We start from the raw sequence: 461,373 nt of genomic DNA, 5'->3' as shown, positions 1-461,373 counted from the left end.
CCGGTCGCCGACAGGAATGCCGAGCCTGTTCGCAAGGCGCCGAACACGATTGCGACCGGAATCGCGACCATCGGCCGGTTTCGGGCGATCAGTGCGATGAGCATGCCATCCCAGCCGATGTTGTTGGCCACCGCGGGCTGGAGCCGGAAAACCGAACTCTCGACCACTACCGCGCCTGCGAGTCCGGCGCAGGCGCCGGAGATCATCAGAGCCACCGCACCGGCGAGCGCCACCCGTACACCCGCATGCTGTGCGGTCAACGGGTTCAGGCCGACGATGCCCATGGTGAAACCCCATCGGCTGCGGGCCAGTACCACCGCGATGATCACGGTGAGCACGAGGCCGATGATCAGTCCGACGTTGACGCTCAGATCGGGATACTGCCCGACCGAAGGCAACCGGTAATCCTTGGGCAACAGCGCCGATTGGTTGGCACCCGTGCTCGAGGCGTCGGTCTTCGGTTCCTGCAACAGCCACGGAACACTGACCATGTAGCTGACGACCTGGACCGCGATGAACGACATCAACAACGTGCTGACAACGATGTTCACACCACGGATACGGTGCAGTAGAGAACTGACCCCGGCCCACAGCCCACCGAAGATCGCGCCGACCACGATGCTCACGGTGATCACCAGTATCGGCGGACCGGACATACGGAGCCCGATGAACATCGCCATCAGGGCGCCGATCAGTACCTGCCCCTCCTGACCGATGTTGAAGGCGCCCGCCCGGTTACAGACACAGGCACCCACTGCCACGATCAGCAGTGGCGCCGCGGCGAGAAGTGTTTGCGACCACGATGCGGCATCGGACATGCTGCCCTCGAACAGGGCAACCGCCACTGCGCTCGGCGAGCCGCCGGTTGCCGCGACCAGGATGGTCGAGAGCAGTAGCGCCACCGCGAGCGCGAGGATCGTCAGCCACGCTTGCGCAAGCGCACCGGGCCCCGGCGCGATCCGTGTCACCGCGCGTCGGAGAAACTCCGAAGGCGGCCGAGTACTCGACGGCGGTGGCGGCGCGGGCTCCTTGTCCAGGATCGATGTGGTACTCATGCTGCTTCCTCACCGCCCAAGAGCATTCCGAGCCGCTCGGCAGTGGCGTCGGGTGTGCGGACCACGCCGGCGATCCGACCGTCGGAGATCACGGCGATCCGGGAACACAGAGCGGTCACCTCTTCGAGTTCTGTACTGATCAGCAACACCGCGACTCCCTGTTCTGCGGCCTTACGCAAATGCATGTACATGTCCTCGATCGCGCCGATGTCGAGTCCGTGTGTCGGCTGCGCCGCAACGAGCACCGTGGGGTTGGCGGCCAGTTCACGCGCCAGCACCACCCGTTGCTGGTTGCCTCCGGAGAGGTTGCGAACCGGGGTGTCGATCGACGGGGTCGAGATCCGGTGACGGGCAACCAGTTCCTCGGCGTGCTTCCGAATCTCTCTGCGTCGCAACCATCCTCGTTTCGATAAAGTGTCAAGGTCCTTGAACACGAGATTGTCGGCAACGCTGAGATCGAGCACAACGCCGCAACGGTGCCGGTCCTCGGGTATGACACCGACGCCGGCTTTGCGCAGCGCGCCCGGCTTCGACATCGGGACGGTGCGTCCGGCCACCTTGAGTTCGCCTCCCACCGAGGGCACCAGTCCGCACAGCACGTCACCGAGCTCTGCCTGACCGTTGCCCTCCACGCCGTAGAGCCCGACGATCTCTCCCCTGCGAAGTTGCAGTGACACACCGTCGAGCACGGCCCGGCCATCGGCATTCTTCATCGTCAGGCCATCGAGTTCCAAAGCCGCAGGCTCCGAATCGGTTTCCTGGACCTCGGGGGCGTCGACGCCGAGCGAGCGGGTGGCAACACCATCGAGCGCGACCCCGAGTGCGGGGGCCGAGTGGTCGAGCGAGACGTCCCGGCCCACCATCTGCCTCGCCAGGATCTGCGGGGTCGTGTCGGCCGTGTCGGCACGGAAGACCACCCGCCCCTTGCGCAGCACGGTCACCCGGTCGGTGGCGGCCGAGATCTCCGCCAACTTGTGACTGATCAGGACCACGGCACGGTTTTCGGTGGAGACCACCGTGCGAAGCACCTCGAACAATTCGGCCGACTCGGCCGCCGTCAGCACCGATGTCGGTTCGTCCAGAATCAGGATCTGCGGGTCCCGCCGCAGACACTTGACGATCTCGACCCGCTGGCGTTGCCCGGCGGACATCTCCCCGACCACCGCCATCGGATCGATCGGGAGGCCATATCGGCTCGAGACCGCTTCGACCTCACTGCATGCCCGATCACGGTCAATCGCACCACGCTCGCCCAAAACGACGTTCTCCCAGACGGTCAGGGCATCGATGAGGCTGAAGTGCTGATGCACCATGCCGATTCCCAGTTGCAGGGCGTCGTACGGCGACCGTATCTCGACCCGCTTGCCGCTGCGCATGATCGTTCCGTCGTCCGGTTGCACGAGCCCGAGCAGCACCTTCATCAAGGTCGACTTGCCGGCACCGTTCTCACCGAGCAGTCCGTGGATCTCACCCGTTCGTGCCGAGAGGTCGATGGCGTCACAAGCCACAACCGACCCGTATGCCTTGGTGATCCCGCGGGCCGCCAGAGCAGGCGGGGGAACTCCCACTTCGAAAACCTCAGAGAGCGGTCCGGTTTCGACCACCCGCGTCAGCGGCGTCCGATCCCCCGGCGCCCACACCTGCTCACCGGTCATGGTCTACACGCCCGACTTGGCGACGACGTCGTCCGGCACGATCTCACCGGTGCCGATCTTCTCGATGAAGGCGGCCAGTTCAGCGTTCTGGGCTTCGGTGCCGTTACACAGCTTGACGGTCGGAACAGAGTCCTTGCCCATGTGCCATTCGCGCACCTCGCCCATCTTGAGCTCACCGTCCTTGAACTTCTCCAGCGCGGCGGCGAAATATGCACCCGGATCGAAGATCACCGAGACACCCCATTTGATGGCCGTCTCGCCGCAGCGGTCGGTACCCGGGGTCGACAGGATGACGCCTGCTTCGGTTCCGAGCTCACCAACGCTGTCCGTCGCACCACCCAGATACGGGTAGAGAGCCTCGACGCCCTGACTGATCTGCGCCTGAGCCGCTTCCCGCGCCTTCGCAGAGTCGTTGAAGTCACCGGTGTACGTGGTCGCGAGAGTCGCATTCGGGACCAGCTGTTTGATCCCCGCCTCGAACGCCTTGGCAGCCATCACCGAGAAGTCGAGCTCGGGACCGGAAATGTAACCCGCCTTGGTGGCGTTCCGCTCCCGCATCAGGATGCCGTTTGCGTAACCGGCGGCGAGCATGGCCTCGTTGACGAAGTCCTTCGACACGGTGACGTTGGGTGTCGGCGTGATCCCCGTGCCGGCCGGGGAATACCAGTTGGTGTTGGCGCAGACCGGTTCCTCCGCCGCAGGCAGCGCATCCTTGAGTTCCTGGGCGGCGATCGCGATGAGGTCGACGTTCTGCCTGCACAGGTTACGAGCCTGTTCGAGCACAGCCGCCGGGTTGACCGAGCCGACTTTGATCAGGGTCCAGTCATTCGCGTCGACGACCTTCTGCGCGTTCGTCACGAACGTTTCGTAGTACCCGTTGTCGTTCAGGTCACCGGGACTGAGCACGCCGACAACAACTTTGCCGTCACCGTTCACGTCGGGCTGAGATCCGGACGTCGACTGTGCGGACCCGCCACCGCCGGTGTCACTGTTACCGCGGTCCGAGCACGCGGTGAGTGCGGCCAGCGCGACGCAAGCGACCGCCGCAGTTTGAATGATGCGCGATTTTGACATTGTTCAATCCCTCCAAGGGAGTGAGATGGATCAGGGATGGGGGCAGATCACAGGTCCGCGTAGGCAATCCGTTCTTGCTGGAACAGTGCGCCGCCTTCGGCCCGGACGAAATGGGGGAAGCCCATCCGGCCGACCGGCGCGACACGTGTGGGGTCGATCCGATCCGGTTCCAGGAGTATCGATTCGTCGACGGTGATCGAGACGACCTCGGCGAGCACGATGTGTACCCCGGAGAATCGAACGTCCGGCTCACCCCGGTCGATCACGTCGAGCACACGGCATTCCAGGTTGGCCGGGCTGTCGATGAGGGACGGCACGGCGACAACCTGGGATTCGGTTGTCCCCCACCCCGTGATATCCAACTCTGACACGTCATTTGGGTATTCGCGTGCGACCGCTTCGATGTGATCGGCCATGGCGCCGCCGGTGACGTTGACGACGAACTCACCCGTACGTTCGATGTTGGCCCAGGTGTCCTTCGGTCCGTCGGTTGCCTCGCGGAGGGTTCCGATCGTGATGGCGATCGTCGGCGGTTGACCGCAGACCGGCATGTAGTAGCTGTACGGCGCGACATTGACCGTGCCGTCGGCGGAGACGGTGGTGATCATGGCGATCGGCCGAGGAATGATCAGATGCGAGAGCAGGCCCTGCTTCTGCGCCGGGGTTCGACCAGCCAGATCGACGACCTGCCGGGTGGACGAGCGACTGCTCGTGGGTGACTGGGAGGCGTTCACAGAGTTTGTCCTTTGACTCAATACGGGATGGCGTACCGCTTTATGAGATGGTTTCCGGTTTCCGTGGCCGTGTCAATCGGCAGAGGACGCCATCCCGAAGACGAAACACAGTATTAAGGGATGTAATGCATCAGTAACGAAAGATGCTGCTGACAGCGGGAATCTGCCACATTTCGACCAGAACCAAAGAAGAGGCCACCCGTCGCCTCGGCAATGGGTGGCCTCTTCCAAGTCGGCGAAAGTGTCGCTTATACCGAGACGCTGTTCTCAGATCACCCCGATGGTTTGGCACCGAGCAGGTTGGCACGCAACGTCGTTCCCGGGTAATCGGGTGGACGAAGGCCGCGCGACCGCAATTCAGGAACGAGATGGTCGACCACGTCACCCACCGCCCCCGGCGTCCGAAGCGGGTTCGAGATCATGAAACCACCGAGCGAACCCGTCGCCTCGAATTGGCCCTCCATCTCGTCGGCGACGTCAGCGGCCGTTCCGGCGATGGTCTGGTCGTACCCGGTGGAGTATCGCCAGCCCTCATCGAAGAATTCCTTTCTGCTGAAACGGGTTTGGGCACCATGGTCGGAGATCAGCCGGTCCACGAAGCCCGACTGTGTGCCCTGCGCGTCGACAATCGATTGCCGCAGTTCACCGAGCACGAAAGAGGCAGGCAACACCGAGAAGTCGTAGCCGGTGTTGTAGGAGAGATAGGCTCCGACGCCTTCCATGGGAAGCATCCCGAGCAGCTCCTCACGCCGGGCGATCGCCTCACTCCTACTCGCACCGAGTACCACCTGAATGGCCCACAGGATGCCCACCGACGTCGGCTCCCGCCCGGCCTTGTCCAGAGCCTTGTCCAACTCGGATCTGTGTCGCCGCTGGGAATCGAGGTGTCCACCGGAGCCGAAGACCACGTCGGCGAACGCCGCGGATGCCGCGATCCCCCGAGGCGATGAACCGGCCTGTACCAGAACAGGTCTGCGCTGGGGACTGGGCACACTCGGAAGTGGACCCCGCACCTTGAAGTGTTTGCCGTCGTGGTCGAGGCGGTGAACCTTGGTCGGGTCGGCGAACACCCGGGTCTGGTGATCGCGCACGATCGCCCCGGGTTCGACCGAATCCCACAACCGCTGACAGACGTCGACGAACTCTTCCATCCGTTCATACCGGGAACCGTGATCCATCAACGTGTCGAAACCGTAGTTCGCCGCATCCGACGTGCGCGCGGAGGCCACCACGTTGAACGCCATCCGCCCACCGGTCACGTGATCAAGCGAATTGAGCAGCCGCGCAACGTAGAACGGATGCATGTACGTCGAGGAATACGTCAGTCCGAAACCGATCCGCGATGTCGCCTGACCGAGTGCGGCGATGATCGGCGACATGTCATGGCGCGGCCACGAGATCCCCCACCGGATCGCGGCGTCGGCCGAGCCTTCCCACGTATCCGGGATCCCGACGCCATCGCCGAAGAACAGCATGTCGATGCCGCCGCGTTCGGCGGTCCTGGCCAATTCCGTGAACATACCGACGTCGGGATAGTCCGCGCCGACCCAGGAACCCGGGACTGCCCAGCGACCCTCCGTGTGGGTGAACGACAGATCGAAGGCCAGTGCCATCTGCGCCGGTTCGTTCACACTCACCGCGATCCCGCAGCGATGTGTGACGCCAGCGCATCCACACCGTCGGCAGTGGATATCTTCTTTGCCGCGTGCAGAGTCAGTGCGGTGAGCGCACCCTCGTGTGTCAACTTGTCGTAACTGGCTGTTGCATCCTCGGCCAGAACGACGTGGTATCCGAGCTGCGCAGCATCGAAAACCGTCGCCAGCACGCAGCATTCGGTTGTCAGTCCGGCAACCAACAGCCACTGCACCCCGGCTTCACTCAACCGGGCGTGCAGGTCCGTCTCGAAGAATGAGCTGTATCGTTGCTTGGCGATATGCCAGTCCCCGGGCGCCGGGTGCAGCGAGTAGATGTCGGTGCCTGATGTGCCTGCGACACAGGGTTCGGCCGGACCGGGCCAATCCTCCGGTTCGATGTCGCGTAGCCACAATGATGCCGCCCAGGGCTTCTCGCGATCCTGCACGAGAGAAACCCAGATCACCTGTAAACCAGCGGCTCTGGCCGCCTCGACGAGCACGTCCGTTTGCTCGACGGCTGACGCGACTGCCGCGAGACCCTCCTCACTGACCCAGTCGAGCACGGCCGGATCAGCGAAGGAGTTCTGCACGTCGATCACGAGCAATGCGCCGGCGGCAATCGGGCCGGGTAGTGCGCTCACGAGGTCACCACCTTGGACAGCGCGGGGAGAACGGCCTCGGCGAACGCGTTCATGTCGGGCACGTAGTCGGGGAAGATCAACATCAAACCGTCGAGCTCGGCGTAGTCGACCATCTCGTGGATCTTCTCGGTGACCGTCGACGCCGAACCCTTGATGACCTCAGTCTGAAAGCCGCTCTGCTCCAGCGCCTTCGCCCCCGGCGCGTCATTCTTGTCGACCGGCATGCCGTAAGCGATCGCCATGTTGCGCAGGGCTTCTTGATCCGCACCCGCACCGTACACATCGAATCTGCGCTCGGCGTCCGCGTCCGTATCGCCCATCACGATCGTCGCCATCGCGTAGGTACGAAGGCTCCGTCCATGGTCAACCGCGGCCGCCTTCGCTTCCCTGCTCACCTTTCGCAGGCCGTCGAGCTCATGCGCCGACAGAAACGATGCGTCGCAGTACTTCGCCTGGAATTGCAGACCGGCCGGTGATCGTCCTGCCGAGATGAGCGTCGGTGTCGCCGCCGGGTGTGGCCGCGACGAGCAAGCATTCATATCAAAGAATTCGCCATGGTGGGTCACTTCATCCTGGCTCCACAACGCCAGCAAAACCTGAACCCATTCTTCCGAATAACGGTAGCGCGCCGCATGATCGAGCTCTTCTGGCCACATACCCATCTGTGCGAACTCTTCAGAGAACGAGCCGACCACGATGTTCATGCCGCAACGCCCACCGCTGATCTGGTCGAGTGTGGTGAACATCTTTGCAACGATCGCCGGGTTGAACAGGATGGTGTGCACTGTCGACCAGATCTTGACGCGCTCGGTTGCCTCGGCCAGGCCCGACATCATCGTCATCGACTCGAGGGTTCTGCCCCAATGATCAGTCCGGCCACCGTATCCGCGCCATTTGCCCTGCGACATGATGAAGTCGAACCCGAGTTGATCTGCCGCCACGGCGACCTCGCGGTTGTAGTCGTAGGTGGCCTCGATGCGCGGTGCGGTGTCGGAGACGATCCAGCCGCCGTTGCTGATGGGTAGGAATATGCCGTATTCGTGTTTATTCACGTTCTTTTAGACTTTCTTCACTGAAGTATGTAGGGGACCTTCGTCTCTGCGGCACCGAACGATGCATGCCTGCCGGATATCTCTTACCTGCTGATTCCGAACTCACACGTCCAGAATCAAACCATCACCGCACGCGCGGCCGACGCAAACCATCATCGATCGGTTCGCGGTCCGTTCTTCCTCCGTCAACACCGAATCCCGGTGCAATGGCTTCCCGGCGAGTACCCGCGTCTCGCAAGCGCCGCAGTACCCTTCCTCGCAGTCGCGCGAGATGCCAGGAACCGCCACGGATATGGCATCGAGCAGCGTTCGGCCGACGGGTACGGTCAGGGTTGTCCCACTGCGCGCCAAAGTCACCGAGAACTCCCGGTCCGGCACGCTCGGCGCCGTCCCGAGCGAGGTGTCCGGAACCGTGCCGAAGTGTTCTCTCCGGAACCTCTTCGACGAACCCGCAGCGCGACAGGCATTCTCGACTGCTGTGGTCATCGAATACGGACCGCAGCAATAGATCAGCGCATCATCACCGATTGTGCTCACCCATGACGCGATGTCCGGGCGGGTACTTTCGGCCGTGTCCACGATCGTCATGGACTCGCCGAGCAGGTCGCGCAATTCGTCGACGTAGGCCATCGATTCGCGGCCGCGGCCGCAGTAGAGCATCGTGACCCTGGCCTGCTGCGCCAGCGCATGTTTCACCATCGACAGCATCGGAGTCACACCGATGCCACCGGCGATGAAGAGATACTCCGGCGCGTCCTGCAGCCGGAACTTGTTGCGCGGAGGTTCGATGTTCAGGGTTGATCCGGCGCCGAGCCGCTGATGGATCTCGGCGGAACCGCCCCGCCCGGATTCCTCAAGCAACACCGCGATTCGGTAGCTGCGCAGGTCCTGCGGGTCACCACACAGCGAGTAATGTCTGCGCGTACCCGATGGCAGGGTCACCGGGAGGTGGGCACCGGGTGTCCACTCCGCCAGTCGCTGTTCCGCAGGATGCTGCAGTGTCAGCTCGACGACCCCGTCGGCGACCTGTCGGACGGATTCCACCAGGACGGTTCCGAGTGCGAACGTGGTGGCCGGATCGACCGGGCCGGGTGTGAAGGTGGCAGGCACCCGATCCCAGCCCGCCTGGTTCCCGAGCGTCGGGTAGGGCACCACCGCGTCCTCGTCGATCACGTAATCGGGCAACCGGGTCAGGACCTGAGTGATCATCTCGGTGAACATCGCGCGGGCCAAATGCGCACCGGGACAACGGTGGCTGCCGATTCCGAAGGACAGGTGCCTGCGCGCGTCGCGGTCGAGCCGCACCGACTCTGGCTCGTCGAAGACCTCTGGATCGTGATTGGCCGCCACCCAGGGAAGCAACACCCTCTGGCCTGCCTGCACCGGACAACCGCCGACGGTGGTGTCGGTGACCGCGGTCCTGGCCATCGCCTGCGAGGGCGCGAAGACCCGGAGAAACTCCTCTGTCGCGTTCTCCAGGATCTCCGGTTGCGAGATCAGGCGATCACGCTGCGCGGGGTTCCTGGCCAACCAGACCAACGTCGATCCGGTCAGCGACGTGGTGGTGTCCACACCTCCGGCGACCAGCAGGTAGGTCACCGAGACGAGTTCGTCGTCGGTGAACGGCCGTCCTTCGGGGTGGACGGCCTGCACCAGAGTGGTCAGGACATCCGCGGCCGGTTGTGCTCGCCGCGCGGCGAGCAATTCACGCACCCGTTGCTCGAGGTAACCCAGTCCGGCGACCCCGCGCATGCTGCGCTCGCTGCCTGCCGGAGCCGCGAAGATGTCGTGGACGGGACCGGCGAGCAGCGGGAAGTCCTCCTCGGGAAATCCCACCCAGGTCAAAGTGACTGCCGTCGGCAGCGGATTCGTGAGATCGGTGACGAGATCGCAAGAACCCGACTCGATGAACCGGTCGATGACGCGAGTCGTCAGCTCGGCGATCATCGGCTTGAGTGCATGCACCGCGTCCGGTGTGAGAAGCGGATTGATCAGGTCTCGGTACGGCTGCGACGCCGGTGGATCGAGTTCGATGGGGTACTGCACCAGGCCGCCGCCCCGGGGGATGACAAACGAGACCCCGTCACCGGGATTCTGGCGCTCCGAGGAGTACTCCTCATCGTCCCTGGCGATCGCCGCGATGTCGGACCACCGCGTGGTGTACCAGTAGCCCTCGTGGGCGTCCGTCCACCCGACCGGGCAGCCGGCTCGCCGGTCACGGTAGTACGCAACGGGATCGGAGTTGCACTCGTCGGAGTGATGGTCGAATGACGTGTTGCCAAGCTGTGCGGTCATGATGTGGTCTTTCAGCATCGAATCTCATGCGCGGTGTTTCCCGGCCGCGCCACCGGGGTTCGGACGGGTCAGGCCGGCAGCAGCCGGATCGCCACACCCTTTTCCTGGGTGTACTCGCGCATTGCGCGATAGCCCCCGCCGCTGCTGAAGCCGCTGTCTTTGCTCATGTTGAACGGGAATCCGATGACCCCGGAATCGGCGAACTGGTTCACCGACACCTGACCGGCCTGCACGGACGCCGCCATCCGCAGTGCACGTGAGACGTCGCTGGTCCAGATCGACGCCAGCAGACCGAAATCCGTGTCATTGGCGATCGCGAGCGCCTCGGCATCGGTGGAGAAGGTCTGCAGCGCGAGTACCGGCCCGAAGACCTCCTCGCGGATGATCCGTGAGGACGACTCGGCGTTGTCGATCACCGTCGGTTCGATGAACCAGCCGGTGTCCCCGACTCCCGTCGGCCTGCCACCACCGGTGAGGATCTTTCCGCCCTCTTCCGGCGCAGCGTCGAGGAATCCCTGAACCCGTTCGTACTGAACCCGATTGACCAACGGACCCATGTCGAGGTTTGCCTCCCAGGCACCGACCCGCACGCCCCGCATCAGCTCAACGACCCGCTCGCGAACCTCACCGATGATCTCGGTGCTGACCACCAATCGGGAACCGGCATAACAGTTCTGGCCTGCGTTCTCGGTGATCGAGCCGACGATCGCAGGCAGCGCGACATCCAGATCGGCGTCGGCGAACACGACGTTGGGTGATTTGCCACCCAATTCGAGCTTCACCGGTGTCAACGACTCCGCAGCGGCGTGCATGACCGCACGACCTGTCGCCGTCGACCCGACAAACGAGATGTGGTCGATACCGCGATGCGCGGTGAGTGCGGCACCGGCGTCGGACAGTCCGGTGACCACGTTGAACACACCGGAGGGGATGCCGGCCCGCGCAGCCAGCGCAGCCATGGCCAGGATGACCCGCGGGGCCTCTTCAGAGGGCTTGAGTACCACGGTGTTACCCGCGGCGAGCGCAGGCGCAACGTTGGCGGCGGCCAACACTGCAGGCACGTTCCACGGTGTGATGACCGCGCACACCCCCAGCGGCTGAAGCAAGGTGTACCCGTGAAAGTCGGGCGTGCGAGTCGGCAGCGTGGCCCCGGTGAGCTTGTCTGCCGCACCCGCGAAATAGTCGACGATCGAGGTCGCGATGGCGATGTTCATCGCACCACCCCACAGCGGCTTGCCGACGTCGCGGGATTCGAGTGCGGCCAGCATGTCCGCGTTCTCTTCCAGTGCGCGTGCCCATCTCGCCAGAGCGGCACCGCGATCGGAGGCCGAGGTCGCCGCCCATGCGGGTGCGGCCTCACGCGCCGCGGCAACCGCCACATCGACCGTCGAGGCGTCCCCGCGCGCCACGGCGAAGAAGGCTGCTTCTGTCGAGGCGTCGATCAGCTCGATTGGGTTGCCGCCGCCCGGGACCCAGCCACCGGCGATGAAATGAGAAGCTTCGGGTACGTCGATTACCATAAGCAAATACTCGCAGCTTGATCGCGCAAGTCAAGACGGCATCTCTTATTCTAAGACAATGAAACCTGATGTTTACGCCGTCACCGCCGCTGTGGTCCGCCACGAGGGCGGCCCCTTCGAACTAGAAGAACTCGTCCTGGAAGGCCCCGCCGAAGGAGAAGTACTCGTCCGGGTGTCGAGTTCGGGCATCTGCGGCACCGACCTCGAGTTTGCCACGATGATGACCACTCCGGTGGTCCTCGGGCACGAGGGTGCCGGAATCGTCGAGGCCCTCGGCGCCGGTGTCACCGATCTCGCCGTTGGCGACAAGGTCACGATGACCTTCGCGCGATGCGACACGTGCAAACCGTGCCGATCCGGCGCTCCGGCTTACTGCGAGCACTTCTGGACCCACAACTTCATCGGTTCCCGACCGGACGGCACAACGGCGTTGTCCTACAGCGGCAGCGCCTACCCGCACTCGCCTGTCGGTGGGCACTTCCTGGGACAGTCCTCCTTCGCCACCCGCGTGGTCGCCCGCCGGAGCAGCGTCGTCCGGGTCCCCGATCACACCGATCTCCACACCTCCGGACCCTTCGGATGCGGATTCCAGACCGGTGCCGGGGCCGTGATGAACGTACTTCGCCCCCAGCCGGATTCGACCATCGCGGTGTTCGGGGTCGGCGGCGTCGGGGCGGCAGCGGTGATGGCCGCAGCCATCGAGAAGTGCGGAGCGATCGTGGCTGTCGACGTCAGCGACGTGAAGCTCGCACAGGCCCGTCGCATCGGCGCCACGCACACGGTGCGCAGCGACGACCCGGACCTGCTGACGATCCTGGACGAGATCGCGCCGGGCGGTTTCGACTACACGGTCGAGGCCACCGGTCGCGCCGACGTCGTCCGCAACGCGGTGTCGGCATTGGCGCCGCTCGGTCGATGCGGCGTTGTCGGCGTCGGCGCCAGTGCCGAGATGTCGTTCGAGTGGCGCTCAATCCTCGCAGGCCGCAGCGTGACCGGCATCACGGCGGGCAACAGCGTGCCGGAGACATTCCTGCCACGACTCCTCGAGCTGCACCACGACGGACTCTTTCCGGTCGACCAACTGATGACCAAGTTCGCATTCGCCGACATCGACAAGGCCATCGACGCGGTCCGACAGGGTTCTGTCGGCAAGGCCGTGCTCATCATGGAGTGACCCTGCGAAACCACAGGGCGCCCACCCGGTAAGAATCCGGGTGGGCGCCCTGCGTGTTCAGATCGCAGATCTCAGCGCGGTCATGCACCCCAATCAAGATCAGGGACAACCGCTTCGGCGATGTGCTTCACCCGGCTCGCCACCGTGGACTCATCGCCACCGCGCGCTTCATCTCTTCCTTGCACGACGTTCTTACCGAAACCCTCGACCATCGGACGACCGACATCACGCTTGAGCCACAGGCGCAGCAGGTGACGTCGGCGTTCCGGTTCGGGATGGTCTTCGAACGAGGTACGCGAGTGCAGCGCAGCGTAATTGAGCAGCCACTGCACGTCGCCGGGCTGAAAGTCCATGTCGATGGCCAGACCCGGTTCCTGCGCGATCTCGTCATACAGTTCGAGGAGTTCGATCTGGGCAGGCGTCAACCGCGGCACCTCCGGGTAGTCCTGCGCCGTGAAGATGATCGAACTGCCCGCGTACGTGGAGAAGATACCGTCGACGTAGCTCGCAATCGGGCTCACGTAGAACTTCGCCGGAGCGTCGTGGTCCTGCCGGTACCAGTCGAAGTACCAGTCCTCGAACAGCAATGGGGCCAGATCCGGTCTGCGATCGAGGATCTCGTTGTAGATCGTGGTGCCGCTGACCAGGCTGCTCGCGCCGCCCGACTTCGAACCGCGCAGACACATCAACGCAACAACGTCCGAGCTGTCGGAATGGAAGGGCAGCCGGTCACGCACGCGCGACGGTAGCGCGGACGGATCCGACCACGTCTTGTTCGAGGTCGCGATCACATGGTCGATCAGGTCTCCGACCTCGTTCTGCTTCATCGGCAACCCGAGATGCAGACCCATTACGAAAAAGATCGCCCCGGCGACCGCGTCGCCATACTCCTCGGTATTCAGACCCCGCACGAGGACGAACCCACGACCCGAGTCCATTGCGGCGGCGAAGGCCTCGATCGCCTTGGCGCAGACCGGCAATGGATACTTCTCGGCGCTCACGCTGCGAAGGTCCGGATCATCGGCGACGAACGCACGGCCGACTTCTTCGAGCTCGATCCGCTCGGCATCGGAGAGCCGGTAGATCCATTCATCTGTCTTCATGAGCTCGTCGCCGCGCCAGGCACTCGGGCCGGTGATCGGCTCCAGTATTCGAGTTGTCATCTGTAATCCTTCAGATTGATGTCAGCTAGAGCGGCGATCACACGACATTGCGGAACGCCATCTCGCACTATGCGATAGTGCCAAGCTGCTGAAGGGCTGTCAATCGGGCATTGCAGCGTTAACCGTGGCGTTCCTCGGTGGTAACACACCGAGTTCGCAATGACGCTTGGATCAGTGCGTCGAGCGCGCCAGCTCCAGGGTGCCCAGATCTCGAATCGCCGCACACGATCGCGCGACCATCGCCGCGAACATGGCGTCGCCACGATCGGTGCGGGTGCCGTAGGCGCATCCGAACACCGAGATCAGCGGACCCTGGATCATGGCGAATCGATAGTCATCCCAGCAATCGTCGGCGCTGTAGTCCGCCACGCCGTGATCACTCAGCGCTCGGCGGTAGTCGTCGACAAGCCCGGCTTCGTGCTCACGCCGGAGATCCGGCGACAGGCTGGTTCCGATGAAGTAGGCGAGATCGCGCGCGGGCAGCGCCAGACTCAAGGTCTGCCAGTCGATGGCCGTGACTCCCTGACCGCCGCCAGGCGGGAAGAGCAGGTTGTCGAGCCGGTAGTCGCCGTGGACCAGCGCAAACCGCTCGGCCCGGCCCAGGGCCCAACCTTGCGCCACCTCAACACAACTCCGGAGCGTCTCCTGGTCATCATCGGAGATCAGGCCTCCGAGTGCGTCGATGAAGATCTCGGTCGCCGGACCGTACATTTCTGCTAGCAACTTCGCATCGTCGGGGCTGTTGACCGAGAGTCCGTCGACGTCGAGGAGTGTGGGATCACACCACCGCGGACCATGGAGCCCCGCGAGATTGATCACCGCATCCCGAGCCTGCGCAACCGAGCATCCGGTGAGCTGATCACCCTGCTGCGACGGACTCATGTCCTCGAGCAACAGGGTGAAATCGGCGCCACTGTCAGAGATCGCCGCATAGTGACAGTGCGGACTCTTGACGGCGACGGTCGACGCGATGTCGGCGTAGAAGCGGGCTTCGGACCGGTACACCCCGGACAACATCTCCCGCGTTGCCGGGTCGGCGGCGGGCAACTTGGCAAGAAGTCGCTGTGGCACAGCCGTTCCGGTCAGTTCCAACCGGTAGCAGGTCCCGATCTGTCCGGTACCGACCGGTGCCGCCGTGACGGTATCGACGGTCGCTCCGAGTGCGGTCGAGAGCCATCGGGCGGTCAGCCCATCAGGTGAGGTCACGATGGGAGCGGTCACATGTGTCATGGTGCAACCCGTCCGGGGTTTGCGGGCAAGTGGTCAAAACGGCCGGCAGGCCGCACGCAGCGCCAGGCATCGATGACCGGGATGAGTTCTGTGGGTGTCGCGCCGTGCATGATGACTCCGTCGGCACCGCAATCGAATTGGTCCGCGATCCGGGCCGCACACGCCTTCGCACTACCTGTGGCCGATGCGGCAAGCCAGTGGTCCGGGAGCAATTCGGCCACCCGGTTCAGATCGTCGACCGTACCGATCGCATCAAAGGCGCCTGCGAAGTTCTGCACGAACTCGTCATTGCGGAACCGGTCGAGGTCGCTCTGATCCCAGCCGTTCATCTGGACCAGGACCTGGCCATAACCCTGCAGGTAGGTTGCCATCCGTCCGACGAGTTTCCGCAGGCGAAGCTCCTCCGGAATCGAATCCTCGATCGTTGCAAGTACCGACCAGATCCGCACCGAGGCCGGGTCTCGTCCCGCTTCGGTAGCAGCCTTCCGGATCGTCTGCACCGCATTGTGCAGCGTTTCATCACTGAAAAAGGTATGCAGCACAACACCATCGGCGATCCGCCCGGCGAGCTTGAGCGTCTTCTCACCGATGGCGACCATCATGATCGGGATGTCTTCATCGAACGACGCATCCTGCATGAGGAATGGATATTTACCCGCAGGCCCGTCGTGACCCGCCACCGCACCACCGGACCAGAGCGTCCGGTAGATACCGACCACATCCTCCAACTGCGCCGAGGTCACCCGCGGCAGACCCATGACGTCGAAGAGCATGTCGAAGCCGCGCCCGAGACCCAGCGCATAGCGCCCACCGGTCAGCCGATGCAGCGTCGTGGCCATGGTTGCCGTGACCAGCGGATGGCGGGTGTTGTGATTGGTTGCCGCCGAGGCGATCCCGATCCGTTCGCTGACCGCACCGGCCGCACCCGCCATCACCGCGGCATCCTTGGTGTTGAACCGCTCGGACAGAAAGATCGACCCGATGCCCAGACGTTCGGCGAGCGCAACCTCGCCGAGCAGATCGCGCGGGCTGTTCGCGTGCCCGGCGAGTCCATAGCAACCGAGCTCCGGAAGATCGACGTGAGCATCCATCTGCAGCGTCCTTGGTGTTGAGTGAATTCTCCTGGGCTACGGCTACTTTGGCACGCTCGGCGGCAATATGGGCTTGTTCGGCGGTATTGAACGCGGTCGAGGGGTTTTATCCCCTCGGTGGACGACTAGACGCTGACGGGACGCAGGCCGAGCTTGCCTGCGAGCTTTGCCAGATAGGCACCGGCCTTCTCGACATTGTCGTCGGGCACGCCGTACAGAACCGTGGTGACGCCGAGTTCGCGCCACTGGTCGAGCTTTTCGGCGACCGGCTTGAAGTCGAGCACCACGATCTGCGGCGCGCCCTCGCGCCCGGCGTCAGCCCAGATCTGTTGCAGCAGCCTCACCGAACCCTCGATGTCCTGCTCCCCCGGCGTGGTGATCCATCCGTCCGCACTGCGGGCTATCCACTTGAAGTTCTTCTCGTTGCCCGACGCCCCGACGAGTACCGGCGGGCCCGGCTGCTGGACGGTCTTGGGCCAGGCCCACGAGGGCCCGAAGTTCACGAACTCCCCGCTGTACTCGGCTTCCTCCTGCGACCAGAGCGCCCGCATGGCCTCGATGTACTCGCGCAACATGGTCCGACGACGCTTCGGCGGAACGTGATGATCGCCGAGTTCGTCCAGGTTCCAACCGAATCCGACGCCGAGGGTCACCCGACCGCCGGACAGATGGTCCAGCGTTGCGATGCTCTTGGCCAGTGTCAGCGGATCGGACTGCACCGGAAGCGCAACCGCGGTGCCGAGCCGGACCCGCGAGGTCACCGCAGCCGCACCACTGAGGGAAACCCAGGGATCGAGCGTGCGCATGTAGCGGTCGTCGGGCAGCGACGAGTCACCGGTCTGCGGATGGGCCGCATCGCGCCGGGTGGGGATGTGACTGTGTTCGGGGACGAAGTACGCATCGAACCCCGCCTCCTCGATGAGCGGCGCGAGCACCGACGGCGCAAGGCCCCGATCGCTCGTGAACTGGACGATCCCGAAGTCCATGGTTACAGCCTTTCCGCAAAGAATCCGACGTACCGAAGGGATGTGGACTGGTGACTGGACACCAGTCCGGCGAACTCCCGAAATATAACACGTTCCACATTGACCGGTCCGCCATTCACCCACCCGAGAAAACGGTTAGCGCCGCTTATGACATGCGTGTGCTTGCGACCACACATCCTTCTGATAGCGTCCCGACTCACATAAGTTACTGGCGGGTAATACCGTCGACGGAGCGCCGACGGGGGCGATGAATGCGGATATCTCGATTGGTATCGACGATTGCGATTGCGGGATTGGTGCAGGTCGCAGGGGTGACAGCGATTGCACAGGCCGAACCTGACACCTTTGGGGGCTTCTATGTCCCGCCTACAGACATCAGCGCCGACGCCGGGACCGTGTTGAAGACCCAGTCGATGCCGTTGTACGCCTCGGTACCCGGCCGCAGCGGTTCGTGGCCGGGCGAAGGACAGCGGATCATGTACACCTCCGCACTCCAGGACGGCACCCCGACCGCCGTGACCGGCAGCTTCGTCGAACCCGCGGTCCCGTGGCGGGGTGAAGGTGACCGGCCGACGATCGTCATCGGCCCGGGAACCGTCGGCCAGGGTGACCAATGTGCGCCCTCCCGCAACTTCTCCACCGCACTGCGCGTGAGCGACGATCCGCTCTCCGCATCGATCAACTACGAAGTGATCGCCGCGGACCGCTGGCTGGCCGAGGGAGCCCGGGTCTTCATCACCGACTACATCGGGCTCGGCACCCCCGGCACTCACACCTACGTCAACCGCGCCGAGGAAGCACACGCGATGCTCGACGGCGCCCGGGCGGCTCTAACGCTCGGCGACGACCCTGAGGCACCCATCGCTTTCTGGGGCTATTCCCAGGGCGGTGGCGCGGCAGCATCGGCGGCAGAGCTTCAGCCGACCTACGCTCCGGAACTGAACGTCAAGGGAACGTTTGCCGGCGCACCGCCCGCAGACCTTCTCGACGTGCTGCCCGCGATCGACGACAACCTCATCGCCGGAGCGATCGGCTACGCGTTGAACGGATTTGTCGAACGCAACCCGGAACTGGCCACGATCGTCGACGGTCAGGTCACCGCGTTCGGCCGCAGCGTCCTGAAACAGATCAGCACCGAGTGCATCGGTGACAGCATCCTCTCCCACCCGTTCCTGTCGACCTCGGACCTGACCAAGGACGGCCGGTCGATGCTCGACAATCTCAAGGGGATCCCGGCCGCGCTCGCGATTCTCGAGGACCAGCAGATCGGCAAGCTCACACCGACCTCGCCTGTCCTGGTGACCAACGGCCTCAATGATGACGTCATCCCGTACGCGCAGGCCCGGCGGATGGCACAGAACTGGTGTGATCAGGGCGCAACGGTGGAGTTCCGCAGCAACGGCATCCCGCCGATCCTGCCGGGCACTGCTGCCAATCACGCACTGCCGATGATCACCGACGGCGTACTGCCCGGCGGTGGCGTCGACTACCTCCTCGATCGCTTCGCCGGAAAGCCCCTGTCTGGCTGCCAGTTCAACTGAGTCGGGCTGCCAGTTCAACTGATCGAGTACGCGGCGATCGGGCCGTCAGGCCGCGCGGGCGTCGTGTGCCGCGCGGTTCTGGTCCACCTCGTCCATGTGCGTCTCGGCCCAGTTCTTCAGGCCGCTCATCAGGTGACGCAGTGACAGACCGAGATCGGTGAGTTCGTAGGAGACCGTGACGGGGACGGTGGCGGTGACGGTTCGCGTGATGAAGCCGTCTCGCTCCAGCGAACGCAGTGTCTGCGTGAGCATCTTCTGACTGACGCCCGCGAGCGCCCGGGACAGTTCCGAGAAGCGCATCGGACGGGGTTCGTCGGCACCGTACCCGCCGCCGAGCGCGCACAGGATCAGGGTGACCCATTTGTCGGAGAGCCGATCGAGCAGTTTGCGGCTCGGACAGACATCCAGGAATGCGTCGTATTGGGTCTTGGCCCGCTCTCGTTTTTGTGCCGCCGTCGTTGTGCTCATCGTCTGCTCCGCCTCACCTACAGGTAACCAAGGCACTTGAAAGTGCCCACTTCCCAATAGGAAGTTACCGGACGATCGTGAAGTGCGGCGCCACGAGGCGCCAACGCGCGATCGACATGAAAGTTGCAGACACATGAGCACACTGTCCCCAACCCTGCCCGGTGGCACCTGGGCGCTGGGCGATCTGACCGTCACCCGCTTCGGCTACGGCGCTATGCAACTCGCGGGCCCCTGGGCCATGGGCCCGCCCGCCGATCCGGACGGCGCGATCGCCGTCCTGCGCGAGGCCGTCGGCCTGGGGATCACCCACATCGACACCAGTGACGCCTACGGACCGCGGATCACCAACCAGCTGATCCGCGAAGCACTGCACCCCTACCCGGACTCGCTGCACGTCATGACGAAAGTCGGTGCGCAGCGCGACGATCAGGGTGGCTGGCCGACGGCACGAGAGCCGGATCAGCTGCGTCGTCAGGTCGAGGAGAACCTCGAATCGCTCGGGCTGCAGACCCTTGATCTGGTGAACCTCCGACTCGGCACCGCCGAGGGGACGGCGGCGGACCCGGTCGATGAAGCGTTCACGACGCTCGTCGACCTCCAACGGCAGGGCCTCATCCGTCACCTCGGCCTGAGCAACGCCACCCCCGAACAGGTTGCCGAAGCACAGGGCATCGGACCGATCGTGTGCGTACAGAACATGTACAACCTTGCCCACCGCCTGGACGACGAGCTGATCGACCGGCTCGCCGCGCAGGGCATCGCCTACGTGCCGTTCTTCCCGCTCGGCGGGTTCAGCCCACTCCAGTCCTCGGCGCTCTCCGCCGTGGCCACCCGGCTCGGCGCGAGTCCGATGTCGGTTGCCCTGGCCTGGCTGCTGGACAGATCACCGAACATCCTGCTGATCCCCGGCACGTCGTCGATCGCGCACCTCCGCGAGAACATCGCAGGCGCCGGGCTCACACTGTCCGAGGACGACCTCGCCGAGCTGGACACCATCGGACGCGAATGACCGCAACGCGCCGCGGATGGCCGGAACCCGGTCACGCAGTGGCGCAACCACACCCGCCCGAACCGGTCACCCGGATCCGGGTCGCCACCTGATCGGCGTCCCGGAAGATGCCGTTGCCTGCGGTGGTGCGACTGAGCGCATCGGCGGCAAGCACCACCGCAGCCGAGGTCCAGCAACTCTTCTCGACCGGCCAGCGCTTGCCGTCGGCGAACACCAGTCCGGTCCAGTACGAGCCGTCGGGGTCACGCAGATGCTGCATGTCACTGAGCAGCAGCGTGGCATCGGCGGTGTCGCCCAAGGCATCCAGGGCCAGCACCAGTTCACAGGTCTCGGCGCCGGTCACCCACGGCCGGTGATCCACACAGCGGATGCCCAGATCGGTGACCACGAAGTCGTGCCACCGCGCAGCGATCAGTTCTTGTCCGGCGCGACCACGGATCGCGCCGCCGAGCACCGGGTAGTACCAGTCCATCGAGTATTCGGGCTTGGGCTCGAACAGTTCCGGATGACTACGCAGCGCATGACCAAGCGCCAGCAGTGCGTTTTCCCAGTCACCGACCGGCCGGCCCAACTCGTTGCCGATCAGGATCGCGCAACCCAGCCCCTGATGAATGCTGGCGTTGCCGGTGATCAGCGCGCTGTGGTACATCCCCTCGTGGGCACCGGTCTGCGGGGGTAAGGGATGGGTTGCGCCCCAATAGAACTCCCCGCCCGATGCCTGGAACTCGGCAACCAGGTCCATCGCCGACGACACCGTCGGCCACATCTTCTCCAGGAATCGGAGGTCTCCGGTGATCAGGTAGTGATGCCAGACGCCGACGGCGATGTACGCGCAGAAGTTGCTGTCGGTGTTGGCGTCGGTCACCTCCCCGACCACGAGCCGGATCGGCCAGGACCCGTCTTCTCGCTGCATCCGCCGGGACCACTCGTAGGCTGCCTCCGCCTCGGCGATCAATCCGGTGGCGGACAACGCCATTGCCGACTCGATGTGGTCCCACGGGTCTGTCTGTCCACCCGGGAACCACGGCAACGCACCGGTCGGCTCTTGCATCGCCGCGATGGCCCGTCCGGTGGCCAGCCACTCGCCGACCGTGAGGATCCCGGCGAGGTTCGGCAGGTCAAGGTTGTCGGGCAGTTCAACAGTGTTCGGCGCGTCCGTCAGGTTCGGCAGGTCGGCCATGGATCAGGCCGACCCGGGGCCGGAGCCGGAGGCGGAGCTCGACCCGATTGCGGGCTTCTGCAGATACAGGATCACGCTCTTGCCGATCACCGGGTTGAGGATCTGCTCGCCAACCCGCGTCAGTTTCGGCGCGCTCATCATGTCCCACACCAGCAGCTTGTGATAGGCCTTCACCAGTGGGTGGTCGTTCTTCTCCACGCCCACCGCACATTTGAGCCACCAATATGGCGCATGCAGTGCGTGCGCGTGTCCCGTTCCGGTCACCTCGAGTCCGGCGCTGCGCAGTTTTTCGGCCAGTTCGGACGCCTTGTAGATCCGGATGTGCCCGCCCTCATTGGCGTGATACTCATCCGAGAAAGCCCAGCAGACCTTTTCCGGCCAGTACCGCGGGACCGTCACCGCGGCCAGCCCGCCGGGCTTCAGGATGCGCGCCATCTCCGCGATGGCGTCGGTGTCATCCGGGATGTGTTCGAGGATCTCCGACATCAGCACCACATCGAACTCACCATCGGCGTACGGAAGGCGCAGTGCATCACCGACTTCGGCGCGGGCCTTGGACGAGGCCGGAACCTGCCCTTCCGCGATCATCGCGTCGAACATCTCCGCGACCGAAGCCATGTCGCTTTCCGACTGATCGAATGCGATTACGTCGGCGCCACGCCGGAACATCTCGAACGAGTGCCGTCCCTGCCCGGCCCCGATGTCGATCGCCTTGCACCCCGCACCAACACCGAGTCGATCAAAATCAACGGTTAACAACGCTGCCCCCTAGTGCCCGAACGTTTCTGACTGATTGAACTCATCGATCGCCTGCTGGTAGTTCTGTGCGGTCTTGGCCGCGACGGCCGACCAGCTGTACCGGTCCTCGACCCGGGCGCGACCACCGGCACCGAGTCGATCCCGCAACTCCTTGTCACCGAGCAGCGACCCCAAAGCCGTTGCCAATGCGCCCGAATCCATCGGCGGCACAAGCAGCGCCGCTTCTTGCGCCTCCCCGACGACCTCGGGGATGGCACCGGCGCGCGTGGCAACCAACGGTGTCCCGCAGCTCATCGCCTCGACCGCGGGCAACGAGAAGCCCTCGTAGAGCGACGGCACACAGGCGACCTCGGCCGAGGCCAGCAACGCCGCGAGTTCGTCGTCGTCCAGGCCCGAGACGACCTCGACCGAATCGCGGATCGAGAGCTCGTCGATCCGGGTGTCCGACGGTCCGCCCGGCACCAGCTTCGACACCAGCTTGAGCTCGACATTCCGTTCGGCACGCAGCTTCGCCACCGCTTCGAGCAGATACGACACACCCTTGAGCGGCGCGTCCGCACTGGCAACACACACGATGCGGCCGGGCACCCGCTGTGTCGAGGGTCGGAATTGCTCGGTGTCGACACCGAGCGGGATCGTTGTCAGGCGACCTTCGGGGATGCTGAAGGCCTTGCGGATGTCGACCTCGCTACTGCGCGACACCGTGAGCAGCCGTGGTATCCGCCGGGCCACCCGGCCCTGCATGGCCAGGAATCCGTGCCAGCGTCGCGCGGTGATCTTGCGCCAGCCCTTCGCCGCCTTCACCGCGAGCTCCCGGTCCCGTGTGATCGGGTGGTGGATGGTCGCCAGGACCGGCAACCCGTCGCGCTCGATCTGCAGCAGTCCGTAGCCCAGGCACTGGTTGTCGTGGACGACGTCGAAATCTTCGGTCCGCTTCCGCAGGAGCCGAGCGGCGCGCAGGCTGAATGTCAGGGGCTCCGGGAATCCCGCGGTCCACATCGTCAGAACCTCGAGGGCGTCGATCCAGCTCTTGATCTCCCACGGCCACGGCGTCCGGAACGGATTCTCGTCGTTGTAGAGATCCAGGCTGGGCACCTTCGTGAGCGTGACGCCCGCGGCGATCGCCTTGTCGTCCAGATCGGGATACGGCTGGCCGGAGAAGACCTCGACCTGATGCCCCAGCAGGGCCAACTCCCGCGACAGATGACGCACGTACACGCCCTGTCCACCACAATGAGGCTTACTTCGGTAAGACAGCAGTGCTACGCGCATTGTGACCTTTCGTGCCGGGCCTGGTGGCCGTAACCGTATCCGTCCAGAACGTGCCTTGCTGGTTCGGCAGAACACTGCCGGGGCCGGCCGGATTCATCCGGCCGGCCCCACTTCGGGTGCCTAGGCCTTGGCGGCAGCCTCCATGGCCTCGATGCTGACGAGCTTGATCCGCCGTCGTCCGGCCTCTTTGCCTGCGGTGCGTTCGGCGAGATCGATCTTCTTCCAGCCGGCGCCATCGATCCGGTCGGCGCCCCGCTCCGCGATCAGTGCCGGGATCTCCTCGCGCGACTTCACCGGCTCGGCGAGCTTGCCCTCGGTGAAGTCCGCGATGACCGCGAGTGCCGTCTCCTGACCGCACAACCGGTTCATACCGATACCGCCGGTGGCCCCGCGCTTGATCCAGCCGGTGACGTACACGCCCTCGAGTCGTTCACCGCCTGGTGTCTCGAGCACGCGCCCTCCGGTGTTGGGCACCACGCCCTGACCCCCGTCGAACGGCACACCCTGCAAAGGCAGACCGGTGTAACCGATTGCCCGCATGACCACACCGGCAGGCAGATCGAACTCTTCACCCGTCGGCCGGATCGCAACCCGGCTCGATGCCGGCCGCGGTGAATCGCCGGAGTTGTCCGCCGACTCATCCGGAGCGTTCACGAACTCGTTTCGAGCACAACGGACCGTTTCGACACCCTCACTCGAACCCTTGATCGCCAGCGGCGACACCAGGAACCGGAACACCACCCGCTTGTTGCCCTCGGTGGGCACGCGCGCGGCGAACTCCTCGGCGATCCGCACCTTCGTGGCGATCGTCGAGTCGAGGGTGCCGGCGTCTCGTGCGGCCTGGTTCGCCGCGTCGAGCACCAGTTCTTCGGGGTCGATGATGACGTCGACTCCGGGTATGTCGCCCATCGCGAGGAACTCCGAGTTGGTGTACGCGCCCTGTGCCACACCGCGACGGCCGAGCAGGACGACCTCCGAGACGTTGCTGCTCCGCAGCTTCTCGAGGGCGTGATCGGCGATGTCGGTCTTGGCGAGCTTGTCGGGACTGTCCAGCAGGATCCTGGCCACGTCGAGGGCGACGTTGCCGTTGCCAACCACGACGACCCGCTGCGCCGACAGGTCGAAGTCTTTGTCGGTGTAATCGGGGTGCCCGTTGTACCAGGCCACAAAATCGGTCGCGGCGATGCTGCCGGGAAGATCCTCACCGTCGATACCCAGGTGCTTGTCGGTCGATGCACCATGGGCGTAGATGACGGCGCCGTAGTGGTCGGTCAGGTCACCGTGGTCGAGATGCTTGCCGACCTCGACATTCAGGAAGTACTCGAAGGTGCGCTTGGCGGCGGTGGACGCAAACGTCTTCTCCACGCCCTTGGTCGACGGATGGTCGGGCGCGACCCCGGCCCGGACCAGGCCGTACGGGGTGGGGAGGCGGTCGAACATGTCGACGCGGATCGAGCTGTGCCGGACCAGTTCCTCGGCCGCATAGAAGGCGGCGGGCCCGGCCCCGACGATCGCGACGTGGAGTTCTTTGTCTGCCGGTAGCGGGGGCTTCTTGCGCGGGGCGACCAGACCGCCCGACACGTCGTGGTCGGTGTAGTAGTCCGCGTTGATCTGGAGGTAGCGTTCCTGGCCTTCGTCGAGCGAGTCGTCCGGGAAGATCGCCTCAACCGGGCACTCATCGATGCATGCACCACAGTCGATGCATGTATCCGGATCGATGTACAACATCTCCGCGGTGGCGAACTCCGGCTCATCCGGCGTTGGGTGAATGCAGTTCACCGGACATACGCTGATGCAACTGGCATCGTTGCAACAAGGCTGCGTGATCACGTGTGCCATACGGCCCCTACCTCGACTACTCTCTTCGTTCCAAAAGTGGAACCTGTTCCAATTTTTACCCTGAATTCGCCCGGCGTCCAACTACCAGGCCGCGACGAGGAGTTTTGGCTGAGTCCCCCGCGGCCGAGTAGACGTGTCGGAAGTCATCTTTCGACATTTTTTGTTACGCCGGTCCCACAAAGGTAATGCCACCCACCCGATTACGAGAAGCCCATATGCTGCGATCCTGGTGTGGACCTTCGCGACACCGGTTTGCCACCGCGGAAAACGAGAGGACCCGAAATGCCGGATTCGCCGATCGACGCTGCATTGCACCCCATCGAGCTGCCCGATCTCAAGGAAGGCGCCCGCCACTTCGAGTCGAATTACCGGGTTCGTACAGGCGATGTCGACCAGTACATGCGCTTGCGGTTCGACGGACTGACCCGCTACCTGCAGGACATCGCCAACGACAACCTCGAGGCGACCGACTTCCACACCACCGATCCGTTCTGGATCGTCCGTCGCACGGTGATCGACGTGATCCGCCCGATCTCCTGGCCGGCGGAGGTGAAGCTGGAGCGCTGGTGCGGCGCGCTGTCGACCCGCTGGACCAATATGCGGGTCCGGGTCACCGCGACCCACGAGACCAATCGGTTCAATCCGGAGCCTCGCGAGGACGGACTCATCGAGACAGAGGCGTTCTGGATCAACGTCAACGATCAGGGTCTGCCTTCACGGCTGACCGACGATGCGTTCGATCTGCTGAGCCAGTCGACCGACGAGCATCGACTGCGGTGGAAGTCGATGAACACCGCAACCGCGCCCGAGCCGTCGGAGGCCGACCGCCCGCATGTTCTCCGGGCCACCGATTTCGATCCGTTCAAGCATCTGAACAACGCCGCATACTTCGCCGTTGTCGAAGATGAGGTCCTCGACCACGAGGACCTCGTCAAGGGCCCGCATCGCGTCGTCATCGAATACCTGCGGGCGATCGAGCCCGGAGCAACGGTGACGATCCGGCGCCGACGAGAAGCCGATCAGCTGCAGATGTGGATGATCGACGGCGACAAGGTGGCAGCGACCGTCACCATCACCAAACGCCCCGACTGATCCCCCGGCCCGTCACTGTCCCCCGCCGAGCAATATCTCCATCAGCTTGGTGGGCGCCGCGCAGGGATCGCCGATCGGTGTCGCGCTGCGCGGTTCGACGAACCAGGTGTAGATCCCACCGCCGGGCGCCCTGGCGGTGATCCCGCATGCCGCCGGACGCGCCGGGTTCACCTGCGTGAAGGCTGTGACGCTGGCGACCTTGACGTTCTCGGTGGTGTAGCCGAGTTGTTTGGCCGTCGACTTCTCCACCTCGATGTCGCCCCACTCGAACCAGTTGAACGTGACCTCGGTGACCACCGGGCCGTTGACCGTCCACCGGCAGATCGCACCGTAGAAGCCCGGTTCTGCGACCGTGCCGCCGACCGCGTTCGCGATGGACTCCGGTGCGATGATCTCGCACTCGTACAGGAGGCGTTTGTAGTCGTCGGTGTCGACGTTCCCGTCGGCGGTGCCGCTACCGCCGCCGATCGCGGTGGCATCCCCGTCGACCGCCCGGGTACAACCCGCCAGCAGGGCGACGGTGGCCAGCACAGCCAGCAGGACCGGCCCGACGACTCGGCGGCGAACCCCGCCTCGCCCGATCATTTGGCGTTCTCGATCGATTGGGTGGCAAGCGTTTTGGCCACTTCGCAGATCTCGGCCCGGCTCGGGTATGCCTGATCCGGTGAGGCCAGGCCGTAGGTGACCGACCACTCGAAGAAGTCAGCGCCGAAGTCGATACCGATCTCGCAGATGCCCTCACTCGAGCCGATGAACCCGGTGTGGCCGTCGATCGTGATGTCCTCGACCACGTCTCGGGAGAGCTGGATGGTGGCGCGTTCGCGGCCGATCGGGCTGCCGCGATACCAGTTGAACGACAGCTGCGGACCGAGTTGGTCCTGCGCGGTGACCCATTCGCAGACAGACGTGTTGTTGATCGTGTTCGTCAGCCCGCCGATCTTGGAGACCGCGGTGACGTCCTCGGTGGTGACACCACCACATTCACCGAAGAACGGCCCCTCCCCGGCCTTACCGGTGGGTGCGTCCGCCTTTGTTGTCCGGTCGGTGTCGGCGGAGCTGTCATCGGAGCAACCCACCACCATGAGCATCGCCGCGAACGCCGCCGCCATCACCGCCCCGATCCGATTCCTGCGCGCCGAGGTCATCACAGATTGCAGTGTAGAGAAGTGCCCGCCTGCGACCGACTGATCAGCCGACATCGGGTCGGCCGAGCAGCCGGTCCGTCTCGCGCCGTTCACGTTTGGTGGGACGACCGCTGCCGCGATCACGCAGCGGGAGCGCGGCGAGCAGTTCTTTGGGAGGAGGAGGTGGACTGCGGTCGATGAAGCACTCCGCCGCAACGGGTGGGCCGACCCGCTTGGAGACGACTCGGGTGACCTCCACGATGCGGTCGCGGCCGGCAGCCCGGATCCGGACCTCGTCGCCGATCGCCACATGCTGCGCAGGCTTGGCCGGGGTTCCGTTGACCTTGACGTGTCCACCGCGGCAGGCGGTGGCAGCGGCGGACCGGGTCTTGGTCAGCCGGACCGACCAGATCCAGCTGTCGACCCTGGTGCTGGGTTGCGCGCCTGACATCTACTTGCTGAGCAGCTTCCACAGGGCGGCGCCACCGGCGACCACCCCGACGATCAGGGCAATCCAGAAGTTGGTGATGAGCCACAGGACACCGAAGATGATCACCGCCGGGGCCAGAGCAAACAACACCATGCCGGGATGGGCGGCGACGGTCTGCTTGACCGCCTGGGTACGAGCTCTGTCGATTTCTTTGGCCATGGTTCCTCCTCGACCTGGCGCGACCTCGTGCGGTCGCGCGCTGCCCAGTCTACGGAGAATTGCCCGGTGCAGGAATCAACTGCGAACCAGGCCCGAAGCCGCGGACCAAAAGCTCGGCGTCGTCGAGCGGATAGGGCGGTGCTCCGATCCCGGTGATCCGCACGGTCCCCCACGGGGTGACCTCCGAGAGGCGGGCCGGTGCCGGTTCGCCATCGCCGACCACGACCTCCACCGCGGTGACCTTGGCGTCCTTGAGAGCGCGGACCTCGTCACCGAAGGCGATTCCGGCCCAGTGGAACTGGCCGTCGAGGGGGTCGACATAGCCCTGGACCCGGATCCGGGAGGTCACCTGATCCTCCTCGTGACCGATGGACGCCGGTCCGTCGTAGACGCCATCGTCCCGGATCTCGGCAGAGCTGAAGTCGTAGTCGGAGGCGTCGAACCGCTTGAGCTCACGGGAGCGTTTGTGCTCACCGCCATTGGCGCGGACGTAACCGAGCCATGACCGTTCGATCGGTATCCGCACCTGCACCCGGGTCGAACCGGACAAGACGAGTTCGTCGACGGCCGCACCGATGTAGTCGACCGCCGAAGCATCGACGTGAAAGAGGTTGGGCTGCCGACTACTGATGATCCCGAGGTAGTTGTCGTCGGGTGCGGCGTCCGAGGTGATCAGGATCCGGCTGCGGTCGTCGTTGTCCCAGAGATCGGTGGTGGCGTCGAACTCCCCGACCGCCGCCACAGTCGAGAACTCGATGTCGTTGGGCGATCTGCGCAACCGTGCCACCATCGCCGACATCGCCGGTCCCGACCCGACCAGGCCCACGCGTAACCGGCTCATTCGAGGAAGCCCGCCTTGCGCCACGCCCCGCGCGAGAACCGGGTCATCAGACCGTTGTCCTCGAGGAACTGCGCGAGGTCGGCGAACCCGAGCAGCTGCATCTGATGAAAGTTCGGATTGCTGCGGGCGGCTTGCGTGGCCTCGTTTTTGTCCAGGCCTGCCCGGGCGTACATGGCCGGATTGGTGAAGAGGTACTTGAACCGCAGCGCGGCCAGGCCGTGCAGGTTCGCGGCCAGAAAGGTCTCCCAGCGCCCGCGGGTGCCGCGACGACGGACGATCCCGTCCCTGGCGAACCCGATGTGCCGGGACTCTTCGGTGACGTGGATCCGCATCAGCCGGGAGACCAACGGCTGTAACTCGGGATCATCGAGCATCTCACGCTGCAGGGCATCGAAGATCTCCTCGCCGACCAGCGCGGCAACCCACATCATCGAACCCCGCAATCCGAACGGGAGCACCAGCATGAGCCTTCGCTCCCACCCCGCCAAGCCATAGGCCCGCGCGCCGCTACGTTCTATGGCCCGCCCGAACATCACCATGTGGCGGCATTCATCGCCCATCTCGGTCAGGGCGTAGTGACTGACCGACGACGCCGGATCCTGCTTGAGAAGTCGTTGCAGCAGAGACCGATTGAGCAGGTTCTCGAACCAGATGCCGATCGAGAGGATGTTGGCGAGTTCTTGTCGGGACACCTCGATCCGCTGCTCCTCGGACAGGCCGTTCCACAACTCGGTGCCGTACAGACTGCACACCCGCGGTGGCAGGAAGTACTTGTCCGGATCGAGTGGGGCGTCCCAGTCGAGGTCGACGATCGGTGAATACGACCGCTTGACCGAACCGCTGAGCAATCTCGCGGCGATCGCTTCACGACCGCCGGACACCTCGGCCTTCTGGGATGTGGATCGGGATCGGGATGGGGCTGACATCGGGCCTCCTGGTGGCGTTGTGTTCGCTGAACCCGACGCTATGCGCCACTCGACAATGTGTCAACGCTCACTGTCACATAAACCGGTGGCGACATTGAGGTCGGGACCTCCCCGGCCGCGCGTGGCCGCTGCTGTTGAATGGGAGGATGCCGAGCGACTTCCCAGACGACGACCCCATCGCCGAGGCTCGCCGAAATTGGGAGGCGGCCGGGTGGGGCGACGTAGCGGTCGGCATGCAGGCCGTGACGTCGGTGATGCGTGTCCATCAGATCCTGCTCGCCCGGGTCGAATCGGTTCTCAAGCCCTGGGGGCTGAGCTTCTCCAGATTCGAACTCCTGCGACTACTGGCATTCAGCAGGCGAGGCGCATTGCCGATCACCAAGGCCAGCGACCGGCTCCAGGTGCACGTGACGTCGGTGACCCACGCGATCCGCCGCCTCGAAGAGGCCGGCATGGTCCGCCGCGTACCGCACCCGACGGACCGTCGCACCACACTCGTCGAGATCACCGATTCCGGGCGCGAGACGGTGGAAGAAGCAACCCTCGCGCTCAACCGCGAGGTCTTCGGTGACGTCGGAATGACCGAGTCCCAGGCCAATTCACTGGTCAAATCCATCAACGCGGTACGCAAGCACTCCGGCGACATCTGAGAAACCGATGCCGCCGGGGTGAGGTTCGGACTCAGTCGTTGTCGCCGAAGATCGCCTTCGCCTCGAGGAACTCCTCGATCCCGAACTTGCCGAACTCGCGGCCGTTGCCCGACTGCTTGTAGCCACCGAACGGGGCGCTGCGGTCCAGCGGGGCCCCGTTGACGTGCACCGTGCCGGTCCGCATGCGGCGGGCGATGCGGCGGGCCCGCTGCGGATCGGCCGATGAAACCAGCCCGCCCAGACCGTAATTCGAGTCGTTGGCGATGCGGACGGCGTCGTCCTCGTCCTGGTAACCGATGAGCGTCATCACCGGACCGAAGATTTCTTCGCGGGCGATGGTCATGTCGTTGGTGACGTCGGCGAACACCGTTGGCCTGACGAAGTAACCCACCTCGACACCCTCTGGTCGGCCCGGACCACCGGTCACCACCGTGGCACCCTCATCGATGCCGGCCTGGATCAGCCGTTGGATCTTGTCGAACTGCGCTTTCGAAACCACCGGTCCGATAACGGTATCGGCGCCATCGGGTGCGCCGACCACGATCTTCGCCGCCGTCGTCCCGGCGATCTCGGCGGCCTCGTCCATCCGCGATGCCGGCACCAGGATGCGTGAACCGGCGTTGCAGGATTGCCCCGAATTCACCACCATCGCCGCGACGTCGCGTGCCACGGCCCCGGCGAACGCGTCGTCGTCGACGATGATGTTGGCCGACTTGCCACCGAGTTCCTGCGCCACCCGCTTGACCGTCGGTGCGGCATTCTTGGCGACCTCGATACCGGCGCGGGTCGAACCGGTGAACGAGACCATGTCGACCTCGGGATGCGACGACAGGGCCGCACCAACCGTCGGACCATCTCCGTTGACCAGGTTGAACACACCCGCGGGTACGCCTGCGTCATGCATGATCTCGGCAAACACCAGAGCATTGAGCGGAGCGATCTCCGACGGCTTGAGCACCATCGTGCAGCCGGTCGCCAGCGCCGGTGCCACCTTTGCCACGATCTGGTTCAGCGGCCAGTTCCACGGGGTGATGAACGCGCAGACCCCCACCGGCTCGTAGACAACAGTGGTCGAACCGAGCTTCTCTTCGAACTCGTAGTCCCGCAGTGCCCGGAGCGTGGCCTTGAGATGTCCTAGCCCGGACGGCGCCTGGGCGGCAGCGGCCAGCTTCGCCGGCGCACCCATTTCCGCACTCACCGCCGCGGCCAGATCATCGAGCCGCGACTTGTACACCTCGATCACCCGTTCCAGCAACGCAATTCGGTCGTCGCGGCTGGTGGCGGCGAAGCCGTCGAAAGCCGCCCGAGCCGCGGTGACGGCCCGTTCGACGTCCTTTTCATCGCCGAGCGCGATGGTGGCGATACTGCGCTCCGTTGCCGGATTGACGACGTCGAGCGTCGCTGCGCCGACGGGATCGACCCACTGACCGTCGATGTAGAACTTCTGGGCATTGGCGGGCGTCATCGGTTTTCTCCTCGCACCTGGATCGGTTACCTACCTCTCTACCAGTGGCGGGCCGCTCGACCAAGATCGGCGCCGATACAAACAACTTCGCTCACTGTCCTCACCTCCGCGCGGTCTGCGGTGCAGACTGCGCGGGCATGAGTTCAGTGAGCGAAGTGGTGGTGCGAGCGGCGTTCAGCGCAGGGTTTCGATGATGGCGCTGAAGTCCTTGGCGCCATTCTCCTGTGCGTAATCGGCGTAGAGCGTCGCGGCGTGCTCGCCAAGCGGGGCGATCGCACCGGTCGACTCGACCGCGGCCATGGCCAGGCCGAGATCCTTGTTCATCAATGCGGTGGCGAACCCCGGCTTGAAGTCGTTGTTCGCAGGCGATGTCGAAACCGGTCCCGGCACTGGACAATTCGTATGGACCGCCCAGCAGTTGCCGGTCGCGCCGGTGATCACGTCGAAGAGTGCCTGAGCTTCCAGGCCCAGCTTCTCGGCGAGCACGAATGCCTCACCGATCGCGATCTGCTGCACGGCGAGCACCATGTTGTTGCAGACCTTCGCGGCCTGACCCGCACCCGATCCACCACAGTGGATCACCTTGCCTGCCATCGGATCCAGAATGCTCTGCGCGGTGACGAAGGCTTCGTCGCTGCCACCGACCATGAAGGCCAGGGTGCCCGCGTCGGCACCCTTGACCCCACCGGAGACGGGGGCATCGAGCTGGGCGAAACCGTGGTCGGCCGCCTGCTGATGCACCTTGCGTGCCTCCTCGACGGAAATCGTCGAGGAATCGATGAGCAGCGCACCGGTTTTGGTTCCCGGAAGGATCTGTGAGTAGCAGTCGACGACGGCCTTGCCGTGCGGCAGCATCGTGATCACGACGTCGGCGTCTGCCACCGCCTCGATCCCACCGGCGAACACCTCGATGCCGTTGGCCGTTGCGGCCGCGGAAGCCTCGGGCGACGGATCGAATCCGTGCACGGTGTGTCCGGCCTTGACCAGGTTCTTGGCCATGGGACCGCCCATGTGGCCCAGACCCAGAAACGCGATGGTGCTCATAGGTATTGCCCCTTTGTCGACTTGTCGGCCTCTGCCCGGCCGATCACAACCCGCATGATCTCGTTGGTGCCTTCCAGTATTCGGTTCACCCGGAGATCGCGGACGATTTTCTCCAGACCGTATTCCTTCAGATACCCATAACCACCGTGCAACTGCAGCGCCTGGTCGGCGACGTCGAAGCAGGTGTCGGTGACGTAGCGCTTGGCCATCGCGCATAGTTCGACCTTGTCCGGATGGCCCGCGTCGAGTGCGCTGGCAGCCTTCCAGAGGATCAGCCGCGACGTCTCGAGCGAGGTGGCCATGTCGGCGAGCGTGAACCGGATGGTCGGCTCGTTGATCAGCTTGCCGCCGAAGGCTTCTCGATCCGAAACGTACGTGATCGCCTTGTTGTACGCCGCCTGTGCGCCCCCGAGCGAGCAGGCCGCGATGTTGATGCGCCCACCGTTCAGGCCGTTCATGGCGATCCCGAAGCCCTTGCCCTCTTCTCCGCCGAGAAGATTGGCGGCAGGCACCCGGGCACCCTCCATGATGACCTGCGCGGTGGGCTGCGCGTTCCACCCCATCTTCTGCTCGTTGGCACCGAAGGACAGCCCGGGGGTGTCCGACGGCACGATGAACGTCGAGATGCCACGCGGCCCTTCGGCACCGGTGCGCGCCATGATGATGTACACGTCGGAGACACCACCGCCGGAGATGAACTGCTTCACCCCGTCGAGGATGTAGTGGTCACCGTCCCGAACCGCCTTGGTACGCAACGCCGCAGCGTCACTTCCCGCGGCTGGTTCGGTCAGGCAATAGCTCGCGATGGCTTCCATCGACGCCATCTTCGATGCCCACGTGTGGCGTTGCTCGTCGGTGCCGTAGGAATCGACCATCCACGTGCACATGTTGTGGATCGACAGAAACGCGGCGGTGGTCGGATCGGCCTTGGCCAGCTCCTCGAAGATCCGGACACCGTCGAGACGACGCAGCGCGCTTCCTCCCACATCCTCACTGGTGTAGATCCCGGCCATGCCGAGCTCGGCGGCTTCGCGCAGTTCCGCGGCCGGGAAGTGCTTGCGCTCATCCCAGTCGAGGGCGCTGGGCGCCAAGCGCTTACGCGCGAAGGCCGCCGCGGTGTCGACGATGACCTTGTCATCCGCGCTCAGATCAAACGGCGAGAAGGTCTCAACTGACATCGGAAAGCCTCAGTCCATGGTCGGGATGACGAACTCGGCGCCATCCTTGATGCCCGACGGCCACCGGGTCGTGATGGTCTTGACCTTGGTGTAGAAGTTGATCGACGCGGTCCCGTGCTGGTTGAGGTCGCCGAATCCGGAACGCTTCCAGCCACCGAACGTGTGGTAGGCCACCGGCACCGGGATCGGCACGTTGACGCCGACCATGCCCACCTGAACCCGCGAGGTGAAGTCGCGTGCGGCGTCGCCGTCCTGGGTGAAGATCGCGACACCGTTGCCGTACTCGTGGTCGGTCGGAAGTGCCAGTGCCTCTTCGTAATCGGCGGCACGGACGATGCAGACAACGGGTCCGAAAATCTCGTCGGTGTAGATCGTCTGATCCTTCTTCACGTGATCGAAGAGGGTGGGTCCGATGAAGTAGCCCTCTTCGAGGCTCTCACCGTTGTAGGTCAGGTCGGAGGCAGCACGCTCGCGGCCGTCGATGACCAGCTCGGCGCCTGCGTCGACACCCTGCTGGATGTAGTCCTTGACGCGCTCGAGGGCTGCCTTGGTGATCAGTGGGCCATAGTCGGCCTTGATGTCGTGGCTGTGGCCGACGCGCAGTGCGTTGACCTTGTCGATCAGCTTCTCGCGCAGGCGATTTGCAGTGGCCTCTCCAACCGGAACGGCAACCGAGATGGCCATGCAACGCTCGCCTGCACTGCCGTAACCGGCGCCGATCAGCGCATCGACGACCTGATCGAGATCGGCGTCGGGAAGGATGATCATGTGGTTCTTGGCGCCACCGAAGCACTGTGCGCGCTTACCGTTGGCAGCTGCGGTGGAGTAGATGTACTGCGCGATGTCAGAGCTGCCGACAAAGCCGAATGCCTGGACGTCCTCGTGGTGCAGCAGACCGTCGACGGCTTCTTTGTCGCCGTGGATGACCTGGAAGACGCCGGCGGGCAGACCGGCTTCAAGGAACAATTCGGCCAGACGGACCGGCACCGACGGGTCGCGCTCAGAGGGCTTGAGGATGAACGCGTTGCCACAGGCAAGCGCGGGCCCGGCCTTCCACAGCGGGATCATGGCCGGGAAGTTGAACGGCGTGATGCCGGCGACCACGCCGAGGGGCTGGCGGATCGAGTGCACATCGATGCCGGTGCCTGCACCTTCGGTGAACTCACCCTTGATCAGGTGCGGGATGCCGATGGCGAACTCGATGACCTCGACGCCGCGCTGAATGTCGCCCTTGGCGTCGGGGATGGTCTTGCCGTGCTCGATGGAGAGCAGCTCGGCGAGCTCTTCGATGTTCTGGTTGACGAGGTCGACGAACCGCATCATCACCCGGGCGCGACGCTGCGGGTTCCACGCGGCCCACACCTTCTGCGCCTGCACCGCGCCTGCGACGGCGGCATCGATGTCGGCCTGATTGGCCATCGGTACGGTGGCCTGCACCTTGCCGGTGCTCGGGTTCAGCACATCAGCGGTGCGGCCGCTGGTTCCAGCGGTGCGGACGCCGTCCACAAAGTGGTCGATTTGCCTGGTCATGGGGTCCTCACAAGTCATCTACGAACGTGTTGTCTCGATCACTATATACTAGGACTTCCTAGTAATGCGAGGGTTCGTAGATGACCTGCGCGGAGGACTACCCGGTCTTACGGCGGAACTGGTGCGGGCCACCCTCCGCACCGTGCTGACCACCGGCTTTCGAGCCGGCATCCTTGTGATCTTCCGCCAGTTTCCCCTTCTGATTCTTGCGATCGAGAGCCTCGCGGAACTTGCGTTTGGTTTCTGAATCGGCAGCCATGCCATATCCCTTCATTGGGGTCCTCTTGCGAGCCTATCCACCACAGAATGCGATGTCAGGCGATTTTCTTGCGGTCCGGCTCAGGCCGAATGGGGACGATGAACTGTGGTGCGTTCCACTGATCCGTCCGCGGCGAAGTACTGCCACTCCCCTGTCTTCTTGCCGTCCTCCCGATGCCCACGATCGATGAGGTTTCCCTCCGGGCTCCAACGCTCCCAGAGGCCGGTCTTCTCACCATCGACAAAGGTCCCCTTTTGCAGCAGACCCCCGTTTTCCCGGTACCAAACGCTCTCGCCGTGGAGGATGCCGAATCGATAGTTCGCCTCCGAACGCACTGTGCCGTCACGAAAGTAGTGCCGCCACAATCCTTCTCGACGGCCGTTGTGGTAGCTGCCGATGAAATCACCCTTTCGCGCATCGGCTTCGCGCCACAGTCCGGTTTTGTGACCCTTCGGGTCACGGGCATTCTCGGGCTGGTCACCAGCGTCGGGTTTCATCCACCCAGGCTACCGAGCATTACGGGCGGCCTGTGACCACCGGATCGGATTCGCTAGCATCACGGACTGGGTACGACTTGCCCGAAGGCCGAACGATCGTCATTCGGGTAACCTCAGTCGGCACTGATCCACGTAGAAAGAGATGTAAATGTCTGTTGTGATCCTGTACGGCAGCGAGACCGGCACGGCGGAGCTCGTGTCCGATGCGATCTCCGACGTCCTGGCCGGGCAACACGATGTCTCGATGTACGACATGTCCGACTTCGCGGTCGAAGACCTCACATCCGACGACTTCCTCGTGGTGGTCTGCTCCACGTACGGCGAAGGCGAGCTCCCCACCGGCGCCGAGCCGTTCGCCGAAGCGCTGGACGACGAGAAGCCCGATCTCTCCGGACTGCGTTTCGCTGTCTTCGGGCTCGGCGACAGCGTCTACGACGAAACCTTCAACCGCGGCGGCGAGATCATGGCCGAGAAGCTGACCGAACTCGGCGCGAGCCAGGTCGGCGAGCACGGACGACACGACATGTCGTCGAAGGTTGCCGCGAAGGTGCAGGCCAAGGAGTGGGCCGAGGGCATCAGCAAGGTCATCGGTTCCTAAAGGTCGAGCTCCGCTGCGCTTCGTCTCCTTCTGACCTCCGTCTCTCCACCTGCGTCCGGCGTCGCGGATTACGCTGCGAGCATGTCGACAACAACAGTGGTGGCAGACCTGGTGGCCGCTTTGCCGGACGGCGTGGTCGTCACCGACCCCGACATCGTCGCGGCCTACCGGCAGGATCGGGCGGCTGACCCCGATGCGGGTACCGCCATGGCCGTTGTTCGCGCAACCAGTACCGCCGATGTCCAGGCGACTGTCCGATGGTGCGCCGAGCATCAGATCCCGGTGATCCCCCGTGGCGCCGGAACGGGACTGTCCGGCGGCGCCACCGCGATCTCCGGCGGCATCGTGTTGACCACGGAGAAGATGCGCGACATCACGGTCGACCCGGTGACCCGCACCGCCATCTGCCAGCCCGGCCTGCTCAACGCCGAGGTGAAAGCCGCGGTCAAAGAACACGGGCTCTGGTATCCGCCGGACCCGTCCTCGTTCGAGATCTGCTCCATCGGCGGCAACGCCGCCACCAACGCCGGTGGCCTGTGCTGCGTGAAGTACGGCGTCACCAGTGACTACGTCCTCGGACTCGAAGTGGTTCTGGCCGACGGGCGCGCGGTCCGCCTCGGTGGACCGCGGCTGAAGGACACCGCCGGGCTGTCGCTGACCAAGCTGTTCGTCGGCAGTGAGGGCACGCTGGGCATCATCACCGAGGTCACGTTGCGGCTGTTGCCGCCGCAACCGCCCGCATCCACGGTGGTGGCATCGTTCGAATCGGTTCATGCCGCATCGAAGGCGGTGCTGGCCATCACCTCGACCATCCGCCCGGCGATGCTCGAGTTCATGGACAAGGTGGCGATCAACGCCGTCGAGGACCACCTCAAGATGGGGCTCGACCGCAGCGCCGGAGCCCTGTTGGTCGCCCAGTCCGACGCACCCGGTGCCGCTGCGGCCGCCGAGGTCGCAGTCATGGAGCAGGCCTTCACCGACTGCGGGGCCACCGAGGTGTTCTCCACCACCGACCCCGACGAGGGTGAGGCGTTCACCGCCGCCCGCCGATTCGCGATCCCCGCCATCGAGAAGATCGGACCACTGCTCCTCGAGGACGTGGGCGTACCGCTGCACAAGCTGCCTGATCTGATCGACGGCATCGAGGCGATCGCCGCCAACCGCCGGGTGCTCATCTCCGTGATCGCACACGCCGGCGACGGCAACACCCATCCGCTGATCGTGTACAACCCCAGCGACGCCGACGAGACCGCTCGGGCCAATGCCGCATTCGGCGAGGTCATGGATCTGGCGATTGCGTTGGGCGGCACCATCACCGGTGAACACGGTGTGGGTCGACTCAAAAAAGGTTGGCTCCCCGATCAATTGGGCGATGACGTCATCGAACTGACGAGACGCATCAAGGACACCCTCGATCCGCTCGGCATCCTCAATCCGGGGGCCATGCTGTAGGCCGCTGACAGTCAAACGAATTCATCTGCTGGCCACAGTCGCCCTGCGGGCGTTACGTTCTTGATCGATCCACACATCGTTCAAGGAGAACCCTCGTGTCCGCCAACCGATCTGCGCGCCGTCTGACCACTGCACTCGGCTTGGGCGCCCTTGGCCTTGGCCTGCTCACCGCCTGTTCGGACAGCTCCGAAGACGGCGCCCCCGTCGCCCAGTCGACAACGACCGAAGCGACGACCAGCACCGCAACCGGGTGCGGTGTTGCCGCACCCGCCGGTCGCCTCGCGGTACCGACATCATCAGTCGAATACACCACCGGCACAGCGGCATATTCGGTGACACTGTCCGACGGGACCACCCAGTGCATCACCGCCGAAACCGATTCGAGCGCAGGCGAATACGACGCCACCGACAAGGAGATCGAGATCCGGTTCGGTGACCCGTCGGCAGGCATCCTGATCACCATCGACGGCGAGGCCGACGGCAATCTGCCCATCGAGGTGCCACACAAGGTCGAGGATGCCTTCATGGGCCTGCAGGTCGACGGCGGGTATTTCGCCGACAGCATGCATTCCGGCTGCGACGTCACCCTGACCGGTTTCGACGACGAGACGATCACCGGCACATTCACCTGCACCGGTGTGGCATTACTCGGCGACGGACCGTTCACTCGCGACGGCGACGAGACCGTGACGCCACAGCCCCTGGACACCTCCATCGAGAAGGCGCAGGGCTGGTTCGCGGTCCGCGTGTAGGTCCAGCCGAATTCGCGCCGCTTGCCCGCGTTCGCGCCGGTTGCAACGGGCGCGAACGCAGGCAGGTGGCGCGAATTCGGTAGGGGTCAGTCGAGCGACTCCAGTAGCCGCAGCCAGACCTCACTCACCGAGGGATACGACGGCACCGCGTGCCACAGAGTTGCAATCGGCACTCGCCCGACGATCGCGATGGTCGCGGCGTGGACGAGTTCGTCGACCTCGGGTCCTACAAACGTGGCCCCGACGATGACGCCCGCGCCGCGATCGATCACCAGACGCGCCTTGCCTTCGGCGTCGTCGCGGAGCAACCCGAAACCGGCAACCGAGCCCATGTTCACGTCGGCGAGCTTCACGTCGATTCCCTTGGCAAGCGCCTCGCGTTCGGTCAGCCCGACGCTCGACACCTGCGGATCGGTGAACACCACCTGTGGGACCGGTACATCGGCGGGCACCGCAGGCGGGACCCGGTTCTCGGCGTGGGCGGCGATGGTGTGACCGACATTGCGGGCCTGGTATTTACCCCAATGTGTCAGCGCCGGACCGCCAGTGGCATCGCCCACCCAATACAGCCACGACGCATCTTCATTGACCGAATCAAGCCCGATTCCGCCGCGCGCGGGGCGTCTGCCGGTGGCCACCAGGATCTCGTCGGCCGTGATCGACTCGCCACCGGCTGTCACCGTCACCGCATCACCGTGAATCCGGCCAACCCCGGTGTCGGCCGCGACCGGGCGAACCACCTCGGTCACCTCCACGCCCAACCGGACGTCGATGCCGCTGTTGGTCAGACCCTGCGCGACCAGTTCGCCGGCAAACGGCTCGGATTTGCCGAGCAACGTGCCTCGGGCCAGCAGCGTGACCTTGGTGCCGAGCGCGGCCATCCATGTCGCGGCTTCACAGGCGACCACACCGCCGCCGACCACGATGAGTGACGCCGGGATGTCCCGGACACCGGTGGCATCGCGGGACGTCCAGGGATGCGCGGTGGCGTAGATACTCGGGATGACGGGGGTGCTCCCGGTCGCCACGACCACCGCCTGTCGGGCCTTGATGGTCTTGCTGCGTCCACCGTTGTCGACTTCGACCGTGCGTTTCCCGGACAGGATTCCATGACCCCGGACGACCTCGATGTCGAGCCCATGAGCCCACTTCACCTGGCCCTCGTCCTCGTAGTCGTTCACCCAGTCGTCGCGGCGGCGCAACAGTTCTTCAGGGAGCATCTTCTTGCCGACCTTGATGCCGTCGAGGTGGCGGGCGGCGGCGTGGACGGCGATCGGTCGCAGCATCGCCTTGCTGGGCATACAGGCCCAGTAGGAGCATTCGCCGCCGAGGAGTTCGTGCTCGATGATCACCGCGGTTCGTGAGGATCCGGCGATGGCGTATTGCGCAGCCACCTCTCCGGCTGGGCCACCGCCGATCACCACGACGTCGTACTCGGTCTCTGCCATCACCCCACCTTGCCACTGGAGGTGAACGTGTTCCAGACTTACGGGCGGTTCAGTGGTCCGGTGGACCCGTGGCGTTGCCCCCGGACGCGGGCGCAACCTTCTTGATCAGGTCGACTTCGAACTCGGTTTCGCGTTCAGCGGCGTGACGCGCCAGCACAAAGACCGCCCGCAACATCGTCACCAGCGCGACACCGGCGACAACGCCTTCGATCCAGTTGACGTCGATCCGCTCGCCGAGGATCAGCACACCCATCGCCATGGCGACCGCAGGCTCCCACACCGTCATCGCGGGGAACGACGTCTGCAGGTCATGGGCTGCGAAAGCGAGCTGCTGGGTGACCACCGACCCGGAGGCGACCAACAGGATCAGATAGACCTCGGGGTGGACCAGGATTTCGACAACACCATCTTCGAGCTGGGTCATCACACCTTTGAGCAGAAACGCCTGCACGCCGGTGAGCAGACCGGATGCCGAGCCGAGCAGGAGCGCTCGATGATGGGCGGACACGAACCGCGACGTCACGACCAACGCGGCCAGGACGGCGATCACCACCACAATCGTGCCGGCGAGCGTACCCACCGACACGTGGCCCAAGCCTGCCTCGGGCTGTGCGATCACCACGAACGCCGCAACGCAGACCGTCAGGATGATGCCCCATTTCCACTCGTGGAAATTGAGACGCCGATGGTCCAGATAGGCCTCCATCGGTAAGGCGAACAGCACCGACAGCACGATGAGCGGCTGCACCAAAAGCAGCGATCCCATGCCCAGCGCCGCGGCCTGCAATGCGAAACCGCCCGCCGCGATCACCACCCCCAGCCACCACCGTTTGGTGATGCCACCAGAGGGGGTCGACGAGCGCTGGCGCACGAGAGTTCCGCTGGCGACGAGCAAAGCTGACAGCGTCGCCAACAGCGCCGGGAGGAACAGGTGCACGGCCTCGACATTACTTGCCGAGGGTGGCAGAAAGCTGAGAGCGGCAGCCTGTTGTGAGGCAATCGGCAACGACGTTCGGATGAACTCTCGACATTTGGGTACTTGTCCTCCTGCGATCGTCGCGGCAGCGGCTGATAATCGAGAAGCACTGTCCGTATCAGAGAGGTGCCACCATGTCCTTGGCCGATTACGCCGAATCAGAACTCGACCTCGACCTGCGCTGGTGGGACGCTGCCAACTACCTGACCGTCGCCCAGATCTACTTGCAGGACAACGTCTTATTGCGCGACCCGCTGAAGAACGAACACATCAAGCCGCGCCTCCTGGGACATTGGGGCACCAGCCCCGGACTCTCTCTGATCTACACACTGATCAATCGCCGGATCCGCGACACCGGGTCGAAGTGGCTGTACATCACCGGCCCCGGACACGGCGGCCCGGCGCTGGTGGCCTCGACGTACCTCGAGGGCACCTACAGCGAGATCTACCCGCACGTCTCCCGCGACGCAGCCGGTGTGCGCGCCCTGTGCCGGCAGTTCTCCACACCGGGCGGCGTCCCCAGTCATGTCAGCGTCCAGACCCCGGGTTCGATCCATGAAGGCGGCGAACTCGGATACGCCTTGATCCACGCCGCAGGCGCGGCCTTCGACAATCCCGAACTGGTGGTCGCCTGTGTGGTCGGCGACGGTGAGGCCGAGACCGGCCCGTTGTCCGGATCGTGGAAGATCCCGGCCTTCCTGAACCCGGCACGCGACGGAGCGGTGCTCCCCATCCTTCATCTCAACGGGGCCAAGATCGCCGCCCCGACAGTGCTCGGCCGGACCAGCGACCGCGACATCGAGGCGTATCTGTCCGGCCAGGGCTGGGCTCCGGTGTTTGTCGAGGGCCACGACCCCCGCCAGGTGTTCACCGACCTCGCCAGGGCATTGGTCGACGCCCACGAGGAGATCGCGAGCATCCAGGCCGACGCCCGCGGCGGGGCGCCCAGCGGCAACAAGTGGCCGGCGATCGTCTTGCGGACCCCCAAGGGATGGACCGGCCCACACACGGTCGACGGCAAACTGATCGAGGGCACCCATTGGAGTCATCAGGTTCCGCTGTCGGGGGTGCGTGACAACCCCGAACATCTTGCACTCCTGGAGGATTGGCTTCGCAAATACCGCCCCGACGAACTGTTCGACGACAACGGCACGCTCGTGCGCGAACTCGCGGAACTCGCACCCGCGGGCGACCTGCGGATGGGTGCGACCCCGTACGCCAACGGGGGCCGCAACCTCGTCCCGCTGAGGATTCCTCCGCTCGAGTCGTATGCACTGCAGATCGATGCCCCCGGCGCCACGTCGTACGAGACGACCAAGGTCCTCGGTGAACTGATGCGTGACATCTATCGCGACAACTCCGATGCCGACCACGGTGGCAACTTCCGGCTGTTCAGTCCGGACGAGACGGCATCGAATCGCTTGCAGGCCGTCTTCGAGGAGACCGACCGGTGCTGGCAACTACCGCGTACCGAGTTCGACGACGGGCTCTCCCCCGAAGGTCGGGTCATGGAGGTTCTCAGCGAACATCTCTGCCAGGGCTGGCTGGAGGGTTACCTGCTGACCGGACGCCACGGTCTGTTCGCCACCTATGAGGCGTTCGCGATGGTGAGTGTGTCGATGCTGGTGCAGCACGCCAAGTGGCTGCAGCATGCGGTGGCCCTGCCCTGGCGCGAGCCCGTCGCCTCGCTGAACATCCTGTTGACCAGTACCTGCTGGCGCAACGACCACAACGGATTCAGCCACCAGGGCCCGGGAATGATCGATGCCGTCATCCCGCTCTCACCCGAGGTGGTCCGGGTCTGGTTGCCGCCGGACTCCAACACGTTGCTGTCGGTTGCCGACCACTGCTTCCGCAGCAAGGACCACGTGAACGTGCTTGTCGTCGACAAGCAGTCACATCCGCAGTACCTGACACTCGAGCAGGCCAACGAGCACTGCGCCGCCGGGGCGTCGATCTGGGAATGGGCAGGTACCGAGAAGACTTCGGTGGTTGGCACCGAAGACGAGCCCGACATCGTGCTGGCCGCCGCCGGTGACGTACCCACCGAAGAGATCCTGGCCGCGGCCCACCTGCTGCGCGAATGGGTGCCGTGGCTGCGTGTCCGAATGGTGAATGTCATTGACCTGATGGTGCTTCTACCGCAGAACGATCACCCGCACGGTCTGCCCGAGCAGGCCTTCATCGACCTGTTCACCGCCGACACCCACGTCGTCTTCGCGTTCCACGGCTATCCGCGCGCAGTCCACCAACAACTCCACGGACGCACCAACGCCGACCGGTTCCACGTCCGCGGGTTCAGCGAACAGGGCACCACCACAACACCTTTCGACATGGTCGTGCTCAACAAGATGAGTCGCTACCACCTGGTGCTCGAAGCTTTGCGACGCACCAGGCGAGTGCCCGAGAAGACGGCCGAACTCGCCGAGTACTGCCAGAACCAGCTCCAGCGACACCACGAGTACGTCCGCGAGCATTTTGAAGACCTGCCCGAAATCCGCGAATGGCAATGGTCCTGAGTTCGGTCGACGGGGCGGTTCGCATCGCCGGGGCCTTACTGGCCCGGCCCCTGCGAAAACAGCGGACGACCTGGGGCGCGACCCCGACCGAGATCACGGCCACTTATCCCGGCGATGAGCTTGTACCGCAACCGAAATGGGGCTACACCCACGCGATCGACGTCGCTGCACCTCCCGAGCGGGTCTGGCCGTGGTTGGTCCAGCTCGGGCAGGGCCGCGGCGGGTTCTACAGCTATCAGGGCCTGGAGAACCTCGTCGGCTGCAAGATCCGGAACACCACGGCGATCCTGCCGCAATTCCAGTCACTGATGATCGGTGACGAGGTGAAGCTTCACATCAAGGCCCCTGGCCTTCGGGTGGAGATGGCCGAACCGAACAAGTCGCTGGTCCTGTTCGGCGGCACGGATCGTTCACCAGACAAGTCGCTGTGGGCTTTTCACATCGTCGATACCGGAAACGGGCGCAGTCGGCTGATCGAACGCGGCCGCTATTCGTACGGCGACAAACTCTCCGGCCGAATCGGGTTCTCGCCGACGTTCCTGGAACCGATCTCCTTTGTGATGAGCCGAAAGATGTTGCTGACCATCGCCGATCTGGCCGGAGGCACCGAAGGCGCCCTGCCGACCCACCACGTGGGCGGGTGATGGTCGGCCGTGACCGGCTCACGAACCCGGCGGACGCCAGCGATTGATGGCCGTGAGCGGCGCGAGGACCAACCTGTCCGGCAGTACCCGCACCACGGCGTCGCGCAGAGCGGTCGTGGTCGACCCCGGGGGCATCAACAGTGGTGAGGCAGCTCTGGCCGCCGCCGCAACCGCCCGGACCCGCCGCCTGCGGACCCGCGAGTAGGAATCCAGGTCCAGTGCGCGGGACGCCAGGACAACGGCATCCTCGATCGCCAGCCCGGCGCCCTGCCCGAGATGGGGTCGCAGGGTGTGTGCCGCATCCCCGACCAACGCGATACGGCCGCGTACCAGGTTCTTCGGGACCGCCAGGTCGAGAAGCCGATGTTCGATGACGCCGGTGGCCGCCGCGACCAGAGCGGCGACGGGCTCCGGCCAGAGCGCGAAATCGCCGAGGTCGCCGCTCTGGTCGCGGCCGACTGCAGCAGCGAACACATACGTGCGTTCACCGGGCAGCGGAACGACACCGAACTCGGCGCGCTGCGCCCAAACGGTGCCGACGAAGTCACCTGGCGGTCGGTCGACGATCCAACGCCACACGCGTATTCCGGTATCCCGCGGACGGCCGTCGTCGGGCCACCACGTTCGGCGGATCGTGCTGTGGACGCCATCTGCTGCCACCACCAGATCGAATGTGCCACGCCACGCCCGGTTTGGACCCGACCGTCAGGGTGCACGTCGTCGACCGGCTCGCCCACACACAGCGTCCCGGGTACAGCCGAGGCAAGCACCTCGATGAGATCGGCGCGGTGCATCGCAAACACTTCCGAATCCGGTCCGGTCACCTGCGTCAGCTGTGCGTTGATGAGCGTCCTGCCGTCGCGGGCTCGCACCTGACCAGCACGCGCCGCGATCGCCCGATTCCGGATCTGCGCTCCGACACCAAGATCATCAAGCGCTGCAAGCGCGTTCGGCCACAGCGTAATGCCGGCACCGACGTCACCGAATGCGTCCGCACGCTCGAACAACACCACGTCCCAGCCGGCCCGACCCAAACCGATCGCTGCCGACAATCCCGCAACACCACCCCCGACCACCGCAGCCCGGCCCATCGCCCGAACCTACCGCGTGGCGGGGCCAACACCACAGCATCGCCGGGACGGCCGCCGGCAACGGGCCTGGTCGGCGCGGCGACTGGCAGTTACTCGCAAAGTAGGGCACCCTGGTTCAGGTGAGTGGCCTTTCCGCACCGACGCGAGCGATGCTTCGTGATGACCTCGAACGGCTGATGACGTTGAGCCGGGACCAGATCGAATGGGCCTGCTCCGACACCACCGCGCTGGCCGAACTGATCGAGTTCGGATTCGATGAGGTCGTCGAACTGCGCGAGAACGCCGAACGCGAATGGGTCCGCGGCCACTCCGAGTGTGCACGACACCTCGAACAAGAAGCGTCCGCCTGGAACGCCACCGTCCGCCTGCTCCGCACCGCGCTGGCCGAGGCCCGCAGCGCATCCACCGGTCGGCATCGCCGCACCGCCTGAGCGCGTTCACTCGGTGTACGGCCCGGTCGAAACCGGGTGATATCCCTTCCTTCCGATTGCCACCGCGAGATCGCTGCGGTACTCCCCGCCATCCTCGATCGCAGCCAACGCGCTACGGAAATCGATCCGGGGCTGCCAGCCGAGTTCGTCGCGGGCCCGCTGATTGTCGTAGACCCGATCGACGGAATTCAGCATCGTCCACCCGCGCCGCGCGAACACGTCGGCATACTCCGGAACCCGGGCGGCAAGCACAGACGGTGCATCCGTCCGCAACCTGACCACGTCGGATCGCTCAAAAGGTGTTGTGGCGGTGACGATGTATCTCGCGAACCCGAGGTCAGGCGCCCGCGTCGCAGCGCACGAGATCGCCTCGACCACGTCGGCGATGTCCACCCTTCGGTAGAGCAACTCGTTCACCTTCAGGTTCGTGTCGTCGAACGTACGGCGAACCTCGGCCCGATCGTCGACCTCTGGAAAGAAACGGGCCGTTCGTAACACCACGACAGGCAGACCGGACGCATCGTGCACCAACCTGCAGATGTCCTCGGCAGCGACTTTGGTGACGCCGTAGATGTTTCGCGGCACCCCGATGGTGTCCTCGGTGGTCCACGTTGCCGGCTCCCCTGGCCCGGGATACAGCGCTTGCCCGAAAGTGCTTGTGGTGCTGATGAACACGAAGGCGGACACTCCGGCGAACGCCGCTGCCTCCACCAGCGTGGTGGTACCCGAGACGTTCACGTCGATGAAGTCGGCACGGCTGTGGGTATTGATGTGAGGTTTGTGCAGTGTGGCCGCATGCACCACCACATCCACTCCGGCCATCACAGAATGCACCAACTCGCGATCACATATCGACCCGACCGTCGTGGTTGTCGGGGCAGGCAAGACGTCAAGTCCCACGACGTGATTGCCCTCGCTGCGCAGGCTGTGGACCAGCGCTTCACCGAGGTGTCCGGAGCTGCCGGTCACCAAGAACCTTTGTGCGTTCACCGCGGTGAGGCTACCGTCGAAAACGTGACAGGCACATTGATTTTGATGCGGCACGGCAAATCGGGCTATCCAGACGGTGTTGTGGACCATGAACGTCCCCTGGCCGAGCGCGGCCGGCGAGAGGCCGCACTTGCCGGACGGTGGATGGTCGACTCCGGACTGTCCGTTGACTTCGTGCTCTGCTCCACCGCCACCAGAACCCGCCAGACGCTGGAACGTACCGGCATCACCGCACCGACCACTTACGTCGACGACATCTACGGTGGTGATCCCGACGACGTCTGCGAGGCCATCCGGATATACGTCCCGGCCGACGCTGCGACGGTCTTGGTGGTCGGCCACGAACCAGGTATGCCGGCAACCGTCTTCGCGCTGGACCCCGACGCGGATATCCCGCGGTTCCCGACCTCGGCGTACGCCGTCCTGCACATCGAGACCCCTTGGGCCGAGATCGGATTGACGCCGAATCCCGGCGACCGAATGGTCGAGATGCAGGTACCGCGGGATTGACTCGTCCCCTCGGCGCTACTTGACGAGGGCGCGTTCCAGGATCGGTGCGAGGTCCAGTCCCCCCGGCAGGGTTCCGTACGCGCCTGCCCAGTCGCCACCGAGGCGGGTGGCGGCAAATGCCTCCGCAACGGCCGGGTGACCGTGTCGCAGCAGCAATGAACCCTGCAGCGCAATACAAATCGACTCGGCGATTCGACGGGCTGCGGGTTCGGATGCGGTGGCCAACTGCTTCTTCAATCCGGTCAGGTACCTGTCATACCGTTCATCGAGTCCGGCGGCCCGATCCAGCTCATCGAACAGCGCGTCCACCGACTTCGGGGCGGTGGCCATGGCGCGCAACGTGTCCAGCGCGCTGACGTTGCCGCTGCCCTCCCAGATCCCGTACAGCGGCGCCTCCCGATAGAGCCTGGGCATACCGGAGTCCTCGACATACCCGTTGCCGCCCAGGCATTCCATCGACTCGGCCACGTGCCCGGTGGCCCGCTTGCACAACCAGTATTTCGTGGCGGGCAACCCGATCCGTCGGAGCATCGCCTCGGTGTCGTCACCGCGTTCGGCGGCATCGGTGGCGCCGGCCATCCGCATCGACACCATCGTCGCGGCCTCGGACTCGATGGCAAGATCGGCGAGGACATTGCGCATGAGTGGCTGGTCGATCAGATACTCACCGAACACTTTTCGGTGTTGGGCGTGATGCATCGCCTGCGTGAGGCCGTGTCGCATGTTGCCTGCACTGGCCAGCGCACAGTCGAGCCTGGTCAGGTTCACCATCTCGATGATGGTCCGCACACCGCGACCCTCATCTCCGACCAGCCATGCAGTGGCCCCGTCGTATTCGACCTCAGAGGACGCATTGGCATGATTTCCGAGCTTGGTCTTCAGCCGTTGCAGACGCATTCGGTTGCGGGTGCCGTCCGGCAACACGCGCGGCAAGAAGAAACACGACAATCCACCCGGCGCCTGGGCGAGCACCAGGAACAGGTCCGACATCGGCGCCGACGTGAACCATTTGTGCCCGGTCAAGGTGTAGCTGCCGTCCGGATTCGGCTGCGCGGTGCTCCGATTGGCCCGTACATCGGAGCCGCCCTGCTTTTCCGTCATCGACATCCCGGCGATCAGGCCGGTCTTGCCCGACGGCACCGACAGCGTCGGGTCATAGCTGCGCGAGCTCAGCAACGGCTCGTAGATCGCGGCGAGCTCAGGATTGTGGCGCAGCGCCGGAACCACGGCGTAGGTCATCGAAATCGGGCAGACATGTCCGGCTTCGACGTTCCAGACCCCCAGTTTGGCGGCACGCACCACGTGGGAACCGGCCCGGGCGTCGGCCCACGGCGCACCGTGCAGTCCGTGCTCGACCGCCACCTCCATCAACTGGTGGTAAGCGGGGTCGTATTCGACCTCGTCGATGCGATGTCCGTATCGGTCGTGGGTCCGCAGCACCGGTTCGTTGCGGTCGGCCAGCTCACCCCAGCGCTGCGCCTGCGCCGATGCGGCGATGGCACCGAGAGCCGTGACCTCGTCGGAACCCCATGCGCCACCTTCTCGAACCAGCGCCTCCGACAGCGCCGGACTGGTGGCCGGGTTGTACCCGACCAGCGGTGGAACCTGATTGATCACCTCATGTGTATCGGCCATCACACCATCGTCCCACCAAACGAATGGCGCGTTTCGAGGCCCCATCCGACGTCGCTATTGTGCGATTTGCACGGTTTTCGTTCCGCGAGGTGTCAGCGGTTCGGGCCATACTGAACGTGACGCAACCAGCGATCAGGAGTACGCAAGGTGAAGTTCTCAGCATCGGGGGCCAGTGCCCACGCAGACACCGCTCCGACTCGAGCGCTGTTTCTTGTCCACGACAACGACACCGATCGCGGGATCGCTGACACCGGCACCCTCCGCGAACATGTCGCCGAGCGCGGACACGAGATCGACATCGTCCATCCGGCGGATGAGTTCCCCGATGTGACCGCGTACGGGTTCGTGATCGTCATGGGTTCGGCAGAATCGGCGTACGACGATTCCGTTCCGTGGCTCGCCGCCGAAATCGCATACCTCCGTTCAGCCCTGGCTGCCAACGTGCCGATCTTCGGTGTCTGCTTCGGCGGACAGCTACTGGCCCGGGTTCTCGGCGGCAAGGTCAAACGTTCCGAGATGCCGGAACACGGATACACCATGGTCGACACCGTCGCACCGGATCTCGTGTCCCGTGGTCCGTGGATGCAGATGCATTTCGACCGATTCACGCTCCCACCCGGCGCACGAGAGATTGCCCGCAACGGTGCTGCGCTGCAAGCTTTCACATTCGGAAAAAGCCTGGGTGTCCAGTTTCATCCGGAGATCTCACCGGCGGTCTGGGCGACCTGGCAGGCGAGCTGGGCGGCCACCCGCGAGGGACAGTTGGTGGTCGAACGCGGCATCGACCTGCAGCAGATCACCGCCGAGATCTCCGCCCGCGCCGAAGAATCCCGCCGGAACTGCGGCATCCTCCTCGACGCGTTCCTTACCCTCGCGCACGTACCGGCATAGCGGCATAGCGGCAAATCGGACAGTCGCTTGTCAGACGTCACCACTACCTTGAGCCCAAAGAAGACTGACTCAGGGGAAGTAATGATTCGAATGGCAGGGACAGCTTATGCCGTTACCGAACTACCAGTTCTATTTCTTCGTTTCGCGTACTGGATCATCGCGATCTCGTGGCTGACGGGGGTTGTCGGCGTCGGCTGCAGCGCCATCCAAAACGTCGAGGCGTCATCAGCCACCTACTACATCGGCGGCTACGCCGTTCTTACCCAGGTAATCTCAGGATTTGGAGGACTGGCTGCGGGCTTCATTGCCTTCGTGGTCATCATCCTCGCCCAATCGCAGCCCGCGTCCGGACCCAAACTCAGGAACTTCCTTACGTCGCCCGCTCCATACGCCATCTATTTTGTAGGAACACTTGCTCCCATCGCAGCCCTAACCATGACTTTGTACGGAACAATAATCACAGGAACACTTCTCGCACTCTCAGCGTGGCCGATGTTCGACCTCGGTCGCCGCATTAACAACCTCGTCACACAAGGTCTGGCCACCAGTCGCTATGGAGACGGCTGGGACTTTGGGCCGAAGCTGACCACCGAAGAACAATTCGCAAACCTTCACCACGGTAGATGGCCATGGCCACGTTCCATCAACATCTCGGGAGAGGCCGACGCGTTTGCCCGGCGACTTCGAGCGCTAGCAGAGTGCATGGGGTACATACAGGCAGTCGGTTCAATTGCGGCTGGCGCAATCGTCGTCGCAGTTGCGCGGTGGTCGCTCGCCGACGGTGCCGCACATCCCCTTCGTAGCGGAGCACTCAGTGCAGTACTGCTTCCAGCGATTGCCGTTCTCACCGCTTCATTGCGCCGCGACAAATATAAAGACCTTGCCACTCTGTATGAAGAACGAGCTCTCGAGATTCGAACGCCGAGGCATCCCACCCGCTACCCATCGCACAGCTGTGCCAACGTGACGCAGGTTCGATAGTCGCTCGTAACCTCACATCGGAATGGGGCGTTCACACTCCGGAATCGCGCAGGGTTTCATCTCGATACCGTCAACACGCGACTCTACTGAAGGGTTCAAGAACCTACGCAGGCGGATCAAGCCCCGGTGTAGGGCGGCACCGCCAGGCAGGGCACCGCGCGGGGGTGCGCCGGATCGAGCGCATTGAGGACGATGGCGGCCGAACGTTGGTTGGAGACGATCGACAGATGGTCGGACCGATCAGCCGAACAGGTGTCCTGGACAACGATATTCGTGACGTCGGTACCAGCCGGTCCGTCCAGGATCCCGCTGGTATAGGGCACTACCAACTGGTCGTAGCGGGTGACGATGTTGGTGTAGGTGATGCCCTCGACATACGGTCCACCGCCGGCATTGATGGCAGCTTCAAAGGACTCGTCACCGGGTGCGGCAACACAGTCAGGGCAGTCGGTGTCTGGGACCGCGATCGGCGGCAGGCCCAGGCCGTCGATGAACACCGCGGTCAGGTCCGAATAACTCGCACCGTCGTCGGAACCCTGCCAGTACGGCGCCAACGACACATACCTGTCGATCTTGGAGGCGCCGCCGTAATACTTGGCCCAGTACGTCGGGATCTGGGTGCCCTGCGAATGACCCACGATGTCAACCTTTTCCGCACCGGTTTGCGTGAGCACGTTGTCGACGAAAACCTTGAGCTGCCAGGCACTGACGTCCTTCGGGCCGAGTCCACCGATCCGCGACGCCGGCCACACCGACGACAACTCCCCGTACGTCGGCGCGAAAACGCAATAGCCCTCGTTTTTCAGCACCGGGACCATCGAAATCCAGTTGGTCTGCTGACTGCCCGCGGTTCCGTGCACCAGTACCACCGGATTCGGATGCTCGGCAGACGGCTTACAGCTGTAGTCGTTGGATCCGGGCAGCGATCCACCGGGATTGGCGAGTTCGGCCGGGATACCGGCCAGGAAGTTGTAGGTCACCGGTAGCGGTGCGGCATGCGCGGCCGGCGCAACACCGACCCCGACCACCAGCAGGATTGCCGAAATCAGCACCGATCGAAATGTCCACCGCATGACATCCATCCTTCCGGGTACGCCCTTTGTGAAGCTAGCACTCCAACGTTCAATCCTCGGCCGGCATCAGCAGATCGAAGCGCACCCCGAGTAGCCGGATCGGGCGATCGAGTTCGAACTTGTGCAGGACATCGAGCATCGCGGGTTCCAGGACGGCAAGGTCGGTGGTCGGCGCCGGCAATTTGTGCGACTTCGTGCGGGTGTAGAAGGTCTTCGTTCGCACCGTCACCGCCACCCGAAAAGGTATGCGTTGCTCGGAGATCACCTGATCGAGCAGTTCACGGGTGAGCCGGCGCACCGCGTCGTCGATCTCCACAGGATCGGTGAGATCGGTCGGAAAGGTCTCGACCTTGCTGTGCGAGCGGGCGATGAACGGCTCGGTACTGACATTGATGTCGCCCCCGCCGCGCGAGAGCAGATTCAGCCAGTTGCCCAGATGCGGGCCGAACTCCGCGATCAGGTGGCCGCGGTCCTCCGCCGCCAGCTGCGCCACCGTCATGATGCCGAGCTTCTCCAGCTTTGCTGTTGTCTTCGGCCCGACACTCCACAGGTCGCCGACCCCACGCGCACCCATGATCGGCATCCAGTTCTGGTTGTCCAGCGAAAAGACATGGTCTGGTTCGCGTTTGGCAAAACCGGTGGCCATCTTGGCCCGTTGCTTGTTGTCGCTGATTCCCACCGCCGACGACAGCTGGTTATCGGCGAGGATGCGCAGACGGATCGTCTCGGCAAGCCCGCGCAGGTCGACGTCGATGTCGTCGGCAGGCACACCGAGAAATGCTTCGTCCCAGCCGATCACCTCGACCGGATATCCGAAGCTCCGCAGCGTTGCCATCACCTCATCCGAGGCCACGTCGTACGAAGGGTGATCGAGCGGGAGGTAGATGGCATCCGGCATCTTGCGAAACGCCGACCGCAGCGGCATACCTGCCCGAACCCCTAGGTCACGGGCTTCGTAGGACGCGCACGTGACAACTTTGCGCGGCTCCATGGGGTCCCCGGTGCCCCCGACTATCACCGGTACACCGATCAGATCCGGGTTTCGGCGGCGCTCCACCGAGACCTGGAACTGATCCAGATCGATGTGCATGATCGCGCGAAAACGGCGGGTCGGGGGCGATGTCATCGATGCCGACGATATTCGACAACGAGGTCAGGCGCCTGGAGAATCCCCCAGACGCCTGACCACCCCGCGATGTGTGTGTCTACACACCGTCCTCATTCGAGTCCGGCGGATACGTTCCGTTCGCGTACGGATTGAAATCGTTGGTGTAGAGCTCCTCCACCTTGATTCCGGCCGGAAGCTCACCGAGTCGAACCGCTTCGTCCACCCAGACGGTGAACTCTTCGGGTTTGATCACGCCGCCCGGCACCGGAATTCCCGGACTCTTCCACTTCTTCACGAACTCGGTGTTCTCATTGCGACCGCGGGCGTCGATGATCTCGACGAATCGGTTGACGACTTCTTCCCGTGGACGCAGTTGCGCCCACCGGATCGCGCGCGAGACGCCCTGCACGTAGTCCCCGACCACTTCCGGATTCTCGGCGATGTAGTCGTCCCGGAAGACCTGTGTGGCGATGGAGAGGCTGCCGATCAGGTCCGTGTCCCGGAAGATTTCGTGCAGGCCACCCTTCTCCAGGGCAACGTCTTTGAAGATCGTCCCGAGGTTACCGGCCTCGATCTGACCCTGACGGAGCGCCAGTTCGGTGTTGATCGGCGGCACCACGGTGAGCGCCACCTTCTTGATGTCGTCGTCCGAGACACCTTCACGATGCAGCCACTGTTTGATGGCGTACTCGTGATAGGCGCCGAGGGTGTTGATGCCGACCGCCTTTCCCACCAGGTCCTGCGCCGTCTCGATACCACTGCCCTCCAGGGAGTAGTAGCCGTGGAACGTTTGATCGTCGGACCCGTTGGTCGAGAGAACCCCGGTCACCTTCGACCCGGCCTGCTGGAGCTTGGCGACCGAGCCGTTGAACGCGCCGCCGGTATCGACCTCACCGGTTGCGACCGCCTGAATGTCCTGTGGCCCACTGGTTGTGTCGCCGACCCACTCGAGTTTGACCTTCTGGAAGTACCCGAGTGATTCGGCGAGTTCTGACCATCCGACCTGCGACGCCCACCCCTGGTAGCGCACCGAGACCTTGCCGTCCTCACCCACCTCGGCGGTGGCTCCCGACGAACACGACGCGAGCAACATCGTGATGGCGGCAAGCACCGCGACAACGGTGCTGGTGGCGACCTGTGGTCGATTGGTCATGGGACTTCTCTCTGTCAGTGTGGGCGCGGCCTATGAGCCGATGAACTGTTCGCCGGAGATGGACACCGATGGCCGGCCGTCGACGCCGACCGGGACATCGCCTTCGATGGTGGTGCGGTACAGCGTCCGCGTCACGTCCAGATGATTGATGTCGCCCGGCGCCAGATGTGCCGTCGCACGGTTGTCCCAGACCGCGATGCTGCCCGGCAGCCACCGGAAACGCACCGTATACGCCGACCTGGACACCTCCTCGAACAGCAGATCGAGGAGCGCATCACTCTGCCGCCTGCTGAATCCGATGATCCGGTTCGTGAATCCGGGCTGGACGAACAGAATCCGCTCCCCTGTCACCGGGTGGACCCGCACCACCGAGTGCTCACTGATCAGCGGGGCCTTGCTCACCTTCTCTCCATAGCTGCTGTCGGACTTGAAGATCGGGTGCCTGCCACCGAAACGGTGCTCGGCCCGCAGTCCGTCGACGAGTTCCTTCAGCGAGTCCGGAAGTCCTTCGTAGGCAGCAGCCAGGTTGGTCCAACTGGTGTCGCCCCCGCGCACCGGTGTGACGTCGGCACGCAAGATCGTCACGGCCGGCGGATTCACCAAAGCCGTTACATCCGTGTGCCATTCATTGGTGTAGCTGGCTGCCTTGATCCCGAACTTGCGTTCGTAGTCCCGGTTGTCGACCTTCAGGATCTCGGGGAACTCGGTGGGCGCATCATCGTCGTAGGGGTGTGATGCCGTGACCCGGCCGAAGGTGCGCGAAAACGCGATCTGCTGAGCGTGATCGATGTCCTGATCGCGAAAGAACAGCACCTTGTAGTGGTGCAGGCCCTTGGTCAGGGCCCGGGACTGCTCCGGCGTCAGGGGGTCTCGCAAGTCGATTCCGTCGACCTCGACTCCGATGTGTCCGGCGACGGGAAAGAACCGGAGATCGGCCCGGGTGGTGTTCTCGCTGATGTTCTCGGTGATCGTCATGGCTGTTGGTGCCTTTCTGGTTGTTTCTCAGGCGCTCTTGCGCGCGAAGAATGGTTCACCCGAAACGGATCGGGACTGCTTGCCGCCAACCCCTTCGGGCACATCACCTTCCACGGTGGTGCGGTGCAGAACGCGAACGACGTCGAGATGATCCAGGTCGGTCGGGGCCTGGTGGATGGTCGCCCGGTTGTCCCAGACACCGATGCTGTCGGGCGTCCAGCGAACTCGGACGGTGATGGCCGGGTTGGTGATCTCCTCGAACAGCAGGTCCAGGATCCGGTCGCTCTGCGACGGGCTGACACCGAGGATCCGGCTGGTGAATCCCGGGTTGACGTAGATCAGCCGCCGGCCGGTGACCGGATGCACACGGATAACAGGATGTTCGCTGATGATCGGGGTCTGCGTGGTCAGCGCCTCGGACTCAGAGCCACTCTCCCAGCGCTTTTCGCGCCCTCCGAACCGGTTCTCGGCGTACAGACCTTCAAGGAACCCCTGCAGTGAGGACGGCAGGTTGTCGTACGCCGCACCGAGATCCGCCCACGTCGTATCACCGCCGACCTCGGGAACCAGTTCGGCCCGCAGGACGGTCACCGCCGGAGGATTGATCAGCGCTGTGACGTCCTGGTGCCAGAAGTTGGCGTAGCTGTATCGCCGCGAACCACTCCGGCTGGCGTAGGTGCGTGAATCTACCTCCAGCACTTCAGGATAACCAGCAGGTGACTTGTCGGTGTACCCGAGCGGATGTGCATCGGTGACCGGTCCGAAATACTTCGTGAACCGGATCTGCTGCGCATGATCGATCTTCTGATCCCGAAAGAACAAGACCTTGTACTCATACAGCGCGTCCCGAAGTTCTTGTTGCGCCCGCACATCGAGGTCCTCGGTCAGACTCACTCCCGAAACCTCGGCACCGATATAACCGGCAATCGGCTCCACCGACAACCTGGTCGCCACCGATTCCCCGATGTTGATAACTGCAGTCATTTGCTCTTCCATTCTCTATTCGATAGGCGGGCCATCCGCTTTCTGTGATGGAACTCAATTGATCATCGAGGGTGCAGTTGATGGCAAGGATGCCTTCCACAATGTGAAATCCCTGGCTAGATAGGTTCACTGCGCGCACAAATGTATGCGGCGGGCGACGGGGGCACCACCATGTCAACCAAGGACTGCACGCACACTCCAGGGGGGAGGACCAGGTGACCGAACTGACCGGGACGGAGCAATCGGGGCGAACCGGATCGCAGTCGGTCGAGCGCGCGATCTCGGTGCTGTACGCGATGGAAGGTGCGGAACGCTCGCTCACGATCAGCGAACTGGCGGGTCGTGTTGACCTGCCGGTGAGCACGACGCACCGCATCGCACAGGCGCTTGTCCGTGGCCGGCTGCTGGCACGGGAAGGGCCGAGTTCGTACCGGATCGGCGACGGGATCACCGCGCTCGCACACACAGCGGCCCGCCAGATCGACGTCGATGCCGCGGCCCCTCACCTGCACGGTTTGTCGTCAGGAATCCGGATCACCGCCAGCCTCGGGGTTGTTGAGCACAGCGAGGCCGTAACGGTCTATTCAGCACGGCCGCCATCGATGTTCTGCGGTCATCAGTTGCCGAGCCGCCGGTCCAAGCTCGAAGACAGCGCGATGGGGCAAGCGATTGTGGCCTTCGGTCAACGTCGGGACCGGCGTATCGCGGCCATTCCCGACGTACAGGCATCACGACGGCGCGGTTACTCGGTGTCCTCCGCGGACGGCGTCACCGCGATCGCGGTACCGGTCTTCGACGCCGACGGTCAGGTCCGGGCATCCATCGGCGTACAAGCACGAAGTGTTCGGCTCAACCATGAACTGATCAACCAGATCCATCCCGCGATGCGGCAGACCGCCGAGTTGCTGCGCGGTGTGGTGGCCGAGGGTCCGATACGGACCAACATCGATCAACTTATACGCGCCACGATTTAATCGTGGCAAATCTTCCACAATGTGAAATAAGTTGTTGAGGCCAGGGGGGTCCGAGCCTGAGAATCGGTCCATACACCAATTCTGTGTCCGTATTCAGACGTTGTTCTCGAACGCATCAATAAATCGGACAAATCGAAAGGAAAGCAGTGAGTCACATTCACAAGTGGCGCGTAATTGTCGCAGCCGCACTTGCATTGACCGTCGGAGTGAGCGCTGCCGCCTGCGGTTCGTCCGACGAGGCAACCGTCACCGCAGACGGCAAGACGGAGCTGCGCTACCTCGGTTCGCCTGCCACCGTACAGTTCCCGGAGCTGGCGGCCGATCTGGGCTACTTCACCAAGGTATCGATCAAATCAGTCGGTGAGACAACCAGTGGGCCCCAATCGATTCAGGCCACAGCGACTGGGGATTCCGACTTCGGTGGGGCCTTCAACGGCGCCATCGTCAAGCTGAAGTCAGCCGGCTCGCCCATCACGGCGGTTGTCGACTACTACGGCGCCGATGACAAGACATACAACGGATTCTATGTCACCGAAGGATCCCCGATCCGCGGTGCGCGCGACCTGATCGGCAAGAAGGTCGGCATCAACACACTAGGGGCGCACTCCGAGTTCGTCATCCGTGAATGGCTTGCCCGCGAGGGGCTTTCGAAAGAGGAGATCACATCGGTGCAACTGCTCGTCGTACCGCCCATCAACACCGAATCGGCACTTCGTCAAGGACAGATCGACGTCGGGGCCTTCAACAACATCTTCCGCGACAAGGCTCTCGAAACAGGCGGTCTACGGGAGCTGTTCACCGATGCGGTATTCGGAGACTTCAGCTACGGCAGCCTCGTCCTGCGCGATGACTTCATCGAGAAGAACCCGGAGGCCGTCAAGGACTTCGTCCAGGGCACGGCCCGCGCCATTCGCTGGACGCAGGTGACACCGCGCGACGAGGTGGTCGCCCGATACAAGGACATCATCACCAAACGCGGAAAAGGTGAAGACCCCGCACTGGCCGACTACTGGCAGAGCTCGTCCATACCGACCCCCGGCGGAGTCATCAAGCCAGAAGAGTTCCAGCTCTGGATCGATTGGCTCGTCCGCAACAACGAGTTGGATGAAGGTCAGCTGACACCGGACGATCTGTACACCAACGCCGACAACCCCTATTCCGACGGCACATACCAGCCCGACTCGGGCCCCGACGGCCAAGCGGTGGTGGCAGCGCGATGACCACTCCGAAACTGGAACTGCGAGGCGTGCGAAAGTCGTTCTCCTCCCCCGGAAAGCCCGACTTCGTAGCCATCGACGACATCAGCATCGCATCCCCCGAAGGTGAGTTCCTGGTGCTCGTCGGGCCAAGTGGCAGTGGCAAGTCCACGCTTCTCGACCTGGTGGGCGGGCTCACCACGCCGACCGCTGGCGAGATCCTGCTCGACGGCAAACCCATCACGGGTCCGGGCCTGGACCGCGGCGTGGTCTTTCAGCAGTACGCTCTCCTGCCGTGGCGCACAGCCCGCGCCAACATCGAGTTCGGGCTGGAGGCCAACGGGATCTCCCGCAGGCAGCGCCGCGCGATCGCCGACGAGTACCTCGGGTTGGTCGGCCTGGGCGGATTCGCCGACCACTATCCACATGAACTCTCGGGTGGCATGAAGCAGCGCGTGGCGATCGCCAGAAGCCTCGCGTACGACCCCGAGGTGCTGCTGATGGATGAGCCGTTCGCCGCGCTCGATGCGCAGACCCGAGAATCGTTGCAGGACGAGCTTCTTCGCATCTGGCGGGCGACCGGCAAAACGATCCTGTTCATCACACACGGCATCGACGAAGCCATCTACCTCGGCCAACGGGTCGCCGTGCTCACCGAACGTCCGGGCCGGATCAAGGAAGTCCTCTCGATCAGTATCGACCGCGAGGCAGTCGACGACATCCGGTCGTCCGAACAATTCCGTGACTACCGGCACCGCATCTGGCTGTCGTTGCGGCCTGAAGTCCAGAACACTTCCCGCGGAGACGAAGCGCAGCGGAGCTCGACCATTCCACTGATCGGAGCAGGAACCCATGTCTAGTGTCACGCTCGAGAAGGCAGTAGCCGCAGCACCGGTCGAGGCACCATCCGACTCGGCGCAGGCCTCGACCCAATCGCCAGGCCGCCGAATATTCAGTGGGGCAACCAAATCAAGCAAGTGGATCTTTCGTTCGACGATCGCGCTGGCATTGCTGATCGCCTTCTGGGAGATAGCACCACGCGCAGGACTCGTCGACCGGACGTTCCTGCCGGAGTTCTCGGTGGTGGTGAAAGCACTGGTGGATCTGGCCGAGAGCGGCCAATTGTGGGAGCACATCTCCGCCAGCCTGAGCCGAGCGCTCAAAGGTTTTGTGGTTGCCGTGATCGTCGCGGTGCCGCTCGGCATCGTGATCGGTTGGTACCGACCGGTGGCGCAATATCTCAACCCGGTACTCGAGTTGTTCCGCAACACCGCCGCTCTCGCCCTGCTGCCGGTCTTTGTCCTCATCCTGGGCATCGGCGAGACCTCGAAGGTGGCGCTGGTGATCTACGCCTGCGTCTTCCCCATCCTGCTCAATACGATCTCCGGGGTCCGGACCGTCGACCCGCTGTTGATCAAATCCGCTCGCTCTCTGGGACTTCCCTCCTATCGGCTGTTCCAGAAGGTGATCCTGCCGGCCGCGCTGCCCACCATCTTCACCGGCATCCGGCTGTCGGCGGCCGCGTCGATCCTGGTGTTGATCGCCGCCGAGATGGTCGGTGCGCGGTCAGGGCTGGGTTACCTGATCATGGCCAGCCAGTTGAACTTCCAGATCCCGCAGATGTACGCCGGCATCCTCACCATCGCACTGGTCGGGTTGGCCTTCAACTTCGTCCTGGTTCTGTTCGAACGTCGGTTCTCCCGTTGGCGCACACCCGCCAACGTCTGAATAACTCTCACCAACAAAGGAACTCATCATGTCTCGTCAACTACATCTGAACGCCTTCTTGATGGGAGTCGGGCACCACGAGGCCGCGTGGCGCCATCCGAGGACGGACGAACAGGGCATCCTCGACGTCGGCCACTTCGTCAGGCTCGGCCAGATCGCCGAACGCGGTCGCCTCGACTCCGTGTTCTTCGCGGACGGGCTGGCTGTCGGTCCCAACATCCGCCGGAACACTCAGGCGATCTTCGAACCGATCACGTTGCTCTCCGCCATCGCCGGTGGCACCAGCAAGGTCGGGCTGATCGCCACTGCCTCAACGGGTTACAACCATCCGTACACACTGGCCAGGGCCTTCGCCTCACTTGAGCACATCAGCGGGGGGCGGGCAGGCTGGAACATTGTGACGTCGGGACAGGAACTGGAAGCACTGAACTTCGGCTACGACGCGATCCCCGATCACGCCGGCCGATACCGGCGGGCCCAGGAGTTCGTCGACGTCGTCAATCGACTCTGGGACAGCTGGGACGACGATGCCGTGGTGCTCGACGTCGAGCGGGCCGAGTTCGCGAATCCAGATCTGGTCAGCCCGATCCACCATGTGGGCGAGCACTTTTCGGTACGCGGTCCGCTGAACTCTCCGCGATCTCCGCAGGGAAGGCCGGTGCTGGTCCAGGCCGGATCGTCGGAAGACGGCAAAGAACTCGCCGCCCGGTACGCCGAGGTGGTGTTCACCGCCCAGCGCACCATCACCGAGGGCCAGGACTTCTACCGCGACCTGAAGGGCCGACTGGCGCGCTACGGCCGAAGTCTCGATGATCTACAGATCCTCCCCGGCATCGTGCCGTTCATCGGGAGCACCGAGAAAGAGGCCCTTGACCTCGAGCGGGAGTTCACCGACCTGATCTCCCCGGACTATGCGCTCGGCCAGCTCTCGAACTTCTTCAACGTCGACCTCACCGGGCTCTCACTCGACGCCCAGCTCCCCGATCTACCACCGGAGTCCGAGATCGAGGGCCACAAGAGCAGGTCGACACTGGTGCGCCAGCTCGCCGCCAACGGCAATCTGACGATTCGCGAACTCATCGGGCGCCTCGGCGGAGGTCGCGGTCACCGCAGCATCGCCGGTACGCCCGAACAGATCGCCGACAACCTGATCGACTGGGTCGACGCAGGCGCCGCCGACGGTTTCAACGTGATGCCGCCGTACCTGCCCGGCGGACTCGAGGACTTCGTCGACCACGTGGTGCCGATCCTGCAGGCGCGCGGGCGATTCCGTGAGGACTACACCGCATCGACATTGCGTGGGCACTACGGCATCGAGCTGCCGTCGACCACCAACCCGGTTCGGGAGACTGTGTCCACGTCGGCATGACGTCACTCGACGACCCCGAGCCGGAGACGAAGCCTGCGGAGCTCGACCTGAGGAGACGGGAGACGAAGCCTGCGGAGCTCGACCCGATTGGACGGGAGACGAAGCCTGCGGAGCTCGACCCGATTGGACAGGGTTCGGTCGAGCGCCCACTGCGGTCACTGGCCGGTACGGTCTATCTGCCTGCCGCCGCCTACGGGATCGGGCAGGGGGCGGCAGCACCGGTGATGGTGCTGTCCGCCCTCGAGCTCGGCGCCTCAGTTGCTGTCGCCGGGCTGATGGTGGCCATCGTCGGGCTCGGACAGGTCATCGGCGATACCTGTTCGGGGCAGATCGTGGCGAGGATCGGTGAACGACGGTCGATCATCGCCGCCAGTTCGGTTGCGGCGACGGGCGCACTCACCTGCCTGTTGGCGAACACCCTGTGGCTGTTGGCCTTTGGAATCCTCCTCGTGGGTCTGGCCAACGCGGTCTGGGGTTTGGCGCGACAGAACTATTTGTCGCTGGCAGTGCCGTTCGCCTGGCGCGCGAGGGCGATGTCGTTGTTCGGCGGGGCGATGCGGTTCGGGTTCTTCGTCGGGCCGCTGGTGGGGGCAGGCGCAATCGTGCTGATGGGGTCCAGAGGCGGATTTGTCGTTCAACTGGCGGCGATCGTCGTCGCCGGACTGATGATGGCGCGGTTGCCGGATCCGCCGGGCGCCGGTGCCGTGGCCTCACCGCAGAGCTTGCGAGGGGTGTTCTCCGAACACGGCCGTCTGCTGGCCACCCTCGGTGCCGGATCGCTACTGCTCGGAGTGGCCCGCAGCTCGCGAGACGCGATACTGCCGTTGTGGGCCAACCACATCGGATTGTCCCCCGCTGTGGCGAGCCTGTTGTTCGGCGTCGGCGCCGCGGCGGACGTATTGTGCGCCTACCCCGCCGGACATCTGATGGATCGCTTCGGGCGCACGTTTGTGGCCATCCCGTCGATCGTGGTGCTCGCGGTGGCGTATCTGACGCTTCCCCTCACCTCGACCGCCGCTGGTTTCGCCGCTGTTGCCGTCGTGATGGGCATCGGAAACGGATTCGGGAACGGGGTGATCATGACCATCGGCGCCGATGTCGCACCGGGGTCGGGACGGGCCGAATTCCTTGCCGCGTGGCGGTTGACCCACGATGCGGGATTTTTGGCCGGCCCGCTGTCGGTCGCGGTGTCGGCAGCGGTCTTCCCCTTGTCGGCCGCAGCATTTGCCGCAGCAGGACTTTCCGCAGCGGGCGCCGGACTCCTTGGCAAGTATGTTCCGGAATACACCCGTACCAACAAACACAAGGAGCGAATCGATGGACCTGGGATTGACCGGAAAACGAGCGATAGTCACCGGCGGCAGTAAGGGCATCGGATTGGCGATCGCCGGGGCGCTGGTCGCCGAAGGCACCGACGTGGTGATCGCCGCCCGCGGTATCGAGGCGCTCGAGAAGTCCGCCGCCGACATCGCCGAACGTTCCGGTCGGCGGATCCTGGCCATCCCTGTCGACACCGGCGACGACGCCTCCGTCCAGAATCTGGTGGCTCGCACGGTTGCAGCGCTGGGTGGCGTCGACATCCTGGGTGAACTCGGCGGCGACCCCGTGGAGCGCAGGTGCGCCGACCGACTTCGCCGCGACCACCGACGACGTCGTTCGTCGCGAGGTCGAGATCAAGGTCCTCGGTTACCTGCGCACCGCGCGGGCCGTTGCACCACATCTCATCGACCAGGGGTGGGGCCGCATCATCAACATCAGCGGTCTCGGTGCGCGACAGGCGAACTCGATCGCCCAGACCATTCGTAACGTCAGTGTGTCGGCGTTGACCAAGAACCTGGCCGACGAACTGGGGCCGCACGGCATCAACGTCACCGTCGTCCATCCCGGTCGCACCCGGACCGTCCGGCTCGACGAACAGCTGGCCGCCCAGTCGGCGGAGACGGGCACCCCAGTCGCAGAACTGGAAGATGCGTTGGCCACCAACTCCATCCGGCGGATCGTCGATGCGAGCGAGGTCGCCGACGTGGTGACCTTCCTGGCGTCGCCACGCAGCATCGGCATCACCGGGGACGCGATCGCCGTCGGTGGCGGCGTGCCGGGGTCGGTGTACTACTGAGGCTCGCTCGCCATCAAATCTGTCCGGTGGCGTCGTACATCCAGGACATGTCGGAGGCGGCCAGCTTTTCCGTCCAGTCCGACGGAGCGGTGGATGCCAACCCGCCGAAGTCCCAGTAGTCCTTCCACAGAGTGATCTTGCCGCCCGACACCTTGTGAATCGTCACGAAGGCCAGTGTGGCGGTCTCGCCGGTGGGCCAGGTCCAGGTCTCGCTGTGCTCGTACATCACGTCGGGGCCGCTGGAGATCAGGAGGCCGTCGTGGTTGCTGTAGTCGGCCAGCGGTTCCAGGCCCACCTTGAGCCGCTTGACTATGTCGTCGGGCCCACGCGCCGCGGCGGCGGGTCCGAGTGGCATGTCGACGTAGATGCAGTCGTCGGACACGAATCCCTTGACCCCCTCCCAGTCCCGTTTGCTCAATGCTGCCCAGAGACCCAGGACTGTGGACTTGTTGTCATCTGACACGCTCAGACCTCTTTTCAGTTGTTCTCGCGGGTAGGAAACGGCCGAACCTCTTGTGTCCGAGCACCTCTGCCGGACGGCCTCCGGTGAACACCGTCTCGCCGCCCACCATGACGGCGCGGACGGTGCTGTCGTTGCGGTTGACCATCCGCGACAGCCCACCGAACTGCTCGACCTCGGCCTCCTGGTAGTCCTCGAGCGAGGCGTCCAGATGCTCGGGGTCGAGGAGAAACAGGTCGGCCCGGTCACCGACGCGCAGGTGTCCGGCATCGATCCCATACCAGTCGGCGAGCTCGCCGGTCAGCCGATGCACCGCATGTTCGACCGTCATGAACGGTTCACCGGCTTCGGCGGCCGAATGCACGTGCCGTAGCAGTCGCAGTCCGAAGTTGTAGAACGCCATACTCCGCAGGTGTGCGCCCGCGTCGGAGAATCCGATCTGGATCCCCGGCTCCTTCGCCAGCTTCTTGAGGAGCTCGGGACGGTGATTGGAAATGGTTGTGCGCCAACGCACCTTCGTCCCGTGCTCGAGAAGGAGGTCGAGGTACGCGTCGACCGGGTGGACCCCGCCGCGGTCGACACCCACCTGCCCGAAGGTCTTCCCGACCACAGCGGGATCCGGGCACTCGACGATCTCGGCGTCGAAGAAGTCCCGATGCCAGACCCGGGGTCCGTACTTTTTGTCGTAATCCTTGCGGAAGGCGCGGCGGTAACTCTCATCGCGCATCAGCTCATTGCGATCGATCTCGTCCTGCAGGTGCAGCGCTGCCGCGCCGGATCCGAACTCCTCGAACACGGCGAGTTCCATACCGTCGGCGTACACCTCGAACGGAACGGGCAGGTGCTGCCACCGGAAGTCGCCGCCGAGTCGGTTCACTCCCCTGGCGATGGGACCCATGGCGTGGATGACCTCCGGGCGGGCCTTGATGTCGGCCGCCGAGAGCAAGCTCGTCTTCAGTTGTGGCCGAACCCATCCCAGTGACGTGAGCACCTGCGACAGCACGTTGAGTGGGCGTGAGATGTCGGGCCCGGTCTGCAGGACGCGTTTGCGGCTTCGCAGGATCGCGTTGAGCTTCCGCAACTCGCGCCGCTTCGCATACGTGGACGGGAGCGTCCGGGACCGGCAGACCTCGCCGTCGAGTTTGTCGAAGAGGAGCTGCTGCGAGGACAACCCCAGGAAGCCCGCATCCAGCGCCTCGGTGAGCATGCGTTCCATTCGGAGTTGCTCCGCAGGCGTGGGCGTGACGTCACCTCGGGTGGCGCGGTCGAGGCCCATCGTCGCGGCGCGGATGTCGGAGTGCCCGATGAAGGCCGCGACATTGGGGCCAAGGGCGAGGGACTCGAGCGCCTCGACGTACTCGCCCGCGGTCCGCCATGTTCTGTGTTGTTCGATGTTCGAGATGACATGTTGCCGCGGGATCGCCTCGACCCGCCCGAACAGGTCACCGGCAACATCGGCGTCCACGTGGATCGTCGACAGCGAGCAGGAACCCAGCAGCACCGTGGTGACGCCGTGGCGCAGCGATTCGCTCAGCTCCGGCCCTCCGAGCACCTCCACGTCGTAGTGGGTGTGGATGTCGACCATCCCGGGCAGGACCCACAAACCGGATGCGTTGATGACGTCGGAGCAACCGTCCGCGTCGAGAGATTCGGCGGAGATCTCGATAATGCGGCCATCACGGATCCCGATGTCGCGGATCTCTGACGCGGAGCCGGTGCCGTCGAACCACCGCCCGCGACGAATCACGGTGTCGTAGGTCATGGACGGATTACAACCCAGGCCGGCAAGTCACGTCAGCCGAATCACCAAGCTGGTGGCAAGTTGCCGAACCTCGTTGGCATAGTGCAAATGATCCTCGATGGGGGCCGTCAGGCCGGTGCCGGTTTGTGTTCGGCGACGAGCTTTTCGGCCAACTCGTAATCCTCGTCGCTGTTGTAGGTCAGACCTCCGACGGTGACTCCGTCACTCTGGTACCAGACCACGAATCCGCCGTCGCGTTCGATCAGATGGGCGTTGTCGAAGCCATCACCCCAGGCGGCGTACTTGAGGGTGTGTTCGCCGATGGTGGTCCAGAAACCGGGAACCGCATCCCACGATCGTTCGACACCGGCGACCGTCGCACCGGCGACTTGCCCCTGATCGGCGGCGTCCTGCCAGTGCTCGGTCGCGATCCGGCGTCCGGCCGTCGGATTGTGGGCGAAAGCTACATCACCGACCGCAATGATGCCGTCTGCACTGGTGCGCATGTGTTCGTCGACGACGATCCGGCCCTGTTCTGTGGTCAGCCCCGCGTCCTGCGCAATGTCGACGCAGGGCGTGATGCCGGTGGCCGCGAGGATCAGGTCGGTGTCGATCCGTACGCCATCGTCGAGGGTCACAACCCCGTCATCGAGTCGGGTGACCGTCGCCCCGCCAACGTATCGAACACCGGAATCTTCGAGCATCCCGAGTATCTTCCTGCCGGCGTCGGGACCGAGTCGACGTGCCTGGGGCACCTGTGACGGCGCGACGAGAGTGGTCGTGATCCCCCGCGCCGACAACGATGCAGCCGCCTCGCATCCGATGAACCCGGCACCGATGACCACCGCCGAACCGGCCTGCTGCGCGGTGGTGCGCAGGGCCCTGGCCTCGGCGAAGGACCGCAGTATCAGCGCATTCGCGGCGCCGGGCACAGGCATCGTCGCCGGCCTGGCACCCGTCGCCACGACCACGGTGCCGAAGTCGACGGTCTCGCTTGTCGACAGTTTTGCGGTCCGGGCGTCGACGTCCAGTCCGACAACCGATGTGGCCGTGCGTATTTCGATGTCCCGGTCGGCGTACCACGGTTGCGGATGCTGGGTGATGTCATCGAACTCGCTCGCCCCCTGCAGAAAGTCCTTGCTGAGAGGCGGACGAAAGTAGGGCGCATCGGCGTCGGTCGTCACCATCAGAACATGCGCGCTGCCACCGTTGTCCCGGTAACCCTCTGCCGCGCGGATCGCGCCGGGTCCACTACCGATGATCAGTACGTCGCTGCTGTCCATATGTGGTCGCGTACCCGAATTCGAGTCCGTGAACCTCAACGGACCAAAACTGTCCGCAATTGCTGGGAAGCTGATTTCAGTCCCCGAACAGCCCGCAACCAGGAGGAAAATCATGGACTGGACACTCGAAGTCATCACGTTGCCGGTCACCGACGTCGACCGGACGAAGGACTTCTACGAAAAGATCGGCTTCAACCCCGACCACGACCACACCGTGTCTGACGACATCCGTTTTGTGCAGATGACCCCACCCGGATCGGCCTGCTCCATCGCTTTCGGCAAAGGAATCGTCGACGGCGAACCCGGGTCGGTGAAAGGCCTGATGGTCTGTGTCTCCGACATCAACAAGGCCCGCGACCATCTCCTCTCGGTCGGCGTCGACCCGGGAGAAGTACAAATCCAGCCCTGGGGCCACTTCGTCTACTTCGACGACCCCGACGGCAACCGCTGGTCCGTCCAGTACCTGCCCTACCGCGACAACGCCTGACCCCCGTCCCCCACCCTTCCCAAATTCGCGCCACTTGCCTGCGTTCGCGCCTGTTGCAACCGGCGCGAACGCAGGTAAGTGGCGCGAATTTGGGGTCAGGCAGCAGCCATCAGGCCGTGTACGGTCAGCGCCTCCACCAAGATCCGGTGCAGACGTTCCGGCTTCTCCAGATCGCGCCAGTTCCAGCGCACGACAAAGACCCCTATACGACGCAGCCTCTGCTCACGCCACTTCTCCCGCTCATACGCCTGCTCAGTCGTTTCACCGGGACGGAGGTAGCGGATGTATTTCGCGTAGCCGTCGAACTCGCCGGCCACCAGACCATCCCAGTCGAAATCGGTGCGGGCCACAAAAGTTCCATCGGGGGTCAGGAACTCGTGCTGCAGACGTGGAACCGGTATGTCACCGAAGCTCAACATCAATGCGCGAGAGAGGGATTCACCAATGCTCTCGGACTTCCCGTCGGCCACCGCGAGTGCTGCGCGAGCAATCGAGACGCCGGTCCTCCCTGCGCTACGTCGTAAAACGGTCTCGAGCTCGGATCGCGACACCCCCGCGTACATCGCACCATCGAGCACACACACCGCCTGAAAGAACGTCCCGCAGCGCGCGACATCGATTGCCGTCCTCGCCGGCGAGGTCACCAGGAACTCACCAACCGTGACCACCTCGTCGGGCTCCCATTTTGCCCCGTGCACGACACATGCCCGGCCCTTCCGGTGGCCTCCCCCGATTCGGTTTGCAGTGAAGTGGACCCGGGTTTGGTCACCATCAAGCGCCGGTAGCCCGTGCAGGACTGCGGCAGACCAGTGACTGATCGCCTTGCCCGGCTCGCCATTGTCGGCCGCCGCGAGGACCTGCCGCCGATAGATCTCCCTTTCGCGCACAAAACGATCGAGCGCAGCCAGATCTGCGCTGAAGGTGTAGAAGCCGCGGTACAAGCGGCGTATCTCACCTGTCTTGACGCGGGTGGCCAGCTGCCGGTCGAGTTCGCCGATCTGGACTGCATCACGGCGACGGACGAGGTTGGGGTCTTCGATGTTGGGTTCGCTCATGCACCGACCTTCAGCGGCGGCACCGACCGAAACCGCGCTCACACGAGGCCCAGTCGCCCAGCCTGTGGATAGGAACCGCCCCTGTGCACAACCGAATTCGCGCCACTTGCCAACACATGCGCCGGTTGCAACCGGCGCGAACGCAGGTAAGTGGCGCGAATTTGGGGGTGGGGGTATCAACACAAAAAAGCGGGCGCCCCCTCGAAAGGGAGCGCCCGCTTTTGGTTGCGTTTACCTAGCGGTAGTCGCTGCTGAAACCGTAATCGTCCAGCGGGACAGCCGCACCCGACGGGGCACCGAAGGTGCCGTCCGGGCTGTAGTAGGTGTCGTCGTAAGACGGCACCGCGTACGCAGCTGCACGTGCTTCTTCGGTCGGCTGCACCTGGATGTTCCGGTACCGGTTGATACCGGTTCCGGCCGGGATGAGCTTACCGATGATCACGTTCTCCTTGAGGCCGACGAGCTTGTCGCTACGGCTGTTGATGGCCGCATCGGTGAGCACGCGAGTGGTCTCCTGGAACGACGCCGCCGACAACCAGGACTCGGTTGCGAGCGATGCCTTGGTGATACCCATGAGCACCGGACGTCCGGCAGCGGGCTCGCCACCTTCGGCCACGACGCGACGGTTGGCCGCTTCGAAGTCGGCGCGCTCGGTGAGCGAACCGGGCAGGAACTCGGTGGCACCGGAATCGATGATCGTCACACGACGCAGCATCTGACGAACAATCGTCTCGATGTGCTTGTCGTGGATCGACACACCCTGGCTCCGGTAGACCTCCTGGACCTCGTTGACCAGGTGGACCTGCACCTGACGGGGACCCATCACGCGCAGCACCTCGTGCGGATCGGCAGCACCTTCCATGAGCTGCTGGCCGACCTCGACATGATCGCCGTCGGCGAGCAGACGCTCACTGCCGTCTTCATGCTTGAACACGCGCAGACGCTGACGCTTCGAGATCTTGTCGTAGATGACCTCTTCCGAGCCGTCGTCCGGGATGATCGTCATCTTGTAGAAGCGATCATCGTCTTCCAGGCGAATGCGTCCGGAAACCTCGGCGATCGGGGCCTTGCCCTTGGGGACACGGGCCTCGAACAGCTCCTGGACACGCGGCAGACCACCGGTGATGTCGTCACCGACACCACCCTGGTGGAACGTACGCATGGTCAGCTGGGTACCGGGCTCACCGATCGACTGGGCCGCGACGATACCGACGGCCTCACCGATGTCGACGAGCTTGCCGGTGGCCATCGACCGTCCGTAACACGTGGCGCAGACACCGGTGCCGGTGCCACAGGTCAGGACCGAACGGACCTTCACCTGCGAGATGCCGGCCTCGAGCAGAGCCTCGATCGCGGGATCACCGAGATCGAATCCACGGTTGATGATGACCTTGCCGTTTTCGTCGATCGCGTCGGTGGCCAATGTCCTTGCGAACGTTGACGTCTCGACGTGAGCGTCACGGATCAGCGAGCCATCGGCCTGCTTCTCGGCGATGATCGTGTTGATGCCACGCTCGGTGCCACAGTCGGTCTCACGCACGATGACGTCCTGCGAGACGTCCACCAGACGACGGGTCAGGTAACCCGAGTCGGCGGTACGAAGCGCGGTGTCGGCCAGACCCTTACGGGCGCCGTGCGTGTTGATGAAGTACTCGGCGACGGTCAGACCCTCGCGGAACGAGGACTTGATCGGACGCGGAATGAACTCACCCTTCGGGTTCGTCACCAGACCCTTCATACCCGCAAGCGAGCGAATCTGGGTCATGTTGCCCGCGGCACCGGACTGCACGATCATCGGGATCGGGTTGTCGTCGGGGTAGTGACGCTCCATGTCGGTGCCGACCTCTTCGGTGGCCTGTTTCCAGATCTCCACCAGAGCGTCACGACGCTCGGCAGCGGTCAGGGCACCACGCTGGAACTTGCGCTCCAGACCATCGGCCCGGTCCTCGTACCTTTCGAGGATCTCACCCTTGTTCGGCGACACGAGCACGTCGGACATCGCGATGGTGACACCCGAGCGGGTGGCCCAGTGGAAACCGGCGTCCTTGAGCTTGTCGACGGTCTGCGCGACAACGATCATCGGGTAGCGCTCGGCCATGTCGTTGATGATCGTGGCCTGACGCTTCTTCGGCATCTGCTCGTTGACGAACGGGTAGTCGTTCGGCAGGAGCTCGTTGAACAGCACGCGACCCAAAGTGGTCTCGATGATCCACGGGGTGCCGAACTTCCAGCCCTCCGGGAACTGCTCCCGCTCGATCGCCCGAGTCGGACGCTGGTGCGTCAGCCGGACCTTGATCGGAGCCTGAACACTGAGCACGCCACGGTCGACGGCCATCTGAGCCTCGGACGGCGTCGAGTAGACGCCGCGCTCGACGTCGTCGCCGGTCGATGCGCTGTACGCGCCGACCGCCTCGGGCTTGAGCGTGGTCAGGTGGAACAGACCGGTCACCATGTCCAGACGCGGCATGGCGAGCGGACGGCCCGATGCCGGCGACAGGATGTTGTTCGACGACAGCATCAGGATGCGGGCCTCGGCCTGCGCCTCGGCGGACAGCGGCAGGTGAACTGCCATCTGGTCACCGTCGAAGTCGGCGTTGAAGGCCTCACACACGAGCGGGTGCAGCTGGATGGCCTTGCCTTCCACCAGCTGGGGCTCGAATGCCTGGATGCCCAAGCGGTGCAGGGTCGGCGCACGGTTCAGCAGAACCGGGTGCTCGGCGATGACCTCTTCGAGGACGTCCCACACGGCCGGGCGCTGACGCTCGACCATCCGCTTGGCGGACTTGATGTTCTGCGCCTGGTTCAGATCGACGAGACGCTTCATCACGAACGGCTTGAACAGCTCGAGTGCCATCAGCTTGGGCAGACCACACTGATGCAGCTTGAGCTGCGGGCCGACGACGATGACCGAACGGCCCGAGTAGTCGACGCGCTTGCCGAGCAGGTTCTGACGGAAACGACCCTGCTTGCCCTTGAGCAGATCGCTCAACGACTTCAGCGGGCGGTTACCCGGTCCGGTGACCGGACGGCCACGACGGCCGTTGTCGAACAGTGCGTCGACGGACTCCTGCAGCATCCGCTTCTCGTTGTTGACGATGATCTCGGGGGCACCGAGATCGATCAGTCGCTTGAGGCGGTTGTTGCGGTTGATCACGCGGCGGTACAGGTCGTTCAGGTCGGAGGTCGCGAAACGGCCACCATCGAGCTGGACCATCGGACGCAGCTCCGGCGGGATCACCGGCACGGCGTCGAGAACCATACCCAGCGGCGAGTTGCCCGACCGGTGGAACGCTGCCACGACCTTGAGCCGCTTGAGGGCGCGGAGCTTCTTCTGCCCCTTGCCGTTGCGGATCGTGTCGCGCAGGATCTCGACCTCGGCGGCGATGTCGAAGTCCTCGAGCAGACGCTTGATGGCCTCGGCACCCATGGCTCCGGTGAAGTACTCGCCGTAGCGGTCCTGGATCTCGCGGTACAGCTTCTCGTCGATGATCATCTGCTTGGGAGCAAGCTTGACGAACTTGTCCCAGATCTCATCGAGATCGTCGAGGGCGCGCTGCGCGGTGTCACGGATACGGCGCATCTCGCGCTCGCCGGCATCCTTCACCTTGCGACGGGCATCGGCCTTGGCGCCTTCGCGCTCCAGCTCTGCCAGGTCCTCTTCGAGCTTCTTGGCGCGCTCTTCGAGGTCGGAATCCCGAGTGTCTGCGACACCCTTCTTCTCGACCTCCATCTCGGCCTCGAGCGTGGACTTCTCGTTGTGGCGCAGTTCGTCGTCCACAGCGGTGATCACGTAGGCGGCGAAGTAGATGATCTTCTCGAGATCCTTCGGCGCCAGGTCGAGCAGGTAACCCAACCGGCTCGGCACACCCTTGAAGTACCAGATGTGGGTGACCGGTGCGGCCAGCTCGATGTGACCCATCCGCTCACGACGCACCTTGGCGCGAGTGACCTCGACGCCGCAACGCTCACAGATGATGCCCTTGAAGCGGACACGCTTGTACTTGCCGCAGTAGCACTCCCAGTCCCGGGTGGGACCGAAGATCTTCTCGCAGAACAAGCCATCCTTCTCGGGCTTGAGCGTGCGGTAGTTGATCGTCTCCGGCTTCTTCACCTCTCCGAACGACCAGTTGTGGATGTCGTCGGCGGTGGCCAGGCCAATCTTCAGTTCATCGAAAAAGTTGACGTCGAGCACTATTTACCTTTCAGTAGCTCAGTCAGAAAAAGCTGGGTGATCAGTTGGCCAGGTCATCGACGGTGGCGGCTTCGTTGCGCGAGAGGTTGATACCCAGGTTGGCCGCAGCCCGCTCCAGGTCCTCGTCGTCGCCGTCACGCATCTCGATGGCGGCACCGTCGGAGCTGAGTACCTCGACGTTCAGGCACAGCGACTGAAGTTCCTTCAGCAGCACCTTGAACGACTCGGGGATACCCGGTTCCGGGATGTTCTCGCCCTTGACGATTGCCTCGTAGACCTTCACGCGGCCGACAACGTCGTCCGACTTGATGGTCAGAAGCTCCTGCAGCGTGTACGCCGCACCGTAGGCCTGCATGGCCCAGCACTCCATCTCACCGAAACGCTGACCACCGAACTGAGCTTTACCACCGAGTGGCTGCTGGGTGATCATCGAGTACGGCCCGGTCGAACGCGCGTGGATCTTGTCGTCGACCAAGTGATGCAGCTTGATGATGTACATGTAACCGACCGAGACCGGGTACGGGAACGGCTCGCCACTACGACCGTCGAACAATGTGGCCTTGCCGTCAGCGTTGACCATCACCTCGCCGTCGCGGTTCGGAAGCGTCGAGGCCAGCAGGCCCGTCAGTTCCTCTTCGCGAGCGCCGTCGAACACCGGGGTGGCGGTGTTGGTGCCGGCCTCGACCGAGAGCATGTCCTCGGGCAGACGCGACGCCCACTCCGGCACGCCCTCGGCGACGTTGATGTTCCAGCCGGTCTTGGCGATCCACCCGAGGTGGGTCTCCAGGATCTGACCGATGTTCATACGCCGCGGCACACCGTGGGTGTTCAGGATGATGTCGACCGGGGTGCCGTCAGGCAGGAAGGGCATGTCCTCGGCGGGCAGGATCTTGCCGATGACGCCCTTGTTGCCGTGGCGGCCTGCGAGCTTGTCGCCGTCCTGGATCTTGCGCTTCTGGGCCACGTACACCCGGACCAGCTCGTTGACACCGGGAGGCAGATCGTCGTCGTCATCACGCGAGAAGACGCGGATTCCGATGACCTTGCCGGTCTCACCGTGCGGAACCTTGAGCGAGGTGTCGCGAACTTCGCGGGCCTTCTCACCGAAGATGGCACGCAGCAGACGCTCTTCCGGGGTCAGCTCGGTCTCGCCCTTCGGCGTGACCTTTCCGACCAGGATGTCGCCGTCGCGGACCTCGGCACCGATGCGGATGATGCCGCGCTCGTCGAGATCGGCGAGCACCTCGTCAGAGACGTTCGGGATGTCCCTGGTGATCTCCTCGGCACCGAGCTTGGTGTCGCGCGCGTCGATTTCATGCTCTTCGATGTGAATCGAGGTGAGCACGTCCTCTTCGACGAGACGCTGGCTCAGGATGATCGCGTCCTCGTAGTTGTGGCCTTCCCACGGCATGATCGCCACGAGGAGGTTCTTTCCGAGGGCCATCTCACCGTTCTCGGTGCAAGGTCCGTCGGCGAGGACCTGTCCGATCTCGACCCGCTGACCCTCGTCCACGATCGGACGCTGGTTGGCACAGGTGCCCTGGTTCGAGCGTGCGAACTTGCGCATCTGGAAGGTGTCACGGGTGCCGTCGTCTGCCATCACGGTGATGTAGTCGGCGGAAACCTCTTCGACAACACCGTTCTTCGGCGTCAGGATCACGTCACCGGCGTCGACAGCAGCACGGAGCTCCATGCCGGTACCGACCAACGGCGACTCGCTGCGAACCAGCGGCACCGCCTGACGCTGCATGTTGGCACCCATCAGGGCACGGTTGGCATCGTCGTGCTCGAGGAACGGGATCATGGCCGTGGCCACGGACACCATCTGACGCGGGCTGACGTCGAGGTACTCGACCTGGCTCGACGTCACGAACTCGACCTCGGCGCCCTTCTTACGGACGAGCACACGCTCATCCGTGATGACACCGCTGGCATCGAAATTGGTGTTGGCCTGACCGATGAGGAAGCGATCTTCTTCGTCGGCGGTCATGTACTGGATCTCGTCGGTGACGACACCCTCGGTGACCTTGCGGTACGGGGTCTCGATGAAGCCGAACGGGTTGACCCGTGCGTACACCGACAGCGAACCGATCAGGCCGATGTTCGGGCCTTCCGGGGTCTCGATCGGGCACATACGGCCGTAGTGCGACGGGTGGACGTCACGGACTTCGAGGCCGGCACGCTCACGGGACAGACCACCGGGGCCCAGCGCCGACAGGCGGCGCTTGTGGGTCAGACCCGACAGCGGGTTGTTCTGGTCCATGAACTGCGACAGCTGCGAGGTTCCGAAGAACTCCTTGATCGCGGCGACCACGGGACGGATGTTGATCAGGGTCTGCGGCGTGATGGCCTCGACGTCCTGAGTCGTCATACGTTCGCGGACAACACGCTCCATGCGGGACAGGCCCACGCGGATCTGGTTCTGGATGAGCTCGCCGACGGTACGCAGGCGACGGTTGCCGAAGTGGTCGATGTCGTCGACCTCGACCGGAACCTCGACGCCACCGGGCACGGTCATGGTGCTGGTGACGTTGGGGTCGGCCTCGTGCAGACGCACCAGGTACTCGACGGTGGCGACGATGTCTTCTTCGGTCAGCACCGGAGCACCGGCCATCGGGTTCTCGACCAGACCGAGCTTCTTGTTGACCTTGTAACGGCCGACCTTGGCCAGGTCGTAACGCTTCTCCTTGAAGAACAGGTTCTCCAGCAGGGTCTGCGCGGACTCCTTGGTCGGGGGCTCGCCCGGACGCAGCTTGCGGTAGACCTCGAGCAGGGCCTCGTCGGTGCCTGCGGTGTTGTCCTTCTCCAGCGTCGACATCATGATCTCGGAGAAGCCGAAGCGCTCCTCGATCTGCTCCTTGGTCCAACCGAGCGCCTTGAGCAGCACGGTGACCGACTGGCGACGCTTGCGGTCGATACGAACACCGACGGTGTCACGCTTGTCGATGTCGAACTCGAGCCAGGCGCCGCGACCCGGGATGACCTTGACGCTGTGCAGGGTCTTCTCGGTGGCCTTGTCGATGTTCGCATCGAAGTAGACGCCGGGGCTACGGACCAGCTGGCTCACGACGACACGCTCGGTGCCGTTGATGATGAAGCTGCCCTTGTCGGTCATGATCGGGAAATCGCCCATGAACACTGTCTGGGACTTGATTTCGCCGGTGTTGTTGTTGATGAACTCGGCGGTGACAAACAGCGGAGCCGCGTAGGTCATGTCTTTGTCTTTGCACTCCGCGACAGAGGCCTTGACCTCATCGAAACGCGGGTCGGAGAAAGACAGCGACATGGAACCGGAGAAGTCCTCAATCGGGGACAGTTCGGCGAGGATGTCCTCCAGGCCGCCGGTAGGGTTTCCATCGCCGCGAGATGCAGCGCGCTCACGCCATTCCGCGGAACCGACCAACCACTCAAAGGACTCGAGCTGCACATCAAGCAGTCCGGGTACTTCCAGTGGCTCGCTGATCTTTGCGAAAGAGGCGCGCCGAGGCGCACCTGGAATGGTTGAGGTGGACTGGCGGGTGACTGCCAAGATATGTCCTTCCAACACGAATAACTCGTTAGTGCCCTAATGGTGTTTCGCTGCTGTACAACCTGGTCAACGGCGATCACCCGGGACGCCACAAGCTCTGTGGTCGGAAGGTGAAATCGTGAGGTGGACAGGACGCAGCCAGCGCAACGTCCAACTGTACCAGAAAATGGGCGCACGTAAACAACCCCACGGAGTTACTGCGAACAGACTGCAACCAAGAAGGCCCCGCGTCAAGAGGAACGCGCGGTTTTTGAGGTTAAAAGTCAGAGATGCGGCTGATCAACCACTGGCCATCGATCTTCTGTAGGCCGAGTTCGGTACGCGCCTGACCGGGTCCACCCATGACCGCCACACCCTGCTGGGTGCTGCTGATGATCATGGTGGTGATGACGGTCGCATTCGAGTCGTCCAGATGGCTCACCGCAACCATGTCGACCTGGCATTCGGCGCCCTGCCCGCTCTGCGCGGCCAGGTCCTTCGTGGTCGTCTGATACTCGTTGAACTGCGTCAAGGCCTCACCGGTGAGACCGGTCTTGGCGTTGTTGGCCCAGTCGTCGAACTTCGTGGGATCCACCGACAGCACCGCACAGATCCGGTCGCCGGCCTGCGCCTTGAGCGCACTGGTATCCGATGCACTGGTGAACGCGAGGTTCGATCCGGATTCCGAGACACCGGGCTTGAACGCCGCGATGATCGCAAACACCGCGACCACCAGCGCGATACCGGCAACAACCACGACCTTGCGCCAGGTCAGGAATCCCGACTCGGCAGTCGGGGCCGACGGGGCACGTGGACCGGCCTTCGGCGAGGCCTTCGCCGATGAGGACGACTTCGTGAGAGAGACGGACTTGTCGTCGACGGTGTCCGCGGCCTGACCGGCCGCATTGCCGGTCGACGGCCCGCTACCGGCGACCCGCACCTTGCCGCGCGGCGCATTCGGACGAGCCGGCTTACGTGGAGTGGACATCAGTTACCCCCTGTGGTCGGGGCGGTGGTGGTGCCGGCCGGATCCTGCAGTCCGATCGCGTCGATCGATTGGATGTCCGAGGCCTTCCACCCGCCATCGACGTCGACCACATCAACCGAGAAACCCATGTTCGACGTCGCCGGCTCCGCGCCTGGGACGGCACTGGTGACATCCACGTACACGAGCACCTTGGCGGTCTTGTCCTCTTTGTTGAACTCGACCACGCCGCTGCGCTTGATCACGGACGTCAGCGTTGCGGTGTTGTCGCCGTTCTCGTCCACCTGAGTGGTGAGCGTCTCGAAGTCTTCCGCGGTGATCTGCGTGCGGGCCTTGCCCGTCAACGACGAGTCCACCTGCTCACGGAATGCCGTCAGATTCTTCGGGTCGATGTTGGTGACATTGAGAATCACCTGCTCGGCGCCGTCCTGTGCATCGTCCCGGATCTCCTGAGTGTTCTGCACACCGAAAAAGGCGGAGTCGATCCACCGGTAGCCGAAGACACCGGCACACACCACTGCCGCCACGAGAGCGACCGCCGCGAGGGCAGCACACACTCGCAGCCACAGTTGCTGCGAACCGAGATGTTGCTTGCCGCCGGGCTCAGAAGTCGAAGTCGTAGTCATCGCCCGCCAAAGGTACACACTTTTGAAACACTCACTTCTCCCGCACGCCCAACAGCGCAGCCATCTGTTTCGCAATCGGATTCAGATTGAGGGTGTCGGGCATCTTCTTCGGGTTGTTGTCCCACGGCTGAGGCGTGTTCGGGTCAGCGAACTGAGCCCGGTCCGCACTTCGCACACCAGTCGGATTTCCCTGTGCCACATCACAATTGGCCTCGGTGTTGAATGGGAAGTCGTCGTAGTTGGGATCGAAGTCGGGGTTCTTGGCCTTCTCCGCCTCGATGATCGCCTCGGTGCTCTCGTACCCGACCGTGCAGGCGGGTGGATTGTTGACCTCGAGCACGATTCCGAAGTGGATGGTGCCATCACCGGGGGTCGGTCCGTAGCTACCGCTCGACAGCGCCGAGAGCAACGACAGCGCCGGGCTGATGCCATAGAACGTCGGCGCGATCGTGTTGACCGTCTCGGCGAGATTGCGGACCACCGTGGTGAGGTCGCCGCCGCTGTCCTGCAACAGTTGTGAGATCTGTGTGGCGCTTGCGGTACCGGTCGTCAACAGTCGCCGGATGGCCGGATCAGAGGCCTGCAGTGTCTGTGTCACCAGTTCCAGATTGCGTGACCACGCCAGGATCTCGTCCGACTGGTCGGCTTGGGTTCCGAGCACGGTGTCACTGTTCTGGATCAACGAAATCGTCTGCGGCAGATTGTCCAGACCCGCCTCGGACAGGTTCGCCAGCGAATCGACCAACGACTCCAGATTATCGGCATTGCCGTTGAATGCCTTGCCCAATTCCGTCACCACGGTCCGCAGATCGTCCACCGGAATCGAGCCGGTGAAATCGACCGCGGACTTCAGCACATCCTGCAACGGTGGCGGGATCTGCGTGTCGGTGATGACCGACCCCTCCTTGAGATATGGCCCGGAGTTGTTCTTGGGCCGCAGATCCACGTACTGCTCACCGATCGCAGAACGGTTGGCGACGACTGCTATCGCCGAATCCGGGATCTTCGGGCCACCGGAGTCGAGGACCAGTTCAACCTGGACACCGTCGGGTTGCAGCGTCAACGGTCCGACGCGGCCGACGGGCACACCGCGATACGTCACCTCGCCGTTGGTGAAGATGCCACCGGAATCGGGGAACTCGGCCTTGACCGTGTACGAACCGACGCCCACGAGCCGGTCCAGCCGGGCATATGTGGCACCGACGTAGACCAGCGCGATCAAACCGACGACCACAAAGACGATGAGCTGCCACTTCGCGACCTTGGAGATCATGACCCACCACCTTCCAATGGTCCGGCATTGGCATTGGTCAACAGGTTCATCGGACCCTCGATGAAGCTCTGTTGGCCCCGTTCATCCGGCATCAGCGCGTACTGCCCACCCGAGGGCGGGGTGTTCGGGCCCGGCTGCGCGTTGGGCAGCGGCAGCAACGTGATGGTCGGCCACCCCAGACGCGGACCGTTGCCGTTGTAGTACGGATTCTTCGGATCGATCTTGGGTGTCGGCCCGGTCCGCGGCGGGCTGTACACCGGATCACCCTGCCCGACGCCGAGTGCCTCGAGCTGGTTGAGCAGCCGTAGGTCGAGGTTCGCGAACAGGTTGGTCGAATCACCGATGACAGCGGGCAACAGGTTGTCCGGGAACGGGTACGTGAACAACAGCGGCGCCGCGGTGACGATGTCCGGAGCAGCCCCCGCGAGGGACTGCAGCACCGGTCGCAATGCCTTGAGATCGGTGATGATCTCGTCGCGGGCAGTCCCGAGGACCGCAACCCCGGCGTCGCCGAGGCTGTCGAGTTGCTGGAGCATCGTCACGAACTGCGGCCGCTGCTCCTCGAGAACCTTGACGCCCTTCGGCAATTCATCGAGCACCCGATTGATCTGGTCGGTCTGGGCGCGGGCTCGGGTCGACAGGGCGTCGAGTCCGTCGAGCGCGGTGACGATGTTGTTCTTCTGCTCGTCGAGCCCGTTGATCAGGCGCGCGGTCTCGTCGAGAAGACCCTTGACCTCGGTCTGACGACCCTCGAGCGCCGTGTTCAGCTCGTCGACGATCGGCTTGATCTGTGCGACGCCACCGCCGTTGAGCAGCAACGACAACGCACCCAGGACCTGTTCGATGTCCGTTGCCGTGCGGGTGCGACAGTCGGCGTCCCCGACACCGGGACATCCGATGACCTCGGCCGGATTCTGCCGGGGCAGATCTGCGTTCTCTTGCGGATCTTCCAGCGCCACGTACTTCTCACCGAGGAGGTTCGTCTGCTGGATCTCGGCACGCGCCTGGTCGGAGAGGTCGACGCGATTCTGCACCTCGATGGTGATCTCGGCCGTCCACTTGTCGGGCGCCACCTTGATCTCCTGGACCCGTCCCACCTCGACGCCGTTGAACTTGACCGTCGACTGCGGCACCAGATCGAGCACATCGAGGAACTGGAGCTTGTACGTCCGCGGGTTGTCCCCCAACGGCGCACCGCCGGGAAGCGGGACCGACTGGAGTCCCTGACTTCCGCAACCACCCACCGCGATCACCGCAGCGCCGATCAGCGCTGCAGCGCCCGCCTTGAACCACCGGTTCATCAGTTGCCACCCAATCCCGGTGCCGGAGTACCGGGCACCGTTCCTGGGACGGGGCCGCGATTCTGGTTGTTCTCGTTACTCATGATGCCGAACGGCAGGTTCAGCGTCGGCGTCGTGATGCCGTCGTTGATCTGCTCGGCAACGTCCTTGCACTGGTCGATGATCGGCCGCAGGGTCGAGCTGAACTGTTCGAACGCCGGGTCGCCGGGCTTGAGCTTGCCCAGATCGAGCAGGCCACACTGCGCACCGAGCAAGTTCTGCAACTCGGGCAGGGTCAGATGCAGGTCGAGTGTCCCCGACTCCGCGTTGTAGGCATTGACCAGGTTCGACAATGTCACCGGGAGCACTTCCAGGATTTCCTTCTGGTATTCCTTTGTGTCCACCAACATCTGGGTCGTCGGGATCAGGCCTTCGACCGCGTCGCCGAGCGCCTCACGGTTGTCCTGCACGAATCCCGCGACATCACCGAGCGCCACCGACAGCTTGTCCAGGGCGGTACCGAGCTGTTCGCGTTCGCCGGCCAGGAAGGTGTTGAACGAGGACATCTGGGTGTTGAATCGCCGCACCTGCTGGTCGTTTTCGGCCAGCATCCCGACAAAGCTGTCGAGGTTCTTGATCGTGTCGACGATGTTGCCGCGCGAGTCGCTGAGGGTGTCCGCGGCTTTCGACAGTCCGCGGATGGTCTCCCCCAGCGCCTCACCGTTGTCGCCAAGGTTCTCGGCGCCGGTGGCCACCAGTTCCGAGACCGCACCGTCCTTGTTGGCACCTTCGGGCCCGAGTGCAGTCGACAGCTTCTCGACGCTGGCATAGAGCTCGTCGACCTCCACCGGGACCATCGTCTTCTCGATGGGAAGGGTGAAGCTCTTCGGAGCCTTGGGGCCTTCCGTGTAGACCGGGGTGAGCTGAACGTATCGGTCGGCGACCACGGACGGCGTGATCTGCGCGGCACCGACGTCGGCGGGCAGGTTCACATCGCCGTCGACACGCATCTTCACGCGGACCTGATCACCCTGCGGGGTCACCTCGGTCACCCGGCCAACGGCAACACCGAGTACCCGGACATCGCTGCCCTCGTAGATGCCGACGCTGCTCCGGAAATCCGCTGTCACCGTGGTGCTGGTGACGCGCTTGAAAACCCACCACAACGAGCCGGCGATCAGCAGCGCCAGGATCAGCGCGATGACGATGAACACGATGTGTTTGGGAGTGAACCAGCGCCCGGGTCCCCGGGTGCCCTGGAGGTCGCGTGCCGTGGTCATCATCCGCCGGCCTCCGTTCCGCCGCTGTTGAGTGTTGTCGTGTTCATGACCGGGGGCCGCGTGGTGTTCTGTTGCGGCAATGCCGGCGGCAGGATGTTGGTGACCACGGACTCGAACCAGCGACCGTTACCAAGAACGTTGGTGTACAGCCGATAGAACGGTGCCATGTAGGTCAACGACTGCCGCAGGTTCTCGTTCTGATCCTGAAGGATCACAATCACCTGCTTGAGGGTTTCCAGCGTCGGACCGATCTGCTCCTGGTTGTCTTTGACGATGCCCGACAACGCATCCGACAACGTGATCGTGCTCGACAACAGGGTCGAGATCGACTGCTGACGATTGTTGAGTTCGGTCAGCAACTCCCCCGCTCCGGAGATCAGCCGTTCGAACTCGTTGTTCCGGTCGGCCAGGAGCTTGGAGGTGTCCTTGGTGGCGGCCAGCAACTCCTGCACCTTCTGGTCGCGGCTGGCGATGGTCTCCGAGAGCCGGGTCAGACCGTCGAGCGACGACCGCAGGTCTGCAGGTGTTCCCGAAAAGGCATCCGAGAGCGTGCGCATGCTCTTCGCCAACTGGTCGGTGTCGAGGTCGTCGACCTGTTCGGCTGCATCAGAGAACGCCTCGATCACGTCGTAGGGCGAGGTGGTCCGACTCAGCGGGATGACCTCGTCGGGGTCGGCGATCTTGTTGCCCTGCGGATCGAGCGCGATGTACTTCTGTCCCAGAACGGTTTTGATCTGGATGGACGCCTTGGTCTGGTTGCCGATCCAGGCGTTGGTCACGCGCATCTCGACCCGGACCTTGTCGCCGTCGAGGTCGACCGCGCGCACATCGCCCACCTTGACGCCGGCGACGCGCACCTCGGCACCGGGTTTGAGCCCGGCCGCCTCGGAGAAGTTCGCGGCATAGGTGACACCCGCCCCGATCAGCGGCAACGAATTGAGGAAGAAGGCGGACAACGACACCATCACCAGGATCAGGATGCCGAGGAACCCCACGGTCACCGGGCTCCTGCCCTCACCTGGCCGTCGATCACTCATAGCGTCACCCCCCTACCGTGCGTCAGTCTGCGCGTTGTCATGTTCCTGTTTGTCGACCTCACGGCGGGTCCTGGTTCGCCCAGCACCGCGTCGCAGCGCTGGTGTAGAGGACATGGTTGATGTCCGGCAACGGGATCAGTGGCTGTGTCAGCAGCACACTCGTACCGTTTCCGGCGGTCACATCCAAGCCACAGAGATAGAACTGGAACCACGAGCCGAAGGTGGCCGCCCGACCGATCTTCTGGAGCTTGACAGGCAGGGTGGTCAGCGTCTGTTTGATCGAGTCCTGCTGCTCCACGACCGTGGTTCCGAGGTCGTTGAGGGCTGCGATCGAACCCTGGATGGACGACCGGGTGGGCTGCAGGATCGAGGCCGTCACCGCGGTCAGGTTGGACAACGATGTGATCGCCGACCCGACCGATTCCTTCTGCGAGGCAAGACCGGTCACGAACTTCTCGGTGTTGGTCAGCAACGAGGTGAACTGGTCGTCATGCGCGTTCAGGTTGCCGAGCACCACATTGAGGTTGTCGATCAGGCTGCCGATCACCGCGTCTCTGTCGGCGATCGTGTTGGTCAGGCTGGCGGTGTCGCGGACCAGCTCCGAGATCGTGCCGCTCTCCCCTTGGAAGACCTGGATGATCGATGCCGACAGCTTGTTCACATCGTCGGCCGTCAATTGCTGGAACAACGGCTTGAATCCGTTGAACAGCTCGGTGAGGTTGATCGCCTCGACCGTGTTGGGCAGTCCGATGGTGGATCCGCCACCGATGGTCTGGGTCTGATCGCCCGGCCCCTTCTCGAGGGCCAGGTAGCGCTGGCCGGTGAGGTTTCGGAGCTTGATCACGACCCTGACCCCGGCCGGGAGCCGGTCTCGGTCGACCGAGAAGCTGACCTTGGCCTGGGTGCGATCGTGGATCTCGACGCCGCTGACCTGGCCGACGCGGACGCCCGCGATCCGGACGTCGTCGCCGGGTGCCACCTGGGTCGCGTCTTCGAAGATCGCCTTGAAATCGGTGCCGCCTCCGGCCCCACCGTTGGCAACGGCAAATGCGAGCACCGACGTCGCGAACACGGTGACCACCGCGAACACGATCAGTTTGATCAGCGGCGCAATCAAACCCTTCATTTGATGGTCACCTGCGCTCCCTGCACGGTGGGCGCGGCGAGCAGCGTGATCCAGCCCGGAACCTCGGATGGATCCTTACCGGCCGAGGCCGCCACGATGGCCTGCATCTGGAGCTTGTTCCGCGGATCGTTGTAGTTCGTGACCCGCTTTTCTTCGGACGCAGTCTGTTCCGATGCCGAGCCCTCGGGCATCGTCGAGTACTGCGCGGCCGGCATCTGGGGAATGTTGCGCGGACCGGCGTTGCGGGACGGCGGCTGATAGGAGCCGTCGTTCACCGAACCACCCGGGTACTGCGGGAACGGCCTGCCGTTGGTCGCAGGCGCGTAGCAGATCGGTCCACGTTCATCGAAAAAGCGCGGTTCGTCCTGGTTGGGCAGATACCGGCCTCTCGGGTTCACGAACTGCAGGTTCACCCGGACGCCGGGGTTCTCGGTGCCCAGCCCGGTGATGACATTGGCCTCCGGCACGAGTCCGGCGAAGTTCTCGAACGTGCAACCGAACGCCGGGGACTGCGCGGCCAGGGCCGTGAGCAGTGGCTCGGATTCGATGGCCAGATCGACCAGGTCCTGCCGGTTGGTCACCAGGAAGTTGGTGCCGTCGATGGCAACCTGGGTGACCGCGGCGATGGTGGTCCGCAGATCACCTTGCTTCTCGTACAGCGTGTTGGTTGTCGTGCGCAGGTTGTCCAACGAATCCACCAGGTCGGGCAGAGCCTCGGAGTAGGTCTGGGAGAAACTCGCCAGTCCTCGCAGAGTGCCCTGCAGTTCGGGCATGTTCTCGTTGATCTCGGAGAAGATCGTGTTGAGCTCGGACAGGCTCGTCCCCAACTTCTCACCGTTTCCGGCCAACGCCTTCGACAACGCCGACAACGTCACGTTCAGATCGGCAGGCGGGATGGCGTCAAGGACCGGCAGCAGCTCGTCGAACAGTTCTTGGAGTTCGACGGCGTTACCCGACTGGTCCTGTTCGATGGTCGCCCCGTTGGACAGATGATCGGCCGAAGAGCCCTCCTGGCCTTCGGGGATCTGCAAAGCCACGTAGCGCTCGCCGAAAAGGGTCTTGGGCAGGATGCGCGCGGTGGTGTCGGTCGGCAGCAACTCGACCTTGTCGGGCTGCAGCGCGAGGGTGACGATGACCGAGCCGTCTTCGATGTCCGGTGCGACGTTGCTGACCTCACCGATGATGAGTCCGCGGACCTTCACATCGGCGCTGGTCGGAAGTGCGTTGCCCGCCGACGTGGTCAGAAGTTTCACATCCACCGTGCTGGTGAACGACTTGTTGTACTGCATGATCGTCAACGTCAAGAACAATGCGACAACGAGGAAGAACACCAGGCCCAGGGCCCGGCGGCGTAGTGCCTGCATCGGGTTAGCCCCCCACTCGTACGGAGGTCGTGGTGCCCCAGATTGCCAGTCCCAGGAAGAAGTCGAGAAGCGCGATGATCACCAGGGCCGCGCGCACGGCGTGCCCGACCGCCACACCGACACCGGCGGGACCACCGGTGGCGTAGTAGCCGTAGTAGCAGTGCACGAGGATGATCACGAAGGCAAAGATCAGCACCTTGCCAAACGACCAGAGCACATCTTCCGGGGGTAGGAACAGGTTGAAGTAGTGGTCGTAGGAACCGGACGACTGGCCGGTGAACTGCGTGGCTATCAGTCTCGATGCAAAGTAGGCCGACAACAGTCCGAGCACGTACAGCGGGATGACGGCAACAAAGCCGGCCAGCACGCGGGTGGTCACGAGGAACGGGATCGACGGCACGGCCATCGTCTCGAGTGCGTCGATTTCTTCCGAGATCCGCATGGCGCCGAGCTGCGCGGTGAAACCACAACCCACGGTCGCCGACAACGCGAGGCCGGCGACGAGCGGCGCGACCTCACGGGTGTTGGCATATGCGGCAAGGAATCCGGTCAGGGCCTGCGAACCGAGCTGGTCGAGCGCGTTGGCGCCCTGCAGCCCGACGACGACACCGGTGAAGCCGGACATCAGCACCATCACGCCGATGGTGCCGCCGATGACGGCGAGTCCACCCGATCCGAATGCGACCTCGGCGAGCAGCCGCAGCAGCTCTTTGGGGTAGCGGCGGATGGTGCGCGGCGACCACCCGATGGCGCGTCCGTAGAACGACATCTGGTCGCCCGCACCATCGAGGACCCGCAACGGAATGCGCGCGATCTTGCCTGCGCGGTAGCCGAGCTCTCCTCTGCCTTTGGCGATCGTCACCTGTTCTCCTATGAACCCTTGGCCGGAACGATCTGCAGGTAGACCGCAGTGATGATCAAGTTCGCGAAGAACAACAGCAGGAAGGTGATGACGACACCCTGATTGACCGCGTCACCGACACCCTTGGGACCACCCTTGGGATTGAGTCCCTTGTACGCCGCGACCACTCCGGCGATCACACCGAACACCGCGGCCTTGATCTCGGCCACATAAATGTCCGGCAATTGCGCAAGCGCGCTGAACGACGCCAGGTAGGCACCCGGTGTTCCGTCTTGCACGATGACGTTGAAGAAATACCCTCCGCCGATGCCGACAACAGAGACCAGGCCACACAGCAGCACGGCCACCAGGATCATGGCCAACACACGCGGGACGACAAGACGCTGAACCGGGTTGATACCCAACACCTTCATCGCGTCGATCTCTTCACGAATCGTCCGCGAACCGAGGTCGGCGGTGACCGCCGATCCGGCGGCACCTGCCACCAGCAGCGACGTCACCAGGGGTGCGCCCTGCTGGATCACCACCAGCACGCTGGCGGCACCGGTGAACGATTCGGCACCGAGCTGCCGGATCAGCGATCCGGTCTGCAGTGACACGATCGCGCCGAACGGGATGGCGACAAGCGCGGTCGGCAGGATGGTCACACTTGCGATGAACCAGGCCTGCTGGATGAACTCGCGCCATTGAAAAGGGCGCACGAATGTCTGGCGTGCAACATCGACGAACAGTTGGACAATGTTGCCGGTTTGAGCGAGCGCGCCCGTACCGGCTTTTGCAACCCGATCGACACCACGCGTGGTGGCACTGGTCATCTACAGAGCCTTGTCCCCGGGGCGGTACGGGGGGAACTGCTCGGTCTGAGCATCAGAATCGGCGAATTGGGGTTGAGTCTGGTCATATCCCTGCGTCTGCTCGTAACCCTGGGTCTGTTCATAAGCGGGAGCACCTGCCGGGGCCATCCGATGGGCGGCCTGGCGCTGATTCTCCTGCGCAGCGTCTTCCTGCACAAAGCTCTCCTCGATCGCCTTCTGCGCGGCAGGCGGCAGGGTATGCAAGATCTCACGGACCCGGGCCTGACGACGTCCGACAGCCTTACGCTCGGGCAGTCCCGGGGTGGCCTGTAGCTGCGGAACGATACCGCGGACATCCTCTGCAGTACCGCCGTCGGAGTGGCCTGCGTCGACCATCTCCTGCTCGCGCTTCTGCTGCGCGTCGTCCTTCTCCTCGGACATACCGATGGGTCCGATCCGACGGCCGTTGAGGAACTGATCGACCACCGGCTCGTCCGAGGTCAGCAGCACCTCGCGCGGACCGAACATCACCAGTTCTTTGCGGAAGAGCATGCCGATGTTGTCAGGCACGGTCCGAGCGACCTGGATGTTGTGGGTCACGATCAGAATCGTGGCGTCGATCTGGGCATTGATGTCGATGAGGAGCTGCGACAGGTAGGCGGTGCGGACCGGGTCCAGACCCGAGTCGGGCTCGTCGCACAAGATGATCTGAGGATCGAGGACCAGGGCACGGGCCAGGCCGGCGCGCTTGCGCATACCGCCGGAGATCTCACCGGGCAGCTTGTGCTCGGCACCGGTCAGACCGACCAGCTCGATCTTGTCCATCACGATCTGACGGATCTCGTCTTCCTTCTTCTTCGTGTGCTCACGAAGCGGGAACGCGATGTTGTCGAACAGGCTCATCGACCCGAACAACGCGCCGTCCTGGAAGAGGACGCCGAACAGTTTGCGGATCTCATAGAGCTCACGCGAGGAACATTTCGTGATGTCGGTTCCGTCGACGATCACCGACCCCTGTTCGGGGTGCAGCAATCCGATCAGCGACTTGAGGAACACCGACTTACCCGTACCGGACGGGCCCAACAGAACACTCACCTCACCCTGCGGCAGGGTCAGCGAGACATCACGCCAAATATTCTGCGACCCGAACGACTTCGTGAGTCCCTCGACACTGACCTCAACACCCACTTAAATGTCCCTCCAAATGAAGTCCGCCCCCGTCGCGGAACCTGTGGTTCGGCTCACTCTAACCCACAGAACGTAATGAATAAACGCGCTGTCGCGGTTTCACAGACTCGGTCATACCGGAGCCTCGACAACGGCGACACCGTCCGGCCTCGGTTGCCGCAGGTAGAGGAAAAATTCAGTTACCCGCGAGTAACTTCCGTCGCCACCCGCCGTCGTCCAAAAATTTCTGCCGACGTCCGAAAATTTGCTGAGGCGAAAAAACAAAACGACCCGCAGCCGAAGCTGCGGGTCGTTGTGCGCTCTGAGTGGATCCGGCGAACCGGACCGTCGTCAGATCAGAATTACTTGACGGAAACCTTGGCGCCGGCCTCTTCGAGCTTGGCCTTGGCTGCCTCGGCGGAATCCTTGTCGACCTTCTCGAGCAGTGCCTTGGGGGCAGACTCGACGAGATCCTTGGCTTCCTTCAGACCCAGTCCGGAGACGACCTCGCGGACGACCTTGATGACCTGGATCTTCTTGTCGCCGGCCGACTCGAGCACGACGTCGAACTCGTCCTGCTCAGCAGCGGCTTCAGCGGCAGCCGGAGCGGCAGCAGCAGCGGCGACCGGAGCAGCCGCGGTGACCTCGAAGACGTCTTCGAACTTCTTCACGAACTCGCTGAGTTCCAGCAGGGTCAGTTCTTTGAACTGCTCGATGAGCTCGTCAGATGAGAGTTTCGCCATGGTGGCAATCCTTTCTGTCTTTCCCATGGGCGCACGGTGACGCGCGCCGGGAATGTTGGTGGGGTTTTATTCGGCCGCTTCTGCGGGTGCGACCGCGGCTTCTTCGCTGCCCGAGGCAGCTTTCTTTTCCTGCAGTGCGGCCGCAAGACGTGCGACCTGGGATGCGGGCTGTGTGAACAGACCCGCGGCCTTTGCCAAGTTGCCCTTCATGGCACCGGCGAGCTGCGCAAGGAGTACCTCACGGGTTTCGAGGTCGGCGATCCGATTGACCTCATCCACGGACAGCGCGCGGCCATCCATGAATCCACCCTTGATGACGAGAGCCTTGTTGTCCTTGGCGAAGTTCTTGATCGCCTTGGCCGCCACAACCGGCTCACCCTCGATGAAGGCGATAGCGGTGGGGCCAGTGAACAGCTCGTCCAGACCGGTCACGCCCGCATCAGCTGCGGCACGCTTGACCAGGGTGTTCTTGGCGACGGAGTAGACGGCGCCTTCGCCGAGTGAACGACGCAGCTCAGAGATCTGCTTGACCGACAGGCCACGGTATTCCGTGACAACTGCTGCGGTGGCTCCCTTGAACTGCTCGGTGATCTCCGCAACCGCGGAAACCTTTTCGGTGTTTGCCATACTTCGCCTCCTCTCATGACGTGTCGGTTGGCACGTTGGAGCGCGACGTATCGGATGGGCCAAGTGCCCCACCAACGACAAACGCCCCGGCACAGGGCACGGGGCGCACACGAGCGAAGTGGCATGATGCCACCTGACTGCGATACCTCGTTCTCCCTGCGTGGGCCGCCGACGAAAGTCGGGCCTTCGGCCGATCCGCGATGATCGCGTACCGGTAACCAACGGTCTCTGGTTGAACTGGCGTCCGCAGGCATATGACCCGCGAACACCAAGGGGTAACACTACCGGTAAGTGCCTCCCGGTCACAAATCGGCCACATCCGGATCAATTTGTGAAGCCGGATTAACCCGATTGTCGCGACCGAACGCCCGCTCGGCTACATTGATGCAACCAGTCCAGTGTGAGCCGGGTCACGAATACCGGGTAGCACTGTCCAGCAGCACGATGGAGTGTTGTCGCGACCTGGATTCCCCGGTCAGCACCGGGGTTTTCAGATTTCGCCGCATCCCTCCCGGCAGTGGAGAGGGAGCGCCATGGTCTACCAGTTGAGCCCGTACGAGTCCGCGGTGAGCCGTGGGGTCAGCCGGACCGCTCCTACACTCCCCCTCGGCGATCCGACCGGTGGCGCGAACGCCCGTTGGTGGCGCGAACTGGTCGACGGCGAGCCGGAGTTCGCTTCGGTGTCGATCGATCGGTCCGTCGACCTGGAGATGAGCGACGGTGTCCGGTTGCGTGCGACGTTGATCCGGCCGGTCGACAAGTCCGGCGAGGCTGTCACCACCGCGCTGCCCACCGTCGTCAGCATCAATCCCTATAACCGCGCGTTCCTCGACGTCATCGACCAGGCCACCCACCACCTGCCACTGCCGCCGCTGTCCGGCGGCATCCTCGATGTCTTCGGCATCAACCGCAAGCTGGTCCAGAGCGGATATGTACAGCTGGTGGTCGATGTCCGCGGTACCGGTTCGTCTCATGGCCGCTGGCAAATCCTCGGCGACCGCGAGCAGCAGGACTCGATCGAGATCATCGATTGGGCCGCCTGCCAACAGTGGTGCGATGGCAACGTCGGTATGGCCGGTTGGTCATATTCGGCGATCAACTCGCTGCAGGCCGCGGGCAACGGATCACCACACCTCAAGGCCGTCTTCGCGGTGGAGGGTTGCGAAGACATCGTTCGCGACATCTACATCACCGGCGGCGCCCCGTCTGTGTTCATTCCGATCTGGCTGGCCGGGGTGAACCTGCTCAAGTGGCTTCCCAATCCGTCCACCGTGCTCGGTGACGTGCTCGGCACGAACGGGCTCACCTGGCTCAAGGATCGCCTCGCCTCCCCTGCGACCGAGATCGGCTCTTTGACAAGAGGATTCCTCACCGGCACCGATCCCCGGATCTACGACGATCCGTACTTCGACGAACGCGATCCGAACATCGATCAGATCACCGCACCGACGTTCGTCTTCGGCGGTTGGCACGACCTGTTCGGCCGCAGCGCAACCCGGATCTACAACCAGCTCAACCTGCCTCCCGGCCAGAAGCAGCTCGTCATGGCCGACGGCTATCACATCGATGCCGGTCTCGGCTTCGGCGGACGGGTCTCGCCGCCGCGGGTCGATGTTCTCGAGCGGGCCTGGTTCGACCGCTGGCTCAAGGGCATCGACAACGGTGTCGACGAATACGGTCCGGTGACGCTGCAGCAGCAGGGTGGTTCGTGGACGTCGGGACAGTCGTTCCCGCGCAACGACTCCCGAGTGCAGCGCCTCTATCTGTCGGCGGCTCATTCGGATACGTCGAAGCACAGCGTCCACGACGGAAGTCTCGGCACCACCGTCAACACCGAGCCGGCCGCGCTGGGCATTCGCCCCGACGCCCGCGGGCTGGTGTCGCGGGACATGACGCAGGTGACCGCAGGCGCGACGCGGGTGCTGGGCAAACGGTTCACCACCGACGCCCGGTTCCAGGAACGGGGCGCACTGTCGTTCACCACGGCGCCGGTATCCGATTCCGTTCAGATCTCCGGCTCGGTCAACCTGCACCTGCGCACCACTTGCGCCGGAACCGATGCCTTGTGGGCGGTCACGCTCAATGATGTTGCACCGGACGGCACCTCGACCGTGCTGTCGAACGGATCACTGACCTCATCGAATCGCTCGCTGGATCCGGAGTTGTGTGAGTACGCCGAAGACGGGTCGCTACTCCTGGCCCACCATCCGCTGACTTTCAAGCGCAAGCTCAAGGTCGAACCGCACCTGCCGGTCGACCTCGACATCGACCTGGTCGCAACCGATGCCATCCTCGAGCCCGGACACCGACTGCGTGTCGATGTGTACGCCGCCAGCCTGCCGCGGTTCCTTGCGGTCCTCCCCGACCTGATCAAGGCCGGATTCCGGACCCAGAAAATCGTCCTCGACCCATTTCATCAGAGCTACCTGACCTTCCAGGCGGTCGGCACACCCGCCTGGTAATACCTCGACCGAACTCGAAACCCACCGCGTCGCAGTTACCATCGACCGTGCCGACCCCACAGCAGAGTGCGCCCATGGCCCCGACCACACGAGGGGCAGTTGGTCGTGGTTGACGCGATCGCCCAGACCATCCCGATCGGGATCGGCCTCACCCTGATCTCGCTGCCGGTCGCCGTCATGGTCCTGGTCTTGATGTCGGCGGGTGAGCACCGCGCGGTCGCCGCGTTCCTGGCCGGCTGGGTCGCCGGGATCGTGGTGTTGTCGGTGGTTGCGATCGCCATTGTCGATGCACCGGTGGACGACTCCGCGGACAGCTCGACCCGATGGGCAGACATCGTGCGGATCGTGGTCGGCGCGGCCGCACTGGCGTTGGCGGCGAAGAACTGGTCCGGGCGACCGAAGGGTGACTCGGCGCCACCGATGCCCAAGTGGATGGCCTCATTCGAGGCCATCACCCCGTCAAAGGCGGGCGGACTGGGCTTTCTCCTGGTCACCACCAACCCGAAAAATGCGGTGGTGGTCGTCTCGGGAGCGACAACCATTGCGGCAACCACCGAAATTGTTGCCCACCAGTCCATCTCGGTGGCACTTCTCGCTGCGCTCGGCACCCTGGGTGTCGCGGCACCGGTCATCGCGAAGGCGATTCTCGGGGACCGGGCATCGTCGGTGCTCGACGCCACCAAGGACCAGATGATCCGGCACAACAGTCTCATCATGGCGGCGGTGCTGACCATCATCGGCGCCGTGCTGATCGTCAACGGCATCACCGGACTCCTCTGAGTGCTCAGCCGACGCGGATCCCGCTGTCGCCGAAGGTGACCCGATAGACCAATGCCGCCTCCGGCCCCAACACCAGACCCACCAGGTCGATGAGGGTGCCTGCGAACCGCGGTCCGTGTTTGTCGATTGCCGATCCCGGACTCAGGTGGTGGGCAAGCTCGTGCAGAACCACCAACTCCCGCATCGCCCAACGTCCCTGCGTCGCAACCGGAACCGCGATCATTCCCGCTCCGCCGCCCGGGTCGTATTCGTAGTGCGCCTGATGTTGTCCGCGGCGGGTTCGTACGCTGACCGGGATGGCTGCCCGCGCGAATCGGGCGATGACGCTCTCCATCGTCAGCACCCGCTCGACGTAGTCGCGGACCGAGTCGACCGATCCGAACTTCGCCTCGGGCGGCAAGGTGACCGTGGTCCCGGCGATGGCCAGGACGTTCCCGCCACCTGCGGCCCGCTCGAACACATTGTGAACCAGCCGTTCTGCCGCATACAACGCCGACCGCTGACTGTCGCGCTCGCTCACCGCCAAACGCTCCGCTTGTTCGAAGACGCTCCACATATTTCTGGAGCATCTTGACAAAAGCGGAGCGTTTGCGTGGTCACGCCTCGAGCGCCCCGCGAGGGCCACCCAGTGCGATGTCTTCGCCCAGTCGTGCACGACGCCCGGCCCGGTCGCCTGCCCGGCGCGCACCTTCGGAGTAACCGGCCGATGCACTGTGGGAGCGCCAGGTTCCCCTGGCCGTCGAGACGTCCCGATGGAAATCCCGGACCTCGATCTCCTTGTTGCGCAGGACCAATGCCGTCCCCGACTCGGTGTTGCCAACGTCGGCGGCGACCGCCTGCTCCCGTGCCTCGTCGCGAGCGGCGGCGAGCCGCTTGCCGATCCGTTCGGCGAATGCGGACTGAAAGTTCAGCCGGGCCGTGATCGGTGAGAGCTGCTTCTCCTCGACGACCCGTCGCGCGTACCGGCCGCGACGCTCGGTGACCACCCGGGCGAACGTCTCACCTTTGTAGTCCCCCGACTTCAGGTAGGCGTCACTGGCGGCGACCATCTGCACCACGAGCGAGCTGTACAACGCCTCACACGAGTCGATGTCGCCGGGAAATCCGTAGGCGTAGACAAAGGTCGAGTTGCTCGCGACGTCGCACGTGATGTCGTTGGCCCTGGCGATCGCGACAAACAGCTGCACGTACGTGCGCAGACCGCGTTTGCCCGCCTCACCGATCGCGATGTTCCGTTGCTCCGGTGCCACTCGCCGGTTGCCGTTGCCGTGCGCCCTGGCCACGGCGAGGTCGATGGACGCCGCGGTGGCCAGCCGCTGTGCCGCCTGCATGAATGCCTGCGCCTCGTGTTCGTTGTCTGTGCCCTCGGCTTGGCGGAGCAGACCCGCGATCTTGGTCAGAAGTTTGTTGTCCTGCACCCGTCCAACCTTAGGTGTTGGCGCCGACCTCACCATTCGGGCGGCGTCGCATTGTGGACCGGGTCTTCTGGTGGGGACAAATGCCGGCAGCACACCTGGCCCGAATTAGGAAATAGTGATTTACTAACTCCTGTGGCCAGACCGCGCGTGAATACCGATACTGCACTCATCGACGCTGCTGCCGCGGTGCTCGCCCGGACCGGCAGCGCCCGATTCACCCTCGAACTCGCAGGTCAGGAGGCGGGGGTATCGGCCGCGACGCTGGTCAAACGGTTCGGATCCAAGCGTGGACTCCTCATCGCGTCCTCACAGCGCTGGATCGATTCCATCGACGCCGACCCGGCACCGCTAGCCGGCGAAACGCCGTTGGCGACGCTGCATCGGCTGTCGGTGCGGTCCTATATCGACCACTCCCACCCCGACGAGGCCGCAAACCATGTCTCGTCACTGGCCGCCGACCTCGGCGATCCCGAGCTGACCCGGCTGTTGGCGCTGGGGTGGCAGCGAAAGCGCTCACAGCTCGAACTTCTCATCGCCCGCGCGATCGAGGCTGGGGAACTTCCCCACGCCCCCGACCCAGCGGCGGCTGCACGCACCCTGTTCGCCCTGCTCGAGGGCAGTTTCCTCGGATGGACCATCGATCCGACCAACCCCCTGGTGTCAATCCTCGACACCGAGTTCAACAACCTCACCTCCGCTTGGAGATGAAAGGAAGCTCCCATGACCTCGACCACCGACATCACCGGCGCTGTGTTCATCGCGACCAGCGTCGACGGCTACATCGCCCGTGAGGACGGCGGCATCGACTGGCTCACCAGCCGTGATGACGACATGAGTGAAACCGGCTACGGCGAGTTCGCCGCATCGATCGATGCAATTGCGATGGGCCGCAACACCTACGAGGTCGGCCTGTCGTTCGAGCAGTGGCCGTACGAGGGCAAGCGCGTCCTCGTCGTCAGCTCGCAACTCGACGCAGGCGTCGACGATCGCATCACCGTGCACCGCAGCATCGACGACGTGCTCGCGACCGCGAAATACGAGGGCCTACGACGCCTGTATGTCGACGGCGGGCGGCTGATCACCGGATTCCTGGACCGCAAGATCATCACCGAACTGACCATCACGACGGTGCCCGTCATCCTCGGTTCGGGACTACCGCTGTTCGGATTCATCGACGAAGACATCCTCCTCGAACACACCCGGACCGTGACACTGAGCAAGGGCCTGGTGCAGTCTGTGTACCGGGTGATACCGGATGCCATGCTGAAACGGTGAAACAAAATCTCGAGCCGAACGCCGAACGCAAACTCTTCGACCACAGCAACACCTCGTCGAGAGAGTTCTATCGGCTGCTCACCTCGTCGGTCGTGCCGCGCCCGATCGCCTGGGTATCGTCCCGTAGCGCCGCCGGTGTCGACAACCTGGCGCCCTTCAGCTTCTTCTCCGTTAGTTCGACGGATCCCCCGATCGTGCAGTTCACGACGGTGGGCGGCTTCAAACACAGTTCCGACAACGCCAGGGCCACCGGCCAGTTCGTGATCAACGTCGCGACCGAGTCGATGATGCACGCGGTGAACGCGACTTCGGCCGGATTCGATGAAGACGTCAATGAATTCGAGGCCGTCGGGGTCGCTTCCGCACCCGCGTCGGTTGTCGACTGCCTGCGCGTGCGCGACAGCCCGGTCGCAATCGAATGTGTCCTGCATCAGATCGTCGAAGTCGGCAACTCACAGGTCGTGATGGGTCGGGTGGTCGCGGTGTCCGTCGATCCGGCCGTTGCCGCCGACGACGGTCACCCTGACTTCACCAAGCTCGCGCCGATGGCCCGTCTGGGCCGCACGGAGTGGGGACTGCCGGGCAAGGTAGTCAACCTCGAGCGGCCTAAGTAGCACCATCCCACTTGCGTTGGTTCGAAACTTGCAGGTGAGAGGGCCTGTCCACAAATAAATAATAATTTAGTATTGACATCGATCGGTGTCTTGGGTCACTCTTTCCACAGCACAGTTACCAAGGCGAAACATCGAGGTCACATTGCAGTTCAACAAGAAGTGGCGAGCCGTTCTCGGCACCGCACTGGTCGCGGTCACGCTGGCCGGTTGCTCTGGCACTGTCGGCGAACACGGACGGATCGGCGTTGTCTACCTCAACGCCGAGGGTTACTACGCCGGAGTTGCGCGAGGGGTCACCGACACTTTCGCGGGCACGGGCGACGCGCCCCAACTCCTCGAAGCCAACATCCAGTCGGACGCGTCGAAGGAGAGCACCTTCGTCGACACCATCGCGTCGGTCAAAGCCGACGCGCTCATCATCTCTCCCGCGTCGAGCACGGCGTCGATTCCTGCACTGGAACTCGCGCACGAGAACGGTGTCCCCATCGTCTGCTACAACACCTGCGTCGAGGACGAGGCGGCCGAAAAGCTGGTCTCGGCGTACATCCTCGGCGATCCGAAGGAGTTCGGCGCCGCATCCGGCAGGCAGATGGCAGCGTACTTCCAGGAAAAGGGCGTCGCCGCACCCAATGTCGGCGTGATCAACTGCGAGCAGTTCGAGGTCTGCATCGAGCGGCGTATCGGTTTCGAGGAGGCCCTCCTGGCCGGCGTACCCGGCGCCAAGATCGTTGCGAACCAGCAGGGCCTGACGCTCGATGACGCCGTCGAGAAGGCCGAGCAGATGCTCACCGCCAATCCGGAGATCGAGGCGTTCTACGGCGAGGCCGGGTCCCAGATCATCGGGGCGGTCCGGGCGGTTCAAGCACGCGGAAAGACCGGACGGATTGCCGTCTTCGGTGGCGACATGTCCACCCAGGCGGCAGAAATGTTGCAGGACAACAGCATCCTGAAAGGTGTCACGGATATATCGGGCATCAAGGTCGGAGAGCTAGCCGGCCGCGCAGCGTTCGACATCCTCGACGGTAGGGAGCCTGAGAGATTCCTCATCAACGTGCCGATCGACGAGTACGTCGGACCAGAGGCGGGCGCGCAGTGGGTCGAGGCACATCCCGACGGCATTCCGTGATGACCGACTCCCACTCCGTCGACCCGATCCAGCAACGGAAGGCCACCATGACCGAACACACCGATCAGACCTCGACCGCAGTGGTCGCCCAGATCGATGGCCTGACAAAGCATTACACCGGTGTTCAAGCGCTCACCGATGCCTCGATCACCATCCACCGCGGCGAGGTCCGGGCGCTCCTCGGACGCAACGGCGCGGGTAAGTCGACGATGATCCGGATCTTGTCCGGGGTCGAAACGGCCGATCGCGGGACGATTCGGATCAACGGTGAACCGCTGGACAACGGTGGAGTGCGTCGGTCGACGACGCTCGGCGTCGAGACAGTTCATCAGGAACTCAGTCTGGTACCCCAACTGACGGTGGCGGAGAACATGTTTCTCGGCGCTTGGCCGCGGTCGCACGGCCGGATCGACTACGAGACGATGCGGCGCGAGACCGCAGCAGTTCTCGAGGAGCTCGAGTTGACCATCGACCCATCGAGTCGTATCGAGGACCTTCCGCTTGCCGAGCAGCAGCTCGTCGAGATCTGTCGGGCGGTCCGCCGCCGTCCGCATCTGCTCATCCTCGACGAGCCGACGAGCGCGCTCGCGGCGGCCGAGGTACAGATCGTACTGAGCACCGTCACTCGGATTGCATCACGTGGTGTCGCAGTCATTTACGTCAGTCATCGCCTCGACGAGATCCGCCAGGTCGCGTCCACCGCGACCGTCTTGCGCGATGGCCGTGTCATCGAAACGGTGTCGCTACAGGACGCGAGCACGGCGCATGTGGTCGCCCTGATGGTGGGTTCGGTCACCGAGGTGCAAGAACGCACCGAGCGCGTCGTCGACCGGTCCGGGGTGCCGCTGCTGTCCGTACGAGACCTCAGACTTCCTCCCAAGGTCGACGGCGTGTCATTCGACGTTCACGCCGGTGAGGTCCTCGGACTCGCCGGCCTGATGGGGTCCGGACGGAGCGAGGTCTTACGCGCGATCGCCGGATTCGATCCGGTCGCGTCCGGATCGATCTCCGTGCAGGGCAAAGCGATCGACGGACTGACCGCGGCCAGGATGAAGCGCCTCGGAGTGGGCATGACCCCCGAGGACCGCAAGGGTTCGGGAATCGTTCCGATGCTCGGCGTGGACGAGAACATGATGATGTCGGACTTCGGTGCCGTCAGCACCGGCCCGACCATCGATTACCGGCGTGTGCGGGCCGCGGCCTCGGCGTTGATCTCCAAACTCACCATCGCAACCGCAACAGGCCAAACGCCAATCGTCAACCTCAGCGGTGGCAACCAGCAGAAGGCGGTCATCGGCCGCCTGCTGCATGCCGGTAGCCGAATCCTGTTGCTGGACGAACCCACTCGCGGCGTCGACGTCACCGCGAAAGGTGAAATCTACCGGCTGGTCCGCGAACTCGCCGACGGTGGCGCCGCCGTCATCTTCGTGTCAGGAGAGCTCGAGGAGCTACCCCTCGTCTGCGACCGGGTCATCGCACTTCGCAACGGCACCATCGCCGACGAGATGACGGGCTCAGCCATCACCATCGATTCCGTTCTCGCCGCGGCGATGGCGGCGTAGCACCACCCAACACTTACGAAAAGAGGACCTGTGGTCATCACCGAGAAGAGCCGTCCGACGGGCGGCAACGAGACCAAGGGCAGCTGGCTGAGCAAGCGCACCCATCAACTGAACGAGATCGGCCTCGTGATTGCCATCGCGGTGCTCTACGTCGTGCTCGGTCTCAGTGCCGCGGGATTCACAGACGGTGCGAATCAGCTGGGCATCCTGCGTGACGCTGCGACGATCGGCATCGCCGCATGGGGCGTGACGCTGGTGATCATCGCAGGTGACATCGACATCAGCATCGGACCCGCGGTCGCGTTCGCCTCTGTGCTGGTGGCGATGGGCAGCACGCAGTGGGGATTCGGCGTCGTCGGCGCGGTGTTGATGACTCTCGTTCTCGGCGCTTCGTGGGGCGCTCTCGCCGGCTGGCTACGAGCGTCATTCGGCGTACCGTCTTTCATTGCGACACTGGGCTTGTGGAGCGTTCTGGGTGGCCTCGGTCTCTACCTGACCGACGCACTGCCTGTGGTGTTGCCGGACAGCGCCCTGTTCGACCTGCTCGGCGGCTCGATACTGGGCATCCCGACGTCCGCGGTCGTCATGTTCGCACTGTTCGCCATCTTCGTGTACATCTCCAAGTTCACCGCATACGGCCGCTCGGTCTACGCCATCGGTGGCAACGCGGCCGCGGCGCGCCTGTCCGGTATCAACCTCACCAAGGTGCGAATCCTGTTGTTCGCCACCACCGGCCTGCTCTCCGCCATCACCGGCATCTTGCTCGCTGCCCGCCTCGGTGCCGGATCGGGCAGCGCAGGAAGTGGCCTCGAATTCGACATCATCGCTGCCGTGGTGATCGGCGGCGCCGCACTCGCCGGCGGCCGTGGGACGATGCTCGGCACCTTCCTCGGGGTCGTGTTCATCACCGTCATCGGCAACGGTTTGGTGCTACTGGGCGTGAACTCGTTTCTCCAGGACGTCATTCGCGGTGTCATCATCGTCGGAGCCGTGCTGATCAATGCACTGATCGGCCGGCGCAGCGCCGCGGCCACACGCACCACGTAGGGCTCACCATGATCTACCGTCAACACCAAACACACAGGCCTGCAGGAGGAATCGTGACCACAGTCGACTCAGAATCTCCGGCCATCGCGAAGTCGATGATCGGCGTCTACCTCCCCGGCAACTCGACAACTGAGCGTCGAGAGGTCGTGGTCCCCACACCGGGACCCGGACAGCTACTCGTCGAGGTGGGTGCGGCAGGCATCTGCGGCACCGACATCAGCTACATCTACCGCGAATACAAGACACATCGCGGAGTCGACGGGCCTGCCTATCGCGGCGTCGTCTCCGGCCACGAGCCGTCCGGACGAGTGGTCGCCGCGGGTCCGGGCTGCGCGCGCTTCGGCGAAGGTGACCGCGTCATCGTCTATCACATCGCTGGTTGCGGACTGTGTGACAACTGCAGGCGCGGCTACTACATCAGCTGCACCTCCCCCGCCCGGGAGTCCTACGGTTGGCAGCGCGACGGTGGCAACGCACGATACGTGCTCGTCGAGGAGCGCACCTGTGTGCCCTTGCCGCAGCAGCTGTCCTATGTCGACGGAGCGTTGATCGCCTGCGGATTCGGCACCGCGTATGAGGGGCTTCGCCGCATCGGTGTCAGCGGCGAAGGTGACCTCCTGGTCGTGGGGCTCGGACCCGTCGGTCTCGCGGCCGGGATGATCGGTCGCGGCATGGGTGCCCGCCGGGTCATCGGTGTCGAGCTGTCCGAGGTTCGTCGCGACTGGGCCGACTCACTGGATATCTTTGATGCCACCGTCGCGCCCGAAGACGCTGAATCCGCGCTGACCGAACTGACCGATGGCGCCGGGTTCGCCTTCACCATCGACGCGTCGGGTTCGGAGCCCGGACGCGCCACCGCCGTGCGACATGCCGCCGAATGGGGCCATGTGTCGTTCATCGGTGAGGGTGGCCGGTTCGACACCGAGGTCTCGGATGCCCTGTTGCACAAGCAGTTGACATTGCACGCGTCCTGGGTGACTTCCCTGCAGGCCATGTCCGACCTTGCCCACAACCTCGTCACGTGGGGCCTACGACCCGAGGCGATCGTGAGTGATCGTTTCACGCTAGAGGAGTCGGAGGGCGCGTTTGCGTTGGCCGCAGGCGGAAGTCGCGGCAAGGTCGTGTTCGTCTCGGATTCGGTGCAGTGACGCCGCATCTGCCGCACCCCGACATCCTCGTCGACATCGACAGGGGCAGTTCAGCGCGCCCCGACGTCATCTGGCTGGACAATTCCGTGCTCCGGCTCGGCTTTGTGCCGGCACTGGGTGGGCGACTCCTGTCCATCCGGCTCAAAGGCCGAGAAACACTGTGGCGCAACAACGCCCTCCTCGACGACAACCTGCATCCGCAAGAAGGCCACGTGCCCGTCCCGGTGTCCGGGCCGATGAGCACCTGGAACAACTACGGGGGCGACAAGACCTGGCCCGCACCGCAGGGCTGGTCGGGACCAACCGAGTGGGCAGGTCCGCCGGATCCGGTCCTCGACTCGGGTGGTTATGACTGGAACCTGACGCACACAACTGATTCGGTGACGCTGACCATGACCAGCGGGCACGATCCACGCACCGGGTTGACACTGAGCCGGGCGATGACCTTGCATGAGGGACGCAGCTGTTTCGACACCCGACTCGGCGCGCTCAACACCTCTTTCGACCCCGTCCGGTGGTCGCTGTGGAATGTCACCCAACGCGCCGGGGGTGGGCCTGGCAGCGGTGGCGTCGATGTCGGTGTCGAACGCGGCGACCACCGCGGTATCCCACTCGCGGTGGGTACCGGTGTCCCCCGCTTCGAGATCCGCGATGATGCGCGCGTGCACGTGCCCCACCAGGATGTCGTCGGCAAGGTCGGGTTTCCCGGTGCCGCAGGGTGGTTGACGCATACAGCCTTCGGGGTGACTGCGACACAGGGGTTCGCGGTCGACCCACACGGCGACTACCCCGACGACGGGTCACGTGTCGAGGTGTGGATGGAGCACCCGTTGACCGAACCGATCACGCATCTCGGTGATCTCCAACCGCGTCACCGGATCGTCGAGACCGAGGTACTCGGCCCCGCCACAACGTTGGGTCCGGGAGAACACACCCGTCTGGACTTTCGCAGTGGCGTCACCGACGGCAACTCGGAGGTCACGGCACTCACCCCCGTCGGTCACTGGACCGACCAGGGCCAATTCGGCGCCTACACGTCCGGCGACATCTTCGTCGACGGGGTGTTCACCACAGCGGTTTTCGCAGGTACCACGTCAACGGACGCCGGCGCGACCGGCGGGCGGTCAGTCACGATTCGCGAACATCGCTCCGGCACCGAGCACGACCTCGGCAGAATGGAAGAATCATGACCCCACGGCTCAACCCAGGAACCGTCCTCATCACAGGCGCTGCGCGCGGAATCGGTGCCGCGACCGCACGGGCGATGGCGACTTCGGGCTGGGCGGTGTCGCTGCTGGACCGCGACGACGCCGTGCGCGCTGTTGCATCCGACATCGAGGAGACCGGCGGACGCGCGGTGGCCTACCGCGGCGACGTCACGTCCGAATCCGATTGGGCCGCAACCCTCGAGCGCACCCATGAATTGCTCGGCCCGGTCGACGCACTGGTGAGCAACGCGCTCGCCACCGACCACACGCCGATCCACGAGATGACGCTGGAGTCCTGGCAACGCCAACTCGACGTGAACTTGACCGGTACATTCCACGGGGTGCGCGCCTGCCTGGAGGATCTGCGCCGGGACAATCGCGGGTCTGTGGTCCTGGTCTCGTCGGTCCACGCAAACTTCGGACTCCCGAACGTACCCGGCTATGCCGCGACCAAAGCCGGCCTCACCGGTCTGACCCGACAACTGGCGGTGCAGTACGGCGGACAGGTCCGCGTGAATTGCGTCTTGCCGGGACCGATCCTGACGGCACAGTGGGACGGGGTCGGCGCCGACGACCGTGTTTCCAGTGCGGAAGAGACCGTCATGGGCAGGCTGGGAGACCCCCGAGAGGTCGCGGGTCCCATCGAGTTCCTGCTCGGCCCGTCCGCGTCCTTCATCACCGGGGCGGCCATCGCCGTCGATGGTGGGTGGAGCATCACGAAGAACTCGTCCTGAGTGAAAGGCCTACCAATGAACCGATACGGTGTCGAAGGATGACCGGCTACACAGGGCGTGGATTGCACGGCACCACGGTCGAGGTGCTGGGTTCGCGCATCGTCGCGGGCAGCATCCCCCCGGGCGAGATCCTCGACCTCCGGGCACTCGGGTCCGAACTGGATCTGTCCATGACCGCGCTGCGCGAGGCCATCAAAGTGTTGGCTGCCAAAGGTTTACTCGACTCCCGGCAGCGGCGTGGGACATATGTGCGAGAGCGTGCGGCATGGAATGTGCTGGACACCGACGTAATACGTTGGCGGCATTCCGCCGGCGACGCCGCCGCCATGCTCACCGAACTCGCCGAGGTGCGGGCCATTCTCGAACCCTCCGCCGCCGGACTGGCCGCGCTCCGCCGCACGGACACCGATCTCGCAGACTTCGACGTCGCCCTCGCCGCCATGGCAACCGCGAAGTCCGTGGAGGAAGCCGCGGCAGCCGACCTCAGTTGGCACGGACTTCTGCTGCGCGCCGCGCACAACGAAATGCTCGCCAGTATGAGTGTGCTCATCGAGCCGGCATTGCTGGTCCGAGACTCCTTGGTACACAACCACAGCACCGAAGACCCCGTCCCCGTTCACCAGGCGGTCGTCGATGCCATCCGCAACAGGGATGCCGCGGGTGCGGTATCGCTGACAAGGGCCCTGCTCGACAAATCGGTCGACGACCTGTCGAGCGTGCTCGGTCTGCTCGACAGTGAGGAAACACAGTGAAGGTCACCGCAATCGAAACGTTCGCGGTCGCGCCACGGTGGCTGTTCTGCCGCATCGAGACCGACGACGGCATCGTGGGGTGGGGTGAGCCCGTCATCGAAGGTCGGGCCGACACCGTCCGCGCTGCCGTTCACGAGCTCGGCGAACTACTGATCGGGCGTGATCCTCGCACGATCGAAGCGCATTGGCAGGTGCTCACCAAGGGGGGATTCTACCGAGGTGGACCGATCCTCTCCAGTGCCGTCGCCGGAATCGATCAGGCTCTGTGGGACATTCTCGGCAAGTCTCTCGGAGTCCCGGTTCACCAGCTGCTCGGCGGTGCGGTGCGCGAACGGGTTCGCGTATACGGGTGGATTGGTGGCGACGAACCGAACGAAATCGCGGATGCGGCACGGGCACAGGTCGAATCGGGCCTGACGGCGCTGAAGATGAACGCCTGCGGCAAGTTCGGCCGACTGGCCACCGCGGCAGAATTGGACGGTGTCGTCGACCGTCTGTCACAGGTGCGAGACGCCATCGGGAACGACAACGATGTCGCGGTCGACTTTCACGGGCGTGTCGGTGTCGCGGATGCGCGCCGACTGCTTCCGATGCTCGAGCCGTTGCGACCCCTGTTCGTCGAAGAGCCGGTCCTCCCGGAGTTCGGCCACCGCCTGCGTGATGTCGTTCAGTCGAGCACCGTCCCGATCGCCACGGGTGAACGTCTCTTCAGTCGAGGTGAATTCCTTCCTGTACTCGAGGCCGGCGTGTCCGTGGTCCAGCCCGATATCTCGCACGCAGGCGGTATTTCTGAAGTCCGCCGGATCGCTTCGCTTGCGGAGCCGTTCGGTGCGCTGCTGGCACCACACTGTCCACTCGGCCCCCTCGCGCTGGCCGCGAGTCTCCAGGTCGCTTTTGCAACACCCAATTTCCTCATCCAGGAACAGTCCATCGGTATCCACTACAACGACGGCGCCCCGCAACTACTCGACTACGTCCTCGACCGGGCACCGCTGCAATTCACCAACGGTCACGTCGAACGATGGGATGCCCCGGGCCTCGGTATCGAGATCGACGAGGCCGCTGTCCGAGCGGCTGACGAGACAGCGGTCAGCTGGCACGGCCCGATCTGGCATCACCCCGATGGGTCATTTGCCGAATGGTGACTTCCCACAACGCGATCGAAAGAAAGGCAACTCAATGACACTGCTCGACGACTTTCGTGAACACCGCCTTCTCGGCATCATTCGCGGAAATGATGCCGCGGCCTCCATAGACACCGCCTCGGCACTAGCCGATGAAGGTGTGCGGATGTTCGAGGTGTCGCTGACCTCCGCAGACGCGTTGCACGTCATCGAGGCCATCGCCGCTCGCCTCGACGGTCGGGTCCAACTCGGCGCCGGCACGGTTCTCACCGCCGACGATGTCCGACGCGTCCGGGATGCGGGTGCGACCTACGTCGTCACACCGGCGCTCGCCCCGTCCGTCACGACGGCCGTCGACGCCGGGATTCCCGTCTTGTGTGGGGCACTGACCCCGACCGAGATCGTGGCTGCAGTCGCCCTCGGCGTCGACGCGGTGAAAATTTTTCCCGCCTCAGTGATGGGTCCGAAGTACATCAAAGACCTTCGCGCGCCGTTCCCGGACGTACCGTTCATCCCTGTTGGTGGGGTCGATGCGGACTCGATCGCCGCGTATCTTTCCTATGGTGCAACGGGTGTTGGGGTGGCCAGCCCGTTGTGCGGGGACGCACCCGATGGCGGCGACCTCGACGCCCTGCGCGGTCGTGCGCGCGCCTTCCTGGCGGCCGTGCAGGCCTCACGATGAGCTCAGATATCTCTGCCGCAGCGCAACTCGACGTGGTCACGGTCGGTGAGACCATGATCGCGGTTCGGTGCTCGGGGCGGATCAGCCTCGGAGCCGACGCAACTCTCGCTGTGGCGGGAGCGGAGTCGAATGTGGCAATCGGGCTCGCCCGGCTCGGGCACCGTGTCAGGTGGGGTGGTCGACTCGGTGACGACGAATCGGGCGAGTTCGTCCTTCGCACTCTTCGGGCCGAGAACGTTCTGGTCGACAGCGTTTCCCGCGACACCGAACGTGCTACCGGCCTGGTGATGTTCGAACAGCGGCTACCGGACGTCACACGCGTCGAGTACCACCGGCATGATTCTGCGGGCGCGCGCCTGAGCTCGACGGATTCTCTGGCAGCACTGGCTCAGCGACCCCGGATTTTGCACGTCACCGGGGTGACGCCCGCTCTTTCCCCGAGTGCTGCCGAGTCTGTCCGCGAGGCCATGCGGCGGGCGCGTGAGATCGGTACCTTGATCTCGTTCGACGTGAACTACCGTTCGCGCCTGTGGGATTCGGCAACCGCCGCCATGGTGCTCAGACCGCTGGCCCGGTCCGCCGACATCGTCATCGCATCTGCGGACGAGTTGCCGCTCGTCGCAGACACTCCCACGGAACTGCTCGACTCCGGCGTGGTCGAGGTCGTGGTCAAACTCGGCGCCCGCGGAGCGGTCGCACACACCGCCGGGGCGGTCGTCGAGGCACCAGGTCACCGCGTCACGGTCGTCGATTCGATCGGTGCGGGCGACGCCTTTTGTGCCGGATACCTCTCCGCACACCTCGACGGCGCCGACCTGCCCTCCCGGCTCGCTCGCGCAAACACGCTGGGCGCCTTCGCCGTATCCAGTTCCGGTGACTGGGAAGGACTGCCTCGGCGCGACGAGCTCGACCTCATCGCCGCGGAGTCCGGGTCGGCGCTGCGATGAGCGTGGTCGGAGACTGGTCGGCAGTCGGAAACAGCCGATACGAGCTCGGCGAGGGCGCACGGTGGATCGGATCCGAGTTCCTGTTCGTCGACCTGCTTGCCGGAAAGCTGTTGAGTATCAACGCAGACGGGTCTGGCAGCCCACGTCAACGACTCAGCCTCGACGTGCCTTTGGGCGCAGTGGCCCCACGGGCCGCTGGCGGACTGATCGCCGCGGCCGGGACCGGAATCGTCGTCCTCGACGACCAAGGTGGCGTCGATTGGTTGGCGCAACCGTTCGCCGATTCGTCGGTCGAGACCCGGATGAACGACGGCGCCGCGGATCCGCTCGGTCGTTTCTGGGCGGGCGCGATGCCCTACGACGGCACACCGGGCGCGGGGCGGCTGGTCCGCGTGGACCCGAGCGGCGAGGTGCACGTCGTGTTGGACGGGCTCACCACCCCGAACGGTCCGGTCTTCTCGTCGGACGCGCGGACCATGTATCTGGCGGACAGTGCGCGCGGATTGATCCTTCGTTTCGAGCTCTCCCCGAGCGGCGTACTCGATCCCGAACCCCAGATCTTCGCCACGGTTGACGATGCCAGTCCGGACGGGATGACCGTCGACTCTGACGGTCACCTGTGGTCAGCGCTCTGGGGTGGTCACCGTCTTCACCGGTATTCACCCAGCGGCGAGCTCGTGGACGTCATCGAGATTCCGGCGGCGCAGCCGACGAGTATCGCCTTGAGCACCGACAAGCCCGGCCGAATCCTCGTGACCACTGCCACTCACGGGCTCCGGTCGCCAGGCCCACTCGACGGGGCACTCTTGACGGCATCGACAACCGCAGTGGGTGTTCCGACCGCCGTTTTCGGGTGACGAGCCTCTCGGCTATCTGGAGTGATACTCGCCGTTCGGGAAGGGACTGGCCCGCCGGGGCGTTGTCTCTCTTGTACGTCTTGTTCACACATATACGCGGATTAAGAAGGCCCCAAGGCATGTCTCCTACCCTGTCCATTCTCGACCTCGCCCCTATTGCCCCCGGGCAGAGTGCTCGCGAAAGTTTCGCAGGCAGTGTGCAACTCGCCCGCGCCGCCGAACGGCACGGCTACAAGCGCGTTTGGTATGCCGAGCACCACAACATGGCAACGATTGCGTCCTCGGCCACAAGCGTCCTGATCGCACACATCGCCGCACATACCGAGACCATTCGACTCGGCGCCGGCGGCATCATGCTCCCGAACCATGCACCCCTGACCATCGCCGAACAGTTCGGGACGTTGGAAACACTGCATCCGGGCCGGATCGACCTCGGTCTGGGCCGGGCACCCGGCAGCGATCAGGCCACCATGCGCGCCCTGCGCCGCGACAACAGCTCAGCCGATCGGTTTCCCCAGGATGTGCTCGAGCTGCAGGGTTTTCTGGGTGACGAGTCTCGAATTCCCGGGATCACCGCAGTCCCCGGGGCCGGAACCCATGTGCCGCTGTACATCCTCGGCTCGTCGTTGTTCGGTGCCCAGCTCGCGGCGCACCTCGGTCTGCCGTACGCGTTTGCCTCGCACTTCTCCCCCGATGCCCTGCAACAGGCAGTGACCCTGTACCGCCGCGACTTCAAGCCGTCGGAACAACTGTCCGAGCCCTACGTCATCGCCGGCGTGAACATTGTCGCCGCCGACGATCCCGACGCTGCCGCCGCGGACTTCGAGGCGTTGCGACGCATCCGCGTTCGTGGCCTGATCTCCAGAGGACCGTCGACGCCGCAGTACAGCGACGAAGAGATCGACGCCTTTTTGACCACGCGCGAGGGGCACCAGATCGCCACGATGATGAAGTACACCGGAGTCGGAACCGGCGACGATGCCCGCCGCTATCTCGAGGACTTCGCCGAGATCGCACAGGCCGACGAACTGATGGTCTGCCATCAGTCCGTCTCGATCGAAGGCCGTTTGCGTTCACTCGAACTCACCGCCGACGCGATGAAGGCCGCTCAGGTCTGATCCACCCTGAAGTCTGCCGAATATGGGGGGTCAGAGGGAAATACTCCCTCTGACCCCCCATATTTGACAGTTTTCAGGGCCAACAACAACAAAGGCCGGGACCCCCCGTGGGGAGTCCCGGCCTCATGTCAGTTCAGACGTGGGTGCTCAGACGTCTTCGTTGTTGTAATTGCGGTTCACCGACGGATCCACCGGGATGCCCGGTCCGGTGGTGGTCGAGACGGTGACCTTCTTCAGGTACCGGCCCTTGGCCGCCGACGGCTTCGCACGCAGGATCTCGTCCAGCGCAGCGCCGTAGTTCTCGGCCAGCTGCTTCTCGTCGAACGAAGCCTTGCCGATGACGAAGTGCAGGTTCGAGGCCTTGTCGACACGGAAGTTGATCTTTCCGCCCTTGATCTCGTTGACGGCCTTGGTCACGTCAGTGGTGACGGTGCCCGTCTTCGGGTTCGGCATCAGGCCACGCGGTCCGAGGATGCGGGCGATGCGGCCGACCTTGGCCATCTGATCCGGGGTGGCGATCGCGGCGTCGAAGTCGAGCCAGCCTCCCTGAATCTTCTCGATCAGGTCCTCGGCGCCGACCTCGTCAGCTCCGGCAGCGAGGGCCTCATTGGCCTTGTCGCCGGCGGCGAAAACGATCACACGGGCGGTCTTACCGGTGCCGTGCGGAAGGTTGACGGTGCCGCGCACCATCTGGTCGGCCTTACGGGGGTCGACACCGAGACGAACTGCAACCTCAACGGTCGCGTCGGTCTTGGTCGAAGAGGTCTCCTTGGCCAGCTTTGCAGCCTCCAGCGGACTGTAGAGCTTGGACTTGTCGACCTTTTCAGCTGCGGCCTTGTATGCCTTGCTGTTCCTGCTCATATTTGCTCTGTCTTTCTCCGCAACACATGCGGTTTGGTGGTGCGGACCGAGCCGGCCCTGCCACGATTACTTGGGTTTGGAAGCTCAGGCCTCGACGGTGATGCCCATGGAGCGGGCGGTTCCGGCGATGATCTTCGCGGCCTGCTCAACGTCGTTGGCGTTGAGGTCTTCCTGCTTGGTCTTTGCGATCTCACGGACCTGATCCATGGTGACCTTGCCGACCTTGGTCTTGTGCGGCTCTCCCGAGCCCTTCTGCAGACCGGCAGCCTTGAGCAGCAGCTTCGCGGCCGGCGGGGTCTTCAACTTGAAGTCAAAGGACCGATCTTCGTAGACGAAGATCTCCACAGGCACGACATTGCCGCGCTGGCTTTCTGTCGCGGCGTTGTACGCCTTGCAGAACTCCATGATGTTCACACCGTGCTGACCAAGTGCCGGACCCACGGGCGGTGCCGGGTTGGCGGCGCCTGCGTTGATCTGGAGCTTGATGATCCCGGTGATCTTCTTCTTCTTCTTGGGGGGCATCCTTTTCCCTGTTTCTGATTGATGTCGCTTGGGCTGATGACTTGCTTCAGCCCGGTTTCACGCCCGCTGGAGACGTGAAAGTCTGTTGGGCCGGAAAAGACCTGCTAGATCTTTTCGACCTGGTTGAAGGCGAGCTCGACCGGGGTCTCACGACCGAAGATCGAAACCAGCACCTTCACCTTGCGCTGCTCTGCGTTGACCTCGCTGATCGACGCAGGCAGCGTTGCAAACGGTCCGTCCATGACGGTGACCGACTCGCCGACCGTGAAGTCGACCTCGACGACCGGCGCGCTTGCGGCGGCCAGGTCTCCTCCACCCTCGGCGCCCGATTTGGCCGAGGCCTTCTTGGGCTCGGTGCGCGGCATCAGGAACTTGAGGACGTCGTCCATCGACAACGGGGACGGACGCGAGGTCAGTCCCACGAAGCCGGTGACGCCGGGCGTGTTGCGCACTGCGCCCCACGACTCGTCGTTGAGTTCCATGCGAACGAGGATGTAGCCGGGCAGCACCTTGCGGTTGACCTTCTTGGGCTGACCGTTCTTGATCTCGGTGACCTCTTCGGTCGGAACCTCGACCTGGAAGATGTAGTCGCCGACATCGAGGTTCTGCACGCGGGTCTCGAGGTTGGCTTTCACCTTGTTCTCGTAACCGGCGTAGGAGTGGATCACGTACCAGTCGCCGGCAGCCTTCTTGAGAGACTTCCGCAGTGCCTCGACCGGGTCTTCTTCTTCCTCGGGCTCGGCAACTTCTGGGGCATCGACAACTTCTGCGGCGTCGGCAGCCTCGTCGAGGGTCTCTTCGGCGGCGTCGTCGTCGCTGTCGGAGGTCTCGGTGTCGGGGGCCTCGTCGGTCGGTTCGGAGTCGGAGACGCCACTGTCAACAGCGCCCGAATCACCGGCCGCCTGATCGATGGTGTCGGTTTCGGTCTCGCTGATTTCAGCGTCGTTCTCGGGGGTGCTCACTGCAGCCCACGCTCCCTTTCTTCGAAGCAGTCGCTCGGGTTGGTTACCCGAACAACCACAAAACTCCCTTGGCAAAGCCCAGGTCCAGCGCAGAGATGAACGTAACCATCACGATCACGAAGATCAGCACGATGATCGTGTACTGGATCAGCTGCTTCTGGGTCGGCCAAATGACTTTCTTGAGCTCACTGACAACCTGCGTCAGGAACACGTAGAGCCGCATGAACGGATTGCGGCTGTCTTCCGGCTTGACCCGCTTGCGCGCGCCGTCCTTTTTCTTGTCCTTGCCGGCGTCTTTGGTGGTGACGGCCGACGAAGTGGAATCGTCGTCATCGCCACTGTCGCTTTTCGCGAGGTTTGGTCGCTTGCCACGCGGCGAACGCTTGCCCGAAGGACGCGCCTGCGTTGCGGTATCACCGCTGGCGGCGTCGTCTTCCACCGAATCCGTTGCGGAGTCCACAGAGGCGTCGAGCTCGACCTCGTCGGTCGGCTCGGCCGCGTTCTTGGCGCGTTCGGCGCGGTCGCGCTTGCTCAACTTGATCCTCTCGTGGCTGAAGTCCGTTGCTGGCGTGCCGGGCCTGGGCCCTGCCACACAACAACTGACATCGGTTGCCCTTCCGGTGTGTGAAACACACCGCCAAGGGCAGGGGCGACAGGACTTGAACCTGCAACCTGCGGTTTTGGAGACCGCTGCTCTGCCAGTTGAGCTACGCCCCTTTGGGTCGTCTCGGCTTCGCTGACCACGTGATGGCCCTCGAGTCCTCGTCGACCCGGCGTCTGGACTACACAAAACCAACGCGCCACCCTTAGGGCAGCGCGCAAGTTTGAGTAAATCTCAGACTTTAGAAGTGTACGTCACCAGGTGGGTCGAACTCCAACCAGCTCTGTGAGCTGGGCTTTGTCCGTCGATTACCCGGGTCGGTACGAGAGATTCAGTTGAACTGCACTGTCGCGAGCGCGCGCCCGAAGATCTTGCGCTCACCTTGTTTTGCGACCATCGAGATCTGCCCGCGCCGGGTTTCCGGATCGAGCGACTTCACCTTGCCGGTGAAATCGACAGATGCGTAGTCGTCTGCAGGTACGTACACGGGGCTGGTGAAGCGCACGTTGTACTCGCAGATTGCCGCCGGGTCGCCGATGAACTCGCCGAGGAAACTTGCTCCAAGGCCCATCGATTGCATGCCATGGGCGACGACGTCGTCCAGGCCGGCGACCTTGATGACCTCATCACTGTAGTGGATGGGGTTCGGGTCTCCGGCAACCCCTGCATAGTTGATCAGGTTGCCACGGGTGAGCTTGAAGGTCCGCGGCGGGAGTTCCTGGCCGACGGTGAGCTCATCGAAGTTGACGGCACCGTAGGCCTGGGGCGACATGACGGGGTCCGGGTCGTCATACCGGGCGAACGGCCCTTCGACCGTCTTGCCCGGGTTGATACCGGCGGGTTCCTTCATCATCACGTGCTCGAGTTTGTCGACCAGCGCCGGATCTGCCTCCACCGCGGCGCGTGCGGCCAGGCTGGTGAAGGTGGTCATCACCGGTTCATTGCGCTGATTCCAGATGACGTTCTTGGTGACCATCAGGTCGGTTCCCGACATCTGACGGAAGGATTCGAGGGAGACGTCGCACACCAGCTGGTCGCCGACCCTGATCGGCTGATGGAAGACCAGCCGCTGATCGCTCTGCATGATCTGCCAGAGGTCGTAGCCGGTGACAACGTCTTCGAACAGGCGCCGCTGCGCGATGATGCCGAGTACCGAGACGAACGTGGGAGCGGCCACGAGGGTGTCGTGACCCATCTCGCGGGCCTTCTCCTCGTTCCAGTGCACGGGGTTGGTGTCCTGCACGGCGCGGGCGTGTTCGCGTACCTTCTCGCGTCCGACCTCGTAGTAGTCGTCGACGGTGTACTTGAAGCCGACCATCTTCTGCGTGTGCTCGGCGATCTGTTCGGGGGTCTGCTTTTCGCCGTCCCCGAGCGGTTCGAGGCGCTGCTCGACCTTGGCTTCGCTCGCATTCGTCACTCGACCGACCTCATCTTTCAACTATCCATTGGACGCGGGCGGGGCGATCATCGATCAGAGCTGGGGTGCCGCGGCGCCATTTTCTTCTTCAACACCAAAGACCGGGAACACTGGCGCGTCCCCGGTCGAATAGGCAGTCAGCGACTGACCACCAGATGGTGGCTAGCGCGATTCCTTGTGGTTCTGGTGAGTTCCGCAGTTAGGGCAGAACTTCTTGATCTCAAGGCGATCGGGGTCGTTACGCCGATTCTTCTTGGTGATGTAGTTGCGGTGTTTGCAAACCTCGCAGGCCAAGGTGATCTTGGGGCGCACGTCTGTTGAGGAGGCCACGGGATTGCCTTTCAGGTGGATCGTGTGGTGTGTCTCCTTGAGGGGAGACACTCGGTGGTCATCGCCGGAGCGATACTGCTAGCGCGTTGCCGCAGGCGGCAGTGGTGGTGCATTGCCGCAAGCGGCACTGCTAGCGCGTTGCCGGAGGCGACCTGCTAGCGCGTTGCCGGAGGCGACCTGGTAGCGATGGCCGGACTCGAACCGGCGACCTAACGATTATGAGTCGTTCGCTCTAACCAACTGAGCTACACCGCCATGGCCCGGAATCGACTACGGCGGGGCGGCGTCTAGCAGTCCCACCGCTCGATCCTGAGTCCAGCGAGCCCCCTGACGGAATCGAACCGTCGACCTTTTCCTTACCATGGAAACGCTCTACCGACTGAGCTAAGGGGGCGTGGCTCTTTGCTCCGGCGCCTTGCGGCACCCTTGCTTCAGGGCCTCATCGAGATTACACAGCGCGCCCGGCTGGTGCCAAATCCGCTGTTCGTCCCTCTTTCGCACCAAACGGCCTCTCACTGAAAAAACTCAGCTCGAGGCCGCTTTTCTGGCGCTGTGGCAGGTATAGGATTCGAACCTATGTAGCTTGCGCGGCGGATTTACAATCCGCTCCCTTTGGCCGCTCGGGCAACCTGCCGTGCCACTTTCCGTTGTCTTTTGGACCATCGGAAAGCAACGCGGGAAACATTACATTGGGTACCCCCCAGATTCACAAATGCGCTGCTCAGCGGCACCGGATCTGAAGCTTTTGGACCGGGATGCAACGTTTCGGTCGCGGACCCGGCTACCCTTCTCGGTTATGGCAGATTCAAGTTTCGACGTGGTCAGCAAGCTCGACCGCCAGGAAGTCGACAACGCGCTCAACCAGGCCGCCAAAGAGCTGTCTCAGCGTTACGATTTCCGCGGTACCAACACCACGATCGAGTGGTCCGGCGAAGAGAACATCGTGATCACCTCCGATGCCGAGGAGCGGGCCCAGGCCGGGCTCGAGGTGTTCAAAGAGAAGCTCATCCGCCGGGACATCTCGCTCAAGGCGTTCGACGCCGGCGACGTGGTGGGCTCGGGCAAGACGTACAAGATCACCGGTTCGCTGGTCCAGGGCATCGACTCGGAGAAGGCCAAGAAGATCACCAAGGCCATCCGCGACGAGGGCCCCAAGGGCGTCAAGGCTCAGATCCAGGGCGAAGAACTCCGGGTGTCGAGCAAGAAGCGCGACGACCTCCAAGAAGTGATCAACCTCCTCAAGGGCAAAGATTTCGAGATCGCCCTGCAGTTCGTGAACTACCGGTAGCCCAGGCTCTCCCCCGTATTCGTCCCCCTGAAGTGCCCGCCGAGGGCAAATTGCCCTCGGAGACCGGTCCGGGGGACGAATTCGGTGACGCCCGGTTGGTCGATGCCGCAGAATCAGGCCCGTGCAGGTCGGAATGACGATGCCGGTGATGGAACCGGACCTTGATGCGGCAATGCTCAGATCCTGGGCGAGGGCAATCGACGAAGGCCCGTTTTCGTCGCTCTGCTGGGGTGAACGGATCGCCTTCAACAATCCCGACAGCCTGACGCTGCTGGGCGCGGTGGCGGCGTGGACCGAGCGGGTTCGTCTGGTGACCACCGTGATCGTGCCGCAATTGCACGATCCGGTGATGCTGGCGAAAGCACTCGCCACCGGAGATGTCATCAGCGGCGGCAGGCTCACCGTCGGTATCGGCGTGGGTGGTCGACACGAGGATTACCGGGCGGTGGGTGCTGATCCGAAAACCCAGACGATGCGGCAGATGGCCGACCGCGTCGACGTCATGAAACGCGTGTGGGCCGGGCAGCGCCAGACCGATTCGGTGCTCCCGGTCGGGCCCATGCCGATTCAAGAGGGCGGACCCCCGCTGCTCGTCGGGACGATCGGACCCAAGACACTGCGCAGCGCAGCCGCATGGGCCGACGGATTGGCCGGCATCACACTGGACCTCGACGTCGGCAAGCAGCGGGAGCTGTTCGAGATCGCCTCCACCGCATGGTCAGAGGCCGGCGCGAAGCCACCCCACCTCGCCACGTCATTCTGGTTCGCGCTCGGCGACCCCGAACCCGCTCGCGCCCAGATACATCAGCACCTGCGCCACTACATGAACTGGATTCCGGCCGAGTTCGTGGACGCGATTGCACCCACAACGGGTTGGTCCGGCTCCGACGCCGAACTCGCCATCGTGCTCGAGAAGTTCGCGGCGATCGGCACCGACGAAATCCACCTCATACCAACCAGTTCCGACATCGGGCAGCTCGATCGGGTCGCGGAGATCGTCAAAGATCTTCGGCTACAGCACCGTCCGGCCTGAACGGACCGAAATCGTTTGCGGAGACGCGGCCTGCGGCAATCGTGCGTTCCTTTGGATCAACGAACCGCCACCTGCTGCACCCGGCCTGCGCTGACGAAGGCCCTTGCCTGTTTGATCTGGCGGACGACAGGGGTCACCTCGATGTCATCGATACCCGCGACGCCTCCGAACCCGGCCGTCATCACCTCGTAGAGATGGCTGGTGTCGCGACACAGCGCCGACGCCATCAGATTCGTGGTTCCGGTGGTGGCGCAGACGAAGGGAACCTCGGGTAGCGTCCCGACAGCACTGCCTGCGGCATCGAGTTGGCTGACCGGAACCTTCCCCCAGATGATTGCCGCCAAGCTGACCCCGAGTTGCGGCAGCGATACATCGAGATCGAGGTACACCACGCCACTGTCGACGAGTTCACGTAGTCGATGCGCGGCCCGCGCGGGCGTCCACCCGAGGTTGTCCGCGATCTTCGCGTAGGGCATTCGCGCGTCGCGCTCCAGCATGCTCACCATCTTGTGATCATCAGCGTCGAGCTGAAGCGTTGCGCGACGCGATCTTTCGTCCCTCTCGTGCTCCGTGATGACCGAAAACCGGTTCTCGGCAGCATCTTTCAATGCTTCGAGTTGTTCAGGTTCGAACAGGCCAGGGAAACTCGGCATGCGGGCCACGAGCGGATATCGTCGAACCACGGTGTGCGACGATATCGACTGCACCAGAGACGTTTTCGGAAGCAGATCGGTGACCATCTGATCGCGCTCCCCTGTCGACTTGGGGCGATGGACCGCCATCACCTGAGAACTGGTGAGGTTCACCCAGCTCATATCCGGATGCCGCCCGAGCGCCGTTGCGAGCGTGCCGCCGCTGCCCGGAACCGGCGTGATTCGCAGGACGCTCTGACTGACACCGAGCGCAAGGGAGTCGATCAGTGCGGTGCATTGCAGGACCCCACCGCGCACCATCGCCTGATAGCGCCGCGCGACTGTTTGCTCCGCCATGCCCAGCACCGCACCGACCTTGGCGAACGACATCCGGATGTCGTAACCGAGAGCATGGATGATTCTGCGGTCGTTGTCATCGATCATCGCTGATTCCTCCAGATCGTCCCATGGGAATGGAGGTTATCTCGATTATCGACGTCAGGCTTGCTGGATTGTCGGCGGGAGTCCGCACACTCAGGGACAACAACTACGGCTCGATCGAAAGGACCTGACCATGCGCAAGTGGACACCACTCGTCGCCGCCTGTCTCGGCACATTCATGTTGCTGATCGACATCACCATCGTCAACATCGCCCTCCCCGACATCCAGTCAGACCTCGACACCAGCTTCTCTGCACTCCAATGGGTGCTTGATTCCTACGCACTCGTGCTTGCCGCGCTGGTTCTCGCCGCCGGCAGCCTGTCCGACGGTGTCGGACACAAAAAGATCTACCTCATCGGTATCGCGGTGTTCGCGCTCGCTTCGCTGGCGTGCGGACTGGCGCCCAATGTCGCCGTGTTGATCGCAGCCCGTTGCGTCCAGGGCATCGGCGGCGCCGCCATGTTCGCGACCACCCTCGCCCTACTGCACGCCACCTACACCGGGCGCGACCGCGGAACGGCCTTCGCAGCGTGGGGCGCTGTCAGCGGCGCCGCGGCCGGAGTAGGGGTCGTCCTCGGTGGCCTACTCACCGATCTGCTCGACTGGCGGTGGATCTTCTTTGTCAACCTGCCGCTCTCGGCGATCACCCTGTGGCTGGCGGCGACCGCGTTCAAGACCGACAACCGCCGCGCCCTGAGACTCGACATCCCCGGCGTGCTCACATTCAGCGTCGGCGCGGCATCACTGACCTACGCGATCATCCATGGCGGCGAGGACAGCTGGACCGCACCGGTCACCCTGGCCGCATTCGCGGTGGGCGCGGTGATGCTGGCCGCCTTTGTGCTCGTCGAGCGCAAGCAGGAAGCCCCGATGTTGCCGCTCGGCCTGTTCACCCACCGCGGCCTGACCGGCAGCGTGGTCGGAGCCCTCGGTATCAGCATCGCCGCGTTCTCGAGCTTGCCGCTGATCGCGATCTGGATGCAGGGCACAGTCGGATTGTCGCCGCTGAACAACGGACTGGCCGTTCTCCCCATGCCGGTGATGGCGTTCCTCGTCGCCGGTGTCGGCGGGAAGTTCCTGCATGATGTGTCCCCGCGTATCACCATCGGCGGCGGGCTTGTCATCGTCGGTGTCGGATCTCTGGCACTGATGCTCATCGGACCCGGGTCGGATTGGTATGCAGCAACTCCCGGCCTGCTGATCATCGGTATCGGCGTGGGTGTGATGTCACCGGCACTCAATGCCACCGCACTGGCTGCGGTACCGCCGCGGCAATCGGGTGTCGCCTCGGGCGCGGTGAACACAGCCCGCCAACTCGGCTTTGCGCTGGGTATCGCGGTCCTCGGGTCGGTCTTCCAGACGGTGACCGGCTCCGACACCGATCACAGTTCGACGAACTTCACGTCCGGACTGGACAGCGCCTTCGCCGTCGCGGGCATTGTCGGGATCATCGGTGGCGCCGTGGTGTTCGCACTGTTGAGCGGACGCACCAGCGCGCCGACCGCCGAGCCCGCCCGCGTGTAGGCAACGGTCAGCGGTGTCCGCGCGACATCTCTTCGAGCCGGCGGATTCGATCCTCCATCGGCGGATGCGTGGCGAAAATCTTGCTCATCCGCTCCCCGGCCCGGAAGGGATTGGCGATCATCAGGTGTGACTGCGCAGCGATCTCCGGGTTCGGCGGCAGCGGTGCCTTCTGCACGCCTCCGGAGATCTTGCGCAGTGCCGAGGCCAATGCCAAAGGGTCACCGGTCAATTCGGCTCCGGAGGCGTCGGCCTGATATTCGCGAGACCGCGACACCGCGAGCTTGACCACCGTCGCCGCGATCGGACCGAGAATGGCGATCAGCAGCAGCACAACGGGATTCGCCCCGCCGTTGCGGTTGCCTCCCAGGATGAACGCGAAGTTGGCGATACCACTGATCACCGCGGCCATCGCACCGGCGATGGACGAGATCAGGATGTCGCGGTTGTAGACATGCGAGAGTTCGTGTCCGAGAACAGCTCTGAGCTCACGTTCGTTGAGGATCTGAAGGATGCCAGACGTGCAGCACACTGCCGCATTCTTGGGGTTACGGCCGGTCGCAAAAGCGTTGGGCGCCTCGGTGGGACTGATGTACAGCGCCGGCATCGGCTGGCGGGCAACGGTCGCGAGTTCCCGCACGATGCGATACAGCACCGGCGCCTGGACCTCGGTGACCGGCTGCGCATGCATGGACTTCAGCGCCATCTTGGCGCTGTTGAAGTACACGTACCCGTTGACGCCGACGGCCAAGATGATCGCCACCACCAGGATGGCCGGACTCTGGAATGCCGCGCCGATCCCCACGATGATGGCCGACATGAGGCCCAGCAGCAGGGCCGTCTTCAGTCCGTTGGCATGGCTGCCCATTGGTCACTCCTGTTCTGTTGCACTGGAGGTTCAACGAACGAACCACACGGTGTGGTTCCCCGATGATGTGGCCTTTTGGCGAACAAAAGCCCAGGTGGGCTCCGCCAAAAGGGCACAGGATCGGGGTGGAGTGGAAGGTCAGCCGATACGGTCGATGGTGTAGCGAACCAGTGAGCTCATCGCGTCGTGTGCGGCGCCTTCGGGAAGCTCGGCCAGTTCCGCATAGGCGGCGTCGGCGTATCCCTTCAGCGTTGCCCTGGCCTTCACGAGACCTTCGGACTTGTTGAGCAACTTGAGGGCTTCTGCGACCTCGTCGTCCGTGGTGAGTGCGCGATTACTGCCGTCGGCGGCCACCACGAGCTCCCGCAGGCGGGTCTCGGCCGGGTCGGCCAGCGCGTAGAGCACCGGAAGGGTGTGCACGCCCTCGCGCAGATCGGTGCCCGGGTTCTTGCCCGAGTCATCGGCGGCCGAGCTGATGTCGATGATGTCGTCGGAGACCTGGAAGGCAACACCGACCGCGTCGCCGAGCCGCGAGAGCCGCTCGATCTGTTCGGTGTCAGCGCCCGATGCCATGGCACCGAACCGGCCACTGGCCGCGATCAACGACCCGGTCTTTTCCCACACGACCCGCAGGTAGTGCTCCACCGGATCAACCTTGCCGCGGGCGCCGACGGTTTCGCGCATCTGACCGGTGACCAGCTCTGCGAAGGTGTCGGCGATGATCAGCACCGCGTGCGGGCCAAGGGTCGAGACCAGTCGCGATGCCCTGGCGAAGAGGAAGTCGCCTGCCAGGATGGCCACGCTGTTGCTCCACCGGCTGTTGGCACTGAGCGCACCGCGGCGCAGCTCGGCTTCATCCATCACGTCGTCGTGGTAGAGCGTCGCGAGGTGGATCATCTCGACAACGGTCGCCGAGGTGATCACCTCATCGGAGTGCGGCTGGGGGCCGAAATGCGCCGACAAGATGGCGAAGATCGGTCGGAACCGCTTGCCACCGGCCTTCGCGAGATGTGTGGCGGCCTCGGTCAGGAAGTCCTCGCCGGACGACAGCTCCTTGAGCAACAGCTCCTCGACACGCTCGAGTGACTGCCCCACATCCGTGGCAAAGGCCTCGGATCCCATTTCAAGACCTGCGAACGTTGTCTTCACGCCTGACCTGCTCCTGTCATAGGGAGAGCCTAGTGGTGCGGGATACTCAACGGGTGAGTGCACCCATCCGCGTTCCCGCGCGCACCGAGATTCTAGTCGTCGGCGCAGGTCCTGGTGGGTCGGCGGCCGCCGCAGCCGCCGCAGCCACCGGTCGAGAGGTCACCCTGCTCGATTCGGCGGTGTTTCCGCGCGACAAGACCTGCGGCGACGGGTTGACGCCGCGCGCCATCGCCGAACTCGATCTGCTGGGTCTCGCGGACGCGTTCAGCGGTCCCCGGATCGAGGGTCTGGACCTCCAGGGGTGGGGTGGACGGCAGCAGGTGCGGTGGCCGCAGAAGTCCGCCCACTTCCCCGCCTACGGCAGCGCCGTGGCCCGCACCGAACTCGATGACCGCATCCGGCATCACGCCCTGGCCGCGGGTGCGACGATGGTATCCGGCGTCAAGGCTGTAGGCGCGACCATCATCGGCGGCAAAATCACTGCAGTGCAATGCAACACGCCCGACGGACCGGCCCAGATCGAGGTCGACAAGGTGATCGTCGCCGACGGTGTCCGCTCGGCGCTCGGCACGTCGCTGGGTCGCGCCTGGCATCGAAACACCGCTTACGGCGTGGCGGCGCGGGCATACGTGGAGTCGGGACGCTGCGAGGACACCTGGATGGGATCACACCTCGAATTACGGGACGGGGCAGGCGAATTGCTGCCCGGCTACGGGTGGGTCTTCCCACTGGGCGCAGAGTCCGGGCTGGTGAACATCGGGGTCGGCGCGCTGGCCACCGAGAAACGTCCGGCCCACATGGCGCTACGGCCGATCATCGAGCACTACACCAACTCTCAGCGCGACGACTGGCAGCTGCGAGGCAAACCCCTGCGCATCGCCTCGGCGTTGTTGCCCATGGGTGGGGCCGTCTCCGGCGTGGCCGGCGCGAACTGGATGTTGATCGGTGATGCCGCGGCCTGCGTCAACCCACTCAACGGTGAAGGTATCGACTACGCCCTCGAGACCGCCCGTCTGGCCGTCGAAGTGCTTGGTGAGAACGACTATTCGACCCTGTGGCCGGATCTGTTGCGGGCACGCTACGCCCTCGCCTTCTCAGCGGCCCGCCGTCTGGCCGCAGTGTTGACGGTGCCTCGGGTGGTGCCGATCCTGGGGCGTCCCGGTATCCGATCGGCCGCTTTGATGTCGATGGTGGTGCGGGTGATGGGCAACCTGATCACCGAGGACGATTCCGATCTCATCGCCCGCGCCTGGCACCTCGCCGGCCTGACGAGCAACAAGCTCGACACCCGCCCACCCTTCACCTGACCCCAGACCCCCATCTTGGTGGGTTCTGGCGAGTATTTCCGCAGGTCAGCCTCACCAGAAGCCACCAACTCCGGGGTTACTCGAGCATCTTGCGGATGTCGTCGGCGTCGACGGCGGTGGAGAACATTTCGCCGTCGTCGACCACCGCGTTGAACAACTCACGTTTGCGGTCCTGCAGTGCGACGACTTTCGCCTCGATGGTTCCGGCGGACACCAGTCGGTAGACGGTGACCGGCCGGGTTTGGCCGATCCGATGTGTCCGGTCGATGGCCTGGGCCTCCGCGGCCGGATTCCACCACGGGTCGCAAACGAAGCAGTAGTCGGCTTCGGTCAGGTTCAGTCCGAAACCACCTGCTTTGAGACTGATCAGGAAGACCTGCGTTTTGCCGGAGGTGAAGTTGTCGATGGCGACGGTCCGCTCCTTCGCCGACAGCGACCCGTCGAGGTAGCTGTACCGGATACCGTCCGCTTCCAGCGCCTTTCGCAATATGCCGAGGAATCCGGTGAACTGACTGAAGACGAGCGCGCTGTGGCCTTCGGCGATCAATTCGGGGAGCTGCTCGCGGATGAAGTCGACTTTCGCCGACGCCACGTCGCTGTCGGCACTGTCCACCAGTCCGGCGTGCAAACTCAGTTGCCGCAGCATCGTCAACGACCGGAAGATCTGGAAGCGGTTCTTTTCCCAGTCCCCGAGTAGCCCGAGTACCACTTCGCGTTCCCGGACCAGCCGGGTGTCGTAGATCTTGCGGTGTTTCGGCGACAACTCGACCTGCAGGACCTGCTCCTGCTTGGCGGGCAGATCCCGCGCGACCTGGTCTTTGGTGCGGCGCAACATAACCGGTTTGATGCGTTTGCGCAGGACCGGCAACCGTTCGGGATCCTCGCCCTTCTCGATGGGTTTGCGGAAGAACTCGCCGAACGACTTCGGACTCGGGAACAGCCCGGGCACGGTGATCGACAGCAGCGACCACAACTCCATCAGGTTGTTCTCCATCGGGGTACCGGTGACTGCGAGTTTGAACGGCACGGACAACCGGCGAGCACATTGATGGGCTTTCGAATTGTGGTTCTTGACGAACTGGGCTTCGTCGAGAAGCATGCCCGCCCACTCCTGTTCGTCGTACGAGTCGAAGTCGATACGCAGCAGGGCGTACGTGGTGATCACCAGATCGGCATCGGCGATGAACTCCGCCAACGGTTTACGACTACGCGCCGACGTGGCAGTGACGGCCACCGCTTTCAGGTCGGTGAACCGATGGCACTCCGACACCCAGTTGCCGACCACACTCGTTGGCGCGACAACGAGAAACTTTCCGGTTTCCCCGTTCTCGCGGGCGCGGGCGAACAGCGCCAGGGTCTGCAGGGTCTTGCCGAGTCCCATGTCGTCGGCCAGGACGCCGCCGAGTCCGTTGTCCCAGAGGAACGACAGCCAATCCAGCCCCTCGCGCTGGTAGTCACGCAGAGTGGCATCGAGCATCAGGGGCGGTTCGACCCGCTGCGGAGGTCGCGCGGCGCTGAGCTTTTCGACCCGTTCGCGCCACTGCCCGAGTTGCTCGTCGACGACACCGAGCTGCAGCAACTCTTCCCAGAGCGTTGCATTCGCCGGGATCGCAGGAACTCGGCCGGAGCCCAACTCCCCCAGAGTCTCGGCTTCGGCCATCAGCTTTTTGAGCTTGGTCAGCTCCGGTGTGTCCAGCGCGAAGTAGACCCCCGACGGAAGCAACATATGTGTTGCGCCCGAGGCCAGTTCTGCGAGAACATCGGCCACCGCAACCTGCTCACCATCGACATCCATGGTGATCGTCAGGTCGAGCCAGTCGGACTCCGCCGAGTCCGAACCGGAAAACCTCACGCGCGCACGTTCGGTGACCTTCCGATACTGCGTGGCGACCTCGGCTACATCGAGGATCAGGTCGTCGCGGTCGCTGAGCGTCGGCAGGATCTCGGCGAACAGGCGCGCCGTCTCGACGGGGGCCAGTTGCAGGTCGCCACGCAGCGTTCTTGTCGTCGCAGCCGCTATCGCATGGTCATGATCGGCCGGTTGGAGTTCGTGGATCGGCGGGAAACCGTCGGTTCCCGGCACTCCCCCGATGTACGCGACGAGGATGCGATAGGCGGCGGTGCGCGACAGCAGAGCGACCGCACCCAACACGTCACGAAGCCTTTCCCACAGATCCTGCTCGGCGGCCACGTCGCGCCATTGCGGCTCCGTCATCGGGTTGTCGTTGAAGTCGCGGGGTTTGCCATTGACCAGATAGCGCATGGCCCACTGGATGTGGGCCGTGTCGTGAACGATGCGGACCGTGAGAACAGCGACCGGTCCGGTGATGACGGGTGGCCGCAGCACCGTTTCGTCCACGCGCACCGACACCGATTCGCGCAGCCGCGGCAACATATCTGCGACGAACGCGGCGCCGTCGGAGGCCGGGATGACAATCGGTGGACCATCCAGCAGCTGCGCGACCGCGCCGTTGTCCGGTTCGAATGGTGCCAGCGTGAGCACACCTTCGTCGTCGATATATGAAACACCGTGCGGTGCCTTGTTTCCCAAGATTTCGACGCCATCGGACGGCAGCGTGACGCCGTCCACGTCGATCTCGATCACGACGCGGGCATCACCGCCGATCTCCCCGCCGATGTCGAGGGTGAGCCCGGCTCGCTTGCCGATGTGCACGTCGTCGATCCCGGTAGCCGGGTCACCGAGTATCGGGATCCCCGCGGCAAGCGCGGCGTCGAGCTGCTGCCAGATGGTGGCCGGGGCCGTGGTGAGGATCAATCCGTACGGGAGACCGTATCTGGTCGTCCGCATGGAGTCGGAGGCCATCGCCTGGAGCACGGAGACCTGCGCCATGTCGAAATGTCCAGGTCCGAGCCCGATGATCATCGGCCAGTCGATACCCGATCTGATCCATTTCGACCGGGTTCCCGGACGCAACAGTCGCAACGCCAACTGGGCCGGTTTGGCCCGACGCCCCGCGGTGACACCATCGCTGTAAAAGACCTGCAAGGCCAGCGGTTCGGCGGGTTTGGGCCGGTTCTGCTCGAGCAGCGGACGCAGTCGGCGCTCCCATTGCGGGACCTGCTGAACGGGCAAGCGGGACAAGTCGGTGTCGACGCCTTCGGCAAAGGCAAGCAGTAGTGCCACGGCGTGTTTGCAGAAGTAGCCGACCGGACAGGTGCACGACGCATCCGCGATCTTCCAGTCCGCACCCAGTCCGCTGAATACAATGCGCATGCCATAGGTGGAGACGCCCGAACCCGTGCATCGTCCGGTCAATCGGTGCTTCGGCTCGTCCCACTTCATCGCGCTGACGCGGCGCTGCTTCGCATACGCCGCTCCACGACTGATCGTCCCCGGATCGAAGTCGCCGGCAAGCGACGCCGGGGTGATCAGGTGCGCCCAGTCGGTAGTCATTGATTGCAGGTTAGCGAGGGATCGAGACAGCACCGGGAACGAATGACACTCACCACACCGTCATCCACAGTCCCAACCTCCGTCCCCACCCGAAAGTGTGCTGTTTTGGCGAACAAAAGCCCAGGTGAGCACCGCCAAAAGGCCACATCATCGGGTTAGGCAGGTTTGACACCCCGATGCAGCGCGGTGATACCGAAGGTGAGGTTGCGCCAGCGGACGTCCTCGAACCCGGCGTCACGCATCTGCTGCGCCAGCTCCGGCTGATTCGGCCATTCGCGGATCGACTCCGCGAGATAGACGTACGCCTCCGGGTTACTCGACACCTTGGTCGCCACCGCGGGAAGCGCCTTCATCAGGTACTCCATGTAGACCACCCGCATCGGCTCGAAGACCGGGGTGGAGAACTCGCAGATCACAACGCGGCCACCAGGTTTCAGAACCCGGAACAGCTCGGCGAAGGCGACATCGACGTCGTTGACGTTGCGGAGACCGAACGAGATGGTCGCGGCGTCGAAGGTGTTGTCGCCGAACGGCAGATGCAACGCGTCGGCGGCCACCTTCGGCACCGGACGCTTGGCCCCTGCCTTGAGCATGCCCAGAGAAAAGTCGGCCGCGACGCAGAACGCACCGGACCGCGCGAGCTCGACGGTGGACACCGCGGTTCCGGCCGCGAGATCGAGGACAACGTCGCCGGACCCGAGCGCCAGCGCCTTGCGGGTGGCAACGCGCCAGCCACGATCCTGACCGAACGACAGGACGGTGTTGGTGAGGTCGTAGCGTCCCGCGACACCGTCGAACATGGCCGCGACGTCTTTTGGATTCTTGGCCAGCGATGCACGTGACATGACCGCAACCGTACCGGCTGCGTCATCACACATATTGTCGAGCTCCGCCTCCGGCTTCGTCTCAGACGTATTGTCGAGCTCCGCCTCCGGCTACCTCTCAGGCATATTGTCGAGCTCCGCCTCCGGCTACCTCTCAGGCCGCTCTTCGTCGCATGGTCCGGTTCCGTCCGAGGACCGCGTCGTAGTGCCCGAGGAGCTGGTCGGTGATCGCCGACCAGGTCCGGCCCTGCACACTCCGGTGCGCTGCGGCGCCGAACTCGGTGCGCACCCGATCGTCCCCGAGTGTGGTGATCGCGTCGCTGAGACGCCCGGAGAAGTCGTCGAGGCCGAGCAGATATCCGGTTCGGCAGTGATTGATGAGGTCCCGCGGCCCGCCGGCGTCGGGTGCGATCGCCGGGACACCGCTGGCCAGGGCTTCCTGAACCGCCTGGCAGAACGTCTCGTGCTCCCCGGCGTGGACGAACACGTCCAGGCTCGCATAGGCCCGTGCGAGTTCGAGGCCACCGAGCTCACCGGTGAAGACCGCATCGGGCATCAACCGTTCGAGCATCGAGCGTTGCGGCCCGTCCCCGACGATCACCAGCTGCACGTCCTCGCGGCCCGACAGGACTGCCAGCCGCTCCACATGCTTTTCCGGTGCCAGGCGACCGACGAACCCGACGATGAGCTTGCCGCCCGGGCTCCAGCGGGCGCGCATCGCGTCGTCGCGGCGCGAGGGATGAAAGCGGGTCTCGTCCACCCCGCGACCCCAGTGGTGGACGCGCGGAACGCCCCGGTCGCGAAGGGCTTTGACCGAGACCGTGGACGGGGCCAGGGTGCGGTCGCAGGCGCTGTGCAGTTTTCGGGTCCACGCCCAGGCGGCCCAGGTGCCGGGTTTCATTCCGTAGCTGGCGGCGAATCCGGCGACGTCGGTCTGGAACACCGCGACGGTCGGGACATCGAGCCGCCGCGCGCAGGCGACACCCGCCGCACCCACGACAAACGGCGACGCGAGGTGGACGATGTCCGGGCGAAAGTCGGCCAGCGCTCGATACATCGACAGCGCGGGTACGCCGACCGGCATCGAGCTGACCTTGGGAACCATCATCGACGGGATGTACTTCACCGGCGCACCGGACACCACGGCCGGGCCCGGCTTCGATCGGCCCGACCGCTTCGCCGACCGAGGGACGCCGGGGGCGATGATCAGGACCTCATGTCCGCGACGTTCAAGGTTCTCGGTCACCCGAAGGACCGAGTTGACGACGCCGTTCATGTTCGGCAGGAAGCTCTCCGCGACAATTGCCACTCGCACACGTCCAGTGTCGGACGTGAAGTTGTCAGGCGGTGTTCGACGCCGTGACGGGGACCGGAACCGTAGATGAACGTCCGCCGGTGCGACGCCGGTTGATCTCGGCGAGGAGCACCATGACGCCGCCGATGACCAGCCACGAGTACACCAGCACCGACAATGCCGGCAGGATCGCCAAGCTCGCGTCACGCCCGGTGACCCGGACGAGTTCGGGATCCGACTTCGAGTAGTCGACGCTGATGCGCTGACCCTTCGCCAGTCCACCGGGATAGAAGACGCCCAGGCGTGGGCTGTGGAACATGCCGTCGGGTGTGGAGAACGAGACCGAGGCCTTGGTCGGACCGGCACTGACCACCTCGGCAACCGTGGTGGCCTTGTCGGAATCGATCAACGTGTCGTTCCGGTAGGCCCCGGCGACCATGGTCGCCATCATGATCGTGATGATGATCCCGACACTGAGCAGCCCGATCTGAACACGGCGCAGCACGGTCGGAGACATGCCGCCACCATAGTCAATCGGTCCCGACGACCCAATTCCGTCGCCGCTCCCCATCGACCGTTCAGAGGCGGGTTTTGATGGACGCATGCACGGACCTCAGCGTCGACCGGTCCGTCCGGACCTCGATCACCTCGATGCCTGAGCCGGATTCATTGAGCGCCCCTGGCAGCTCGTCGAGTGTCACGAGCCGGTGCGGGGTTCCGAATCCGGCGCAGACCGATGCCAGGTCGGTCTGGTGCGGTGTGCCGAACACCCGCTCGTAGGCGCCGAGGTAGTCGGGCCCCGAGAACCGGGGGTCGCCCTGTTCGAGCAGGCCGAAGATGCCGCCGCCGTCGTCATTGGCCACGACGATCGTCAGCCGGTTCGGTCGGGGTTCGGCCGGACCGATCAGCAGTCCGGTGGCGTCGTGCACAAATGTCAGATCTCCCATCAGCGCGACCGTTCGCGCGCCGGTCGCCAGTGCCGCACCGATGGCGGTGGAGACGTTTCCGTCGATCCCCGCGACACCTCGGTTCGACAAAACCCGCACATCAGGTCCGACCCGCCCGGCCAATGCGACGTCGCGGATGGGGTTGGACGCCCCTACCACCAGTTGTTCACCGGGAGCCATCGCCGCGCTGACGACCTTCGCGACGTGCAGTCCGGTGACGGCCTCGGTGGCATCGAGTTCCAGGTCGACAGCATTGACCGCGCGTTGGTGTGCTGCCGCGCAGGTCTTGAGCCAGTCTTCGTCGGCTTCCCCGACAACCTCGGCGCGCGAACCGGTGGCCAGCACGTTGCCGGAGACGTCGGGCCAGCGCGGCCCGGTGGTCAGCGCGTAGACGCGGACATTCGGATCGGCGAGCAGCGTGGAGACCTCACGGTGCAAGGTCGGACGACCACAGATGATGGCCTGGGTGGGACGCAGCGCCGACAATGCCAGCGGATGCAGCGGGTTCTCGGGAGCCGGGGCGGTCGGCTCGGCCACGGTCGGCAGCGCGGCCAGCTCGGGTCGATGTCCGGCGCCGTGCCCGGAGACCACGACGGTCGGTTCGCTGATGTCGATGTCGACGGGGACGTCCAGCTTCCCGACGGAGGTCACCGTCCAGGGGGCACCGTCGGGTCGGCCTGCGAAGACACCGAGGTCGTCGCTGGGCGCGGCGCCCGGATCCGGTACCAGCGGCTCGCGCAATGGAATGTCGAACTGCACCGGTCCGGCATTGCCGGTGCGGGCGCCGCGGGCCGCTGCGAGCACGCGCCCGACTGCCGAACGCCACTGACTGTTGGTATCGAGGTCCTGCTCGGCCAGCCCGAGGCTGATCGCCGCGCGCACCTGGGTGCCGAAGATCCCGAACTGTTCGATGGTCTGATTCGCGCCCGACCCCAGGAGTTCGTAGGGGCGGTTCGCGCTGATCACGACCAGCGGCAGCCGTGCGTAGTTGGCCTCGAAGACCGCCGGACTCATGTTCGCCACCGCGGTACCGCTGGTCATCACGATGGGCACCGGCTGCCCGGATGCCGCAGCCAGGCCCAGCGCCAGATAGCCGGCCGTGCGCTCGTCGACCCGCACGTGCAGTCGCAGGAGTCCGGCCGCATCGGCGGCATGCAACGCGAACGCGAAGGGCGCATTGCGTGAGCCGGGGCACAACACGGCTTCGGCCACGCCTCCGCGGATCATCTCGTCGACGATCACGCGCGCCTGCAGGGTCGAAGGATTCATTACTTCAGGCTAGCGGCGCCGCCTGCATGCCCTTCGCGTCGACCGGTGTGACGACGCGGACAATCGGCCGCACCGCTCGATCACAAAGCGCGGGGTCCGACTTCGGACGCGAATCGAGTCCCACCGGGTACGGTCGCAAGGGTGATCGGCTTACCGGCATCGGTGACGGCACTGCTCTTTGATCTCGACGGAGTTCTGACCGATACGGCAACGGTTCACCGTCGGGCCTGGAAGCAGGCATTCGACACCTTCCTCGCGTCATACTCCGCAGCTGATCCCGAGCAGCGTCGACCGTTCACCGACGACGACTATCTCCAGTACGTCGATGGCCGGTCCCGCAACGACGGGATCGTGACGTTCCTGGCGTCGCGCAGCATCACGCTTGCGCCGGGTGACACCGGCGATACCGCTGTCGACGCCACGGTCAGCGGTATCGGCGACACCAAGAACGGATTGTTTCTCGACGAACTGAAAACAACCGGCGCGCAACCATATCCCGATGCGGTGGCGTATCTGAAGGCCGCGCAGCACGCGCAGTTGGCGATCGCCGTGGTGACCAGCTCCAAGAACGGCGCACCCATCCTGGAGGCAACAGGTCTGGCGGAGTATGCCTCGGCCCGGGTCGACGGACTCACGATCGCGCAACGTGGCCTCGCCGGAAAACCCGCTCCGGATGCATTTCTCGCCGGTGCGCAGGCCCTTGGCGTACCGCCCGAGCAGGCCGCGGTGTTCGAGGACGCCGTGGCGGGTGTGGCGTCCGGGCACGCCGGTCGTTTCGGCTACGTCGTGGGCGTCGACCGCTCCGGTGGCGGAACACACGGTGACGACCTACGCCGAGCCGGTGCTGACCGCGTGGTCACCGCCCTGACCGAACTGCTGGAGGACTGATGGCCCAGGACCCCGGGATGGAGGTGGCGCCCTGGGACCTGACCTGGCGTGGCACCGATCAGGATTCACTCGGTCGGATCGAATCGATCTTCGCGCTGTCCAACGGCCACATCGGGTTGCGTGCCAACGTCGAGGAAGCCGAGCCGGTCTTCAACCCCGGGACCTATCTCAACGGCTTCTACGAACGTCGTGAGTTGCCGTACGCGGAAGGCGGTTACGGATATCCCGAGGACGGGCAGACGGTTGTCAACGTCACGAACGGCAAGATCATCCGCCTGCTCGTCGAGGACGAACCGATGGACCTGCGCTACGGGACCACCCAGCTTCACGAGTGGAAACTCGACTTTCGTTCGGGAACCCTGCTGCGCACCACCGAGTGGACCTCACCGGTCGGCCGGCGGGTCCGGATCACATCGGAACGGCTGGTGTCGTTCACCGAACGGGCCATCGCCCTCATCCGCTACGAGGTCGAACCGCTCGACGAAGACACCGAGATCGTCCTGCAGTCCGACCTGCTGGCCAACGAAGAGGTGGCCACGCCTCCGGGCAAGGACCCCCGGCTCGCAGCTGCGCTCCACCGCCCGCTGGTGGGCGATTTCGCCGAGGCACACGGCCACCGGGCCGTACTCGGCCATCACACCAGAGAATCCGGTCTGCGCATCGCCGCCGGGATGGACCACGAGCTCGAGGCACCCAACTCGGTGTCTTGCGAGATCCTCAGCGAGGACCTCGCACGCTTGACCGTGACCGCCAAAGTCCCTGCCGGACAACGGGTGTCGATTACCAAGTATCTGTCGTACGGATGGTCGAGTCAGCGCTCACCTTCGGCTCTGCAGGCCCAGGTCGACGCCGCACTGGCGTCGGCCCGCGACAACGGCTGGGATGAATTGAAGGCCCGCCAGCGCCGATATCTCGACGACTTCTGGGATACCGCCGACGTCATCCTCGACGGCGACCCGGAGCTGCAGCAGGCCGTCCGTTTCGCACTGTTCCACGTCTTGCAGGCCGGTGCCCGCGGTGAGAATCGCGCGTTGCCTGCCAAGGGCCTCACCGGACCGGGGTATGACGGCCACGCCTTCTGGGATACCGAGACCTTTGTGCTGCCGGTGCTGACGTACACCGTGCCGGATGCGACCGCGAACGCGCTGGGCTGGCGTCACGCCACGCTCGACATGGCCAAGAACCGGGCCAAGGAGTTGAGTCAGACCGGTGCGATGTTCCCGTGGCGCTCGATCAACGGCCAGGAGTGTTCGAGCTACTGGCCTGCGGGCAGTGCAGCAGTCCACATCAACGCCGACATCGCCGCAGCGGTCTCGCAGTACGTCGCCGCAACCGGTGACGAGCAGTTCGAGGTCGACCGCGGGCTCGAGCTCTTGATCGAGACGGCGCGATCGTGGGCCTCGCTGGGTCACCACGACCTGCGCGGAGATTTTCGCATCGACGGCGTGACCGGACCGGACGAGTACTCGTCGATCGCCAACAACAACATTTATACGAATCTCATGGCGCAGCGGAACTTTCGTGATGCCGTCGCGGCGTGCAAGCGACATCCCCCGGTGGCGGCCCGATTCGGAGTCGACGACGAGGAGACGGCGTACTGGCAGGACTGCGCAGCCCGGATGACACTGCCCTACGACCCCGAATTGGGTGTCCATCAACAGGCCGAATCGTTCACCCGCCAGGCCCGATGGGATTTTGCAGGCACACCGCCCGAGAATTATCCGCTGCTCCTGCACTACCCGTATCAGGATCTCTACCGCAAACAGGTGGTCAAACAGGCCGATCTGGTGCTCGCGATGTATCTGCGCGGCGATGCGTTCACCGCGGAACAGAAGCGGCGCAACTTCGACTACTACGAGCCACTGACCGTGCGGGACTCGTCGTTGTCGGCCTGTGGGCAGTCGATCGTCGCGGCGGAGGTCGGACACCTCGACCTCTCGTACGACTACTTCGTCGAGACCGCACTGACCGATCTGCACGACCTGCACCACAATTCGTCGGGTGGTCTGCACATCGCCGCGCTCGCAGGCACCTGGTTGTGCTGTGTCGCAGGCTTCGGCGGGATGCGGGATCACGCCGGGGTCGTCACCTTTGCGCCGCGACTTCCCCTCCGGCTGGACCGCATGGTCTTCCGGATGACACTGCGGCGCAGTTACATCGAGGTCGAAGTGCATCACAGCGAGGCGATCTACCGGCTGATCGGCGGCGACCACCAGCAGTTGTCGCACCACGGCGAGCTATTCGTGCTCGGTGATCGACCGGTGACGCTGCAGATCGACGAACTGCGCCCGGATTCGACGCCGGAGCAACCGCCGGGGCGCGAGCCGTATCGACGTGTCACATCGTATTGACGCCGGACCACACGTTCGATTTCGTCCTGCTCACCAGGGCGGCGGGAGCAAACCAAAAGCCGACAACGTGTGTGTTCAGTAGGGTCGGGGCATGACTGATCGCGAGTTCGACATTGTTGTCTTCGGAGCCACCAGTTTTGTCGGCGCACTGACAGCCGAGTACCTGGCCGAACATGCGCCCGCCGGAACCAAGATCGCCCTGGCCGGCCGCAGCGAGCACAAACTCTCGCAGATGCGGTTCGACCTGCCCGAGCCCGCCAACGCCTGGCCGCTGATCATCGCGGACGTCGACTCACCGGCCTCGCTCGACGCGATGACCGCCCGCACCCGGGTGTTGTGCACCACCGTCGGTCCCTACCTGAAGTACGGGGAGGCGGTCCTGGCGTCGACCGTCAACAGCGGCACCGACTACGTCGACCTCACCGGCGAAGTACCTTTTGTCCGGATGTCGATCGACAAGTTCGGCGATCAGGCGAAATCCAACGGGGCACGGATCCTACATTCCTGCGGATTCGACTGTGTACCTTCCGATCTCGGCACCTATCTCCTACACAAAAAGGTCAGCGCCGACGGCGAGGGCAGACTCGGTGACACCACGATGATCGTGCGCAGCTTTCGCGGCGGCATCAGCGGCGGGACGATCGATTCGATGCGCGTGATCGCCAAAGAAGCCGCAAACGCCGAGACGCGGCGCACCCTGCTCGATCCCCACGCCCTGTCCACCGGCCGCGGCGAATACGCGGGAATCAAACGCAGCGCCGAACCGAGCGATTTCGCCCTGGTCGACGCCTCAAAGGTCGATCCCGGACTCAAGGGCACGCTGGCCCCGTTTTTCATGGCCAGCGTCAACACCCGCGTCGTACGCCGAACCAATGCACTGCTCGACAATGCCTATGGCGACAAGTTCCATTACGGCGAGGCCCTGTACGTCGGCAGCACCCCGATCGTCTCGACCGCAGTTTCCGCAGCGGTTGCCGCGGGGACAACGGCATTCCTCGGCGCGATGTCGATCGGCCCGATCCGCAAGGTACTGGATCGCGTGCTCCCCAAGCCCGGCGAGGGGCCGAGCAAAAAGGTTAGGGAGGCTGGGCATTTCACCACCGAGACCTACACGACCACCACCACCGGCAAGCGCTATCGGTCCCGCATCGTGGCCAAGGGCGACCCCGGGTACAAGGCCACGGCGGTGATGTTGTCGGAGTGTGCGTTGTCGCTCGCGTTGAACCGCGACGAATTGCCGCCACTGTCAGGCATCCTGACCCCGGCCGCCGCCATCGGCGATGTCCTCATCGAACGTCTTCGCGCCGCCGGATTCAAACTCGAAGCCGAGCAGCTCACCTAGCCTCCACCCCACTCCCCGCAGACGATCCGGAAATACGAAGACGAGCCACATATTTGTGGCTCGTCTTCGTACTACCGGATCGTCTGGGGAAGGCGGTCAGCTCACCGGTCGCCGCCTGCTCACCGACGGAACGAAGGGCGTCCGCGACAACCGGAGTACCGCGGCGACCACCTGATCGTTCCCCACATCGAACAGCTCGTTGAACTGCGTTGCCAGGGTGGACAACTCGTCGCTCTTCTTGGGCGAGATCGCATCGAACTCCTGCGACCCATCGGCATAGAGGAAGGCCGGGGTGATCGGATGGACGGCCAGGCCCAGCGCCTGCGCGCGGATCCACAGTTCCTGCATCGCCACCCCGCCGCGCACATAGGCGTCGACACTTCGCCCATCGACCGTCACCACGGCAAGTGCCGATGTGGTCATGATCCGCCCCTGCGCGTCCGCGCCCAGCGCGGAACCCGCACCCCAGGCGTCGAGGTGCGCCATCACATCGGGACGCCGCAGCAAGGCCAGCAACGGAGCCTGCTGCGGCATGAGTGCCATGTCACCGACCTCGATCCCGGTGTCGGAGGCGGCCTCTGACGCGGCGACGATCTCCGCCATCATCTCGGACTGCAGGTCCGGATCGAGATACCGCAGGCGTTCGGCCGCTCCGGCGATCACCCCGAACGCGGCGAGGGTTTCCTGATCGGTGACCAGCCGTGTCTGCGCCCCTTCGGGCAGTTGCTTCGATAGCGCTTCGACGACGTCGTCGCCGAGTTCGCTGCGATCACCGAATCCCCGGTTGGTCCGGCGATCGAGCATCGCCCGTAGCGGCGCGGTGCCATCGGCATCCACGGCGCCATCGAAATCGAATCGAACCTGCAGTTGCGCACCCGCCCCGGTGATGGCGGTCTTTCCGGCCACCCCCACTGCCGAAGCCGCGACCGTCATGTTGTGCAGCACCGCACCGAGTGCGACCGCCGACGCCCGTCCGCCGACATCCAGCCTGGACGACGAGGGATTCGATCGAACCGTCACCCCCGTGCTGTCCGAATCGAATTTCCAGGGTTGTGCGTTGCCGAGTGAGGGCGCCCGAGAACCGGCGTACACCACCGCATCTCGAGCCTCGAGCGCCGCGAACTCGGCATGCACATCAACGTCGATCCGTGGCGCGGGCGGCGCCGCCAAGGCCGGTTCCGTCAGACCATCGAGGATCGAGTCGAGGTCGACCCGGATGCGACCGGACGGCAGCGGTTCTCCCCGGACGATGCGCCGTACAGCTGCGGCGACGGTCGCACCACCGAGTGCGACATCCCCACCGAGTTGCGGCCACGCAGACAGGGTTCGGCCCATTTCGAATACCGAGGCCGCCATTCGGGATGTCAGTCGGTCACCGTCGAGAATCTGAAGCGCAAACGGTACTTTCTCGGCCGCCGATAACCCCGACAATGATGCCGCGCTGAAATCGCCGAGCAAACCGTGGAACAACGGCCGATCGGGCTCGAGATCAAATCGTTCGACGTCGAGAACACCGCCGTCACTTGTTTCCATGATCACCGGAATCCCCAGTGCCCGCGCCCTGTCCCGGACCAATACTTTGGCGTCGAACGAATCGCATTCTTCGATGACGATATCGAGGCCTGCCAAGAACTCATCGATGGTTGATTCCTGAACACCTTGCTGATGTACCCGGACATCGAGATAGGGATCGATCTCGGCAATGCGCCGGGCCGCGACCACGGCCTTGTTGAGGCCGATGTCAAAAACCGAACCAGGCACACGATTCAGATTCGACAATTCGATATCGTCGAAATCCGTGAGCCGCAACTGGCCGCAGAGGCCTTCGAGTGCCAACGTATGTGCGACTGCATGTCCGACACTCAGACCGACGACACCGACCCTCAACACACCGGCCCGGTCCTGCTCATCGACCGTCAACTTGTTCCGATTCCGGTCCAGCCGTAGTCGTCGATATCCGGCGGGACCGAGCAGTCGAATGGCTTTCTTTCGCCAGGGATAGTAGATCCAGCGCGCCGGCTCATCGAGAATCTGATTCTCCAGCGGTGGGATCAATTCACCTGCCGCCGACAACTGCTGGGCCACCGAATCAAGGAAGTCAATTCCTGATGTGGCACGCAGTTCCTCGAGTCGGCTGCGTCCCTCCGGATTGCCGTCGTCCATAACCTCAACGGTGGCCATGGATTCATTAGCCTGATCGTTCACTACACCATCCTGTTTATATTCTCAACGCGACGCCGCGATTGAAACCTGTTCCCTCGACGGTATACGGGAGGCTCACATCCCACATCCCATGGGACCAAGCGACATTCGGACATCTGAATTGGACATTCGATCAGAAGACTGTCCAAGCCCGAGCGCAAGACAAACCGGATGGGCCGATTTCGGCGAGGGAGATTGACACACAGTGACATAACGACCACAAACAAGCAACAATGAGCGAGGGGCAACAAAATCCCGAGAAATATTTGCTACCTGCAAGACCATCATGAATCCCACACCAACTATCCACAATGGTGAGATAGCAATAGTGCGCACACGTGTGCAGGCCAGGAGACACAATGACCACCGCATTCGCCTACGATCGCCGGACCGCACAGATCAGCTCCGGAGCCCGTGATTTCACCGCGCAGGTGATCGACGAGCAGACCGGGACGACACTGATCGTCGGCACGCCACAGTCGGTTCCGGACGTGTGGATCGACTATCTCGACGGCGCTCGCGAAAGCTACGCCAAGTACGGCGCCGAAATGGCCCTCGAGTACGACGACGTCGTCCGCGGCAACTGCACAACCCTGTTCTACGCAGCCCTGGATCGCTCGGGAACGGTCATCGGGGGCGTGCGCGCCAAGGGGCCGTACAGCAACGCCCACCAATCCCACGCACTGCTCGAATGGGCTGGCCAGCCGGGCCTGGAGATGGTCATCGACGCGATCGATTCACGACTCGAACATGGCGTTGTGGAGATGAAGACCGCCTGGGCCGCCGAAGGACCCGCCGCGGCGACCGTTGCCGGGATGCTTGCCCGCGTCGCGCTTCCCACGATGACCCTCACCGGTGCCCGCTACATCATGGCCACCGCTGCGGACCACGTGCTGCGTCGCTGGGAATCCTCGGGCGGCCGGGTCGCCGAAGACATCCAGGCCTCGCCGTACCCCGATGCCCGCTACCAGACCAGCCTGATGTGGTGGGACCGCGACCGGATCGCGCTCGATGCCAAGCCGAAGGTGCTCGCACACATGGTCCAGGACACCTCGATCCTCGCGGCCGGTTCCCCTCACAACGTCTGGTCGTCGACAAATGGCGTCGCGGCCTGAGAACGGGCGTCAGCGGCCCGCCGCCTGCGGACCAGGTCGAGATTCCCCACGCGGCGCTCGTCCGCGACAAACTCGATCTGAGGCTCGCTCGGAGGGCCGGGTACCCACACGATCGGCGCACATGTGCGCGAGATCACTTTGTTACGCCCGGCGTCTTTTGCTGCATACATGCATCGATCCGCCTGCCTGGTGAGGAAGTCGATCACGTCGTCGATATTGGGGCGACCGGTCGTCGATCGGATCAACGGCGCGTAGATTGCTCCGATACTGATCGTGACGCCGCACTCGGTGTCGATTCGGTGACGGACCTCCTCGGCGAGTTCGACGAGTTCCGCGGGGCTTGCGGACTCGGTCATCACCACGAACTCCTCGCCGCCGAATCGGCTGACCATCGACCGGCTGGGCACGGTCTTCTCGATGACAGCTGCCGCCGCCACGAGCACGGAATCCCCGGCGGCATGGCCATGGCTGTCGTTGACGATCTTGAAGTTGTCGAAGTCCATCATCATGAACCCGATCGACTGACGGGTTCTGACGATGCGCTCGAGGAGATCGCTGTTTCGGCTCAGCAGTCCGCGACGGTTGAGTACCCCGGTCAGCGGGTCGGTATCACCCAGCTTGGCGACCTTGAGGAGCACCGAACCCAGTGACTTCCGGAGTGCGGCGACCATGAACACCGGCACAAAAACCGTGGTGACCGCGGCGCCGGTGGCGACGATGAGTGCCACTCCGGAGGTGGCGTTGATGGATGACAGTGCCACCGCCAGCACCATTGCGAGCACTGTGAACGAGATCGTCACCCGCCGCGAAGAGCCCATGGCCGCGATCGCCGGGATGGCGGCCAACAGTGCCACAATCGCTCGGGCCGCCGCCGGGTCCGTCACCAGATAGGCCGACCAGGCCACACCCAACATTCCGCCGAATCCGAGTATTGCGAATTGCGTGTCGGACAACCGGCCGATATATAGCGTGACGGCGAAAGAGAATGTGCTGAAAAGCCAGACCAGGACGAGGTATTTCATACCGCCGTCGATAATGAATTCCGGCTGTATGAACGCGAACAAAGGCAACGCGAAAGCGCCCGCCGTACTTATCAGTACCGCAGTCGATCGTGCGTCGAAACGCTCCGACAACTTGTTACTCACGCGATCAGCTATCCGAATCCCCAGCACAGTGGCGACGCCTCCGGGCAGGTACGCGAGACCCTGACCGGACCGACGACGATGGTGAAACCTTCGAGGCGTGAAATTTCACTCAACGCCGGTTCCCGATTGGGAACAACCATCGTCAGTCTAGACACGGGTTCGACATCCGGCCATCTTAGGATGAAATCTGCGCGGCGCGGTAGTCTCAACGATTGAACGAGCGCGAGGTGTGCATTTGTTGGGATGTCGCTGCGCTGGACTGATCATCGGGAGTTGTGCATGTCAGCGTCAACCCCGCCACTGGAGCCAACGGTGGCAACCCGCGATGCCATTCGCACCCTCATCTCTGATATCGAATACCCCTCCCTCGGGGTCGTCCTCGTGTCCATGGACCCGACCTGCCTGCTCGCGGCCGCGTTGGGCTGGCGTTTGGCCAGCAAACTCCGACCGGCGGTGGCCACTGAACTGAGCGCGTTGTTCGGTGGTCATCCGGCTGTCTGGGAGGGTCCGTACGACCATCTGATCCTGGTGTTCTTCAATGCCGACGATGTCGATACCGAGACTGTCGAACGTCGACTCGCCGAGCGCATGTCACGTCAGGTGATGGTCGAGGGACAAGCGGTCTTCGTCCCGACCTGCCTGGGAATAGCGATTGCCTCCGAGGTGCCCACCGCGCGCGACGCCCCGGATCTGGTCCAAGCCGCAAGTGCTGCTGTCCACCACGCCATCCGCACCTCGTCGACGTCGATCCGCGCCACGTCGCAGACGGTGGAATTGCTCAAGCACGAAGTGGCGGCGACCACCGAGTTGGCCAAGGCGATCGGCAGCGACTTCACCCTGCACTACCAACCGATCGTCGACCTGGCATCGAGGAATCGTGTCGGGTTCGAGTCCCTGTTGAGATGGCAGGTGGGTGATGAACTCCGACTCCCCGCCGACTTTCTCGACGCGGCTGAGGCCACGTCGTTGATCGTCCCGATCGGCAGGTGGGGCGTAACGGTCGCACTTGGCCAACTGGCGCAGTGGCAGCGGGAGTCAGACGACACGACCCTGTTCATGTCGGTCAACTTCTCGGCTCGCCAGCTCATCGACCGCGGGTTGGTGCAGCATGTCGCCGACACGATTGCGGCCACGGGCGTGCCTGCCGAGTCGGTGTGGGTGGAGGTGACCGAACGTAACCTCATCGAGGTCGGATCCCCGGCTGCGCAAACGCTTCTGGAACTCGACGCGCTCGGATGCACTGTCTGCGTCGATGACCTCGGGACCGGTTTCGCGGCACTGCGATACATGGTGGAACAGCCGGTGAAGGTGGTGAAGATCGACCGATCCCTCGTGTCCAAGGTCGGCATCGTCGAGCCGCTGCGCAGCTTGGTGGGAGCGGTGTGCACATTGTCGGCCTCCCTCGGCATCCTCACCGTTGCCGAAGGTGTTGAGAGCGAAGACGAAGTACGCAAACTCCGCGACCTCGGTTTCACCCATGCGCAGGGGTTCCTGTTCGGCAAACCCGAAGCCGCAGGCGACATCCGCTTGTAATCGCCCGAGCCGTTACGATCGGCGTAGACATGAGCGCCAACGAAACCGGCCCGGTGCCGATCCCCCGCCCGACCGCCCTGACCCGGCGTCGTTTCCTGATCGCAGGTCCCGCCGCGGCCGCGCTGCTGATCTCCGCATGTTCATCGACCGACGCCGGAACACCGACCAGCAACGACGACGACGACCTCAGCGTTCCATCGACGTATGTGGTCTCGGACGCTGATGCGGACCTGACCGGTTCGGACGATGCGACCGCAACCCTGCAGTCGATACTCGACACCACTCCGGCCGGTTGCGAGATCGTGATCCCCGACGGGGCGGTGCTCCGATGTACTGCCGGCCTCGAACTCCCTGGCGGAAAACACCTTTCCGGCCCGGGCGAGCTGAAGTTCACCGATGGGATCGCGCAGGCATCAGGACTCACCGTGACCGGGTCGGGATCCCGGATCCATCGACTGCGCATGACAAATCCCGACCTGCTCGGGGCTCGATCGCAGACCGGCGAAAACCCGTTTGCCATCACGATCAAGGCCGACAACGTCGAGGTCTCCGAGTGCTTCATCGAGTCGTTCCAGAGCGGGATCGGCGTCGACCCGTACGGCGAGTGGTACTACACCCGAATCCTGAACAACCGCATCAAAGATGTCCTCGGTGCCGGCGACGGCCCGGACGATCTGGAGTCGACGCTGGGCGAGGACCGGGGTGACGGGATCGTCACCTGGGGTGCCGCCGCGACCATCATCGGCAACGAGGTCGACTGCCGGGCCGGATCCGACGCACGGATCGGAATCCACTGCGAGGCATTGAAAGACCGGGAGCAAGAGTCTGGACCGATGCCGAACTCGATCTACACGGTCGCGAACAATACCGTTCGGGGTCAGTTCCGCCGGGGCATCGTCGTCGAGGACATCACACAGGCCACGATCATCAACAACACGGTCTCCGACAGCACCTGGTGGGGTGTGGCGGTGATCCGCAGCAGCGAGGTCACCGTCGCCGACAACACAATTGAGTTCACCCGCGCCGACTCCGACCGGCAAGGCGAGTCCTACGCGCCTCACCGGGCGGCGGTGATGTTGTACGGCTCGACCACGATGACTGCAGTGGAACGCAACTCGATCACCGTGTCCGGTCACGCCGATTCGTATATCGCCATGTTCGGCGTCGACAACATCGACGACCAGCCACGCAATTGTCATGCCACCGACAACACGGGCATCTCGACAACAGAGGGTGTCACCACCGTCGGAGGCAGCGTCACCCACGGGGTGTCATGCCGATTCGAACGCAACACATTGACCGATTTTCAGACCGACGGGATCAGGTTCTGGCATACCACCGGACCGGCGGCACGCCAGAACACGCTCTCCCGCAACGGAGATCGTTCCCATGCCGGCATCCAGTTCGAGAACAGCAACAACGAGCCTGCCGACACCATCACCGATCAGAACAGCATCTCGGGGTTTGCCGACGGCATCCTCGACACGAACGGCACTGCCGGACACATCGTGCACCGTGGCAACCGGATCTCCGAATGCACTCACGGGATCAATCTGTTCGACCGTTCCGGATCGACGGGCTCATTGGACGCCAACGAGTTCGTCGACGTCACGACCGAAACCCTCAATGTTCCGGAAGGCGTCTCGATCTCCTAGCCATCAGCGGCTCTGGCCGCCTCAGTCGGCACAGTCGGCTCGACCACCTCGACCACCTCGACCGGCTCGACCACTTCGGTCGGCTCGGCGGATGCCGCTGGTGGCGCGAGAGCAGTATGGTCCGGTAACCCACTGTCGCTCTTACGTTTTCGGTGTCCGCGCGCGACCGCCGGGATCAGGACCGCACCGATCACCTTGGCCCGGACCTTGGCGAGCTGGTCCAGTGCGTCGGTGAGCTCCCCCACCCGGGTCCGACCGCCCGCACAGACGATGAGGGTTCCTTCGGCACCGACCGCAAGGACCGACGCGATATCACCTTCCAGGACCGGCGGGCCCTCGATGACCACGTGTTCGAACGACTTCTTGAGGTCATCGAACATCTCGGTGGCACGTGGCGACTTCAACAACTCCGGTCCGGCACCACTGCGCGGGCCGGTGCCGAGCACCAGGGGCCCAGGCACCAACTTACCGAAGATCTTGTCATCGAGCGGATGGGAACCACCCAGCACCGAACTGACCCCCGGCTCGGACACCTCCTCGCCGACATCAGACAGATCGGCTCTGACGAGTACCACCGACCTACCCGTCTTCGACAGTGCTGCAGCAAGATTCGATGCGACCATCGATCGCTCCGGCGACTTCGTCGGGCTACTGACCAGAATGCTGGAGATCGGGTTGTCCCCTGTCGCATAGGCGACGTTGGTCGACAAGACGTCGAAGGACTGAGCGGCTGCGGTGCCCCGCGCCGGCAGGTACGGGAAATCGTCGACCGACTCCAAGCCCTTCGACGAGATCTCGGCGAGCACCGGCGGCGCACCCGGCACCATCGCCACGTCCACAGCGCTGCGCAGGCGATTGTCGAGTACGGCCCGGGCGATCGCGATCGCCGTTGCCACCACGAGCCCAAAGATCAACGACCAGAGCACATTCGCGATCAGATTGGGCGACACCTGCTCGCCGGACTCGGCCGGGGTGACGATCCGCATCTGCGCCGGTTCGGACTTGCCCTGCTTATCTGCGGTGGACATGAACCCGGCGAGCGACACCGCGACGCCATTGGCGAGCCGTTGAGCCCGGCCGGCGTCGGTGTCGCGCACCGCAACCTCGAGCAGCGTCGTTTCCGGTACGGCCAGCGCGGTGATCTCCTTGATCGCGGTGGCGACCGGCATGACGATCTGGGCATCACGCAAGGCCGCGGTCACGATCTCGGTGGACGTGGCCAGTTCGGAATAGGTGGCAACGAGCCCCTGCAAGCCTTCGGGCGTTTCGCGTTCACCGCTCTGGTTCACCACCGAACTGACGTACAGGGTCGCGGTGGACTCGTACTCGGATTCTTGCGTGAGCGTGTATCCCACCCCTGCCAGTACCACCACAACGGTGATCGCCACGATCAGAATCCAACCGTTGCGCAGAGCGTTCGCACATAGCCTCAGCCAGTTGGCATCTCGTCGATCCGGTGTTCGGGATGTCATGTCTTATGCTCCATGGTGGATTCTTGGTGTTCGATCGTCGAGTTGTCATGGACCCCGGGCGAGCCTCGTGCGACCAGGCACACCAGCAACACCAACGGCAATATCGGAACCTGATGCCGCAGCGCCGAACCGAAGTCGGGTTCGAATATTGCCTGCACCGTGACGAAGGCGAGCACAAATGCCATCGCCCTTCTCACCAACACGTTGATATCCGTTGAAGCTCCCTGCAATACCCTTCCGGCTCGGCTCAGCGACACGAAGAAGTACGTCCAGATGCCGGCGATCAGCACCGCGAGTCCCGCATAGTAGGCACCGCCGAGCAGCACCATCGGGACGGGCACGAACAGGAACGCGAAACTCGCGATCGCGTTGATGATGCCACCGAGTGGATCGGCGATATCGGTGAATGAGCCGATGGCCGTCATCGAATCGGGCCCCACGCCACGAGTGCTGTTGACCATCTCGCGATAGTGATCGACGGGCAGCCCGAGAAGTACGGCAAACGCCACCGCCAGCGCGACCAGCGACGCGACTCCCACTGCAACACTGGAGATCACGCGTATCCGACGCCAATTCACGATCCGCAACGCCACGTACACCACCGCGATGATGGCCCAGTACTGCCTGAAGACCTGCGCATAGACCAGCATCGCGGCAACGAGAACCCCGTCGAAGACGACGCTGGTCGGCACCAGGAGCACCAGGGCCGTGAACGGTAGAACGGTCAACTCTTTGGAGTAGTACCCGATGTACACCGCTGCCAAGACAATGATCAGGCCGGCCAAAACGGCTTCCGGAAGTCCGCCGGGATATCCCCTGGAGCGCACCAGACACACCAGCAGCACGGCCGTTGCCGCAGCGAGCCCCAACAGGGAGGCCGCGGTCGCATGCGAACCCAGTCCCAGGAAGTCGTACACCCGAGCGGTATTCGTGTACGAGGCATCTTCTCTGATGACGATCCGGCCCGTGGCCAACTGCGCGATCACGTCGCCGTCATAGGAGAACTTGGGCGGGAGGATGACCGTCCGGTGCAGGACAACGAACACGCCGAACACAAAGGCGTAAGCGGTTGCCAATGCCATCAACACATGGCGGTACCGCTGGTATCTGAAGCCGATACCGGCCAGACCGGTTGTCATAACCATGATTTCGTGGACGGATCCTACTCTTGGCATCTGCGCACCAGGGGGTTGATCTCGCGCTCCCCCCGGGCACGATCGAAACGGGCGCGCGCCGAGTTGCGGCGCTTCTTTTAAGACAATAGCTCAGTTGTGCCCTTCCTGCGCATTGTGATTGTCCTCATTCTTCAATAGATCAATTACGTAGTATGGTCACTCCGGAATCTTCCGGCGGCGATTGAAGTGATAATGAAACTACTGATGACCGGCCATTTGGGATACCTCGGAACCGAGATGTCATCAATGCTCATCCAGCGCGGCCACGAGGTCTTCGGGCTGGACAACAACTACTTCGGAACTGGGAATTTCCTTGGGGCGCCGGACATTCTGCCCATGGTGGCAAAGGACCTGCGGGACGTTACTCCGGCTGATCTCGAGGGATTCGACGCGGTAATTCATTTAGCGGCGCTATCTAATGACCCATTGTCAGACCTCAATCCAATTCTGACCTACACGATCAATTTAGATTCTTCCGTGCATTTAGCTAAGGCCGCGAAAGCCGCCGGAGTGTCAAGATTTCTTTTCTCTTCTTCCTGCAGCCTCTATGGCAAGGGCGGTGACAGCGAGGTCGATGAGAACGCTGAGTTCAACCCCGTCACGCCCTACGGCGAATCCAAGATCCGGGTTGAGCAGGCGTTGACGGAACTCGCCGACGACAACTTCTCCCCGGTCTATCTGCGCAACGCAACGGCATACGGTCTCTCCCGACGCCTGCGGTGCGACATCGTCGTCAACAACCTGGTCGCTCACGCGGTGACCAGTGGCAGGGTCGTGATGGAAAGTGACGGCACACCACACCGCCCGCTGGTCCATGTACTCGATATCGCCCTTGCGTTCGCCTGTGTCCTCGACGCACCACGCGAGGCAATCCACAACGAGGCCTTCAACGTCGGCCGCGTCGGCGAAAACTACCAGGTCAGGGACATCGCAAATCTGGTTGCCCGGGTGGTCCCCGATTGCGTCGTGAGTCTCGGCGAAGGTGCCGCACCGGATATTCGTGACTACAAGGTCGACTTCTCGAAAATCGAACGTAACCTGCCCGGCTACGCCCCACAATGGACGGTGCCGCGCGGCATCGAAGAGTTGTACAACGCCTATTCGGGTGCGATGACAGAAGAACTCTTCAACGGTCCCAAGTACTTCCGGCTTCGGACCATCAAACAATTGCTCGATGCCGGCGCCTTGGACATCGACCTGCGCAGCGTGGTGACGATATGAGTACCACCGACCATGGAGTGGGTAAGGCATTGCACGACTTCTCCGAACGTATCCCGGTCGCCGGTCCGTGGGTCACCGAGTTGGAGGCCAAGTTCGTCGCGGACGCGGCACTGCACGACTGGTACGAAAACGCCGGCCAGTCCGTCGGTTTGTTCGAAACGGAGTTCGCGGCCCACCTCGGTGCCCGCCACGCGCTGGCCGTCCCACATGCGACCTCGGCACTGCACCTGGCGATGGCTGCACTCGACCTCGGCCCCGGCGACGAGGTGATCGTTCCCGAGACCACTTTTGTGGCAACCGCAGCCCCGATCACCTACACGGGCGCAACCCCGGTATTTGCCGACATCGACCCCGACACCTGGTGCATGTCAGCCGATTCGTTGCGTCAGCGCCTGAGCCCGCGGACCAAAGCCATCGTCACCGTCGACCTGTACGGGGACGTCCCGGACATGTCGGCGATCCGCGAACTCGCGGGCGACATACCCGTCATCGAAGACGCCGCACAGGCCATCGGCGCGAAGCATCACGGCACTGCGGCCGGGATGCTCGGTGACCTGGGTGTGTTCAGTTTCCACGGAACCAAGACACTGACCTCGGGCGAGGGCGGCATCGTGGTCACCGATCGCACCAACCTGTTCGAGAAGATGGCCCAGCTCCGCAATCTGGGACGACGGCCGGGTGCGCACGCACAACTGGTTTCCGACATCCCGGGGTTCAAGTACCAGATGAGCAGCCTGCAAGCGGCTTTCGGCAGAGCCCAGCTGCAGCGCGTCGAAGAACTGGTTGCGAAGAAGCGCCAGATGTTCGGTTGGTATCGCGAAAGACTGGCCGACCTCGACGGCGTGCAACTCAACGCGCAGAGCGCAGGCAACGTCAACACCTACTGGATGACAAACATTGTTGTGGACAAGGCGTTTGGCACCTCGACCCGGCAGATGATGGCGTACTTCGACGACAACGGCGTCGATACGCGCCCCTTCTTCCCGCCGCTCAGCTCGTTGCAGGCGTTTTCGAACTACCCGGACCAGGTCGCCGCAGCACGCGCCACCAACCCGGTGGCCTACGACATCGCACAACGCTCGATCAACCTGCCCTCGGCTCTGATGCTGGAAGAACAGCACGTCGACCGGGTCGTGGAGTTACTGCGGGGTTTTCTACACACAGAAAAGGACAACCGATGAAGGCTGTCATCTTTGCGGGTGGTCGCGGGACCCGCATCAGCGAGGAATCGCAGACCCGCCCCAAGCCCATGGTCGAGATCGCCGGCCAACCGATCTTGTGGCACATCATGAAAATCTATGGCGCAGCCGATATCACCGAGTTCGTCGTGTTACTCGGCTACAAGGGCTACATGATCAAGGAGTACTTCGCGAACTACTTCTTGCACACCTCTGATGTGACCATCGACCTGGCGACCGACACGATCACCACACTGCAGTCGAAGGCGGAGCCGTGGAAGGTCACCCTCCTCGACACCGGCCTGGACACCCAGACCGGCGGCAGGTTGCTGCGGGCCAGAGAACACATCGGCGACGAGACCTTCTCTTTCACATACGGCGACGGGGTTGCCGATCTCGATGTCCGCAAGGTCGTCGATTTCCACAAGAACAACAACACGATCGCCACGGTCACCGCCGTGCAGCCTCCCGGCCGCTACGGAACCCTGGAGATCGGAGATTATGGCGCAACCACATTCAGCGAGAAGCCCCTTGGCAGCAGCGGCTGGGTCAACGGTGGGTTCTTCGTGGCCGAACCGGAGATCCTCGACTACATCGAGGATGGAGACCCGACGATCTTCGAACGCAAACCGATGGAACGCCTGTCCGCCGACGGCCAGTTGTCGTCGTACCGGCACGATGGCTTCTGGCTCGGCATGGACACCATGTGGGACAAGATCAACCTCAATCAGATGTGGGATTCAGGCAACGCTCCCTGGAAGATCTGGCCGTGATGAACACCGGGGCACTGTGATGGGTTCGATTCGGGTGCTGCACGTGATCAGCGAGATGGGTGTTGGCGGAGCCGAATCCGTGGTCGCCGAGTTGGTCGGCGGCGGTGATCAGGTGGGATGGGAATCCGCGGTGGCCTCCGGTGGTGGCCAACGTGCCGATCTGCTGGCCGAAACAGGCGTGCCGCAGTTCTTCGTCGAGCCTCCCCGGCGCTCGCTCGGCGGCCTGGCGAAGGCGAGAATTCATGCCGCCAAGGCGATTTCGGACTATCAACCAGACGCGATCATCGCCCACAACGTGTCGGCCAGCGCACTGACCCGGCTGGCGCAGCGCCGGGTTCCGGTGCTCTCGATCTTTCATGGGGTCGCCGACGACGACTACCACCGTTCGGCCCGGATCCTGGCGGCGACCGCAGACCACATCGTCACCGTGTCCGAAGCGATCGCCACCAGGCTTCAGTCGGTTGCCGGCCGACGAAGGTTGCCGCTCAGCGTGATCCGCAACGCCATCACCGACATGCCCCGCCCGGACCGGGACGCCTGCCGCACAGAACTCGGCATCCCGGCGGACAGACCGGTCGCGCTGTGCCTGGCGAGGATGGAACCGCAGAAGCGGCACGACGTTCTCCTCGACGCCTGGGCCGAACTGTCCGGCGAAGAGTTGCTGATACTCGCCTCGGATGGGTCACTGCGGCCGGAGCTCGAATCCCAGGCCCAGCGTCTGGGACTGGGCGATCGAGTGCGCTTCTTCGGCAGTGGCGTGCGGTCGGATGTCCCCAAGCTCCTTGCAGCATGCGATATCTCGGTGCTGACCAGCGACTGGGAGGGATTGCCGATCTCCATCCTGGAGTCGCTGTCGGCGGGGCGTCCGGTGGTGGCCACCGACGTCGACGGACTCCGCGAGATCCTGGGTACCGGTGGCGGGCGGCTCGTCTCCGCCCAGGATGTCGACGCGATCGCCGCTGCCTTTCGAGAACTGTTGCACAACGAATCGGCCCGCGCGCTCGAAGCCGATCTCGGAATGAAGACCATCCGGAGCAGATACAACCCCGGCCTGATGATGGAGAGCTACGATGCGCTGCTACGCCGTCTTGTCCGCGAGTAGTCCTCCTCCGGCCCACCCGAATCCATCGGCAGGACAACGCCAATGAAGATCATGCATGTGTCACAGCCGGTGGATGCCGGCGTTGCTGCGGTCGTCTCGGCACTGCTGGCCGACCAGATGTCCCGCGGCTGGTCGCCGATGTTGGCCTGCCCACCTGTCGGCCCGCTCCCCGAGCGCGCCGCCGAGCTGGGGGTGCCCGTTCATCCCTGGCCTGCGACCCGTTCCCCCGGGCCGTCGATTGTCGCCGAGACCCGGCGCCTGCACGCGGTTTTCCGCGCCGTTGAACCCGATGTGGTCCACCTGCACAGTTCCAAGGCAGGACTGGCAGGCAGACTCGCTCTACGAGGTGAGTTACCCACGATCTTCCAGCCACACCTGTGGTCGTTCCAGGCCGTGGACTCTCCCGTCACCCGGCTGGCGCGCAGCTGGGAGCGCTTCGGTGCACGGTGGGCACATCGCCTGCTCTGTGTCAGCGACGACGAATACCGCATCGGCATATCGGCGGGAATCGACGGCAACTATGCGGTCATCGCCAATGGTGTGGACACCGAGGTGGTTCGGCCGGCTTCGGATGTCGAGTCCCTTCGCGCGACTCTGGAACTGTCCGGCGGCCCGCTGGCGGTCTGCGTAGGTCGTCTGGCCCGGCAGAAGGGTCAGGACATGCTGTTGGAGGCCTGGCAGGATGTGGTCCCGACCCACCCGACCGCCACACTGGTGATGGTCGGCGACGGCCCCCTGGCACAACAACTACGAGAGAGCACCCATGGCAAGCATCCGTCGGTGCGATGGATGGGCAACCGCGACAACCCGACTGCGTACATGTCGGTCGCCGACGTTGTGGTGGTCCCGTCCCGGGTAGAGGGCATGGCGCTGGTTCCCATGGAGGCGATGGCGACCGGCACCGCCGTTGTCGCTTTTGACTGCGGCGGAATGAAACAGTCCGTGGGTGGGGCCGGTACCGTCCTCCCGATCGGTGACATCAACGGTCTCGGGGCCGAGATCCGCAAGCGTTTCGACAATCCCGACCTGTCCAGATCCGAAGGCCTGGCCGGACGGGCACGGATCGAGCGGTCCTTCGACCATCGGCAATCATCACGGGCGGTGGCAGAGCTGGCACAATCACTCGTCTCCGGGCAGAAAGTCGAGGGACGATGAGCACCACCGACATCTCGGCGAGCACCTCCATGGTGCGACTCGGTTCGAGAACCCTTCGGCGTACCGACACCACGCTGGTCATGTTGGACCTTGTTGCGATCACCGCCCTCATGACGCTGTGGTCGAGTTCGTTCGAGATCGCATTCGTCGCCGCACTCATCGTCACTCTCTTCCTCGAGTTCACCGGCGGATACACCCGTGCGATCACGCTCTCTGCGCTCGACAATTTCCCGAGACTGACCGTCACGGTGTCCATCGCAGTCCTGACCGGCCTGGTCATCTTCGATCACGAGTCCACAACGCTATGGGCCTTGCTCACCGCCGGATCGCTGACGATCGTCTTGTTTTCCATCCGGCTCGTCTACTACTGGATGCGTCGCAGGCATCGGCGCAGTCGAACTAGTGCACGAAGCCGCACCGCCATCGTCGGCGGAGGGATGGTCGCCGCGACACTCGTGGAAAGTACGATCAGTCGGCCACAACTCGGCCTCGAACCGGTGGTGGTCGTCGACGACGACCCCATGTACGACACCGACCGGTTCCAGATCCCGGTCATCTCGGATGTCCCGCTCACGGAGCTGGTCAAACGCGAGCAGATCGGCACGATCATCGTGTCGTTCCGAAATCGGCCCGATTCCTCACTCGTCGCAGACCTTCGGGCATGCGGTGAGATGGACTGCGAGATCTACATCGTTCCAAGGCTTTTCGAGTTCCTGCATCTGACCTCGGGTATGGACCGGATCCACACGATCCCGGTCATCAGGGTACGGCGCAACGCCCAGCGGGCGTTCTACTGGTACTGCAAGCGTGTGCTCGACCTGTGCCTGACGGTGCCCGCACTCATCTTCCTGTCACCGATCCTCGCCGCCACCGCCTGCGGCGTATACCTCTCCGACAGGTCGGCCCCTGTCATCTTCCGCCAGGAACGTGTCGGCAGGCACGGAAAGACGTTCACCCTCTTGAAGTTCCGGTCGATGCGACCGGTCTCGACCCATACCTCGGATACCGACTGGACGCCCTGCCAGCACGAACGCATGGGTAGATTGGGCCGCTTTCTGCGACAGACGTCTCTCGATGAGTTGCCCCAGTTGTGGAATGTGGTCCAGGGGAACATGTCGCTGGTCGGCCCCCGCCCCGAGCGCCCACACTTCGTCGCACAGTTCAGCGATTCGGTGTACTCGTACACCGACAGGCACCGGGTCACCGTCGGACTCACCGGGTGGGCTGCGATCAACGGGCTCCGCGGCGACACCAACATCAACGACCGGGCTCTCTACGACAACTTCTACATCGAGAACTGGTCGGTCTGGCTCGACATCAAGATCATCATCCTGACCGTTCGTTCTGTCTTGAATCGGACGGGTTCGTAGCAGTCAGAATGCAGATCTTCTCGCGCATCAAGAATCTCCGCTCCGTAGGGGTGGGTTTTCTGGCGCAAGGAATGACGCTGGTGTCCGGCGTTCTTCCGGCATTCTTCGGCCTCGACGACGTCTTGGTGTTCATCCTTGTCGTGGTCGCGTTCTCGACGATCACGGCCGGAGTTTCCACACTCGCCATCGGTTACCGCTTGCCCACTGCGCATCTCGGTGAACGGCGATCCCAGAGTCTCGTACGTTCGGCACTGCTCTGCACCGGAGCGCTCGCCCTCGCAACGCTGCTGACCGGAGTGATCGTCTATTCGGTCAACAATTCCACCGGCACCGTCATTACCTGTGTGGCCATCGTTTTGGTGGCCCAGGCGTCGTATCTCATCGCGCAGGCAGTCCTGGTGGCAGCGGACTGTTACCCCGAGTTCATGGTCATGCGCTTCACCTATGCCTGCATTCTGCTGACCGGGAACGTACTGCTGTGTCTGGCCTCCGGCAACGAGTTCAGTTTCATCGTCTGCATCGCGGTAGCGTACGGGCTGGCGGCCGCAATTGCTCTGCTGCGCCCAAAGATCCGGCGCATGGCGTTCACCCGGATACCCTACGGCCCGGGCTCGATCGGCCATGACATCCGCAGCGGCGGCGCCCTGATCACCGGACAGTTCTTCAACGGACTGTCGATGCAGTCCGGTGCTCTCGCCGCCGGGACACTGGGCAACTTTGCACCCGCCTGGGCGTTGGCCACCCGCGTCACCAACGGCTTTCAGACGATTGCCGGGCAGATCCTGACGCCGGCCATCGACACCACGGTCGCCAGAGGGATTCGTGAGCAGTCACGGACGACGGTCCGATCCGGGACCCGCAACGGCTTGTTGTTCGGATCCGCACTCGGCCTCGGATGCCTCGTGGCAAGTGTTGTCGCAGTGCTGATCACCGGCATACTTCCCGATTCGGGCGCGTCGGGCGATTTGTGGGCCTTCTTCGCCGCGACCGCCGTGTACAACTGCCTCAACATCGTGATCATCCCGATCGACCGCATCCTCCCGTTCCTCGGGCGCACGCGCTTCCGGATGATGTGGGACATCTTCCGCGCGGCGACGATGGTGCCGTCGATCATCTTCCTGCACGGAGACGCGATGCTGATCGCACTGACGGTCATCTCCGGTATCGCATTCACGATCTACGTCGGTGAGACGTGGAGCATGGTGTGGCGCTATCGATCACACAAGATGCCCCGTAGCCCCATGCGGATTCCCGGGACCGGCAAGCAACGCCGCGATGGCAGGCGCGTGGCGAGAGGCAAGACCGTCGACGAGATGGCCGCGGAGGCGATCACGATCGAACTCGACATGTCGGTGGCATCTTTGTTCCACACCCGGCGCCAGTACGGCGATATCGAGATGAGCAGCGGCACAACAACGGAACTCAGGGCACTGCGCGAGCAGAACGCCGACCTCCGACGACGACTGGCCGAAGCAGAACTGCGTGCCGGCGGGCTCCGCTACGAATCGGGGTCGTCGATCAGACGCGTTCGGTGATCACGCGCTGTCCCTGATCCGCAGGGGCACTGGTCACTGATCAGCGGGGGTCAGGGCGTCGAAGTCGACTGTGTGACCGCCGCCCTTGGTCCGGGCGTGATACATCGCGGTGTCAGCCGCGCTGATGATGTCCTCGGCGCAGCGCCGATCACCCGGGCGGATACGTGCCATTCCCACACTCGCGCGGAGCCGAACCTGCGTGCCGTCGATCTCTGACGGCTCGGTCAGCAGGACGTGGACGAAGTCCGAGACATCTTCGACGTCTTCTTCGTCGACATCACGCAGGACCGCGATGAACTCGGCCCCGACCACCCGCCCGATCAGATGCGGTTCGGGCAACTCGTCGCGCAAGCGCCCAGCCGTCATCGCAAGAGCTCTGTCGCCGCCGAGATGCCCCAGGGAATCGTTCAGTTGCCGGAGCTTGTCGAAGTTGATCACCATGACCACATCGACCTTCGGACGATCCAGTGAGCGGACGGTCCCCAGCAGTTCGTTGATGTACCGGATCACGTACTTCAGGTTGGGCAGCCCGGTCAGCGCGTCGCGTTCCCCGTCGATCGCCAGACGCTCGCGCATGGTCCGCAATTCCGTGACGTCGTTGAACGAGACGATCACCAGTGACTCCGGATCCTCGGGGTGCAGCAGGGTGGCACTGCAGTCGAGCCAGACGCGCTTGCCGTCGATGCGGTCGAGGCCCAGGGTGATCCCCGAGACGGGCCCCCCGGTGGCGATTGCACGTTGGTTCGGGAACTCACCGGCGACCAGTCGCGCGCCGCAGTCGCCGCGGAATGTCACGGAACCGGACTCGTTGAACTCGAGTTTCGAGCGCCTGTCGGAAAGCTCCAAGATGCGGTCTGCAGCCTCGTTGGCGGCCTCGACCTTGCCCTCGGGGGTCACCACAACCAGGCCACCGACAAGGGAGTCCATCACCGTCGCCAATGACCGGGCATCCCAACCCGACCAGTCCTGCCGCACTCCGGCCCCCGTTTCGATCAACCGCATCCTGCTTCCCCTGACTGTCCCATCCCCGCAAGTATGATCCTTACGATCACACAATTCTCCGATGTTCGCGCAGCAATTGCGGTATGCATGGGGGATTGGCACGAAATTTCCCGTGTTCTGTGGACAATCAGGAGGCTCTTGGCTGCGATTCGCCGTCACCATAGCGGCCACCGGAATCTTCGGCGAGGTCGCGCAGGCGCACTGCGCGACCAACAGCGATTGCTACCACAATCGACACGACAAGCCAGGCGATCACCGCTAGAGTGACCCAGAACACGATCATGGCAACCATTCTGCCAAGCGAAGCTGAGAAAACCCTCTATACGGGTAATTCAGGCATGCCCGGGCCACGTTCGGCGAGTCTGCGACGCCAGTGCGCCGATCAGAGCCGCTTCAACGCCATCGACGCGAGTGGTACCGCGATCAGGAGAAGCACGCAGACGGAGATCAGCGAGTAGGCCTGCGGGTTGTCCGACGCCCACGTCACGGGGTTGGGTAACAGAGGGTTCACAGTCACCGGATTACCGAAGCATTCACGCAGGCTCTGCGCCACCGAGGTGACCGGGTTCCAGTTGGCGATCTCACGTAGCGGTGCCGGCAGCGTGGACGCGGGAACGAAGGCCGACGAGACGAACGTCAACGGGAACAGAACCGTCAGCAGCAAACTCTGCGCGGCCTCCATCGATCCGGCAACCAAGCCCACGACCGCGCCGACCCACGAGAGCGCAAAGCCGAAGAACAGTGCGATGGCATACCCGGCGAGGGCCTCCCACAGACTGGTGTCGATCCGCCAGCCGATCACCAGACCCGCGACCGACATCACCACCAGCCCCACGATGTTGACCGACACATCAGAGATGGTCCGTCCGACGACAACGGCCAGGCGTGACATCGGCAGCGCCCGGTAACGATCGATCATGCCGGTCTTCAGGTCGGTCGCCAGTCCCAGCGCCGTGAACCCCGCGTTGAAGGCGACGGTCTGCGTCATGATCCCGCCGATCAGGAACTCCCGATAGCGGTCACCGCCGAGCGCCTCACCGAGCACGTAGGAGAACAGCAGCACGAACATCAACGGCTGCAGCACGACGCCGAGGATCATCTGCCAGTTCCGCAGGATGGTCCGGATGTTCCGGACCGCGACGACCTCACAGTCGATCAGGAAGGTCCCCACGTTCCGTGGTCGTGGACCCACCAGGGATTGGGAGACAGGCTGGGATTGAAAGAAAGGCTGGGACTCGGGCAAGGGCTGGATTCTGGTCACGGGCTTCGTTTCATTCGCGGGCTGCAGTTCGGTCACGAGCGGCCTGCCAGAGATACGAACACATCGTCCAATGTCGGTTCGGAGGTCACGGCGTCGTCGACGTCGATGCCCGCGGTGGCCAACATCGAGATCGCGCGGGCCATCTGCGGTCCGGAGTCGGCCGCCGAGAACGTCAGAGTGGCTCCCTCGACATCGACGCCGGATGCGCCGTCCAGCCGCGAAACGATCTCACGGGCGGACACTGCGTTGTCCGCGGTCGACAGGTGCAGGCGAACCTGCGCGGTACGCAGCGTCGCCTTCAATTCGGTGGGGGTGCCGCGGGCCACCACTTCTCCCCCGACGATGACGGTCACCGCATCGGCCAGCTGATCGGCCTCTTCCAGATACTGCGTGGTCAGCAGGACACTGGTGCCTGAGCCGACCAAATCGCGTACCTCCGACCACAATTCGGTCCGGCTGATGGGATCCAGACTCGCCGTGGGTTCATCGAGCAACAGCACCGGCGGCCGGATGATGATGGCACCGGCGAGATCGATCCGTCGACGCATACCGCCGGAATAGGTTCCAACCCGGCGGGCACCGGCTTTGACGATGTTGAACTGCTCCAACAGTTCTCGCGCCCTCACCACGGCCCTGCGCCGACCGAGGCCGGACAGCCTGCCGATCATCACGAGGTTCTCCAGGCCGGTCAGGTTGTCGTCGACCGCCGCGTTCTGCCCGGACAGGCCGATGAGGCTGCGCGCCCGATGAGCGTGCGCCAGGCCGTCGACACCGTTGATGCGTACCGATCCACTGGTAGGCCGCAGCAGGGTTCCGATGATCCGGACCGTGGTGGTCTTGCCTGCACCGTTCGGGCCCAGCAAACCCATCACGGTGCCCGACGGAACCACCAGGTCGATCCCCTTGAGGGCGTCCACACCTCGATAGTGCATTCGCAGATCAGAGACCTCGATTGCGTTCTCACTCACAGGTAGGGACGTCAACGCGCACCTCCGCATCGTTGACGAGCGGCTGCACGGGTACAACGGCCGGACCGGCAGACGTCGGTTCGGTCAGCTGGTAGGAGACGGTCACCGTCTTACCGGCGGGAATCTTGACCTGTGCGGTCGCTATCGGATGACCGAGCTCGGTGCCGGTGGAGAACATCATCGCTTGTCCGTCAACAGTGACTCCGTCGATGGTGGCTCCGGTGGTGCCATAGAGCGTGACGGCTGAGTAGTTCGTACCGTTCGGCAGTTTCAGCTGCGGATTGCCGAGGCTACCGATCACGTACGGCGGCAGGCTCATGTCGGTCACTGCGTTGGTCAGCTTCACCTCGACTGTGGAGGTGCGCTGGTCGCTGTCGCAACTCCCGGCCCGATAGCTGATCTCCCGCTCGAGGTAGTAGTCGATCTTGTTGCCGGACAGGTTGCCCACCAGGACATTCGCGTAGGGCGCCGCGGTTTCGGCGACCTCGTGGGCCAGCCCGGCCTCGGTCAGCAGTTGCTGCTCACCTTCATCGGCGCTGTAGACCATGATTCGTTGCTCGTGCACTGAACGGCCAAGGGCCTCGAGCACTTTCGATGAGTTACCCCGCAGCGTTGCCACCTTGGAGACCGCCTGCCCCGCGATCTCCTGCAGGTACGCCTTGCGGGCGACGTTGTCATCCGCGAACCTCGCATACGACGTCGACAGCGTGAGCTCGACGACGTTGTCACCGGTGACTTTCTCTCCGTCGGCCAGTGTGATCGGACCGGACGCATCGAGCAGGTAGCTCAGCGCCACCGGATCGATCGCAACCGCACCGTCGAGCTGCGTCCCGGATTTCTGCTCCCACATAGACATCCAGATCTGCGCCGCATACGGGAAGTGGGCACTGATGTTGCTGTTCCGGACATCGAAGTACGGCCGGTTGATGCCGTAGTTGTAGTCGTACTCCTCGCCGAGGTCGGTCGCCTTGTCAGGTGTGCCGATCTCCGAGTTTGCACCGAGATCGTTGACATCGACACGCCCGTTTCGCGCACTGACCACGCCGTAACCACCGAGCAGACCGCCCGTCGCCCGCGATTCGGCCGGGGTCTGGAATCCGAAGAAGTAGTTGCGCTGCCCGTTTCTACCCAGCATCGTCGGCAGTAACCTGGCAGCGGTGTCGGTCCCGCGGATGAACCTGGCCGACTCCGTGAGCTGATCGAGCAACTGCGTGCGCGCATCGGACACCGTGCCCAGCCAGGTGCCGTCGGTGGCTTCCACATCCGCCAGAACCGCTTCGGCGCGATCGGCAATGAGGGCCAACTCGGGCTGTGCCTGCGCCAGTGCGGCGGTGTTGATCGCGCTGTCCTCGGTCCGGAGGTTGTCCGGGCTGATGACATCGGCGAGTTGCATGGTCGGAGCGAGAACGTCGGTGGCAAGCGCATCGACGGACTCGGTCATCTCCTGTACCGATTTCAGCGGGTCACCCAGCCAGGGAATCGCCGCTGCCGCCGACCAGACCACGTTGTGCGCATCGTCTTTGGCCGCTCCGGCGGCATTCACAGCTGCTTCTGCCGATGTCGCGGCCTTGTCCGTCTCACCGGCGAGAAAGGCGCGCTGCGCTGTCGTGACGTGTCCACGCGCTGAGTCGATGGAGTCCTTGGCCTTCAACGCCAGGTAACCGAGGTACAGCCCGGCCAGCACCAGGATCACCAGGACCGCAAGCCCGCCACCGATCCACCATCGAAGTCGACTCGACTTCGGCTTGGCGGTGGGCTCTTCCGGTACTACGTCCGTCAACTGGTTCTCCTGCTCACTTCGTCGTTCGGCGATGTCTCGCCGGAGTCTGATTCTCTATCCGTCGGCAGATGGCGGTTCACCAGTTCCGCAATCATTGCCATCGCATCGGGGGCACCCATTGCGTGGTGTACCACCGGCACCTCTTCGAGGGTCATCGGTCCGGTGACCAGCGACTGCCATTCCACCGGGTTCGGATTGTCCTGTGCGGCAACAAACACGGTCGTCTCCGCCGTGACCGGCCTCGGCTGGTACGCGATCGCCGCGGCGACCGACTCGGCACAGCGTATCCGGTACTGCTCGAACCGCTCGGGGTCGATGGCACGCAGCGACCGTTCGAGCGACTCATCGATGTCGGCACCCCGCTCGGTGCCGGGATCCAGCCGGGGGTCGAGGAGCACCAGCAACTCGACGGTCTCACCGTCGGCCGTCAGTTGCCGGGTCACCTCGTGGACCAGGACCGCCCCGAGCGACCACCCGAGCAGCCGGTACGGGCCCGCGGCCTGTGAGCGGCGGATGGTTTCGGCGTGGTGCGCGGCCATTGCCTCGATCGAGAGCAGGTGTGGTGCCGTGGGATCGTCCAGGCCCGGCATCTGCAGACCCCGGACCGGGATCGACAGTGTCTGCCCCAGTGGCCGGTAGTCGCCAACCAGTCCGCTGACCGGATGGATGCACCACAGTGGTGTACCCACGCCACCCGGCGAGAGTTCCACGACCGCATCGAGTCCGGCCGTCATGTTCACATACTCGTCGAGGGCAGCGGCCAGCGCCGCCGGCGTCGATTGCGCGAACAGCACCGCAGCCGGTACCGGTCGGGCGAGCCGGGTGGTGAGTGCCGCGGCCGCTGCGGCCAAGAGCAGCGAGTTACCGCCAACGGCGAAGAAATCATCGTAGATCCCCAACTCCGGGTTGCCGAGGACCTCCCGGAACACCTCGACCACAGCTGCCTCGGTGTCGGTGCGCGGTGCGCCCCCGGCCACGGACCAGACCGGTTCCGGTAATGCAGCGGTGTCGAGTTTGCCCACGGGCGTGCGCGGGAGTTCGACCATCGGCACGATCGCCGCCGGGACGAGGTGATGCGGCAACGTCGCCACGAGCGAATCCAGGAAGTGCTCGGGTGTTGCCTCGACACCGTCGTGCACGGTCACGTAGGAAACCAGAACCGGGCCGGCGGGTCCGGGGCGCAGCACGGTCAGCGCGGTCCGGGCGCCGGCCGCCACCAGAGCCGCGTCGACCTCGGCCAGCTCGATCCGCTGGCCGCGGATCTTGACCTGACGATCGGCCCTGCCGTGGTATTCGAGGTCACCACTTTGCAACCGGCGCACCAGATCTCCGGTGCGGTACATCCGTTGGCCGTCCGCGGCAGCGACGAAACGCGAAGCCGTCAGCGGTGTGTCCCCGTGGTAGCCGACGGCCAGCCCCGGACCGGTGAAGTACAGCTCTCCGAGCGCGCCATCCGGTGTCGGACGCAGGTGCGCGTCGAGCACATGGGTCCTCATGTCAGGTAGGCCCCGACCGATGATGGTGGAGGTATCCGCCTGCATGGGTCCATGGGAGGTTCCGATAACCGTTGTCTCCGTGGGACCGTACCCGTTGATCATGGTGTGGCCATCGCTCCACCGGGAGACCAGTTCCGGCGGGCAGGCCTCACCACCGACGTAGATCGTGTGGAGCCGCGGCAACGCGGTCTCGTCGAGGGTGGCCAGGACCGAGGGGGTGATGATGGCCTGGTCGACGGTGAGCCACCGGAGTTGCTCGGTGAGACTGCGGCCGCCGGCGTCGTCGGCCCGGACCACCGCGAGTGTCACGCCGGACCCGAACGCCCACACCATTTCCATGATCGATACGTCGAAGCTGGGGCTGCCCATGTGCGCGATCCGGTCCTGCGGATCCGCTGTGAACACCGTGGGCTCCAGCAGACTCCGCAGTCCGCGGTGAGCTACCACCACACCGTTCGGTACGCCGGTCGTCCCCGAGGTGAACAACAGGTAGGCGGGATGGCCCGGGGTCACCGTCACCCAGTCCACCACCGAATGACCGAGGGTCTGCGGGTCGGGTACCACGATCATGGCGCGGGCGTATTGCGGTGCGTTGCGGAATGCGATGGCCACCTGGGCGCCGCTCGCCGTCAGCATCCGCGCGATACGTTCGGCCGGATACTGCGGATCGATGGGGACGTAGACGGCGCCGAGACGCGCGATCGCCCAGAAGACCGCCACCGATTCGAGGCTGCGCGGCAACATCATTGCCACCGGATCACCGGTTTGCACCCCGGCCGCAGCCAATTCGGCCGCCAGTGCCGCTGACCACCGGTCGAGTTCGGCGTAAGTCTGAGTTCTGGTCCCGTCGTCCACGGCCACCTTGTTCGGGTCACGCAGCACCGACGCCTGCAGCATCTGCCCGAGGGTCAGTGCGGGCCCACTGGTGCTGCGGTGCAGGCGGTCGGCGCGTTCTTCCTCGGTCCGCAAATCGGCGGTCTCAAGTGACGGGTTGCCGTCGGAGACCACAAGTTGCAGAGCGACTTTCCAGCGCAGTGCCAGGGTTTCGATGGCCCGTTTGTCGTACAGGGCGCTGGCGTGGGTGAACATCGCGGCATCGCGGCCGACCGTCACCTGGAGGTCGAACTCGGACGTGGGGCTCAGTTCGTCGGGGACCTGCCCGCCTGGTTCGTCGTTCACCGCCAGTGTCACCTGGACGATCGGGTGCCGACCCATCTCCCGGATCGGATCCTGTTGCGCGACCACCTCGTCGAACGGCAGCAGGGCGCGATCCAGTGCGGCCAGGTCGGTGTCACGGACGAGGTTGATCAGGTCCGCAGTGGTCATCCCGGTGTGCAGCGTTGTCCGCAGTGCCACCGTCGAGACGAACATACCGATCATGTCTGCGGTCTCCGGATGCCGTCGCAGCGACACCGGGGTGCCGACCGCGACATCGTCGGTGCCGCAGGCGATCGAGAGCGTGAGAGCCAGTGCCGCGTGATAGACGTGGAACTCGCTGACCCCGAGTCGGCGGGCGGTCCGGGAGACCTCGTCGGCGATGTCTTCTTCGACCGGGACAGAGACCGTAGCGGTGGCCAGGGAACGCTGTGGATCACGGGGTGCGCAGTCGGGCATTTCCAGGGTTCCCGGGTAACCGGTCAACGTCTGCTCCCAGAACTTCAGCATCGCCTCACGGCGCGCGCTGGCGACCAAGTTCTGCCATCGTGCGACCTGCCCATAGTCGACCGGCAACGGCGACAACGTTTCTCCCGCCATCACCGCATCGAGGTCACGACTCAGGACCGCGGCCGATTGGCCGTCCATCGCGATGTGATGGGCCACGATCACCAGGAACCGATATCCTGATTGCTCGACCAGAGCCACCCGTACCGGTACCGACGATGTCAGCTCGAACGGCGTCGCGAGCAGGGTGCCGACAACCTCGGTCACCTCACGGTCACCGAGTTCGACAACCTCCGGGGTCTCCTCCAGGGTCACCTGCACCGGCACGCCGTCCACCTCGGGGTAGAACGTGCGCAGAGGTGTGTGCCTCTGCGCCACCGCTCGCCAGGCACCATGGGCATCCGCACCCGGCGGTACGCCGACCATCACCGGCACCGCATAGAGCGGGCGCTCGGGCAGTATCTGTTGCACCAGCCACAGTCGGTTCTGCGCCGGCGAGAGCGGGACCGCACCCACGTTCGGCGGTGCACCCGGACCCGTCAGTGGTGGAAGTTGCTCGGCATCGGCATCTTCCGCGCCGGCCAGGAGTGCGGCCAGGGCTGCCGGAGACGGCGCAGCGAACACATGCCGCACCGGCACAGCGGTGGCCGTCGCCTCCCCGATGATGGCAACAACTTGTGTCGCCGACAGCGAGCTACCACCGAGGTCGAAGAAGCTCTCGTCCCGCCCGATGGACTCGACGGGGACGTCGAGCACCGTCGCCATTGCCGTGGTGACAATCCGTTCGAGCTCCGGGTTCGCATCGACGGGCACAACCGTACTCGGCGCAGCCGCGATGACCTCCCCTTCGACGACTCCACCACCACCGCCCCCGGTGCGGTTCACGACAGTGTGCAGTATCGGGAACGGTTGATCCGGCGCGATGCTGATCGCGCACAACAGCTCCCGATACTCGGAGATGAGTCCGGTGGCCAGTTCCTCGGGTATCGCCGGGCCGTGTACCAGGGTGATGTCGAGTCCCCCATCGGAATCGGACGCCAGTACCACCTCGATGTCGTACTTCGGTGCGACCAGACCTGCTGTGTCCGACACGATTTCAACATTCACACCGGGCAACGACAGCCCACGGGTCGGCAGGCCGCCGAGGGCTTCCTGATGCACCAGGAGAACGGAGATCAGCGGATCCGTGCCCGCTGCATCAGTTCCGGTGGAGACAGCGCGGGCCACCGCGTCATAGGGCACATCGGCGTGGACATGCGCCGTCAGGTCGGTGTTCCGCACTCGGCGCAACGCCTCCCGGACGGGCACGTCGAGGTCGATGGTCGTGCGCAGCGGCAGGGTGTTGACGAACATTCCCACCACCGACTCCCAGGCCGGGTCGTCGCGCCCGAGCACGGGGACTCCGATAACCAGGTCACGATCGCCGGTGCGCTGTGCGAGCAGCGCGGTTAGAGCAGTGTGCGCAACGTGGAACAGCGTGGCCGATTCCGACTGCCCAACGCCGGTGAGGTTCCCGAGCGTCGCCGCATCGATCGAAGCGTGGACCGCTCCCCCGGTTCCTTGCGCCGCGTTGTCAGATATCCGGCCGGGCAGACGAACCGGTCCGGTGACGCCCGAGAGTTCCCGCTGCCAGAACGCGATCTGCGTCGCATACCGACTGGTGGGATCGGACGGCTCACCCAGCCGAGCACTCTGCCACTGGGCGAAGTCGGCATACGTCAATTCCACAGTGGCACCGGCATTTCCCACGTACGAATCGACGAGGTCGGTGACCAGCAGCGGCATCGACCACCCATCGGCGGCGACGTGGTGCAGGGTGATGACCAGCCAGGCCTCTTGCTGCCCGCTGACCAGTATCTCGGCTCGGAAACCTGGTTCGGCGGTGAGATCGAACGGTGCGGTGACCAGATCGATGATCCGCTGCGGAACATCCGCTGCGAGCACCTGGCGCACCGATGGGGCCACCATGCGCGCCGGATCCCCGATGAGCTGCCTTGGCCCCAGCGGAGTTTGCGGATACGTGGTGCGCAGGCTGCCATGTTTGCGCTGGATCGCGGTGACCGCGTCGGCCAAACGCGCGGTGTCGATATCACCTTCGAGTCGCAGCACCAGCGGGATCAGGTAGGCAGTCGAAGTCGGGTCGATCCGGTTGAGCACCCAAAGCCGTTGCTGCGGAAAGGCCAAGCCGAGGTCGGCGGGTACCGGCAGGTGCCGTGGCGCCTCGTCGTCCGGCAGCACAACCGGTAAGAGGTCGATGGCGCCGGCGAGGTCGGCGAGCGTTCGCGAATCGAGCACCTGCCGCACGGTCACATCGCGGCGGGTCTGTTGCCGCAATCTTCCTGCCACCCGACTGGCCGACAGCGAGGTGCCCCCGGCCGCGAAGAATTCGCTCTGCCGTCCGATCGTGGTCGCCGACAGCTCCAGGACCTCGGCCCACACCGCCGCGACGAGCACCTCGGTCGGTGTCTGCGGTGGCGTGAGCGCGTGATCTGCCGGAGCCGGTGTCGGGAGGGCCCGCCGATCGAGCTTGCCACTCGGTGTCATCGGGAAGTGATCGACAACCGTGATGTAGGTGGGTATATGGGTGGCAGGCAGGATCTTCCGCAATCCATCGCGCACATCCTGGACGTCACAGGGGTGGTCGGGATCGGCGATCAGCCACGACGCCAGTACCGGCTGCGCGCCAACCGACGAGATCCCGGTTGTGGCGCGTTCGACCCCGGGCAGCGACATCAGGGCCGCATCGATCTCGGTCGGTTCCAGACGAATACCGCGGATCTTGATCTGCTCGTCGCTGCGCCCATGTACGACGATCTCACCGGACGCATTGCGGTGCACCAGGTCGCCGGTTCGGTACATCCGTGAACCGAGGACTCCGAACGGGTTCGCGACGAACCGACCGGCGGTCATCGCGCCCGCCCCCGCGTAACCGCGGGCCAGGGCTGCGCCCGCCAGATACAGTTCGCCGACAACACCGCGCGGAACCGGCCGCAATCTACTGTCGAGAACGTAGGCGGTGGCCGCGGCCATCGATCGGCCGATCGGGATCACCGCGTCCGCAACGACGGATGGGTTGACGGTCACCGCGATCGTCGCCTCGGTGGGGCCGTAGAAGTTGACGATCCGGCGCCCGGGCGCCCAGCGCTGTGCAACAACCGCAGACAGCGATTCTCCGCCGGTGGCAACAACTCTCACGGCAGTGATGTGCTCCGGGTCGATGGTTGCCATCACCGCCGGTGTCGAGAAGAAGGTGCTGATCGACTTATGTTCGAGCAGGTCACCGAGTTCGCTGCCACCGATGATCTCAGGCGGACAGACAACAACGGTCGCCCCGATGGCGAAGGCGGGGATGAGTTCGATCAGATGCGCGTCGAAGCCGGTGGCGTAGTTGTGCAACACCCGACTCGACGGCGTCAGACCGGTGTGTTCGACCACGGCGTCGACCAAGGCCGGAAGCCCGGCGTGAGTGACGCTGACGCCCTTCGGTTCTCCGGTCGATCCCGAGGTGAAGATGATGTAGGCCACGTCCGTGGACATGATCGGACGCACCCGCTCGCCGGCATCGAATGGCAGCGGCCCGGCCGAACCAGCCGTTGTCGCAACGATCTCCGCCAGATCGAGCCAGTCGATGTCGAGCGATGGTCGCTCCTGCGGTCCGTGCACGCCGAGTGTTGCCCCGGACGCGGCAGCCATGGCAGTTTGGCGGCTCGCCGGGTCGCCGACACCGAGGGTGACGAAGGCTGCGCCGGTCTTGGCGATCGCCCACGTGGCGATCACCGACCACATCGACCGCGCCGCACAGATCGCCACCACATCACCTGGCCCCATGCCACGTGCGATCAGCGCCCTGGCCGCCGCAGTACTGGCCGAGTCCAGATCCCGGTAGCTCAGCAGCCAGTCACCGTCCTCACATGCGATGGCGGTCGGGTCGCAGGACACGTTGCGCTGCAACAGTTCCGGCAGGGTGGCGCCGCTCACGTTCGCGGGTACTCGCTCGAACTCATCCACGGTTCCGACCAGGTGGCGGGCCGGCGACAAATCCGGGTCATCGAGTACCGCAAACAGAAGGTCCGCGAGGCGGTCCATGAACAGTTCGGCGTCAGCGGCATCCATGCGCGCGGTCGCGTACGCAAGCCGGATCTGCAGGGTTCCGTCAACCTCTACGATCATCAGATCCAAGCCGAAACGCGACTGTGGCTCCTCGGTTCCGCTGCGCAGCACCTCATCGGGTGCCTCACCCAGATCGGCCAGGAACACGTCGACGACCGGACCGGAGCCTCGGACGTGATCGGGATCGGCCAGCGCGGCAACTGCGTCGGCGGGATACGCGGCGTGCGCAAAACTGTCGAGATCGGTGCGGGTGACCTGACGCAGGATCGCCGAGAAGGGCTTCTCGATGTCGATGGCCGTGCGCAACAGAACCGTTCGCGCAAGCATGCCGACCGTGTGGACGAAGTCGGGGACGTCCCGGCCGGCGGCGACGGTACCGATGACCACATCCGGTTCGTCGCCGAGCCTGGAGAGCAGGACCGCCAACGCAGCGTGGATCACCATGAACGGTGAACTGTGGTGTGCCTGCGCCTGCTCGCGCAGTTGCCAGTACCTCGCCTGATCAACGGTGATCTCCGCGGTCGAGCTGGGTCCGGGGTCGCCCGACTCCGGCCGCAGACCCGGCAACTTCGGCCTGGCCACCGGTTCGGCGAACACGCCTTCCCAGTAGCGGCGCAAAATCTCACCGTTGTGCGCGAGTACATCATTGGACCAGATCGCGTAGTCGCTGTACCCGAGTGTCTGTGACACCAGTGGAACTCCGGCACCGATGCGGGCTGCCTCGTGCTGCAGTATCCGGATCGATTCACCGTCGACCGCGATGTGATGAACAACCGCGGCGAGTTGCATTCCGTGCATCGGCGACTCGAACAACGCGACCCGCCAAGGCAGTTCCACAGCGAGATCGAATGGCCGGTCCAGCTCGGACAACGCTGCGACCGGATCGGCGACCACCTGCGTGGCAAGGTCCAGCTCGATCGAACCGGACTCCCAGAGCTGTTGCCAGGGACCGTCTTGATCCGCCGGGAAGCTGGTACGCAGCGCCTCGTGCCGGGAGATCATCGTGCGCACCAGGGCCTCGACCCGGTCGGCGGGAATATCATCGGCCGAGATCAATCCGCCGAGGTTGTAGTCGGTGCGATCAGGGGCGACCTGCCAGTGCAACCAGAGGGCCTGCTGCTGAGGTGTCAGCGGCAGCCGTTCTGGTCTTGGCCGGGCCACGGGGTGCACCATCGGGAGCTCGGAAGCGTGAGCACCGGCATCGTCGACAGCTGTTGCCAGAAGGGCGATCGTCGGACGTTCGAAGATCGCGCGAACGGGGAGGTCAGAACCGGTCACGGCGCTGATCGCTGCCGAGAGCCTCGCCGCCGACAGCGAATTGCCGCCCAGTTCAAAGAAGTTGGAATCCGGGCCGATGACGGTCACCGGGATGTCGAGCACCTGCGCGACAGCAGCCGCGACACCGACCTCGGCGCCCCGCAGAGGCAACCTGACCTCGGTCGTGGTGAGCGCGGGCAGGCGGGCGACGTCCAGCTTGCCGGTCGACGTTGTCGGCCAATCGTCGACGATCTGCACCTGCGCCGGAACGAGGTGGGCCGGCAGGACCGCGGCGCAGGCCGCCCGGAGCCGGGCCCCGGAGACGTCGTCGGAGTCGACCACGACGTAGCCGATCAACACCTCGTCGCCGGCGCGATCGCGGTTGTGTAGGACCACCTTTGCGTCGGAGACACCCGGCTGGGCCCGCAGGACCGCGGTGATCTCGCCGGGCTCGAAGCGGTGACCACGAATCTTGAGCTGCGCATCGCTACGGCCGAGGTATTCGAGGTTGGTCTCATCAACCCAGCGCGCAAGGTCGCCGGTCCGGTACATCCGGGTCCCAGGCGGCCCCCATGGCGCCGCGACGAAACGGGTTGCGCTCAGCCCCGGCATGTTTGCGTACCCGGCGGTGACCTGCGGACCGGTGACGTACAGCTCTCCGGTGGCACCCACCGGTTGTGGCCGGAAATACCGGTCGAGAACCAGCAGTCCCAGGCCGGGCAGCGCGGACCCGATCAGGCTGCGCGCATCCGTCACATCGACGTCTGTCACCGACGCGTGCACCGTCGTCTCGGTGATTCCGTACATGTTCACCAAACGCACATCCGGATGTCCGGAGTGCCAGTCTGCCAGGGCCTTCGGATCGAGCGCTTCGCCGCCGAAGAGCACCAGTCGGACGGACTCGGGCAGTGGCGCATCCGGCAGTTGCAGCAGGCGCGAGAACGCGGTCGGGGTCTGGTTCAGGATCGTCACGCCATGGCGTCGCAGCAGGTCGACCAGTACCGCGGGTTCCCGCGCGGTGTCGTGATCGACCACGACAACCTGTCCGCCTGATGTCAGTGGCCCGAAGATTTCCCATACCGAGAAGTCGAATGCAGCCGAATGGAACCAGGTCCACACATCGCCCCGGGCAGCATCGATCGTCGACAGCGCCGACTGCAGCAGGTTCGTCATGTTGGATCGGGTCACCATGACGCCCTTGGGTTTACCCGTGGACCCAGAGGTGTAGATGACGTACGCCGGATCGTGTGGCAGCGGTGCCGAATCCCGATCCTGGAGTTCGCGCATCGCGTCCTCGGACGGCGCGACTGCCTTGATATCGATGATGCCGCTGAGCTCGGAAGTGATCGATGCGTGCCGGGCCTGCCCGATGACGGCCACCGGATCCGAGTCGCCCAGGATTGTCGAGATCCGCTCCGCCGGATAGTTGGGATCGACCGGCACATAACCGGCACCGACCAGTAAGACACCGACCATCGCCACGATGGTGTCGCGGTTGCGGTCCGCCATCACCGCGACGAGGTCTCCGCGACCTACACCCCGGGAGCCGAGTTCGCCGGCAACAGCGCAGGCCTGCTCGATCAGCTCGGCATAGGTTGTGCTGCCATGAGCGTCGACGATCGCGACCGCATCGGGCGTCACATCCGTCTGCAACACAATGCTTTCAGCGACATCGACGAAGTCGCCGGCCACCGGCATCTCGGGCGATACCTGGGCATCGGCCAATTCGGTGGTTCGCGGTGCGGTCAGTTGGTGCATTGTCACCGCGGCCGGATCGGCTGCGCCTGCCATCGCCTCGACCGTCCGGATGAAGGCGCCTGCCAACCGCTGCGCCATCGCCGGAGCCACGTGCCACAGACCGTAGCTGAGCGTGACCTCCATGGGCGCACCGTCACCGTGGTCGGTGATCGTGAACTCGAGCGGAACGCGGGCCTGGCCGATTCTGATCGGCGTGACCGCCAAGTCGCGCCCGGCCGGAATTTCGGGCGCGAGCTGATACGCGACCAGGACGTCCAGGTAGGCGTCCGAACCGAGCGACTGCGGCGGTGCCAGTTGTTCTTTGACCTCTTCGAAGGCGACGTCGGCGTGGTCCACCGCGTCGGCGACCACCTGATGGCTGGCATTGATGGCAGCACGCAGAGAAGCCGCAGGCCTCGCATCGGTGCGCAGCAGCACGGTCTGGACGAACATTCCGACCGCCGACAGCATTTCGGTGGTGCGGCCGGCGGTGGGTGTCCCGATGATGATGTCGTCGGTACCGGTGAACTGGCCGATCGTGGCCGCCAGCGCAGCGTGCAGTACATGGAAGACGCTTGCACCTTCACCGACAGCCAAGTGCTGCAGCGCCATTCGCGTCTGGATCGACACGACAACGTCGAGATAGTCTGCAGGCTCGGGTCCCAGCGGGACCTGACCCTGATGCACCTGGAACGGCAAAGGCAGATGGATAGGGGCACCGTCGAGCACCTTTGACCAGTGCTCCAGCACCTGGTCACGGCGCGCGGTCGACCGCTCCTGCGTCCCCATCAATCGCATCGTTCGCCATGCGTGGTCGCGGTACTGTGCGGCCGGCGCCGACCAGAGTGGTGCGGTGCCCGCGATCCGGGCTTCCAAGGCCCGGCCGAAATCCTGCGCCAGGACCGTCATCGACCAGCCGTCGACCGCGACGTGATGGGCGACGAGCAGTAGCCGAAGCCCGGATTCGGGACTGGTCGGCTCGAACAGATCGCCACGCCAAGGGAGGTCTGCGGTCAGATCGAACGGCCTACGTGCCTCCGACGTCAGGTTCGCCTCGGCGTGCGATTCGGGCAGCGGACGCGGTGTCAGCATGCCGGCCAGACGATTTCGGATCTCGTCGAGCGGCAACAGCTGCGGCTGCGGGAGTCCGCCGTGGTCGTTCAAAACCGTGCGCAACACTTCGTGGCGCGCGACCACATCCATCAATGCGTCGACTGCCGCGCGCGGTGTTGCCTCTGCCGGGAGTTCGATCACCGCGGGCAGATGGTAGACGGCACTGCTCGCGTCGATCCGACTGAGCACCCACAGTGCCCGTTGCTGAGGTGTCGGTGGCGGCGGCGCTGTGTTGCCGCCGGGTACTGAGCCGCCCGTGTTCAGCGGGGCCGCGTCCACGGCGGCCTGCAGATCGGAGATGTTCGCCGCACCGGCCACCATACGAACGCTGACATCGCGTCCGGTGCGCTCGGTGAGCAGCAAGGCGATGTGCATGGCGGACAAGGAGTTTGCGCCGAGGTCGAACAAGCCGACGTTCGGGTTGATCGTGTCGGCGTCGACGGCCAGCACTTCGGCCACAACGGCGCGGACCGGTGAGTCGATATCGCCGGCGCCGGCAACCACTGCGGCACCGCGGATCGTCGGCTCCGGAAGCGCCGAGATATCGCGTTTGCCAGAGGCGTTCAACGGCCATTGCGGAACCACAACGATGCGCGCGGGCACCAGGTATGCCGGCAGCAGCCGCTGGGCTATCGTCCGCAGATGCTCTTCGCCCGGACGTTGGTCGGCCGGCAGCTCGTCGTGGAGACGGACGTAGCCGACGATGTCTCCACCGCCCGCCGACTCGGTGTTGCGGATGACCACCTCGGACTCGGCCACCTCCGCAATCGTCTGCAGCGCGGCAGCGATGTCGCCGGGTTCCACCCGGTGTCCCCGGACCTGAACCTGCCGGTCAGAGCGCCCACGGTATTCGAGATGCCCTTCGACGGTCCGCCGGACCACGTCACCGCTCCGGTACATCCGCCCACCACCGACGCCGGACGGGCAGGCGACAAATCGTTGCGCGGTCAGTCCTGGCCTGCCGACGTATCCACGGGTGACCTGCGGCCCGCACGCGTAAAGCTCACCCCACACACCAGCCGGCGCGGGTTGCAGATGACGATCCAGGACCAGCAGCGAGGAGCCCGCCAGTGGTACACCGATCAGCGAGCGCGGATCCGTCGGGGTGACCGCACCCACGGTCAGATGCACGGTGGTCTCGGTGATCCCGTACATGTTCGACAACAGCACGCGGTCACCGAAGATGTTGCGCCAGTCGATCAATCGGTCCGGACGCAGCGCCTCGCCTGCGAAGATCACGGCCCGTAACCGCCCGGGATCTCTGTCACGGACGGCCACCGCCGCCAATGGATAGAACGCCGACGGTGTCTGCGACAAGATCGTGACACCGTGCCGACGGAGTAGTGGCCAGAGCGCCTGCGGATCGCGGACTTCCAGATGGTCGATCAAGACCACCTGTGCGCCCGATGTCCAGGCCGCGAAGATCTCGAAGACGGAGACGTCGAATGCGGTGGAGTGGGTGCAGCTGAACACGTCACCGGCCGTGAACCGGTAACTCTGCTCGCACGCATCCAGCAGCGCGAGTGCGTTGCCATGCGTGACGGCAACGCCTTTGGGCCGGCCGGTGGAACCGGAGGTGAAGATGACGTAGGCCCCGTCGGCGGCGGTGAGACCGTCGAGATCAGGTGACTTGGCCCCGGCATGGTCCCGAGCGTCGACATCGATGATCCGCAGTTCTTCCGGAATACGGTGACGTGTAGTCGAATCCGCCAACACAGCGCTCGGTTGCGCATCCTCGAGGATGGCCAGGATGCGCTGCTCTGGGTAGTCGGGATCGACCGGCACGTATGCCGCGCCCGCCCACATCACCGCGAATTGGGCGACAAGCGCCCTGGCATTGCGCGGCAAGGCGACGGCCACGAGGTCACCACGGCGGACACCGCCATGCACCAGGTCGGCCGCCAGCGTCCGCGCGTCGTCGACGAGCCTGCGATACGTGTATATCTCGTCCCCGAAGACCAGTGCCGGCGCATCAGGGGTCGCCTCGGACACACCCAGGATCCGGTGCACCAGTGTTCCGGCCGGCGTGGCCACGGCAGGAAGGGGCGCCTGCTGCCCTGGAACAAGTTGCGCAGGAGCGGCACTCGGCTCCACAACCGACTGGGCGATGGCGGTCACATACGCGTGGCAGAGAGCTGCGGCCATGGGTGCACTGAACCGGTCGCTGCGGTACGTCAACTCGATACGCAGTCCATCGGCGGTCTCGTCGACGATCCATTGCAACGCGACCCGGGCGTGCGTGGCCTCGCGAGGATGGACCTCGATCTGGAGACCATCGATATTCCATTGCCCGAGTGGATGATTCTGGTAGGTCAGAAGGATGTCGGACAACGGCGTTGTGGTGATGTCGCGCCGCGGTTCCACCGCCGACGCAACCGCACCGAGCGGGACGTCCGCAGAATTCAGTGCAAAACCGATCGCATCGGCAGACTGGGCGAGGACGTCCTCGAACGTTCCCGCAAAGGCGTTGCGCGACCGGACTGCCACCGGATTGACGTACATCCCGACGGCGTTGTCGAGATGTGATCCCGAGCGCCCGGCCTGTGGGACCACGATCACGAAGTCGTCGGCACCGGTGTAGCGCGCAATGGTCACGGCGAGGCAGGCGTGCAGCCATGCGAAAGTGCTGACACCTCGTTCGGCGGCAGCTGCGGCCAGGAGAGAGGACATCGATGCGCCAAGGGTGCGCCGCACCACGGCGGCCGGAGCGATATCCCTGATGTCCGCGGTGGCCAAGTCGGCGGGCAGTTCCGGGCGGGGTGCCAGATTCGCCAGGTGCTGCTTCCACAGCTCGAGCTGCGCGGCAACGACTTCCGGGCCGACGCCACTGTCGAGGGTCGCGTCGATGTACTGGGTCGTCGTCGCCCACGTCGGCGCCGTTCCCTCGAGGCGGGCACGGTACGCGGTTGCGAGATCAGCCGTCAGGACACCAAGCGACCAACCGTCCACCGCGGCATGGTGGGTACGAACCGACAACCGGTGCATCTCCGGTGCCAGTGTCGTCAACTGCACGATCAGCGGTGGGCGGACAGTCGGGTCGATCAGATCGTCCGAGTGGTCTGCGGTGCCATCGTTCGAGTCGAAGCCGATCGGCGCCAGAGCATTTCGGGGATCGACCACGTCTTGCCAGGCGGTTCCGTCGATCTCCATCCGAATGATGGTGCGCAACGCTTCGTGCCGATCGACCACATCGGTGACCGCGGCGGTGAAGGCGCTGCGGTCCAGTGGTCCTCGCAGATCTACGTCGGCGCCAAGGTGGTTGGCGGCGGATCCGGGCTGCAATCGATCCGCGAGGATGAGCGACACCTGACCTGCGGTGGCCGGCGGGCGGGCGGGCCTCGCCGTCGAACTGCGGATCTGAGCTGTCTCCATGGCGGTGCGGTCGATGATCTCGGCCAGTTCGGCAAGGTCTGCGGCTTGGAGAACGTCCCGGAGACCGAGGGACCGACCGGTGAGTTCTCTGATCCGTGCTGCGATGCGGGTGGCGTCGAGTGATGAGCCACCCAGCGCCAGCACATCGTCGTACATGGACGGGTCCGAAATGTTCAGCACATCGGAGATCGCTTGTGCAAGTGCCTTTTCGGTCTGCGTCTCGGCCGGGCGATGCGGACTGACCTGCGCGATGTCGGGGTGCGGAAGGGCATTCCGATCCAACTTCCCGGTGGTGGTGACCGGAAGAGCATCGAGGACCACAATGTGTGCCGGCCACATCGACGTCGGAAGCCGGGAGGCGATGTGGTTGCGGACACGCTTGGGCAACCGCCGATCATCGGTGGTGGTGGTGGTGGTGACGATGTAGAGGGCCAGTTGAGCCCCGCGGCCGGTGTCGACGACCACCGCGGCTGCTTGCTTGACATCGGGATGAGTCAGGGCGGCCATGGAGATCTCGCCCGGTTCCACGCGCACTCCACGAACCTGGACCTGATCGTCACTACGCCCGAGATAGTGGAGCTGCGAGAACGTCTCGTCCCAGCGAACACGGTCGCCGGTCCGATACATCCGCGCAGTTGGTGTCCACGGGTTTGCCACGAATGCCGTTGCTGTGAGCGATGACTGGTGTGCGTAGCCGCGGGCCAGTGCGGGCCCTGCCAAGTAGAGGTCGCCCACCACGCCGGCCGGCACCGGACGCAGCTGGTGATCGAGGACAAAGCACGTCATCCCAGCGATCGGCGTACCGATCGCGGGCCGATGGTCGCCGGCTGCCAGAGGGGCCGTTGCCGTGGCCATAATCGTGGATTCGGCTGGGCCGTAGAGGTTGAACACATCGCGGCCACTCCCCCAACGACGGACGACGTCGGGCGGACAGGCCTCACCGGCCAGCATCAGGGTGCTGCACACGGCCGCGGGCAGTTGTTCGGGGTCCATCGTGCCCAACACACTGGGGGTGATCACTGTGTGCGTGACCGAGACGGACACAAGGAAGTTGGCGAGTTCGGTGCCTGCGACCACATCTGTCGGTGCCGGGCACAGTGCCCCACCGCCGGACGCCGCCAGCAGGATCTCGAAGACCGAGGCGTCAAAGGCCGGGGATGCCAGTCCTGAAACCCGCGACCACTCATCGACCCCCAGTAGGCGTTGCTGCTCCATCAGGGCGGCCAGGCCACGGTGGGTGACCTGCACGCCTTTAGGGGTTCCGGTCGAGCCGGAGGTGTAGACGACGTAGGCGACGTCGTCGACGGACAACGGCCGCTCCAGATCGACCGGTGCGTCCGGCGTACCGGCGAGTCCGATACCGGACAGATCCAACCAGTGCTCGCCGGGTTCCGGCTCAACGCCCCCGATGGTCGTGAGTACCACGACCGGATCAGACTGCGTAAGGATGGTTTTGATTCGTTCACGCGGGTGCGCAGGGTCGATCTGCATGATCGTCGCACCGGTCTGTGCCACGGCCCAGAATGCGAGCAGTTGATCGAGTCCGCGCCCCGTGGCGATGGCCACGGTGGTGCCCGGTACTGCGCCGCGCGCCTTGAGGTGGTTGGCCAACTGCCGTGATCGCGACGTCAGTTCCGCGTAGTTCCAGTGTGCCGATCCGGCGTGGACTGCGGACTGGTCTGCGTAGCGGCCGGCGGCGGTGTCGAGAAGTTCGCGAAGTGTTGTGGGGGCCGGGACCGGCTGCGCCATGATCGGCACGCGTCCGAGTTCGTCCGGCGCCATCAGCGCAAGATCGTCGAAAGTTTGAGTCGACTCGCGCAGCGCAGCGTCGGCGACTGTCGCCACGAAGTTCAAGAGTCGCGTGTGGTGACCGCGAATCTCTTCATCGCTGTACCGGTTCGGGTTCGCTTCGAGGTCAAACCTGAATTCGTCAGGCTCGCTCGGGTTTCCGGTGCGGTACAGGTTGATCGCGAGGTCGTCGACCGCGCTCGTCGACAGGAGGTGCAGCGACCCGGTGGCGTCACCGAACTGCAGCGCGTCCACGGTGAGCATCAAGTTCAGCAGTGGTCCGGCGAACTCTCGACCGGCCAGTGGCGGGTTGTCGCCAGGCATCAGATCGAGCATGTCTTCGAACCGGAAGCGCTGGTGCCGAAGGGCACCCATCATCGCGCCTTGCGTCGAACCGACCGCAGCCGCGACGGTGGTACCGGCGCCGATCCCGGTCGGCAGTGGCACAACATTGGAGACCGTGCTGAAACTCTTGCGAAGCAACGCGGTGGTGCGTGCGGCCACCGGCAAGCTCAGCGCGACCTCGTCCCGCCCGGTTATGCGCGCAAGATATCCAGCGGCTGCTGCGGCAACAATCACCGGCAACGTTGTCCGGAGCGACGTCTCGGCGCGCTTCAACGCGGTCACCGTTTCACGGGGAACAATCCCGGAGACACGCAGCGGCCCGGCTTCCGGCGGGCCGGCGCGGTGCGACAACGTGACCGGAGGCGCGAGCTGGGCCACCTGTTGACGCCAGTACTCGCGGTCCTTCTGGTACCGCGGTGAAGATTCGTAGTCGAGGTCTGTCTGAGCCAGTCCAGCCAGATCCCTCGACGGAACAGGTTCACCCATGCCCTCGGCAAAGCGCCGACCGTAGGTGCCGGCGACTATCTCCAACATCGAAAACGCGCTGGACCCATCGAAGACCAGGTGGTGTCCACGTTGGTAGAACAACCACGTGTCATCGGCGACTTGAAGAATCGCCGATGCCATCAGGCGATCAACGAACAAATCGACCGGCCGGGTGTAGTCAGCCCGCATCCACTGCTGCGCGACCGCCATCGGGTTCGGCTCACCACGAAGGTCTTTCACGGTGATGTGATCACTCAGGTCGCGGTCGATGACCTGCTCGACACCGTTGTCGGTGTGCTCAAAACGGGTAAAAGCGACCCCGGTCTGCCGGCCGACCTCCTGGGCGACCGTACGGAGAAGTTCAACATCGACGAACCCGGTCAGTTCGATGTATTCGGCAATGTTGATCGGGCACAGTGGCATCGCCTGCTGAACCGCCCACAGCGCTTGCTGTGCACGGGTCAACGGCTGACGAACCACCATGCCCACGACCCACTCCTCACCTGAGTTGAGGCGAGTTGTCACCTAGCTCTTTCCGGGCGACACCGGCTCGAGAGCAACTTCGATGTCCTGGTGCTTGTGCGCCTTTCTACCGAACAGGCGCCTAAAGATGCCAGGCTTCTTCATGACATCAGACGAAGTGTAGTAGTAACCGTACTTGTAGGCACCGCCGCGAGTAGGGACGTCCGTGAGAACGACGCCTATAACTGTCGCCTGAACCGCCTCAAGCTGATCGATTGCAGCCGCTACATCCGGCACTCTCGACTGGTTCGCGCGCGCAACCAGAAGCACGCCATCGGCCCATTGAGCGAGTACTGCTGCGTCGGTGACGGGAAGCAACGGAGGCGAATCAATGATCACATAATCGAACATCGCGGACAGATTCTCCAAGCCCTGTCCCGCCTTCTTGGAACCCAAGAGCTCAGCCGGATTGGGCGGCTGCGGTCCGCTGGCAAGGATTTGAAGTCCCTTGACCTCGCTGGGTTGGAGCAGATCAGCCATCGACCCGTCCCCCTTGAGATAATTGGTCAACCCAATATCTCCCGTGCCGCCGGTGCGGCGGTAGACCTGAGGTCGGCGAAGATCGGCGTCGACCAGCACAACTCGCTTGCCAGTCTCCGCCAGAGCCGCCGCAAGATTCATAGCAGTCGTTGTTTTACCTTCTGCAGCTAGCGCACTTGTGATAACAATGCGTCGAAACGGCTTGTCTACGCTAGTGAAGGAGAGATTTGTCCGCAGCTTCCGATATGACTCCGCTGCCAGCGTGGCTCCCGAACTGAAGTCTATGAGCCCGGTTTGCTTAAGGAGGTCATCAGTTGGCACGGTCGCTAGCACAGGAGCGTCTGTGAACTCTGCAATCTGATCCTCTCCCTGGACCCTGTTGTTCCATCGATCTCGAACAAATACGGCTGCGACACCGACGATCAGGCCGACGATTAGCGCCAACGCAGTATTGCGGTTCGTTCGCGGAGAGATCGGAGTATCACTGATAGCGGCGGGAGTAATCACCGTCAGTTTGGCCAACGGCACCCGCCCGCCTGCAGGAGTTTCAAGTTGCTCGACGAAATCGGTCATCGACTCCGCGACTGCATTTGCCAAGTTTGCGGCTGTTTCCTTGTTGGTACTTTCGGCCGAAATGTTCAGCAGTACCGTCTCTGGCGTCGTCGAAGCGCTAAGGGCTGCCTTCGCGTCTATCAAAGACAGAGGCACTCCATCTGGACCAATAGCGGTCGCCACGACACCATCAGAGTCGACCAACTTGACGTAGGACATGACGCGCTGCTGCGATGCCAGGGAGCCCTGGTAGGCAGTCTGGGCGTTCGCCTCGTTCCCGGATGTGACATACAGGGTCGCCGTCGACTGGTATACCGGTTTTTGCAACAGACTGTAAATGAGCCCTGCCGCTCCACAAACCAACATCAGCACCAGAATCACGGCCCACCCGCGTTTGACAACACCAACAGCAGAACGCAGCGAATCTTTCCCCGGTTCCTGCAGGCCTTGCGGTGTTACGTTCATCTACCAGATCTCCTAGTTCCCACGCACACTGCTGTCTGGCGCCGTTCGATTCGACTACTCGCGAAAATTGTCAGTTCGTTTCTGTGGCGATTGCTCCACCACTCAGATACCTGACGTCTACAGACGTTCGAAGTCGTACGATTGACCACCGACTGAGATGCTTCGATTGCCTGATTATGCACTAGCGGGTCGAATACCGCCGTTTGGGCCGTAGACAAGGTCACCCCTATCTGCGCAGCGAATCATGATTATCGCGGTACCACGCCACAGTGTCGGCCAGACCATCCCGCAATGAAATCTGAGGCTTCCAACCACTACCGAGTAGGGTGGTGATATCGATGAGCTTGCGTGGGGTGCCGTCAGGCTTGCTGGTATCCCAACGTGTCTCACCGACGAATCCGACGACATCGGCGACAGTCAACGCAATTTCCTCGATCGTCTGGTCCTCACCTGTACCCACGTTCACCTGCTGCGGACCGTCGAAGTGCTCGAGCAGGTGCAGGCAAGCAGACGCCATGTCGTCAACGTGAAGGAACTCTCGCTTCGGCGTACCGGAACCCCAATTGGTAACGAAGGGGGCGCTCTCTCGCGTTGCGTCATCGTAACGACGGATCATCGCTGGCAACACATGCGAATTCGTCTCCGAAAAATTGTCGCCAGGCCCGTAGAGATTCGTGGGCATAGCTGATATCCACGGCAGTCCGTACTGACGGCGCACTGCCTGCACCTGTAGGATCCCAGCGATCTTCGCTATCGCATAAGCGTCATTCGTCGGCTCGAGGGCACCGGTGAGTAGTGAGTCCTCTGTAATCGGTTGCGGCGCAAACTTGGGGTAAATACACGTCGAACCCAGGAATAGAAGACGCTCGACACGGTTCCTTAGCGCAGCGTCCAACACGTTGACCTGGATTTGCAGATTCTCCGACAGAAAGTCGACCGGGTAGGTGTTGTTGGCATGAATACCGCCCACCTTCGCCGCTGCAAGGATCACAACGTCAGGCTGTTCCTGCGCGAAGAAGTCAAAGACCGCGCCACGGTCTTTCAGATCCAGTTCGCCACTAGTTCTTCCGACCAAATTCCGAAAGCCGCTCACCGTAAATCGCCGCCACAGCGCAGAGCCCACGAGTCCCCGGTGACCAGCGATATAGACCTTCGCCGTCCGGTCGATAACGGACGGCTCGAAGTCACCGCTCATTGTCAATACCCTGCCACGCGGGAACAGACGGCGTATCGATCCACGGCTTGCCCTCGCACTCGAGTGCACGGATATCGGCATCAACCATGATGCGGGCAAGTTCCGGGGTATGAACCGTCGCCTTCCAGCCGAGTTGGGACTCAGCCTTTCCTGCATCACCAATCAACGCGTCCACTTCGGTAGGCCTCAGATACCGGTCATCGAAGCGGACGTGCTCTTGCCAATCCAGTCCTACGTGCTCGAAGGCTGTCTGCAAGAAATCACGGACTGTGTAGTTTCCACCCGTAGCCAACACATAATCGTCCGGCTCGTCGACCTGAAGCATCCGCCACATGCCTTCGACATATTCAGGCGCGTAACCCCAATCGCGAACCGCGTCGAGATTCCCCATATAAACGTGCTGTTCCATGCCGGCTTTGATACGCGCCACCGCGCGTGTGATCTTTCGAGTGACAAACGTTTCCCCTCGCCTAGGAGACTCATGGTTGAACAAAATTCCGTTGACAGCGAACAGTCCATAAGCCTCACGATAGTTCCGCGTCACCCAGTATGCGTATACTTTCGCCGCGCCATAAGGCGACCGCGGGTAGAAGAGCGTGTCCTCGTTCTGCGGCGGGGGGGAAGCGCCAAACATCTCGGAACTCGATGCCTGATAAAAACGGCAATTGACTCCAGCTACCCTCACCGCTTCAAGCAGTCGGATCGAACCAATGCCCGTCGTGTCACCCGTATGCTCGGGTTCGTCAAAGCTCACGCGTACGTGGGACTGCGCTGCTAGGTTGTAAACCTCGTCGGGCGCAATTTTCGATAGGAGAGTGACCAGTCGCGCACCGTCACTCAGGTCGCCGAAATGCAGGAACAGTCGCGCATTGGGATCGTGAGGGTCTACATATAGATGATCAATCCTGGCGGTATTGAAAGAAGACGAGCGCCGAATCAGTCCGTGCACCTCGTACCCCTTCTTCAGCAGCAACTCCGCCAGGTATGAGCCATCCTGGCCCGTAATCCCGGTGATTAGTGCTCGTTTCATAACTTTCTCCAAAGAGCTTTGTAGTTGCGCCAGCTCACATCGTTGTGACCCCGGCGCTTCAGTTTGCAACGACGATTTTTCCGGCTTCTACATTTCGATATACGACCGCACCCGCGCCGACAGTCGCTCCGGCGCCAATTTCAACACCGCGCAAGACAATCGCCCGCGCAGCTATCCACGCTCCATCGCCTACAGTGATCGGCGCATTATCAAACTCAAAGGTCGGGGACTTTCGATCATGGCTACCCGTGCACAACAGTGCCTGTTGAGAAACGCAGACATTTCTTCCGATCGTCACAGGCTCGAGATTGAGTATGTAGGAACCCTCCCCCAGCCAACTATTGGCACCCACTGCCAATTTCCAGGGCCAATGGATCCGGCAATTGTAGCGAATAATCACACCCTCCCCTATCACCGCTCCAAACACCCGCAGGATATAAACCCTGAGTAGATTGGGACACCACCAGCGACAGAACACAAGGCCGGAAACCGCCATCCAAAGAACCTGAACCACAGCCGGGCGACCCTTGTCATAACCGGCACCCGTGAACCCTGCTAGGTCACGAGTCCCATTGCAAGCGCCCCTGTCGACACTCATGCCGCCCCAGGCACTCTCTCGCCAACCGGCGCCATTCCTTCCAAGAGTTCAATGAACGCTGAAAGACTCTTGCCCTGCGAATAGAACTCGGCACAGTATTTCTGTCCGTGCCGTCCGAGTTGGCGCATCCGTTCGGGAGTACCACTCAATTCACCGATCATCGCAACGAGTTCGGCTGGAGAACCGGGATTCACCACCACGCCGCCTCCTGAGTTCGTCACAACCTCAGCAGTCGTACTACGCGGATCAGTGCAGGCGATTACCGGACGGTTCGCCGCGAAGTACGTCGTCAACTTACTCGGCACAGCCATTTCAACGACGCCCGACTTCTCGTTGACAAGCAGAAAATCCGCGGCTTGCAACGCGAGAGCAAAATGCGTATCCGGCAACGGATCCACAAAGGTCACAGAATTGACGCCCTCAGCATACTGTTCCAATTCATCTCTCCTATTACCGTCACCCACCAGATAAAAGTGTATTGACCCTCCCGCTGAGTCGGATAGTCGAGCTGCATCTATCACGTTCTCCAACCCTTGCTTGGCACCCATATTGCCAGCGTGGACTACTATCGTCCTGTCCAGAGCCCAACCAAGTTGCTTTCTCGGATCCGACTTTGAATAATCGCCAATGACACCTTCTTCAGCTCTGACGGTGTGATTCCAGTTTCGGACGATCTTGATGCGACCGCCGGAGACGCCCATAGAAGTAATCGTCTTTTCAAATCTTTCGTGTATTGCGCAGACGAAGTCAGCGCGACGCAGAACCGACGATTCCAACCGTGCAAGTACACTCGCAACAAACTTCCCAGCACCACCAGTCTCGGAAATCCCTAAACCGTAGATGTCCTGCACCCACACTACCGACTTTCGATCCCGAGCTGATAGCGAGACTCGCAACAGAACAAGTGCCGTCGCCATTAGTGAGGGCGAGACACAGATGATGACGCTCGAGTCCCCCCACCTCGAAAACACCGCGCGGACACCAAATGCAATTTCCATCACTGCGCGGTTCAGAACCCGCGGGCGCCTTGGGATGTAGTGCCGCATACGCCTGACTCGCACTCCATCGACTACTGCCGAGCGCGGGTATTGACGACCTTCTGCAGACACGCTCCACGTCGGATAATGCGGGTAGCTAGTGACAACATCAACCGGATACCCTTCATTCGCCAATGCCTCCGCAAGACCTGCAGTATAGGGCGCGATTCCTGTCGGCTCCGGCCAATAATTGAGGCCTACAATCAAAACTCCCGGCTTATTCACGGAGAGACCCTTCTTTGGGAGGCGGCTTTCATATACGACTTCCCATGCACACCTGCCGTACACAAGAACAAGACGAACAGAAGGACGAATAGTCGCGACATAGCCTGCAATAAGGAACCGCGCAAGATCAAGACCAGATAGACCGAAACCGGTATAAGCATGAATACGATCGCGTTAAGTTCGGAGGCCCGGCCAGCGCCAGCGTCTTCCCGAAGCTGATATATGGAAATCTGTCGATATAGCCTTCCGACTAGATAGAAGCCGACGCCGACGCCGATGAATCCAAACGACATGTATAGTTCGCTCCACAGTGGAGCCGATAGGTTCGAGTTTCGGTACTTAATGAACTCTGCAACCACAGATCCGGTGTCCATCGGCTTACTCGGCCAAACCGATCTCGGGATCATAAAGAATACGGAACCCAGCAGATTGTCCCCGAAAGAGTAGCCTCGTTCTCCTACATACGTGACGAGGTTCCCAATCTGGGACATCGAATCATAATCCGTTTTTGTAAGTAAAGTTCCCGCCACTCCGCTATCGGCCTGCTTCAAGCGGCTCCCCGTGTACCTAAAAGCGTCCAAATACGGGAATAGAAAAATGCTCGCTGAGACGAATCCAGCTATTAACCATCTGACTCCATTCCGGGTTCGGCTCCACGGTAGAAGAAAGAGAAGACTCAACGCGATAACCAGAAACCAGAACCTCGAGGAGGAGATCGGATTATTGAGCAACACATTCGATCCAACCAACATTGCGAGCAGAGTCATCCAGTACAGACTCCGACGCAACTCCCGGCGGTTTAACAGCAGATAGACCACCGCATATAGTGCGACAAACGGGATAACTGAAGTGACGCTCGTCAGGATGGCGCCCGAAGCCTTTGAGCTGCTGCTGTAGTAGCCACCATTGAATAGGAACTCACTTCTCGCCTGCCGGCTGGTGAACAGAACATCAATTCCGCCGAGATAGTAGACGAACAACGGCGTCAGCAATACCGCGGCAATGCCCAACATCGCCACGCGGCGTGGGTCCACGAGCCGCGTGGATGGCAACTTCGATCCGAGCGCATGGTTTTTGCCCCGAGTGTGCATGTTTCGGCCGAGCCCGAAATCGTATGCAAGGAATCCGATGAGGACGATCACGGACTGTGTGACGGCGACGTCGTCGTCGAGAATCGTCTTCAGCGGATTCCGCCCGGCCACATACTGCAACAGTGGAGCAACGCCGAGCCATGTGTAGGAGTATCCGAAGACCATCAACGAAACCCAGTCCGGCCTACCCCAGGAAGCAATCACACTGAGCCGGTAACCGGAATACAGTACGATCAAGTACTGGAGTGTCAGAGCAACTAGATCGAGGTTCTGGCTTCGGGGGACTAACGACGTAAGCCAGACCGGAAGCAGTAGCGCGAGCACAACGAAGAACAAGACTCCCAAGACGGGCGACGGTCTTGTCAACTGTCCGTTGGGCTTCATGAAGGTGCTCGCACGAGCACTAACGGCAGTCATGTGCCCGCTCGGCCCCGTGCTAGCAACCAGGCATACTGCCGCTCGAGCCCCTCGCGGAGATCTACCGTAGGTCGCCACCCCAACTCGCTGCGTACCAGCGAACTATCGCCATCCGTTCGGCGCACATCACCGTCCTGAACCGCGATGCGCTTTATCTCGATCGGATCACCGTGGATCTCCTGCAGGATCGCCAACACGTCATTTACCGTGGCGTGGCTCGCCCCGGACAGGTTGTAAACCTGACCCGTACAAGTCGATCCCGCAGCCAATATGTTCGCGCTGACAATATCATCGACGTACGTGAAATCTCGAACCTGCGTGCCGTCTCCGTAAAGCGTTAGAGGCTCACCACTTAGGGCCGCCTCAATGAATTTGGTAAACGCCATGTCCGGACGCTGTCGAGGTCCGTAGACGGTGAAATATCGTAGCGACACGGTTGCCATATTAAAGTTCTCGGCGTAGAGACTCACCAAGTGTTCGGCCGAGAGTTTAGTCACGCCGTATGGCGAATACGGTCGTGGAACAGTTTGCTCGGTGCATGGCCAGACCTTCGCATTTCCGTACACGCTTGAGCTTGAAGCGTATACAAACTTCGCGCCATCGCGCTCGCGGACCGCCTCGAGCAACCTCTGGGTTGCGAGCACGTTGCACTCCACGTATTCCTTAAATCCACTGCTCCAGGAACTGCGCACACCAGGCTGGCCAGCCTGGTGAAAGATCGTGTCGCATCCGTCTAAGGCAGAGCCAAGCGTGTCTATATCCGTACGCAAGTCGGCTTCTATGAAATGGAACCGCTCGTAGGCTCGGAGTATCTCGAGGTTTGCGCGCTTCCGCAGGGGGTCATAGTAGTCAGTTAGACAATCCACGCCAACAACTTCTTCGCCCTCGTCCAGAAGCCTTTGCGCAAGAGTAGAGCCTACGAAGCCAGCACAACCCGTTACAATTTTCGAGCTCACTGAGCTGCACCTTGGTAAACGTTCTCCAGCGCGCGAGCGACGCTCGCCATCGTAAACTTCTCGTTCACTAGATCGATTCCATTCTGCTCATACTTCGGAAGTAGATGGGGGTTCTGGCAAAAGTCCCGCAGTTTATCGAGAAGGCTGTTCAAGTTTGGCTGGACAACGCCTCCAGCATCTGCCTCGGACACGTACGGCGCCAGACCACAACTCGTCGTGATGACCACGGGGGTGCCCCCCGCGAGACTCTCAAGAACGATGTTGGGAAAAGGTTCGTCAATTGACGGGAGTACCATTACGTCATACTGGGTCAGTATATTTCGTACCTCTGAGTAGTGCAGCGCCCCGACGTATCTCACACACTCTGTCAAATGAAGGTTCTTGATCATCTCCTGTGCCTCCGGCAACGCACCTTCATCCGGGCCGAAAATGTCCAGCGTAACTTCGTAGCCCTCCTGACGCATCCTTGATACAGCTTCAACCAGATGGGTCAGCCGCTTACGTGGATGGAGCCTGGAAATGAAAACCAATCGCAGACCACTTTGATCGACCGGATATGACTTGTGGCCTCCAACAGCAACTGAGTCGACGCCATTAACTACATGGTGCGTGCGTACTGGTGGACCTACCGCGACGAGATCTCGCTCTTCGTAGGGGGTCAGGTACAACATCGACTGTGTGCTCGATATAGCTGGCCTTGTCAACACCGTGTCATAAATTCGGTAAACCAGGCCTTGACGTGGCGCTAACATCCCGTGCGTCTGCCATACAACCGGCACACCCTGTTTGGCAGCTATACGCGCCGCGATGAGCATCCAAAGATCGCGACCCGCGTGCATATGCACACAGTCATATTCACCAGCGTGCGCGCGAAGCCACTGTAGCGCTTCCCTACTATAGGCGGTCGCGAATCGGTGGCCGGGAAGCCTCTTGAAAGGAAACAAAGTTGCACCAACACCGAGTACGTGAGTCGGAGTCTCGCCGTCACCACGCCACAAACCCAGAATATGGCAGTTGTTACCGTTTTCCTCTAAGGCAACACATTGGCGCGCAGTCCCACGAACTGGGCCTCCATACTCAGCCTTGTCGCTTACCAAGGGAACCAGATGCAAAATCCTCAAGCCACTACTCCATTCGTTACAGGACTGTTTTCCGGCGTTCGCCGGCGGGATCTAGTTACCAGGAGCGAACTTGCCCCCGCAATAGTTCCACTCAACGACAATTCCACTAGAAATCCGACCGCCGGTGAAACGCCGGCAAAAGCCAAACCGATTAAGGACAGTGCTCCGACAATCCCCGCGGTGTAGACACACACACTTGCCGCGAAGACGTGTATCAAAGCCGCCTGAGCCGCAACCACGATACCCAATGCCAACAGGACCACCAGGGTCGATATCAGTAGCAGCCCACTTGAGCCAACACTGGTGAGTACCGCCCCAACGAATGACAAGGTCAAACAGCTAGCGAGTAGAATACACCTCTGTTTAATCGAAACTCGATTCCTTATTTCGCGTCTCCGAGTAAAGATTTCGTTGATTATCAAGAAGCCCAACAAAGCCTGGACCAATACATAGACTATGAGATAGAAGTGCCAGAGCTGAAAGTCCGCAACAGGCGTCATACCCCGAACGATGTTCACATCGTTGCGATACAACATCGCAGAGCCGGTACCAAGCCCAAGTGCGAGCCACGACGATCCGGATCTGCTTCTGCCATACGGAACCAACAGAAATACTGTCCAAGCGACTGGGAGGGAGAAAACGGCCATATTTGCCTCGTACGCCCCCATGATGACCAGAATCAAGAGCCAAAGAAGGTTTCGAACCAGAATAAACTGTTGATACGCGACTCGGCGGCCAGCCGATATGAGCGCAGAAGCGTGCCCGCCAGTCACGACACCCGTCAAGGCGCCCGCTAAACCGAGGAATATCACTGCAACTACTTGAATGGCCTGCGAGTCCCCCGCACGCACCGCTCCTATGGCACCAGCAATGGCTAAGACAGCTACAACGAACGCTCCAAGGTATCGGGACACGTTGTTGCGGTGCTCAGTCTGTACAGCCGCAGCTTGACCCGCTTGTAACGAAGCGAGTCCGACCGCGACGGCGATCGTCGTTGAGCGGTCGGACCCGAACAGCTCAGGCGCAGCTAATAGCCCTGCGCTTAGCAGCAGGTTCAACGCTGCGTAAGCCGAGGAGCCGATACGCGACGTTCCTTCGAATTTCTTCAGCATTATGCTCTTGCCGTTTCCACTTTCTGCGGGGTGATCAGGGAATTGGCAGAGACGCTCGTCTCGGGGCCGATCAGTACCTCGCCGGCCACTACCGCACCAGCGTAAATTTTCGCACCATCACCGATTGTGGGATAACCATTTTTTCCATCACGGCCGAACGTGACATTTTGGTAAACAACGACATCCCGGCCGACTTCGACACCTGTTCCGATTACTATGCCGACTGGGTGGGGCAGGCACAGCGCGCCTCGAAAAACGACTCCCGAAGAGACATCACAGCCGTACCTGGATAAGAGTCGGCCACGCCAAAATATGTGCATAATGCCGCGCGAGTTCGCTGCGAGGCGAAATAACGTCGCCGCCCTCAGTGAAGGGGACAGCGCCCAACGCGCAATCCAGTAGGGCTTTTCTTTACGTCCACTCAATGCTGCGAGGAGCAAATAGTCGCCCCGCGCGTGTCTGAGCACGTCGCTTGTAGTCATTGAGGCCTCTCGCAGCATGGTCCGTCACGCTTTCGCTCGTTGTCTTCTTCCAGTCGCGAAGTAGTTCCAACCCGCCTCTCGCCATGTCTCCGGGTCGAGACAGTTCCGTCCATCGATGATGTTCTGTGATCTAACTGCTTTGGCGACCAAGGAGGGATCCATCCGGCGAAACTCCGCCCACTCAGTGAGAACCAACACCATGTCGGCGCCAGAACAGGCCTCGATCATCGAAGTTGCGTAATTGAGCGTCGGATACTGCTTGCGGGAGTTATCCATTGCCTTGGGGTCATACACGCTTACCGAGGCTCCCTGGAGTTGTATCTGACCGGCGATATTCAGCGCCGGGGAGTCCCTGACGTCGTCTGAATCAGGCTTGAACGCGGCACCGAGAACGGCCACTCGGGTACCGAGCACGGTCCCGCCCAGCATTCGCTTTGTGACGTCTACGAGATCTAGGCGGCGACGCATGTTTATCGTGTCGACCTCTCGGAGGAATGTCAGGGCCTGATCAGCCCCGAGCTCCCCCGCGCGCGCCATGAATGCTCTGATGTCCTTTGGTAGGCATCCGCCTCCGAAGCCGATACCCGCGTTGAGGAACTTCCGGCCAATTCGGTCGTCGTGGCCGATAGCATCAGCCAACTCGGTGACGTCCGCACCAGCCGCTTCGCACACCTCTGCAATAGCGTTGATGAAGGAGATCTTGGTAGCAAGAAAAGCGTTGGCAGAGACCTTCACTAGCTCAGCGGTCGCCAAGTTGGTTACAACAAAGGGCGTGCCAGAAGACAAAGGAACCTCGTAGATCTCTCGTGCGATTTCCTCAGCCCGTGTTTGGCTTCGCAGATCATCGACTCCCAACACCAAACGGTCCGGTTTGAGGGTGTCCTCCACCGCATGTCCCTCCCGAAGAAACTCGGGATTCCAGGCGACTTCAACGCTCACGTCTTCCGGAACGATTGCACGAATGCGGTTCGAGATGTGCTCAGCTGTACCAACGGGCACCGTGGATTTCCCGAATATGACTGCGTCGCGAACTAGCAGCGGGCCCAGCCTCTCCACTACAGACTCGACGTAGCTCAGATCCGCGGCGTACTCCCCCTTCTTCTGTGGGGTCCCTACCGCGAGAAAATGCACATCCGCGAACTTTGCGGCATCCTCATACGACGCTGAAAACTGCAACCTTCCCGCGTCTATGTTCCTTTTCAGCACCTCTTGCAAACCGGGCTCGTAGAACGGCACCTCGCCGACCTGTAGCTTCGCTATTTTAGATGGGTCAATGTCTACGCCCAAGACCTCGTGGCCCAGTTCCGCCATACAAGCAGCGTGTGTTGCGCCGAGATAACCGGTACCTAGGACAGTCATCTTCATTTTGGTTTCCCTCATTTTCCGAAGTCTTACATCTGTTTATGCTGCACTGTGCGCACTCGAAGCAACGCGCCAAGGACGCGCAGGGATGAAGAGCCAGCATTAAAGCATCCGCCACGCACATAGATTCGCACTGTGGTCGAATGTGCGCCTTACGAGTTCCTCGAAGGCACGCATTCAAGCCTCGGGAGCCCAGGCCCGGCAATATCCTGGTCACCTCTGGGTTCGTGCATCAATATGCACCCTCGCTCCGAGTGACTGCCCGAAGCGTTCGCCACAAGATCATCGCGTCCTGCATCACCGACCAGTTTTCAACGTACGAAAGGTCGAGCCGAACAGATTCCTCCCACGACAGGTCTGAGCGGCCAGAGACTTGCCAAAGCCCAGTCATCCCAGGCCTGACCAGCATGCGCCGTGTCACGATGCCAGAGTATTTCTCGACCTCATCCCGCAGCGGTGGCCGGGGACCGACCAAACTCATCGAGCCACCGACGACATTGAATAATTGCGGAAGCTCATCCAGGCTATAGCGCCGCAGGAACTTGCCGATCGGGGTCACACGGGGATCGTCACGGAGTTTGAAAAGCACACCTGATCCCTCATTCCTTTGGATCAACGCGGCCTTCTGCTTGTCAGCACCGTCTACCATGGTACGAAATTTCCACATATCGAATGGTTTATTGCCCAAGCCAATGCGTTCAGCCCGATAGAATATCGGCCCCTTTGAACCGAGCTTTACCGCGATCGCACAACCGAGCAGGACGGGGCCCAGGGCAATTACGAGCGTGAGCGCTCCGACCCGGTCAAAGGCGGCTTTCAGGAATCGGTTTGCACCATCGTATCGCGGCTTGTCGATATGGAGCAGGGGCAGTCCGGCGACCGGCCGAACCATCACGCGCGGCCCGGCGACATCCATGACCCCGGGGGAAACCAACATGTCGACGTTCATGCCCTCAAGCTCCCAAGAAAGCTCCCGCATCGCCGAATGTCCCAACGCCTCTGCGGATGTCACCGCCACGGTGGTTGCCCCGCATAGCGCAACCGCATCGCGCGCATCCCTGAAGTTTCCAAACACTGGAATGCTCAGCCCCTCTACGGTGAGTGACCGGTGTTCGGCTCCGGGCGGAACACACAGGCCAACCACCTCGTAACCTAGCCCCGGGTTGCGATTCAAGTGGGTGATAAGAGAGTCCGCCGAGGAATGACTTCCAACTACGAGCACCTGGCTCAGATTTCGGCGTCGCAACCTGCTTCGATGCAGGCCCTTTCGCCAAGCCCATCGGGACACGAGCAAACTAATGGTGCCCAGTGGCAACGCAATAGCGACGAATCCTCGCGCGAGATTCAATTTGAACGTTAGATCGACGATGGCCAACAAGCCGAACACAATGAAACAAGCGTTGAGAACTCGGCTGTACTCTGTCGGGCCGTCTCCCACTATGCGACGATCGCCGCTTTGGGTCGCACGTAGCGCGAAAATCCATGCTAAAAAAAGACAAAGCGTCAGAATCGTTGATTTCAGCGTGGTACTCGCCGCGAGAGTTTCCGTGCTGCCGAATCTGATTTGATGGGCAACCAGGACGGCGGCTGCCACGATGATCGCGTCCGTCCATCGGATCCGTCCGACATACTTACTGGCCCAACGATCTTCGCGCGCTTTGACAACGGGCCGCAGACGCGCCCCGCCTGTATCGCTCTCAGACCATACGGTTGTCACCGAGCTTTCACGTCTCGACATCCTAGCCTTCCCCGGCGCTGCTTATGCCCCCGACAACCGTCGGTGCCGAATATCCTGCAATAAATTGTCGGTTCTTGATTGGTTGCCACTGGGTTCATCCAAACGCTCGCAACCTCTGCGCACCATTGCGTGATACGAACGTTACTGTACGAACTTCGTTCGTGCGTACCGTCGGCCGACGCTTACGGGGTTCGTTAAACGACGCCACGGATACATATGTCGGATTCAAATCGACAATTTGTGCGTGGCATAGCAAATTTCGTCGCTAGCGGTCGCTAATTGCGGACCTGTGGTGCACGTCACCCATAGTGGCCGCGTCCGAGCATCAGGCCCCCGTCGCCTGGCGTTTCACCCATGCAGACGCGACGCTAACGGACCAGTTTGACGTGGACCACAAACGCCGGGGCCGTCATCCCCCAGTGTCCCAAATCACTCACAACCGAGCATTGAGGTAATAATAGACAGCATGTTAATTGAGCGTCAAGCTCACAGAATTAACCTGTGCGTAACATTAGGGGGTGCTCGATGTCGGGATTTGGACACCCGCGGGGACAGAGTTTGTACGCTCAAGACGTGAGCAACTGACAGTCAATTCGTCAGCGTTGATTCGCGTCGTCAGCGTTGATTCGCGCAGTTCCCATGGCCGAAACTCGCATGTACGAATAATCCGCCCAACGCATCACTCCGGTGCGCTCACACGGCCGCATCGCCAAGATCTGCCCGTCGACGTTGCCCGCGTATTTCCCTGTGTGCTGGCGATTCGACGTCACGGTGCGGCGTCACCACGCCTTCGACTTCGACTTCCATCGATCCAAGCCGCCAATCTATTTACCGCCTCTTCAACCTCAACGGCCACGGCGTCGAACACCGCCGGCGACTGACGGATCGGGTCAACAATGTCCAACTCAGGGTCATCCGGCTTGGCAACAATCGGATGGAAGACGCCAGTGTCCCCCGCAGACCGAGGGATCTCATGCAACGTCAGAATCCGCTTCCAACGAACCGGGGCCATCTGCCGCGCCGCCGCCCTATGTTCCCTGGCCATCCCTAGTACCAGATCCTGTTGGGCCACAACAGATTCGGTTAACAGTCGAGATTGGAAACCGTCGAAGTCGAGGTGCCGGTCCCGGAGCACACGCTGACTGTCGGGGTGCATACGCTCACCGTTTCGCGCACGAGTCCCTGCACTGGAAACCGTCAGACCGAGTCCAAGTGAAGTGCTCCGATCTCTCAACATCCGTTCCGCGATGGGCGATCTACATATGTTGCCCGTACACACGAACAAGACCTTCATCGCGCTCGCCCCCTTTTCGATGAACTAGCAGCAATCATCTGGTTTCATCCTTAGTCAATCCCTCTGCCTTTCAATGGATCCCGGCCGACAGTCCACATCTTTTTCGAGGCGAAGGCGGTCGGTCCGAGACATCCATTTGCCACATCCGCGGCCGTTAGGCAGATTACGCATACAGCCCAAGGGCCCCGTCGCCCACCAACCAGGTTTAACAACGTTATCGAACCGCCGGTCGTCGAGGTCAGCTTGGTTCAGAACGGCTGTGACCTCCACTGCGCACTGGCCCGCGGTGGGATATTTGTCCGAGCGTGGTATCAAGTCACGGCGACGCCACAAACGGCAAGAGAGGGTGCCAGCATTGTATGCGACCACGTCCCTCGCCGCGCGCGCAGTTGGACGTGCGTCGACGATGCCGACTTCCAGAAGTTTGCGCCTATTCGAGGCGCCTTAGTGCGCGTGTAATTGTGACGTGAACGCGACAGTCACGCTCGATAGGACGGATGGTCGGCCGAGGTGAGATGATCCAGGTATGGGTGACACACGGAGGCGTTGGCCCCGACGGATATCAGGTAAGACAATTGCGTCGATTGCAGCCATCATTGTTGGAATAGTGGTAATCGCCGGGGGGTTACTAGTAAACGACCATCGAACAGGTGGCTCCGACACAGGCGCATCGACGGTGCACCTGCCAAGTCAACCAGCCGAAGATTCAGGTGCTATGCCCCCATTGCTGGCCGTCGTTGGGGACAGCTACACAGGTGGATCAGACATGGGTGGCCGGGGCCAGTACAATTGGCTTTCTGTTCTGGCGAATAGACTCGACTATCTTCCCTGCGGTTTCCCCGTAGGCGGAAGCGGTTGGACTGCGGGACGGAGCGGTTTCACTTTTGGGGCCCGTGTGGAATGGGCGGTAGAGCTGGACCCGGATGTCATTGTCTTCTTCAACGGCGTGAATGACCTCAAGAGCGATGTCAGTAAAGCCGGTATAGAAGCCGATAAGGCGTTGGCTGACCTACGTTCCCGTAACCCCGATGTCCCCGTCGTAGTCATCGGGCCCGTTCTAGTACAGGACTCGTCCGCCAGCAAAACTAAGGCGATGGCCAGCAAGATACGAACAGCCGCGCTCGCCCACGACGCCTTCTGGGTTGACCCGGTTACCGAGGGATGGTTTGCCGGACCGGACCGCAAACTAATTGGGATCGACCGCTTCCACCCGACTAACGAGGGCATGATTTACCTCGCCGAGAAGATCGAGGCGAGCCTCAGGACATTTGGCCTCGCAGACCTTCCGGAACGCACTCGGGATTATTGGGCGTGCAATGTCCCAACAGTCCCTGATCCCACACCAACCACACCGCCCGAGTGAATCCTATCGTCGTTTCCAACCGTCGTCGTGTGCACGGTTGATAACGCGAGCGACGGTCTGGGGCTGTTCGAAGCGACGTGCTTCGGTTCATCTAAAAGTCTTGACGTCTAGGTGATCTCAACGGCGCCGGTCTCGGGGATCGAGGCGACAGCTGCGCCGCGTCCTGTCCGATTTCGCGATTGAGAGCGGCCCAGTCAACTAGCGATTTCTCGAACAGATGGTCGATAGCCAATTTTCCGGGCGTTCATTTCTGAAGAGTTTTGGCGCTGCGACGAGCGGAACTCGGTAATAGTCATTTTAAATGCGGATATGACGTGTAAGGTTTCGAGCCATGTTGACGTTCTTTCATCTGGACATTGCTGACGTTTCACCGTCTACGGCCACGCTGATGGGTGTCTTGATCGCAGGAATCTGAGTCCGATACCACCTTGCCGCGCGGGTGAACCGATAGCCACAACGGCGCCGCCTACCAAATTTCGCAATCACTGTTCCCGGCCAGAGCCAGGGTCCTGATACGTATCAATATTCGCAAAGAGTTTTGGGATACAGCTACCAAACACAGTTGCTCGACCTCACAGGCAGAGATCTCTTGACAGATGCGGACACCATCGCATCCACGGTCGACCGAGTCCTCGCACGGCAGCAGGGAAGTATAGTTTCTCTGGTCGGTCACAGCGTCGGGGGCTTGCCTGCGCGCTTTTACCTGAAAACGCTGGGAGGCGTGACGACGTCAGCTCAGCGGCGGCACTTTACACCCGGCCTGAAGCACCACTACGCGATCCGTGGTGAACGTGAGTACAGCGATGAACGACTCGCCGGTAGTCAATCGCCTTGCCGCAATACCGGCAATCCCCGGCATCAACGAGCCATCGAACACAACATGACGCCCAACAACCCCGTTTGGTGTGGTCAGTTGTGAGTTCCGCGCTGACGGTCGGATGCCCAGGGACCTACGTTGTCGATCGCGACAACGCAGTCACGCCCGAAAGCGCAATCCGACTGAGTTTTCCGAACTGAGCAGACTGCGCAAGATCGCCGATACTCAACCAATACCGAGCGACCGGGACAACATGGGCCACGAGGCGTGGAAGTCGTCGTTCCAATAGCTCCATGCATGGGTGCCCGTGAACCTGAAGTGGGTGGTCGGGCTCATGCCCAGAGACGCCAACCGAAAGGCGAAGGCCTGCGTGCACGCATTGGTGACTGCCTCGATCAATCCACCGGCGACGATCTGATCAACGAGCTTGGCAATATCACCATCGATGTACGAATTGTTCAGCACGTCATACTGTCCCGGCAATCCGGTCCCCGATGACAGAAAGACCTCCGTCCCACGGAGTCGCTCGGCATGCACGAATGGATCGTGCGCCGCCCACGCAGGGTCGTCCGGTGGCCCATACATGTTTGCCGGATCACCCTTACCGACGTGGTTCATCGTGATTCGGATCAGGGCCTGCCCCACGGGATCGCTGACGCTGGCGCACCCGCTGTACGCCGCAACGCCCTTGTACAGTCCTGGTTTCGCAATCGCGAGTTGCAGTGCCGATGTCGCCACTTGCGACATACCCACCACAGCGTTGCGACCCGTCGTGTCCAGCAGTTCATCGATGACCGGTGGCAGCTCCTCGGTCATGAACGTCTCCCACTTGGCCACGCCGAAGTCCGGGTCGGGCTTCTGCCAATCCGTCCAGTAAGCATTGACTCCGCCGGATGGCGCCACGATGTTGACATGATCGTCGTCGAGGAACTCGGCGATATCGGTTCCCGCGTAGCGCCCGCCGCCATCGAGGAGATACAAGACGGGAGCAGGGGTCGAAGTATCCGCGGGGCGACGAATATGCACCGTCACATCGCGCCCCATCGACGCCGACCACACCGGGATCTTGAACTCACGCGGTTGCGCGGCCGATCGGCTCAGCAGCGAGTTGTCCATGCGTGACAACTCCCGATCCCAATAGCCGATGTCACCGCTGTCGGCAGCACCGGATTGAGATGGAGGCGACGGCGCCGCCATCGCTGTACCTGTGCTCACCAACAGACACGCAGTCACTACCACGCAGACCCCGAGACGCGAAAAGACCGACGAACTTAACATTACTATTTCCCACCCCAGCAATATCAAAACAGTGGATACATTCCGTAGCAGGCTAACCCGCTCAGCAGGATAATGCGTTTTCGATACCAACGTGTTACCGGTCGCCAGCCTTAGGTGCCGGCGATCGAATAGATCCGGAACTGAGCGCCCCCATTGGGGCCGTGGATGGTCATCACCAAGGTGGCGAACCCGGCGCCATCTTCCCAGAAAGTGGGATACCGAACATTGATGGAATCGAGCTCACCGAGTCCGGAAGGCTTGGGCGCCAGAATGTATCGCACACCCTCACGTGCCGGATCGTTGAGTTTGGTAAAAAAGTCGTAGTCACTGCGCACCACAAACTGTTTCGAGTGTTCCGACCACAACCACATGCGCGAGAGACCAAAGGTGTCGACGAGGATCGACCCTTCGGGCAGATTCTGCGCGTCGAACCAACGGACGGTATTCCTCGAGACTTCACCGAACCAGTAGAACCAATACTCCGACTTGGGATATTGCTCAGGCCAGAATGCCGAACGTAGTCCGTACTCTTCTTTACCTATCGCCGGGTTGAGCATCGATTTCCACGTCACCGGCACCGAAGTCAACAACACCGCGGCCATGAGCAAGGTCGCCCACGCTGACGGTCGCCGCCACCTCGACGACTTCGCGGGGGCTCTCGCGCCCGGTGGACGCCACGTACACATCAACGCCACCACGACCAGCGGGATGGCACCCATGAAGAACCTGAACCAGCCGAACGTCGATCCCGACAGAATGGCGTACGACTGGAAGGTGAGCACCGACCCGAACACCGCGAGTGGCGCTGCTGCCTGGAGCGTCCGATTTCGAATAGAGAAGGCCACCACCGCAATCGCGACCACAAGTATCAACGGTTCGGTGCCGAACACGTTCGCAGCAATGTTCTTCAGGAGCGGAACGTACCCGGTGCTCTCGGCCGAGACGATACCGGCTGCCTCCACCTGGGCCGCGTTGCCGTACTGCGAGGTGAACTGGGCAAATAGGGAACCGTCCAACATCCACCCAGTCAGCGCCCACAACACAAAAGCACCAGCCAATGGGAAGGCCACTATCACCACGTCGTGAACAGCAAGTGCTGCAGCAGTTTTGAGTGGACGGTCAGCCCGATGTTGTCGCAGAATCGACACACCGAACACCAGAATGGCCACTGCTGCACCGGCCACCACTGCCTCGTAGCGCGTCAGATACGCCAAACCCAACGCGATGCCGGCCCAGGTGAGATCGTCGACGCGTGCCGTCCGCATCCACTGCAGCAACCGCCGGCACGCCCACAGCAACAGAAAGAAGAACGGCGCCTCACTCATACCCGACCCGGCGTAGAGGATCACCATCGGATTCAGCGCAAATGCCGCTATCGCAAGCCATCTCGCGACCGTCGGGACGTGACAGTCGAGTCCGATCCTGCGCACCTGCCAGACCGCACCTGCCATGAACAGCGCACTCATCACGGCGCCGGCGAAACCCACCGTCTTCAACTCCGGCCACCACGCACTGAGCGGCAACAGCGGTATTTCCACAAGACTGGGCAGGGGATTCCACACGAACCCGATGGCGCCCAGGTGAGGATCACGGCTCATGATCGTGTAGCCGGCGTTTCCTACCCGGCTACTGGCATCGGGATTGATGTACCCGACCACCAGATAGAGGTAGTAACCCACCGCGAGGTATGCGCCTGCGCAGAGCACGAACAGCGCCAGACCCCAGCGCTTTTCGGTCCTCCTACGCAACCGGGTCCGCGAGTGACCGGTGTCGGCCGCCTCGGCTTCACCGACCGAGGTCGGCGCGATCAGTTCAACTGTCATGATCCGCGGTGGTCGGGTCTGCTGCGGTGGAACGACGGCGCCGGAAGATCAACAGCACACCGGCCATTGCCCCGACACCTATCCCGACCGCCACCGCGGCCCATACCCACACCGCCCAGCCGTCTCCTACGTCGGGACCGGAAGCCGGCAGTCCGTCACTGTGGACGGTCAGGACTGTCGGTACTCCACCGAGACCCGCGACCAGGACGTCGCCGGTCAGGTTGCCCAAGCCGCTTTCCAGGGAGTCGAGGTACCCGAACAGCGGGTCGACCAATGCCCAGTCCCCGGACGTCGTCACCACGACCAGCGTCCGATTGTCTTGCGCATACGACTGGATGCTGCCAAGTCCGCTCGGGATCTGGGCGACGATCGCGGCCGGCACATCGATGGTGGTGGTCTCCCCCACCGCGTCGATCGGCGGATGCAGCCCCGCTGCGGTGATCGACTCGGCCGACGCCACGATCAGCGCGCCCGAACCACTGCGTGCGGCCGTGTCCAGATCGACGACGATGGGCCGCAGGATCTCCGGCGACAACTGCTGTACCGCAGCCACCATGTCAGCCGCGTGGGTCAGGGTGCTCGGGTCAGAATCGTCGGTGGCGACCTGGAATGTGGGTGCCCACGCCAGCGGCAACGCCGAGAAGCCCCCGACCGCGCCATCCCGCGTGTGGGCCGTGGCCGTCGAACTCGGCTCCACCTCGAAGGTCAACGGCACGGTCCGCGGGTTGCACGCGCCGGGAGCGGGCTCGTACGAAACCACTATCGCCAACTCGGCACTGGAAGCTACGCGTTGTGCCGGAATGGTGAACTGCGCGTGTAGTTTCCCGCTCTCTCCGAGAGCTGCCGAGTAGATGGTCTGCCCGTCAGCCTGCACCAGCACCGTGGACTTTTCGCTCTCCTGCACCGGCGTATAGATGGCTCGAAGATCAACATCAACAGTGCCGGGGTTGCTCAGCGCGAAGACCGCCGGATCGAACCCGGTGTAGAGAGTGGCCTGACCGAGAGCGGATACCTTGAGGTTCTGCGAAAAGTGCTCAAACATAACGGTGTTCGAACCCTGCACTGAGGACGCATCAACGGAATCAACGGCCACAGAGGGGACTTGCGCCAGAGCCAGCAGTCCGCTGGTGAACAGCTCCACCTGCTTCGCCAGCGATTCATTCCCACCGGTGATCGCGAGATAGGGCGCACCCCCGTTGGGGTTCAGCGTTATCGCACCAGCTGCGGAGTCCCGGACCACGACGGTTCGCGAGAAGTTGTCGAAGGCCGCCCGCGGCGGCTCGGTGTTGCGGCCCAGCGTCCGGACCGAGATGTCGATCGGGAGCGGACGGTAGTGATTGGTCAGCGCTGCAACAAGACTGAGGACTGCTTGCTTTTCGGCGACGGTCGGCACCGGGTCTACGTACACGACGGCGTTCGGCAGTATCGATGGAAAGAACTGCTGCACCGTCGTCGGACGCGCCTGTTGGCCCGCAAACCTCACTGCCAGGTTGCTCAACGTCAATTGCGGGATCGGGCCGCAGGCCTGGTCGAGCCCGGTCGAACGAAGGACCAGCCTGATCACGGCGGCATGATCCTGCACCGGAACTGCCGAGATGTCGACGGCGAACGGAGTCGCCTGCAACGCGGCACCTGCCGGGGGCACCGGTATCGCACCGATGATCTGTCCATCACCGCCCTGGATCTCGACATAGCCGTTGACGACATTGACCGCCGGCTGCAATTGCCCGGTCAGGCTCGTCGGGCGGACACCGTCGGGAGCGGGAATCGTCACTGTCTGAGGTGCATTGATCGCACCGAAGGACACCGTCGATCCCATCCCCAATTGCCGCCAGCCCAAAGTCGTGCTGACACCGGGCTCGTCACCGGGAGCACCCCATGCCGGCCCAACACCTGACACCAGGCCGACCACGACCAGGAGTCCTCCACACAATCGACGCAACGTTGTCACTTCTTGTCCACTTTCTTCGAAGACAGCCCGTGGACCGTCTTCTCCCAATACGAAGGTTTGTAAGCGATTTGCAGCAGCCCTTTCACGGCGGCGAGCGACTGCAGGATCCAGTACGCGGGCACCAACAGTGCCGCGACCAGCAGATACGGCTTCTCTCGCGCGCGTGTCGAGATGATGCCCAGCAGGATGGTCAACAAATTGCCGACGGTGAACATCAGCAGACAAACGTAGTAGATCGGGCCGGGAAAGAGGTTCAGCATGAAATCCGGGTGCCCGGCGTACCAGACGAGCAGCGACGCCCAGAACCCGAGATTGAGCACATTGGCCACCGGCATGCCGATCGTCAGGTTCGCGATCCGCAACAGCGGGACGAAACCGACCTGCCGGTAGAGCGACAGCGGTCGGCGGGCGTGTACCAAGAACGTCTGAACGTAGCCCTTGTACCAGCGCGATCTCTGCCGAATCCAGTTCACCACATCGGGATTCGCTTCCTCTTCGGTCAGCGAATCGAGCACTAGCGTCCGATACCCGTGCCGGCCGAGCCGGATACCGAGGTCGGCGTCTTCGGTGACGTTGTAGGCATCCCATCCGCCGAGAGCCCGCAACACCGAGGTCCGGATGTGGTTGGACGTGCCACCCAGGGGAATGATGCAGTTTGACTCGCTCAGCGCCGACAGCATGTACGAGAACCACTGGTCGTACTCGATCGCGAACCACTTGGTGAGTAGGTTGTCACGTTCGTTGTAGTACCCCAGACGCGCTTGAATCGATGCGACGTCCGACGGACTGTGCGCGAATACCCACGCCGCCCTGCGTAATTGGAGAGGATCAGGAACGTCTTCGGCGTCGTAGATGGTGACGTACTCGCTGCGATCGAGGTCCAGTGCCATCGCATAATTGCAGGCTTTGGGTTTGGTCCTGGGCTCACTCGGTGGCACGAGCACCTTGGTCACACCGGGCAGTTCAGCGGCTTCGTAGGCGGTGATCGTGGCGCTGTCGTCGGCCTCGAGTACCAGGAAGATGTCGAGTTTGTCTGCCGGATAGTCGAGTTGGCCCACACCCTCGACCAGCGTCTGGACGATCTCCGGTTCGTCGTATACCGGCAGCAAAACCGTGTACCGCGGGAGATCCTCGTCGGGTATCGCCCGTGCATCCTCGTCGGAGACCTGCACCACGCCCTTGCCGTAGAGGCCACGCAGAAGCAACACGGTTTTGTCGACGGTGGAAACCAGAAAGTAGATCGACGCAAGCGATGCCACACAGCTCACCGTCAGCCGCCAGTTCAGGATCGTCGCAACCACCACGACAAGGACGAACACCACCCCACCGATCTGCTGCCCACCGGTGAACGGGCGGCGGGCCGAGAACTCATCGGCGAGCGGGACGGTGCGGGCGTCCTCGAATGTCGCGCTCATCGGCGATCCTGCGCGGAATCCACGATGATCTCGGCTATGCCGGCCAACTGCGGTTCAAGGTTGGTTCGGGTGCCCTGGTCCGACGTCGGTGCGATCAGCAACCACTCGAGTGGCTTCAACACGGTGTTGGTGTAGTTCAGCGACGACGGTTCGGGAACCCTCTCCGGCGCTCCCTCTTCGCGCGAACCGAGCAGGTAGACCGTCTGATATTGCGTATCGACACCGGTTTTGGTGCGCCACACCCAGTAGCGTGCCGCCCAGAGCGACTGCCCCGGCGTCGTGGCCGTATCAAGTTGATTACTGAGTTCTCCGAATTGGGTGATCTCGCGATCGTTACCCACAAATCCGGCTCCCAGCACCACCGGAGGCGCCGACGCGTACCAGATCCCGCGGCGGAAGCTGGAGAACCGGCCGAGATGCGGGCTGGTGAAGACGTCGAGGAATGCCACCTCATCACCGATCTGCACCCGGTGGCGCACCACCGAGCCGTCATCACCCATGAATCTCGGACCCCACTCGAACGTCTGCGGTTCACCGACAACAACGCCGCTGGTCGCCAGGTTGTCGATCCAGTCGGGTTGGGCCCACATCAGTCGATCCGAATCGGGCAGGTCGAGCGGACGTGGTCCGGTCGCCAAGATCAAGAATGCCAGCGAAAACGCCACCACGATGGAGAGAGGCGACCGTTGCGGCAGCGAGATCCTGGTTGGAACGTGAACTCGCCGCGCCACCAGGACGATCACACCGGCGGTGCACACAGCGGTCGGAAGCAGGTAGACCACCGGGGTCGGCTGCTCCTTCAGCAACCAGGTGCCCGCCGTCCCGATCACCAAAAACGCCGGCGGTACCGACCACTTCAAGGGCGAACCGCGCAATGCCAGGAACGCGGCCATCGCACCGTAGAAGACGGTCATCACACCGAAGGCGAGGGTGGATCCACCCAGAAGCTTCCCGAGCATCAAAAAGTTGGGCGGGAAGCAGGCCACCATGAAGGCCCAGGTCAGGTAGTCGCGGACGACGCGGCGGATACCGAACGCCACGATGGACACACAGAAGATCCAGATGAGGGGCGGGATGAGGTCGGCATGCCAGAATGCCGCCACCCCCGGGAGCCGAGGTATGGCCGCGTTGGCGCAGATAATCCCGATGGTGCCGAACACCACCGCAACGATCCGGTCGAACTCCCCGTCGTTGATCTCTTTGCCGCGCGGAGTCCGATCCAGGCTGTAAGTGATCATCATGGACCAGACCGGAGTGAAGAACAGATACGCCACAGACGAACCCGCGAGCACCCACTCCATATTGGAAACCCACACGGGCCAAAACGCGACAACGGTGCTGCCGATCGTGACAACAACCCGGGTGTTGAACGAGAAGTCGCGAGGGCGCCCGACGGCCGAGAGAAATCTCGACAATTGCGGACGCGGCAGCCGAGAAGGTGGCGAAGGGGCGCTGGAGTCATAAACGTGTGGAGAATCTATCGTCACCGCGATTTCCCCGAACCGAGTTCATTCGACAGACGGAAGCCAAATTCACGATCATCAAACACGGGGCGAATCAATTGCGATGTTGACACTCCCGTGCATTTGACCACGACACTTACCTCTTCAAGTCGACCAATTTCAATCAATTCACACACGAATTGACACGGTGTGTCAATTCGTACCGAGCCAGGGGTTCGAAGCCCGAGCGACCAAGTAGCGCAGGCACTTCGGCTTGTGAATGTGACGATCAGAAACGGGTGATCGTGCCGATCATTACTGCATTTCGCACTCCGGAATGCGCCCCTGGCATTCGAGTGTGCGGGGACGGAGTTGATATTTTTCCAAGGGGCACACCAGCCGCAAATAGAACCGCGATTAGAGATTTGTATTCACCAATTCACATTCCACTTGCGACAAACCACAAGTGCAGCACTCGGCGCCGGCGCTGACCGACACCACAAATCCCCCGTCGCCCGAAGTGGGGCCTCGGGACGCAATCACAGCCCCGGTGATCCAAATCACAAAAATTAAATGACGCTCGTCCGCGTCGACAGTTTTCCGGCCGCGCAGGCACGGCAGCAACAGAGATATGAATCTAACGATCATCGAACACTGACTCTAACGATCAGTATTGAAGTTGATACTCCAAAATATCGCAATAATTCGAGAATATAGAAAGGCAATTCACATCCTTTTAAATAGGGACCAAAGTCCCAACAAGACGTAGTCCAAACAGCTTCACACGCCTAACGTTGCGCACATTAGTTGGAAGTAAAACTGCAGCACACGGTACTGTCTGTGGTGTGCAGGGCGCAGACCAGCGCGTCGGGCAGCAGCCTTGGTTTCGGGAGAGATATCCGAGATCCGCGCTCTCACGTCGTCGTCTCCTCCCGGAGATCGACACGTGAAGAGCACCAAATAACTCATCAAAATATCGCTAGAGATCAGCGCTGGAATGCGCATGCCTCGGCGTGGCGCTGAAAGGAATTCAAAAAATGGATTACCCCAGGAAAGACGTTGTTGCCGTGGTCGGTCTCGGTTATGTGGGCCTGCCCACTGCAATGTCGTTGGTGGCCGCCGGACATCGTGTTGTCGGTTTCGACGTCGCGGTGCAGCGATTGACGAACATTGCAGCGGCAGACGTCGATCTTCCCCAGGACGACCTTGCGCGCCTGCGCACTGACGTGGCGTCCGGGCACCTCGAACTCACCCTTGACGCCGATCGTCTCCGGGACGCCGACACCGTGATCGTTTGCGTCCCCACTCCCGTCGACGAGAGCCAAGCTCCCGATCTGTCGGCCCTGCACGCTGCGTGTAGCACCGTCGTCGCCCAGGCCCGCCCAGGTCAGACCATTGTTCTGACCTCCACAACCTATGTCGGATGCACCCGCGAACTGCTGGTCGGCCCACTGAGCGACCGCGGTATGACCGTCGGCGACGACGTCTTTGTTGCGTTCTCGCCCGAGCGGATCGACCCAGGTGTCGTCGGACACGAGCCGACCGCCACCCCGCGCGTCATCGGTGGGGTCACCCCCGCTTGCACCCAGCGCGCATCCGAAGTGCTGGCCTCGACCGCCGCCCGGCTTCATGAGGTGTCCTCCCCGGAAGTCGCAGAGATGGCCAAACTGCTCGAAAACACCTTTCGCGCAGTCAACATCGCCTTCGTCAACGAGTTCGCCGAAGCCGCCGAATCGCTCGGTTTGCCGATCACCGAGGTCATCGATGCCGCCGCGACCAAGCCCTACGGCTTCATGAAGTTCACCCCGGGACCCGGCGTCGGCGGACACTGCATCCCCTGCGATCCGCACTACCTGCTCTGGCAGTTGCGGCGCGGCCGCCACAGCGCCCCCATCACCGAAGCGGCGATGGCGGGCATCGTTCAGCGGCCGGCAGCAATCGTGAACAAGGTCCGAACCCGGCTTGCCGACCTGGGCAAACCACTCAAAGGCGCGCGCGTGCACATCGTCGGGGTGGCCTACAAACCCGGTGTGGCCGACGTTCGAGAGTCACCGGCCTTGGAGATCATGGCGGACATGATCCGTGCCGGCGCACTCGTGACGTACTCCGATGCGTTTGTACCGTCGGTCGCGATCGATGGACGACGGATCCCGCCGTCATCGGTTGAAGCCGCCGAATCCTCCGATCTGATCCTCGTCCACACCATCCACCCCGGTGAGACAGACTGGTGGACAGCTCATTCCGAGGCGAACGGCCGACCGCAGGTACTCGATGTCACCTACCGGTCCCAGCCGCGCCTCATCGCGGACGTGCACTGAAGCGATGGTCCTCGATCATTCGACTCGGTCCACTCCCCGGACCGGGTCAGGACAAGCGTGGGCGCCACCGGTCGGCTCTGCCGCCCAGATCGACGCAGAACGTTGGGGTGCACCACGAGCTACTCGTCGTTGGTTCGACAACTGGGACCCCCACGTCCGGCGGGCCACCAAGATGCTCATCGCGGTCATCGCTCTCACCCCGCTGTTTGCGCTGCTGGCACGCCAGTTCCCCGAGATCATCTTCGATCCGTGGATCATGCTCTATGGCTTCTTCGTGTTGTCTTCGACGATCTACGCCTTCACCCTCGCATATGCCCGCTACGAGGATCCGGCCGAGTCGCGGCACTCCAACCACGTTGCACCCTTGAGCTTTCCACCGCTCGACGCGGTTCCGACGGTGAGCTTCCTGGTCGCGATCAAGGACGAACGGGACGTCATCGAACGGTGTGTACGGTCGATGGTCGAATCGGACTACCCGGACCTCGAGGTCATCGTCGTCGACGACGCCTCCACCGATGGCACCACTGAGATCCTTCGGCACCTGAAGACCGAGTTGGATTTCACCCTGATCGAACTCGTGCAGAACGTCGGCAAGAAGAACGCACTGGTCCGTGGCGCCGAAGTCGCGCGGGGCGACGTCATCGGATTCACCGACTCCGACTGTGTCCTGGCACCAGATGCCCTGCGGCGCTGCGTTGCTGCGCTGGTATCCGAGGCCGACCTCGGTGCCGTCTCCGGGCATGCACGGGCACTCAATGCCGACTCGACACTCCTAACGAAGATCCAGGACACCTGGTACGAAGGGTCCTTCCGAGTTGTCAAGGCAGCTGAGGCATCGGTCGGATCCGTCACCTGCGTGTCCGGTCCCCTGGCCGTCTTCCGGCGCGACGCCATCTGGAACTACCTGCCGGCGTGGGCAAATGACCGCTTCCTCGGCGGCGAGTTCAAGTTCGCCACCGACCGCCAGCTCACCGGCTATGTGCTCGGTCAGAAGTGGCGCGGGCAGGCGCTCAAGAGTCAGTACCCCGACTCTTCCTTCGTCACCGAAGTCGACTATCCCGAACGCAAGTGGCGAGTGGGCTACGTTCGATCCGCCAAGGTGTGGACGGTGGTACCCGAGTCCACGAAGGCCTTCTTCAAGCAGCAGGTCCGCTGGAAGAAGAGCTTCATCCGCAACCTGTGCTTCTCGGGAACATTCATGTGGCGGCGCGGCATTCAGGCCTCGATCCTCTACTACGGTCACGCGCTGTGGGTTGCCGCTGCGCCGCTGATGGCGATTCGGCACATGATCTGGGCACCGATCAACGGTCTGTGGTTGCTCACAGCTCTGTACCTGGCCGGCATCTTCATCAAGGGCTGCGCGTGGGCGCTCGCCTTTGCGATCGACAATCCCAATTCGACGCGCTGGCGCTACCGCCCACTGATGGGGTTGATCTCCACGCTCTGCCTGTCCTGGCTACTCCCCTACTCATTGCTGACGATTCGTCGCAGCATCTGGTCGAGGTCACTGTGAGTCTGAAGTCCCGAAAGATCCTGCGCGTCATGCTGACCGCCGCGTTTGTTGCTCTCGCCGTCGTTGTGTACGTCTTCGTCTTGAGCCGGGGCACGCTGCCGTGAAGTTGCTGGATCGGAACCACGAAGCGCACGAGCGGGCGGCGATCACCCGGTCCCACGGAGCCGCGCTCATGCCAGAACTCGGTCCGGCAGCTCGGCGTGGGCATGTGGGCCTACGTCTCTCGGCGGTCGGCCTGCGGGTACTGGCAGTGGCGATCGTCCTGTCGTTGGTGGCCGTCGCCGTCGGCCTGTGGTGGTGGCAGACTTACCTCGGGTCCCGGGAGGACACTGCCGCACCGGCATTCAACACCGAAGACACCCAGGCGTTCAACGGGTGGGCTGCAGAGAGCGCGGCGCGTGAGGGATCCGGCTACGGCGCCGCCCCCATCGTCCTGACCTACCATGACATCAGCCCGGACCCCGAGTCCGGACACTATGTGATCAGCCCCGAAGCCTTTGCCTCGCAGATGAAGATGCTGCGCGATGCCGGCTACCGCACATTGACCGGCTCTCAGTACAGCGACTACCTCCAGGGCGTCTACACGCCACCGGAACAGTCGGTGGTCATCACGTTCGACGACGGTACGTCCGGCCTCTACAAGTACGCCGACACGATTTTGCAAGACAACGGTTTCACCGCGATCAGCTTCCTCATCACCGCATCGGTCAGCACCAAACACCCGTACTACCTGACCTGGCAACAGGTCGATCGCATGCGTGACTCCGGTCGGTGGTCCTTCCAATCACACACCGACAGCCTCCACTACCGCACGTCCGTCGCGGGTCAACAACTTCCCGCCATGGCAGCGCTCGAGACCCAGAACGGCCAAGTCGAGACCGGCGAACACTTCGGTGAACGGATGCGCGACGACATCGCCGCATCCGACGCACAGTTCGCCGACCATGGATTGCCCGCGCCGACGTTGTTCTCCTACCCGTTCTCGGCGCCCAGTTCGCGAATAGCCAACGACGCCGTGAATATCTCGACCCAAGTCTTCGCAGACCACTACGTGGCCTCGTTCACCAACCACGGGCACCCCATCGCACCGGCTCCGGTCACCTCCCAACAGGCGACCCCACTGGAACGCCTCGAGGTCACTCGCGGCGAATCGACCCGTGCACTGTTCGAGCGTCTTCGCTCAGCGCAGACGCTCCCCGTGGCGCCGATGGCTCCGACCGCGGTGGACGACAGCTGGCTCGAACCCGGCCGTTTCTATCGAGGTCCGATCCATGACAGCGAGCTGCCCGCCGGAGTTGTCCGGTTCGATGCCGACACACTGACCCACACCGAGGCATTGTGGGCCGCGCAGCGGACTGATCAGTGGACCGACTACACACTGACCGCGACGGCGATCGACCTCGACCAGGGGAGCTCGGTCGGTCTGCGGGTCCGGACCGGTTCCGGCGTCGACCAGTCGGTCCGTCTGATGGTCGGCAGAGACCGCGCCACGGTCACCGACAGCGCCGATCGCGTTGTCGCCGCCCAAACATTGCAGGCCCGCAAAGCGCACTTTGTCCGAATCACCGTGTCGCCGCGGGAGACAACCATCTGGATCGACGACAGTCTCGTCGCCACGGTCCCCTCCGACGACGGACGGGGCGCCTTCAGTGTCATCGGTAGTCGCAGTACTTCAGCGCAGCCCTTCGCCGCGTGGACCGCTCTGCGGATCACGCCTCTCTAGTTCCACAACCTCGTCAACCACCGACCATCCGGCACCTTTCACGAGCACACCAGTTGACACGCGGATTCGGAACGTAGCCGACATAACTGACTGCGAAAATCACCCCACCGTTCCGCAAATGCACTTCACGTTCAGTCCGGGTGCGGGGCGCATACCAGAAATAGGAGGGACGTCAGCCTTCGGACGCCGTTGCCACACAACCGATCTAGTCCGATCGGGCGACGAAATTGATGGCGCAGGTTGTTAGCCTCGATGCAGAGCGCACACCCCATTCGGCTGCGGTATTTTCGGCAGCCCAGCCCATTGCGCCCACAGACGGGAGAACGATGATTGCCTCGACGTGGCAGGACGGATACCGGCGTGGCGCATGGCCGACCAGTGACAGTCGATCAGGTGGGACCCGCCGCGTCGTGCGCACGGTTCGGTGCACGCATTCGACCGTCACCGGCACCGCGGCAGATTCGGCACCTTCATTCACCGTCGCGCAGTCCCATGAATCATCAGGCCAAGTCGCAGGGGACCAATTTTACGGTGCCACAGGCTATTCCGTCGTTCGAACGTTGCGGTTGCCAGTATGAGAATTGCTTATCCACGTCTCCCGGCATCACAGCCCAAAGTCAGCGTCGTCATTCCGTGCTACCGATATGGGCACTACTTGCCTGCAGCTGTGGGCTCGGCGCTCGACCAGGATGGCGTAGACGTCGAGGTCATAATCGTGGACGACGCATCACCCGACGACAGCGGCGATGTCGCGGAGGAACTGGCTCGCGCCGACAGTCGAGTCTCGGTGATCAGACATCGCGAAAACCTTGGTCACATCGCGACATACAACGACGGGTTGGCCTGCGCGACGGGAGAGTTCGTCACTCTCGTGTCGGCGGATGATTTTCTCACTCCAGGCGCGCTTGCGCGAGCAACTGCACTCATGACCGCGTACCCTCGCGTCGGCTTCGTCTACGGACGACCGGTCGAGTTCGAAGGCGCACCACCGATCGACCGGAGCAGAAGTCCATACACGTGGTCGATATGGCCCGGCCACCGGTGGCTGCGCTTGTCGTGCCGCCGAGGTCGCAACTTCATCCTCTCCCCCGAAGTCGTCATGCGTACTGAGGCACTCCGCGCCGTCGGCGACTACCGAGCTGATCTGCCCCACTCGGGAGACCTGGAACTGTGGCTACGGACAGCGGGCCATTGGGATGTCGGCCGTATCAATGGCCCCGCCCAGGCCTACTACCGCGTCCACGACGCCAATATGCATCTCACCACCTTCGCGGGTCTTTCCTTCGACCTGCTTCAACGGCACCGTGCCTTCCAAACGGTGCAGTCGAGTCCACTGGCGGGCCGCGCGAAGTTCACCACAACAGCCGATGCAGCCCTGGCCTCCCAGGCATTGACCGCCGCCTGCCACCTGCTGGATCAGGGCGAGCGGCGGGACGTTGTGCAGCCGCTGATCGATGTTGCCGCGGAAATCTACCCGCCGATCATGCAGACGCGACTTCGCACCAAAATCGATCGCCACCAGGCTCAGCGCAGGACAGGAGCTCTCTTCTGTTCTCGGATTGTAGAATCCGTCCGGTGGCGCGTCTGGCGCCAGGTCGGTGTCTCGTGACCGAGACCGCACCCCAGCCCCCCGAGACAGCCGAAGGCGCGTACGAACGGCGCACGTTGGGCAGGCGCGCTCTTCGCGGTATCGGCTGGGGCACCGCAAATGTCGGGCTGACAAGATTCCTACAGTTCGTCGCAACGATCATCGCCGCCCAGCTCCTGGCCCCGGACAACTTCGGAGCCCTGGCCGTCGCGTTGACCATTCAAATGGTCGCAATGAACATGAGCGAACTCGGTGCCACCGCCACACTTGGTCGCGCGCAGCGAGATCCCGATGAAGTCGCGCCGACTGTGTACACGATTGCAATTGTCACGAGCGTGATCCTGTCAGCTCTAATGGTGACCTGTGCGCCTTGGATCGCCGCGTTGTTGAACAACCCAGAGGCCACACCAGTCATCCAGGTGATGTCGATAACCATATTGCTGAGCGGGGTTTCGTCGGTACCGACTGCACTGATTTGGCGGGACTACCACCAGGGACGTCGGTTCGTCGCCGATATGGCAAACGTCATTGTCATGATCGCGACCATGATCCCGATGGCGCTCGCAGGCTGGGAGGCAATGTCGCTGGCGTGGTCTCGTGTTGCCGGCCAACTGGTTGCCACCGTTCTCGTTGTCTGGCTGTCCCCTCGGTTGTACCGGCCTGGCTTCTCCCTGGCCGAAGCCAAACCCGCCCTACGACTCGGACTGCCACTCGCCGCATCCAATGTCGTTGTGTTCATCACGCTGAACGTCGACTACGTCATCATCGGTCGCGCGCTCACTCCAACCATGCTGGGTATCTACCTTCTCGCATTCAACCTTGCCGCGCTACCGAGCACCGTGTTCACCGCAGTGATTCGCACAGTAGCGGTACCAACGTTCGGTCGCCTACATCTCGAGCAGCGGCTTCGTCACGTTGTACCGCAAGTGATTTCGGCGACGGTGATGATCGCGGCGCCTGTATGTGCCATATTCGCAGCCTTGGGCGGCCCACTGCTGGACCTGTTATACGGCCCCGAGTGGACTGCCGCGGCGACTGCGATGATTGGTCTTGCGGTGTTTTCGGTGGGCCGGGTGATCACCGAACTGCTCGCAGATCTGTTGGTGGCCATCGGTACCACCATCAGCCTGTTCTGGATCCAGGTTGCCTGGTTTGCAGCACTAACGCCGGTGATGATGTTCAGCGTCCATCGATTCGGCATCGCCGGTGCGGGTCTCGCTCATGCCGTTGTCGTGTGCGCCGTGGTGATTCCGCTCTTCGCCTGGTCGGCCGCGGTTGCCGGCGGCATCCCGATTCGTGCACTGCTCACTCCGTGTTTGCCCGGACTCGCGGCAGCAGCTGTGGCAGCACCGATCGGATGGGTGGTGGCACTACAGTTCTCGCACCCTCTGGCCCAAGTAGCACTCGGCAGCTTGACCATACTTTCGGTGTACGGACTGCTTCTTCGACGCGATCTGAAGCAGTCGGTCACTCGAGTTCGGTCGATGACGTGACCAAGACAGTGCGCGATTCACGGATTCTCACGCGTGGCACGTTGTCAGAAATGGGGTTTTTGAAGATGCCGAACAGGACCATGCCGCAACTACGTCGACGGGCCACACAGCTCAGAGCGTTGCTCGAAGAAGGTGATGTCAGAGACATCACCCGCCGCGTTGCGCGACGCGCGTACGAGGCAACCGGAGCGGGCGCGCTCGAGTTCCCCCTCGACCCCGGCGATGTCTGTGACTCGAACGGCGTGCACTGGCCGCTGGTTGCCCCCCGCAGCACCGGACCAGGCCTCACCATCGGATGGGTACTGGCTCCGCCGGTAGGCAGCTCCGGCGGCCACACCACCATCTTTCGGATGGTCGAGGCGCTGGAGGCTGCTGGGCATCGATGCATCGTCTACCTGTATGAACGAAATTCGACACCCGTCGAGTACCACTCCGGGGTGATCAGGCAGTTCTGGCCACAAGTCAAGGCCGAAGTTGTCGATATCGCGAACGGCTTGAGCGGATGCGACGCATACTTCGCCACGTCATGGGAAACGGCGCACGTGTTGGGCAGTAGAGGCACCGAGACCCCTGGCCGCAGGTTCTACTTTGTGCAGGACTACGAACCCTTCTTCTACCCGCGTGGATCCGAGAGCGCGTTGGCGGAGGACTCCTACAGATTCGGCTTCAAGCACATCACGATCGGGCACATGGTCGGGGATCTTGTCAGGCCATTCGGTCCGGTCGATGTGCTCGAGTTTAGTTGTGACACTGGGGTATACAACCTGACCAACCGTGGAGACAGGAATGGCGTGGTGTTCTATTCGCGGCCTGGCAACCCGCGCCGGGGCGCCGCCCTTGCCGTTTTGGCACTCCGCGAGTTCCACCACCGTCACCCCGAACAACCCATTCATGCATTCGGAGACTCGACGACGTCACTGCCTTTTCCCGTGTACAACCACGCTCGGACGAGTCCTCGCCTGCTTGCTGAACTCTACAACCAATCAATCGGCGGGCTAGCGCTGTCTTTCACGAACATCTCCCTGATCGTTGAGGAGATGTTGGCATGTGGGGCAATCCCGATTGTGAACGATTCGCCCTACGCTCGCGCAGACATGCCGAGCACCGCAGTCCGCTGGGCGGCACCGACACCGTCTGGGCTGGCAAGCGCCCTTGCTGCTGCGGTCGAAACATCGGACCGCCAGCAGCTCGCACTCGAAGCGTCTCGGTCGGTCCGTTTGGACAATTGGGATTCAGCGAAATCGACGTTGGTATCGATCGTGGAATCCGAGTTCGCCTCTGGGCGAACCCAGCTCTGAATCTGACGTCACCCCTCAGACGAACCCAACACTGGATTCCGGCGGTCGAGGCCGGGATCCAGTGTGTTTTGTAGGCGGGCTACCGCGAGTTCTTCTCCCTCACCACTTTCCGAAGGTCCACTTCGTCAGGTTCGTCCTCGGCACTTTCGACCTCCGCACTGGGGGTGACTTCACCCGCTGCCGCCGCAGCGGCGGGCGTCCGCAGGGAGTCCCAGGTCGCCGGTGGACTCACGTCAGTGGGATGCGTGTCTTCGCCGCCATCACCGCCATTGTCGTTGTCGGGATCACCACTGGCAGTGGCCGACTTCGAACGATGCTTCTCGACAGCACGCGCCAACGAAATCGCCCCGAACAGCAGCACAACGCCCGCGATGCCGAGCACCACCACCGTCCTCAAGCGACTCGACTTCTTCTCGATCGCAGACCCTGGCGGGCCAACGGGCTGCGCAACCAAAAGGAATTCGTTGTCCGCTCCGCCTGCGGATTGCATGACGACAAGTTGCTCCGACAAGAGTTCGCCCAGCCGTTCCGACGTGGCCACAGCCTTCTCAGGTGTGTCCGCCGTGGCGGTGATACGAATGATCTGGTTGGTCTGAACCTCCGTCACCGTGGTAACCACATACTCCGTCGACAACCCCTCGGCCTTGAGCATCTCGCCGATGTCACTGGCACCGAGCCTGGTGGCGACAACTTGCGCAGCCAACGCCGGCTCCGACCGGAGATATGGATTGTTGGACTCCTTGGCAAGCGAAGGATCTTTCGCAATCGCTTGCTCCGACGGTGCGCCAGGACTGATGACCACGTAGGACGAAGTCGATTCATAGGAGCGCGGCCCGTAGATGAACGCCACACCGCATCCCACCACAATGAGAACGACGAATGGGATGGTAATCCACTTGTGCGTCCATAGAAGCTTGAAAATTGCAAATGGATCCACGGCTATTTCCGCCCCTCTGAAAAGCTGACGTCTTGGCGCACCGATATTTCATCTTTACGCTGCATTTTAACTTCACTGTCCCAAAAAACAGTTTTGTCAAGCGAAGGATTCTTCGCTACATTCCACACCGTTCCGGACAATCCCGCCACAAATGCGAAGAGGACGGTGACCATCGGGAACGAAAGCTCATCGAAGGTGGCAGCGGTGACCGCCGCACCAACGGACGCACCCGCCACGCAGCCCGCCAGCGCACGCCAACCCTCGTCGTCACGGAAGTGGACCCCCGCGATGAGGCTCGCCGTAGCAGGCAGCAGGAAGTAAGCCACGAGGGCCGCCAATCCAACCAAGCCCATCTCTACAACAGTCTTCAAGTATTGGTTGTCGAGTATTCGAAGCGCATTGGTGACCAGGAATGTGCTGGGCCCCATCCCGAACGCCGGCCGATCCGAGACCATCGCCTCGACCAGCGGGTAGTTGTTCAAACGTGTCTGTATTGATAGATCGCTCGACCCAGCCGAAACGGTCCCGATCAGTGTGCCGACGAGTCCTGGAATGAACGCAAACAGGGCCGCGACGACACCCGGTACTGTGATCAGACACCATCTGCGGACTTCTTTGGGGAAGAGCGGAATCGCAAATACCAGCGAGACAAGAATGCACAGCATCATCGATCGCGATACCGAGAACACCGCCGCCGCCACAATCAGCAACAACTGGACCACTGAGAACCACCTGTTTCGCGTCCAGAACAGTGCCTTCCAGATCGCAAACGGCAGCATCATCCCCATCACAACTCCGAGCTCGATCGGGTTGAACGCCGTCCCAGCCACACGCATCAATCCATACCGCGGCTGAAAGGCGTAAGCCCCGCCGTTGTCGGACATACCGACCATCAGAGACTGGATCCACATGACCGGATTGTCGTGTGTGATGAATTGGTAAACAGCGATAACGGCACAGAACGTCGCACCGCCGACCAAGGTCCGAACCAGCCCCATGACCGCCCCCTTCGAAACCACCGTCTCGGCGATCACGAAGACGATTCCCGTGATCCCCGCGAGGCTCAGCAACCACCGGTTGGCCGCTGCGACTCCAGTGGGAGTCGCGGGGCCACCAGGCATGGCGATGTACGCCGCGACAGTCGCGAGCCATAGCGCACCGAGTCCAAGACGTGCTGGGTAGCGGACACGGAACGGATCGTGGTCTCCGAAGACAACCGACGCCGCCCACGTCACGAAGAGCAAGATTGCCAGAACCATCGCCACGTATCCGCTGGCGCCGAGTGGGCCAAGGATCATGTTCGCAGGAAAGACGAACATCGCGGCCGCGGTCAACAACAGCAGCCACGGTGCCCGATCTGCCCCGTGCGTGCCGAACCGCCCGGTGCTGGGTATCGGTTGGGCCACTGAAACTCCGCCTCGCTCTTCGAAAATACGGTCAGATATCGCCCACGGACTCCGGGCGGCACCAATTCGATGGTTGTCATTGCTAAGGCTAGACCGAAAGACGTGTCGCCTCAACGAAAGAACATCGATCGCACTACAAATCCCGTCGACGTAAGTCGCGGCATTTTCTCATCCGCCAGACCGGCCACAATGGCGATTGTCGTCTGTTCGAGTGAACTCGACGCGGGCCGGGACACGTTAATCACAAGAACCACAACAGGTTCCCAGCACAGACAGCCACTGTCCGATGCGACCGTGTTTGACAATCGAACGTACCTGGTTGACGCTGGGAAACGCCTGACACCCGGGGGGTCTTCCGGTCTGCCTTGCACGACCTAGCCATGAGGGCATTTGCAGTGACGAAAAGGTCCGAACACCACCACCATCGTCGTCGGTCATCGGAGCGTCGAGCAGCGGCGATCGCAGTTTCGACGTTCACTGCGTGCTTACTGATCGCCACCGGCTGCGTGTCGTCACCGTCTGGAGACGACAACAAGCCGGTGGTGTTCGGAAGCAGCGGAGACGACGCCTCTCCTACGCTTCGCCCGGTCGATGGCGGCGCGGCCTTCTACGACCAGTTCACCAACGGTCTGCCCGCCGACCCAACTTTCTTCCCGTTGGGGGTATGGGCCGAATCAGTTGTTGACGAGACGGGCTGGCCGCGCGACGCGGCCGCCGGGCTCAACACCTACGTCGCACCAGTGAGCGGAACCGACCTCAGCACAATCAAGAGAGCGGGCATGTACGCCCTGCCGGGCTGGATCGAGACCACTGCGCCCGTGTCGGGATACTCGGCATCCGACGAGGTCGACATGTGGGCTGGGCCCGGTGACGCACCGTGGACCGGCAACGAACCTGGAGCAGGTGAAATCTGCTCTCCGTCAACAGCACGATGCGGTTACACGGTCATGGAGGACCAGCTGAGAGGCCTACCGCCCGAGATGATGTCGTATTCCAACTTTGGCAAGGGTGTGGCCTTCTGGGAAACCGACGACCAAGCGGCGAGGTTCATCAATGACTTCGTTGATGTGGTTTCTGTCGATAGTTATTGGTTTACCGATACGAACATCTGCGGCGCATCCGAGGGCGGGGCGCTGTTCAAGACCGACAGGGCGTTGACCCAAGAAGAATGCCGCCGCGCGTCCAACTACGGCGCGAACACCGAACGAGTGCGATCGCTGGTGAAACCTACGGGCAGCAAACCCGTTTGGAACGTTGTCGAGGTAGGCCATCCGGCCTCGGAAGCGGATTCGCCAACGATAACCGGACCCCAGATCCGCGCCGCAGTCTGGAGCAGCATCATCCACGGGGCGCGTGGAATCGTCTATTTCAACCACAGCTTTGGGGGCGACTGTCCCACACAGCACGTCCTGCGAGACTGTCCCGAGCCTCTGCCTGCGACAACCGCTGTCAACGCCCAGATCACCCGGTTGGCACCTGTTCTCAACGCTCCCTTCGTCGACAACCTGGTAGACACAGACCCAACGGTCGACGTATCTGCCAAGCTGGTTGACGGTCGGTTCTATCTGATCGCAGGGTCGACGACGAATACTGCAACAACTTCATCTGTGAAGTTCAGGTGTGGAAATCCCAGCAAGGCAATCGTTGTCGACGAGAACCGCGAGATCCAGATCGAAGACGGCGTGCTGACCGATGACTTCCAGGACGGCAATGCCGTCCACATTTATCAAATACAAGGCGGCAACACCTGCGGGCTTGCAAACTGATTGCCACGATCAGTTCCTCCGCACCAAGGAGGATGCACATGCCCTCTGACGGAAGGATCGTGAAGCCTTGCGCCTCAACCAGTACAGTCAACATCGCTCCAAGCTCTCAGTCGCACAAGGCCGCCGTGACCGGCCGATGTCAGCTGCAACAAAAGTGATCGCAGCCCTCCACATGGTCTTTCATGACGTGTTGATCAACGGAATCATCGCGTCTGGCGCGATTCCTGCCGAAGTCCGATGGCTGTGTTACCGCGCAGCCGGCATGAACATGAGACGTTCGCACATCTGCTCCAGATGTTTCTTCGGCACAGGGGAAGTCTCCGTCGGGCGCAAGACATTCATCAACCACGGTGCCTTCATCGACACCTCGGCGAAGGTAACCATCGGAGACAACGTGAGTTTCGGTATGCAGGTCACGATCGTCACAAGCTCGCACGAGGTTGGCAGTTCGCTGGCTCGAGCAGGAGCATTGACTTCGGCCCCCGTCACGATTGGTACGGGGTCCTGGATCGGCGCCAACACGACCATCCTGCCCGGAGTGACGATTGGTCAAGGCTGCATTGTGGCATCAGGTTCGGTCGTTGCCACTGATTGTGCGCCCAACGGGCTATATGCAGGGGTCCCGGCGGTACGAAAACGCGACTTGCCCGAAGGCGTCGATTCAGCCGTGGCGCAGCACGAAAGGTCAGCACACTGATGACCGAGTAGCCCGTCGCTCACACTGAAAGAAGTGTGCGACTGCTGTCGTCGCGTTCCCAAGAGATTGCGGCGCCCAACCGTGCTCGCCGACGAGCGACGAGTGTCAAAACTACGTATACGCCTGCGTCCCAAGCCGATCGAGGCCCGCGGATGGAAGTGACTACGGCGCGAAAGGTCTGGACGGCACTCGGGGCCTCGACGATCTCCGCTTTTCCTCGATAGACCCTTTTCAGCATGTGTAACAGGCTGTTTCGATCACGTGGGACCACCACAACAGTTGGCGCGGTCTCGACCACGCATTTTTCCCCCGCAGCGAACTGTGCGTCGACCCACAGGTCGTCGCTGGTCAGCTCAGGGAACGCACCTATGCGACGATGCCCGGCCTCGCTGAGGCCATAGGCACCGGCACCCCACAACGCAGACCGAAACCACGTTATCCGGGATCTTGCCCGGTAGTACGACCGCACGACTCGGTCAACTCCGTCCAAGTCGAACTTCGACGACGGACGCGCTGCCAACACCGATCCGGTTTTCAGCTCCGCAAACACCTGCGCCACAGCCACTGCCGAGATCGTGGTGTCGGCGTCGAGATACAGGCGGGGCCATAGCGTCGCGGTTGCATCGCCAAGATTGAGTGCTGCGATCTTTGAGGCCACGCTAGTCTCCACGACGGTCACGCCGGCATACACCCGAGCGGCGTCAGCCGTGCCATCGGTGCAACCGTTGCACACCACGATCAGCTCGATCGCGCCACTGGCCGCCGCGGTGGCCAGTGGCGCGAGAGTGCGTCCGATGACGGCAGTTTCGTTGTGTGCCGGCACGATGACCGCACCCAAGGCGAGACCATCGGTCAACACCGGCGTCCGTGCGGCCTTCGGTAATTCTGCCCAACGCGCACGATCACAGAGGACTCGCAGTGTTGTCCTGTGCCCACTGTCCCTGGAGCGCAACAATTCACCGAGCACCACCATCGTGCGATGGCATGACGAGTGCAGTTTGCCGTGGTAACGGTCGAAATAGCGGACCCGGTTGACGGACATCAGCGCAGCCAACTCCGCGGAACTACCTGATCCGGCGCCTCGATGTGCCACCACGGCGCGCGGCTCGAACCAAATGAGTGCGCCCGATTCGCGCACACGACGGAAGAAGTCGACTTCCTCGGAGTATAGGAAGTACCGTTCATCCCAGTCCCCGACCGTCCGATCGACAGTGGCACGGATCAGCAGCGCCGCACCGGTCGCCCAGTCGATTTCGTGCGGATCCCGATAAAGTCTTGGATTCCAGACAGTTTCAGTCCAGCGTGCATTTCGGTGGGCAAAGTGAGGCCCGAGCAAACTATCGCCCAACGCGCCGAGCACCGAGGGCTCCGACCGCAAAGACGGAAAGGTCAATCCTTCACCGTCGACAATCCGCGGCACGACTACACCAACCCGACTGCGGTCGAGAACGCGGAGCATCATCCCCACCGCACCGCGATGTACCCGCAAGTCCGGATTCAGGATCAGTACCGCCCGGCAGTCACCGACATGTCTCCGTGCGACATTGATCCCACCTGCGTAGCCGATGTTGCCACCGGCCGGGATCAGAATCACATCGCGGTGTTCTGCGACGATCTCCCCTGTGCCATCGGATGAATCATTGTCGACAACCACCACTCGAACGACATTGTCGTGGGCTTCGTGCCGCAGATCGGCCAGGAGATGGCCGATGTCGGCGCTGCTGTTGTAGGTCACCACAACAACGGTCACGTCAGCTCGGACCTCTGCGCCTACAAAGTCGTCAGTACTCATAGTGCATCGCTCTCATATGGTTCGAGTCCGCCGTGGGCTTCTCTGTAGGTACGTCCGCAGTCACCACAGCCAAGATGCTCGACCAGGCGTTCACCGCATTCACACGCCCACCCGATACGTCTGCCCGGATTCCCGACCACAAAGCCATACGCCGGCACATCGGCGACAACAACAGCACCGGCCCCGACAAACGCATGTTCACCAATTGTCGTTCCGCACACCACAACAACACCGGCGCCGAGCGTCGCCCCACGTCGCACCCGGGTTGACTCCAACGCTTCATCGCCACGTTTGATGTGAGCGCGTGGACGCAGATCGTTCGTGAAAACCACTGCAGGCCCCAGGAAGACATCGTCCTCGATCGTCACGCCGGCAAAGATGAGGACTCGGTTCTTGACGGTCACCCGATCTCCGACCACCGCGCCGGACTCGATGTAGGCGTGGTCGCACACATTGCAGTCACGTCCGACGCGCGCCCCGCTCAGAATGTGCGCGAACGCCCAGACCCTCGTCCCCGCACCAACATCACTACTTTCGCACAGTGCCTGAGGGTGGATCTGAACGCGCCTGTCACTGACGACTGTCATATCGTTCGCCTTCATAGGTGGTCACACCGCGCTTTCGCAATGTGGTCGGGGCGTGCGCTGTCGATGCGGGGCTTGTTCGGCCGAGACGGAGGTGTGCGGCGAGGTGAATCCTGGCGCAACCGGAAACCGCGGCGAATCAGCAGGGCTGCGCCCACGCGACATACGTCGACAAACCTCGCGAACCGGCCGACCCTGGTGTTCAGGGCGTCAAGGTACTCCTGGAGTTGCCGTTGAACCGCTTCATCCAGTCCGTAGGCCGCCACCACTTCTCGCGAATAGGTGCCCCGATACTCTCGAAGTCGCGCACTCTCGAGCAACGGCTCCAGGGCCGTGAGGAGTTCGGTTTTGCCAAGGCGCGTACCGCTACCGACGCCGTACCATCCACTCCACGAGAATTCGTCGATGGTCGCATGACTCAACGGCATGAAGAAGCCGCGTTCGCCGGCGACAACAACCGGTTTCCCAAAGGCCATGCCGTGCGCCAAGGAACTGCCCGAACCCACCACCACGTCGGCAGCCGCATATGCAATTCGGCGATCGAGCAACTCACCCGCCACAACAACCACCTCGCGCCCGGACCGGAGGTTGAACTCAGCTGCCCGTACCGAAGCCGATCCGAGCAGTGCCCCTTCTCCGATCACCAGCAGTTGCACGGATGTGCCCTCCGCGGCGATGTCTCCAACAGTCTCGATCACCGTCATCAGGCTGGTGATGGAACGCTCGTCGTCGAGCGGTGTCACCAGCGCCACGAGCAACCCATCACTGTCGATATGACTGCGCTCCAGGAAGTTTCCGGTAACCGTAGGTAGTCCGGGCGCGTTCTTCGCCGTGTCCACCCATGGCTCCAGGACGCCCACCCGCGTGAATCCCGCGATCCGCTTCTCCGCGGCTGCACTCCTTGCTCCCATCAGGAGTGGAGCGGTATGCGGCAGGATCGGAGACGGACCTCGCGAGTGGATCGTGCCGACCACTGCCACCTCCCGGCGGCTCAGATTGGCGGCAATGAATGCTTCGGATATTGCCTCCCACTCGAACGCGTGGACGACATCGATCGACCGTTCCTGGATAACTTTTCGCAACCGTAGAATCGATTGAAGAGTGCTCTTCTCTTGACCGCATGGCATCAGAACCAGCTCGACATCGAGCTCATGAACCCGTTCGACCAACATCCCGGGGCAACCGATAACCGTGACCGAATGCCCAGCGGCAGCCATTGCCCCTCCCAGTTCGACAGCGCTTCGCTGACTATCTCCGGATCGGAGATCTTTGGGATAGACCAATATTCGCATTCGTTTCACCTTCGACGACGGTTCCCACGCCGGCCCGGCGGCGCGATGGGCCGCCTCACCGGGTGCCACCGACTATCAGCCCGAGACAGTCCGCAACGCACTCTTGTTGTGTGGTCGTGATGTGCGGAAACAAAGGTAGCGAGAGGATTTCGCGGGCCGCCCGCTCACTGACCGGGAACTCCCCGGATCGGTGACCCGCTCCGTATGCCCCGGTCAGATGAATCGGTGTCGGGTAGTGGATGCCCGCTCCGATCCCAGCGGCCCCGAGCTTCTCGAGCACCCGGTCACGGCTGTCGACCCGCACCACGTACAGGTGCCACACATCCACATTGCCCGGGGCCGATGTCGGCACACGTACACCCTCGACTCCCGCGAGAAGCTCTCCATAGCGGTCGGCTGCGTCACGCCGCAGTTGATTCCAACGCTCCAGATGTCCGAGCTTTGCGCGTAAGACCACCGCCTGGACGGCGTCCAGCCTGGAGTTCAAGCCGATGACGTCGTGCACGTACTTTTGCCGGCTTCCGTGCGCCGCAATAGTTCGGACCCGGTCCGCGATCGATTCATCATTGGTCAGCACCGCACCCGCGTCGCCCGCTGCTCCGAGGTTTTTCCCAGGGTAAAAGCTTGTCCCGGCGGCGATCCCGGTGGTTCCGGCCGGGACACCATATCGACTTGCGCCCTGCGATTGTGCGGCATCCTCGAGGATCGCCACACCGTGCCGGGCCGCCATGTCGATGAGCTTTTCGACGGGTGCACTCTGCCCGAACAGATGGACCGGGATGATCGCGCGTGTGCGCGTGGTGATCGCCGCCTCAACCTGTTCCGGATCGATCAGCAGGTATTGCGGGTCGACATCTACGAGGACCGGCGTCGCCCCGGCCCGGCTCACGGCCTCCGCAGTCGCGATGAACGAGTTGGTCGGCAGGATCACCTCATCACCCGAACCGACTCCAGCTGCGCGCAGCGCGATCTCGATGGCATCGGTGCCATTGCCGACTCCGACGCAGTGGCGCGCACCGGAGAACGCAGCGTATGCCAACTCGAAATCTGCCACCGGTCTGCCACCGATGTACCCGGCGCTCTGCAGCAGGTCTTGGAGCTGCGGCATCACCTCATCGGCGACGTCGTCGAACTGCGACACGAGATCCACAAAGGGCACATCGGTGAGTGGGGCAAGTCGCTCTATTGTCATTCCCTGCTGTCTCCATGATTGATGGGATGTGCGGGGTTGCCCGCCCAGACCTCGTCGGCGGGCAGGTCGGTCAGCAAGACCGCGCCCATACCCAGAACCGCACACGCCCCTACCCGGACGTTTTGTTTCACAGCGCTGTTCATACCCAGATACGCCGCTTCTCCCACCACCACGGATCCGCCGAGAGCTACTCCGGCACAGAGTGTCCCGAAGTCTTCGATCCGGTTGTCGTGTGTGCAGACCACCCGCGGCATCAGCACGGCGTGGCGTCCAATCGATACCGAGGCGGTGAGCACCGTGCCTGCCAGGAGGATGGCCCCTGGACCGACTGTGGAATCCGAAGGCACCCGAACATCCGGGGCGACGACAGTGGCGTACCGTGCGCTCTCGATTCCCAGCTGAAGCAGCCGGTCCACGATGAGCCTGCGCGACCGACCAGATCCGGTACACACCAAGAAGTCGGAATCGTCGTGCTCACCGGCCGAGTCGATACCGCCGAGCACGGGCAGGCCGCCCATGTCAGTACCGTGCAGAACCAGATTGTCGTCCAGTAGACCGATCGGCTTATATTCTGTCGAACATTCGAGCAGCGCTATGACTTCCCTGGCAAGACCGCCGGCACCGATCAGGATCACCGATCGCATCAGGTCCCCCTGATCACATCCACGACCCGGAACAGGTCGTCAGAGGCCATCTGATGGAACAGGGGAAGAATGAGAGTCGAATCGGTCAACCGTTCGGTGACTGTCAGATCGGCGTGCTCGCGCCACGCGTGCGCCGGCTGACGGTGCGCGGCCATGATTCCCCGGCGGGCCGAGATCCCCGCCGTTGCGAGTTCACCGAGTAGTTCGTCACGGGAATTGCGGTGCCCGGCACCGACTTCGATCCAGAACGATTGGAAGTTCGATCGCCCGCCGACGGGGTCGGCCACGCAGCGCACGCCGGACATATCCGCGAGCGCATCTTGATACATACCCGCCATGACACGTCGCCGGGTCACCATTTCGCCGAGCCGGCCCAGCTGTACGATGCCGACCGCGGCCTGCAGGTCGGTCATCCGGTAGTTGAATCCGACCTCGAGGTACTGCTCGGCCGGAGCCAACACGCTCTGATGACGTTGTGTCGCACTGACACTCATCGCATGCTCGCGTAGCTTCCGGGCGCGGTCGGCCCAGTCCGGCCGGTTTGTGGTCAGCATCCCACCTTCACCGGTGGTGAGCAATTTGCGCGGGTGAAACGACCACACCGCTATGTCGGCGTGCACGCCCACCGGGCGATTCGCAAGGCGTGAACCCGCCCCGCACGCCGCATCCTCGATCACTGTGATGCCGCGTGGTTCGCATAGCGCCTTGATGGCGGCGATGTCGGCGGGGATGCCACCCTGATCAACGGCGATCACCGCGGTGGTTCCCGGTGTCAGTGCCGCCTTGATGGTCGCGGGGGTCACATTGCCGGTGACCGGATCGACGTCGGCGAACACCGGGTTGGCGCCGACGTACGTCGGCGCATTTGCGGTCGCCACAAACGAGAATGACGGCACCACCACGTCGTCGCCGGCTTGCACACCTGCCACCACCATCGACAGATGCAGGGCTGCAGTACAACTCGATACCGCGACCGCATTGCGGGAGTCCACCGCCGCCGCGAAGCGGGTTTCGAATTCCGCGACTCGGGGGCCTTGCGCAACCCATCCAGATTCGAGGACCTCGGTCACCGCCGCGATCTCTTCCTCACCAAGGTAGGGCTGCATCACGTTGAGCCTGGTCACGGCAGTCATGAGGCGGCCACCCGGCCTGCAGCGATGCTCTCGCGTTGCGGCTCCCACCACTGCACCAGCGCACGTAGTCCGTCTTCGACACCCACGTCCGTAACGAATCCGAGGTCACGCCGGGCTGCGGTGACGTCGGCGAGTCTCCGAGCCACCCCGTTCACGGCGCGCTCCGGACCGTGCTCGACTGACAACGGTGAGTTCATGGCACGCAGCAGGGAATCAGCCAGCTCCAGCAGTGAGGTCTCGATGCCACTGGCAATGTTGTAGACGCCCTCATCGATATCACTGAGAGCGGCCAAGATATTCGCGCGTGCGATGTCCTCGGTGTACGCAAAGTCCATTGTCTGCGACCCGTCACCGAAGATCACCGGCGGAAGGCCGTCCGCAATTCTCTCCATCCAACGGACGAGAACCTCGGTGTACAGGCCGTGCACGTCCATCCGCGGGCCGTACACATTGAAGTACCGCAGTGCGACGTACCTCATCCCGTACATGGCCCGGAAGCTGCGGAGCATGCCCTCGTTGAAGCTCTTGGCCGCGCCATAGAAGGTGTCGTTGTTGTGGTGATGGTGACGTTCACCTGTCGGGAACTGCTCAGCCATTCCGTACACAGACGCGGACGACGCTGCGATCACCTTGTCGACACCGTGTGCAGCCGCGGCTTCGAGAACTGTGAAGGTTCCGTTGACGAGAACATCAAGTGCAAGTCGTGGCTCTTCGGCGCACTGGGTGATCCGGATCGCAGCCTGGTGGAAAACCAGATCGGCCCCCTTGGTCAGATCATTCACCAGGTCACGGTCACGCAGGTCACCTACCACCAACTCGGTGCGCGGATCATCCAGGGCTACAGATAGATTCGACTCCCGACCGCGAACAAGATTGTCGAGAACCACAATCCGATCCACACCTTCATCCAACAACTGGTCGACGATGGTCGAGCCAATGGTGCCGGCACCACCGGTCACCAGGACGGACGCGCCATGTAGTGCCGTCATGATGCACTCCGGAAGGCAAGGGCATTGTCGTACTGACGCGGCTTGATGGGGCGCCCTCGGGCGGCAAGACTTTCGGAAACCGCCTCGAGGACCGACAGCACCCGCAGTCCCGCGGCCCCATCGGTCCGGGCCGACCGCCCGGTTCTGATCGCGTCGGCGAACTCTCCCACCATCGTCGCCAAAGCTTCTTTCTCGGTGAGCGCAGGAACCGTGATGTCTCCCAGGCGATACGAGACCCGCGCAGCCTGCCGTTCATCTTCGGATCGGCCGAATGCGAGGTCGACCCCCCTGTCGTGAACAGCTACCCGGCGTTGCGCGTCGAGATCGTCCCACACGACGGTCCGATGACTGCCTCCGATGACCATCTGCCGAATCTTGGTGGGCGACAACCAGTTGACATTGATATGGGCGGTCGATCCATCGATCATGGTCAGTGAGATGTGACCGACACATGCGTTGCCGACCCGCAAGGGATCAGCTCCGGTGGCACTCACCTCAACAGGGTTGAGCCCTCCGGGCAGAATGAAGTCGAGGATCGACAGGTCGTGCGGCGCCAGATCCCAGAAGACATCGACATCGGGCTGCACCAGCCCCAGGTTGATTCGAGTCGAATCGATGTACATGATGTTGCCGAGCGTCCCAGACCGAACGGCCTGGGCGATGTACTGCACCGCAGGCGTGTAGCAGTAAGTGTGGTCGATCATCAGGACCCGGTCCGCGTCGCGGGCCGCCTCCACCATCAACCCCGCTTCGTCCACACTGGGAGCCAGCGGCTTCTCCACCAACACATGTTTGCCGGCTTCGATCGCGGCCATCGCCAGTGATGCGTGGGTCTGGGCCGGCGTCGCGATCGCGATCGCGTCGATGTCATCACGCTCCAGGAGCCGCTCGAATGACGACTCGGCGACCACCGTCGACCGCGGACCGATCACCGCGCGAGCACGCTGTTCGTCCAGGTCGCACACGGCGACGAGATCCCAATCCGGTGACGCCCGGAAGTTCCGAACCAGGTTCGGCCCCCAGTAGCCGGCGCCGACGACTGCCACACCGAGTTGCTTCTTCATCGATTGCTCCTTGATAGAACGCGTGGGCGACCACCGAGGCAGCCAAGATGCACGCTCGACCGGAGCGGAGCGTCTCCGCCACCCGGTCGCGAACTTGGGATCACAACGCCGATTATGCGTGGGATATTGCCGAAACCGCGAGCCAGATTCGAAACTGAATGCGTTCAGACGATCACCCATATGATTAGCATAAGTAACGTTTGTAGCCGGATTGATTGAATTTCTGCTGGCACACCCAGAAAAGCTCGAAGTAAAGGCAATGACCTTCGGCATCAATCCCGCTCCTATAGTGCAGTTCTGAGCGTAACGTTCATTCTGAGCGTGGCTATTGATGATCGTCTATTGATATAAATAGCTCACCATTCAAGTTGCATTTCGCGGGCTATTTATGTGCGCATACATCACGATCACCTGTAGCCCAATTGGACTATGTGAGCAGTCGAGCAATCAACGGTAATTTCGCCATTATTCGATTACCTGTGGCATCAGAATCCTGCGTCCACACTCGAAATCCGAACAGCGCAAGGGGGCCGAGGGTCATGTTGAACGAAGCGCACGTCGCAACCACCCAGAGCGAAAGACCGCCCCTTGAGCTGGTCAACGGCACTTTTGAGCGCTGGTCGTCGGCGTATGTGCGGCGCATACGCTGGACCGATCTCGCGCTGGTACTCGGCGCGGTAGCCGGTGCGGTAATAATCCGTTTCTACGGAAATGGGGAATTAGAAATTGCCCAACGCAAACATCTGCTCATCGAGACAATCGCGCTATCCGTAGTATGGATTGTGGCGTTGCGCACGACGCAGAGCTCAGATAAGAGAATTATCGGATCTGGTGCAGCGGAATACAGCCGAGTAGCCACTGCATGCTTTATGGCGTTTGGCTTCTTGGCGATTTTCGACCTTGCATTCAAGCTGGACATTGCCCGAGGGTTCGTCGCAGTCGCATTGCCATTCGGGACAATTGCACTGCTCTCTGGGAGATGGGCATGGCGAAAGAATCTGACCCACCAGAGGTCGAATGGAACAAGTCTTCAACGAATACTCGTCGTGGGCGATTCCGATTCTTCGATCCCATTGATAGATCGCATCGAGGACAACCCGATCTTGGGCTACAAAGTGGTCGGCTTCGTCAACACCAGGGGAAACGCCGGCTCCCAGGTGGGCCACTTGGCCGCGGCCGCGACGCCGCGTGGCCTGCAACCGCCGGCCATAGATCTTCGTGGGCTCACCAATGCGGTCAAGCAGACCGGCGCAACGACCGTCGCCGTGACATCCGCTTCTGCGCTTGGCTATTCGGCAATGCGCGAGCTCTCTTGGGGGCTCGAGGCAATGGATGTCGACATGGTGGTGGCGCCCGGCGTCACGGACATCGCGGGCCCCCGGATGATGGTGCGACCGGTCGCCGGACTCCCGATGGTGCACATCGACAAACCGCGCTACGCCGGCGCGAACCGGTTCCTCAAAGCCGGAGTCGACCGACTTGGCGCCGGTGCACTCTTATTTCTTCTGGTGCCGGTACTTCTTGCCTGCACAATTGCGGTCAAGTTCAGCTCGCCCGGGCCAATCTTCTATCGAGCAGAACGCATCGGACTCGGCAACAAACCGTTCCTCATGTGGAAGTTCCGCAGCATGGTCGACGGGGCTGACCAGCAAAAAGCCGCCTTGGTTGAAGCATCCGACGGAAACGGCGTCTTATTCAAGATGCGTACGGATCCGCGCGTCACTCGTGTCGGTGCCTTTCTGCGCCGGTACAGCCTCGACGAACTCCCCCAGCTGATCAATGTTCTGACCGGCGAGATGAGCCTGGTCGGACCGCGACCACCACTCCGTGAAGAGGTCGCGCAATACCGCGGCCCGGTGGTCCGAAGAATGCTCGTTCGCCCCGGGATGACGGGACTGTGGCAGGTCTCGGGGCGGTCGGAGCTCTCATGGGACGAATCCGTCCGCCTCGACCTTCTCTACGTCGAGAACTGGTCGATCATGCAGGACCTCCTAATCCTTTGGCGCACATTGCGTGCCGTCATCAAAAGCCAAGGCGCGTACTAGCCGATCACCCCGACTCCACCCCATTTTCAGGAGAGCGACGATGCACTCAGAAAAAACTTTGGCACCGCAGACGGTCACAATGATGATCGGTGGGGTTCCCGTTGACCTATGCACGGAAGACCTTGTGCTCGATACGGTGCAGAGGCGCCTGAGCGGACCAAGGAACACCCCGCTGGCGATCGGATCGGTCAACCTCGACCACCTACATCACTTCACCGCCCCCGGTGGCCCACGCCTCGACCACCCGGACCGACACGGTGATGACGGCGTCGACTGGGTACTACTCGCCGACGGGGCCCCCATCGTTGCCCGCGCGACCAAGCTGACGGGACGCCCCTGGCCTCGCCTCACGGGCGCTGATCTACTGCCGTCGATATTGCACGAGGCCGAGCGCGCCGGGAGCCGCGTCGGCTTCTACGGGGGATTTCCCGAGCTACACCAAAAACTGGACGAGCGGATCAGGGAGGACTTTGGCGGGCTGGGCCCGGTGCGCTACTGGTCGCCTGAGCGCGCCGACCTCTCAGACCCACGCAAATGTGCACGGGACGCCGAGGAAATTCGTGATGCCGGGACCGACATACTCGTGGTCGGATTGGGCAAACCCCGTCAGGAGATGTGGATCGAACATTTCGGTACACGGACCGGATCACGCGCATTGCTGGCCTTCGGTGCAGCCGCCGACTTCCTGGCGGGAACCACTGCGAGGGCGCCGGTCCAACTGCAACGCCTCGGTCTTGAATGGCTTCATCGGCTCGGATCCGATCCGCGACGGTTGGCCCGTCGATATCTGCTCGAAGGTCCGCCCGAGCTGCTCACATTGCGCCGCGCGCAAGTGACACGAGACTTCCGCTCAGCCATTGTCGAGACCACCAGCCGCTCCACCTCGGGCAACGGTCCAGGTCAGCGCACGGTGAGTCAGCCCTCCCGCAATCTCACATCGCCCGCACAATCCCGAGCGCCGGGAATTGCTTCACAGACACTTTCATCGACGGCAGCACCGTCCGTATCCGCCGGGTAATCCGCACCGAGTCCTGCGATTTTAGCTGGTGACAGCTAAGATATGTTCTGGCCAGCTCAAGAACATGGGCGCGCGTTCGTCCCGAACCGGCAAATAGACGTTGTGTCTGTTCAGGCGCGACTTGAACCAGTAGGTCCCACCAATGGAGGCTTTCGTAATTTCTCATCGTGTGACCCATGGATGAGACGTGCGAGCTTGCCCGTATTGGTGTCGTGGAAGACTTCGCGACCACCCGGCGGGGTCTGGTGACGATCATCAATCAGGCAGACGGATTGTCGGTGGTGGCTGATGCTCCGACGGTGTCGAAGCTCATCGATCAGGGCGAGCCGATCGATCTTGCTCTGCTCGATCTTCGGCTTTCCGACGATTCGAGGCCACGCAGCAATATCGAACAGCTGCACACCGTCACCGAAAATATCTTGGTGTTCACCTCTGCGTCCGAGCCATTCCTGATCCGCGAAGCGCTCACCTCGGGGGTGCTCGGCATCCTGCGAAAATCTGTCGATGTAGACGAACTCATCAGCGCGATCCGATCAGCGCTGTCCGGCGTGGTGGTTCCCACCATGGAATGGGCGACCGCCATCGATTCGGATCCCAATCTCGCCGCGGTCGACCTCAGCCCCCGACAACGTCAGATACTCGAGTTGTACGCCGCGGGCGAGCCGGCAACGCGGGTCGCCTCGATCACCGGCTTGTCGGCCGAGACCGTGAACTCATACGTAGGGCGGATCAAACAGAAGTACTCCGAGGCAGGTCGGCCGGCACCTACCAAGACCGATCTGTACAAGCGGGCACTGGAGGACGGATGGCTACCAATGCCGCGGCGCTTTCGTCGCTGAGATCGGCAACACCGGGGTCGCCGACGCCGACATCGGCCGGCGATCTCACAGCTCGACAGGTCAGCCGGTTCGGATCCATCGCGATGTGCCTTTACCCGCTGCTGCTGATCACCCCCATCCGATCTCTCTCGGAAGTCGTCCCGACGTGGTGGACCGTCGCAGCGCTGACATTGATCGTCGCGCCCGCAGCGGCGATGTTCATCTGCACCTTCATCCCGGACGACCGCTGGACCTATCGCGCGGCGTGGGCGGTTTCGATCTCCTACGTCGTCGTCTTCGCATCGTTCCCCTTCGTGTGGAACGGACTACCGACCGGCGATGGGAGCGGCGCCTGGTTGACTCCGATAGCCGGCGTCGCCAGTGTGGCGGCTGTGGTTGCGATGCCACTCCCCGCTGCGACCGTCTACCTCCTGGTATCGGTGACGGCAACCCGCCTGATCAGCGCCTCTGCGGCAGAGCGAACCAGCGCGTCCGAGTTCGTCCCCGACCTCGCCTGGGGACTGTTCGTATCAGCGGTCCCTTTCACCATCGCAATCATCGCGTTGGAGACCGGCAGGCTTCGCGATCGCGCCCAGGTCCGCGCGAAAGGCCGTGCGGAAACCACTGCCGCCGAGCAGAGTCGACGACGTGAACGGGCGCGATTGGATGCGATCACGCACGATCGCGTCATGTCGATCATGTGGGCCGCGTCCCGCGAGGGCACCAACACCGAACTGCAAGGCCAGGCGCTGGCCACCCTGAAGCAACTCGACGATCTCCGGGCCGATGATGATCTACAGCGCGCCTTGACTCCGACCGAGGTCATTTCTGAGGCCGAATCTGCCGCACAGATCGTGGACCCGGGTTCACAGGTACACAACACCGCGGCAATCGAAGCGTCGACGACCTATCCGCAGGGCGCCGTGCACGCGATGATGGCTGCCATGTCCGAGGCACTGCACAACAGTGTTCGGCACGCCGGTCCGGACGCCGAGCGTTCGGTTCTGCTATCGATGGGCACAAACTCACTGACCATCGATATCTCAGACAACGGGATCGGCTTCGACGAAAGTCGCGTCCCCTCGGATCGTTTGGGTATTGCGTTGTCGATTCGTGGACGGCTGGAACAGATCTCGGGCGGATCGGTGACGATCAGCTCGAAGCCGGGCAACGGGACCCAGGTGGTACTGACCTGGCGGCGACCGACATGAGCACCAGAATCTTCGTCGGTCTGGCGTTTCTCAGTTTTGTTGTGGTCACCGCCTTTGTTGCCCTCGGGAGCCTGCCCGCCGACAGCGCTGTGTGGCCGGTCATCGTCACGCTGGGGTTCCTCGGCATCGGCGCAGGCGCAATCACCTTCGGGCGCAAGGACCCACTCGAGCTCCGCTTCACGGCCATCGCTTGCCTGGCGCTACCAGCGGCCGTGCTCACGCTACTGATCGCTGAACCTCAAGTCATCGAAAGCAGCCGTCCACCTTGGCTTGTCAGTGCCGTCGCCATACTGTGCGTCATCCTCTGTCTGCGCGGACGAATCCTGCTCGCCTGGTCCAGTTTTGCTGCCTGCTACGTCCTCATCATCGCGTGGTCCGCGATATTTTCGGAAGGACGCCCGGAGCTGGTTCTGTTGCTGCTGTTACCGGCCCGGCTGTTCATCGGAACAGCATTCGCGTTGGTCCTGCGTCGTTCGATTCTCGCCATCGAGGCGATGAACCGCGCAGAGTCCGAGGAAGCGGCTCGAGCAGCCGCTGCCGGCGCCGCCCGTGAAGAACGCATGTCCCGGCTCGCCGATCTCGAATCGATGGTCCGGCCGATGCTCACGCGCATCGCCGAGGGACAACAACTTTCTGGCGCAGACAAAAGGACCTGCGCGCTGCTCGAGGGTCAGCTCCGCGATCAGATACAGGCGGCAGCGCTGACAAACGTGGCAGTCGCCGGCAATGTGCGTGCGGCTCGGCGTCGAGGTGTCGACGTTGTGATGATCGATGACGGCGGGCTCACCTACACATCGCCTGCGGTCCACCGGCGGGTCACACAACATGTGAACGAGGTACTCCACACCGCCGACGGCGGGCACTTACGAATCCGCGTTCTACCTCCTGGAAGATCGAGTTTGATTTCGATCTATCGCAGTGACGAAAAGTCTGGCACGATGAGGATTGATCTTGACGTGCATGGAGATCCGGCCTCCGACCTTGCTAGCTAGCAAGGGTAACGATGAGGCATTTTTGGTGTAACCAGAAGATGTGTCTACCCGATCGTCGCCAATCATAAGAAGATCATCCTGGGCCGGGAACCCGATCACCAGGAGATATTTCGATGACCTTGTCACTTGCCCCTCTAAGCATCAGAGGGTTTGCCATGCCACGTCTCACCGCACGCGAGATCGAAGTGCTGCGCTGCTGGGTAAAGCATGACTCGAAGTCCAGCGCTGCCAGCGAATTGTTCATCACTGCGGCGACCGTCAACACTCACGTCAACCGAATCCGAGGTAAATACGCGGCCAGCGGCCGACCCGCGCACACCAAAGCAGCACTGCTGGCGCGCGCTCTCCAAGACGGCTACGTCACACTCGACGAGTTCTGACACATCCCGGAATCCATCGCAGGGTGTTGAGTCGAACCACGAATCGACACCCGTAATCGGGGTAGTCCGCTACCCCACCCTCGCCATCCAGATCGGGTGACGATGCATAGGTGGCCACCAACGCGCCTGATCTCGACACCGCTATGAATGAACTACCGGTGGTGTATTCGATCGCGCTGCGCCTGCGAGCCGCCGGAATCCCGGCCACAACGGTCGCCGACTGCCTTGACGTCGACATAACTGCGTTACCGATGCTCTACGACGTCGCCGAGGCAAAGTTGGCACACCTACGCCGACGACACCGGTGAGCGGACAAATAGCTTGCTCGCCAGGCTCGGCCAGACTTAGCGTCACAGGTGTTGGTGCGACAGTCGCAGCCAAACCGGAACAGAACTTTCAGACATCGTGAATTGTGATCGAGGGAGTCGATCATGTTCGTCGAGTGGCCGATCGCGGGACGCCGAGAAGAAGTAGAACTCACCACTGCCGCGATCACTCGTCGCGGCGGGGGTAACGGCGTCGTCATCGGTGGCGCGCCCGGTGTCGGCAAGACCCGCCTGTGTACCGAGGCCGTCGCGGCGGCGAGCCGCCTGGGCCACCGGTGCTATCGGGTGTCCGCGACGTTGTCGTCGAGGGATGTGCCACTGGCCGTCTTCTCCGACCTGCACCTCGATATCGACGTGGACGCGCAACCGCTTCGCCAGATTCGATGCCTTCTCGACCATTTGACGACTTCACCGGACGCCAAAGCCCTGATCGTGGCGGTTGATGACGCGCATCTCCTCGACAATCAATCCGCGTTCGTGATCCACGAGCTCACGGTCCGCAAACTCGCCAATGTGCTGGTGTCGATACGCGCCGGGGAACCTGCACCTGATGCCATCGCCGCGCTGTGGAAAGACCGGCATCTGCCGCGCCTCGAACTTCAACCGCTGTCCCGAGCAGAAACCCGCCGGTTGCTCGAGCGAGCTTTCGACGGCCCGATCGAATCAACAAGCCTCAAACGGTTGCACACGCTGTGCGACGGGAACGTCCTGTTGCTGCGCCAGCTCGTCGACGAAGAGTACGCCGCGGGCCGTTTCACCAACACCTCCGGTTTGTGGTTCTGGTCCGGTGACCTGACCATCACTCCGACATTGGCGGAGATCATTCGGGCCAACATGACCAATCTCCCACCCGAGGTGTCGGATCTGGTCGACCTGTTGGCCGTCAGCGAACCGCTGACGACAACCGAATTGGCTTCACTCGTCGACGATCCCACGCTGGAACTGGCGGAATCGTTGGGCGCCATCAGCACTCGCGCCTCACCTACGGGAGCGATCACCGTCGGACTGGGCCACCCGTTACTGGGAGAGGTCCGCCGGGCCGAACTCGGACTGCTTCGACGCCGTCGCCTGGCAACAGAGATCGCCGCCACACTTGCGCGCGGTATGCGCCAAGAGCCATCCGTTGTGCTTCGCCGCGCGGTACTCGTCCTCGAGTCTGACCTTCCGCCGGATCCCACGCTCCTGGCCCAGGCGTCACAGACTGCTCTGATGTCGCTCGACGTCGGTCTGGCCACACGATTCGCCACCTCGGCTCTGGCACTGGACATCTCGCCAGAGGATGCCTACCCACATCTCATGACACTGGTGGTCGCAGGCCAGGGACCCACAGCTGAGCGAGCTTTCAACGAGCGCGCGATCGAGTCCTGCCATCCGAACTTTCCCCGATGGAACATCTTGCGCGCCGCGAACCTCGCATGGATGCTCGCCCGTCCTGTCGCGGCGGCCGAACTGCTTGATGTCATCGATACCGATTCGCTCGAATCGGACGTGAGATCGGAGCTCTCCGCTGTCCGAGCCTGCATACTCTCCGTGCAGGCGTCACCCAAGGCCGCGATCCGGCATGCGGAAGATTCAATCTCGGAACCGAAGACAAGCGACTTCTTTTTCATGATGGCAACCTCCGCCATGGTGATGTCTGCCGGCGCACTCGGAATGTACGAGACCGCAAACAAATACACGACGCGAGGCTACGCCAGATCCGAGTCCTCATGGCAGACAGCACAACTCCAATTCTGGTTGGCAGCAATCCACGCCCGAGTCTGCCGCGTCTCCGGCCACATCAGCCAATGCCTCAACGAAGCCTCCCGATTCACGGAGATCGCGCGCGACGTCGGCGGTACCACCTACATCCTGGCGACGTACCTTCGTGGACACGCCGCACTCGCCTCCGGACGAGTGCAGACCGCGACCACCGAGCTCCTCGACGCTCGGGTGGGAATCGAAAACGACACCTACACAGCCACGTCAGATGCCATCAATCCAGCCGGCCTCCTCTGGATCGCCGAGACGCAAGCTGTCAGCGGCGAAGCTGCCAACGCTCAAAAGACCCTCCGCGTGCTGTCGGACATCTGGCCGGCCGAATACACGTTCATGGAGAGTGGCCGCGCACTCGTGCAGGCTTGGGTCGAGGCCGCCGAGGGCGCGGTCAGCCAAGCGATCGGGTTGGCTGTCACAGCCGCCGATTTCGCACGGCGTCACAATCAACCGGCCTATGAGGTTCTGGCACTACAGACAGCGACCCAATTCGGTTGTCTCACAATGGCAAGCAGGCTTGACGACCTGGCCTCCCGAGTGGAGGGACCCCGCGCGCGCATCGCCGCACGTCATGCCGCTGCGCTGGCAACCGACGATGCGACTGGAGTGTTGGCAGTCGCCGGATACTACGAGACGATGGGCGACCGCGTGGCCGCCGCGGATACCGCAGCACAGGCAGGGAGGATATTCAGCAACCGGCAACGGCGTGGATCCGCACTCCTGGCGTCCGAGATGTCGCGGCGCCTGGCCGCCGAATGCGGACGCACGGCGACTCCGGCCCAGCTCCAGACGACAGCGGCCGTACCTTTCACGGCGCGGCAGTGCGAGATCATCACGTTGGCTGCAACCGGCCTGTCAAACAGCGCGATCGCCACGCGTTTGAGCGTCTCTGTGCGATCCGTCGAAGGCCACCTGTACCGGGCAGCACAGCGCGCGGGGGTCAACAGCCGGGAAGAACTGTCAGAGATCCTCACCGGCGCCCGATTGAGGTAGTCGACTACTCGCGACGCCCCGGCCAGACCGTTGAATAGTCGATTGCAGAACCAACCGACGACCCGACACCGGAACAGGCGGTCGCATCATGGTCGAAACAGTCGATCCCGTCGAGGTGGCCAAACTCCCCCTCGCACCGCGCAACCCCTTGCCGTATTTACAACGGCTCAAGTCCGTACGGAACTATCACACCGGGATGGAGACCCTCCGCGATGCAGGCGGGCCGGTCACCCGCCACAAACTGGCTCCGTCGTGGATGTTTCCCGAGTTCGTTGTGGCCACCTCGCCGCAGGCAATCCACGACGTCCTCGACCGGCCTCACGCATTCGTCGACAAGGCTCTCCCGTTCCTCACAGAACAGCAGCGGCTGCTCGGCGACAACCTCTTCAATGTCGAGCACGACAAATGGTTGCCACGGCGGCGCGCGATGCAGCGGGTATTCACCAAGAATCATGTCGCCCGATATGCCGACAATATGGCCGAAGCCGCCGAGTCCTGCTTCGAGGACTTTGACGGTGTCGACATCATCGACCTCGATGAGCTGTGTCATTCCCTCACATTGCGGGTACTGGGACGATCGGTACTCGGACTCGACCTCGACGAACACGTCGACGAGGTCGCCGCCGCGATGAACATCGCTCTGAAGTACGTGACGGGCCGGGGCACACAGCCGGTCCGAGCTCCGAATTGGCTGCCCACTCCCGCACGACGACGTGCTCGGACAGCTGCGACGGCGATGCACAACCGTGCTCAGACGATCCTCGACGAATGCCGTATCGATCCCACGAAGGACGCCCCACTGGTTCGTGCATTGATTGACGCCAAAGACCCTGACACCTCAAAATCGCTTTCTGACAGCCAAATACGCAGCGAGCTAATAGTCTTCATGATCGCTGGTCACGACACCACATCGACAACTCTGACGTACGCGTTGTGGGCGATCGGCCGCCATCCTGATATCCAGGACCGGCTCGCGGCTGAAACCGCCCAGCTCGGCGAACGCAGGTTGACGCCCGAAGATCTGCCTCGTTTGTCTTACGCGGTTCAAGTGCTGCATGAGGCACTCAGGCTGTGCCCACCGGCGCCGGCCATAGGTCGTCGCGCGGTCGCCGATGTCGACGTGGACGGTTTTCGGGTCGAAGCAGGTGCGTGGTTGGTTGCGGGAATCTATGCGATGCACCGTGATCCGTCGATTTGGGATAGTCCTTTGGAGTTCAACCCCGATCGGTTCGCTCCCGAGAACTTCAACGACCGCGACCGGTGGCAGTACCTACCTTTCGGCGGGGGACCACGTGGCTGCATCGGATCTCACTTCGCGATGCTCGAAGCCACCCTGGCGTTGGCCACGATCATCGGTCGGCATCGCATCGAGGCCCTTGATGATGAGTTCCCCGTTGCACTTCCGTTCACCATGGTCCCGAAGGGTCCGATCCGCGCCCGGGTGTCCGACCGCAACCAAAGCGACAACCCCTCAGAACACTGACGCCCGCGCAGTCTGCAAACTGCGCGGGCGCGAGAAGGACGAGCGTCTATGCGGTGTGCGCGATCAGCGGTGGTTGAACTTCGCGTCGCGCTTCTCCACAAACGCGGCCATGCCCTCGGACTGGTCCTCGGTGGCGAACGTCGAGTGGAAGACCCTGCGCTCGAACAGGATTCCTTCGCTGAGGCCGATCTCCTGTGACCGGTTCACCGCCTGCTTGGCCAGGATCGTGATGGGCAGCGACAGTTCGGCGATCGTGTTGGCGACCGCGAGTGCGTCGTCGAGGTACGACTCGGTGGGCACCACGCGGGAGACCAGGCCGGCCCGCTCTGCCTCATCGACCTTCATCCGGCGGCCGGTCAAGACCATGTCCATGGCCTTGGCCTTGCCGATCGCGCGGGTGAGTCGTTGCGAGCCACCGATTCCCGGGATAACACCCAGGTTGATCTCCGGCTGACCGAAGACCGCGTTCTCGGCGGCAATGATGATGTCGCACATCATCGCCAGCTCGCACCCACCGCCGAGGGCAAACCCGGCCACGGCCGCAACGACCGGTGTCCGAACGTTGACCAGGCCATCCCAGGCACTGAAGAAATCTACTGCCAGCATGTCCACGTAGGACTTGTCGGCCATCTCTTTGATGTCGGCGCCGGCGGCGAACGCGCGTTCGGAACCGGTGATCAGGATGGCGCCGACGGTCTGATCGGCGTCGTACGCCTGTGCCGCAGAGACGACTTCGTTCATCAGTTGAGAATTCAAGGCGTTCAGAGCCTTCGGGCGATTCAGGGTGATGATTCCCACCCGGCCGCGCTGCTCGGTGAGGATCGTTTCGTAGTCGCTCATGCCTGGTTTCCGTTCGTCAGTTCGAGTTCTTTGGGTACCGGGGCGAAGAAGGCGTCGATGTCGGCCTTGTCCACAGCGGTGAGGCTTGGCGGTGACCACTTGGGTGACCGGTCCTTGTCGATGACCTGTGCGCGAATGCCTTCGGCGAGGTCGTGATGGGTGAGGAAGTGAATCGACACCCTGTACTCGGTGACCAGCACGGTCTCCAAGGTCGTGTCGGCGATGATCTCACGCAGCGATCGCACGGTCACCTCGACCGACGTGGGAGACTTCGCCGCAACCACATTGGCGGTGTCGTGGGCATCGGACTCGTCGTGGCCACGCAGACGCTCGACGATCCCGACCGCGGTATCGGCCGCAAAGGCATCGTCGATCCAGCGCCTCTTGGAGAGCAGACCCGACGCCGGCGGAGCGATGCAGAACTCGCCGATGACCTCATCGACCGGCCGGTGTGTCAGCGCTGAGATGAAGTCGGCGATCTTCTCCGACGGCAGATAGTGGTCGGCGAATCCGATGGCGATGGCATCGGCGCCATTGATCTGCGCAGCGGTCAGCGCGAGGTAGGTACCGAGTTCGCCCGGAGCCTTCGCCAGCAGGTAGGTGCCACCCACGTCGGGAGCAAAACCGATGCCGACCTCGGGCATTGCCATCTTGGTGCGGTCGGTGACGATCCGGGTGTTGCCGTGCGCCGAGATCCCGACTCCGCCGCCCATGACGATGCCGTCCATCAGGGCGATGTAGGGCTTCGGATAGTGCGAGATGTAGGCGTTCAGGATGTACTCGTCGTACCAGAACTTGCCCGAGGGAGACGCGACCGCGTCGTCAAGGGTGGCGGACTGCAAGGCGTCGCGGTGGATGGCAACGATATCGCCGCCCGCGCACAGACCCCGCTCACCGGCGCCATCGAGGACCACCGCTTCGACAGTGTCGTCATCTGCCCACTTGCGGAGAGCAGCATCGATTTCAAGCACCATTTCGTGGGTGATGGCATTGATGGCCTTGGGGCGGTTCAAGGTGATCCGGCCAATGCGGCCTTCCGTCCGGACCAGGACGGTGCTCTCGTCTGACATGACACTCCAATGATCGACTGCGACGGCGCTCACAATACTTGCATATCCTAGTAACGCCAGTCCAGAGACCCTGAAGATGCCAACGCGGCGAGACAACTCCCGGCACCCAGGTGAGGTGTCACGAATCACTTACATGAATCAGCGTTCCCTCAGGCGTCATTGAGATACTGCACGGATGCCCATTACGCCCGCGTTCTTTCACGGCCTCGTGCTGCTGATTTTGTTGTTCGTCTGCGGGGCGTGGACTCTGGCCAAGCCGAGCCGTCCCGCAGCGTTCACCCTCATCGGGGTATCAGTGCTGTGGATCCTCTTCAACGGGCCGATCGAAGGAGCAGTGCTCCTTTCCTTCACCTCAACGAATGGCTTGACCGAGTCAGATCTACTCAGTGTTGTCGGCGTGGGGATTGCCGTCTACGCGCTGCGGCGCCGCCGACGTTGGTAGGCCGTCTCCGGTTGAAGACGCGATGGATTCGGCGGCGTCGATGATGTATCGGCGGATGTGTTCAGGCGTTCTGGATGTCGACTGGATCTGAATGGCCAAATCACCGAGTTCGATCGAGTCCACGAACCGGTCGGCGCCGGCACGGTCAAGCGGCACCGGATCCCAATGCGCCCGGCAGAGCGACTCTGCAGAGGCGAACGAACGATCGTGATCGGTGGCCAGCCCGTCTACGAATGCGCCATAGAGGATGCACTCGGAAAAGTGCAGGCGGTGACCGATCGCCTCCCGCCACTCGCACCCCGTTACACTGCCGATTCGCTCGGTCATGGATCGAACGATCGCCGGGTCCCACGCCACAAGGCCCGCCACGTAGTCAGTGGTTGCATCAACTGTGCCCGGCGGTAGATCGAGAAGGCTCGAGGCCACCGAGTGCCACTTGACGTGCCGACCGAGGTTGGGGCCGATCCCACCTGGCAGACGATAGAACCGAACCACATTATTCTCGACGAAGTCGTTCGGTCCGAACGACCGGATCATCGCTACGTCTGAATCAACGGTGAGTACGACGTCGGTCTCTGCATCAGCAATCGCTGCCAATTTCACGATCTGCTGGAGCAACCAGCCCCGAATCAGTGGCCAGGGGTGTCGCACATTGACTGCCTGGATGGTCCTCACCGCGTGGGGCATCCAGTCTTGTGACTGCAGCATTCTCGCCAGGGAGTAGGTCGACAGGAACGACTCCGGGAGATACGAACTCACTGCCCGTACATCCAGCCGATTCGACTCGATGCCCCGAAAAAGCCGGAGGTCACGGTCTGGAACCACAACGCGGTGGACGACATCGGTCGCCGCATGCTTCACCACACTGGAGTGAAGATCGACGAAGGCGTCGAAGTCTGGCCGATAACTAGGAGTGAGGACCATCATCGTGGCCATACGAAATCCAGCTCTCTCGTTCTCAGGAACAAATCCGCACCGGTCGGACGAAGGTTGCAAATCCGTTGGTGGCCAACGAATCGAGGCGCCTTGTTGCCGACCACACGTCGAGTATCCGACAATTCACGTGCGAGAAGAACCTGAAAAAGAAACTGAATCTGTTTGGACTACCGGTCGCGATCAACCCGACCACATGTCACCCAAACAAGCCACACCAACGGGTTACGGCTGACCGGGGTTGAGTTTGATGAACAGTCCGTCGGCCTCGGCGCACAGGGTGTCGCCGTCGTGAAGGCTGCCCTTGAGGAACACCTTCCGCCCTTCGATGCGGTCGACCCACGACCTCATCACGAGCTCTTTCCCCAGCGGGGTGATGGCGCGGTAGCTCACCGTCAGATATGCGGTCCGGGTGATCCCACCGGATCCGAGCGCGCCGGACATACCCAATAGATCGTCAAAGGCCACCGCGACCTGGCCACCGTGGGCAGCATTGTTCCCACCGAGGTGATAGCGCCGGAACGTGACCCGCGCTCTCACGTTCTCGGCCGTGGCCTCATCGACCTCATAGGGCGGCAGCGTGATGTTGCCCCGCGCCGGCAGATCGATGCGCCCACCCGAAGGTGCACGCCACTCGTCAATGGCCACGGCGTCCAGCCGGTCGTTCATCACCTTCAGTTCGTCGATCAGCTCATCGACGAGATCGTCAGGCGGACAAGCCGCTTTCACCCGGTCCATGAACGTACGAACCTGCTCGATGAACTCCCCATATCGCGGACCACCGCGGGTCAGGTCGAGGTCGAACTTCGGGCGAAATCCACCCTCATGACGCTCTTCCAGAGGGGCGTCGTTCCCAAAGGTCACGGCGGTCTCTTCGAGTGGGTTTCCCTGGGTCATGGCTACGACAGTATCGACCGGGGTCGAACTCGCGCGACGTGGCACCGATTCGATCAGGCGACGCGCGAATTCCGTGCCGTTCCGGATCCCCGTCGGGACAACGAATGACCTTTGCGCAGCACGTACTCAGTTACTGAGCGATACTACTGATATCGGCGTCGAACCCAGCCCGATCCGAGGAGCATGAGTACGGCGTGAACCGATTCAGCCTGGTATCCGGCACCACGACCCAGATTGTGCGGCAGTTACAGCTGCGGGCCCTTCGCATCTATTTGGCAGCAACGACATTCCTGTACACCATCGGCCTTCTCGCCATCCTGTTCCCGGTGCCGATCAGGAGAGTCGAGGTCGCCAACCCCGCGGGAGCCATCGTCGCGGTGATCATGGGCGTATTCGGTTTGATCTATCTGCGGCGCCGGCCGGCCAATCTGCTTCCGGCAATCGTCGCCGCGATGATCGCAACCCCTGCAGTGATCGCGTTCCACGTGCTCGCCGGCGCCCCGTTCGTCTGTCTGGTGGCGGCCATGTTCTTGTCGATGTACATGATCGCGTTCTTGCGACTCGCCCTCGCACGCGTACTCATTGCCATCCTGACCGCATCAACCGTGCTCGCGCTGGCGGTGTCGGTATCGGCCTCACCCCTCACCTACTTCGCATTTGTGCTCGCCATAGTGGGCGCGGCCGAATCGTTCGGGCTGGTGACGCGCGCACTCGTCACCATTGCCTGCACCGACCCACTGACCGGACTGCCGAATCGGGCCGGCTGGGAGATTGCGACCGCCCACCAACTCGCTCGCGCACGTTCGGCACAGACGACACTGAGCATCGCCGCGCTCGACGTGGACAACTTCAAAGCCATCAACGACGCGTTCGGGCATCAGGCAGGAGACCAACACCTGATCGACTTCGCCCGACAGCTACGGTCGTCGATTCCCGAAGATGCCGTCTTCGCCCGACTCGGCGGCGACGAGTTCGCGATCTGCATAGAAGGCACGTCCGGCGCACGATCCGATGACGTGCTCACCCGGATCCGCTCACAACACATCGACACCAGTTTCGGCGCCGCCTTCGGACCTGCCGCGACCGTCACCATCGCCCAATTGCTTGCCGAGGCCGACGCCGACCTCTACCGGGCCAAACGCGCCAAAGGTCCGGGAGAGCTCGAGCAGACCTCCTGACCAGGGTGTGAAATTCTGCCACTACGCTCAGAACCCATGAGCGCCTCAACAGATCAGCCCTTTGATCCAACGCAGTGGAAATCGGTTGAAGGTTTCGACAACCTCACCGACATCACCTATCACCGTCACGTCGGCGAGGGTCGCGCACATGGCATCGTGCGGATCGCATTCGATCGCCCCGAGGTGCGCAACGCCTTTCGCCCCCACTCTGTCGATGAGCTCTATCGCGTCCTCGATCACGCGCGTCGGAGCCCCGACGTGGGAGTGGTCCTGCTTACCGGCAACGGCCCGAGCGAAAAGGATGGCGGCTGGGCGTTTTGCAGTGGCGGCGACCAGCGCATCCGTGGCCGGTCGGGCTACCAGTACGCGGGCGGCGACACCTCCGACACCGTCGATTCGGCCCGGGTCAAGGCCGAGGGCGGCCGGCTGCACATCCTCGAGGTGCAGCGCCTGATCCGGACCATGCCCAAAGTGGTGATCGCGCTTGTCAACGGCTGGGCAGCCGGAGGTGGCCACTCGCTGCACGTTGTCTGCGACCTCACCCTGGCCTCGCGCCAACACGCCCGTTTCAAGCAGACCGACGCCGATGTGGGTTCATTCGACGCCGGATACGGCAGCGCCTACCTCGCGAAGCAGGTCGGTCAGAAGAACGCCCGCGAGATCTTCTTCCTCGGCCGCGCCTACGACGCTGAATCGATGCAGCGGATGGGTGCCGTCAACGAAGTGGTCGATCACGCCGAACTCGAGGCGACGGCCATCGAATGGGGCAAGACCATCAACGGGAAATCCCCCACCGCCCAGCGCATGCTGAAGTTCGCGTTCAACCTCACCGATGACGGTTTGATGGGACAACAGGTCTTCGCAGGCGAGGCCACCCGGCTGGCTTACATGACCGACGAGGCCGTCGAAGGCCGAGATGCCTTCCTGGAGAAGCGCGATCCGAACTGGGACGACTATCCGTTCTACTACTAGGACCCAACAAAAAGGCCCCACCGGATGGTGGGGCCTTTTTTGTGTTGCCGAGTGGGGTCAGGCGCCGATCGGGCCTGCCAGCGTCGGCCATGAGAGATCCAGCTGGTCTTCCCAGTAGCCCCACGAGTGGGTTCCGGTCAGCGGGAAGTCGTAGGTGGCCGGGATCTTCAGCTGGTTCAGACGATCAACCAGCATCGCGGTGCACACACCGGTCGCGGCTTCGATGCCACCACCGACGATGACCTGGTCCGCCAAGGTCGACGGATCACCATCGGCCCGCGCCAAGGTCTCGTACTTTCCGGGCAGGCCGGTGCCGTTCGAGATGTAGAGCTTCACACCGCGAAGTTTCTCAGCGTTGAGGATGGGGTCGTTGGCCGCCCAGCCCGGTCCGTCGAGCGGCCCCCACATGTTGGTCGGGTCGCCGCCGCCGCGTGCATCGACCGTGATCCGGATGTACATCTGGCCGAGATCACTCGACGTCGACGCACAGCCGCTGTACGAGCCGACCGACTTGTAGAGTCCCGGATGCTCGATCGCCAGGTTCAGCACCGAGGTCGCGGACGACGAGATACCGGCAATGGAGTTGAGGCCCGAGGTTTTGAGAGCTTCATTGATGATCGGCGGCAATTCGTTGCCCAAGAACGTCGACCACTTGTTGCGGCCGAGCACCGGGTCATCCTGCTGCCAGTCGGTGTAGTAACTGAAAGCACCCGCGTTCGGTGTCACCACGTTGACGTTCTTGTCGGCAAAGAACCCGTTGATGTCGGTCCTGGCCTGCCAGGTCGCAGAATCCTCACCGCCACCGGCGCCGTTCATCAAGTACAGCGTGGGCCGCGGCACCGACCGATCCTTCGGCAAGATGACCGAGATCGGAATGTTCCTGTCCATCGACGCCGAATAGACGAGTAGATCAAGATTCTTGGGGCCGGTCGGGGTCACACCCACCAGCTTCGATCCACCGGGCGATTCGATACCGATCTGCGGCAGGTCTTCAGCGGTGGCCGGCGACGTCACCAGCAGTGTGGTGGCAGCCATCACCGAGGTCACTGCCGCGGTCAGCGCTACGCGCGCATACCGGCGGGTCTTTCCTGTACTCATTCGGGTCACGAGGCGACATTAGCCGGAAATCGGCCGAGCGGGAAAGTAAAACAAGAACACCAGGCCCCGGGACGGCCGAACCAGCCGTTCGGCGCGCCGGTCCGGCAGCGTACGACCTGCACTATTTGCTATCGCAATCTCTCCATGCACTCGTCGTCCGAACGGTGTCACCCGCGCCTCACCAACCGCCCAGTCGCGACATTTGCGGACACAAATCAAATACTAATTTTCCATATTAATTCCAGCTCAATGCGATATTCCAAAACAATTCAAAAATTAGCCACGGAAAACACGTGACATATCCAAAATTCGTTGGCAGTGTGAAGTTGGCTCAAGTTGGTCGGGGAGTTCAAAACTCGAGCCCCCTTCGACGAGTCGTGTTCAACCAAATGAAGTCTACGAAAGGTAGAAAGCATATGGCATCGACAGACCTGTCATCCGAAATCGGACTCGGCGCAATCATCGCGATCATCGGGGGACTCCTCGGTGGCGGTGGCGAGACACCTCCCGCCGAATAGATAAGTAACACAAGCTGATCCGCCCCCCGGGTTCCCATTGGGGACCCCGGGGGGTTTGGCTTTTCGGCAGGGCGGTGGCCAGCTCTGGGCCCATCACCGTGAGTGCTCCCAACGACCAAACTCCGCACGGAGGATTTCGAGACCCGTCGATATCGGCGAGACCGACCCGTCGATGACCTCCAACCAATTCGCAGCGATATTCCGTTTGCCGGCATGGGATTACCGCCGCGTGGCAGCTTGTCCAGCTCCTCATCGACTCTCCATCAAGAATTCAATCGGATCGACTGACACCGCCGTTCAACCGCAAGAGCAGGCCGCAGCGATTTGGCAGGGGAAAATCTGCACATGGCCGGCGAACAACGTGTCGGGAACTGGATCCGGACGGTCGCCTCCCGAAACCACACATTTCGGACAGATGATCTCGAGTCGATAACGGGGCAGAGCAGGGGCACGGGTTCAACACGACGCCGAACAGGCCGAACCCCCGTGACAGCACCCCAAGCCGACAACTTGCTCGAACCGCGGCCCATCCCGCAGACACCGCCATGCCCGTCGTTCGCGATGCCGAATTCTATTTGCCGGATGGACAATTCGAGAGAAGTCCTCGACACGAATCAATTGCCGAAGCATTCAGTTCTCGCCGATGCTGCGACCCAGGGGTTTTCGCCATCAGAATATGACTTTGTGTCTCAGAGCTCCAGACGTCGGCGGTCACACAGCTTTTCAATGAACTTGACGATCATCCAATTGGGAGCAAGGTTTTGTTCCGCTAAAGAAGGAGATTCGAATTCATCGGGCGCAGTTGGGAATTCATTCAGCAGCTTTTCCAAAATGTCCCTGCGATCAATCCGTATGTGTCAATCTGATCACGACTCGCCTGGTCGGGGATTCCAGAATCGTTACCGAAGCCAACGGGTCGCAGTAAGTAATCACAACAAAGGGAGAAAACCATGCTCGCTTCATCGCAGGACATCGAGAACCTGTTCGCCCAGCTGCTCGCCTTCGTCGGCGGCCTCCTCGGCGCAGCCAGCTCGGACCCGACTGCACCCTAGAGTCACCGCCCGAAAGGTTTGATTGCACGTCCCTGAGGTGCCCTGATGGGACCTCAGGGACGTGCGATCGACAGTATCTAGAAATTCGAGTTTTACCACGGCCGATCGGCGCTAATACAACCTTTCTGACGAAAGGTGACAAATCCCTGCGCGAATGGCATTGTTAACCGGGTTCATTATCCAAGGTATTGAGCCGGCCGTGGGAATAGACGTCGAAAAGGAATTCAATGACCTCAACGAATAAGCGTTTACTTGCATAGTTCCCTACCCCGCGCTGCTGGGCCCGCGGGACGTGTGGTGCCCATGAAGACAAAATCGGACAGAGCTCTGACGACGGTATTGCTGCCGCATGTGAGGGCATTCCGCGGTCCCCTTTTTCTCCTTCTTCTTTTGCAGGTGACTGCTGCAGGAACAACTCTGATGATGCCCAATCTCAGCGGGCGCCTCATCGACGACGGGATCGGCCAAGCCGATATGGACGCGATCCGCGCCATCGGCGGCGTCATGCTCGCGCTGGCATTCGTCAACCTCGCCGTATCCGTCCTGGCGACAATCCTTGGTTCACACATCTCGACCACCATCGGTCGCGACATCCGCAACCAGACCTACGCGCGGGTCCAGAGTTTCGCCGACACCGATGTCCATCGGTTCGGCATCCCGTCCCTCATCACCCGCAGCACCAACGACATCAATCAACTACAGATGATGGTCTTCGTCGTGATGACCATCCTCGCCACCGCCCCGATCCTGGTGATCGGTGGAACCGTGATGGCCTTGAGTGAGAACTACCGACTGGCGCCTCTGATCGTGCTCGTCGCTGCGGTACTCACAGCGATCGTCATCGTCATCGTGCGCAAACTCATCCCGCACTACGAGAAGTTGCAGCGCTCCGTCGATCGGGTCGGACGTGTGCTCCGCGAGCAGCTCACCGGCATCCGCGTCATCCGGTCGTTCGGCCGCGAAGACCTCGAGACCTCACGCTTCGCGACCGCCAACACCGATCTGACGAAGACCGCGTGGAGAATCGGGTCGCTGCAGGCCCTGCTGTTGCCCAGCATCATCTTGATCGCCAACATCGGCGCCGCCGCGGTGATCGGTGTCGGAGCCATCCTGGTCGACAACAATTCGATGCAAGTCGGCGGGATCGTCGCATTCGTCGGGTATCTCACGCAGATCGTCATCGGACTCTCCATCGGCGCCGCCATGGTTGCTCTGCTCCCCAAGGCGAAGGTGAGCGCACGCCGAATCCATGAGGTGCTCAGCACCGAGCCGTCGGTGAAAGATCCGATCGCCGGCCGGGTCCCGGTCTCACGGACGGGTCACGTGAAGCTCGAGGACGTCGGCTTTCGCTACCCCGGTGCGCAGCATGCAGTTCTGAGTGACATCAACCTCGAATGCCGCCCGGGCACCCTCACCGCAGTGTTGGGGGGAACCGGGGACGGCAAGAGCACACTGCTGGGGCTCATCCCCCGGTTCAGCGACGTCACCTCCGGGCAGATCTTGATCGATGGCGTCGATGTACGTCTGCGCCATCGATCCGAGCTCTATGAAGACATTTCCTACGTATCCCAGGTGCCTACCCTGCTGTCGGGCACCCTCGAATCGAATCTGCGTCTGGGAAATCCAGAGGCGAGCGACGACGAACTACGGTCGGCCCTGGAGGTCGCCTGCGCGATCGACTTCGTGTTCTCGCACGAAGACGGCCTCGACCAGCGGGTGCAGCACGGTGGCAAGAATTACTCCGGGGGCCAGCGCCAGCGTCTGGCGCTCGCACAGGCCATCGTCGCCAGACCGCGCCTGCTGTTGCTCGACGACCCCTTCTCTGCACTGGACCCCGAGATCGAGAGCATCGTGAAACATCGCCTCCGACAGGAACTTGCAGATGCAGTCATCATCCTGACCGCTCAACGCGTGTCGTCGGCGCGCGGCGCGGACACGATCGTCGTCCTGACGGACGGTTGTATCGATGCCCAAGGGACCCACGACGAACTGGCCGCGGAGAGCTCGGTGTACCGCGAGATCCTCGACTCACAGGCGGCACTGCGATGAACCTGAAGTGGTTGTTGGCCAGGCTTACCCACGAGCGACCGAAGCTGATCATCGTGGGTCTGGTCGCGTTCACCAATGTCGTGACACTCATCGCCGCCCCGCTGATCCTGGCCGGCATCATCAATCAGATCTTCTCCGGCGCAATCGGTATGACACTTCCGGACGGTCTGACCACCGACGAAGCCGTCGCCCAGCTACGCTCCGAGGGTCGAGGCGACTACGCCGATGTCGTCCAAGGTGCCGATGCCGTGCCGGGCGTGGGTATCGCCTTCGACACCGTGTGGAAACTGCTTGCGGTTCTCGTCGTCGTGTATGCGGTCGGCTCCCTGGGCAATTGGGTCCAGGCATCGATGGTCAACAGCATCACACAGCGTGCGATGAATCGGATGCGGGCCGACATCGAGCAGCACATCCATCGGCTGCCGGTCGCCTACTTCGACACCGCCGCACGCGGACAGATGTTGACCAGGGTCACCGCCGACATCGACAACGTCTCATCGGTGTTCAGCCCTCTGTTCGTGAAGTTGCCGGGGGCAGTGCTGACGATGGTCGCGTTGCTGGTCGTGATGCCGATCATCTCTTGGCAGCTGAGCCTGGTTGTGCTGGCGTCCATTCCACTCATCGTCACGTTCGGCGTACTGATCGCGAAACGGGCAAGGCCCCATTTCCAGGACCAGTGGGAGGCGACCACCAACCTCACCACGCACATCGACGAGAGCTATGCGCAGCTCCACACCCTGCGGGTCTACGGGGCGCAGGAACGGGCCCGCGAAGACTTCGAAGGGATCACCGGCGAACTGGCGCGATCGTCCCGCAGCGCGCAGTCCTATTCGGGCTCGATTCTCCCTGTGCTGCAGGCGATCACAACACTCAGCTATCTCACCGTCGCAGTGGTCGGAGCGTTCCAGGTCCTTGCAGGTTCGCTCAATGTCGGGCAGGTTCAGGCCTTCGTCTCGTTTTCCCGGATGTTCAGTCAACCCCTCAACGACCTGACCGCCATGATGAGTCAACTCCAGTCGGGGTTGGTGTCGCTGGGCCGAATTCGGGCGCTGCTCGAAGAACCCGCCGAGGATGCACCCGCAATCGACGAAGTGATGCCAGAACACGTCCGCCGCCATACCGAACCTCCGGCACTCGATTTCGACACGGTGCGGTTCGGGTATCGCAAGTCATCGGACGATGAGAACCGGACGGTCGACGTCATCGACGGCCTCTCGCTCCACATCGACGCCGGCGCCACGGTGGCGATCGTGGGACCGACCGGAGCGGGAAAGACCACCCTCACCAATCTTGTTCTACGCCTCTATGATCCGTCATCCGGGTCGGTGAAACTCGATGACCGCCCGCTCGAGGAGGCGCCCCGGTCATTCGTTCGAAACCAGTCCGCCATCGTCACCCAGGACCGTTGGGTGTTCACCGGAACCATCGCCGACAACATTGCATTCGGACGCCCCGACGCCACCCGCGCCGCCATCGAACAGGCAGCCCGCGACAGCCACGTCGCGCAATTCGTCGACACCCTTCCTGACGGATACGACACCATCATCGGCGACGGCGGCGCCACGCTGAGCGAGGGCCAACTCCAGCTGATCACCATCGCCCGCGCCATGATCGCAGCGCCGCGGGTCCTGGTGCTCGACGAGGCCACCAGCGCCGTCGACTCCCGCACCGAACTCCTCATCGCCCGCGCATTGGAGACCCTGCAGGATCGCACCACCACAATCGTTGTCGCACATCGCCTCTCAACCATCCGCGAAGCGGACAGCATTGCCGTCGTCGAGCACGGTGTGGTGACCGAACAAGGCACCCACACCGAACTCCTCAATCATGGCGGCCGCTACGCCATCATGTACAAATCCCAGTTCGAGTAGCCGCTCGCTTTTCTCACGCTCGCTCGGCCTGCAGAGCGAGCGTGAGTGAGAACAGTGAGCAAGGTCAGTTGTCCCCAATTTCCAGGCTCATCCACAGGTCGAGCGGAACTGGGCTCACCCACCCAGCGGCCGTCGAAGCAGATCCCCATGATCATCGCATGGGGGATTTCACCGAGGACAACGATGGGCTGATCTGGCGCTCGACGGCAACAGCGCAGGGGCATAGCGACCAGGAGATCAAGCGCGCAGTACACAGCGGACAACTGCGCCGCATCTGGCCGGGTGTGTACGTATCGACCGTTCACCGATTCACGCCGGACGGGCTGGCACGCCTGCGTGTCGTCGCCGCGGTACGCAGTTGCGGCGAGGCCATGGCTGTTTCGCACCAATCCGCCGCCCTGCTACATCGCCTGCCGTTGCTGCAATCTTCGTACGACAGAGTGCATCTGACCAACGGGCGCGACGGTGGAGGACGTATCGAACCCCGACGGCACGTGCACTCGGGACTATTACTGCCCGGCGACCTCACCGAAGCCGATGGCCTGGCAGTTACCACAATCGAACGTACTGCTGTCGATACCGCTCAGGCGGGAACGTTCGCGCAGGGTTTGGCCGCATTCGACGGCGCACTGCGGCTCGACGCCGACCGCGAGCGGCTCACCACTTTGATCGACGGCCGACGCGGTAAACGCGGTGTCGGAGGCGCCCCGCGCGCTCTCGCCTGTGCGAATCCCTTGGCGGAGAGCGTCGGCGAGTCGTGGAGTCGCGCCCAGATGCTTGCGTGCCCCGACATTCCCGCGCCCCGCCTGCAGCACCGTTTCTACTCTGCGGACGGAAGATTCGTCGCCCGCACCGACTTCGACTGGGACGGACGGCTCGTCGGCGAGTTCGACGGCCTGATGAAATACGGTGGTGGATCGATGAAGCCCGGTCAGACTGCCACCGACGTGGTCATCGCCGAGAAGATCGCCTGCGCCGGATGGGGATAGAGGTGCCTGGTCGCTCACCGTTCTCACGCTCGCGCGGCCTGCAGACCTCGCGAGCGTGAGAAAACTGAGCGGCAATCAGGTCAGCTTGTGAGTTCTTTGAGTTGACGGATCTGGTCGACGCGAGCCTCATGGGTCGGGGCCGGTGAGCCGACGAGCAGCATGCTCAGGCCTGCCTCGTCGAATGCGGCGAGGCGCTCTTTGACATAACTCGCCGAACCGATGAGCGACATACCGGAAGCGAGCTCGTCCGGAATCGCCGCGGCCGCTTCGGCCTTCTTTCCGTCGAGATAAAGGTCCTGGACCTTCTTGGCGGCGTCGGCGTAGCCGTAGCGAACCGCGAGGTCGTTGTAGAAGTTCTTGCCCCGTGCACCCATGCCGCCGATGTACAGGGCGGAGTGATGTTTGACCATTTCGAGAGCGTTCTTCTGCGCTTCTTTGTCGTCGGTGATCAACGCGGTGACGGTGGCCGAGACCCCCAGCTTGCCGAGTGACGGATCGCGCTTGGCGTTGCCCTTGGCCAGCGACTCACCGAAAACCGTGGACAGGTGCTCGGGATGCAGGAAGATGGGCTGCCATTCCTCGAACATCTCGGCCGCGAGCTCCACGTTCTTGGGACCGATGGCGGCGAGCAGCATCGGGATCCGTTCACGCACGGGATGGTTGATGATCTTGAGCGGCTTGCCCAGTCCGGTGCCGCCGTCTTCCTTGGAAAAGGGCAGCTTGTAGTACTTGCCGCTGTACTCGGTCCGTTCACGACGCCAGACCATCCGGCAGATCTCGGCTGTCTCGCGCGCGCGGCCGACCGGGGCGTCGTACTTCACACCGTGGAAACCCTCGATAACCTGCGGCCCGGAGGCGCCGATGCCCATCACGAAGCGGCCGTTCGAGATGTAGTCGAGGCCGGCTGCGGTCATTGCGAGGTTGGTTGGTGTCCGCGTGTACATCGGCAAGATGCCGGTTGCCAGTTCCAAAGTCGTGGTCTTGGCTGCGATGAAACCGAGCTGACTGACCGCGTCGAAGCTATACGCTTCCGGGACCGTGATCCGATCGAGCCCAACCTTTTCGAAGTCGACGAGATTGTTGATCGTCTCGGCAAAATCTCCCGAGTAGTTGATGCCCATGCCGATCTTCATATGTGTCCTCCCAAGGGCCGCGCAGATCTACGAGACAGGTTTAGAAAAGTGTGTCACATCACCCTGAACCGGCTTCTGTCACGCCCCCGCGAGTGGTCCGAAGGTGAACAATGAATGAACATATGTGTGGAGCGAACCTAACTGCTGGTCAAGTCAGATTTCGAACAGATGACCGTTTAGGAAATTCGGCCGCGTCGACCGCAGAATATTCAGTATGAGCGCAGAAATGTTGATCCTCGTGCTGCTCGTCATCACCGCACTTGGATTCGACTTCACCAACGGCTTTCATGACACGGGAAACGCGATGGCAACGTCCATCGCAACGGGTGCACTCAAGCCCAAGACCGCGGTGACAATCGCCGCCATCCTGAACCTGGTCGGCGCCTTCCTCTCGGTTGAGGTCGCTGCCACGATCACCAAAGATGTGCTGAAGATCCAGCAGACCAGCGGCGACGATACCGGCGCTCTGATCGGTGGCCTCGACGCCCAGAAGGCCATGCTCATCATCTTCGCCGGCCTCGTCGGCGGCATCCTGTGGAACGTCTTCACATGGCTGTTCGGACTTCCCTCCAGCTCTTCACACGCACTGTTCGGCGGCTTGATCGGCGCCGGCATCGCCGCGCTCGGCTCGTCCGGGGTCAACTGGGAGGGTCTGACCAAGAAGATCCTCATCCCGGGCCTGCTGGCACCGGTCATCGCGTGCATCGTGGCCGCCAGCGGCACCTATCTCATCTACAAGCTCACCAAGACGATCGCCGACAGCAAAACGGCGCAGGGATTCCGGGTCGGCCAGGTTGCGACCGCATCGCTGGTCGCGCTGGCCCACGGCACCGGCGATGCACAGAAGACCATGGGCGTCATCGCCATGGCGATGATCGCGGGCGGACACCTCGACGCCTCGAGCGTGGAGCACGGCCTGCCATTCTGGATCGTGTTCAGCTGTGCCGCCGCCATCGCGCTGGGCACCTACCTCGGCGGCTGGCGCATCATTCGGACCCTGGGCAAGGGTCTCGTCGAAATCGAATCCCCGCAGGGCATGGCGGCCGAGGCATCGTCGGCAGCCATCATCCTGACGTCGAGTGCCGCCGGTATGGCGCTGTCGACCACGCAGGTGGCCACCGGATCCATCCTCGGCTCCGGCATCGGCAAAAAGGGCGCCTCGGTGCGCTGGTCGGTTGCCGGACGGATGGCCACGGCCTGGATCTTCACTCTTCCCGCGGCCGGACTGATGGGCGCGGTTTCGTTCGCGATCGCCAACCTGACCGGTGGCGCGACCGGCGCGATCGTCATCTTCGCGATTCTCGTCGCTGCGTGCGGCTACATGTACTGGCGTGCGCAGCAACAGAAGATCGACAGCCACAACGTCAACGCCGATTGGGACGAGACCACCGGCAGTGCCGTCCCCGCCGAGCTCGCAGCCGCGGAATCCGACGATGCGGCCGTAACCGCTCAGAAGCAGGCGAACATCCCGGTGGCGATCATCGACGACGCACATGCGGCCGCCTCCCCCAGACCGTTCAGCCAGAAGGAAGGGGTCTGAGGCGATGGGAACCTTCGAATCGATCCTCCGCGTTCTGGTTGTCGGCCTCGTCCTCGGCGCCGGGTTGCCTGCCGTCTACGCGGTGGGTATCCGCCTCTACGCCGCCGGATCGAGTGAAGTGCAGACCGATGGGACGATGACGCCATCGAATCCGCTGCTGAAGGGCATCGCATACGTTCTGTTCGCGATCATCGCAGCGGTCGTTCTGGTCGGCATCCTGTGGATCACCCGCGGGACAATCGACTATTACTTCGGCATCAACCTGTTTCCGTTTGTAGAGAGCTGATCAGATCGGGTGTTGGTGATCGAGATCAGTAAAATCGGGTGAGCCCGGGCAGTCTGGAAGAGGCTGCCGGGGACCGCCTCGAGTTGCGAAGGAGGCGAAATGGATCGGCCGCAATTTCTCACCAGAGTTGTCAGCTGGCTCCGCGAGGGTTACCCCAATGGTGTCCCATCCAGCGATTACGTACCCCTGTTCGCACTACTTCGCAGGCAACTGTCCGAAGAAGAGGTCACGTCTGTCTCCCGCGAGCTGATCGGTAGCGGCCAGATGGCCGATAGTCGGCCCGCACCGATCACCTCGATCGACGCCGGGGTCCTCATCACCAAGATCACCGACGACCTGCCCCTCGAAGCCGATGTGGAACGTATCCGCAAGCACCTCGAGTCCAAGGGCTGGCCGTTCGATCCCAATCCCCTGACCGATCCGGCCGGCAACTCCGAAACCGGTGAGTGAACCGCGGGTTCTGCGACCCCTGCCGTTGTCGGCCACACCCGATATCGGAGCGCTGACCGATCTGCTGGCGGGTTCGGTGAGTTACCTGCCGGTCCCGGCCGCCGACCCCACCGAAACCGCGCGGCTGTGCACCGCACTGGGTGCCGGAGAGCCCATCGACCCCGATGTCGCACTGGTGGTCGCGACGTCCGGCACCACCGGAACACCCAAGGGTGCAATGCATTCCGCGGGGTCACTGCTCGCATCGATCGACGCCACCCACGAATACCTCGGTGGCGAAGGCGGATGGCTGCTGGCCCTGCCCCCGCATCACATCGCGGGACTGCAGGTGCTCCTCCGATCCATCCGGTCCGGATTCGCCCCGGTCACGATGGATGTGTCGAACGGCTTCGACGCCGCCGCACTGGTCGACGCGATCGCCTCGATGACGTCGACGCGCCGTTACACATCGCTGGTGCCAACCCAATTGGTGAAGGTCCTCGAGCACCCGGCCGCGACCGCCGCTCTGAGCGAGGTCGACGCGGTACTCGTCGGCGGTGCGGCGACCCCGGCACCTTTGCGTCGCAGGGCAATCGAGGCCGGCATACCCATCGTCCGGACCTACGGTATGAGCGAGACCTGTGGCGGTTGCGTCTACAACGGCGCACCTTTGCGCGGGGTCGAGATCCGCATCGACGGCACACCCCCAGGCCGGGTCGTCCTGCGCGGCCCGATGGTCGCGGCCGGCTATCGCGGACTACCCGACCACCCTGCGTTCGCCGAGGCCGGATGGTTCCGGACCGACGATCTGGGCCAAGTCGACGAGCATGGCGTGCTCACCATCATCGGCCGGGCAGACGAGGCGATCACCACGGGCGGTCTGACCATCGTGCCGCAGGTGGTCGAGGCGGTACTACTGGCCGATCCGGCGATCAGCGAGTGCGCTGTACTCGGATTACCCGATGATCGGCTCGGCGAGAAGGTGGTCGCCGCGGTTGTCGCCGCCGCGGGCGCTGCGATCAGCCCAGAAGCCGTGAAAGCCTTTGCTGCCCAACAACTTGATCGAACAGCCGTACCGCGCGAGGTACACGTCGTCGATGAGCTGCCAAGGCGGGGTCCGGGCAAGATCGATCGCGCCGCGCTGCGCGCACTTCTGCGCCCATAACCGCGGCGTCCGCTATGGGTAGAGGGACGCGGAATTCGGGTAGTCGACTACCCGAGACCCGCACGCCCCACACAAAGCAGGCTGTCATCAAGCACTCGTCAGACTTGAAAGGCCGTTGACATGACTTCCATCAGCCTCACCCGAAGAGCGGTCGCTCCGTCGACGGTGTATTGCAAAGTCGATGACAGCAGCGGGCCGATCACCCCCGGCGATCTACTCGTCCCGTCCACCACCACGTTCGGCCACGCCATGAGAGCCGCTCACGCAAGCGATGATTCGGCGGTCATCGGCGAAGCCCTCGCGCCATTCGACGGTGGTTGCGGTTTGATCCGCATAGCCGTCACCGCCGAACAGGCAGCGGTGATGCGAGGGCAGTCCATGAAGACAAATCGTCAAAGAAATCTGTTCTACCGGCTCCTCAACCACCGCTGAGTACATCGGCCGATGTTTCATTCCGGGTTGCGATGGGTAAAGTTACTCCGTCACCTAGAATTTCGGCCGAGTAGCAGCCGGGGAGCTGTGCAGAAGAAAGTCTCGTGCCGAAGCTGGGAATGAACGAGGGGTCCTTTACACAAGACCGTTGTGTACGGGACCGGGGAAGGTCCGGGGATAGGTGAGCATCAGCGATTCAGGGCGCGTCTACAGGATAGGTGTCGTCGAGGATTTCGAGTCGCAGCTCAAAGGTCTGCAAACGATCATCGAAGAAGCGGACGGAATGACGTTTGTCGCGGGGGCGGCCACCGTCAGGGAATTGCTGGCCGCGTCCACAGATCTCGATGTCGTTGTACTCGATCTGCGTCTCGAAGACGGTTCCAGTCCACAGGTCAACGCCGAGCAACTCCATGCCCACAACATCAACGTCCTGGTCTTCACCACCGCGGACTATCCAGACCTGGTCCGGTCGGCCATCTCCGCCGGGGTTGCCGGTGTGATGCGCAAGTCTGCCCGCAACAAAGAGCTGGTGGAGGCCATCCGGCTCGCTGCCCAGGGACAAACGGTTGCCACCATGGATTGGGCTGCGGCCATCGACGCCGACCCCGACCTGGGATCGGTCGATCTCAGCCCCCGTCAGCGTGAAGTACTCGAGCTGTACGCCTCCGGCGAGCCCGCGGCACGGGTCGCGTCGATCACGGGACTGTCGATCGAGACCGTCAACGCCTACCTCTCCAGGATCCGGCGCAAATACGCCGACGCCGGCAGGCCCGCACCGACCAAAACCGACCTCTACAAGCGCGCACTGGAAGACGGCTGGCTGCCGATTCCCAGATTGTTCCGCCGTTGAGGAAGCCCGTTACCTCGCTGACGCCATCTGATTCCAGAAGCTCCGCCGACAACATCTTTCGTCAGTTCTGCCGCTATCTCGGTGTCGCCTACCTTCTGAGCTTTGCCCTCCTCTTCGGCGCCATCGTTCGTTCCACGGATGTGGTCCCGGTCTGGTGGACCATCGCCGTGGTGCTGGCGATCTACGGCGTCGCAGGCGCGATGTTCGCGGTCTCGTTCCGCCGGCCCGATGTCACCTGGGTGCGGTGGTCAGGACGGGCGCTGGCCGTTGGCTACGGGCTTGCGATCGCGACGTGGCCGCTGGTGTGGAACGGGGAGCTCATCGACGCCAACTACGGAATGTGGTTCACCCAGTTCAACGGATTTGCGGCGGTCACCGCCGCCGTGGTCTGGCGAGTGCGGTGGTCGCTGCCCTATCTGATCTATGTGGTGGTCTCAGTCCAATTCGTCAACGATGCCGTCCACACGCCCAGGTACGACACCGCGGTACCCACCGACATCGCCTGGAGCATCTGTCTGACCGCGATCCCCTACGCGATCGCGGTTGCCGCGCTTCGATCCGGGCGCGTCCTTGATGCAACCCGGGTGCAGTCTTCCTTGGCCGCCGCGGACGCCGCGGCCATAGTTGCGCGAGCCGACGAGCGTGCCCGTTTCGACGCGTTGACCCACGATCGGGTGATGTCGACGCTGCTGAGCGCCGCTCGGCATCCGATGTCCGCCGAGCTCGTGTCGCAGGCGACGAGCACGCTGTCGAAACTCGACGCCCTCAAGGCCATCGGCGAGACCGACGCTTCACCGCTCGAGGTCGACGACGCGGTTCGCAAGATCATTCTCACGGTCACCGAGGTCGACGGAACCTTCGTTGTGCGCACCGACATCTCATCGCGGGCCCGCGATGAGCCTCTTCCGGGACCGGTGTTGTGGACGGTCGCAGAAGCCGCGGCCGAAGCGGCTCGCAACAGCGTTCAGCATGCGGGGCCCCGGACGGCGCGATCGGTGGACGTCCTCGTCACCGAAAGCGAGCTGTGCGTGGAGGTGGCCGACGACGGTGCGGGTTTCGAACTGAACAATGTCCGCCCCGATCGACTCGGCGTGTCCGGGAGCATCCATGGACGGATGGAGGGCCTGACCGGCGGTAGTGCCGAAGTGGTTTCCTCACCCGGCCAGGGCACCCGGGTTCGGCTGCGATGGATCAGGTCATGACCAACCCGAAACAACTCGTCGACCCCGTGGACGTCCGCGACATCTTGGGCCTACGAACCCCGATGACCTGCGCGATGGTCGGACTCGTCGTGGTCGCGATGTGCTTCGGGGCATCTCAGAGTCTGGCCGGCGTGTCCCCCCGCTGGCCGGTGCTGCTGGTTGTCGGGATCATCGCCGCGGCGACGATCGCCCTGATCACCGTGCCGCACGATCCATTGCCGTTTGGCGCTGCCATCGCGATCGCCCTTGCCCCACCGCTGGCTGCCGCAATCCTGCTGATCGTCGTCCCGGTACCGCTGGCCATCGGAAATCAGGTGTGGGTGTCGGGATACGCGACGCTCATCTACATCTTCATGTGCATCCGTGGACGGTATGCCCTCGCCTGGATCAGCGTCGTGGTCGCGGTCGTCGTGCATGTGTTCTGGTCCGCCACGACCGACCAGGGCATCTGGGAGGGCGCGCGCATACCGCTGTACAACGCAGGGGGACTTCTGGCGGTGACATTGATCGCCCGCGCGCTCCGGTCGACAACCGAATCCGTCCTCTCGCTGCGCGCTGCCCGAGCGCAGCGCGCAGCGAGAGCCTCCGCCGTCGCCGCTGCCCTCCAGGAGCGGCACACCCGGCTCGCCGAACTCGGCGAACTCGCGCAACCGGCGCTCGCGCGGATAGCCACCGGGGTGCCGTTGACCGACGCCGAGCGCCAATCGTGTGAATTGCTCGAGGCCCACCTGCGCGACCAGCTCCGCGCACCCGCACTCGCAAGCCCCGAAACGACCGCGGCGGCCCGCGCTGCCCGCGCCCGGGGCGTCGAGGTGATGCTGATCGATGACGGCGGACTGTTCGGCGCATCCGAATCGATCAGGGCAACCGTTCGGCGCGAAGTCGCCGCGGCCTTGCAGAGCGCAGACGAAGGCGAGGTCCGGGTCCGGGTCATGCCGCCAGGACGCACCAATGTGGCGACCATCTATCAACACGGCGAGGCCCGAACCACCCGGATCGAGATCGACACGATGGGCAATATCGCGAAAGACATTCGCTCACATCAACTCCCGGGGCAGGCCACAGACGATCTAGTTAGCTCAGACAACGATGGCCCCAGTACTGGTGGCACATCCTTTGGCGACTACCGGCCCCACCACCGCCCTGGTTAGGGTTATCCGCCGGATAGCCTCCGTCCGGTATCCGAGGAGTACCCCCGAACATGTCGCTGCCATTGAACACTTCTGAGCCCTTACCCGCCCCCGCACTCACAGCCCGCGAGATCCAAATTCTTCGTGAATGGGCCATGCGGGACACCAAGTCCGAAGTCGCCGCGACCCTCTTCATCACATCGGCGACGGTGAGCACCCACATCAACCGGATCCGGCTGAAGTATGCCGCCATCGGACGTCCGGCCACCACCAAGGCAGCTCTCATCGCGCGCGCCCTGCAGGACGGACACGTCCAGCTCCACGAGCTGTGAAAATCACACACTCGTCCAACTGAGTTGGGAAACCGGCGCCACCACGCCCCGTTTCACGTGGACGAGGTGACAGCCGGCGACAGAACGTGACAGTGCGACGACAGGGCCTGCGCGCACTGTGTGTTTCATGAACCCACCACTGCACTCCGGAGCACCGGCCATCGAGGCCCACGGGCTCGTCAAACACTTCGGTTCCACCAGAGCCGTCGACGGCGTCGATCTGGTCGTTCCCACCGGAACGGTCTACGGCGTCCTCGGCCCCAACGGGGCGGGCAAGACCACCACCGTCCGCATGCTCGCCACACTTCTGCGACCCGACGCCGGGCAGGCCAGGATCTTCGGATACGACGTCGCCGACGATTCGGTCGCGGTGCGGTCGCTCGTCGGTGTCACCGGCCAGTACGCATCGGTCGACGAAGACCTTTCGGCCACCGAGAACCTCATCGTCTTCAGTCGCCTGTTGGGCAAGAGCCGGAGAGCCTCCCGGCAACGGGCCAGTGACCTGCTCGACGAGTTCGGGCTCACCGCCGCCGCGAAACGCCCACTCAAGGAGTTCTCCGGCGGCATGCGGCGCCGGCTCGATCTGGCCGCCAGCCTGATCGCAACTCCCCCACTGCTGTTCCTCGACGAACCGACCACGGGGCTCGATCCGCGGACCCGAGCCCAGATGTGGGACACCATCCGGCGACTCGTGGCCGACGGCAGCACCGTGCTGCTGACAACCCAATATCTCGACGAGGCAGACCAACTCGCCGATCGCATCGCCGTCATCGATCACGGCCGGGTCATCGCCGACGGAACCGCCGATGAATTGAAGAACTCCATCGGCTCGACCACCTTGCAACTCACACCCGCCGACAAATCTCTGGCGCCGGCCGCAATGGCGATCATCGAGCGGATCCTTTCCGAACAGGCCACGCTCAGCCCGGAGGCCGGGCGCATCACGGCTCCGCTGATCCGCCCGGATCTGTTGCCCGACATCCTCATCGCACTGCGTGAGCACGGCATCGTCGTCGAGGGCATGAACGTCCAGAAGCCCAGCCTCGACGAGGTCTTTCTCACCATCACCGGCAAACCCGCCGAATCCGATACCACCTCGCAGGAGGACGCAGCATGACCACACTCATCGAAAAACCGAACACCGTGGCCGAACACGCGCCGCGGCCGGTCACGGCCATCGGGCTCCGCGACACGATCGCCCAGTCGTTCACCATGGGCTACCGCGGGCTGCTCAAGATCCGCCACAACCCCGAGCAACTGTTCGACGTTGTGCTGCAACCGATCATCTTCACGCTGATGTTCACATACATTTTCGGCGGCGCGGTGGCAGGCACCGTGCAGGACTACCTTCCGATCATCATCCCCGGCATACTCGTCCAGACCGTCATCGTCACCAGCATCGTCACCGGGACCCAACTTCGAGAAGACATGGACAAGGGCGTCTTCGACCGCTTCCGGTCGTTACCGATCGCCCGGATCAGTCCGTTGGCAGGTGCACTGCTCGCCGACGTCATCCGGTACCTGATCGCCACGGCCATCACCTTCGCCGTCGGCATCGCAATGGGCTGGCGACCCGACCCGCTCGGGGTCATCGGCGCCACACTCCTGGTCATCGTCTGCAGCTTCTCGGTGTCGTGGATCTTCGCGTTCATGGGCACGATCATGAAGAAAGCATCTGCGGTACAGGGTGTTTCGATGCTCATCCTGTTCCCGCTGACGTTCATCTCCAACGCCTTTGTTGAACCCGACACCATGCCGGGCTGGATGCAAGCCTTCGTCGAAGTCAACCCGATCTCACACCTGGTCACGGCCGTTCGCGAGTTGACCAACAACGGTCACGTCGGCATCCACGTGCTCTGGTCACTCGTCGGGGCCGCGATCATCATCGCGATCATGGCGCCGCTCACCGTGAAGTCGTACATGCGCAACACGTGAATCAGGCAGTGACCATGAACTTTTGAGTGATCGACAAGATGTCCTGCACCGCTTGGCGGCGGGACATCTTGTCGATTTCCACTCCCAGTTCGTTCCACATCTCGTCGTTCACGCCCGCCAACTCTTGCCGCCGGTCCATCACCGCCATGAATGTCGGGTAGTCCAACCGGCAACCCACCCGCTGTGCCAGCAACAACAGCCGCGCACCGTCGACCGATCCGGGGTGTATGCCGCTGATCGACGCACCGAAAGCCAGCGCTATCGAACCGAACTGCGGAAGGTCGTAGAAGCCACCGGGCTCGAACATGTACTTCGCGATCTCGGCGAGATTGCGCAGATACCTTTCGGTCTCTGCCACGTGGCCTGCCAGTGCCAGTCCACAGACACTGACGCTGATCACCATCCCCACAAAGGGATCCTGTGTTGGGAATGGATGCTCGGACAACAACATTCGCGCCGAACGGTCGAACAGGTCTGCCGCATCATCAACACGATCGTCGTACCGTTCGAGCTCGGCGGCACACACCAGGATCCCCGCGGCAACCTCAGGATGGATCCGCGGATCCGGATCCGCAGGCACCCACCCCTCGGCAAAGACGGCGAACTCCTTTCGCGCTTCATCGATACGCCCGGCGCCGACGAGTCCCGCCACCACGTAGCCGCGGGTCTGCCGCAGATCATGTTCGGAACCCATCTGCTCGAACAGTGTGATCGCACGACGATAATTCTCGATCGCCATGTCGTAGTCGGCGACCTGGCCGTGCAGACTACCGATCTCCACCAGAGTGGCCGCCATTACCCAATGATCCTGCCGGGACTCTGCAACAACAAGATTCGCGCGGGCAGATTTCATGGCCCCGCGACGATCAGCGTTGTTCTCACGGGCATTGGCAGAGAGGGTGGTTGCGATCATCCGAACCTGCGAATTGCTGCTCCGGGTGCCGAGAACGAGTCGGCGTAGGGCACCGGTGGAACTGCGTGACAGCAGTATCGAGGAGGCGAAGTCCATCGGCGTGGCGTCGGCGAGGTCTGCGCGAAAGAGCTTCCTGAGCTGCCACTTGGCCACCGCGAGGGGACGAAACTGCCGGATCATCCTCAAGTGACCACCAGCGATGAGGTAGGTGGCCTGTCGATGTTCACGTTCTGCCTCGGTCAACGCGGCAACCGCCGTCTGGTCCAGGTACGGCAATTCGGCGATCACCCGCGGCGCCCAGGTCATCACCTCACCGTGCAGGCCCCTGATCGACCAGAACCCGGAGAGGACCGGGAAGCAGGTGATGATCGTCTGCTCCCAGCCTTCCGGGCGCGCAGACATATCGGGGTCCATACAGCGTCGCAAAACCCAGACCAGATTGTCAGCCTCTGCGGCCACCGCGGCGAGGACCGCCGGCTGCTCCCCGTTCTCGAACGGATCCTTGGCATCGTCAGCGAATCCCCGGGCCCAGCGCGCGATGGATGAGTTGACCTGAGCGCCTTCGTCCGTTGCCGCCAGTTGCTCCTCACCGAACTCCCGCACGGTCTCGAGCATCCGGTAGCGCATCCTGCCGTTCTCGGTGACCTGCAGAAGCGACTGGTCGACAAGGGCTTCCAGGTCGTCGTCGAGTTCGAAGTCGGTGACACCTACGACCTCGGCCGCGGCAGCACGCGAGAACCCACCCGGGAAACGACACAACCGGCGCATCGCCACCTGCGCGGGCTCATCGAGCAGATCCCAGCTCCACTCGATGACCGCGTGCAATGTCCGGTGCCGGGCCGGTGATGATCGATCTCCGGTGCGTAACAGGGCAAATCGTTGCGACAAGCGCTCAGATATCTCGGCGACGCTCATGGTTCGTACCCGCGCCGCGGCAAGTTCGATGGCCAGCGGCAGCCCGTCAAGGGCCCGGCACAGTTCGGCGACACCGGCGGCGTCGATGGCAACATCCGGTCGGATCGCGCGCGCTCGGGCGATGAACAGATCGGTTGCCGCCGAGCCATTCTCGTCGATGGACAGAGACGGAAGCTGATGGGTCACCTCTGCACCGACCCGCAGCGGCGACCGGCTCGTCGTCAGAATCCGTACCTTCTCAGACATTCCGATGAGTTCGGTCGCCATCTGAGCACAGGCGTCCACCACGTGCTCACAGTTGTCGAAGATGACCAGGCTCTCCGACGTCAGGGCATCGGACAGACGGCTCTGCAGGTCGGAGTAGGCCAGGCGTGGGCGGCCCGCGGGACCGACGTCCGATTCACCGACGCCAAGGGTTGCGGCCACAGCGGCCAGCACGTCGTCGGCTCCGCGCACCGAGGCCAACTCGACAAAGAAGACACGAACACCGTCATCGGCAACCAGATGTCCGATGCGGTTGGCAATACGCGTCTTTCCGGACCCGCCGGGTCCCTGAATCGTCACAACTCTGAACTGTCGGAGCAGCGAAAGGATGTGGGCGATGTCTTCGGTACGACCGAGCAGCTCATTGGGCTCGGCCGACAGACCAACCGACATCGCACGGGCGGCCTCTCGTGGAGGCTCGGCTGCAAGCGGCGGCCGCAGCAGCTGTTCGTGCAGCGCAACGATCTCCGGGCCCGGGTCGGCACCCAGTTCGCTCGACAACGTGCGGCGCAGACGTGCGAATACCGCCAACGCCTCCGCGCTGCGGCCCATGCCCGACAGCGCGCGGATCAACGTGGCGTGCGCAGACTCGTCGAGCGGATCGGCATCACATCGTCGTTGGGCCAGGGTCCGGGCGGTGTCGAAATCCCCGTCCGCCAATGCTTTGCGCGATCTGTGTTCGTCCAGGTCGGCGAGTACACGATCGGCGGTCTGCCGCACAGCACGGGCGAGATCGTCGTCCCCGAGATCGTCACCTGGCTCGCCGCGCCACAGGTCCGAGGCCGCATCCAGAGACTCCGCCGAGCCATTGGTCAGCAACGCCTGAACCGCAAAGACATCGATGGCCTCGGGCGCGAGAGTCAATCGATATCCGGTGGGACCGGCTTCGATGGCACCGTCGGGAAGCAATGGCCGAAGACGCGAGATCTGTGTGTGCAACGCCGATTGCGGCGACCGGGGCAGATCGTCGCCCCAGACACCGTCGATGAGGGCCGACTGTGACCGCTGGCTACCCGGTGCCAACGCCAGCACGGCGAGCAATCGTCGTGCACGAACCCCCGGAACGGGTCGCATTTGTCCGTTTTCGTCCGCGATGGCGACCGGTCCGAGCAGTCCGATGATCGGTGCCACTCCGACAGATTGCACGTGTTCCTCGCTATAGGTCACCGGTTGTCAAACAAAACTGCAGGTCAGCAGTGCCCCAACAGAGTATCGCGGACACGGATCCCAGCGGAGTCCGACCAAAGGGGTGGGCAGAGATGATGTCGAAAGTCGGTGGGGAAGGATGATCCCATGGCTTCCGCAGCGCAGTGGTTCGAAGGATCTCGGCCCCGTACCTACCCGAACGCGATCGCCCCGGTGATCGCCGGAACGGGTGCGGCCGGTTGGGCCGGCGACATCGTGTGGTGGAAGGCGGCGCTGGCGCTGGTGGTCTCGTTGGCCCTGATCATCGGCGTCAACTTCGCCAACGACTACTCCGACGGCATCCGTGGCACCGACGACGTACGGGTCGGTCCCATGCGCCTCGTCGGTTCCAAGGTGGCCACCCCGAAGTCGGTGAAGACCGCGGCGATGACTGCCCTGGCGGTGGCCGGGATCGCCGGATTGGTACTCGCATTGTCGAGCGCCTGGTGGCTGATCCTGGTGGGCCTGGCCTGCATCGTCGCGGCCTGGTACTACACCGGTGGCCGAAACCCTTACGGATACAGCGGCTTCGGTGAGGTTTCTGTTTTCGTGTTCTTCGGACTTGTGGCTGTCCTCGGCACACAGTTTGTCCAGGCCGAGAAGATCGACTGGGTCGGTGTGCTGGCTGCGGTGGCGGTGGGTTGCTACTCCAGTGGGGTCCTGGTGGCAAACAACCTCCGCGACATCCCCACCGACACCGAATCGGGCAAGGTCACGCTCGCTGTTCGTCTGGGAGACAAGCGAACTCGGATGTTGCACACGACACTCGTGGCCATTCCGACGATTGTCACCCTCGCGTTGATCGCGGCGACCCCGTGGGCGTTACTCGGTCTGATCGCAGCCCCGCTGGCCTACAAGGCCAACGTACCGGTGCGCGCAGGCGCCGGTGGACCGGCGTTGATTCCCGCGCTCGGACTGACCGGCCTGGCAATGCTCCTGTGGTCGATCGGCACCACGATCGGCTTGCTCGTGGCCTGACCCCGCCACCCCCGATTCTGGTGGGTTTTGGTGAGCAAACCCGCAGGTCGACCTCACCAAAACCCACCAATTTCGGCTAGCTGGCGGCCTGAAGGACGGCCTCACGCAGGGCTTCCGGTGTTGTCACCGATTCGATGAGCGCCTTCGAGGCCGCATCATCGGTGGCCAGGATGCCGAGTAGGACATCCTCCGCGGTCAACGCGCGGCCGGCGTCACGGGCGATGACGCCCGCGTGAGTGATTGCCGCTTTGGCATCGGTTGTGAACTTGGGCCGGCGCGTGCCACCCCGCGGTCCCCGTCGGCCACGGCCGCCTTCCCAGGGGCCGCGTTCACCTTCTTCGCGGTCCCACGGAGGTGTGTCGTCACCTTCGGGACGCTCCCCTGGATCTCCGCGAAAACGACCGTGAGGTCCTCCGCGTCCGTGTGGTCCGCCGCCGTGTCCGTGTGGACCTCCATGCGGGCCGCCCCGACGGCCACCTTCACGGCCACCACGACGTTTGCCCCAGTTGTCCGTGATGTCATCGCCGAATGCGGATTTGACCGCTGCGCGAACCTTGTCGAGATCGATCCCGATGGCCGCGAGGGCGTCCCGGTCTTCATCGACACGGTCAGTGTCCGCGCCCGACTTGTTGGCCTCGTGGTACTCGCGCACCACTTCACGGGCCTGAGCCAGGGTCAAACCCTGCTCACCGAGAATGTTGAACACCGAATTCCGGGCGTTGCACAGCATGCCGAGGATGAGATGATCGTTGCCGAGTGCGGTGTGTCCGAGGTCGGCTGCCTCCTGATAGGCGAAAACCAGGGTCATCCTGTTTTCGCGAGTGACTTGGTTGAACATATTGTCTCGCTTCCTGATATGGAATGCGGCGGCTATTCGCCGCGTGAATGCTTTTGGTGCACGGCTTGACGGCTCACCTGCAGAACGTCGGCGATTGCCTGCCAACTCCAGCCTTGCTGCCGGGCATTGGCGACCTGTACGTCCTCGAGGCGATCGGCCAACGTTCGCAGTGCCCTGACCGCTGCCAGCCCTTTGGCCGGATCACGATCGGCAACTGCTGTGGTGATGTCATCTTTGTTGTCTTGCACGATTGTCAAGTTACCCTGACAACAATGAGCTGTCAACATTTATTGACAACTCACCCCGGAACTGCCCCATTTTGGTGGGTTTGGGTGAGCATTCCCCCAGTTCAGGCTCACCCAAACCCACCAACATCGGGACAGGACCAACCTCTCGAGTGCAGAGCAGTACGGACCTGCTCGACGAATTCGGCGCGCCCGGATCGGATGTTTGCGGCGGTGACGGCGATGACGATCCAGCCTGCTGCCCGCAATCTGTTCCATCTCTCCAGATCCTTGGCATGTTGTTCGGAGGTGCGGTGATGGGCACCGTCGTATTCCACGGCGACCTTGAGCTTCGACCACGCAATATCGAGGCGGTAGCGCCCGGACATCACCTCGACTTGCAGCTCCCACCCGCACAAACACTCGTCGAAAAGGATCAGACGCAGGCGGGTCTCCCAGGGAGACTCCGCCCGAGCATCGACCAGCCGCATCGCTGTGATCGCCTTACCTATCCCCCAGTGGTTCTCCCACCGCTTGAGTTCGGCACGCATCTCGTCGAGCAGGGTGGGCCACAACCGGGCCATCGCGTCGAGCGCACCAACCGCCTCATCGCGAAGATTAAAGCGTCCCAGATCAATACCGGTTCTCGCGAGCGAGGTGCATCGAACTCCATCGAGGTCGACGATCTCATCGGGATCGATCTGGACGCGGCGAACGCAGACGCCCTCATAGCGCTTGTTGCCATCGATCGGCGCCACGATTTCCGGTTCGGCGACCTTCGGACGATAAGGATTGCCCCAGATATGGGCCGCGGACCAACCGCAGAGCACCGCATGGTCGTTGAGCATCCCGGCCGCAATCGACATCACGCCGAAGTCGGCCTCCTGATCGTTGCGCAACCACACCCCGCGCAGGATAGAGCGGTACTCGAGCCGGAGCTGATGTCGCGACATGACGTCGAGCAGATCGGCCGCACGCGCCGGCCCGGTTGGTAATTCCCCCATGGCCAGAGTCTGCCGACCCACCAAGTCCGTCAGCGCCACGAACTGTCGAGTTATCCACAGGCCGCGCCCCAGTTCTGGTGGGTTCTGGTGAGCCCGACCTGGGTAAATACTCACCAAAACCCACCAAGATCGGGATCTTATTCGGTGAGGAGGGACTCGCTGATGTTCATCCGGCCGGCGCGTGCAGCGGGGAAGAAAGACCCGGCAAAACAAAGACCGAAGGCGACGACGACATAACCGACGATCAGCAGCTGCGGCGAATAGACCACCTCCACCGACGTGGACTGCGCCAGGATCTTGTTGCCGACGATGTGGAGACCGGTTCCCATCACGACACCGAGCAACGACCCCACCGCCGCGACCGCTGCCGCTTCGGCCAGGACCATCCGCTGGACGAACTTGCGGGAGGCACCCATGGCGCGCAGGACACCGAGTTCACGCTTTCGCTCGATCACCGAGAGCATCAACGTGTTCAGCAATGCAATGGCGGCGACAACCGCGACGATCCACTGGATGGCGATCGCGAAGGCACCGGATTGTTCGACCGACGCCTTGGTTGCGTCGAGGCCTTCCTGGCCCGTGTAGACAGAGGTCGGCATCGTCGTGGCGCCGTCGGCGGCCGAATCGAGCGCAGGTCGGATATCTTCCTGCGACACACCGGGTTCGAGCGTCACCTGAAGATAGGTGTCACCGGGCCGGTTGAACCACTGCGACAACAGGTCATGGGAGATCGCCGCGGTACCCGAGTTGATGCTCACATAGTCGACGAGTTGTAGCACCGGCAGTGCGTGGTACCCGGTCGGTGAGGCGATCTCGACCGAATCACCGGTCCCGACACCCAGATTGGTCGCCATCGTCCGCGACATGATCATGCCGCGTCCGGCCAGAACCTCATCGATCACCTCCGGCGACCCTTTGCTCACGAACGGCGCGCTGGTACCCGGTTGCAGCCCCTGCAACAGCACCAGGGATTCACCGATGTTCACCGAGGCCCACTGGCCACCGACAACGCTCTGCACCCCCGGCACCTCGGCGATCGCGGTGGCCACCGCCGGGTCGAGGATCGGCCCATCGGGGACGGTCGCCTTGTCATGAGAGGACACGTAGAAGTCTGTGTCGCCCAAGCCATCCAACGAGTTGGTGATCGACGACACCAGGTTGCTCATCACGCCGGAGGTACACAGGCCGACCGTGATCGCGACCGCAACGGTCATCAGGGTCGCCCAGGCCCGGCGCGGTGCCCGTTCGGTATTGACCGCGCTCAGCTTTCCAGGTCCGCCGAGCAGTGCCGCGAGCCGGCTGACCGCAGCGACCAAAGGCCTTGTGACGGAGTAACACACCAGCAGCATGCCGACACAGAAGACGATACCGGCGGTCGCCACCGCGGCACTCTGGATCCGGTTGGCCATGATCACACCGACAACGATGAGAACCACCCCGAGGACGGCACAGATCTTTGCTGCGATCCCCCGGCCGGCCCGGCCCTCGGCCGCGACACCACCGGACATCGCCTCGATCGGCGACACCGCGAACACCGACCGGGCCGCGAGAACGCTTGCCCCGGTACAGGCCAGGACGCAGGCGATAACCGCGGCAGGCGCGGCATACGACGGGAGCCCGAACTCGATGGTTGCGCCGTAAGATCCCAACACCTCGGGCAACTGACCGATCGCCCAGCGCCCCGCGAGAATGCCCACGGGTACCCCGATCAGTCCGCCAACCAGTCCGAACAGTGCCGCCTCACCGACCAGATCGGCAACCAGTGGTCCGCGCCGCCCGCCGAGGGCACGGATCATCGCGATCGATGAACGCCGCGATGCGACCGCCATGTTCATCGTGTTGAAAACCAGGAACCCGGCGATCACCAACGAGATCAGCGACACCAGCAGCGTCGAATTACGGGTTGTCGCGGAGGCTGTTTCGGCCTGCTTCGTGCGGAAGTCGGGACTGACCACGGCGGCGCGGCCATCGACGACCGAGTTCAGCTGCTCACGGAGCTCATCGGTGGAACTCCCGGATTCCTTCGTCACCAGGATGGAATCGACGCGGCCTTCGTGATCGGTCAGCTGTTGCGCCAACCCGAGGTAGGCGAAGATGAACCTGCCCCCGTTGATGCTGCCGGCTTCCGGGGCATCGATCACCATCGTGACCTCGGTGTCGACGCCGTTGATCGAAACCTTTTGACCCTTCTGAAATCCCGTGGCCTTACCGACACTGATCCCGGACATCAACTCGGTCACGTTGGTGCCGCCGTCACTGACGGCCGACTCCACGGCATCGCGGAGACCACCACCGAGGGCAGTGATGTTGTTGTCACTGCCGAGAACCGTGATTCGCTCGCCGTCGACGTATACCGGGCTGTTGATCAGCGGCACAACGCTTCTCGCAGCAGGGGCATCGCGACGAATTGCACCCATCAGCTCATCGCTGACACCGGAGTCGACGATCCCGGCGACCTCGAGGTCGGCCGTACCGGAAATGGTGTCGCTGAGCTTCTGCACAGACGACGTCAGCGACCCGTAGGTCCCGAACACCGCCACCAACAGCGCCGAGGCGACCACCACCACCATCAGAGAGGTGGTCACGCGGAGCCGGTGGCCGAGCAGTTCGCGGAGATTGACAAGCCTGATCCGGGTCAGGCCGGCGAGAACCGGCCCGAACAGTGCCGACGGCTTCACGCCTGAATCTTCCCGTCCCGCACGGTGATCGTCCGGTCGGCGTGCGCAGCGGCCTTGTTGTCGTGGGTCACCATCACCACCAGTCGACCGTCACCTTCGTGCGCGACCTCGGAGAGCAACTCCAGGATCGATTCGCCCGTCTGCGAATCGAGGTTTCCGGTCGGTTCATCGGCGAGGACGATCCGCGGGCTCATGATCAGCGACCGCGCAATCGCCACGCGCTGCATCTGTCCGCCGGACAGCTCGGATGGTCGGTGCTTCGAACGTTCGCCGAGCCCGACCCGATCCAGGAGTGCGATGGCCTCCGACTTGGCCGACCTGAGCGACTTACCGTCGAGCAGCCGTGGCAACGCGACGTTCTCCCATGCCGACATCGTCGGGATGAGATTGAAGAACTGGAAGATGAATCCGACCCGCTTACGCCGGAACTCGGACTGCTGTTCCTCGGACAACGTCGCCAGGTCGAGACCATCGACGATGATCGATCCGGAGTCCGGGACATCCAAAGCCCCCAGGACATGGAGCAGCGTGCTCTTGCCTGCGCCGGACGGCCCGACGATGGACACGAACTGACGCGCTTGCAGCGTCAGGTTGAGACCGTCGAGTGCACGGACTTTCTCCTGCCCCATCTGGTACTCCCGCACCAGATTGATCGCTTCCACGATCGGCCGTCCATCCGTCTCCCGGACGTCACTCAATCCCGAGCTCTGCTCACTCAATCCACTCCCCCGTCGTAAAGAACTTCTCCAGTGTCGCTTCGGCACGGGTCAGATCCAGACCGGCACCTGCGACCCAGTCGTCGTTGTAGTACGTGTCGGAATACCGATCCCCGCCGTCGCACAGGAGAGTGACGACGCTGCCCGGCGTACCTTCCCTTCGCATTTCGGCGACCAGGCGCAGCGCGCCCCAGAGGTTGGTTCCGGTCGACCCACCCACCCGCCAACCCAGGACCTCACTGGCGCGTCTGGCGGTGGCGATGCTCGCGTCGTCGGGTACCGACACCATGCGGTCGATCACCTGTGAGACGAACGAGGGCTCGACCCGCGGACGACCGATCCCTTCGATGCGGGAGCCGGGCAACGGCCCCGCCGGATCCGCGTCACCGTCGCGATAGGCCGGGTAGAACGCCGAGTTCTCGGGGTCGACGACACACAGCCAGGTGTGGTGCCGCCGATATCGGATGAAGCGGCCGATGGTGGCCGAGGTTCCGCCGGTTCCGGCACCCACGACCACCCATGTCGGCACCGGGAACTCTTCCTGCGACAACTGGCTGAAGATGGATTCGGCGATGTTGTTGTTCCCACGCCAGTCCGTGGCGCGTTCGGCCATCGTGAACTGATCGATGAAGTGGCCGTTCGTCTGATCGGCCAACTGCTGCGCAGCGGCGTACACCTCATCGGACCGGTGGACAAAATGACAGAGTCCACCCTGTCGCTCGATGAGCCCGATCTTGGCCGGTGATGTCGTCGCGGGCATCACCGCGATGAACGGGACGCCGATCAACTGCGCGAAGTAGGCCTCGGACACCGCTGTCGAACCCGATGAGGCCTCGATGACCGTGGTCCCCTCGGTGATCCAGCCGTTGCACAGGGCATAGAGAAACAACGACCGCGCCAGACGATGTTTGAGCGAACCCGTGATGTGGGTGCTCTCGTCTTTCAGATAGAGCGAAATCCCGGTGGCACCCGAAGTCGTGTCCCACCGCGACCAGGCAGGCAGCGGAAATCTCAGTAGATGCGTGTCAGCGCTACGGGTCGCATCGGCGTCGATGAGCCGGATCGCGTTGTCGACCCACCCGCGATCGGCCCGCCTGTCGACCTGACGCGTCCACCCCGGCCCCGCGCCGCCCCCAGCGTTCGCCATGACTACTTGTCAGATCCGTCTTCACCACGAAGCCGCGACGTCAGGTTCTCGCGCTGCGCCTTGCGGCCGGCATCGACCGTCGCGATACCGACGTTCACGCGGTCCCGCAGGCCCTTGAACAGCAACATTCCCAACGGCAAGGCGATGATCACCGCAAAGAACGCGGCCACCAGTATCGGAACGTCGATCCCCACTGCCTGACCGATCAGGTAGATCGCGCCTGCCAACGCGATCACCAGAGCGATCCGGGCGCCGGTGAAGAGCACCAGGTCGATCGCCAGTCGGCGTCCGGCACCGGGCGTCGGCTCCACGACAGGAGGTGTGCGGCCCTTCTTTGCAGAAGGCCGTTTGTTTGCAGATGGCTCGTTCGTGCTCACGTCCTAGACCTTACTGCGCACCGAGCGGCCCGGGAACGTCCGGCTTTGCAATCGCTTTACCAACACCTAACTATTCGAATACCTGGGCATTTCGGTGTAACCATGAGTCGTAGGCTCCTCCAGAGACACGCGGGAGAACTGCACACAATCTCTGCCGAAGCTCCACCCGGGACCTGCGGCATGCGATTGACGGCCCACTCGATAGGAGCAGCCATGACGTTTGCAGGCCATCTCGGACAATCCGCCCCCACGCCCGGCTTGAACAACCCCGGCTTGAACAACCCCGGACCGATCCTCTCGCCCCAGGCTGCCAGTCAGCACACGCTGACTCCCGGCCAGGTGGCCGCGATGTTCAACGTCAACCCCAAGACTGTCGCCCGGTGGGCCAGCTCAGGACTTCTCGGCGCCATCCGCACGCCCGGTGGACACCGCCGATTCCGCGAAGAGGACGTCGTCGAGCTCCTCAATCGCCGCACGCCCGCTACCGGTAGCTGAACCAGATCACGTCCGACCAGCTCAGACCACACTCGTGCATCTGTCGGCGGCGTGCGTTCAGCTCAGGCAGGCACCACGGGTCGGCACCTCCAGTAGCCTGGCCTCAACGGCTTTGATTCTGGAGGTGCCGAAATGATTTACCTACTCGCCATCATCGGCTTGCTGGCACTGACCTATCTTGCATGGCGCGCGTTCGGGCCCGATGCAGCGGGCGGAGAGACCAGTGGACCTCAGATTCCGCGACGTCAGATGAAGCGCGGACCCGTCGGTCCGGACGATGATCTCGAATTCTTGAACGATCTGGAGCGCAAAGCCCGCGACAAGAATCCGAAGTTCAATTCCGACGGTGACGACCGGCCCAATTCCACTGACTGACATTGGCTGGCCCTTCTGATTAACGTTACTTAGCCTGCACAACTGTCCAAATTTTTTTGGCCTTTTGTCCAAAAATTGCGATCTAATTCCGCAGCCCATATTTGCCGGATTAAGTCCAAAGTTAACGTACCCAAATTGCTAGAAGATGCCTGCTCTCGGTACCCCTTTTGCGAACTTTAAAGGTAGAGTCACGCTCTAGTTCGACCGCTTCACACTGCTGCGGTCAAATCTCAGGTCTGGGAGTTAGATAAGTGGCTGCTGTACACGATGGAAAAACGTTTGCCGACCACCTGAACGAATTGTTCAGCACCGTGCGCGACGAGAACGGAATCCCCTACACGGGCAAGAAGATTGCCCTGAAGGCGAACCAACTCGGCTACACCCTCAGTGACGCATATATCTCCCAGCTGCGGACCGGCAAAGCCAAAACCCCGTCTTTTCGAACCGTCGAAGCAATTTCCCGGGCATTCGAAATCAGCGTCACCTATTTCTTGACGGATCCAGATGAGGATCTCAAACGCGTAGAACAGCAACGTGAATATGTGCAGATGGCCGCCGAGACCGGCGCACACCTCGCAGCGTTTCGGCACGAGGCGATCTCGACCGACACCCTCGACGTTGTGATCGAACTCCTGAAGGTTGTCAAGAAGCAGCAGAACGACCGCGTGAGCTGACGCGCGTCGAAGACGCCCTTGATAGTGCCGTCGGAGACACCTCTGAAGTGACGCCACAGACCACCTGATATGCCAAAAGGCGCCCTTGACCAACTGGTCAGGGCGCCTTTTGTGTTGCGATCAGAGTCCGGCGTAGGAGTGCAGGCCCGATACCACCAAGTTGATGATGAACAGGTTGAACAACATCGCCACGAAGCCGGCAATGTTGATCCATGCCGCCGCCGTGTTCCGCCAACCGGCAGTGGCACGCGCATGTAGGTAGGCCGCGTAGATCACCCAGGCGATGAACGAGACCGTCTCTTTGGGGTCCCATCCCCAGAACCGGCCCCAGGCGGCTTCGGCCCAGATGGCACCACAGATGACACCGAGACCGAACAGCGGGAACGCGAACACGACGGTCTTATAGGCGAGACGATCGAGCGTCTGCGCCGACGGCACGCGCTGCAGGATCCGACCCCAGAATCGATCGCTCGGCTCGGGGTACTTCAGCTTCAGCAGGTAAAGGATGCTTGCCACACCCGAGACCAGGAAGACTCCGGATCCGAGTGCGACGATCGAGACGTGGACGGCCAGCCAATAGGACTTGAGCGCCGGGACCACGGGTGCCGCGTTGGTGTAGAGGTAGGTGCCGGCGATGAACAGCAGGATGACAATCGGCAGCAATACGAATCCGAGCAGCGGACGGTACTCACGCTTGCGCAACACCACCAGGGCCGCGATCATGCCTGCGGCACAGCTGATGGAGACGAACTCGTACATGTTGCCCCAGGGCGCCCGGCCGGTTGCGAAACCGCGCAACACGATCGACGCGATCTGCAGCGCAGTCGCCAGGAGCACCACACCGTAGGCCATCTTGGCCAACCGGTCCCCCAGCGGCGCTTTCTCCGCGGCCTGAAGCTTGCCCGGCGTCCGCACGTCATCGGGATCGACCACCGGCGAACCACCGACCGCACCCGCGGCGACGAGCTCGTTCGACTTCTCGAGGGTCTTGTTCTTGGCGGCCAGCGATGCCAGGAACAGGATCATCGCCAGGACGTACACGGTCAGCGCCGTGCCGTACGTCAGGTCGGAAAACCGAGAGAGTGTCTCATCGACGTTCATCAGTCACCTTTTCCCAGCGTTCATTTTTTACGTCCACCTTGTTCTTTGCCACCAGGCTTGTTTTTGTCCGCGTCAGGGGCGATGCCCAACAGATCCGCGACCATGTCGGAAAAGCCTTCGCCCCAGCCCGCCTGATCCGTACGTGCCAGACCAGCCATTTCTACTACAGAGCGTCGCACATCCACCGTAGAGGTGCCATCACCCGGCGGCCCGGTCAAGGGCGTGATCCGGGCCCACACCCGACGACGCTTGATCAACAGTGACACCAACAGGCCGACGAGCATGGCGATCGCGGATACCAGCACCCACTTCTGGGCGGGATCATGCGAGACCTGCAACGACACCCAGCGTTGGAAGCCGTTGAACTGGACGGTCGTGCCGTCCTCGAGTGTGGTCGATTCGCCCATGTTCAGGTTGACGCGCTCCTGCTTGAGCAGGCGTCCCTGGTTGATCAGGTTCACGTCGAGTGTGAAGACGTTCTGTGGTCGTCCGGTGTCGAGGCCGGTGTCGCCCTTGTAGATGTCGATTGCGACCGCAGGGGCTTCGGGTAGCGGGAAGCTCGAGGTCATCAATCCGCCGTGGAAGGTGGCCGTCGGAGCGAACAGACCTTCGATGGCGATCTGATTCTTCCGACGCTCGTCCTCGTTGGGATAGAGCCCGGCGGGGGTGTCGAAGCGGGCCACACCGCTCGACATCATCGTCTGCAGCTCATCCGGCTGGAACGGAACCGTCTGCGTGCGGGTTTCGCCGCCCGGGAACGTGACCGTGAACGTGGGAGCAAAACCATTACCCAGCAGATAGATTCGATCGCCCGCGATCCGCAGCGGATGGTTGACCTTGACGTCGCTCGATTGCCACTCGTCGGTGTCGATGTCGCTGCCGACCTGGTATTTGAGGTCCGCGCTGTACATCTCGGGCTGCCCGCTCGGCAGGAAGTCCGCGTCGAACGACTCCACTTGCAGGCAGAACTCGTTGAGGTTGGTGCCGTCGACCATATTGCCTGCACGGAACGAGTCGTACACCGCGGTCGACGTGTTGCAGAGCCCTTCTTGGCCGTCTGCGACCAGGATGCGGGTGCCCTCGTAGCCGAACATCTTGCCCGCCGCGATCGCGACCAGCAGCGCCAGCAGCGCGAAGTGGAAGAGGAGGTTGCCGCCTTCGCGGAGGTAGCCCTTCTCGGCCGAGACCTCCACGACGGTTGCCACCGACCCGTCGGCTTCCTTGCGCTCGACGGTGCGGGTGGTCTTGCGCCATCCCCGCAGACCGGAGTTGATCTTCGACGCGATCTCGTCGGGTGTGCCGTCGACCTCGTGGCTCTCGTGCCGGGGCAATCGGCCCAGGTTGCGCGGTGCCGGGACCGGACGGGCCCGCAGCGCCTTCGCGTGTTCGATCATGCGAGGCGTCAGACATCCGACGAGCGAGATGAACAGCAGCACGTAGATGGCGGTGAACCAGATGCTCGAGAAGACCTCGTACATCTGGATCTTGTCGAAGAACCGGCCGATGAAACCGTGATCGGCGATGTACTGCTCGGTCTTGAACTCGTTCAGCGACCGCTGCGGCAGGAGCGCCCCGGGTACCGCGGCCAGTGCCAGCAGGAACAGCAGCGCGAGCGCGGTCCGCATCGAGGTCAGTGAACGCCAGGTATTGCGGGCGGGCCACAGCAGGTAACGCTTGAGCGGGCCTGCCCTCGGGACGGGCGGCGGGGTTCTGGTTTCGGTGGCGGTCATATCGGAAGCACCGTGTCCGAGACGAACATGTCCCGAACCCAAACGATGAATTGATCCCACAGTCCGGTCACCAGTGCCACGCCCACGACAACCAGTAGTACACCTCCGAAGATCTGGATGGCGCGAGCGTTTCTGCGCATCCAGCCAACCGCCCGCAAAGCCCAGGCCGAACCGAAGGCCAGAAGGATGAACGGCAGGCCCAATCCGAGGCAGTAGAAGACGATGAGCGTCACACCGCGGGCAGCGGTGGAACCCTCGGTGCCGCTGGCGGTGGTGATGACCGCGGCCAGAGTCGGCCCGAGGCAGGGCGTCCAGCCGAGCGCGAAGACTGCACCCAGTAATGGGGCTCCCACCAGGTTCGACACCAGTCGGGGATGGAACCTGGCGTCGCGCTGCAGCATCGGGATCAGGCCGATGAACACCAGGCCCATGATGATGGTGATCACACCGCCGACACGTTGCAGCAGTTCACGATTGACCACAAAGGCGCTCGTGATCCCGAACACAGAAGCGGTGGCGAGCACGAAGACGATTGTGAATCCGAGCACAAACAGCAAGGCAGCCCCGGTAACCCGTAGGCGTCCGGCTTTCTTCGACTCCACATCGCTCATCGCCGGGGCCTCGGCACCCACCAATCCGGCAAGGTAGGACAGGTAGCCCGGAACCAGGGGCACCACGCAGGGCGAAGCGAACGAGACCAGCCCGGCGAGCATGCACGCCCCGAGCGCCAACAACAGCGGCCCGCTCGAAACGGTCTCCGCGAAGGTGTCACCGACTCCGGCGAGGTGGCTCGAACTCTGGGCTACAAAAGTCATGGGGTATCAGATGTTTCAGCGGCAATCCGCTCGACAACAGGTTGGAGTTCGTCCGCGGTGATGGCTTTGAGGAAGACCGCCGCGGCACGATGCTGACGATCGAGAACAAGGGTGGTCGGGATCACCGAGGTCGGGGTGGTCAACTTCGACAGGGTTCGTCCGTCGTAGTCAAAGATCGACGGGTACGTCACCGCGCGATCGGTGACGAAGTCGCGGGCCGAATCCTTGCGGTCACGAAAGTCGATGCCCAAGAACGCAACACCCGAATCCTTGGTGTTCGCATAGACCTCTTCGAGCGCAGTTGCCTCACCGCGACACGGGCCGCACCACGAACCCCACACGTTGATGACCACAACCTGGCCTGCAAAGTCGGTGAGGTTGATGGTCTTGTCGTCGGACAGCAGATCGGGGCCGGTGAGGTTCGAAACCTTGCCACGCTCCGACGGCGGATCGTAGAAGATGACGGTTTTGCCACCAGGAGAAACGAATTCGAAGTTTTCACCTTGTGCCACGGCGTCGTCGCCGGTGCCGCAGCCGGCGATCACCAGCAGCGTCGCGATCCCAAGGATGCACAACGTGACCATCCGCCAACCAAGCGGTGCCAGTACGCGGGTCCTCCCACGCTCAGGGCCGAGCTCCATCACTGTCTCGCTACCTCAGGCTCCCGTGGCAAGGGGGTCAGAAGCACCGGCCGGCTCCGAATAGACGATGTCCACCAACGCATCCCCGTCGTACATCAAGCTTGTCAGCGACGCCAGCGAGCACTGCCGCTTACGCGGATCGTGCCAAAGGCGTTGGCCTTCAAGGAATCTCCGCAGCGTGTAAACCGGCAGCTGGTGGCTGACACAGACAGCCTCATGGCCCTTGGCCTCTTCGCGGGCCTTGTTGGCGACCGCGAGCATGCGGTGCGCCAACTGGATGTACGGCTCGCCCCAGCTCGGGGTGAACGGGTCACGCAGTTTGATCCAGTGCCGGGGGCGACGCAGCGCACCGTCACCCACCGAGACCCGCAGGCCCTCGAAGGTGTTGTCGGCCTCGATCAGACCTTCGTCGGTGATGATCTCGAGGCCGTGCGCGGCCGCGATCGGAGTCGCGGTTTCCTGCGCCCGCTGCAGCGGGGAGGCGAACACGTGGGTGATGTCGTGGTCGGCCAGGGCATCGGCAACCGTCTGTGCCTGTTTCGCGCCGAGCTCCGACAGGTGAAAGCCCGGCAGTCGGCCATAGAGGATGCCGTCGGGGTTGTGAACTTCCCCGTGCCGCATCATGTGCACGATTGTGCGCATCAGTTCTCCTTCAGGGCCCGCGCAGCGGCGGTCGCAGCAGCCGGGAGTGCCCCGGCTATAACACCGAAAGCATCCTCGTCCAAGGCCGCGGATACAAACCAGGCTTCGAAGGCACTCGGGGGCGGGTAGACGCCGGCGTCGAGCAGAGCGTGGAAGAACGGGGCAAAACGCCAGGTCTCGGTCTTTTTCACGGCCGCGTAGTCGGTGATGGGGGTATCACCGTCTGCGGTGAAGAACACGCTCACGAGGTTGCCCGCGTACTGCACACGGTGGCCGACACCCGCTGTGGTCAATGCGTCCCCGATGAGGGTTCCGAGCTGTTTCGAGTTGGCGTCGAGGGCGGCGTAGACGGCGTCGTCGGCGTGGCGCAGGGTGGCCAGTCCGGCAGCGACCGCCACCGGATTTCCGGACAGGGTTCCGGCTTGGTAGACGGGGCCTGCCGGTGCCAGGTACGCCATGATGTCGGCACGACCACCGAATGCCGCGGCCGGAAGTCCACCGCTCATGACCTTGCCGAAGGTGTAGAGGTCGCCGGCAACGCCCTCGAGGCCGAACCAGCCGGCCTTGCTCACCCGGAAGCCGGTCATGACCTCGTCGATGATCAGGAGCGCACCATCAGCACTGGTGGCGTCCTTGAGGCCCTTGTTGAAGCCTTCGACCGGGGCGACAGCACCCATGTTCCCGGCGGCGGCCTCGGTGATGATCGCGGCGATCTGTCCGGGGTACGCCGCGAATGTCTCACGGACGGCAGCCAGATCGTTGTACGGCAGGACGATGGTGTCCTGGGCCTGGGCGCCGGTGACTCCGGGTGAGGTCGGCAGGCCAAGCGTTGCCACACCTGAACCCGCGTCGGCGAGCAGCGCATCGACGTGGCCGTGGTAGCAGCCGGAGAACTTGATGATCTTGCTTCGCCCGGTGAATCCGCGGGCCAACCGCACCGCCGACATCGTCGCCTCGGTGCCCGAGTTGACCAGTCGGACCTGCTCGACCGGGGCAACCCGCTTGATGATCTCTTCGGCCAACTCGATCTCGGCCTCGGTCGGCGCACCGAACGACAGACCCGTGGTCGCCGCCTTCTGCACGGCCTCGACAACCGCCGGATGGGCGTGGCCCAGGATCATCGGGCCCCAGCTGGAGACCAGGTCGACGTAGCTGTTGCCGTCGGCGTCGGTCATCCGATAACCGGATGCGCTGGAGATGAACCGTGGGGTTCCGCCAACAGAGTTGAAGGCTCGAACCGGCGAGTTCACTCCGCCTGGAATGGCACGGGATGCGCGCTCGAAGAGCTGCGCTGACTGATCGGTGGCATGCGACACGACCTCCAGTGTGGCAAACGCCGGCGCGTGAACCGAAAATGGCGGTTCCTGACGACGCTGACCTGGCCTTTTACGCACCCCAAGCCGCCACCATGGAATTCGCGGTGATCGACTACGCTACGGAAAACCGAATCGAAGCCGGGGGGCATTCATGGGGGAACAGTTCGATGTCGACGAGGTCACCACGATCCACAATGTTGGCAAGAAACTGATCGCGATCGCCGGGAACTTCCGCGATATCAAGGCTGCTCCCGGTTTCGCGGACTGCGGGACAGCAATGCCGAACTCGGCGATCGCCGGATCGTGTGTCGGTAAAGACGAGCTTCTCACCGACCTACTCGGCCGAGCGTCGGGCCGCGTGGAGCAGATCGGCAATGCCTGCATCGACACCGGCAAAGAGGTGATCGACACCGAAGAGGAGTCTGCAGGCGGCTTCCGTGCGATCGGCGAGTTCTGATGGGCCAGCCGACACGGTCAACGGTGAACAGCTGGGACGTTTCCACGCTGCGCACACAAGCCGCCGGTCTGATCGCTGCTGCCGTCACACTCCGCGAGCAAACACAAGCGGTCGTGGACGCGGCACAAGGGGCAGGCAACTGGCACGGGGAATCACAACGCGCATGCGAGGAACGCGCGCTTTCGGACCAGACCGAGATCAACAAACTGGGTTCCGATGTCGATCGCGCGGGGAACATCTTGAACAACACCGCAACTGCGATCGAACCGAACCGGACCACCGCACTGTCCCGCTGCGACGGCCTCGAGCGCGATGGCTTCGCCGTTGCCGACGACTGGACAGTGACCGAAACCCGCGACTACGCAACGGCAATCGCGAACGAAGAGAAAGGGAGCGACACCTACAACAAGCTGGTTGCCATGCGTGACAGCCGAGCAAACGACGCAATCAACGCCACACTTTCGTTGAAAGCACTTGCCGATCAGATGGGCATTGACGATCAAGCCGGCGCCGACGCCCTGGCCAACACATTCGGCAACGCGGAACTCAATGCCCCCATGACTTCTGGACTGTCCCGGCAACAAGCTGCGCGCGACGTGGAAGCAATCTCGAACGGCACTGCGACACCACAACAAAGGGCTCGCTTCGAGGCGGCAACCGACCTGCCACCCGAACAACGCGACGCCCTCATTCAGGGCCGGGATGCGGTGATTGGCAAGGGACAGTTCGAGTATCTACAAGGCATATACACCGAACTCGGGGAAGGTGGGCTTGACGCTTTCACCAAGTTCGGTGGCAACGATCCCGCACTGAAAGCGGCTCTCGCCGACGGACTGCAGATCCTGTCGAACCCACGCGTGCGCACCGACCAACCAATCGATAACTGGTTCAGCAGAACTCTGAATCCCATGGTCGGCCTTCCCACGACTCCCGGTTACATCCGCGGCGGGCTATCACAACTGCCAACCGCAATCCGCGACCCGCTGACGCAACAAGCAGCACGATCGAGCCTGGTGACCTTCAATGCCGGCACCTCGACTTACTCGGTGGTCACCAACGACTTCCCGACCCTGGAGCAACTGGGGGACGTCGCCGATATTCTGAGCCACGGAGACGCAAGCATCCAGCTGGGCAGCGACATAGATCGCGCGCTCATCGTGAGAAGCAGCGAAATTGCAGGCGCTGCAATTGATCCATCGAAGATCTACGGCACCGGCAACGACTACACAAGCACTGCCGAGATCTCGGAAGTGCTGGGTAAGACGACTTCGGTGGCCGGGAACGATCACATTGCCGTGCACGATGCCTTGATGACCGGGCGCGAGGGTGGACCGTCCGCTACATCGTCGATGCCAGACACAATCGACACCGACGGAAACACCAAGAAGTACAACGCAAGCCAAGCAATGACCAACCTACTGTCATATGACTGGCGGGATGGAGCCGGAGCCGCCGATTCCGGCCCGAACAATATATTCAAGTGGATCGGCGATTCCGCCTCCGCACCAGATGGATCATCACCCAACGTGGTCGCCGAATCGTGGCGCGCTGGGGAATCCGGCTCCGAACTCGCCAGAATCATCGCCGAGAACAAGGATTCCTTGATCGACATCAACGGCAATGCGCCAGCGCTCGGAGAAGTCAACCCCGAACTCACGCGAACCCTGGCCGACGCCTTGGCGCCACAAATAGGAGACTTGGCCGGCGCGCCCGATGGAATTTTCACCACGAACGGCGCAGACAAACTCGAGCATTCGGATCAGCTGGAGAGTCTCTTCCAAGTCTTCGACACCGACGCGGAAGCGGGTCGGTCATTCAATACCGCTGCCGCGCAGACGATCAACTATGCCGCCTATGCGTTCGGCGACGATATGAGCCAGAATGAACTTGGCAAAGTAGTGGGTCGAATCGACCACGCCATGCATACCGGACTCGAAGAACAGACGAACGACGACATCAACGATAGCCGCTACGCGGCCACTGTTGAATACGCGAACAAGGGCGGTCTGTTCGACTCCGGAAAAGCCCTCGTCGGTTCCATACCCCTACCTCTTGGCCCCAAGGTGGCACTCGATGTGCTCGCGCCATGGGCGAAATTCGCGGCGATTGGGGAGCCTCTCGACCTCAGTGAAATCAATGCAAACGACAGCTATAAAGAACTCAAGATGCAGCTCGACAATTCCACCAACCCCAGCGAGCAATATATACAAATACTGCAAGCTCAAGCCGATGCTGACCCATCAATTCGGAATGATCCGAGATTTATCCAATATTTCGACGACCAAGGGAATGTCACTCCAGAGTCTGCCGAAATCGATGAATTCGAAGCCCGCGTCAGATCAAACTTGGATAACCAATTCGACGACTACGCAACAGCCCGCACAGAAGGCGATAAAGATGGTTCATGGGACCACCCGAGCTCATAAAATTCTGTTCAGCCTCATAGCCTTGGTAGTCCTGTTTGCTACCAGCTGCACCAACGAAGTGGGTCACTCAGGGCAATCCACTGACGGGACGACAACCAACCAGCAGCCGCCAGGGATGGATATTACATTCCAGTGGATCGAAACGCCAGACTTCGAATTATCCAGCCCTGAAGGAACTTTCGTCCGTGCGTACATAGAATCATATGAGTTGGCGCGCTACATGCGCGATCCAGCGTGGGGGTATCCCGGATTTGAACAGACTTCTCCACCAGAGATTACGAACCTTCTTGAGCACGATTCGATTTCATTCTCATTCGCGGGGACGTTCTTCTACGGGTTGCTCAAGCACCACAAAGATGGAACCACGAATCAATACACGCTCTGCCGGTTCGGGTACTTCACCACCGATATCTCTCCATTCACTCCCGATGGCGTTGATAGCGATCTATGGGAGCCGCGCCCAGTGAACCTGACATTCACGAACATGGGAGATTCCCCTCCGGCCGAACAGTCCGGAAAAAACCGAGCGCCGGTTACCGGCGTATTCGGTGGCTGGCAGGTCACAGATATCGACTTCGTTCCCACCGATCCTGAAACTGGCGATACCCCTGAGTACGCCGAGTGCGCCACAGCGTTCGCGTCGGTCCCTGGGTTACCCAGCGAGAAGCAACAGCAATCGGAGCCTGCTCCGCCTCTCCCACCATCCCCCGGATGGCCAGGGGCTGGATTGTGAAACGCGAAGCGTACAGACTCCGCACAGGCCAGGCGCTGGACTTCTCCAAGGACGGAGCGCTCCCAACTACACGAACCTTCCAAGACAACGACGTTGAGCCACTGCCGCCGTCTCCCGGCTGGCCCGATAACGGGCTACAGATCCCGCTTTGCGGGTCGGCCAACAGGATCAGCAGCGGTTCGGCACTTCGCCAATTCCGCAGACACCGACCCATGAACCGAAAATGGCGGGTTCTGGCACACTGACCTGAGCCTTCGCTCACCCAACCCGGATTTTTCGAAATTCAGCGGTATCGGGCACGAGTACCCGAGGATGCGACCTCGGTCGTTGCGCTCCGGATTGAGCCTGATTCAGACGGCGTGGATCGAGCCAGGGCAAGCGAGTCGAGTGGGCGCCGGAATCGTGCAGAGGCGACCACAACCGCCGGCCACACCAATTCGGCGACCACGGTCACGCGTTCGGCGAGCCCGAGCAGTGCCCCGCCCTGGGTTTCATAGGCGGTCCAACCAAGCAGGAGAAACAGTGTGCTCGACGCCGCGATCGCAGCGGGGACCCGGAGAGCCGCAGGCGCCGCCCTCGACCGGGATACCGCAAGGGCCGGCCACAGCGCCAGCAGAAATGCCGAGACGCACGTTGCCGCGAGGTGGAGTGTTGTTGTCAGGGTGATCGGAAACGCTGCGACCGCCACACCACAGGCACCACCGGAGACCAGAACCACACGGGCGATCGGCCGCACCATGAACAGGCCCAGACCCACCACGATCAGGCAACTCGCGCTCAGTGCGATACCGACCGACATGACCCATTCGGCGCGGTCCGACGTCGCGAGGACGCTCAGTGTCTGACGGGTCGGATTGTGACCTTTGGCCAGCGAATCTGCCGCGACAGCGGTCACGAGTAACACGAACGGGGCCGTTGTCGCCGAGACCCGCGCCCAGCGCGGCACGATCAAACCGCTTGCTTCCACGAAGGTTTCAACCACGGTGGGTGCAGAAATACTCCGCGTTCTGATGTCAGGCGTTGACCAAACCGACATTCGCGACGATCGGTGCCGAACCGATCGGGCCCTCGAGTCCGACATGCCCGAATCGACCTTGATGTCTGAGGGTTTGCCAATCCGTCGCGTCAGCGTGGATCGGACAGCAGGATCAGCAGCAGTTCGGCTCTTGTCCGGGCATCGGTGAGGTCGATGCGAAGTAAACGTTCGATGCGGTCGATCCGGTTGCGGAGTGTGTGTCGATGTACACCGATCGCCACCGCCGCCGGTTCCCATTGACCGTTGGCCTGCAGATAAGCCCGCAGGGTTTCGACGAGATCGCTCCCCTGTTCACGATCGTGGTCGACCAACGGGCCCAGACGAGAAACCCGGGCCCCATTGAGCGCCTTCCGGACCGGATCGAGCGACAACAGAGATCGCTGAGCCAGCAGGTCCACCACTTCACCCTCGGCCGCGACATCCGCAGCCAATCCGGCATGCCGGGCCGATTCGGCGATGTCGTCCACTGCCACAATCGAACCCAGTCCGCCCCGACAACCGCTGCTGCCGACAACTCCGAGGACGGACTCGGCAAAACGGCGCTGGTCCTCACCGCGCAGCAGGACCACGATCTCCTGCCCCACGTGATGTACGAATACCGGGCGCCACCGGGACTGCAGTTCGACGGCAACAGCCAACGCTGCCAGCTTCGCCGCTGCAACACTGTCGAACGTCGCCATCGCAACGCGCACCCGCCCGTCCCGATCGGCAGCTCGCAGCACGATATTGCGGGCAGCGGCCGGGGGTGGTCCTGCCATCGCCATCATCAGCGCGTCGGCATGCAGCGCCTGTTGATCACGCTGTACCTGAAGGGGTTTGGCATGTTCGAGACTGAGCAGTGAGGTCGCGTGCCCGAGCAGGACGCGCTCGAGATCGCCCAATGGCGACACACTCAGTACGGAAAGATAGCCGAATACACTGCCGCCGACACTGATTCGCTGGATCGTTACCGTTTGCTCATCGCTCATCGTGACTCCGCTGGCCGCGTTCGGATCACGCATGATCTCGCTGCGCACCGTCGCCAACTGTTCGGGGCTCAGTACAGCCGGCCGGGAACTGACCAATTCTCGGTCATGATCGAGCAACACGACAACGGCATCGATCGCCTCCCCCAACTCCCGGACCACTGCGGGCATTCCACCGGAGATGACCGCCCTCGTGATCCGCGGTTGCGTATGGGACGCACGGACGAACTGGTCGAATCGCTGTTCGGCGATCCGATCGAGCACTGCTCGCGCGATCGCCGAGAACGGCACCGGCAGCGGCACCTTCAACAGCGGGAGACCGCATTCGTCGGCTGCGTCGATGAGGTCCTGCGGAACGTCGTCGAAACCGAACCCCCCCCCGAATCCGATGCCGGCGACGCCGACTTCACTCAGACCGCGCAGGTAGTCGAATCGCCCCTCCCGTGACTCCGGCAGCCGAAGTCCCGTGGTGAGGAGGAGTTCGCCACCGGAGAGCCACTCCTGTGGCGCCGGGAGTTCCGACGTCAACGCACAATCGATATCCGTGTCGATCCCGGACCGGCCACCGAGCAACGTCAGATCGAGTTCACGCTGTGCGAGCAACCATCGAACCGTTGTGCTCACTGTCGCAACCCCCTGAGTTCGTCTCCCGCACAATGGCCCTGCGACCTGGGATGACCCGAATATCACTGTACAGAATGGCCATATTCCAGCAGATAGCTGGACAACCTGTCAGGATCACGCCCCCGACCCGGCAGCGAACACTGGGTATCGGTAGGAGTTTCCATCCACCCGCAACCGAAAGTGACCTGGTGTCATGGCACACGAGCCCCTGAAGAACTACATCAATGGTGTATTCGTCGCCTCGGATTCGACCGAGACCATCGATCTCATCAACCCCACGGACGAGTCGGTGGTCGGGGTCTCGCCGATCTCGACCCAATCCGACATCGATGCCGCGATGGCTGCCGCCGCACAGGCCTTCAAGACGTGGGGCAAGACCACCCCCAAAGTCCGCCAGAAGGCCCTCCTCGCCCTCGCAGACGCCATCGAGGCGAACTCGGATGCACTCGTGACCGCGCAGGCCCGCAACACCGGACAGCCCGACGATCAGATCGCGGACGAAGAGGTCACCGTCGGCGCCGACCAGATCCGCTTCTTCGCCGGTGCCGCGCGCCTACTCGAAGGCAAGTCCGCAGGCGAATACATGGATGGCTTCACCTCGTACGTCCGTCGCGAACCGGTCGGGGTGATCGCTCAGGTCACGCCATGGAACTACCCGCTGATGATGGCGCTGTGGAAAATCGGTCCCGCGATCGCGGCCGGTAACACCGTGGTCCTCAAACCGTCTGACACCACACCCGAGTCGACGTTGGTCCTCGCCGAGATCTCGAAGGGCATCCTGCCCGACGGTGTGCTGAACGTGATTCTCGGCAACGGCGCCACCGGAGCCTCGATCGTCGGACACAAGACTCCGAGCATGGTCTCGATCACCGGCTCGGTCCGGGCCGGCATCGCGGTCGCGGTGTCTGCTGCGCAGAACCTCAAACGCGCACACCTCGAACTCGGCGGTAAAGCCCCGGCCGTGGTCTTCGCCGACGCGGATCTGGACAAGGCCGTCGACGGTATCGGCGACGCGTCGTTCTTCAACGCAGGCCAGGACTGCACTGCGGTCACCCGCATCCTCGTCCACTCATCGATCCACGACAAGTTCGTCGACGCACTCGTCGACAAGGCCAAGAGCACAACGGTTCCGCCACTCAACAACATCAACCACTTCACAAAGGTCACCTCGATCCTCGACTCCGTACCGCCGCACGCCACCGTGGTCACCGGCGGGAAGCGAAAGGGCGACAAGGGCTTCTACGTCGAACCCACCGTGATCACCGGCGTGGATCAGAAGGACTCCCTCGTTCAGGAGGAGACCTTCGGACCGGTGGTGACGGTGCAGGCGTTCGACTCCGAGGAGCAGGCTCTGGAACTGTCCAACGACGTCAGCTTCGGTCTGGCCTCCAGCGTCTGGACAACCGATAACGCCACTGTGGGACGAATGAGTGCCGGACTCGACTTCGGTTGCGTCTGGGTCAACTGCCACATCCCGCTCGTCGCGGAGATGCCACACGGCGGGTTCAAGAACTCCGGTTACGGCAAGGACCTCTCCAGCTACGGGGTCGAGGACTACACCCGCATCAAGCACGTCATGAGTTCGGTGGAATGAGGATGACAACTGTGAGCGCCAACTACCGTTTGCCCCAGCGACGCAACCTCGTCACCTCGATACCCGGACCGAAATCTGCTGCACTGCAGGGTCGCCGGGCGATGGCGGTGGCGAGCGGGGTGGGTTCGACCGTGCCGGTGTACGCCGCCGACGCGGACGGTGGGGTGATCGTCGACATCGACGGCAACTCGTTCATCGACTTCGGTTCCGGCATCGCGGTGACCACGATCGGCGCCAGCAACTCGGCGGTCGCCGATGCCGTCGCCGAACAGGTCCGCCACTTCTCGCACACCTGCTTCATGATCACCCCGTACGAGGGGTACGTCGCGGTGGCCGAACGCCTCAACCACCTGACACCCGGCGACCACCAAAAGCGCACGGTGCTCTTCAATTCCGGGGCCGAGGCCGTCGAGAACGCGATCAAGGTGGCACGCTTGGCGACCGGGCGCGATGCGGTGGTGGCATTCGATCACGCCTACCACGGCCGCACGAATCTGACCATGGGTCTGACTGCCAAGACGATGCCCTATAAACACGGGTTCGGTCCATTCCCCCCGGAGATCTACCGGGTGCCGACCTCGTATCCGTACCGCGACGAACTCGACGGCCCCACCGCGGCCTCCCGGGCGATCTCGCAGATGGACAGCCAGATCGGCGCCGATCAGATCGCCGCGATCATCATCGAACCCTTGATGGGCGAGGGCGGATTCATCGTCCCGGCACCGGGTTTCCTGCCGGCCATCGCGGACTGGGCCCGCGCGAACGGAATCGTGTTCATCGCCGACGAAGTGCAAAGCGGCTTCGCCAGGACCGGAGCCTGGTTCGCCAGCGAACACGAAGGCCTTGTCCCTGATCTGGTCACCATGGCAAAAGGTATTGCAGGCGGTATGCCGTTGTCCGCGTTGACCGGTCGTGCCGATTTGCTCGACGCCGTGCATGTCGGTGGACTCGGCGGCACCTACGGCGGCAATCCGGTGGCCTGTGCGGCGGCACTTGCAGCGCTCGACGTCATGGCCGAACTGGATCTACCCGGGCGGGCGCGGGACATCGAGGCCATCGCCGGAAGCCGTTTGCAGGCAATGGCATCGGTGACCGAGGAAATCGGCGAAGTACGCGGACGCGGCGCGATGCTGGCCATCGAGCTCGTTCACCGCGATGGCAAGAAACCGTACCCTGAACTCGCCAAAGAGTTGGTCGCCGCCTGCCTCGCCAAGGGCGTGGTGCTGCTCTCGTGTGGCACCTACGGCAACGTGATCCGTCTGCTCCCGCCGCTGGTGATCAGCGACGAACTGCTGCACGACGGCCTCGATGTCCTCGAAGACGCCCTCAACGAACTCACCAGCCGCTAGGAGCAATCGCGTGTCAACAAAAACAACGTTCCACCCGCTCGATCCGCTGCGGGAAGACGAGTTCAGGGCCACTGCAGCTCTGTTGCAACGTGACCAGGGTGTCGGCGATGGCTGGCGATTCAACTCCATCGAACTCCTCGAACCGAGCAAGGCCGACCTTGCCACCTATGCCGGCGGCGGCCCCGCCCCAGCACGCAAGGGCGTCGTCACCTGCCTGGACAGCGGCCGTAACGCCACCTACAAGGCGGTGGTCTCCCTGACCGACGACACCGTCGAATCCTTCACTCACATCCCGGGTGTGCAACCGAACTTCACCGTCGACGAGTTCGAGGAGTGTGATGAGGTTCTGCGCAAGCATCCGGATGTGATTGCGGCACTGGCCAGTCGGGGTATCACCGATCTCGATCTCGTGTTCATGGACACCTGGACCTACGGCGATGCGGTGGCTCCGGAGAAGTATCGGGAGCGGCGGATCGGATGGTCCGACACCTGGGTCAAAGGTGAGGCCGGCGCCAATCCGTATGCCCATCCGGTCAGCGGTCTGCACTGCGTCATCGACCTGAACACGATGGAACTGCTCGAGATCGAGGACACCGGCGGTGTGGAACCCCCCGAGGTGATGGGCGAATATGTCCCGGCCCGTATCCCGGAGCGCCTGCGCGCCAAATCGACACGGGAGCCACTCAAACCGCTGGAGATCACCCAGCCCGAAGGGCCATCATTCACCCTCGACGGAAATCTGTTGACGTGGCAGAACTGGTCTCTGCGAGTTGGTTTCAACCACCGCGAGGGTATGACGCTGCACACGATCAGCTACAACGATTGTGGTCGCGAGCGGTCGGTGGCGCATCGGCTGTCATTCGCCGAGATGATGGTCCCCTACCGGGATCCATCCGAAGATCATTACCGTAGAACGGCATTCGACATCGGCGAGTGGGGTTTGGGCTTCATGACCACCTCGCTGGAACTCGGCTGCGATTGCCTCGGTGAGATCCGGTACCTCGATGCGGTCCTGCACAACAGCAAGGGCGAGCCGTACACCATCAAAAATGCCATCTGCATTCATGAAGAAGACAACGCCGTGCTCTGGAAACACGTCGATCACGACGCCGGCGCCGAGGTCCGGCGCATGCGCAGGCTCACGGTGTCCTTCCATGTCACGGTGGCGAACTATGAGTACCTTGTCTACTGGCGCTTCTACCAGGACGGCAACATCGAATGCGAGGTCCGCGCCACCGGGATCATGGTGACCACACCGATCGCACCCGGTGCGGCTCACCCCAACGGCACGCTCGTGGACGAACGGACCTACGCGCCGTACCACCAGCACTTCCTGACCGCCCGGCTGGATCTCGACGTGGACGGGACCGAGAACACCGTCTATGCCAGCGAAACCGAGATCGAACCGATGGGTCCCGGCAATCCGTACGGGCTGGCGTTGGTCCAGCGCAACACCCCACTGCGCACGGAAGACGAGGGCAAACAGGACATGAACTGGGCGACTCAGCGCGCCTGGAAAGTGGTGAACACCAACACCACCAACGGCCTGGGAACCCACCCGTCGTACAAACTTGTTCCCGGCGACGCCATCCCGGCGATGTTCGATCCCGCCTCCCCGATCTTCCAGCGGGCACAGGTCATCGGGCACACCGTCTGGGTGACGCCGAACCATCCCGACGAGCGCTGGCCGGCAGGCGAATTCGTGAACCAATCGGCCGCCGACACCGGACTCGGTGAATGGACCAAGGCCAACCGAAGCATCGACAACACCGACGTGGTCCTCTGGTACACCTTCGGTGTCCACCACATCACCCGGCCGGAGGACTGGCCCATCATGCCCGCCGACACGGTGTCGTTCTGGCTCAAACCTTTTGGCTTCTTCGACCGCAACCCGTCACTGGACGTCGAACCGAGCCCCAGTTCACACTGCTCAACCGAAACCACAGGAGGCCACTGCCATGACTGAGAACACCACCGACCCCATCGCCGACTTCCGCGGCCTGCTGGGCACAGTTCCCGCCGGGCTGTGGATCAACGGCAAGTCGGTCGACTCGTCGAACGGCGAGACCTTCCCCGTCGCCGACCCGGCCACCGGCACCACCCTGCTGCAGATCGCCGACGCGACCCCACACGATGCCAATACCGCTTTGGAGAGCGCACTCTCGGTCGCTGACGAATGGGCCGGCACCGCGCCCCGGGTCCGCTCGGAGATCCTGCGATCGACATTCGAGTTGATCCGCGAGAACGCCGACGACATGGCGCTGATCATGACGCTGGAGATGGGCAAGGCCCTGGCCGACTCGAAGGCGGAGATCAACTACGGCGGTGAGTTCTTGCGCTGGTTCGCCGAAGAAGCGGTACGAATCGCCGGTCGCTTCACACAGTCGCCCGCCGGCACCGGCAACATCCTGGTGAAGCACGCGCCCGTGGGCGTCGCCCTGGCGATCACGCCGTGGAACTTCCCGCTGGCCATGGGAACTCGCAAGATCGGTCCCGCGCTCGCTGCCGGTTGCACCATACTGGTCAAACCTGCAAAAGAAACCCCGCTCACGATGTTGTACCTCGCGAAGCTACTGAGCGAGGCCGGACTGCCCGACGGCGTACTCGCAGTGCTGCCGACCAGTAAGGCAACCGATGTCACCGAGCCACTGATCGCCGACCCCCGGGTCCGCAAGATCAGCTTCACCGGTTCGACCGAAGTTGGTCGCACGCTGCTCGGCGATGCTGCTGCAAATGTCCAACGGACCTCCATGGAACTCGGCGGCAACGCACCTTTCCTGGTCTTTGCCGATGCCGACCTCGAACTTGCGGTCGAAGGTGCCTTTGCTGCCAAGACCCGCAACGGCGGCGAGGCCTGTACCGCGGCCAATCGCTTTCTGGTACACGAAGATATCGCCGAAGAGTTCACGACAGCCCTGGCCGCGAAGATGAAAGCGATGGTGCTCGGCCCGGGTTACGACCCGAAGACGACCCTGGGACCGATGGTCAACAGCAAACAGCAGCAGTCCATTGCCACCGCCGTGTCCGACGCGGTGGCAGCCGGAGCGCGGGTTCGCCTCGGCGCCGATCCGGCCGATGACGCCGGATGCTTCTACCCGGCGACCGTGCTCGACCAGGTTGCCGCAGACGCCGAGATCGCCAAGAACGAGATCTTCGGCCCCGTTGCCGTGATCAGCACATTCACCACAGAGACCGAGGCCATCGACGCAGCGAATTCCACCGAATTCGGCTTGGCCGCATACCTTTACACCACCGACCTCGACCGCGCACTGCGCGTGGCCGACAAGGTAGAATCCGGCATGGTGGGTATCAACCGGGGTGTGATCTCCGACGTCGCCGCGCCGTTTGGCGGCGTCAAACAGTCCGGCATCGGGCGCGAAGGTGGCTCCGAGGGTATCTACGAGTATCTGACCACGAAGTACATCGCACTGACCTAGCCCCGACGAGGAGCATCCGATGAGCAACTGGCACATGCCCGCGGAAAGCGCTCCGCAGGACAGGGTCTGGATGGCCTTTCCGGTCCAGGGTTATTCGCTGGGTGACACCACGGTGGCTCGTGACGCCGCCCGCAGCACCTGGGCCGCCGTCGCCCACGCCGTCGTGGAGTTCGAACCGGTCACGATGATCGTCGACCCCGGCGAGATCGGTCCGGCCCGCGATTACCTGTCGTCCGAGATCGAGATCATCGAGGCACCGCTGAATGATGCGTGGGCACGCGACATCGGGCCGACGTTTGTCCTCGACGACAACGGTCGCCTCGGCGCGGTCGACTGGGTCTTCAATGGCTGGGGTGCGGCCGAGTGGGCACGGTGGGACAAGGACCAGCACATCGGAAAACTCATCGCCGAGCGCGCCGGCGCCGAACTCATCGATTCGCCAATGATCAATGAGGGCGGCGGCATTCAGGTCGATGGGACAGGAACCGTCCTGGTCACGGAGTCGGTGCAGCTCGGCGACGGGCGTAACAGCACGTGGACCAAAACGCAGGTCGAGGCCGAGCTTGCCCGGACCATCGGGGCCGACCGCGCGATCTGGTTGCCACACGGCCTCACTCGTGACAACGAGAAGTTCGGCACCCGTGGGCACGTCGACATCGTGGCCGCGATGCCGTCACCGGGGGTGGTGCTGGTGCACGATCAACGGAACCCGAACCATCCCGACTTCGCCGTCAGCAAGCAGATCAAGGCCACCATCGCCGCCGCCGAACCCGGCTGGGAGATCATCGACATACCGGCGCCCACCGTCCTGACCGACGACGAAGGACCGGTCGACTACAGCTACATCAACCACCTCGTCCTCAACGGTGCCGTCATCGCCTGCAGCTTCGGCGACCCCAACGATCACGAGGCCGCGGAGATACTCGGCGACGTCTACCCTGGCCGGACAGTGCGAACCATCGATGCTCGGCCCCTCTTCGAACGCGGTGGCGGCATCCACTGCATCACCCAGCAACAGCCATCCCTCCGCTAGTTGCGCTCACCGATCGCCCATCTACTTCGTCAGGCTATCGAAAGATGTTGTAGCCGAACGACATCCGATTGGCTACACCCTTGCGAACACACGTTCGATTGAGTACGGTGGAGTCAGTCGACCACAAGTACGACGTATCTGACGCCTTCCCCGCAGAGACACTCCGGTCGACGCCCCCGGTTTGTTCTCTCCTTGGAAGGTGCTGTGCTATGCGACTTCTCGAGATGGACGACGATTTGGTTGATCTGGTCTTACCCGATGATCCAACTGTGACGCTGGGTATGGCGAAGGATCTGATCACCCTGCGTAACGCGACGGAGCATCAACTCGCGGTGTGCGCCGCGGTGATCGACGAGTCAGGCATCGCCTGTAAGGCCGGCTCGACCACATCAAAGTTGTTGCAGGCCAACGGTGCTGCACCAGTATCGGCGTACCGCTGGTTACGCATCAGCGCAGGCTTGATGGGTCTGGATCGTACTGCCGGCTATTCACCGGACGGGTCCAGGGACACCGGTGGTCCACCACCGGCTGAGGACCGGTCGCTGAACAGTCTGGAGTATGCAGTCCGTGAGGGTCGCTGTGTCGGCACGTTCGATGTTGATGCGGTGATCGGGGAAAAGTTGTTCTCCGCGTTGGACTTCTGGTCCAAAACGCGTCCCGAACCGGCCGGTTCGGATGACGGTCGAAGCGCCACCCAACGCCGAGCTGATGCGCTGCACCAACTTCTGGATTGCGGTGGTGGACAGACGTTGGTGTCGGCGCCGCGGACCGAGGTGATGGTGACCGTGCCCGCCGATCATCCCGAGGCTGCCTCGTTGCCCTGGATGGGTCCGGTCACCGAAGCGACCGCCGCGATGTTGGCGTGCGATTCGTCGATCACCTCGATCACTCTCGACGGGGAGCAAGTCCTCATCGATCTGAGTCCGCCGAAACGTCTGTTCAAGGGTTTGGTCCGCAAGGCGATCATCATCCGTGACACCTGCTGCATCAAGTGTGGGGCCAAGTCCGGTTGGTCGGACTGCCACCACATCGTGCACTTTGTCGATGGCGGCCTCACCACTCTGGAAAACGGGTCCCTGTTGTGCCGCACCTGCCATATGGCGGTGCACAACACCGACTGGGACGTGATCATGGGCTCCGACGGCCATCCGTGGCTGATCCCGCCCGCCGGTATCGATCCGCAGCGAAAACCGTTACCGGCCTATAACCGGCGAACCCTCACCCTCGCCGCCTGACCCAACACTCCACCACCGTCACCACTTCTCCCCCACCAGCGCACCCGAGATCTTGTCGGGACCGCGCACGCATCTTTGACAACTCCATAGTGTGAAACGCGCGGTGCTGCCGCCCACGAAGTCAGTCCAGCCGGCCGGATGAAGTCCGCTCCAGGTAGCCGGATGAAGTCCGCTCCAGATGAATTGACGGGTTGCGGCGGCAGCACCATGGCAACCGGCTGGTCGTTTGCCTACCGATTCGGACAATCCGACTGCCGAATCGGTAATCCCAACCGACGAAATGTCAGTTGCAGCTTGCTCCTGCGCGGGAGACTGTTGCGCAATGACATCCACGACGCCCCGCACCACTCCGGAACCGGAGACTGCATCGGGCACCTACGGCGACAAAGTTCTCGCAGTGGAGCCGGGTGGTAACGAGTTCATCCCGCTTGAGGCACGCCATGGCAAGCCCCGCGGCCTGTTCTGGACCTGGACCGCCCCCAACCTGGAATTCGCCACCATCTTCCTGGGCATACTCGCGGTGCTCTACTTCGGTTTGACCTTCTGGCAGGCCATCGCCGCGATGGCACTGGGCAATCTGCTCGGCGCCGCGGCCCACTTCCTGTTGTCCGCGCGCGGCCCGCTTCACGGTGTGCCACAGATGGTGCTCGGCCGCTTGGGCTTCGGGTACCGAGGCAACATCGTCCCGGCATCCTTCATGGCGGTGATGTGTGGCATCGGCTGGTTCGCAACCAACAGCGTGAGCGGCGCACTGGCCCTCAACACACTCATCGGCGTGCCGTCGGCGATCGCGCTGCTCATCATCGTGCTCCTGCAGACGAGCTTCGCGTTCTTCGGGCACAACCTGGTCCAGAGGTTCGAACGGGCTGCCGCACCGGTCCTTGCGGTCATCTTCGTTATCGCAGGCATCTTCATCTTCAGTGAAGCCGACCTTTCGATGCCGTCATTGGGCGAGAGCGGCGGTACCCTCGGCGGATTCCTGCTGACCGTCGGCGCAGCCTTCGGATACACCGCAGGCTGGACGCCCTATGCTGCCGACTTCACCCGCTACCTTCCGGCGAATGTATCCAGGCTCCAGACCGGATTCTTCGCATCCAGCGGCCTGTTCATCTCCACCACCGTTCTGATGGCGATCGGCGCGGCATCGGTCACGATCGGCTTCGACGCCGACCTCAACTACACCGACGCGTTCACCTCGTCGATGCCTTCGGTCGTTGCCAACCTCACCTTGCTGGCGATAGCCGTCGGCGCCGTGGCGGCCAACGCGATCAACCTCTACTCGGGCGCGATGGCCTTTGTGACAATGGGATTCAAGTTCTCGGTCGGTATCCAGCGCGCTCTGGTCACCGCGGTCTTCGGAGTGGTCGGATTCCTCGTCGCCTGGTGGGCCCTCGCCGATGCCGCGGCGAACTATGAGACGTTCCTGCTGATCGTCGCCTATTGGATCGGACCGTGGTTGGGCATCGTGTTCGCCGACCAACTGCTGCGCCGAAACCGGCCCATCGCCGGATTCCTCTACGACTCCAAATACTCCAACTGGGGTGGACTCTTCACCTTCCTGGTCGCCCTGGTGGTCTCGGTGTTGCTGTTCGGCAATCAGGAACGCTGGGTCGGTTACGTGGCCGATGCTGTGCCGGAACTCGGTGACATCGCCTTCTTCGTCGGATTCATCATTGCTTTCTTCGGCTACATCCTGTTGTGCAGCAAGAAGATCAACAAGGACTACCAGGCAGTCTGATCAACCCCCGCCCGTTGATCTGACAGTTGATGACCCGAGCCGCTGATCACCCCTCGAACTGCTCCACAAGTGGTTCTGATCAGTCGGCTCTGCGACGGCCCTGTGCGCGATGAGCGCACAGGGCCATCAACAATCCCGGATAGGTTTGCGGCGCAGTGAAATCGAATCCGACCAGACCTCGGATACGTTCGAGGCGCTGATACAGACTCTGCCGCCCCAGATTCAGCGCCGCCGCCGACCGGGTGGCGCTGCACCCGTTCCGCAGATGCACTTCGAGGGTGTGGATCAACTCCGAGCCGTGGTCGTTGTCCCAGGCGATCACCGGGCCGAGCGCTGCGGCGGCCAACTCCGACCGGACGCCATCCGGCAAGGTCTCCACCGCCAGGTCCGCGGCCAGCGCCCGGACCGACGTCACCGCATCGGAGTGTGAACCCGACCGCCGATCGGCCACCGCGAGCGACAATGCATGGCGCACCCGCACCAGCGCCGACGAGAGTTCGTGCGCATCAAGGCGGCAGGGATCGCCCACCACCACTGTCGCCGCGCCGGAGCCGCCTGCATACGCACCCACGATCTCGGTGACGGCATCGCGATCGAGTCTCGACGGGGCGATCAGGGCGTACGCGGTCGCATGTACCTGCGCGTGCATCGACTGCGCCGAGATCCTTTTGGCGGCAGAGGCACTCAGCTGTGAGGCCATCCGCGGTGTCGGGACATCAACCGCGACAGGAACAATCCGGGCGGAGGCCGACGGCCGAAAACCTGCGGCCCCCAACCGCATCATCAGATCGGATCGCCGATCGATACGGGCGTCGAGCAGATCCGAGATCAACGACGACGCGGCCCGATGCGGAAGTCCACCGAGCTCCCGCGACAACGAAAGCGTCACTCCGAGGGGCCCTGCCCCGAGCTCGAGCATGCTGACCAATCCGGCCCGATCCAGTGGCGATCCGGGACCGGCGACCAGCGTTGCGAGAACCTCCCCTCGCATCCCCACCGGAACCGATGCCACCTGCGCATCCACCGCCTGCCACGCCGAATGGTCGTCGTCGACGCCCTCGGCGGCCATCAGCGCGTTGCCGCTCCCGAGCAGCACAAGGGGGCAACCAGCCGCGGCCGCAATACGTTTCAGCATCGCAGGCGCACCGTTGCCCGCCGCCATCTCGGTGTGCAACGCGGTACCCAGCTCACTGCGCCGGCGCAACAGGGCAACCTCGCCCGAGACCAGATCTGTGTTGGCAGACCGGCACAGGTCGATGAACGGGATCACCGTGCGCAGGGCGATCAACGGAAAGTGCACGGTCGAGGCCTCGCGCACCATCTCGTCGGGCACCTCGTCAAAGGTCCGGCCCATTTCGATCGCGACGCCGGCAACCTTGCGTTGCGCGAGTTCCCGGATGTAGTGCCGACGCGTGCCTGCATCGACCCCGGCCAGTCCGAGGCCCGTGGTCAACAGCAGTTCTCCGCCCGACAGCAGCGGCCCGATCTCGAAGATCTCACTCGAGTGCACCCACCGGACCTCGTTGTCGAGGCCGTCATAGCCGCTCAGCACCTGCGGATCGGCAGCTGCTAGATGCCGGTCGAGCACGTCACGCAATGTCAGGACCATGGCGTCCCTTTCTCAGGCGATCGACTTAGGGACCAGACGAAATGCACGCCGGTCAGCATTGCTACCGGGACACTATGTCAGTTGCCGCGGTGACGCATCACGGGCACCGTTGCTGGCATGACGACATCCCTCGATGTTTCCCCGACCACCCTGCTCGAGATTGCGTACGCCGAAGCCCGACAGGGCCTGACCGAAGGCGGGATCCCCATCGGAGCGGCTCTGTTCGCCGCCGACGGGACGCTCCTCGGCCGCGGCCACAACCGTCGGGTACAAAACGACGATCCCTGCGTCCACGGCGAAACCGACGCGTTCCGCAATGCCGGTAGGCAGACCGACTATCGGTCGACGATCATGGTCACCACGCTGTCACCGTGCTGGTACTGCTGCGGCCTGATCCGGCAGTTCAACATCGGGACCGTGATCATCGGCGAGAACACCACATTCCGCGGCGGCGAGGACTGGCTGATCGAGAACGGCGTCTCGGTGACCGTGCTCGACGATCCCGACTGCGTGTCGATGATGTCGGAGTTCATCGACCTCAACCCGCTCCTGTGGAATGAAGACATCGGTGTTGCCGATGACACGGAGACATCAAAGGAGAGCATGTCGTGAGCAGTCCCATTCTGACTGTTGACATCTCGCAGTGGCGCTCCGGCGGCGAAGCAGCCGATGCACTGTGCGCGGCCGTGGACAAGAGCCTGCAACAGGCCGGATTCCTCCTGGTCACCGGACACGGCATCGACCCGGAACTCCCCGCCGCACTGCGGGCGGCGGCACGCGAGTTCTTCGCGCTGCCAACCGAAGTGAAAGAAAAGTACGCCGTCGCGGTGGGTGGCCGCGGCTGGATCGGTCCCGGGATGGAGGCCAACGGATACGCCGAAGGCACCGAGACCCCGCCGGATCTGAAGGAGACCTACAACTGTGGCGCGCAGACGCCGGTAGGCGATCCGGAGGTCGACGCCCTGTGGTTCCCGCCGGACCTCTGGCCGCAGGAGGTCCCGCGCCTGCACGAGTTGTTCGTGGACTACTGCAAGCAGATGAAGTCCCTGTCTGACGACCTGCTGGATCTGATGGCCGCCTCGCTGGGCCTGACCGGTGAGGCCAATCCTTTTCTCGGCCGGACAAATCTCGCAACATGGACCTCGAACATCAACCACTACCCCGCGATCACCGAGACCGGGCCGGTCGAAGACGGTCAGTACCGGATCGGCCCCCACACCGACTTCGGCACGGTGACCGTCCTCGACCGCGAGCCGGGCGCCGGCGGACTGCAGGTCTACAGCACCGAAGGCGGATGGGCTGACGCGCCATACGATCCGTCCGCGCTGACGATCAACATCGGCGATCTCCTCGAATACTGGACCGGAGGTCGTTGGCCGGCCGGACGTCACCGCGTCCTGCCACCGCAGGCCGATGCCCCGGATGAGGACCTCGTCTCGCTGATCTTCTTCTATGAGGCCAATCACGACGCCGTGGTGACGCCCCTGGAACCACCGATCGGCGCGGAGTCCGGGCGACCACCGGTCATCTCGGGTGATTTCATCCTCGAACGGCTCGACGCCATCACGATCGTCCCCGCTACGTGATGGGGACTCAGTGGTGATGCGGGGTTGAGCGTCGCCTCCGCTGGGTAGGCTCGAATTCATGACTGCCATCGAAGCCAGCTCTGACGACGTCCCGGCCGATCTTCCGGGTACCGAAACCCCAGACGCAGACGATGCGTTGCTCGTCGACAATCTCCGGATCGCACTCGACGGCCGGTGGCGAAGTACACGGGAACACGTTCGGGAACAACTGAACCGGGCCGACCTGCTCCCCGATCCGTCTCGGTCGCTGGAGCAGGCCCGCGCCCGGATGCTCGAAGTCATGGGTGAACTGACCGAGTTCGGCTTCGCCCGTGCCGGATTCCAGGAAGAGCACGGAGGAACCGGCGACATCGGTGCATCGATCACCGCCATCGAACTGCTCGGCTACGCCGACCTGTCACTCATGGTGAAGGCCGGCGTCCAGTGGGGTCTGTTCGGTGGCGCCATCGAGAACCTCGGCACCGAGCGCCATCACCAGAAGTACGTGGAGGGCCTGATCAACCTCGACGTACTCGGCTGCTTTGCCATGACCGAGACCGGACACGGTTCCAACGTGCAGGCGCTGCAGACCACGGCTACTTACGATCCGGCCGGCGATGAGTTCATCATCCATTCGCCGACCCATCTCGCGCGCAAGGACTACATCGGCGGCGCCGCGCAGCACGCCAGGGTTGCGGCGGTGTTCGCGCAGTTGATCACCGGTGGCCCCGGCGAAGAACCCACCAGTCGCGGTGTGCACTGTCTGGTCGTTCCGATCCGTGACGCCGACGGCAACGATCTGCCCGGCGTCACCACGAGCGACTGCGGCTACAAAGGTGGACTCACCGGAGTGGACAACGGGCGCATCACCTTCGACCATGTCCGCGTCCCACGCGACAACCTCCTCAACCGTTACGCCGACGTCACGGCGGACGGCACCTACACGTCCCCGATCGAGAATCAGAACCGCCGCTTCTTCACGATGCTCGGCACGCTCATCCGCGGACGGGTCAGTGTCGCCGCCACCGCGGGCGCCGCCAGCCGCAAAGCACTCACCATCGCCACCCGATACGGCTTGGCGCGCAAGCAGTTCGAGTCGCCGGATTCGACCGACGAGATCACCGTCATGGACTACCTGGGTCATCAGCGCAAGCTGCTGCCGCTGATCGCGAAGTCGTACGCGCTCGCGTTCGCCCAGAACGAGATCATCGAAGAGCTCCACGAAGTCCAGTCGGCGGAGAGCGCGGACGAGGACCGGCAACGCGAATTGGAAACCGCCGCAGCCGGTTTGAAGGCGATGACCACGTGGCATGCCTCCAACACCATCAACGTCTGCCGTGAGGCCTGCGGCGGGGCGGGCTACCTCGACGAGAACCAGCTGTCGATCCTGCGTGGCGACATCGACGTGTTCACCACGTTCGAGGGTGACAACACCGTCCTGACCCAGCTGGTGGCCAAGGAACTGCTCTCGGCCTACTCCGACGACGTGCGCGGCCTGAACGCGGTGGGCTGGGCCCGGTTCATCGCCGGGATGGCCCGCGACGTCTTCCTCGAGAAGTCCGCCGCACGCCAGGTGGTGCAGACACTCATGGACGGCAGCGACGAAGATCCCGAACAATCCGACCTCACCAACCGCGGCACTCAGATCCGGCTGCTGCGCAACCGTGAGGATCATCTGCTGCGGACCTGCGCCAACCGGTTGCGCCGCGCCACCGACGAGGACAACGACCCCTTCGAGGTGTTCAACGGCGCACAGGACCACCTGCTCAAAGTCGGCACCGCACACATCGAACGGGTGGTGCTCGAAGCGTTCATCGAGGCGATCGACCGATGTGACAGCAAAGCCGGTACCGAACTGCTCGGCAAGGTCTGCGACCTGTTCGTCTATTCGACGCTGGAAGCCGACCTCGACTGGTTCCTGATGCACCGGCACGTGTCCGTCGAACGCGCCAAGGCCATCCGGCGGGGCGTCAACGAACTGTGCCTGAGCCTGCGGCCCCACGCCCGCACCCTGGTGGACGGATTCGCCGTACCCGAGGAACTCCTGCGGACCGCCATGATCGACGATCAGACCGCCTGACCATCGGCGAAATCGGCACGCCCGATGGCGGGACGCGGTGGTCGCGTCCCGTCAGTCGGGTGCGTCGTCGCGCGGGCGCTTGGGGCCCAGCCCCATCTGCACGGCCTGATGTGCCTGCACCAGCTCGGACCGGAAACGGTCCACGTCCCGGGCCCAGGCCTGAACCAAACGGCCGCTGTTGAGTTTCACGCCAACACCGCCACGGCGCCGAGGCACCGCGGACAGCTCACCGAGCGCGGGTGCGCTCTCCCACTTCGCGTGCTCGTGGCCGTGATTTTCGGGGAAGATCTCTTCGATCTCGTCGAGGCGGATGGTCTGCGCACCCTGACGCAACGATGCCTCGGTCAGCCGGACACTGACATGGGCGCGCGCGGCATAGACCTGCAGCAGAGAGAACCCGCCGATGAGCACCGCGAAGGCCAGCAATGCCGGCCAATGCAGCTGACCGCCGCCGACGATCTCCATGATGAACACGATCAGACAGAGCACCGGGCCGATGGCAACCACCCACCAGGCACCGCCCGGCTCATAGAAAAGGGTCTCGCCCTCCGCTGGATCCAACTCGCGATCGCCGCTCATTTCGCGTCTTCGAACCAGGGCTCCGACGAGGGGCGAAACGCCATCATCGACCCGATGAGCGCGATGACGCTGAACAGCAGGGGCAGGGCGGCCGCACCCTTGATCAAGAACGAGGCCATGATCCCGAGGGCAACGAGCATCAGGGTGAACACGGCAAGCGCCGAACGCCACCGCTGATCGCCGGGGAATGCCTTACGCGCCGCGAAGATCAACGCGGCTCCGATGGCCGTGAAGAAAACCCCGAGTGCGACGAACCCGCCGATACCCTCGATCAGACTCGCGACGATGAGCGCGATTCCATACAGACCCATCAGCGCGCCACTGATCGTCCACAGCCAGTAGGCGCGCGTGACCAGGGTCGGTGGTGCGGCCGGTTCGACGGGCTTGCTGCTCACGTTCGGTCTCCTGGGTCAGGTCTGTTGTCTTCTGGACTGTAGTCATCAGGACCGGCGGGCGGTCGATATCCCGCGGGTGGATATCCGGGTTCGCCACCGTATCGGGGTTGCTCACCAGGCGACTGTTGCTGCCCGTACTGCTGGGGCTGTCCGTACTGCTGCGGCTGTCCGCCGGAAGGCTGTCCGTACTGCTGGGACTGTCCGCCGTAAGGCTGTCCGTAATAGGGCTGCTGCGGAGACGGGGTGTTGGAGTGCTGTGTGTCGTAGTGCTGTGGGTTGTAGTACGACGGCGGCTGTTGCTTCTTTTGTTTGCGCCACCGCGTCATGTTCTTGCAATACGTGTCCGAATCGCGATGCATGAGCAGCACACCCGCACCGAGCGCGGCCACACCGCCGATCACATTCGGGACCATCACCCAGGTGTCGGAACTGTCCGCGAAGAACGCCGACACCGTTTGTACGACGAGAAAGAAACTGAAGAATCCCAGGACCAGACGCGCCCAGTTGTACCCGATCCGGGCCAGCCAGGTCAGCCCGGCAAAAACCGCCGCCAGAACCAGACCGGTGACTGCGATGACCGCCCAGATCACCCCGTCGGGCAGTTGTGCGTCCGGATTGTCCTTGGCGACGTCGTCGGCGGTGTCGAAGAACTGCCGATACTGCGACCCGAAGATGACGCACTGGGCCACGATCACCAGGATCCACAGCTCGGTGGCGATCGCCGTGGCATTCGGGATGGTCGGTTTGGTGGATGTGGGCTCCGACCCGGCGCCGGGACTCTGGCCGGCCGGGTACCCACTGTGTGGGTTCTGGCCATGGGGCGTGGGGGGCACGGACATGCGTCCCAGCGTAGTTGGCGCCGCTCAGGCAGGCCTTCCCGAGTCACCGACGGCGCTGGTGATCTGGCGTCGGCCGTCGGCCATCCAGTACCGGTAGGCATCGAGGTTCACACCGAGGATCGCGGTACTGACGTCCACCGGCACCCCCTCGCCGGCCAGCAACCGCACCAGCGGGAACCAACCCGCTTCGTCGGGAGGCGGTTCGGGAAAGAGCTCGGCTGCCCGTTTTCGGACCGGACCGTCAAAAGCGCGCCGCAGTTGGTCGCTCGGCGGAGGCTCCTGACGATTCCGTTTCGGCACTGGACGTGAGGTGTCGACCAGTGGGAGCACCTGCCCCGAAGCGTTGCGGGTGTGGCCCGAGGGGCACTGAACCACGGAGTCCTTGTCCATCCATTGCCGGAAATCCATGGGATCGAAGCCGAGTACGGCGGCCGATGCCTCGACCGGGATACCTTCACATCGAAGCTGACTCACGAAGTTGTACAGGTCATCTCGACTGTGAAATGGGCCGGCCGCCCCTCGCCTGCGTTCGATGGATCTGGCAAACGCCACTTCGAGACGACTCGGTTGATCCGACACAGCTGTTCCCCCAGCACCCCGGTCGCGCCATCAGGCCCCACCCCGATGAACAATCACTTATTGCTTGCGATTGTCAATGTAGCGCAGATGCAACCTCATGTGCCCAATAAGTGAGGACGATGTCAGCTCCGGCCCGCCGGATGGCAAGGAGGGACTCGGCGATGGCCGCATCCCGATCAATCCATCCGCGCTCGGCAGCAGCTGTGATCATCGAGTATTCACCGGAGATCTGGTACGCGGCGACCGGAACATCGGATTCGTCGGCGATTCGCCGGAGCACGTCGAGGTAGAGCATCGCCGGCTTCACCATCACGATGTCGGCGCCTTCCGCCAGATCCAGGTGCAGTTCGCGGGTCGCCTCCCGCAGGTTGGCCGGATTCTGCTGATACGACTTGCGATCACCCTCCAGCGACGAGTCGACCGCCTCGCGGAACGGGCCGTAGAACGCCGACGAGTACTTCGCGGTGTACGCCAGAATCCCGGTGTCGATGAAGCCGGCATCGTCGAGCGCGGTGCGGATCGCGGCCACCTGACCGTCCATCATTCCGCTGGGACCGACCATGTGCGCACCGGAACGCGCCTGCACGACGGCCATCTCCGTGTAGCGGGTGAGCGTGGCGTCGTTGTCCACCGCACCGTCCGGACGTAGGACACCGCAGTGGCCGTGATCGGTGAACTCGTCGAGACAGGTGTCGGCCATGATCACGGTCGAATCACCGAGATCACTCCGCAGCTGCCGCAGCGCGACGTTGAGGATGCCGTCGGGGTCGGTGCCTGCGGTACCGACGGCGTCCTTGTCCTGCGACTTCGGAACTCCGAACAGCATCAGACCGCCCACACCCGCCTCGACAGCCGCCTCGGCGGCCCGCCGCAGCGACTCGACGGTGTGCTGAGCAACCCCGGGCATCGAACTGATCGGACGGGGCTCATCGAGCCCGTCGGCCACGAACATCGGCAACACCAGATGGCGCGCCTCGAGCGATGTCTCGGCAACAAGCCGGCGAATGGCCGGGGTGTTGCGTAGCCGACGGGGTCTATCGGTAAGGGCAGGCCGATCGGTAAGGGCAGCTCGATCGAAAGGTGCGGTCATGAGACCAAGCCTACGAGCGCGAGCGACGGGCCTTCTTACGCGGAGGAGGCAGTGCACCCTCGGCCCGCAGACGGGCAGCATGCTCGGCGAGCGCGTCGACGAGTTCCTGCACCGACGCGTTCTCCGGACGCACGTCCACTCGCAGACCGAACTCGGTCGCGGTTTCGGCGGTCTTCGGACCGATGCAGGCGACGATCGTGCGCGCATGCGGTTTCCCGGCGATACCGACGAGGTTGCGGACCGTCGAAGACGAGGTGAAGCAGACCGCGTCGAAACCACCGGTCTTGATCATCTCGCGGGTCTCGGCCGGCGGCGGCGCGGCCCGAACGGTGCGGTACGCGGTCACATCGTCGATCTCCCACCCGCGGCCACGCAGGCCCTCGGACAGGGTTTCGGTGGCGATGTCGGCGCGCGGCAACAGGATCCGGTTCACCGGATCGAAGACGTCGTCGTAGGGCGGGAAGTCCTCGAGCAACCCCAGCGACGACTGCTCGCCGGTGGGCAGCAGTTCCGGGTTGATACCGAAGCTACGCACCTTCTCGGCGGTGGCCTCGCCCACGCAGGCGATCTTCACGCCGCTGAAAGCCCTTGCGTCCAAACCGAATTCGGCAAACTTGTCCCAGACCGCGCGAACCGCGTTGGTGGAGGTGAAGACCACCCACTGGTAACGGCCGTCGACCAGACCCTTGACCGCACGCTCCATCTGAGCCGGGCTCCGGGGTGGTTCGACCGCGATCGTCGGGACCTCCATCGGGATGGCACCGTGTGTCACGAGCCGATCCGACATGTCGCCTGCCTGATCCTTGGTGCGCGGCACCAGCACGGTCCACCCGTACAGCGACCGCGACTCCCACCAGTTCAGCTTGGCGCGCGCGGCGACGACCTTGCCGATGGTGACGATCAGCGGCCCGGTCAGGGCGCTGCCGCTCTCGTTGAGGGTCGCCAGCGTGGCCTCGATCGTGCGCTGCTGGCAGGTGGTGCCGTTGACGGTGATCGCAGCCGGCGTCTGGGGGGCCAGACCGTTCTCGGTCAGCGCACTGGCGGTCTCGGCGAGATGTCCCGACGTCGCGTGCAGCACCAGCGGTCCGGGAGCAGCGGCCAGGGCCGCCCAATCGACCTCTCCGCGCACATCGGCCACAGCATGAGCCGAACCCAGCGGCATACCCGCATAGCTCGGTACAGCGGCCGTGGCGGGCAATCCCGGGATGACCTCGAACTGCACCTGCGTGCGGGCCACGGCATTGACCTCGGCCAGGACCGAATCGGTGGTCAGCGGGTCACCAGCGACCAGGCGGACCACATCGTGGCCCTCCCGCGCGGTGGCCACCAACGTCTTGGCGACCTCATTGGGGTCGCCAAGGGCCGGCCGCACGTTGCTGACCTGGTTGTTGTCGTCGTCAGCGGCGTCGGCATCAGGCTGTTGCGCACCCTGCTGATCCGCACCCTCGGCCGCGGCGCTAATGTCTTGCTTGCTCGGTTTTGTGGCACCCGAACGCGACGATTCCGTCTTCGACGAGGTCGGCTCACCGGATCCGGCACCGATCTGCGCGACGACCGCGGACGGCACGTCGGGGTCGATGAACACCGTGACGGCGTTCTCGATCGCGGTGCGGGCGCGGACGGTCAGCAACCCGGGATCGCCGGGTCCTGCCCCGACGAAGAGGATTCGTCCAGGCGTGATGACCTTTTTGGTTCGGCTCATGTTGCTCTCCTGCCCCACTCGGGGCTGTAGCTCGGCCCGCCGGTCCTAGAGGAGCGTTTTCGCTCCCAGTTCCAGCAGTTCTGCGGCAAGTTCTCGGCCTAGTTCGGTCGCTCTCGAGACCGGGCCCACCACCGAGGCCCGAACGGAATCAGATCCGTCCTCGGCCACCACCGTCGCGCGGAGCGACAGCTCGGTGAAGATGCGCCCGCTTTCGTCGATCGACTCGACCACTTCGGCCATCGCACCGACCGGCGCGGTGCACCCGGCCTCGAGGGCCGCGAGTACCGCACGCTCGGCGTCAATCGCCGCACGGGTGGACGGATCATCCAACTCGGCGAGAATGCTCACCAGTTGGGCATCGTCTTCACGGCACTCCACGGCCAAAGCTCCCTGTGCAGGCGCCGGTAGCACCTGGACCGGATCCAACGCTTCGGTGACCTCATCAGCCCGTCCGATACGTACCAGTCCGGCCCTGGCCACCACCACCGCGTCGAGTTCACCGCTGGCGACTTTGCCCAACCGAGAATCTAGATTGCCTCGAAGGGGGCGGATTTCCAAACCGAGACCCAATGCCCTAAGCTGCGCGGCCCGTCGCGGGGCCGAGGTGCCGACGGTGGCACCGGGCAGCAGCTCGCCCAGCACCTTGCCACCCGCTGCGACCAGCGCATCTCGGGGATCTTCGCGGGTCGGGGTTGCCGCGATGACCAGGCCCGGCTCGGGCGCGGTCGGGAGATCTTTGTAGGAGTGGATCGCGACGTCGACGTCGCCCGCGGTCAACGATTGGCGGATGGCGGTGACGAAGACACCGACGCCGATCTGCTGCACCGGATCGGACGACTGGTCGCCCGCGGTCTTGATGATGACAAGCTCGGCCGGATGCCCGGCAGCGATCAGGGCATCACGAATGGTGCCGGCCTGAGTGGTGGCCAGCAAGGAACCCCGGGTGCCGATCCGGATCGGAGTGCGGCGTGACGAAGAGCTCAATTTCTAGTGACCCTTTCGGGGTGCGTCGGCCTCACCGAGACCGACTTCAGGAGTTGAAACCGATTCTGCTGCACCAGGTTTGAGCTCGAAAAGCTCACGCAGCGCCTCGGCGTATTGATCACCCTGCGGAGTACTCGCAAGTTGCTTGACGCGCACCGTCGGCGCGTGCAGGAGTTTGTCGACAACCCGGCGAACAGTCTTCGCGACCTCGTCACGCTGCGGGTCGTCGAGGCCCGGCAGGCGGCTTTCCAGCCGCAGGATCTCACCCTCGACAACCTCGGCCGCACGCTGCCGCAGCGCGGTCACGGTGGGCGTCACCTCGGCCTGACGCTGGTGGGTCATGTAGTCGGCGAGCTCCGCCAGGACGATCTCGCGGGCAGCCGATTCATCGGCGTCGGCGGCCTTGGTGGCCTCGTCGCCGCGCAGGCCCTCGATGTCGATGATCTGCACGTTCGGCAGCCGCGCGGCCGCCGGATCGACGTTTCTGGGGAGACCAAGATCACAGACCACCAGCGGGCTCTCAATGGTCCGCCGGGCCAGCGCGGAGTGCACCTGCCCGACTCCCACCACGGCACCGATCGTGCCCGTACAGGTCACCAGGACGTCGGCATCGGCCAGCGCTTCGGTCAGTTGGTCCATGGGGACCGCCCGAGCGTTGATGCCGTGATTCTTGGCCACGTTGCCTGCCAGATGCTGAGCCTTCTCATGGGTCCGGTTGACCAACGCGAGATCGGCCACACCGGCACGGGCCAGATGCGCGGCGGCCAGACCGCCCATCGCACCGGCGCCGAGCACCACAGCCGAGGAGATCTCGCGGCCAAGCACCGCCCGGGCCCGATCCAGGGACACCGACACCACGGAGGCGCCTGCCCGATCGAGTCCGGTCTCGCTGTGAACCCGCTTGCCCACCCGTAGCGCCTGCTGGGCGAACTCGTGGAGCACCCGGCCCGCGGAACGGTTGGCGTCGGCGCTGGCATACGAAGATCGGATCTGACCGAGGATCTGCTGTTCGCCGACCACCATCGAGTCGAGGCCCGCCGCCACCGAGAACAGGTGTTCGACGACCGCCTCCGAGTAGCGGACGTAGGCGTACTTGGTCATCTCGTTCACCGACATGCCCGAGTGCCGTCCCATCACCTCACCCACGGCTTCGAGAGCCGGGTGGAAGGCATCGACGACGGCGTAGATCTCGACCCGGTTGCAGGTCGAGACGATCATGGCCTCGCTGATCTGCGAACTCTCGAGGAGTTCGTCGATGAGTTTCGGCCGGTCGTATTCGGTGACCGCGAGTTGCTCCAGGATCGAGACCGGAGCACTGCGATGCGATACGCCGAACAGGAAGATACTCACACGCCCACCGACCTCTTGTTGGATCGCGCCCGGGGTGTCGCCGCCCGGCCGCGCGGCAACGAATTAGGTTGCTCCACTTCGTTTTCCGCACTGTGCCTGCGTGCCGCATTGAAAGCCATCACCTGTAGCTCGAGCGCAAGGTCGACCGGACGCACGAACACGTGCTCGGGAACCTGCGGGGTGACGGCGGTGAAGTTCAGGATCTGTTGCACCCCGGCCGCCACGAAGGCGTCGCAGGTGACCTGCGCGTCGTCGTCCGCGGTGGCGAGCACCGCGATCTCGACGCCGTGTTCGGCACAGATCGCAGCGACCTCGCCCAGGTCGCCGACCAGCATCTCGCTGTCGTTGCCCGCGACGATGGTTCCGACGAGATCGGGATCGGCATCGACCAGCGCGACGATCTTGATTCCGCGGCGGTCGAATCCGGCCCGACTGACCAGGGCCCTACCGAGATGTCCGGCGCCTGCGAGCACGACGTTGTGGTTGTGCTCGACGCCGAGGGTCAGCGCGATACGCGCGATCAGGCGGCTGACGTCGTAGCCCACACCGCGCACGCCTCCGGATCCCACATGCGACAGGTCCTTACGGAGGATCGCGGGGTTCACGCCTGCCGCGGTGGCGAGCTGGTTCGACGAGACGACCAGAGCGCCGCTCTCGCTGATCGAACGCAATACGTGCAGGTACGTGGCAAGCCGGGCCACCGAGGCACCCGGGATGTCCGGCTGCCCCAACGTGGGACTTTTCGCCATGCCGACCGTCTTCCTCATCTGGGCTGCATCGTCCGGGGAATCACGGACGCAAGTCCAACCCCGAACACTTCGGTTACACGGACGTAACCACTCGACGGTCCACGGTACCGCTTGTGAATCGATTCACAAACTCGGCTCCTGCTGAAAACTCGAAAATCTGGCCAGGAGTCTGGACTAGTGTCCAGCGCTCAGTCGCAAATCTGCTTCCAACCTGGGGATATCAACATCCCAATAGCTATGCTCACGACCGTCTAGCAGGACCACTGGCAATCGATCACCGTATTCGGCGCGCAGGGATGGATCGGTTTCCGCGGCCGCATCGACATCGATCTCCTCGAACTCGACTCCGAACTCGTCGAGAATCGGTTGCAGATCGGCAACAGCACGGGCGCAGGCGGCACAACCCGCCCGGGAGAGCAGCGTGATCGTCACACGAACAGTCTTGCACTGCGTACCGACTACGCTTGAAGCGGACCGATCAGGGGAGGCGATAGGAGTGACACAAACTCCAGGCGACGGGTACACCGGCGGCGATGATTCTGAGATCGACCCCCGCATCGAAGACAACGTCGACGAGGCGACCGCAGCGGGACCGGCGGCCGAACATGCCCACGGCAGGACCCATGACGACGCCCGCGACGCCGAACACGACGATGACGCGGTCGACGACGACGACGATGACGTCCCCGGGAAACCGGCCACCCCATCGGGTCCACTGTCACCGCTGACGAGCCGGGTCGGACGCTTTCGTCAGTCCGCTGCCGAATTGCGCCAGTCACTGGCAGGCGAGGCCAGCGCGCAGGCCGCGTATTCGAAGCTCCGGGAACGTTCACTGCACGTCCCAGCCGAGGGCACCGTCGCCACCATCGAGGTGGACGAGCCGGGCGTACCGACCGAGGTGCCGCCGGACCTGACCGCCGCCGCGTTCTTCGACGTCGACAACACCCTGGTGCAGGGCGCCTCGATGATCCATTTCGCGCGGGGGCTCGCCGCCCGCGACTACTTCAGCTACCGCGACATCATGGAGTTCGTCTGGGCCCAGGCGAAGTTCCGCATCACCGGTCGCGAGAACTCCGAGGACGTCGCCCAGGGCCGGGAAAAGGCCCTCTCGTTCATCGCCGGACGTCAGACCGAAGAGCTGGTACGTCTCGGCGAAGAGATCTTCGACGAGTTCATCGCCGACAAGATCTGGCCGGGTACGGCGTCCCTGGCGCAGATGCACATGGATGCCGGCCAGCAGGTGTGGTTGGTCACGGCGACACCGGTGGAACTCGCTCAGACCATCGCCGACCGGCTCGGACTCACCGGAGCACTGGGCACCGTGGCCGAAAGTGTCGACGGGGTCTTCACCGGCCGCCTGGTCGGCGACATCCTGCACGGACTCGGCAAGGCCCATGCCGTACGAACCCTGGCGATCCGCGAAGGGCTCAACCTCAAGCGCTGCACGGCGTACTCGGATTCACACAACGACGTGCCGATGCTCTCGCTCGTCGGCACCGCCGTGGCCATCAACCCCGATGCCGACCTTCGGGACGTCGCCCGGGTCCGCGGCTGGGAGATCAGGGACTACCGCACGGCCCGCAAGGCCGCGAAGATCGGCCTGCCGACCGCGGTATTCCTCGGTGCGGCAGGCGGTGGCGCCGCCGCGGCTGTCAAACACCTTCGCCGCTGACCCCGGCACCTCCCGATGATGTGGCCTTTTGGCGAACAAAACCCCAGGTGGGATACGCCAAAAGGGCACACTATCGGGCTGGGCGGACTCAACCGAAGTAGATGCTCCCGCGACGGCTGAGCATTTTGAACAGGGTCTGCTGGATCTCTTCCCGCACGTGGTCGGTGAGGTCGAACACGACCATCGGATCGTCGGCGGCCTGCTCGTCGAAGTGACCGGTCTCGATCGGCGTTCCGAAATGGATCTTCCACTTCGACGGCAACGGCACCAGCCCCAACGGACCGAGCAGCGGGAACGTCGGCGTCACCGGGAGGTACGGCAGACCCAGCAGCCGGGCGATCGGCTTGAGGTCGCCCAGCATCGGATAGATCTCTTCGGAGCCCACAATCGACACCGGGATGATCGGGACACCCGCCCGGAGCGCGGTGGTGACGAATCCGCCGCGTCCGAAGCGCTGCAGCTTGTAGCGATCTTTGTAGAGCTTGCCGATGCCCTTGAATCCCTCGGGCCAGACCGCGGTCAGTTCACCGCCACGCAGCAACCGCTGCGCATCCGCGGTGCAGGCCAGGGTCGATCCGGTACGCCGGGCGATCTCGCTGATGAACGGGGTGTCGAAGACGAGATCGGCCGCGAGCACCCGCAGATGCCTCTTGGCCGGATGATGGTCGTGCACCGCAACCGAGGTCATCAGCGCGTCGATGGGGATGGTTCCGGCATGGTTGGCGACCAGTAGTCCCCCACCGTCGAGCGGGAGGTTCTCGATGCCGCTGACCTCGACGCGGAACCACTTGTCGAACAACACCCGCAACGCGGGCAGCCACACCGATTCGGTGAAGTGCGGATCGAATCCGAAGTCGTCGATCTCGTAGTCGCCGGTGACCCGCTGTCGAACGTAACCGGCGGCACCGGTGATCGATTCGGCCAGCGCCCCACGCATACCGTCGAGACTGAGCAGCGACGACGGCTCGGGTTCGGCGAACTCCCCTGCCGCCAGCTTCGCCCCGACGTCGGCGCTGATCGGGGTGACCGGCGCCTGATGAAAGTCGTCGGTGTTTGGATGGCCGTTCGTGGGGTGCGTCTTGTTGCCCGGATTCTGTTGCGCCGGATTGACTTTGACCCCACCCGTGGTCGCCTGCGAAGGATGTCGCCGACGCGCACGACCGTTCGGCCCCGGTGAGCTCGAATAGAGCTGGATCACCTTTGCCGTCCGCGCATCAGTCGTTCGGTCCCGACCCGGCACCAGCACGCACCTTCCTCAAGCTCAACGCTTGCCACCCCTGGATGTCGCATTCACGCCACAACATCTTCATTGTCCCTGCCCCGGCGGGTTAAGCGCCACCCGACAACGTCGTTCTCCGATAACAAACCACCCGCTAGTTCATGTCAACTGCAACGCGGCCCTCCGCGCCCATCGCTCCACGCGATACCAGGCATCCGGCGAGATCACCGGCTCCAATGGTTTGCGCGACAGAAAATCATCAAACGTCTCGATGCTCGTATACGTGGGCACGAATCCGAGTTCGGTTCGCATCCGCGTGGTGTCGAGGACCCGGCCGAAGGTCACGTAATCGACCTGATCGAGCTGCATCGACGTCACCCGCATCCCCCGGTAGACGCCGGCCACCGTTCCGAGCATCGTCGAAGGGACCGGCAACCCGATCCGGCCTGCCCGGCGCACCGCCTGGGTCAGGGTCATCACCCCGTCGGCGGCGATGTTGTAGATCCCGGGACGCCCGGACAGCGTGGCGTGCTCGAGAGCCGACAGCGCGTCCTCCTCGTGCAGGAACTGCAGTCGGGGCTCATGACCGATCACAACCGGGATCACCGCCGACGAGAAGTACTTGCTCATCCGGGTCGAGATCTTCGGACCGAGCATCGCCGACAGCCTCAGGATGGTGACGGTCATGTCCGGACGGCGTCGCCCGAGCCCGCGGGCATACCCCTCGACGTCGATGAGGTCGCGGGCGTACCCCTTGGTGGGCTCGACGCGGGCCGCGGTCTCTTCAGAGAAGTGCGCCGGGTCCGCAGAACTCGACCCGTAGATGATCCCGGCAGACCGGACGATGAACCGCTTGACGGTCGGGCTGCGCTGGGCGGCCGCGCACAACTGCATCGTGCCGATGACGTTGAATTCTTTGATCGCCGGCGAATGGCCGACTGTGTCCATCACCGATGTCGCGGCGTGCACGATCGTGTCGACACCGGCCTGGTCGATGATCTTGGCGATGCTGGTCCGGCGAATATCGGTCCGGATGAACTCGGCCCGGCCGAATCGTCGCTGCATATCTTTCGACGGGACCAGCGAATCGACCGCGATCACCCGGTCGATCGCCGGATTCTGGGCCAGCCGGGTGGTGAGATAGCCGCCGAGAAATGTCGACGCTCCCGTCACCAAAACCACGGAAGGTGCCGACTCCACCCCGTCCTCGCCCTCGGCCATGCGCCCAGCGTACGGAAGTTGTTTCAGGTTTTGCCAGAGTGCACCGGGTTAACATCTCGATAATCGCAACCATCGAGTTCAGATCGTCACGGTCACGACCCGGCGAACCCCGGAAACGACAAAACCCGCCGACAATGCGGCGGGTTCTGTCTATAGAGCGAAAAAACTCACTTACCGAGTTTCCTGCGCTGCACTCGCGTGCGACGCAGCAACTTGCGGTGCTTCTTCTTCGACATGCGCTTGCGGCGCTTCTTGATCACTGAACCCATCTGGGAACTTCCTCACGATCTGACCTGATGGTCCTACAGGTTTTGGCCGTCCACACAGGCTGGCTCACTTACTACGCGCGCCAGAACACCGGCGAACGGGTCGCCTGCAAACCTTACCGCCAGAGCGACCAGTGGCGAAATCCACTCCGGATCACAGATCCGGCGACCAGGGGTCGATGCCGACATGAGGGCAGGTCAGCACTTTACGGACCGTAGATGTTGCTCCACGGCCCGTAAGGGCGATTGCTGCAGCCGGGGCTTAACCGGCGTCGAAGTACGACGTCTCGAGATAGTCGTGAACCGCCTTGGCATGCACGCGGAACGAGCGACCTACACGAACTGCAGGCAACTCGCCGTTGTGCACCAGGCGGTACACCGTCATCTTGGAGACCCGCATCAATGTTGCGACCTCGGCGACGGTGAGGAACTGGGTTCCACCACCGGCGGCGTTGTCACCTGACTTATTTGCAGATGCCATGAAAATTTCATACCTCCGGTGCACGCGTCGCGGCCGCAGGCTTCCCCTCCTGCGGACTCCAGACACGCACGTGCTTCACGAAGCTTAGCGTGGCGGGTGGGGTCAATGCGACGTGAGTGGGCAATTGTTCCTAATTGACGGCCCGATTGTCGACATTTTCCGGCAAAACGCCGATGGCGGCCACACCCGGATGCGATTGCATCGGGTATGGCCGCCATCGGCGTCCGGACTTTTACGCGACCGCCGCCTCAGTCGACTTCGATCGCCGAGAGCACCGCTTTGCCGATCGACTCACTCTTGGCTGCGCTGGCGAGCACCGCCTCCGAGACCGCGTGCCGGACCCCGTACCGCTCGAACTCGCGCACCGCGGCCGCCGTCGTCCCGGCCGGGGAGGTGACCGCGGCCCGCAGATCCACCGGAGAGAGACCGGAGTCCGTCAGAAGCACACCGGCGCCGCGGATGGTCTGGGCGGCGAGCTCGGTCGCCATCGCCCGGGTCAACCCCAGACTGACACCGGCATCGGCCATCGCCTCGGCCATGAGGAACATGTACGCAGGCCCCGATCCGGACAGCGCGGTGATGGCATCCATCTGCTTTTCCGGGACGACGACAACCTTGCCGACGGTCTCGAGCAGCGTCACCACGGTCGCGACATGCTCGTCGGTGGCGTACCGACCACCGGACACCCCACACATCGCCTCGCCGACCAGCATCGGCGTGTTGGGCATGACCCGGACAACCGGCGCGCCTGCGGGCAGTGCGTTCTCGTACTTCGCGGTGGGCAGCCCGCTGACCAGGGTCACGGTCAGCCGCTCCTGCTCACCCATGTCCTCGATCTCGGCCATCACCGACAGCACCGAGTCGACGTCACCCGGCTTGATGGCCAGGACGACTATCGCGGCACCTTCCACCGCGTCGGCGATGTCGGTGACGCGGACTCCGTAGTCGGCGGTCAGTTCTTTGGCCCGGGCCGCGAACTTCTCGGCCACGACGAGGTCTTTGACGGGCTTGCCGGTCCGGATCAGCCCGGCCAACAGGGCCTCGCCGATGTTGCCGCCGCCGACGATTGCGATTCGCTGGGTCATGAAGTCACTTTCTCACGCTGAGATTGATGTAGGTGTGCGCCGGTTGTGGGGCGGGGATCAGTTGGCATCAGGGATCATCGCGAGCTGGCGGGACTGCACAACGACGCTGCCCGTCGAATCGATGACCACATGGTCCTCTTCGAACCAGCCGTGCCCGACCTCGGTGCTCGACGACTCGATCCGCAGCCAGCCCGGTGCCGGATTGCGCCGAAGGTAGGTGGTCAGCTGCAAGGTCGGAGCCCATCCGAACAGGTGCAGGTTCATCACGACCGGAGCACTGAGATCTCCGGCGAGCACCGCGAAGAGCCCGTCGGGCGCGGTGGTTTTCGGGCGGGCCCACATCCGGAAGACGGGGTCGGCCTTCTCGCCGCGGACGAAGGCGACGGACTTCTCATCGATGGCGATGTCGAGGACCGCCCCCAGATGCATGATGTCGCCCATCGGGCTGTCCTGCACGTAGATCACGTCGTCGTCGGGTTCGACAGGCATGTCCCGCAGCGTCGAGGGGGCCGAATAGTGGCCATCGGTGTCGGGAGTGCCGATCGTGACCGTCGAATGAACCAGGTTGCGGCCATTTTGATGTATCTCGACGTCGACAAGCGACACCCGCCGCCCGCGCTTGCGCACCCAGACCGCAAGAGTGATCTCCGCGGGATCCGGTGCCCCGAGGAAATTCGTGGCGATCGCCACCGGCGCCAGCCCCGACGCTGCGGCTTCGTCTCCGGCAGATTGTCGAGCTCCGCCTCCGGCTTCGTCTCCGGGCGCGGTTGCGATGAATCCGGCCAGCGCCGCGTTGGCGGTGAGCATCTGCAAGGTGCCGCCGTGGACCTTGGGTCCGATGGTGAAGACGGGGTCGATCTGCGCGGTGTACTCGATCCGGTCCGATCCCGGGTCTCCGACCTGCTGCAGGGTGTTGACGATGTCAAGGTTGGGCACAGACAACTGAAAAATACTCCTGTGGTTACGCCCGCTCGAGGTTTCTTCTTGCGAAATCCAGTGAGCGGGAAAGGATCTCGCGACGCTCCGCTTTGGTGTTCACCGCACTGCTGCTGACTTCCAATATGACCGAACCGGAGAAGTCGCCAGCGGCCAGTCGACTACACACTTCCACACAGGGTTGCGAACCTTCACCGGGGACCAGATGTTCGTCAACTGCGGCGCCCGAGCCATCGGCCAGATGGAGGTGGCGCAGGCCCGAACCCATCCGTTCGAGCATTTCGATCGCGTCGACGCCCGCCGTCGACGAATGGGACAGATCCAGTGTGTAGTGCGCAAAGCCATCGTCGGTCGGATCGATCGAGGTGGCAAAGGCCGACACCGAGGTGCCCGGTCCCCCACCGCGACGCAACATCCGATCCGCCGCCTCCTCGTACTTGCCGAAAAACCGGTCGGTCCGGATCGGGAACATGTTCTCCACCGCGATGGCGACATCGGAGTCGTCCTCGAGGATCTGCACCAGGTCACGAAATCCGTTCGCATACTTCCGCTGCCACCGGAACGGCGGATGGACCACCACGGTCTTGGCTCCGAGATCCTCGGCAGCAGCCACCGAACGGGCCAGTTTCGCCGCGGGGTCCCGGCCCCAGACCCGCTGCGAGATCAGCAAACACGGCGCATGTACGGACAGGACCGGCAGTTGATAGTGCTCCGACAGCCGCGCCACCCGGGTGATGTCCTGGCTCGCGGCATCGGCCCAGACCATCAGTTCGATACCGTCATAGCCCAGGTCGGCGGCGTACTGGAATGCCGCTTCGGTGTTCTGCGGATACACCGAAGCGGTCGACAGGCCCACCGCGATGTCGCCGCGTGGGAGTTCAGGATGCGGACTCACCCTGGGCAGCCCCTCCAAGATATCGCCGGGTGAGGGCTCTCGATTCGGACTCACGTTCGGCCGACCCATCGAGATGTCGCGGGGTGAGGCTTCACGACTCGGACTCACGTTCGGCCGACCCATCGAGATGTCGCGGGGTGAGGCTTCACGACTCGGACTCACGTTCGGCAGGCCGGCGGAGATGTTCTCGGGCGGGAGTTGCGCCGGCACCTGGTTTCAGTCCCCGGCAATCAGCAACAGGACAAGTGGACCGATCGTCACCAGCAATCCCACACCCATCGCCAGCAGGGTGCTGATCAGATCGTTGCTACGACGGACGACGTGAACGAGCGTCACCAATCCGAAAATCACCGCCACGGAGAGGATCAGCGCGAACAGGACGTTCCAGCGCCACAACTCGGTGAAACCCCAGAACAGGGCCACGCCGACGGCAAGTCCGGCCAACACCTGACCGATGAGCACCACCCACTGGACAGTCGGGGACTGCTCCTCCGCCGCAACCGATGTCGGGGTGGCCGACTCGCGTTCCGAATCCTTCGACTCGGAGCCATGTTTGATGAGCGAGGTCTTGACGACGTCGTCCCGGTCGGAACCGGCGTCCACCGCAGCAGCTTTGTCAGCGCCTGTTGCCTCGGTGCCGCGAACCCGTCCGATCTCTGACGTCGGCGATTCATCGGCGACCTCGACCGACTTTGCCGTGGCGATGTCATCGTCCGCAGTGACATCGGAGGCGGCGGTGTCGGCATCTGTGTCGAACCGGAGGTAACGATCATCTGCGGCCTGCTCCCGCGGCTTCGACACCTCTTCCGGTGCCGGTGCGGGTTCACGTTCCGTCGCCGGCGCCTCGGGCACTGGCCCAGTCGCCCCGGACTTGTCATCCGTCTTCGGAATGAACTGCGTCACAGTCCGATCCGAGTGGTCGTCGACATCGTCACCGACAACCGGCGTCGTCGCGGTCTCGGCTTTACGGCCGAAGCCGAACAGGCCCCGCTTCTTCTTCTTGCCACCCGCCGTCGCAGCGCCGGGCCCTTCACCGGTCTCGACGTCTTCGAAATTCCGGTACCGCTCGAACTCTCGCTCCCGCTCGGCGGCGCTCAGGACGCGATGATCATCGTCACTGTCGTCCACTTGCGAGTACGCCTGCATCGACGGGATGACGCCGGTCGTTTCCTCATCGGCGTCGCCTGAAGTCGATCGGGTGGCCGCCGAATCCTGTTCGGCCGCAACCTGGACCGATGTGACGGCGGAAGCATCAGTGAATCCGGACCCCGGCGCGCCTTCGGTCCCCGAATCGGCAGTCGCCGGCTTTGCGCCCAGCGGCGCAGGCCGATCAGGCGCACCCGGTGTCGGCTTGACGCCGGACTCCGCTGCGGCCGCTGCCCGCTTCGAGACCTCCGTTGTGCTGAAGTCCCGGGTCGGCGGCAGCGTCGAAGGCTGTGTGCCGTTCTCCGATTGTCGTGCCTGCTCTGCCTTCGGCGGCGTCGACGACGAATCAGCCTTCGGCCGGGACACCTCAGCAGCCTTCGGCTGGGCGGTCACCCGGGGAATCTCTCCGGTCAACTCCGCAACCGACACCGAATCCTTGCCGCCACGGCGACGACGCCCGGTAGCGGCAGGCGAACTCCCGACGGCCGAGGCCACATCATCGGCGCCCTGCTCTTTGGCACGTGCCAAGAGCTCGGCAACCGAGATGGGACGCGATTCGGGATCCATTCCTCTGGCCATGAGTTACTTCACCATCCTTAGCGTTGGCCCGCCGGCAATTCGGCATCACTGGACTCGAGGTCCAGCCTGCGCAAGATCACGCCTTCACGGAGGGCCCATGGGCATATCTCCAGGGTATCGATCGACAGAGCCCGCATGGTGGACTCGGCCACGAGTGCGCCCGCCACCAGCTGTCCAGCACGGTCCACACTCACTCCCTCCAGCTCGGCCCGGTCCGATGCGGTCATCCGGGAGATGAACGCGATCAACTGTCGTAGACCATCGCTCGTAAGTGTCCTCTTGACGCGAGGTCCAGCGCTGGAAGGCGCTGCTCCGGTGAGTCGCGCCAGCGAACGGAAGGTCTTGGAGGTGCCGACGGCCATGTCCGGTCGTCCGGCCGCGATGAGTTGTTTGGACGCAACGGCCAGTTCTGCATCGAGCCAATCCCGCAGCACAGCAACCCGGCGACGACCCGGCGGATCCTCAGATAGCCACTCGCGGGTGAGCCGCCCGGCGCCCAGCGGCAACGACAGCGCAACGTCCGGCTCCTCGTCCACGCCGTTGGAGAGCTCCAGAGAGCCACCACCGATGTCGACGGCCAGGATCCGTCCGGCACCCCAGCCATGCCAGCGACGGACCGCCAGCGACGTCAGACGGGCCTCGTCGACGCCGGAGAGCACCGTCAGACGGACACCGGTCTGCGCCTGGACCCGATCGAGTACCTCGTCCGAGTTGGTGGCGTCCCGGACCGCGGACGTGGCAAAGGCCATCACCTGCTCGCAGCCCGAGGTGTAGGCGATCTTGGTGAACTCGTCGACCGCGTCGACGAGGGTGTCGGCGCCGCGCCGGGTCAGCCTGCCATCACCGTCGATCTGCTCCGCAAGCCGCAATGTCGACTTGGTCGAACTCATCGGGGTCGGGTGACCGCCCCGATGCGCATCGACCACCAAGAGGTGGACTGTGTTGCTCCCGACATCTAGCACTCCTAAACGCACGCTCTACAACCTAATGCGTCTACCGTTGGCGTTTGTGCACGCAGCCTCGAAAATCGCGCCGAAACCCGAAGTTCCTCTCGACTTCCCACGTGAGTGGTACGAGTTCGTCGACCCCTCGAACCCCGAACACCTCATCAATGCAGACCTGACGTGGCTGTTGTCGCACTGGACCTGCGTCTTCGGGACCCCCGCCTGCCAGGGCATCATCGAGGGCCGCGAGAGCGACGGGTGCTGCAGTCATGGCGCCTATCTCTCTGACGACGACGACCGCGAGATTCTGGCCAAGGGCATGGCGCAGCTGACCCCCGCCGACTGGCAGTTCTACGAAAAGGGTTCTGGCAAAAACCCTTTGGGCAAACGCGGCTATCTCGAGGAGGACGATCTCGACGGCGAGCCCGCCCTCAAGACCCGCAAGTACAAGGGTGCCTGCATCTTCCTCAACCGCCCCGGTTTTGCCGGCGGCCAGGGTTGCGCACTGCATTCCATGGCTCTGCGCAAGGGCATCGAACCGCTCGAGGTCAAGCCGGAGGTGTGCTGGCAACTGCCGGTCCGGCGGGAACAGCAGTGGGTCGAGCGTCCCGACGGCGAAGAAGTGCTCAAGACCACGATCACCGAGTTCGACCGGCGCGGCTGGGGATCAGGTGGTGCCGATCTCCAGTGGTACTGCTCGGGGTCACCCGATGCGCACATCGGCGAAAAGCAGGTCTGGCAGTCGTATCGGCCGGAGCTGATCGCACTGATCGGCGAGCCGGCATACGAGGAACTGGCCAAGATCTGTTCCCGGCGCAGCGCGCTGGGGCTCATCGCCATACATCCCGCCACCGCAGCCGCCACCAAGCGTCAAGAGGGCGACATCAAGTACGCCCAGCATCCCGAAGAACACTCCTGAGCGACCGGAATTGTGCGGCTCTGGGCAACAGAGCCGCACCCCGGCGCGATCAGGGCTCGAACTTGTAGCCCAGGCCGCGGACGGTCACGAGGTGTTTCGGGTTACCCGGATCCGATTCGATCTTGGACCGCAACCGCTTGACGTGGACGTCAAGGGTCTTGGTGTCACCGACATAGTCGGCACCCCAGACCCGATCAATCAGCTGGCCCCTGGTCAACACCCGTCCGGCGTTGCGGAGCAGGTATTCGAGAAGGTCGAACTCCTTGAGCGGCAACGTGATCGGATTCCCGCTGGCCGACACCGTGTGCCGTTCGACGTCCATCGAGACAGGTCCGGCCTCGATCAGCCCACCGTCGAGGTCGGTGGGCTCGCCCTCGACACCGCCGCGACGCAGCACGGCCCGGATCCGGGCGATCAGTTCCCGCGCCGAATACGGCTTGGTCACATAGTCATCGGCGCCGAGTTCGAGCCCGACCACCTTGTCGATCTCGCTGTCGCGGGCGGTCACCATGATCACCGGCACCGACGACCGTGCGCGGATCGCCTTGCAGACCTCGGTACCCGAAGCGCCGGGGAGCATCACATCGAGCAGGACGATGTCCGGCCCCACCCGCTCGAACTCGGGTAGCGCACTGGCCCCGTCGGTGACGATCGTGGCTTCGAACCCTTCCTTTCGGAGCAGAAATGCAAGCGGGTCCGCCAAGGACATCTCGTCCTCGACGATCAGCACATGTGTCAAAGGCTCAGTTCTTTCTCTTCGAAGACCACGGGAGCGGCCGGTTCGGGCTTGGTGACGACGGATGTCTGCCGTCCCTCCACGAGGGACGATTCGGCGACAAACGGGATGGTGAGGGTGAACGTGGAGCCGGTACCGGGCTTGCTCCACAGGTTGATGGCACCCCCGTGATTGGAGGCGACGTGTTTGACGATCGCGAGCCCGAGGCCGGTGCCACCGGTCTTGCGGGACCGGGCCTTGTCCACCCGGAAGAAGCGTTCGAAGACCCGCTTCTGATACTCGGGTTCGATGCCGATGCCACGGTCCGTCACCGCGATCGCCACCATCTGCTGGTCCCCGACGGTCACCAGCCGGCGACTGACCGACACCGCGGTTCCGCTGGGCGAATAGGCGATGGCGTTGGCGACGAGGTTGTTCAGGGCGGTCAGCAACAGTGTGTGGTCGCCGTGGACGTGTAGCCCGGAATCGTCGTCCGCGGTCAGCCTGATGCCGGCGGCCTCGGCGTTGATCTGCGCCCGGTCCAGGACGTCGTCGATCAGCGGATCGACCTCGAGATCCTCGAGGTCGGGCAGGCGTTCGGCACCCTGCAGACGCGACAGCGCGATCAATTCGGAAACCATGTTGCCCAGACGCTGCGACTCGATGTGGACGCGCTCTGCGAAATGCTCGACCGAGTACGGGTCGTCGGACGATTCCATCAGGGCCTCTGCCAGCAGACCGATCGCGGCGACGGGCGTCTTGAGCTCATGGGACACGTTGGCCACGAAGTCGCGGCGGGTCTCCTCGACGCGAGCGTTCTCGGTGTCGTCCTGTCCGTAGACCACCGCATAGCGTTCGTGGCCGTCGGTGACCAGCCCACTGCGGCAGGACACCGCATGGACCTTGCGGCCGGGGCTGCGCCCGGTCGAGACGAAACCACCGGCACTCTGTGGCGGAACGAACCTGAACTGCTCGATTGCGCCGGTCTCCAGGGTGACCTGGGCGTGTTCCCAGACGTCGTCGTCGAGCAGATGGTCCCGGACCATCCCGAGGTAGACCGCGCGCTCGTTGAAGAAGACGACATCGCGCACCACGTCGACCACTGCCAGGCCCGTCTCACCGCCCTCGACGATGAGGTCGAGCAGGGTTGCGCGGGTCATGGGGTGACGTTCGGGCTTCGACGGCAGCGTCGTCGACTCGGGTGACGACAGGGTCTGCGAAGCGTCTGCCGGAGGCAGGTCACGCACCCTTGGTCGACGACGGCCGAAGAACCATCCGGCCGTCCCACTGATGAGAAGTGCCAGGATGGCCACTCCTGCGACAACAATTACGGTCACAGGCAAATCTTACGGGCAGCGCGACACAACACCTCTGAAGAATGCTTGGCAACTACTGCAGATAACAAGTCGTCACGCGGTTGTTGGGGCGTTGTTCATCCGAACTTCGCCGTCACGACTTTTGCACTCCCGAAATCCCCCGGCCGATACAGGTCGGGACCGTTCAGCGCGTGACCTCTGTCGCCATTGCCGCGTATTCGGGGTGCTGTTCGATGAAATAGCCGACGTAGGAACACAGCGGAACCACGTCTTTCCCGGTCTTGGCTATGTCGTCGAGAACATATTTGACCAGGTGCGCAGCGTAACCCTGGCCGCTGTACTGGTTGTGCACGACGGTATGGGTCAACACCACCTGTTCGGTTTCGTTGACATAGTCCAGGTAGCCGACGTACATGTCGTCGACGTAGATCTCATAACGTTCCTGAGGGACCGAATGCAACACGCTGATGTTGGGCGTGCGCGTATCTTCCCCGACCTCTGATGTGTTTTTGCCCACCATGGACCCAGAGTAGACCTCACTTGGAGCTCTGCGTCCCGGTTGCGATAACCGCAGGGGAATTACTCCCTGCGGTTATCGGCAAAAAGAGTTCGCTATTTGTTGCCCTGTGCGGCGACGGCGGCGGCACCGGCCTTGGCTGCCTCGGGGTCGAGGTAGTCGCCACCGGGATTGAGTGGTTTGAGGTTTTCGTCGAGGTCGTACCGCAGCGGGTTGCCGGTCGGGATGTTGACCCCGACGATGCCCTCATCGGAGATGCCGTCGAGGTACTTGACCAGGGCGCGCAGCGAGTTGCCATGCGCGGCCACGAGCACCGTCTTACCGGCCCGCAGGTCGGCGGCGATGGTCTCCTCGAAGTACGGGATGAGCCGCACCACAACGTCTTTGAGGCATTCGGTCAAAGGCACCGCGGGCAGATCCGCATACCGGACATCGCCATCCTGGCTGTACTCGGAGCCCTTTTCGATGGGCGGTGGCGGGGTGTCGTAGCTACGGCGCCAGAGCATGAACTGGTCGTCGCCGAACTTCGCCTTGGTCTCGGCCTTGTCGAGGCCCTGAAGCGCGCCGTAGTGCCGCTCGTTGAGCCGCCAGTCCCGGACAACCGGGATCCAGTGCCGGTCGGCGGTGTCGAGGGCGATCTGCGCGGTGGAGATGGCACGCCGCAGCAGCGAGGTGTACAACACGTCCGGGAGCAGGTTGTGCTCGACCAGCAACTCACCGGCGCGGACGGCCTCGGCCTCGCCCTCCTCGGTGAGCGGGACGTCGACCCAGCCGGTGAACTGGTTGGAGGCGTTCCACGTGCTCTGGCCGTGCCGCATCAGGATCAGGGTTCCGTTGCTCATGGTTCACTAGTTTTCCACAGCCTCGACACTTCGACAGTCATCACCTTGTGGCAGTGACCATTTACACTGACGCCATGCTCCCCGGCGCCTGGAACTTCCGCGATGTGTCCGACCTCAAGACCTACGAAGGGCGTTGCGTCGGTGCGGGTTTCCTGTTCCGCAGCTCCGAGCTCAGCGGCCTGGAGGACAGCGGTGTCCAAAAGCTCTCCGAGCTGGGGGTGACGGATGTGTTCGACCTTCGTGACCTGCCCGAAGCCGAGCGCAGCGGATTTGACCGGGTACCCGGCGGTGTCCAGGTGCACGCACTGCCGTTCGGGCTGAGCCGAGGCGACGGCAAGGCGCCGCACGAGATGACGTCAGCCGAATACGCGGCCGCCCGTGGTCAGTACATGCTCGATGTCTACCGGATGATGCCCGCACTACCGGGTGCGATGAGCGCCGTCAGGTCGGCCGTCAAGGTGCTCGGCGATCCCGATCGGCGCCTCCTGACCCACTGTGCGGCCGGCAAAGATCGCACCGGGTGGGTCACCGCCGTCGTCCTCGACGCCCTGGGCGTGCGCCGCGACGAGATCTACACCGACTACCTGGCCAGCAACAACGATGTCGAGGCCCTCCGCGCACACTTGATGCGGGTGTACGGCGCCGACGCCAAGGACGGCGAGCCTTTCGAGATCTCCGCCGACCTGCTCGGTGTACGCGAGGAGTTCCTGGACACCGCGTATGGGGCGATGACCGACGAGTTCGGATCGTTCGCCGACTATCTGGCGGCGTGCCAGGTGAGCGACGCCGAGGTCGAGGCGCTTCGGGACCGCTTGCTGGTCTGAGCTCGACCCCCGTCACCCCGGTGATCAGACTCACTGTCTGACTTGTTTGTAGCTCCCACATGCATGCATGATGCAAGTAATGAACACAAGAGACAGCAAGCCGGTTGAACCGCGGGTCCTCATCGCGGTGTTGTGCTTCGGCGGCTTGCTCGCGTCGTTCATGCAAACCCTGGTCGTACCGATTGTCGGCCGGCTCCCGGGATATCTCGACACGAGTCCCGACAATGCCTCCTGGGTCATCACGTCCACCCTGCTGACCGCCGCGGTTGCGATGCCGATCGCCGGGCGCCTGGCCGACATGTTCGGCAAGCGGCGGGTGATCCTCTTCTGCATCGGCGCGATGGTCGCCGGTTCAGCGGTCTGTGCGGCGACGAGCATGGTGCTCCCGATGATCATCGGCCGCGGATTGCAGGGACTGGCCATGGGCATCATCCCCTGTGGCATCAGCCTGCTCCGCGAAAAGCTGGCGCCCGCACGGATTCCCGGTGCAATCGCAACGATGTCCGCCACCCTCGGCGTCGGTGGCGCGATCGGGATGCCGGTGGCCGCCTGGATCACCCAGACCTTCGACTGGCATGTCCTGTTCTGGACCTCCGGAGCACTTGCGATCATCACCTTCATCCTCGTCTTCGTGTTCGTCGGAGAATCCGAGACCCGCTCCCCCGGAACGTTCGACGTCATCGGCGCCCTGGGACTCACCATCGCCATGGTCAGCCTGTTGCTCGCCGTGTCGAAGGGTTCGACCTGGGGATGGACCAGCGGACTGACGCTGGGTCTGACCGCCGCGGGCGTGGTTGTGCTGGCGGTGTGGGGCTGGTTCGAGCTGCGCACGAAATCGCCACTGGTCGACCTACGGGTCTCCGCTCAGCCGGTCATCGCGGTCACCAACGCCGCGTCGGTGCTCTTCGGTTTCTCCCTGATGGCGATCGGCCTGGCAGCGCCGCAGTTGCTGCAGATCCCGCACATTCCGGGACTGACCGACTACGGCATGGGCCAGTCCCTGATCGCCACCGGTCTGATCCTCGCGCCTGGTGGTCTGATGATGATGTTCCTGTCGCCGGTGTCAGCCCGGTTGAACATCAACATCGGCCCCAAGTTCACCCTGCTCATCGGCGCCCTGTTCATCACGCTCGGCTACGTGATGTCTGTCTTCCTCATGTTCGAGCCCTGGCAGATCCTGGTGTGCAATCTGGTGGTCAGCACCGGCGTCGGGATCGGATACTCGGCAATGCCCGCGTTGATCATGTCGGCCGCACCCCTGCATCAGATGGCTGCGGCCAACAGCCTGAACTCGCTGATGCGCTCGATCGGAACCGCGATCGCGTCGGCGTTGCTGGCGACCATGCTCACGACGTCGACGGTCGACATCGGAATCGGCTTCCCGGTACCTGCCGAGTCTGCATTCCGACTGGTCTTCATCGTCGGAAGTGCCGCGGCACTGCTCGCGGCCGTGCTCGCGCTGTGCATCCCGTACACGTTCACACGTCAGAACGTCGTCGAATCGGTCGTGGCAAAGGAAAGGGTCTAGCCGACCGACCCCCACCGCAAACGCTCCGGATATACGAAGACGCTCCACAAATTTGTGGAGCGTCTTCGTATTGGTGGAGCGTTTCGTGAAGGTCTACTTGCGGAGATCCTTACGCAGGATCTTGCCTGCCGCGCTCTTCGGGATCGACTCGATGAACTCGACGGCACGCACCTTCTTGTGTGGAGCCACCTGCGATCCCACGAACTCGATGATCTGGTCACCGGTGAGATCGCTGCCCTCGCGCTTGACGACGAACGCCTTGGGGATCTCTTCGCCGCTCTCGGGCTCGATGACACCGATGACCGCGACATCGACGACGTCGGGGTGGGTCAGCAGCAGAGCTTCGAGTTCGGCGGGCGGCACCTGGTAGCCCTTGTACTTGATCAGTTCTTTGAGCCGGTCGACGATGTAGACGAATCCGTTGGAGTCGACGACGGCCATGTCGCCGGTGTGCAGGAACCCGTCGGCGTCGATGGTCTCCGCGGTCGCGGCATCGTTGTTCAGATAACCGACCATCACGTTGGGACCGGCCACCCACAGTTCACCGGGTTCGCTGACACCCTCGGCAGGGATGTCGATGTCCTCGCCGGTCACCGGATCGACGATCTTGTTGACCGTGTTGGGGACGGGCCAGCCACACGAGTTGAGCGGCGCCTGTGGGCCCTCGGTTTCGCCGGCCGGAATGACGTGGCTGACCGGGCTGAGCTCACTCATGCCGTAGCCCTGGATCACCTGTGTGCCAAGACGTTTGGCGACCGCCTTGCCGAGATGCTCGTCCAGCGGCGCAGCACCCGACATGATGGTGTCGATCGACGAGAGGTCGTATTCGTCGACCATCGGATGCTTGGCCAGTGCAACGGCCACCGGCGGTGCGATGAACACGTAGCTGCACTTGTAATTCTGGATCGACGCCAGGAACTGTTCGAGATCGAAGCGCGCCATCACAACGAGTTTCGCTCGATTGAGCAGAGCGGCGTTGAGCAACACCGTCATTCCGTAGATGTGGAAGAACGGCAGCACCGCCAGGACGGCGTCGCTGGCCTTCATCTTGAGCAACGGCTGGATCTGCTGGACGTTGGCGACAAGGTTGCGGTGCGTGAGCATCACACCCTTGGGATTGCCGGTCGTGCCGGAGCTGTACGGCAACACCGCAAGATGCGTGGCCGGATCGAAGTCGACATCAGGCGCAGGCAGCCCAGCTCCCAGCAAGTCGATCGCGTTGGGATTCGGGCCGGCTTTCTCACCGGGACCGTTGAGAACGATCACCGCGCTCTCGGGCAGGCCGACCTCGGCAGCGGCGGCCTTGGCCTGCTCTTCGAGCTGCGTGATGGTGATCAGCATCTTCGCGCCCGAGTCCTTGAGCTGCTTGACGATGTCCGAGGCGGTGAACAGGGCGTTGACGGTGGTCGCGGTGGCGCCGGAACGCAGGATCCCGTGGAAGACAAAGGCAAACGCCGAGGTGTTGGCCGAGTGCAAGGCGACCACGTCACCGACACCGATACCGCGAGCCGCGAGCGCTCCGGCGAATCCGTCGATGCGGGCGATCAATTCGCGGTAGGTGATGCCCTCGGTGGCACCGGCATCGATCGCAGCAACCCGATCGAGGTCCTCTTCGCGGATCGACCCGAACAGCGTGTCGTAGACCGACGTATCCGAGATCTCGACAGGGGGATAAGGGCTTTTGAAACTCATGATCTGTGAGACCTCCGCAGTGTGTTACCCGGCGCAGTGTGTGTTACCTGGCGCTGAACAACCTACCAATGATTCTTGTTAGCCTTCGACGGATCCGAATAGTTCCGGGTCCCTGGGTTCTGCGACAATCGCCGGATCCTGGCCTCCACCGGTGGCGCCATCGGCCAGGTCCTCTTCCCGGATGAGGTGTTCGAAGGCCTCCAGATTCTTGAGCGACTCACCTCGCGAGACGCGCCACGCCCACTCACGCCGGATCGAGGTGATGAACCCGATTTCCAGCAGCACGTTGAAATCCCCGTCGGCGGCCTCGAGTGCCTGCCCGAGCAGCCGGTCCAATTCGTCCGCCGTGATCGACTCTGCCGAGTGTCGGCCAACCAGATAGATGTCGCCTGCGTTGTCCAGGGTGTATGCCATGCCGTACAGGCGGCGGTTGCGCTTGAGCATCCACCGGTAGACACCTTCATGGTTCTCGTCGGGCTTTCGGCAGACGAACGCCTCCAACCGCATGCCGTGCGACCCGGTCGTCAGGAGGACCGTGGTCTTGAGCTTCTTCTCCCCCGGCAGTTCGACCACAAAATGGTCAGCACCGCTGCCACCGGAATCCTTACGGCCATATGTCAATTCACGGCTCTTGAGAAAGTCTTCGACAATCAGACTCAGGTCAGCGGTGACATTTGAGGTCATGCGCGCACTCCATTTCGTCGTCCGGAAAAACGGCGGGCAATCCGGGAAAGCGGCCGGGTGTCGGTTTCTGCGACATCCGCGCTGCCCTGCGGCGCCAACGGGTATCGCCCACGAAAGGTACCGATGGCCCGGCTGTAGCTGTCGAGTAGCTGATCTGCGGTGTGATCCCAGGAGAAGTTCTGTGCGTGGACACGGGCGGCTGCGCCCATCTGGGTCAGCAATTCCGGATCATCGAGCAGTCGCCCGAGTTCGGCGCTCCAGTGGTCGACATCGTGCCCGGACACCAGCACTCCGGTGACCCCGTCGTCGACCGCGACTCCCAGACCACCGACGTCGGCGGCGATGACCGGCACACCGACCGCCTGCGCCTCGATGGCAACAAGACCGAAGCTCTCCGAATAACTCGGCACCGCAACCAGATCCGATGCCCGGTACACCCCGGCAAGCCGCTCCGGCGACTGCGGCGGGATGAAGGTCACCGACGATTCCACACCCAGCTCACGAGCCAATTCGATGAGTGAGGTCGGGCGCTGCAGTCCCGAACCCGACGGCCCTCCGGCGATCAGGACCCGGAGTTTGCGGCCTCCGGCCAGACCCCGACGGATCAGCGGCGCCGCCGCCCGCACCAGGATGTCCGGCGCCTTGAGGGGCTGGATCCTGCCGACGAACGTCACGACGACTTCGTCGGGGTCGATGTCGAGGGACAACCTGGCCTCGGTCTTCGATCCCGGCGTATAACAGTCGAGATCCGCTCCGGGTGTCACCACATCGATGCGCGACCGATCTGCATGGTGGATCGAAACAAGTTGCTGCGCTTCGGTTTCGGTGTTGACGATCAATCGATCGGCCTCGTCGACCACCTGCTGCTCGCCGATCTGACGCATCGGCGGCTCGGGGATGTCCCCGTCGGCGAGGGAAGCATTCTTCACGGCTGCGAGCGTGTGTGCGGTGTGGACCAGCGGCACCGCCCACCGGTCGCGGGCCAGCCAGCCCACCTGCCCCGACAGCCAGTAGTGCGAATGCACCAGGTCGTAGTATCCGGCCGGACGTCCGGCCTCGGCACGGAGCACCCCGGCGGTGAAAGCACACAGCTGAGTGGGCAGATCTCGCTTGTCGAGACCTTCGAACGGCCCGGCCACCACGTTGCGGACGACCACCCCCGGCGCTGCATGCACCATCGGCTCATCCGTCGAAGATGTTGCACGCGTGAATATCTCGACCTCGACGCCGCGTTGCGCAAGACGTTTCGCGGTCTGCCAGACGTACACGTTCATCCCGCCTGCGTCGCCGACGCCGGGCTGGGCCAGCGGCGAGGTGTGCACGGAGATCAGCGCCACCCGGTGCGGAACCGGTAAGCCGGTGCCGGCGTTCACCGGAGCGCTCCTACGGTGGCGGTGACGAACTCGCGCACCTGCGCGGCGAACCGGGTCGGGTCTTCGACAAAGGGCGCGTGCCGCGCGCCGTCCCAGTATCGGGAGATTGCGCCGGGCACCAGGGTTTCGACGTGCTGCGCGCAGGAGATGTCGACCACCGGGTCGGCGGTGCCGTGGATGACCAGCACCTGACCGTCGAAATCGGCGATCACGTCGTCGTAGGAGGCCCCGCGTCCGAACAGTCCGGCCCGGACCGTCGGCGGAACGGTCAGCGACGTCCCGAGGAACTGTTGCGCAAGAGCACCCTGCTCCGCCGGGACCAGTGCGTCGACGAAGGACAGCAGAGCCGCGGTGGCCACGGCGGGATCCTCCGAGTAACCGGCGGGCAGGGCAGCGCGCATCGCGGGCCCGACCCGGCCACCGGCTTCGCCGCGTCCCATCGAGGTGATCGCACCGACCAGGATCAGTCCGGCCGGATTCGGCGCCGCAGAATCCGTATCGGCGCGATACTTCAGGTAGTCGCCGACCACCAGCCCGCCGTATGACCAGCCGAGCAGGAAGACCTGTTGTTCGCCGGTCACCTCGGCATCGAGCACCGCGGCGATGTCGCCGCCGAAGTCCTCGGCGCTCAGGTGGTCACCGGCGGGCACCGAGGAATCTCCGTGGCCTCGCAGGTCGATCGCGATGACCCGGAAGTCCTGCGACAGGTCGTCGACCAGCGCTTCGCCCCACGATCGCGACGATTGCGCCCAGCCGTGGATCAGCACCACCACCGGGGCAGTGTCATTGCCAGAGGAACCGGCCGTGCGGTAGCTGATCTGCGTGCCGTCGCCTGCCAGGACCCGGCCCGTGGAAGTACCCATGTGTCCACACTAATCGTGTGGGCCGGACAAGGTTCCGCCCGCCGACGCGCTCCCGGTTCGTCCGGCCGTCCACGCAGCAGGGTTCGCCCCGGCAGGCCGTTCGGCCTACGAGGTGGGTTCGACCCGACCAGCTGAGTTCGGCGCCTTCGAACTGAGTTCAACCAGGAGGGCTTCGACCTTCGCCCTGATCTCGTCGCGGATCGGGCGGACGGCCTCGGCGCCCTGCCCGGCCGGATCGTCGAGGACCCAGTCGCGGTAGATCGTGCCCGGGGAAGATCGGGCACGTGTCACCGCAGCCCATCGTGATCACCAGTCGGCATTCAATGGCCTTTCATTTGTGGGTCTGCAGAGAAGGTGGATGCGAAGCGCTTTCGCAGGGCCAGTGAGACGTAGACCAGGCCGACGAGCACCGGGACCTCGATCAACGGCCCGACAACACCGGCGAGCGCCTGCCCGGAGCTCGCGCCGTACGTGGCGATCGCAACGGCGATGGCGAGCTCGAAATTGTTGCCCGCCGCGGTGAACGCCAGTGTCGTGGTCCGCTCCTAGCCCATCCCGGCGACCGCCCCGAGTAGAAATCCGCCGCCCCACATGATCGCGAAGTAGACGAGGAGCGGGATTGCGATGCGGACGACGTCGACCGGTTTCGAGGTGATCTGCTCACCCTGCAGCGCAAAGAGGATCACGATCGTGAACAGCAGCCCGTACAGCGCCCACGGCCCGATGCGCGGCAGGAACTTCGATTCGTACCAGTCGCGCCCCTTGGCCTTCTCGCCGTAGCGGCGCGTGAGGAATCCCGCCAGCAGTGGGACGCCGAGGAAGATCAGCACCGACTTGGCAATCTGCCACGGCGAGGTGTCGATGGTGGTCTGCTCCAGATCCAGCCAACCCGGCAGCACCGACAGATAGAACCAACCGAGCACTGCGAACATGATCACCTGGAAGACCGAATTGATCGCGACCAGAACCGCGGCGGCTTCCCGGTCGCCGCAGGCGAGGTCGTTCCAGATGATGACCATCGCGATGCAGCGGGCCAGGCCGACGATGATCAGCCCGGTCCGGTATTCGGGCAGGTCCGACAGGAAGATCCAGGCCAGCGCGAACATCAGGGCCGGGCCGAGCACCCAGTTCAACGCCAGCGAGCCGAGGAGGAGTTTGCGGTCGCCGGTGACCGAATCGAGGCGGTCGTAGCGGACTTTCGCGAGGACCGGATACATCATGATCAGCAGCCCCAGGGCGATCGGCAGAGAGATGCCGTCGATTTCCACCGCGCCGAGCACGTCACCGAGACCAGGGATCACCCGGCCGAGCAGCAGTCCGGCAACCATCGCGACGCCGATCCACACCGGCAGGTAGCGGTCGAGGGTCGAGAGCTTGCCGACGACGGCGGCCGGTTGCGCGGTCCGGGTCTCGCTCATGCCGTGACCTCTGCGCACACCGATGACGGCAGCGCGGGTTCGACGTCGGTGAGCAGGACCGAGGAAAGTTGCGACAGCGCCGAGGGGATCACCCGGTAGTACACCCAGGTCCCGCGCCGCTCGCAGTCGAGAAGCCCCGCCTCGCGAAGCACCTTCAGGTGATGCGAGATGGTCGGCTGCGACAGTTCGAAGGATCCGGAGATGTCACAGACGCAGGCCTCTCCCCCGGCGTGGGAAGCGATCAGCGACAGCAGCCTCAAGCGCACCGGATCACCGAGCGCCTTGAACACCCGGGCGAGGTCGGTGGCCCAGTCCTCGGTGAGCGGCTCCCGCACCAGCGGCGAGCAGGCTCCATCCAGCGACCCTTGATTCGACATATGTCGATATTGACAGACATCGAATCAGTATGGAAGTGGACGTCGGGTTGATGATGTTGCCGAGAACGGCATACCGCACACTCGGGAATGAAACGGACCGAAGTCCGGTTATATCGTGCGTACCGTCCCACCTGCTTCGAAGGAGCCAGCCATGCCAGCCGTGACCGCAGATACCTTGACCCTGCCCCGCATCGCCGGCCCCACCGCCGCCGACACCGACCGTCCGGTTCGGTCGGTGACCACCGGACCCCGCGGATACGAAGGCGAGGGGTTTCCCGTCGTCCGGGCGTTTGCCGGCGCATCGAAGACCGACCTCGATCCGTTTGTGCACATGGACCAGATGGGTGAGGTCGAGTACCAGCCCGGTGAACCCCGCGGCACCAACTGGCATCCCCACCGCGGTTTCGAGACCGTGACCTACATGATCGACGGACGTTTCCAGCACCAGGATTCGCACGGCGGCGGCGGTTTGATCTCGGACGGCGCCACCCAGTGGATGACTGCCGGTTCGGGCATCTTGCACATCGAGACCCCACCGGCACAGCTGGTGGAAAGTGGAGGTCTGTTCCATGGTGTCCAGCTCTGGGTGAACCTGCCTGCGGCCGAGAAGATGTCCGACCCCGGTTACCAGTCCATCGAAGGCAAGCAGGCAACCCTGCTCAGCTCTGCCGACGGCGGCGCGCTCGTGCGCATCATCGCCGGTGACATCGACGGGCATCGGGGACCCGGCTCCACCCGCACTCCGATCACCCTGGCCCACGCCACAATCGAACCGGGTGCAGAGCTCGACCTGCCGTGGAACCGCGACTTCAACGCGCTGGTGTACGTGCTGTCCGGGCGTGGCACCGTGGGCCCGGTCGGCAACCCGATCCAGCAGGGTCAACTGGCCGTCCTCGGTCCCGGCGACCGGATTTCCATCTCCGCAGCGGCACATCAGGATTCGAATCGGCCCGCACTGGAGGTGCTGTTGCTCGGCGGACGTCCGATCCGTGAACCGGTGTTCCAATACGGGCCGTTCGTGATGAACACCAAGGCGCAGCTGATCGAGGCGATGGACGACTTCAACGCCGGCAAGTTCGGTCAGATCCCACCCGGCGCACTGATGCCGCACACATCGGTCAGCCAACAGAACTGACGCCTGAATGAGATCGTGGAACCCGAACCCGGGTTCCACGATCTTGTGCCGTGACCAGGCACCAGGAAGGACGTCACCGTGAACGACTCGGCATTCTGGCCGGCGGTCGACAAGCACCTCATCCGTTACGGAGGGGCCTTCACGCCGCGGATCATCGAGCGCGCCAGCGGCAGCTACGTCTACGACAGCGACGGCAACGCCATCCTCGACTTCACCTCCGGCCAGATGAGTTCTGTTCTGGGACATTGCCACCCAGAGATCGCGGCAACAGTCGCCTCTGCGATGACCGGCCTCGATCACCTGTTCAGTGGCATGCTCAGTCGCCCGGTGGTCGACTTCGCACAAGCCCTGTCCGCCACACTCCCGACCGGCCTGGACAAGGTGATGCTCCTGTCGACCGGCGCCGAATCGAACGAGGCGGCCCTGAAGATCGCCAAGCTCTACACCGGCAACTACGAGATCGTCTCGTTCGACCGGTCCTGGCACGGGATGACTTCCGGCGCGGCCGCGGCCACCTACTCGGCGGGCCGTAAGGGCTACGGACCCCCGGTGCCCGGTAACTTCACCCTGCCGACACCGAACGCATACCGATCGGTATTCCGCACGCCGTCCGGCGACCACGACTGGCAGGCCGAGCTCGACTACGGCTTCTCCCTCATCGACCAACAGTCGACCGGCAGCCTCGCCGCCTGCATCGTCGAACCCATCGTCTCCTCCGGCGGACTCATCGACCTGCCGGTTGGGTACCTCGCCGCGCTGAAGACCAAATGCGTTGAGCGGGGCATGCTCCTCATTGCAGACGAGGCGCAGACCGGACTCGGTCGCACCGGCACGATGTACGCCTTCGAACGCGACGGGGCCGTCCCCGACATCCTGACGCTGTCGAAGACTCTCGGGGCCGGACTTCCGGTGGCAGCGGTGGTCACCTCCGAGGAGGTCGAATCCCGTTGCCACGAGCGCGGATTCCTCTTCTTCACCACCCATGTATCCGATCCCCTGGCCGCTGCGGTCGCGGGCACGGTCCTGAACATCGTGATCCGCGACGACCTGGTCGCCCGAGCCGAAACCGCAGGCAAGCGCCTGCGCGATCAGCTCCTGGAACTGCAGTCGCGCCACGAGGTCATCGGCGACGTCCGCGGTCGAGGCTTGTTCTGCGGCATAGAACTGGTCGCCGACCGTGAAACCAAGGCGCCCGCAGAACAATTGGGACAAGCGGTCACCGACGCCTGCCTCGCACACGGGCTGCACATGAACATCGTCCAGCTCCCCGGCATGGGTGGCATCTTCCGACTTGCGCCACCGCTGACCATCAGCGACAGCGACCTCGACCGCGGAATCGACATCCTCGACACCGCGCTCACCGAGGCCACCCGCTCACGGGCGTGGTGAGCAACACGCCGACACGCGATATGGACAAACTGCGGGTTCTTTGCGGCGCTGCCGCCCGTCCCGCCATTCGGCTGGGACGGGCGACAGCACCACATGCTTTCACTCTATGGAGTTGTCAATTTGCGTGCGCGGTCCCGACGAGAGCTCGGGTGCGCCAAGGGAAGTCAGTAGTGTCAGATCAGGCTGCGAGAGTGAGTGTTCGCCGATTGTAGGCCGGCAGCGGTTTTCGTTGTGGGTCGATGTCGGCGGGCGGGATCAGCCACGGGTGTCCGTCGGAGCCCATGATCACGTCCCAGTCGGTGTTGTGAACCGCCATATGGCAAGTGCGGCACAACAAACACCCATTCTCCAACGTCGTGAGACCACCGTCGACAAAGTGCACGATGTGGTGACAGTCCGACCAGGTCGCTTTCGCCCCACATTTCACGCAGCAGACGTCGCGGATGATGATCGCCTTACGGACGAGCCCTTTGAACAGCCGTTTCGGTGGACTCAAATCAACCGGGACTTCCTGTCCGTCCAGGGTGATCGAAGTGATCGACGAATCACACGCCAACATCGCGGCAGTCGCTTCGGTGACCGGCCCCATCCAGGGCAGTGATGCAGCCTCGGGATGATCAGCAGGAACGGTCACCATTACCTCGGTCCGCGGCGCCGACACCAACATTTGTCCGCCACCACCGCAATCCAAGAGTTGATGCAACGCGTCAGCTCGACGCTGGGCTGGGGAACGCGGATCATCGGATCCGTCGGGTTCAGGACGCGCCCTGCTCCAGAAGTCCAACGCGGAGAACAACTTTTCCCCGATCACCGCATCAACATCGAACGTGCCGACACAACGACCCTCGTGAACTTTGTATTCGAGACTGTTCAGCGACCGGTCCTCCGCCGGCGGCGGACCACCCGTGTCTTTCGCCACCTCGTTCCCCAGCGCTCGGGCCGCCGCGCCGATCTCAGCTGGCGCGGCTCCGGAAATAGCGTGACTCAACAGTTTCCGCTCAAAGCCAACCTGCTGCTCGGACGTCACAGCCTCTGCGGACCGGCCAACAATATGCGCAACCCCTTTGACCACCGCGTCCACATGTTCGGAGGACAGGAACCCGTCCCGCGAATACCCGGCGGTACGATCCAGACCCGTCAAGCCTGCGCTGATACGTAACCAGCGGTACGCCGATACTGGCGCTGCGCCGTTGGCCTGCAACAACTTTGATGTGGTCGAGCCGGCCTTGCGCGCCATCCCCGACTCGTCGATCACCGCAGCGCACACCGCGAGCTGATGCTCGGCCGCATTGCGCAGGGTGATCAGCTCTCTTGTCATACCCAGTACCACGTGGGGATCATCGGGTAAGACCAGGTCAACCAGGGAATCCACCGTATCGAGAAGCCGCACCGCCAAACACCTCCAGAGCACGAAGCAACAGGAAAGTTGATCAGCTTCTAGCGGAAAGGTTACTTACTCGACGCCTCGTAGTCTCCGTGATCAACAACTAACTCCAGCCTACCGACTCGAACATGCGTTCGCAAGGGCAGATTTTCACCAATTGCGCTTTGCTACAACATCTTTCAGTAGTAATGCAAAGAAACTCATGGGGAATGTCGACTCCCGTCATGCAGGTTAACAGCCTGGTGCGACACCCCCCAGGGTGATCAGTTGACGTGGTTCCCTGCAGACCCGCCCTCTGCGACCAATCCTTACGCCAGCGCCAGGAAGAGTTTCTCGAGTTCGGCTTCGGTGAGTGGCGCCTGGTTGCCGTCCGCGCCATTGATGCACTGCCGCATCCCGGAAGCGACGATCTTGAAGCCGGCGCGATCGAGTGCGCGGGAGACCGCAGCGAGTTGGATGACCACGTCTTTGCAGTCACGCCCGGCCTCGATCATGGTGATCACTCCGGCCAATTGACCCTGTGCCCTGCGTAGACGGTTCAGCACCGCCGACATCGTTTCTTCGTCACCGATCACTTTTGACAAGCCTTTCGTCTGGTTGCCCCACCACACGATACCCCAGGGGGTACGGCTCCGAGGCGGATGCGTACTTGACCAAGCATACCCCCATGGGTATGTTCGAGCGCAGTCCAGCAATACCCATGGGGGTATGCAATCCGGACCCAAAGGAGTTCTCGCACCATGACCGGCACCACCCCGACCGAAACCAAGCCCGACTCCCCACCGACCCGGCCCTCCGGCGTCCTGGGGCGCTGGGGCGCGGCGATGGCGGGGCACTCCCGCATGGTCTTCGGCGTCTGGCTCCTGGTGTTGATCGGACTGGGCGTGGCAGCTCCGTCGGTGTTCTCGTCTTTGGCCGGTGCGGGGTGGCAGGCCAATGGATCGGAGTCGGTGCAGGTGCGCGAGTTGGCGCAGCAGCATTTCGGTGGGAATTCCTCGGCCGCGGTCCAGGTGGTTGTCCACTCTGACACCGACACCGTGACGAGCCCGGCCATGCAAAAGGTGATCTCCGAGGCGACCGCGGTCTTCGACGGCGACTCCCGGTTCGGCGAGATCATCCCGCCTGCGCCGGGCATGACGATCAGCCCGGATCAGCACACCGGCATCGTGATCGCCGGCGCGAACGCGGACACCGACGACATGGTCCGGGCAGTCGATGACGTCAAGGAAGAACTCACCGGGCTGTCTACCGACGGCGTCGAGGTGTATCCGACCGGTGCCTCCGCGCTGTGGAGCGACTTCAACAAGGCCAATCACGACGCCATGATCAAAGCCGAACTGTTCTCGTGGCCGGTAACGCTGGCCATCATGGTCCTGGCGTTCGGCTCACTGGTGGCGGCGGGGTTGCCCTTGCTGTTGACCATCGCAGGCCTGGTCGCTTCGGCCGGAGGGTTGGTCCTGCTCAACCAGATCACCCCGATCTCGGTGTGGGCCATGAACTTTGCGATGATGTTCGCTCTGGCGCTGGGTATCGATTATGCCCTGTTCATCGTGTCCCGGTTCCGTGATGCCCTCAAAAATCACACGAATATAGCGCAGGCAGTCGCCGAAACCATGGCCACCGCGGGCAAAGCTGTTGTCCTATCAGGTATCACCGTTCTGGTGAGCTTGTCCGCGGTGCTGCTCGTTCCGGCACCGGCGGTACGGACGATGGCCATCGGGATCGTGCTCGCGGTGGCGTTTGTCCTCGCGGCCACGCTGACGTTGCTCCCAGCAACCCTGGGTGCACTCGGAGCGAAAGTGAATGCCGCGTCCCTGCCGTATGCCAAACGCCAGCAACATCGTTCACCACTGTTCGCACGCTGGGGCAAGACCTTGCACAACCACCCCTGGCCTTTTGCCCTCGGATCACTGATCGTGCTGATCGCACTGGCGATCCCGGTGATCGGACTGAAGGTCGCCATGCCATCGATCTCCGTGGTGCCCGGGGATGCGCCCGTGCGACAGGGCTATGAACTGGTCCAACAGCAAATGGGCGAGGGAGCCCCTGGCATGCTGCAGATCGTCGCCCCGACGGCGGATGGACCGCAGGTTGCCGCGGCCGCGGCGGCAACAGCCGGTATCGAGATGGTCACTCCACCGCAACCCGCCGCCGACGGTTCTGACCACGTGATGCTGCAGGCACTGCCCTCGGTGGATCCCTCCGATGCAGCGCTGGGCACCATCGTGGACGATCTCCGCGACGCCCTACCCGCAGATGCCTTGGTCGGCGGCGCGCCGGCCGAGAATCTGGATCTGCAACAGGCTCTGAACGACTACTTCCCGCTGATCGTCGCCGTCATCCTGATCCTGGGTTTTGTGCTGCTGCTTGTTGCATTGCAGGCCCCGCTCATCGCCTTGATCGGCACCCTCGTCAGTCTCCTGTCGACGGCCGCTGCGTTCGGGGTCGCGAAACTGATCTTCCAGGACGGCCACCTGTCCGGGTTGCTCGGATTCACCGCGCAAGGCTTTCTCGACGGCTGGGGACCGGTGTTCTTCTTCGCCATGATCTTCGCCATCGCCATGGACTACACCGTCTTCCTGCTCGCCACGGCCAAAGAACACTACGAACGGACCGGGGACCCCGACACCGCACAAATCGACGGGATGGCCCACTCCGGGCGCATCATCTTCGCCGCAGCGGCGGTCATGGTCGCCGTGTTCTTCACATTCGCGTTCGCGGAGCCATTGCCTCCCAAAGAAATGGGGATCATCCTCGGAGTAGCGGTACTTCTCGACGCGGTCCTGATCAGGTTGATGCTGCTGCCGGCCCTGCTCCGGCTGACCGGACGGGCGGCGTGGTGGTCACCGACCTGGCTGCGGCGCATCCTGCCCTCAATGTCGTTCTCCCACTGAGCGAATAGAAAGGATTCGACGATGAACATCCCGGCAACGACCAGTCGGCCCTGGACGATCGAGCGGGTGGTTCCGCTGCTCGCCGGAACCGTGGTGCTGGTGAGCCTGGTTCTTGCGATCACGCTCTCGACGTGGTGGCTGCTCCTGACCGCATTCGTAGCGGTGAACCTGTTGCTCTACAGCATCGTGGGCTGGTGCCCCGCCAGCCTGATCATGCATCGCCTCGGACTCCCACGCCAGTGCGAACTGCGCTGAACGCCAACCCACCAAAGATCTACAACCGCTAGGAGAATTATTGTGGCACTTGCGATTTCAACAGTCCTGAACCTCCCGTTCGACGAGGCCGTCGCCAAGACGCGAGCGGCGCTGGCCGATCAGGGCTTCGGCATCCTCACCGAGATCGACGTCAAAGCGACCATGAAGACCAAGCTCGACGAAGACATGGAGGACTACCTGATCCTGGGGGCCTGCAATCCTTCATTGGCTCACCGCGCCATCGGGGTCAACCGGCAGATCGGACTCCTGCTGCCCTGCAACGTTGTCGTTCGCGCGCATCCCGACGACGCGGCGTCCTCGATCGTCGAGGCCATGAATCCGAACCTGATGGTTGATGTGTCCGGCGAGTCCGGACTCGTGCCGGTTTCCGAGGCCGCGACCGAGAAACTCCAGACGGCCATCGCCGCGCTCAACGGACAGCAGGCACCCTGAGCCCGAAAAGGCAAGATGTCGATTAATGGTTGACACAAGGCGGCCAATGTCTCACGCTTGAGACATGTCAACGAAAGTGTCGCACGCGGCGGGTTATGTGCTGCGTTCCGGCGACACTTGGCGTGATCCCTGGCAGATGTACGCCGATCTACGGGACCACGATCCCGTCCATCGCGTTCGATCAACCGATCCCGCCCACGACTTCTGGGTGCTGACACGCCATGCCGACGTCTCCAATGCCGCCGACGACTGGCGTACGTTCACCTCATCCGGCGGCTTGACCACCACCTATGGCGAGCTGGAGAGCATCGGGCTGACGGACAATCCACCGATGGTGATGCAGGATCCGCCGGTCCACACTGCTTTCCGCAAGCTGGTGTCCCGCGGGTTCACCCCCAAACAGGTCCACGAGATCGAACCCGCGGTGCGCGAGTTCGTCCGCTCCGGGATTGATGCGCTGGTCGAATCCGGTGGCGGCGATATCGTCACCGACCTCTATAAACCGTTGCCATCCATGGTTGTTGCGCACTACCTCGGCGTCCCCGAATCGGACCGGACGGCATTCGACGGATGGACCGAGGCGATCGTCGGCGCAGACACCTCCGACCTGAGCAAGGCCGGCGACACCGCCACCGCCGCAGTACTCGAGATGATGGCCTATTTCGGCACGCTCATCGAGTACCGGCGCACACACCCCGGAGACGACACGATCTCCCATCTGGTGGATGCAGGCGTAGGCGAGGACGACAGCACTGAGGGGTTGCTGTCGATCCTCGCCTTCACCTTCACCATGGTTGCCGGCGGCAACGACACCACCACCGGCGTTCTCGGCGGCGCCACCGAATTGCTCGGCGCGCATCCGGATCAACGGGCGGCGCTCGTCGAAAATCCGGAACTCATCGACGATGCGGTCGACGAGTTCCTGCGTCTGACCTCACCGGTGCAGGGCCTGGCCCGGACCACCACCACCGATGTCACGGTCGGCGATCACACGATCCCGGCCGGACGCAAGGTCATGCTCTGTTACGGCTCGGCCAACCGCGATCCCCGAGCATTCGGCGACGATGCGGACCGCCTCGACATCACCCGTCGTCCACGGCAGATCCTCACATTCAGCCGCGGCGCCCACTATTGCCTCGGGGCGGCGGCCGCGCGGATGCAGACCCGCGTTGCACTCACCGAACTGTTGGCGCGCTGTCCGGAGTTCACCGTCGATCCCGGATCGATCGCCTACGCAACGGGTAATTACGTACGCCGACCGACCACCATGCACGTGACCGTCGGCCCATGAGCCGCAGATCTCCCGAGACCGCTCGTCACCCCGAGAGCGCCCAGGGTGCGGATTGGCTCGGTGCCAGCAGAACCGAGACCGCCGCGGCCCGCATCCTCGATGTCGCAGGCGATCTGTTCGTGACCCACGGGGTCGCCGCGGTGAACATGAACCAGATCGCCGCTGCCGCCGGCTGCTCCAGGGCCACCCTCTACCGCTACTTCGCGTCTCGTTCCGATCTGCACCTGGCCTATGTCGAACGCGGGGCTCGTGCCCTGTCGGCAGCGGTGGCCCTCCGCATCGCCGACATCGAAGACGTCGGCGAACGCATCACCGAATCCATCCTTACCTCGATTGAAGGGGTCCGCGCCGACCCGGTCATGTACAGCTGGTTCAGCCCGGAGGCCGCCGGGCTGGCAGGTGCGATGGGCACGTCGTCGGAACTCGTCAACAAGACCGCTGTCGAGATGCTGGCCGGTGAGACGTCCTCATCCGAGGCCGAGGTTGCCCTGCAGGCCCGGTTCATCGTGCGAATTGTCATCTCGCTGCTGACCACGCCGGGCGCAGACGCGGATGAGGAACGCGAAATCGTCCAGCGGTTCGTCACGCCAGCGATCGTCAATCGGTACTGATTTTCACAAGTTGTCGGTAACGGTTATCATTAGCATCTGTTAGATGGTCGCGCACCTCAGCCCTGCGCGGAACACCGTCCACTGATGCGAAAGGTCCTGCAATGGCAACCTGGTCCCGACTCCTGGGGGTCACCACCGCCCTGACCCTGGCCGTCGGCGTGGCCGCCGGCTGTTCCTCCGACAACGGCGGAACCACCGCGGACGGCAAGGTTTCCGTGGTCGCATCGACCAACGTCTGGGGCTCGGTCGCCGAGGCCGTCGGTGGTGAGCACGCCGAGGTGACGTCGCTCTACACCTCACCCGACGGCGATCCGCACGAGTTCGAAGCGAGCGCCAAGGACACCGCCAAGGTCGCCGACGCCGGTGTGGTGGTCCTCAACGGTGGTCACTACGACGCCTATATGGAAGCCGCGGCGAAGAACTCGAAAGCGATCGTGGTCAATGCCTTCGACATCATGGAAGGCGACGAACACAGCAGCGAGGACCACTCCGAGGACGACCACAGTCACGCTCCCGGTGCGGTCAACGAACACGTCTTCTACAACCTGACCGTCGTCGGCCAGGTTGCCGACAGCATCGCAAATGCGTTGTCCGAGAAGGACAGCGCCAACGCACAGTACTTCCGCGACAACGCCGCGGCGTTCAACGAGCAGATCGATGAGCTGCGCGGTGAGCTGGCGGCCATCAAGGCCGCGAACCCCGGAGCGAAGGTTGTCCAGACCGAACCGCTGGCCGGGTATCTCCTGACCGAAGCCGGACTCGATGACATCACCCCGGCAGGACTTCAGGATGCGGTCGAGTCCGGGCAATCGCCGTCGGCCCGCGACGTCGCCGCGACCCAGGAATTGATCTCCAGCCGTGAGGCCCGCGCACTGATCTACAACACCCAGGCCGTTGACGACGGCACAAAGGCCTTGCTCGCCATCGCCGAGAAGGCCGGAGTCCCCGTCGTCGACTTCACCGAGACCTTCCCGGCGGACACGACCGATTACATCGAGTGGCAGCGGGCTAATGTTGAGGCACTGTCGTCGGCCCTGGCGGCCAGCGCAACCAGCACTTCTCGATAAGGCAATCCACCACATGACCGAGCCAGAACCGGCCCCCGCGACACCACCCAGAACAACCGATCACCGCGCTGCCGATGGCCTGAAAACCGTGCATCAAACCGCAGGCCGTGGCGCCGCGGTCACGATCACGGGCGCACGATTGTCGTTCGGACAACGGGTCCTGTGGGATCACTTCGACCTCACGGTGGCGCGCGGCGAGTTCATCGCGATCCTCGGCCCCAATGGTTCGGGTAAGACCTCGCTGCTGAAAACCCTTCTGGGCAAATACACTCTGGACGCCGGGACGGTCACCGTCGAGGGTCGTGGCTTGCGCAGCGGCGACAGCAGAGTCGGCTACATCCCCCAGCAACAGACCCACGACGAGGGCCTGCCGCTACGCGGACGAGACCTCGTCGGCCTCGGTGTCGACGGTCAGGCATGGGGTCTCGGACTTCGCAATCGCAAGCGCCGCAACGCCCTTGTCGACGATGCCATCGCGCAGGTCGACGCCCGCGACTTCGCCGACGCACCGCTGGGTCTGCTCAGTGGTGGTGAGCAGCAGCGTCTTCGCGTCGCACAAGCACTGTCGGGCAACCCCGCGGTATTGCTCTGCGACGAGCCCTTGCTGAGCCTGGATCCGGCCAACCAGAGTCGGGTCGCGGCGCTCATCGACCGCCGCCGCCGCGATCACGGCACCGCGGTTCTGTTCGTGACCCACGAGATCAACCCGATCCTGCCGTACGTCGACCGGGTGGTCTACCTCGTCGACGGCCGCTTCCGGATCGGCACACCGGCCGAGGTCATGACGTCGGAAACACTGAGCGAGCTGTACCAGACCCGCGTCGACGTCCTGCGCGTCCAGGACCGGCTCGTAGTTGTCGGGGCCGATGAATCTGCCTGCCACGGTGACCATTCGTCCGCACCGTCAACCGAGGTATCCGAGTGAACCGCAGCTGGTCCGACCTCTTCGATTTCGCCGAGACCGCCAATCTCCTCTCGTACGACTTCGTGCAGCAAGCACTACTGGCCACCGCCCTGCTCGGCATCCTCGGCGGGATCCTGGGCCCGATGGTCGTCAGCCGCCAGATGGCCTTCGCCGTGCACGGCACCGCAGAACTGACCTTCACCGGCGCGGCCGCCGCGCTGTTGTTGGGGATCAGCGTGAACCTCGGCGGCCTGATCGGCGCGATCATCGCCTCGATCATCTTCGGACTCCTTGGAAACCGTGTGCGCGAACGGGATTCGGTCATCGGCGTGGTGATGGCCTTCGGGCTGGGATTGGGCGTGCTGTTCATCGCCCTCTACGGCCGCACGGGCGCGGGCTTCAACCTGCTCACCGGGCAGGCGGTGACCGCCGGAGCCCAGGGGGTCGCCGCCGTTGTGATCACCACGATCGTCGTGGTTGTCGTGATGGCGATCATCTACCGTCCGCTGCTGTTCGCCAGCACCGATCCCCGGGTCGCCGAGGCCCGCGGCGTGCCGATGCGGTTGCTGTCGGTGGTGTTTGCCGTCCTGCTCGGTGCCGCGGTGGCACAGAGCGTTCAGATCATCGGTGCGCTGCTGGTGATGTCGCTGATCATCACGCCGGCCGCCGCCGCGATGCGGGTGTCGTCGAATCCGACGGCCGTCCTCGGGCTCTCGATCCTGTTCGCGGAAATCGCCGCAATCGCCGGGATCATCTTGTCGCTGGCGCCCGGATTGCCTCCCTCAGTGTTTGTCACCTCGATCTCGTTTGCGATCTACATGATCTGCCGAGTGGTCGGCACCCGTCGTTCTCGTAATGCCGGCCGCCGGACAACGCAGGCAAACGTCGACCGGGCGCTGACGTAAAACCAGGACGAACACCGGGAATTAGGCCGATCGGCCGTTCCCTTTGAGTGCACACGTCACCTAAGCTCTGAATTCACCGCTCCGAATGGCCCCTACCGGGGTTGGATCAACACCCCGAGCGGCGATCGGTGAGCTTCGAGCGGTGAAGGGTGGGCATGCGCTATCAGCTACTCGGCCCGCTCGCGGTACTCCGGGACTCCAGCGGCCACGGCGATGCACGAGTCGATCTCGGCTCTCCCAAACAACGGACGATCCTCGCGATCCTGCTGATCCACCGCGGCAAGGTGGTGTCGACGGACCGCCTCTGCGACGCACTGTGGGGTGAGCAGGCGCCGCCGAGCGCGACCTCGAGCCTGCAGGCCTACATCTCCAATCTGCGCCGTGCCCTCCGCAACGATGCGGGTACGTCCCCGATCCGGCGCGAATCCACCGGCTACATACTCGACGTCGCAGACTCCGACGTGGACGTCAGCGAGTTCCTCGATCTCGCCAACACGTCCCGGCAGCACGCCGACAACGAGGCGTGGGCTTCGGCACTCGATGCCGCCGAGCAGGCGTTGAATCTGTGGCGCGGTGAACTCCTCGACGGACAGGGCGATGAGGACTGGGTGCGGACCGAGGCGGCCGGACTCGAGGAGATCCGTAGCGGCTGCATGGAGAACCGGATCACCGCCCTGCTCGCGTTGGGCCGGTTGTCGCAGGCCCTGGCCGATGTCGTGGCGCTGCGCAATGCGCAGCCGTATCGCGACCACAGCTGCTGGCTGCACATGCTCGCCCTGCACCGGGCCGGTCGCTCCGCCGAGGCTCTCGAGGTGTTCTCCGATCACACTCAGCGGCTCGACACCGACCTCGGCCTCGAGCCGAGTGTGGAGATCCGAAACCTGCAAGGTGCGGTCCTGCGCCATGATCCCGAATTGATCGCGTGGCCACGCAAACCGATCTGGTCCGGCGCCGGTGAGCTCCGCACCCCGGACCACACGCCTCCGGTGCAGGTGCCGCCGGACGCTGAGATCCCGGCCCACCGAGGCCTGGTCGGGCGCGTCCGCGAGCTTGCCGATATCGGCAAGTTGCTCGAGGAGGTCGTCGCCGGGAACACGCGCTGGATGGTCTTCATGGGTCCTCCCGGTATCGGCAAGACCCGACTCGCCGACGAGGCCGCCCACCTCCTGAAAGCGAAGGGTGGGCACGCCGTCTGGGCCCGCAATCCAGAAGAGGGTGCACCGTCGTGGTGGCCGATCCGACAACTGGTCAACGCGCTCGGCGCCGAACCGGGTGAAGTCCTCGCCACCAGCGGCGACGTCGACGCCGACACCGCCCGGTTCACCGTCTACGACCGAGTGCAACTGATCATCGAACGCGCGGGTGCGTCACATCCGATCGCGGTGATCGTCGACGACGTCCAATGGGCGGACTCGATGTCGGTCGGGGCATTGGCATCGATGGCCACTGCCGTACACCACCACCCGATCGCATTCCTGATCACTCTCCGGGAAGGCGAGCACACCCCGGCAGTGGCCCGACTTCTCAGTGCTGTCGCACGCGGTACCGGCAACCGCCAGATCGTGGTGCCCGCACTCGACAGGATCGAGGTGGCGGCGCTCGCCAACGAGATCGCGACAGAGACGCTGAATGCCGACGAAGTCGAGACACTGGATCGGCGTACGGGCGGAAACCCCCTGTTCGTCTCCGAATACGCTCGACTGCCTGCAGACGAACGCAATTCCGGCGAACTCCCGGTGGCCGTACGTTCTGTACTCGGGTTGCGTCTGACCGCTCTCGAACCCGATGTGCTGCAGACGCTCCGAATGGCAGCCGTCATCGGCGACACCATCGACATCGCATTGTTGGCGCGCACAACCGGCATCGACATCGACTCCGTCGCGGATCAACTCGACGCTGCCGCCGACGAACGCATCATCACCGCGGCCCCTGGTACCGACAGCTATGCGTTCGCACATGGTCTGTTGCGCGAAGAGATCCTGGCCCAGCTCCCCGCCATGCGACGCAAGCGGGCGCACGCCAAGGTCGCCGCGATCCTTGCCGACACCGACAGGGCCGAAACACTCGGGTGGCGTGCTCACCACCTGATGGCCGCCCTGCCGCTGGTCGAGCCCGAGCAGGCGGTCCTGGCATGCACCGCTGCTGCGGAAGACTTTGTGGCGCGGTGGAATTCAGAGGCCGCCGCATACTGGTGGCAGCATGCCCTGACCGCCTACGCACTGCTGCCGGCCGCCGAACAGATCGATGAACAACGCGATGGCCTGACCGTATCGCTGCTCGAGGCGTTGTCACGGGCCGGACGGGGCCAGACCGTGCTCGAAACCGTGGAAGCGGCCCTGACGGCCGCGGTTCGCGCCGAAAAACCCTCCACCGTCGGGAAACTCGCCGGATCGCTGCTGCGCTCGGGTGGTGGCTGGCCGTGGGTGTCGCCTGCGTCCGATCCCGCGCCACTGCTGGCACTGCTCGCCCGCGCCGAGCAGGCCGTTGCCGACGAGCCTGCCGAACGGGCGCAGGTCCTTGGCGCATTGAGCGTCGGCCACAGTTACCACCCCGATCCGACCCTTGCCCCGCAATTGATCGCTCGCGCAGAAGAATTCGCCGCAATGACCGACGACCCCGACATCATCGCCGAGGTGATGATGGCCCGGCTGATCACCTTCTCCGGCGTCGCCACGCATGCCGGCGAATCCGTCGCGCTCATCAACGAACTGCTCGCGCTGAATCATCGCCAGGCCAGCTTCGACGCGGTCATCGCCCATTCGATCGGAACGATGGCCACCTTCACACTTGGGGACGTCGCGGCCGCTGAGCACCACCTGCGGCAGGCCATCGCGGGCAGCGAAGAACTGAACCTGCCGATCCTGCGCGCTCAACTTCGCTGGATGGAGGTTGTGGTCGCTGTCTGGACCGGTGATTTTGCGCTGGCACAACAGCATCAGGCGATCGCCAAACGTGTTCACGAACAGACCGAGCTGTATGAGACCGGGCAGGCCGACATGTCCCTGATGTCGCTGAGCCGCGAACTCGGAACCATCACCGAGATCGGCGTCCTCCGCGCACAGGAGTGGATCACCGATGTTGCCGCCGCTGCCGAGGACACGAACATGCGCGGTGTGATCGCCGCCGGCACCGCAGGCATACCCGGCGCGCCGGTGGATCGAACACTCGCCGCTGCCCTGGTCGCGCAGCGGCAGGCCACGCGCGGTGCACACGTCTGGCACACCCTCGGTCACGCGGTGGCCCTGGCGCACGTGGTGGCCGACTTCGAATTGACCGAGTACGCAGACGAATTCGTCACCGAACTCGAACCGTTCACCGACCACATCGGCCTGATCGGGCAGCTCGGCAACGTCGGCCCGGTGGCATTGGCTCTGGGTCGCTTACACAGACTCACCGGAAACCGCGCCGCGGCAAGAGAATCGATCGCGGTGGCAGCAGGTATCGCAGAGCGGACCGGCGGACTGCCCACACTGCTGCGGTGCCGGGTTCTCGACTGGCAACTACGGGCGCCGGACGAGCAGAAGTCAGACGAACTCGAAAACCTCGAAGCGCAGGCCGCGCAGCTGGGCATGGCCGGTGTGAAGAAGCAATTGCAGCACTTGCGCACCGCGCGGTAGCTCACGCGCGATCGCGACCAACGGCTGTCGATTCTTGAAACATTCTTGAACGCCGTCACCAAGAACCTCCCAAGTGCTCACGCGCATGCTGGCGCCATCAGTTACGGATCTCGAGCGAAGGAACCGATCACGATGACCGTCACCACCCCCAACAACACAGGTACCGACCCGGCCGCGGACCTGCGGGCAGCCGTCGCAGGCGCGGTTGTCCGCCCGGGTGAGCCCGGTTTCGAACGGGCGATCCCGTGGAATGTCGCGGTCCCGACCGCGCCCTACGCGGCAGTGTTCGTCGAGTCCGCCGCCGATGTCGCCGCCACCTTGCGGATCGCCGCCCAGCACGGACTGACCGTTGCCGTCAACGCGACCGGACATGGCGCGCTACCACTTGATCAGGGCAGCATCCTGGTACAGACCAGCGCACTGTCCGACCTGGCGATCGATCCGCAGGCCCGCACGGCCCGGGTAGGGGCCGGGGTGAAATGGCAGCGGGTCATCGACGAGGCCGCACCGCACGGTCTGGCAGGCCTGGCCGGTTCCGCACCCGATGTCGGGGTGGTCGGATTCATCACCGGCTGCGGCATCGGCCCCTTCGTTCGGACCGTCGGTCTGTCCTCGGATCACGTGCGCTCCTTCGAGCTGGTGACCGGCCAGGGCGAGATCCTGCACGTCACGCCCGAGAACCACGCAGAACTCTTCTGGGGATTGCGCGGGGGCAAGGCCACCCTCGGCATCGTCACCTCGGTGGAGATCGACCTGCTGCCCATCGCCGAGTTCTACGGCGGTGCGCTCTATTTCGACGGAGCCGATGCCGCGAAGATCCTTCACGCCTGGCGGGATTGGAGCATCGATCTGCCGGAGCACGCCAACACTTCCATCGCACTGCTCCAGCTGCCGCCACTCCCGGAGGTTCCGCCGCCGCTGGCGGGCAAACTCACCGTTGCGGTCCGATACGCTTCGTTGGCCGATCCGGCCGACGCAGAGGCGCTCTTCGCACCCATGCGCGCGGCGGCAACTCCGCTCATCGATGCCGTCGCGGTGATGCCCTATGCCGCGATGGGCGCTATCCACGCGGACCCGGTCGATCCGATGCCCACGTTCGAAAATGCCACGCTCTTCAGCGAACTCAACGACAGTGCGATCAACAGCCTGCTCTCTCTGGCCGGCCCCGGTTCCCAGTCACCGCAGGTGGTTGTCGAGATCCGTCGCTTCGGCGGTGCGATGGCCCGACCCGCCGCGCACCGCAGCGCGTTCTGTCATCGCCAGGCCCCCTATCACCTGTTCACGGTAGGCGTCCTGGCGCCGCCGATCGCCGAACATGTGGCGCCACACGCCGCGTCGATCGTCGAGGCGTTTGCGCCGTGGACCATCGGCGAGCTACCGAACTTCGACCCGGGCGGCAGCCCGGAGCGGTTGGCCCGCTGCTACGACGAAGACACCCTCGCGTGGCTCGGCGCGCTGGCCGACCGCCATGATCCGGCTGGGGTACTGCGCGTCGGTCAGGTCGTCCGGATCCCGACGCCGGCCTGAGCCGAATCGGCAGGAGTGGAGGGGCTTTTCACGGAATCGTCTCTTCCGCTCCGCCCGGGTTACACCGGTCGGCGATCATCATGGACCCGGAGACCACCGGTCGCCAGGGCTCCAGATTCCAGCTGGTCTTCTCCGGTTCTACAAGTCTGGCAAATCGCCAGTGGCAAGCGAATTGATCACGCATACCCGGGCTGTCGGCGGTCTGGTCCAACGCGACTACTTCGGACCAGGCCGCGTCGAGTTCGCTTTCGCCTGGCACATATCGGCCCGATTCGGTGGGAAAGACCTGCAGACTCGGCCCCTGATCGGTCTGCGCCCACTCCACCCGACTGATGAACGGCGGCAGATAGACCGAAGCCGGCGCCGTTTCGACCGACGGTTGCGCTGCGCTCACACCGGTTGTCGACGGCGACGTGGTGATGGCGACTGAGCCATCATCGGACGAATCATCCCCGGAATCGGTACACCCGACGAGCAGTGCCGCGGCCAGCAGTATCCCTGCTGCTCCGCGACACCATGCAGTGGTCGTGTGCGTGGCTGTCAAAAAAGAACCCGGACAACCATTTCCGCGACCAGGGCCGGTTTGGTACCGCCCTCGATTGCCAGGCTGTGACCGAAGACGACCTGGACACCGCCGTTGGGCAATTCGGTTGCATCCGCAAGCGTGGTGGTCAACTGGACCTTCGACCCGACAAGAACCGGTGCCGGGAAGCGAACCTTGTTGCTGCCGTAATTCAGTGCCATCTTCACGTTGTCGAAGCCGTAGATCTGGGCGCCGAGCATCGGGAGCAGCGACAGGGACAGGAAGCCGTGTGCGATCGTCCCACCGAAGGGGCTCGTCTTGGCCCTTGCGACATCGACGTGGATCCACTGGTGATCGCCGGTTGCGTCCGCGAACAGGTTGACTCGATCTTGCGTGATCTCGAGCCAATCACTCTTGCCGACCTCAGAACCGACCGACTCCAGAACGTCAGCGACCGAAGTGAAAACTCGCTTCATACCTTCTCCATTGTCTCCGTGGCCTCTTCGGCTCCCGAAATCGTGGCCACATAATCACCGAATCCGGCCCACGCCTCACGACGGGCGCGGTAGGGGTCGATTTCCACATACGAATGTGTGTCGAAGATCCTGGTGGCGCGGACCTTCGGAGTGTAGCGCGGCCAGGATTCCAGCGGCTCACCGGTTTTGGCGAATGCCAACCACTGATCCTGAACCTCGTCCGTGACGCGCAGAGCGTTGCGGCGATCGCCACCCCGTGCGAGCAATCGGCCGGCCTTACCGCGATAGATCCCGAAGACGGCGAACAGTTCGGTCGCATGTGTTGCACCGAGCCCCAACAACTTCAGCAGGCGCGGGGCGTAGTCGTACCGATAGGCGTAGGTGGGTGCATGTTGCGCATGTCCCTCGGTCACCGCGATCGTGCCCACCCAGAAGATGTAGTCGCCGCCGAACTTGACCATTGATCGAGGATGCGGGAAACGGCCGTAGGCCCCGGTGATGCGCTCTTGCGCGTCGGGTTCGGTGGCCGCGAACATCGCCGTGATCGATTCCTCGCTCGACAGCATCCCCTGCGGCAGCCGCTTGAACAACGTGCCCTCATTGCGGTTCGTCCCGATGATCATCGGGACCTTATGCGCCTTCCCCTGTGCAAAGGCGTCGACCGGCGCCAGCGGCAGATAGTCGCCGTCGACCACCGGGCCGAACGGAAGAAGTCCCGGGGTGTCGGTGGTCACCCAGCGCGCCAGACGATGCCCGGCCCGGCCGATCTCGGCGAGCGAGGCATCCACCAGCGCCTGCGCCGGATCGTCCACTCCCATGTCGGCACACAGGAGTTCGGTGAGCTTGCGCGCCCACTTGTGCGCGAAGTGCTGGTGCAGCGTGAGGATCGGCGCCGAACTCTCGGCGATCGCACGGTGGAACAGTCCACCGGCCGCGGGAGTGGCCATCAGTGTGGTGACGGCATTTCCGCCTGCGCTCTCGCCAAAGATGGTGACATTGCCCGGATCTCCCCCGAACTCGGCGATGTTGTCCTGCACCCACTGCAGTGCGGCCACCTGATCGCGCAACCCGAGATTGGACTCGAACGGCCGTTCGGGCGTGGACAGTTCGGTGAAATCGCCGTATCCCAACGGGCCGAGCCGATAGTTCATCGACACGAAGATGACGTCGCCGCGGCGGACGAGGTCGTGACCGTAGTAGAGCGGCGTGGCCGTCGACCCGAGAATGTAGGCACCACCGTGGATGAACACCATCACCGGGAGGGGCTCGGTCGACGCCTGCTCCGGCGCCACGACATTAAGGATCAGCGAATCCTCACTGACCGGTTGCTTTTTGCCGCGCTCGACGAGCGCGTATTTGGGATTCTGCGGCGGCGCGTTGCCAAAACTGTTCGCCTCCAGCACCCCCGTCCATCCGATCGCGGGCTGCGGAGCACGCAACCTCAGGTCGCCCACCGGCGGGGCGGCGTAGGGGATCCCCCGCCAGCGAATGATGTCGCCGTCGCGTACGCCGGCGACAACACCATCGGAAAGCGTCACTGTTGTGTTTGCACTGGCCATGTTTCCGACCCTAGCGGCCGATAGCGGACACTCGCCCGCCATCGGTGCGATTCGTCACGCCGATCCGTCCGCCGTCTGGGATGCTCGTGGCCATGACCACCGACTTCACCGGATATGTCGAGATCAGTCATCCCACGCCCGGCACCGCGATCTGGCATCAGGTGGCAGGCGATGGTGAACCCGTGGTCCTGATTCACGGTGCGTTCTCGAGCGCGGCGGACTGGGGCGGCCAGTTCGGGCCGTGCGTGGATGCCGGGTTCAGGGTCTATGCCCCTGAGCGACACGGTCACGGGCACAGCGCCGACGTCACCGAAGAGTTCCACTACGAGACGATGGCGCAGGAGACCATCGTCTACCTCGACGAGGTCGTGGGTGGCCGGGCCCACCTCGTCGGATGGAGCGACGGCGCCGTCATCGCATTCCTCGTGGCCCTCAGACGACCGGATCTGGTCGACCGCATGGTGGTTCTCGGTCAGTACCTGAACTCGTCCGGCCGGGCGTCCGGTGGAATCCTCGACACCATCGGCGACATCGACTCCGACATCGTGCAGTTCCTCCGCGCCGACTACGCCTCGGCCTCACCAGATGGCGACGACCACTTCCCGGTGGTGTTCGCCAAGACCACTGCGATGATCGCGAATGAGCCCGAGATGGATCTGTCGGTGTTGACGGCGGTGACCGCCCCGACACTGGTGATGCAGGGAGACCACGACGAAGTGCTCATCGAGCACAGTCTGGCGATCGTGGACCGGCTGCCTGCGGCACGATTGGCCGTGCTGCCCGGAACGCATCTCGTCCCGATCGAGACACCGGCAGTGGTCAATTCGGTGATCATCAATTTTCTCCGGGGCGATCCCGCTTGAGCGGTCATTGCCACGACTGAACAAATCGATCTGTCATTGCCCAAACTTTCAGCGATCGCTAATGGCTCGGCCGACTAATTCAACGATCCATTTCGCGTGTGGCACAGGCAATTAGCGGCTAGGATCACGGGGCATATTCCGCCGAACAGAAGATTGGCATCTCGTGACAAACAATTCTGACAATACGGTGACGACGCCTGCCGTCGTCGAGCTGTCGAAAACCCGGCGAATACTGACCGCATTTTTGAACTCTCCATTTGCGGGAATGTCACCGTGGATTCTGATGGCGCTCATCGTGGGCCCGGGACGGTTCGAAGAGGCCGCAGCCGCGGCATTCGGTCTCTCACTCCTGCTCGTCCTCGGCAGCCATCGGCGCGGCAGCAAACTGAAGTTCCTCGAGGTCTTCGACCTCACCTACTTCGCGGCGATGGTGGTCCTGGCGCAGTTCGCCTCGGCCGACATCGTGAAGTGGCTGGAACACTGGGGTGGCGAGATGACCAATATCGCCCTGGTGGCCTTTGCGCTCGGATCGATCCTCATCCGGCAGCCGTTCACCTTGCAGTACGCCAAAGAGGGCACCCCGGAAGAACTCTGGACCCAGCCGCTGTTCCTGCGGATCAACTATGTGATCACGTGGGCCTGGGTGTTCGGATTCGGAGTCGCCGCGGTCGCCGGGTTCATCGGTGATGCAGTCCTCGACAACAACAACAACTTCTGGACCGGCTGGATCATCCAGCTCGCCGGCACCTTTTTCGCGATCGCATTCACCGAGTTCTATCCCGATTACGCCACCGCTCACGCGGCCCGGGAAGCCGGCGAAGATGTGAGCCCACCGTCGCTCATGCACCTTCTGGGTTGGGTCCCGCTCTTCGTGATCGTCACCGGTGTCGCCGGTCTGGTCACCGACGCGCTGACGACCGTGGTGAGTCTGATCATCGTCGCGGTTGGCATCGTGGGACGGATCGCGATGACCAAGCTCCTACCCTGACCAGAGCCTCCACCGCATACCGAAAATGTGCCCTTTTGGCGAACAAAACCCCAGGTGGGGCCCGCCAAAAGGGCACATTATCGGGAGGGCTAGGGGTCAGGAGCGGCGCTGGCGAGCGAACTCGGCGAGCACAACACCCGCGGCGACCGAGGCGTTGAGGCTCTCGACATCACCGGCCATCGGGATCGACAGGATCGAGTCGCACGATTCGCGCACCAGCCGTGAGAGACCCTTGCCTTCGGAGCCCACCACGATCACGGTGGGCCCGGAGCCGTCGTACTCGTCGAGGGTCACGTCCCCATCGGCGTCGAGACCAACGAGCTGAACGCCCGACTCGGCCCAATCCTTCAGTGTCCGAGTCAGATTCGTGGCCTGCGCAACGGGCAGACGCGCTGCGGCACCGGCACTGGTCCGCCATGCCACCGCGGTGACAGACGCACTACGCCGAGCCGGGATCACCACGCCGTGGCCACCGAATGCGGCCACCGAGCGGATCACCGCACCGAGGTTGCGCGGGTCGGTGATGTTGTCGAGCGCGACCAGCAACGGCGGACGACCACTGTCGATCGCCAGCTGCATCAGGTCGCTGGGATGGGCGTAACGGTACGGCGGCACCTGCAGGGCCAGGCCCTGGTGCATGCCGTTGGCACTCATCCGGTCCAGTTCGGGACGCTGCACCTCGAGGATCGAGATACCCGCGTTGGCGGCAAGCTGCACCGACTCGGTGACCCGCTCGTCGGCCTCGCCTCCGAGGACCACATAGAGTGCGGTGGCCGGGACGCCGGCACGCAGGCACTCGACAACGGGATTGCGACCGAGGACGTACTCGGGACCATCGGTTGTCGGCTTGCCGCGCGGCGCACGTCCACCGGTGGATCCACCTGAATGCTTGGCTGCGGCCTTGGCCTTCTTGTGCGCCGCGTGATACGTGCGCTCAGTCGCCTTCGGGGTTGCCCCCCGTGCCTCGAGTCCACGACGGCGTTGTCCGCCCGAACCCACGGTCTGTCCTTTTTTGGTTCCGCCCTTACGGACTGCACCCTTACGTTTTGAATTGCCGGCCATCAGGCCACCCACCTTACGCGAAATGCGCTGTAATCCCCGGTGACCGGTTTACCCGGTACCGCGTTCATCGGTCCGTCTCCACGGATTCTCTTGTTTCGGACATAGACCACTGCGGGCCGTCCGGTGTATCGGTGACTTCGATCCCGGCGCGCGCCAGCCGATCACGAACCTCGTCTGCGGTGGTCCAGTCCTTTTCGGCACGGGCCGTGGTCCGGCGCTGTAGCTCGGCCCGGACGAGCACGTCGAGCGCGGCCTTGGTCTCGACATCGCCACCGGAATCAGCCCAGTTCTGCGCCAACGGGTCGACTCCGAGCACACCCATCATCGCGCGGACGGATGCGGCCGCTTCCACGGCGGCCTGGTGATCGCCCGACTCGAGCGCCGTGTTGCCGATCCGCACCACACCGTGGATCTCGGCAAGTGCGGAAGGCACGCCGAGGTCGTCGTCGAGCGCTGCGGCGAATCCGTCGGTGATCTCGCCAACCGGGACTGTCCCGGCCCGCGAAACCGTCCGCTGCACAAAGGATTCCACGCGCCGGTAACCGGCGGCGGCCTCTTGCAGTGCACCTTCGGAGTATTCGAGCATCGACCGGTAGTGGGCGCTGCCCAGGTAATAACGCAATTCGACGGCGCGCACCCGCTGCAGCATGGCCGGGATGGCGACCACGTTGCCGAGCGACTTCGACATCTTCTCACCGCCCATGGTGACCCAGCCGTTGTGCATCCAGTACCGGGCGAACGGGTCGCCGGCGCCATGGCTCTGCGCCTGCTCGTTTTCGTGATGCGGGAAGATCAAATCCATTCCACCGCAATGGATATCGAAGTCCGAACCCAGAAGAGAGGTGGCCATGGCCGAGCATTCCAGATGCCAGCCGGGACGCCCGCGACCCCATGGGGTCGGCCAGGACGGCTCACCGGGCTTTGCGCACTTCCACAGCGTGAAGTCGCGGGGGTCGCGCTTGCCGGTGCCGGCACTCTCACCCTGGTGGACGTCGTCGAGGCGGTGTCCGGACAGCGAGCCGTAATCGGGCAGGCTCAGGACATCGAAATACACGTTGCCGTCGGAGGCATAGGCGTGGCCGCGCTCGATCAGCCGTTCCATGTACTCCACCATCTGCGTGATGAAGCCGGTGGCGCGCGGTTCGGCCGAGGGCGGCAGCACTCCGAGTTGGTCGTAGGCCTTGGTGAACTCTCGTTCGTGGGTGGCGGCCCATTCCCACCAGGGACGACCGGCATCAGCCGCCTTGCGCAGGATCTTGTCGTCGATATCGGTCACGTTGCGCACAAACGCCACATCGAGGCCCTTGTACGCCAGCCAGCGCCGCAGGACATCGAAGGCGATACCGCTGCGGACGTGCCCGATATGCGGAACACCCTGGACGGTGGCGCCACACAGGTACACCGAGGCATGTCCGGGACGGATGGGCGTGAATTCACGCAAGTCTCGGGCGGCGGTGTCGTAAAGGCGCAGGGTCACGATCGGCAATCCTACTGGTCAAGCAACAGCGCAGTGGCGACGGCAGCGATGCCCTCGCCCCGTCCGGTCAATCCGAGACCGTCCGTGGTGGTGGCGGAGACCGAGACCGGCCCTCCGAGAAGGTCACTGAGTATCTGCTGCGCTTCGGCGCGGCGAGGCCCGATCTTGGGCCGGTTGCCGATCACCTGGACGGCGGCGTTGCCGACGACAAATCCCTGGGCTTCGCAGAGTTCGCGGACGTGCGCAAGCATCCGGGCACCACTGACGCCCTCCCACTGCGGCTGCCCGGTACCGAACACCGATCCGAGGTCTCCGAGGCCTGCTGCGGACAGCAGCGCGTCGCAGAGCGCATGGACGGCCACATCGCCGTCTGAATGCCCGGCGCATCCGTCTGCGTCGGAAAAGAGGAGTCCGGCCATCCAGCAAGGCCTGCCGACTTCGATGGGGTGGACGTCGGTACCGATACCCACCCTCATGCGTGGGCCCGATCGGTGAGCAGCCAGGTCGCCAGGTTCAGATCCCAGGCAGTGGTGATCTTGAAGGCCAGCGGATCGCCCGGAATGGTCTGCACGGCGAAGCCCTGGGATTCGACGAGACCTGCGTCGTCCGTGAAATCGGTCTCGGCGGCGGCATAGGCAGCGGTGAGCACGGAGTAATCGAATCCCTGTGGGGTCTGCACCGCACGCAGCAATGACCGGTCGACGGTCCCGGTGACGATGCCTGCGGGGTCGACGGATTTGATGGTGTCTGCCACCGGAAGAGTGGGGACAACCGCGGACGCGCCCGATCGGACAGCGTCGACAACGTCGGAGAACAACGATGCGGGGGTGAGGCAGCGGGCGGCGTCATGCACCAGCACCACTTCAGAATCGGACGGCGCGGCCGACAATGCGGCCTTCACCGAGTCCGAACGCTTTGATCCCCCGGCCACCACGGTGACCTCGGGGAAATCGGACCGGACCTGGTCAACCAGATCGGCGGGAACCGCGATGACGATACGATCGACGACCCCGCTGGCCAGCGCACCCTGCACACAGTGGTGCAACATGCTCTGACCTGCGAGATCGACAAACGCTTTGGGTAGACCCATGCCGAGTCGCTCTCCGCGACCTGCGGCCGGGATCAATGCAACCGTAGACATTCAGTGAATCAAGCGACGCGCTCAGGAAGCGGCGGCGAGAACCTCGTCGAGAATGATCGAAGCCTTCTCGTCGTTGGTGTTCTGTGCCAGCGAGAGCTCGTCGACAAGAACGCGACGAGCGCGGGTGAGCATTCGCTTCTCACCGGCGGAGAGTCCACGATCTTGTTCACGACGCCACAGGTCGCGAACGATTTCGGCAACCTTGATGATGTCGCCGGAGATCAACTTTTCCTGGTTTGCCTTGAACCGGCGAGCCCAGTTGGTGGGCTCCTCGGTGTGGGGCGCCCGGAGGACGTCGAAAACCTTGCCCAGACCTTCTTCTCCGACTACGTCGCGGACTCCTACGTACTCGAGCTTCGTAGAAGGAATCTGAACTGTCATGTCACCATCGGCCACCTTCAGAACGAGGTACTCTACGGCCTCGCCTTTGATGGTTCGGGTCACAATGTCTTCGACCAGTGCGGCACCGTGATGGGGGTAGACAACGGTGTCACCAACTTTGAAATTCAATGTTCCATGCCCCTTTCGATTTCTCCAGTCTAGCACGGTGCGTTCCGCGCCATCAGTCAACTGCGCAGGTCAGCGGCATCGCGGCAGGATCCGGAGTCTTGACGACGCCCGAAATGTGTGCTGCCGCACCGCCTGAACTCCGAAGGCTCCGGCACTCGAAGCCCCCGTCTGCCAACCGATTTTGGGAACCTGTTCACCACGCCTGCCGCGGGGGCGGATGCGGTCGGCCGGACCGCCCTGGACCCCCCTTCACCGCCTATGGCATCAAATGTTGCCGAAGTGTGACCGTCGTGAGTGCGAGCACGGTGTCGCCTGCACCCGCGTCGACCAACCGGACATCCACGACACTGTGGTCGCCGGCGTCGCGGACGACCTCACCGCGGGCTCGCGCCGGGCCGACCCGAACCTGCGACAGATAGTGGATCTGCATGTCGCAGGCCACCATTCCCGGCCGCATGGCACAGGCCGCGGATTCGGCCAGCACCGCCAGAGCGCCACCCTGGATCGTGCCGATCTGGTTGACGACGAAGGGCGTGAGGTCAAGTTCGAGGACACCTGCACCCGCATCGACGACCCGCATGCCGAGCCTCGAATAAACGGTGCCGTCGACCGGGATCGGCGTGCGTTCCCGGATCGTCCCCACCGTCTTCGCGGGTGAATACAGATCGGCATCGACGGCGGCGGTCCGCGGGATGCGGGCGAACACCACCAGGGCCCGTCCGGCCCGGGTGAGCCCGTGGGCACCGCGATCGATGTCATCGGTCAATGTCCGCAAATCGGTGACACCGCATCCGTCGTAGAGATCGACTGAGATCACCACCACCTTCTTGCCTGCCCGGACCAGCTTTGCGTCTGCCACGATCGGCCCGCGGGTGATCGGGTCGCCGGCATAGAGCGACAGATCCTGGGTTGCGGTCCAATCCGGGGAGGCGGCGATCAACGCCGGATCCGATGCGACGATGTCGACAACGGTCATCAGAACCCCTGTCGAGGCCGCCCCACCGGAGTCCCGCAGTTTGTCGGTCAAGGTCGCCCGGAGCACCGAGCGTTCCGGCGACGGCTGAAACGACGTCAGCCCGAAGTCCGACGCAAACGACACCGGGCCCGGCAGGACCATCCCCGGCCGTCCGCCCACCTGGGCCGGACGCGAGGTGGAAATCAGATTCTCACTCATGAGAATCATCATGCCAGTTTGAAGGTCGATGCGAAACGAACCGTTTTCGCGACCCGACCGGGATTTCCCGACGGTCGCCCACTACGCTGCGTAGTGCACGCATTGTGGATTTTGGTGGGCGCTGGTTCGAGTACCTGCGTGGCCGCCACACAAGGCGAGCGTCGCATCAGGACCTATCTCGGAGGAAAACCGGTGTCAGTGCAGAAAGAATCGGCCCGGCGTGGTCGAGTGGGAACGATCCTCGCCACCGCAGCCATCGCCGCAGGCCTGCTGATCGGCACCACCGCGTGCGGCGCGGGCCAGATCGCCCAGACGCCCGATCAGGCGCCTGCCATCAACGGCAACGAGATCAACGCCGGAGCGATGGCGTTGCGCAACGTGCACGTTGTCTACCCGAAAGACGGAATCACCGAGCAGTTCACCAACGGTGGACCGCTCGAGTTGGCATTCCTGATCGCCAACGAGTCGCCCGACACCTCCGACAAACTCGAGAGCATCTCCTTCCCCGACGGCAAGGGCACGGTGACGATCGAGGGAGAGACCACGATCGCTCCCCTCGGCATGCTGCGGGCGGGCAAACCTGCCGAGGTGCTCGGCACGAGCCTCGACCCTGTCAATCCGAACGAGAAGTGGGTCACCGTGACCGTGCAGGGTGAGTCCAAGACCCTCACGCCCGGTCTCACGTTCCCACTGGTCTTCAAGTTCGAGAAGGCAGGCGAGACCACCATCGAGGTCCCGATCGACGCCGGCCCCATCTTGCCGCGGCAAGACCATCCGCGCGGCATCGACGCGGACCACGTCGAAGTGGGCGGCGACCACTAGCATTCGGTCACCATCAGCATGTGAAAGAGGGCCACGGCAATCGCCGTGGCCCTCTTTCGTATCCGGGTCTGCCGCGGCGTTGTCGGACCCGCTGGCTAGAGTCAGCCGGTGGCCAAACAGAAGTCGACATATCGGTGCAGCGCCTGCGGATACCAGGTCGCGAAATGGGTTGGCCGCTGCCCGGAATGCGGTGAATGGGGCTCGGTGAGCGAAGCCGCCCTGGCAACCGTTGGCAGCTCCGGGATCGGCGGCGGTAAATCCGCCACCGTCGCAACCATTCCCAGCCAGCCGGCTCGGCCCATGACACAGATCGACGCGACCAACGCGGCTGCCTTCCCCACCGGCATCGGTGAATTCGACCGGGTACTGGGCAAGGGCATCGTTCCGGGCTCGGTCCTGCTCCTCGCCGGAGAACCCGGTGTCGGCAAGTCCACCCTGTTGCTCGAGGCCGTCAAACAGTGGGCGCTGCAAGGCCGTCGGGCGCTCTACGTCACCGGAGAAGAGTCCGCCGGACAGGTTCGGCTCCGCGCCGAACGCACCGGCGCCGTCCACGACGAGATCTACCTCGCTGCCGAAACCGACCTCGGCGCGGTCCTCGGTCATGCCGAGGCGGTGATGCCGTCGCTGATGGTGGTCGACTCCGTGCAGACGATGATCGCCCAGAATGTCGACGGTGTGAACGGCGGTGTCACCCAGATCCGGGCAGTGACAACAGCTTTGACATCCCTGGCCAAGAACGCCGGGATCGCCGTCATCCTCGTCGGGCACGTCACCAAAGACGGCACCGTGGCCGGACCTCGTTCGCTGGAACACCTGGTGGACGTCGTGCTGTCCTTCGAGGGCGACAAACACTCACCCCTGCGCATGGTCCGCGGAATCAAGAACCGCTTCGGATCGGCCGACGAGGTCGGTTGTTTCGAGCAACGCGAAGACGGCATCCACGAGGTCACCGATCCGTCCGAACTGTTCTTGCACCACCGCGACATCGGGGTCGCGGGCACCGCCATCACCGTGGCGATGGACGGCAAGCGGCCGCTACTCGGAGAAGTCCAGGCACTGGTCTCGAAGTCGAGCCTGGCCAATCCGCGTCGGGCCGTTGTCGGGCTCGATTCGGCAAGGGTGGCAATGATTCTGGCTGTCTGCGCGGCCCGGGCCAACCTCCCGACCTACGACCAGGACGTCTACGTCGCAACCGTCGGCGGCATGAAGATCAGCGAACCCGCCGCTGACCTGTCGGTGGCTCTTGCGCTCAGTTCCATTCTCGCCCAACGCTCGTTGCCGGGCTCGATGGTGGCCCTCGGTGAGATCGGTCTGGCCGGCGAGGTACGCCGGGTGGCCGGGGTCGGACGGCGGGTGGCAGAGGCGAAGCGGCTGGGCTTCAAACACGCAATCGTGCCCGCCGGTTCCCTCGATCTGCCGTCGGGCATCAAGATCACGCAGGTCGCCGATCTTCAGACGGCCATGCGCGCGGCACTCAAAGGTCCGGCCGGTCCGTTCTCATTCTGACGATTCGGCACGCCGTCTGCGCTCTGCCTTACGCGCAAGACTTTCGGCGAACTCGTCCGCCGCGCCGCTGTCCGCATAGCTGTCCTTGAAGTGCTCGGCCGGATCGATCCGGACATACATCGCGTGCGCGGCTGCGACGGGCACGGTGTTGTCGCTGAGATACGCGATGCCACTGGTGTAGATCTTGCGCCGCACGGTCCCGTGGGCCACCGCCTCGATCCGCAGTTCGCTGCCCAGCGGGATCGGCTTGGCGAAGTCGATCTCCAGATGCGCGGTCACCGCCGCGAATCCGATCATCCAGTGCGTCATACCGAGCGCTTCATCGAATGCGGCCGACAGGATGCCACCGTGGATGACGCCGGGGCCGCCCTCGAAACGGGGGTCGACCTGCATGCGCGCGGTGACCGCGGCACCCTCGCCTGCGGTGGCCACCATGTGCAGCCCGTGCGGCACGGTCTCACTGCAGCCGAAGCACATGGGGTAATGAGCGCGCAGCTTCTCACCGAACGCCGGGGCGCGGGGCGACCGGACTGCGGCGACGAGCTCATCGGGCAGAACAAAGGATGTTTTCACAGACAGCTAATCTAGTGTGCACTTGCGTTACTACAGAAAGGCGCCTCATGCCAGAGGTTCCGGCCTCCGATCTGCTCCGCACCACGATCGCCCGGCTCGCACCCGGCACTCCTCTACGAGATGGCCTTGAACGCATCCTGCGCGGCCGGACCGGCGCTCTCATCGTCCTCGGGCACGATCCCGAGGTCGAGAGCATCTGTGCGGGTGGCTTCGACCTCGACGTGGCGTTCGCGCCGACCAGGCTGCGAGAGCTGTCGAAGATGGATGGCGCCGTGGTTCTGTCGACCGACGGCGCCCGGATCGTCCGGGCCAATGTGCAGCTGGTTCCGGACCCGTCGATTCCGACCGAGGAATCCGGTACCCGGCACCGCAGTGCTGAGCGCACCGCCATCCAGACCAGGTATCCGGTGATCTCGGTGAGTGCGTCCATGTCGATCGTCTCCGTGTATGTCGACGGGATCCGGTACGTGGTCGAGGGTTCGGATGCCATCCTCTCGCGCGCGAACCTGGCTGTGGCCACGCTCGAGCGATACAAGACGCGCCTGGACGAGGTCAGCGCACAGCTCTCGCGTTCGGAGATCGAGGATTACGTCACCCTGCGCGATGCGATGACCGTGGTCCAGCGCCTGGAGATGGTCCGACGCGTCTCCGAAGAGATCGAATACTACGTCGTCGAACTCGGCGTGAACGGCCGACAGCTCAGCCTGCAGCTCGAAGAACTCGTTGGCGACAACGACTCTGCGCGCGAACTCGTGGTTCGCGACTACTTCGCCAGCCCTGAACCCGCCAGCACACAAGAGGTCGAACAGGCACTTGCCGCCATCGAAAAGCTCACCGACGCCGACCTTCTCGACCTGACCGCACTCGCTCGCGCCTTCGGTTACCCGGACACGGTCGACGCACAGGACACCGCGATGAGCCCGCGCGGATACCGGCTCCTGGCCCGGATCCCCCGACTGCAGTTCGCCCACATCGATCGACTCGTGCGCAGCTACGGCACCCTGCAGGCGCTGCTCGCGGCGACCGCGGCCGATCTGCAGGCCGTCGAGGGCATCGGCAGCATCTGGGCCCGGCACATCCGCGAGGGACTGTCCCGGCTGGCCGAGTCGAGTATCGAACGTTTCGACTGAGGTCCTCAGCGAACGCCTCGTCGGCGCATCCTTCGACCACCTACCCTGGGTTCATGGCCACCATCGCGGACACAGTCGTCGACGTCATCCATTCATCCGGCGTCGAGCGGGTCTACGGCCTACCGGGGGACTCGCTCAACGGGTTCACCGACGCCATCCGCCGCGCCGGGACCGTCGAGTGGAAGCACGTACGACACGAGGAGGCGGCGGCGTTCGCGGCGGCCGCCGACGCCGCACTCACCGGCGAGTTGGCGGTCTGCGTCGGTAGCTGCGGGCCCGGCAACCTCCACCTGATCAATGGGCTGTTCGACGCGAACCGTAGTCGCGTACCCGTCTTGGCCATCGCGGCTCAGATACCGGCGGCCGAGATCGGCAGTACTTATTTTCAGGAGACGCACCCCGAGCAGCTCTTCAACGAATGCAGTGTCTACAACGAGCTGATCAGTGTGCCGGAGCAGTTGCCCCGGGTGCTGGAGATCGCGATGCGGACCGCGATCGAGAAGCGCGGGGTCGCCGTAGTCGTCATCCCCGGTGAGATCTTTCTGAAGAAGAGCTCCGGGCGCAGGCGTTCGGCTCCCATCCGCCATATCCCCCGCATCACGCGTCCGACCGACGATCAGCTCCACGACGCGGCATCTGTCCTCAACTCCGCGGAACGGGTGACCATTCTCGGGGGAGCCGGCGTCGAGGGCGCACATGAGCAGTTGCTCGCGATCGCCAAGACCCTGCAGGCGCCGATCGTGCATGCCCTGCGCGGCAAGGAGTTCATCGAATACGACAATCCGTACGACGTGGGCATGACCGGTCTGCTGGGGTTCGCCTCGGGTTATCGCGCGATGGAGAAGTGCGACACCCTGCTGATGTTGGGTACCGATTTCCCGTACCAGCAGTTCCTTCCCGAAAAGGCCAAGATCATTCAGGTCGACATCCGCGGTGAGCAGCTCGGTAGGCGTACCCCGATCGACGTCGGATTGGTCGGCAGCGTCAAGGACACGATCGACGCCCTGCTGCCGATGCTCGCGAAGCACGCCGACACCGAACATCTCGAAGCGTCGGTCGCCCACTACCGCAAGGCTCGCACCGACCTGGACGCCCTCGCGACGAATGACCGCAACCGTCGTCCCATTCATCCGCAGTATCTGGCAAAGCTGGTGAACGACAACGCCTCCGAGGATGCCGTATTCATACCCGACGTCGGATCACCGGTGGTCTGGGCGGCGCGCTACCTGACGATGAACGGGCGCCGCCGCCTCATCGGTTCGTTCGCCCATGGCACGATGGCCAACGCGATCCCCCACGCGATCGGTGCCCAGAGCGCGTTCCCGGGGCGTCAGGTGATCACGTTCTCCGGCGACGGTGGCCTGGCCATGCTGCTCGGTGAGCTGCTGACCATCCGCCAGCACAAGTTGCCCATCAAGATCGTGGTGTTCAACAACTCGTCGCTCAACTTCGTCGAGTTGGAGATGAAGGCCGCCGGAATCGTGAACTTCGGGACCGAGCTGGACAATCCGGATTTCGCAGAACTTGCTCGGGCGCTGGGCATTCAGGGCATCAGGGTCGAACAGCCCGAAGACCTCGAGGCCGCGGTCAAACAGACCCTGAGCCACGACGGTCCCGCATTGCTCGATGTGGTGACCGCCCGCCAGGAGCTGTCCATACCGCCGACCGTGACGGCCGCCCAGGCGAAGGGTTTCACCCTGTACGCGCTGAGGACCATCCTGTCGGGTCGAGGCGATGAGGTGCTCGACCTGGCTGACACCAACGTCTTCCGGCGTTTGTTCGACTGAGAACATTCGTCCCGGCGCAACTACACGCCCGGAAGAGGCTGGATCTGTCGGCGCTACTGCGCGTTGACCCGGTCGATGTTGAATGTGATTGGTGCGCTGGCCTTCTCGCCGATCCTGGCGACGGCCTGGTAGGCACCCGGAACCACTGGCTCGCGTGGGGACTCACAACCCGGGGTACTGGTGGTGCCCGACCACTGGATGGTGTCCTGCACCTGCTGGCCCGGCTTGAGGAGTTGGTTGTTGACGCCTGCCACCGGGGCGCAGTCACCCGACGCCCAGATCCGGCGATCACCGGCGAGGTTCAGGACGGTCACGCTCTGCATCGCCTTGCCGACGTCCCGGGTGCACTCGGAGAGTCCGGCGTTGGTGACCGCGATCGTGAAGATCGGCTGCTCACCCTCTGTGTAGGCGGGCTTGTCGGTGTAGAGGACAACCGAGATGTTCTGATCGGGGCACAGGCCGCTGGCCGGCACCGGGGCCGGGGTCTCACCGGCCGGGGCACCTGCCGGTGTGCCACCGGGTGCGCCAGACGCTGCCGAAGCGTCCGGGCCCCCAGGCGCAGCTTCGCCGCCGCCGCCGCCGGAACCCGAACTGGGGCTCGCCGACTCCGAACCCGAATCGCTGTATGCCGACGGAAGGACGTAACTCGACGAGCTGGAGAGGTCGGTGCCGTTCGCGGTGTTCTTGTTACTGTCGTCGCCGCCCGTGACCAAGAAGATCAGACCCACGACGACCGCGAGCACAACCACCAGCACACCGACTGCGAGTGCACGTCGACGCCAGTAAATTTCCGGTGGCAGGGGGCCCTGAGGATCCAACACACCCCGACGCTAATGGGAGTGTGCCACCGGCTGTCTGACCTCGGGCGGCGTGTCGCGAGACGATGCTGTGCGGGAGGTCTCAGTTGACCGCGATCCGCCGCTCAGGAAGCCAGGCTGGGCATGGCCGGATCGTCGCCGAGTTCGCCGAGTGTTCCCCGTACGCTGACCGCACCTTCGGCGAGCTCGTAGGTGAGGCCGACGATACCGACCCGTCCGCTCTCGACCTTTTCGGAGATGATCCGGCTGCGCTGCATCAGCAGACGCCCGGTCTCCTTGACGTGACGCGCCTCGAATTCATCGACGCGGGTGAGCCCTTCACTGCGACCGGCGAGGATGCTCGGGGTCACCCGTTCCACCACGTCCCGAATGAATCCGCCCGGGATCTGCAGGTCATCGAGCGCGTCGAGGGTGGCCTTGACCGCACCACAGCTGTCGTGTCCGAGGATCGCGATCAGGGGCACATCGAGTACCTCGACGGCGTATTCGATCGAACCGAGGACCGCTGAGTCGATGACGTGCCCGGCGGTCCGGACGACGAACATCGAGCCGAGGCCCTGATCGAAGATGATCTCTGCAGCGACCCGCGAATCAGCGCATCCGAACAGGACTGCCTGCGGGTGCTGCCCTGCCGCCAGACGCGCACGATCCTCGATACCCTGACTGGGATGATTCGACTTGCCTGCCACAAAACGTTCGTTGCCTTCGCGCAGGTTCTTCCATGCTTGAGCCGGAGTAGTTGGGGACATGACTGACATTCTGCCCTTGTCCGGTTCTGTTTCGCCGGGCAAGCTCCTTTCCTGGTTCGACCGGGCCGAACGAGACCTGCCCTGGCGGGCGCCGGACGTGAGCGCCTGGCACATCCTGATCAGCGAAATCATGCTGCAACAGACCCCGGTGTCGAGGGTGGCTCCGATCTGGGAACAGTGGGTGGCGCGGTGGCCGGTGCCCTCTGCCATGGCGGCGACCCCGGTGGGTGAGGTGGTGCGGGCCTGGGGCAAGCTCGGCTACCCACGACGCGCGATGCGACTGCATGCCTGCTCGGCCGTGCTGGCCGCCGAACACGGGGACATCGTTCCCGCGGACGTCGACGTCCTGCTGACTCTGCCCGGCATCGGCGACTACACGGCGCGGGCGATTGCGTGCTTCGCATACGGGCAGTCGGTGCCGGTGGTCGACACCAATGTCCGCAGAGTCATCGCGCGAGCGGTGCACGGACGTGCTGAACCGGGCAACCCGGCGCGATCAGATCTGATCGATGCGCAGGCACTTTTGCCCGATGACGCCCGGGCACCCAGGTTTTCGGCTGCCTTGATGGAACTGGGTGCGTTGGTGTGCGTCGCCAAGAATCCGAGGTGCCAGAGTTGCCCACTGACAGACTGCCTCTGGGTGGCGACCGGATCGCCCGCCCACACCGGCCCGGTGCGCAAGGTGCAGAAGTTCGCGGGCACGGACCGACAGGTTCGCGGACTGTTGTTGGACGTGTTGCGCGACAGCGCCATTCCGGTACCTCGGGCCGCACTCGACATCGTGTGGACCACCGATACCGCTCAACGCGACCGCGCCCTCGATTCACTCCTGGTCGACGGCCTGGCCGAGATCACCTCCGACGGCCGTTATGCCCTGGCGGGCGAAGGGACCTGAACTCCCGGACGGCGACCGATCACGGTGCTCTGCAGACCACAGAGGAAGGCTTCCACCGCGCCCCGGTACTCGTCGGGCGCGGAGTCGTGGACAAGGTGGTCGGAGCCGGCAACCTGCAACAGGATCGAATTGTCCGCCGCAGCAGCCATCTTCGCCATCTGACCATCGGGGGTCACACTGTTCTGTGCCTCGATCAACAGGGCGGGGACCTCGACGGCCTGCCACTGTTGCCAGAAGTCCCGCCGACCCCACTCTTCGGCTATCTCGGCCCATACCTCCAGACGGCCATGTAGGGCACCGTCGTCGAATGCCTCGTAGAAGTACCGGCCGGCGACCTCACCGAACATCTTCTGCGCCTGCTCAAGTGAATCGAAACGCTGCGGCCAGGACGAGAACCACGGCTCCCAGCCGGCGGTGGTACGGCCACGGAAGTCGGGCGCCATGTCCTCGATCACCAACGCCGACACCAATTCCGGGTACTCCGCCGCCGTGCACCACGCATGTAGCCCGCCCATCGAATGGCCGATCAGAACCGCGGGACCCATGTCGATCCAGGTGAGGATCTCGGCCAGATCCGCGACAAAGCGTTCCGTGCACAGTTCCTCGGGACCGGCAGGCAGCGCTTCGTCGGCACCACGGTGACAGGCGGCGTCGTAGGTGAAGACCCGGCCATAGCCGCGCAACCACGGGATCTGGCGCCGCCAGGTCCTCCCCCGGCCCATGAGTCCGTGCAGCAGGACTATGGGCGCTCCGTCCGGCCTTCCGCCGTAGTCGATGAATCCGATGTCAGCGCTCACGAGGTAGAACAGTAGCTGCGATGACCGCTCCGTCAGGGATATCCGTCACCGCCGTTCGCCCGACGGCCTGCTGTGCGTTCACGGGGTTCACTGCCGCAATCGACGGCAGTAGGGTGAGCGACATGGCAATTGTGAAGATCAACGCGATTTCTGTCCCCGAGGGCGCCGGCCCCGAACTGGAGAAGCGGTTCGCCCAGCGCGCCCATACCGTCGACGGCTCCAAGGGCTTTCTCGGATTCCAGCTGCTGCGTCCGGTGAAGGGCGAGGACCGCTATTTCGTGGTCACCCAGTGGGAGACCGAAGAAGACTTCGCGGCCTGGGCGGCCGGCCCGGCCCGTGCGGCCCACGCAGGCGAGAACAAGAATCCGGTTGCCTCCGGCGCGAGCCTCCTCGAGTTCGAGGTTGTCATCGACGCCCGCCCCACCAGCTGAGCGCACCAGACTCCTGCCGCAAAACTGGAACGTGTTCTACCATTGGTCCCCAGAGGCAACCACCAACTGGAGGACCAATGACGGACACCGCCAACGCGGCACCAACCACTTCGCGCGACTACAGCGAACTGCTGATCGGCGGACGCTGGACCCCTGCCCACTCTGCTGACATTCTCGAGGTCTTCTCGCCGGCCACCGGGCAGCGCGTGGGCAGTACGCCGCTGGCCGACGCCACCGACGTCGACACCGCGGTGAATGCCGCGCGGGCCGCATTCGAATCGGGCGTCTGGCGCAACACCTCCCCGCAGGATCGGGCAGCCGTCGTTGCCAGGGTCGCCGATCTGATCGATGAGCGCGGCGCGGAGATCGCCGAACTCGTCGCCTCGGAGATGGGCGCGCCACCGATGGCGGTGAGCACTCTGCAGCAGCTGCCCGCGACCGGTGTGCTCCGCGAATATGCCAAGGCTGCAATCAATTACAACTGGCTCGAGTATCGCGACGGATTGTTCGGCAAGTCGCAGATCACCCGTGAACCCGTGGGTGTGGTCGGTGCGATCACCGCATGGAACGTGCCACTGTTCCTGATCTGCAACAAGCTCGGCCCGGCCCTGTCCGCCGGATGTTCCGTGGTCCTCAAGCCCGCACCCGAAACCCCGCTTTCGGCCAACTACATCGCCGAACTGTTCACCGAGGCCGGATTGCCCGAAGGGGTGCTGTCCGTGGTCCCCGGCGGACCGGAAACCGGAAAGGCGCTTGTCGCCCACCCGGACGTCGACAAGATCACCTTCACCGGTTCCACCGCGGCAGGCCGGGCGATCGCCGCCGCCTGCGGTGAGCAACTCAAACGCTGCTCGCTCGAACTCGGCGGAAAGTCCGCGGCCATCGTGCTCGCCGACGCCAACCCGGCCGAGATCGCAGGCATGCTCACATTCACCGGGCTGATGAACACCGGGCAGGCCTGCGTCGCCCAGACCCGCGTCCTGGTCCCGAGCGCCAAGCGCGACGAGATCGTCGCCGCCATGGTCGAGGCCGCCAAACTCCTCAAGCCGGGTCTGCCCGACGACCCGGAGGCCCAACTCGGACCGCTGATCACCGAGAAGCAGCGCACCAAGGTCGAGGGCTACATCCAGCAGGGTAAGGACGCGGGGGCCACCGCCGTCCTCGAGAGCACCCGACCGGAGGGTCTGGAGTCGGGTTACTTCCTGAGCCCCACCATCTTCACCGGCGTCACCAACGACATGACCATCGCCCGTGAAGAGATCTTCGGCCCGGTGATCTCGGTCATCGACTACGAGACCGAGGACGAGGCCATCGCCATCGCCAACGATTCCGAATACGGCCTCGCCGGGACGGTGTGGACGGCCGACGTCGAACGCGGACTCGAGGTCGCGGCCCAGATCCGGACCGGGACCTACGGCGTGAACTGGTACGCCATCGATCCCGGGTCACCCTTCGGTGGCTACAAGAACTCCGGCATCGGCCGCGAGAACGGACCCGAGGGTCTCGAGTCCTACGTCGAGCACAAGTCCGTCATCCTGCCGATGGGCTACGACCCCACCGCCTAGGCCTTTCCCGCAAACGATCCACCTATACGAAGACGATCCACATATTTGTGGATCGTCTTCGTATTACCGGAGCGTTTGCGTCAGGGGGTGGGTGCCGGGGCAGGGGCAGACGATTCCGTTGGCGCGGGGGCCGGGACCGTCGAGGCACCCGCTTTGTCGGCCTCGGTCGCGAGCTGGGCCTTCACCGAATCGTCGGTGATGATGTCGATGTTGGTGACCAGCCACTTGCCGCCCGACCGCTCCATCGAATACTGCAGCCGACTGGGGTTGATCGCCACCACATCTTTGCCGCCCTTGGTCACTGACTGGTTCATGAAGATCAGGATCAGCGCGGTGTCGCGGGTATTGGTGACAACCCCGGCCTCCTGGATCGTCACCTCGGATTTGACCTGCTGATCCTTCACTGCGACAACAAGATTCGAGTCGGTGATGATCTGGTCATATTCCTGTGCAGCCGCACCGGTGACCAGCGTTTTTGCCTGCTCCACCTGCTGCGCGACATTGCCCGGGTCGTATCCGAACATCACTGTTGCCGTATGGGTTCCGGCGTCCAGCGCTTCACCACGGGCATCCTCGGTCGCCGTGGCGTCGCGGTAGTTCAACCCGGCGATCGTTGTGATGACCACCCCGGCTACCAGGATCACGACGGTGAGCACCGAGACGGCCCACCACCAGAATTTGCGGGACATCTACGTCACCCACTCGAAGTTGGTCAGCTTTAGTTGTCCGTTGATACGGGTCATGTCGAGCTTCCATCGGAATGTCTGCAACACGGTCTGCTGCTCAGGAACGTTGGGCTGGTTCATCTCCCAGCTCGACACCAGGATCACCGATCCGGCATTTGGTTCACAAACCGTGGCTGCCTGTGAGATGACGGTGCCCTTCGTCGAGACGTTCTCGGACTTGATCATGTTGACGGTCTGCTCCATCGACTGGCTGGTCTGCTCCATGGCCTTGCCACTGGTGCTGTCCTGAAAAGTCTTGATGGCGCCGTCGATGTTCTCGGGGTTCAGCGTTGTCAGGTTGGTGATCATCTGGCGGGCGAAAGCCGAATACTCGGCGCACAATTCGTTGCGCTCGTCAATCTCGTCGGCCCCCGTGATGAACACGGTCGACGCGACGACCATGCCCGCGATCAGCCCGATAGACACAACGGCCGCCAGCACGATTCCCAGTCCACGCAGATTCCCGCGGCTGCGTGGTGAGCGACCTTTGTCGACCGAGGGCCTGTCACCGGACCGGCCCGGACGAACCCGGCCCGCGCGCAGATCCGACTTGCGGCGTCCGGCACGCCGATTGCGGTATGACTCCCCTGCCGAGACCGACGTCGACCCGAAAGACTGCACTGCGCCCGAATCGGTTTCGGTTCCGGTCGGGGCGGTGTCGGACTCGACGATCTCGGCTTTGGGCTCGTTCAGGTCCACCGATGGCTTCGCGGCCGACGCATCGCTCGACTTCGACTTCGGCTTACGGCTCAGCGGCGACGACTTCACCGGAAGACCGGTCGTCTTGCGAACCTTGCCACTCGGTGAACTGCTGCGCACCGACGACTCGGACGCATCCTGCGGCGGACCGGCGGGCCTGCTGGCCCGACGTCGCTGCGGCTTCTGAGGAGCGGGTCTCTGGCGTGCCGCTTCCTGTTCGGTTGGTGTCTGTTCGGTTGGTGTTTGTTCAGTTGGTGTTTGTTCAGTTGGTGTTCGGGCCGTCACTGGACGGTCCCCGTGATCAGGCTCTGCCATTGACTGTTGTCTTTCTGCTGTTCCCCGCTACCACCTGTACCAGATGTGCCAGACGGTACCGCGGTTCCGGCGTTGTACGTCTTGCCGTCCGGGCCGATGTAGTCACCACTGACGGGGTCGTAGCTGGTGGCATAGACGGCGGGGCTGCCGTCGTCCGCGCCGGGTGCGCCGTTGGTCAAAAAGCCTTGTGGCAGATCAACACCCGGTAGCCCGTTCGGGAAGGGCACGTTCTCGCCGATCGGCGTGTAGCCGGTTCGGCATTCGGCCGGCGTCGACGCGCGGCGGCCGGGTATCTCCACACACGGGAAGTTGCGGGTTCCGCGGACCGCGACGTTGGAATCCTGCGGGACGCGGCACAACATCCCGGGCGGAAGATCACGCGGGGTCTGGGCCGACGCATCGCGTTCCGGGGTCATCGGCATGAAGCCGACCGTGCAGGTGCCGGGATCCTGGAATCCCAGCGCAAAGTCGACGTTGGCGCCGTTGCGGTAGTCCTCGCTGTTGAGCGCGGTGATCAACGCCGCCATCAGGCGCGGATAGATCACCACGATCTGCTGCAGGCTGGGATGGTAGATCGCCAGGGTCCGAGCCGTTGTGTTGAGATTCGAGAACAGCAACGGCAGTGACTGATTCATCGAGGCGAACAGCTCTTGACTCTGCTGCGCAACACTCGGACCCTGATCCAGGATCCCCTGGATCTGCGGGTCATTCGCCCGGAGTTGATCGGTGACCTGCACCAGATTTGCCGTCCACGCGCGGATGTCATCCACCGTGGTGGTCTGCGTCTCCAGCAACGGGGCCGCTTGGTCGATCAGCTTGACGATCGCCTCCGAGTTCTCGTTGGCATCACCCACCAGCAGGGTCATCGAGTCGAAGAGACGCTGCAGGTCTTCTCCGGTGCCGTTGAACGCGTTGAACGCCTCGTCCATCAACCGGCGCAACTTCGTGTCCTGGATCTGCTCGAGAAGGGCATCGGCCTGATCGAGCAGCGTCCCGACCTCCACCGGAACCGTCCCGTTCTCGACCACCGAGCCGTCCTGCAGATTGCCGGTGGACGGTGTGTCGGGATCAGGCGTGAACTGGAGGTACTGCTCACCGACCGCCGAGACACTGCGTACCGCGGCGATCGAATTGTTCGGGATCTTGGTGTCACTGTTGATCGACAACGTTGCCAGAACGCCGGTCTCGGTCAATGCCACCGTCTGGACCTTGCCGACATCGACACCGCGGAAGCTGACGTTGCCGTTCTGGTAGAGCCCACCGGTACTGGGCAGGTCCACCTTGACCGTGTACTCCCCGATCCCGACCATCGAGGGCACTCGGATGTAGAAAACCGCAACGGCGAGCATCGACACGACCGTGATGATGGTGAAGATGATCAACTGCATTCGTACGAACGGTGTGATGCTCATGAGCCTGTCTCCCCGTTCGGCATCGGCGAGGGCTGATTGTTGTCGACCGGCATCTCGGCGGTCAGCGGACCGGTGAACGGATCGCTGCTGCGGGACGCGGCGCCGGCCGGCGAGCCGAGTAGACCCTCGGGACCATAGAGCTGACTCTGCCCACCGAGACTGGCCAGCGCGCCTCGCTCCAACCGCCCGAAGGTGAGGTCGAGGTTGATCTCGCCGTTGAGATAGTCGCCTCGGACCACCTGCGGGATGACCTCCTCGGCAAACGGGAAGGTCAGCAAGATGCCGAGCGACTGGGTCAGGGCCGGGCCGGTGGACTGTAGTTGGTCCAGTACCGGCACCAGGTTGCTGACCAGCACCGTGATGTCTTCCGAACTCGCGTTCAAGATGTCATCGGTGGTGCGGCTCAGCGTGCTCAGTGAACCCAGCGCATCGGTGAACTGCACTCGCTGATCCTGGAGCAGGGAGAGGATCTTCGGTCCGTCGGCCAACGCCTTCTCCACCACCGGTGTCTGCTCGTTGATGCGCGAGGTCATGCGGTCCAGACCCTCCATCGCGCGAATGATGTTGACCCGCTGATCGTTCAGCTCTTCCACCAGCGTGTTCAGGCGCGGAATCAGTTCCCGCAGCACATCTTCGCGGCCGGCCATCGAGTTGTTGAGTTCGGTGACGATGTCACCGACCTGCGCCAGACCACCGCCGTTGAGCACCACCGACAGCGAACTGAGCACCTGCTCGGTGGTCGGATAGGTGCAGGCGGCCACCTGTTGTGCCGAATTGATGTCGGGAATCGGTTGCTGGTTCTCCGGCTCCGGAATGTTCTCCGCCTCGGGGCAATCGGCGGCCGGGATCTCATCGCCCGCTTGCAGAGTGCCCGAATCCGCGTCCTCCGGCTGCACGATCTGCAGGTGCAACGAACCGAGAACGCTGGTCATCCCGACCATCACATGGGAACCCACCGGAATCGAGGTCCCCTTGTTGAGCCGCAGCGTCACCTGCGCCTGCCAGTCGTTCACCGAGATCTTTCCGACACTGCCGACAGTGGCGTCGTTGATCATGACGGGTGCGTTCTGAACCAGGTTGGCGGCGTTGGGAATTATGGTCGTCAGCTCGTACGAGCCGCGACCGGTGCCATCCGCACCGGGAATCGGCAACGAGTTGAGTCCCTCGAACCCACAGCCCGACGCCATCAGCGCCGTACTGATCACGGTCGCCCCGACGATGTTGCGGGCGACCACCTTTCGTCTCAACACTGCGCGCATCATCCCTCACCACCGAACGGCACCAGCAGCTGCGCCAAGCCGGGGTTCTTGTACTGAGAGCGGGTCGCGGCGTCCTGATCGCGAATACCCTGCTGCGCCCGCGCTTTCACGCTCGCATTCTGGTACGAGATCTGATCGGGTGTGGCGTTGATACCCGACACCGGATTGGACAGGAACGGCGGATAGTTCATCCCGATCGTCCCGAAGATCGGACCCAGGACATCGACACACTGTTCGACCAGGTCCTCCTGGCCGGGACGGGCCGTACCCGCCATCGAGCCACATAGAAGGTTGATCAGGTTGCCGCCCATACCCAGTCCGAAGATGCCCGACAACGACCCCTGGAGCGGGTTGTAGATGTTGTAGAAGTTCGACAGCTGGGTCGGGCCGGAATGCAGTAGCCCGCGGATCTCTTCGTCTTTCTGCGCCAGCACATTGGTGGCCTCGGAGAGATCACCGACCGACTCACTGAGGGTCGCCCCATTGGTGTCGATGAACGTCTGGATGTCGGTCAGCGCGGTGTTGAGGTTGGTCAGCGCACCGTTCAGGTTGTCGGTGTTGTCGGCCAGAACCTGGCTCACCGACGCGATACGGCCGTTGAACTGCACCAACTGATCATGGCTCTGCGACAGCGCCTCCGTCAGCGTCTGGAGATTGCGAATCGACTTGAAGAGATCGTCGCTGCCACCGGCCAGCGTGCCGGTGACATCCGACAATTGCTGGATGGCCTGGCGGATGGCCGTGCCGTTGCCGTCGAGGTTCTGATCGAAGACGTCGACCGCGCGGGCAACCGACCCGGGGTCGGCGCCCTGCGGACCGACCGCCTCGGTCAACCTGCTCAGCTCCGCCTTGATCTCATCCCACTCCACCGGAACCGCGGTGCGCTCCATCGGGATGTCCCCACCGCCACCGAGCGTCGGACCGCCCTCATACACCGGGGTCAACTGGACAAACCGGCCGGAGACGAGGGACTGCGCGACCACGATCGCCTCGACGTCTTCGGGCAGCTTCCGGTTGCGGTCGACCTTCAGTTCGACCTGAACATCGTTGTCCCGCGGGGTGATCGACCCGACCGAGCCCACGTCGACGCCCAGGATCTTCACCGAGTCACCCTCGTACAGCGCATTCACGGTCGAGAAGTACGCCGTATAGGTCTTGTAATTCGCCTTCTGGAGGCCGTAGTACACCGCCACGACCGCCACCATGACGGCCACGACGACTGCGGTGACCTGCCAGAACCGTTTGCTCAAGCGTCCCATTGTCATCCCCCCGCCGGTCCGGTCGGATACGAAGGCGCCGGGGCCGGTTTGTTTGAGTCGGGCGAGTTCGCCATGTCCGGGCGGGTGGTGATGTCCGGCGGAATCTTGAACGCGTACTTGGTGAATGTCTCGAAGGCCTCCGGGTACTTCTGCTGGAACACCCTCATGAACGTGGCGGTGAGGTCACCGAACGTGGTCAGACCCACCAGTGAGGAGAAGTACGGGCCACTGGACACCGCTTCTCCCAGCACATTTGCGTAGGGCCCGAGCTCGTCCAGCGTCAGCGCGAGATTCTCCTGGTTGTCGATCAGGATCGCGAGCACGCCGTTCAGCTGATTGAGGACCGGCGTGAGCTGCGCATTGTTGTTGTCGATGAACAAACTGATCTGTGCGGTGACGTTCTCGGTCCCGGTGATCAACTGCTCCAGCGCATATCGGCGGGCCTGGACCTCGCCGAGCAGGGAGTTCGCATCGACGAGCAGGCTGTTGATCTGGCCGCTGCGCTTCGCCACCACATCGGTGACGCTGCCGGCCCGGTCCAACAGTTGCGACAGCGACTCGTCACGATCGGCAATCGCCTTGGACAACCGCGCCACCCCGTCGACAGCCGACTGCACCGACTCCGGGGTGTCGGAGAAGGTGTCCGACAACGTGTTCAGTGCAGCGTTGAGCTGCTCGGTATCGGTTTCGGCGATCGTGTCGGTGGCACCTTCAAGGGCATCGATCAGCGAATACGGCGCCACGGTCCGCTCGACGGTATCCCCCGGCATCAGCTTTCCGGTGCCCTCGGACACCAGGGTCAGATTGCGTCGGCCGAGCACGGTCTCGGTCTTGATGATGGCCGTGCTGGCACCTCCGAGACGGACGGTGTCGGCCATGTTGAACGTGATCTTCGCCTTGGTTCCGTTGTCGGTGTCGGCCAGCGAGATCCCCTGAACGGTACCGACATTCACCCCGGAGACGATCACGACGTCACCGGTGGACAGGCCACCGGCATCGTCGAAGAGTGCGGTGTAGACGCTGCCGTTCGACAGGAACGGGAGCTTGTCCATCTGCAGGGCCACGATCACCACCAACACGGCGATCACCACACCGATGAAACCCACACGGGCGCGGTCGGGTTCGCCACGCTTACGGCGCCGGGCCTCGTCGGCCTGGTCGGTCGCGGTTCGCTCACCTTTGAACAATGCGGACATCACAGCGGGTTACACCTCCCTCCGGGGTTGGTGTTCGGTCCGGTCGCGTCTGTCGATTTCCAGACGATCTCCTGCCCGTCCGGGCCGGTGAACATGATGTTGATCTGGCAGAGCCAGATCTGCAGCCAGGCACCGTAACTACCGAGGTTGGACAGTGCCTTGAAATCGGACGGCAGACGACCGAGCAGACCCCGGACGTAATCCTCACTCTTGAGCACTTCTTCGGAGACCTGCCCGGTGGCGGTGATCAGCGACGTCAGATCGGACTGGTTCTCGGCCAGCACATCGTTCAGGTCGTTGGTCACCTCGGAGGTGTTGGTGATGGCCTCACCGATCACGTTGCGCTGTGAGTCGAGACCCGAGATCAGCTTCTGCAGCTGATCCAGCGACGTGTCCAAACCCTCGTCGTCGGCCTCGATGGTGCCAAGTGTGGTGTTGAGGTTGTCGATGACCTGCCCGATCAGCTGATCGCGGTCGGCAAGTGAATCGGTGAAAGTTGCTGTGTTGCTGAGTAGTTCACCCAGCGCCGGCCCCTGACCCTGGAACACCTTGACCAGGGACGTCGACAGCTCGTTGATCTCCTTCGGGTCGAGCGTCCGGAACAGCGGCTTGAAGCCACCGAGGAGGTTGTCGAGATCCAGCGCCGGTTCGGTCTGTGTGATCGGGATCGAACCGTTGTCCTTCAACAGTGCACCCGGTTCACCGGTACCTTCCTGCAGCTCGAGAAAGCGGTCGCCGGTGAGGTTTTCGTAGCGGATCAGCGCCTGCACAGAGGTGGGCAGCCGATACTTCTCGTTGACGTCGAACTCGACAACCGCCTTGTTGTCGGGATTCAGGCCCACCGAGCCGACCTTGCCGACCTCGACACCGGCGATCCGAACCTTGCTACCCGACTTCAGTTGGGAGGCACTGGTGAACGTCGCCTTGTAGGCGTAGCTCGAACCACCGCGGTACTGGCTGAACACAACCACCAGGCCCACGAAGATCAGCACCATCACCACTGCGAAAGCCCCGAGCTTGATGACGGTGGCGCGAAACGCACGCTCTCTGGAAACTGCCATCTCACACCTCCCCTGGCTGACTGGTCATCGGTTGTTCCTCATCCACGTGGCGCCGGCCCGAACATCACGTCGAACAATTTGGACGCATCCAGCTTGGGTGTGGTTCTCGGCTGATACGGGACCGCGGCGTTGTCCCCGACGTAGAACCCGGCGTGCTCACGGGTACTCGGATCGCTGAGCCCGTATTCACAGGTTGGCGGCCCGTCCATGTTGACCCTCGGCAGGTCCTCCGGGTAGCGGTACGGTTCCTTACCCGGCAGCAAGCCCGCGTTCAGATGCACTCGCGCGTCGTCGACGCCGAACACCGGTAGCGCTTTCTGGCCGGCACTGGCGGTGGCCGTGATGAAGCAGGCCAGCCCCGGGGCCTGGTATCCGAGCAGTGTCGCGGTCGGGTTCAGGTTCGCCAGCGTCGAGATGATGTTCGCCTTGGACGGCGCGATGACACCGTTGATGGTGTCGGCCATCCCGGTCACGTTCACCAGTAGCGCATCGAGGTCGGATGAGTTGTCCACCAACGTATTACCCGTGGCCGTGAAGTTGTCGACGATCTTGAGCAGGTCGGGCATCACGTCGGCATAGACGTTGGTGAACTCGGCCGTGGCCTCGATGTCGCGGCTGAGTTCGTCCAGGTGCGGGTTGACCTTGCCCAGCAGTTCGGACAGGTCGGCGAACCCCTGACCGATCTGATCACCTCGACCGGACAGTGCGGTGTCGATCGCACTGATGGTGGCGTTGAGCTTCTCGGGCTGGACCGCCGCCAGCACACCGACCAGCCGCTCGTAGATCGTGTTCAGTTCGACCACAACACGATCGGTCTCGATGGCCGAACCGCCGTGCAGTGTCTCCTCGCTGGGATCCTCCGGGATCTCGAGGTTGACCGACTTGGCGCCGAACACCGTGTTGGATTTGATGTCGGCCCGGACGTTGGCCGGGATGTATCGGAGCTGGTCCGGATTCATGTCGAGGACGAGTTTGACACCGTCCTCCGACTCCGTGATCGCACCGACGCGGCCGACCACCACACCACGCAACCGGACCTTCGCATCCGGGCTCATCACGAGTCCGGCCCGGTCGGCGGTCAGCGTCACCGGCACCGTCGACGCGAACGAGCCGAGGAACTGCAGGGATGCCAACGCGCAGGCCAGTATCAGCGACATCACCAGCACGGTGGCCGCAATCTTCTTCGCCCAAGCGGGGCGTTCGGTTCTCTGTGACATGGCCTACCCCGAGAGGTTGAACTTTCCGTCGACGCCGTAGATGGCCAGTGAGGTCAGCAGGGTGATCACCACGACGACCACGAGCGACGCCCGCACGGCGTTGCCGACCGCGATACCGACGCCCACCGGACCGCCCGAGGCGTTGAAGCCGTAGTACGTGTGGATCATCATGACCGCCACCGCCATACAGATCGCCTGCACGAACGACCACAGGATGTCGGTGGGAATGAGGAAGGTGGAGAAGTAGTGGTCGTACACGCCGGACGATTGTCCGTAGAGGAACACCGTCGCAAAGCGACTGGCGAGGAACGAGGCGACCGAAGCCAATGAATACAGCGGGATGATGGCGATCAGGCCCGCCACGATGCGGGTGCTGACCAGGTAGGGAATCGACTTGATCGCCATCGCCTCGAGAGCGTCGATCTCCTCACTGACACGCATCGCACCGAGCTGTGCCGTGGCGCCGGCGCCGATCGTTGCCGCCAAACCGATTCCGGCGATGACCGGCACGGCGATACGGACGTTGATGAAGGCGGAGAAGAATCCGGTGAGTGCCTCGACGCCGATGTTCGACAACGAGCTGTAGCCCTGGACTGCGATGGTGCCGCCGGTGAAGAGCGTGAGGAACCCGACGACCACGACGGTGCCACCGATCATGGCAAGTGCGCCCGACCCCATACTGATCTCAGCGATCAGCCGCAGCGTTTCCTTCTTGTACGCCCGCACCGCGCGGGGGATGTTGATCAGGCTGTCCCAGTAGAAGAATGCCTGATCACCTATGCGGTCCCAACCGGAACCCGCTCGTTTGAACGCCACGCGCGTTGAGCGTAGTCGGACGGTATGCGGAAGGATCATGGCGTCACCCTGCAGTCGCTTTGAGGCCAACCGCGGTGACCACGACGTTCACGACGAACAGCGCCATGAACGAATAGACCACGGTTTCGTTGACGGCATCGCCGACGCCCTTGGCGCCACCGGCCACGTGTAGACCGCGGTAGCAGCCGACCAGGCCGGCGGCGAGGCCGAACAGCGCGGCCTTCACCATCGAGATCATCAGTTCGGGAAAGCCGGTCAGCAAGGTCAGATTCGCGATGAACGCGCCCGGGTTCACATCCTGCAGGTACACCGAGAACACGAAGCCGCCACCGATACCGATGGTGCACACCAGAGAGTTGAGGAGGATCGCGACCAGCGTCGAGGCGATGACCCGGGGTACCACCAGGCGGTGGATCGGATCGATGCCGAGGACCTGCAGGGCGTCGATCTCTTCACGGATCGTCCGGGCTCCGAGGTCGGCACAGATGGCGGTCGCGCCGGCTCCGGCAACGATCAACACCGTGACGATCGGGCCGATCTGGGTGATGGTGCCCAGTGCGGCGCCTGCGCCCGAGAGATCCTGGGCGCCGAGTTCGCGCAACAGGATATTGAGAGTGAAGCTGACCAGAACGGTGAACGGGATGGCCACGAGGACTGTGGGAACCATCGAAACACGCGCAATGGCCCACGACTGCTCGACCGTCTCGCGCCACTGGAACGGTGCCCGGAAGAGCTCCCGCGCCGCGCTGACACTCATGGCAACAAAATCCCCGACGCCCTCGAACGGACCTGCCAGCCTGCGGTTCACCAACTCTCCTTCAGCAAAAGACTTCCCCCCGGACCGGACTGAGCTGTCTGATCATAACGTGTTCTAGTTCTGATTTGGGTGATTCGTAGTACTTGCCAACAGGAACTTTTCACTCGAGACGTCCGTCCAGAAGCTTTCATATTGAAACACGTTCCACACCCGCAGCGCCCTACGCTCCCCAACGGAGGCCTGCCAGTTTGACCGCGAACTTATCACACGTCCAGTTCACCCAACGGGAAGAAACGACCAACCCAAAGGTCTCGAAATGGCTACCCGAACAGGGCTTTACCAGCAGAGAACGTGTCTGCAGGATCGCGGCCGACGAAGTACTCGGCCAGACTCTTCGTGAGATCGCCTCGATCCCAGGCATCACCGCCTGCGACAAAGCTCTGCTCCACCGTCGGCGCCGCCATCAGCGTCACCTTGGGTCCGTAGACCACGAACACCTGACCGTTGACGCCGTCCGATTCCGGACTCGCCAGGAACTGCACCAGCGTGACGACATGATCGGTCGAGAGCGGATCGACCGAGCCCTGCGGCGCATCGCCGAAGGTGCCCTCGGTCATCGCGGTACGAGCTCGCGGGCAGATCGCGTTCGAGCGCACGCCGTAGGCGGCCAGGCCGCGCGCGGCGGTCAGCGTCAGCGACGTGATCCCCGCCTTCGCCGCACCATAGTTGGCCTGCCCCACCGGACCCGACAACCCGGCCTCGCTGGAAGTGTTGATCAAGCGGCCGAACACCGGCCCGCCGGCCGCCTTCGACTGCGACCGCCAATACGCCGCAGCATTGCGGCACATCAGGAAATGCCCTCGCAGATGAACTCGGATCACCAGATCCCAGTCATCGTCGGACATGTTGAAGAGCATCTTGTCCCGGACCAGGCCGGCATTGTTCATCACCACATGCAGACCGCCGTGCGATTCGGTGGCAACGCGCATGATCTCGGTGGTGGTGGCCGAGTCCGAGATGTCGCCTGCCACCGGCACGCCGACACCGCCCGCGGCCTCGATCTCGGCGAGGACATCACTCGAATCGAGCGCGCCGGCGAGGTCGTTGACGATCACGGTGGCACCGAGGGCGCCGAGCCCGATCGCCTCCGCCCGCCCCAACCCGGCTCCGGCACCGGTCACAACCGCCACTTTCCCGGCGAGTTCCGGCCCGGACCGCGCATCCTGGTCGAGCTCCGCATTCGGCTGCGTCTTCGAGATTGCGCTCACAGATCCTCCACTCGATGTCACCAACCCGGATGAGCCCTGAGGGGCACACTCCGGGTGCGTCGAGACAAATGTAGAACGTGTTCTCGATTTACGGCAACTATCGGGTCTGCGATCCCAGGTTCTGGTATCCGGTGCGCCGCAACTCGGCGCACCGGATCACAACCCTTCAGTCCTCGACGGACAACGCCGACTTGGGGCAGCTACTGGCCACCTGGCGCATCTCCTCGCGCCGCTCTTCGGGCACATCCTCTTGCAATATGACCAGGTAGTCGTCGTCATCGAGATCGAAGACGTCTGGCGCCATACCCACACAGACACCATTGGACTCACACAGGTCGAAATCAGCCTTGATCTTCATCGTCACGAGCTCCCTTCCCTTGCCGTCTCAGACGGCCCCAGTATTGACGGACACCTACCAACAGGTTAGAACGTGTTATAGAACGAGTCGACCGGGATCCCCCCGCCCCGACTCCTTCTTTCCCACCCGCAACCCCCCTGGAGCACCGATGCGCATCGCATATACCGACCAGCAGCAAGAGCTTCGGCGCGAACTCCGGGCGTACTTCTCCCATTTGATCACGCCCGAACGTCGATTGGCACTGTCTTCCACCAGCGGAGAGGTCGGCGAAGGCAACGTCTATCGCGAGGTCGTAAGTCAGATGGGCCGCGACGGCTGGCTCGCGCTCGGCTGGCCCAAGGAGTACGGCGGCCAGGAGCGGTCGATGATGGATCAGCTGATCTTCACCGACGAGGCCGCCATCGCCGGTGCACCCGTCCCGTTCCTCACGATCAACTCCGTCGCGCCGACGATCATGCATTTCGGTACCGATGCGCAGAAGGCAAAGTACCTGCCCGCCATCGCATCCGGTGATGTCCACTTCGCCATCGGCTATTCAGAACCCGGCGCAGGCACCGACCTGGCGTCGCTGCGCACCTCAGCGGTCCGGGACGGCGACGACTTCGTCATCAACGGCCAGAAGATGTGGACGAGCCTGATCCAGTACGCCGACTACATCTGGCTCGCGTGCCGCACCGATCCGGAGGCGAAGAAGCACAAGGGCATCTCGATGCTCATCGTGCCGACCGATGTCGAGGGATTCTCGTATACGCCGGTGCACACGATGGCGAGTGTCGACACGAGCGCCACCTACTATCAGGACGTGCGCGTGCCCGCCGATTCCCTGGTGGGCGAGCTCAACGGCGGCTGGCCGCTGGTGACGAACCAGCTCAACAACGAGCGGGTGTCCCTGTGTAGCGCGGCACCGATCCAGACCGCCCTGCGCGAGACGATCGAGTGGGCCCAGAACACGAAGACCGCCCGCGGTGGCCGGGTCATCGACTCCGAATGGGTCCAGATGAATCTGGCCAAGGTCCATGCCAAGGTCGAGTTCTTGAAGCTGATCAACTGGAACATCGCGTCGGAAGCAACCGGCGGTGGATCTCCGTCACCGGCCGACGCGTCGGCCACCAAGGTGTTCGGTACCGAGTTCGCCACCGAGGCCTATCGGTTGCTGATGGAGGTGCTGGGCCCCGCGGCCACACTGCGACCGGGCAGCCCCGGCGTCCACCTTCGGGGCCGCCTCGAACGCTTCCACCGTTCGTCGCTGATCTTGACCTTCGGTGGCGGAACCAATGAAGTCCAGAGAGACATCATCGCGATGCTCGCCCTGGGCCAGCCCCCTGCCCGCCGCTGATACCGCCCGCTGATCACGGACCAAAGGAACCTTCACCATGGACTTTCACCGCAGCGAGCAGACCGCCGATCTGGCCGGACTCACCCGCGACATCACCAAGAAGTTGGTCACCACCGACCGACTCGAGGCCCTCGAGCACCGTGGCAGCGCACCCGGCGCCCAGCAAGGGAGCTTTGATCGCGAGTTGTGGACCCAGCTCGCCGCCTCCGGGCTTCTTGCTCTGGAACTCGACGACGATCTGACCGTGCTCGACAATCTGGCGATAGCAGAAGAATTGGGCCGGACGTTGGCGCTTGTCCCGTTCGGTCCGTCGGCCTTCACCGCGGTCCCGGCCATCGCCCGGTTCGGCACCGAGGTGGTCAAGGCGCGCTGGCTCGAGGATTTGTCGAATGGCACCGCGATCGTCACCGTCGGCCTCGATGAAGATCTGGCAGACGATCCGCTGGCACCGGTGGCATCGGCGACGCCAACCGATGACGGGTGGGTCCTGGCCGGCGCGAAACTGAATGTGCCGTATGCCGAAGACGCCGACGCCATCATCGTCAATGTCGCCGGACCACAGGGTGCGGCGGTGTTCATCGTGCCCACCGATCGCGACGGCCTCACGATCACCCCGGCCTTGTCGACGGGTCAGGGCCCCGGCGCATTCGTCGAACTCGACGGCACCGTGGTCACCACGGACGACCAGCTCGGCGAGGCCGGCACCGCGGTGATCGATTTTCTGCGCGACCGGATGACCCTCGCCTTGTGCGCCGAACAGACCGGCATTCTCGAGCGCGCGCTGGAGCTGACCGCCGAATATGGCCGGGACCGTGAACAATTCGACCGCAAGATCGGGTCGTTCCAGGCCGTTGCGCAACGACTTGCCGACGCCTACATCGACGTACGGGGTCTGAGACTGACCACCCTGCAGGCCGCCTGGCTGCTGTCCGAAGGTCTCGAGGCAGGTAAGGAACTGGCGACCGCGAAATTCTGGGCGGCCGATGCCGGCCACCGAGTCGCGCACACCGCCGTCCACATCCACGGTGGTGTCGGTATCGACGTCGATCATCCCGTGCACCGATACTTCCTGCGCGCCAAGCAGAACGAGTTCAATCTGGGATCCGCGCCGGTGCAACTGCGCCGGATCGGCTCCGCACTTGCCGGCGAACCAGCCTGAGGCGATGACCACCCCGAATCAGATCACACCGGCTCCGGGTACTGTCGGCGCCCTGTTGGCACCGTTGACCGACACCGTCGACTCCGGCCTCTACTTCGAAGACGAGTTCGTCTGTTGGCGTGACCATCTGAAGTTGTCGGCGACCCGCGCTGCGGCCCTACGAGGGGTGATCGACACCGACCGTCCGCCGCACGTGGCCCTGCTCCTCGAGAACATTCCCGAGTTCAGTTACCTACTCGCGGCCGCCGTCCTCGGAGAGCTTGTCGTGGTGGGCCTGAACCCGACGCGTCGCGGATCGGCTTTGGCCGCCGACATCGCCACCGCCGACTGCCAGGTCGTGATCGTCGAGAACTCGACGGCGCACCTGGTCGATGCCACGGTCGTCCCGAATGTGTTGGTGTTCAACGTCGAAGATCCACAATGGGAGAAGTTGCTCGACCCACACGCCGGTGTCGAACCTCGTTTCGGCGTCGGCGATCCCGACGCCCTGTTGATGCTGATCTTCACCTCCGGTACGAGCGGCGACCCGAAAGCAGTGCAGTGCAGCCACCGGAAGCTGGCGGCCAGCGGCGTGATGCTCTCGCAACGGTTCGAGTTGGGCCCCGAAGACGTCGCCTACCTGTCGATGCCGATGTTCCATTCGAACGCGATCATCGCCGGCTGGATGGTGGCGGTCGCGGGGGGTTCATCGGTTGCGTTGCGGCGCAAGTTCTCGGCGGGTGCGTTCTTCGACGACATCCGTCGATTCCGCGCGACCTACGCGAACTATGTCGGCAAACCGTTGTCGTACGTGCTGGCCACCCCGGCCCGGCCCGACGACACCGACAATCCGCTGCAGATCCTGTACGGCAACGAGGCCTCGGCGGCCGACATCGTCGCCACCACAACACGTTTTGATGTCCGGGTGGTCGACGGCTTCGGTTCCACCGAAGGTGGGGTCGCCATCACCCGCACCACCGATACGCCGCCGGAGGCCCTGGGCCCACTGGTCGCGCCGAATCAGGTGCGCAACCCCGAGACGGGCGAGGTCTGTGCCGTCGCCCGATTCGATGAGTCGGGACGGCTCACCAACGCCGACGAAGCCGTTGGGGAAATCGTCAACAGCTCAGGCGGCGGACTGTTCACCGGTTACTACCGCAATCCGGCCGCCGACGCCGAACGGATGCGCGACGGCATCTACCACACCGGCGACCTCGGCTACGTCGACGAACACGGATACGTGTATTTCGCCGGACGCCTGGGTGATTGGGTCCGTGTGGATGGAGAGAACATGGGCACCGGCCCCATCGAACGGGTGCTTCTGCGGCATCCATCGATCACCATGGCCGCGGTCTACGGTGTCCGGGCCGAGATCGGAGACGAACTCGCTGCGGCGCTTGTCGCCCCCGGCCTGAGCGCTGAGCAGCTGACGGATTTTCTGTCCGCACAACCGGATCTGGGTCCCAAGCAGTGGCCCAGTCGAATCCACATCGTCGACGATCTTCCGCAGACCGACACATTCAAAATCCTCAAACGCAACCTTGCCGCGGACACCACCGCACCCACCTGGATCCGCCCCGACCGGACCCTCGAATACGTCCCGACACCACCCTGACCCGAAACTGTGCCCTTTTGGCGAACAAAAGCCCAGGTCGGCACCGCCAAAAGGGCACAGTTTCGGGGTGCGGGGGTCAGCTGCGGTTGACCCGGTCGAGGTACTTGGCCCGCTCGGTCTCGTCGAACTCCATGAACATGGTGTCGAAGCCGAAGTACTTGCCGTACAGGTTCTTCATGAACCGCGGCGTCACCATCCAGCCGAGCACCGACATGCTCTGGCGCGGGATCACCACCCGGTCCCGATTGCTCTCGATACTCCGGACGATCTCCCGCGCAACATCAGCGGGCTCGATGGGCGGCATCATCTTGGTGGTCTGCAGACCGTCGATGAGCCCGGTCTTGGTGAAGTTGGGCATCACCGCGAGTACTCGGACGCCACTGGAGCTCAATTCACCATCCAAAGCCTCGGAGAACGCGATCACCCCGGCCTTGGCCGCGCTGTAGATACTCAGTCCAGGAAGGGGAACCAGTCCGGCAACCGAGGAGACGTTCAGGATCTGGCCCGAACCCCGCGCCACCATGCGACGGGCGGCCAGCCGAGTGCCCCGCACCACCGCGAGCAGATCGATTTCGAAGTTCCTGGTGATCACCGCGTCGGAGAAATCGAGGAACGGCCCGGTCGGCATGATGCCTGCGTTGTTGATCAGCACGTCGAACTTGCCGAACTCGGCGTCGACCCGATCGAGGAAGGCGGCGAACGATTCGTCGCTGGTGACGTCGAGGGGGTAGCCCTCGCACCCGAGGTTGGCCGCGGCCTTGGCGACAACTTCTTCGTCGATGTCGCCGAGCACCACCTTCGCACCCTTTTCCTGCAGCTCGGCCGCCGTGGCCAGCCCGATGCCGCGAGCACCACCGGTGATCACAACCACCTTGTCCCGCAATGAGATCGCGGCGCCCTTACGGCTCCGCACCACTGCTCGCAGGATTCCCGACTTCCCCATCTGGTCCCTCACTTCATCTGCTCGCGGCCACGATCGATGACCGCCTTCCGTGCCGCCTCGACGGACGCCGGATCAAACGCGGCCATCCAGGCAGTGGAATGTGTTGCCTCGGTGTCCAATTCCGGACCGAGTCCGTGCTGTTGCGCCTCGCGATACGAGGCGAGCAGGGCCGCGACGGCTCTGGTGTTGTTGCCACCGATGTCGGCGGCCAGGGCCAGCGCGGTCGGCAGCAGATCCTCATGCGGCACGACCTCGGTGACCAGTCCGACCCTCAGGGCAGTCTGCGCGTCGACGAAGTTACCGGTCAGGCTCATCCGCCGGGCAAAACCCCAGCCGACCGCGGCAGGCAGGCGTCCGGTCAGACCCCACGCAGGCACCATGCCCACCCGCGCATGGGTGTCGGCGAAACGGGCCCGATCCGAGGCGATGAGGAAGTCACAGGCCAAGGCCAGTTCCAGACCGCCGGTGACCGTGGCACCGTTGATGGCCCCGATGACCGGTTTGCGGAGCGGAACCCACGGGAATCCCGTCGGCGGGCCGGGGATGTTGACGTCGTCCCATCCACCCTCTGAACCGAGCCCCTTGAGGTCGACACCCGCAGAAAATGCGGGGTCGGTCCCGGTGAGCACCACCGCGCCGACCGAATCGTCGGCGTCGGCAGCCGCCAGCGCCGCCCGCAACGCCGTGACGACCTCTCCGGTCAGGGCATTTCGCGCTTCCGGCCGGTTGAGCGTGATCAGCACAACGGTCACACCCGCCTCGGTGTCGACCCGCGCCGTGAGCACCACCGGCTCATTCAACTCCGCCATGCCCCACCTCCTGCCCCTGAGATCTTTGCCGTGAATTCACTCGACGGCTGTGACCATATCTGATCACAGCCGTCGGCAAAATGGATCTGCGCAGTGACGCGGTACTAGCGGGCCTTCTGCAGTCGTTCCACGGCCACGTCGTACTCGCTGACCAGGTCATCGATCAGGTCTGCCGTGGGAGTGATCGCATTCATGCGGCCGACGATCTGTCCGGCAGGCATGGCCACGACACCGGGGTCGTCAGCGGCCGAGATCCGCGCGTGGGCCTCGGCGACCAGGATGTTCTGCAACGGCATCGGCAACGCATCCGGGGCATCCGGCGCATCCCACGCGTCGGTCCACTTGGTCTTCAACAGGCGGGCGGGCTTACCAGAGTAGATCCGCCTGCGCACGGTGTCCTTCGACGTGGCGTTCAGGATCGCCTGTTGGATGACCGACGGACCCGCACCGCGTACACCGAGCTGATACTCGGCCGCGGTGAGCCAGTAGGTTCCCATCCACACACCGCTGGTACCCATGGCCAGTGCGGCAGCGATCTGACGACCGCTGCCGACCCCTCCAGCCGCCAGCACATGTGCCGAGTCCCCCACGGCATCAACAATTTCCGGCCACAGGATCATCGAGGTGACCTCACCTGTGTGACCACCTGCCTCATAACCCTGCGCGATCACCAGATCCACCCCGGCGGCGACATGCCGCAAGGCGTGCTCTTTGGCCCCCGCCAGCGCCGCCACCTTCACCCCGTGGGCGTGCACGTTCGCGATCACGTCATCCGGGGGTGAGCCCAGTGCGTTGGCGATGAGCTTGATCTGCCCGTACTTGTCGGCGTGCGCCATCGACACGTCGACGTGGGACCGCGCGACCGAATGCAGCCATCCCAGAACACCGGCGTTGACGCGGTCACCGCCGGGCAGCGGCGGTACACCGAGGTCGTCGAGGGTGCGCTCGACGAAGGCGCGGTGCTCCGGCGGGATCATCGCGTCGAGGTCGATCTGCGAACCCTCGGTGGGGATCTTGGCGGGCATCACCACGTCGACACCAAACGGTTTGCCGTCGGTGTTCTCGCGCATCCAGTCAAGGGTGGCGTCGAGTTCCTCCGCCTCGTTGAACCGCACGCAGCCCAGCACACCGAGGCCACCGGCCCGGCTGATCGCCGCCGCCACATGCTCGGACGGGGTGAACCCGAATATCGGGTATTGGATTCCGAACTCGTCGGACAGTGAAGTACGCACCGGTGTCAGGCCTTTCGTGAGCTGGTTGTCAGATTTTCGTCGGCCGAGCGGGATTCGGCGATCTCCGCCGCCCAGCGATAGTTGGGCTTGCCGGCCGGGGAACGTTTGATCTCGTCGACGAACCACACCGCCCGCGGGCACTTGTAGCCGGCGATGTCCTGCCGGGCAACGGCATTGATCTCATCAAGCGTCGGACGCACGCCGTCCCTGGTCGCGATGATGGCGGCGACCCGTTGTCCGTATCGCTCGTCGGGCACCCCGACCACCACGGTGTCGAAGATGTCCGGATGAGCCTTGAGTGCCGACTCGACCTCTTCGGGGTGGATCTTCTCGCCACCGGAATTGATACTCACCGAACCACGTCCGAGCATCGTCACCGTGCCGTCGTCCTCGACACGCGCCTGATCCCCCGGGATGGAATACCGGATGCCGTTGTAGGTCTTGAAGGTCTTGTCCGTCTTGACCGGGTCGTTGTAGTACCGCAGCGGGATGTGCCCGGTCCGGGCCAGGATCCCGACCTCTCCCTTACCGGGCTCGATGACGGAACCATCATCGCGCAGAACAACTGTCGACAGGTCGGCCTTGACCCGCGGGCCACCACCGCTGTGCGAGGTCTCCTTCGAGATGACACCCATCCCGGAAAAGCCGGTCTCCGATGAACCGATGGCGTCGATGATGACCGCATTCGGGAACTTCTCGACGAACTGGTCCTTGACCGAGGCCGAGAACAGCGCGGCGGACGATGCGACCGAGAACACCGAGCTGACGTCGTAGTCCTTTTGCTCCAACGCGTCGATCATCGGACGCCCCATGGCATCTCCGGTGATGAAGATGACGTTCACCTTGTGTCGCTCGACGATCTCCCACGTCTGATGGGCGCCGAACTCGGGGTAGACGATGGCCTTGCCGCCTGCGAACAACGCCTGGAACACCGCCCACTGCGATCCACCGTGGATGAACGGTGGGATCGGAAATCTCACCAATTGTCCGCCCTGCGCCCCGGTCTTCGCGAAATGCCACTCGTCGGCGACCGCCTCGCCCGTGTACCAGTCGATACCTCCCCCGAGGACCCGGAACACGTCCTCCTGCCGCCAGACCACGCCCTTCGGATTTCCGGTGGTGCCACCGGTGTAGAGCATGTACAGGTCGTCGTCGGAGCGCGGCTCGAAGTCGCGCTCGATCCCGCCGTCGGCAACCGCCTGCTCGTAGGGGATTCCGTTCACCACCGAGATATCGAGGTCGGAGCCGTCTTCGATCACGATGACCGACCGCAATTCGGGCACCTTCGGTAACACGTTCGCCACCCTGTCGACGTACTGACGCTCGACGACGAGCGCCTTCATGTCGGAGTCGGTGAAGATGTGCTCGAGTTCGCTCTCGACGTACCGGAAGTTGACGTTGACCATCACCGCACGGGCCTTGAAGATGGCAACCATCGATTCGACGGCCTCGATACCGTTTCTGCTGTACAGGCCCACAGAATCGCCCGGACCGACCCCGAGGCCCCGTAGGGTGTGGGCCAGTCCGTTGGCCCGCTGATCGAGTTCGGTGTAGGTCTCGCTGCGCCCGTCTGTTTCCAGCGCCACCCGATCGCCCATCGAATCGACGGCATGCTCGATGAGGTCGGCAATGTTGTAAGCCATACCGACAAAACTAGAACGTGTTACCGTTTGATGGCAAGGCCCTAGCAGATACAGGTCACGCCGCGCCCACGCGCGCTCTGTCATGCCAAAAAATCACACAGCCGTGCGAGAAATCAGGAGCAAATCATGTCGGACGCTGCCCCCCACTGTCTTGTCGAGAAGCGCGGGCACACGTTGATCGTCACGATGAATCGGCCCGAGGCGCGCAACGCACTCTCGAGCGACATGCTCGCGATCATGAATTCCGCGTGGGATCAGGTCGATTCCGACCCCGATATCCGGGTCGCGATCCTCACCGGAGCCGGCGGCTACTTCTGCGCGGGCGCCGACCTGAAGAGCATGAACAAGAAGGCTCCCGGCGACTCCTTCAAAAAGGGTGGCTTCGACCCGACGATGCTCGACGCACTCCTCAAAGGCCGCCGCCTGACCAAGCCCCTGATCGCAGCCGTTGAAGGCCCGGCCATCGCAGGCGGAACCGAGATCTTGCAGGGCACCGACATCCGCGTCGCCGGACAGAGCGCCAAATTCGGTGTGTCCGAGGCAAAGTGGGGTCTGTATCCGCTTGGCGGTTCGGCGGTCCGGCTGGTTCGGCAGATCCCGTACACCGTCGCCGCCGACATCCTGCTCACCGGACGTCACATCACTGCCGCCGAAGCCCTCGAATACGGCCTCATCGGGCATGTCGTCGCCGACGGCACCGCGCTCGACAAGGCCCTCGAGCTCGCCGATCAGATCAGCGCGAACGGCCCCATCGCGGTGCGGGCGATCCTCAAGACGATCCGGGACACCGAGGGCATGCACGAGCAGGATGCATTCAAGATCGACGCCGATCAAGGCATCAAGGTCTTCATCAGCGACGACGCCAAGATCGGCCCGAAAGCCTTTGCGGAGAAGACGATCCCCGACTTCACCGGCAAGTAGCCCGGCCAGGGGCCAACTGTCGAGCCCCTGCGACTAGGCCGTCGGGGTGCCGTAGCAGAGGAACCCGACCACGGTCTCGACCGTTTCTTCGACGTCGAACTCGGCGGAGTTGTCGAGCAAACGCGGCAGTACCGCGCCGAGAAGGCACGACACCATCGCCTCGCCCGCGAACTCCACGTCGAGGTCCTCTCGTAGGTAACCGTCGGCGACGCCGTGCCGGAAGTACTGTCCACACAACTGGCCGAGTTGAACGTAGCTACCGGTCAGCAGTTCGAGGGACGCCTCGTCGATACCCGGCGCCTCCATCATCACGAACGTGAGCGCATCGGGGCGTTCGTTCACGTGGACGACCAGCCTGCGGACCAGCGACCCCATCGCGTCGACGAACTCGGCCGCATCGCGGGGGCGCGGACGGTGCAACTCGGCAATCGCGGTGAGCTCGGCGAGTTCCCTGGCCAGGACTGCATCGAGCGCATCCCGCTTGTTGTCGAAGTAGTTGTAGAACGTGCCGTGACTGCAGCCGATCCGGGCGACGATCTCGGCGACTCCCACGTCGCTGTAACCATTTTCGATGAAGGTTCGCAGTGCGGCGTCGAGCAGTTGGCCTCGGCGAAGCCTGGTCCGCCGGGTGTCGGGGCGAACCGTCGGTTGAACCATCACTCCCCATCCATCGTCGGTGGACGCTTCATCATTCCGTGGAAGGCCAAATCGGCGGCGCCGCTGACAAACCGCTCACGCTTGCCCGGATCGTCGTCCGCCCGCAGCGACATGACAAGCCCGGGCAGCGCCAACATCATCAACAGCCGGGCAACGATCTGCCGCTGCGGCATGGTCAGGACGAACCATCCATTCTCGACAGCTCGCGTCAGTGCCTTGACCACCAGAGAATTGATCATGTACTCGAGCCCGACAACCCGCGCCTTGAGCTCCTTGTCGATTGCGCTGGCCTGCACCCCGATCAGCTTGAGCATCGCCGGATCCTCGTCGACCATCCGGTGGAGCCGATCGCCGATGACCCTGATGTGCAGCGCCATGTCTTGCGCCGTTTGCGCCTCGGCCGCGAGCAACTCATTGGGATCAATGGTTGCGAATATCCGCTCCACAGACCAGTCGAAGACCATGTCCAGCAGCTCTCGCTTACTGCTGACATAGCGGTAGACGGTCCCCTGGCCGATACCCGCGCGTTGCGCTATCTCCGCGATACTCGTTCCGTCATAGCCTTTTTCAGTGAGTACGGCATAGGCTGCCTCGACGATCTGGGTACGACGGTGATCGGCAAGACCCTCGACTTTGGGGCGTCCGCGGCGTCTGCGCACGGGAACGTCAGATGTCATCGCCCGGCGGTCACGCTTTCACGACACGGCTGGCGAGGAATCCGATGTACCCGATCAATCCCACGTAGCCGATCTTCCGGGTCCGCTTGTTCGCAATCGCCAGACCGACCAGGGTCTCGGTTGCCCCGTTGGAGTACGTCCATTGCGTCGTGTTCTCCGGAAAGGCCGCCTTGGTGATCGGTTCGAAGACCTGCGGACTGATGAAGTGCGCCAACCCGGTTGCGGCAAGGCCGAGCCCGGCCACACGGGGCAAGACCGCATCCCGCGATCCGGTATCGCCATCTTGATCGGGGGCCTGTGAACCTCGGGCCGCCGACAAACCTGCACCAGCAGACTTCTTCAACACCCGCGCGAGCACGATTGTCATTCGTTGCCTTTCGTTGATTTCAACACTATCGAAGCCTTTACCCAGGGCAAGCGTTCTGTGAACATCACCGGGTCACGTCATCGAAACGCCCGCCCCCCACCACCTCCGCCGGCATGGTGCCAACTCTCGATCGCGGCGCCCATCGGCGTCACCGGTGCGACATCGTCGTAGATCCACTCCCGGACGATCGAACCCCACGGTGCCGTCGCCTCCAGGCGGCCGAGGAGTTCGCACACACTGAGCTCCGTCCGTCGCGAGAACACATGCGTCTCGACCAGGTCCTGGCGCTGGATCTGTCGATAGTGCCCGGATCCGGGTAGCACCGCGCCTGCGAATGCGGAGCTCGCGATCTGTCTGGTCACCGTCGACCGATCCGGCGACAGATGCCATCCGGCCACCTTGCGGGTGTACTGGGCGACCTGTTCCATCGACATCGCGTCCTCGTCGGGGACGAAGCCCGCGTCGATCGCCAACCGATAGACCTCCTCGTCACGCCCCTCGAGCAGTGCGCGGAACGCATTGCGCTGCAGCGCGATATCCGGCGCTGCCATCGACACGTAGAGTCCGAAGTCCAGGAAGCCGACCTTGCCGTCCGGCATCACCAGCACATTCCCCGGATGGGGGTCGGCGCAGAATTCGCCGCGCTCATAGACGCCACCACAGTAGAACCGGTACACCGCTTCACCGATCCGGTCCCGATCCTCGACCGGGAGCCCGCAGGCAGTGGTGAACGGCATCCCGTCCAGATATTCGGTGACGAGAACCTGATCGGTACTGAACTCGTGGTACGGCCGAGGAATGGTCCAGACCGGATGGTCGAGGTAGAAATCGTGGACGCGTTGATGATTGGCCAGTTCGGTCTCATAGTCCAACTCCGCGAGCATCTGCCGGGAGACCTCTGCCACCACATCGTCCAGGTTGGCACCGGGCATCCTGCCACGCCCCATCCTCACCACCAGCGCAAGATTCTTCAGATCCGCCCGGACCGCGGATTTCACATGGGGATATTGAACTTTCACGGCAACCCGCTCACCGTCCAGCGTTGCGAGATAGACCTGGCCGATGGATGCCGCGGCGATCGGTGTGTCTTCGATGTCCAGGCGCGCCATCCGGGCCGGCCCCAGTGAGGATTCCAGGACCGCCATCATCGCCTGGTTGTCGACGGTCGGTGCGCGGTCGAACAGCGGGGACAGGCGGGCCCTGAACTCCTCCCGGGTGGCCTCCGAGCTCAGGCCCAGGTCGAACATGGCCAGCATCTGGCCGAGCTTGAGGGCCGCGCCCTTCATGCTCCCGACGACGGTGACCAACTCGTCGACAAAGCGGAGTATCTGTTCATCCTGCTTGCGCGCCTTCGCGTCTGCGTCGGCCGACGAGCTGATGAACTTGCCGGTCGCCGTGCGGACCGCGTGACCGGCGACGACCCGTCCGATCTTTTGACCTCTCCCGAGACGTGCACCGAGCTGTCGTGCCGATCCGCCGTCTGTGGGCGGCTTGGCGTCTGCGGGCGGGTCCGACACGCTCGGGACTCTACGCATCGCCGACCTCGAACGTCGCGACTTCGACACGCCGATCAGATCTAGAACATGTTCGCCTCAGATGAGGCGACCCAGACGGGCAATCTGATCGGGATCACGATTGGTCACCATCAACATGCTGACCCCGGCTTGTTCCCACCTCTTGATCTGGCGCCGCACCTCGTCCTCGTCGCCCACGATCATCGTCTCCAGAACCATCTCGTCGGGCACCGCCGCGACCGCCTCGGTCTTGCGACCGGCCAGGAACTTCTCACCGATCTCGCGGACCACTTCGCCGTATCCCATCCGGGTGTAGACCTCGGCGTGGAAGTTCTGCCCCTTGGCCCCCATGCCACCGACGTAGAGCGCGGTCGACGGACGGTAGGTGTCGATAACCGCGGGAACGTTGTCGGTGATCTCGACCTGGACCGTGGCGGCCACCTCGAACGTGTCACGGGTGCGACGCGCCCCTGGCCGCGCGAAGCCCTCGGCAAGCCACGACTCATACATGTCCGACAGCCGCGGCGTGTAGTAGATCGCCATCCAGCCATCGGCGATCTCCGCCGTCAGCGCGACGTTCTTCGGGCCTTCTGCACCCAGCCAAATCGGCAGGTCAGCGCGCAGCGGGTGGGTGATCGGCTTGAGTGATTTCCCGAGCCTGGTCGATCCGGTGGCATCCGACGGGTAGGGCAACGGATAGTGCGGTCCGGCGTTTGTGACCCGCTCTTCGCGGGCCAGCACATCCCGGATCACCTGAACGTATTCACGGGTCCGCGCCAGGGGTTTGGCAAAGGGCTGGCCGTACCAGCCCTCTACGACCTGAGGCCCGGACACCCCGAGCCCGAGGATGTGACGGCCGCCGGACAGATGATCGAGCGTCAGCGCCGCCATGGCCGCCGACGTCGGTGGCCGTGCCGACAGCTGGGCGATGCCGGTACCGAGCTTGATCGTCGACGTCGCAGAGCCCCACCAGGCCAGCGGCGTGTACGCATCGGACCCCCACGATTCAGCGGTGAACACGGCCTCGTAACCCGCCGTTTCGGCGGCCGCGATCAAAGCCGGCGCATCCGGGATCGGCGACGCTCCCCAGTACCCCAATTGCAGACCGAGCTTCATGCCTGGCGACCTCCCGTTCGGCCTAGTCCTTGCGTGACAATCTAGAACCTGTTCTACTCGATTCTGTGAGCGTGAGCCAGATATCAGCAGGATTTGCCGCCGTAGTCGCCCCCATCGAGAACCCCGACGACCCCGTTCTGTCCGCACCACTGCACAACGCCTTCGACTACACCCGCTCGCTCGGGCCGGTCCTGGGACGTTTTGCACGTGGGCTGCTGGACGGCAAGGTGATCGGAGGTCGCGCCGCGGACGGAACCGTGTACGTCCCACCGGTCGAGTTCGATCCCGTCACCCGGGGGCAGATCGACGACTTCGTCGAGGTCTCGCCCGTGGGCACCGTGACCTCATGGACCTGGATGGCGCAGCCCATCAAGGGCCAGCCATTGTCGAAACCGTTCGCGTGGGCCCTGATCCGGCTCGACGGCGCCGACACCGCCCTGCTGCACGCCGTGGCCGCAGGTGGTCCCGCCGATCTGAGTACCGGTGCCCGCGTGCATGCGGTGTGGAAGTCCGCACGTACCGGCCGCATCGACGACATCGACCACTTCGCACTCGGCGAAACCCCAGAACCCGCGTCTCCCAACACCTCCGAGCCTTCGGCTTCGGACGGTGTGATGATCACGACTCCGATCGAATTGACCATCGACCACACCGCCTCCATCGAGGAGACCTGGTATCTGCAGGGCCTCAAGGAGGGCAAGCTCTACGGCGGGCGCACCGGCCCGGGAGCGCCGGTCTACTTCCCACCGCGCGGCGCCGACCCGACCAACGGGAATCCGACCGGAGAGAAGGTCGAACTCACCGACAAGGGCGTGGTGACCACGTTCTGCATCGTCAACGTCCCGTTCCTCGGGCAGCAGATCAAGCCGCCGTATGTGGCGGCCTATGTCCTGCTCGACGGCTCCGACATCCCGTTCCTGCACCTCATCCTCGAAACCGAGGCTGCCGATGTCCATATGGGCATGCGAGTCGAGGCCGTCTGGCGCCCGCGCGAGGAGTGGGACCACACGTTGCGCAACATCAGCCATTTCCGTCCGTCGGGTGAACCCGACGCCGACTACGACTCCTACAAGGATCATCTGTGAGCACATACCGCGACATGCCCCCGATCGCCGTGATCGGATTTGCGCACAGTCCCCACGTCGATGCGACGTTCGGAACCACCAACGGCGTCGAGATGCTGGTGCCGTGTTTCCAGAAGCTGTACGCCGACCTCGGGATCAGCCGCACCGACATCGACTTCTGGTGCTCGGGTTCCTCGGATTATCTTGCCGGGCGAGCCTTTTCATTCATCTCGGCGATCGACTCGATCGGCGCCGTCCCGCCGATCAACGAATCGCACGTCGAGATGGACGCCGCCTGGGCCCTCTACGAGGCCTGGGTGAAGATCGCCACCGGCGAGGTCGACGTTGCTCTTGCCTACGGATTCGGAAAGCCGTCGGCTTCCAATACCGATCAGGTGCTGGCGCTGCAGACCGACCCGCACACCGTCGCCCCGCTGTGGCCCGACGCACGGTCTCTCGCTGCACTGCAGGCCCGGGCCGGCCTCGATTCCGGGGCGTGGACCGAAGCCGACATGGCGGCAGTGGCCGCCAGGGGTTCCGGAGCCTCGGTGGATGAACTCCTCAAGTCCGACTACGTCGCCGATCCCCTTCGCGCCCACGATGTCTGCCGCTACACCGACGGCGCCGCCGCGATCATCCTGGCCAGCGAACATCGCGCCCGGGAGCTGGTGGCCAACCCGGCATGGATCACCGGCTGGGATCATCGCATCGACACCCCCAACTTCGGGGCCCGAGATCTGACGAAGTCGCCATCGACGAAACTCGCCGGCGACACTGCGCTCGGCAAGAATCGCACGTTCGACGTCGCCGAATTGCATGCGCCGTACAGCCACCAGGAACTGATCCTCAAGTCCGAACTCGGATTGGATGATTCGGTGATCATCAACCCGTCAGGCGGCGCGCTGGCCGCCAACCCGCTGTTCTCGGCCGGACTCGAACGGATCGGCTACGCGGCGACCACGATCCTGGCCGGCAACGCCGGGACCGCACTGGCCCACGCCACCAGCGGTCCACTTCTGCAACAGAACATGGTCGTCGCGCTGGCCGGCGACGCAGCCGGATCCTCGAAAGGTAAAAACTGATGGGCCGCTATCGCGCTGCGGTGCTCGGCACCGGGCAGACCAAATACGTTGCCAAACGCCATGATGTCTCGATGGCCGGCCTGTGCCGCGAAGCCATCGACAAGGCACTCGAAGATGCCCAGGTGTCGATGGACGACATCGACGCCATCGTGATCGGCAAGGCACCCGACCTGTTCGAGGGCACGATGATGCCCGAACTCGCACTGGCGCAATCGCTGGGTGCAGAGGGCAAACGACTGATCCGCGTCCACACGGCCGGATCCGTGGGTGGTTCGACCGCCAACGTCGGGGCCTCGCTGGTCACCTCCGGCGTGCACCGGCGGGTGCTGGCGATCGCATGGGAGAAGCAGTCTGAATCAAATGCCATGTGGGCATTGTCGATTCCGGTGCCCTTCACCATGCCGGTCGGCGCAGGCGCGGGTGGTTTCTTCGCCCCCCACGTCCGCTCGTACATCCGAAGGTCCGGCGCTCCCGATCACATCGGCGCGATCGTCGCCGCGAAAGACCGGCAGAACGGCGCCCTCAATCCCCTGGCGCATCTCCACCAGCCCGACATCACGGTCGAGAAGGTGATGAGTTCACAGATGTTGTGGGATCCCATCCGCTACGACGAGACCTGCCCGTCGTCCGACGGCGCCTGCGCAGTGGTCATCGGTGACGAAGAAACCGCAGACGACGCAGTGGCCCAGGGCATTCCGGTGGCCTGGATCCACGCCTCGGCCATGCGGACCGAACCGCTGTCGTACTCCCACCGAGACACCGTCAGTCCGCAGGCCGGCCGTGATGCCGCCGCCGCACTGTGGAAGGCGGGCGGGATCTCCAATCCACTCGAAGAGATCGACGTCGCCGAGATCTATGTCCCCTTCTCGTGGTTCGAGCCGATGTGGCTCGAAAACCTGGGTTTCACGCCCGAGGGCGAGGGCTGGAAACTGACCGAGTCCGGCGACACCGCCATCGGCGGGAAGCTGCCGGTGAATCCGTCGGGCGGCGTGTTGTCGTCGAATCCGATCGGCGCCTCCGGCATGATCCGTTTCGCCGAGGCCGCCATCCAGGTCCAGGGCAAGGCGGGCGATCACCAGGTGGCCGGCGCGCGTAAGGCACTCGGCCATGCATACGGTGGTGGATCGCAGTACTTTTCGATGTGGCTCGTGGGCGCCGACAAGCCCACGCACTGACATCGACGCGACGACCGACACGACGGAGACATGATGACGAAGGCACAACCGGCCTACATGAACATCGACCGCGCCAACAACCCCGCGGTGGTTGCGGGCCGGATGTCCCGCGAGTACGTGGGATCACGCAACAAGGCCGCCTGGGTGAACCTGTTCGCCACCGACGGGATCGTACAAGATCCCGTCGGCCCCTCGATGTTCGACGAAGAAGGCATCGGCTTCACCGGGCACGACCGCATCGGTCAGTTCTGGGACATGTCGATCGGCGCCACCGAACAGATCGAGTTCCTCTTCGATGAGGAGATCATCTGCGGCAACGAGGTCGCCTATATCGGCAAGATCGTCACCCACATCGCCGGACACGTCTCCGAAGCCCGGGGCGTGTTCACGTACCGCGCCAACCCCGACGGCAAAATCGCTGCGCTGCGCGCTTTCTGGGAAGTCGAGAAGACGATCAACTCAGTCCGCAAGGCCTGATCGACCCTTTCCCGCTCGCTCTTCTCGGTCCCGCGTACTCCACGGAGTACGCGGGACCGAGTTTTTGCGCGCGCGGTCCCCTGTATCGACACGCGCGCGAGTCCCTCGTATCGACAGCAGTGTGGTTGTGCCGACAGCAGTGTGGCCCCACCCTTTCAAAGGGTGGGGCCACACTGGATGTTCGTGACTAGTGGGCGACGGGGCAACCGGTTCCGTAGTTGACCGTCATCTCTTTGACACCGTTGATCCAGCCGGACCGCAGGCGGCGCGGCTCGGCGAGCTTGGTGATGTCCGGCATGTGGTCGGCGATGGCGTTGAAGATCAGGTTGATCTCCATCCGTGCCAGGTTCGCTCCGACACAGTAATGAGCGCCGTGACCACCGAATCCCACGTGCGGGTTGGGGTCTCGCAGGATGTCGAACTCGAAGGGATTCTCGAACACTTCTTCGTCGAAGTTCGCCGATGCGTAGAACATCCCGACGCGCTGGCCCTTCTTGATCTCGACATCGCCGAGAACAAGATCGTGGCGGGCGGTGCGCTGGAAGCAGTTGACCGGCGTGGCCCAGCGGACGATCTCGTCGGCCGTGGTCGCCGGACGTTCCCGCTTGTACAGCTCCCACTGATCCGGGTTGTCGATAAAGGCGTTCATCCCGTGACTGATCGCATTTCGGGTGGTCTCGTTGCCTGCCACCGCGAGGAGCAGCACGAAGTAGCCGAACTCGATCTCCTCGAGGGACTGCCCGTCGATGTCGGCATTGACGAGTGCCGTCACGATGTCGTCTTTCGGGGAGTTCTTGCGCTCCTCGGCCATCGTGTAGGCATAGCCGAGCAGTTCGGCCGAGGCGATCTGCGCCGGACTGAGCTCTTCACCCTCGAGGGGCTCGTTGAACTCGGGATCGTCGGTGTTCATCATCGTGTTCGACCAGTGGAACAGCCGCTCACGGTCTTCGGCAGGCACGCCGAGCAGATCGGCGATGGCCATCAGCGGCAGATTGACCGCAACATCCTCGACGAAGTCGCCTTCCCCTTTGGCAGCGGCATCACGGGCGATCTTCTGGGCCGCCTCTTCGAGGGACTCCTCAAGCGCGTGCACGGCCTTGGGCGTGAACAGCTTCGCCACGAGCTTGCGCAGACGGGTGTGCTCCGGCGGATCGTGGTTGATCAGCAGCGCCTTGGTGATGTCGAGCTGCTCCGAGGTCATCTCGTCGTCGAACCGCATGATCACACCGTTTTCGTTGGTGGACCAATCGTCGTTGTTCTTCGACACCGCCCGAATGTGCTCGTGCTTGCTGACAACCCAATACCCACCATCGTGGAAGCCACCACCCTTGCCCTCTTCCTGGGCGTTCCACCAGACAGGGGCGGTCTTGCGCAATTCCGCGAATTCCCGGACCGGGATACCCTGCTCTAACAGGTCAGGACTGGTGAAGTCGAACCCCTTCACGAACGGGCACACCTGCTCGGCCTGCGTCATTGCATTCCCCTCAATCCTCTGCATGAACGTGTTCTAGTCGATCGTAGAGCACAATGGTCAGCAAGGCCACTACCTGCTGTAATAGGACTTGTGTCCAGTTGGCAACTTGTTCTAGTTTCGTATGGACAACGACCTTTTTCGCGGTACGAAAGGAAATGACATGGGAACACCGGTGATCGTCGAGGCGACCCGCTCCCCGATCGGCAAACGAGCGGGATGGCTCTCCGGACTCCATCCGGCGGAACTGCTCGGAGCGACCCAGAAAGCTCTGGTGGAACGCGCCGGAATCGACCCGAACGAGGTCGAGCAGGTCATCGGCGGCTGCGTCATGCAGGTGGGTGCGCAATCGAACAACGTCACCAGGACCGCGTGGCTGCATGCCGGGCTCCCGTGGCAGACCGGGGCGACCACAGTCGATTGCCAGTGCGGTTCTGCCCAGCAGGCCAATCACCTGATCGCCGGCCTGATCGCGACCGGCACCATCGACGTCGGGATCGCCTGCGGTGTCGAGTCGATGACAGCAGTTCCGCTCGGCGCCAACGTGATGCTCGAAGGTGCGGGCAAACGACGCCCCGAATCGTGGGATATCGACATGCCCGATCAGTTCGGGGCCGCAGAACGTATCGCGAACCGGCGCGGGATCACCCGCGCGGACGTCGACGCGCTCGGACTGCGCAGCCAGCAGCTCGCCAAGCAGGCCTGGGACGAGGGCCGCTTCGACCGGGAGATCTTCTCGCTGAAGGCACCCGAGCGGACAAAGGAAGGCGAGCTGACCGGCAACATCCTCGATGTCGCACGCGATCAGGGATTGCGCGAGACCACCCTGGAGTCGCTGGCCAAGCTCAAGCCGGTGGTCGAGGGTGGCATCCACACCGCAGGCACCTCGTCGCAGGTCTCCGACGGCGCCGCCGCCGTTCTGATCATGGACGAGGACAAGGCAAAGGCGTTGGGGCTCAAGCCTCGTGCGCGCTTCGTCGCGCAAGCACTGGTCGGCGCCGAGCCGTACTACCACCTCGACGGACCGGTCCAGGCCACCGAGAAGGTCCTGACCAAGGCCGGGATGTCCATCTCCGACATCGACCGTTTCGAGGTGAACGAGGCCTTCGCGTCAGTGCTGCTGTCCTGGGCCGCGGTTCACAACCCCGACATGGACAAGGTCAACGTCAACGGCGGCGCGATCGCGCTCGGCCATCCGGTCGGATCCACCGGGGCGCGCCTGATCACCACCGCGTTGCATGAATTGGAGCGTTCCGACTCGTCCACCGCCCTGATCACCATGTGCGCCGGTGGAGCGCTCTCCACCGGAACCATCATCGAACGGATCTGAGCTCCTATGCCGCCGCAAGAAACCCCCAAGGCCCTCAATTCGAAGGCCGTCGGCACGATCATCAAGCTCGGATCACGCATCAACACCCGCGTCTACAAGATGAGCGGGGGCAAGGTCGGGGCAAACTGGAGGGTCGGCGCCGGCTTCAAGAAGCCGGTCCCGGTCATCCTGCTGACCACCATCGGCCGCAAATCCGGGAAGCCGCGCACTGTTCCGCTGCTGTATCTGCGCGACGGCGCCGACATCGTGGTGGTCGCCTCCCAGGGTGGCATGGCATCGAACCCGGCCTGGTACCTCAATCTGAGGGACAACCCCGACGTCACCATCCAGGACGGCAAGCACACCACGGTGATGCGAGCCCGCGAGGCCACCGACGCTGAGCGCGAACGCCTGTGGCCGCAGCTGGTGGAGATCTACGCCGATTTCGACACCTATCAGGGCTGGACCGAACGCAAGATCCCGGTGGTCATCTGCGAACCGAAATGAGTTGACGCGCGGCGGCGCAGGGGGCCACACAGCCAAGTGTTCACCGGTGGGTCGCAAAGAATTCTTTGCGAAGGTGACCCGATCGGATGCTCGGGGTCGCCGGGTATGCCAGGATTTGTGCGCAATGACAATTACCTCAGATCCCCAGCCGGCGGTGCCGGCGCCCACCTGGACTGCGCCGTCTCGTCGCGCATTTCTCGGCGGAGCCGCAGTCGGAACCGTTGGCATCCTCGGGACGGTCTATGCCGGGCGCGCGGGCGCCGATAGTCCAGCGCCCCAAGCGGCATTCCGGCACGGCATCGCGTCGGGTGATCCGCTGCCGGATCGCGTGATCCTGTGGACCCGTGTCACTCCCACCCCCGACGCCACCCCGGGGTCCGGTCGCGGCGGTGCCACCTCCGTGGCCTGGGACGTCGCCACCGATCCGGGGTTTGCGTCGGTGGTCTCGTCCGGGACCGCCGATACCGGACCCGACCGCGACCTCACCGTCAAGGTCGATGCCGGTGGTCTGGCACCAAATACCCGCTACCACTATCGGTTCCGCGTGGTCAGCGGTCCGGCTGCCGGTGCCGTCTCCCCGACCGGGCAGACAAAAACAGCACCCGCGACGGCCGCCGACGTGGCCGAGGTGCGATTCGGTGTTGCCTCCTGTGCGAACTATGAGGCCGGATACTTCAGCGCCTACCGGCATCTGGCCGCACAACCGGACCTCGACGCGATCGTCCACCTCGGCGACTACATCTACGAGTACGGGGTCGGCGAGTACGGCGGACATGACGGGTCGGTCCGCACCCACGAGCCGCCACACGAGATCGTCTCGCTAACCGACTACCGAATCCGGCACGGCCAGTACAAATCCGACGTCGACCTGCAGGGTGCGCACCGCAATGTGCCGTGGATCTGCACCTGGGACGACCACGAATCGGCCAACGACGCCTACGCTTCGGGCGCCGAAAATCACAGTGCGGCCGAGGGTGATTGGCAGGCCCGCAAAGCCGCCTCCGAGCAGGCCTACTACGAGTGGATGCCGGTCCGGCCCGAAGTCGACGCCGGCGGCCGCCATCTGTACCGCCGCCTGCGCTTCGGAAACCTGCTCGAACTCACGATGCTCGATCTGCGGACGTACCGCAGTGCACAGCAATCGATGACGTCCGCGAAAACCGACAGCCCGGCCGCCACCATCACCGGCGCCGCGCAGATGTCGTGGCTGACCGGTGGTGTCGTCTCGTCGCCTGCCACGTGGCAGATCATCGGCAACCCGGTGATGATCAGCCCCATCCTGATCCCGCCGCTCGAACCACGCACCACCGAGGCACTGACCGAACTACTCGGTGTCCCGCAGGCCGGGGTCCCGTTGAACGCCGATGCGTGGGACGGCTACACCGCCGACCGCAAGCGGCTCTACCAGGCGTTGCAAGACAACAACATCGACAACGCGGTGTTCATCACCGGCGACATCCATATGTCTTTCGCCTGCGACCTACCCGTCGACGCCGCGAACTATCCGGGCGCAGGCACCGTTGGTACCGAGTTGGTGGTCACCTCGGTGACCTCCAACAACGTCGACGACATCGTCGGGGTCCCCGAATACACCGCCGGCGCGGTCGCTTCGGCCGCACTCACCAACATCAATCACCACCTGCGCTGGGTCGACACCGATGCCCACGGTTACGCGGTCCTGACCGTGACCCCGGCTGCCACACAGATGGATTGGTATTTCATCGACAACCGCAGTGATCCACGCTCGGGTCAGCGATACGCTCAGTCCTGGCGGGTGCCGGGCGGCTCCAAGCACGTTCACCCCGCCACCGGTCCAGCTCGTTGATTCGCAGAAAGACACCCCGCCATGAGTGAGCAGCCCACACCATCTCGTTCCGGCATCCGCCGGCGCACGTTCCTGGCCGGGACCGCGGCAGCGGCAGGCGCCGGAATCGCCCTGGCAGGCACAGCGCAGGCTGCACCCGCGAACAACGGCCGGTTCCCGTTTCCCCAAACCGGTTCGACGGCACGGATTCTGATCACCGGCGACGCCGGAACCGGTGAGGCGCCCCAGTACGCGGTGACCAAGGCGGCCCGGGCACTGCACGCGCAGAACCCGTTCGGGATGGCAGTCGGGCTGGGCGACAACATCTATGAGACCGGCCCCAACGGCCCCGACGACCATCAGTTCGACGAGAAGTTCGAAAAGCCCAACACCGGCCTCGACTTCCCGTGGGTGATGGCATTGGGCAACCACGACAACTCCGCGGTGTTTCCCGGCGACGGTGGCTGGCTGTTGCGCGGTGATGCCGAGGTGGCGTACCACTCGCGGTCATCGCGCTGGTACATGCCCAGGCGCTACTACTCGGTGGCGGTACCGCAGCAGACCCCACTGGTCGAGTTCTTCATCCTCGACCTCAATCCGATCGCGGCGTACATCCCGCCCTTCCTCGCGCCGTATTGGGAACCGCAGGGCACGTACATGACACAGCAGCGTCAATGGCTGCGAAAAGCACTCGCCGAGTCCAAGGCGACGTGGAAGATCGTCGGAACGCACCACCCCTACCTCAACAACGGACCTCACGGCAGCGCCGGCCACTACGACGGCATCCCGATCCCCCCGATCAACGGCATCCTCGTCAAGGAATTCTTCGAACAGGAGATCGCAGGCCGCGCGCACTTCTTCCTGTCCGGGCACGATCACTCGCTGCAGGTTTTCGATCCGACCACCTTGTCGAAGGGCACCCGCCAGCTCGTGTCGGGCGCCGCGTCCAAGTCCGTCGAAGACCGATCGTCCAAGGAAACCCCGGCGCTGTACGAGAACTATTCCAACCGCGGATTCATGACCATGGACATCACCGAATCGGCCGTCGACCTGAGGGTGTTCACCGTCGATCTGGCGAGCGGAATCCCGTCGCAGGCCTTCGGAAAGGTCTATTCCGGCTGATCGGACGCCTGGCCCAGATGCAGGTGGTTTCCGTCCGGATCAACGACCTCGGCGACCCGTTCGCCCCAGGGCATGTCTGCCGGCGGGGAGACCGCGCTCGCACCGGAAGCAACCGCCGCCTCGAAGGCGGCGTCGCACGCCTCGACGTACAGCCACAGCGACACCCGTCCACTCGTGTCCGCAGTCGGCGCGGTCGGATCAGGCGAGATACCGAGACTTTGTGATCCGAGCTGCAACGACACGAACTGCGGCTCACCTTCCTCCGGGAACTGGTAGGCGAGCTCTGCTGCGAAGACCGCGCGATAGAACGCCACCAGCCGGGCGAGGTCGCGACTGGACAAGATCGGGAACAGTTCATGAACCGCTGCGGGCATGGTCGATCTCCTCGTTCGCCGGTTCCGGCACGTAGAGCCTACCGGGGTCAACAGGCCCGACGAGCACATTCGCAATAGACTCACACCATGACTGATCCAGACCGCGCCGCAATTCGTCGCGACATCACCGCCGCACTCGAAGCCGCTTTCGAACAACGCCATGCCGTACTCGACGCCATCGTCGGGGCCGAAGACCGTCCAGCCGCCGTGGCAGCCATCGCAGACCTGCTCTCGGTGCCTGCCGTCGGTGCAGAGGCCGTCCTGGGGATGTCGTTCGATCGTTTGACGGTGTCGGCACGGCGCGCCAATGCCGCCGAGCTCGAGGACCTCAACAGCAAGCTCACGTTCACCCAGACCGACCGTCCGGCCGCGACCGCCGAGACGCTCTTCCTGCGGCCGTTCAAAGACAGCGATGCCGACCTGTTCGCAGCCCGGACCGCCGATGTGGGTGCGGCAGGCGACGGCAGCGGCACACCGGCCGCCGAGATCAGCGAAGAGATCTCCTCGGCCAACAGCCGGATGGACAACGAAGAAGCCGTGTGGCTCGTGGCCGTCGAGGGTGAGCAGAAGGTGGGCATCGTCTTCGGCGAACTGTCCGACGGAGAGGTCGACGTCCGGATCTGGATCGCACCCAACCACCGCAAGCACGGCTACGGCACCGCTGCGCTCCGTCGCAGCCGCTCCGAACTCGCCGCGTACTTCCCCGGTGTCCCGATGGTGGTCCGCGCCCCCATCGCATAATTCGTAAACGCTCCACCTATGCGAAGACGCTCCACATATTTGTGGAGCGTCTTCGTATTTGTGGAGCGTTTGCGGGTCGGCGGTGTCACCGACGGTGCGGGACTCCGAACTTCGCGAGGATCCTGATGATCCGGCCGGTCTCGTCGAACTCGAAACTCTCGGTCACGGACGCCCGTAGCCGCAGTGGCTTCGGATGCACATGCACATAGAACGTCGCGTGGACGACGCGCCCCGTTGAGATCGTGGCCTCGAAGTCACCGATCGCATGGATGAGACGGAACTGCGGTCCGCGAGCCAGACTGCGCCGCAGGTGATCTCCGTTGCGGCCGGTCTTGATACCCATCTCGATCCGAACACAGTCCGGATGAAACGGCACCCCCGATGGGTCATGGCTGACCAGGGCGTCGACATACGACTTCGCCGCCGCGATCAGCTCTCCATCGGTGGGCGCGGCGGTCATCGTGCCCCGTAGACCGGCATCGGTGTGGGTGCTTCTTCCAGGATGTCTTTCACCACGGGTCCGAGTTCAGCCGGATCCCACTTGGCGCCCTTGTCCCGCTTGACGCTTCGCTGCCAGCCATCGCTGACCGAGATGGTTCCACCCTCGACCTCGAAGACCCGGCCACTGACCTGAGCCGACTCCTCGGAGCCCAGCCAGACCACGAGCGGGGACACGTTCGCCGGATCCATCGCGTCGAACGAGCCGTCCTCGGGCGCTGCCATCTGCGCGGCCATGGCCTCACCGGAACCGGTGGTCATGCGGGTACGAGCCGACGGCGCAATGGCATTCACCGTGACACCGTAACCCTTCATCTCCGCCGCGGCCTGGATGGTGAGTTCGGCGATCGCGGCCTTGGCGGCGGAGTAGTTGCCCTGTCCGACCGAGCCGTACAGCCCGGCGCCCGACGAGGTGTTGATGACACGGGCCGCCCGGGTGTTGCCTGCCTTCGACTCGGACCGCCAGTACGCGGCGGCATGGCGCAGCATCGCGAAGTGCCCCTTGAGGTGGACGCGGATGACGTTGTCCCAGTCCTCTTCGCTCATCATCACCAGCATCTTGTCGCGCAGGAAACCAGCGTTGTTGACCAGCACGTCGAGGCCGCCGAACGTGTTGATCGCGGTCGCCACCACGTTCTGCGCACCGGCCCAATCAGCGACGTCGTCGCCGTTGACGACCGCTTCGCCGCCCGCAGCGATGATCTCGGCGACGACCTGCTCGGCGGGAGACTCCCCGGTGGCCGTCCCGTCCAGGCCGGCGCCGATGTCATTGACCACCACTTTCGCGCCTTCGCGGGCGAAGGCCAGCGCATGTTCGCGGCCGATCCCCCGGCCGGCGCCGGTCACGATGACAACGCGTCCGTCAACAATTCCACTCATCATTATCTCCTCAGGTTCAGGTGTTGGTAGGGGTGACCGAGTTCGCGGCGGTGGCGGCGTCCAGGAACGCCAGCTTCTCTCCGCCGCCATGCACGGTCAGTGTCGAACCGGTGATGTAGGAAGCCAACGGCGACAACAGGAATGCCACCGCATTGCCCACATCCTCGGGTGAGGCCAGACGGCCCATCGGGATGGTCTTGCCGACGGCATCCACCCCGGCCTGGTCGCCGTAGTGCAACTCCGCCAACTCGGTGCGTACCGCCCCGGCGACCACCGAGTTGATCCGCACGGTCGGTGCCCATTCGGCGGCCAGTGAACCGGTCAGCGAATCGAGCCCCGCCTTGGCCGCACCATAGGCCGCGGTCCCGGGCGACGGCCGATGGCCGCTCATGCTCGAGACGTTCACGATCGAGCCGCCGCTTTGCTGTTCACGCATGATCTTCTGCGCTGCCTGAGAAATGATGAGCGGCGCGAGCATGTTCAGTTCCACGATCTTCGAGTGGTAGCGAGGTGAGACGTCCGCGGCAAGTGCAAACGGTGCCCCGCCTGCATTGTTCACCGCCCCGTCGAGACTGCCGTGGCGCCGGGTGATGTCTTCCAGCATCGCGGTGACCGCGTCAGCGTCGCGAATGTCGCAGCTCACGAAGTCCACCCGCGGATCGGGTACGTCGGCAGGCCGCCGAGCACACGCCACCACGGTGGCTCCCAGGTCTGCCAGCACCGCACTGATACCGGCACCGACACCTCTGACGCCACCGGTCACCAGTACCACCTGGCCTTGCAAGCCGAGGTCCATCCACGCTCCGTTCCGAGTCAGCAATTTGAGTGTTAAGGTACCAAGCAATTGCTTGGTTGGTCTACACCAGGACAGTACGCGAGGAGCATTGATGCCGATCACCACATCCACAGTTGAACCGGGAGTCGTCACGGTCACCGTCGACTACCCACCGGTCAACGCCCTGCCGTCGGCGGCATGGTTCGAACTCGGCGAGGCGATCATCGCCGCCGGTCAGGCGCTGGACACCCACGTTGTGATCCTGCGAGCCGAGGGCCGGGGGTTCAATGCCGGCGTCGACATCAAGGAGATGCAGGCCACCGAGGGATACGACGCCCTTGTCGCCGCCAACCGCGGATGCGCTGCCGCTTTCGCCGCGGTCTACGACTGCGCGGTGCCCGTCATCGTCGCGGTGAACGGATTCTGCGTGGGCGGTGGCATCGGTCTGGTCGGCAACGCCGACGTGATCGTGGCCTCCGACGACGCCATCTTCGGGCTGCCCGAGGTCGATCGCGGGGCACTGGGCGCCGCCACTCACCTGGCCCGGCTCGTCCCCCAGCACACGATGCGCACGCTGTACTTCACCGCGCAGAACGTCACCGCCCAGCAATTGCTGCACTTCGGTTCGGTGCAGGCAGTGGTGCCGCGAGCCGAACTCGACGAGGCCGCACTGGAGATCGCCCGCAAGATCGCCGCGAAGGACACCCGCGTGATCCGGGCGGCCAAGGAAGCCATCAACGGCATCGATCCGGTCGACGTGAAGAACAGCTACCGCCTCGAACAGGGCTACACCTTCGAACTGAACCTCGCCGGCGTGGCCGACGAGCACCGTGACGCGTTTGTCGAAACCGGCAAGCCAAAAACCGCAACAACCAAGGGGGCTTGAGCCCAGATGGCAACCGACAAGACCAGCACCCTCGACGAGATCATCGGCGAGATCGAAAGCGGAATGACCATCGGTATCGGTGGTTGGGGTTCGCGGCGTAAGCCGATGGCACTGGTACGGGCCCTGGCCCGTTCGAGCGTCACCGACCTGACCGTGGTCACCTATGGCGGGGCGGATCTCGGTTTGCTCTGTGCCGCAGGCAAAGTGAGCAAGGCCTACTACGGCTTCGTCTCGCTCGACTCCCCGCCGTTCTACGATCCGTGGTTCGCACACGCGCGCACCACCGGGGCCATCACGGTCCGTGAGATGGACGAGGGCATGGTCAAGTGCGGCCTCGAGGCCGCCGCTGCACGCCTGCCCTTCCTGCCGATCCGCGCCGGACTCGGCTCCGACGTCCCGAACTTCTGGGATGGCGAATTGAGCACGATCACCTCGCCCTACCCCGACGAGGACGGCCGCCACCAGACCTTGATCGCGATGCCTGCCCTGGAACTCGACGCGGCGTTCGTCCATCTCGACATCGCCGACAAGCACGGTAACGCCGCCTACACCGGCGTCGACCCGTACTTCGACGACCTCTACTGCGGTGCGGCCAAGCGGCGTTACGTCGAGACCGACCGCCTGGTGACCACCGAGGAGCTGGTGGAAAAGGTTCCGGTGCAGCGTCTTCTGCTCAACCGGCTCAATGTCGACCGGGTGGTGCACACCCCGAACGGTGCGCACTTCACCTTTGCAGGCGAATACGGGCGCGACGAGGCCTTCCAGCGGTTCTACGCCGAGTCGGCCAAAACCCCCGAGGCCTGGCAGGCGTTCTCCGACCGGTTCCTGACCGTGCCCGAAGACGTCTATCAGGCAGAGGTCGAAAAATGGAACTCCGAGCGAGAGGCCGCACAGTGACTACCCCGATTACCGCGTCAGATGTGACACGCGCCGAGTACTGCGTCCTCGCGTGCGCCGAGATCTTCACCGGCGCAGGCGAAATCATGGCCTCGCCGATGTCCACCACCCCGTTGATCGGCGCCCGGCTGGCGCGCCTGACCACCGAACCCGACCTGCTGATCACCGATGGCGAATCCATGATCTTCGCCGACACCCCGGCCGTCGGACGCTCCGGCGCCATCGAAGGATGGATGCCGTTCCGCAAGGTCTTCGACGTGGTCGCGTCCGGCCGCAGGCACGTGGTGATGGGCGCCAACCAGATCGACCGGTACGGCAACCAGAACCTCGCATCGTTCGGGCCGCTCCAGCACCCCACCCGCCAGATGTTCGGATCCCGCGGCGCACCGGGAAACACCATCAACCACCCCACCAGCTACTGGGTTGCCAAGCATTCCGCTCGGGTGTTCACCGATGTCGATGTGGTCTCCGGTGTCGGCTACGACAAGATCGACCCCGAGAACCCGGCGTTCAAGTACCTGAACATCCCCCGCGTGGTCACCAACCTCGGTGTCTTCGACTTCGAAGGCCCCGGCCACACCATGCGTGCGGTCTCTCTGCATCCCGGCGTCGACGCCGCAGAGGTCGCCGAGAACACGGGCTTCGAGATCGCCGGCCTGGCCGATGCTGCGGTCACCCGCACGCCCTCGGCCGAGGAACTGCGGATCATTCGTGAGGTCCTCGACCCGAAGGGGCTGCGGGAGAAGGAAGTCAAGCCCGTACCGTCTGACAAGGCAGCACAGTGACCGCATCTCCGCTTTCGACCCGGTTCACCGAACTGGTCGGCATCGATTACCCGATCGTCCAGACCGGCATGGGCTGGGTGTCGGGACCATCGCTGACCTCGGCGACGTCCAACGCCGGCGGACTGGGCATCCTGGCCTCGGCGACGATGACCTATTCCGAACTGGAAGCGGCCATCAAGAAGACGAAGACGCTGACCACCAAGCCTTTTGGTGTCAACATGCGCGCCGACGCCACCGACGCACCCGAGCGGATCGACCTGCTGATCCGCGAAAAGGTCAAGGTCGCCTCGTTTGCGCTGGCACCCAAGCCTGACCTCATCACGAAGCTGAAAGATCATGGCATCGTGGTCATCCCGTCGATCGGTGCCGCAAAGCACGCGGTGAAGGTCGCGTCATGGGGTGCCGACGCCGTCATCGTCCAGGGCGGCGAAGGTGGCGGACACACCGGTCCGGTTGCCACCACGCTGTTGTTGCCGAGTGTGCTCGACGCACTCGGACCCGACGGCATCCCGGTGGTCGCGGCCGGCGGGTTCTTCGACGGCCGTGGCCTGGTTGCCGCATTGGCGTACGGTGCCGAGGGCGTGGCGATGGGCACCCGATTCCTGTTGACCAGCGACAGTGCCGTGCCCGACTCGGTCAAGGCGCAGTATCTCGAACGCGGGCTCAGCGACACCGTCGTCTCGACGAAGGTCGACGGCATGCCGCACCGGGTGCTGCGGACCGAGCTGGTGGACAAACTCGAATCGGGCAGTGGCGCAACCGCACTGGCGGCGGCCGCGAGTAACGCCAACAAGTTCAAGCGGATGACCGGCATGAAGTGGTCGACCATGCTCAAAGATGGTCGCACCATGCGCAAGTCGGGCGAACGCACCTGGCAGCAGATCATCATGGCAGGCAACACCCCGATGTTGTTGCGGGCCGGACTGGTCGACGGCAACACCGAAGCCGGAGTCCTGGCTTCGGGTCAGGTGGTCGGGATGATCAACGACCTGCCCAGCTGTGATGAGCTCATCCAGCAGATCATGACCCAGGCACGGAGCCGTCTGGACGGTCTGCGCAAGTTCTGATCCCCTGACCCCGTGTAGGCCTTGGCACGTACGCCGGTGCGCGTGGGCAAGGCCTACACGGGGATCGGATCACCAAATCAACTGGTGGTGAACTCTTGCCACTTCGGACACTCCCCGCGAACCAAAGTGTTAGCTTTTTGAAGCAGCTGACCGTTCGCGCAGGGAGGTCCTTCGATGAGTTCAGCCGCACAACGTGTGCTCTCGACGTTCGAAGAGCTCGTAGGGACTGAACTCCCGATTCACGTGCGATGTTGGGACGGCTCCGAAGCCGGACCGCCCGACAGCGCCGCCCGTGTCCACCTCCGGAATCGAACTGCCCTCCGTCGCATGTTGTGGTCGCCAGGCGAACTCGGCCTGGCCCGCGCATTTGTGGCAGGTGACCTCGAGGTCGAGGGCGACATCTTCGCATTGCTGGATGTCCCCGGACTGCTCTCGCGGATCAGCGAACACCGCGTCCGCACCATGCGTCCGGGTGCGGTCCTGCGCATCGTGGGTTCCCTGGCCAGACTCGGCGCCGTCGGACCGCCACCGAAACCACCGGCCGTCGAGATGCGGCACAAACGCGGGCCACTCCACAGCCGAGCACGCGACTCCGCCGCAATTTCGCACCACTACGACGTCGGTAACGACTTCTACCGCCTGTTCCTCGACAGCGGCATGGTGTATTCGTGCGCATATTGGGAGGACGGCGTCACTGATCTGGACGTCGCCCAGATCGCCAAATGTGATCTGGTCTGCCGGAAGCTCGGCCTGAAACCCGGCATGCGTCTGCTCGACGTGGGCTGCGGGTGGGGCACGATGGCCATCCACGCAGCGAAGACGTACGGGGTCGACGTGGTGGGTGTCTCGTTGAGCCAGGAACAGGTCGAATTGGCGAAGACCAGGGTCGCAGATGCCGGTCTCTCCGGACAGATCGAGATCCGGTTTCAGGACTATCGCGACGTCGATGACGGCCCCTACGATGCCATTTCGAGCATCGGGATGTCCGAACACGTCGGGCTCTCGCAGCTACCGACGTACACCGGCACCTTGGACGGATTACTCAAACCCGGTGGTCGGCTTCTCAATCACGCGATCGCCCGGGTCACCTCCCTGCCCGACGACCCCAACCCGTCGGCCACCTTCATCGACCACTACGTGTTTCCCGACGGCGAGATCCTGCCGCTGAGCAAGACAATCGATGCGCTGGAGCAGGCCGGCCTCGAGGTTCGCGACAGTGAGGCACTTCGTGAGCACTACGCGCTCACCCTGCGCGCCTGGGTCGACAATCTGCTGCGGTCGTGGGACCGCGCTGTGGCACTGGTCGGGGCGCAACGAGCCCGCACGTGGTTGCTCTATCTCGCAGCCAGTGCCCTCGGGTTCGAGGAGGCGCGACGTCTCACCATCCACCAGGTACTGGCGGTATGCCCCAGCGACGACGGCGTCAGCGGACTGCCCCGGACCCGCCGCAGTTGGTATCGCCCAGACGTCAGCGGTCAACCGCCGTATTAGAAGCGCCGACGCCCCTCACGGTTCGCGTTGCCACCGATCACCCAGCCGTCGACCGATGGGCAGGGTGGCGCGATACGCCGAGATCTTGGACCACACCATGTGCTGCACCGCCAGCGTCAGCCAGCCCGCGATGGCCATCCCGGCGAGGTTGATCACCAGTTGCAAACCACTGCCGACGATCGCGTCCCGGACTCCGAAAGCCAACCCCAGTGCGACATTGCCCGCGGCGGGAATGGTTGTCACGGAGATGAAGACCCCGGACAGCCCACCCAGCCGGGCCGATGTCAGAGACAGCACCCCAGCGATCCCCGCGATCACGGCAACGATGAACGACCACTTGTCCGGGGTGTAGATGAAGTCGGTGTCGGGCCGGGACTCGGTCACATCGGCCACCGTCACCCAGCCGAAGCCGCGTGCGACGAGGGTTGCGATGGTCGTGGCCACGATGGCCAGCAGAAATCCACCACTCAGGGTCATCAATGCGCGTCCGAGAAGCGTCATCCGGCGGCGTACCAGTGCGACCCCGAGCGCAGCGACGGCCCCGAACTCGGGACCGAGAACCATCGCACCGACGAGAAGGATGCTCGAATCGAGAACGATGGCCACCGCACACAGCACGGTCGCCAAAACCATGAAACTTGCGAAGGTCCAATTGAATTCGGAGTCGTCGTAGGCCAGTTGTGTGACATCGGCCCAGACAACCGCATCTGCACTCGCCCCCGGTGTCGCCCGGTCGGCCTCCCGAGCGCTCTGAGAGACCCACGTCGGGACCGGGGCCAGATGAATACTGCCGAACCGGTGAATTCCCATGTCCCGCAACATATCGACGACCTCGTTGGCACCTTCCCTGGCGATGTAGGCCTCGATCACATCACCTTCGGGCTTGACCGACACACCACGAAGTACCGTCACGTTACTGACAGCGGTGTCCTCGCAGAGAAGTTCTACGATGCGATCTGCGTGTTCACCTGGGGCGATGACCCGTATCTGCAGCATTCCGACAGCTTGCCACGGCGCACCCGCCGAGACGGCGAAGCGGTCAGCGTGGCACGATCCCGTCGAGCACGACGCTCAGATACTGATCGGCCACCTGGCGGGCGGTCCGCTCGCCACCCGGGCGATACCAGCGGACGGCAACCCAGACCGTGTCGCGCATGAAGCGGTACACCAGTTCGGTGTCGAGATCAGGCCGGAAACTGCCGTCGGCCACACCCCTGGTCAGGACGTCGCTCCACAGGGTGCGGAACTCGACGTTGCGATCCTGGATGTACGAAAAACGTTCCTGGCCGGCGAGCCGCTTGGCCTCGTCCTGATAGATGGCCACCGCCGAATGATCGCGGTCAATGCTCTCGAACGACGCGATCACCAAGGCAGTCAAGGTTTCTCGCGCCGGCATACCGGCCGCGACCACCTCGTGATAGGTCTCGAAGAGCGAATCGAGGAACGACTTCAGGATCTCGTCGACCATCGACTCCTTGGAGTCGAAATGGTGATACAGACTGCCGGAAAGGATGCCCGCCGAATCGGCGATGTCGCGGACGGTGGTGGTCCGCAGTCCACGTTCAGCAAAAAGCCCACTTGCCACCGCCAGCAATTCATCACGCCGTGACGGACGACCATTGGCCGCATCAGCCGCCCCGGCCTTTCTCGCCTGACCGGCGCCCTGCTTCTTTGTCCCGCGGCTTTCCGCCACCTGCGACCACCTCCATCGATAGCCTAGCAAGCGCTTGGTTGCCTGGCTGCCGGAAGAGGTCGCCGCGGGTGGCGGAATCCATTCGACCTACGAGGTTACTTCTTGCCGTTTTTCTTGATGGATCGCTTGGTGAAGAAGTTCCACACCTTGAGCTGAATGTTGGTGGTCTTGGTGTCACGCGAGGTGAACGGCGCCGACATCATCTCCGAGACGGTGAGCTTCAACGACGAGAAGGCAATCGCCCGCGTGTGCGAGAAGGTATCGAAGCCGAACTTGCCGTGATAGTTGCCCATACCGCTGCGGCCGATACCGCCGAACGGCAGATCCGGGCCGAACATGTTGACCGCGAAGTCATTTCCGTTGATCGAACCCGATCGGGTCGAGTCGGCGAGCTTGGTGAAGCGGTCGTTGTAGTCGCCGTACCAGTACATCGTCAGCGGGTGCGGGTGGCTGCTGATGTGGGTGATCGCCTCATCGAGTTCCCGGTAGGGGTACACCGTGAGGACGGGTCCGAAGACCTCGTCCTCTTCGATCTTCATGCCTGCCTTGACACCGGTGAGCAGCGTCGGCGGGATCTTGCGCCCCTGGGCATCCGGCAACTTCTCCCCCGCCGGGATCACCTGATGCTTGGTGGCACCGAGAGCTTCGGCATCGTCGATCAGACCGACGATGCGGTTGAAGTTCTTCTCATTGATCGTCGACGTGTACTGCGGGTTGTCCTTGATCGTCGGCAGGTTGGTGCGCCAGCGGGCCAGCACACGGTCGGTGAACTCGCCGACCTTGGACTCCGGTACCCACACGTAGTCGGGGCACAGGCAGACCTGACCACCATTGACCAGACGCGCATCGGCGACCCCGTTGGCGGCCTTGGCGATGTCGGCGTCGATGTCCACGACCACGGGGTTCTTGCCACCGAGTTCGAGTGTCACCGGCACCAGGTTCTTGCCTGCCTCCGCGGCGACCGAAGCGCCCACATCAGGCGATCCGGTGAAGAACATGTGATCGACCTCGAGTTTTGCGAAGTCGGACCCACCACCATGAGCACTGGTCAGCACGGCCAGCTCTTCGAGCTCGAAGTACTTCGGCGCATGCTTTGCCAGCACGGCCGTGGTCTTGGCGGTGACCGACGACGGACGCATCAGCACGCGGTTACCGGCAGCGAACGCTGATCCGGCCGGGACGATCGTGAGCTGCAGCGGGAAGTTCCACGGACCCATGATCCCGACAACACCCTTGGGGTCGTGCCGGAGTTCTTGGCGCAGGCCGGCGCGGGCCAACCATTTACCCGGCGTCGATGTCTTCATCCACCCGGAGAGGTGCTTCTTCTGGTGTGCCAGGTCGATCATGCAACCGGCGATATCCGCTGCCATCGACAGTTCACGGGGACGGGTGCCGAAGTCGTCGTTGAGCGCTTCGGCGATCTCCTCCGCGTGATCGAGGAGCAGCGACTGCAGACGATTGATCCGGTCGATACGGGTCTTGGCATCCGGGATCCCGTCACGCAGGAATGCCGCGCGTTGCAGTTCGAGCAACGCCTGCAGCGACAGCGTATCCGCCGACTTCTCATCTCGGACCTGCTGCTTTGCCACATCTGCTGGTTTGGTCATTGCGCGAGCCTCCACGAGCCGTTGGTCATTTGCGGGACGTTGGAACGAAAATCCAAGTCTGTCGCAAACCAGTATGCGCTACCTCACACCGAGCGCGCCACCGCCCATCTCATGGCACCCGAATTTGTGCCGCCCACCTGCACTTGCAGGTGGGCGGCACAAAGAACGCGAGGTGGGTAATCAAACCCGTCAGAGCCGTTCGATGATCTCAGGCGTTGGCAGTGCCGCCGCCCTCACACCGCGGCGAACTGACCGAACCCGTCAGAGCCGTTCGATGATCGTGACGTTGGCAGTGCCGCCGCCTTCACACATCGTCTGGAGGCCGTAGCGGCCGCCGGTGCGTTCGAGTTCGTGCAGGAGCGTCGCGAAGAGCTTGGCTCCGGTGGCGCCCAGCGGGTGTCCGAGGGCGATGCCGCCGCCGTTCGGGTTGACCTTGGCCGGGTCGGCGCCGGTCTCTTTGAGCCAGGCCAGCACCACGGGTGCGAAGGCCTCGTTGATCTCGATGACATCGATGTCGTCGATGGTCAGTCCGGTCTTGGACAGCGCGTGCTTGGTGGCCGGGATGGGGGCGGACAGCATCATCACCGGATCGTCGCCGCGGACCGAGATGTGGTGGATCCGGGCCCGCGGGGTCAGGCCGTACTGCTTGAGTGCGGTTTCGGAGACGACCAGGGTGGCCGACGCACCGTCGCAGATCTGTGAGGCGACGGCGGCTGTGAGATCCGAGCCCTCGGCCAGGACCTGCAGTGAGGCCATCTTCTCCAGCGACGTCTCGCGGGGGCATTCGTCGACGACGCAGTCGCCGAGTGCAACCGTCTCGGCATCGAAGCGGCCTGCTGCGATGGCGGCGCGGGCGCGCTCGTGCGACTGCAGTGCCCAGCGCTCCATGTCGTCGCGGCTGATGTCCCACTTCTTGGCCATCATGTCGGCACCGACGAACTGGGAGACCTCTGCGTCACCGAAACGCTTGTCCCAGCCCACAGATCCGAGGAAAGGGCTGTCGAATCCGTACTCGGCGCCTGCGAGCATCGCGGCGGAGATCGGGATGGCGCTCATGTTTTGCACGCCACCGGCCACGACGACGTCCTGGGTTCCGCTCATCACGGCCTGGGCGGCGAAGTGGATGGCCTGCTGCGACGATCCGCACTGGCGATCGACGGTGGTGCCGGGGATCTCCAGGGGCAGGCCGGCGGCGAGCCAGGCGCTGCGGGCGATGTTGCCCGCCTGCGGGCCGATTGCATCGACGCAGCCGAAGATGACGTCGTCGACGGTCATCGGATCGATGCCGGTGCGCTCGACGAGGGCGGAGATGACGTGTGCACCCATATCGGCGGGGTGGACCTTGGCCAGCGAACCGTTCCGCTTCCCGACCGGGGTACGCAACGCATCGACGATGTAAGCCTGGGGCGAAGACATGTTGTGCTCCTTCTATATTCGACGTTGGGACAGCAAGATCAGGCGCGCTGGCTCGAGATGGAGACGACCTCACCGGTGAGGTAGGTGGTGTAGTCGCTGGCGAGCATGGCGATGGTGGCGGCGATTTCCCAGACCTCCGCGGCGCGCCCGTATGCCTCGCGGGAGGCCAGGTCGGTGAGCAGTTCTTCGCTGGTCACCTTCGCCAGGAACGGATGCCGAGCGATGGACGGTGCCACCGCGTTGATCCGCACGCCGTATTCGGCGGCTTCGATCGCAGCGCAGCGGGTCAGTGCCATCACGCCGGCTTTGGCTGCCGCGTAATGGGATTGGCTGTGCTGGGCTCGCCAGCCCAGGACCGACGCATTGTTGACGATGACGCCCCCGTGCGGTGCGTCACGGAAGTAGCGCAATGCTGCGCGGGTCGCCCGGAAGGTGCCGTTCAGCGTGATGTCGATGACGCGATCCCACTCGTCGTCGTTCATGTCGACCACGGGGGTCTCACCGCCGAGGCCTGCATTGTTGACCAGGATGTCGATCCGGCCCAATTCACTTGCGGCGGTTTCGATCAGAGCGTTGACCTGCGAGGTCTCCTGGACGTTGCACACGACCTGCGCCACGGTCTGCTCACCGAACTCGGCGCGCAGCTTGTCCGCGGTCTCCGTCAGTCGCCGTTCGTGCCAGTCGCTGACCACCACGTCGGCACCTTCGAGGAGCGCACGCCGCGCGGTGGAGAATCCGATGCCGGTTCCGGCAGCCGCGGTGACGACCACCTTTCGTCCGGCCAGGAGTCCGTGGCCGGGAATCTCTTCCGGGGCCGTCGCCAGCGGGCTGGGGCGATGTTCAACTGTCACGATCGTGCCTCTCGAGGTAGTCCGAGCACGCGCTCGGCAATGATGTTGCGCTGCACTTCATTTGATCCGCCATAGATGGTGTCCGACCTGGTGAACAGGTACAGACGCTGCCATACGTCGAGCTCGACGTTCCCGGGATCGAAGATGTTGTTCGGCGCGCCCTCACTCGTCGCGTCCGGAGCGATCAGCGAGGACGGTCCCTGGACCGCAACCGCGAGCTCACCGAGATCACGATGCCAGTTGGCCCACAACAGTTTTGCCACCGAGGCCTCGCCGCCGGACCCGCCGGTGTCGACCGCGGCCAGCGTGCGTTGCACATGGGCCCGCATCACGCGGAGTTCAAGCCAGGCACGGGCGATCCGCTCGCGGATGACCGGATCCTCGGCCGCCCCATTCGCCTTGGCCATCTCCACGATCTCGGTCAGTTCGCGGGAGAATCCGACCTGCTGGCCGAGCGTGGACACACCACGTTCGAACTGCAGCAGCCCCATCGCGACCTTCCAACCGTCGCCCGGCGCTCCCACCACAAGACTCGCCTCGGTGGTGGCGTTGTCGAAGAAGACCTCATTGAACTCGGAGGTGCCGGTGAGTTGCTGGATGGGACGCACCGTCACACCGGGCTGGTCGAGTGGGACGAGCAGGAAGCTCAGTCCGCTGTGCCGTGTCGAACCGGGTTCACTGCGGCACAGGACGAACGCCCACTGCGCGACATGCGCGAGCGAGGTCCAGATCTTCTGTCCGTTGATCACCCACTTGCCGTTCTCCAAACGGGCCGTCGTCGAGATGTTGGCCAGGTCGGAACCGGCGCCGGGTTCGGAATAGCCCTGCGCCCACAGCTCGTCGACCGTGGTGATCGGCGGCAGGAACCGTTCTTTCTGCTCCTGGGTCCCGAACGCGATCAGCGTGGGCCCGAGGAGTTCCTCACCGACGTGACTCACCCGTGCCGGTGCGCCGGAGCGCGCGTATTCCTGATGGAAGAGGATCCGCTGTTCGATGGTGGCCCCACGGCCACCGAACTCGGTTGGCCAGCCGAGGCAGGTCCACCCCGCCTGCGCCAGCAGCCGGTCCCAGGCCAGTCGGGGTCCAAAAAACTCGTGTTCACTGCCGGGCCCACCACGGGACTTCAGATGCTCGAACTCACCCAACAGGTGTTCATCGAGCCAGGATCGCACAGCGCCCGAGAATTCGGCCGCCGATCCGTCCCATCGTCCCAGGTCCACGCCTCGGTCAGCGAGCTTGATCGCCGTCATGCGATTCAGCCTAGCCGACCAAGCACTTGCTCGGTTTATCACCCAAGCAAGTGCTAGGTTTTTGCGACGAAGCCTGTTGCCTCCGGCACAGGTATTAGCCTTTTGAGCAGGTGAGAGCACCGGGAGGAATTATGTCTGTGGGATCGCAGCAGTCAGCAGCAAGCGTGGAGTCCGAAGAAGTGACAACTACGCCGCAGGCATTGATCCGAGCTGCGAGGCTCTGGCCCGACCAGACCGCCATCATCGACGATCAGTGGGGCCAGACGGTGTCGCTCACCTGGTCGGAACTACTGGCGTCGGCGCGCACCTTCGCCACCGCCCTCGCCGAAGCGGGCATCGCCCCCGGCGACCGCGTGGCGATCTGGGCGCCCAACAGCTATCACTGGCCCATCGCCGCCCTTGGCATCCATTACGCCGGCGCCACGCTGGTGCCACTGAACACCCGGTACACCGCCACCGAGGCCCTGGAGATCATCCAGCGCACCCACGCGCGGGCCCTGGTGATCGCGGGCGCGTTCCTGGGGTCCGATCGACTCGGCGAACTCACGGCCGAGGCCGGGGGCGACCTTGCGGCAGCCACCGACCTCGTCGCCACCGTGCGCATCCGCCTGCAGCCCGACGACGAACGCGCGGCCATCGGTATCGACTGGGACGACTTCCTCGAGGCGGCCGCGACCCATGACCACAGTGAGGCCGACCGCAGGGCCGCCGCGCTGGCCCCCACCGACTACTCCGACATCCTGTTCACCTCCGGCACCACGGGGCGCTCCAAAGGCGTCCTGGCGGAGCATCAGCAGACCATCGCCGGATCCGGGGCCTGGGCCGACAACGGGGGTCTGAGCCCCGACGACCGCTACGTCATGGCGAACCCCTACTTCCACACCTTCGGATACAAGGCCGGCATCCTGGCCTGCCTGCTCAACGGGACAACCATGTTGCCGCTGGCGGTGTACTCGACCGACGCCGCCATGCAATTGGTCCAGGACCGCCGCGCGACGGTCTTCCCCGGAGCGCCGACCATCTTTCAGACACTTCTCGACGCTCCTCGCCGCGGCGAGTTCGACCTCTCCTCACTTCGCCTGGCCGTCACCGGGGCGGCCATCGTCCCGGTGGTCCTGGTCGAACGCATGCAGCGCGATCTGGGCATCGACACCGTCATCACGGCCTACGGCCTCACCGAGGCCGGCGGTTTTGTCACCACCTGCACGCCGGACGACGACGACGAAACCGTTGCCAATACCTGCGGACGCCCGTTCCGGGGTATGGAAATCCGGTTGTCGGACAGCGGCGAGGTGCTGACCAGAGGAAAGATGGTGATGGCCGGATACCTCGAGGACCCCGTGTCCACCAAAGAAGCGATCGACTCCGACGGCTGGCTCCACACCGGCGACATCGGGACGATCGACGACCGCGGCAACCTCTCCATCACGGGCCGCTCGAAGGACATGTACATCTGCGGCGGGTTCAACGTCTATCCCGCCGAGGTCGAGCAGGTGTTGTCCCGGATCGACGGCGTGACCGAGGCTGCGGTGATCGGTGTACCGGACGAACGTCTCGGCGAGGTCGGGCGCGCATATGTGTCGGTCGCCCCGGGTGCATCGGTGGACGAATCCTTGATATTGGCAAACGCCCGAGAGAAACTGGCGAACTTCAAGATCCCGCGTTCTGTGGTGTTCGTCGAACAGTTCCCTCGTAATGCGGCGGGGAAGATCTTGAAGCGCGAACTCGGCTAAAGATCCGTGCGCTTTGCGAACTATTCCAGGCCCTCAAACGTTTGCTTCAAGCGCAATCTCGACACGTCGATTAAATGTCGCTGACGCTCAGAAAAAAGAAACTAAAGTGCAAAAGTGATCGCGACGATCATTTCTTTTCTGAGTGTTTACTGTGAAGCGAGTTTTAGCAATTCTCCACCGACACTTGCGAAAGAAAAAGGCGGGCAGTCCGAATACTCGGACCGCCCGCCTTTTCAGACAGTGTCTGAAGTCAACTCATTGAGTCAGTGCGCCTCGTTGTAGGCATCGACAACACCGGCCGCAATACGTCCACGCGCCGATACCGGGTGCCCGTTGCGTCGCGCCCAGTCGCGGATCGCCGCAGTCTGCTCACGGTCGACCGGGGCCTTGCCTGCGACGCTCAGGCCCTTCGGACGCTTACGTCCACCGACCCGACGTGCATGTTCTGCCCACCGTGCGACGTCGTCACGCAGCTTGTCTGCATTCTTCGTCGACAGATCAATCTCATAAGTGACACCGTCTACACCGAACTCGACGGTCTCGTCCGCAATTTTGCTGTCGTCAACATCGTCGACCAGCGTGACCGTAACCTTCTTAGCCATAACACTCCATTCTTGATGGCTCCCCGACATACAAGACGGTTTCTCTGAACACAACTCGGAACGAGCATATTCATGTCGGCCGTCTATTGGCCGACAGCATAGCGCGAATATCTTGTTCGCGCGAATAACACACTAACGAGTTTAGAAAATTATCAATGCTGCGGCTTCACGAGTGGAAAGAGGATCGTTTCCCTAATCCCAAGACCGGTAAGCGCCATGAGAAGTCGATCAATCCCCATTCCGGTACCCGTCGTCGGGGGCATCCCCTGCTCCATCGCGGCAAGAAACTCTTCGTCGAGCACCATTGCCTCGTCGTCGCCGGCCCGCGCAAGCCTGGCCTGGTCGACGAACCGCTCCCGCTGAATGATCGGGTCGATCAATTCTGAATACCCGGTTGCCAATTCGAAACCACGAACATAGAGGTCCCATTTCTCGCTGACACCGGGCTTCGTCCGGTGCTCCCGGACCAAAGGCGACGTCTCGACCGGGAAGTCCCGGACGAAAACCGGTCCCGAGAGCGTGTCCCCGACCTGGTGTTCCCACAGTTCCTCGACGAGTTTCCCGTGGCCATATCCCTTGCCCTGCGGGATCTCGAGCCCCACCCGGGCGCACACCGCCAGCAAATGTTCCACCGTGGTGGCCGGCGTGATCTCTTCACCGAGGGCCTGCGACAACGACGGATACATCTCGACCGAGGTCCACTCACCACTGAGGTCATTGACCGTTCCATCGGCCATCAACGGCTGCAAAGTGCCCAACGCACCGAGCGCGACCTCCTGGATGATCTCCCGGATCATCGTGGCCGAGTCGTCGTAGGTGCCGTACGCCTCATACGTCTCGAGCATCGCGAACTCCGGTGAATGGGTGGAGTCCGCACCCTCGTTGCGGAAGTTGCGGTTGATCTCGAAGACCTTCTCGATCCCACCGACCACCGCACGCTTGAGGAACAGTTCCGGCGCGATGCGCAGGTAGAGGTCGATATCCATGGCATTGGAGTGCGTCACGAACGGGCGGGCCGCCGCGCCGCCGTGCAATGTCTGCAGCATCGGTGTCTCGACCTCGAGGAAACCGCGGCGTTCGAGTGCGGCACGCAATTCTCGCATGACCGCAACCCGGGTCCGGGCCATCGCGCGGGCCTCCGGCCGGACGATGAGATCGAGGTAACGCGCACGCACCCGAGCCTCTTCGTTCATCTCCTTGTGTGCCACCGGAAGCGGCCGCAGCGCTTTCGACGCCATCTGCCAGCTGTCCGCGAGAACACTGAGCTCGCCTCGGCGGGAACTGATCACCTCACCGTGCACAAAGACAAAATCGCCGAGATCGACGTCGGCCTTCCACGCCGCGAGTGACTCCTCCCCAACACCGTTGAGGCTGATCATGGCCTGCAACTGCGTGCCGTCACCCTCCTGCAACGTCGCAAAACACAGCTTGCCGGTGTTGCGGACGAAGATCACCCGGCCGGCGACACCAACCTGGTCGCCCGTGGCGGTGTCGGTCTCGAGGTCGGGATATTTGGCCCGGACCTGCGCCAGTGAATGTGTTCGCGGTACCGAAACCGGGTAGGGCTCGGTACCTGCGGTGAGCATCCGATCCCGCTTTTCGCGACGGATACGCAGCTGTTCCGGCGTCTGGTCTTCGACAGTGTCTGCATCTGTGTTGGTGCGGCCCTGGCCACGGTCTTCGTTCACGCCAACGACCCTATCGGCCGGAGCGCTCCGCGATCCATTCGCCAAGGCCGAGCGTAGACAAACAGTCACAAACCACAGTCACAAACCCCGGCCCGGCTCCGGGCTACGGCCGCCTCCGCCCGGAGCGAAAGGATCAGTGCGCCGAGTAGGCATCCAGCTCGCGCCGGGTGTGCTCGCCGAGCAGACCGGGTGTGACGCCTCGGGCCAATGCCCGCTGACCACCCACGACAAAACGGGCACCGGTGATGCCCCGCGCCTGCAGGTGCCAGGTCAGCATCTCCGCGTCGTGGCCGTCCGCGCCGACCAAGACCCAGCGCTGCGCAGTGCTGGCGCTCGACAAAGAGCCGGACGAACCAGGGGTCAACCGGTCGAGGACGTTCTCGGCGGGAACAGCCAACGCCCCCAAGAGGATTCCGTCGGTATCGCGGACACGCTGGCTGCGGATGTCGACGGCGATCGCACCGTCCTGCAAGGCAGGTCCGAACTGGTCAGCCGAGATGGACAGAGGCGCCGCCGCCGGAGCGGACACGGGAGCAGCGGAAGAAGACAGGGGTGCCGTGAGCACTGACATGATGGGAACTTTCGTGAATGATCGGCGAGGAGATCGCCGGGATCGGACGTACAGGGGTCATCGAGAGGCAATTAGCCCCGACAACACTCCTGACAGCTCCGGATCATCACGGTCGAGATTCTGCCACATCGATTCGGCTCGCACCAGTGGGGACGATCACAGGACTGCGGCCTGCGAGAGATCAACGATCTGACCGTGACTTGCTGCGACTTTCACGCTGCCGCTCATAGACCAGCCGCAGACCGTCCAGCGTCAGCGTCGGTTCGTGGTGCTGCAACGTCTCGCACTCGTCGAACACCAGCGGTGCGAGATACCCCGTGGCGACCACCGCCACATCATCGGCGGGGCCGAATCCGCGGATCTCCCGCCGCACCCGGTTCACCAGTCCATCGACCTGTCCCGCGAATCCGTAGAGGATGCCCGACTGCAATGCCTCGATGGTGTTCTTGCCGACCACACTGCGCGGCGGCAACAACTCCACCTTGCGCAACGACACCGTCGCGGTGGCCAGCGCTTCCACTGCCAGGTCGATGCCCGGGGCGATGGCGCCGCCGAGGAACTCGCCCTTCGCCGAGACCACGTCGACCAGGGTTGTCGTCCCGAAATCGACGACGATGCAGGCCCGTCCATAGGCCGTGTACGCCGCGAGCGCGTTGGCGACACGGTCGGTGCCGACCTCTTTCGGGTTGTCGACCAACAGCGGAACCCCGGTCCGCACGCCGGGTTCGAGGAGAACGTGGGGTCCGGCGCCGTAATACTTCCCGACCATCACGCGCATTTCGCGCAGCAGGGAAGGCACCGTGGACAGGCCCACCACCGACGTGACCTGGTCGACGTCGGCGCCAAGGAGCCCCCGGAGATTCAGTGCCAGTTCGTCCGCGGTCATCCGCGGTTCGGTCCGCATCCGCCAGTCCCGGACCAGACGGGCGTGGTCACCGCGCCCGGAATAGACACCCAGGTGGATGTTGGTGTTACCGACGTCCAGGGCGAGCAGCATGATCAGGCTGTAGCGGAAGACAACGGGGTGGAAGACAATTCGCGCGGATCCAGGAGGCCGCTACCCTCCGGGGCATGTGCCGGGTCGGCACCGAGTTCGAGGATCTTGTTCTGCCCGTCCACGAACACCACGCGCGGGCTGTACTCGAGCAGCTCGCGTTCGTCGAGGCCGCCGTAGGCGATCAGGATGACCAGGTCACCGGGATGCACGAGATGTGCTGCGGCACCGTTGATACCCAGGACACCCGAACCGCGCTCACCCGCGATCGTGTACGTCTCGAGCCGTGCACCATTGGTGATGTCGACGATCGACACCTTCTCGCCTTCGAGCAAACCGGCGGCGTCGAGCAGATCCTGATCGACCGTCACCGAACCGACGTAGTGAAGATCGGCCTGCGTCACGGTGGCGCGGTGGATCTTTGACGTCATCATCGTACGAATCATGGTGTGTTCTCTCCTCTTTCGACGAATCCCGTACCTATCGCGACACCCACGTTGTCGATCAGCCGAGTGCTGCCGATCCGGGCCGCCACCAAAAGCCTGCCGTCACCCTTGTCCGGGGGCGACTCCAAACCCGGTCCGCGTACTTCCAGGTAATCGACCTTGATCTCTGGATGTAGTGCGAGCACCGCGCTGGCCGTGTCCAGAATTGCCTGCACACCACCCGCTGCCGCATAGGCGCCTGCGACCAGGGCCGCAGAAAGGGTCGTGGCCAGCTCACGCTGCGCCGGATCGAGGTACCGGTTACGCGAAGACATTGCGAGCCCGTCGGATTCACGCACGGTCGGCACGCCGACGATGCGGATATCGAGGTCGAGGTCGCGCACCATCTGCCGGATCAAGGTCAGCTGCTGGTAGTCCTTCTCACCGAAGTACGCCTCCATCGGTGCCGCGATGTTGAGCAACTTGAGTACCACGGTCAGCATCCCGGCAAAGTGGGTCGGCCGCGAGGCCCCTTCGAGTTCGGCGCCAAGAGGACCCGGATGCACGGTGGTCCGAGGGCCGTTCGGGTACATGTCCGAGACCCGCGGTGCGAAGACCAACTCGACCCCGGCCGCGCGCAACAGATCACAGTCCGCATCGAACGTCCGAGGGTAGGCGTCGAGGTCTTCGTCGGCAGAGAACTGCAGCGGGTTCACGAAGATCGAGGTGATGACCACGGCATCACCCTTGGCCTTGGCCGCCCGGATCAGCTCGAGGTGACCGGCATGCAGCGCGCCCATCGTCGGAACCAGTACCACCCGTTTACCGGTCGACCGCAAGGCCCGGCTGATCTTGTTCAGCATCGCCGGATCGCGGTGGACGGTCAATTTACCTGCCGTATATGGCTTTTCAGACGTCAGGTCAGTACCCGGCATCAGTGCTCACCTCCGAGGAGCTCGATCAGATCAGGGGGTGGATCGGTGTACGCGGCGGCGCGGCGGGCCATCGCCCGGTATCCGTCGGCGATGGCGGGGTCTGCTGCGGTCAGCGCGTCGAGATGGCGGGCCACCGCAGCGGTGTCGCCGCGCTTGACCGGCCCGGTCAGCGCCGCAGGACCCATGTGCAGGGCATTGTCGAGGGCTGCGGTCAGCAGCGGGCCGAGGAGTCGTTCCGGCCGCACGTCTTGTCCGTCGAGGACCTTGCGGAGGGCGGCTGCGGCGTCACAGACCAGTGCCACGAGATGATTTGCACCGTGCGCCAATGCCGCGTGATAGAGCGTCCGGTCGGTTTCGCGGACGTGGACCGGCTCGCCACCCATCTCCAGCACCAGGGACTGTCCGATCGCCAGACCTATCTCGTCGGCGGCGGTGACCCCGAAACAGCAGTCGTTCAGCCGGTCGGTGTCCTCTCCGGTACCGATGAAGGTCATCGCCGGATGTAGGGCCAGCGGCAGCGCTCCGGCGTCGGTGAGGGGGTCGAGAATGCGGACGCCGCTGGCTCCGGCGGTGTGAGCGACAATCGTGCCCGGCCGAACCGAACCCGACGCGGCGAAATCAGCGATGAGCAGCGGAAGTTGATCGTCGGGTACTGCCAAGATCAGCAGTTCGCACCGTGCCGCGACGTCACGGGGAGCAAGGATCTGCGATTCGGGAAGTCGTTCCGCGGCCCGACGCCGCGACTGCGGCGAAGAAGCTGAGACCGCCCCGACCACGTGCTCGGCGCGTTCGAGCGCCTCACCGATGGTTGTGCCCACACGGCCCGCCGACACGATGCCCACCGATAGGCGGGCAGGCGCGGGCCAGTTGGTAATCCCGGTCGAGGTCACCGATGTCCTCCATCATTCGTTCCAGTCCCACCGATCCCGTCCAACCGGAGGAAAAGATCACGGTCGGATGAGTCGGATTCGGGTACCAGACGTCTCGCAGCGAGGATAGATCCCGCAGCGTCGAAACCGCCAACCGCTGTGATCGGCCTCACCGAAAGGCAGGGCGGCCGCGGGGCCGGAACCGGCCGGCGCGGCCGATCGCCCGGAAAGCGATCTGACTCAGTCGCGGCGGCGACGGCGCCCTGAGCTGGGAGAAGAACCCGCAAAGCCCTGGAGCAGTTCCGAGACCGAACGGCCGGATTCATGAGCACCTGAGTGATCGGGTGAATCTTCCCCCTCGGCTAGCAGAGCCTCGGGGATGCCACCCTCGGGCGGTGCGACTTCCCATTCGTCGGTCGGGTTGTCGTCGGCAAAACCTTCGGGATCCGCAGCGTCCTCGGCGGGCTCATCAGCACGACGACGCCTGCCCGAGGCACGGGGTTCGGACTCCGACTCCGAGGCCGGTGCGGCAGGGCTGTCATCGGCCGATTCTTCGACAACCTCGGCGACGAGCTCTTCCTCGTCCTCGGCCTCGACCTCGGCCGGTTCGGAGGTGGCAGGCTCGGGATCGGCGGGCAATGGCTCCTCGGCGGCGATCACCGGAAAGACCTCGGTCACGTCACCTGCACGCGGGGAGTCGTCGGCAGGCGGCGCAGTGGACGCAAAGTCCTGTTCGGCAACCGCGCCGTCATCGACGAGTCCACTCGGGTACTCGGCAAACCCGGAGGCGTACGCGGCATCCGGGCGGTTGAGCCAACTGGATCCGTTCTCCAGCTCGGGTAGCTTCTCGCGGAACAACGCGATGCGATCCTCCGGCAGTTCGCCGAGGATCTGCTCCAAACTCTCACGAAGCGACTGCAGCTCGGTCTTGAGCGCGGCGAGTTCGGAGCCGGATTCGGCGCTGACCTCGCGGCGAACCTGGGTCTCGACACCGAGTTCGTACTGTCGGCGGGCGGTGATCTCGCGCTCGAGCTGCAATTCGTAGACCAGTCGCAGATCACGGGCCTTCGCGTCCGCGGAATCTGCGGCGCGGCGGTATTTGGTCACCAGGATGGCGCCGATGACGGCAGCCCACAGGGCGGTGATGACGGCCAGCGAACCGGCAACGCTCATCTCCGAGGTGATGATCATGAACACGCTCGAGCCGAGAGCGAGCAGCAGCAAAGCGCCGAGCAGCCATTGGCCCGGACCACGACGAGTCCTTCTGGCGTCAGCCGAGCGGCCAGCGGAGGTGGTCATGGGGCAAACATACCGGGCTGCGGCGAACGAATTCGCCATCTCACCCGGCAAGTCCTGTTATAGACGGTCATGATGATTGTCACCGCCGATCAGGCAGGGAGGTCCTCGGACGGATCATCGGGCGCACGGCAGCAGTATTCGAGCCACAACGCCGCCACCGTGAGCAGGACTCCACCGATCAATCCGACGATCGCGCTCGGCAGGTCCTCGCGGGCTGCGGTCAGCTCACCTTGTCGCGTCAGGAGATAGACGAGCGTGCCCGCCCACACACCCGTCGCGAGCGCACCGAGGATCGCCGACGCCTTGGCCAGTGCCAGAACGCGGGCCGCGGTGATCGGATGTAACTGTCCGTGGTGCGCCCCGACCTCACGGTCTCGGACGCGCGAACGGACAACAAACGCGATCACAACCTCAAGTGCAGCAAGCAGATACAGCACCACACCGGCGAGCAGTGGCAGCGGTGGCATCGACCCATAACTGACGCGGACCAGCAGGAACACCACCACGGCGACAACGGCGGCCAAGGCCGACAGATCACGGAACCGGGTCGGACCCATCTTGCCGTCATCGGACTGCTGACGCGGATTTCGCCGGTTCATCGGCCCGTATCCGCCCCGTCGCGCCCGGCGACAGCAAGTTGCCGGTCGGTGCGGTGCACACCGGATCGTTCGTCGTCCGGTAGTGCCGCAAGCAGTTCGGCCACCGGGGTCGCTGCGCCGTCATGCCACAAAGTGGCCGACGGGTCGACGTCCAGCCACGGGATCAGGACAAACGCACGCGAAGATGATCTCGGATGCGGCAGCGTCAGGATCGGATCATCAGAGATGACTTCGCGGCCCGCACTGGTCACCGAGATGACGTCGACATCCAGAGTTCTTGGACCCCAATGCTGTTCGCGGATCCGCTGCGCCTGTTGCTCGAGCTCCTGCCCGGCGGCCAGCCAATCGACGGCCTCCCGGTTCGGATCATCGACCACAACAACAGCATTGAGGAAGTCCTCCTGCTGCACGCCACCCCAGGGCGCGGTCGAGTAAACGGCGGAGGTCGCCACCACCACATCGGCGAGCCCATCGCAGACCGACTGCAGATGTGCCATTCGATCCCCGATGTTGGAGCCGATCGAGAGCACCGCACGGCTCACGGTGTCGCCCCACTCATTGCATGCCCTTACGGGATCGCCTCGCGACCACCGCGACATCGTCGAACGTCAGCGGGATCGGCGCCGACGGCTTGTGAAGCGTCACCTCACACGCCGCCACCTGCTCGGTTTCGAGCATCACCGTGTCGGCGATCTCGGCGGCCACCGTCTCGATCAGATTCCGCGGGGTGCCCGCGATGATGTCGTGGGCGGTCTGAGCCAGTGCGCCGTAGTCGACTGTGTCGGCAAGGTCATCGGTGGCCGCGGCGACACGTGAGTCGACCCACAGGATCACATCGACGATGAAGTCCTGGCCGTCGGTGCGCTCATGGTCGAACACGCCATGGTTGCCCCGGACCTTCAACCCGCGCAACTCGATTCGGTCAGCCATTGCGCCCCTTCGTATCAACTTGGTCGTTCACAGCCGGAGATCCACCGGCGTTCCATGCCTTCGCAACAGCGATGGCATCGCGGCTCGACGCCACGTCGTGCACCCGAACGCCCCACGCGCGGTGGGCCGCAACCAGCGCACTGAGTGCAGCCGTGGCCACTTCCCGCCCCGCAGGCGGCCTCGGATTGCCGTCGGCGTCGGCAAGAAGGGTCCCCAGGAAACGTTTGCGGGACGCCCCGATGAGCACCGGGAACCCCAACTCCATCAACTCGGGTAGACGCTGCAACAACGCCCAGTTGTGTTCGCCCGTCTTCGCAAAGCCCAATCCGGGATCGAGGATCAGGGCACCGGGGTCGACACCGGCCTTCACGGCGGCGTCGACCTGTTCGAGGAGTTCGATTCTGACCTCGGCCACCACATCGCCATATCCGGCAGCTTTACCCGAATGCGCCCAGTCGGCGTCGGTCGGCCGCCAGTGCATCAGGATCCAGGGAGACCCCGATTCCGCGACGACCTTGGCCATGTCGGGATCGGCGCGACCACCGGAGACGTCGTTGATGATGCCCACCCCGGCCGACAATGCGGCCTCCGCGACCCGGGCCCGCATCGTGTCGACCGACGTCACGATTCCGCGCGCCGACAGACCTTCGATCACCGGCCTGATGCGCGCGATCTCCAGATCGGAGTCGACCCGCTGGGCACCCGGTCGCGTGGATTCGCCACCGACGTCGATGATGTCGGCGCCGTCGGCCACCAGAGCAACACCGTGCTCGATGGCCGCGTCGACGTCGAGGTACCGACCGCCGTCCGAGAACGAATCAGCGGTTACATTGACCACGCCCATGATGACCGTGTTCACGGCGCCCGAACCCTTCATGACGGCACTGTCTTGCAGCACTAGCTCTTTCGGGAAATCAGATCCAGTGCTTCTCCACGCGAGATCGCACTGGTCTTGAACTGCCCGCGGACCGCCGAGGTGGTGGTCGTGGCGCCCGGCTTACGGATACCGCGCATCGCCATGCACAGATGCTCGGCCTCGATCACCACGATGACACCGCGCGGATCGAGCTTCCGGACGATCGCGTCGGCGATCTGCGTGGTGAGCCGCTCCTGGACCTGCGGCCTGCGGGCATACAGATCGACAACCCGAGCGAGCTTCGACAGGCCGGTCACCTGACCGCTGGCACCCGGGATGTAGCCGACATGCGCGACACCGTGAAACGAGACCAGGTGGTGTTCGCAGGTCGAGTACATCGGGATGTCCTTGACCAGGACCAACTCGTCGTGACCGACATCGAAGGTGGTCGCGAGGACCTCATCGGGATCGGTGTGCAGACCGCCGAACATCTCCTGGTAGGCACGGGCCACGCGGGCCGGAGTCTCCTTCAGCCCGTCGCGCTCCGGGTCCTCACCGACAGCAATGAGAAGTTCTCGAACAGCGCGCTCGGCACGCTCAGCATCAAAAGGGGCAATCGCGGTGCAGTCTTCGCGGTACGTCATTGTCCATTCTGTCCGGTTGAGGGCGGCCGGCCGTTCTGACCTTCATCGCCCTGGCCGCCACCGTTGTGCCTGCCGCCATTTCCGTCACCATTGTGATGTCCGTTTGCCGGAGGCTGACCATAAGGGTTCTGCGGCTGTGCATAAGGATTCCCTGGTGCCTGCGGGTAACCGCCATTGGGGTACCCACCACCGGGTAGCCCGTTCGGCTGACCACTGTTCGGGGCGCCACCGCCCGGGGAATCGGCGGGGGGCCATCCCGGTGCCGACCAACCGGCCGGAGCACCGTAATCAGGACGGGTTCCACCGGGAGCCACACCCGGCTGCGGTGCCGGCTGTTGCGGATACTGATGACCCGGTCCGGGCTGCGCATGCGAACCCGTTTTGGTCAGCTCCGGCGCCTTCGGGGCCTCGGGCGGCCACGGCTCGCCGCGTTCCTTGGCGAGCTCACCGGGAGTCTTGACCGGGGGCTTGTCACTGGGGGTCCGCTCACCGAAGTCGTTGAACGTGGTGATGCGGGGACGCTTGGAGACCTTGTCGAAGATCTTCTCGAGGTCCTTGCGGGTCAGCGTCTCGCGTTCGAGCAGCTGGGTCGCGAGTTCATCGAGGGTGTCCCGGTACTCGGTGAGGATGGCCCAGGCCTCGGTGTGCGCGGCCTCGATCAGGCGACGTACCTCGTCGTCGATCTCGCTGGCAACCTCGGGCGAGTAGTCCGCGTGCGAACCCATCGACCGGCCCAGGAACGGGTCGCCCTGCTCCTGGCCATAACGAACGGCGCCCAGTCGGGCACTCATGCCGTACTCGGTCACCATCGCTCGGGCGATCTTGGTCGCCTGATCGATGTCGGACGACGCTCCGGTGGTCGGCTCGTGGAACACCAGTTCCTCGGCAGCACGCCCACCCATCGCCATCACCAGACGAGCGATCATCTCCGACCGTGTCATCAGGTCTTTGTCCTGCTCGGGCACTGCCAGCGCGTGTCCGCCGGTTCGACCGCGGGCCAGGATCGTCACCTTGTAGATCGGGTCGAGATCGGGCATCGCCCACGCGGCCAGTGTGTGTCCACCCTCGTGGTACGCCACGATCTTCTTCTCGTGTTCGCTGATGATCCGGCTCTTACGACGCGGACCACCGATGACGCGATCGACCGACTCTTCGAGGAGTTCAGCGGTGATCGTGGTGCGGTTTTCGCGAGCCGCGAGCAATGCGGCCTCGTTGATGACGTTCGCCAGGTCGGCGCCGGACATGCCGGGGGTGCGCTTGGCCAGACCGTCGAGGTCGGCGTCGGCGTCGATCGGCTTGCCCTGGGCGTGGACGTTCAGGATCGCCCGACGTCCGGCCATGTCGGGGTTGCCGACCGGGATCTGGCGGTCGAAGCGGCCCGGACGCAGCAGCGCCGGGTCGAGGATGTCGGGACGGTTGGTCGCCGCGATCAGGATGACGCCCGAACGCTCGCCGAATCCGTCCATCTCCACCAACAGCTGGTTGAGGGTTTGTTCGCGCTCGTCGTGACCACCGCCGAGACCGGCGCCACGCTGGCGGCCGACCGCGTCGATCTCGTCGACGAAGATGATGCAGGGACTGTTGTTCTTGGCCTGCTCGAACATGTCACGCACTCGCGAGGCACCGACGCCGACGAACATCTCGACAAAATCAGAACCGGAGATCGTGAAGAACGGGACACCGGCCTCGCCGGCAACCGCGCGTGCGAGCAGCGTCTTGCCGGTTCCGGGAGGGCCGTAGAGCAGCACACCCCTGGGGATCTTGGCGCCGAGTGCCTGGTAGCGGGCCGGGTTCTGCAGGAAGTCTTTGATCTCGAAGAGTTCTTCGACGGCCTCATCGGCGCCGGCGACATCCGCGAACGTGGTGGACGGCATGTCTTTGTTGAGCTGTTTGGCCTTGGACTTCCCGAAGCCCATGACACCGCCCTTGCCACCACCCTGCATCCGGCTCATCACGAAGAAGAACAAACCGAACAGCAAGACCAGCGGCAGGATGAAGATCAACATCTGCATCAGGAACGAGTCTTTGTTGACGTTCGTCTGATACGTCGCACCGGTGTCGTTGACGCGATTGAAGATCTCTTCGGTGGCCTGTGCCGGGTACTTGGCCGAGATCTTCTTCTCACCGTCGGTCTGACTCGGATCCTTGATCGTCATCCGCAGCGTCTGCTCGCGGTCGTCGATCTGCACCTCGTCCACGTTCTTGGTGTTGAGCTGCGTCATCGCCACCGAGGTGTCGACAGCCTTGTAGTCACGATTGTTGTCCCGTAGCAGGGTCCAACCCCAGATCGCGAGCACGATAACGGCCACGATCGCCAGATTGCGAAAGACAGTCTTACGGTTCATTGAGGTGTGTCAGCCGAGACCGAGAGCCACGTCTGTGGCTTTCGCTGTGATTTCGGCGCGTCCTTCCAGTCGGGATATCTGAGTTCTCAGGCTACCCGTCAACGATTCACCATGGTCAGGCGTTCCCTACGAGCGCAATCGCAGGTGCCCGGCGTCGGTTACGCAGCTGGGATCACCACGCGCGGTTCGACGGCCCCTGTGGAATTGTGCACCGCTATCAGCCACTCGTTGGCAGACCGGCCGGAATCCAAAGGTCCAGCGCCCGGAATCCGTTGAAGCGGAGGTCGAGTAGCAGCCCACCGGACGTAAGCGTTCCGGCACTTGTACTGAAGTCGGAAATCAGCTCCCGATCCCCCATCTCGGCACTCATGACCGGGGGTACCTGGCCATCGGGTGTCGCACCGGGACCGGCCAGTGGCTTCATTGCACCGGTTCGAACATCCACGCTCATCACCCAGGCACTACCGTGCGCGAAGGCCATGAACAACGCAGTGTCACCCACCGAGGTCATGTAGTCGACTGAACCGATCCATGATTGATCGACGACCCACCGCTGGGCGCCACCGACATCGAGGCCCTTGAACGACAGATTGTCGGAGTCATCCCTGATTGTGTTGATCTGCCACCCGTTGGTCAGGACGAACTCGTTCCTGACTCCCGGCCGGTTCCAAGGATTGCTACCCAGAAGCCGTCCCGAGGACAGTTCGTAACTGGTCACCGTGTCTCGATCGGAGACACTCACCACGGGCCCGATGTCGCGGATTCTGCGGGGCGACTCCTGACTCCACCTGACCACGCCGGACGCCAGGTCGATCCCGCCGATGCGATTCACGATTCCGTTTTCGTCCTCGCACGTGAAAGGGATGACCCCGCTGAAGCTGTCCTCACGAATCAGTCGGCCGGGCCCACACACCTTCTCGGTATCCAGCGTCCACGCAGTTGTCCCGGTCCGAGCATCGAGATAATTCATCCCGGGGCGTTCCTCAGACCTCGTTCGGTTGCTATCCCACAGCACCTTTCCGGTATCGGCGCTGTAGGCCTCCGTCAAACCCCCACGTCCGACCGGTTCCCATTTGACCACGACAACCGAACCGTCTTCATAGCTGTCCACGTCGTCGACGATCACCGACATTCCGGGTTTCGAGATGCGCCAACGTTCGGGCCCACCGAACGTGTCATACGCGCGCAGCACTCCGTCCTTCACGACGAGCACTCCCGCCGCCGTCAAAAATGTTGAGCCGTCGTAGATCCCACTCGCGTTCTGCACCCGGTTCACGTCCAACGCAGATGCGGGCGGACCCATCTCCATCGAGTCGCCTAGCTCGACCACGTCCACCGCACCGAGCGGCCGTACGCTCGCCAGCACCACAACCGTCGCCACCAGTCCCGATAACGCAGCGGTGGCGTAAACCCCACCCAGAGTGGGGTATTGATTGCTCGATCGTTCACGGAACTCGGCGATGGTCAGGGTCGCGATCGACAAAACCAGCATGACGGCCGAAACACACACCACCACGAATCCGACCGACCCGGGCCAATCGATCAGGTGCGGTTTCACAAACCACCAGGAACCGAATACCCACATCGTGACCACGATGGGCGCCAACGCCGCAATCCACGACAGGACGAGGCTGATGGTGCGCCGTATCCGACTGTCGTTCGGCGCAGCACTCAAGGTGATGGCGGCCGCCCCGATCACGACATAGGCACCGAGCGACCACTGAAGCAGGGTCACGATCGCACCGGCGAGATCGTCGGGATCGGAGCTCACGCTCACGTAGTCGGCAAAGTCGGACGTGAGATAGGTGAGCGCAGCCATCACGTACATGAGACCTGCGCACAACATCAGGCCGTATGCCGTGGCCCGAATCGGATTGCGGAACAGCGACTTCAGCCAGCTCGTACTCATCGCTTCACCGCCGGCATCACGATGGCGCGATCGCCGGTGCGCTGACCACCGAAATCACGACCAGATCAGGGATCACCGCCTGCGTGATTGTCCGTACCCAGCCGTGCCGCACCGCGACGTTCTCCCCCATCGATCCCCGCCCTCGCTCGCGTTGTCCCGAAGGGTTGGACGCAAAGAGGACCAGAACGGTTCCGGGAGAAATCCGCCCGTATTTCTCACGCCCGTCGGTTTGCAACCGAGCGGAAGTGAGGGCAGTGAGCGGTCAGAAGCCGGGTGCGACCCTCTGCCAGGGACGGGCGCTTTCGATCTGGGCAGCCAAGGTCAGCAGGCGTGCTTCGGATCCTGGCCTGCCTGCGAAGTGCACGGCAAGGGGCGTGCGGGTGACCGGGTGAACGCCGAACGGTACCGACATCGCCGGCCAGCCCAGGAGGTTGAACAGCCCGCAGAAGGGTGCGTAGCTGACGTTGGCCCACATGTTCGCGGCCCAACTCGCCGAACTCCATCGCTTTGCCTGCGGCGGCGACGTCGCCAATGCCGGGGTCAGGAGCACATCGGCCTTGTTGCGGTCGAGGTACGCGAGGACTTTCTTCTCGACCTTGTCGACCTGACTGTCGTTCACCAGATCGAAGCGGGTGACACTCCGCCCGAGCGACGTGTGAACTTTGCTGCGACGCTGCAGCTTTTCCAGATCCCCGCCGGCCGCCTCGATGTCATCGGCATCCCCGGCCGCACCGGCAAGCCATCGCGTCAGCAGGGGCATCGGATTAGCGGGATACGGCAGGTCGGCATGAGGCACGCGATGACCGAGATCGGCCAGCAGGGAACTGCAGCTCTCCTGCGCCTGTGCCCAATGTTTGTCGGTCTTGCCGACGGTCAGGGGAAAGTTCTCGGCGACGACGATTCCCAGCGATCCCGGCTCCGTCGACAGACCCGCCTCTGCCAGATCTGGTTTGTCGGCCATCACCGAGAGCATCAGTGCCGCGTCGGCGACCGTCGTGGCCAGTGGCCCGTTCTCACTCATACCGAACCAGCCGTTGCCACCCAGCTCGGACGGCACCACGCCCCGCCCCGGTTTGAGGCCGAAGACTCCGCAGTCCGCCGCCGGGATCCGGATCGAGCCCAGCCCGTCGTTGCCGTGGGCGATGTCGACCTGCCCGCTCGCGACCGCGGCCGCCGCTCCGCCCGACGAACCGCCAGGGGTTCGCTTGGTATTCCACGGGTTACGCGTAATGGTGGTCGGATTATCCGTGGTCGCCCACATACACAATTCCGGAACTGCGGTGGTCCCGATGACAATTGCCCCGGCCGCACGCAATCTCCGAACAACGGTGTGATTGGTCAACTGCGGTGCGCGACTGGTGGCCTGCGATCCGACCGTCATGATTTCACCGGCGACCGGAATATTGTCCTTGATCGCCACCGGCACACCCGCCAACGGCAATTCATCAAGTTTTGGATGCGCGGTCAAAACCTCGGCTTCGGAAACAGCACGATCCGCCCGGACCGCGACAAAAGCACCCAGTTCCCGATCGCGTTGTGAGATCCGGGCCAGCGCCTCCCGGGTGACCTCGACTGGGTCAAGCCGTCCCGCGCGTACTCCGGCGGCGGTCTGAACTGCAGTCATCGATCACCTTTTAGTCTGTGTAGACGGACGGGTGCAAGCGGCCGACGTACGGCAGGTCGCGGTAGCGCTCGGCATAGTCGAGACCGTATCCGACGACGAACTCGTTGGGAATGTCGAATCCGACGTCCGCCACATGTACGTCCGCGCGGACCGCATCTGGTTTGCGCAGCAGTGTGCACACCTCCAGAGACCGCGGCCGGCGGGTACGGAGGTTCTTGATCAGCCAGGACAGGGTCAATCCTGAATCGATGATGTCTTCGACGATCACGACGTCGCGATCGTTGATGTCGCGGTCCAGGTCCTTGAGAATCCGCACGACGCCCGACGACGACGTCGACGAGCCGTACGAACTCACTGCCATGAACTCGAGCTGCGATGGGATGGGTAACGCCCGGGCAAAATCGGTCATGAACATGACCGCACCCTTGAGGACCCCGATGAGAACGAGGTCGTCCGGAGCGTCCCGGTAGCGCGAGGCGACAGTCTCGGCCAGCTCGATCGTCCGCTGCCTGATCTGCTCCTCCGTGACCACTACCGCTTCGATGTCATTGCCGTATGGATCACGCTGCGCCGTCACAAGGACCATCATGCCTCAAACGCCGTGGCAGCAATTGCAGGGGGCAACAACCCGCCAAAGCATCACGAGTACACCGAACGGATGATTTCCACCATCGAGAGTTTTTCGCAATCACAGTTTTGTTTTACTGATTGCGCGCGACACCGAAGCACACAAGATCCACGAGCCGTTTCGAAATACGGTCAGGGGGAGCGATCGGCGAAAGTCGGACAGCTTTCGGTTGAATCGAAACTGGGCACGTGGCGAAATCAATCACCTTTCGGGTGACGCTTCACACCCGCCCAAAACCCTCAGGACGTACCCATGAAACGCAGAAATGGATTCATCGCACTCATTGCATCAGCCGTCACCGCCGCCGGCTTCCTGACAGCGATACCGGCAAATGCCGCACCGGCCAATGACATCAACTATCAGGCCGACATCGTCGGGGGCGACCAGATCGTCCTTTCGACAGACATCGGCTCACTGCGAACCAGCGACGGTCAGCTGGAGATCGTCGACGCCACCGGCAACGTGGCGGCCACCGTTCCGCTGTTCTTCAACCTCGACGACCAGCAGTTCCCGATCGCGGCGAATGTGGACGGCCGCACGGCCACCCTCACACCGGTTGTCGACCCGGCCGCGGCCACGCCGGTCGCCGCGCCCACGACCCGAGAAGAACGTGATTTACAGGCGCTGGAGAAAGTCGGCACCTACGTGTCGGTGTCCGTGGCGATCGGCGGATTGGTCGGCACCATCATCGGCGCCGGGATCGGTTGCGTGGTCGGACTCCCTGCCGCCGCAGTCGGCTGCCTCCCGGGTGCCGTCACCGGAGCCGGTATCGGCGGCGTCCTCGGCACCATCGCAGTCGGCGGACCCACCCTGATCGGCGCTGCGATCGAATACTTCAACACGGTCACCGCGCCGTGGCCCCCTGCCTAACGATCTCGTAGCCTCAGCGTTCGCGGCGCTCGACCACAAGTCGGGCGCCGCGCCGCGTCACCTGGGTACGAAACTGCGGCCGGCCACCGATCGCCACGGCTCCCTGGCCTCGCCACCGCATGACCAGCGCGTCGACTGCCTGAACCACGGTGTCGGTGGGCTCGGTCGCCCCGTTGGCCAGCAACCATCGCCGTAGTAGGCGCAACCGGATCGCGGCGGGCAACCCCGCGAGGGCACCACAATCCACCTCATCACCGTCGATGACCGCGGCGTGGTCGTCGACCAGGCCTTCGATCAGATCGACGTCGAGTTGAAGCTGCCGGGCGGTCCGCGCCAACGCTTCGGCGACGCCACTGTGCAAGACCTCGTCGAGCAGTGGCATCACCTCACGCCGCAACCGGACGCGGGTGAAGCGCGGATCCCGGTTGTGCGGATCTTCGTACGGGGTCACATCGAGTTCGGCGCAGGCGGCCACCGTCACCGAGCGTCGTACACCGAGGAGCGGCCGCCCGAACGGGGGCGCCCACGGCCGCATCCCCGCCACGGACCGGGGGCCTGACCCGCGCGCGAACCCCAGCAGCACGGTTTCGGCCTGGTCGTCGAGTGTGTGACCGAGAAGGACCGGTCGATCGGCGCGATGCGCCTCGAATGCTGCATACCGAGCCCGCCGGGCCGCCGCTTCCGGTCCACCGGCACCGGCAACATCGACCCCGACGATCACCGGTTGCGCACCCAGCGCCTCTGCCATCGCCGCCGCCCTACCGGCGACCACGTCCGAACCGGCCTGCAAACGGTGGTCGACGACCAGGGCCCGCACGTCCAGGCCCGCCCGCACGGCGGCAGCGGTCAGCGCGGTCGAATCAGGACCTCCGGACAACCCGACGCACACCTGCGGATCGGCCAGATACTCGCAGGCGAAATCCTTGACCGCCCTGGTGATCTCGGAGATCGCCCCGGAGTTCACAACACGCGATCGATCCACGCCCGAGGGGTTTCGATCTCAGCGGGCCTGGGCATCGTCTCCGGACCCGTCCAGATCGCATTGAAGCGGGTCATGCCGACCGTCTCGACCACTTCGTCCACAAACGCCTTGCCCCGCGTGTACTGGGCGATCTTCGCGTCCATGCCCATCAGCGTGCGCAGCAATCGCTGCACCGGGTTCTGCGGCTTGGCCCGACGCTTGTCGAATGCGGTGCGAATCCGGTCGACGGTCGGCACCTTGGCCGGGCCCACCGCATCCATCACATGGTCGGCGTGACCTTCGAGGAGCGTGCCGAGCATCATCATCCGGCTGAACGCTTCGTACTGCTCCGGGGACTGCAGGAGCTGCATCGCGCCGACGATTCCTTTTTCCCTCGGGAGATCGCTGCGGAGCGCCGAGCTGATCCGCGACACCATCTCACCGGCGGACTCGGTGTCCTCGGACGTGAGCGCCTCGACGTTCGACTGCATGTAGTCGCGCAACCAGGGGTTTGCCGAGAACTGCACCCGATGGGTCACCTCGTGCAGGCACACCCAGAGCCGGAAGTCCGCCGGTACCACCCGCAACCCACGTTCGACCGCGATGATGTTGGGCGTCACCAGCATCAGGACGCCGTCGTGTCCACTGATCGGATCCGGGGTGAATGGGTCGTACTGACCCAGGATGGCACTCGACAACAGGGCCAGCAATCCACCGGCCTGCAGACCCGCGATTCGTCCCGTCACCCCGGGCTTTTCGTCGGGTTCACCGGGGTCGAGCATCGCCGACATCGACAGCGCCGCCGCCTCGATCCATTCACCGCGGTCGAGCACCCGCGCTGCGGGCACCGGAAGTCCGTCGGCAAGCCCGGTGACCTCCCGAACCGGCACTTCGGACGCCACTGCCGACGCCGCCAGTTCGCTGCGGGCGGCATCGGCTGTGTAAGCCGTGGTCAGCGGACCGGACCGGGCGATCTTCTTGCCCACCGACGCGGCGAGCTGCCAATCGATACTCATCGACAACCGCAATCACGCAAGGTCGCGGCGACCGCGTCGAGCGCGGGCCGGGCCTCGGACGGCCCGGTGCCATTGGACATCAGAGCAAAACTGAGCACGCGTCCTTCTTTCGTCTGCACCACACCGGCCAACGCACTGGCGACCGTCAATGTTCCGGTCTTTGCGCGGATCCACCCGGCACCGTCGACGTTCTCGAGAACAAAACGCTCCGCCAGGGTGCCGGTCGCACCGGCCACCGGCAGCATGTCCAGCAACGGCCGCAGCTTCAGCTGGGCTGTGCCGGCTCCGGCACCGGTCACCTTGTCGAGCAACCCGGCCGAAATCCGGTTGTCCTCTGATAGGCCGCTGACGTCTCCGAAGACCGTGCCATCCATGTTGAAACCGTTGTCACTCAGAACTTTTCGAACAGCCTCGATACCTCCGGCCAGCGTCGGCCTGCCACCGATCGCCTTGGAGATCTCGATGGACGTGGTCTCGGCGAGCACGTTGTCGCTGGCACGCATCATGTCCCCGAGCCGGGTCACCAGGGGCGCCGACGTGACGGTGGCGATCACGGCACCGCCGGCCGGAGCGGTCGCCTGGACCACGGGGTTCTCGACGCCGAGCGCCGCGGCCAGCGCCGTCCCGGCGGCCAATGCCGGGGTCGGGGTCCGCGGCGAGTCGATCTCCAGCGGATCGATTCGTCCGGAATCGGCGATGAGCGATTCGATCGGTGTGATGTTGCCGTCGGCGATGTCCACCGGATCCCAACTCGACGCCATCGTCGGACCGGAGAAGGCACCGGTGTCGACCGCCACCGAGGTGACATCGATACCGGCCTTCTCGATCTGATCGGCGAGCGCGGCGATCCGCGGGGCATCGGTGAAGAACGTCTGTTGCCCTTCGGGCTGCGCGGAAAGCGTCGGGTCGCCCGCTCCCACCAGGATCACCTGTCCGTCGGCACCGGCAACCACCGTGGTCGAGATCCGCTGATCGTGCGGCAACGCCAGCAGGGCGGCCGACGTGGTGAGGATCTTGATCGTCGACGCCGGCACCATGGGGCGGTTGGGGGTCTGCGACCAGAGGGTCTGCCCGGTGAGCGCATCGGAGACCTCACCCGACAGATCACCCAGACCCGGGTTCGACAACACCTCCGTCAGGGCGGCAGCGATCCCGGCCGACGTGGGTAGTGGCGCATCGGTGGCCACCGGACTGATCTGCGGGACAAGCGACACCGGCGACGGCTGCGCGGAGGCACCCGCAGGCAGACTGTTGTGCTTCTCGTCCACACGCAACGCGATGACGAGCACAATCGCCGCGACGACGATCAACACAACCACCGGTAGAAGCGTCCACAGGAGCCCCTTGCGACTCGGCGAACTGCCTGGCACGAATTACCTCCGGTCGAAGTTCTTGCCGCGCGCGGCGGGCACAGGTCTCCACAGTATCGTTGAGTCGATTTGCTGACCGGCTACCGGAGAACACTTTGGGTAGGCAGAACACACGAGGAGTACAACGTGGACTTCGACGTCACGATTGAGATCCCCAAGGGACAACGCAACAAGTACGAAGTGGACCACGAGTCGGGAAAGATCTATCTCGACCGGTACCTGTACACATCGATGGGTTATCCCGCCGACTACGGATACATCGACAACACCCTCGGCGAGGACGGCGATCCCCTGGACGCCATGGTGTTGCTCCCCGAGTCCGTCTACCCCGGCGTGATCGTCCGGGCCCGCATCATCGGCATGTTCCGCATGACCGATGAAGCCGGTGGCGACGACAAGCTGCTGGCCGTGCCTGCCGGTGATGTCCGCTGGGACCACATCCAGGACATCGGCGACGTCGACGACTTCGAACTCCAGGCGATCGCACACTTCTTCGAGCACTACAAGGACCTCGAGCCGGGCAAAGACGTCACGGCCGGCGGCTGGACCGGCAAGGCCGAGGCCGAGAAGATCGCGCAGGAAGCGATTGAACGCCTGGCCTCGCAGCCGCACGAGGCGAACGAGCCGTCTCGCGGCTGATCGTCCACACAAACACCGAAGGGCCCGACTCGCATCAGCGATGTCGGGCCCTTTCGGTTTGTGTGGGGCGGTCTCAGGACCGGGCGCGGTCCGCAGGCGACTCGTTGGCCTCGATGAGGCTGCGTTCTGCAGAGCTGACGTATCTCCCGAGCAGTTCGGTGAGGGTCTCCACGTCACCGTCATCCCAATCGGCCAGCATCGTCTCGAGTTCCTCGGCCCGCCGGGTTCGGAAATCGGCGACCCGCTGCGCACCGGTTTCGGTGACCACCAGGATGGTGGCCCGGCCGTCACGCGGATCGGCCTCGCGCCGCACATAACCGAGTTTGACCAGCTGGGCGACGTGACGACTGATGGTCGACGGGTCACTGAACAGTGCCTCGGCCAATTCACCTGAGCGTGCCGGCGCCCGATTCAGCCGAAACAGACAGTGGTAGGCCGCAGATTCGACAGCGTCGTCCGCGGTACGCCATCGCGTTGCCGCCAAACGGTCACGAACCCGCAGGTGCCTCGCCAGGACCTCCATGAGATCCGCAATCTGATCGTCTCGCGACGGTGTCTCCTCCGACATGATCCTTCTCAAAGTTCAACGAGTTTCGACATGCAACTAGTTGTTGCGTGAGAGTATGGCCCTCGCCGCGGAGCTTACGCAAGAACCCACCGCCGACGAGTCGCACCCGATCCACCGTGCCACTAGCCTGGGGAGTCGTGACTCCATCCCCGCCGAACTCGCGCCCCCATTTCACCTCGATGCCAGACTTGGCTCTACGCGCTCTCGGCGGCGCGGTCCTCTGGACCAATGACGACCTCTTCGCCGAGGCCGAGAACCTCATCAAGACGCCCGCCGCCGAATATCAACCGGCGACGTTCGGACACAAGGGTCAGGTCTATGACGGCTGGGAGACCCGGCGACGACGTGAAGCAGGCGTTGACCAGGCCATCGTGCGCCTGGGCGTACCCGGCATCATCTACGGCGTCGTGGTCGACACGTCCTGGTTCGTCGGCAACTACCCGCCGTACATTTCGGTGGAAGCTGCTGCGGTCGAAGGTATTCCGACCACCCAGGAGCTGCTGGAAAACACGAAGTGGCAGACGATCGTCGATCGCGTGGAGGTCAACGGCGATACCCAGAATCCGTTCCGGGTGGACTCCAAGGACCGCTTCACCCACGTGCGGCTCACCATCCATCCCGACGGTGGCGTGGCGCGATTCCGCGTGCACGGTCGCGGCGTCCCGGATCCGAAGTTCTTGTCCTACGGACACTTTGACCTGGCCGCACTCGAGAACGGCGGCATGATCACCGCCTGTTCCAACATGTTCTATGGCTCCCCGAACAATCTCCTGATGCCCGGCCGGGCCCGCACGATGGGCGAAGGCTGGGAGACCTCGCGTCGACGGGACGACGGAAACGACTGGGTCCAGGTCAAATTGGCCGGTGAATCGACGATCGGACTCGCCGAACTCGACACCAGCTACTTCCTGGGAAATGCGCCGGGGTCGGCGACGATTCGTGGCCGAGACGGCGAAAACGGTGAGTGGTTCGACGTTTTGGGCCGATCGCCCCTGCAACCCGACACCCGTCACCGGTTCCTCATCGACGTCGATCGACCGATGACCGAGGCCCGCCTCGACATCTTCCCCGACGGCGGCATGGCAAGACTGCGGTTGTACGGCTCGCTGACCGAGGATGCTCGCGCACGGATCGTCGACCGCTGGGAAAACGGCGAGAGCTGATCGACCGTTCCCCTCACCACGCCTGACGGCAGGCGTGGTGGGCGGGATCAGGCTGCCGCAGCCCGCTCGAGCAGTCCGGGCAGCACCTGATCGGCGATGAGTTGCGCCGAGCCGGGCCGATCTCCTGTTCGTCCCTGGTCGAGGGGCCGCAGGATGACCGCATCGGCGACCTCGGCGGCGTAGACGTCGACAATCAGCGTCACGAGTCCGTTGGCGGTGCCGACATAGCGCACGGTGTCGCCGAATCGCGACTCCCCGAGCCGGAGGAGCTCGGCCCGAGCGGTGGCCGCATCTTCGGCGATCACCACGTCGATCTCCAACGCCACCAGCAGATCCGCGGGATCCTCGCCGAGGTCCTGCCATCCGGCGCGCAACGCAGCCCGCTCCTTGATGCCGCCCCGCAGGTCCGGCTGGCGGATCCGACGGACCGCCGAACTCCGCGCATCGGCCGGACGGCGCCCGCTCCAGGCGATCGGGTGGTCGTCACCGTCGATGGCAACCAGCAGTTCGGGACGCGTCCGTGGGGTGGCGGCGCGACTGGTTTCGGTCATGACTTCTCCTGCTCGAAAACATTCTCGGTGATTGAGTTCAGTTGCCGGGCAAGCTCATCGATGCTGGTGCCGGCACCCCAGCGGATGACTATGGGGTCGGGGTGGCCCGCAACGGTCAGCGAGGCGATTCCCACCCGGTCCCGGGCATCGGGCCACAACTGGAGCCGGCGGATACCTGGAATCCGAGCCACCTCGGCGTCGAGCCACTGCGACAATGCCTGCTCATGGCGACCGACCCACTCGTATCCGAGGTCGGCGAACGCGCTGGCCGGGGAATGACCGGGACTGATGGCGTCGGCACAGTCGGCGAGCCAGTCGCCGCGACCGACAACCACAGCCGGGCCCGCTACGGACCGGCCGGACAACACCAGGTAGTCGATTCCATGGCTGGTGAGGTTGACGGCCCGCCGGGTGACGAGCTCGCTACCGTCGATGAGCAGTCGCGCGCCGCGTCGATGCGCGATCGCGGCGAGTGGGGGCAGTGGCAGAACTTCGCCGGTGGCCTCGGCGATTGCGGGGACGATCAGGAGTGCGGCAGGCCGACGTTCGAGTTCACTATCCACCGCGGCAAGGGTGGTCCTCAGATCGACCTGCGCAGGCATCACACGGTGAGCACCGTCGGTGGTGGTGGCCGCGAGGTCGGCGTCCAGATCGAGTGTCAGGACGTCGCCGGGTGCTACACCGGCGACCAGTGCGACGGCCTCGGCGAGATCGGACGCGAACAGAACTCGATCGGTCGGGCGTGCCTTCACTAACCGGGCGATTTCTTCCCTGACATCACTGGTGGAGGAGCTTGTCACCCGCATCCCTTCGGATCAGGACTCCGCCGGAGTCCGCGCTTGCCGCCGTCCGAACAGACACCGGCCAGGTTGTCACCCGGAGCACCCCGCCGCGAATGGAGGGTTGCCGGCCAGCAAGCCGGGGCTTGACGCTGACACTCATCACCGATAACCACATTGCAGCGCATTTGATTTCCGTGTCAAATGTCGAACCTCTTTAACCCGGCGTGAATGTTATTCCGCGCTGGCAGAGGACTTTTGTGACCTACTCCGGTGTCGCCACCAGCGAAAGCCGAAGTAGGTGAGCATGAGCGCTCCGGCACCAACTGCCAGATAGAACATCAGCGTCGCCCCGACCGTCTCGCCCACCGCATATCCGACGATGCACACCGCGGTCACCCAGACGACCCCGCCGAACACGTTCGCGAGCAAGTATTGGCGCGTGGGCATCTTGCTCATCCCGGCCACAAACGGGGTGACCGTGCGGACATATCCAATCCAGCGCGCGCCGATCACGGTGGCGACCCCGCCGTGGCGGATGAGTTCCTCGGCCTTTTGCCAGCGTTCTTGCCCCACCCACCCACCGAAGCGGGTTTCGGTGATGCGGCCGCCCGATCTGCGGCCGATGGAATAGCCCGTCCAGTCACCGAGTACCGCCGCAACGCACGCACCGACTATCAGCCACACGATGTTGGTCTCGCCGACGGCGGCAGCCACGCCACCGGCGAGCAGGATCGTCTCACCAGGCATGATCAGGCCCAGGAGCGCGGCCGCCTCGCAGTAGATGACGATGAAGACCACGAGGTACACCGCCCACGGCGGCGTTGACTGCACGATCGAGATGACCCAATCCGCCAGGGAGTGAAAGATGCCACCCTCCTTCTCCGATGACGACCTCGGTGGAGTCGTGCGACTCCCCTACAGGGCCCTGTCCAGATCCTTCAACAAATCATCCACACCTTCTAATCCGACCGACAGCCTGACCAGCGAATCGGACAACCCGATCGCGGCCCGGCCCTCGGGTCCCATCGCGCGGTGGGTGGTGGTGGCCGGGTGCGTGATCAACGACTTCGAGTCCCCGAGATTGTTCGAGATGTCGACGATCTGCAGACCGTCGAGCAACTCGAACGCCCGCGCCTTTCCGGATGCCGCGCCCGTGTCGGCGAGTTCGAACGTCACCACGGTGCCACCACCCGACATCTGCTTTTTCGCCAGATCATGCTGCGGATGTGATTGCAGGAACGGATATCTCACCCGCGCCACCCGCGGATCGGCTTCCAGGAATTCGGCGATTCGCAGTGCCGCGGCAGTCGAATGGTCGACCCGCAACCGCATCGTCTCGAGTCCCTTGAGCAACGTCCAGGCGTTGAAGGGGCTCAGCGCCGGACCGGTGTGCCGCATCAGGGTCTGCACCGGACCGTCGATGTACTCCTTGCTCCCGAGCACGGCCCCACCCATCACCCGGCCCTGGCCGTCGATGTGTTTGGTGCCCGAATACACGATCACGTCGGCACCGAGCTCGAGGCCACTCTGCAGGAGTGGGGTCGCAAAGACGTTGTCCAGCACAACCTGTGCACCGGCGGCGTGGGCGAGTTCGCAGACACGCTCCACGTCGACCAGGGTCTGCATCGGGTTCGACGGGGTCTCGAAGAACACCGCGTCGGTCGGCTTCGACAGTGCCTGTTCCCACTGTTCGATGTCTTCGCCGTCGACAAAGACGGTTTCGATGCCCCAGCGGGGAAGGATCTCGTTGCACACGACAAAGCACGAACCGAACAGGCTGCGCGCCGCCACCAGCCGGTCCCCCGCCTTGAGCAGCGCACCGAGCGCCACAAAGACCGCCGCCATGCCACTGGCCGTGGCGAAACACGCCTCGGCACCCTCGAGCTGACGGAGCCGCTCCTGGAACATGGCCACGGTCGGGTTGCCGTAGCGGGAGTAGACGAATCGCTGGTCTTCACCGGTGAAAGCCCGCTCGGCCGCAGCTGCGGACGAATAGACGTACCCCGAGGTCAGGTACATGGCCTCGGAGGTCTCGTCGAAACCGGACCGCATGAGGCCTCCGCGCACAGCGAGGGTCTCGGGCGAAAGTCCCTCGGGCAGCTTGGCGTTCAACTCGTCCTCCATCGTGCGCAATATGTTGTCTTGAATCTTCTCGCCGGGGTCACGATTGTCGCCACGGGAGGCCGGTTGCCTTCCATCCGGCCGCACCGCGATGTCCGTCCGGATCGGTCGCACCCTCGAAACCGTCGAGGATGTTGTACGCCTTGGCCACCCCGTCGGCGGTCGCGGCCTCGGCTGCACCGATCGAACGCTGCCCGGACCGGCAGAGGAACACCACCTGCTGGTCGTCCTGGACACCGGCTTCACGCAGCTGCCCCACGAAATCGGCGTTGCGGGCACCATCAGGAAAGCTGACCCATTCGATGAGGATCGCCTTCTTGGAGATACCGGACAGATCCGGTACGCCCACGTAGCTCCACTCGGCCTGAGTCCGACAGTCCACGAGCACAGACGTCGGATCCTCGTCGAGGATCTTCCATGCCTCCTGGGGGGTCAGATCGCCTGCGTAGCTCATGCGCACACCTTCCAGTTGCCGTCCTCTTTGACCAGAACAATAGGGGTGATGGTGGTTTCGCTCTTCTGTTCCCGGAACCAGTGCACGTTGGCCGTGGCCCGATCGCCGTTGACGACGGTCTCCGAGATGTTGCCGACCTCGATCTTGCCTTCGGCATCACGCGCGGCGCGGTACTCGGTGGTGAACTCTTCCTGGGTCGGGAAGTCCGCGGACTCGAGCTCGGCGGTACAGAAAACGGCACGGTAGCTCGTGTAATTGATCGCGTTCTGGGCCGTGTAGTAGTCGTTGACGGTGTGGGTGACTTTCGCCTGGTCCGTCAGCCGATCCTCCGCCGGGCGAAGTACCTGCATGAGGACGATCGCACCGAGGACCACGACCATGATCGCGGCGGCCACAAGGAACGGCCAGATTGTCCGTCGCTCGTCGTCAAAAACTTCTGGTTCTGTCTCTTTGCCCCCACCCGACCGCTTACGGTCGGCTGCGGAGTCGCTTCCTGCCATGGCCGCGAGCTTATCGCTCGTATTTGCCCGACCTGCCACCACCGTGAGACGGTTAACAAGATTTTTGGTCAGCCAACCCTTACTTGACTGACCATCAAACCCACGTTTTTGGTTCCGGCCAGGTCCAGCGCCTACCGTGGGGAGGAAGTAGCCACCCCAGGTCCGCGTCGGTGACGCCCGCCTGAACTCTCCGCACGAGAAAGCAACTGCGACTCATGAGCGATCAGAACCGCCCGCTTCGCGTGGCCATCATCGGTGCCGGCCCCGCCGGTATCTATGCCGCCGACGCATTGATGAAGTCGGACAAAGCCAAAGACCGTGGTGTCTCGATTGATTTGTTCGAGCGGATGCCTGCCCCGTTCGGGCTGATCCGGTATGGCGTGGCCCCCGATCATCCCCGGATCAAGGGCATCATCACCGCCCTGCACAAAGTGTTGGACAAGCCACAGATCCGGTTGATCGGCAACGTCAACTTCGGCAGCGACATCGCCCTGGAAGACCTGCAGCAGATGTACGACGCGGTGATCTTCTCCACCGGCGCCACCGACGACCGCGCCATGCAGATCCCCGGCATCGACCTCGACGGTTCCTACGGCGCCGCCCAGTTCGTCGCCTGGTACGACGGACACCCAGACTTCCCCCGCACCTGGCCGCTGGAAGCGGAGAAGGTCGCCGTCATCGGTGTGGGCAACGTCGCACTGGACGTGGCGCGCGTGCTCGCCAAGACCGGCGACGAACTGCTGCCGACCGAGATCCCGGCCAATGTCTACGAAGGCCTCAAGGCCAACAAGGCCGTCGAGGTCCATGTTTTCGGACGCCGCGGACCGGCCCAGGCCAAGTTCACCCCGCTCGAGCTCAAAGAACTCGACCATTCGCCGACGATCGATGTGATCGTCAACCCCGAAGACATCGACTACGACGAAGGCTCCACCGTCGCCCGGCGATCGAGCAAGATCACCGATCAGGTCGCCACCATCATCGAGCAGTACGCGATCCGCGACCCCAAGGGCCGTCCGCACAAACTGTTCCTGCACTTTTTCGAATCCCCAACCGAGATCCTCGGTGAGGACGGCAAAGTTGTCGGACTGCGGACCGAACGCACCGAACTCGACGGCACCGGCAACGTCCGCGGCACCGGCAAGTTCACCGACTGGGACCTGGGTGCGGTCTACCGCGCGGTGGGCTATCTGTCGGACAACCTGCCCCAGCTGCCGTTCGACGACCAGGCCGGCGTCATCCCCAACGAAGCCGGCCGGATCTTCGACCAGGGTGCTCACATGACCGGCATGTACACCACCGGCTGGATCAAACGTGGCCCCGTCGGCCTGATCGGCCACACCAAGGGTGACGCCAACGAGACCGTCGACTGCCTGCTCGACGACATGGGCGAAGGCAAACTCCTCGACCCGGCCGAGCCCGGCGAAGACGCCATCATCAAATACCTCGACAACAAAAACGTCGCCTTCACCACCTGGGACGGCTGGTACCGCCTCGATGAACACGAACGCGCCCTCGGTGCCGCCGAAGGCCGCGACCGCGTCAAGGTCGTCGAACGCGACGAAATGTTCGCCGCCTCAGAACCCCACAAGGTGAATCGGGACTGAGGCCCCACAACCAATAATCCGCGCCACGTACTTGCGTTCGCACCGGTTGCAACCGGTGCGAACGCAGGTAGGTGGCGCGGATTTTATTCGGCCAACACCAGAGCGTCCCTGACGAATTCGGCGTACCGGCGATGGTCAGCGCCCGCGGGCGCGTAGTGGGCACCGAATCGCGCATCATCGACATACATCTGGCCGAGTCCGCGGAGGTATTCGCCGGATACGGGCGCACCGCTCTTCCGTAACCAGGCGATATGCCGGCGGGCGTTGATCTGAGCGGGTTCATCGGACGGGTCGGCTCCGGCCTCGACGAGTGCGATCCAACGGGCGGCAACGGCGTCGTGTTCGGCAGCGAAGTCTTGGCGCTCGTTGTCACCCAGCGAGCGGTACCAACGGTCCGATCGTCGGTAAGCGTCCGTGCCCCAACGCTTTTCGACCTCCTCGCGGTGCACTGTGTGATCGAATCCGGCAAAGGCGTCTGTCGGCATGATGTCGAGTCCCTTCTCGAGTTGGCTGATGGTGTAGCCGACCGAGGAGATCTGCTGATCGATCTGATCGCGCCGCATACGCAACGCGGCCTGATGCTCGATCAGCGCTTCGAGCACCGACTGATCACCACCGAGCACCTCGCGGATCCGGGTGAGCGGAAGTCCGAGCTCGCGCAGCAGCAGAATCCGCTGCAGTCGGACGATCGCAGCGGAGTCGTAGAACCGCAGTCCGCCGGGCCCGATTCGTGACGGGCTCAACAAACCGATCTGTTCGTAGTGCCGCAGCGTCCGTGATGTGACACCGGAACTGCGGGCGATGGCACCGATCGGGTGGTCCATGTCGACCTCCTTGGTCGAAGACCACACTGCCGGTTGACGCGACGTCAAGCGCAAGCCCTCAACCAAAAACCCGCGCCACTTACTTGCGTTCGCACCGGTTGCAACCGGTGCGAACGCAGGTAGGTGGCGCGGATTTTTCTAGGCGGCTGGGGCGACTGGGGCGACGTCGTCGTCCGGGGTGTTGTCGCGACGCTGGATGTTCGCCCAGAATCCGATGTTGTTCTGCAGCGGATCGATGTTGCTCGAGATGGTGTAACCGGAGATCGAGCTCGGGAAGCAGCCGAACCACTTGGTCTCGATACGCAGGGTCTCGTTCTTCTTGAGCTTCGGGGTGAACTTCTGTGCCCCGTTGAACTCCTGCAGGGTCACGTTGGGGAAGTCGGCACCGTATGCCTTGACCTCCATCCAGCGCACCATGTACCAGGAGTTGACCCACGGGTCGCCCGGCTTGCCGAACGAGCAGTACACGCCGCCGGTCAGATCGAGGTCGACCGGACCAACGGGGGCAGCCTGCGCGGGTGCCGTGGCGACTGCACTGCCTGCGGCGATTCCGACTGCTGCGGCCGCAGCGACGGCGGCGCGAATGAACTTCTGCTTCATCTTCACTCCTTTGGTGGCACCACAACGTGGCTTTGGGGGATGAATCGGACCCGGACGCCTGAGCGTTAGCCAAGAATTGACTGAGAAGTAAGTTATGCGCTCATCGTTATCGTTTCGTTACCGTTGGTTGACGAGAGCTTGACTCGACTCCGTCGGCAAGAGCAGGTTAGGTTACCCTCGCCAGAACTGTTCATACGCGGCACAACCGCGGTTACCCCCGGACAAGACAGGGCACCTCCCGTGAGCAAGAAGACGCGCCGCACGTCCGGTCTGGTGCTGCTGCTGACTCTGCTGATCGTGGTCTGCGTGCTGTCCATCGCGATCGGTTCGCGGGTGATCCCGATCGGCGAGGTCTGGGATGCCCTGTGGGCCGACAACGTGCCGGGCGCAGGCGACGCGGTCGGGATCGTTCAGGACCTCCGACTCCCCCGCACCATCCTCGGGTTGATCGTCGGCCTGTCGATCGGCGCCGCCGGTGCCCTCACCCAGGGACACACTCGCAACCCACTGTCGGACCCGGGAATCCTCGGCGTCAACGCCGGTGCGGCGTGTGCGGTGGTGACCGGCGTCTACATCCTCGGGATCACCACCCCGATCCAGTACATGGGCTTCGGCCTGATCGGTGCGCTGATCGCCGCCAGCCTGGTCTTCTTCCTCGCTTCGGTGGGCAAGGGCGCGAGCCCGCTGACGCTCATCCTCGCAGGCACCGGTTTGACCGCGATGCTGACCGCGATCACCTCGGCGATCGTGCTCGTCGACTCCAAGTCGCTGGAGGCGTGGCGGTTCTGGCAGGTCGGGTCGATCGCCGGACGCGGTACCGACGTCATCTATGCCACCTTGCCCTTCGTCATCCCCGGCCTGATCCTGGCGCTCGCGAGCGGATTCTTCCTGAACATCCTGTCGCTGGGCGACGACATGACGAAGGCGCTGGGCTCCCGGATCCTGCAGGTTCGGATCGTCGGCATCGCGTCCATAACCCTGCTGGTCGGTGCAGCGACGGCAGCCTGCGGACCGATCGTGTTCCTCGGCCTGGTGGCACCCCACGTGGCCCGGTTCTTCACCGGGCCCGACTACCGCTGGATCGTGCCCTACTCCGCCCTCATCGGTGCGGTCTCCCTCATCGCCTGCGACGTCATCGGACGAATGATCGCCCGTCCGGGTGAGGTGCAGGCCAGCATCGTGCTCGCCGCGGTCGGCGCCCCGTTCTTCATCGCCCTGGTCCGCGCAAAGAAGTTGGTGGCCGTATGAGTGCACCCACCAAGGACGCGTCGGGGGTCCCGCCGGAAAAGTCCTCGCCCGCGGAAGCCACACCGCTACCGACCAATCATCTGCGCCGAACCGTCGTGCGCGTTGCCGGCGGAACATTCGTGGTGCGGCCCTTGGCAACCGGGGTCGGCGTACTCCTGGCCGCGTTGGCCCTGCTCCTTTTCGCGATCAGCATCGGAACCAGCGACTTCCCGATGAGCACCGTCGACGTCGGCCGAATCCTGCTCGGCGGCGGCACCCGCGCCGAGAACGTTGTCGTCTTCGACACCCAGTTGCCGATCGGACTGGTGAGTCTTCTGGTCGGGTTCGGGTTGGGCATGTCCGGCGCACTGACCCAGGTGATCGCACGCAATCCCCTGGCCACCCCGGACATGCTGGGCATCACCTCCGGTGCCAGCGCCGCGGCCGTCGCCGTCATCGCCTTCGGATCGACCTGGGCGTCGTGGCTCGCCGACCTCGGATTGGCAACGGCCGCACTGTTCGGCGGCCTGGCCACCGCTGCGCTGATGTACGTCCTGACCTGGCGCAAAGGGATCGATCCGATCCGGCTGGTCCTGGTGGGCGTCGCGATCACCTGGGGCCTGCAGGCGCTGATCGCGTACCTGCTCACCCGCGCCGACATCGATCAGGTGCAACGAGCCCAACTGTGGATTGTCGGTTCGGTGTCCGGGGCCGGATGGTCCGCCGTGTGGCCCCCACTGATCGTGCTCGTCCCGGCCATCGCGATCGTCTGCATGCAGAACCGGAACCTGAACCTGATCAGCCTCGGCGACGACGTGTGCCGCGGCCTCGGTGTCCGGGCCAATCTCGTCTCGGCAATAGTTCTGATCGTCGCAGTGATCGTTGCCGCGGTGTGTGTCTCGTCCGCAGGGCCGATCGCGTTTGTCGCCCTCCTGGCGCCCCAGATCGCGATGCGACTGACCCGCGCCGAGATACCCGGCCCGATCACATCGGGACTCACCGGAGCCGCTCTGGTGATCGGCAGCGACCTGCTCTGCCGCACCGTGATGCCCGCAGGCATCCCGGTCGGCGTGGTCACCGCCGGTATCGGCGGCCCCGCGCTGATCTACCTCATGATCCAGATCAATCGAAAGGCCTCGGTATGAGCGCCGCCTTCTCACAGCCGAATTCAGCGCGGATCGCGACCACCGGCCTTCAGGTCGGCTACGGCGATCGCACGGTCATCGACGGCCTCGACATCACCATCCCCGACGGCAAGGTCACCACCATCGTCGGCCCCAACGGCTGCGGGAAGTCGACGCTGTTGCGGTCACTGGTGCGGTTGCTCAAACCCACCGCCGGAACCGTCCTGCTCGACGGCGCCGACATCTCGTCGATGCGCACCAAGGATGTCTCACGCATCATCGGCCTGCTACCCCAGAACCCCGTCGCCCCAGAGGGTTTGACCGTCTCCGACCTGGTCTCACGTGGCCGCCATCCCCACCAGTCCTGGTACCGCCAGTGGTCGCCCGCCGATGAGATCGCGGTGTCGCAGGCGCTGGAACAGACCAACTGCACCGACCTCGCCGACCGGACCATCGACGAATTGTCCGGTGGTCAACGGCAGCGCGTGTGGATAGCACTGACCCTGGCCCAGCAGACTGACATCGTGATGCTCGACGAGCCGACCACCTACCTCGACCTGTCACATTCGATCGACGTCCTCGACCTTGTCGACGACCTGTGCCACAAGCACGGCAAGACCGTCATCATGGTGCTCCACGACCTGAATCTCGCTGTCCGCTACAGTGATTGGCTGATCGTGATGCGCGACGGCGAGGTCATCACCGAAGGCACCCCAGCCGAGGTGATCACCACAGATCTTCTGGAAGCGGCTTTTGGACTGCGGTCCCAGGTCCTGACAGACCCGGTGTCGGGCGGCCCGATGATCGTACCGATCGGCCGCAAGACGTAGCCGGTCGTCGAAAGCCGATGCCGAAGGGCTAGAACGCGAACGCGGCGCCCAGCCACAGCGATGCCGCGAGCAGGGCTCCGGTGAGTTCGATGATCATCGCCACCCCGGCCGCTTTCGTCGCTGCCACCGCGCCGTTCCATCCGCCGCGAATGTCCTTGCAGCGCCACCATTCGGCCAGGAATGCACCGAGAACAAAGCCGATGATCAGGCCGATCACCGGGACGACAAAGAACCCGACGATCCCGAGTAGGCCACCGGCGATCACGGTCCGACCCGGCACCCCCGAGTTCGCCATCGACTTGTTGGCGATCAGGTACTTGACGACCGCGGCGCCGCCCAGAAAGCCGGCGGCAATCGCGAAAATCAGCCAGGCCCAGCCGCCGACCACAAACGCCCACACGGCGATTGCGGCGATGATCAGGGTCAGTCCGGGCAGTACCGGCACCACCACACCGCAGAGCCCGATGAAGATGATGACAGCAACGAGCAGCTCACCAGCGAATGGCACTCGAGGATCTCCGTTACCGGTTGTTGTCGACGGTGGATGACGGCTTGCTCAGGCCCACCTGCGGCGGCTGCCCCGACGACGGAGGAGTCTGCGGCGGAAGTGATTGCGGCGTCGGGGACTGCTTCGCGGGGGCCTGTGGCGGGGATTGCGGTGGCGGCGGAGGTGTTTGAGGCCGGGCCGCTGCCGGTGGGCGGCGGGTGATCCGGGTCTGGCCCGCGTCGCCCGGAGCCATGGGCTCCGGTGGCGCCTGCACCGGCGGTTGCGGGCGCGCCATGGCTGCGGTGCTGACGGGCCGCACCAGTCGCGCTGCCGCGGTGGCCCGCTGGCGGGCGGTCGCAACGTCGTCGGCAGTCGCGATCACCACACCCATCCGGCGTCGGGCGAAACTCTCCGGCTTGCCGAACAGCCGGATATCGGTTTCCGGAACAGCAAGTGCGGCAGCAACATTCTCGAATGCGATCGCCGGTTCGTCCAGTCCGCCATAGATCACCGCGGACGCCCCCGGCGAGGCCAGCGTGACGTCGACAGGCAGTCCCAGAATGGCTCTGGCGTGCATCTCGAACTCCGAGAGACGCTGTGTCCCAAGGGTTACCAGACCGGTGTCATGCGGACGCGGACTGACCTCGGAGAAGTAGACGTCATCGTCCTTGACGAACATCTCGACCCCGAAGATGCCACGGCCACCGAGGTGACCGTCGCCGAGCGCCGCCGCGATCCGGGCGGCCACCGAGGTGGCGCCACCGAGCGCGGTCTCGCTCATCGGTTGTGGCTGCCAGGATTCGACGTAGTCGCCATTGTGCTGCCGGTGCCCGATCGGGGCACAGAAGTAGGTGCCCAACTTGCCCGTTGCCGGATCGACCGCGCGGACGGTGAGCAGTGTGATCTCGTAGTCGAAGTCCACAAAACCTTCGACGATGACACGGCCGCCCTTCACTCGGCCACCGGCGACCGCATGGTCCCAGGCCTTGTCGATCTCGTCGGGGCCGCGAACCACACTCTGGCCCTTGCCCGACGACGACATCACCGGCTTCACTACGCACGGGAATCCGACGCGGGCGGTCGCGGCCCGGATCTCATCGGCAGAGTTGGCGAAGGCATACGGCGATGTGGGAAGACCCAGGCGTTCGTCTGCGAGACGGCGGATTCCTTCGCGATTCATCGTCAGCGCGGTTGCCCGGGCTGTCGGGATGACCTCGGTGAATCCTTCTTCGTGGATCTCGACCAGGACCTCCGTCGCGATCGCCTCGATCTCTGGCACCACGAAGTCGGGGCGTTCGGCCTCGATCACCGCGCGCAGGGCAACGGGATCGGTCATGTTGACGACGTGCGAACGATGCGCAACCTGGTGGCCGGGCGCATCGGGGTAGCGATCGACAGCAACAACTTCGACACCAAGGCGCTGGAACGCGATCACAACTTCTTTGCCCAGTTCGCCTGCGCCCAGCAGCATCACCTTGGTGGCACCGGGCGACAACGGCGTACCGATCCGCTGCGGCACCGAATTGATCACGACGCCGGATTCCGAGTTGCTGATAGTCACGTGTCCAAGGCTAACCCCTGCGGGCTCACCAACTGCACAGGTAGACCCGGTCGAAGGCGATCAAATCCGGCCCCAGAAGCCGAATCAGCCCATACGCGCATGTAGATAGCACCAGCGCCAACTCTCGCCGGGCTCCACCGAACGGATCACAGGATGCCCGCTCATCTCGAAATGCCTGGTCGCATGCCGCTGTGGGCTCGAGTCGCTGCAGGCGACATGTCCGCAGGTCAGGCATCTGCGCAGCGACGCCGGATGGTTCACACCGTCGGCAGCACAGTCCGCACAGACCGCCGTGTCCCCGTCGAGCGCACGCTCGGAAACCGGATCCTGCGCCGGATCAGTGGGTGCCGCCGCAAGTTCCGGGCACAGATCCTCGACCGGTTCCATCACGTCGGCGGGTTTGATGAGCCGGTGCATCGCCGATCTGCGGATCGGTTTCATCCCCGGCTCCGCTGATCGTGTCCGGCCTCTCCGGTCGCATATGTGGCATAGACATCGGTGCCGCCCGCAGCGACATAGACCTCGGTTTCTTCCGAACGTCCGCGCAGCAGAGTTGATTCGAATCGCGACCAGTACGCGGCCTCGCGCTCGGTCGCCGATGCGATCGCCCGCCCGGAGGCCACCGGCCGGGTCGGGTCCCGTTTGGCGAACTCGCTGAGCCGCGCCGCCTCGTTCACGGCATCACCGATCACCGTGTACTCGAATCGCTCTATGGCCCCGACATTTCCGGCGACCACCGATCCGTACGCCACGCCGATCCCGGCGGCGAGTTCGGGGATCTCGCCGGACAGGCGCTCGGAGATCTCGCGGGCCGTGGACAACGCAGCGGTCGCCGGGTCGGCCAATTCCAGTGGCGCACCGAACGCCGCGAGCACCGCATCACCCTGAAATTTGTTGACCAGGCCCGAATGCGATTCGACCGCCGAGACGACCACCGCGAAGAACTTGTTCAAAAGCGCGACGACCTCATCCGGGGGCCGCGATGCCGCGAGCATGGTGGACCCGATGACGTCGACGAAAACGACGGCCACATAGCGCTCGGCGCCACCGAGTTCGGGATTCTGGGCCAGCGCGGCTTCGGCGACCTCCCGGCCGACGTGCCTGCCGAACAGATCACGCATCCGCTCACGTTCCCCGAGCCCTTCGACCATCAGGTTGAAACCACGTTGCAGGTCGCC

At 63.6% G+C, this 461,373-nt stretch carries 400 protein-coding genes, 4 tRNA genes, 4 pseudogenes and 1 riboswitch (2 of these 409 running past the window's edge); of the genes and pseudogenes, 158 read left to right on the top strand and 250 right to left on the bottom strand.

Features of this window, described 5'->3' with window-relative positions:
• The 9 genes from AC1D75_RS08650 to AC1D75_RS08610 all read right to left on the bottom strand — a co-directional run.
• Window positions 1–1,055, bottom strand: the 5' portion of a protein-coding gene (locus AC1D75_RS08650) for an ABC transporter permease (protein ID WP_495514855.1). Its footprint begins 118 nt before the window's first position; the window shows 1,055 of its 1,173 coding nt (coding positions 1–1,055); its start codon is at window positions 1,053–1,055; its stop codon lies off the left edge, out of view.
• Window positions 1,052–2,710 carry an ABC transporter ATP-binding protein gene (locus tag AC1D75_RS08645; RefSeq protein ID WP_495514854.1) on the bottom strand — a complete coding sequence of 553 codons (1,659 nt, stop codon included), beginning with the start codon at window positions 2,708–2,710 and terminating at the stop codon, window positions 1,052–1,054. The genes AC1D75_RS08650 and AC1D75_RS08645 overlap by 4 nt, the downstream gene beginning before the upstream one ends.
• A gap of 3 nt (window positions 2,711–2,713) precedes the next feature.
• Window positions 2,714–3,784: a BMP family ABC transporter substrate-binding protein gene (locus AC1D75_RS08640; protein WP_495514853.1), complete on the bottom strand. Its 1,071-nt coding sequence runs from the start codon at window positions 3,782–3,784 to the stop codon at window positions 2,714–2,716.
• A 47-nt stretch (window positions 3,785–3,831) separates the two neighbouring features.
• Entirely contained in the window at window positions 3,832–4,518 is a 687-nt protein-coding gene (locus AC1D75_RS08635; RefSeq protein ID WP_495514852.1) for a flavin reductase family protein, read from the bottom strand.
• Between the two features lie 272 nt (window positions 4,519–4,790).
• Entirely contained in the window at window positions 4,791–6,155 is a 1,365-nt protein-coding gene (locus tag AC1D75_RS08630; protein ID WP_495514851.1) for an NtaA/DmoA family FMN-dependent monooxygenase, read from the bottom strand.
• Window positions 6,152–6,793 carry a cysteine hydrolase family protein gene (locus AC1D75_RS08625; protein WP_495514850.1) on the bottom strand — a complete coding sequence of 214 codons (642 nt, stop codon included), beginning with the start codon at window positions 6,791–6,793 and terminating at the stop codon, window positions 6,152–6,154. Before AC1D75_RS08625 ends, AC1D75_RS08630 begins: the two co-directional genes overlap by 4 nt.
• Window positions 6,790–7,845 (bottom strand): LLM class flavin-dependent oxidoreductase, encoded by a 1,056-nt coding sequence (locus tag AC1D75_RS08620; protein ID WP_495514849.1) that lies wholly within the window; start codon window positions 7,843–7,845, stop codon window positions 6,790–6,792. The genes AC1D75_RS08625 and AC1D75_RS08620 overlap by 4 nt, the downstream gene beginning before the upstream one ends.
• Window positions 7,846–7,947: 102 nt before the next feature.
• Window positions 7,948–10,140 (bottom strand): cytochrome P450/oxidoreductase, encoded by a 2,193-nt coding sequence (locus AC1D75_RS08615; RefSeq protein ID WP_495514848.1) that lies wholly within the window; start codon window positions 10,138–10,140, stop codon window positions 7,948–7,950.
• Between the two features lie 68 nt (window positions 10,141–10,208).
• Entirely contained in the window at window positions 10,209–11,660 is a 1,452-nt protein-coding gene (locus AC1D75_RS08610; RefSeq protein WP_495514847.1) for an aldehyde dehydrogenase family protein, read from the bottom strand.
• 58 nt (window positions 11,661–11,718) lie between these two features.
• Here AC1D75_RS08610 and AC1D75_RS08605 point away from each other — a divergent pair, with 58 nt between their 5' ends.
• Window positions 11,719–12,834, top strand: a complete 1,116-nt coding sequence (locus AC1D75_RS08605; RefSeq protein WP_495514846.1) for an NAD(P)-dependent alcohol dehydrogenase — start codon at window positions 11,719–11,721, stop codon at window positions 12,832–12,834.
• Window positions 12,835–12,914: 80 nt separating this feature from the next.
• Here the strand turns inward: AC1D75_RS08605 and AC1D75_RS08600 are convergent, their stop codons facing one another.
• The 4 genes from AC1D75_RS08600 to AC1D75_RS08585 all read right to left on the bottom strand — a co-directional run bounded on the left by AC1D75_RS08600 (window position 12,915) and on the right by AC1D75_RS08585 (window position 17,304).
• On the bottom strand, window positions 12,915–13,997 hold the full coding sequence (locus AC1D75_RS08600; protein ID WP_495514845.1) for a TauD/TfdA family dioxygenase: 1,083 nt from the start codon (window positions 13,995–13,997) through the stop codon (window positions 12,915–12,917).
• 171 nt (window positions 13,998–14,168) lie between these two features.
• Window positions 14,169–15,218, bottom strand: coding sequence for a phosphotransferase (locus tag AC1D75_RS08595; protein WP_495514844.1), 1,050 nt, complete (start codon window positions 15,216–15,218; stop codon window positions 14,169–14,171).
• 5 nt (window positions 15,219–15,223) lie between these two features.
• The gene (locus AC1D75_RS08590; RefSeq protein ID WP_495514843.1) at window positions 15,224–16,318 is read right to left on the bottom strand and encodes a TIGR03857 family LLM class F420-dependent oxidoreductase; all 1,095 of its coding nucleotides are present in this window, start codon (window positions 16,316–16,318) and stop codon (window positions 15,224–15,226) included.
• 125 nt (window positions 16,319–16,443) lie between these two features.
• The gene (locus AC1D75_RS08585; protein ID WP_495514842.1) at window positions 16,444–17,304 is read right to left on the bottom strand and encodes an LLM class F420-dependent oxidoreductase; all 861 of its coding nucleotides are present in this window, start codon (window positions 17,302–17,304) and stop codon (window positions 16,444–16,446) included.
• 251 nt (window positions 17,305–17,555) lie between these two features.
• On the opposite strand from AC1D75_RS08585, the gene AC1D75_RS08580 reads away from it, so the two are divergent.
• Window positions 17,556–18,845 (top strand): lipase family protein, encoded by a 1,290-nt coding sequence (locus tag AC1D75_RS08580; protein WP_495514841.1) that lies wholly within the window; start codon window positions 17,556–17,558, stop codon window positions 18,843–18,845.
• A gap of 45 nt (window positions 18,846–18,890) precedes the next feature.
• Here the strand turns inward: AC1D75_RS08580 and AC1D75_RS08575 are convergent, their stop codons facing one another.
• On the bottom strand, window positions 18,891–19,313 hold the full coding sequence (locus AC1D75_RS08575) for a winged helix-turn-helix transcriptional regulator (protein ID WP_495514840.1): 423 nt from the start codon (window positions 19,311–19,313) through the stop codon (window positions 18,891–18,893).
• A 133-nt stretch (window positions 19,314–19,446) separates the two neighbouring features.
• Here AC1D75_RS08575 and AC1D75_RS08570 point away from each other — a divergent pair, with 133 nt between their 5' ends.
• Entirely contained in the window at window positions 19,447–20,322 is an 876-nt protein-coding gene (locus AC1D75_RS08570) for an aldo/keto reductase family oxidoreductase (protein ID WP_495514839.1), read from the top strand.
• Window positions 20,323–20,353: 31 nt separating this feature from the next.
• Here the strand turns inward: AC1D75_RS08570 and AC1D75_RS08565 are convergent, their stop codons facing one another.
• From AC1D75_RS08565 to AC1D75_RS08550, 4 genes are all read right to left on the bottom strand, one after another.
• A complete protein-coding gene (locus AC1D75_RS08565; RefSeq protein WP_495514838.1) occupies window positions 20,354–21,502 on the bottom strand; it encodes a prenyltransferase in 1,149 nt (382 codons plus the stop codon).
• 3 nt (window positions 21,503–21,505) lie between these two features.
• Window positions 21,506–22,261 (bottom strand): class I SAM-dependent methyltransferase, encoded by a 756-nt coding sequence (locus AC1D75_RS08560; protein ID WP_495514837.1) that lies wholly within the window; start codon window positions 22,259–22,261, stop codon window positions 21,506–21,508.
• A 9-nt stretch (window positions 22,262–22,270) separates the two neighbouring features.
• Window positions 22,271–23,533, bottom strand: coding sequence for a glycosyltransferase family 4 protein (locus tag AC1D75_RS08555; RefSeq protein WP_495514836.1), 1,263 nt, complete (start codon window positions 23,531–23,533; stop codon window positions 22,271–22,273).
• Window positions 23,534–23,653: 120 nt separating this feature from the next.
• Window positions 23,654–25,372, bottom strand: a complete 1,719-nt coding sequence (locus tag AC1D75_RS08550; RefSeq protein ID WP_495514835.1) for an FAD-dependent oxidoreductase — start codon at window positions 25,370–25,372, stop codon at window positions 23,654–23,656.
• A gap of 282 nt (window positions 25,373–25,654) precedes the next feature.
• Between AC1D75_RS08550 and AC1D75_RS08545 the strand changes: the two genes are divergently transcribed.
• The gene (locus tag AC1D75_RS08545) at window positions 25,655–26,464 is read left to right on the top strand and encodes an acyl-[acyl-carrier-protein] thioesterase (RefSeq protein WP_495514834.1); all 810 of its coding nucleotides are present in this window, start codon (window positions 25,655–25,657) and stop codon (window positions 26,462–26,464) included.
• Window positions 26,465–26,476: 12 nt separating this feature from the next.
• Here AC1D75_RS08545 and AC1D75_RS08540 read toward each other — a convergent pair whose 3' ends face one another.
• From AC1D75_RS08540 to AC1D75_RS08515, 6 genes are read right to left on the bottom strand one after another with little or no spacing between them, the layout of a single operon-like run.
• The gene (locus AC1D75_RS08540) at window positions 26,477–27,049 is read right to left on the bottom strand and encodes a DUF3558 domain-containing protein (RefSeq protein WP_495514833.1); all 573 of its coding nucleotides are present in this window, start codon (window positions 27,047–27,049) and stop codon (window positions 26,477–26,479) included.
• Window positions 27,046–27,609, bottom strand: a complete 564-nt coding sequence (locus AC1D75_RS08535) for a DUF3558 domain-containing protein (RefSeq protein WP_495516017.1) — start codon at window positions 27,607–27,609, stop codon at window positions 27,046–27,048. The genes AC1D75_RS08540 and AC1D75_RS08535 overlap by 4 nt, the downstream gene beginning before the upstream one ends.
• Window positions 27,610–27,652: 43 nt before the next feature.
• On the bottom strand, window positions 27,653–28,039 hold the full coding sequence (locus tag AC1D75_RS08530; protein WP_495514832.1) for an RNA-binding S4 domain-containing protein: 387 nt from the start codon (window positions 28,037–28,039) through the stop codon (window positions 27,653–27,655).
• Entirely contained in the window at window positions 28,040–28,237 is a 198-nt protein-coding gene (locus tag AC1D75_RS08525; RefSeq protein ID WP_495514831.1) for a hypothetical protein, read from the bottom strand.
• A 49-nt stretch (window positions 28,238–28,286) separates the two neighbouring features.
• Window positions 28,287–29,078 (bottom strand): DUF4873 domain-containing protein, encoded by a 792-nt coding sequence (locus tag AC1D75_RS08520; protein WP_495514830.1) that lies wholly within the window; start codon window positions 29,076–29,078, stop codon window positions 28,287–28,289.
• Window positions 29,075–30,004, bottom strand: a complete 930-nt coding sequence (locus tag AC1D75_RS08515) for an AurF N-oxygenase family protein (RefSeq protein ID WP_495514829.1) — start codon at window positions 30,002–30,004, stop codon at window positions 29,075–29,077. Before AC1D75_RS08515 ends, AC1D75_RS08520 begins: the two co-directional genes overlap by 4 nt.
• Before the next feature lie 146 nt (window positions 30,005–30,150).
• On the opposite strand from AC1D75_RS08515, the gene AC1D75_RS08510 reads away from it, so the two are divergent.
• Window positions 30,151–30,654, top strand: a complete 504-nt coding sequence (locus AC1D75_RS08510) for a MarR family winged helix-turn-helix transcriptional regulator (RefSeq protein ID WP_495514828.1) — start codon at window positions 30,151–30,153, stop codon at window positions 30,652–30,654.
• Window positions 30,655–30,685: 31 nt separating this feature from the next.
• Here AC1D75_RS08510 and AC1D75_RS08505 read toward each other — a convergent pair whose 3' ends face one another.
• The 6 genes from AC1D75_RS08505 to AC1D75_RS08480 form a co-directional block, all read right to left on the bottom strand.
• A complete protein-coding gene (locus AC1D75_RS08505; RefSeq protein WP_495514827.1) occupies window positions 30,686–32,119 on the bottom strand; it encodes an aldehyde dehydrogenase family protein in 1,434 nt (477 codons plus the stop codon).
• A gap of 174 nt (window positions 32,120–32,293) precedes the next feature.
• On the bottom strand, window positions 32,294–33,163 hold the full coding sequence (gene mmsB / locus AC1D75_RS08500; RefSeq protein ID WP_482135572.1) for a 3-hydroxyisobutyrate dehydrogenase: 870 nt from the start codon (window positions 33,161–33,163) through the stop codon (window positions 32,294–32,296).
• On the bottom strand, window positions 33,160–34,341 hold the full coding sequence (locus AC1D75_RS08495) for an acyl-CoA dehydrogenase family protein (protein WP_495514826.1): 1,182 nt from the start codon (window positions 34,339–34,341) through the stop codon (window positions 33,160–33,162). The genes mmsB and AC1D75_RS08495 overlap by 4 nt, the downstream gene beginning before the upstream one ends.
• 9 nt (window positions 34,342–34,350) lie before the next feature.
• Window positions 34,351–35,871 carry a CoA-acylating methylmalonate-semialdehyde dehydrogenase gene (locus tag AC1D75_RS08490; protein ID WP_495514825.1) on the bottom strand — a complete coding sequence of 507 codons (1,521 nt, stop codon included), beginning with the start codon at window positions 35,869–35,871 and terminating at the stop codon, window positions 34,351–34,353.
• Between the two features lie 97 nt (window positions 35,872–35,968).
• Window positions 35,969–36,130: a DUF5302 domain-containing protein gene (locus AC1D75_RS08485; protein ID WP_495514824.1), complete on the bottom strand. Its 162-nt coding sequence runs from the start codon at window positions 36,128–36,130 to the stop codon at window positions 35,969–35,971.
• An 80-nt stretch (window positions 36,131–36,210) separates the two neighbouring features.
• Window positions 36,211–36,627: a toxin-antitoxin system YwqK family antitoxin gene (locus AC1D75_RS08480; protein ID WP_495514823.1), complete on the bottom strand. Its 417-nt coding sequence runs from the start codon at window positions 36,625–36,627 to the stop codon at window positions 36,211–36,213.
• A 148-nt stretch (window positions 36,628–36,775) separates the two neighbouring features.
• On the opposite strand from AC1D75_RS08480, the gene AC1D75_RS08475 reads away from it, so the two are divergent.
• The 3 genes from AC1D75_RS08475 to AC1D75_RS08465 all read left to right on the top strand — a co-directional run bounded on the left by AC1D75_RS08475 (window position 36,776) and on the right by AC1D75_RS08465 (window position 39,429).
• The gene (locus AC1D75_RS08475; RefSeq protein ID WP_495514822.1) at window positions 36,776–37,225 is read left to right on the top strand and encodes a flavodoxin domain-containing protein; all 450 of its coding nucleotides are present in this window, start codon (window positions 36,776–36,778) and stop codon (window positions 37,223–37,225) included.
• Between the two features lie 81 nt (window positions 37,226–37,306).
• Entirely contained in the window at window positions 37,307–38,677 is a 1,371-nt protein-coding gene (locus tag AC1D75_RS08470; RefSeq protein ID WP_495514821.1) for an FAD-binding oxidoreductase, read from the top strand.
• 95 nt (window positions 38,678–38,772) lie between these two features.
• Window positions 38,773–39,429, top strand: coding sequence for a hypothetical protein (locus tag AC1D75_RS08465; RefSeq protein WP_495514820.1), 657 nt, complete (start codon window positions 38,773–38,775; stop codon window positions 39,427–39,429).
• Between the two features lie 86 nt (window positions 39,430–39,515).
• Here AC1D75_RS08465 and AC1D75_RS08460 read toward each other — a convergent pair whose 3' ends face one another.
• Both AC1D75_RS08460 and AC1D75_RS08455 read right to left on the bottom strand, forming a co-directional pair.
• Window positions 39,516–40,877, bottom strand: coding sequence for a dihydrolipoyl dehydrogenase family protein (locus AC1D75_RS08460; protein ID WP_495514819.1), 1,362 nt, complete (start codon window positions 40,875–40,877; stop codon window positions 39,516–39,518).
• A gap of 49 nt (window positions 40,878–40,926) precedes the next feature.
• Window positions 40,927–41,814, bottom strand: a complete 888-nt coding sequence (locus AC1D75_RS08455) for a DMT family transporter (protein ID WP_495514818.1) — start codon at window positions 41,812–41,814, stop codon at window positions 40,927–40,929.
• A gap of 173 nt (window positions 41,815–41,987) precedes the next feature.
• On the opposite strand from AC1D75_RS08455, the gene AC1D75_RS08450 reads away from it, so the two are divergent.
• Both AC1D75_RS08450 and AC1D75_RS08445 read left to right on the top strand, forming a co-directional pair.
• A complete protein-coding gene (locus AC1D75_RS08450; protein WP_495514817.1) occupies window positions 41,988–44,372 on the top strand; it encodes a phosphoketolase family protein in 2,385 nt (794 codons plus the stop codon).
• Window positions 44,357–45,016, top strand: a complete 660-nt coding sequence (locus AC1D75_RS08445) for a hypothetical protein (RefSeq protein ID WP_495514816.1) — start codon at window positions 44,357–44,359, stop codon at window positions 45,014–45,016. The genes AC1D75_RS08450 and AC1D75_RS08445 overlap by 16 nt, the downstream gene beginning before the upstream one ends.
• Before the next feature lie 18 nt (window positions 45,017–45,034).
• On the opposite strand, the gene AC1D75_RS08440 is transcribed toward AC1D75_RS08445, so the two are convergent.
• Together AC1D75_RS08440 and AC1D75_RS08435 are read right to left on the bottom strand one after the other, a co-directional pair.
• Window positions 45,035–45,679, bottom strand: coding sequence for an FAD-dependent monooxygenase (locus tag AC1D75_RS08440; protein WP_495514815.1), 645 nt, complete (start codon window positions 45,677–45,679; stop codon window positions 45,035–45,037).
• A gap of 221 nt (window positions 45,680–45,900) precedes the next feature.
• Window positions 45,901–46,107: pseudogene (locus tag AC1D75_RS08435) on the bottom strand (FAD-dependent oxidoreductase); the annotation flags it as partial.
• A gap of 119 nt (window positions 46,108–46,226) precedes the next feature.
• Here AC1D75_RS08435 and AC1D75_RS08430 point away from each other — a divergent pair.
• On the top strand, window positions 46,227–46,538 hold the full coding sequence (locus AC1D75_RS08430; protein WP_495514814.1) for a hypothetical protein: 312 nt from the start codon (window positions 46,227–46,229) through the stop codon (window positions 46,536–46,538).
• 6 nt (window positions 46,539–46,544) lie between these two features.
• On the opposite strand, the gene AC1D75_RS08425 is transcribed toward AC1D75_RS08430, so the two are convergent.
• Entirely contained in the window at window positions 46,545–47,528 is a 984-nt protein-coding gene (locus tag AC1D75_RS08425) for an NAD-dependent epimerase/dehydratase family protein (protein ID WP_495514813.1), read from the bottom strand.
• A 45-nt stretch (window positions 47,529–47,573) separates the two neighbouring features.
• Here AC1D75_RS08425 and AC1D75_RS08420 point away from each other — a divergent pair, with 45 nt between their 5' ends.
• Window positions 47,574–48,038: a SixA phosphatase family protein gene (locus AC1D75_RS08420; protein WP_495516016.1), complete on the top strand. Its 465-nt coding sequence runs from the start codon at window positions 47,574–47,576 to the stop codon at window positions 48,036–48,038.
• A gap of 15 nt (window positions 48,039–48,053) precedes the next feature.
• Here AC1D75_RS08420 and AC1D75_RS08415 read toward each other — a convergent pair whose 3' ends face one another.
• The gene (locus AC1D75_RS08415) at window positions 48,054–49,673 is read right to left on the bottom strand and encodes an acyl-CoA dehydrogenase family protein (RefSeq protein WP_495514812.1); all 1,620 of its coding nucleotides are present in this window, start codon (window positions 49,671–49,673) and stop codon (window positions 48,054–48,056) included.
• Between the two features lie 147 nt (window positions 49,674–49,820).
• Here AC1D75_RS08415 and AC1D75_RS08410 point away from each other — a divergent pair, with 147 nt between their 5' ends.
• Both AC1D75_RS08410 and AC1D75_RS08405 read left to right on the top strand, forming a co-directional pair.
• Window positions 49,821–50,564, top strand: a complete 744-nt coding sequence (locus AC1D75_RS08410) for a type 1 glutamine amidotransferase (RefSeq protein WP_495514811.1) — start codon at window positions 49,821–49,823, stop codon at window positions 50,562–50,564.
• 90 nt (window positions 50,565–50,654) lie between these two features.
• On the top strand, window positions 50,655–51,545 hold the full coding sequence (locus tag AC1D75_RS08405; RefSeq protein ID WP_495514810.1) for a hypothetical protein: 891 nt from the start codon (window positions 50,655–50,657) through the stop codon (window positions 51,543–51,545).
• A 116-nt stretch (window positions 51,546–51,661) separates the two neighbouring features.
• On the opposite strand, the gene AC1D75_RS08400 is transcribed toward AC1D75_RS08405, so the two are convergent.
• The 5 genes from AC1D75_RS08400 to AC1D75_RS08380 all read right to left on the bottom strand — a co-directional run bounded on the left by AC1D75_RS08400 (window position 51,662) and on the right by AC1D75_RS08380 (window position 56,838).
• Window positions 51,662–52,618, bottom strand: coding sequence for an esterase/lipase family protein (locus AC1D75_RS08400; protein WP_495514809.1), 957 nt, complete (start codon window positions 52,616–52,618; stop codon window positions 51,662–51,664).
• Window positions 52,619–52,667: 49 nt separating this feature from the next.
• Complete coding sequence (locus AC1D75_RS08395; RefSeq protein ID WP_495514808.1) at window positions 52,668–53,744, bottom strand: DNA polymerase IV; 1,077 nt, start codon at window positions 53,742–53,744, stop codon at window positions 52,668–52,670.
• A gap of 79 nt (window positions 53,745–53,823) precedes the next feature.
• Window positions 53,824–54,879 carry an ABC transporter substrate-binding protein gene (locus tag AC1D75_RS08390; RefSeq protein WP_495514807.1) on the bottom strand — a complete coding sequence of 352 codons (1,056 nt, stop codon included), beginning with the start codon at window positions 54,877–54,879 and terminating at the stop codon, window positions 53,824–53,826.
• A 30-nt stretch (window positions 54,880–54,909) separates the two neighbouring features.
• Window positions 54,910–55,854, bottom strand: a complete 945-nt coding sequence (locus tag AC1D75_RS08385) for a TauD/TfdA dioxygenase family protein (RefSeq protein ID WP_495514806.1) — start codon at window positions 55,852–55,854, stop codon at window positions 54,910–54,912.
• A 27-nt stretch (window positions 55,855–55,881) separates the two neighbouring features.
• Window positions 55,882–56,838: a TauD/TfdA dioxygenase family protein gene (locus tag AC1D75_RS08380; RefSeq protein WP_495514805.1), complete on the bottom strand. Its 957-nt coding sequence runs from the start codon at window positions 56,836–56,838 to the stop codon at window positions 55,882–55,884.
• 215 nt (window positions 56,839–57,053) lie between these two features.
• Between AC1D75_RS08380 and AC1D75_RS08375 the strand changes: the two genes are divergently transcribed.
• The 7 genes and pseudogenes from AC1D75_RS08375 (at window position 57,054) to AC1D75_RS08345 (ending at window position 64,221) form a co-directional block, all read left to right on the top strand.
• The gene (locus AC1D75_RS08375; RefSeq protein WP_495514804.1) at window positions 57,054–57,812 is read left to right on the top strand and encodes an IclR family transcriptional regulator; all 759 of its coding nucleotides are present in this window, start codon (window positions 57,054–57,056) and stop codon (window positions 57,810–57,812) included.
• 146 nt (window positions 57,813–57,958) lie between these two features.
• Window positions 57,959–59,032: an ABC transporter substrate-binding protein gene (locus AC1D75_RS08370; RefSeq protein ID WP_495514803.1), complete on the top strand. Its 1,074-nt coding sequence runs from the start codon at window positions 57,959–57,961 to the stop codon at window positions 59,030–59,032.
• Window positions 59,029–59,868 (top strand): ABC transporter ATP-binding protein, encoded by an 840-nt coding sequence (locus AC1D75_RS08365; protein ID WP_495514802.1) that lies wholly within the window; start codon window positions 59,029–59,031, stop codon window positions 59,866–59,868. The genes AC1D75_RS08370 and AC1D75_RS08365 overlap by 4 nt, the downstream gene beginning before the upstream one ends.
• The gene (locus tag AC1D75_RS08360; RefSeq protein ID WP_495514801.1) at window positions 59,861–60,736 is read left to right on the top strand and encodes an ABC transporter permease; all 876 of its coding nucleotides are present in this window, start codon (window positions 59,861–59,863) and stop codon (window positions 60,734–60,736) included. The genes AC1D75_RS08365 and AC1D75_RS08360 overlap by 8 nt, the downstream gene beginning before the upstream one ends.
• 28 nt (window positions 60,737–60,764) lie before the next feature.
• Window positions 60,765–62,105 carry an LLM class flavin-dependent oxidoreductase gene (locus AC1D75_RS08355; protein ID WP_495514800.1) on the top strand — a complete coding sequence of 447 codons (1,341 nt, stop codon included), beginning with the start codon at window positions 60,765–60,767 and terminating at the stop codon, window positions 62,103–62,105.
• Window positions 62,102–63,472: an MFS transporter gene (locus tag AC1D75_RS08350; RefSeq protein ID WP_495514799.1), complete on the top strand. Its 1,371-nt coding sequence runs from the start codon at window positions 62,102–62,104 to the stop codon at window positions 63,470–63,472. The genes AC1D75_RS08355 and AC1D75_RS08350 overlap by 4 nt, the downstream gene beginning before the upstream one ends.
• A pseudogene (locus AC1D75_RS08345) lies at window positions 63,423–64,221 on the top strand (SDR family NAD(P)-dependent oxidoreductase). Before AC1D75_RS08350 ends, AC1D75_RS08345 begins: the two are co-directional and overlap by 50 nt.
• Window positions 64,222–64,234: 13 nt before the next feature.
• Here AC1D75_RS08345 and AC1D75_RS08340 read toward each other — a convergent pair.
• The 3 genes from AC1D75_RS08340 to AC1D75_RS08330 all read right to left on the bottom strand — a co-directional run bounded on the left by AC1D75_RS08340 (window position 64,235) and on the right by AC1D75_RS08330 (window position 67,705).
• Window positions 64,235–64,690, bottom strand: a complete 456-nt coding sequence (locus tag AC1D75_RS08340; protein WP_495516015.1) for a nuclear transport factor 2 family protein — start codon at window positions 64,688–64,690, stop codon at window positions 64,235–64,237.
• Complete coding sequence (locus tag AC1D75_RS08335) at window positions 64,674–66,443, bottom strand: N-acyl-D-amino-acid deacylase family protein (protein ID WP_495514798.1); 1,770 nt, start codon at window positions 66,441–66,443, stop codon at window positions 64,674–64,676. Before AC1D75_RS08335 ends, AC1D75_RS08340 begins: the two co-directional genes overlap by 17 nt.
• Window positions 66,444–66,550: 107 nt before the next feature.
• Complete coding sequence (locus tag AC1D75_RS08330; protein ID WP_495514797.1) at window positions 66,551–67,705, bottom strand: NAD(P)/FAD-dependent oxidoreductase; 1,155 nt, start codon at window positions 67,703–67,705, stop codon at window positions 66,551–66,553.
• 112 nt (window positions 67,706–67,817) lie between these two features.
• On the opposite strand from AC1D75_RS08330, the gene AC1D75_RS08325 reads away from it, so the two are divergent.
• Complete coding sequence (locus tag AC1D75_RS08325; RefSeq protein ID WP_495514796.1) at window positions 67,818–68,192, top strand: VOC family protein; 375 nt, start codon at window positions 67,818–67,820, stop codon at window positions 68,190–68,192.
• A 95-nt stretch (window positions 68,193–68,287) separates the two neighbouring features.
• On the opposite strand, the gene AC1D75_RS08320 is transcribed toward AC1D75_RS08325, so the two are convergent.
• The 16 genes from AC1D75_RS08320 to rplJ all read right to left on the bottom strand — a co-directional run bounded on the left by AC1D75_RS08320 (window position 68,288) and on the right by rplJ (window position 90,111).
• Complete coding sequence (locus AC1D75_RS08320; protein ID WP_495514795.1) at window positions 68,288–69,247, bottom strand: hypothetical protein; 960 nt, start codon at window positions 69,245–69,247, stop codon at window positions 68,288–68,290.
• A 235-nt stretch (window positions 69,248–69,482) separates the two neighbouring features.
• The gene (locus tag AC1D75_RS08315; RefSeq protein WP_495514794.1) at window positions 69,483–73,439 is read right to left on the bottom strand and encodes a DNA-directed RNA polymerase subunit beta'; all 3,957 of its coding nucleotides are present in this window, start codon (window positions 73,437–73,439) and stop codon (window positions 69,483–69,485) included.
• Window positions 73,440–73,479: 40 nt separating this feature from the next.
• Window positions 73,480–76,968, bottom strand: a complete 3,489-nt coding sequence (rpoB, locus tag AC1D75_RS08310; protein WP_495514793.1) for a DNA-directed RNA polymerase subunit beta — start codon at window positions 76,966–76,968, stop codon at window positions 73,480–73,482.
• A 256-nt stretch (window positions 76,969–77,224) separates the two neighbouring features.
• On the bottom strand, window positions 77,225–77,935 hold the full coding sequence (locus AC1D75_RS08305) for a hypothetical protein (protein ID WP_495514792.1): 711 nt from the start codon (window positions 77,933–77,935) through the stop codon (window positions 77,225–77,227).
• Window positions 77,935–78,558 (bottom strand): hypothetical protein, encoded by a 624-nt coding sequence (locus AC1D75_RS08300; RefSeq protein ID WP_495514791.1) that lies wholly within the window; start codon window positions 78,556–78,558, stop codon window positions 77,935–77,937. The genes AC1D75_RS08305 and AC1D75_RS08300 overlap by 1 nt, the downstream gene beginning before the upstream one ends.
• 31 nt (window positions 78,559–78,589) lie before the next feature.
• The gene (locus AC1D75_RS08295) at window positions 78,590–79,831 is read right to left on the bottom strand and encodes an MCE family protein (RefSeq protein WP_495514790.1); all 1,242 of its coding nucleotides are present in this window, start codon (window positions 79,829–79,831) and stop codon (window positions 78,590–78,592) included.
• The gene (locus tag AC1D75_RS08290; RefSeq protein WP_495514789.1) at window positions 79,828–81,132 is read right to left on the bottom strand and encodes an MCE family protein; all 1,305 of its coding nucleotides are present in this window, start codon (window positions 81,130–81,132) and stop codon (window positions 79,828–79,830) included. The genes AC1D75_RS08295 and AC1D75_RS08290 overlap by 4 nt, the downstream gene beginning before the upstream one ends.
• A complete protein-coding gene (locus AC1D75_RS08285) occupies window positions 81,132–82,391 on the bottom strand; it encodes an MCE family protein (protein WP_495516014.1) in 1,260 nt (419 codons plus the stop codon). The genes AC1D75_RS08290 and AC1D75_RS08285 overlap by 1 nt, the downstream gene beginning before the upstream one ends.
• Window positions 82,391–83,428: an MCE family protein gene (locus AC1D75_RS08280; RefSeq protein WP_495514788.1), complete on the bottom strand. Its 1,038-nt coding sequence runs from the start codon at window positions 83,426–83,428 to the stop codon at window positions 82,391–82,393. The genes AC1D75_RS08285 and AC1D75_RS08280 overlap by 1 nt, the downstream gene beginning before the upstream one ends.
• 58 nt (window positions 83,429–83,486) lie before the next feature.
• Window positions 83,487–84,554 carry an MCE family protein gene (locus AC1D75_RS08275; protein WP_495514787.1) on the bottom strand — a complete coding sequence of 356 codons (1,068 nt, stop codon included), beginning with the start codon at window positions 84,552–84,554 and terminating at the stop codon, window positions 83,487–83,489.
• Complete coding sequence (locus tag AC1D75_RS08270; protein ID WP_495514786.1) at window positions 84,551–85,918, bottom strand: MCE family protein; 1,368 nt, start codon at window positions 85,916–85,918, stop codon at window positions 84,551–84,553. Before AC1D75_RS08270 ends, AC1D75_RS08275 begins: the two co-directional genes overlap by 4 nt.
• Before the next feature lie 4 nt (window positions 85,919–85,922).
• Entirely contained in the window at window positions 85,923–86,792 is an 870-nt protein-coding gene (locus tag AC1D75_RS08265; RefSeq protein ID WP_495516013.1) for an MlaE family ABC transporter permease, read from the bottom strand.
• A complete protein-coding gene (locus AC1D75_RS08260) occupies window positions 86,789–87,595 on the bottom strand; it encodes an MlaE family ABC transporter permease (RefSeq protein WP_482135614.1) in 807 nt (268 codons plus the stop codon). Before AC1D75_RS08260 ends, AC1D75_RS08265 begins: the two co-directional genes overlap by 4 nt.
• Window positions 87,596–88,762: an ABC transporter ATP-binding protein gene (locus tag AC1D75_RS08255; protein WP_495514785.1), complete on the bottom strand. Its 1,167-nt coding sequence runs from the start codon at window positions 88,760–88,762 to the stop codon at window positions 87,596–87,598.
• A gap of 341 nt (window positions 88,763–89,103) precedes the next feature.
• Window positions 89,104–89,484, bottom strand: coding sequence for a 50S ribosomal protein L7/L12 (gene rplL, locus AC1D75_RS08250; protein WP_495516012.1), 381 nt, complete (start codon window positions 89,482–89,484; stop codon window positions 89,104–89,106).
• Window positions 89,485–89,550: 66 nt separating this feature from the next.
• On the bottom strand, window positions 89,551–90,111 hold the full coding sequence (gene rplJ / locus AC1D75_RS08245) for a 50S ribosomal protein L10 (protein ID WP_495514784.1): 561 nt from the start codon (window positions 90,109–90,111) through the stop codon (window positions 89,551–89,553).
• Between the two features lie 533 nt (window positions 90,112–90,644).
• Between rplJ and AC1D75_RS08240 the strand changes: the two genes are divergently transcribed.
• Both AC1D75_RS08240 and AC1D75_RS08235 read left to right on the top strand, forming a co-directional pair.
• Entirely contained in the window at window positions 90,645–92,573 is a 1,929-nt protein-coding gene (locus tag AC1D75_RS08240) for a CocE/NonD family hydrolase (protein WP_495514783.1), read from the top strand.
• A 105-nt stretch (window positions 92,574–92,678) separates the two neighbouring features.
• A complete protein-coding gene (locus AC1D75_RS08235; protein WP_495514782.1) occupies window positions 92,679–93,353 on the top strand; it encodes a GAP family protein in 675 nt (224 codons plus the stop codon).
• 4 nt (window positions 93,354–93,357) lie between these two features.
• Here the strand turns inward: AC1D75_RS08235 and AC1D75_RS08230 are convergent, their stop codons facing one another.
• Window positions 93,358–93,873 carry a TIGR04338 family metallohydrolase gene (locus AC1D75_RS08230; protein ID WP_495514781.1) on the bottom strand — a complete coding sequence of 172 codons (516 nt, stop codon included), beginning with the start codon at window positions 93,871–93,873 and terminating at the stop codon, window positions 93,358–93,360.
• Between the two features lie 76 nt (window positions 93,874–93,949).
• Window positions 93,950–94,771, bottom strand: a complete 822-nt coding sequence (locus AC1D75_RS08225) for a DUF2786 domain-containing protein (RefSeq protein ID WP_495514780.1) — start codon at window positions 94,769–94,771, stop codon at window positions 93,950–93,952.
• Window positions 94,772–94,903: 132 nt separating this feature from the next.
• Between AC1D75_RS08225 and AC1D75_RS08220 the strand changes: the two genes are divergently transcribed.
• From AC1D75_RS08220 to AC1D75_RS08150, 15 genes are all read left to right on the top strand, one after another.
• Window positions 94,904–95,479 (top strand): TetR/AcrR family transcriptional regulator, encoded by a 576-nt coding sequence (locus tag AC1D75_RS08220; protein ID WP_495514779.1) that lies wholly within the window; start codon window positions 94,904–94,906, stop codon window positions 95,477–95,479.
• Between the two features lie 12 nt (window positions 95,480–95,491).
• Window positions 95,492–96,046: a dihydrofolate reductase family protein gene (locus AC1D75_RS08215; RefSeq protein WP_495514778.1), complete on the top strand. Its 555-nt coding sequence runs from the start codon at window positions 95,492–95,494 to the stop codon at window positions 96,044–96,046.
• Window positions 96,043–96,660 carry a flavin reductase family protein gene (locus AC1D75_RS08210; RefSeq protein WP_495514777.1) on the top strand — a complete coding sequence of 206 codons (618 nt, stop codon included), beginning with the start codon at window positions 96,043–96,045 and terminating at the stop codon, window positions 96,658–96,660. The genes AC1D75_RS08215 and AC1D75_RS08210 overlap by 4 nt, the downstream gene beginning before the upstream one ends.
• Before the next feature lie 85 nt (window positions 96,661–96,745).
• A complete protein-coding gene (locus AC1D75_RS08205; protein ID WP_495514776.1) occupies window positions 96,746–97,786 on the top strand; it encodes a substrate-binding domain-containing protein in 1,041 nt (346 codons plus the stop codon).
• Window positions 97,786–99,348 (top strand): sugar ABC transporter ATP-binding protein, encoded by a 1,563-nt coding sequence (locus AC1D75_RS08200; protein WP_495514775.1) that lies wholly within the window; start codon window positions 97,786–97,788, stop codon window positions 99,346–99,348. The genes AC1D75_RS08205 and AC1D75_RS08200 overlap by 1 nt, the downstream gene beginning before the upstream one ends.
• Before the next feature lie 30 nt (window positions 99,349–99,378).
• Window positions 99,379–100,395 (top strand): ABC transporter permease, encoded by a 1,017-nt coding sequence (locus AC1D75_RS08195; protein ID WP_495514774.1) that lies wholly within the window; start codon window positions 99,379–99,381, stop codon window positions 100,393–100,395.
• Window positions 100,396–100,448: 53 nt separating this feature from the next.
• Entirely contained in the window at window positions 100,449–101,543 is a 1,095-nt protein-coding gene (locus AC1D75_RS08190; protein ID WP_495514773.1) for a zinc-dependent alcohol dehydrogenase family protein, read from the top strand.
• The gene (locus AC1D75_RS08185) at window positions 101,540–102,733 is read left to right on the top strand and encodes a DUF4380 domain-containing protein (RefSeq protein ID WP_495514772.1); all 1,194 of its coding nucleotides are present in this window, start codon (window positions 101,540–101,542) and stop codon (window positions 102,731–102,733) included. The genes AC1D75_RS08190 and AC1D75_RS08185 overlap by 4 nt, the downstream gene beginning before the upstream one ends.
• Window positions 102,730–103,485 (top strand): SDR family NAD(P)-dependent oxidoreductase, encoded by a 756-nt coding sequence (locus AC1D75_RS08180; protein ID WP_495514771.1) that lies wholly within the window; start codon window positions 102,730–102,732, stop codon window positions 103,483–103,485. Before AC1D75_RS08185 ends, AC1D75_RS08180 begins: the two co-directional genes overlap by 4 nt.
• A 38-nt stretch (window positions 103,486–103,523) precedes the next feature.
• Complete coding sequence (locus AC1D75_RS08175; protein WP_495514770.1) at window positions 103,524–104,237, top strand: FadR/GntR family transcriptional regulator; 714 nt, start codon at window positions 103,524–103,526, stop codon at window positions 104,235–104,237.
• Complete coding sequence (gene dgoD, locus AC1D75_RS08170; protein WP_495514769.1) at window positions 104,234–105,382, top strand: galactonate dehydratase; 1,149 nt, start codon at window positions 104,234–104,236, stop codon at window positions 105,380–105,382. Before AC1D75_RS08175 ends, dgoD begins: the two co-directional genes overlap by 4 nt.
• A 34-nt stretch (window positions 105,383–105,416) precedes the next feature.
• Window positions 105,417–106,043, top strand: coding sequence for a bifunctional 4-hydroxy-2-oxoglutarate aldolase/2-dehydro-3-deoxy-phosphogluconate aldolase (locus AC1D75_RS08165; RefSeq protein ID WP_495514768.1), 627 nt, complete (start codon window positions 105,417–105,419; stop codon window positions 106,041–106,043).
• Window positions 106,040–106,990: a sugar kinase gene (locus AC1D75_RS08160; RefSeq protein ID WP_495514767.1), complete on the top strand. Its 951-nt coding sequence runs from the start codon at window positions 106,040–106,042 to the stop codon at window positions 106,988–106,990. The genes AC1D75_RS08165 and AC1D75_RS08160 overlap by 4 nt, the downstream gene beginning before the upstream one ends.
• The gene (locus AC1D75_RS08155) at window positions 106,987–107,847 is read left to right on the top strand and encodes an SMP-30/gluconolactonase/LRE family protein (RefSeq protein ID WP_495514766.1); all 861 of its coding nucleotides are present in this window, start codon (window positions 106,987–106,989) and stop codon (window positions 107,845–107,847) included. Before AC1D75_RS08160 ends, AC1D75_RS08155 begins: the two co-directional genes overlap by 4 nt.
• Window positions 107,848–107,966: 119 nt before the next feature.
• A complete protein-coding gene (locus tag AC1D75_RS08150) occupies window positions 107,967–108,965 on the top strand; it encodes an LLM class flavin-dependent oxidoreductase (RefSeq protein ID WP_495514765.1) in 999 nt (332 codons plus the stop codon).
• Between the two features lie 147 nt (window positions 108,966–109,112).
• On the opposite strand, the gene rplA is transcribed toward AC1D75_RS08150, so the two are convergent.
• The 10 genes from rplA to AC1D75_RS08100 form a co-directional block, all read right to left on the bottom strand.
• Window positions 109,113–109,826 (bottom strand): 50S ribosomal protein L1, encoded by a 714-nt coding sequence (rplA, locus tag AC1D75_RS08145; protein ID WP_495514764.1) that lies wholly within the window; start codon window positions 109,824–109,826, stop codon window positions 109,113–109,115.
• Between the two features lie 84 nt (window positions 109,827–109,910).
• Window positions 109,911–110,348 (bottom strand): 50S ribosomal protein L11, encoded by a 438-nt coding sequence (gene rplK / locus AC1D75_RS08140; RefSeq protein ID WP_495514763.1) that lies wholly within the window; start codon window positions 110,346–110,348, stop codon window positions 109,911–109,913.
• A 104-nt stretch (window positions 110,349–110,452) separates the two neighbouring features.
• Window positions 110,453–111,310, bottom strand: coding sequence for a transcription termination/antitermination protein NusG (nusG, locus tag AC1D75_RS08135; RefSeq protein ID WP_495514762.1), 858 nt, complete (start codon window positions 111,308–111,310; stop codon window positions 110,453–110,455).
• A gap of 43 nt (window positions 111,311–111,353) precedes the next feature.
• Entirely contained in the window at window positions 111,354–111,845 is a 492-nt protein-coding gene (gene secE / locus AC1D75_RS08130) for a preprotein translocase subunit SecE (RefSeq protein ID WP_495514761.1), read from the bottom strand.
• A gap of 109 nt (window positions 111,846–111,954) precedes the next feature.
• Window positions 111,955–112,027, bottom strand: a tRNA-Trp gene (locus tag AC1D75_RS08125).
• A 215-nt stretch (window positions 112,028–112,242) separates the two neighbouring features.
• On the bottom strand, window positions 112,243–113,328 hold the full coding sequence (locus AC1D75_RS08120) for a fused (3R)-hydroxyacyl-ACP dehydratase subunits HadA/HadB (RefSeq protein ID WP_495514760.1): 1,086 nt from the start codon (window positions 113,326–113,328) through the stop codon (window positions 112,243–112,245).
• A gap of 162 nt (window positions 113,329–113,490) precedes the next feature.
• Entirely contained in the window at window positions 113,491–113,658 is a 168-nt protein-coding gene (rpmG, locus tag AC1D75_RS08115; protein WP_028463290.1) for a 50S ribosomal protein L33, read from the bottom strand.
• 178 nt (window positions 113,659–113,836) lie between these two features.
• A tRNA-Met gene (locus AC1D75_RS08110) sits at window positions 113,837–113,913 on the bottom strand.
• 66 nt (window positions 113,914–113,979) lie between these two features.
• Window positions 113,980–114,052 (bottom strand) — tRNA-Thr (locus AC1D75_RS08105).
• Window positions 114,053–114,211: 159 nt separating this feature from the next.
• Window positions 114,212–114,292: transfer RNA gene (locus tag AC1D75_RS08100), tRNA-Tyr, on the bottom strand.
• 162 nt (window positions 114,293–114,454) lie between these two features.
• On the opposite strand from AC1D75_RS08100, the gene AC1D75_RS08095 reads away from it, so the two are divergent.
• A complete protein-coding gene (locus tag AC1D75_RS08095; protein ID WP_020107934.1) occupies window positions 114,455–114,946 on the top strand; it encodes a YajQ family cyclic di-GMP-binding protein in 492 nt (163 codons plus the stop codon).
• 133 nt (window positions 114,947–115,079) lie between these two features.
• Window positions 115,080–115,979 (top strand): LLM class flavin-dependent oxidoreductase, encoded by a 900-nt coding sequence (locus AC1D75_RS08090; RefSeq protein ID WP_495516011.1) that lies wholly within the window; start codon window positions 115,080–115,082, stop codon window positions 115,977–115,979.
• 56 nt (window positions 115,980–116,035) lie between these two features.
• Here AC1D75_RS08090 and AC1D75_RS08085 read toward each other — a convergent pair whose 3' ends face one another.
• Window positions 116,036–117,055 carry an Lrp/AsnC family transcriptional regulator gene (locus AC1D75_RS08085; protein ID WP_495514759.1) on the bottom strand — a complete coding sequence of 340 codons (1,020 nt, stop codon included), beginning with the start codon at window positions 117,053–117,055 and terminating at the stop codon, window positions 116,036–116,038.
• 130 nt (window positions 117,056–117,185) lie between these two features.
• Between AC1D75_RS08085 and AC1D75_RS08080 the strand changes: the two genes are divergently transcribed.
• On the top strand, window positions 117,186–118,577 hold the full coding sequence (locus tag AC1D75_RS08080; protein WP_495514758.1) for an MFS transporter: 1,392 nt from the start codon (window positions 117,186–117,188) through the stop codon (window positions 118,575–118,577).
• A 7-nt stretch (window positions 118,578–118,584) separates the two neighbouring features.
• Here AC1D75_RS08080 and htpX read toward each other — a convergent pair whose 3' ends face one another.
• The gene (gene htpX, locus AC1D75_RS08075) at window positions 118,585–119,442 is read right to left on the bottom strand and encodes a zinc metalloprotease HtpX (RefSeq protein ID WP_495514757.1); all 858 of its coding nucleotides are present in this window, start codon (window positions 119,440–119,442) and stop codon (window positions 118,585–118,587) included.
• A gap of 138 nt (window positions 119,443–119,580) precedes the next feature.
• Entirely contained in the window at window positions 119,581–120,591 is a 1,011-nt protein-coding gene (locus AC1D75_RS08070; protein WP_495514756.1) for a polyprenyl synthetase family protein, read from the bottom strand.
• A gap of 53 nt (window positions 120,592–120,644) precedes the next feature.
• On the opposite strand from AC1D75_RS08070, the gene AC1D75_RS08065 reads away from it, so the two are divergent.
• The gene (locus AC1D75_RS08065) at window positions 120,645–121,898 is read left to right on the top strand and encodes a geranylgeranyl reductase family protein (protein WP_495514755.1); all 1,254 of its coding nucleotides are present in this window, start codon (window positions 120,645–120,647) and stop codon (window positions 121,896–121,898) included.
• A gap of 76 nt (window positions 121,899–121,974) precedes the next feature.
• Here the strand turns inward: AC1D75_RS08065 and AC1D75_RS08060 are convergent, their stop codons facing one another.
• From AC1D75_RS08060 to menD, 5 genes are all read right to left on the bottom strand, one after another.
• Window positions 121,975–125,313: a DEAD/DEAH box helicase gene (locus tag AC1D75_RS08060; protein ID WP_495514754.1), complete on the bottom strand. Its 3,339-nt coding sequence runs from the start codon at window positions 125,311–125,313 to the stop codon at window positions 121,975–121,977.
• 155 nt (window positions 125,314–125,468) lie between these two features.
• A complete protein-coding gene (locus AC1D75_RS08055; protein WP_495514753.1) occupies window positions 125,469–126,158 on the bottom strand; it encodes a demethylmenaquinone methyltransferase in 690 nt (229 codons plus the stop codon).
• Between the two features lie 133 nt (window positions 126,159–126,291).
• Window positions 126,292–127,452, bottom strand: a complete 1,161-nt coding sequence (locus AC1D75_RS08050) for a glycosyltransferase family 4 protein (RefSeq protein ID WP_495514752.1) — start codon at window positions 127,450–127,452, stop codon at window positions 126,292–126,294.
• Between the two features lie 25 nt (window positions 127,453–127,477).
• A complete protein-coding gene (locus AC1D75_RS08045) occupies window positions 127,478–127,948 on the bottom strand; it encodes a hypothetical protein (RefSeq protein ID WP_495514751.1) in 471 nt (156 codons plus the stop codon).
• A 61-nt stretch (window positions 127,949–128,009) separates the two neighbouring features.
• Window positions 128,010–129,647: a 2-succinyl-5-enolpyruvyl-6-hydroxy-3-cyclohexene-1-carboxylic-acid synthase gene (gene menD / locus AC1D75_RS08040; protein ID WP_495514750.1), complete on the bottom strand. Its 1,638-nt coding sequence runs from the start codon at window positions 129,645–129,647 to the stop codon at window positions 128,010–128,012.
• Between the two features lie 141 nt (window positions 129,648–129,788).
• On the opposite strand from menD, the gene AC1D75_RS08035 reads away from it, so the two are divergent.
• From AC1D75_RS08035 to AC1D75_RS08025, 3 genes are all read left to right on the top strand, one after another.
• Window positions 129,789–130,535 carry an HAD family hydrolase gene (locus AC1D75_RS08035; RefSeq protein WP_495514749.1) on the top strand — a complete coding sequence of 249 codons (747 nt, stop codon included), beginning with the start codon at window positions 129,789–129,791 and terminating at the stop codon, window positions 130,533–130,535.
• The gene (locus tag AC1D75_RS08030; protein WP_495514748.1) at window positions 130,535–132,886 is read left to right on the top strand and encodes a glycoside hydrolase family 65 protein; all 2,352 of its coding nucleotides are present in this window, start codon (window positions 130,535–130,537) and stop codon (window positions 132,884–132,886) included. The genes AC1D75_RS08035 and AC1D75_RS08030 overlap by 1 nt, the downstream gene beginning before the upstream one ends.
• Before the next feature lie 91 nt (window positions 132,887–132,977).
• On the top strand, window positions 132,978–134,228 hold the full coding sequence (locus tag AC1D75_RS08025; RefSeq protein WP_495514747.1) for a saccharopine dehydrogenase family protein: 1,251 nt from the start codon (window positions 132,978–132,980) through the stop codon (window positions 134,226–134,228).
• A gap of 96 nt (window positions 134,229–134,324) precedes the next feature.
• On the opposite strand, the gene AC1D75_RS08020 is transcribed toward AC1D75_RS08025, so the two are convergent.
• Entirely contained in the window at window positions 134,325–136,433 is a 2,109-nt protein-coding gene (locus AC1D75_RS08020) for an Rv1355c family protein (protein ID WP_495514746.1), read from the bottom strand.
• Window positions 136,434–136,789: 356 nt separating this feature from the next.
• Between AC1D75_RS08020 and AC1D75_RS08015 the strand changes: the two genes are divergently transcribed.
• The gene (locus tag AC1D75_RS08015; RefSeq protein WP_495514745.1) at window positions 136,790–137,545 is read left to right on the top strand and encodes a hypothetical protein; all 756 of its coding nucleotides are present in this window, start codon (window positions 136,790–136,792) and stop codon (window positions 137,543–137,545) included.
• Here the strand turns inward: AC1D75_RS08015 and AC1D75_RS08010 are convergent.
• Complete coding sequence (locus tag AC1D75_RS08010) at window positions 137,506–138,690, bottom strand: GGDEF domain-containing protein (protein ID WP_495514744.1); 1,185 nt, start codon at window positions 138,688–138,690, stop codon at window positions 137,506–137,508. The two genes, AC1D75_RS08015 and AC1D75_RS08010, sit on opposite strands and share 40 nt — an antisense overlap.
• Window positions 138,691–138,969: 279 nt before the next feature.
• Between AC1D75_RS08010 and AC1D75_RS08005 the strand changes: the two genes are divergently transcribed.
• The gene (locus AC1D75_RS08005) at window positions 138,970–140,223 is read left to right on the top strand and encodes an EAL domain-containing protein (RefSeq protein ID WP_495514743.1); all 1,254 of its coding nucleotides are present in this window, start codon (window positions 138,970–138,972) and stop codon (window positions 140,221–140,223) included.
• Between the two features lie 29 nt (window positions 140,224–140,252).
• The gene (locus AC1D75_RS08000; protein WP_495514742.1) at window positions 140,253–141,878 is read left to right on the top strand and encodes a NosD domain-containing protein; all 1,626 of its coding nucleotides are present in this window, start codon (window positions 140,253–140,255) and stop codon (window positions 141,876–141,878) included.
• Here the strand turns inward: AC1D75_RS08000 and AC1D75_RS07995 are convergent.
• Both AC1D75_RS07995 and AC1D75_RS07990 read right to left on the bottom strand, forming a co-directional pair.
• Entirely contained in the window at window positions 141,875–143,350 is a 1,476-nt protein-coding gene (locus AC1D75_RS07995; RefSeq protein WP_495514741.1) for a tyrosine-protein kinase domain-containing protein, read from the bottom strand. The two genes, AC1D75_RS08000 and AC1D75_RS07995, sit on opposite strands and share 4 nt — an antisense overlap.
• Entirely contained in the window at window positions 143,347–144,495 is a 1,149-nt protein-coding gene (locus AC1D75_RS07990; RefSeq protein ID WP_495514740.1) for a hypothetical protein, read from the bottom strand. The genes AC1D75_RS07995 and AC1D75_RS07990 overlap by 4 nt, the downstream gene beginning before the upstream one ends.
• 222 nt (window positions 144,496–144,717) lie before the next feature.
• Between AC1D75_RS07990 and AC1D75_RS07985 the strand changes: the two genes are divergently transcribed.
• The 7 genes from AC1D75_RS07985 to AC1D75_RS07955 are packed head-to-tail and all read left to right on the top strand — an operon-like array spanning window position 144,718 to window position 152,859.
• Window positions 144,718–145,746 carry an NAD-dependent epimerase/dehydratase family protein gene (locus tag AC1D75_RS07985; protein WP_495514739.1) on the top strand — a complete coding sequence of 343 codons (1,029 nt, stop codon included), beginning with the start codon at window positions 144,718–144,720 and terminating at the stop codon, window positions 145,744–145,746.
• A complete protein-coding gene (locus AC1D75_RS07980) occupies window positions 145,743–146,927 on the top strand; it encodes a DegT/DnrJ/EryC1/StrS family aminotransferase (RefSeq protein ID WP_495514738.1) in 1,185 nt (394 codons plus the stop codon). The genes AC1D75_RS07985 and AC1D75_RS07980 overlap by 4 nt, the downstream gene beginning before the upstream one ends.
• On the top strand, window positions 146,924–147,697 hold the full coding sequence (rfbF, locus tag AC1D75_RS07975; RefSeq protein ID WP_495514737.1) for a glucose-1-phosphate cytidylyltransferase: 774 nt from the start codon (window positions 146,924–146,926) through the stop codon (window positions 147,695–147,697). Before AC1D75_RS07980 ends, rfbF begins: the two co-directional genes overlap by 4 nt.
• A 19-nt stretch (window positions 147,698–147,716) precedes the next feature.
• On the top strand, window positions 147,717–148,799 hold the full coding sequence (locus tag AC1D75_RS07970) for a glycosyltransferase (RefSeq protein WP_495514736.1): 1,083 nt from the start codon (window positions 147,717–147,719) through the stop codon (window positions 148,797–148,799).
• Between the two features lie 42 nt (window positions 148,800–148,841).
• Complete coding sequence (locus tag AC1D75_RS07965) at window positions 148,842–149,954, top strand: glycosyltransferase (protein ID WP_495514735.1); 1,113 nt, start codon at window positions 148,842–148,844, stop codon at window positions 149,952–149,954.
• Complete coding sequence (locus AC1D75_RS07960) at window positions 149,951–151,324, top strand: sugar transferase (protein ID WP_495514734.1); 1,374 nt, start codon at window positions 149,951–149,953, stop codon at window positions 151,322–151,324. The genes AC1D75_RS07965 and AC1D75_RS07960 overlap by 4 nt, the downstream gene beginning before the upstream one ends.
• 8 nt (window positions 151,325–151,332) lie before the next feature.
• Window positions 151,333–152,859 carry a hypothetical protein gene (locus tag AC1D75_RS07955; RefSeq protein ID WP_495514733.1) on the top strand — a complete coding sequence of 509 codons (1,527 nt, stop codon included), beginning with the start codon at window positions 151,333–151,335 and terminating at the stop codon, window positions 152,857–152,859.
• A gap of 33 nt (window positions 152,860–152,892) precedes the next feature.
• On the opposite strand, the gene AC1D75_RS07950 is transcribed toward AC1D75_RS07955, so the two are convergent.
• The 18 genes from AC1D75_RS07950 to AC1D75_RS07865 all read right to left on the bottom strand — a co-directional run bounded on the left by AC1D75_RS07950 (window position 152,893) and on the right by AC1D75_RS07865 (window position 190,913).
• A complete protein-coding gene (locus AC1D75_RS07950) occupies window positions 152,893–153,861 on the bottom strand; it encodes a GGDEF domain-containing protein (protein ID WP_495514732.1) in 969 nt (322 codons plus the stop codon).
• 127 nt (window positions 153,862–153,988) lie between these two features.
• The gene (locus AC1D75_RS07945) at window positions 153,989–154,144 is read right to left on the bottom strand and encodes a hypothetical protein (protein WP_495514731.1); all 156 of its coding nucleotides are present in this window, start codon (window positions 154,142–154,144) and stop codon (window positions 153,989–153,991) included.
• Between the two features lie 99 nt (window positions 154,145–154,243).
• Window positions 154,244–155,032 carry an ABC transporter permease gene (locus AC1D75_RS07940; protein ID WP_495514730.1) on the bottom strand — a complete coding sequence of 263 codons (789 nt, stop codon included), beginning with the start codon at window positions 155,030–155,032 and terminating at the stop codon, window positions 154,244–154,246.
• Window positions 155,033–155,154: 122 nt separating this feature from the next.
• Window positions 155,155–156,090, bottom strand: coding sequence for an ATP-binding cassette domain-containing protein (locus tag AC1D75_RS07935; protein ID WP_495514729.1), 936 nt, complete (start codon window positions 156,088–156,090; stop codon window positions 155,155–155,157).
• A complete protein-coding gene (locus tag AC1D75_RS07930; RefSeq protein ID WP_495514728.1) occupies window positions 156,083–157,870 on the bottom strand; it encodes a DUF4012 domain-containing protein in 1,788 nt (595 codons plus the stop codon). The genes AC1D75_RS07935 and AC1D75_RS07930 overlap by 8 nt, the downstream gene beginning before the upstream one ends.
• Window positions 157,867–175,761: an amino acid adenylation domain-containing protein gene (locus AC1D75_RS07925; RefSeq protein ID WP_495514727.1), complete on the bottom strand. Its 17,895-nt coding sequence runs from the start codon at window positions 175,759–175,761 to the stop codon at window positions 157,867–157,869. Before AC1D75_RS07925 ends, AC1D75_RS07930 begins: the two co-directional genes overlap by 4 nt.
• The gene (locus AC1D75_RS07920) at window positions 175,762–177,255 is read right to left on the bottom strand and encodes a tyrosine-protein kinase domain-containing protein (RefSeq protein WP_495514726.1); all 1,494 of its coding nucleotides are present in this window, start codon (window positions 177,253–177,255) and stop codon (window positions 175,762–175,764) included.
• A 226-nt stretch (window positions 177,256–177,481) separates the two neighbouring features.
• Window positions 177,482–178,450: a GDP-L-fucose synthase family protein gene (locus AC1D75_RS07915; RefSeq protein WP_495514725.1), complete on the bottom strand. Its 969-nt coding sequence runs from the start codon at window positions 178,448–178,450 to the stop codon at window positions 177,482–177,484.
• Entirely contained in the window at window positions 178,440–179,480 is a 1,041-nt protein-coding gene (gene gmd / locus AC1D75_RS07910; protein ID WP_495514724.1) for a GDP-mannose 4,6-dehydratase, read from the bottom strand. The genes AC1D75_RS07915 and gmd overlap by 11 nt, the downstream gene beginning before the upstream one ends.
• 58 nt (window positions 179,481–179,538) lie before the next feature.
• The gene (locus AC1D75_RS07905) at window positions 179,539–179,976 is read right to left on the bottom strand and encodes a DapH/DapD/GlmU-related protein (protein ID WP_495514723.1); all 438 of its coding nucleotides are present in this window, start codon (window positions 179,974–179,976) and stop codon (window positions 179,539–179,541) included.
• A 98-nt stretch (window positions 179,977–180,074) separates the two neighbouring features.
• Window positions 180,075–181,340 (bottom strand): glycosyltransferase family 4 protein, encoded by a 1,266-nt coding sequence (locus AC1D75_RS07900; RefSeq protein WP_495514722.1) that lies wholly within the window; start codon window positions 181,338–181,340, stop codon window positions 180,075–180,077.
• Complete coding sequence (locus tag AC1D75_RS07895) at window positions 181,337–182,815, bottom strand: O-antigen polymerase (protein ID WP_495514721.1); 1,479 nt, start codon at window positions 182,813–182,815, stop codon at window positions 181,337–181,339. Before AC1D75_RS07895 ends, AC1D75_RS07900 begins: the two co-directional genes overlap by 4 nt.
• Before the next feature lie 29 nt (window positions 182,816–182,844).
• Complete coding sequence (locus tag AC1D75_RS07890) at window positions 182,845–183,804, bottom strand: GDP-mannose 4,6-dehydratase (RefSeq protein ID WP_495514720.1); 960 nt, start codon at window positions 183,802–183,804, stop codon at window positions 182,845–182,847.
• Window positions 183,801–184,901, bottom strand: coding sequence for a glycosyltransferase (locus AC1D75_RS07885; protein WP_495516010.1), 1,101 nt, complete (start codon window positions 184,899–184,901; stop codon window positions 183,801–183,803). Before AC1D75_RS07885 ends, AC1D75_RS07890 begins: the two co-directional genes overlap by 4 nt.
• Window positions 184,902–186,036: 1,135 nt before the next feature.
• The gene (locus AC1D75_RS07880; RefSeq protein ID WP_495514719.1) at window positions 186,037–186,519 is read right to left on the bottom strand and encodes an LbetaH domain-containing protein; all 483 of its coding nucleotides are present in this window, start codon (window positions 186,517–186,519) and stop codon (window positions 186,037–186,039) included.
• A gap of 24 nt (window positions 186,520–186,543) precedes the next feature.
• Complete coding sequence (locus AC1D75_RS07875; RefSeq protein WP_495516009.1) at window positions 186,544–187,884, bottom strand: UDP-glucose dehydrogenase family protein; 1,341 nt, start codon at window positions 187,882–187,884, stop codon at window positions 186,544–186,546.
• Between the two features lie 229 nt (window positions 187,885–188,113).
• Window positions 188,114–189,619: a sugar transferase gene (locus tag AC1D75_RS07870; RefSeq protein ID WP_495514718.1), complete on the bottom strand. Its 1,506-nt coding sequence runs from the start codon at window positions 189,617–189,619 to the stop codon at window positions 188,114–188,116.
• A gap of 766 nt (window positions 189,620–190,385) precedes the next feature.
• Window positions 190,386–190,913, bottom strand: a complete 528-nt coding sequence (locus AC1D75_RS07865; protein WP_495514717.1) for an arsenate reductase/protein-tyrosine-phosphatase family protein — start codon at window positions 190,911–190,913, stop codon at window positions 190,386–190,388.
• Window positions 190,914–191,439: 526 nt separating this feature from the next.
• Here AC1D75_RS07865 and AC1D75_RS07860 point away from each other — a divergent pair.
• On the top strand, window positions 191,440–192,276 hold the full coding sequence (locus AC1D75_RS07860; RefSeq protein ID WP_495514716.1) for an SGNH/GDSL hydrolase family protein: 837 nt from the start codon (window positions 191,440–191,442) through the stop codon (window positions 192,274–192,276).
• Window positions 192,277–193,318: 1,042 nt separating this feature from the next.
• Here the strand turns inward: AC1D75_RS07860 and AC1D75_RS07855 are convergent.
• The 5 genes from AC1D75_RS07855 to AC1D75_RS07835 all read right to left on the bottom strand — a co-directional run bounded on the left by AC1D75_RS07855 (window position 193,319) and on the right by AC1D75_RS07835 (window position 200,975).
• Complete coding sequence (locus AC1D75_RS07855; protein ID WP_495514715.1) at window positions 193,319–194,308, bottom strand: alpha/beta hydrolase; 990 nt, start codon at window positions 194,306–194,308, stop codon at window positions 193,319–193,321.
• Window positions 194,309–194,481: 173 nt separating this feature from the next.
• Window positions 194,482–196,194, bottom strand: a complete 1,713-nt coding sequence (locus tag AC1D75_RS07850) for an ArnT family glycosyltransferase (protein ID WP_495514714.1) — start codon at window positions 196,192–196,194, stop codon at window positions 194,482–194,484.
• Entirely contained in the window at window positions 196,184–198,145 is a 1,962-nt protein-coding gene (locus AC1D75_RS07845; RefSeq protein ID WP_495514713.1) for a hypothetical protein, read from the bottom strand. The genes AC1D75_RS07850 and AC1D75_RS07845 overlap by 11 nt, the downstream gene beginning before the upstream one ends.
• Window positions 198,142–199,560, bottom strand: coding sequence for a glycosyltransferase family 2 protein (locus tag AC1D75_RS07840; protein ID WP_495514712.1), 1,419 nt, complete (start codon window positions 199,558–199,560; stop codon window positions 198,142–198,144). Before AC1D75_RS07840 ends, AC1D75_RS07845 begins: the two co-directional genes overlap by 4 nt.
• Window positions 199,557–200,975 (bottom strand): hypothetical protein, encoded by a 1,419-nt coding sequence (locus AC1D75_RS07835; protein WP_495514711.1) that lies wholly within the window; start codon window positions 200,973–200,975, stop codon window positions 199,557–199,559. Before AC1D75_RS07835 ends, AC1D75_RS07840 begins: the two co-directional genes overlap by 4 nt.
• 1,064 nt (window positions 200,976–202,039) lie before the next feature.
• On the opposite strand from AC1D75_RS07835, the gene AC1D75_RS07830 reads away from it, so the two are divergent.
• The 6 genes from AC1D75_RS07830 to AC1D75_RS07805 all read left to right on the top strand — a co-directional run bounded on the left by AC1D75_RS07830 (window position 202,040) and on the right by AC1D75_RS07805 (window position 210,935).
• Window positions 202,040–203,320, top strand: a complete 1,281-nt coding sequence (locus tag AC1D75_RS07830) for a nucleotide sugar dehydrogenase (RefSeq protein WP_495514710.1) — start codon at window positions 202,040–202,042, stop codon at window positions 203,318–203,320.
• 4 nt (window positions 203,321–203,324) lie between these two features.
• A complete protein-coding gene (locus AC1D75_RS07825; protein WP_495514709.1) occupies window positions 203,325–204,833 on the top strand; it encodes a glycosyltransferase family 2 protein in 1,509 nt (502 codons plus the stop codon).
• Window positions 204,834–204,933: 100 nt separating this feature from the next.
• A complete protein-coding gene (locus tag AC1D75_RS07820; protein WP_495514708.1) occupies window positions 204,934–206,556 on the top strand; it encodes a polysaccharide deacetylase family protein in 1,623 nt (540 codons plus the stop codon).
• Between the two features lie 574 nt (window positions 206,557–207,130).
• Window positions 207,131–208,165, top strand: coding sequence for a glycosyltransferase family 2 protein (locus AC1D75_RS07815; protein ID WP_495514707.1), 1,035 nt, complete (start codon window positions 207,131–207,133; stop codon window positions 208,163–208,165).
• Window positions 208,162–209,637, top strand: coding sequence for an oligosaccharide flippase family protein (locus AC1D75_RS07810; protein ID WP_495514706.1), 1,476 nt, complete (start codon window positions 208,162–208,164; stop codon window positions 209,635–209,637). Before AC1D75_RS07815 ends, AC1D75_RS07810 begins: the two co-directional genes overlap by 4 nt.
• 50 nt (window positions 209,638–209,687) lie before the next feature.
• Complete coding sequence (locus tag AC1D75_RS07805) at window positions 209,688–210,935, top strand: rhamnosyltransferase WsaF family glycosyltransferase (RefSeq protein WP_495514705.1); 1,248 nt, start codon at window positions 209,688–209,690, stop codon at window positions 210,933–210,935.
• Window positions 210,936–211,014: 79 nt separating this feature from the next.
• Here AC1D75_RS07805 and AC1D75_RS07800 read toward each other — a convergent pair whose 3' ends face one another.
• Both AC1D75_RS07800 and AC1D75_RS07795 read right to left on the bottom strand, forming a co-directional pair.
• On the bottom strand, window positions 211,015–211,785 hold the full coding sequence (locus AC1D75_RS07800; RefSeq protein ID WP_495514704.1) for a hypothetical protein: 771 nt from the start codon (window positions 211,783–211,785) through the stop codon (window positions 211,015–211,017).
• Window positions 211,786–211,874: 89 nt separating this feature from the next.
• Window positions 211,875–212,906 carry an O-antigen ligase family protein gene (locus AC1D75_RS07795; RefSeq protein WP_495514703.1) on the bottom strand — a complete coding sequence of 344 codons (1,032 nt, stop codon included), beginning with the start codon at window positions 212,904–212,906 and terminating at the stop codon, window positions 211,875–211,877.
• A 911-nt stretch (window positions 212,907–213,817) separates the two neighbouring features.
• Here AC1D75_RS07795 and AC1D75_RS07790 point away from each other — a divergent pair.
• Together AC1D75_RS07790 and AC1D75_RS07785 are read left to right on the top strand one after the other, a co-directional pair.
• Window positions 213,818–215,044 (top strand): hypothetical protein, encoded by a 1,227-nt coding sequence (locus tag AC1D75_RS07790; RefSeq protein ID WP_495514702.1) that lies wholly within the window; start codon window positions 213,818–213,820, stop codon window positions 215,042–215,044.
• Window positions 215,045–215,180: 136 nt separating this feature from the next.
• The gene (locus AC1D75_RS07785) at window positions 215,181–215,741 is read left to right on the top strand and encodes an acyltransferase (protein WP_495514701.1); all 561 of its coding nucleotides are present in this window, start codon (window positions 215,181–215,183) and stop codon (window positions 215,739–215,741) included.
• A 19-nt stretch (window positions 215,742–215,760) separates the two neighbouring features.
• On the opposite strand, the gene AC1D75_RS07780 is transcribed toward AC1D75_RS07785, so the two are convergent.
• From AC1D75_RS07780 to AC1D75_RS07745, 8 genes are read right to left on the bottom strand one after another with little or no spacing between them, the layout of a single operon-like run.
• Window positions 215,761–217,533 carry a glycosyltransferase gene (locus tag AC1D75_RS07780; RefSeq protein WP_495514700.1) on the bottom strand — a complete coding sequence of 591 codons (1,773 nt, stop codon included), beginning with the start codon at window positions 217,531–217,533 and terminating at the stop codon, window positions 215,761–215,763.
• Window positions 217,530–218,120 carry an acyltransferase gene (locus AC1D75_RS07775; RefSeq protein ID WP_495514699.1) on the bottom strand — a complete coding sequence of 197 codons (591 nt, stop codon included), beginning with the start codon at window positions 218,118–218,120 and terminating at the stop codon, window positions 217,530–217,532. The genes AC1D75_RS07780 and AC1D75_RS07775 overlap by 4 nt, the downstream gene beginning before the upstream one ends.
• 11 nt (window positions 218,121–218,131) lie before the next feature.
• The gene (locus AC1D75_RS07770; protein WP_495514698.1) at window positions 218,132–219,409 is read right to left on the bottom strand and encodes a glycosyltransferase; all 1,278 of its coding nucleotides are present in this window, start codon (window positions 219,407–219,409) and stop codon (window positions 218,132–218,134) included.
• A gap of 55 nt (window positions 219,410–219,464) precedes the next feature.
• Window positions 219,465–220,601, bottom strand: a complete 1,137-nt coding sequence (locus tag AC1D75_RS07765) for a DegT/DnrJ/EryC1/StrS family aminotransferase (RefSeq protein WP_495514697.1) — start codon at window positions 220,599–220,601, stop codon at window positions 219,465–219,467.
• On the bottom strand, window positions 220,598–221,245 hold the full coding sequence (locus AC1D75_RS07760; RefSeq protein ID WP_495514696.1) for a NeuD/PglB/VioB family sugar acetyltransferase: 648 nt from the start codon (window positions 221,243–221,245) through the stop codon (window positions 220,598–220,600). Before AC1D75_RS07760 ends, AC1D75_RS07765 begins: the two co-directional genes overlap by 4 nt.
• Window positions 221,245–222,378 (bottom strand): DegT/DnrJ/EryC1/StrS family aminotransferase, encoded by a 1,134-nt coding sequence (locus AC1D75_RS07755; protein WP_495514695.1) that lies wholly within the window; start codon window positions 222,376–222,378, stop codon window positions 221,245–221,247. The genes AC1D75_RS07760 and AC1D75_RS07755 overlap by 1 nt, the downstream gene beginning before the upstream one ends.
• The gene (locus AC1D75_RS07750; protein ID WP_495514694.1) at window positions 222,375–223,367 is read right to left on the bottom strand and encodes an NAD-dependent epimerase/dehydratase family protein; all 993 of its coding nucleotides are present in this window, start codon (window positions 223,365–223,367) and stop codon (window positions 222,375–222,377) included. Before AC1D75_RS07750 ends, AC1D75_RS07755 begins: the two co-directional genes overlap by 4 nt.
• Window positions 223,364–224,431 carry a Gfo/Idh/MocA family protein gene (locus tag AC1D75_RS07745; protein ID WP_495514693.1) on the bottom strand — a complete coding sequence of 356 codons (1,068 nt, stop codon included), beginning with the start codon at window positions 224,429–224,431 and terminating at the stop codon, window positions 223,364–223,366. The genes AC1D75_RS07750 and AC1D75_RS07745 overlap by 4 nt, the downstream gene beginning before the upstream one ends.
• Before the next feature lie 539 nt (window positions 224,432–224,970).
• On the opposite strand from AC1D75_RS07745, the gene AC1D75_RS07740 reads away from it, so the two are divergent.
• The 9 genes from AC1D75_RS07740 (at window position 224,971) to AC1D75_RS07700 (ending at window position 235,452) form a co-directional block, all read left to right on the top strand.
• Complete coding sequence (locus AC1D75_RS07740) at window positions 224,971–226,476, top strand: sugar transferase (RefSeq protein WP_495514692.1); 1,506 nt, start codon at window positions 224,971–224,973, stop codon at window positions 226,474–226,476.
• Between the two features lie 40 nt (window positions 226,477–226,516).
• Window positions 226,517–227,494 (top strand): WecB/TagA/CpsF family glycosyltransferase, encoded by a 978-nt coding sequence (locus AC1D75_RS07735; protein ID WP_495514691.1) that lies wholly within the window; start codon window positions 226,517–226,519, stop codon window positions 227,492–227,494.
• A 176-nt stretch (window positions 227,495–227,670) separates the two neighbouring features.
• Window positions 227,671–228,333, top strand: coding sequence for a LuxR C-terminal-related transcriptional regulator (locus tag AC1D75_RS07730; RefSeq protein ID WP_495514690.1), 663 nt, complete (start codon window positions 227,671–227,673; stop codon window positions 228,331–228,333).
• The gene (locus tag AC1D75_RS07725; protein WP_495514689.1) at window positions 228,300–229,523 is read left to right on the top strand and encodes a sensor histidine kinase; all 1,224 of its coding nucleotides are present in this window, start codon (window positions 228,300–228,302) and stop codon (window positions 229,521–229,523) included. The genes AC1D75_RS07730 and AC1D75_RS07725 overlap by 34 nt, the downstream gene beginning before the upstream one ends.
• Window positions 229,520–230,515 carry a DUF8320 family protein gene (locus AC1D75_RS07720; RefSeq protein ID WP_495514688.1) on the top strand — a complete coding sequence of 332 codons (996 nt, stop codon included), beginning with the start codon at window positions 229,520–229,522 and terminating at the stop codon, window positions 230,513–230,515. Before AC1D75_RS07725 ends, AC1D75_RS07720 begins: the two co-directional genes overlap by 4 nt.
• Before the next feature lie 155 nt (window positions 230,516–230,670).
• Window positions 230,671–230,895: a response regulator transcription factor gene (locus AC1D75_RS07715; RefSeq protein WP_482135708.1), complete on the top strand. Its 225-nt coding sequence runs from the start codon at window positions 230,671–230,673 to the stop codon at window positions 230,893–230,895.
• 110 nt (window positions 230,896–231,005) lie between these two features.
• Window positions 231,006–231,203 (top strand): hypothetical protein, encoded by a 198-nt coding sequence (locus AC1D75_RS07710; RefSeq protein ID WP_495514687.1) that lies wholly within the window; start codon window positions 231,006–231,008, stop codon window positions 231,201–231,203.
• Window positions 231,204–231,326: 123 nt separating this feature from the next.
• Entirely contained in the window at window positions 231,327–233,969 is a 2,643-nt protein-coding gene (locus tag AC1D75_RS07705; RefSeq protein WP_495514686.1) for a helix-turn-helix transcriptional regulator, read from the top strand.
• Window positions 233,970–234,057: 88 nt separating this feature from the next.
• The gene (locus AC1D75_RS07700) at window positions 234,058–235,452 is read left to right on the top strand and encodes a cytochrome P450 (RefSeq protein ID WP_495514685.1); all 1,395 of its coding nucleotides are present in this window, start codon (window positions 234,058–234,060) and stop codon (window positions 235,450–235,452) included.
• Between the two features lie 63 nt (window positions 235,453–235,515).
• Here AC1D75_RS07700 and AC1D75_RS07695 read toward each other — a convergent pair whose 3' ends face one another.
• The 4 genes from AC1D75_RS07695 to AC1D75_RS07680 all read right to left on the bottom strand — a co-directional run bounded on the left by AC1D75_RS07695 (window position 235,516) and on the right by AC1D75_RS07680 (window position 239,634).
• Window positions 235,516–236,292, bottom strand: a complete 777-nt coding sequence (locus AC1D75_RS07695) for an enoyl-CoA hydratase (protein WP_495514684.1) — start codon at window positions 236,290–236,292, stop codon at window positions 235,516–235,518.
• Window positions 236,289–237,362 carry an enoyl-CoA hydratase/isomerase family protein gene (locus tag AC1D75_RS07690; RefSeq protein ID WP_495514683.1) on the bottom strand — a complete coding sequence of 358 codons (1,074 nt, stop codon included), beginning with the start codon at window positions 237,360–237,362 and terminating at the stop codon, window positions 236,289–236,291. Before AC1D75_RS07690 ends, AC1D75_RS07695 begins: the two co-directional genes overlap by 4 nt.
• 379 nt (window positions 237,363–237,741) lie before the next feature.
• Window positions 237,742–238,740 carry a DUF6492 family protein gene (locus AC1D75_RS07685; protein ID WP_495514682.1) on the bottom strand — a complete coding sequence of 333 codons (999 nt, stop codon included), beginning with the start codon at window positions 238,738–238,740 and terminating at the stop codon, window positions 237,742–237,744.
• 222 nt (window positions 238,741–238,962) lie between these two features.
• Entirely contained in the window at window positions 238,963–239,634 is a 672-nt protein-coding gene (locus AC1D75_RS07680) for a PaaI family thioesterase (RefSeq protein ID WP_495514681.1), read from the bottom strand.
• 194 nt (window positions 239,635–239,828) lie between these two features.
• Between AC1D75_RS07680 and AC1D75_RS07675 the strand changes: the two genes are divergently transcribed.
• Both AC1D75_RS07675 and AC1D75_RS07670 read left to right on the top strand, forming a co-directional pair.
• The gene (locus AC1D75_RS07675) at window positions 239,829–240,812 is read left to right on the top strand and encodes a GGDEF domain-containing protein (protein ID WP_495514680.1); all 984 of its coding nucleotides are present in this window, start codon (window positions 239,829–239,831) and stop codon (window positions 240,810–240,812) included.
• A 36-nt stretch (window positions 240,813–240,848) separates the two neighbouring features.
• Window positions 240,849–241,784, top strand: a complete 936-nt coding sequence (locus tag AC1D75_RS07670; RefSeq protein ID WP_495514679.1) for a 1,4-dihydroxy-2-naphthoyl-CoA synthase — start codon at window positions 240,849–240,851, stop codon at window positions 241,782–241,784.
• Between the two features lie 57 nt (window positions 241,785–241,841).
• Here AC1D75_RS07670 and AC1D75_RS07665 read toward each other — a convergent pair whose 3' ends face one another.
• Window positions 241,842–242,882 (bottom strand): alpha/beta hydrolase, encoded by a 1,041-nt coding sequence (locus tag AC1D75_RS07665; protein ID WP_495514678.1) that lies wholly within the window; start codon window positions 242,880–242,882, stop codon window positions 241,842–241,844.
• Between the two features lie 1,873 nt (window positions 242,883–244,755).
• Between AC1D75_RS07665 and AC1D75_RS07660 the strand changes: the two genes are divergently transcribed.
• From AC1D75_RS07660 to AC1D75_RS07650, 3 genes are all read left to right on the top strand, one after another.
• A complete protein-coding gene (locus AC1D75_RS07660; protein ID WP_495514677.1) occupies window positions 244,756–246,501 on the top strand; it encodes an ABC transporter ATP-binding protein in 1,746 nt (581 codons plus the stop codon).
• Window positions 246,498–248,372 (top strand): ABC transporter ATP-binding protein, encoded by a 1,875-nt coding sequence (locus tag AC1D75_RS07655; protein WP_495514676.1) that lies wholly within the window; start codon window positions 246,498–246,500, stop codon window positions 248,370–248,372. Before AC1D75_RS07660 ends, AC1D75_RS07655 begins: the two co-directional genes overlap by 4 nt.
• Window positions 248,373–248,530: 158 nt before the next feature.
• Complete coding sequence (locus AC1D75_RS07650; RefSeq protein ID WP_495514675.1) at window positions 248,531–249,361, top strand: hypothetical protein; 831 nt, start codon at window positions 248,531–248,533, stop codon at window positions 249,359–249,361.
• 80 nt (window positions 249,362–249,441) lie between these two features.
• On the opposite strand, the gene AC1D75_RS07645 is transcribed toward AC1D75_RS07650, so the two are convergent.
• Window positions 249,442–250,494, bottom strand: coding sequence for an LLM class F420-dependent oxidoreductase (locus AC1D75_RS07645; RefSeq protein WP_495514674.1), 1,053 nt, complete (start codon window positions 250,492–250,494; stop codon window positions 249,442–249,444).
• Window positions 250,495–250,708: 214 nt separating this feature from the next.
• Here AC1D75_RS07645 and AC1D75_RS07640 point away from each other — a divergent pair, with 214 nt between their 5' ends.
• The 11 genes from AC1D75_RS07640 (at window position 250,709) to AC1D75_RS07590 (ending at window position 259,795) form a co-directional block, all read left to right on the top strand.
• Window positions 250,709–252,034: an inorganic phosphate transporter gene (locus tag AC1D75_RS07640; protein ID WP_495514673.1), complete on the top strand. Its 1,326-nt coding sequence runs from the start codon at window positions 250,709–250,711 to the stop codon at window positions 252,032–252,034.
• Window positions 252,035–252,038: 4 nt separating this feature from the next.
• The gene (locus tag AC1D75_RS07635; RefSeq protein ID WP_495514672.1) at window positions 252,039–252,320 is read left to right on the top strand and encodes a hypothetical protein; all 282 of its coding nucleotides are present in this window, start codon (window positions 252,039–252,041) and stop codon (window positions 252,318–252,320) included.
• A 99-nt stretch (window positions 252,321–252,419) separates the two neighbouring features.
• Complete coding sequence (locus AC1D75_RS07630) at window positions 252,420–252,770, top strand: DUF3349 domain-containing protein (RefSeq protein ID WP_495514671.1); 351 nt, start codon at window positions 252,420–252,422, stop codon at window positions 252,768–252,770.
• Between the two features lie 25 nt (window positions 252,771–252,795).
• Entirely contained in the window at window positions 252,796–253,914 is a 1,119-nt protein-coding gene (gene menE / locus AC1D75_RS07625) for an o-succinylbenzoate--CoA ligase (protein WP_495516008.1), read from the top strand.
• Window positions 253,915–254,034: 120 nt separating this feature from the next.
• Window positions 254,035–254,346: a hypothetical protein gene (locus AC1D75_RS07620; protein ID WP_495514670.1), complete on the top strand. Its 312-nt coding sequence runs from the start codon at window positions 254,035–254,037 to the stop codon at window positions 254,344–254,346.
• Between the two features lie 187 nt (window positions 254,347–254,533).
• Window positions 254,534–255,196: a response regulator transcription factor gene (locus tag AC1D75_RS07615; protein WP_495516007.1), complete on the top strand. Its 663-nt coding sequence runs from the start codon at window positions 254,534–254,536 to the stop codon at window positions 255,194–255,196.
• Window positions 255,193–256,398, top strand: coding sequence for a sensor histidine kinase (locus tag AC1D75_RS07610; protein WP_495514669.1), 1,206 nt, complete (start codon window positions 255,193–255,195; stop codon window positions 256,396–256,398). Before AC1D75_RS07615 ends, AC1D75_RS07610 begins: the two co-directional genes overlap by 4 nt.
• Entirely contained in the window at window positions 256,395–257,549 is a 1,155-nt protein-coding gene (locus tag AC1D75_RS07605) for a DUF8320 family protein (RefSeq protein WP_495514668.1), read from the top strand. Before AC1D75_RS07610 ends, AC1D75_RS07605 begins: the two co-directional genes overlap by 4 nt.
• Window positions 257,550–257,599: 50 nt before the next feature.
• Window positions 257,600–257,860, top strand: a complete 261-nt coding sequence (locus AC1D75_RS07600; RefSeq protein WP_495514667.1) for a LuxR C-terminal-related transcriptional regulator — start codon at window positions 257,600–257,602, stop codon at window positions 257,858–257,860.
• Between the two features lie 127 nt (window positions 257,861–257,987).
• Complete coding sequence (locus tag AC1D75_RS07595) at window positions 257,988–258,977, top strand: ATP-binding cassette domain-containing protein (protein WP_495514666.1); 990 nt, start codon at window positions 257,988–257,990, stop codon at window positions 258,975–258,977.
• Entirely contained in the window at window positions 258,974–259,795 is an 822-nt protein-coding gene (locus tag AC1D75_RS07590) for an ABC transporter permease (RefSeq protein ID WP_495514665.1), read from the top strand. Before AC1D75_RS07595 ends, AC1D75_RS07590 begins: the two co-directional genes overlap by 4 nt.
• A gap of 1 nt (window position 259,796) precedes the next feature.
• Here the strand turns inward: AC1D75_RS07590 and AC1D75_RS07585 are convergent, their stop codons facing one another.
• The gene (locus tag AC1D75_RS07585; protein WP_495514664.1) at window positions 259,797–263,033 is read right to left on the bottom strand and encodes an AfsR/SARP family transcriptional regulator; all 3,237 of its coding nucleotides are present in this window, start codon (window positions 263,031–263,033) and stop codon (window positions 259,797–259,799) included.
• Between the two features lie 147 nt (window positions 263,034–263,180).
• Here AC1D75_RS07585 and AC1D75_RS07580 point away from each other — a divergent pair, with 147 nt between their 5' ends.
• On the top strand, window positions 263,181–264,050 hold the full coding sequence (locus tag AC1D75_RS07580) for a 1,4-dihydroxy-2-naphthoate polyprenyltransferase (RefSeq protein ID WP_495514663.1): 870 nt from the start codon (window positions 263,181–263,183) through the stop codon (window positions 264,048–264,050).
• A gap of 76 nt (window positions 264,051–264,126) precedes the next feature.
• Here the strand turns inward: AC1D75_RS07580 and AC1D75_RS07575 are convergent, their stop codons facing one another.
• The 7 genes from AC1D75_RS07575 to AC1D75_RS07545 all read right to left on the bottom strand — a co-directional run bounded on the left by AC1D75_RS07575 (window position 264,127) and on the right by AC1D75_RS07545 (window position 271,034).
• A complete protein-coding gene (locus AC1D75_RS07575) occupies window positions 264,127–264,888 on the bottom strand; it encodes a Clp protease N-terminal domain-containing protein (RefSeq protein ID WP_495514662.1) in 762 nt (253 codons plus the stop codon).
• 32 nt (window positions 264,889–264,920) lie between these two features.
• The gene (locus AC1D75_RS07570) at window positions 264,921–265,175 is read right to left on the bottom strand and encodes a helix-turn-helix domain-containing protein (RefSeq protein WP_495514661.1); all 255 of its coding nucleotides are present in this window, start codon (window positions 265,173–265,175) and stop codon (window positions 264,921–264,923) included.
• A 68-nt stretch (window positions 265,176–265,243) separates the two neighbouring features.
• Window positions 265,244–266,116, bottom strand: a complete 873-nt coding sequence (locus tag AC1D75_RS07565; RefSeq protein WP_495514660.1) for a DUF559 domain-containing protein — start codon at window positions 266,114–266,116, stop codon at window positions 265,244–265,246.
• A 137-nt stretch (window positions 266,117–266,253) separates the two neighbouring features.
• Window positions 266,254–268,794, bottom strand: a complete 2,541-nt coding sequence (locus tag AC1D75_RS07560) for an ABC transporter permease (protein WP_495514659.1) — start codon at window positions 268,792–268,794, stop codon at window positions 266,254–266,256.
• Window positions 268,791–269,423 (bottom strand): ABC transporter ATP-binding protein, encoded by a 633-nt coding sequence (locus tag AC1D75_RS07555; RefSeq protein ID WP_495516006.1) that lies wholly within the window; start codon window positions 269,421–269,423, stop codon window positions 268,791–268,793. The genes AC1D75_RS07560 and AC1D75_RS07555 overlap by 4 nt, the downstream gene beginning before the upstream one ends.
• An 82-nt stretch (window positions 269,424–269,505) precedes the next feature.
• Window positions 269,506–270,657 (bottom strand): L-cysteine desulfhydrase Cds1, encoded by a 1,152-nt coding sequence (gene cds1 / locus AC1D75_RS07550; protein WP_495514658.1) that lies wholly within the window; start codon window positions 270,655–270,657, stop codon window positions 269,506–269,508.
• Between the two features lie 2 nt (window positions 270,658–270,659).
• Complete coding sequence (locus tag AC1D75_RS07545) at window positions 270,660–271,034, bottom strand: DUF4229 domain-containing protein (RefSeq protein ID WP_495514657.1); 375 nt, start codon at window positions 271,032–271,034, stop codon at window positions 270,660–270,662.
• Window positions 271,035–271,247: 213 nt separating this feature from the next.
• Here AC1D75_RS07545 and AC1D75_RS07540 point away from each other — a divergent pair, with 213 nt between their 5' ends.
• From AC1D75_RS07540 to AC1D75_RS07530, 3 genes are all read left to right on the top strand, one after another.
• Complete coding sequence (locus AC1D75_RS07540; protein ID WP_495514656.1) at window positions 271,248–271,529, top strand: BldC family transcriptional regulator; 282 nt, start codon at window positions 271,248–271,250, stop codon at window positions 271,527–271,529.
• A gap of 132 nt (window positions 271,530–271,661) precedes the next feature.
• Window positions 271,662–271,904, top strand: coding sequence for a hypothetical protein (locus AC1D75_RS07535; protein ID WP_495514655.1), 243 nt, complete (start codon window positions 271,662–271,664; stop codon window positions 271,902–271,904).
• 251 nt (window positions 271,905–272,155) lie between these two features.
• Window positions 272,156–272,578, top strand: a complete 423-nt coding sequence (locus AC1D75_RS07530; RefSeq protein ID WP_482135741.1) for a helix-turn-helix domain-containing protein — start codon at window positions 272,156–272,158, stop codon at window positions 272,576–272,578.
• A gap of 120 nt (window positions 272,579–272,698) precedes the next feature.
• Here AC1D75_RS07530 and ccsB read toward each other — a convergent pair whose 3' ends face one another.
• From ccsB to hemL, 6 genes are all read right to left on the bottom strand, one after another.
• A complete protein-coding gene (gene ccsB, locus AC1D75_RS07525) occupies window positions 272,699–273,679 on the bottom strand; it encodes a c-type cytochrome biogenesis protein CcsB (protein ID WP_495514654.1) in 981 nt (326 codons plus the stop codon).
• A 20-nt stretch (window positions 273,680–273,699) separates the two neighbouring features.
• Complete coding sequence (gene resB, locus AC1D75_RS07520) at window positions 273,700–275,409, bottom strand: cytochrome c biogenesis protein ResB (protein ID WP_495514653.1); 1,710 nt, start codon at window positions 275,407–275,409, stop codon at window positions 273,700–273,702.
• The gene (locus tag AC1D75_RS07515; RefSeq protein WP_495514652.1) at window positions 275,406–276,224 is read right to left on the bottom strand and encodes a cytochrome c biogenesis CcdA family protein; all 819 of its coding nucleotides are present in this window, start codon (window positions 276,222–276,224) and stop codon (window positions 275,406–275,408) included. Before AC1D75_RS07515 ends, resB begins: the two co-directional genes overlap by 4 nt.
• Window positions 276,221–276,808 (bottom strand): TlpA family protein disulfide reductase, encoded by a 588-nt coding sequence (locus AC1D75_RS07510; protein WP_495516005.1) that lies wholly within the window; start codon window positions 276,806–276,808, stop codon window positions 276,221–276,223. Before AC1D75_RS07510 ends, AC1D75_RS07515 begins: the two co-directional genes overlap by 4 nt.
• A 72-nt stretch (window positions 276,809–276,880) precedes the next feature.
• Window positions 276,881–277,507, bottom strand: a complete 627-nt coding sequence (locus AC1D75_RS07505) for a histidine phosphatase family protein (protein ID WP_495514651.1) — start codon at window positions 277,505–277,507, stop codon at window positions 276,881–276,883.
• The gene (hemL, locus tag AC1D75_RS07500) at window positions 277,507–278,823 is read right to left on the bottom strand and encodes a glutamate-1-semialdehyde 2,1-aminomutase (RefSeq protein ID WP_495514650.1); all 1,317 of its coding nucleotides are present in this window, start codon (window positions 278,821–278,823) and stop codon (window positions 277,507–277,509) included. Before hemL ends, AC1D75_RS07505 begins: the two co-directional genes overlap by 1 nt.
• 151 nt (window positions 278,824–278,974) lie before the next feature.
• On the opposite strand from hemL, the gene AC1D75_RS07495 reads away from it, so the two are divergent.
• The 3 genes from AC1D75_RS07495 (at window position 278,975) to AC1D75_RS07485 (ending at window position 282,439) form a co-directional block, all read left to right on the top strand.
• Window positions 278,975–279,280: a hypothetical protein gene (locus AC1D75_RS07495; protein ID WP_495514649.1), complete on the top strand. Its 306-nt coding sequence runs from the start codon at window positions 278,975–278,977 to the stop codon at window positions 279,278–279,280.
• A gap of 23 nt (window positions 279,281–279,303) precedes the next feature.
• On the top strand, window positions 279,304–281,706 hold the full coding sequence (locus AC1D75_RS07490; protein ID WP_495514648.1) for a TPR repeat domain-containing protein: 2,403 nt from the start codon (window positions 279,304–279,306) through the stop codon (window positions 281,704–281,706).
• Window positions 281,707–281,821: 115 nt separating this feature from the next.
• Window positions 281,822–282,439 carry a hypothetical protein gene (locus AC1D75_RS07485; protein ID WP_495514647.1) on the top strand — a complete coding sequence of 206 codons (618 nt, stop codon included), beginning with the start codon at window positions 281,822–281,824 and terminating at the stop codon, window positions 282,437–282,439.
• Between the two features lie 283 nt (window positions 282,440–282,722).
• Here AC1D75_RS07485 and AC1D75_RS07480 read toward each other — a convergent pair whose 3' ends face one another.
• Both AC1D75_RS07480 and AC1D75_RS07475 read right to left on the bottom strand, forming a co-directional pair.
• Window positions 282,723–283,406: a DUF998 domain-containing protein gene (locus tag AC1D75_RS07480; protein ID WP_495514646.1), complete on the bottom strand. Its 684-nt coding sequence runs from the start codon at window positions 283,404–283,406 to the stop codon at window positions 282,723–282,725.
• A gap of 158 nt (window positions 283,407–283,564) precedes the next feature.
• Complete coding sequence (locus AC1D75_RS07475) at window positions 283,565–285,064, bottom strand: PucR family transcriptional regulator (protein ID WP_495514645.1); 1,500 nt, start codon at window positions 285,062–285,064, stop codon at window positions 283,565–283,567.
• Window positions 285,065–285,257: 193 nt separating this feature from the next.
• On the opposite strand from AC1D75_RS07475, the gene AC1D75_RS07470 reads away from it, so the two are divergent.
• From AC1D75_RS07470 to AC1D75_RS07440, 7 genes are all read left to right on the top strand, one after another.
• Window positions 285,258–286,658, top strand: coding sequence for an aminobutyraldehyde dehydrogenase (locus tag AC1D75_RS07470; RefSeq protein ID WP_495514644.1), 1,401 nt, complete (start codon window positions 285,258–285,260; stop codon window positions 286,656–286,658).
• 2 nt (window positions 286,659–286,660) lie between these two features.
• The gene (gabT, locus tag AC1D75_RS07465) at window positions 286,661–288,007 is read left to right on the top strand and encodes a 4-aminobutyrate--2-oxoglutarate transaminase (protein ID WP_495514643.1); all 1,347 of its coding nucleotides are present in this window, start codon (window positions 286,661–286,663) and stop codon (window positions 288,005–288,007) included.
• A gap of 10 nt (window positions 288,008–288,017) precedes the next feature.
• Window positions 288,018–289,973 carry a primary-amine oxidase gene (locus AC1D75_RS07460; RefSeq protein WP_495514642.1) on the top strand — a complete coding sequence of 652 codons (1,956 nt, stop codon included), beginning with the start codon at window positions 288,018–288,020 and terminating at the stop codon, window positions 289,971–289,973.
• Window positions 289,966–291,444, top strand: a complete 1,479-nt coding sequence (locus tag AC1D75_RS07455) for an NAD-dependent succinate-semialdehyde dehydrogenase (protein ID WP_495514641.1) — start codon at window positions 289,966–289,968, stop codon at window positions 291,442–291,444. Before AC1D75_RS07460 ends, AC1D75_RS07455 begins: the two co-directional genes overlap by 8 nt.
• Before the next feature lie 19 nt (window positions 291,445–291,463).
• Window positions 291,464–292,477, top strand: a complete 1,014-nt coding sequence (locus AC1D75_RS07450; protein WP_495514640.1) for an agmatine deiminase family protein — start codon at window positions 291,464–291,466, stop codon at window positions 292,475–292,477.
• A gap of 209 nt (window positions 292,478–292,686) precedes the next feature.
• Complete coding sequence (locus AC1D75_RS07445; RefSeq protein ID WP_495514639.1) at window positions 292,687–293,712, top strand: HNH endonuclease signature motif containing protein; 1,026 nt, start codon at window positions 292,687–292,689, stop codon at window positions 293,710–293,712.
• Between the two features lie 322 nt (window positions 293,713–294,034).
• Window positions 294,035–295,450, top strand: a complete 1,416-nt coding sequence (locus tag AC1D75_RS07440; protein WP_495514638.1) for a purine-cytosine permease family protein — start codon at window positions 294,035–294,037, stop codon at window positions 295,448–295,450.
• A gap of 79 nt (window positions 295,451–295,529) precedes the next feature.
• On the opposite strand, the gene AC1D75_RS07435 is transcribed toward AC1D75_RS07440, so the two are convergent.
• Entirely contained in the window at window positions 295,530–297,059 is a 1,530-nt protein-coding gene (locus tag AC1D75_RS07435; RefSeq protein ID WP_495514637.1) for a PucR family transcriptional regulator, read from the bottom strand.
• A 117-nt stretch (window positions 297,060–297,176) separates the two neighbouring features.
• On the opposite strand from AC1D75_RS07435, the gene AC1D75_RS07430 reads away from it, so the two are divergent.
• Genes AC1D75_RS07430 through AC1D75_RS07420 form a run of 3 tightly spaced genes read left to right on the top strand, consistent with a single transcriptional unit; the run spans window position 297,177 to window position 300,704 of the window.
• On the top strand, window positions 297,177–297,671 hold the full coding sequence (locus AC1D75_RS07430; RefSeq protein ID WP_495514636.1) for a nucleoside deaminase: 495 nt from the start codon (window positions 297,177–297,179) through the stop codon (window positions 297,669–297,671).
• Window positions 297,668–298,645, top strand: a complete 978-nt coding sequence (locus tag AC1D75_RS07425) for an isopenicillin N synthase family dioxygenase (protein ID WP_495514635.1) — start codon at window positions 297,668–297,670, stop codon at window positions 298,643–298,645. Before AC1D75_RS07430 ends, AC1D75_RS07425 begins: the two co-directional genes overlap by 4 nt.
• 58 nt (window positions 298,646–298,703) lie before the next feature.
• Window positions 298,704–300,704: an acyl-CoA dehydrogenase family protein gene (locus AC1D75_RS07420; RefSeq protein WP_495514634.1), complete on the top strand. Its 2,001-nt coding sequence runs from the start codon at window positions 298,704–298,706 to the stop codon at window positions 300,702–300,704.
• A 51-nt stretch (window positions 300,705–300,755) separates the two neighbouring features.
• Here the strand turns inward: AC1D75_RS07420 and mce1N are convergent, their stop codons facing one another.
• The 10 genes from mce1N to AC1D75_RS07370 form a co-directional block, all read right to left on the bottom strand.
• Window positions 300,756–301,283, bottom strand: coding sequence for a transport-regulating membrane protein Mce1N (gene mce1N, locus AC1D75_RS07415; RefSeq protein WP_495514633.1), 528 nt, complete (start codon window positions 301,281–301,283; stop codon window positions 300,756–300,758).
• Window positions 301,280–301,678, bottom strand: a complete 399-nt coding sequence (locus AC1D75_RS07410) for a hypothetical protein (RefSeq protein WP_495514632.1) — start codon at window positions 301,676–301,678, stop codon at window positions 301,280–301,282. Before AC1D75_RS07410 ends, mce1N begins: the two co-directional genes overlap by 4 nt.
• Window positions 301,675–302,517: a DUF308 domain-containing protein gene (locus tag AC1D75_RS07405; protein ID WP_495514631.1), complete on the bottom strand. Its 843-nt coding sequence runs from the start codon at window positions 302,515–302,517 to the stop codon at window positions 301,675–301,677. Before AC1D75_RS07405 ends, AC1D75_RS07410 begins: the two co-directional genes overlap by 4 nt.
• Before the next feature lie 24 nt (window positions 302,518–302,541).
• Window positions 302,542–303,096, bottom strand: coding sequence for a hypothetical protein (locus tag AC1D75_RS07400; RefSeq protein ID WP_495514630.1), 555 nt, complete (start codon window positions 303,094–303,096; stop codon window positions 302,542–302,544).
• Window positions 303,097–303,169: 73 nt separating this feature from the next.
• Window positions 303,170–304,186, bottom strand: coding sequence for a porphobilinogen synthase (hemB, locus tag AC1D75_RS07395; protein WP_495514629.1), 1,017 nt, complete (start codon window positions 304,184–304,186; stop codon window positions 303,170–303,172).
• Window positions 304,187–304,196: 10 nt separating this feature from the next.
• A complete protein-coding gene (locus tag AC1D75_RS07390; RefSeq protein WP_495514628.1) occupies window positions 304,197–305,888 on the bottom strand; it encodes a bifunctional uroporphyrinogen-III C-methyltransferase/uroporphyrinogen-III synthase in 1,692 nt (563 codons plus the stop codon).
• 45 nt (window positions 305,889–305,933) lie between these two features.
• Window positions 305,934–306,872 (bottom strand): hydroxymethylbilane synthase, encoded by a 939-nt coding sequence (gene hemC, locus AC1D75_RS07385; protein ID WP_495514627.1) that lies wholly within the window; start codon window positions 306,870–306,872, stop codon window positions 305,934–305,936.
• 3 nt (window positions 306,873–306,875) lie between these two features.
• Window positions 306,876–308,222: a glutamyl-tRNA reductase gene (locus AC1D75_RS07380; RefSeq protein WP_495514626.1), complete on the bottom strand. Its 1,347-nt coding sequence runs from the start codon at window positions 308,220–308,222 to the stop codon at window positions 306,876–306,878.
• Complete coding sequence (locus tag AC1D75_RS07375; RefSeq protein WP_495514625.1) at window positions 308,219–308,971, bottom strand: redox-sensing transcriptional repressor Rex; 753 nt, start codon at window positions 308,969–308,971, stop codon at window positions 308,219–308,221. The genes AC1D75_RS07380 and AC1D75_RS07375 overlap by 4 nt, the downstream gene beginning before the upstream one ends.
• Before the next feature lie 174 nt (window positions 308,972–309,145).
• Window positions 309,146–309,403, bottom strand: a complete 258-nt coding sequence (locus AC1D75_RS07370; RefSeq protein ID WP_482135768.1) for a glutaredoxin family protein — start codon at window positions 309,401–309,403, stop codon at window positions 309,146–309,148.
• Between the two features lie 58 nt (window positions 309,404–309,461).
• On the opposite strand from AC1D75_RS07370, the gene AC1D75_RS07365 reads away from it, so the two are divergent.
• Entirely contained in the window at window positions 309,462–310,643 is a 1,182-nt protein-coding gene (locus tag AC1D75_RS07365) for an HAD family hydrolase (RefSeq protein WP_495516004.1), read from the top strand.
• Window positions 310,644–310,731: 88 nt separating this feature from the next.
• Here the strand turns inward: AC1D75_RS07365 and AC1D75_RS07360 are convergent, their stop codons facing one another.
• From AC1D75_RS07360 to AC1D75_RS07320, 9 genes are all read right to left on the bottom strand, one after another.
• Window positions 310,732–311,883 carry a lysophospholipid acyltransferase family protein gene (locus AC1D75_RS07360; RefSeq protein ID WP_495514624.1) on the bottom strand — a complete coding sequence of 384 codons (1,152 nt, stop codon included), beginning with the start codon at window positions 311,881–311,883 and terminating at the stop codon, window positions 310,732–310,734.
• Window positions 311,884–312,021: 138 nt separating this feature from the next.
• Window positions 312,022–313,083 carry an NAD-dependent epimerase/dehydratase family protein gene (locus AC1D75_RS07355; RefSeq protein ID WP_495514623.1) on the bottom strand — a complete coding sequence of 354 codons (1,062 nt, stop codon included), beginning with the start codon at window positions 313,081–313,083 and terminating at the stop codon, window positions 312,022–312,024.
• Between the two features lie 167 nt (window positions 313,084–313,250).
• A complete protein-coding gene (locus tag AC1D75_RS07350; protein WP_003402602.1) occupies window positions 313,251–313,352 on the bottom strand; it encodes a 30S ribosomal protein bS22 in 102 nt (33 codons plus the stop codon).
• Between the two features lie 259 nt (window positions 313,353–313,611).
• Window positions 313,612–313,830, bottom strand: a complete 219-nt coding sequence (locus AC1D75_RS07345; RefSeq protein WP_482135772.1) for a helix-turn-helix domain-containing protein — start codon at window positions 313,828–313,830, stop codon at window positions 313,612–313,614.
• Window positions 313,831–314,078: 248 nt separating this feature from the next.
• The gene (gene proC / locus AC1D75_RS07340; protein ID WP_495514622.1) at window positions 314,079–314,915 is read right to left on the bottom strand and encodes a pyrroline-5-carboxylate reductase; all 837 of its coding nucleotides are present in this window, start codon (window positions 314,913–314,915) and stop codon (window positions 314,079–314,081) included.
• A gap of 57 nt (window positions 314,916–314,972) precedes the next feature.
• The gene (locus AC1D75_RS07335; protein WP_495516003.1) at window positions 314,973–315,851 is read right to left on the bottom strand and encodes a thioesterase family protein; all 879 of its coding nucleotides are present in this window, start codon (window positions 315,849–315,851) and stop codon (window positions 314,973–314,975) included.
• A 25-nt stretch (window positions 315,852–315,876) separates the two neighbouring features.
• A complete protein-coding gene (locus tag AC1D75_RS07330; protein ID WP_495516002.1) occupies window positions 315,877–316,746 on the bottom strand; it encodes a sugar phosphate isomerase/epimerase family protein in 870 nt (289 codons plus the stop codon).
• Between the two features lie 216 nt (window positions 316,747–316,962).
• Complete coding sequence (locus tag AC1D75_RS07325; protein ID WP_495514621.1) at window positions 316,963–318,471, bottom strand: Rv0497 family membrane protein; 1,509 nt, start codon at window positions 318,469–318,471, stop codon at window positions 316,963–316,965.
• A 17-nt stretch (window positions 318,472–318,488) separates the two neighbouring features.
• Window positions 318,489–319,445: a Ppx/GppA family phosphatase gene (locus AC1D75_RS07320; protein ID WP_495514620.1), complete on the bottom strand. Its 957-nt coding sequence runs from the start codon at window positions 319,443–319,445 to the stop codon at window positions 318,489–318,491.
• A gap of 13 nt (window positions 319,446–319,458) precedes the next feature.
• Between AC1D75_RS07320 and AC1D75_RS07315 the strand changes: the two genes are divergently transcribed.
• Window positions 319,459–320,334 carry a DUF3109 family protein gene (locus AC1D75_RS07315; protein WP_495514619.1) on the top strand — a complete coding sequence of 292 codons (876 nt, stop codon included), beginning with the start codon at window positions 319,459–319,461 and terminating at the stop codon, window positions 320,332–320,334.
• A gap of 49 nt (window positions 320,335–320,383) precedes the next feature.
• On the opposite strand, the gene AC1D75_RS07310 is transcribed toward AC1D75_RS07315, so the two are convergent.
• The 4 genes from AC1D75_RS07310 to AC1D75_RS07295 all read right to left on the bottom strand — a co-directional run bounded on the left by AC1D75_RS07310 (window position 320,384) and on the right by AC1D75_RS07295 (window position 323,724).
• Entirely contained in the window at window positions 320,384–321,073 is a 690-nt protein-coding gene (locus tag AC1D75_RS07310; protein ID WP_495514618.1) for a winged helix-turn-helix domain-containing protein, read from the bottom strand.
• On the bottom strand, window positions 321,070–322,386 hold the full coding sequence (locus tag AC1D75_RS07305) for a sensor histidine kinase (protein WP_495514617.1): 1,317 nt from the start codon (window positions 322,384–322,386) through the stop codon (window positions 321,070–321,072). Before AC1D75_RS07305 ends, AC1D75_RS07310 begins: the two co-directional genes overlap by 4 nt.
• A gap of 163 nt (window positions 322,387–322,549) precedes the next feature.
• Window positions 322,550–322,885 carry a GNAT family N-acetyltransferase gene (locus tag AC1D75_RS07300; RefSeq protein ID WP_495514616.1) on the bottom strand — a complete coding sequence of 112 codons (336 nt, stop codon included), beginning with the start codon at window positions 322,883–322,885 and terminating at the stop codon, window positions 322,550–322,552.
• 92 nt (window positions 322,886–322,977) lie between these two features.
• Window positions 322,978–323,724, bottom strand: coding sequence for a phosphoglyceromutase (locus AC1D75_RS07295; protein ID WP_495514615.1), 747 nt, complete (start codon window positions 323,722–323,724; stop codon window positions 322,978–322,980).
• A 53-nt stretch (window positions 323,725–323,777) separates the two neighbouring features.
• Between AC1D75_RS07295 and AC1D75_RS07290 the strand changes: the two genes are divergently transcribed.
• Both AC1D75_RS07290 and AC1D75_RS07285 read left to right on the top strand, forming a co-directional pair.
• A complete protein-coding gene (locus tag AC1D75_RS07290) occupies window positions 323,778–324,548 on the top strand; it encodes a tyrosine-protein phosphatase (RefSeq protein ID WP_495514614.1) in 771 nt (256 codons plus the stop codon).
• A gap of 79 nt (window positions 324,549–324,627) precedes the next feature.
• Window positions 324,628–326,076, top strand: coding sequence for an MFS transporter (locus AC1D75_RS07285; RefSeq protein WP_495514613.1), 1,449 nt, complete (start codon window positions 324,628–324,630; stop codon window positions 326,074–326,076).
• 93 nt (window positions 326,077–326,169) lie between these two features.
• On the opposite strand, the gene AC1D75_RS07280 is transcribed toward AC1D75_RS07285, so the two are convergent.
• The 7 genes and pseudogenes from AC1D75_RS07280 to AC1D75_RS07250 form a co-directional block, all read right to left on the bottom strand.
• A complete protein-coding gene (locus AC1D75_RS07280) occupies window positions 326,170–327,768 on the bottom strand; it encodes an AMP-binding protein (protein WP_495514612.1) in 1,599 nt (532 codons plus the stop codon).
• Window positions 327,769–327,846: 78 nt separating this feature from the next.
• Window positions 327,847–328,452: a type III secretion system chaperone family protein gene (locus tag AC1D75_RS07275; RefSeq protein WP_495514611.1), complete on the bottom strand. Its 606-nt coding sequence runs from the start codon at window positions 328,450–328,452 to the stop codon at window positions 327,847–327,849.
• Complete coding sequence (gene mshA, locus AC1D75_RS07270; RefSeq protein WP_495514610.1) at window positions 328,449–329,825, bottom strand: D-inositol-3-phosphate glycosyltransferase; 1,377 nt, start codon at window positions 329,823–329,825, stop codon at window positions 328,449–328,451. The genes AC1D75_RS07275 and mshA overlap by 4 nt, the downstream gene beginning before the upstream one ends.
• Window positions 329,822–330,688, bottom strand: a complete 867-nt coding sequence (locus AC1D75_RS07265; RefSeq protein ID WP_495514609.1) for an alpha/beta fold hydrolase — start codon at window positions 330,686–330,688, stop codon at window positions 329,822–329,824. The genes mshA and AC1D75_RS07265 overlap by 4 nt, the downstream gene beginning before the upstream one ends.
• A gap of 105 nt (window positions 330,689–330,793) precedes the next feature.
• Window positions 330,794–331,001 (bottom strand): annotated as a pseudogene (locus tag AC1D75_RS07260) (low molecular weight phosphatase family protein); the annotation flags it as partial.
• A 7-nt stretch (window positions 331,002–331,008) separates the two neighbouring features.
• A pseudogene (gene arsB, locus AC1D75_RS07255) lies at window positions 331,009–332,106 on the bottom strand (ACR3 family arsenite efflux transporter).
• Entirely contained in the window at window positions 332,103–332,483 is a 381-nt protein-coding gene (locus AC1D75_RS07250; protein ID WP_495514608.1) for an ArsR/SmtB family transcription factor, read from the bottom strand. Before AC1D75_RS07250 ends, arsB begins: the two are co-directional and overlap by 4 nt.
• Before the next feature lie 151 nt (window positions 332,484–332,634).
• Between AC1D75_RS07250 and AC1D75_RS07245 the strand changes: the two genes are divergently transcribed.
• Both AC1D75_RS07245 and AC1D75_RS07240 read left to right on the top strand, forming a co-directional pair.
• Window positions 332,635–333,618 carry a pirin family protein gene (locus tag AC1D75_RS07245; RefSeq protein WP_495514607.1) on the top strand — a complete coding sequence of 328 codons (984 nt, stop codon included), beginning with the start codon at window positions 332,635–332,637 and terminating at the stop codon, window positions 333,616–333,618.
• 78 nt (window positions 333,619–333,696) lie between these two features.
• On the top strand, window positions 333,697–335,007 hold the full coding sequence (locus AC1D75_RS07240) for an aspartate aminotransferase family protein (RefSeq protein ID WP_495514606.1): 1,311 nt from the start codon (window positions 333,697–333,699) through the stop codon (window positions 335,005–335,007).
• A gap of 178 nt (window positions 335,008–335,185) precedes the next feature.
• Here the strand turns inward: AC1D75_RS07240 and AC1D75_RS07235 are convergent, their stop codons facing one another.
• On the bottom strand, window positions 335,186–336,397 hold the full coding sequence (locus tag AC1D75_RS07235; RefSeq protein ID WP_495514605.1) for an HNH endonuclease: 1,212 nt from the start codon (window positions 336,395–336,397) through the stop codon (window positions 335,186–335,188).
• A gap of 302 nt (window positions 336,398–336,699) precedes the next feature.
• Window positions 336,700–336,966: a metal-sensitive transcriptional regulator gene (locus AC1D75_RS07230; protein WP_495514604.1), complete on the bottom strand. Its 267-nt coding sequence runs from the start codon at window positions 336,964–336,966 to the stop codon at window positions 336,700–336,702.
• Between the two features lie 165 nt (window positions 336,967–337,131).
• Here AC1D75_RS07230 and AC1D75_RS07225 point away from each other — a divergent pair, with 165 nt between their 5' ends.
• The 10 genes from AC1D75_RS07225 (at window position 337,132) to AC1D75_RS07180 (ending at window position 349,915) form a co-directional block, all read left to right on the top strand.
• Complete coding sequence (locus AC1D75_RS07225; RefSeq protein WP_495514603.1) at window positions 337,132–339,285, top strand: MMPL family transporter; 2,154 nt, start codon at window positions 337,132–337,134, stop codon at window positions 339,283–339,285.
• 21 nt (window positions 339,286–339,306) lie between these two features.
• Entirely contained in the window at window positions 339,307–339,540 is a 234-nt protein-coding gene (locus AC1D75_RS07220) for a YgaP family membrane protein (RefSeq protein WP_495514602.1), read from the top strand.
• Window positions 339,541–339,582: 42 nt separating this feature from the next.
• Complete coding sequence (locus tag AC1D75_RS07215) at window positions 339,583–339,993, top strand: DUF302 domain-containing protein (protein WP_495514601.1); 411 nt, start codon at window positions 339,583–339,585, stop codon at window positions 339,991–339,993.
• Between the two features lie 64 nt (window positions 339,994–340,057).
• Window positions 340,058–341,284, top strand: coding sequence for a cytochrome P450 (locus tag AC1D75_RS07210; RefSeq protein WP_495514600.1), 1,227 nt, complete (start codon window positions 340,058–340,060; stop codon window positions 341,282–341,284).
• Window positions 341,281–341,895 carry a TetR/AcrR family transcriptional regulator gene (locus AC1D75_RS07205; RefSeq protein ID WP_495514599.1) on the top strand — a complete coding sequence of 205 codons (615 nt, stop codon included), beginning with the start codon at window positions 341,281–341,283 and terminating at the stop codon, window positions 341,893–341,895. The genes AC1D75_RS07210 and AC1D75_RS07205 overlap by 4 nt, the downstream gene beginning before the upstream one ends.
• 101 nt (window positions 341,896–341,996) lie before the next feature.
• Window positions 341,997–342,962, top strand: coding sequence for a metal ABC transporter solute-binding protein, Zn/Mn family (locus AC1D75_RS07200; protein WP_495514598.1), 966 nt, complete (start codon window positions 341,997–341,999; stop codon window positions 342,960–342,962).
• Window positions 342,963–342,975: 13 nt separating this feature from the next.
• Window positions 342,976–343,887: a metal ABC transporter ATP-binding protein gene (locus tag AC1D75_RS07195; RefSeq protein ID WP_495514597.1), complete on the top strand. Its 912-nt coding sequence runs from the start codon at window positions 342,976–342,978 to the stop codon at window positions 343,885–343,887.
• Window positions 343,884–344,771: a metal ABC transporter permease gene (locus AC1D75_RS07190; RefSeq protein WP_495514596.1), complete on the top strand. Its 888-nt coding sequence runs from the start codon at window positions 343,884–343,886 to the stop codon at window positions 344,769–344,771. Before AC1D75_RS07195 ends, AC1D75_RS07190 begins: the two co-directional genes overlap by 4 nt.
• Window positions 344,772–344,926: 155 nt before the next feature.
• Window positions 344,927–348,388 carry an ATP-binding protein gene (locus AC1D75_RS07185; protein ID WP_495514595.1) on the top strand — a complete coding sequence of 1,154 codons (3,462 nt, stop codon included), beginning with the start codon at window positions 344,927–344,929 and terminating at the stop codon, window positions 348,386–348,388.
• A 132-nt stretch (window positions 348,389–348,520) separates the two neighbouring features.
• Complete coding sequence (locus AC1D75_RS07180) at window positions 348,521–349,915, top strand: FAD-binding oxidoreductase (RefSeq protein WP_495514594.1); 1,395 nt, start codon at window positions 348,521–348,523, stop codon at window positions 349,913–349,915.
• A 28-nt stretch (window positions 349,916–349,943) separates the two neighbouring features.
• On the opposite strand, the gene AC1D75_RS07175 is transcribed toward AC1D75_RS07180, so the two are convergent.
• Genes AC1D75_RS07175 through AC1D75_RS07165 form a run of 3 tightly spaced genes read right to left on the bottom strand, consistent with a single transcriptional unit; the run spans window position 349,944 to window position 352,473 of the window.
• Complete coding sequence (locus tag AC1D75_RS07175) at window positions 349,944–350,459, bottom strand: DUF2599 domain-containing protein (RefSeq protein WP_495514593.1); 516 nt, start codon at window positions 350,457–350,459, stop codon at window positions 349,944–349,946.
• Window positions 350,456–350,914, bottom strand: a complete 459-nt coding sequence (locus AC1D75_RS07170; protein WP_495514592.1) for a MaoC family dehydratase — start codon at window positions 350,912–350,914, stop codon at window positions 350,456–350,458. Before AC1D75_RS07170 ends, AC1D75_RS07175 begins: the two co-directional genes overlap by 4 nt.
• Window positions 350,911–352,473, bottom strand: coding sequence for a carboxylesterase/lipase family protein (locus AC1D75_RS07165; RefSeq protein ID WP_495514591.1), 1,563 nt, complete (start codon window positions 352,471–352,473; stop codon window positions 350,911–350,913). Before AC1D75_RS07165 ends, AC1D75_RS07170 begins: the two co-directional genes overlap by 4 nt.
• A 92-nt stretch (window positions 352,474–352,565) precedes the next feature.
• On the opposite strand from AC1D75_RS07165, the gene AC1D75_RS07160 reads away from it, so the two are divergent.
• Both AC1D75_RS07160 and AC1D75_RS07155 read left to right on the top strand, forming a co-directional pair.
• Window positions 352,566–353,336, top strand: a complete 771-nt coding sequence (locus AC1D75_RS07160) for an alpha/beta fold hydrolase (RefSeq protein WP_495514590.1) — start codon at window positions 352,566–352,568, stop codon at window positions 353,334–353,336.
• A gap of 163 nt (window positions 353,337–353,499) precedes the next feature.
• The gene (locus AC1D75_RS07155) at window positions 353,500–354,324 is read left to right on the top strand and encodes a hypothetical protein (RefSeq protein WP_495514589.1); all 825 of its coding nucleotides are present in this window, start codon (window positions 353,500–353,502) and stop codon (window positions 354,322–354,324) included.
• Window positions 354,325–354,420: 96 nt separating this feature from the next.
• Here AC1D75_RS07155 and rlmB read toward each other — a convergent pair whose 3' ends face one another.
• From rlmB to AC1D75_RS07125, 6 genes are all read right to left on the bottom strand, one after another.
• Complete coding sequence (gene rlmB / locus AC1D75_RS07150; protein ID WP_482135810.1) at window positions 354,421–355,386, bottom strand: 23S rRNA (guanosine(2251)-2'-O)-methyltransferase RlmB; 966 nt, start codon at window positions 355,384–355,386, stop codon at window positions 354,421–354,423.
• A gap of 64 nt (window positions 355,387–355,450) precedes the next feature.
• The gene (gene cysS, locus AC1D75_RS07145) at window positions 355,451–356,863 is read right to left on the bottom strand and encodes a cysteine--tRNA ligase (protein WP_495514588.1); all 1,413 of its coding nucleotides are present in this window, start codon (window positions 356,861–356,863) and stop codon (window positions 355,451–355,453) included.
• Between the two features lie 11 nt (window positions 356,864–356,874).
• Complete coding sequence (ispF, locus tag AC1D75_RS07140) at window positions 356,875–357,339, bottom strand: 2-C-methyl-D-erythritol 2,4-cyclodiphosphate synthase (RefSeq protein WP_495514587.1); 465 nt, start codon at window positions 357,337–357,339, stop codon at window positions 356,875–356,877.
• Window positions 357,336–358,004, bottom strand: a complete 669-nt coding sequence (gene ispD / locus AC1D75_RS07135; protein WP_495514586.1) for a 2-C-methyl-D-erythritol 4-phosphate cytidylyltransferase — start codon at window positions 358,002–358,004, stop codon at window positions 357,336–357,338. The genes ispF and ispD overlap by 4 nt, the downstream gene beginning before the upstream one ends.
• A gap of 21 nt (window positions 358,005–358,025) precedes the next feature.
• Entirely contained in the window at window positions 358,026–358,514 is a 489-nt protein-coding gene (locus tag AC1D75_RS07130; protein WP_020107769.1) for a CarD family transcriptional regulator, read from the bottom strand.
• 256 nt (window positions 358,515–358,770) lie between these two features.
• A complete protein-coding gene (locus tag AC1D75_RS07125) occupies window positions 358,771–359,688 on the bottom strand; it encodes a PaaI family thioesterase (protein ID WP_495514585.1) in 918 nt (305 codons plus the stop codon).
• Between the two features lie 192 nt (window positions 359,689–359,880).
• On the opposite strand from AC1D75_RS07125, the gene AC1D75_RS07120 reads away from it, so the two are divergent.
• Both AC1D75_RS07120 and radA read left to right on the top strand, forming a co-directional pair.
• On the top strand, window positions 359,881–360,510 hold the full coding sequence (locus AC1D75_RS07120) for a copper chaperone PCu(A)C domain-containing protein (RefSeq protein WP_495514584.1): 630 nt from the start codon (window positions 359,881–359,883) through the stop codon (window positions 360,508–360,510).
• Between the two features lie 108 nt (window positions 360,511–360,618).
• Window positions 360,619–362,016 (top strand): DNA repair protein RadA, encoded by a 1,398-nt coding sequence (radA, locus tag AC1D75_RS07115; protein WP_495514583.1) that lies wholly within the window; start codon window positions 360,619–360,621, stop codon window positions 362,014–362,016.
• Here the strand turns inward: radA and AC1D75_RS07110 are convergent.
• On the bottom strand, window positions 362,008–362,589 hold the full coding sequence (locus AC1D75_RS07110) for a PaaI family thioesterase (protein ID WP_495514582.1): 582 nt from the start codon (window positions 362,587–362,589) through the stop codon (window positions 362,008–362,010). The genes radA and AC1D75_RS07110 overlap by 9 nt on opposite strands.
• 47 nt (window positions 362,590–362,636) lie before the next feature.
• Here AC1D75_RS07110 and disA point away from each other — a divergent pair, with 47 nt between their 5' ends.
• On the top strand, window positions 362,637–363,719 hold the full coding sequence (disA, locus tag AC1D75_RS07105) for a DNA integrity scanning diadenylate cyclase DisA (RefSeq protein ID WP_495514581.1): 1,083 nt from the start codon (window positions 362,637–362,639) through the stop codon (window positions 363,717–363,719).
• 53 nt (window positions 363,720–363,772) lie between these two features.
• Window positions 363,773–365,506, top strand: coding sequence for a ubiquinone-dependent pyruvate dehydrogenase (gene poxB, locus AC1D75_RS07100; RefSeq protein WP_495514580.1), 1,734 nt, complete (start codon window positions 363,773–363,775; stop codon window positions 365,504–365,506).
• Between the two features lie 53 nt (window positions 365,507–365,559).
• Here the strand turns inward: poxB and AC1D75_RS07095 are convergent, their stop codons facing one another.
• Window positions 365,560–366,327, bottom strand: a complete 768-nt coding sequence (locus AC1D75_RS07095; protein WP_495514579.1) for a hypothetical protein — start codon at window positions 366,325–366,327, stop codon at window positions 365,560–365,562.
• Window positions 366,328–366,428: 101 nt separating this feature from the next.
• Window positions 366,429–367,073 (bottom strand): carbonic anhydrase, encoded by a 645-nt coding sequence (locus tag AC1D75_RS07090; RefSeq protein WP_495514578.1) that lies wholly within the window; start codon window positions 367,071–367,073, stop codon window positions 366,429–366,431.
• Here AC1D75_RS07090 and AC1D75_RS07085 point away from each other — a divergent pair.
• Window positions 367,072–367,968: an HhH-GPD family protein gene (locus AC1D75_RS07085; protein WP_495514577.1), complete on the top strand. Its 897-nt coding sequence runs from the start codon at window positions 367,072–367,074 to the stop codon at window positions 367,966–367,968. The genes AC1D75_RS07090 and AC1D75_RS07085 overlap by 2 nt on opposite strands.
• On the opposite strand, the gene AC1D75_RS07080 is transcribed toward AC1D75_RS07085, so the two are convergent.
• Window positions 367,941–368,765, bottom strand: a complete 825-nt coding sequence (locus AC1D75_RS07080) for an alpha/beta fold hydrolase (RefSeq protein WP_495514576.1) — start codon at window positions 368,763–368,765, stop codon at window positions 367,941–367,943. The genes AC1D75_RS07085 and AC1D75_RS07080 overlap by 28 nt on opposite strands.
• A 122-nt stretch (window positions 368,766–368,887) precedes the next feature.
• Between AC1D75_RS07080 and AC1D75_RS07075 the strand changes: the two genes are divergently transcribed.
• Both AC1D75_RS07075 and AC1D75_RS07070 read left to right on the top strand, forming a co-directional pair.
• A complete protein-coding gene (locus tag AC1D75_RS07075) occupies window positions 368,888–369,196 on the top strand; it encodes an antibiotic biosynthesis monooxygenase family protein (RefSeq protein WP_495514575.1) in 309 nt (102 codons plus the stop codon).
• A gap of 77 nt (window positions 369,197–369,273) precedes the next feature.
• Window positions 369,274–370,761, top strand: a complete 1,488-nt coding sequence (locus tag AC1D75_RS07070) for an aldehyde dehydrogenase (protein WP_495514574.1) — start codon at window positions 369,274–369,276, stop codon at window positions 370,759–370,761.
• An 80-nt stretch (window positions 370,762–370,841) separates the two neighbouring features.
• Here AC1D75_RS07070 and AC1D75_RS07065 read toward each other — a convergent pair whose 3' ends face one another.
• The 12 genes from AC1D75_RS07065 to AC1D75_RS07010 form a co-directional block, all read right to left on the bottom strand.
• The gene (locus AC1D75_RS07065) at window positions 370,842–371,450 is read right to left on the bottom strand and encodes a hypothetical protein (protein ID WP_495514573.1); all 609 of its coding nucleotides are present in this window, start codon (window positions 371,448–371,450) and stop codon (window positions 370,842–370,844) included.
• Window positions 371,451–372,305, bottom strand: coding sequence for an Rv1363c family protein (locus tag AC1D75_RS07060; RefSeq protein WP_495514572.1), 855 nt, complete (start codon window positions 372,303–372,305; stop codon window positions 371,451–371,453).
• 161 nt (window positions 372,306–372,466) lie between these two features.
• Entirely contained in the window at window positions 372,467–373,912 is a 1,446-nt protein-coding gene (locus tag AC1D75_RS07055) for an MCE family protein (protein ID WP_495514571.1), read from the bottom strand.
• The gene (locus AC1D75_RS07050) at window positions 373,909–375,171 is read right to left on the bottom strand and encodes an MlaD family protein (protein WP_495514570.1); all 1,263 of its coding nucleotides are present in this window, start codon (window positions 375,169–375,171) and stop codon (window positions 373,909–373,911) included. Before AC1D75_RS07050 ends, AC1D75_RS07055 begins: the two co-directional genes overlap by 4 nt.
• A complete protein-coding gene (locus tag AC1D75_RS07045; protein ID WP_495514569.1) occupies window positions 375,171–376,430 on the bottom strand; it encodes an MCE family protein in 1,260 nt (419 codons plus the stop codon). Before AC1D75_RS07045 ends, AC1D75_RS07050 begins: the two co-directional genes overlap by 1 nt.
• Window positions 376,431–376,432: 2 nt before the next feature.
• Complete coding sequence (locus tag AC1D75_RS07040) at window positions 376,433–377,626, bottom strand: MCE family protein (RefSeq protein WP_495514568.1); 1,194 nt, start codon at window positions 377,624–377,626, stop codon at window positions 376,433–376,435.
• Window positions 377,626–378,687 (bottom strand): MCE family protein, encoded by a 1,062-nt coding sequence (locus AC1D75_RS07035; protein WP_495514567.1) that lies wholly within the window; start codon window positions 378,685–378,687, stop codon window positions 377,626–377,628. Before AC1D75_RS07035 ends, AC1D75_RS07040 begins: the two co-directional genes overlap by 1 nt.
• Window positions 378,688–378,725: 38 nt before the next feature.
• Window positions 378,726–379,904 carry an MCE family protein gene (locus AC1D75_RS07030; protein ID WP_495514566.1) on the bottom strand — a complete coding sequence of 393 codons (1,179 nt, stop codon included), beginning with the start codon at window positions 379,902–379,904 and terminating at the stop codon, window positions 378,726–378,728.
• Window positions 379,905–379,907: 3 nt separating this feature from the next.
• Window positions 379,908–380,759: an MlaE family ABC transporter permease gene (locus tag AC1D75_RS07025; protein WP_495514565.1), complete on the bottom strand. Its 852-nt coding sequence runs from the start codon at window positions 380,757–380,759 to the stop codon at window positions 379,908–379,910.
• Window positions 380,760–380,763: 4 nt separating this feature from the next.
• Complete coding sequence (locus AC1D75_RS07020) at window positions 380,764–381,528, bottom strand: MlaE family ABC transporter permease (RefSeq protein ID WP_482135834.1); 765 nt, start codon at window positions 381,526–381,528, stop codon at window positions 380,764–380,766.
• Window positions 381,529–381,797: 269 nt separating this feature from the next.
• Window positions 381,798–382,736, bottom strand: coding sequence for a 3-oxoacyl-ACP reductase (locus AC1D75_RS07015; RefSeq protein WP_495516001.1), 939 nt, complete (start codon window positions 382,734–382,736; stop codon window positions 381,798–381,800).
• 175 nt (window positions 382,737–382,911) lie between these two features.
• Window positions 382,912–383,103 carry a ferredoxin gene (locus AC1D75_RS07010; protein ID WP_495514564.1) on the bottom strand — a complete coding sequence of 64 codons (192 nt, stop codon included), beginning with the start codon at window positions 383,101–383,103 and terminating at the stop codon, window positions 382,912–382,914.
• A 148-nt stretch (window positions 383,104–383,251) separates the two neighbouring features.
• Here AC1D75_RS07010 and AC1D75_RS07005 point away from each other — a divergent pair, with 148 nt between their 5' ends.
• The 3 genes from AC1D75_RS07005 to AC1D75_RS06995 are packed head-to-tail and all read left to right on the top strand — an operon-like array spanning window position 383,252 to window position 387,192.
• Window positions 383,252–384,439 carry an acyl-CoA dehydrogenase family protein gene (locus AC1D75_RS07005; RefSeq protein WP_495514563.1) on the top strand — a complete coding sequence of 396 codons (1,188 nt, stop codon included), beginning with the start codon at window positions 383,252–383,254 and terminating at the stop codon, window positions 384,437–384,439.
• A gap of 37 nt (window positions 384,440–384,476) precedes the next feature.
• The gene (locus tag AC1D75_RS07000; RefSeq protein ID WP_495514562.1) at window positions 384,477–385,598 is read left to right on the top strand and encodes an acyl-CoA dehydrogenase family protein; all 1,122 of its coding nucleotides are present in this window, start codon (window positions 384,477–384,479) and stop codon (window positions 385,596–385,598) included.
• A gap of 4 nt (window positions 385,599–385,602) precedes the next feature.
• Window positions 385,603–387,192 (top strand): long-chain-fatty-acid--CoA ligase, encoded by a 1,590-nt coding sequence (locus AC1D75_RS06995; protein ID WP_495514561.1) that lies wholly within the window; start codon window positions 385,603–385,605, stop codon window positions 387,190–387,192.
• A 76-nt stretch (window positions 387,193–387,268) separates the two neighbouring features.
• Here AC1D75_RS06995 and AC1D75_RS06990 read toward each other — a convergent pair whose 3' ends face one another.
• The 4 genes from AC1D75_RS06990 to AC1D75_RS06975 form a co-directional block, all read right to left on the bottom strand.
• Window positions 387,269–388,135: an SDR family oxidoreductase gene (locus tag AC1D75_RS06990; protein ID WP_495514560.1), complete on the bottom strand. Its 867-nt coding sequence runs from the start codon at window positions 388,133–388,135 to the stop codon at window positions 387,269–387,271.
• Window positions 388,136–388,143: 8 nt separating this feature from the next.
• The gene (locus tag AC1D75_RS06985; RefSeq protein ID WP_495516000.1) at window positions 388,144–388,935 is read right to left on the bottom strand and encodes an enoyl-CoA hydratase; all 792 of its coding nucleotides are present in this window, start codon (window positions 388,933–388,935) and stop codon (window positions 388,144–388,146) included.
• Between the two features lie 113 nt (window positions 388,936–389,048).
• Complete coding sequence (locus AC1D75_RS06980; protein WP_495514559.1) at window positions 389,049–390,176, bottom strand: NAD(P)H-dependent flavin oxidoreductase; 1,128 nt, start codon at window positions 390,174–390,176, stop codon at window positions 389,049–389,051.
• A gap of 5 nt (window positions 390,177–390,181) precedes the next feature.
• A complete protein-coding gene (locus AC1D75_RS06975; protein ID WP_495514558.1) occupies window positions 390,182–391,819 on the bottom strand; it encodes an acyl-CoA synthetase in 1,638 nt (545 codons plus the stop codon).
• A gap of 126 nt (window positions 391,820–391,945) precedes the next feature.
• Between AC1D75_RS06975 and AC1D75_RS06970 the strand changes: the two genes are divergently transcribed.
• Window positions 391,946–392,740, top strand: coding sequence for a crotonase/enoyl-CoA hydratase family protein (locus AC1D75_RS06970; protein ID WP_495514557.1), 795 nt, complete (start codon window positions 391,946–391,948; stop codon window positions 392,738–392,740).
• A 33-nt stretch (window positions 392,741–392,773) separates the two neighbouring features.
• Here AC1D75_RS06970 and AC1D75_RS06965 read toward each other — a convergent pair whose 3' ends face one another.
• The 5 genes from AC1D75_RS06965 to AC1D75_RS06945 all read right to left on the bottom strand — a co-directional run bounded on the left by AC1D75_RS06965 (window position 392,774) and on the right by AC1D75_RS06945 (window position 397,071).
• On the bottom strand, window positions 392,774–393,397 hold the full coding sequence (locus AC1D75_RS06965) for a TetR/AcrR family transcriptional regulator (RefSeq protein WP_495514556.1): 624 nt from the start codon (window positions 393,395–393,397) through the stop codon (window positions 392,774–392,776).
• Complete coding sequence (locus AC1D75_RS06960) at window positions 393,397–394,074, bottom strand: TetR/AcrR family transcriptional regulator (protein ID WP_495514555.1); 678 nt, start codon at window positions 394,072–394,074, stop codon at window positions 393,397–393,399. Before AC1D75_RS06960 ends, AC1D75_RS06965 begins: the two co-directional genes overlap by 1 nt.
• Window positions 394,075–394,084: 10 nt before the next feature.
• Window positions 394,085–394,441, bottom strand: coding sequence for a DoxX-related protein (locus AC1D75_RS06955; RefSeq protein WP_495514554.1), 357 nt, complete (start codon window positions 394,439–394,441; stop codon window positions 394,085–394,087).
• Between the two features lie 77 nt (window positions 394,442–394,518).
• Window positions 394,519–395,871: an ABC1 kinase family protein gene (locus AC1D75_RS06950; protein WP_495515999.1), complete on the bottom strand. Its 1,353-nt coding sequence runs from the start codon at window positions 395,869–395,871 to the stop codon at window positions 394,519–394,521.
• A gap of 162 nt (window positions 395,872–396,033) precedes the next feature.
• Complete coding sequence (locus AC1D75_RS06945; protein ID WP_495514553.1) at window positions 396,034–397,071, bottom strand: LLM class F420-dependent oxidoreductase; 1,038 nt, start codon at window positions 397,069–397,071, stop codon at window positions 396,034–396,036.
• Between the two features lie 65 nt (window positions 397,072–397,136).
• Between AC1D75_RS06945 and AC1D75_RS06940 the strand changes: the two genes are divergently transcribed.
• Genes AC1D75_RS06940 through AC1D75_RS06925 form a run of 4 tightly spaced genes read left to right on the top strand, consistent with a single transcriptional unit; the run spans window position 397,137 to window position 400,869 of the window.
• Window positions 397,137–398,156 carry a Zn-ribbon domain-containing OB-fold protein gene (locus tag AC1D75_RS06940; RefSeq protein WP_495514552.1) on the top strand — a complete coding sequence of 340 codons (1,020 nt, stop codon included), beginning with the start codon at window positions 397,137–397,139 and terminating at the stop codon, window positions 398,154–398,156.
• A 14-nt stretch (window positions 398,157–398,170) separates the two neighbouring features.
• Window positions 398,171–399,217, top strand: coding sequence for a thiolase family protein (locus AC1D75_RS06935; protein WP_495515998.1), 1,047 nt, complete (start codon window positions 398,171–398,173; stop codon window positions 399,215–399,217).
• Window positions 399,217–400,392, top strand: coding sequence for a thiolase family protein (locus AC1D75_RS06930; RefSeq protein ID WP_495514551.1), 1,176 nt, complete (start codon window positions 399,217–399,219; stop codon window positions 400,390–400,392). Before AC1D75_RS06935 ends, AC1D75_RS06930 begins: the two co-directional genes overlap by 1 nt.
• A gap of 33 nt (window positions 400,393–400,425) precedes the next feature.
• A complete protein-coding gene (locus AC1D75_RS06925) occupies window positions 400,426–400,869 on the top strand; it encodes a nuclear transport factor 2 family protein (protein ID WP_495514550.1) in 444 nt (147 codons plus the stop codon).
• A 187-nt stretch (window positions 400,870–401,056) separates the two neighbouring features.
• Here the strand turns inward: AC1D75_RS06925 and AC1D75_RS06920 are convergent, their stop codons facing one another.
• Window positions 401,057–402,343, bottom strand: a complete 1,287-nt coding sequence (locus AC1D75_RS06920) for a cytochrome P450 (RefSeq protein WP_495514549.1) — start codon at window positions 402,341–402,343, stop codon at window positions 401,057–401,059.
• Window positions 402,344–402,503: 160 nt separating this feature from the next.
• Between AC1D75_RS06920 and AC1D75_RS06915 the strand changes: the two genes are divergently transcribed.
• The 4 genes from AC1D75_RS06915 to AC1D75_RS06900 all read left to right on the top strand — a co-directional run bounded on the left by AC1D75_RS06915 (window position 402,504) and on the right by AC1D75_RS06900 (window position 407,082).
• On the top strand, window positions 402,504–403,670 hold the full coding sequence (locus AC1D75_RS06915; protein WP_495514548.1) for a steroid 3-ketoacyl-CoA thiolase: 1,167 nt from the start codon (window positions 402,504–402,506) through the stop codon (window positions 403,668–403,670).
• A 6-nt stretch (window positions 403,671–403,676) separates the two neighbouring features.
• A complete protein-coding gene (locus AC1D75_RS06910) occupies window positions 403,677–404,156 on the top strand; it encodes a nitroreductase family deazaflavin-dependent oxidoreductase (protein WP_495514547.1) in 480 nt (159 codons plus the stop codon).
• A gap of 124 nt (window positions 404,157–404,280) precedes the next feature.
• On the top strand, window positions 404,281–405,981 hold the full coding sequence (locus AC1D75_RS06905; protein WP_495514546.1) for an alkaline phosphatase D family protein: 1,701 nt from the start codon (window positions 404,281–404,283) through the stop codon (window positions 405,979–405,981).
• Window positions 405,982–406,002: 21 nt separating this feature from the next.
• A complete protein-coding gene (locus AC1D75_RS06900) occupies window positions 406,003–407,082 on the top strand; it encodes a metallophosphoesterase (RefSeq protein WP_495514545.1) in 1,080 nt (359 codons plus the stop codon).
• On the opposite strand, the gene AC1D75_RS06895 is transcribed toward AC1D75_RS06900, so the two are convergent.
• A complete protein-coding gene (locus tag AC1D75_RS06895; RefSeq protein WP_495514544.1) occupies window positions 407,070–407,456 on the bottom strand; it encodes a VOC family protein in 387 nt (128 codons plus the stop codon). The two genes, AC1D75_RS06900 and AC1D75_RS06895, sit on opposite strands and share 13 nt — an antisense overlap.
• Window positions 407,457–407,543: 87 nt before the next feature.
• On the opposite strand from AC1D75_RS06895, the gene AC1D75_RS06890 reads away from it, so the two are divergent.
• Entirely contained in the window at window positions 407,544–408,197 is a 654-nt protein-coding gene (locus tag AC1D75_RS06890; protein ID WP_495514543.1) for a GNAT family N-acetyltransferase, read from the top strand.
• 85 nt (window positions 408,198–408,282) lie between these two features.
• On the opposite strand, the gene AC1D75_RS06885 is transcribed toward AC1D75_RS06890, so the two are convergent.
• The 3 genes from AC1D75_RS06885 to AC1D75_RS06875 are packed head-to-tail and all read right to left on the bottom strand — an operon-like array spanning window position 408,283 to window position 410,370.
• Entirely contained in the window at window positions 408,283–408,657 is a 375-nt protein-coding gene (locus tag AC1D75_RS06885; protein ID WP_495514542.1) for a DUF8021 domain-containing protein, read from the bottom strand.
• Window positions 408,654–409,574 carry an SDR family oxidoreductase gene (locus AC1D75_RS06880; protein WP_495514541.1) on the bottom strand — a complete coding sequence of 307 codons (921 nt, stop codon included), beginning with the start codon at window positions 409,572–409,574 and terminating at the stop codon, window positions 408,654–408,656. Before AC1D75_RS06880 ends, AC1D75_RS06885 begins: the two co-directional genes overlap by 4 nt.
• A gap of 16 nt (window positions 409,575–409,590) precedes the next feature.
• Window positions 409,591–410,370, bottom strand: coding sequence for an SDR family oxidoreductase (locus tag AC1D75_RS06875; RefSeq protein ID WP_495514540.1), 780 nt, complete (start codon window positions 410,368–410,370; stop codon window positions 409,591–409,593).
• Between the two features lie 91 nt (window positions 410,371–410,461).
• Between AC1D75_RS06875 and echA20 the strand changes: the two genes are divergently transcribed.
• From echA20 to AC1D75_RS06850, 5 genes are all read left to right on the top strand, one after another.
• The gene (gene echA20, locus AC1D75_RS06870; RefSeq protein ID WP_495514539.1) at window positions 410,462–411,235 is read left to right on the top strand and encodes a (7aS)-7a-methyl-1,5-dioxo-2,3,5,6,7,7a-hexahydro-1H-indene-carboxyl-CoA hydrolase; all 774 of its coding nucleotides are present in this window, start codon (window positions 410,462–410,464) and stop codon (window positions 411,233–411,235) included.
• Between the two features lie 6 nt (window positions 411,236–411,241).
• Window positions 411,242–412,132, top strand: a complete 891-nt coding sequence (locus tag AC1D75_RS06865; RefSeq protein ID WP_495514538.1) for a CoA transferase subunit A — start codon at window positions 411,242–411,244, stop codon at window positions 412,130–412,132.
• Window positions 412,102–412,917: a CoA-transferase subunit beta gene (locus AC1D75_RS06860; protein WP_495514537.1), complete on the top strand. Its 816-nt coding sequence runs from the start codon at window positions 412,102–412,104 to the stop codon at window positions 412,915–412,917. Before AC1D75_RS06865 ends, AC1D75_RS06860 begins: the two co-directional genes overlap by 31 nt.
• Window positions 412,914–413,984 carry an NAD(P)H-dependent flavin oxidoreductase gene (locus tag AC1D75_RS06855; protein WP_495514536.1) on the top strand — a complete coding sequence of 357 codons (1,071 nt, stop codon included), beginning with the start codon at window positions 412,914–412,916 and terminating at the stop codon, window positions 413,982–413,984. Before AC1D75_RS06860 ends, AC1D75_RS06855 begins: the two co-directional genes overlap by 4 nt.
• A gap of 174 nt (window positions 413,985–414,158) precedes the next feature.
• On the top strand, window positions 414,159–415,475 hold the full coding sequence (locus AC1D75_RS06850) for a class I SAM-dependent methyltransferase (protein ID WP_495514535.1): 1,317 nt from the start codon (window positions 414,159–414,161) through the stop codon (window positions 415,473–415,475).
• Window positions 415,476–415,490: 15 nt separating this feature from the next.
• On the opposite strand, the gene AC1D75_RS06845 is transcribed toward AC1D75_RS06850, so the two are convergent.
• The 6 genes from AC1D75_RS06845 to AC1D75_RS06820 all read right to left on the bottom strand — a co-directional run bounded on the left by AC1D75_RS06845 (window position 415,491) and on the right by AC1D75_RS06820 (window position 422,292).
• Window positions 415,491–416,387 carry a DUF389 domain-containing protein gene (locus tag AC1D75_RS06845; RefSeq protein ID WP_495514534.1) on the bottom strand — a complete coding sequence of 299 codons (897 nt, stop codon included), beginning with the start codon at window positions 416,385–416,387 and terminating at the stop codon, window positions 415,491–415,493.
• A 127-nt stretch (window positions 416,388–416,514) separates the two neighbouring features.
• Window positions 416,515–417,069: a TetR/AcrR family transcriptional regulator gene (locus tag AC1D75_RS06840; RefSeq protein ID WP_495515997.1), complete on the bottom strand. Its 555-nt coding sequence runs from the start codon at window positions 417,067–417,069 to the stop codon at window positions 416,515–416,517.
• A 194-nt stretch (window positions 417,070–417,263) separates the two neighbouring features.
• Entirely contained in the window at window positions 417,264–418,775 is a 1,512-nt protein-coding gene (locus AC1D75_RS06835) for an aldehyde dehydrogenase family protein (RefSeq protein ID WP_495514533.1), read from the bottom strand.
• 261 nt (window positions 418,776–419,036) lie between these two features.
• Window positions 419,037–420,191, bottom strand: a complete 1,155-nt coding sequence (locus tag AC1D75_RS06830) for an acetyl-CoA C-acetyltransferase (RefSeq protein ID WP_495514532.1) — start codon at window positions 420,189–420,191, stop codon at window positions 419,037–419,039.
• A 38-nt stretch (window positions 420,192–420,229) separates the two neighbouring features.
• Window positions 420,230–421,042 (bottom strand): SDR family oxidoreductase, encoded by an 813-nt coding sequence (locus AC1D75_RS06825; protein WP_495514531.1) that lies wholly within the window; start codon window positions 421,040–421,042, stop codon window positions 420,230–420,232.
• The gene (locus tag AC1D75_RS06820) at window positions 421,039–422,292 is read right to left on the bottom strand and encodes an acyl-CoA dehydrogenase family protein (RefSeq protein WP_495514530.1); all 1,254 of its coding nucleotides are present in this window, start codon (window positions 422,290–422,292) and stop codon (window positions 421,039–421,041) included. Before AC1D75_RS06820 ends, AC1D75_RS06825 begins: the two co-directional genes overlap by 4 nt.
• Before the next feature lie 131 nt (window positions 422,293–422,423).
• On the opposite strand from AC1D75_RS06820, the gene AC1D75_RS06815 reads away from it, so the two are divergent.
• Complete coding sequence (locus AC1D75_RS06815) at window positions 422,424–424,025, top strand: FadD3 family acyl-CoA ligase (protein WP_495514529.1); 1,602 nt, start codon at window positions 422,424–422,426, stop codon at window positions 424,023–424,025.
• Between the two features lie 263 nt (window positions 424,026–424,288).
• On the opposite strand, the gene AC1D75_RS06810 is transcribed toward AC1D75_RS06815, so the two are convergent.
• From AC1D75_RS06810 to hpt, 17 genes are all read right to left on the bottom strand, one after another.
• Window positions 424,289–424,627, bottom strand: coding sequence for a histone-like nucleoid-structuring protein Lsr2 (locus tag AC1D75_RS06810; RefSeq protein WP_495514528.1), 339 nt, complete (start codon window positions 424,625–424,627; stop codon window positions 424,289–424,291).
• A gap of 152 nt (window positions 424,628–424,779) precedes the next feature.
• Complete coding sequence (gene lysS / locus AC1D75_RS06805) at window positions 424,780–426,315, bottom strand: lysine--tRNA ligase (RefSeq protein WP_495514527.1); 1,536 nt, start codon at window positions 426,313–426,315, stop codon at window positions 424,780–424,782.
• A gap of 133 nt (window positions 426,316–426,448) precedes the next feature.
• On the bottom strand, window positions 426,449–426,886 hold the full coding sequence (locus AC1D75_RS06800) for a hypothetical protein (protein ID WP_495514526.1): 438 nt from the start codon (window positions 426,884–426,886) through the stop codon (window positions 426,449–426,451).
• A 181-nt stretch (window positions 426,887–427,067) separates the two neighbouring features.
• Window positions 427,068–427,883 carry a type III pantothenate kinase gene (locus tag AC1D75_RS06795; RefSeq protein ID WP_495514525.1) on the bottom strand — a complete coding sequence of 272 codons (816 nt, stop codon included), beginning with the start codon at window positions 427,881–427,883 and terminating at the stop codon, window positions 427,068–427,070.
• 2 nt (window positions 427,884–427,885) lie between these two features.
• On the bottom strand, window positions 427,886–428,326 hold the full coding sequence (panD, locus tag AC1D75_RS06790) for an aspartate 1-decarboxylase (protein WP_495514524.1): 441 nt from the start codon (window positions 428,324–428,326) through the stop codon (window positions 427,886–427,888).
• Entirely contained in the window at window positions 428,323–429,240 is a 918-nt protein-coding gene (gene panC / locus AC1D75_RS06785; RefSeq protein ID WP_495514523.1) for a pantoate--beta-alanine ligase, read from the bottom strand. The genes panD and panC overlap by 4 nt, the downstream gene beginning before the upstream one ends.
• Window positions 429,240–430,130 carry a Rossmann-like and DUF2520 domain-containing protein gene (locus AC1D75_RS06780; RefSeq protein WP_495514522.1) on the bottom strand — a complete coding sequence of 297 codons (891 nt, stop codon included), beginning with the start codon at window positions 430,128–430,130 and terminating at the stop codon, window positions 429,240–429,242. Before AC1D75_RS06780 ends, panC begins: the two co-directional genes overlap by 1 nt.
• Before the next feature lie 219 nt (window positions 430,131–430,349).
• Entirely contained in the window at window positions 430,350–431,408 is a 1,059-nt protein-coding gene (locus tag AC1D75_RS06775; RefSeq protein WP_495514521.1) for a DUF6779 domain-containing protein, read from the bottom strand.
• Between the two features lie 89 nt (window positions 431,409–431,497).
• A complete protein-coding gene (locus tag AC1D75_RS06770; RefSeq protein ID WP_495514520.1) occupies window positions 431,498–432,007 on the bottom strand; it encodes a DUF3180 domain-containing protein in 510 nt (169 codons plus the stop codon).
• A complete protein-coding gene (gene folK, locus AC1D75_RS06765; RefSeq protein WP_495514519.1) occupies window positions 432,004–432,549 on the bottom strand; it encodes a 2-amino-4-hydroxy-6-hydroxymethyldihydropteridine diphosphokinase in 546 nt (181 codons plus the stop codon). The genes AC1D75_RS06770 and folK overlap by 4 nt, the downstream gene beginning before the upstream one ends.
• A 13-nt stretch (window positions 432,550–432,562) precedes the next feature.
• Entirely contained in the window at window positions 432,563–432,937 is a 375-nt protein-coding gene (gene folB / locus AC1D75_RS06760) for a dihydroneopterin aldolase (protein ID WP_482135886.1), read from the bottom strand.
• Window positions 432,930–433,814, bottom strand: a complete 885-nt coding sequence (gene folP / locus AC1D75_RS06755) for a dihydropteroate synthase (protein WP_495514518.1) — start codon at window positions 433,812–433,814, stop codon at window positions 432,930–432,932. The genes folB and folP overlap by 8 nt, the downstream gene beginning before the upstream one ends.
• A 20-nt stretch (window positions 433,815–433,834) precedes the next feature.
• Window positions 433,835–434,437 carry a GTP cyclohydrolase I FolE gene (gene folE / locus AC1D75_RS06750; protein WP_495514517.1) on the bottom strand — a complete coding sequence of 201 codons (603 nt, stop codon included), beginning with the start codon at window positions 434,435–434,437 and terminating at the stop codon, window positions 433,835–433,837.
• A complete protein-coding gene (gene ftsH, locus AC1D75_RS06745) occupies window positions 434,434–436,782 on the bottom strand; it encodes an ATP-dependent zinc metalloprotease FtsH (protein WP_495514516.1) in 2,349 nt (782 codons plus the stop codon). The genes folE and ftsH overlap by 4 nt, the downstream gene beginning before the upstream one ends.
• Window positions 436,783–436,999: 217 nt before the next feature.
• Window positions 437,000–438,691, bottom strand: coding sequence for a PQQ-binding-like beta-propeller repeat protein (locus AC1D75_RS06740; protein WP_495514515.1), 1,692 nt, complete (start codon window positions 438,689–438,691; stop codon window positions 437,000–437,002).
• A 262-nt stretch (window positions 438,692–438,953) separates the two neighbouring features.
• Window positions 438,954–440,315: an amidase gene (locus tag AC1D75_RS06735; protein WP_495514514.1), complete on the bottom strand. Its 1,362-nt coding sequence runs from the start codon at window positions 440,313–440,315 to the stop codon at window positions 438,954–438,956.
• Window positions 440,316–440,325: 10 nt separating this feature from the next.
• Window positions 440,326–440,904 carry a hypoxanthine phosphoribosyltransferase gene (gene hpt, locus AC1D75_RS06730; RefSeq protein ID WP_495514513.1) on the bottom strand — a complete coding sequence of 193 codons (579 nt, stop codon included), beginning with the start codon at window positions 440,902–440,904 and terminating at the stop codon, window positions 440,326–440,328.
• A 291-nt stretch (window positions 440,905–441,195) separates the two neighbouring features.
• Here hpt and AC1D75_RS06725 point away from each other — a divergent pair, with 291 nt between their 5' ends.
• Entirely contained in the window at window positions 441,196–441,813 is a 618-nt protein-coding gene (locus tag AC1D75_RS06725; protein ID WP_495514512.1) for a DUF8020 domain-containing protein, read from the top strand.
• A 13-nt stretch (window positions 441,814–441,826) separates the two neighbouring features.
• Here AC1D75_RS06725 and tilS read toward each other — a convergent pair whose 3' ends face one another.
• The 3 genes from tilS to dacB are packed head-to-tail and all read right to left on the bottom strand — an operon-like array spanning window position 441,827 to window position 445,109.
• A complete protein-coding gene (tilS, locus tag AC1D75_RS06720; RefSeq protein WP_495514511.1) occupies window positions 441,827–442,795 on the bottom strand; it encodes a tRNA lysidine(34) synthetase TilS in 969 nt (322 codons plus the stop codon).
• Window positions 442,774–443,790 (bottom strand): zinc-dependent metalloprotease, encoded by a 1,017-nt coding sequence (locus AC1D75_RS06715; RefSeq protein WP_495514510.1) that lies wholly within the window; start codon window positions 443,788–443,790, stop codon window positions 442,774–442,776. Before AC1D75_RS06715 ends, tilS begins: the two co-directional genes overlap by 22 nt.
• Entirely contained in the window at window positions 443,787–445,109 is a 1,323-nt protein-coding gene (dacB, locus tag AC1D75_RS06710; protein WP_495514509.1) for a D-alanyl-D-alanine carboxypeptidase/D-alanyl-D-alanine endopeptidase, read from the bottom strand. The genes AC1D75_RS06715 and dacB overlap by 4 nt, the downstream gene beginning before the upstream one ends.
• A gap of 177 nt (window positions 445,110–445,286) precedes the next feature.
• Between dacB and AC1D75_RS06705 the strand changes: the two genes are divergently transcribed.
• Window positions 445,287–445,799, top strand: a complete 513-nt coding sequence (locus AC1D75_RS06705; RefSeq protein WP_495514508.1) for an inorganic diphosphatase — start codon at window positions 445,287–445,289, stop codon at window positions 445,797–445,799.
• Window positions 445,800–445,872: 73 nt separating this feature from the next.
• Here the strand turns inward: AC1D75_RS06705 and AC1D75_RS06700 are convergent, their stop codons facing one another.
• Window positions 445,873–446,367, bottom strand: a complete 495-nt coding sequence (locus tag AC1D75_RS06700) for a MarR family winged helix-turn-helix transcriptional regulator (protein ID WP_495514507.1) — start codon at window positions 446,365–446,367, stop codon at window positions 445,873–445,875.
• Window positions 446,368–446,504: 137 nt separating this feature from the next.
• Here AC1D75_RS06700 and alc point away from each other — a divergent pair, with 137 nt between their 5' ends.
• Window positions 446,505–447,530, top strand: a complete 1,026-nt coding sequence (alc, locus tag AC1D75_RS06695) for an allantoicase (RefSeq protein ID WP_495514506.1) — start codon at window positions 446,505–446,507, stop codon at window positions 447,528–447,530.
• 47 nt (window positions 447,531–447,577) lie between these two features.
• On the opposite strand, the gene AC1D75_RS06690 is transcribed toward alc, so the two are convergent.
• The 6 genes from AC1D75_RS06690 to AC1D75_RS06665 all read right to left on the bottom strand — a co-directional run bounded on the left by AC1D75_RS06690 (window position 447,578) and on the right by AC1D75_RS06665 (window position 451,938).
• Window positions 447,578–448,081, bottom strand: a complete 504-nt coding sequence (locus AC1D75_RS06690) for a hypothetical protein (RefSeq protein WP_495514505.1) — start codon at window positions 448,079–448,081, stop codon at window positions 447,578–447,580.
• Window positions 448,078–448,881 (bottom strand): aminotransferase class V-fold PLP-dependent enzyme, encoded by an 804-nt coding sequence (locus AC1D75_RS06685; protein ID WP_495514504.1) that lies wholly within the window; start codon window positions 448,879–448,881, stop codon window positions 448,078–448,080. The genes AC1D75_RS06690 and AC1D75_RS06685 overlap by 4 nt, the downstream gene beginning before the upstream one ends.
• Window positions 448,882–448,911: 30 nt before the next feature.
• Window positions 448,912–449,027: riboswitch (SAM riboswitch) on the bottom strand.
• 67 nt (window positions 449,028–449,094) lie between these two features.
• Window positions 449,095–449,694 (bottom strand): DedA family protein, encoded by a 600-nt coding sequence (locus AC1D75_RS06680; protein WP_495514503.1) that lies wholly within the window; start codon window positions 449,692–449,694, stop codon window positions 449,095–449,097.
• 84 nt (window positions 449,695–449,778) lie between these two features.
• Complete coding sequence (locus tag AC1D75_RS06675; RefSeq protein WP_495514502.1) at window positions 449,779–450,987, bottom strand: O-succinylhomoserine sulfhydrylase; 1,209 nt, start codon at window positions 450,985–450,987, stop codon at window positions 449,779–449,781.
• A gap of 37 nt (window positions 450,988–451,024) precedes the next feature.
• Entirely contained in the window at window positions 451,025–451,438 is a 414-nt protein-coding gene (locus AC1D75_RS06670; protein WP_495514501.1) for a rhodanese-like domain-containing protein, read from the bottom strand.
• Window positions 451,435–451,938, bottom strand: coding sequence for an Rv0361 family membrane protein (locus AC1D75_RS06665; protein ID WP_495514500.1), 504 nt, complete (start codon window positions 451,936–451,938; stop codon window positions 451,435–451,437). Before AC1D75_RS06665 ends, AC1D75_RS06670 begins: the two co-directional genes overlap by 4 nt.
• A 215-nt stretch (window positions 451,939–452,153) precedes the next feature.
• Here AC1D75_RS06665 and AC1D75_RS06660 point away from each other — a divergent pair, with 215 nt between their 5' ends.
• Window positions 452,154–453,542: an FAD-dependent oxidoreductase gene (locus tag AC1D75_RS06660; RefSeq protein WP_495514499.1), complete on the top strand. Its 1,389-nt coding sequence runs from the start codon at window positions 452,154–452,156 to the stop codon at window positions 453,540–453,542.
• Between the two features lie 83 nt (window positions 453,543–453,625).
• Here AC1D75_RS06660 and AC1D75_RS06655 read toward each other — a convergent pair whose 3' ends face one another.
• Together AC1D75_RS06655 and AC1D75_RS06650 are read right to left on the bottom strand one after the other, a co-directional pair.
• Complete coding sequence (locus tag AC1D75_RS06655) at window positions 453,626–454,366, bottom strand: MerR family transcriptional regulator (RefSeq protein ID WP_495514498.1); 741 nt, start codon at window positions 454,364–454,366, stop codon at window positions 453,626–453,628.
• A 138-nt stretch (window positions 454,367–454,504) separates the two neighbouring features.
• On the bottom strand, window positions 454,505–454,966 hold the full coding sequence (locus AC1D75_RS06650) for a hypothetical protein (protein WP_495514497.1): 462 nt from the start codon (window positions 454,964–454,966) through the stop codon (window positions 454,505–454,507).
• Between the two features lie 240 nt (window positions 454,967–455,206).
• Here AC1D75_RS06650 and AC1D75_RS06645 point away from each other — a divergent pair, with 240 nt between their 5' ends.
• The 3 genes from AC1D75_RS06645 to AC1D75_RS06635 are packed head-to-tail and all read left to right on the top strand — an operon-like array spanning window position 455,207 to window position 458,147.
• Window positions 455,207–456,214 (top strand): FecCD family ABC transporter permease, encoded by a 1,008-nt coding sequence (locus AC1D75_RS06645; protein WP_495514496.1) that lies wholly within the window; start codon window positions 455,207–455,209, stop codon window positions 456,212–456,214.
• Entirely contained in the window at window positions 456,211–457,338 is a 1,128-nt protein-coding gene (locus AC1D75_RS06640; protein WP_495514495.1) for a FecCD family ABC transporter permease, read from the top strand. The genes AC1D75_RS06645 and AC1D75_RS06640 overlap by 4 nt, the downstream gene beginning before the upstream one ends.
• Complete coding sequence (locus AC1D75_RS06635) at window positions 457,335–458,147, top strand: ABC transporter ATP-binding protein (protein ID WP_495514494.1); 813 nt, start codon at window positions 457,335–457,337, stop codon at window positions 458,145–458,147. The genes AC1D75_RS06640 and AC1D75_RS06635 overlap by 4 nt, the downstream gene beginning before the upstream one ends.
• A gap of 28 nt (window positions 458,148–458,175) precedes the next feature.
• On the opposite strand, the gene AC1D75_RS06630 is transcribed toward AC1D75_RS06635, so the two are convergent.
• From AC1D75_RS06630 to AC1D75_RS06615, 4 genes are all read right to left on the bottom strand, one after another.
• The gene (locus tag AC1D75_RS06630) at window positions 458,176–458,655 is read right to left on the bottom strand and encodes a DUF456 domain-containing protein (RefSeq protein WP_495514493.1); all 480 of its coding nucleotides are present in this window, start codon (window positions 458,653–458,655) and stop codon (window positions 458,176–458,178) included.
• A 13-nt stretch (window positions 458,656–458,668) separates the two neighbouring features.
• Entirely contained in the window at window positions 458,669–460,105 is a 1,437-nt protein-coding gene (purT, locus tag AC1D75_RS06625) for a formate-dependent phosphoribosylglycinamide formyltransferase (RefSeq protein ID WP_495515996.1), read from the bottom strand.
• A 174-nt stretch (window positions 460,106–460,279) separates the two neighbouring features.
• Window positions 460,280–460,636, bottom strand: a complete 357-nt coding sequence (locus AC1D75_RS06620) for a UBP-type zinc finger domain-containing protein (RefSeq protein WP_495514492.1) — start codon at window positions 460,634–460,636, stop codon at window positions 460,280–460,282.
• Window positions 460,633–461,373: the 3' portion of an adenylate/guanylate cyclase domain-containing protein gene (locus AC1D75_RS06615; RefSeq protein ID WP_495514491.1), read on the bottom strand. 867 nt of this gene lie beyond the right edge of the window; the window shows 741 of its 1,608 coding nt (coding positions 868–1,608); the start codon falls outside the window, past its right edge — the gene reads right to left on this strand; the stop codon is at window positions 460,633–460,635. The genes AC1D75_RS06620 and AC1D75_RS06615 overlap by 4 nt, the downstream gene beginning before the upstream one ends.

The organism is Williamsia sp. Y712 (assembly GCF_059445525.1).
The sequence above is the reverse complement of the archived record's forward strand: the minus strand, read 5'-3'. Positions and strand labels throughout refer to the sequence as shown.

Coding starts and splice junctions, on each gene's coding strand:
- AC1D75_RS08645 (WP_495514854.1), bottom strand. CDS start 2,710: ATGACCGGTGAGCAGGTGTGGGCGCCGGGGGATCGGACGCCGCTGACG.
- AC1D75_RS08640 (WP_495514853.1), bottom strand. CDS start 3,784: ATGTCAAAATCGCGCATCATTCAAACTGCGGCGGTCGCTTGCGTCGCG.
- AC1D75_RS08615 (WP_495514848.1), bottom strand. CDS start 10,140: ATGACCGCACAGCTTGGCAACACGTCATTCGACCATCACTCCGACGAG.
- AC1D75_RS08610 (WP_495514847.1), bottom strand. CDS start 11,660: ATGGTAATCGACGTACCCGAAGCTTCTCATTTCATCGCCGGTGGCTGG.
- AC1D75_RS08605 (WP_495514846.1), top strand. CDS start 11,719: ATGAAACCTGATGTTTACGCCGTCACCGCCGCTGTGGTCCGCCACGAG.
- AC1D75_RS08600 (WP_495514845.1), bottom strand. CDS start 13,997: ATGACAACTCGAATACTGGAGCCGATCACCGGCCCGAGTGCCTGGCGC.
- AC1D75_RS08590 (WP_495514843.1), bottom strand. CDS start 16,318: ATGGATGCTCACGTCGATCTTCCGGAGCTCGGTTGCTATGGACTCGCC.
- AC1D75_RS08585 (WP_495514842.1), bottom strand. CDS start 17,304: ATGGACTTCGGGATCGTCCAGTTCACGAGCGATCGGGGCCTTGCGCCG.
- AC1D75_RS08580 (WP_495514841.1), top strand. CDS start 17,556: ATGCGGATATCTCGATTGGTATCGACGATTGCGATTGCGGGATTGGTG.
- AC1D75_RS08575 (WP_495514840.1), bottom strand. CDS start 19,313: ATGAGCACAACGACGGCGGCACAAAAACGAGAGCGGGCCAAGACCCAA.
- AC1D75_RS08570 (WP_495514839.1), top strand. CDS start 19,447: ATGAGCACACTGTCCCCAACCCTGCCCGGTGGCACCTGGGCGCTGGGC.
- AC1D75_RS08565 (WP_495514838.1), bottom strand. CDS start 21,502: ATGGCCGACCTGCCGAACCTGACGGACGCGCCGAACACTGTTGAACTG.
- AC1D75_RS08555 (WP_495514836.1), bottom strand. CDS start 23,533: ATGCGCGTAGCACTGCTGTCTTACCGAAGTAAGCCTCATTGTGGTGGA.
- AC1D75_RS08550 (WP_495514835.1), bottom strand. CDS start 25,372: ATGGCACACGTGATCACGCAGCCTTGTTGCAACGATGCCAGTTGCATC.
- AC1D75_RS08545 (WP_495514834.1), top strand. CDS start 25,655: ATGCCGGATTCGCCGATCGACGCTGCATTGCACCCCATCGAGCTGCCC.
- AC1D75_RS08540 (WP_495514833.1), bottom strand. CDS start 27,049: ATGATCGGGCGAGGCGGGGTTCGCCGCCGAGTCGTCGGGCCGGTCCTG.
- AC1D75_RS08535 (WP_495516017.1), bottom strand. CDS start 27,609: ATGACCTCGGCGCGCAGGAATCGGATCGGGGCGGTGATGGCGGCGGCG.
- AC1D75_RS08530 (WP_495514832.1), bottom strand. CDS start 28,039: ATGTCAGGCGCGCAACCCAGCACCAGGGTCGACAGCTGGATCTGGTCG.
- AC1D75_RS08525 (WP_495514831.1), bottom strand. CDS start 28,237: ATGGCCAAAGAAATCGACAGAGCTCGTACCCAGGCGGTCAAGCAGACC.
- AC1D75_RS08520 (WP_495514830.1), bottom strand. CDS start 29,078: ATGAGCCGGTTACGCGTGGGCCTGGTCGGGTCGGGACCGGCGATGTCG.
- AC1D75_RS08515 (WP_495514829.1), bottom strand. CDS start 30,004: ATGTCAGCCCCATCCCGATCCCGATCCACATCCCAGAAGGCCGAGGTG.
- AC1D75_RS08510 (WP_495514828.1), top strand. CDS start 30,151: ATGCCGAGCGACTTCCCAGACGACGACCCCATCGCCGAGGCTCGCCGA.
- AC1D75_RS08505 (WP_495514827.1), bottom strand. CDS start 32,119: ATGACGCCCGCCAATGCCCAGAAGTTCTACATCGACGGTCAGTGGGTC.
- mmsB (WP_482135572.1), bottom strand. CDS start 33,163: ATGAGCACCATCGCGTTTCTGGGTCTGGGCCACATGGGCGGTCCCATG.
- AC1D75_RS08495 (WP_495514826.1), bottom strand. CDS start 34,341: ATGTCAGTTGAGACCTTCTCGCCGTTTGATCTGAGCGCGGATGACAAG.
- AC1D75_RS08490 (WP_495514825.1), bottom strand. CDS start 35,871: ATGACCAGGCAAATCGACCACTTTGTGGACGGCGTCCGCACCGCTGGA.
- AC1D75_RS08485 (WP_495514824.1), bottom strand. CDS start 36,130: ATGGCTGCCGATTCAGAAACCAAACGCAAGTTCCGCGAGGCTCTCGAT.
- AC1D75_RS08480 (WP_495514823.1), bottom strand. CDS start 36,627: ATGAAACCCGACGCTGGTGACCAGCCCGAGAATGCCCGTGACCCGAAG.
- AC1D75_RS08475 (WP_495514822.1), top strand. CDS start 36,776: ATGTCTGTTGTGATCCTGTACGGCAGCGAGACCGGCACGGCGGAGCTC.
- AC1D75_RS08470 (WP_495514821.1), top strand. CDS start 37,307: ATGTCGACAACAACAGTGGTGGCAGACCTGGTGGCCGCTTTGCCGGAC.
- AC1D75_RS08460 (WP_495514819.1), bottom strand. CDS start 40,877: ATGGCAGAGACCGAGTACGACGTCGTGGTGATCGGCGGTGGCCCAGCC.
- AC1D75_RS08450 (WP_495514817.1), top strand. CDS start 41,988: ATGTCCTTGGCCGATTACGCCGAATCAGAACTCGACCTCGACCTGCGC.
- AC1D75_RS08445 (WP_495514816.1), top strand. CDS start 44,357: ATGGCAATGGTCCTGAGTTCGGTCGACGGGGCGGTTCGCATCGCCGGG.
- AC1D75_RS08420 (WP_495516016.1), top strand. CDS start 47,574: ATGCGGCACGGCAAATCGGGCTATCCAGACGGTGTTGTGGACCATGAA.
- AC1D75_RS08415 (WP_495514812.1), bottom strand. CDS start 49,673: ATGGCCGATACACATGAGGTGATCAATCAGGTTCCACCGCTGGTCGGG.
- AC1D75_RS08405 (WP_495514810.1), top strand. CDS start 50,655: ATGGCAGGGACAGCTTATGCCGTTACCGAACTACCAGTTCTATTTCTT.
- AC1D75_RS08400 (WP_495514809.1), bottom strand. CDS start 52,618: ATGCGGTGGACATTTCGATCGGTGCTGATTTCGGCAATCCTGCTGGTG.
- AC1D75_RS08395 (WP_495514808.1), bottom strand. CDS start 53,744: ATGACATCGCCCCCGACCCGCCGTTTTCGCGCGATCATGCACATCGAT.
- AC1D75_RS08390 (WP_495514807.1), bottom strand. CDS start 54,879: ATGACCAATCGACCACAGGTCGCCACCAGCACCGTTGTCGCGGTGCTT.
- AC1D75_RS08385 (WP_495514806.1), bottom strand. CDS start 55,854: ATGACGATCACCGAGAACATCAGCGAGAACACCACCCGGGCCGATCTC.
- AC1D75_RS08380 (WP_495514805.1), bottom strand. CDS start 56,838: ATGACTGCAGTTATCAACATCGGGGAATCGGTGGCGACCAGGTTGTCG.
- AC1D75_RS08365 (WP_495514802.1), top strand. CDS start 59,029: ATGACCACTCCGAAACTGGAACTGCGAGGCGTGCGAAAGTCGTTCTCC.
- AC1D75_RS08360 (WP_495514801.1), top strand. CDS start 59,861: ATGTCTAGTGTCACGCTCGAGAAGGCAGTAGCCGCAGCACCGGTCGAG.
- AC1D75_RS08355 (WP_495514800.1), top strand. CDS start 60,765: ATGTCTCGTCAACTACATCTGAACGCCTTCTTGATGGGAGTCGGGCAC.
- AC1D75_RS08350 (WP_495514799.1), top strand. CDS start 62,102: ATGACGTCACTCGACGACCCCGAGCCGGAGACGAAGCCTGCGGAGCTC.
- AC1D75_RS08335 (WP_495514798.1), bottom strand. CDS start 66,443: ATGACCTACGACACCGTGATTCGTCGCGGGCGGTGGTTCGACGGCACC.
- AC1D75_RS08330 (WP_495514797.1), bottom strand. CDS start 67,705: ATGGACAGCAGCGACGTACTGATCATCGGTAGTGGACCCGGCGCGATC.
- AC1D75_RS08325 (WP_495514796.1), top strand. CDS start 67,818: ATGGACTGGACACTCGAAGTCATCACGTTGCCGGTCACCGACGTCGAC.
- AC1D75_RS08320 (WP_495514795.1), bottom strand. CDS start 69,247: ATGAGCGAACCCAACATCGAAGACCCCAACCTCGTCCGTCGCCGTGAT.
- AC1D75_RS08305 (WP_495514792.1), bottom strand. CDS start 77,935: ATGTCCACTCCACGTAAGCCGGCTCGTCCGAATGCGCCGCGCGGCAAG.
- AC1D75_RS08300 (WP_495514791.1), bottom strand. CDS start 78,558: ATGACTACGACTTCGACTTCTGAGCCCGGCGGCAAGCAACATCTCGGT.
- AC1D75_RS08295 (WP_495514790.1), bottom strand. CDS start 79,831: ATGATCTCCAAGGTCGCGAAGTGGCAGCTCATCGTCTTTGTGGTCGTC.
- AC1D75_RS08290 (WP_495514789.1), bottom strand. CDS start 81,132: ATGAACCGGTGGTTCAAGGCGGGCGCTGCAGCGCTGATCGGCGCTGCG.
- AC1D75_RS08285 (WP_495516014.1), bottom strand. CDS start 82,391: ATGACCACGGCACGCGACCTCCAGGGCACCCGGGGACCCGGGCGCTGG.
- AC1D75_RS08280 (WP_495514788.1), bottom strand. CDS start 83,428: ATGAGTGATCGACGGCCAGGTGAGGGCAGGAGCCCGGTGACCGTGGGG.
- AC1D75_RS08275 (WP_495514787.1), bottom strand. CDS start 84,554: ATGAAGGGTTTGATTGCGCCGCTGATCAAACTGATCGTGTTCGCGGTG.
- AC1D75_RS08270 (WP_495514786.1), bottom strand. CDS start 85,918: ATGCAGGCACTACGCCGCCGGGCCCTGGGCCTGGTGTTCTTCCTCGTT.
- AC1D75_RS08260 (WP_482135614.1), bottom strand. CDS start 87,595: ATGACCAGTGCCACCACGCGTGGTGTCGATCGGGTTGCAAAAGCCGGT.
- rplL (WP_495516012.1), bottom strand. CDS start 89,484: ATGGCGAAACTCTCATCTGACGAGCTCATCGAGCAGTTCAAAGAACTG.
- rplJ (WP_495514784.1), bottom strand. CDS start 90,111: ATGGCAAACACCGAAAAGGTTTCCGCGGTTGCGGAGATCACCGAGCAG.
- AC1D75_RS08240 (WP_495514783.1), top strand. CDS start 90,645: ATGGTCTACCAGTTGAGCCCGTACGAGTCCGCGGTGAGCCGTGGGGTC.
- AC1D75_RS08215 (WP_495514778.1), top strand. CDS start 95,492: ATGACCTCGACCACCGACATCACCGGCGCTGTGTTCATCGCGACCAGC.
- AC1D75_RS08200 (WP_495514775.1), top strand. CDS start 97,786: ATGACCGACTCCCACTCCGTCGACCCGATCCAGCAACGGAAGGCCACC.
- AC1D75_RS08180 (WP_495514771.1), top strand. CDS start 102,730: ATGACCCCACGGCTCAACCCAGGAACCGTCCTCATCACAGGCGCTGCG.
- AC1D75_RS08175 (WP_495514770.1), top strand. CDS start 103,524: ATGACCGGCTACACAGGGCGTGGATTGCACGGCACCACGGTCGAGGTG.
- AC1D75_RS08165 (WP_495514768.1), top strand. CDS start 105,417: ATGACACTGCTCGACGACTTTCGTGAACACCGCCTTCTCGGCATCATT.
- AC1D75_RS08160 (WP_495514767.1), top strand. CDS start 106,040: ATGAGCTCAGATATCTCTGCCGCAGCGCAACTCGACGTGGTCACGGTC.
- AC1D75_RS08155 (WP_495514766.1), top strand. CDS start 106,987: ATGAGCGTGGTCGGAGACTGGTCGGCAGTCGGAAACAGCCGATACGAG.
- AC1D75_RS08150 (WP_495514765.1), top strand. CDS start 107,967: ATGTCTCCTACCCTGTCCATTCTCGACCTCGCCCCTATTGCCCCCGGG.
- rplA (WP_495514764.1), bottom strand. CDS start 109,826: ATGAGCAGGAACAGCAAGGCATACAAGGCCGCAGCTGAAAAGGTCGAC.
- rplK (WP_495514763.1), bottom strand. CDS start 110,348: ATGCCCCCCAAGAAGAAGAAGAAGATCACCGGGATCATCAAGCTCCAG.
- AC1D75_RS08095 (WP_020107934.1), top strand. CDS start 114,455: ATGGCAGATTCAAGTTTCGACGTGGTCAGCAAGCTCGACCGCCAGGAA.
- AC1D75_RS08090 (WP_495516011.1), top strand. CDS start 115,080: ATGACGATGCCGGTGATGGAACCGGACCTTGATGCGGCAATGCTCAGA.
- AC1D75_RS08085 (WP_495514759.1), bottom strand. CDS start 117,055: ATGATCGATGACAACGACCGCAGAATCATCCATGCTCTCGGTTACGAC.
- AC1D75_RS08080 (WP_495514758.1), top strand. CDS start 117,186: ATGCGCAAGTGGACACCACTCGTCGCCGCCTGTCTCGGCACATTCATG.
- htpX (WP_495514757.1), bottom strand. CDS start 119,442: ATGGGCAGCCATGCCAACGGACTGAAGACGGCCCTGCTGCTGGGCCTC.
- AC1D75_RS08060 (WP_495514754.1), bottom strand. CDS start 125,313: ATGACTACCGACTGGGCGCACCTGATCACCCCGGCGTCGCTTGCCGGC.
- AC1D75_RS08055 (WP_495514753.1), bottom strand. CDS start 126,158: ATGTCACGTGCATCGCTGGCCAAGAATCCAAAAGACGTCGCGGCCATG.
- AC1D75_RS08045 (WP_495514751.1), bottom strand. CDS start 127,948: ATGTCTCCGACCGTGCTGCGCCGTGTTCAGATCGGGCTGCTCAGTGTC.
- menD (WP_495514750.1), bottom strand. CDS start 129,647: ATGAATCCTTCGACCCTGCAGGCGCGCGTGATCGTCGACGAGATGATC.
- AC1D75_RS08030 (WP_495514748.1), top strand. CDS start 130,535: ATGGCCCAGGACCCCGGGATGGAGGTGGCGCCCTGGGACCTGACCTGG.
- AC1D75_RS08025 (WP_495514747.1), top strand. CDS start 132,978: ATGACTGATCGCGAGTTCGACATTGTTGTCTTCGGAGCCACCAGTTTT.
- AC1D75_RS08015 (WP_495514745.1), top strand. CDS start 136,790: ATGACCACCGCATTCGCCTACGATCGCCGGACCGCACAGATCAGCTCC.
- AC1D75_RS08005 (WP_495514743.1), top strand. CDS start 138,970: ATGTCAGCGTCAACCCCGCCACTGGAGCCAACGGTGGCAACCCGCGAT.
- AC1D75_RS08000 (WP_495514742.1), top strand. CDS start 140,253: ATGAGCGCCAACGAAACCGGCCCGGTGCCGATCCCCCGCCCGACCGCC.
- AC1D75_RS07995 (WP_495514741.1), bottom strand. CDS start 143,350: ATGACATCCCGAACACCGGATCGACGAGATGCCAACTGGCTGAGGCTA.
- AC1D75_RS07990 (WP_495514740.1), bottom strand. CDS start 144,495: ATGGTTATGACAACCGGTCTGGCCGGTATCGGCTTCAGATACCAGCGG.
- AC1D75_RS07985 (WP_495514739.1), top strand. CDS start 144,718: ATGAAACTACTGATGACCGGCCATTTGGGATACCTCGGAACCGAGATG.
- AC1D75_RS07980 (WP_495514738.1), top strand. CDS start 145,743: ATGAGTACCACCGACCATGGAGTGGGTAAGGCATTGCACGACTTCTCC.
- rfbF (WP_495514737.1), top strand. CDS start 146,924: ATGAAGGCTGTCATCTTTGCGGGTGGTCGCGGGACCCGCATCAGCGAG.
- AC1D75_RS07970 (WP_495514736.1), top strand. CDS start 147,717: ATGGGTTCGATTCGGGTGCTGCACGTGATCAGCGAGATGGGTGTTGGC.
- AC1D75_RS07965 (WP_495514735.1), top strand. CDS start 148,842: ATGAAGATCATGCATGTGTCACAGCCGGTGGATGCCGGCGTTGCTGCG.
- AC1D75_RS07960 (WP_495514734.1), top strand. CDS start 149,951: ATGAGCACCACCGACATCTCGGCGAGCACCTCCATGGTGCGACTCGGT.
- AC1D75_RS07955 (WP_495514733.1), top strand. CDS start 151,333: ATGCAGATCTTCTCGCGCATCAAGAATCTCCGCTCCGTAGGGGTGGGT.
- AC1D75_RS07950 (WP_495514732.1), bottom strand. CDS start 153,861: ATGCGGTTGATCGAAACGGGGGCCGGAGTGCGGCAGGACTGGTCGGGT.
- AC1D75_RS07945 (WP_495514731.1), bottom strand. CDS start 154,144: ATGATCGTGTTCTGGGTCACTCTAGCGGTGATCGCCTGGCTTGTCGTG.
- AC1D75_RS07920 (WP_495514726.1), bottom strand. CDS start 177,255: ATGAACGTAACACCGCAAGGCCTGCAGGAACCGGGGAAAGATTCGCTG.
- AC1D75_RS07915 (WP_495514725.1), bottom strand. CDS start 178,450: ATGAGCGGTGACTTCGAGCCGTCCGTTATCGACCGGACGGCGAAGGTC.
- gmd (WP_495514724.1), bottom strand. CDS start 179,480: ATGAAACGAGCACTAATCACCGGGATTACGGGCCAGGATGGCTCATAC.
- AC1D75_RS07905 (WP_495514723.1), bottom strand. CDS start 179,976: ATGGCGGTTTCCGGCCTTGTGTTCTGTCGCTGGTGGTGTCCCAATCTA.
- AC1D75_RS07895 (WP_495514721.1), bottom strand. CDS start 182,815: ATGAAGCCCAACGGACAGTTGACAAGACCGTCGCCCGTCTTGGGAGTC.
- AC1D75_RS07880 (WP_495514719.1), bottom strand. CDS start 186,519: ATGACTACAAGCGACGTGCTCAGACACGCGCGGGGCGACTATTTGCTC.
- AC1D75_RS07875 (WP_495516009.1), bottom strand. CDS start 187,884: ATGAAGATGACTGTCCTAGGTACCGGTTATCTCGGCGCAACACACGCT.
- AC1D75_RS07870 (WP_495514718.1), bottom strand. CDS start 189,619: ATGTCGAGACGTGAAAGCTCGGTGACAACCGTATGGTCTGAGAGCGAT.
- AC1D75_RS07865 (WP_495514717.1), bottom strand. CDS start 190,913: ATGAAGGTCTTGTTCGTGTGTACGGGCAACATATGTAGATCGCCCATC.
- AC1D75_RS07860 (WP_495514716.1), top strand. CDS start 191,440: ATGGGTGACACACGGAGGCGTTGGCCCCGACGGATATCAGGTAAGACA.
- AC1D75_RS07850 (WP_495514714.1), bottom strand. CDS start 196,194: ATGACAGTTGAACTGATCGCGCCGACCTCGGTCGGTGAAGCCGAGGCG.
- AC1D75_RS07840 (WP_495514712.1), bottom strand. CDS start 199,560: ATGAGCGCGACATTCGAGGACGCCCGCACCGTCCCGCTCGCCGATGAG.
- AC1D75_RS07830 (WP_495514710.1), top strand. CDS start 202,040: ATGGATTACCCCAGGAAAGACGTTGTTGCCGTGGTCGGTCTCGGTTAT.
- AC1D75_RS07825 (WP_495514709.1), top strand. CDS start 203,325: ATGGTCCTCGATCATTCGACTCGGTCCACTCCCCGGACCGGGTCAGGA.
- AC1D75_RS07815 (WP_495514707.1), top strand. CDS start 207,131: ATGAGAATTGCTTATCCACGTCTCCCGGCATCACAGCCCAAAGTCAGC.
- AC1D75_RS07805 (WP_495514705.1), top strand. CDS start 209,688: ATGGGGTTTTTGAAGATGCCGAACAGGACCATGCCGCAACTACGTCGA.
- AC1D75_RS07785 (WP_495514701.1), top strand. CDS start 215,181: ATGTCAGCTGCAACAAAAGTGATCGCAGCCCTCCACATGGTCTTTCAT.
- AC1D75_RS07780 (WP_495514700.1), bottom strand. CDS start 217,533: ATGAGTACTGACGACTTTGTAGGCGCAGAGGTCCGAGCTGACGTGACC.
- AC1D75_RS07775 (WP_495514699.1), bottom strand. CDS start 218,120: ATGACAGTCGTCAGTGACAGGCGCGTTCAGATCCACCCTCAGGCACTG.
- AC1D75_RS07770 (WP_495514698.1), bottom strand. CDS start 219,409: ATGCGAATATTGGTCTATCCCAAAGATCTCCGATCCGGAGATAGTCAG.
- AC1D75_RS07765 (WP_495514697.1), bottom strand. CDS start 220,601: ATGACAATAGAGCGACTTGCCCCACTCACCGATGTGCCCTTTGTGGAT.
- AC1D75_RS07760 (WP_495514696.1), bottom strand. CDS start 221,245: ATGCGATCGGTGATCCTGATCGGTGCCGGCGGTCTTGCCAGGGAAGTC.
- AC1D75_RS07755 (WP_495514695.1), bottom strand. CDS start 222,378: ATGACTGCCGTGACCAGGCTCAACGTGATGCAGCCCTACCTTGGTGAG.
- AC1D75_RS07750 (WP_495514694.1), bottom strand. CDS start 223,367: ATGACGGCACTACATGGCGCGTCCGTCCTGGTGACCGGTGGTGCCGGC.
- AC1D75_RS07745 (WP_495514693.1), bottom strand. CDS start 224,431: ATGAAGAAGCAACTCGGTGTGGCAGTCGTCGGCGCCGGCTACTGGGGG.
- AC1D75_RS07740 (WP_495514692.1), top strand. CDS start 224,971: ATGTTGAACGAAGCGCACGTCGCAACCACCCAGAGCGAAAGACCGCCC.
- AC1D75_RS07735 (WP_495514691.1), top strand. CDS start 226,517: ATGCACTCAGAAAAAACTTTGGCACCGCAGACGGTCACAATGATGATC.
- AC1D75_RS07730 (WP_495514690.1), top strand. CDS start 227,671: ATGGATGAGACGTGCGAGCTTGCCCGTATTGGTGTCGTGGAAGACTTC.
- AC1D75_RS07725 (WP_495514689.1), top strand. CDS start 228,300: ATGGCTACCAATGCCGCGGCGCTTTCGTCGCTGAGATCGGCAACACCG.
- AC1D75_RS07720 (WP_495514688.1), top strand. CDS start 229,520: ATGAGCACCAGAATCTTCGTCGGTCTGGCGTTTCTCAGTTTTGTTGTG.
- AC1D75_RS07715 (WP_482135708.1), top strand. CDS start 230,671: ATGCCACGTCTCACCGCACGCGAGATCGAAGTGCTGCGCTGCTGGGTA.
- AC1D75_RS07705 (WP_495514686.1), top strand. CDS start 231,327: ATGTTCGTCGAGTGGCCGATCGCGGGACGCCGAGAAGAAGTAGAACTC.
- AC1D75_RS07700 (WP_495514685.1), top strand. CDS start 234,058: ATGGTCGAAACAGTCGATCCCGTCGAGGTGGCCAAACTCCCCCTCGCA.
- AC1D75_RS07695 (WP_495514684.1), bottom strand. CDS start 236,292: ATGAGCGACTACGAAACGATCCTCACCGAGCAGCGCGGCCGGGTGGGA.
- AC1D75_RS07690 (WP_495514683.1), bottom strand. CDS start 237,362: ATGTCAGACGAGAGCACCGTCCTGGTCCGGACGGAAGGCCGCATTGGC.
- AC1D75_RS07685 (WP_495514682.1), bottom strand. CDS start 238,740: ATGGCCACGATGATGGTCCTCACTCCTAGTTATCGGCCAGACTTCGAC.
- AC1D75_RS07680 (WP_495514681.1), bottom strand. CDS start 239,634: ATGACCCAGGGAAACCCACTCGAAGAGACCGCCGTGACCTTTGGGAAC.
- AC1D75_RS07670 (WP_495514679.1), top strand. CDS start 240,849: ATGAGCGCCTCAACAGATCAGCCCTTTGATCCAACGCAGTGGAAATCG.
- AC1D75_RS07665 (WP_495514678.1), bottom strand. CDS start 242,882: ATGAGTACAGGAAAGACCCGCCGGTATGCGCGCGTAGCGCTGACCGCG.
- AC1D75_RS07660 (WP_495514677.1), top strand. CDS start 244,756: ATGAAGACAAAATCGGACAGAGCTCTGACGACGGTATTGCTGCCGCAT.
- AC1D75_RS07655 (WP_495514676.1), top strand. CDS start 246,498: ATGAACCTGAAGTGGTTGTTGGCCAGGCTTACCCACGAGCGACCGAAG.
- AC1D75_RS07650 (WP_495514675.1), top strand. CDS start 248,531: ATGGGGGATTTCACCGAGGACAACGATGGGCTGATCTGGCGCTCGACG.
- AC1D75_RS07645 (WP_495514674.1), bottom strand. CDS start 250,494: ATGAAGATCGGCATGGGCATCAACTACTCGGGAGATTTTGCCGAGACG.
- AC1D75_RS07640 (WP_495514673.1), top strand. CDS start 250,709: ATGAGCGCAGAAATGTTGATCCTCGTGCTGCTCGTCATCACCGCACTT.
- AC1D75_RS07635 (WP_495514672.1), top strand. CDS start 252,039: ATGGGAACCTTCGAATCGATCCTCCGCGTTCTGGTTGTCGGCCTCGTC.
- AC1D75_RS07630 (WP_495514671.1), top strand. CDS start 252,420: ATGGATCGGCCGCAATTTCTCACCAGAGTTGTCAGCTGGCTCCGCGAG.
- AC1D75_RS07620 (WP_495514670.1), top strand. CDS start 254,035: ATGACTTCCATCAGCCTCACCCGAAGAGCGGTCGCTCCGTCGACGGTG.
- AC1D75_RS07605 (WP_495514668.1), top strand. CDS start 256,395: ATGACCAACCCGAAACAACTCGTCGACCCCGTGGACGTCCGCGACATC.
- AC1D75_RS07600 (WP_495514667.1), top strand. CDS start 257,600: ATGTCGCTGCCATTGAACACTTCTGAGCCCTTACCCGCCCCCGCACTC.
- AC1D75_RS07595 (WP_495514666.1), top strand. CDS start 257,988: ATGAACCCACCACTGCACTCCGGAGCACCGGCCATCGAGGCCCACGGG.
- AC1D75_RS07590 (WP_495514665.1), top strand. CDS start 258,974: ATGACCACACTCATCGAAAAACCGAACACCGTGGCCGAACACGCGCCG.
- AC1D75_RS07580 (WP_495514663.1), top strand. CDS start 263,181: ATGGCTTCCGCAGCGCAGTGGTTCGAAGGATCTCGGCCCCGTACCTAC.
- AC1D75_RS07575 (WP_495514662.1), bottom strand. CDS start 264,888: ATGTTCAACCAAGTCACTCGCGAAAACAGGATGACCCTGGTTTTCGCC.
- AC1D75_RS07570 (WP_495514661.1), bottom strand. CDS start 265,175: ATGTTGACAGCTCATTGTTGTCAGGGTAACTTGACAATCGTGCAAGAC.
- AC1D75_RS07565 (WP_495514660.1), bottom strand. CDS start 266,116: ATGGGGGAATTACCAACCGGGCCGGCGCGTGCGGCCGATCTGCTCGAC.
- AC1D75_RS07555 (WP_495516006.1), bottom strand. CDS start 269,423: ATGGGGCAGGAGAAAGTCCGTGCACTCGACGGTCTCAACCTGACGCTG.
- cds1 (WP_495514658.1), bottom strand. CDS start 270,657: ATGGCGAACGCTGGGGGCGGCGCGGGGCCGGGGTGGACGCGTCAGGTC.
- AC1D75_RS07540 (WP_495514656.1), top strand. CDS start 271,248: ATGACGTTTGCAGGCCATCTCGGACAATCCGCCCCCACGCCCGGCTTG.
- AC1D75_RS07535 (WP_495514655.1), top strand. CDS start 271,662: ATGATTTACCTACTCGCCATCATCGGCTTGCTGGCACTGACCTATCTT.
- ccsB (WP_495514654.1), bottom strand. CDS start 273,679: ATGAACGTCGATGAGACACTCTCTCGGTTTTCCGACCTGACGTACGGC.
- resB (WP_495514653.1), bottom strand. CDS start 275,409: ATGACCGCCACCGAAACCAGAACCCCGCCGCCCGTCCCGAGGGCAGGC.
- AC1D75_RS07515 (WP_495514652.1), bottom strand. CDS start 276,224: ATGACTTTTGTAGCCCAGAGTTCGAGCCACCTCGCCGGAGTCGGTGAC.
- AC1D75_RS07510 (WP_495516005.1), bottom strand. CDS start 276,808: ATGGTCACGTTGTGCATCCTTGGGATCGCGACGCTGCTGGTGATCGCC.
- AC1D75_RS07505 (WP_495514651.1), bottom strand. CDS start 277,507: ATGCGCACAATCGTGCACATGATGCGGCACGGGGAAGTTCACAACCCC.
- AC1D75_RS07495 (WP_495514649.1), top strand. CDS start 278,975: ATGGGGGAACAGTTCGATGTCGACGAGGTCACCACGATCCACAATGTT.
- AC1D75_RS07485 (WP_495514647.1), top strand. CDS start 281,822: ATGGATATTACATTCCAGTGGATCGAAACGCCAGACTTCGAATTATCC.
- AC1D75_RS07470 (WP_495514644.1), top strand. CDS start 285,258: ATGGCACACGAGCCCCTGAAGAACTACATCAATGGTGTATTCGTCGCC.
- gabT (WP_495514643.1), top strand. CDS start 286,661: ATGACAACTGTGAGCGCCAACTACCGTTTGCCCCAGCGACGCAACCTC.
- AC1D75_RS07455 (WP_495514641.1), top strand. CDS start 289,966: ATGACTGAGAACACCACCGACCCCATCGCCGACTTCCGCGGCCTGCTG.
- AC1D75_RS07450 (WP_495514640.1), top strand. CDS start 291,464: ATGAGCAACTGGCACATGCCCGCGGAAAGCGCTCCGCAGGACAGGGTC.
- AC1D75_RS07445 (WP_495514639.1), top strand. CDS start 292,687: ATGCGACTTCTCGAGATGGACGACGATTTGGTTGATCTGGTCTTACCC.
- AC1D75_RS07440 (WP_495514638.1), top strand. CDS start 294,035: ATGACATCCACGACGCCCCGCACCACTCCGGAACCGGAGACTGCATCG.
- AC1D75_RS07435 (WP_495514637.1), bottom strand. CDS start 297,059: ATGGTCCTGACATTGCGTGACGTGCTCGACCGGCATCTAGCAGCTGCC.
- AC1D75_RS07430 (WP_495514636.1), top strand. CDS start 297,177: ATGACGACATCCCTCGATGTTTCCCCGACCACCCTGCTCGAGATTGCG.
- AC1D75_RS07420 (WP_495514634.1), top strand. CDS start 298,704: ATGACTGCCATCGAAGCCAGCTCTGACGACGTCCCGGCCGATCTTCCG.
- mce1N (WP_495514633.1), bottom strand. CDS start 301,283: ATGAGCGGCGATCGCGAGTTGGATCCAGCGGAGGGCGAGACCCTTTTC.
- AC1D75_RS07405 (WP_495514631.1), bottom strand. CDS start 302,517: ATGTCCGTGCCCCCCACGCCCCATGGCCAGAACCCACACAGTGGGTAC.
- hemB (WP_495514629.1), bottom strand. CDS start 304,186: ATGACCGCACCTTTCGATCGAGCTGCCCTTACCGATCGGCCTGCCCTT.
- AC1D75_RS07390 (WP_495514628.1), bottom strand. CDS start 305,888: ATGAGCCGAACCAAAAAGGTCATCACGCCTGGACGAATCCTCTTCGTC.
- AC1D75_RS07375 (WP_495514625.1), bottom strand. CDS start 308,971: ATGGCGAAAAGTCCCACGTTGGGGCAGCCGGACATCCCGGGTGCCTCG.
- AC1D75_RS07355 (WP_495514623.1), bottom strand. CDS start 313,083: ATGGCCGAGGGCGAGGACGGGGTGGAGTCGGCACCTTCCGTGGTTTTG.
- AC1D75_RS07350 (WP_003402602.1), bottom strand. CDS start 313,352: ATGGGTTCAGTGATCAAGAAGCGCCGCAAGCGCATGTCGAAGAAGAAG.
- AC1D75_RS07345 (WP_482135772.1), bottom strand. CDS start 313,830: ATGGCATCTGCAAATAAGTCAGGTGACAACGCCGCCGGTGGTGGAACC.
- proC (WP_495514622.1), bottom strand. CDS start 314,915: ATGACCCAGCGAATCGCAATCGTCGGCGGCGGCAACATCGGCGAGGCC.
- AC1D75_RS07325 (WP_495514621.1), bottom strand. CDS start 318,471: ATGGCCAGAGGAATGGATCCCGAATCGCGTCCCATCTCGGTTGCCGAG.
- AC1D75_RS07315 (WP_495514619.1), top strand. CDS start 319,459: ATGCGTCTACCGTTGGCGTTTGTGCACGCAGCCTCGAAAATCGCGCCG.
- AC1D75_RS07300 (WP_495514616.1), bottom strand. CDS start 322,885: ATGGTGGGCAAAAACACATCAGAGGTCGGGGAAGATACGCGCACGCCC.
- AC1D75_RS07295 (WP_495514615.1), bottom strand. CDS start 323,724: ATGAGCAACGGAACCCTGATCCTGATGCGGCACGGCCAGAGCACGTGG.
- AC1D75_RS07285 (WP_495514613.1), top strand. CDS start 324,628: ATGAACACAAGAGACAGCAAGCCGGTTGAACCGCGGGTCCTCATCGCG.
- AC1D75_RS07280 (WP_495514612.1), bottom strand. CDS start 327,768: ATGAGTTTCAAAAGCCCTTATCCCCCTGTCGAGATCTCGGATACGTCG.
- AC1D75_RS07275 (WP_495514611.1), bottom strand. CDS start 328,452: ATGACCTCAAATGTCACCGCTGACCTGAGTCTGATTGTCGAAGACTTT.
- AC1D75_RS07265 (WP_495514609.1), bottom strand. CDS start 330,688: ATGGGTACTTCCACGGGCCGGGTCCTGGCAGGCGACGGCACGCAGATC.
- AC1D75_RS07250 (WP_495514608.1), bottom strand. CDS start 332,483: ATGTCGAATCAAGGGTCGCTGGATGGAGCCTGCTCGCCGCTGGTGCGG.
- AC1D75_RS07245 (WP_495514607.1), top strand. CDS start 332,635: ATGCCAGCCGTGACCGCAGATACCTTGACCCTGCCCCGCATCGCCGGC.
- AC1D75_RS07225 (WP_495514603.1), top strand. CDS start 337,132: ATGACCGGCACCACCCCGACCGAAACCAAGCCCGACTCCCCACCGACC.
- AC1D75_RS07220 (WP_495514602.1), top strand. CDS start 339,307: ATGAACATCCCGGCAACGACCAGTCGGCCCTGGACGATCGAGCGGGTG.
- AC1D75_RS07210 (WP_495514600.1), top strand. CDS start 340,058: ATGTCAACGAAAGTGTCGCACGCGGCGGGTTATGTGCTGCGTTCCGGC.
- AC1D75_RS07205 (WP_495514599.1), top strand. CDS start 341,281: ATGAGCCGCAGATCTCCCGAGACCGCTCGTCACCCCGAGAGCGCCCAG.
- AC1D75_RS07200 (WP_495514598.1), top strand. CDS start 341,997: ATGGCAACCTGGTCCCGACTCCTGGGGGTCACCACCGCCCTGACCCTG.
- AC1D75_RS07195 (WP_495514597.1), top strand. CDS start 342,976: ATGACCGAGCCAGAACCGGCCCCCGCGACACCACCCAGAACAACCGAT.
- AC1D75_RS07185 (WP_495514595.1), top strand. CDS start 344,927: ATGCGCTATCAGCTACTCGGCCCGCTCGCGGTACTCCGGGACTCCAGC.
- AC1D75_RS07180 (WP_495514594.1), top strand. CDS start 348,521: ATGACCGTCACCACCCCCAACAACACAGGTACCGACCCGGCCGCGGAC.
- AC1D75_RS07170 (WP_495514592.1), bottom strand. CDS start 350,914: ATGAAGCGAGTTTTCACTTCGGTCGCTGACGTTCTGGAGTCGGTCGGT.
- AC1D75_RS07165 (WP_495514591.1), bottom strand. CDS start 352,473: ATGGCCAGTGCAAACACAACAGTGACGCTTTCCGATGGTGTTGTCGCC.
- AC1D75_RS07160 (WP_495514590.1), top strand. CDS start 352,566: ATGACCACCGACTTCACCGGATATGTCGAGATCAGTCATCCCACGCCC.
- rlmB (WP_482135810.1), bottom strand. CDS start 355,386: ATGGCCGGCAATTCAAAACGTAAGGGTGCAGTCCGTAAGGGCGGAACC.
- ispF (WP_495514587.1), bottom strand. CDS start 357,339: ATGAGGGTGGGTATCGGTACCGACGTCCACCCCATCGAAGTCGGCAGG.
- ispD (WP_495514586.1), bottom strand. CDS start 358,004: ATGTCTACGGTTGCATTGATCCCGGCCGCAGGTCGCGGAGAGCGACTC.
- AC1D75_RS07125 (WP_495514585.1), bottom strand. CDS start 359,688: ATGAGTGAGAATCTGATTTCCACCTCGCGTCCGGCCCAGGTGGGCGGA.
- disA (WP_495514581.1), top strand. CDS start 362,637: ATGCCAGAGGTTCCGGCCTCCGATCTGCTCCGCACCACGATCGCCCGG.
- poxB (WP_495514580.1), top strand. CDS start 363,773: ATGGCCACCATCGCGGACACAGTCGTCGACGTCATCCATTCATCCGGC.
- AC1D75_RS07085 (WP_495514577.1), top strand. CDS start 367,072: ATGACTGACATTCTGCCCTTGTCCGGTTCTGTTTCGCCGGGCAAGCTC.
- AC1D75_RS07090 (WP_495514578.1), bottom strand. CDS start 367,073: ATGTCCCCAACTACTCCGGCTCAAGCATGGAAGAACCTGCGCGAAGGC.
- AC1D75_RS07075 (WP_495514575.1), top strand. CDS start 368,888: ATGGCAATTGTGAAGATCAACGCGATTTCTGTCCCCGAGGGCGCCGGC.
- AC1D75_RS07070 (WP_495514574.1), top strand. CDS start 369,274: ATGACGGACACCGCCAACGCGGCACCAACCACTTCGCGCGACTACAGC.
- AC1D75_RS07065 (WP_495514573.1), bottom strand. CDS start 371,450: ATGTCCCGCAAATTCTGGTGGTGGGCCGTCTCGGTGCTCACCGTCGTG.
- AC1D75_RS07055 (WP_495514571.1), bottom strand. CDS start 373,912: ATGAGCATCACACCGTTCGTACGAATGCAGTTGATCATCTTCACCATC.
- AC1D75_RS07050 (WP_495514570.1), bottom strand. CDS start 375,171: ATGCGCGCAGTGTTGAGACGAAAGGTGGTCGCCCGCAACATCGTCGGG.
- AC1D75_RS07045 (WP_495514569.1), bottom strand. CDS start 376,430: ATGGGACGCTTGAGCAAACGGTTCTGGCAGGTCACCGCAGTCGTCGTG.
- AC1D75_RS07040 (WP_495514568.1), bottom strand. CDS start 377,626: ATGTCCGCATTGTTCAAAGGTGAGCGAACCGCGACCGACCAGGCCGAC.
- AC1D75_RS07035 (WP_495514567.1), bottom strand. CDS start 378,687: ATGGCAGTTTCCAGAGAGCGTGCGTTTCGCGCCACCGTCATCAAGCTC.
- AC1D75_RS07030 (WP_495514566.1), bottom strand. CDS start 379,904: ATGTCACAGAGAACCGAACGCCCCGCTTGGGCGAAGAAGATTGCGGCC.
- AC1D75_RS07025 (WP_495514565.1), bottom strand. CDS start 380,759: ATGATCCTTCCGCATACCGTCCGACTACGCTCAACGCGCGTGGCGTTC.
- AC1D75_RS07010 (WP_495514564.1), bottom strand. CDS start 383,103: ATGAAGATCAAGGCTGATTTCGACCTGTGTGAGTCCAATGGTGTCTGT.
- AC1D75_RS07005 (WP_495514563.1), top strand. CDS start 383,252: ATGCGCATCGCATATACCGACCAGCAGCAAGAGCTTCGGCGCGAACTC.
- AC1D75_RS07000 (WP_495514562.1), top strand. CDS start 384,477: ATGGACTTTCACCGCAGCGAGCAGACCGCCGATCTGGCCGGACTCACC.
- AC1D75_RS06995 (WP_495514561.1), top strand. CDS start 385,603: ATGACCACCCCGAATCAGATCACACCGGCTCCGGGTACTGTCGGCGCC.
- AC1D75_RS06990 (WP_495514560.1), bottom strand. CDS start 388,135: ATGGGGAAGTCGGGAATCCTGCGAGCAGTGGTGCGGAGCCGTAAGGGC.
- AC1D75_RS06975 (WP_495514558.1), bottom strand. CDS start 391,819: ATGGCTTACAACATTGCCGACCTCATCGAGCATGCCGTCGATTCGATG.
- AC1D75_RS06970 (WP_495514557.1), top strand. CDS start 391,946: ATGTCGGACGCTGCCCCCCACTGTCTTGTCGAGAAGCGCGGGCACACG.
- AC1D75_RS06965 (WP_495514556.1), bottom strand. CDS start 393,397: ATGGTTCAACCGACGGTTCGCCCCGACACCCGGCGGACCAGGCTTCGC.
- AC1D75_RS06960 (WP_495514555.1), bottom strand. CDS start 394,074: ATGACATCTGACGTTCCCGTGCGCAGACGCCGCGGACGCCCCAAAGTC.
- AC1D75_RS06955 (WP_495514554.1), bottom strand. CDS start 394,441: ATGACAATCGTGCTCGCGCGGGTGTTGAAGAAGTCTGCTGGTGCAGGT.
- AC1D75_RS06945 (WP_495514553.1), bottom strand. CDS start 397,071: ATGAAGCTCGGTCTGCAATTGGGGTACTGGGGAGCGTCGCCGATCCCG.
- AC1D75_RS06935 (WP_495515998.1), top strand. CDS start 398,171: ATGCCCCCGATCGCCGTGATCGGATTTGCGCACAGTCCCCACGTCGAT.
- AC1D75_RS06930 (WP_495514551.1), top strand. CDS start 399,217: ATGGGCCGCTATCGCGCTGCGGTGCTCGGCACCGGGCAGACCAAATAC.
- AC1D75_RS06925 (WP_495514550.1), top strand. CDS start 400,426: ATGACGAAGGCACAACCGGCCTACATGAACATCGACCGCGCCAACAAC.
- AC1D75_RS06920 (WP_495514549.1), bottom strand. CDS start 402,343: ATGACGCAGGCCGAGCAGGTGTGCCCGTTCGTGAAGGGGTTCGACTTC.
- AC1D75_RS06915 (WP_495514548.1), top strand. CDS start 402,504: ATGGGAACACCGGTGATCGTCGAGGCGACCCGCTCCCCGATCGGCAAA.
- AC1D75_RS06910 (WP_495514547.1), top strand. CDS start 403,677: ATGCCGCCGCAAGAAACCCCCAAGGCCCTCAATTCGAAGGCCGTCGGC.
- AC1D75_RS06905 (WP_495514546.1), top strand. CDS start 404,281: ATGACAATTACCTCAGATCCCCAGCCGGCGGTGCCGGCGCCCACCTGG.
- AC1D75_RS06900 (WP_495514545.1), top strand. CDS start 406,003: ATGAGTGAGCAGCCCACACCATCTCGTTCCGGCATCCGCCGGCGCACG.
- AC1D75_RS06895 (WP_495514544.1), bottom strand. CDS start 407,456: ATGCCCGCAGCGGTTCATGAACTGTTCCCGATCTTGTCCAGTCGCGAC.
- AC1D75_RS06890 (WP_495514543.1), top strand. CDS start 407,544: ATGACTGATCCAGACCGCGCCGCAATTCGTCGCGACATCACCGCCGCA.
- AC1D75_RS06885 (WP_495514542.1), bottom strand. CDS start 408,657: ATGACCGCCGCGCCCACCGATGGAGAGCTGATCGCGGCGGCGAAGTCG.
- AC1D75_RS06880 (WP_495514541.1), bottom strand. CDS start 409,574: ATGAGTGGAATTGTTGACGGACGCGTTGTCATCGTGACCGGCGCCGGC.
- AC1D75_RS06875 (WP_495514540.1), bottom strand. CDS start 410,370: ATGGACCTCGGCTTGCAAGGCCAGGTGGTACTGGTGACCGGTGGCGTC.
- echA20 (WP_495514539.1), top strand. CDS start 410,462: ATGCCGATCACCACATCCACAGTTGAACCGGGAGTCGTCACGGTCACC.
- AC1D75_RS06865 (WP_495514538.1), top strand. CDS start 411,242: ATGGCAACCGACAAGACCAGCACCCTCGACGAGATCATCGGCGAGATC.
- AC1D75_RS06860 (WP_495514537.1), top strand. CDS start 412,102: ATGGAACTCCGAGCGAGAGGCCGCACAGTGACTACCCCGATTACCGCG.
- AC1D75_RS06850 (WP_495514535.1), top strand. CDS start 414,159: ATGAGTTCAGCCGCACAACGTGTGCTCTCGACGTTCGAAGAGCTCGTA.
- AC1D75_RS06835 (WP_495514533.1), bottom strand. CDS start 418,775: ATGACCAAACCAGCAGATGTGGCAAAGCAGCAGGTCCGAGATGAGAAG.
- AC1D75_RS06830 (WP_495514532.1), bottom strand. CDS start 420,191: ATGTCTTCGCCCCAGGCTTACATCGTCGATGCGTTGCGTACCCCGGTC.
- AC1D75_RS06820 (WP_495514530.1), bottom strand. CDS start 422,292: ATGACGGCGATCAAGCTCGCTGACCGAGGCGTGGACCTGGGACGATGG.
- AC1D75_RS06815 (WP_495514529.1), top strand. CDS start 422,424: ATGTCTGTGGGATCGCAGCAGTCAGCAGCAAGCGTGGAGTCCGAAGAA.
- AC1D75_RS06810 (WP_495514528.1), bottom strand. CDS start 424,627: ATGGCTAAGAAGGTTACGGTCACGCTGGTCGACGATGTTGACGACAGC.
- AC1D75_RS06800 (WP_495514526.1), bottom strand. CDS start 426,886: ATGTCAGTGCTCACGGCACCCCTGTCTTCTTCCGCTGCTCCCGTGTCC.
- AC1D75_RS06795 (WP_495514525.1), bottom strand. CDS start 427,883: ATGCTGCTCGCCCTGGACGTCGGTAACACCAACATCCACCTGGGTGTC.
- panD (WP_495514524.1), bottom strand. CDS start 428,326: ATGATTCGTACGATGATGACGTCAAAGATCCACCGCGCCACCGTGACG.
- panC (WP_495514523.1), bottom strand. CDS start 429,240: ATGCCGGGTACTGACCTGACGTCTGAAAAGCCATATACGGCAGGTAAA.
- AC1D75_RS06775 (WP_495514521.1), bottom strand. CDS start 431,408: ATGACCACCTCCGCTGGCCGCTCGGCTGACGCCAGAAGGACTCGTCGT.
- AC1D75_RS06770 (WP_495514520.1), bottom strand. CDS start 432,007: ATGAACCGGCGAAATCCGCGTCAGCAGTCCGATGACGGCAAGATGGGT.
- folB (WP_482135886.1), bottom strand. CDS start 432,937: ATGGCTGACCGAATCGAGTTGCGCGGGTTGAAGGTCCGGGGCAACCAT.
- folP (WP_495514518.1), bottom strand. CDS start 433,814: ATGAAGGGTTCGGGCGCCGTGAACACGGTCATCATGGGCGTGGTCAAT.
- folE (WP_495514517.1), bottom strand. CDS start 434,437: ATGACGTACCGCGAAGACTGCACCGCGATTGCCCCTTTTGATGCTGAG.
- ftsH (WP_495514516.1), bottom strand. CDS start 436,782: ATGAACCGTAAGACTGTCTTTCGCAATCTGGCGATCGTGGCCGTTATC.
- AC1D75_RS06740 (WP_495514515.1), bottom strand. CDS start 438,691: ATGAGTACGAGCTGGCTGAAGTCGCTGTTCCGCAATCCGATTCGGGCC.
- AC1D75_RS06735 (WP_495514514.1), bottom strand. CDS start 440,315: ATGACTGCAGTTCAGACCGCCGCCGGAGTACGCGCGGGACGGCTTGAC.
- hpt (WP_495514513.1), bottom strand. CDS start 440,904: ATGATGGTCCTTGTGACGGCGCAGCGTGATCCATACGGCAATGACATC.
- AC1D75_RS06725 (WP_495514512.1), top strand. CDS start 441,196: ATGAAACGCAGAAATGGATTCATCGCACTCATTGCATCAGCCGTCACC.
- AC1D75_RS06715 (WP_495514510.1), bottom strand. CDS start 443,790: ATGAGTATCGATTGGCAGCTCGCCGCGTCGGTGGGCAAGAAGATCGCC.
- AC1D75_RS06700 (WP_495514507.1), bottom strand. CDS start 446,367: ATGTCGGAGGAGACACCGTCGCGAGACGATCAGATTGCGGATCTCATG.
- AC1D75_RS06690 (WP_495514505.1), bottom strand. CDS start 448,081: ATGACCGAAACCAGTCGCGCCGCCACCCCACGGACGCGTCCCGAACTG.
- AC1D75_RS06675 (WP_495514502.1), bottom strand. CDS start 450,987: ATGGAGGACGAGTTGAACGCCAAGCTGCCCGAGGGACTTTCGCCCGAG.
- AC1D75_RS06670 (WP_495514501.1), bottom strand. CDS start 451,438: ATGAGCTACGCAGGCGATCTGACCCCCCAGGAGGCATGGAAGATCCTC.
- AC1D75_RS06665 (WP_495514500.1), bottom strand. CDS start 451,938: ATGGCAGGAAGCGACTCCGCAGCCGACCGTAAGCGGTCGGGTGGGGGC.
- AC1D75_RS06660 (WP_495514499.1), top strand. CDS start 452,154: ATGAGCGATCAGAACCGCCCGCTTCGCGTGGCCATCATCGGTGCCGGC.
- AC1D75_RS06655 (WP_495514498.1), bottom strand. CDS start 454,366: ATGGACCACCCGATCGGTGCCATCGCCCGCAGTTCCGGTGTCACATCA.
- AC1D75_RS06650 (WP_495514497.1), bottom strand. CDS start 454,966: ATGAAGCAGAAGTTCATTCGCGCCGCCGTCGCTGCGGCCGCAGCAGTC.
- AC1D75_RS06640 (WP_495514495.1), top strand. CDS start 456,211: ATGAGTGCACCCACCAAGGACGCGTCGGGGGTCCCGCCGGAAAAGTCC.
- AC1D75_RS06635 (WP_495514494.1), top strand. CDS start 457,335: ATGAGCGCCGCCTTCTCACAGCCGAATTCAGCGCGGATCGCGACCACC.
- purT (WP_495515996.1), bottom strand. CDS start 460,105: ATGCTGCTGGGCGCAGGCGAACTGGGCAAAGAAGTTGTGATCGCGTTC.
- AC1D75_RS06620 (WP_495514492.1), bottom strand. CDS start 460,636: ATGAAACCGATCCGCAGATCGGCGATGCACCGGCTCATCAAACCCGCC.